The 441,943-nt window shown below is 62.8% G+C and carries 455 protein-coding genes, 10 tRNA genes and 6 pseudogenes (2 of these 471 running past the window's edge); 227 read left to right on the top strand and 244 right to left on the bottom strand.

What is annotated here, in order from left to right; all coding sequences use genetic code 11:
* A protein-coding gene (locus BDK61_RS03715) for a 50S ribosomal protein L16 (protein WP_007189393.1) crosses the window boundary here: on the top strand, positions 1 to 191 show its final stretch. It extends 343 nt beyond the left edge of the window; 191 of the gene's 534 nt are visible here — the last part of the coding sequence; its start codon lies beyond the left edge, outside the window; the stop codon is at positions 189 to 191.
* A 237-nt stretch (positions 192 to 428) separates the two neighbouring features.
* Positions 429 to 626 (top strand): hypothetical protein, encoded by a 198-nt coding sequence (locus tag BDK61_RS03710; protein WP_004959030.1) that lies wholly within the window; start codon positions 429 to 431, stop codon positions 624 to 626.
* Between the two features lie 57 nt (positions 627 to 683).
* Here BDK61_RS03710 and BDK61_RS03705 read toward each other — a convergent pair whose 3' ends face one another.
* Positions 684 to 1,115 carry a universal stress protein gene (locus BDK61_RS03705; RefSeq protein ID WP_049938994.1) on the bottom strand — a complete coding sequence of 144 codons (432 nt, stop codon included), beginning with the start codon at positions 1,113 to 1,115 and terminating at the stop codon, positions 684 to 686.
* A gap of 176 nt (positions 1,116 to 1,291) precedes the next feature.
* Here BDK61_RS03705 and BDK61_RS03700 point away from each other — a divergent pair, with 176 nt between their 5' ends.
* Complete coding sequence (locus tag BDK61_RS03700; protein ID WP_121302333.1) at positions 1,292 to 2,155, top strand: ATP-grasp domain-containing protein; 864 nt, start codon at positions 1,292 to 1,294, stop codon at positions 2,153 to 2,155.
* A 51-nt stretch (positions 2,156 to 2,206) separates the two neighbouring features.
* Here BDK61_RS03700 and BDK61_RS03695 read toward each other — a convergent pair whose 3' ends face one another.
* A complete protein-coding gene (locus BDK61_RS03695) occupies positions 2,207 to 2,593 on the bottom strand; it encodes an Hsp20/alpha crystallin family protein (protein ID WP_004590910.1) in 387 nt (128 codons plus the stop codon).
* A gap of 201 nt (positions 2,594 to 2,794) precedes the next feature.
* Here BDK61_RS03695 and gap point away from each other — a divergent pair, with 201 nt between their 5' ends.
* Together gap and BDK61_RS03685 are read left to right on the top strand one after the other, a co-directional pair.
* Positions 2,795 to 3,799, top strand: a complete 1,005-nt coding sequence (gene gap, locus BDK61_RS03690) for a type I glyceraldehyde-3-phosphate dehydrogenase (RefSeq protein WP_004959036.1) — start codon at positions 2,795 to 2,797, stop codon at positions 3,797 to 3,799.
* Between the two features lie 304 nt (positions 3,800 to 4,103).
* Complete coding sequence (locus BDK61_RS03685; protein WP_004959038.1) at positions 4,104 to 5,306, top strand: phosphoglycerate kinase; 1,203 nt, start codon at positions 4,104 to 4,106, stop codon at positions 5,304 to 5,306.
* Here BDK61_RS03685 and BDK61_RS23265 read toward each other — a convergent pair.
* The gene (locus BDK61_RS23265) at positions 5,303 to 5,449 is read right to left on the bottom strand and encodes a hypothetical protein (protein WP_011224181.1); all 147 of its coding nucleotides are present in this window, start codon (positions 5,447 to 5,449) and stop codon (positions 5,303 to 5,305) included. The genes BDK61_RS03685 and BDK61_RS23265 overlap by 4 nt on opposite strands.
* A 128-nt stretch (positions 5,450 to 5,577) precedes the next feature.
* Between BDK61_RS23265 and BDK61_RS03680 the strand changes: the two genes are divergently transcribed.
* Entirely contained in the window at positions 5,578 to 6,156 is a 579-nt protein-coding gene (locus BDK61_RS03680; protein WP_007189397.1) for a riboflavin synthase, read from the top strand.
* Here BDK61_RS03680 and BDK61_RS03675 read toward each other — a convergent pair.
* A complete protein-coding gene (locus tag BDK61_RS03675; protein WP_004959044.1) occupies positions 6,153 to 7,187 on the bottom strand; it encodes a PrsW family intramembrane metalloprotease in 1,035 nt (344 codons plus the stop codon). The genes BDK61_RS03680 and BDK61_RS03675 overlap by 4 nt on opposite strands.
* A 165-nt stretch (positions 7,188 to 7,352) precedes the next feature.
* On the opposite strand from BDK61_RS03675, the gene pdxT reads away from it, so the two are divergent.
* The 3 genes from pdxT to BDK61_RS03660 all read left to right on the top strand — a co-directional run bounded on the left by pdxT (position 7,353) and on the right by BDK61_RS03660 (position 10,277).
* Complete coding sequence (pdxT, locus tag BDK61_RS03670) at positions 7,353 to 7,946, top strand: pyridoxal 5'-phosphate synthase glutaminase subunit PdxT (RefSeq protein WP_011224183.1); 594 nt, start codon at positions 7,353 to 7,355, stop codon at positions 7,944 to 7,946.
* 36 nt (positions 7,947 to 7,982) lie between these two features.
* Positions 7,983 to 8,279, top strand: a complete 297-nt coding sequence (hisE, locus tag BDK61_RS03665) for a phosphoribosyl-ATP diphosphatase (protein ID WP_004959048.1) — start codon at positions 7,983 to 7,985, stop codon at positions 8,277 to 8,279.
* Between the two features lie 63 nt (positions 8,280 to 8,342).
* The gene (locus tag BDK61_RS03660) at positions 8,343 to 10,277 is read left to right on the top strand and encodes a response regulator (RefSeq protein WP_011224184.1); all 1,935 of its coding nucleotides are present in this window, start codon (positions 8,343 to 8,345) and stop codon (positions 10,275 to 10,277) included.
* Positions 10,278 to 10,300: 23 nt separating this feature from the next.
* Here BDK61_RS03660 and BDK61_RS03655 read toward each other — a convergent pair whose 3' ends face one another.
* On the bottom strand, positions 10,301 to 10,618 hold the full coding sequence (locus BDK61_RS03655) for an ASCH domain-containing protein (protein WP_121302332.1): 318 nt from the start codon (positions 10,616 to 10,618) through the stop codon (positions 10,301 to 10,303).
* Positions 10,619 to 10,712: 94 nt separating this feature from the next.
* Here BDK61_RS03655 and BDK61_RS03650 point away from each other — a divergent pair, with 94 nt between their 5' ends.
* Positions 10,713 to 11,708: an NOG1 family protein gene (locus BDK61_RS03650; RefSeq protein WP_011224185.1), complete on the top strand. Its 996-nt coding sequence runs from the start codon at positions 10,713 to 10,715 to the stop codon at positions 11,706 to 11,708.
* A gap of 162 nt (positions 11,709 to 11,870) precedes the next feature.
* Here BDK61_RS03650 and BDK61_RS03645 read toward each other — a convergent pair whose 3' ends face one another.
* Together BDK61_RS03645 and BDK61_RS03640 are read right to left on the bottom strand one after the other, a co-directional pair.
* Complete coding sequence (locus BDK61_RS03645; protein ID WP_121302331.1) at positions 11,871 to 12,581, bottom strand: SIMPL domain-containing protein; 711 nt, start codon at positions 12,579 to 12,581, stop codon at positions 11,871 to 11,873.
* A 61-nt stretch (positions 12,582 to 12,642) separates the two neighbouring features.
* Positions 12,643 to 13,923: a TIGR00341 family protein gene (locus BDK61_RS03640; RefSeq protein WP_121302330.1), complete on the bottom strand. Its 1,281-nt coding sequence runs from the start codon at positions 13,921 to 13,923 to the stop codon at positions 12,643 to 12,645.
* A gap of 147 nt (positions 13,924 to 14,070) precedes the next feature.
* Between BDK61_RS03640 and engB the strand changes: the two genes are divergently transcribed.
* The 5 genes from engB to BDK61_RS03615 all read left to right on the top strand — a co-directional run bounded on the left by engB (position 14,071) and on the right by BDK61_RS03615 (position 21,038).
* On the top strand, positions 14,071 to 14,688 hold the full coding sequence (gene engB / locus BDK61_RS03635) for a GTP-binding protein EngB (protein ID WP_011224188.1): 618 nt from the start codon (positions 14,071 to 14,073) through the stop codon (positions 14,686 to 14,688).
* Positions 14,689 to 14,937: 249 nt separating this feature from the next.
* Positions 14,938 to 16,074: a hypothetical protein gene (locus BDK61_RS03630; protein WP_004959062.1), complete on the top strand. Its 1,137-nt coding sequence runs from the start codon at positions 14,938 to 14,940 to the stop codon at positions 16,072 to 16,074.
* Between the two features lie 333 nt (positions 16,075 to 16,407).
* A complete protein-coding gene (locus BDK61_RS03625; protein WP_121302329.1) occupies positions 16,408 to 18,255 on the top strand; it encodes a DNRLRE domain-containing protein in 1,848 nt (615 codons plus the stop codon).
* Positions 18,252 to 19,568, top strand: coding sequence for a cohesin domain-containing protein (locus BDK61_RS03620; RefSeq protein ID WP_121302328.1), 1,317 nt, complete (start codon positions 18,252 to 18,254; stop codon positions 19,566 to 19,568). The genes BDK61_RS03625 and BDK61_RS03620 overlap by 4 nt, the downstream gene beginning before the upstream one ends.
* 462 nt (positions 19,569 to 20,030) lie before the next feature.
* The gene (locus tag BDK61_RS03615; RefSeq protein WP_208644656.1) at positions 20,031 to 21,038 is read left to right on the top strand and encodes a tyrosine-type recombinase/integrase; all 1,008 of its coding nucleotides are present in this window, start codon (positions 20,031 to 20,033) and stop codon (positions 21,036 to 21,038) included.
* Here the strand turns inward: BDK61_RS03615 and BDK61_RS03610 are convergent.
* Complete coding sequence (locus tag BDK61_RS03610) at positions 21,035 to 22,093, bottom strand: hypothetical protein (RefSeq protein WP_121302326.1); 1,059 nt, start codon at positions 22,091 to 22,093, stop codon at positions 21,035 to 21,037. The two genes, BDK61_RS03615 and BDK61_RS03610, sit on opposite strands and share 4 nt — an antisense overlap.
* A 128-nt stretch (positions 22,094 to 22,221) precedes the next feature.
* Here BDK61_RS03610 and BDK61_RS03605 point away from each other — a divergent pair, with 128 nt between their 5' ends.
* From BDK61_RS03605 to BDK61_RS03600, 3 genes are all read left to right on the top strand, one after another.
* Positions 22,222 to 23,496: an IS4-like element ISHma1 family transposase gene (locus BDK61_RS03605; RefSeq protein ID WP_121302325.1), complete on the top strand. Its 1,275-nt coding sequence runs from the start codon at positions 22,222 to 22,224 to the stop codon at positions 23,494 to 23,496.
* A gap of 301 nt (positions 23,497 to 23,797) precedes the next feature.
* Entirely contained in the window at positions 23,798 to 24,790 is a 993-nt protein-coding gene (locus BDK61_RS22980; protein ID WP_148709120.1) for a hypothetical protein, read from the top strand.
* A 189-nt stretch (positions 24,791 to 24,979) separates the two neighbouring features.
* Positions 24,980 to 25,744 carry an HNH endonuclease gene (locus BDK61_RS03600; RefSeq protein ID WP_121302324.1) on the top strand — a complete coding sequence of 255 codons (765 nt, stop codon included), beginning with the start codon at positions 24,980 to 24,982 and terminating at the stop codon, positions 25,742 to 25,744.
* Between the two features lie 692 nt (positions 25,745 to 26,436).
* Here the strand turns inward: BDK61_RS03600 and BDK61_RS03595 are convergent.
* Together BDK61_RS03595 and BDK61_RS03590 are read right to left on the bottom strand one after the other, a co-directional pair.
* Positions 26,437 to 28,587 carry a hypothetical protein gene (locus BDK61_RS03595; RefSeq protein ID WP_148709119.1) on the bottom strand — a complete coding sequence of 717 codons (2,151 nt, stop codon included), beginning with the start codon at positions 28,585 to 28,587 and terminating at the stop codon, positions 26,437 to 26,439.
* 73 nt (positions 28,588 to 28,660) lie between these two features.
* Positions 28,661 to 29,602, bottom strand: coding sequence for a transposase (locus BDK61_RS03590; RefSeq protein WP_121302322.1), 942 nt, complete (start codon positions 29,600 to 29,602; stop codon positions 28,661 to 28,663).
* Positions 29,603 to 29,666: 64 nt separating this feature from the next.
* Here BDK61_RS03590 and BDK61_RS03585 point away from each other — a divergent pair, with 64 nt between their 5' ends.
* Positions 29,667 to 30,812, top strand: a complete 1,146-nt coding sequence (locus BDK61_RS03585; protein WP_121302321.1) for an ISH3 family transposase — start codon at positions 29,667 to 29,669, stop codon at positions 30,810 to 30,812.
* A gap of 597 nt (positions 30,813 to 31,409) precedes the next feature.
* Here BDK61_RS03585 and BDK61_RS03575 read toward each other — a convergent pair.
* Positions 31,410 to 31,604 (bottom strand): hypothetical protein, encoded by a 195-nt coding sequence (locus BDK61_RS03575; RefSeq protein WP_244209670.1) that lies wholly within the window; start codon positions 31,602 to 31,604, stop codon positions 31,410 to 31,412.
* A 244-nt stretch (positions 31,605 to 31,848) separates the two neighbouring features.
* Here BDK61_RS03575 and BDK61_RS03570 point away from each other — a divergent pair, with 244 nt between their 5' ends.
* Entirely contained in the window at positions 31,849 to 32,361 is a 513-nt protein-coding gene (locus BDK61_RS03570; RefSeq protein WP_121302318.1) for a hypothetical protein, read from the top strand.
* Positions 32,358 to 32,846 (top strand): hypothetical protein, encoded by a 489-nt coding sequence (locus tag BDK61_RS03565; RefSeq protein ID WP_121302317.1) that lies wholly within the window; start codon positions 32,358 to 32,360, stop codon positions 32,844 to 32,846. Before BDK61_RS03570 ends, BDK61_RS03565 begins: the two co-directional genes overlap by 4 nt.
* A gap of 8 nt (positions 32,847 to 32,854) precedes the next feature.
* On the opposite strand, the gene BDK61_RS03560 is transcribed toward BDK61_RS03565, so the two are convergent.
* The 8 genes from BDK61_RS03560 to BDK61_RS03520 all read right to left on the bottom strand — a co-directional run bounded on the left by BDK61_RS03560 (position 32,855) and on the right by BDK61_RS03520 (position 38,930).
* The gene (locus BDK61_RS03560) at positions 32,855 to 33,853 is read right to left on the bottom strand and encodes a transposase (RefSeq protein ID WP_121302241.1); all 999 of its coding nucleotides are present in this window, start codon (positions 33,851 to 33,853) and stop codon (positions 32,855 to 32,857) included.
* 751 nt (positions 33,854 to 34,604) lie between these two features.
* Positions 34,605 to 34,676 (bottom strand) — tRNA-Ala (locus BDK61_RS03550).
* A gap of 138 nt (positions 34,677 to 34,814) precedes the next feature.
* Complete coding sequence (gene rpsJ, locus BDK61_RS03545; protein ID WP_004590697.1) at positions 34,815 to 35,126, bottom strand: 30S ribosomal protein S10; 312 nt, start codon at positions 35,124 to 35,126, stop codon at positions 34,815 to 34,817.
* Between the two features lie 3 nt (positions 35,127 to 35,129).
* Complete coding sequence (gene tuf, locus BDK61_RS03540) at positions 35,130 to 36,395, bottom strand: translation elongation factor EF-1 subunit alpha (RefSeq protein WP_004959067.1); 1,266 nt, start codon at positions 36,393 to 36,395, stop codon at positions 35,130 to 35,132.
* Between the two features lie 256 nt (positions 36,396 to 36,651).
* The gene (locus BDK61_RS03535) at positions 36,652 to 37,041 is read right to left on the bottom strand and encodes a DUF4870 domain-containing protein (RefSeq protein ID WP_121302316.1); all 390 of its coding nucleotides are present in this window, start codon (positions 37,039 to 37,041) and stop codon (positions 36,652 to 36,654) included.
* A gap of 113 nt (positions 37,042 to 37,154) precedes the next feature.
* Positions 37,155 to 38,099, bottom strand: a complete 945-nt coding sequence (locus BDK61_RS03530; RefSeq protein WP_121302315.1) for a homoserine dehydrogenase — start codon at positions 38,097 to 38,099, stop codon at positions 37,155 to 37,157.
* Positions 38,096 to 38,629 (bottom strand): amino acid-binding protein, encoded by a 534-nt coding sequence (locus tag BDK61_RS03525; protein WP_004959075.1) that lies wholly within the window; start codon positions 38,627 to 38,629, stop codon positions 38,096 to 38,098. The genes BDK61_RS03530 and BDK61_RS03525 overlap by 4 nt, the downstream gene beginning before the upstream one ends.
* A 79-nt stretch (positions 38,630 to 38,708) precedes the next feature.
* On the bottom strand, positions 38,709 to 38,930 hold the full coding sequence (locus BDK61_RS03520) for a hypothetical protein (RefSeq protein WP_004959077.1): 222 nt from the start codon (positions 38,928 to 38,930) through the stop codon (positions 38,709 to 38,711).
* 151 nt (positions 38,931 to 39,081) lie between these two features.
* Between BDK61_RS03520 and BDK61_RS03515 the strand changes: the two genes are divergently transcribed.
* On the top strand, positions 39,082 to 40,134 hold the full coding sequence (locus tag BDK61_RS03515) for a peptidase (protein ID WP_121303891.1): 1,053 nt from the start codon (positions 39,082 to 39,084) through the stop codon (positions 40,132 to 40,134).
* Positions 40,135 to 40,330: 196 nt separating this feature from the next.
* On the opposite strand, the gene BDK61_RS03510 is transcribed toward BDK61_RS03515, so the two are convergent.
* Positions 40,331 to 42,517, bottom strand: coding sequence for an elongation factor EF-2 (locus BDK61_RS03510; RefSeq protein ID WP_004959082.1), 2,187 nt, complete (start codon positions 42,515 to 42,517; stop codon positions 40,331 to 40,333).
* Positions 42,518 to 42,720: 203 nt separating this feature from the next.
* On the opposite strand from BDK61_RS03510, the gene BDK61_RS03505 reads away from it, so the two are divergent.
* The 3 genes from BDK61_RS03505 (at position 42,721) to BDK61_RS03495 (ending at position 48,072) form a co-directional block, all read left to right on the top strand.
* Positions 42,721 to 43,914: a trans-sulfuration enzyme family protein gene (locus tag BDK61_RS03505; protein WP_121302314.1), complete on the top strand. Its 1,194-nt coding sequence runs from the start codon at positions 42,721 to 42,723 to the stop codon at positions 43,912 to 43,914.
* Positions 43,915 to 43,980: 66 nt separating this feature from the next.
* Complete coding sequence (locus tag BDK61_RS03500) at positions 43,981 to 44,775, top strand: DUF5781 family protein (protein ID WP_004959085.1); 795 nt, start codon at positions 43,981 to 43,983, stop codon at positions 44,773 to 44,775.
* A 153-nt stretch (positions 44,776 to 44,928) separates the two neighbouring features.
* The gene (locus BDK61_RS03495; RefSeq protein WP_121302313.1) at positions 44,929 to 48,072 is read left to right on the top strand and encodes a hybrid sensor histidine kinase/response regulator; all 3,144 of its coding nucleotides are present in this window, start codon (positions 44,929 to 44,931) and stop codon (positions 48,070 to 48,072) included.
* Between the two features lie 15 nt (positions 48,073 to 48,087).
* Here BDK61_RS03495 and BDK61_RS03490 read toward each other — a convergent pair whose 3' ends face one another.
* The 6 genes from BDK61_RS03490 to BDK61_RS03465 form a co-directional block, all read right to left on the bottom strand.
* Positions 48,088 to 48,798 carry an energy-coupling factor transporter transmembrane component T family protein gene (locus BDK61_RS03490; protein WP_004959090.1) on the bottom strand — a complete coding sequence of 237 codons (711 nt, stop codon included), beginning with the start codon at positions 48,796 to 48,798 and terminating at the stop codon, positions 48,088 to 48,090.
* Positions 48,792 to 49,496: an energy-coupling factor ABC transporter ATP-binding protein gene (locus tag BDK61_RS03485; RefSeq protein WP_004959092.1), complete on the bottom strand. Its 705-nt coding sequence runs from the start codon at positions 49,494 to 49,496 to the stop codon at positions 48,792 to 48,794. The genes BDK61_RS03490 and BDK61_RS03485 overlap by 7 nt, the downstream gene beginning before the upstream one ends.
* Positions 49,493 to 50,074 (bottom strand): biotin transporter BioY, encoded by a 582-nt coding sequence (locus BDK61_RS03480; protein WP_011224220.1) that lies wholly within the window; start codon positions 50,072 to 50,074, stop codon positions 49,493 to 49,495. The genes BDK61_RS03485 and BDK61_RS03480 overlap by 4 nt, the downstream gene beginning before the upstream one ends.
* A 74-nt stretch (positions 50,075 to 50,148) precedes the next feature.
* Entirely contained in the window at positions 50,149 to 51,531 is a 1,383-nt protein-coding gene (locus tag BDK61_RS03475) for a PQQ-dependent sugar dehydrogenase (RefSeq protein ID WP_121302312.1), read from the bottom strand.
* 49 nt (positions 51,532 to 51,580) lie between these two features.
* Positions 51,581 to 52,201: a 30S ribosomal protein S7 gene (locus tag BDK61_RS03470; protein WP_004959098.1), complete on the bottom strand. Its 621-nt coding sequence runs from the start codon at positions 52,199 to 52,201 to the stop codon at positions 51,581 to 51,583.
* Positions 52,202 to 52,203: 2 nt separating this feature from the next.
* Positions 52,204 to 52,632, bottom strand: a complete 429-nt coding sequence (locus BDK61_RS03465; protein WP_004515440.1) for a 30S ribosomal protein S12 — start codon at positions 52,630 to 52,632, stop codon at positions 52,204 to 52,206.
* Between the two features lie 471 nt (positions 52,633 to 53,103).
* Between BDK61_RS03465 and BDK61_RS03460 the strand changes: the two genes are divergently transcribed.
* Positions 53,104 to 55,491 (top strand): methyl-accepting chemotaxis protein, encoded by a 2,388-nt coding sequence (locus BDK61_RS03460; RefSeq protein ID WP_121302311.1) that lies wholly within the window; start codon positions 53,104 to 53,106, stop codon positions 55,489 to 55,491.
* 57 nt (positions 55,492 to 55,548) lie between these two features.
* On the opposite strand, the gene BDK61_RS03455 is transcribed toward BDK61_RS03460, so the two are convergent.
* From BDK61_RS03455 to BDK61_RS03430, 6 genes are read right to left on the bottom strand one after another with little or no spacing between them, the layout of a single operon-like run.
* Complete coding sequence (locus BDK61_RS03455) at positions 55,549 to 55,974, bottom strand: NusA-like transcription termination signal-binding factor (RefSeq protein ID WP_004959102.1); 426 nt, start codon at positions 55,972 to 55,974, stop codon at positions 55,549 to 55,551.
* Positions 55,974 to 57,161, bottom strand: coding sequence for a DNA-directed RNA polymerase subunit A'' (gene rpoA2 / locus BDK61_RS03450; RefSeq protein ID WP_121302310.1), 1,188 nt, complete (start codon positions 57,159 to 57,161; stop codon positions 55,974 to 55,976). The genes BDK61_RS03455 and rpoA2 overlap by 1 nt, the downstream gene beginning before the upstream one ends.
* 2 nt (positions 57,162 to 57,163) lie before the next feature.
* Positions 57,164 to 60,073, bottom strand: coding sequence for a DNA-directed RNA polymerase subunit A' (locus tag BDK61_RS03445; RefSeq protein WP_004959109.1), 2,910 nt, complete (start codon positions 60,071 to 60,073; stop codon positions 57,164 to 57,166).
* A complete protein-coding gene (gene rpoB, locus BDK61_RS03440) occupies positions 60,070 to 61,896 on the bottom strand; it encodes a DNA-directed RNA polymerase subunit B (RefSeq protein ID WP_121302309.1) in 1,827 nt (608 codons plus the stop codon). The genes BDK61_RS03445 and rpoB overlap by 4 nt, the downstream gene beginning before the upstream one ends.
* Position 61,897: 1 nt before the next feature.
* Positions 61,898 to 63,463, bottom strand: a complete 1,566-nt coding sequence (locus tag BDK61_RS03435; RefSeq protein WP_004959113.1) for a DNA-directed RNA polymerase subunit B'' — start codon at positions 63,461 to 63,463, stop codon at positions 61,898 to 61,900.
* Entirely contained in the window at positions 63,463 to 63,690 is a 228-nt protein-coding gene (locus tag BDK61_RS03430) for a DNA-directed RNA polymerase subunit H (protein WP_004959115.1), read from the bottom strand. Before BDK61_RS03430 ends, BDK61_RS03435 begins: the two co-directional genes overlap by 1 nt.
* Before the next feature lie 276 nt (positions 63,691 to 63,966).
* Here BDK61_RS03430 and BDK61_RS03425 point away from each other — a divergent pair.
* The 7 genes from BDK61_RS03425 to BDK61_RS03395 all read left to right on the top strand — a co-directional run bounded on the left by BDK61_RS03425 (position 63,967) and on the right by BDK61_RS03395 (position 68,119).
* Positions 63,967 to 64,039: transfer RNA gene (locus tag BDK61_RS03425), tRNA-Asp, on the top strand.
* A 51-nt stretch (positions 64,040 to 64,090) separates the two neighbouring features.
* A tRNA-Asp gene (locus BDK61_RS03420) sits at positions 64,091 to 64,163 on the top strand.
* Between the two features lie 479 nt (positions 64,164 to 64,642).
* Positions 64,643 to 65,296 (top strand): hypothetical protein, encoded by a 654-nt coding sequence (locus BDK61_RS03415; protein ID WP_004959117.1) that lies wholly within the window; start codon positions 64,643 to 64,645, stop codon positions 65,294 to 65,296.
* Between the two features lie 121 nt (positions 65,297 to 65,417).
* A complete protein-coding gene (locus BDK61_RS03410) occupies positions 65,418 to 65,714 on the top strand; it encodes a winged helix-turn-helix transcriptional regulator (RefSeq protein WP_004959120.1) in 297 nt (98 codons plus the stop codon).
* Between the two features lie 68 nt (positions 65,715 to 65,782).
* Positions 65,783 to 66,271 carry a metallophosphoesterase family protein gene (locus BDK61_RS03405; protein ID WP_121302308.1) on the top strand — a complete coding sequence of 163 codons (489 nt, stop codon included), beginning with the start codon at positions 65,783 to 65,785 and terminating at the stop codon, positions 66,269 to 66,271.
* 110 nt (positions 66,272 to 66,381) lie between these two features.
* Positions 66,382 to 67,155 carry a coenzyme F420-0:L-glutamate ligase gene (locus BDK61_RS03400; RefSeq protein WP_007189416.1) on the top strand — a complete coding sequence of 258 codons (774 nt, stop codon included), beginning with the start codon at positions 66,382 to 66,384 and terminating at the stop codon, positions 67,153 to 67,155.
* Positions 67,142 to 68,119 (top strand): 5,10-methylenetetrahydromethanopterin reductase, encoded by a 978-nt coding sequence (locus BDK61_RS03395; RefSeq protein WP_121302307.1) that lies wholly within the window; start codon positions 67,142 to 67,144, stop codon positions 68,117 to 68,119. The genes BDK61_RS03400 and BDK61_RS03395 overlap by 14 nt, the downstream gene beginning before the upstream one ends.
* Here BDK61_RS03395 and BDK61_RS03390 read toward each other — a convergent pair.
* Both BDK61_RS03390 and BDK61_RS03385 read right to left on the bottom strand, forming a co-directional pair.
* Entirely contained in the window at positions 68,076 to 68,294 is a 219-nt protein-coding gene (locus BDK61_RS03390; protein WP_004959128.1) for a hypothetical protein, read from the bottom strand. The two genes, BDK61_RS03395 and BDK61_RS03390, sit on opposite strands and share 44 nt — an antisense overlap.
* A gap of 98 nt (positions 68,295 to 68,392) precedes the next feature.
* Positions 68,393 to 69,736: a tryptophanase gene (locus BDK61_RS03385; protein ID WP_121302306.1), complete on the bottom strand. Its 1,344-nt coding sequence runs from the start codon at positions 69,734 to 69,736 to the stop codon at positions 68,393 to 68,395.
* 162 nt (positions 69,737 to 69,898) lie between these two features.
* Between BDK61_RS03385 and BDK61_RS03380 the strand changes: the two genes are divergently transcribed.
* The 8 genes from BDK61_RS03380 (at position 69,899) to BDK61_RS03345 (ending at position 79,116) form a co-directional block, all read left to right on the top strand.
* Entirely contained in the window at positions 69,899 to 70,582 is a 684-nt protein-coding gene (locus BDK61_RS03380; protein ID WP_121302305.1) for a class I SAM-dependent methyltransferase, read from the top strand.
* Positions 70,583 to 70,664: 82 nt separating this feature from the next.
* Positions 70,665 to 70,934, top strand: a complete 270-nt coding sequence (locus BDK61_RS03375; protein WP_121302304.1) for a DUF7573 domain-containing protein — start codon at positions 70,665 to 70,667, stop codon at positions 70,932 to 70,934.
* A 193-nt stretch (positions 70,935 to 71,127) separates the two neighbouring features.
* The gene (locus BDK61_RS03370) at positions 71,128 to 72,087 is read left to right on the top strand and encodes an AAA family ATPase (protein ID WP_121302303.1); all 960 of its coding nucleotides are present in this window, start codon (positions 71,128 to 71,130) and stop codon (positions 72,085 to 72,087) included.
* Positions 72,084 to 73,058, top strand: coding sequence for a DUF58 domain-containing protein (locus BDK61_RS03365; protein WP_121302302.1), 975 nt, complete (start codon positions 72,084 to 72,086; stop codon positions 73,056 to 73,058). The genes BDK61_RS03370 and BDK61_RS03365 overlap by 4 nt, the downstream gene beginning before the upstream one ends.
* Positions 73,055 to 75,289 carry a transglutaminase domain-containing protein gene (locus BDK61_RS03360; RefSeq protein ID WP_121302301.1) on the top strand — a complete coding sequence of 745 codons (2,235 nt, stop codon included), beginning with the start codon at positions 73,055 to 73,057 and terminating at the stop codon, positions 75,287 to 75,289. The genes BDK61_RS03365 and BDK61_RS03360 overlap by 4 nt, the downstream gene beginning before the upstream one ends.
* Before the next feature lie 44 nt (positions 75,290 to 75,333).
* Complete coding sequence (gene yciH, locus BDK61_RS03355; RefSeq protein ID WP_004516073.1) at positions 75,334 to 75,627, top strand: stress response translation initiation inhibitor YciH; 294 nt, start codon at positions 75,334 to 75,336, stop codon at positions 75,625 to 75,627.
* Between the two features lie 248 nt (positions 75,628 to 75,875).
* Positions 75,876 to 78,194 (top strand): CARDB domain-containing protein, encoded by a 2,319-nt coding sequence (locus BDK61_RS03350; protein WP_121302300.1) that lies wholly within the window; start codon positions 75,876 to 75,878, stop codon positions 78,192 to 78,194.
* A 40-nt stretch (positions 78,195 to 78,234) separates the two neighbouring features.
* The gene (locus tag BDK61_RS03345) at positions 78,235 to 79,116 is read left to right on the top strand and encodes a DMT family transporter (RefSeq protein WP_004959146.1); all 882 of its coding nucleotides are present in this window, start codon (positions 78,235 to 78,237) and stop codon (positions 79,114 to 79,116) included.
* A 5-nt stretch (positions 79,117 to 79,121) separates the two neighbouring features.
* Here the strand turns inward: BDK61_RS03345 and BDK61_RS23260 are convergent, their stop codons facing one another.
* Complete coding sequence (locus BDK61_RS23260; protein WP_004590650.1) at positions 79,122 to 79,286, bottom strand: DUF7331 family protein; 165 nt, start codon at positions 79,284 to 79,286, stop codon at positions 79,122 to 79,124.
* A 122-nt stretch (positions 79,287 to 79,408) separates the two neighbouring features.
* Between BDK61_RS23260 and thiD the strand changes: the two genes are divergently transcribed.
* The gene (gene thiD, locus BDK61_RS03340; RefSeq protein ID WP_121302299.1) at positions 79,409 to 80,794 is read left to right on the top strand and encodes a bifunctional hydroxymethylpyrimidine kinase/phosphomethylpyrimidine kinase; all 1,386 of its coding nucleotides are present in this window, start codon (positions 79,409 to 79,411) and stop codon (positions 80,792 to 80,794) included.
* Between the two features lie 75 nt (positions 80,795 to 80,869).
* A complete protein-coding gene (locus tag BDK61_RS03335; RefSeq protein WP_121302298.1) occupies positions 80,870 to 81,505 on the top strand; it encodes a DsbA family oxidoreductase in 636 nt (211 codons plus the stop codon).
* A gap of 34 nt (positions 81,506 to 81,539) precedes the next feature.
* On the opposite strand, the gene ddh is transcribed toward BDK61_RS03335, so the two are convergent.
* Together ddh and BDK61_RS23255 are read right to left on the bottom strand one after the other, a co-directional pair.
* Entirely contained in the window at positions 81,540 to 82,466 is a 927-nt protein-coding gene (gene ddh, locus BDK61_RS03330) for a D-2-hydroxyacid dehydrogenase (RefSeq protein ID WP_121302297.1), read from the bottom strand.
* 62 nt (positions 82,467 to 82,528) lie between these two features.
* Positions 82,529 to 82,705: a hypothetical protein gene (locus tag BDK61_RS23255; protein WP_167467342.1), complete on the bottom strand. Its 177-nt coding sequence runs from the start codon at positions 82,703 to 82,705 to the stop codon at positions 82,529 to 82,531.
* Between the two features lie 165 nt (positions 82,706 to 82,870).
* Between BDK61_RS23255 and BDK61_RS03325 the strand changes: the two genes are divergently transcribed.
* Entirely contained in the window at positions 82,871 to 83,965 is a 1,095-nt protein-coding gene (locus BDK61_RS03325; RefSeq protein WP_121302296.1) for a sulfite exporter TauE/SafE family protein, read from the top strand.
* 4 nt (positions 83,966 to 83,969) lie between these two features.
* A complete protein-coding gene (locus tag BDK61_RS03320) occupies positions 83,970 to 84,407 on the top strand; it encodes a universal stress protein (protein ID WP_121302295.1) in 438 nt (145 codons plus the stop codon).
* A gap of 28 nt (positions 84,408 to 84,435) precedes the next feature.
* Here BDK61_RS03320 and BDK61_RS03315 read toward each other — a convergent pair whose 3' ends face one another.
* The 4 genes from BDK61_RS03315 to BDK61_RS03300 all read right to left on the bottom strand — a co-directional run bounded on the left by BDK61_RS03315 (position 84,436) and on the right by BDK61_RS03300 (position 86,844).
* Positions 84,436 to 84,954 carry an HPP family protein gene (locus BDK61_RS03315; RefSeq protein ID WP_121302294.1) on the bottom strand — a complete coding sequence of 173 codons (519 nt, stop codon included), beginning with the start codon at positions 84,952 to 84,954 and terminating at the stop codon, positions 84,436 to 84,438.
* A 74-nt stretch (positions 84,955 to 85,028) separates the two neighbouring features.
* Positions 85,029 to 85,796, bottom strand: coding sequence for a glycerophosphoryl diester phosphodiesterase membrane domain-containing protein (locus BDK61_RS03310; RefSeq protein ID WP_121302293.1), 768 nt, complete (start codon positions 85,794 to 85,796; stop codon positions 85,029 to 85,031).
* 62 nt (positions 85,797 to 85,858) lie between these two features.
* The gene (locus tag BDK61_RS03305) at positions 85,859 to 86,206 is read right to left on the bottom strand and encodes a thioredoxin family protein (protein WP_004959159.1); all 348 of its coding nucleotides are present in this window, start codon (positions 86,204 to 86,206) and stop codon (positions 85,859 to 85,861) included.
* 77 nt (positions 86,207 to 86,283) lie between these two features.
* Complete coding sequence (locus BDK61_RS03300; RefSeq protein ID WP_121302292.1) at positions 86,284 to 86,844, bottom strand: sugar O-acetyltransferase; 561 nt, start codon at positions 86,842 to 86,844, stop codon at positions 86,284 to 86,286.
* A 191-nt stretch (positions 86,845 to 87,035) separates the two neighbouring features.
* Between BDK61_RS03300 and BDK61_RS03295 the strand changes: the two genes are divergently transcribed.
* On the top strand, positions 87,036 to 89,012 hold the full coding sequence (locus BDK61_RS03295; RefSeq protein ID WP_121302291.1) for a DUF460 domain-containing protein: 1,977 nt from the start codon (positions 87,036 to 87,038) through the stop codon (positions 89,010 to 89,012).
* Positions 89,013 to 89,044: 32 nt separating this feature from the next.
* Positions 89,045 to 89,287, top strand: a pseudogene (locus tag BDK61_RS03290) (PAS domain-containing protein); the annotation flags it as partial.
* A gap of 13 nt (positions 89,288 to 89,300) precedes the next feature.
* Here BDK61_RS03290 and BDK61_RS03285 read toward each other — a convergent pair.
* On the bottom strand, positions 89,301 to 90,575 hold the full coding sequence (locus BDK61_RS03285) for an IS4-like element ISHma1 family transposase (protein WP_011222252.1): 1,275 nt from the start codon (positions 90,573 to 90,575) through the stop codon (positions 89,301 to 89,303).
* Positions 90,576 to 90,661: 86 nt separating this feature from the next.
* Here BDK61_RS03285 and BDK61_RS03280 point away from each other — a divergent pair, with 86 nt between their 5' ends.
* Positions 90,662 to 91,588: a sensor histidine kinase gene (locus BDK61_RS03280; protein ID WP_244209668.1), complete on the top strand. Its 927-nt coding sequence runs from the start codon at positions 90,662 to 90,664 to the stop codon at positions 91,586 to 91,588.
* An 11-nt stretch (positions 91,589 to 91,599) separates the two neighbouring features.
* Here the strand turns inward: BDK61_RS03280 and BDK61_RS03275 are convergent, their stop codons facing one another.
* From BDK61_RS03275 to BDK61_RS03245, 7 genes are all read right to left on the bottom strand, one after another.
* Positions 91,600 to 91,845 carry a DUF7470 family protein gene (locus tag BDK61_RS03275; protein WP_004590621.1) on the bottom strand — a complete coding sequence of 82 codons (246 nt, stop codon included), beginning with the start codon at positions 91,843 to 91,845 and terminating at the stop codon, positions 91,600 to 91,602.
* A gap of 38 nt (positions 91,846 to 91,883) precedes the next feature.
* Positions 91,884 to 92,294, bottom strand: coding sequence for an SCP2 sterol-binding domain-containing protein (locus BDK61_RS03270; protein WP_121302290.1), 411 nt, complete (start codon positions 92,292 to 92,294; stop codon positions 91,884 to 91,886).
* Between the two features lie 117 nt (positions 92,295 to 92,411).
* On the bottom strand, positions 92,412 to 93,134 hold the full coding sequence (locus BDK61_RS03265) for an ABC transporter ATP-binding protein (RefSeq protein ID WP_121302289.1): 723 nt from the start codon (positions 93,132 to 93,134) through the stop codon (positions 92,412 to 92,414).
* Complete coding sequence (locus BDK61_RS03260; protein ID WP_121302288.1) at positions 93,131 to 93,943, bottom strand: ABC transporter ATP-binding protein; 813 nt, start codon at positions 93,941 to 93,943, stop codon at positions 93,131 to 93,133. The genes BDK61_RS03265 and BDK61_RS03260 overlap by 4 nt, the downstream gene beginning before the upstream one ends.
* Entirely contained in the window at positions 93,936 to 95,045 is a 1,110-nt protein-coding gene (locus BDK61_RS03255; RefSeq protein WP_011224245.1) for a branched-chain amino acid ABC transporter permease, read from the bottom strand. The genes BDK61_RS03260 and BDK61_RS03255 overlap by 8 nt, the downstream gene beginning before the upstream one ends.
* Positions 95,042 to 95,959 (bottom strand): branched-chain amino acid ABC transporter permease, encoded by a 918-nt coding sequence (locus tag BDK61_RS03250; RefSeq protein ID WP_011224246.1) that lies wholly within the window; start codon positions 95,957 to 95,959, stop codon positions 95,042 to 95,044. The genes BDK61_RS03255 and BDK61_RS03250 overlap by 4 nt, the downstream gene beginning before the upstream one ends.
* Before the next feature lie 30 nt (positions 95,960 to 95,989).
* Positions 95,990 to 97,288, bottom strand: a complete 1,299-nt coding sequence (locus BDK61_RS03245) for an ABC transporter substrate-binding protein (RefSeq protein WP_049939009.1) — start codon at positions 97,286 to 97,288, stop codon at positions 95,990 to 95,992.
* Between the two features lie 140 nt (positions 97,289 to 97,428).
* Here BDK61_RS03245 and BDK61_RS03240 point away from each other — a divergent pair, with 140 nt between their 5' ends.
* Together BDK61_RS03240 and BDK61_RS03235 are read left to right on the top strand one after the other, a co-directional pair.
* Entirely contained in the window at positions 97,429 to 98,400 is a 972-nt protein-coding gene (locus tag BDK61_RS03240) for a proline racemase family protein (RefSeq protein ID WP_121302287.1), read from the top strand.
* A 72-nt stretch (positions 98,401 to 98,472) separates the two neighbouring features.
* Positions 98,473 to 99,309, top strand: a complete 837-nt coding sequence (locus tag BDK61_RS03235) for a proline dehydrogenase family protein (RefSeq protein ID WP_004959207.1) — start codon at positions 98,473 to 98,475, stop codon at positions 99,307 to 99,309.
* 1 nt (position 99,310) lies between these two features.
* On the opposite strand, the gene BDK61_RS03230 is transcribed toward BDK61_RS03235, so the two are convergent.
* Positions 99,311 to 100,027 (bottom strand): helix-turn-helix domain-containing protein, encoded by a 717-nt coding sequence (locus BDK61_RS03230; protein WP_004959217.1) that lies wholly within the window; start codon positions 100,025 to 100,027, stop codon positions 99,311 to 99,313.
* 188 nt (positions 100,028 to 100,215) lie between these two features.
* Between BDK61_RS03230 and BDK61_RS03225 the strand changes: the two genes are divergently transcribed.
* The 5 genes from BDK61_RS03225 (at position 100,216) to BDK61_RS03210 (ending at position 104,573) form a co-directional block, all read left to right on the top strand.
* On the top strand, positions 100,216 to 101,739 hold the full coding sequence (locus BDK61_RS03225) for an aldehyde dehydrogenase family protein (RefSeq protein ID WP_007189435.1): 1,524 nt from the start codon (positions 100,216 to 100,218) through the stop codon (positions 101,737 to 101,739).
* Positions 101,732 to 101,860, top strand: coding sequence for a hypothetical protein (locus BDK61_RS24125; RefSeq protein ID WP_007189436.1), 129 nt, complete (start codon positions 101,732 to 101,734; stop codon positions 101,858 to 101,860). Before BDK61_RS03225 ends, BDK61_RS24125 begins: the two co-directional genes overlap by 8 nt.
* 122 nt (positions 101,861 to 101,982) lie before the next feature.
* Positions 101,983 to 102,270: a translation initiation factor eIF-1A gene (gene eif1A, locus BDK61_RS03220; protein WP_004516096.1), complete on the top strand. Its 288-nt coding sequence runs from the start codon at positions 101,983 to 101,985 to the stop codon at positions 102,268 to 102,270.
* Positions 102,271 to 102,311: 41 nt separating this feature from the next.
* Entirely contained in the window at positions 102,312 to 103,247 is a 936-nt protein-coding gene (rio1, locus tag BDK61_RS03215) for a serine/threonine-protein kinase Rio1 (protein ID WP_004959225.1), read from the top strand.
* Between the two features lie 276 nt (positions 103,248 to 103,523).
* Positions 103,524 to 104,573: a sensor histidine kinase gene (locus BDK61_RS03210; RefSeq protein ID WP_121302286.1), complete on the top strand. Its 1,050-nt coding sequence runs from the start codon at positions 103,524 to 103,526 to the stop codon at positions 104,571 to 104,573.
* Positions 104,574 to 104,630: 57 nt separating this feature from the next.
* On the opposite strand, the gene BDK61_RS03205 is transcribed toward BDK61_RS03210, so the two are convergent.
* Positions 104,631 to 105,092, bottom strand: a complete 462-nt coding sequence (locus BDK61_RS03205) for an IS6 family transposase (RefSeq protein ID WP_394337632.1) — start codon at positions 105,090 to 105,092, stop codon at positions 104,631 to 104,633.
* Positions 105,093 to 105,118: 26 nt separating this feature from the next.
* Between BDK61_RS03205 and tnpC the strand changes: the two are divergent.
* A pseudogene (tnpC, locus tag BDK61_RS03200) lies at positions 105,119 to 106,592 on the top strand (IS66 family transposase).
* Here tnpC and BDK61_RS03195 read toward each other — a convergent pair.
* A pseudogene (locus BDK61_RS03195) lies at positions 106,580 to 106,852 on the bottom strand (IS6 family transposase); the annotation flags it as partial. The pseudogenes tnpC and BDK61_RS03195 sit on opposite strands and share 13 nt — an antisense overlap.
* 106 nt (positions 106,853 to 106,958) lie before the next feature.
* On the opposite strand from BDK61_RS03195, the gene BDK61_RS03190 reads away from it, so the two are divergent.
* Positions 106,959 to 107,507, top strand: coding sequence for a KH domain-containing protein (locus tag BDK61_RS03190; protein WP_005537076.1), 549 nt, complete (start codon positions 106,959 to 106,961; stop codon positions 107,505 to 107,507).
* A 126-nt stretch (positions 107,508 to 107,633) separates the two neighbouring features.
* Positions 107,634 to 108,074 carry an acyl-CoA thioesterase gene (locus tag BDK61_RS03185; protein ID WP_004959235.1) on the top strand — a complete coding sequence of 147 codons (441 nt, stop codon included), beginning with the start codon at positions 107,634 to 107,636 and terminating at the stop codon, positions 108,072 to 108,074.
* Between the two features lie 72 nt (positions 108,075 to 108,146).
* Here BDK61_RS03185 and BDK61_RS03180 read toward each other — a convergent pair whose 3' ends face one another.
* Together BDK61_RS03180 and BDK61_RS03175 are read right to left on the bottom strand one after the other, a co-directional pair.
* On the bottom strand, positions 108,147 to 108,410 hold the full coding sequence (locus BDK61_RS03180; RefSeq protein WP_004959237.1) for a hypothetical protein: 264 nt from the start codon (positions 108,408 to 108,410) through the stop codon (positions 108,147 to 108,149).
* Positions 108,403 to 108,642, bottom strand: a complete 240-nt coding sequence (locus tag BDK61_RS03175; protein ID WP_004959240.1) for a hypothetical protein — start codon at positions 108,640 to 108,642, stop codon at positions 108,403 to 108,405. The genes BDK61_RS03180 and BDK61_RS03175 overlap by 8 nt, the downstream gene beginning before the upstream one ends.
* A 905-nt stretch (positions 108,643 to 109,547) precedes the next feature.
* Here BDK61_RS03175 and BDK61_RS24120 point away from each other — a divergent pair.
* Positions 109,548 to 109,682: a hypothetical protein gene (locus BDK61_RS24120; RefSeq protein ID WP_279629709.1), complete on the top strand. Its 135-nt coding sequence runs from the start codon at positions 109,548 to 109,550 to the stop codon at positions 109,680 to 109,682.
* A gap of 1 nt (position 109,683) precedes the next feature.
* On the opposite strand, the gene BDK61_RS03165 is transcribed toward BDK61_RS24120, so the two are convergent.
* Together BDK61_RS03165 and BDK61_RS23715 are read right to left on the bottom strand one after the other, a co-directional pair.
* Entirely contained in the window at positions 109,684 to 110,232 is a 549-nt protein-coding gene (locus tag BDK61_RS03165) for a hypothetical protein (protein WP_121302284.1), read from the bottom strand.
* Positions 110,233 to 110,256: 24 nt separating this feature from the next.
* Positions 110,257 to 110,661, bottom strand: coding sequence for a DUF4145 domain-containing protein (locus tag BDK61_RS23715; protein ID WP_208644655.1), 405 nt, complete (start codon positions 110,659 to 110,661; stop codon positions 110,257 to 110,259).
* 337 nt (positions 110,662 to 110,998) lie between these two features.
* Here BDK61_RS23715 and BDK61_RS03155 point away from each other — a divergent pair, with 337 nt between their 5' ends.
* Both BDK61_RS03155 and BDK61_RS03150 read left to right on the top strand, forming a co-directional pair.
* Complete coding sequence (locus tag BDK61_RS03155) at positions 110,999 to 111,364, top strand: hypothetical protein (protein WP_121302282.1); 366 nt, start codon at positions 110,999 to 111,001, stop codon at positions 111,362 to 111,364.
* Positions 111,365 to 111,423: 59 nt separating this feature from the next.
* Entirely contained in the window at positions 111,424 to 112,122 is a 699-nt protein-coding gene (locus BDK61_RS03150) for a hypothetical protein (protein WP_121302281.1), read from the top strand.
* Between the two features lie 907 nt (positions 112,123 to 113,029).
* Here BDK61_RS03150 and BDK61_RS03145 read toward each other — a convergent pair.
* From BDK61_RS03145 to BDK61_RS03130, 4 genes are all read right to left on the bottom strand, one after another.
* Positions 113,030 to 114,712 carry a hypothetical protein gene (locus BDK61_RS03145; RefSeq protein ID WP_148709118.1) on the bottom strand — a complete coding sequence of 561 codons (1,683 nt, stop codon included), beginning with the start codon at positions 114,710 to 114,712 and terminating at the stop codon, positions 113,030 to 113,032.
* A 312-nt stretch (positions 114,713 to 115,024) separates the two neighbouring features.
* Positions 115,025 to 117,250: a DUF262 domain-containing protein gene (locus tag BDK61_RS03140; protein ID WP_121302279.1), complete on the bottom strand. Its 2,226-nt coding sequence runs from the start codon at positions 117,248 to 117,250 to the stop codon at positions 115,025 to 115,027.
* Positions 117,251 to 117,322: 72 nt separating this feature from the next.
* Positions 117,323 to 117,808 carry a hypothetical protein gene (locus BDK61_RS03135; protein ID WP_208644654.1) on the bottom strand — a complete coding sequence of 162 codons (486 nt, stop codon included), beginning with the start codon at positions 117,806 to 117,808 and terminating at the stop codon, positions 117,323 to 117,325.
* A gap of 361 nt (positions 117,809 to 118,169) precedes the next feature.
* Positions 118,170 to 118,439 carry a MarR family transcriptional regulator gene (locus BDK61_RS03130; protein WP_121302278.1) on the bottom strand — a complete coding sequence of 90 codons (270 nt, stop codon included), beginning with the start codon at positions 118,437 to 118,439 and terminating at the stop codon, positions 118,170 to 118,172.
* A 110-nt stretch (positions 118,440 to 118,549) separates the two neighbouring features.
* Between BDK61_RS03130 and BDK61_RS03125 the strand changes: the two genes are divergently transcribed.
* Positions 118,550 to 119,026, top strand: a complete 477-nt coding sequence (locus BDK61_RS03125) for an FxLYD domain-containing protein (protein ID WP_121302277.1) — start codon at positions 118,550 to 118,552, stop codon at positions 119,024 to 119,026.
* A 131-nt stretch (positions 119,027 to 119,157) separates the two neighbouring features.
* Here BDK61_RS03125 and BDK61_RS03120 read toward each other — a convergent pair whose 3' ends face one another.
* The 4 genes from BDK61_RS03120 to BDK61_RS03105 all read right to left on the bottom strand — a co-directional run bounded on the left by BDK61_RS03120 (position 119,158) and on the right by BDK61_RS03105 (position 121,882).
* Positions 119,158 to 119,562, bottom strand: a complete 405-nt coding sequence (locus tag BDK61_RS03120) for a hypothetical protein (RefSeq protein ID WP_121302276.1) — start codon at positions 119,560 to 119,562, stop codon at positions 119,158 to 119,160.
* Positions 119,563 to 119,712: 150 nt separating this feature from the next.
* Entirely contained in the window at positions 119,713 to 120,903 is a 1,191-nt protein-coding gene (locus BDK61_RS03115; RefSeq protein WP_121302275.1) for a tyrosine-type recombinase/integrase, read from the bottom strand.
* Positions 120,904 to 121,086: 183 nt separating this feature from the next.
* Positions 121,087 to 121,158 (bottom strand) — tRNA-Thr (locus BDK61_RS03110).
* A 67-nt stretch (positions 121,159 to 121,225) separates the two neighbouring features.
* The gene (locus BDK61_RS03105; RefSeq protein ID WP_121302274.1) at positions 121,226 to 121,882 is read right to left on the bottom strand and encodes a DUF7114 family protein; all 657 of its coding nucleotides are present in this window, start codon (positions 121,880 to 121,882) and stop codon (positions 121,226 to 121,228) included.
* Between the two features lie 60 nt (positions 121,883 to 121,942).
* Between BDK61_RS03105 and BDK61_RS03100 the strand changes: the two genes are divergently transcribed.
* Together BDK61_RS03100 and BDK61_RS03095 are read left to right on the top strand one after the other, a co-directional pair.
* On the top strand, positions 121,943 to 122,617 hold the full coding sequence (locus tag BDK61_RS03100) for an enoyl-CoA hydratase/isomerase family protein (protein WP_004959376.1): 675 nt from the start codon (positions 121,943 to 121,945) through the stop codon (positions 122,615 to 122,617).
* Between the two features lie 38 nt (positions 122,618 to 122,655).
* Positions 122,656 to 123,432, top strand: a complete 777-nt coding sequence (locus tag BDK61_RS03095; protein WP_121302273.1) for a DUF3105 domain-containing protein — start codon at positions 122,656 to 122,658, stop codon at positions 123,430 to 123,432.
* Positions 123,433 to 123,452: 20 nt separating this feature from the next.
* On the opposite strand, the gene BDK61_RS03090 is transcribed toward BDK61_RS03095, so the two are convergent.
* Entirely contained in the window at positions 123,453 to 124,286 is an 834-nt protein-coding gene (locus BDK61_RS03090; RefSeq protein ID WP_011224256.1) for an NAD+ synthase, read from the bottom strand.
* 206 nt (positions 124,287 to 124,492) lie between these two features.
* On the opposite strand from BDK61_RS03090, the gene BDK61_RS03085 reads away from it, so the two are divergent.
* The 10 genes from BDK61_RS03085 (at position 124,493) to BDK61_RS03045 (ending at position 132,079) form a co-directional block, all read left to right on the top strand.
* A tRNA-Gly gene (locus tag BDK61_RS03085) sits at positions 124,493 to 124,563 on the top strand.
* A 216-nt stretch (positions 124,564 to 124,779) separates the two neighbouring features.
* Entirely contained in the window at positions 124,780 to 125,787 is a 1,008-nt protein-coding gene (locus BDK61_RS03080) for an AAA family ATPase (protein WP_121302272.1), read from the top strand.
* A gap of 185 nt (positions 125,788 to 125,972) precedes the next feature.
* Entirely contained in the window at positions 125,973 to 126,281 is a 309-nt protein-coding gene (locus BDK61_RS03075; RefSeq protein WP_004516108.1) for a 30S ribosomal protein S24e, read from the top strand.
* Positions 126,282 to 126,416, top strand: a complete 135-nt coding sequence (locus tag BDK61_RS03070; RefSeq protein ID WP_004516109.1) for a 30S ribosomal protein S27ae — start codon at positions 126,282 to 126,284, stop codon at positions 126,414 to 126,416.
* A gap of 9 nt (positions 126,417 to 126,425) precedes the next feature.
* Positions 126,426 to 128,072 carry a bifunctional N(6)-L-threonylcarbamoyladenine synthase/serine/threonine protein kinase gene (locus BDK61_RS03065; protein ID WP_121302271.1) on the top strand — a complete coding sequence of 549 codons (1,647 nt, stop codon included), beginning with the start codon at positions 126,426 to 126,428 and terminating at the stop codon, positions 128,070 to 128,072.
* 215 nt (positions 128,073 to 128,287) lie between these two features.
* Positions 128,288 to 128,563, top strand: a complete 276-nt coding sequence (locus BDK61_RS03060; RefSeq protein ID WP_004959391.1) for a DUF5808 domain-containing protein — start codon at positions 128,288 to 128,290, stop codon at positions 128,561 to 128,563.
* Between the two features lie 113 nt (positions 128,564 to 128,676).
* The gene (locus BDK61_RS03055) at positions 128,677 to 129,348 is read left to right on the top strand and encodes a non-canonical purine NTP pyrophosphatase (RefSeq protein WP_121302270.1); all 672 of its coding nucleotides are present in this window, start codon (positions 128,677 to 128,679) and stop codon (positions 129,346 to 129,348) included.
* Complete coding sequence (locus BDK61_RS24115; RefSeq protein WP_269764278.1) at positions 129,338 to 129,460, top strand: hypothetical protein; 123 nt, start codon at positions 129,338 to 129,340, stop codon at positions 129,458 to 129,460. Before BDK61_RS03055 ends, BDK61_RS24115 begins: the two co-directional genes overlap by 11 nt.
* Positions 129,450 to 130,247, top strand: coding sequence for an SDR family NAD(P)-dependent oxidoreductase (locus BDK61_RS03050; RefSeq protein ID WP_121302269.1), 798 nt, complete (start codon positions 129,450 to 129,452; stop codon positions 130,245 to 130,247). The genes BDK61_RS24115 and BDK61_RS03050 overlap by 11 nt, the downstream gene beginning before the upstream one ends.
* Before the next feature lie 131 nt (positions 130,248 to 130,378).
* Positions 130,379 to 132,079 (top strand): methyl-accepting chemotaxis protein, encoded by a 1,701-nt coding sequence (locus tag BDK61_RS03045; RefSeq protein WP_121302268.1) that lies wholly within the window; start codon positions 130,379 to 130,381, stop codon positions 132,077 to 132,079.
* 13 nt (positions 132,080 to 132,092) lie between these two features.
* Here BDK61_RS03045 and BDK61_RS03040 read toward each other — a convergent pair whose 3' ends face one another.
* The 3 genes from BDK61_RS03040 to BDK61_RS03030 form a co-directional block, all read right to left on the bottom strand.
* A complete protein-coding gene (locus BDK61_RS03040) occupies positions 132,093 to 132,569 on the bottom strand; it encodes a PIN domain-containing protein (protein WP_121302267.1) in 477 nt (158 codons plus the stop codon).
* A gap of 385 nt (positions 132,570 to 132,954) precedes the next feature.
* A complete protein-coding gene (locus BDK61_RS03035; protein ID WP_004959408.1) occupies positions 132,955 to 133,620 on the bottom strand; it encodes a potassium channel family protein in 666 nt (221 codons plus the stop codon).
* A gap of 57 nt (positions 133,621 to 133,677) precedes the next feature.
* Positions 133,678 to 134,721 carry a hypothetical protein gene (locus BDK61_RS03030; RefSeq protein ID WP_121302266.1) on the bottom strand — a complete coding sequence of 348 codons (1,044 nt, stop codon included), beginning with the start codon at positions 134,719 to 134,721 and terminating at the stop codon, positions 133,678 to 133,680.
* Between the two features lie 379 nt (positions 134,722 to 135,100).
* Between BDK61_RS03030 and rnz the strand changes: the two genes are divergently transcribed.
* Complete coding sequence (gene rnz / locus BDK61_RS03025) at positions 135,101 to 136,036, top strand: ribonuclease Z (protein WP_004959414.1); 936 nt, start codon at positions 135,101 to 135,103, stop codon at positions 136,034 to 136,036.
* Positions 136,037 to 136,078: 42 nt separating this feature from the next.
* The gene (locus tag BDK61_RS03020; protein WP_004959417.1) at positions 136,079 to 137,152 is read left to right on the top strand and encodes a Gfo/Idh/MocA family protein; all 1,074 of its coding nucleotides are present in this window, start codon (positions 136,079 to 136,081) and stop codon (positions 137,150 to 137,152) included.
* Between the two features lie 21 nt (positions 137,153 to 137,173).
* Here BDK61_RS03020 and BDK61_RS03015 read toward each other — a convergent pair whose 3' ends face one another.
* On the bottom strand, positions 137,174 to 137,902 hold the full coding sequence (locus BDK61_RS03015; protein WP_121303890.1) for a DJ-1/PfpI family protein: 729 nt from the start codon (positions 137,900 to 137,902) through the stop codon (positions 137,174 to 137,176).
* Between BDK61_RS03015 and BDK61_RS03010 the strand changes: the two genes are divergently transcribed.
* Both BDK61_RS03010 and BDK61_RS03005 read left to right on the top strand, forming a co-directional pair.
* Complete coding sequence (locus BDK61_RS03010) at positions 137,894 to 138,772, top strand: PhzF family phenazine biosynthesis protein (RefSeq protein ID WP_121303889.1); 879 nt, start codon at positions 137,894 to 137,896, stop codon at positions 138,770 to 138,772. The two genes, BDK61_RS03015 and BDK61_RS03010, sit on opposite strands and share 9 nt — an antisense overlap.
* A gap of 59 nt (positions 138,773 to 138,831) precedes the next feature.
* Complete coding sequence (locus tag BDK61_RS03005; RefSeq protein ID WP_004959424.1) at positions 138,832 to 139,203, top strand: VOC family protein; 372 nt, start codon at positions 138,832 to 138,834, stop codon at positions 139,201 to 139,203.
* A gap of 33 nt (positions 139,204 to 139,236) precedes the next feature.
* Here the strand turns inward: BDK61_RS03005 and BDK61_RS03000 are convergent, their stop codons facing one another.
* From BDK61_RS03000 to ilvA, 5 genes are all read right to left on the bottom strand, one after another.
* Positions 139,237 to 140,715, bottom strand: coding sequence for a polysaccharide biosynthesis protein (locus tag BDK61_RS03000; RefSeq protein ID WP_121302265.1), 1,479 nt, complete (start codon positions 140,713 to 140,715; stop codon positions 139,237 to 139,239).
* Positions 140,716 to 141,028: 313 nt separating this feature from the next.
* Positions 141,029 to 141,112: transfer RNA gene (locus BDK61_RS02995), tRNA-Ser, on the bottom strand.
* Positions 141,113 to 141,141: 29 nt separating this feature from the next.
* The gene (locus BDK61_RS02990) at positions 141,142 to 141,345 is read right to left on the bottom strand and encodes a hypothetical protein (RefSeq protein ID WP_004959429.1); all 204 of its coding nucleotides are present in this window, start codon (positions 141,343 to 141,345) and stop codon (positions 141,142 to 141,144) included.
* A gap of 99 nt (positions 141,346 to 141,444) precedes the next feature.
* A complete protein-coding gene (locus tag BDK61_RS02985; RefSeq protein ID WP_011224268.1) occupies positions 141,445 to 141,654 on the bottom strand; it encodes a DUF1328 family protein in 210 nt (69 codons plus the stop codon).
* A gap of 253 nt (positions 141,655 to 141,907) precedes the next feature.
* Positions 141,908 to 143,119: a threonine ammonia-lyase gene (gene ilvA / locus BDK61_RS02980; protein ID WP_121302264.1), complete on the bottom strand. Its 1,212-nt coding sequence runs from the start codon at positions 143,117 to 143,119 to the stop codon at positions 141,908 to 141,910.
* Positions 143,120 to 143,406: 287 nt separating this feature from the next.
* Here ilvA and BDK61_RS02975 point away from each other — a divergent pair, with 287 nt between their 5' ends.
* Positions 143,407 to 145,041, top strand: a complete 1,635-nt coding sequence (locus BDK61_RS02975; RefSeq protein WP_004959437.1) for a potassium channel family protein — start codon at positions 143,407 to 143,409, stop codon at positions 145,039 to 145,041.
* Positions 145,042 to 145,407: 366 nt separating this feature from the next.
* On the opposite strand, the gene citZ is transcribed toward BDK61_RS02975, so the two are convergent.
* A complete protein-coding gene (gene citZ / locus BDK61_RS02965; RefSeq protein WP_007189458.1) occupies positions 145,408 to 146,553 on the bottom strand; it encodes a citrate synthase in 1,146 nt (381 codons plus the stop codon).
* Between the two features lie 234 nt (positions 146,554 to 146,787).
* Here citZ and BDK61_RS02960 point away from each other — a divergent pair, with 234 nt between their 5' ends.
* Entirely contained in the window at positions 146,788 to 148,011 is a 1,224-nt protein-coding gene (locus tag BDK61_RS02960) for a potassium channel family protein (protein WP_121302262.1), read from the top strand.
* Positions 148,012 to 148,017: 6 nt separating this feature from the next.
* Here BDK61_RS02960 and BDK61_RS02955 read toward each other — a convergent pair whose 3' ends face one another.
* Positions 148,018 to 148,269, bottom strand: coding sequence for a DUF7536 family protein (locus tag BDK61_RS02955; protein WP_420834401.1), 252 nt, complete (start codon positions 148,267 to 148,269; stop codon positions 148,018 to 148,020).
* Between the two features lie 99 nt (positions 148,270 to 148,368).
* Between BDK61_RS02955 and BDK61_RS02950 the strand changes: the two genes are divergently transcribed.
* Positions 148,369 to 149,325, top strand: a complete 957-nt coding sequence (locus BDK61_RS02950) for a succinylglutamate desuccinylase/aspartoacylase family protein (protein WP_004959449.1) — start codon at positions 148,369 to 148,371, stop codon at positions 149,323 to 149,325.
* 253 nt (positions 149,326 to 149,578) lie between these two features.
* Positions 149,579 to 150,649 (top strand): pyridoxal-phosphate dependent enzyme, encoded by a 1,071-nt coding sequence (locus BDK61_RS02945; protein ID WP_004959452.1) that lies wholly within the window; start codon positions 149,579 to 149,581, stop codon positions 150,647 to 150,649.
* On the opposite strand, the gene BDK61_RS02940 is transcribed toward BDK61_RS02945, so the two are convergent.
* From BDK61_RS02940 to BDK61_RS02930, 3 genes are all read right to left on the bottom strand, one after another.
* Positions 150,646 to 150,849 (bottom strand): hypothetical protein, encoded by a 204-nt coding sequence (locus tag BDK61_RS02940; RefSeq protein ID WP_004959455.1) that lies wholly within the window; start codon positions 150,847 to 150,849, stop codon positions 150,646 to 150,648. The two genes, BDK61_RS02945 and BDK61_RS02940, sit on opposite strands and share 4 nt — an antisense overlap.
* Before the next feature lie 56 nt (positions 150,850 to 150,905).
* A complete protein-coding gene (locus BDK61_RS02935; protein WP_004959459.1) occupies positions 150,906 to 151,112 on the bottom strand; it encodes a hypothetical protein in 207 nt (68 codons plus the stop codon).
* Positions 151,113 to 151,370: 258 nt separating this feature from the next.
* The gene (locus BDK61_RS02930) at positions 151,371 to 152,636 is read right to left on the bottom strand and encodes a tRNA(Ile)(2)-agmatinylcytidine synthase (RefSeq protein ID WP_121302261.1); all 1,266 of its coding nucleotides are present in this window, start codon (positions 152,634 to 152,636) and stop codon (positions 151,371 to 151,373) included.
* Positions 152,637 to 152,764: 128 nt separating this feature from the next.
* On the opposite strand from BDK61_RS02930, the gene BDK61_RS02925 reads away from it, so the two are divergent.
* Positions 152,765 to 153,733 carry a transcriptional regulator gene (locus BDK61_RS02925; protein WP_005537026.1) on the top strand — a complete coding sequence of 323 codons (969 nt, stop codon included), beginning with the start codon at positions 152,765 to 152,767 and terminating at the stop codon, positions 153,731 to 153,733.
* A 58-nt stretch (positions 153,734 to 153,791) separates the two neighbouring features.
* On the opposite strand, the gene BDK61_RS02920 is transcribed toward BDK61_RS02925, so the two are convergent.
* Together BDK61_RS02920 and pyrE are read right to left on the bottom strand one after the other, a co-directional pair.
* Complete coding sequence (locus tag BDK61_RS02920; protein WP_121302260.1) at positions 153,792 to 154,040, bottom strand: glutathione S-transferase N-terminal domain-containing protein; 249 nt, start codon at positions 154,038 to 154,040, stop codon at positions 153,792 to 153,794.
* Positions 154,041 to 154,125: 85 nt separating this feature from the next.
* On the bottom strand, positions 154,126 to 154,677 hold the full coding sequence (gene pyrE, locus BDK61_RS02915) for an orotate phosphoribosyltransferase (RefSeq protein WP_004959471.1): 552 nt from the start codon (positions 154,675 to 154,677) through the stop codon (positions 154,126 to 154,128).
* Positions 154,678 to 154,763: 86 nt separating this feature from the next.
* Here pyrE and glmM (BDK61_RS02910) point away from each other — a divergent pair, with 86 nt between their 5' ends.
* The gene (gene glmM / locus BDK61_RS02910; protein ID WP_121302259.1) at positions 154,764 to 156,143 is read left to right on the top strand and encodes a phosphoglucosamine mutase; all 1,380 of its coding nucleotides are present in this window, start codon (positions 154,764 to 154,766) and stop codon (positions 156,141 to 156,143) included.
* Here glmM (BDK61_RS02910) and BDK61_RS02905 read toward each other — a convergent pair.
* The 6 genes from BDK61_RS02905 to BDK61_RS02880 all read right to left on the bottom strand — a co-directional run bounded on the left by BDK61_RS02905 (position 156,128) and on the right by BDK61_RS02880 (position 161,529).
* Positions 156,128 to 157,279, bottom strand: coding sequence for a DUF7118 family protein (locus BDK61_RS02905; protein WP_121302258.1), 1,152 nt, complete (start codon positions 157,277 to 157,279; stop codon positions 156,128 to 156,130). The two genes, glmM (BDK61_RS02910) and BDK61_RS02905, sit on opposite strands and share 16 nt — an antisense overlap.
* Positions 157,279 to 157,641, bottom strand: a complete 363-nt coding sequence (gene hisI, locus BDK61_RS02900; RefSeq protein WP_121302257.1) for a phosphoribosyl-AMP cyclohydrolase — start codon at positions 157,639 to 157,641, stop codon at positions 157,279 to 157,281. Before hisI ends, BDK61_RS02905 begins: the two co-directional genes overlap by 1 nt.
* Before the next feature lie 47 nt (positions 157,642 to 157,688).
* Positions 157,689 to 158,714 carry an A24 family peptidase gene (locus tag BDK61_RS02895; protein ID WP_121302256.1) on the bottom strand — a complete coding sequence of 342 codons (1,026 nt, stop codon included), beginning with the start codon at positions 158,712 to 158,714 and terminating at the stop codon, positions 157,689 to 157,691.
* A gap of 102 nt (positions 158,715 to 158,816) precedes the next feature.
* Positions 158,817 to 159,206, bottom strand: a complete 390-nt coding sequence (gene fer1, locus BDK61_RS02890) for a ferredoxin Fer1 (RefSeq protein ID WP_121302255.1) — start codon at positions 159,204 to 159,206, stop codon at positions 158,817 to 158,819.
* 124 nt (positions 159,207 to 159,330) lie between these two features.
* Positions 159,331 to 160,539: an inorganic phosphate transporter gene (locus BDK61_RS02885; RefSeq protein ID WP_011224281.1), complete on the bottom strand. Its 1,209-nt coding sequence runs from the start codon at positions 160,537 to 160,539 to the stop codon at positions 159,331 to 159,333.
* Positions 160,540 to 160,608: 69 nt separating this feature from the next.
* Positions 160,609 to 161,529 carry a hypothetical protein gene (locus BDK61_RS02880; RefSeq protein ID WP_121302254.1) on the bottom strand — a complete coding sequence of 307 codons (921 nt, stop codon included), beginning with the start codon at positions 161,527 to 161,529 and terminating at the stop codon, positions 160,609 to 160,611.
* 109 nt (positions 161,530 to 161,638) lie between these two features.
* Between BDK61_RS02880 and hisA the strand changes: the two genes are divergently transcribed.
* Both hisA and BDK61_RS02870 read left to right on the top strand, forming a co-directional pair.
* Positions 161,639 to 162,379, top strand: a complete 741-nt coding sequence (gene hisA / locus BDK61_RS02875) for a 1-(5-phosphoribosyl)-5-[(5-phosphoribosylamino)methylideneamino]imidazole-4-carboxamide isomerase (RefSeq protein WP_121302253.1) — start codon at positions 161,639 to 161,641, stop codon at positions 162,377 to 162,379.
* Positions 162,380 to 162,425: 46 nt separating this feature from the next.
* Positions 162,426 to 163,028, top strand: a complete 603-nt coding sequence (locus BDK61_RS02870; RefSeq protein WP_121302252.1) for a class I SAM-dependent methyltransferase — start codon at positions 162,426 to 162,428, stop codon at positions 163,026 to 163,028.
* 7 nt (positions 163,029 to 163,035) lie between these two features.
* Here the strand turns inward: BDK61_RS02870 and BDK61_RS02865 are convergent, their stop codons facing one another.
* Complete coding sequence (locus BDK61_RS02865; RefSeq protein WP_121302251.1) at positions 163,036 to 163,428, bottom strand: nuclear transport factor 2 family protein; 393 nt, start codon at positions 163,426 to 163,428, stop codon at positions 163,036 to 163,038.
* Between the two features lie 105 nt (positions 163,429 to 163,533).
* Between BDK61_RS02865 and mutS the strand changes: the two genes are divergently transcribed.
* The 9 genes from mutS to BDK61_RS02820 all read left to right on the top strand — a co-directional run bounded on the left by mutS (position 163,534) and on the right by BDK61_RS02820 (position 174,058).
* Positions 163,534 to 166,299 (top strand): DNA mismatch repair protein MutS, encoded by a 2,766-nt coding sequence (gene mutS, locus BDK61_RS02860; RefSeq protein ID WP_121302250.1) that lies wholly within the window; start codon positions 163,534 to 163,536, stop codon positions 166,297 to 166,299.
* A 74-nt stretch (positions 166,300 to 166,373) separates the two neighbouring features.
* The gene (locus tag BDK61_RS02855; protein ID WP_121302249.1) at positions 166,374 to 168,314 is read left to right on the top strand and encodes an ATP-binding protein; all 1,941 of its coding nucleotides are present in this window, start codon (positions 166,374 to 166,376) and stop codon (positions 168,312 to 168,314) included.
* A gap of 94 nt (positions 168,315 to 168,408) precedes the next feature.
* Positions 168,409 to 169,425, top strand: coding sequence for an ABC transporter ATP-binding protein (locus BDK61_RS02850; protein WP_004959515.1), 1,017 nt, complete (start codon positions 168,409 to 168,411; stop codon positions 169,423 to 169,425).
* Positions 169,426 to 169,444: 19 nt separating this feature from the next.
* Positions 169,445 to 170,290, top strand: coding sequence for an ABC transporter permease (locus tag BDK61_RS02845; protein ID WP_121302248.1), 846 nt, complete (start codon positions 169,445 to 169,447; stop codon positions 170,288 to 170,290).
* Positions 170,291 to 170,397: 107 nt separating this feature from the next.
* Positions 170,398 to 171,237: a LolA family protein gene (locus BDK61_RS02840; protein WP_121302247.1), complete on the top strand. Its 840-nt coding sequence runs from the start codon at positions 170,398 to 170,400 to the stop codon at positions 171,235 to 171,237.
* 61 nt (positions 171,238 to 171,298) lie between these two features.
* Positions 171,299 to 172,483, top strand: coding sequence for a LolA family protein (locus BDK61_RS02835; protein ID WP_011224289.1), 1,185 nt, complete (start codon positions 171,299 to 171,301; stop codon positions 172,481 to 172,483).
* A 362-nt stretch (positions 172,484 to 172,845) separates the two neighbouring features.
* Positions 172,846 to 173,217 carry an ArsR/SmtB family transcription factor gene (locus tag BDK61_RS02830; RefSeq protein ID WP_049919129.1) on the top strand — a complete coding sequence of 124 codons (372 nt, stop codon included), beginning with the start codon at positions 172,846 to 172,848 and terminating at the stop codon, positions 173,215 to 173,217.
* A 1-nt stretch (position 173,218) separates the two neighbouring features.
* On the top strand, positions 173,219 to 173,530 hold the full coding sequence (locus tag BDK61_RS02825) for a DUF7521 family protein (RefSeq protein WP_004959533.1): 312 nt from the start codon (positions 173,219 to 173,221) through the stop codon (positions 173,528 to 173,530).
* 78 nt (positions 173,531 to 173,608) lie between these two features.
* Positions 173,609 to 174,058, top strand: a complete 450-nt coding sequence (locus BDK61_RS02820) for a molybdopterin-binding protein (RefSeq protein ID WP_121302246.1) — start codon at positions 173,609 to 173,611, stop codon at positions 174,056 to 174,058.
* On the opposite strand, the gene BDK61_RS02815 is transcribed toward BDK61_RS02820, so the two are convergent.
* Both BDK61_RS02815 and BDK61_RS02810 read right to left on the bottom strand, forming a co-directional pair.
* Positions 174,059 to 174,259 (bottom strand): hypothetical protein, encoded by a 201-nt coding sequence (locus BDK61_RS02815; RefSeq protein ID WP_004959541.1) that lies wholly within the window; start codon positions 174,257 to 174,259, stop codon positions 174,059 to 174,061. It lies immediately after the preceding gene.
* A gap of 63 nt (positions 174,260 to 174,322) precedes the next feature.
* The gene (locus BDK61_RS02810) at positions 174,323 to 174,829 is read right to left on the bottom strand and encodes a hypothetical protein (RefSeq protein ID WP_121302245.1); all 507 of its coding nucleotides are present in this window, start codon (positions 174,827 to 174,829) and stop codon (positions 174,323 to 174,325) included.
* A gap of 214 nt (positions 174,830 to 175,043) precedes the next feature.
* Here BDK61_RS02810 and BDK61_RS02805 point away from each other — a divergent pair, with 214 nt between their 5' ends.
* The gene (locus tag BDK61_RS02805) at positions 175,044 to 175,901 is read left to right on the top strand and encodes a hypothetical protein (protein ID WP_121302244.1); all 858 of its coding nucleotides are present in this window, start codon (positions 175,044 to 175,046) and stop codon (positions 175,899 to 175,901) included.
* A 9-nt stretch (positions 175,902 to 175,910) separates the two neighbouring features.
* On the opposite strand, the gene BDK61_RS02800 is transcribed toward BDK61_RS02805, so the two are convergent.
* Both BDK61_RS02800 and BDK61_RS23250 read right to left on the bottom strand, forming a co-directional pair.
* Positions 175,911 to 177,179 (bottom strand): HAD family hydrolase, encoded by a 1,269-nt coding sequence (locus tag BDK61_RS02800; protein ID WP_121302243.1) that lies wholly within the window; start codon positions 177,177 to 177,179, stop codon positions 175,911 to 175,913.
* A 109-nt stretch (positions 177,180 to 177,288) separates the two neighbouring features.
* Positions 177,289 to 177,432 carry a hypothetical protein gene (locus BDK61_RS23250; protein ID WP_004590504.1) on the bottom strand — a complete coding sequence of 48 codons (144 nt, stop codon included), beginning with the start codon at positions 177,430 to 177,432 and terminating at the stop codon, positions 177,289 to 177,291.
* 135 nt (positions 177,433 to 177,567) lie between these two features.
* On the opposite strand from BDK61_RS23250, the gene mutL reads away from it, so the two are divergent.
* Entirely contained in the window at positions 177,568 to 179,721 is a 2,154-nt protein-coding gene (gene mutL / locus BDK61_RS02795) for a DNA mismatch repair endonuclease MutL (protein ID WP_121302242.1), read from the top strand.
* Between the two features lie 80 nt (positions 179,722 to 179,801).
* Positions 179,802 to 180,218, top strand: a complete 417-nt coding sequence (locus tag BDK61_RS02790) for a PfkB family carbohydrate kinase (protein ID WP_244209667.1) — start codon at positions 179,802 to 179,804, stop codon at positions 180,216 to 180,218.
* An 8-nt stretch (positions 180,219 to 180,226) separates the two neighbouring features.
* Here BDK61_RS02790 and BDK61_RS02785 read toward each other — a convergent pair whose 3' ends face one another.
* Complete coding sequence (locus BDK61_RS02785) at positions 180,227 to 181,225, bottom strand: transposase (RefSeq protein WP_121302241.1); 999 nt, start codon at positions 181,223 to 181,225, stop codon at positions 180,227 to 180,229.
* On the opposite strand from BDK61_RS02785, the gene BDK61_RS02780 reads away from it, so the two are divergent.
* A complete protein-coding gene (locus BDK61_RS02780) occupies positions 181,215 to 181,820 on the top strand; it encodes a PfkB family carbohydrate kinase (RefSeq protein WP_244209666.1) in 606 nt (201 codons plus the stop codon). The two genes, BDK61_RS02785 and BDK61_RS02780, sit on opposite strands and share 11 nt — an antisense overlap.
* 220 nt (positions 181,821 to 182,040) lie before the next feature.
* Complete coding sequence (gene ygfZ, locus BDK61_RS02775) at positions 182,041 to 183,126, top strand: CAF17-like 4Fe-4S cluster assembly/insertion protein YgfZ (RefSeq protein ID WP_121302240.1); 1,086 nt, start codon at positions 182,041 to 182,043, stop codon at positions 183,124 to 183,126.
* Between the two features lie 6 nt (positions 183,127 to 183,132).
* Here the strand turns inward: ygfZ and BDK61_RS02770 are convergent, their stop codons facing one another.
* The 5 genes from BDK61_RS02770 to BDK61_RS02750 form a co-directional block, all read right to left on the bottom strand.
* Positions 183,133 to 183,735, bottom strand: a complete 603-nt coding sequence (locus tag BDK61_RS02770) for an IMPACT family protein (protein ID WP_121302239.1) — start codon at positions 183,733 to 183,735, stop codon at positions 183,133 to 183,135.
* 63 nt (positions 183,736 to 183,798) lie between these two features.
* Positions 183,799 to 184,134 carry a 2Fe-2S iron-sulfur cluster binding domain-containing protein gene (locus BDK61_RS02765; protein WP_121302238.1) on the bottom strand — a complete coding sequence of 112 codons (336 nt, stop codon included), beginning with the start codon at positions 184,132 to 184,134 and terminating at the stop codon, positions 183,799 to 183,801.
* Complete coding sequence (locus tag BDK61_RS02760; RefSeq protein ID WP_121302237.1) at positions 184,134 to 184,637, bottom strand: ACT domain-containing protein; 504 nt, start codon at positions 184,635 to 184,637, stop codon at positions 184,134 to 184,136. Before BDK61_RS02760 ends, BDK61_RS02765 begins: the two co-directional genes overlap by 1 nt.
* 75 nt (positions 184,638 to 184,712) lie before the next feature.
* Positions 184,713 to 185,300, bottom strand: a complete 588-nt coding sequence (gene hisB / locus BDK61_RS02755; RefSeq protein ID WP_121302236.1) for an imidazoleglycerol-phosphate dehydratase HisB — start codon at positions 185,298 to 185,300, stop codon at positions 184,713 to 184,715.
* A gap of 58 nt (positions 185,301 to 185,358) precedes the next feature.
* Complete coding sequence (locus BDK61_RS02750; protein WP_121302235.1) at positions 185,359 to 186,120, bottom strand: alpha/beta fold hydrolase; 762 nt, start codon at positions 186,118 to 186,120, stop codon at positions 185,359 to 185,361.
* An 82-nt stretch (positions 186,121 to 186,202) separates the two neighbouring features.
* Here BDK61_RS02750 and BDK61_RS02745 point away from each other — a divergent pair, with 82 nt between their 5' ends.
* Positions 186,203 to 188,065 (top strand): cation:proton antiporter domain-containing protein, encoded by a 1,863-nt coding sequence (locus tag BDK61_RS02745; RefSeq protein ID WP_121302234.1) that lies wholly within the window; start codon positions 186,203 to 186,205, stop codon positions 188,063 to 188,065.
* A gap of 18 nt (positions 188,066 to 188,083) precedes the next feature.
* On the opposite strand, the gene BDK61_RS02740 is transcribed toward BDK61_RS02745, so the two are convergent.
* The 4 genes from BDK61_RS02740 to BDK61_RS02730 form a co-directional block, all read right to left on the bottom strand.
* Positions 188,084 to 188,275, bottom strand: coding sequence for a DUF7511 domain-containing protein (locus tag BDK61_RS02740; protein ID WP_007189487.1), 192 nt, complete (start codon positions 188,273 to 188,275; stop codon positions 188,084 to 188,086).
* Between the two features lie 3 nt (positions 188,276 to 188,278).
* Positions 188,279 to 188,434 (bottom strand): hypothetical protein, encoded by a 156-nt coding sequence (locus BDK61_RS23245; RefSeq protein ID WP_167467354.1) that lies wholly within the window; start codon positions 188,432 to 188,434, stop codon positions 188,279 to 188,281.
* Between the two features lie 190 nt (positions 188,435 to 188,624).
* A complete protein-coding gene (gene alaS, locus BDK61_RS02735; RefSeq protein ID WP_121302233.1) occupies positions 188,625 to 191,408 on the bottom strand; it encodes an alanine--tRNA ligase in 2,784 nt (927 codons plus the stop codon).
* Positions 191,409 to 191,519: 111 nt separating this feature from the next.
* Entirely contained in the window at positions 191,520 to 192,497 is a 978-nt protein-coding gene (locus BDK61_RS02730; RefSeq protein ID WP_121302232.1) for a replication factor C small subunit, read from the bottom strand.
* Positions 192,498 to 192,576: 79 nt separating this feature from the next.
* On the opposite strand from BDK61_RS02730, the gene samp2 reads away from it, so the two are divergent.
* A complete protein-coding gene (gene samp2, locus BDK61_RS02725; RefSeq protein ID WP_004959591.1) occupies positions 192,577 to 192,777 on the top strand; it encodes a ubiquitin-like small modifier protein SAMP2 in 201 nt (66 codons plus the stop codon).
* A 7-nt stretch (positions 192,778 to 192,784) separates the two neighbouring features.
* The gene (locus tag BDK61_RS02720) at positions 192,785 to 193,183 is read left to right on the top strand and encodes a GNAT family N-acetyltransferase (protein WP_121302231.1); all 399 of its coding nucleotides are present in this window, start codon (positions 192,785 to 192,787) and stop codon (positions 193,181 to 193,183) included.
* 14 nt (positions 193,184 to 193,197) lie between these two features.
* On the opposite strand, the gene BDK61_RS02715 is transcribed toward BDK61_RS02720, so the two are convergent.
* From BDK61_RS02715 to larB, 5 genes are all read right to left on the bottom strand, one after another.
* Positions 193,198 to 193,650 carry a pyridoxamine 5'-phosphate oxidase family protein gene (locus BDK61_RS02715; protein ID WP_004959599.1) on the bottom strand — a complete coding sequence of 151 codons (453 nt, stop codon included), beginning with the start codon at positions 193,648 to 193,650 and terminating at the stop codon, positions 193,198 to 193,200.
* A 24-nt stretch (positions 193,651 to 193,674) separates the two neighbouring features.
* Positions 193,675 to 195,072 carry a phosphoglucomutase/phosphomannomutase family protein gene (locus tag BDK61_RS02710; RefSeq protein ID WP_007189490.1) on the bottom strand — a complete coding sequence of 466 codons (1,398 nt, stop codon included), beginning with the start codon at positions 195,070 to 195,072 and terminating at the stop codon, positions 193,675 to 193,677.
* 92 nt (positions 195,073 to 195,164) lie between these two features.
* Positions 195,165 to 195,449, bottom strand: coding sequence for a GIY-YIG nuclease family protein (locus BDK61_RS02705; RefSeq protein WP_174789919.1), 285 nt, complete (start codon positions 195,447 to 195,449; stop codon positions 195,165 to 195,167).
* A gap of 27 nt (positions 195,450 to 195,476) precedes the next feature.
* Positions 195,477 to 195,626: a DUF7563 family protein gene (locus BDK61_RS24460; protein WP_420182198.1), complete on the bottom strand. Its 150-nt coding sequence runs from the start codon at positions 195,624 to 195,626 to the stop codon at positions 195,477 to 195,479.
* Positions 195,627 to 195,728: 102 nt separating this feature from the next.
* Positions 195,729 to 196,493: a nickel pincer cofactor biosynthesis protein LarB gene (gene larB, locus BDK61_RS02700; RefSeq protein WP_004959610.1), complete on the bottom strand. Its 765-nt coding sequence runs from the start codon at positions 196,491 to 196,493 to the stop codon at positions 195,729 to 195,731.
* A gap of 289 nt (positions 196,494 to 196,782) precedes the next feature.
* On the opposite strand from larB, the gene BDK61_RS02695 reads away from it, so the two are divergent.
* Positions 196,783 to 196,950, top strand: coding sequence for a hypothetical protein (locus BDK61_RS02695; protein ID WP_004517708.1), 168 nt, complete (start codon positions 196,783 to 196,785; stop codon positions 196,948 to 196,950).
* 48 nt (positions 196,951 to 196,998) lie between these two features.
* Here BDK61_RS02695 and rpiA read toward each other — a convergent pair whose 3' ends face one another.
* The gene (gene rpiA, locus BDK61_RS02690) at positions 196,999 to 197,685 is read right to left on the bottom strand and encodes a ribose-5-phosphate isomerase RpiA (protein ID WP_004959615.1); all 687 of its coding nucleotides are present in this window, start codon (positions 197,683 to 197,685) and stop codon (positions 196,999 to 197,001) included.
* Between the two features lie 19 nt (positions 197,686 to 197,704).
* Here rpiA and BDK61_RS02685 point away from each other — a divergent pair, with 19 nt between their 5' ends.
* Positions 197,705 to 197,920 (top strand): hypothetical protein, encoded by a 216-nt coding sequence (locus tag BDK61_RS02685; RefSeq protein WP_394337612.1) that lies wholly within the window; start codon positions 197,705 to 197,707, stop codon positions 197,918 to 197,920.
* A gap of 118 nt (positions 197,921 to 198,038) precedes the next feature.
* Entirely contained in the window at positions 198,039 to 199,355 is a 1,317-nt protein-coding gene (glmM, locus tag BDK61_RS02680) for a phosphoglucosamine mutase (RefSeq protein ID WP_121302229.1), read from the top strand.
* Between the two features lie 107 nt (positions 199,356 to 199,462).
* On the opposite strand, the gene BDK61_RS24455 is transcribed toward glmM (BDK61_RS02680), so the two are convergent.
* The 8 genes from BDK61_RS24455 to BDK61_RS02645 form a co-directional block, all read right to left on the bottom strand.
* On the bottom strand, positions 199,463 to 199,621 hold the full coding sequence (locus BDK61_RS24455) for a DUF7563 family protein (protein ID WP_044952319.1): 159 nt from the start codon (positions 199,619 to 199,621) through the stop codon (positions 199,463 to 199,465).
* Positions 199,622 to 199,827: 206 nt separating this feature from the next.
* A complete protein-coding gene (locus BDK61_RS02675) occupies positions 199,828 to 200,412 on the bottom strand; it encodes a DUF7090 family protein (protein ID WP_011224307.1) in 585 nt (194 codons plus the stop codon).
* 46 nt (positions 200,413 to 200,458) lie between these two features.
* Entirely contained in the window at positions 200,459 to 200,896 is a 438-nt protein-coding gene (locus tag BDK61_RS02670; RefSeq protein ID WP_007189495.1) for a DUF2391 family protein, read from the bottom strand.
* A 264-nt stretch (positions 200,897 to 201,160) separates the two neighbouring features.
* Positions 201,161 to 201,838, bottom strand: a complete 678-nt coding sequence (upp, locus tag BDK61_RS02665) for a uracil phosphoribosyltransferase (RefSeq protein ID WP_004517702.1) — start codon at positions 201,836 to 201,838, stop codon at positions 201,161 to 201,163.
* 40 nt (positions 201,839 to 201,878) lie between these two features.
* Positions 201,879 to 204,590, bottom strand: coding sequence for a TRAP transporter permease (locus BDK61_RS02660; RefSeq protein WP_121302228.1), 2,712 nt, complete (start codon positions 204,588 to 204,590; stop codon positions 201,879 to 201,881).
* On the bottom strand, positions 204,587 to 205,075 hold the full coding sequence (locus BDK61_RS02655; protein WP_011224310.1) for a DUF1850 domain-containing protein: 489 nt from the start codon (positions 205,073 to 205,075) through the stop codon (positions 204,587 to 204,589). The genes BDK61_RS02660 and BDK61_RS02655 overlap by 4 nt, the downstream gene beginning before the upstream one ends.
* A 61-nt stretch (positions 205,076 to 205,136) precedes the next feature.
* Positions 205,137 to 206,156, bottom strand: coding sequence for a TAXI family TRAP transporter solute-binding subunit (locus BDK61_RS02650; protein WP_121302227.1), 1,020 nt, complete (start codon positions 206,154 to 206,156; stop codon positions 205,137 to 205,139).
* A gap of 201 nt (positions 206,157 to 206,357) precedes the next feature.
* Entirely contained in the window at positions 206,358 to 207,050 is a 693-nt protein-coding gene (locus BDK61_RS02645; protein ID WP_121302226.1) for a type 1 glutamine amidotransferase domain-containing protein, read from the bottom strand.
* A 258-nt stretch (positions 207,051 to 207,308) separates the two neighbouring features.
* Between BDK61_RS02645 and BDK61_RS02640 the strand changes: the two genes are divergently transcribed.
* The gene (locus tag BDK61_RS02640; RefSeq protein WP_121302225.1) at positions 207,309 to 208,007 is read left to right on the top strand and encodes a DUF5828 family protein; all 699 of its coding nucleotides are present in this window, start codon (positions 207,309 to 207,311) and stop codon (positions 208,005 to 208,007) included.
* 82 nt (positions 208,008 to 208,089) lie between these two features.
* Here the strand turns inward: BDK61_RS02640 and BDK61_RS02635 are convergent, their stop codons facing one another.
* Positions 208,090 to 208,371 (bottom strand): hypothetical protein, encoded by a 282-nt coding sequence (locus BDK61_RS02635; protein ID WP_004959649.1) that lies wholly within the window; start codon positions 208,369 to 208,371, stop codon positions 208,090 to 208,092.
* A gap of 126 nt (positions 208,372 to 208,497) precedes the next feature.
* Here BDK61_RS02635 and BDK61_RS02630 point away from each other — a divergent pair, with 126 nt between their 5' ends.
* Positions 208,498 to 209,697, top strand: a complete 1,200-nt coding sequence (locus BDK61_RS02630) for an inorganic phosphate transporter (protein WP_121302224.1) — start codon at positions 208,498 to 208,500, stop codon at positions 209,695 to 209,697.
* Positions 209,698 to 209,702: 5 nt separating this feature from the next.
* Here BDK61_RS02630 and BDK61_RS02625 read toward each other — a convergent pair whose 3' ends face one another.
* The gene (locus tag BDK61_RS02625; protein WP_007189501.1) at positions 209,703 to 209,918 is read right to left on the bottom strand and encodes a hypothetical protein; all 216 of its coding nucleotides are present in this window, start codon (positions 209,916 to 209,918) and stop codon (positions 209,703 to 209,705) included.
* 176 nt (positions 209,919 to 210,094) lie between these two features.
* On the opposite strand from BDK61_RS02625, the gene BDK61_RS02620 reads away from it, so the two are divergent.
* Both BDK61_RS02620 and BDK61_RS02615 read left to right on the top strand, forming a co-directional pair.
* Entirely contained in the window at positions 210,095 to 210,778 is a 684-nt protein-coding gene (locus BDK61_RS02620) for a hypothetical protein (protein WP_121302223.1), read from the top strand.
* Positions 210,775 to 211,374, top strand: coding sequence for a DUF6517 family protein (locus tag BDK61_RS02615; RefSeq protein ID WP_121302222.1), 600 nt, complete (start codon positions 210,775 to 210,777; stop codon positions 211,372 to 211,374). The genes BDK61_RS02620 and BDK61_RS02615 overlap by 4 nt, the downstream gene beginning before the upstream one ends.
* A 42-nt stretch (positions 211,375 to 211,416) precedes the next feature.
* Here BDK61_RS02615 and BDK61_RS02610 read toward each other — a convergent pair whose 3' ends face one another.
* The 3 genes from BDK61_RS02610 to BDK61_RS02600 form a co-directional block, all read right to left on the bottom strand.
* On the bottom strand, positions 211,417 to 213,312 hold the full coding sequence (locus BDK61_RS02610) for a carbon starvation CstA family protein (RefSeq protein ID WP_121302221.1): 1,896 nt from the start codon (positions 213,310 to 213,312) through the stop codon (positions 211,417 to 211,419).
* Between the two features lie 173 nt (positions 213,313 to 213,485).
* Positions 213,486 to 214,460 carry an ArsA family ATPase gene (locus BDK61_RS02605; protein ID WP_121302220.1) on the bottom strand — a complete coding sequence of 325 codons (975 nt, stop codon included), beginning with the start codon at positions 214,458 to 214,460 and terminating at the stop codon, positions 213,486 to 213,488.
* Positions 214,460 to 214,756, bottom strand: coding sequence for a hypothetical protein (locus tag BDK61_RS02600; RefSeq protein ID WP_004959670.1), 297 nt, complete (start codon positions 214,754 to 214,756; stop codon positions 214,460 to 214,462). Before BDK61_RS02600 ends, BDK61_RS02605 begins: the two co-directional genes overlap by 1 nt.
* Positions 214,757 to 214,901: 145 nt before the next feature.
* Here BDK61_RS02600 and BDK61_RS02595 point away from each other — a divergent pair, with 145 nt between their 5' ends.
* A complete protein-coding gene (locus BDK61_RS02595; protein WP_011224319.1) occupies positions 214,902 to 216,203 on the top strand; it encodes a CobW family GTP-binding protein in 1,302 nt (433 codons plus the stop codon).
* Here BDK61_RS02595 and BDK61_RS02590 read toward each other — a convergent pair.
* From BDK61_RS02590 to BDK61_RS02580, 3 genes are all read right to left on the bottom strand, one after another.
* Positions 216,200 to 216,406, bottom strand: coding sequence for a hypothetical protein (locus BDK61_RS02590; RefSeq protein WP_121302219.1), 207 nt, complete (start codon positions 216,404 to 216,406; stop codon positions 216,200 to 216,202). The two genes, BDK61_RS02595 and BDK61_RS02590, sit on opposite strands and share 4 nt — an antisense overlap.
* Before the next feature lie 100 nt (positions 216,407 to 216,506).
* A complete protein-coding gene (locus BDK61_RS02585) occupies positions 216,507 to 216,920 on the bottom strand; it encodes an SRPBCC family protein (RefSeq protein WP_004959678.1) in 414 nt (137 codons plus the stop codon).
* Between the two features lie 30 nt (positions 216,921 to 216,950).
* Positions 216,951 to 217,265 (bottom strand): hypothetical protein, encoded by a 315-nt coding sequence (locus tag BDK61_RS02580; protein ID WP_004959681.1) that lies wholly within the window; start codon positions 217,263 to 217,265, stop codon positions 216,951 to 216,953.
* Between the two features lie 115 nt (positions 217,266 to 217,380).
* Here BDK61_RS02580 and BDK61_RS02575 point away from each other — a divergent pair, with 115 nt between their 5' ends.
* Entirely contained in the window at positions 217,381 to 217,593 is a 213-nt protein-coding gene (locus tag BDK61_RS02575) for a hypothetical protein (protein ID WP_121302218.1), read from the top strand.
* A 54-nt stretch (positions 217,594 to 217,647) separates the two neighbouring features.
* On the opposite strand, the gene BDK61_RS02570 is transcribed toward BDK61_RS02575, so the two are convergent.
* Positions 217,648 to 218,019, bottom strand: a complete 372-nt coding sequence (locus tag BDK61_RS02570; protein WP_004959687.1) for a cupin domain-containing protein — start codon at positions 218,017 to 218,019, stop codon at positions 217,648 to 217,650.
* Between the two features lie 50 nt (positions 218,020 to 218,069).
* Positions 218,070 to 219,455, bottom strand: coding sequence for a hemolysin family protein (locus tag BDK61_RS02565; RefSeq protein WP_004959689.1), 1,386 nt, complete (start codon positions 219,453 to 219,455; stop codon positions 218,070 to 218,072).
* A gap of 98 nt (positions 219,456 to 219,553) precedes the next feature.
* Here BDK61_RS02565 and BDK61_RS02560 point away from each other — a divergent pair, with 98 nt between their 5' ends.
* Genes BDK61_RS02560 through BDK61_RS02550 form a run of 3 tightly spaced genes read left to right on the top strand, consistent with a single transcriptional unit; the run spans position 219,554 to position 220,928 of the window.
* Positions 219,554 to 219,832, top strand: coding sequence for a glutaredoxin family protein (locus BDK61_RS02560; RefSeq protein ID WP_004959692.1), 279 nt, complete (start codon positions 219,554 to 219,556; stop codon positions 219,830 to 219,832).
* A complete protein-coding gene (locus BDK61_RS02555) occupies positions 219,832 to 220,341 on the top strand; it encodes a redoxin domain-containing protein (protein WP_004959693.1) in 510 nt (169 codons plus the stop codon). Before BDK61_RS02560 ends, BDK61_RS02555 begins: the two co-directional genes overlap by 1 nt.
* A 2-nt stretch (positions 220,342 to 220,343) precedes the next feature.
* On the top strand, positions 220,344 to 220,928 hold the full coding sequence (locus BDK61_RS02550) for an L-threonylcarbamoyladenylate synthase (protein WP_004959696.1): 585 nt from the start codon (positions 220,344 to 220,346) through the stop codon (positions 220,926 to 220,928).
* Positions 220,929 to 220,961: 33 nt separating this feature from the next.
* Here BDK61_RS02550 and BDK61_RS02545 read toward each other — a convergent pair whose 3' ends face one another.
* Together BDK61_RS02545 and BDK61_RS02540 are read right to left on the bottom strand one after the other, a co-directional pair.
* Positions 220,962 to 221,624 (bottom strand): CRISPR-associated protein Cas4, encoded by a 663-nt coding sequence (locus BDK61_RS02545; RefSeq protein ID WP_004959699.1) that lies wholly within the window; start codon positions 221,622 to 221,624, stop codon positions 220,962 to 220,964.
* Between the two features lie 116 nt (positions 221,625 to 221,740).
* On the bottom strand, positions 221,741 to 222,361 hold the full coding sequence (locus BDK61_RS02540; RefSeq protein WP_004959701.1) for a hypothetical protein: 621 nt from the start codon (positions 222,359 to 222,361) through the stop codon (positions 221,741 to 221,743).
* A gap of 144 nt (positions 222,362 to 222,505) precedes the next feature.
* On the opposite strand from BDK61_RS02540, the gene BDK61_RS02535 reads away from it, so the two are divergent.
* The gene (locus BDK61_RS02535; protein WP_121302217.1) at positions 222,506 to 224,587 is read left to right on the top strand and encodes a (Fe-S)-binding protein; all 2,082 of its coding nucleotides are present in this window, start codon (positions 222,506 to 222,508) and stop codon (positions 224,585 to 224,587) included.
* Position 224,588: 1 nt separating this feature from the next.
* On the opposite strand, the gene BDK61_RS02530 is transcribed toward BDK61_RS02535, so the two are convergent.
* Positions 224,589 to 225,338, bottom strand: coding sequence for a potassium channel family protein (locus BDK61_RS02530; protein ID WP_004959708.1), 750 nt, complete (start codon positions 225,336 to 225,338; stop codon positions 224,589 to 224,591).
* Between the two features lie 72 nt (positions 225,339 to 225,410).
* A complete protein-coding gene (locus tag BDK61_RS23240; RefSeq protein ID WP_167467353.1) occupies positions 225,411 to 225,548 on the bottom strand; it encodes a hypothetical protein in 138 nt (45 codons plus the stop codon).
* 179 nt (positions 225,549 to 225,727) lie between these two features.
* Here BDK61_RS23240 and BDK61_RS02525 point away from each other — a divergent pair, with 179 nt between their 5' ends.
* The 6 genes from BDK61_RS02525 (at position 225,728) to BDK61_RS02500 (ending at position 230,556) form a co-directional block, all read left to right on the top strand.
* Complete coding sequence (locus BDK61_RS02525; RefSeq protein WP_004959713.1) at positions 225,728 to 226,456, top strand: competence/damage-inducible protein A; 729 nt, start codon at positions 225,728 to 225,730, stop codon at positions 226,454 to 226,456.
* A 46-nt stretch (positions 226,457 to 226,502) separates the two neighbouring features.
* Positions 226,503 to 227,483 (top strand): porphobilinogen synthase, encoded by a 981-nt coding sequence (gene hemB / locus BDK61_RS02520; RefSeq protein WP_121302216.1) that lies wholly within the window; start codon positions 226,503 to 226,505, stop codon positions 227,481 to 227,483.
* 103 nt (positions 227,484 to 227,586) lie between these two features.
* On the top strand, positions 227,587 to 228,300 hold the full coding sequence (locus BDK61_RS02515; RefSeq protein ID WP_121302215.1) for a DUF4129 domain-containing protein: 714 nt from the start codon (positions 227,587 to 227,589) through the stop codon (positions 228,298 to 228,300).
* Positions 228,297 to 228,824: a DUF7269 family protein gene (locus tag BDK61_RS02510; protein WP_121302214.1), complete on the top strand. Its 528-nt coding sequence runs from the start codon at positions 228,297 to 228,299 to the stop codon at positions 228,822 to 228,824. Before BDK61_RS02515 ends, BDK61_RS02510 begins: the two co-directional genes overlap by 4 nt.
* On the top strand, positions 228,821 to 230,077 hold the full coding sequence (locus BDK61_RS02505) for a DUF58 domain-containing protein (protein ID WP_121302213.1): 1,257 nt from the start codon (positions 228,821 to 228,823) through the stop codon (positions 230,075 to 230,077). The genes BDK61_RS02510 and BDK61_RS02505 overlap by 4 nt, the downstream gene beginning before the upstream one ends.
* Positions 230,074 to 230,556: a DUF7519 family protein gene (locus BDK61_RS02500; RefSeq protein ID WP_121302212.1), complete on the top strand. Its 483-nt coding sequence runs from the start codon at positions 230,074 to 230,076 to the stop codon at positions 230,554 to 230,556. Before BDK61_RS02505 ends, BDK61_RS02500 begins: the two co-directional genes overlap by 4 nt.
* 70 nt (positions 230,557 to 230,626) lie before the next feature.
* Here the strand turns inward: BDK61_RS02500 and BDK61_RS02495 are convergent, their stop codons facing one another.
* Together BDK61_RS02495 and BDK61_RS02490 are read right to left on the bottom strand one after the other, a co-directional pair.
* Positions 230,627 to 231,961, bottom strand: a complete 1,335-nt coding sequence (locus BDK61_RS02495; protein WP_121302211.1) for an ATP-binding protein — start codon at positions 231,959 to 231,961, stop codon at positions 230,627 to 230,629.
* Positions 231,961 to 233,571 (bottom strand): methyl-accepting chemotaxis protein, encoded by a 1,611-nt coding sequence (locus tag BDK61_RS02490; protein ID WP_121302210.1) that lies wholly within the window; start codon positions 233,569 to 233,571, stop codon positions 231,961 to 231,963. Before BDK61_RS02490 ends, BDK61_RS02495 begins: the two co-directional genes overlap by 1 nt.
* Positions 233,572 to 234,035: 464 nt before the next feature.
* Here BDK61_RS02490 and BDK61_RS02485 point away from each other — a divergent pair, with 464 nt between their 5' ends.
* From BDK61_RS02485 to BDK61_RS02465, 5 genes and pseudogenes are all read left to right on the top strand, one after another.
* Positions 234,036 to 235,364 (top strand): ammonium transporter, encoded by a 1,329-nt coding sequence (locus tag BDK61_RS02485; protein ID WP_004959739.1) that lies wholly within the window; start codon positions 234,036 to 234,038, stop codon positions 235,362 to 235,364.
* Positions 235,357 to 235,722 carry a P-II family nitrogen regulator gene (locus tag BDK61_RS02480; RefSeq protein WP_004517663.1) on the top strand — a complete coding sequence of 122 codons (366 nt, stop codon included), beginning with the start codon at positions 235,357 to 235,359 and terminating at the stop codon, positions 235,720 to 235,722. The genes BDK61_RS02485 and BDK61_RS02480 overlap by 8 nt, the downstream gene beginning before the upstream one ends.
* Positions 235,723 to 235,731: 9 nt before the next feature.
* On the top strand, positions 235,732 to 236,190 hold the full coding sequence (gene lrp / locus BDK61_RS02475) for an HTH-type transcriptional regulator Lrp (protein WP_004959742.1): 459 nt from the start codon (positions 235,732 to 235,734) through the stop codon (positions 236,188 to 236,190).
* Between the two features lie 208 nt (positions 236,191 to 236,398).
* On the top strand, positions 236,399 to 237,043 hold the full coding sequence (locus BDK61_RS02470; protein WP_004959744.1) for a chemotaxis protein CheC: 645 nt from the start codon (positions 236,399 to 236,401) through the stop codon (positions 237,041 to 237,043).
* A gap of 171 nt (positions 237,044 to 237,214) precedes the next feature.
* A pseudogene (locus tag BDK61_RS02465) lies at positions 237,215 to 238,210 on the top strand (ABC transporter substrate-binding protein); the annotation flags it as partial.
* A 23-nt stretch (positions 238,211 to 238,233) separates the two neighbouring features.
* Here the strand turns inward: BDK61_RS02465 and BDK61_RS02460 are convergent.
* On the bottom strand, positions 238,234 to 239,085 hold the full coding sequence (locus BDK61_RS02460) for an IS5-like element ISHma10 family transposase (RefSeq protein WP_121302209.1): 852 nt from the start codon (positions 239,083 to 239,085) through the stop codon (positions 238,234 to 238,236).
* Between the two features lie 38 nt (positions 239,086 to 239,123).
* Here BDK61_RS02460 and BDK61_RS02455 point away from each other — a divergent pair.
* Positions 239,124 to 239,513, top strand: a pseudogene (locus BDK61_RS02455) (ABC transporter substrate-binding protein); the annotation flags it as partial.
* Between the two features lie 263 nt (positions 239,514 to 239,776).
* Here BDK61_RS02455 and BDK61_RS02450 read toward each other — a convergent pair.
* The 3 genes from BDK61_RS02450 to nasA form a co-directional block, all read right to left on the bottom strand.
* Positions 239,777 to 241,543 (bottom strand): nitrite/sulfite reductase, encoded by a 1,767-nt coding sequence (locus tag BDK61_RS02450; protein ID WP_121302208.1) that lies wholly within the window; start codon positions 241,541 to 241,543, stop codon positions 239,777 to 239,779.
* A gap of 422 nt (positions 241,544 to 241,965) precedes the next feature.
* Positions 241,966 to 243,288, bottom strand: a complete 1,323-nt coding sequence (locus BDK61_RS02445; protein ID WP_121302207.1) for an MFS transporter — start codon at positions 243,286 to 243,288, stop codon at positions 241,966 to 241,968.
* 391 nt (positions 243,289 to 243,679) lie between these two features.
* Positions 243,680 to 245,785: an assimilatory nitrate reductase NasA gene (nasA, locus tag BDK61_RS02440; protein WP_121302206.1), complete on the bottom strand. Its 2,106-nt coding sequence runs from the start codon at positions 245,783 to 245,785 to the stop codon at positions 243,680 to 243,682.
* A 177-nt stretch (positions 245,786 to 245,962) separates the two neighbouring features.
* Here nasA and hemL point away from each other — a divergent pair, with 177 nt between their 5' ends.
* Positions 245,963 to 247,300 carry a glutamate-1-semialdehyde 2,1-aminomutase gene (gene hemL, locus BDK61_RS02435; RefSeq protein WP_121302205.1) on the top strand — a complete coding sequence of 446 codons (1,338 nt, stop codon included), beginning with the start codon at positions 245,963 to 245,965 and terminating at the stop codon, positions 247,298 to 247,300.
* 1 nt (position 247,301) lies between these two features.
* Positions 247,302 to 248,117, top strand: a complete 816-nt coding sequence (locus BDK61_RS02430) for an HVO_0234 family beta-propeller protein (protein WP_121302204.1) — start codon at positions 247,302 to 247,304, stop codon at positions 248,115 to 248,117.
* Positions 248,118 to 248,201: 84 nt separating this feature from the next.
* Here the strand turns inward: BDK61_RS02430 and BDK61_RS02425 are convergent, their stop codons facing one another.
* The gene (locus tag BDK61_RS02425) at positions 248,202 to 249,311 is read right to left on the bottom strand and encodes a PAS domain-containing response regulator (protein WP_121302203.1); all 1,110 of its coding nucleotides are present in this window, start codon (positions 249,309 to 249,311) and stop codon (positions 248,202 to 248,204) included.
* 239 nt (positions 249,312 to 249,550) lie between these two features.
* Here BDK61_RS02425 and prs point away from each other — a divergent pair, with 239 nt between their 5' ends.
* From prs to BDK61_RS02410, 3 genes are all read left to right on the top strand, one after another.
* Positions 249,551 to 250,408 carry a ribose-phosphate diphosphokinase gene (gene prs / locus BDK61_RS02420; RefSeq protein WP_121302202.1) on the top strand — a complete coding sequence of 286 codons (858 nt, stop codon included), beginning with the start codon at positions 249,551 to 249,553 and terminating at the stop codon, positions 250,406 to 250,408.
* A gap of 202 nt (positions 250,409 to 250,610) precedes the next feature.
* Positions 250,611 to 252,080: an aldehyde dehydrogenase family protein gene (locus tag BDK61_RS02415; RefSeq protein WP_121302201.1), complete on the top strand. Its 1,470-nt coding sequence runs from the start codon at positions 250,611 to 250,613 to the stop codon at positions 252,078 to 252,080.
* 136 nt (positions 252,081 to 252,216) lie between these two features.
* Positions 252,217 to 253,626: an SLC13 family permease gene (locus tag BDK61_RS02410; RefSeq protein ID WP_004959766.1), complete on the top strand. Its 1,410-nt coding sequence runs from the start codon at positions 252,217 to 252,219 to the stop codon at positions 253,624 to 253,626.
* A 45-nt stretch (positions 253,627 to 253,671) separates the two neighbouring features.
* Here BDK61_RS02410 and BDK61_RS02405 read toward each other — a convergent pair whose 3' ends face one another.
* From BDK61_RS02405 to BDK61_RS02385, 5 genes and pseudogenes are all read right to left on the bottom strand, one after another.
* Positions 253,672 to 254,163: a methyl-accepting chemotaxis protein gene (locus tag BDK61_RS02405; protein WP_121302200.1), complete on the bottom strand. Its 492-nt coding sequence runs from the start codon at positions 254,161 to 254,163 to the stop codon at positions 253,672 to 253,674.
* A 43-nt stretch (positions 254,164 to 254,206) separates the two neighbouring features.
* Positions 254,207 to 255,057 (bottom strand): annotated as a pseudogene (locus BDK61_RS02400) (IS5-like element ISHma10 family transposase).
* 18 nt (positions 255,058 to 255,075) lie between these two features.
* Positions 255,076 to 255,969 carry a PAS domain-containing protein gene (locus BDK61_RS02395; protein WP_121302199.1) on the bottom strand — a complete coding sequence of 298 codons (894 nt, stop codon included), beginning with the start codon at positions 255,967 to 255,969 and terminating at the stop codon, positions 255,076 to 255,078.
* 270 nt (positions 255,970 to 256,239) lie between these two features.
* Positions 256,240 to 259,443 (bottom strand): isoleucine--tRNA ligase, encoded by a 3,204-nt coding sequence (ileS, locus tag BDK61_RS02390; protein ID WP_121302198.1) that lies wholly within the window; start codon positions 259,441 to 259,443, stop codon positions 256,240 to 256,242.
* 52 nt (positions 259,444 to 259,495) lie between these two features.
* On the bottom strand, positions 259,496 to 259,687 hold the full coding sequence (locus tag BDK61_RS02385) for a hypothetical protein (protein WP_049919134.1): 192 nt from the start codon (positions 259,685 to 259,687) through the stop codon (positions 259,496 to 259,498).
* A gap of 100 nt (positions 259,688 to 259,787) precedes the next feature.
* Here BDK61_RS02385 and BDK61_RS02380 point away from each other — a divergent pair, with 100 nt between their 5' ends.
* From BDK61_RS02380 to BDK61_RS02370, 3 genes are read left to right on the top strand one after another with little or no spacing between them, the layout of a single operon-like run.
* A complete protein-coding gene (locus BDK61_RS02380) occupies positions 259,788 to 260,411 on the top strand; it encodes a uracil-DNA glycosylase (protein ID WP_121302197.1) in 624 nt (207 codons plus the stop codon).
* Between the two features lie 34 nt (positions 260,412 to 260,445).
* The gene (locus BDK61_RS02375) at positions 260,446 to 260,874 is read left to right on the top strand and encodes an HIT family protein (RefSeq protein ID WP_121302196.1); all 429 of its coding nucleotides are present in this window, start codon (positions 260,446 to 260,448) and stop codon (positions 260,872 to 260,874) included.
* 42 nt (positions 260,875 to 260,916) lie between these two features.
* Entirely contained in the window at positions 260,917 to 261,645 is a 729-nt protein-coding gene (locus BDK61_RS02370) for a ParA family protein (RefSeq protein ID WP_004959778.1), read from the top strand.
* Here the strand turns inward: BDK61_RS02370 and BDK61_RS02365 are convergent.
* Positions 261,642 to 262,016 (bottom strand): universal stress protein, encoded by a 375-nt coding sequence (locus tag BDK61_RS02365; protein ID WP_121302195.1) that lies wholly within the window; start codon positions 262,014 to 262,016, stop codon positions 261,642 to 261,644. The genes BDK61_RS02370 and BDK61_RS02365 overlap by 4 nt on opposite strands.
* Positions 262,017 to 262,163: 147 nt before the next feature.
* Between BDK61_RS02365 and BDK61_RS23235 the strand changes: the two genes are divergently transcribed.
* Both BDK61_RS23235 and BDK61_RS02360 read left to right on the top strand, forming a co-directional pair.
* Positions 262,164 to 262,328: a hypothetical protein gene (locus BDK61_RS23235; protein ID WP_167467352.1), complete on the top strand. Its 165-nt coding sequence runs from the start codon at positions 262,164 to 262,166 to the stop codon at positions 262,326 to 262,328.
* An 85-nt stretch (positions 262,329 to 262,413) separates the two neighbouring features.
* A complete protein-coding gene (locus BDK61_RS02360) occupies positions 262,414 to 263,151 on the top strand; it encodes a ribonuclease H-like domain-containing protein (protein ID WP_007189534.1) in 738 nt (245 codons plus the stop codon).
* A gap of 96 nt (positions 263,152 to 263,247) precedes the next feature.
* Here the strand turns inward: BDK61_RS02360 and BDK61_RS02355 are convergent, their stop codons facing one another.
* The 5 genes from BDK61_RS02355 to BDK61_RS02340 all read right to left on the bottom strand — a co-directional run bounded on the left by BDK61_RS02355 (position 263,248) and on the right by BDK61_RS02340 (position 266,393).
* Entirely contained in the window at positions 263,248 to 263,553 is a 306-nt protein-coding gene (locus BDK61_RS02355) for a hypothetical protein (RefSeq protein WP_007189535.1), read from the bottom strand.
* A 145-nt stretch (positions 263,554 to 263,698) separates the two neighbouring features.
* A complete protein-coding gene (locus tag BDK61_RS23230) occupies positions 263,699 to 263,866 on the bottom strand; it encodes a DUF7837 family putative zinc-binding protein (RefSeq protein ID WP_004959785.1) in 168 nt (55 codons plus the stop codon).
* Positions 263,867 to 263,926: 60 nt separating this feature from the next.
* Positions 263,927 to 264,211: a DUF3006 domain-containing protein gene (locus BDK61_RS02350; protein WP_007189536.1), complete on the bottom strand. Its 285-nt coding sequence runs from the start codon at positions 264,209 to 264,211 to the stop codon at positions 263,927 to 263,929.
* On the bottom strand, positions 264,211 to 265,662 hold the full coding sequence (locus BDK61_RS02345; protein WP_121302194.1) for a lamin tail domain-containing protein: 1,452 nt from the start codon (positions 265,660 to 265,662) through the stop codon (positions 264,211 to 264,213). Before BDK61_RS02345 ends, BDK61_RS02350 begins: the two co-directional genes overlap by 1 nt.
* A 98-nt stretch (positions 265,663 to 265,760) precedes the next feature.
* On the bottom strand, positions 265,761 to 266,393 hold the full coding sequence (locus BDK61_RS02340; RefSeq protein WP_167467351.1) for a rhomboid family intramembrane serine protease: 633 nt from the start codon (positions 266,391 to 266,393) through the stop codon (positions 265,761 to 265,763).
* Between the two features lie 90 nt (positions 266,394 to 266,483).
* On the opposite strand from BDK61_RS02340, the gene BDK61_RS02335 reads away from it, so the two are divergent.
* Together BDK61_RS02335 and BDK61_RS02330 are read left to right on the top strand one after the other, a co-directional pair.
* On the top strand, positions 266,484 to 266,774 hold the full coding sequence (locus tag BDK61_RS02335) for a hypothetical protein (RefSeq protein WP_121303887.1): 291 nt from the start codon (positions 266,484 to 266,486) through the stop codon (positions 266,772 to 266,774).
* 6 nt (positions 266,775 to 266,780) lie between these two features.
* Positions 266,781 to 267,230: a GIY-YIG nuclease family protein gene (locus BDK61_RS02330; protein WP_121302193.1), complete on the top strand. Its 450-nt coding sequence runs from the start codon at positions 266,781 to 266,783 to the stop codon at positions 267,228 to 267,230.
* Here BDK61_RS02330 and leuS read toward each other — a convergent pair whose 3' ends face one another.
* The 5 genes from leuS to BDK61_RS02305 all read right to left on the bottom strand — a co-directional run bounded on the left by leuS (position 267,231) and on the right by BDK61_RS02305 (position 275,628).
* Entirely contained in the window at positions 267,231 to 269,909 is a 2,679-nt protein-coding gene (gene leuS / locus BDK61_RS02325) for a leucine--tRNA ligase (RefSeq protein ID WP_121302192.1), read from the bottom strand. It abuts the gene before it with no gap.
* A gap of 489 nt (positions 269,910 to 270,398) precedes the next feature.
* Positions 270,399 to 271,445, bottom strand: a complete 1,047-nt coding sequence (locus BDK61_RS02320; RefSeq protein ID WP_121302191.1) for an ABC transporter permease — start codon at positions 271,443 to 271,445, stop codon at positions 270,399 to 270,401.
* Positions 271,446 to 271,455: 10 nt separating this feature from the next.
* A complete protein-coding gene (locus BDK61_RS02315) occupies positions 271,456 to 272,736 on the bottom strand; it encodes an ABC transporter permease (RefSeq protein ID WP_121302190.1) in 1,281 nt (426 codons plus the stop codon).
* Positions 272,733 to 274,289, bottom strand: a complete 1,557-nt coding sequence (locus tag BDK61_RS02310) for an ABC transporter ATP-binding protein (protein ID WP_004959809.1) — start codon at positions 274,287 to 274,289, stop codon at positions 272,733 to 272,735. The genes BDK61_RS02315 and BDK61_RS02310 overlap by 4 nt, the downstream gene beginning before the upstream one ends.
* Positions 274,290 to 274,455: 166 nt before the next feature.
* A complete protein-coding gene (locus BDK61_RS02305; protein WP_121302189.1) occupies positions 274,456 to 275,628 on the bottom strand; it encodes a BMP family lipoprotein in 1,173 nt (390 codons plus the stop codon).
* A gap of 157 nt (positions 275,629 to 275,785) precedes the next feature.
* On the opposite strand from BDK61_RS02305, the gene BDK61_RS02300 reads away from it, so the two are divergent.
* Complete coding sequence (locus BDK61_RS02300) at positions 275,786 to 276,979, top strand: inorganic phosphate transporter (protein ID WP_049939035.1); 1,194 nt, start codon at positions 275,786 to 275,788, stop codon at positions 276,977 to 276,979.
* 26 nt (positions 276,980 to 277,005) lie between these two features.
* Here BDK61_RS02300 and BDK61_RS02295 read toward each other — a convergent pair whose 3' ends face one another.
* Together BDK61_RS02295 and BDK61_RS02290 are read right to left on the bottom strand one after the other, a co-directional pair.
* Positions 277,006 to 277,437: a universal stress protein gene (locus BDK61_RS02295; protein WP_004959816.1), complete on the bottom strand. Its 432-nt coding sequence runs from the start codon at positions 277,435 to 277,437 to the stop codon at positions 277,006 to 277,008.
* 289 nt (positions 277,438 to 277,726) lie between these two features.
* Positions 277,727 to 277,799, bottom strand: a tRNA-Gln gene (locus tag BDK61_RS02290).
* Positions 277,800 to 277,968: 169 nt separating this feature from the next.
* Between BDK61_RS02290 and BDK61_RS02285 the strand changes: the two genes are divergently transcribed.
* The 3 genes from BDK61_RS02285 (at position 277,969) to fer (ending at position 280,104) form a co-directional block, all read left to right on the top strand.
* Positions 277,969 to 278,577, top strand: a complete 609-nt coding sequence (locus BDK61_RS02285) for an IMP cyclohydrolase (RefSeq protein WP_121302188.1) — start codon at positions 277,969 to 277,971, stop codon at positions 278,575 to 278,577.
* An 81-nt stretch (positions 278,578 to 278,658) separates the two neighbouring features.
* Entirely contained in the window at positions 278,659 to 279,357 is a 699-nt protein-coding gene (locus BDK61_RS02280; RefSeq protein WP_121302187.1) for a metallophosphoesterase family protein, read from the top strand.
* Positions 279,358 to 279,447: 90 nt separating this feature from the next.
* Complete coding sequence (fer, locus tag BDK61_RS02275) at positions 279,448 to 280,104, top strand: ferredoxin Fer (RefSeq protein WP_121302186.1); 657 nt, start codon at positions 279,448 to 279,450, stop codon at positions 280,102 to 280,104.
* A gap of 14 nt (positions 280,105 to 280,118) precedes the next feature.
* On the opposite strand, the gene BDK61_RS02270 is transcribed toward fer, so the two are convergent.
* Positions 280,119 to 281,294, bottom strand: coding sequence for an aspartate kinase (locus BDK61_RS02270; protein WP_121302185.1), 1,176 nt, complete (start codon positions 281,292 to 281,294; stop codon positions 280,119 to 280,121).
* Positions 281,295 to 281,494: 200 nt separating this feature from the next.
* Here BDK61_RS02270 and BDK61_RS02265 point away from each other — a divergent pair, with 200 nt between their 5' ends.
* Positions 281,495 to 281,893 carry a GNAT family N-acetyltransferase gene (locus tag BDK61_RS02265; protein ID WP_004959850.1) on the top strand — a complete coding sequence of 133 codons (399 nt, stop codon included), beginning with the start codon at positions 281,495 to 281,497 and terminating at the stop codon, positions 281,891 to 281,893.
* A gap of 6 nt (positions 281,894 to 281,899) precedes the next feature.
* On the opposite strand, the gene BDK61_RS02260 is transcribed toward BDK61_RS02265, so the two are convergent.
* From BDK61_RS02260 to BDK61_RS02245, 4 genes are all read right to left on the bottom strand, one after another.
* The gene (locus BDK61_RS02260; protein ID WP_121302184.1) at positions 281,900 to 282,874 is read right to left on the bottom strand and encodes a YndJ family protein; all 975 of its coding nucleotides are present in this window, start codon (positions 282,872 to 282,874) and stop codon (positions 281,900 to 281,902) included.
* Positions 282,871 to 283,545 carry a DUF4166 domain-containing protein gene (locus BDK61_RS02255; RefSeq protein ID WP_121302183.1) on the bottom strand — a complete coding sequence of 225 codons (675 nt, stop codon included), beginning with the start codon at positions 283,543 to 283,545 and terminating at the stop codon, positions 282,871 to 282,873. The genes BDK61_RS02260 and BDK61_RS02255 overlap by 4 nt, the downstream gene beginning before the upstream one ends.
* A 224-nt stretch (positions 283,546 to 283,769) precedes the next feature.
* Positions 283,770 to 285,161: a threonine synthase gene (gene thrC, locus BDK61_RS02250; protein WP_121302182.1), complete on the bottom strand. Its 1,392-nt coding sequence runs from the start codon at positions 285,159 to 285,161 to the stop codon at positions 283,770 to 283,772.
* Between the two features lie 65 nt (positions 285,162 to 285,226).
* Positions 285,227 to 285,616 (bottom strand): helix-turn-helix domain-containing protein, encoded by a 390-nt coding sequence (locus BDK61_RS02245; RefSeq protein ID WP_004959860.1) that lies wholly within the window; start codon positions 285,614 to 285,616, stop codon positions 285,227 to 285,229.
* A 386-nt stretch (positions 285,617 to 286,002) separates the two neighbouring features.
* On the opposite strand from BDK61_RS02245, the gene BDK61_RS02240 reads away from it, so the two are divergent.
* Both BDK61_RS02240 and BDK61_RS02235 read left to right on the top strand, forming a co-directional pair.
* Positions 286,003 to 286,980: an orotate phosphoribosyltransferase gene (locus BDK61_RS02240; protein WP_121302181.1), complete on the top strand. Its 978-nt coding sequence runs from the start codon at positions 286,003 to 286,005 to the stop codon at positions 286,978 to 286,980.
* Between the two features lie 71 nt (positions 286,981 to 287,051).
* Positions 287,052 to 287,795: an SDR family oxidoreductase gene (locus BDK61_RS02235; protein WP_011224365.1), complete on the top strand. Its 744-nt coding sequence runs from the start codon at positions 287,052 to 287,054 to the stop codon at positions 287,793 to 287,795.
* A gap of 253 nt (positions 287,796 to 288,048) precedes the next feature.
* On the opposite strand, the gene argF is transcribed toward BDK61_RS02235, so the two are convergent.
* The 11 genes from argF to BDK61_RS02180 form a co-directional block, all read right to left on the bottom strand.
* A complete protein-coding gene (gene argF, locus BDK61_RS02230) occupies positions 288,049 to 288,945 on the bottom strand; it encodes an ornithine carbamoyltransferase (protein WP_121302180.1) in 897 nt (298 codons plus the stop codon).
* 1 nt (position 288,946) lies between these two features.
* Complete coding sequence (locus BDK61_RS02225) at positions 288,947 to 290,008, bottom strand: [LysW]-lysine hydrolase (protein WP_004959874.1); 1,062 nt, start codon at positions 290,006 to 290,008, stop codon at positions 288,947 to 288,949.
* On the bottom strand, positions 290,005 to 291,132 hold the full coding sequence (locus tag BDK61_RS02220; protein WP_004959876.1) for an aspartate aminotransferase family protein: 1,128 nt from the start codon (positions 291,130 to 291,132) through the stop codon (positions 290,005 to 290,007). The genes BDK61_RS02225 and BDK61_RS02220 overlap by 4 nt, the downstream gene beginning before the upstream one ends.
* The gene (locus tag BDK61_RS02215; RefSeq protein ID WP_004959879.1) at positions 291,129 to 291,989 is read right to left on the bottom strand and encodes an acetylglutamate/acetylaminoadipate kinase; all 861 of its coding nucleotides are present in this window, start codon (positions 291,987 to 291,989) and stop codon (positions 291,129 to 291,131) included. Before BDK61_RS02215 ends, BDK61_RS02220 begins: the two co-directional genes overlap by 4 nt.
* A gap of 18 nt (positions 291,990 to 292,007) precedes the next feature.
* Positions 292,008 to 293,045, bottom strand: coding sequence for an N-acetyl-gamma-glutamyl-phosphate reductase (argC, locus tag BDK61_RS02210; protein ID WP_121302179.1), 1,038 nt, complete (start codon positions 293,043 to 293,045; stop codon positions 292,008 to 292,010).
* Complete coding sequence (locus BDK61_RS02205; protein ID WP_004959885.1) at positions 293,042 to 294,022, bottom strand: RimK family alpha-L-glutamate ligase; 981 nt, start codon at positions 294,020 to 294,022, stop codon at positions 293,042 to 293,044. Before BDK61_RS02205 ends, argC begins: the two co-directional genes overlap by 4 nt.
* A gap of 84 nt (positions 294,023 to 294,106) precedes the next feature.
* Entirely contained in the window at positions 294,107 to 294,271 is a 165-nt protein-coding gene (lysW, locus tag BDK61_RS02200) for a lysine biosynthesis protein LysW (protein WP_004959888.1), read from the bottom strand.
* 165 nt (positions 294,272 to 294,436) lie between these two features.
* Complete coding sequence (gene argH, locus BDK61_RS02195; RefSeq protein WP_121302178.1) at positions 294,437 to 295,936, bottom strand: argininosuccinate lyase; 1,500 nt, start codon at positions 295,934 to 295,936, stop codon at positions 294,437 to 294,439.
* A 4-nt stretch (positions 295,937 to 295,940) separates the two neighbouring features.
* Positions 295,941 to 297,203 (bottom strand): argininosuccinate synthase, encoded by a 1,263-nt coding sequence (locus BDK61_RS02190; RefSeq protein WP_121302177.1) that lies wholly within the window; start codon positions 297,201 to 297,203, stop codon positions 295,941 to 295,943.
* 397 nt (positions 297,204 to 297,600) lie between these two features.
* Entirely contained in the window at positions 297,601 to 298,386 is a 786-nt protein-coding gene (locus BDK61_RS02185; protein WP_208644653.1) for a hypothetical protein, read from the bottom strand.
* A 137-nt stretch (positions 298,387 to 298,523) separates the two neighbouring features.
* The gene (locus tag BDK61_RS02180; protein ID WP_121302176.1) at positions 298,524 to 299,618 is read right to left on the bottom strand and encodes a helix-turn-helix transcriptional regulator; all 1,095 of its coding nucleotides are present in this window, start codon (positions 299,616 to 299,618) and stop codon (positions 298,524 to 298,526) included.
* 158 nt (positions 299,619 to 299,776) lie between these two features.
* Between BDK61_RS02180 and BDK61_RS02175 the strand changes: the two genes are divergently transcribed.
* From BDK61_RS02175 to BDK61_RS02145, 7 genes are all read left to right on the top strand, one after another.
* Positions 299,777 to 299,965, top strand: coding sequence for a DUF7554 family protein (locus BDK61_RS02175; RefSeq protein WP_007189558.1), 189 nt, complete (start codon positions 299,777 to 299,779; stop codon positions 299,963 to 299,965).
* A 40-nt stretch (positions 299,966 to 300,005) separates the two neighbouring features.
* Positions 300,006 to 300,515 carry a 2'-5' RNA ligase family protein gene (locus BDK61_RS02170; protein ID WP_004959903.1) on the top strand — a complete coding sequence of 170 codons (510 nt, stop codon included), beginning with the start codon at positions 300,006 to 300,008 and terminating at the stop codon, positions 300,513 to 300,515.
* 189 nt (positions 300,516 to 300,704) lie between these two features.
* Positions 300,705 to 301,127 carry a PPC domain-containing DNA-binding protein gene (locus BDK61_RS02165; protein WP_004959905.1) on the top strand — a complete coding sequence of 141 codons (423 nt, stop codon included), beginning with the start codon at positions 300,705 to 300,707 and terminating at the stop codon, positions 301,125 to 301,127.
* A gap of 1 nt (position 301,128) precedes the next feature.
* The gene (locus tag BDK61_RS02160) at positions 301,129 to 305,316 is read left to right on the top strand and encodes a DNA-directed DNA polymerase II large subunit (RefSeq protein ID WP_121302175.1); all 4,188 of its coding nucleotides are present in this window, start codon (positions 301,129 to 301,131) and stop codon (positions 305,314 to 305,316) included.
* A gap of 168 nt (positions 305,317 to 305,484) precedes the next feature.
* A complete protein-coding gene (locus BDK61_RS02155) occupies positions 305,485 to 307,551 on the top strand; it encodes a hybrid sensor histidine kinase/response regulator (RefSeq protein WP_121302174.1) in 2,067 nt (688 codons plus the stop codon).
* On the top strand, positions 307,544 to 308,590 hold the full coding sequence (locus BDK61_RS02150; RefSeq protein ID WP_121302173.1) for a PAS domain-containing sensor histidine kinase: 1,047 nt from the start codon (positions 307,544 to 307,546) through the stop codon (positions 308,588 to 308,590). Before BDK61_RS02155 ends, BDK61_RS02150 begins: the two co-directional genes overlap by 8 nt.
* 57 nt (positions 308,591 to 308,647) lie before the next feature.
* On the top strand, positions 308,648 to 308,863 hold the full coding sequence (locus tag BDK61_RS02145) for a hypothetical protein (protein WP_004959918.1): 216 nt from the start codon (positions 308,648 to 308,650) through the stop codon (positions 308,861 to 308,863).
* Between the two features lie 32 nt (positions 308,864 to 308,895).
* Here the strand turns inward: BDK61_RS02145 and serA are convergent, their stop codons facing one another.
* Together serA and BDK61_RS23225 are read right to left on the bottom strand one after the other, a co-directional pair.
* Positions 308,896 to 310,482 carry a phosphoglycerate dehydrogenase gene (gene serA, locus BDK61_RS02140; protein WP_004959922.1) on the bottom strand — a complete coding sequence of 529 codons (1,587 nt, stop codon included), beginning with the start codon at positions 310,480 to 310,482 and terminating at the stop codon, positions 308,896 to 308,898.
* Positions 310,483 to 310,627: 145 nt separating this feature from the next.
* Positions 310,628 to 310,795, bottom strand: a complete 168-nt coding sequence (locus tag BDK61_RS23225; protein WP_004959925.1) for a DUF7556 family protein — start codon at positions 310,793 to 310,795, stop codon at positions 310,628 to 310,630.
* 373 nt (positions 310,796 to 311,168) lie between these two features.
* Between BDK61_RS23225 and BDK61_RS02135 the strand changes: the two genes are divergently transcribed.
* The 4 genes from BDK61_RS02135 (at position 311,169) to BDK61_RS02120 (ending at position 317,077) form a co-directional block, all read left to right on the top strand.
* A complete protein-coding gene (locus BDK61_RS02135) occupies positions 311,169 to 312,014 on the top strand; it encodes a CBS domain-containing protein (RefSeq protein WP_004959928.1) in 846 nt (281 codons plus the stop codon).
* On the top strand, positions 312,011 to 313,855 hold the full coding sequence (gene glyS, locus BDK61_RS02130) for a glycine--tRNA ligase (RefSeq protein ID WP_121302172.1): 1,845 nt from the start codon (positions 312,011 to 312,013) through the stop codon (positions 313,853 to 313,855). Before BDK61_RS02135 ends, glyS begins: the two co-directional genes overlap by 4 nt.
* On the top strand, positions 313,856 to 314,455 hold the full coding sequence (locus tag BDK61_RS02125; protein ID WP_007189566.1) for a diacylglycerol/polyprenol kinase family protein: 600 nt from the start codon (positions 313,856 to 313,858) through the stop codon (positions 314,453 to 314,455). It begins immediately after the preceding gene.
* Positions 314,456 to 314,521: 66 nt separating this feature from the next.
* Complete coding sequence (locus BDK61_RS02120; RefSeq protein ID WP_121302171.1) at positions 314,522 to 317,077, top strand: DEAD/DEAH box helicase; 2,556 nt, start codon at positions 314,522 to 314,524, stop codon at positions 317,075 to 317,077.
* Here the strand turns inward: BDK61_RS02120 and BDK61_RS02115 are convergent.
* The gene (locus BDK61_RS02115) at positions 317,074 to 317,802 is read right to left on the bottom strand and encodes an Sjogren's syndrome/scleroderma autoantigen 1 family protein (RefSeq protein WP_121302170.1); all 729 of its coding nucleotides are present in this window, start codon (positions 317,800 to 317,802) and stop codon (positions 317,074 to 317,076) included. The genes BDK61_RS02120 and BDK61_RS02115 overlap by 4 nt on opposite strands.
* A 127-nt stretch (positions 317,803 to 317,929) precedes the next feature.
* Here BDK61_RS02115 and mdh point away from each other — a divergent pair, with 127 nt between their 5' ends.
* Positions 317,930 to 318,844, top strand: a complete 915-nt coding sequence (gene mdh, locus BDK61_RS02110; RefSeq protein WP_004959949.1) for a malate dehydrogenase — start codon at positions 317,930 to 317,932, stop codon at positions 318,842 to 318,844.
* Positions 318,845 to 318,967: 123 nt separating this feature from the next.
* Here the strand turns inward: mdh and BDK61_RS24110 are convergent, their stop codons facing one another.
* From BDK61_RS24110 to BDK61_RS02095, 4 genes are all read right to left on the bottom strand, one after another.
* Positions 318,968 to 319,093 carry a hypothetical protein gene (locus tag BDK61_RS24110; protein ID WP_004959952.1) on the bottom strand — a complete coding sequence of 42 codons (126 nt, stop codon included), beginning with the start codon at positions 319,091 to 319,093 and terminating at the stop codon, positions 318,968 to 318,970.
* Positions 319,094 to 319,226: 133 nt separating this feature from the next.
* Positions 319,227 to 319,913, bottom strand: coding sequence for an OapC/ArvC family zinc-ribbon domain-containing protein (locus BDK61_RS02105; RefSeq protein ID WP_121302169.1), 687 nt, complete (start codon positions 319,911 to 319,913; stop codon positions 319,227 to 319,229).
* A complete protein-coding gene (locus BDK61_RS02100) occupies positions 319,913 to 320,296 on the bottom strand; it encodes a DUF2073 domain-containing protein (RefSeq protein ID WP_004517591.1) in 384 nt (127 codons plus the stop codon). Before BDK61_RS02100 ends, BDK61_RS02105 begins: the two co-directional genes overlap by 1 nt.
* Positions 320,297 to 320,300: 4 nt before the next feature.
* Complete coding sequence (locus tag BDK61_RS02095) at positions 320,301 to 320,942, bottom strand: Era-like GTP-binding protein (RefSeq protein ID WP_004590329.1); 642 nt, start codon at positions 320,940 to 320,942, stop codon at positions 320,301 to 320,303.
* Positions 320,943 to 321,886: 944 nt separating this feature from the next.
* Here BDK61_RS02095 and BDK61_RS02090 point away from each other — a divergent pair.
* The gene (locus BDK61_RS02090; RefSeq protein ID WP_004959959.1) at positions 321,887 to 323,461 is read left to right on the top strand and encodes a Cdc6/Cdc18 family protein; all 1,575 of its coding nucleotides are present in this window, start codon (positions 321,887 to 321,889) and stop codon (positions 323,459 to 323,461) included.
* 69 nt (positions 323,462 to 323,530) lie between these two features.
* Here the strand turns inward: BDK61_RS02090 and BDK61_RS02085 are convergent, their stop codons facing one another.
* Complete coding sequence (locus BDK61_RS02085) at positions 323,531 to 324,184, bottom strand: S24/S26 family peptidase (RefSeq protein WP_004959962.1); 654 nt, start codon at positions 324,182 to 324,184, stop codon at positions 323,531 to 323,533.
* A 128-nt stretch (positions 324,185 to 324,312) separates the two neighbouring features.
* Positions 324,313 to 325,023, bottom strand: coding sequence for a S24/S26 family peptidase (locus tag BDK61_RS02080; protein ID WP_121302168.1), 711 nt, complete (start codon positions 325,021 to 325,023; stop codon positions 324,313 to 324,315).
* A gap of 88 nt (positions 325,024 to 325,111) precedes the next feature.
* Between BDK61_RS02080 and BDK61_RS02075 the strand changes: the two genes are divergently transcribed.
* Positions 325,112 to 326,680 (top strand): DNA-directed DNA polymerase II small subunit, encoded by a 1,569-nt coding sequence (locus BDK61_RS02075; protein WP_121303885.1) that lies wholly within the window; start codon positions 325,112 to 325,114, stop codon positions 326,678 to 326,680.
* A 396-nt stretch (positions 326,681 to 327,076) separates the two neighbouring features.
* Positions 327,077 to 328,375, top strand: a complete 1,299-nt coding sequence (locus BDK61_RS02070; protein ID WP_004959972.1) for an O-acetylhomoserine aminocarboxypropyltransferase/cysteine synthase family protein — start codon at positions 327,077 to 327,079, stop codon at positions 328,373 to 328,375.
* A 283-nt stretch (positions 328,376 to 328,658) separates the two neighbouring features.
* Here BDK61_RS02070 and serB read toward each other — a convergent pair whose 3' ends face one another.
* Positions 328,659 to 329,291: a phosphoserine phosphatase SerB gene (gene serB, locus BDK61_RS02065; RefSeq protein WP_121302167.1), complete on the bottom strand. Its 633-nt coding sequence runs from the start codon at positions 329,289 to 329,291 to the stop codon at positions 328,659 to 328,661.
* Positions 329,292 to 329,385: 94 nt separating this feature from the next.
* On the opposite strand from serB, the gene BDK61_RS02060 reads away from it, so the two are divergent.
* Positions 329,386 to 329,865, top strand: coding sequence for a cupin domain-containing protein (locus tag BDK61_RS02060; RefSeq protein WP_004959977.1), 480 nt, complete (start codon positions 329,386 to 329,388; stop codon positions 329,863 to 329,865).
* Positions 329,866 to 329,922: 57 nt separating this feature from the next.
* On the opposite strand, the gene BDK61_RS02055 is transcribed toward BDK61_RS02060, so the two are convergent.
* Positions 329,923 to 332,100: an ATP-dependent DNA helicase gene (locus BDK61_RS02055; RefSeq protein WP_121302166.1), complete on the bottom strand. Its 2,178-nt coding sequence runs from the start codon at positions 332,098 to 332,100 to the stop codon at positions 329,923 to 329,925.
* A gap of 77 nt (positions 332,101 to 332,177) precedes the next feature.
* Between BDK61_RS02055 and BDK61_RS02050 the strand changes: the two genes are divergently transcribed.
* Positions 332,178 to 332,930, top strand: a complete 753-nt coding sequence (locus BDK61_RS02050) for a hypothetical protein (protein ID WP_121302165.1) — start codon at positions 332,178 to 332,180, stop codon at positions 332,928 to 332,930.
* On the opposite strand, the gene BDK61_RS02045 is transcribed toward BDK61_RS02050, so the two are convergent.
* Positions 332,909 to 333,880, bottom strand: coding sequence for a cation diffusion facilitator family transporter (locus BDK61_RS02045; protein WP_121302164.1), 972 nt, complete (start codon positions 333,878 to 333,880; stop codon positions 332,909 to 332,911). The two genes, BDK61_RS02050 and BDK61_RS02045, sit on opposite strands and share 22 nt — an antisense overlap.
* A gap of 66 nt (positions 333,881 to 333,946) precedes the next feature.
* Here BDK61_RS02045 and BDK61_RS02040 point away from each other — a divergent pair, with 66 nt between their 5' ends.
* Positions 333,947 to 334,456 (top strand): metallophosphoesterase, encoded by a 510-nt coding sequence (locus tag BDK61_RS02040; protein ID WP_007189578.1) that lies wholly within the window; start codon positions 333,947 to 333,949, stop codon positions 334,454 to 334,456.
* Between the two features lie 66 nt (positions 334,457 to 334,522).
* Here BDK61_RS02040 and BDK61_RS02035 read toward each other — a convergent pair whose 3' ends face one another.
* Complete coding sequence (locus tag BDK61_RS02035) at positions 334,523 to 335,206, bottom strand: ArsR/SmtB family transcription factor (RefSeq protein WP_121303884.1); 684 nt, start codon at positions 335,204 to 335,206, stop codon at positions 334,523 to 334,525.
* 159 nt (positions 335,207 to 335,365) lie between these two features.
* Between BDK61_RS02035 and BDK61_RS24105 the strand changes: the two genes are divergently transcribed.
* From BDK61_RS24105 to BDK61_RS02025, 3 genes are all read left to right on the top strand, one after another.
* Positions 335,366 to 335,491 (top strand): DUF7859 family protein, encoded by a 126-nt coding sequence (locus BDK61_RS24105; RefSeq protein WP_004959992.1) that lies wholly within the window; start codon positions 335,366 to 335,368, stop codon positions 335,489 to 335,491.
* Between the two features lie 43 nt (positions 335,492 to 335,534).
* Positions 335,535 to 336,626 carry an aminopeptidase gene (locus tag BDK61_RS02030; protein ID WP_007189579.1) on the top strand — a complete coding sequence of 364 codons (1,092 nt, stop codon included), beginning with the start codon at positions 335,535 to 335,537 and terminating at the stop codon, positions 336,624 to 336,626.
* Positions 336,627 to 336,863: 237 nt separating this feature from the next.
* Positions 336,864 to 337,238: a YccF domain-containing protein gene (locus BDK61_RS02025; RefSeq protein ID WP_121302163.1), complete on the top strand. Its 375-nt coding sequence runs from the start codon at positions 336,864 to 336,866 to the stop codon at positions 337,236 to 337,238.
* Positions 337,239 to 337,241: 3 nt separating this feature from the next.
* Here BDK61_RS02025 and BDK61_RS02020 read toward each other — a convergent pair whose 3' ends face one another.
* Complete coding sequence (locus BDK61_RS02020; RefSeq protein WP_004960003.1) at positions 337,242 to 337,757, bottom strand: CNNM domain-containing protein; 516 nt, start codon at positions 337,755 to 337,757, stop codon at positions 337,242 to 337,244.
* Between the two features lie 107 nt (positions 337,758 to 337,864).
* Here BDK61_RS02020 and BDK61_RS02015 point away from each other — a divergent pair, with 107 nt between their 5' ends.
* Entirely contained in the window at positions 337,865 to 338,194 is a 330-nt protein-coding gene (locus tag BDK61_RS02015; protein ID WP_004960006.1) for a zinc ribbon domain-containing protein, read from the top strand.
* Here the strand turns inward: BDK61_RS02015 and BDK61_RS02010 are convergent.
* Together BDK61_RS02010 and BDK61_RS02005 are read right to left on the bottom strand one after the other, a co-directional pair.
* Positions 338,186 to 339,025: a DUF1109 domain-containing protein gene (locus tag BDK61_RS02010; protein WP_121302162.1), complete on the bottom strand. Its 840-nt coding sequence runs from the start codon at positions 339,023 to 339,025 to the stop codon at positions 338,186 to 338,188. The two genes, BDK61_RS02015 and BDK61_RS02010, sit on opposite strands and share 9 nt — an antisense overlap.
* Before the next feature lie 101 nt (positions 339,026 to 339,126).
* Positions 339,127 to 340,155: a radical SAM protein gene (locus BDK61_RS02005; RefSeq protein ID WP_121302161.1), complete on the bottom strand. Its 1,029-nt coding sequence runs from the start codon at positions 340,153 to 340,155 to the stop codon at positions 339,127 to 339,129.
* Positions 340,156 to 340,280: 125 nt separating this feature from the next.
* On the opposite strand from BDK61_RS02005, the gene BDK61_RS02000 reads away from it, so the two are divergent.
* The 4 genes from BDK61_RS02000 (at position 340,281) to BDK61_RS01985 (ending at position 342,378) form a co-directional block, all read left to right on the top strand.
* Positions 340,281 to 340,781: a phosphate-starvation-inducible PsiE family protein gene (locus tag BDK61_RS02000; protein WP_004960019.1), complete on the top strand. Its 501-nt coding sequence runs from the start codon at positions 340,281 to 340,283 to the stop codon at positions 340,779 to 340,781.
* A 44-nt stretch (positions 340,782 to 340,825) separates the two neighbouring features.
* Positions 340,826 to 341,923, top strand: coding sequence for a DUF373 family protein (locus BDK61_RS01995; RefSeq protein WP_007189585.1), 1,098 nt, complete (start codon positions 340,826 to 340,828; stop codon positions 341,921 to 341,923).
* Positions 341,923 to 342,219, top strand: a complete 297-nt coding sequence (locus tag BDK61_RS01990; RefSeq protein ID WP_004960025.1) for a hypothetical protein — start codon at positions 341,923 to 341,925, stop codon at positions 342,217 to 342,219. The genes BDK61_RS01995 and BDK61_RS01990 overlap by 1 nt, the downstream gene beginning before the upstream one ends.
* A gap of 54 nt (positions 342,220 to 342,273) precedes the next feature.
* Positions 342,274 to 342,378 (top strand) — tRNA-Arg (locus BDK61_RS01985).
* A gap of 409 nt (positions 342,379 to 342,787) precedes the next feature.
* Here BDK61_RS01985 and BDK61_RS01980 read toward each other — a convergent pair.
* On the bottom strand, positions 342,788 to 343,150 hold the full coding sequence (locus BDK61_RS01980; protein ID WP_007189587.1) for a group I truncated hemoglobin: 363 nt from the start codon (positions 343,148 to 343,150) through the stop codon (positions 342,788 to 342,790).
* Positions 343,151 to 343,275: 125 nt separating this feature from the next.
* Positions 343,276 to 344,724, bottom strand: a complete 1,449-nt coding sequence (locus BDK61_RS01975; protein WP_121302160.1) for a M61 metallopeptidase family protein — start codon at positions 344,722 to 344,724, stop codon at positions 343,276 to 343,278.
* Positions 344,725 to 344,869: 145 nt separating this feature from the next.
* Between BDK61_RS01975 and BDK61_RS01970 the strand changes: the two genes are divergently transcribed.
* Positions 344,870 to 345,322, top strand: a complete 453-nt coding sequence (locus BDK61_RS01970; RefSeq protein WP_121302159.1) for a TRAM domain-containing protein — start codon at positions 344,870 to 344,872, stop codon at positions 345,320 to 345,322.
* 63 nt (positions 345,323 to 345,385) lie between these two features.
* Complete coding sequence (locus BDK61_RS01965) at positions 345,386 to 346,168, top strand: SDR family oxidoreductase (RefSeq protein WP_011224398.1); 783 nt, start codon at positions 345,386 to 345,388, stop codon at positions 346,166 to 346,168.
* Between the two features lie 21 nt (positions 346,169 to 346,189).
* Here BDK61_RS01965 and BDK61_RS01960 read toward each other — a convergent pair whose 3' ends face one another.
* Positions 346,190 to 347,185: a mannose-1-phosphate guanylyltransferase gene (locus tag BDK61_RS01960; protein WP_121302158.1), complete on the bottom strand. Its 996-nt coding sequence runs from the start codon at positions 347,183 to 347,185 to the stop codon at positions 346,190 to 346,192.
* Between the two features lie 82 nt (positions 347,186 to 347,267).
* Entirely contained in the window at positions 347,268 to 347,552 is a 285-nt protein-coding gene (locus BDK61_RS01955) for a DUF7091 family protein (RefSeq protein ID WP_004960042.1), read from the bottom strand.
* Positions 347,553 to 347,724: 172 nt separating this feature from the next.
* Between BDK61_RS01955 and BDK61_RS01950 the strand changes: the two genes are divergently transcribed.
* Both BDK61_RS01950 and BDK61_RS01945 read left to right on the top strand, forming a co-directional pair.
* Complete coding sequence (locus BDK61_RS01950) at positions 347,725 to 348,669, top strand: replication factor A (RefSeq protein ID WP_121302157.1); 945 nt, start codon at positions 347,725 to 347,727, stop codon at positions 348,667 to 348,669.
* Positions 348,670 to 349,284 (top strand): RPA family protein, encoded by a 615-nt coding sequence (locus BDK61_RS01945; RefSeq protein ID WP_004960047.1) that lies wholly within the window; start codon positions 348,670 to 348,672, stop codon positions 349,282 to 349,284.
* A gap of 45 nt (positions 349,285 to 349,329) precedes the next feature.
* Here the strand turns inward: BDK61_RS01945 and BDK61_RS01940 are convergent, their stop codons facing one another.
* Complete coding sequence (locus tag BDK61_RS01940; RefSeq protein ID WP_121302156.1) at positions 349,330 to 349,758, bottom strand: VOC family protein; 429 nt, start codon at positions 349,756 to 349,758, stop codon at positions 349,330 to 349,332.
* Positions 349,759 to 349,891: 133 nt separating this feature from the next.
* On the opposite strand from BDK61_RS01940, the gene BDK61_RS01935 reads away from it, so the two are divergent.
* Positions 349,892 to 350,326, top strand: coding sequence for a CopG family transcriptional regulator (locus BDK61_RS01935; RefSeq protein WP_004515935.1), 435 nt, complete (start codon positions 349,892 to 349,894; stop codon positions 350,324 to 350,326).
* On the opposite strand, the gene BDK61_RS01930 is transcribed toward BDK61_RS01935, so the two are convergent.
* Positions 350,318 to 350,770, bottom strand: coding sequence for a DUF5814 domain-containing protein (locus BDK61_RS01930; RefSeq protein ID WP_004590290.1), 453 nt, complete (start codon positions 350,768 to 350,770; stop codon positions 350,318 to 350,320). The genes BDK61_RS01935 and BDK61_RS01930 overlap by 9 nt on opposite strands.
* A gap of 177 nt (positions 350,771 to 350,947) precedes the next feature.
* On the opposite strand from BDK61_RS01930, the gene BDK61_RS01925 reads away from it, so the two are divergent.
* The 4 genes from BDK61_RS01925 (at position 350,948) to BDK61_RS01910 (ending at position 353,028) form a co-directional block, all read left to right on the top strand.
* Positions 350,948 to 351,018: transfer RNA gene (locus tag BDK61_RS01925), tRNA-His, on the top strand.
* 102 nt (positions 351,019 to 351,120) lie between these two features.
* Positions 351,121 to 351,969 carry an HNH endonuclease gene (locus tag BDK61_RS01920; RefSeq protein ID WP_121302155.1) on the top strand — a complete coding sequence of 283 codons (849 nt, stop codon included), beginning with the start codon at positions 351,121 to 351,123 and terminating at the stop codon, positions 351,967 to 351,969.
* Positions 351,970 to 352,012: 43 nt separating this feature from the next.
* A complete protein-coding gene (locus BDK61_RS01915) occupies positions 352,013 to 352,291 on the top strand; it encodes a hypothetical protein (RefSeq protein WP_004960054.1) in 279 nt (92 codons plus the stop codon).
* Positions 352,292 to 352,380: 89 nt separating this feature from the next.
* Positions 352,381 to 353,028, top strand: coding sequence for a phosphoribosyltransferase (locus BDK61_RS01910; protein WP_049939043.1), 648 nt, complete (start codon positions 352,381 to 352,383; stop codon positions 353,026 to 353,028).
* A 3-nt stretch (positions 353,029 to 353,031) separates the two neighbouring features.
* Here BDK61_RS01910 and BDK61_RS01905 read toward each other — a convergent pair whose 3' ends face one another.
* A complete protein-coding gene (locus tag BDK61_RS01905; RefSeq protein ID WP_121302154.1) occupies positions 353,032 to 354,237 on the bottom strand; it encodes a CBS domain-containing protein in 1,206 nt (401 codons plus the stop codon).
* 100 nt (positions 354,238 to 354,337) lie between these two features.
* On the opposite strand from BDK61_RS01905, the gene BDK61_RS01900 reads away from it, so the two are divergent.
* From BDK61_RS01900 to BDK61_RS01890, 3 genes are all read left to right on the top strand, one after another.
* On the top strand, positions 354,338 to 354,703 hold the full coding sequence (locus BDK61_RS01900; protein ID WP_004960061.1) for a cupin domain-containing protein: 366 nt from the start codon (positions 354,338 to 354,340) through the stop codon (positions 354,701 to 354,703).
* Between the two features lie 284 nt (positions 354,704 to 354,987).
* Positions 354,988 to 357,033, top strand: coding sequence for a DEAD/DEAH box helicase (locus BDK61_RS01895; RefSeq protein ID WP_121302153.1), 2,046 nt, complete (start codon positions 354,988 to 354,990; stop codon positions 357,031 to 357,033).
* Between the two features lie 79 nt (positions 357,034 to 357,112).
* Positions 357,113 to 359,272, top strand: coding sequence for a midas domain-containing protein (locus tag BDK61_RS01890; RefSeq protein WP_121302152.1), 2,160 nt, complete (start codon positions 357,113 to 357,115; stop codon positions 359,270 to 359,272).
* 37 nt (positions 359,273 to 359,309) lie between these two features.
* Here the strand turns inward: BDK61_RS01890 and BDK61_RS23220 are convergent, their stop codons facing one another.
* The gene (locus tag BDK61_RS23220; RefSeq protein ID WP_164734752.1) at positions 359,310 to 359,483 is read right to left on the bottom strand and encodes a hypothetical protein; all 174 of its coding nucleotides are present in this window, start codon (positions 359,481 to 359,483) and stop codon (positions 359,310 to 359,312) included.
* A 142-nt stretch (positions 359,484 to 359,625) separates the two neighbouring features.
* Between BDK61_RS23220 and BDK61_RS01885 the strand changes: the two genes are divergently transcribed.
* Entirely contained in the window at positions 359,626 to 361,500 is a 1,875-nt protein-coding gene (locus BDK61_RS01885; protein WP_121302151.1) for an SLC13 family permease, read from the top strand.
* A 55-nt stretch (positions 361,501 to 361,555) separates the two neighbouring features.
* Positions 361,556 to 361,628, top strand: a tRNA-Pro gene (locus tag BDK61_RS01880).
* A 222-nt stretch (positions 361,629 to 361,850) separates the two neighbouring features.
* Here the strand turns inward: BDK61_RS01880 and BDK61_RS01875 are convergent.
* Entirely contained in the window at positions 361,851 to 364,181 is a 2,331-nt protein-coding gene (locus BDK61_RS01875; RefSeq protein WP_121302150.1) for a methyl-accepting chemotaxis protein, read from the bottom strand.
* Positions 364,181 to 365,320: a BMP family lipoprotein gene (locus tag BDK61_RS01870; protein ID WP_121302149.1), complete on the bottom strand. Its 1,140-nt coding sequence runs from the start codon at positions 365,318 to 365,320 to the stop codon at positions 364,181 to 364,183. Before BDK61_RS01870 ends, BDK61_RS01875 begins: the two co-directional genes overlap by 1 nt.
* A 155-nt stretch (positions 365,321 to 365,475) precedes the next feature.
* Here BDK61_RS01870 and BDK61_RS01865 point away from each other — a divergent pair, with 155 nt between their 5' ends.
* The 6 genes from BDK61_RS01865 to BDK61_RS01840 all read left to right on the top strand — a co-directional run bounded on the left by BDK61_RS01865 (position 365,476) and on the right by BDK61_RS01840 (position 372,098).
* Entirely contained in the window at positions 365,476 to 369,003 is a 3,528-nt protein-coding gene (locus BDK61_RS01865; RefSeq protein WP_004960085.1) for an LAGLIDADG family homing endonuclease, read from the top strand.
* A 1-nt stretch (position 369,004) separates the two neighbouring features.
* Positions 369,005 to 369,277 (top strand): DUF7854 family protein, encoded by a 273-nt coding sequence (locus BDK61_RS01860; protein WP_004960088.1) that lies wholly within the window; start codon positions 369,005 to 369,007, stop codon positions 369,275 to 369,277.
* A gap of 166 nt (positions 369,278 to 369,443) precedes the next feature.
* Complete coding sequence (locus BDK61_RS01855) at positions 369,444 to 369,779, top strand: DUF7855 family protein (protein ID WP_121302148.1); 336 nt, start codon at positions 369,444 to 369,446, stop codon at positions 369,777 to 369,779.
* Positions 369,776 to 370,585: a DUF7856 family protein gene (locus BDK61_RS01850; RefSeq protein ID WP_121302147.1), complete on the top strand. Its 810-nt coding sequence runs from the start codon at positions 369,776 to 369,778 to the stop codon at positions 370,583 to 370,585. Before BDK61_RS01855 ends, BDK61_RS01850 begins: the two co-directional genes overlap by 4 nt.
* A 32-nt stretch (positions 370,586 to 370,617) precedes the next feature.
* Positions 370,618 to 371,385 carry a DUF7857 domain-containing protein gene (locus BDK61_RS01845; RefSeq protein ID WP_121302146.1) on the top strand — a complete coding sequence of 256 codons (768 nt, stop codon included), beginning with the start codon at positions 370,618 to 370,620 and terminating at the stop codon, positions 371,383 to 371,385.
* Positions 371,382 to 372,098: a MinD/ParA family ATP-binding protein gene (locus tag BDK61_RS01840; RefSeq protein WP_121302145.1), complete on the top strand. Its 717-nt coding sequence runs from the start codon at positions 371,382 to 371,384 to the stop codon at positions 372,096 to 372,098. Before BDK61_RS01845 ends, BDK61_RS01840 begins: the two co-directional genes overlap by 4 nt.
* On the opposite strand, the gene BDK61_RS01835 is transcribed toward BDK61_RS01840, so the two are convergent.
* Positions 372,077 to 372,937 (bottom strand): transcription initiation factor IIB, encoded by an 861-nt coding sequence (locus BDK61_RS01835; RefSeq protein WP_121302144.1) that lies wholly within the window; start codon positions 372,935 to 372,937, stop codon positions 372,077 to 372,079. The genes BDK61_RS01840 and BDK61_RS01835 overlap by 22 nt on opposite strands.
* A gap of 171 nt (positions 372,938 to 373,108) precedes the next feature.
* On the opposite strand from BDK61_RS01835, the gene BDK61_RS01830 reads away from it, so the two are divergent.
* Together BDK61_RS01830 and BDK61_RS01825 are read left to right on the top strand one after the other, a co-directional pair.
* Positions 373,109 to 373,603 (top strand): DUF7858 family protein, encoded by a 495-nt coding sequence (locus tag BDK61_RS01830; protein WP_121302143.1) that lies wholly within the window; start codon positions 373,109 to 373,111, stop codon positions 373,601 to 373,603.
* A gap of 259 nt (positions 373,604 to 373,862) precedes the next feature.
* Positions 373,863 to 375,383 (top strand): hypothetical protein, encoded by a 1,521-nt coding sequence (locus tag BDK61_RS01825; protein WP_004960105.1) that lies wholly within the window; start codon positions 373,863 to 373,865, stop codon positions 375,381 to 375,383.
* A 2-nt stretch (positions 375,384 to 375,385) separates the two neighbouring features.
* Here the strand turns inward: BDK61_RS01825 and BDK61_RS01820 are convergent, their stop codons facing one another.
* Positions 375,386 to 375,970, bottom strand: coding sequence for an NADPH-dependent FMN reductase (locus BDK61_RS01820; protein WP_121302142.1), 585 nt, complete (start codon positions 375,968 to 375,970; stop codon positions 375,386 to 375,388).
* A 167-nt stretch (positions 375,971 to 376,137) separates the two neighbouring features.
* A complete protein-coding gene (locus BDK61_RS01815) occupies positions 376,138 to 376,437 on the bottom strand; it encodes a hypothetical protein (protein WP_121302141.1) in 300 nt (99 codons plus the stop codon).
* Between the two features lie 97 nt (positions 376,438 to 376,534).
* Between BDK61_RS01815 and BDK61_RS01810 the strand changes: the two genes are divergently transcribed.
* Entirely contained in the window at positions 376,535 to 377,077 is a 543-nt protein-coding gene (locus BDK61_RS01810) for a Rieske (2Fe-2S) protein (RefSeq protein WP_208644652.1), read from the top strand.
* A 45-nt stretch (positions 377,078 to 377,122) separates the two neighbouring features.
* Here the strand turns inward: BDK61_RS01810 and BDK61_RS01805 are convergent, their stop codons facing one another.
* The 3 genes from BDK61_RS01805 to lrp (BDK61_RS01795) all read right to left on the bottom strand — a co-directional run bounded on the left by BDK61_RS01805 (position 377,123) and on the right by lrp (BDK61_RS01795) (position 379,802).
* Positions 377,123 to 378,610, bottom strand: a complete 1,488-nt coding sequence (locus BDK61_RS01805) for an MATE family efflux transporter (RefSeq protein WP_121302139.1) — start codon at positions 378,608 to 378,610, stop codon at positions 377,123 to 377,125.
* On the bottom strand, positions 378,607 to 379,203 hold the full coding sequence (locus tag BDK61_RS01800) for a TetR/AcrR family transcriptional regulator (RefSeq protein ID WP_011224422.1): 597 nt from the start codon (positions 379,201 to 379,203) through the stop codon (positions 378,607 to 378,609). Before BDK61_RS01800 ends, BDK61_RS01805 begins: the two co-directional genes overlap by 4 nt.
* A 140-nt stretch (positions 379,204 to 379,343) precedes the next feature.
* The gene (lrp, locus tag BDK61_RS01795) at positions 379,344 to 379,802 is read right to left on the bottom strand and encodes an HTH-type transcriptional regulator Lrp (RefSeq protein WP_121302138.1); all 459 of its coding nucleotides are present in this window, start codon (positions 379,800 to 379,802) and stop codon (positions 379,344 to 379,346) included.
* A 126-nt stretch (positions 379,803 to 379,928) separates the two neighbouring features.
* Here lrp (BDK61_RS01795) and glnA point away from each other — a divergent pair, with 126 nt between their 5' ends.
* Positions 379,929 to 381,284 carry a type I glutamate--ammonia ligase gene (glnA, locus tag BDK61_RS01790; RefSeq protein ID WP_121302137.1) on the top strand — a complete coding sequence of 452 codons (1,356 nt, stop codon included), beginning with the start codon at positions 379,929 to 379,931 and terminating at the stop codon, positions 381,282 to 381,284.
* 12 nt (positions 381,285 to 381,296) lie between these two features.
* Here glnA and BDK61_RS01785 read toward each other — a convergent pair whose 3' ends face one another.
* From BDK61_RS01785 to BDK61_RS01775, 3 genes are all read right to left on the bottom strand, one after another.
* Positions 381,297 to 382,190 (bottom strand): phosphatase PAP2 family protein, encoded by an 894-nt coding sequence (locus BDK61_RS01785; RefSeq protein ID WP_121302136.1) that lies wholly within the window; start codon positions 382,188 to 382,190, stop codon positions 381,297 to 381,299.
* Complete coding sequence (locus BDK61_RS01780; protein ID WP_004960133.1) at positions 382,187 to 383,422, bottom strand: YihY/virulence factor BrkB family protein; 1,236 nt, start codon at positions 383,420 to 383,422, stop codon at positions 382,187 to 382,189. The genes BDK61_RS01785 and BDK61_RS01780 overlap by 4 nt, the downstream gene beginning before the upstream one ends.
* A 70-nt stretch (positions 383,423 to 383,492) precedes the next feature.
* Positions 383,493 to 384,929 (bottom strand): MATE family efflux transporter, encoded by a 1,437-nt coding sequence (locus BDK61_RS01775; RefSeq protein WP_121302135.1) that lies wholly within the window; start codon positions 384,927 to 384,929, stop codon positions 383,493 to 383,495.
* 94 nt (positions 384,930 to 385,023) lie between these two features.
* Between BDK61_RS01775 and BDK61_RS01770 the strand changes: the two genes are divergently transcribed.
* Complete coding sequence (locus tag BDK61_RS01770) at positions 385,024 to 385,440, top strand: hypothetical protein (protein ID WP_004960138.1); 417 nt, start codon at positions 385,024 to 385,026, stop codon at positions 385,438 to 385,440.
* 75 nt (positions 385,441 to 385,515) lie between these two features.
* A complete protein-coding gene (locus tag BDK61_RS01765) occupies positions 385,516 to 386,202 on the top strand; it encodes a helix-turn-helix domain-containing protein (RefSeq protein ID WP_208644651.1) in 687 nt (228 codons plus the stop codon).
* Positions 386,203 to 386,215: 13 nt separating this feature from the next.
* Here BDK61_RS01765 and BDK61_RS01760 read toward each other — a convergent pair whose 3' ends face one another.
* From BDK61_RS01760 to BDK61_RS01745, 4 genes are all read right to left on the bottom strand, one after another.
* Complete coding sequence (locus BDK61_RS01760) at positions 386,216 to 386,626, bottom strand: SHOCT domain-containing protein (RefSeq protein ID WP_244209661.1); 411 nt, start codon at positions 386,624 to 386,626, stop codon at positions 386,216 to 386,218.
* A complete protein-coding gene (locus tag BDK61_RS01755; protein ID WP_007187837.1) occupies positions 386,623 to 387,081 on the bottom strand; it encodes a hypothetical protein in 459 nt (152 codons plus the stop codon). Before BDK61_RS01755 ends, BDK61_RS01760 begins: the two co-directional genes overlap by 4 nt.
* Positions 387,082 to 387,185: 104 nt before the next feature.
* Complete coding sequence (locus tag BDK61_RS01750; protein ID WP_121302133.1) at positions 387,186 to 388,289, bottom strand: tRNA (guanine(26)-N(2))-dimethyltransferase; 1,104 nt, start codon at positions 388,287 to 388,289, stop codon at positions 387,186 to 387,188.
* Between the two features lie 289 nt (positions 388,290 to 388,578).
* Entirely contained in the window at positions 388,579 to 390,261 is a 1,683-nt protein-coding gene (locus BDK61_RS01745) for a histidine kinase N-terminal 7TM domain-containing protein (protein ID WP_121302132.1), read from the bottom strand.
* Between the two features lie 140 nt (positions 390,262 to 390,401).
* Here BDK61_RS01745 and BDK61_RS01740 point away from each other — a divergent pair, with 140 nt between their 5' ends.
* On the top strand, positions 390,402 to 390,749 hold the full coding sequence (locus BDK61_RS01740) for a hypothetical protein (RefSeq protein WP_004960560.1): 348 nt from the start codon (positions 390,402 to 390,404) through the stop codon (positions 390,747 to 390,749).
* 191 nt (positions 390,750 to 390,940) lie between these two features.
* On the opposite strand, the gene BDK61_RS01735 is transcribed toward BDK61_RS01740, so the two are convergent.
* Genes BDK61_RS01735 through hisH form a run of 3 tightly spaced genes read right to left on the bottom strand, consistent with a single transcriptional unit; the run spans position 390,941 to position 393,239 of the window.
* Positions 390,941 to 391,675, bottom strand: a complete 735-nt coding sequence (locus tag BDK61_RS01735) for an acetoacetate decarboxylase family protein (protein WP_004960559.1) — start codon at positions 391,673 to 391,675, stop codon at positions 390,941 to 390,943.
* Positions 391,672 to 392,517: an SDR family oxidoreductase gene (locus tag BDK61_RS01730; RefSeq protein WP_049919148.1), complete on the bottom strand. Its 846-nt coding sequence runs from the start codon at positions 392,515 to 392,517 to the stop codon at positions 391,672 to 391,674. Before BDK61_RS01730 ends, BDK61_RS01735 begins: the two co-directional genes overlap by 4 nt.
* Positions 392,518 to 392,540: 23 nt before the next feature.
* On the bottom strand, positions 392,541 to 393,239 hold the full coding sequence (gene hisH, locus BDK61_RS01725; RefSeq protein WP_121302131.1) for an imidazole glycerol phosphate synthase subunit HisH: 699 nt from the start codon (positions 393,237 to 393,239) through the stop codon (positions 392,541 to 392,543).
* 170 nt (positions 393,240 to 393,409) lie between these two features.
* Here hisH and BDK61_RS01720 point away from each other — a divergent pair, with 170 nt between their 5' ends.
* The gene (locus BDK61_RS01720; protein ID WP_004960550.1) at positions 393,410 to 393,775 is read left to right on the top strand and encodes a hypothetical protein; all 366 of its coding nucleotides are present in this window, start codon (positions 393,410 to 393,412) and stop codon (positions 393,773 to 393,775) included.
* 25 nt (positions 393,776 to 393,800) lie between these two features.
* On the opposite strand, the gene BDK61_RS01715 is transcribed toward BDK61_RS01720, so the two are convergent.
* The 4 genes from BDK61_RS01715 to BDK61_RS01700 all read right to left on the bottom strand — a co-directional run bounded on the left by BDK61_RS01715 (position 393,801) and on the right by BDK61_RS01700 (position 395,868).
* Complete coding sequence (locus BDK61_RS01715) at positions 393,801 to 394,388, bottom strand: uracil-DNA glycosylase (protein ID WP_004960548.1); 588 nt, start codon at positions 394,386 to 394,388, stop codon at positions 393,801 to 393,803.
* A 76-nt stretch (positions 394,389 to 394,464) separates the two neighbouring features.
* Positions 394,465 to 394,908 carry a RidA family protein gene (locus tag BDK61_RS01710; protein ID WP_004960539.1) on the bottom strand — a complete coding sequence of 148 codons (444 nt, stop codon included), beginning with the start codon at positions 394,906 to 394,908 and terminating at the stop codon, positions 394,465 to 394,467.
* 226 nt (positions 394,909 to 395,134) lie between these two features.
* Positions 395,135 to 395,686, bottom strand: coding sequence for an endonuclease dU (locus BDK61_RS01705; protein ID WP_121302130.1), 552 nt, complete (start codon positions 395,684 to 395,686; stop codon positions 395,135 to 395,137).
* Complete coding sequence (locus BDK61_RS01700) at positions 395,683 to 395,868, bottom strand: DUF5786 family protein (RefSeq protein WP_004515979.1); 186 nt, start codon at positions 395,866 to 395,868, stop codon at positions 395,683 to 395,685. The genes BDK61_RS01705 and BDK61_RS01700 overlap by 4 nt, the downstream gene beginning before the upstream one ends.
* Before the next feature lie 159 nt (positions 395,869 to 396,027).
* Here BDK61_RS01700 and BDK61_RS01695 point away from each other — a divergent pair, with 159 nt between their 5' ends.
* Both BDK61_RS01695 and BDK61_RS01690 read left to right on the top strand, forming a co-directional pair.
* Complete coding sequence (locus BDK61_RS01695; RefSeq protein WP_121303882.1) at positions 396,028 to 396,639, top strand: MBL fold metallo-hydrolase; 612 nt, start codon at positions 396,028 to 396,030, stop codon at positions 396,637 to 396,639.
* Positions 396,640 to 396,689: 50 nt separating this feature from the next.
* Positions 396,690 to 397,595 carry a hypothetical protein gene (locus BDK61_RS01690; protein WP_121302129.1) on the top strand — a complete coding sequence of 302 codons (906 nt, stop codon included), beginning with the start codon at positions 396,690 to 396,692 and terminating at the stop codon, positions 397,593 to 397,595.
* A 50-nt stretch (positions 397,596 to 397,645) separates the two neighbouring features.
* On the opposite strand, the gene BDK61_RS01685 is transcribed toward BDK61_RS01690, so the two are convergent.
* Complete coding sequence (locus BDK61_RS01685) at positions 397,646 to 397,795, bottom strand: 50S ribosomal protein L40e (protein ID WP_004960523.1); 150 nt, start codon at positions 397,793 to 397,795, stop codon at positions 397,646 to 397,648.
* Positions 397,796 to 397,932: 137 nt separating this feature from the next.
* Here BDK61_RS01685 and BDK61_RS01680 point away from each other — a divergent pair, with 137 nt between their 5' ends.
* The gene (locus tag BDK61_RS01680) at positions 397,933 to 399,006 is read left to right on the top strand and encodes an enolase-like domain-containing protein (RefSeq protein WP_121302128.1); all 1,074 of its coding nucleotides are present in this window, start codon (positions 397,933 to 397,935) and stop codon (positions 399,004 to 399,006) included.
* A 169-nt stretch (positions 399,007 to 399,175) separates the two neighbouring features.
* Here BDK61_RS01680 and BDK61_RS01675 read toward each other — a convergent pair whose 3' ends face one another.
* Positions 399,176 to 399,691 (bottom strand): DUF367 family protein, encoded by a 516-nt coding sequence (locus BDK61_RS01675; RefSeq protein WP_121302127.1) that lies wholly within the window; start codon positions 399,689 to 399,691, stop codon positions 399,176 to 399,178.
* Positions 399,692 to 399,778: 87 nt separating this feature from the next.
* On the opposite strand from BDK61_RS01675, the gene BDK61_RS01670 reads away from it, so the two are divergent.
* A complete protein-coding gene (locus tag BDK61_RS01670; RefSeq protein WP_121302126.1) occupies positions 399,779 to 401,461 on the top strand; it encodes a peroxiredoxin family protein in 1,683 nt (560 codons plus the stop codon).
* Positions 401,458 to 401,838, top strand: coding sequence for a nuclear transport factor 2 family protein (locus BDK61_RS01665; RefSeq protein ID WP_004960512.1), 381 nt, complete (start codon positions 401,458 to 401,460; stop codon positions 401,836 to 401,838). The genes BDK61_RS01670 and BDK61_RS01665 overlap by 4 nt, the downstream gene beginning before the upstream one ends.
* A gap of 26 nt (positions 401,839 to 401,864) precedes the next feature.
* On the opposite strand, the gene BDK61_RS01660 is transcribed toward BDK61_RS01665, so the two are convergent.
* The 3 genes from BDK61_RS01660 to BDK61_RS01650 all read right to left on the bottom strand — a co-directional run bounded on the left by BDK61_RS01660 (position 401,865) and on the right by BDK61_RS01650 (position 404,594).
* Positions 401,865 to 402,575, bottom strand: a complete 711-nt coding sequence (locus tag BDK61_RS01660; RefSeq protein ID WP_121302125.1) for a class I SAM-dependent DNA methyltransferase — start codon at positions 402,573 to 402,575, stop codon at positions 401,865 to 401,867.
* Positions 402,576 to 402,686: 111 nt separating this feature from the next.
* On the bottom strand, positions 402,687 to 404,069 hold the full coding sequence (gene serS / locus BDK61_RS01655) for a serine--tRNA ligase (protein ID WP_121302124.1): 1,383 nt from the start codon (positions 404,067 to 404,069) through the stop codon (positions 402,687 to 402,689).
* An 81-nt stretch (positions 404,070 to 404,150) separates the two neighbouring features.
* Entirely contained in the window at positions 404,151 to 404,594 is a 444-nt protein-coding gene (locus BDK61_RS01650; protein ID WP_121302123.1) for a universal stress protein, read from the bottom strand.
* Between the two features lie 107 nt (positions 404,595 to 404,701).
* On the opposite strand from BDK61_RS01650, the gene BDK61_RS01645 reads away from it, so the two are divergent.
* Positions 404,702 to 405,610, top strand: coding sequence for an MBL fold metallo-hydrolase (locus tag BDK61_RS01645; RefSeq protein ID WP_121302122.1), 909 nt, complete (start codon positions 404,702 to 404,704; stop codon positions 405,608 to 405,610).
* 111 nt (positions 405,611 to 405,721) lie between these two features.
* Positions 405,722 to 407,626 (top strand): cation:proton antiporter domain-containing protein, encoded by a 1,905-nt coding sequence (locus BDK61_RS01640; protein ID WP_121302121.1) that lies wholly within the window; start codon positions 405,722 to 405,724, stop codon positions 407,624 to 407,626.
* Here the strand turns inward: BDK61_RS01640 and BDK61_RS01635 are convergent.
* Positions 407,623 to 408,075 (bottom strand): PaaI family thioesterase, encoded by a 453-nt coding sequence (locus BDK61_RS01635; protein ID WP_004960489.1) that lies wholly within the window; start codon positions 408,073 to 408,075, stop codon positions 407,623 to 407,625. The two genes, BDK61_RS01640 and BDK61_RS01635, sit on opposite strands and share 4 nt — an antisense overlap.
* A gap of 88 nt (positions 408,076 to 408,163) precedes the next feature.
* Entirely contained in the window at positions 408,164 to 408,310 is a 147-nt protein-coding gene (locus tag BDK61_RS23215; RefSeq protein ID WP_007187853.1) for a hypothetical protein, read from the bottom strand.
* Positions 408,311 to 408,567: 257 nt separating this feature from the next.
* On the opposite strand from BDK61_RS23215, the gene BDK61_RS01630 reads away from it, so the two are divergent.
* A complete protein-coding gene (locus BDK61_RS01630; RefSeq protein ID WP_004960485.1) occupies positions 408,568 to 409,035 on the top strand; it encodes an NUDIX hydrolase in 468 nt (155 codons plus the stop codon).
* A gap of 139 nt (positions 409,036 to 409,174) precedes the next feature.
* On the opposite strand, the gene BDK61_RS01625 is transcribed toward BDK61_RS01630, so the two are convergent.
* The 3 genes from BDK61_RS01625 to BDK61_RS01615 all read right to left on the bottom strand — a co-directional run bounded on the left by BDK61_RS01625 (position 409,175) and on the right by BDK61_RS01615 (position 412,574).
* On the bottom strand, positions 409,175 to 410,308 hold the full coding sequence (locus tag BDK61_RS01625; RefSeq protein ID WP_004960483.1) for a thiolase family protein: 1,134 nt from the start codon (positions 410,306 to 410,308) through the stop codon (positions 409,175 to 409,177).
* A 99-nt stretch (positions 410,309 to 410,407) separates the two neighbouring features.
* On the bottom strand, positions 410,408 to 410,878 hold the full coding sequence (locus BDK61_RS01620; RefSeq protein WP_004960480.1) for a pyridoxamine 5'-phosphate oxidase family protein: 471 nt from the start codon (positions 410,876 to 410,878) through the stop codon (positions 410,408 to 410,410).
* 88 nt (positions 410,879 to 410,966) lie between these two features.
* Positions 410,967 to 412,574, bottom strand: coding sequence for a YegP family protein (locus BDK61_RS01615; RefSeq protein WP_121302120.1), 1,608 nt, complete (start codon positions 412,572 to 412,574; stop codon positions 410,967 to 410,969).
* Between the two features lie 91 nt (positions 412,575 to 412,665).
* Here BDK61_RS01615 and BDK61_RS01610 point away from each other — a divergent pair, with 91 nt between their 5' ends.
* The 4 genes from BDK61_RS01610 to BDK61_RS01595 all read left to right on the top strand — a co-directional run bounded on the left by BDK61_RS01610 (position 412,666) and on the right by BDK61_RS01595 (position 415,651).
* The gene (locus BDK61_RS01610; protein ID WP_004960473.1) at positions 412,666 to 414,015 is read left to right on the top strand and encodes an ATP-binding protein; all 1,350 of its coding nucleotides are present in this window, start codon (positions 412,666 to 412,668) and stop codon (positions 414,013 to 414,015) included.
* Between the two features lie 82 nt (positions 414,016 to 414,097).
* The gene (locus tag BDK61_RS01605) at positions 414,098 to 414,373 is read left to right on the top strand and encodes a hypothetical protein (protein WP_004960471.1); all 276 of its coding nucleotides are present in this window, start codon (positions 414,098 to 414,100) and stop codon (positions 414,371 to 414,373) included.
* A gap of 44 nt (positions 414,374 to 414,417) precedes the next feature.
* Positions 414,418 to 415,293 carry an MBL fold metallo-hydrolase gene (locus BDK61_RS01600; RefSeq protein ID WP_121302119.1) on the top strand — a complete coding sequence of 292 codons (876 nt, stop codon included), beginning with the start codon at positions 414,418 to 414,420 and terminating at the stop codon, positions 415,291 to 415,293.
* A gap of 61 nt (positions 415,294 to 415,354) precedes the next feature.
* A complete protein-coding gene (locus BDK61_RS01595; RefSeq protein ID WP_004960466.1) occupies positions 415,355 to 415,651 on the top strand; it encodes a hypothetical protein in 297 nt (98 codons plus the stop codon).
* A gap of 19 nt (positions 415,652 to 415,670) precedes the next feature.
* On the opposite strand, the gene BDK61_RS01590 is transcribed toward BDK61_RS01595, so the two are convergent.
* The 3 genes from BDK61_RS01590 to BDK61_RS01575 form a co-directional block, all read right to left on the bottom strand.
* Complete coding sequence (locus tag BDK61_RS01590) at positions 415,671 to 416,621, bottom strand: DUF5787 family protein (protein ID WP_121302118.1); 951 nt, start codon at positions 416,619 to 416,621, stop codon at positions 415,671 to 415,673.
* 42 nt (positions 416,622 to 416,663) lie between these two features.
* Positions 416,664 to 416,840 carry a hypothetical protein gene (locus BDK61_RS01580; RefSeq protein ID WP_004960459.1) on the bottom strand — a complete coding sequence of 59 codons (177 nt, stop codon included), beginning with the start codon at positions 416,838 to 416,840 and terminating at the stop codon, positions 416,664 to 416,666.
* Between the two features lie 138 nt (positions 416,841 to 416,978).
* Positions 416,979 to 417,866: a DUF7351 domain-containing protein gene (locus BDK61_RS01575; protein ID WP_121302116.1), complete on the bottom strand. Its 888-nt coding sequence runs from the start codon at positions 417,864 to 417,866 to the stop codon at positions 416,979 to 416,981.
* Between the two features lie 395 nt (positions 417,867 to 418,261).
* Here BDK61_RS01575 and BDK61_RS01570 point away from each other — a divergent pair, with 395 nt between their 5' ends.
* Genes BDK61_RS01570 through BDK61_RS01550 form a run of 5 tightly spaced genes read left to right on the top strand, consistent with a single transcriptional unit; the run spans position 418,262 to position 421,188 of the window.
* Complete coding sequence (locus BDK61_RS01570; RefSeq protein WP_121302115.1) at positions 418,262 to 419,491, top strand: translation initiation factor IF-2 subunit gamma; 1,230 nt, start codon at positions 418,262 to 418,264, stop codon at positions 419,489 to 419,491.
* Complete coding sequence (locus BDK61_RS01565) at positions 419,491 to 419,868, top strand: hypothetical protein (protein WP_004960452.1); 378 nt, start codon at positions 419,491 to 419,493, stop codon at positions 419,866 to 419,868. Before BDK61_RS01570 ends, BDK61_RS01565 begins: the two co-directional genes overlap by 1 nt.
* Positions 419,869 to 419,871: 3 nt before the next feature.
* Positions 419,872 to 420,450, top strand: coding sequence for a DNA-directed RNA polymerase (locus BDK61_RS01560; protein ID WP_004516007.1), 579 nt, complete (start codon positions 419,872 to 419,874; stop codon positions 420,448 to 420,450).
* Positions 420,450 to 420,647, top strand: coding sequence for a transcription elongation factor subunit Spt4 (gene spt4, locus BDK61_RS01555; protein ID WP_004960449.1), 198 nt, complete (start codon positions 420,450 to 420,452; stop codon positions 420,645 to 420,647). Before BDK61_RS01560 ends, spt4 begins: the two co-directional genes overlap by 1 nt.
* Position 420,648: 1 nt before the next feature.
* Positions 420,649 to 421,188 (top strand): GTP-dependent dephospho-CoA kinase family protein, encoded by a 540-nt coding sequence (locus BDK61_RS01550; protein WP_121302114.1) that lies wholly within the window; start codon positions 420,649 to 420,651, stop codon positions 421,186 to 421,188.
* Between the two features lie 22 nt (positions 421,189 to 421,210).
* Here BDK61_RS01550 and BDK61_RS01545 read toward each other — a convergent pair whose 3' ends face one another.
* Entirely contained in the window at positions 421,211 to 421,366 is a 156-nt protein-coding gene (locus BDK61_RS01545) for a rubrerythrin-like domain-containing protein (RefSeq protein WP_004960444.1), read from the bottom strand.
* A gap of 89 nt (positions 421,367 to 421,455) precedes the next feature.
* Positions 421,456 to 422,487, bottom strand: coding sequence for a TIGR01177 family methyltransferase (locus tag BDK61_RS01540; RefSeq protein WP_121303880.1), 1,032 nt, complete (start codon positions 422,485 to 422,487; stop codon positions 421,456 to 421,458).
* An 87-nt stretch (positions 422,488 to 422,574) separates the two neighbouring features.
* Between BDK61_RS01540 and BDK61_RS01535 the strand changes: the two genes are divergently transcribed.
* Positions 422,575 to 422,964: a DUF7473 family protein gene (locus BDK61_RS01535; RefSeq protein ID WP_121302113.1), complete on the top strand. Its 390-nt coding sequence runs from the start codon at positions 422,575 to 422,577 to the stop codon at positions 422,962 to 422,964.
* A gap of 204 nt (positions 422,965 to 423,168) precedes the next feature.
* On the opposite strand, the gene hisG is transcribed toward BDK61_RS01535, so the two are convergent.
* Both hisG and BDK61_RS01525 read right to left on the bottom strand, forming a co-directional pair.
* A complete protein-coding gene (gene hisG, locus BDK61_RS01530) occupies positions 423,169 to 424,017 on the bottom strand; it encodes an ATP phosphoribosyltransferase (RefSeq protein WP_121302112.1) in 849 nt (282 codons plus the stop codon).
* Between the two features lie 69 nt (positions 424,018 to 424,086).
* Complete coding sequence (locus BDK61_RS01525; protein WP_121303879.1) at positions 424,087 to 425,229, bottom strand: MFS transporter; 1,143 nt, start codon at positions 425,227 to 425,229, stop codon at positions 424,087 to 424,089.
* Between the two features lie 214 nt (positions 425,230 to 425,443).
* Here BDK61_RS01525 and BDK61_RS01520 point away from each other — a divergent pair, with 214 nt between their 5' ends.
* The 4 genes from BDK61_RS01520 to BDK61_RS01505 all read left to right on the top strand — a co-directional run bounded on the left by BDK61_RS01520 (position 425,444) and on the right by BDK61_RS01505 (position 429,918).
* Positions 425,444 to 426,742 (top strand): amidohydrolase, encoded by a 1,299-nt coding sequence (locus tag BDK61_RS01520; RefSeq protein WP_121302111.1) that lies wholly within the window; start codon positions 425,444 to 425,446, stop codon positions 426,740 to 426,742.
* 138 nt (positions 426,743 to 426,880) lie between these two features.
* Complete coding sequence (locus tag BDK61_RS01515) at positions 426,881 to 427,861, top strand: hypothetical protein (protein ID WP_121302110.1); 981 nt, start codon at positions 426,881 to 426,883, stop codon at positions 427,859 to 427,861.
* A 44-nt stretch (positions 427,862 to 427,905) separates the two neighbouring features.
* The gene (locus tag BDK61_RS01510; protein ID WP_004960433.1) at positions 427,906 to 429,183 is read left to right on the top strand and encodes an adenosylhomocysteinase; all 1,278 of its coding nucleotides are present in this window, start codon (positions 427,906 to 427,908) and stop codon (positions 429,181 to 429,183) included.
* 279 nt (positions 429,184 to 429,462) lie between these two features.
* Positions 429,463 to 429,918, top strand: coding sequence for an acyltransferase (locus tag BDK61_RS01505; RefSeq protein WP_121302109.1), 456 nt, complete (start codon positions 429,463 to 429,465; stop codon positions 429,916 to 429,918).
* A gap of 136 nt (positions 429,919 to 430,054) precedes the next feature.
* On the opposite strand, the gene BDK61_RS23210 is transcribed toward BDK61_RS01505, so the two are convergent.
* Positions 430,055 to 430,207, bottom strand: a complete 153-nt coding sequence (locus BDK61_RS23210) for a hypothetical protein (RefSeq protein WP_004960429.1) — start codon at positions 430,205 to 430,207, stop codon at positions 430,055 to 430,057.
* A 280-nt stretch (positions 430,208 to 430,487) separates the two neighbouring features.
* Between BDK61_RS23210 and priL the strand changes: the two genes are divergently transcribed.
* Positions 430,488 to 431,564, top strand: coding sequence for a DNA primase regulatory subunit PriL (gene priL, locus BDK61_RS01500; RefSeq protein WP_011224464.1), 1,077 nt, complete (start codon positions 430,488 to 430,490; stop codon positions 431,562 to 431,564).
* Here priL and BDK61_RS01495 read toward each other — a convergent pair.
* Positions 431,561 to 431,770, bottom strand: a complete 210-nt coding sequence (locus BDK61_RS01495; RefSeq protein WP_004960423.1) for a DUF7472 family protein — start codon at positions 431,768 to 431,770, stop codon at positions 431,561 to 431,563. The two genes, priL and BDK61_RS01495, sit on opposite strands and share 4 nt — an antisense overlap.
* A gap of 129 nt (positions 431,771 to 431,899) precedes the next feature.
* Here BDK61_RS01495 and BDK61_RS01490 point away from each other — a divergent pair, with 129 nt between their 5' ends.
* Entirely contained in the window at positions 431,900 to 432,547 is a 648-nt protein-coding gene (locus BDK61_RS01490; protein WP_121303878.1) for an SWIM zinc finger family protein, read from the top strand.
* A gap of 18 nt (positions 432,548 to 432,565) precedes the next feature.
* Here BDK61_RS01490 and hjc read toward each other — a convergent pair whose 3' ends face one another.
* Positions 432,566 to 433,084 carry a Holliday junction resolvase Hjc gene (gene hjc / locus BDK61_RS01485; protein WP_004960418.1) on the bottom strand — a complete coding sequence of 173 codons (519 nt, stop codon included), beginning with the start codon at positions 433,082 to 433,084 and terminating at the stop codon, positions 432,566 to 432,568.
* A 210-nt stretch (positions 433,085 to 433,294) separates the two neighbouring features.
* On the opposite strand from hjc, the gene BDK61_RS01480 reads away from it, so the two are divergent.
* Complete coding sequence (locus tag BDK61_RS01480; RefSeq protein ID WP_004960414.1) at positions 433,295 to 434,248, top strand: DUF4382 domain-containing protein; 954 nt, start codon at positions 433,295 to 433,297, stop codon at positions 434,246 to 434,248.
* Positions 434,249 to 434,251: 3 nt separating this feature from the next.
* Here BDK61_RS01480 and BDK61_RS01475 read toward each other — a convergent pair whose 3' ends face one another.
* The 4 genes from BDK61_RS01475 to nirK form a co-directional block, all read right to left on the bottom strand.
* Positions 434,252 to 434,863: a DUF7139 domain-containing protein gene (locus tag BDK61_RS01475; RefSeq protein ID WP_004960411.1), complete on the bottom strand. Its 612-nt coding sequence runs from the start codon at positions 434,861 to 434,863 to the stop codon at positions 434,252 to 434,254.
* Between the two features lie 36 nt (positions 434,864 to 434,899).
* Positions 434,900 to 435,796, bottom strand: coding sequence for an alpha/beta fold hydrolase (locus BDK61_RS01470; protein ID WP_004960408.1), 897 nt, complete (start codon positions 435,794 to 435,796; stop codon positions 434,900 to 434,902).
* Between the two features lie 6 nt (positions 435,797 to 435,802).
* Positions 435,803 to 436,546, bottom strand: a complete 744-nt coding sequence (locus BDK61_RS01465; protein WP_007187874.1) for a DNA polymerase sliding clamp — start codon at positions 436,544 to 436,546, stop codon at positions 435,803 to 435,805.
* Positions 436,547 to 436,706: 160 nt separating this feature from the next.
* Positions 436,707 to 437,792, bottom strand: coding sequence for a copper-containing nitrite reductase (nirK, locus tag BDK61_RS01460; protein WP_121302108.1), 1,086 nt, complete (start codon positions 437,790 to 437,792; stop codon positions 436,707 to 436,709).
* Positions 437,793 to 438,106: 314 nt separating this feature from the next.
* On the opposite strand from nirK, the gene BDK61_RS01455 reads away from it, so the two are divergent.
* Entirely contained in the window at positions 438,107 to 438,898 is a 792-nt protein-coding gene (locus tag BDK61_RS01455; protein WP_121302107.1) for a 23S rRNA (uridine(2552)-2'-O)-methyltransferase, read from the top strand.
* 19 nt (positions 438,899 to 438,917) lie between these two features.
* Here BDK61_RS01455 and BDK61_RS01450 read toward each other — a convergent pair whose 3' ends face one another.
* From BDK61_RS01450 to BDK61_RS01440, 3 genes are all read right to left on the bottom strand, one after another.
* Positions 438,918 to 439,616, bottom strand: a complete 699-nt coding sequence (locus BDK61_RS01450; protein WP_121302106.1) for a queuosine precursor transporter — start codon at positions 439,614 to 439,616, stop codon at positions 438,918 to 438,920.
* Entirely contained in the window at positions 439,606 to 439,782 is a 177-nt protein-coding gene (locus tag BDK61_RS01445; RefSeq protein WP_004960391.1) for a ribbon-helix-helix domain-containing protein, read from the bottom strand. The genes BDK61_RS01450 and BDK61_RS01445 overlap by 11 nt, the downstream gene beginning before the upstream one ends.
* Before the next feature lie 266 nt (positions 439,783 to 440,048).
* On the bottom strand, positions 440,049 to 441,943 hold the 3' portion of the coding sequence (locus BDK61_RS01440; RefSeq protein WP_121302105.1) for a twin-arginine translocase subunit TatC. Its footprint extends 301 nt past the window's final position; the window shows 1,895 of its 2,196 coding nt (coding positions 302-2,196); its start codon lies beyond the right edge, outside the window; its stop codon occupies positions 440,049 to 440,051.

Below are 441,943 nucleotides of genomic sequence, written 5' to 3'. Positions count from 1 at the left end.
GGATGCGTGCCGCCTTCGGGAAGATCGTCGGCACCGCCGCCCGCGTTCAGGCCGGCGAACAGCTGTTCACCGCCTACTGTAACGTCGAAGACGCAGAGCACGTCAAGGAAGCGTTCCGCCGTGCCTACAACAAGATCACTCCTTCTTGCCGCATCAAGGTCGAGCGCGGCGAAGAGCTGCTGATTGCGTAAGTCAATCAGTAACGGCCACTCGCCGTTCGCAGAACGTGGCGAAAAACTGCGTACCGCGTAAGTCGGACAGCGGTGTTTTCTTGCCTTCACAGGCGGGACAACCGCCCCGGCCTCGTTTTTCCGCGTCGCTCCAAAGAGTCCCATCCCAGTCGCTGGATAACGCAGTCGTAGCCGCGGTCTTGTTGTATGTTACCAGTACCCACAATACTCTTGGACCGGTCCAGCGTACCATCACGTATGGCGTTCCGACTCGCACTCCTGGTTCTTGGCGTCCTCGAACTGCTCCGGCCCCGGAAAGTCGTCGACTTCTGGATGGGGCTTGCAACGACAAACGGCGACGAGATAGACCTGCGCCCGTGGGTGTACAGCGCCGCCCGGGTCGAGGGCGCGCTCCTCGTGCTGTGGGTACTCCGACGAAGTCGTAGCGGCGAGTGACTCAGCAGAACGGCCCGCCACACCACACGGGTGACCGGCGCTGCTAGCGGGTGCCCGCTACGTATCGCCGGACAGTCGGACCGTCAACACCGGCGCGTCCGCCGTCCGAACAACTTTCTCGGTGACGCTCCCCAGCAGAAACCGATCCAGACCGCTCCGCCCGTGGGTTCCCATGACGATCATATCGACACCCGCAGTCTCAGCGTAGTCGATAATCTCCTCATAGGGGTCGCCCATTCGGTGCTCGGCAACAACGGCCGCGCCGTGGGCGGCGATATCGTCGATAGTCTCGTCGATGACCTGCTCGGTCTGTTCCTGCAGCGATTCGATGGTCGTTGCTTCTGCCGCGGCGCTTCCGAGATACGTCGAATCGACGACAGAGAGCACGTGAATCGTCGCGTCGTGCGTCGCTGCCAGTTCGAGCGCGTGTGCGAGCGCCTCGTCTGCGCCGTCACTCCCATCTGTCGGAAAGAGGATATCGTCGTACACGCGTGGCCTATTCTCCCCAACATACTTAGTATTTGTCTGACAATTTTGAAGATAGTTGCGTATTCATCCACTCTACCCGCTATTCTGTGGATTGTGGCGGTCGGAACGAGGCGCGCGACAGGGCCTCGACTGTGTGGCTGCGAGCGTATTTTATCTCTCCACGACAACGAAAAGCCATGCACAGGCTGGCCGTCGCCACGAACGCCGAGACTTTCGAGCGGATGCAGGCCCCGCTGGCGGCCCGGGATATTGAGGTGGGCCACGTCGAAACGGCCGAGCGGACGCTGCCGCTTGATGAGAGCCCCTTCGACGAATACGACGTAGGCTTCGTCTATCCCTCCCGAATCATGGAGGGAGCGGTCGCCGACGCCATGCTGGACGTGCCGTGGGTCAACGACCGCGAGGCCATCCTCCGCTCACGAAACAAGGCCGACGTACTGGCGCGCCTCGGCCGTGCGGACGTGCCCGTTCCCAAGACCGTCGTGGTGTCGAACCCGGCGAGTGAGGCCGAGCTGACCGCGGCGTTCGAGCGGTTCGACCCGCCCGTGGTCGTGAAGCCGAACTCGACGACCCGCGGCGTCGGCGTCGCAAAGGCCCACGACCTGGATTCGTTTCTCGGCATCGTCGACTACCTCGACCTGGTCCACGACTACCGCGCGGTCGGCGACCAGTCGTTTCTCGTGCAGGAGTACATCGCCGACGCTGCCGACTACCGCGTGATGGTCGTCGACGGTGAGTACGTCGGGGCGGTCGAGCGCCGCCTCCCCGAAGCGAGCCGCGAGCAGGGCCGGTGGAAGCACAACGTCCACCGCGGGGCCGAAGCTGAAGGGCAGGCACTACCAGCAGCGCTGCGGGAACTAGCCGAAGACGCGGCCGACGAGCTGGCGATTCCGTACCTCGGCGTCGACCTGCTGGTAACCGAGAACCGTGCAGTAGTCAACGAGACGAACGCCCGCCCGACGATCGACTCGGCAACGAAGTACGAGGACGGCTTCTGGGACGACCTGGCGGCATTGATACGGCAAACAGCGGAGCAGTAGCGAAGCAAGTGCGCTGTTCTCAGTTTAAAAACAGACGGTGTACTGTGCGCGCTACAGTTCGATGTCCGCGGAGTCCTCTTCGGGGTCGAAGGTGACTTCGAGGATACCGTTGTTGTACGTCGCGGCGGCGGAGTGTTCGTCGACGCGGGTCGGTAGGGTCAGTCGTTCATGGTACTCGCGCTCCGGACTTTCGGCGTTGATCGTGAGGACAGTGCCGTCGCACTTGAGGTCGATCGCGTCCTTGTCGACACCCGGAACGTCAGCGACGACCCGGATCTCCTCGTCGGTTTCGTGAACGTCGACGTGGAGGTCGGCCCCACCGCCACCGGTGTCCCGGTCGATATGGACGTCGCCTTCGGCCCCCATCATCTCGTCCATCATCCGCTCTATTTCCCGGAAGAACTCGTCGAACGGGTCGTCACTGTCATCGCGTCTCATTCCTATAGGTCAGTACGTCCGTCCGTTTCAAAAGCCTTCGGACGAACCTAGTCCCTGTTAGCTGACACTGTCGAGGGGGCACCCTCAGCCGGGCTAGCACCATCACTATTAATCATTCGCGCCCGAACACGCATAAACAAACACAAATTTACAACAAATCCGAAAACATTTTACACTGACCGACTGCCTCTCTAGACACCAATGAGTAAGCCAGTCCGCGTCGGCCTCAACGGCTTCGGCCGTATCGGCCGCAACGTATTCCGCGCATCGTTACACAACGACGACGTCGAGATCGTCGGTATCAACGACGTCATGGACGATTCCGAGATCGATTACTTCGCCCAGTACGACACCGTCATGGGCGAACTCGAAGGGGCCAGCGTCGACGACGGCGTCCTCACAGTCGAGGGCACCGACTTCGAGGCAGGCATCTTCCACGAGACCGATCCCACACAGCTCCCATGGGAGGACCTTGACGTTGACGTGGCCTTCGAGGCGACCGGCATCTTCCGCACCAAGGAGGACGCGAGCCAGCATCTCGACGCCGGGGCCGACAAGGTCCTCATCTCCGCCCCGCCGAAGGGCGACGAGCCGGTCAAGCAGCTCGTCTACGGCGTCAACCACGACGAATACGAGGGCGAAGATGTCGTCTCGAACGCCTCCTGTACGACCAACTCCATCACGCCGGTCGCGAAGGTCCTCGACGAGGAGTTCGGCATCAACGCCGGCCAGCTAACGACGGTCCACGCCTACACCGGCTCCCAGAACCTGATGGACGGCCCGAACGGCAAGCCCCGCCGTCGCCGTGCAGCCGCCGAAAACATCATTCCGACCTCGACCGGTGCTGCGCAGGCGGCCACCGAGGTCCTGCCCGAGCTTGAGGGCAAGCTCGACGGGATGGCCATCCGCGTCCCGGTGCCGAACGGCTCCATTACCGAGTTCGTCGTCGACCTTGACGACGACGTGACGGAGAGCGACGTCAACGCTGCCTTCGAGGAAGCCGCCGCCGGCGACCTCGAAGGCGTGCTGGGCGTCACGAGCGATGATGTCGTCTCCTCCGACATCCTCGGGGACCCGTACTCCACGCAGGTCGACCTGCAGTCGACGAACGTCGTCTCCGGAATGACGAAGATCCTCACCTGGTACGACAACGAGTACGGCTTCTCGAATCGGATGCTCGACGTAGCCGAGTACATCACCGAGTAAGCGCGGAAACGGTTTTCGACGCCAGTAAGATTTATAATTATTATTCACTAAGGATGCCACACACAGAGCCCGAGCCAGTGCCTGACCACTGGCCGTCTCTGTGTATCGGACAGACGACTGTGCCCGCAGTTGACACACCCTGACCCGGTGTCGGCTGTGTCCGGTGCAGGTGTCCCCACCCCACTCTCCCACCCCTCGCTTTTGCGTTGGCAACCAGAGCAGATAGCGGTGCTACTCCTCCAACAGGCCGCTCGCTGTTCGGACTCGGAAACCGTTAAGCGGCCGGCAGGTTTCCTCTCGAGTGATGACTTTCCAGACGCTCGATGACCTCGACGACGGACAGCGCGTTCTCGTCCGACTCGACCTCAACTCACCGGTGGAGGACGGCACGGTACAGGACAATCGACGGTTCGACCGCCACGCGGAGACGGTCAACGAACTCGTCGACCGTGGGTTCGAGGTCGCGGTGCTGGCCCATCAGGGCCGCCCGGGCCGCGACGACTTCGTCTCGCTTGCGCAACACGCCGAGATCCTCGCCGACCATATCGACCACGACGTGGACTTCGTCGACGAGACCTACGGGCCACAGGCGATTCACGACATCGCTGACCTCGACGGCGGCGACGTACTCGTGCTTGAGAACACGCGGATGTGCGACGATGAACTGCCCGAGGAAAACCCCGAAGTCAAATCACAGACAGAGTTCGTCCAGACGTTGAAAGACGAGTTCGACGCATACATCAACGACGCCTACTCTGCGGCCCACCGCTCACACGCCTCACTCGTCGGCTTCCCGCTGGTGATGGACGCCTACGCCGGCCGCGTGATGGAAACCGAGTACGAGGCCAACACCGCCATCGCCGAGAAGGAGTTCGACGGGCAGGTGACGATGGTCGTCGGCGGAACGAAGGCAACGGACGTTATCGACGTGATGACCCACCTCGATGAGAAGGTCGACGACTTCCTGCTTGGCGGTATCGCCGGGGAGTTGTTCCTGCGGGCCGCTGGCTACCCGGTCGGCTACGACATCGACGACGCGAACCTCTACGACGAGCAGTGGGAGGCAAACAGCGAGAAGATCGAGACGATGCTCGAAGACCACCGCGACCAGATCACGCTCGCGGTCGATCTAGCCTACGAAGACGACGGTGACCGCGCCGAGCAGGCCGTCGACGACATCGAGGAGAAGAGCGTTTCCTACCTCGACGTTGGGAGCGAGACGGTCATGGAGTACTCACCGATCATCCGTGACTCCGAGGCCGTCTTCGTGAAGGGCGCACTGGGGATGTTCGAAGACGAGCGGTTCTCTGTCGGCACCGCCGGCGTGCTCGAAGCTATCGCCGACACCGACTGCTTCTCCGTCGTAGGCGGCGGCGACACTTCGCGAGCTATCGAGATGTACGGGATGGAAGAGGACGAGTTCGGCCACGTCTCTATCGCGGGCGGGGCCTACATCCGGGCACTGACCGGCGCGGAACTGGTCGGCGTCGAAGTGCTGCAGCGTTAACTTCGGCCTTTCGTCTCAGCGTGTCGCAGGTCCCAGTCCTCGGTTAGTTCGTCGGGCACCTCGACGATTCGACCGGTTTCGGTCGGCTCCGTCCGTGCGTGACGGCCAGTCCAGTCGTGGTCAGCGTCGGGCGTGGCTGCCATACACCGCGTTACCAGCGGCGAGTGTAAATTCCTTCTGCAAAATTAGCGTAAATAATTACTCGATTCCGAGTCTATGTTACGTCTCCGGGAAGCGAAGTGCTTTCCGCCAGCCGCGCCGTATCTGACATATGTTCACCGGAATCGTCGAGACGACCGGCGAGGTGCAGGCGGTTATTGACGACGAGGGCGGGCGCCGGATGCGGATCGGCGCGCCGTTCGAGGGACTCGACCACGGCCAGTCGATCAGCGTCAGCGGCGTCTGTCTCACCGTCGAGAAGGCGGCTGACGGGGAGTGGTTCGAGGTGTTTCTCGCCCAGGAAACCCTCGCCCGGACGTTCTTCGATGATCTCGACGGTGGTGACCAGGTGAATCTTGAGCGGGCGATGCCCGCCGACGGCCGGTTCGACGGCCACATCGTGCAGGGCCATGTCGATACGACGGCCGAAATCGTCGGTATCGAGCAGGAAGGCGAGGACTGGACGTTCACGTTCTCCCTACCCGAGGCCCATCGGAACTATCTGGTTCAAAAAGGGTCGATAACAGTCGACGGCATCAGTCTCACCGTCGCCGACCGTCGCTCCGAAGAGTTCGATGTGGCGATCATCCCGACGACGTACGCCGAGACGACGCTGTCGGAGAAGTCGGTCGGCGATCCGGTACATCTGGAGGTCGACGTGGTCGCAAAGTACGTCGAACAGCTTGCTTAAGGGTCGAACTCGGTCTGTTCCGGGCGAAGCTCGGTCTCGTCCGGGTCTTCGTGAGCACGAGTGTACGCCTGCCGATAGGCGCGAACCTTTTTCAGCAACAGGAGGCCGAAGATCGAGTCGTACACGATGACAAAGCCGAAGAACGCGACGAGGAAGTCAACGTTGTATATGGTCGCCGCAATGGCCGTAACTGGGCCAGCTAGCGTGTTGTAGACGGCGTGGATGACAGAGGCGATGAGCAGCCCTTTCAGGACAATCGGGCCGGCGTCGTCCGGATTGAACTTGGCCAGGCCGAGGTAGTAGCCGGCGAAGGCCGAGTAGATGACGTGGCCCGGCCCCGCGAGCGCTCTGACCGCAGTGATGTCGCTGCTGGCGGCGAGTAACTCAACAGTCCCGGCGGCCATCTCGGCATTTTGGGTGATATACAGCGCGTTTTCAATAGTTGCAAAGCCAAGACCGGCGGCAGCACCGTACACGGCACCGTCGACGACAGTATCGAAGCGCTCGTCACGGAAGGCGTACAGCCGCACCGCGAGCTGTTTCACTGTTTCTTCGACGGGGCCGACAATAAGGAAAAAGAAAAACACCTGTCCGAGAAACGGCACTAGGCCGAACCCGGAGCCGATTGCCTGCACCGGGGTGCCGAAAACACCGTTGAGGATGCCGGCAAAGCCGGCAAATAGCACGCCCAGCAGGAATGTCCCCACGAGCAGCGTCAGCGGCTCCGGCGTGGTCACGTCAGCGTAGTAGATGTAGGCCGCGAGTCCGAGCGCCGGCACGGCAGAGAGAATCGCCATCCCAGCAAACAACGGCTGGTCGCCGACTGCGCCGAGGCTCCCGAACGCCACCTGCAAGAGGAGAATCAGAATGGCCGCAACGATGACCAGATACCGCAGGGTTCGTATTCCGATATGGTAGAGCCAGTGGGCGAACCGGTCCAGTGTCGACCGGGGCTCCCAAGTCGATATCTCATAGAGATCAGCAGACCCGTCAGCGTTTGCCTCGACCGGGTCCTGCCGTCGCTTTCCCATGTCTCACGTCTGCATCCCGTCTCACCTAACCGTTTGGTTCGGGTATAACCAAGGAGCACTGGGCGGCGGGAGCGACGATACGGTGCTCAGTCAGGACACCCCCTGCCGGAACGGACACTTGCAGGAGACGAGAGGCTTTTCGCACGGGGCCACCAACAGGGACACATGACGCTACGCGCGGGTGTACTCGCGGTTCAGGGCGATGTCTCTGAACACGGGGACGCAATCGAGCGGGCAGCAGCGGCCCACGACCGGACCGCAGAGGTCGTCGAGATACGCGAGGCGGGACTGGTCCCGGACTGCGATGTCCTGTTGCTACCGGGCGGGGAATCCACCACGATTTCGCGGCTCATCCACCGCGAAGGCATCGCAGAGGAAATCGAGTCCCACGTCGAGGCGGGCAAGCCGGTGCTGGCGACGTGTGCCGGGCTCATCGTCAGCGCGACCGACGCACAGGACGACCGCGTCGACACACTGAATGTCATCGACGTCTCCGTCGAACGCAACGCCTTCGGTCGACAGCGGGACAGCTTCGAAGCCCCGCTTGACGTGACCGGGCTCAACGAATCATTCCCGGCGGTGTTCATCCGCGCACCAGTCATCGACTACGTGGGCGAGGATGTCGAAGTGCTGGCGACGTGGGACGACCGCCCGGTCGCGGTCCGTGACGGGCCGGTCGTCGGCACGTCGTTCCACCCCGAACTGACCGAGGACCCGCGCATCCACGATCTGGCCTTTTTCGACTCCGTGGAGTCGTAGCGACGGCCTGAAGGCCCCGCTGACCGAACGACGGCTATGAGCGACGACACCGGCGACGTTATCGACGAACTGTTCGCTGTCATCGAGGACCGCAAGGCGAACCTTCCCGAAGACTCCTACACGGCGTCGCTGTTCACCCACGAGAAGGGCGAAAACGCCGTTCTGGAGAAGCTCGGCGAAGAGACCACGGAACTGATTCTGGCGGCGAAAGACGACGATACCGAAGAACTCGCCCACGAATCGGCCGATATCGTCTATCATCTGCTCGTCCTACTGTCGATGAAGGAGATGGATATCGACGATTTGCGGGCGGAACTGGCAAAGCGACGATAGGACCCCCTCTCGTCAGGTTCACCGCACGACAGATTGACACTAACACGGTGCATATCATGGTGTATGGGCCATGTGGTGTCGGGCGTTACAGTCCTCTGTGTCGATGACGAACCATCGTACGCCGACCTCATTGCGACACATCTCGAACGCAACGACGAGCTAATCGACGCTACCGGGGTCACGAGCGCTACGGACGGGCTGTCGTATCTGGACGAGCACAACGTGGACTGCATCATCAGTGACTACGATATGCCCGGTACCGACGGACTGGAGTTTCTAGAAACGGTCCGCGCCAGAGACCCGGACATGCCGTTTCTACTGTTTACAAGTCAGGGGAGTGAGGCGCTTGCGAGCGAGGCAGTCTCGGCCGGTGTCACCGATTACATTCAAAAATCGCACGGGACCCAGCAGTACGCCGTCCTCGCGAAGCGAGTCCGAAACGCGGTCGAGCGAGTCAGAGCGAAAGCGACGGCCGACGCCACACAGGCACGGACGAAACGGATTCTCGACGCAACGAGCGATGCGGTCCTCGTCAGCGTCGCCGACACCGTCGTGTACGCGAACCCGGCGGCAGTTGATCTGTTCAGTGCCGCCGACAGCGACGAACTCCGCGACCGGCCGCTGACTGACCTCGTTGAACCGACGGCTGACGGCGGAGTCGAGACCGTCGAACGTGTCGTCGAGGACGACCAAACGGCTGGCCAGGCCAGACGGATGATACGGACGCTGGCCGGCAACAGCGTCCAAGCCAGCATCACAGCGTGTGACGTGACCTGGGACGGCGACGACGGCACAGTGTCGGTCATCAGCGACCGAAGCGATACTGACGAGCGCGAGCATCGACTCGAAGCGCTACACGAGGCCACCCGGCACTTGATGGCCGCCGAAGTCCACAACGAAGTCGCCGGTATCGGTGTCAACGCTGCCGCAGAGATTATCGGACTTGACGCAAACGCCGTCCACCTCATCAACGATGACGGGCAGTTAGAACCCGTCGCCGCGACCGCGTCGGCTCGGGAGTTGGTCGGTGATATCCCAACGTTCGAGCAGGGCGACAGCATTGCCTGGCGGGTGTACGAACGTGGCGAGGCGACTGCAGTTCCAGACGTGCGGCTGGAAGAGGATGTGCAGAACCCCGAGACGCCGATACGCAGCGAGCTATATCTGCCACTGGGGGAACACGGCCTTCTCATCGCCGCATCGGCGGCTGTCGACGCTTTCAACGAAGCAGACATCGTCGCTGGACGGGTCCTCGCGGCAAACATGGAGGCGGCCCTCGCCGCCGTTGAGCGCGATAAACAGCTCCGTGACCGTGAGCAGGAACTGTCGACGCAAAACGACCGTCTGGAACAGTTCGCAACAGTCGTCAGTCACGACCTTCGCAACCCTCTGAACGTCGCTATCGGCCGGCTGGGAGCGCTGAAAGAGGAGTGTGACGACGACAACATCGCTGCGATAGAACAGGCACTCGACCGGATGCAGGCGCTGATTGACGACCTGCTGTTGCTGGCCCGGACCGGCGACAGCATCACCGAGATGGAAACGGTGGCACTGGGAACGGCAGTCGAGGACTGCTGGGAGGTCGTCGAGACCGGCGACGCGGCGCTGGTGGTCGACACTGACCGCAAGGTACAGGCAGACATGACGCGGCTCAAACAGCTGCTGGAGAACCTGCTCCGAAACGCCATAGAGCACAGCGCTGCGGACAGTCGGAGGCAGTCCAGCGAGACCGACAAGCACGGGAGTCCGGGCGTGACGGTGACGATTAGTGAGATTCCGGGTGGGTTCGCTGTCTCGGATGATGGCCCGGGAATCCCCGACGCCGACCGGGAGGCGGTGTTCGAAAGCGGCTACTCGACGACAACTGACGGCACCGGATTCGGACTCTCGATAGTCTCACAGATCGCCACTGCGCACGGGTGGACAGTCACGCTCGCGGAAAGCGCGAGCGGCGGCACACGCTTCGAGTTTACTGGCGTCGACGTGGTATCGGAGTAATAGGGCGCTCAGTCGTCGGGGCGCTACTCGTCGGCAGGTGCGAACCGATGGCGGACGACCTCGCTGTCGTCGTCCCACTCGAAGCTGGCGTGGACTTTCTTCATCCGGTTCTTGTACGCAGCGAGGTCTTCCGACCCTTCTCGCTGTGCGTCCTCGTCAGTCATGTCGCCCAGCGTCCGGTGTGTTACGTCTGTCACCTCGAACTCGGTGCCGTCGATCTCGAACGTGTCGCCCTCGTCGGCGTACTGGTGGCCGCGGTGCATCTGAGTGACCCGCCCCTCAGCAGCCATCTGCTGGACGTGGTCGTTGGGCAGAATCTCGCCGGCGTCAATCTGTGCCATGCCGGAACTGTGTCCGGGACGCTCAAAAACGTGACTCGCAACAGTTTGGGGCGCGATTGAACGCGCTTTTACGCTCCGGCCGTCAACGTGACCTATGAGCCATCCCTTCGAGGGTCTGCCGACGACGCCCACTGCCGAGGAGCTCGTGGACAAAGCCTTCTCGCGGGCGTCACGCGCCGGCGGGGCCAAGGACGGGAACGAAGCCCAGCAGTCGATGCTGATGACGGCGTCGAACATCGCCTCCGACAACATGGAGAACGTGGTGACCGCGTGGCCGACGATTGACGACCTCGACCCCTTCTACGTCGAACTCGCCGACGCCGTCGTCGGCGAGGCCTACCCCGCGGACGACGACCCCGGTATCGACGCGCTGAAACAGCACCTTTCGGAGATTTCGTGGGCCGCCGACAAGGTCGTCGAGATCCGTCAGGAGTACGAGAGCCGCGTCGCCCGCGGCGACATCGACACCGCCCGGAAGCTCCGCAAGCAGGCCTTCGCCCGTATCGCCGACGTCGTCGAAGAAGTCGAAGACGACCTCGCCGCTATCTCGACCGCGCACAACGCCCTCAAAGACATCCCCGACATCCGCCCGAACGAGCCAGCCATCGTCGTCGCCGGCTACCCCAACGTCGGTAAGTCGTCGTTCGTCAACCGCGTCACGCGGGCCGACAACGAGATCGCCTCGTATCCGTTCACGACGACGCAGATCCGCGTCGGCCACTTCGAGGACCAGCGTATCCGCTACCAGCTCGTCGACACACCCGGCCTGCTCGACCGGCCGCCGGAAGACCGCAACGAGATCGAGTCACAGGCCGTGAGCGCGCTCGAACACCTCGCCGACGCGGTCCTCGTGTTTATTGACCCGAGTGGCGAGTGTGGCTATCCGCTCGCGGACCAGCTGGAACTGCGAAACGCCATCGAGGCGCGTTTCGACGTGCCCGTGCTGACCATCGCGAACAAGAGCGACCTCTCGACGGACGTCGAGGCTGACCACTACATGAGCGTCACCGAAGACGACAACGTCGACGGCGTGTTGCAGGCCGCTATCGACGCAGTGGATTATGAACTCGAACTGCCGTTTGACGAGTAGCGAGAGGTAGCGAGACGCCGACCAGCGGGAGGCGTCTCGAAAACTCCGAGCGGGGAGCGCAGCGACCCGCGAGGACTGTGGTCACTCTCAGAATGACTGCAGTCACTCCCAAGCGGTCGTTTGAAAACACGAACAGGGAGCGGTATAGCGAATCAGAGCGGCTTACTCGAGTTCGTACGTGACACTAACGGAGGCGTCGACAGTGACCTCGCCGGGCTGGATGTTCATCCGTCCGCCGGCATCGGCGACCATCGCTTCCGCGTACACGACGGGGCGGCCGTGGTTACTGGTCTGGACCGTGACTGCGTCACCGACGGACCGATCCTCCGCAGCGGCGACGACTTCGGCGTCCGTCCGGGCGTTGTCCATAGCAGTCGTCAGCGCTTCTTCACGGGCGTCCTGTCGCGTCTCCTCGCTCAGGGAGTATCGGACGCCCTCGACGCGGTCCGCGCCGGCGTCGACTGCAGCATCGATGAATGTCCCGGCAGTCGAAACGTTGCTCGTTTCCGCTTCAACGGTGTGAATCGCCACGTAGCCGACCTGTTCGCGACCGTCGCGGCTCTCCTCGTACTCGGGGCGGATCTGGAACCGCGAGGAGGTCACGGTTGCGCCCTCGTCCTCCAGCGCCGACGTAATGGCGTCAGCATCACCGCTGAGATTGTTGCGCGCCGCTTCGGCGGTCTCACCGCGGCCAACGGCGGCAACGGCGACAGTTGCACGGTCGGGCGCGCGTTCGACGGTCGCGTCGGCGTTGACGCTCACAGTGGAATTCGTCGACGGTGCCACAGTTCCAGTGTCTGCGAGTGCGAACCCGACGCCACCGGCGACGAGCAATGTCAGCACACCAGCGATTGCGAGTGGTCGTGATACCATATTGTCGCCGACACACCCAGCGGTATTTATGCCGTCGAACGCTCAAACGCGGCTTTGAGCGTCAGCCGTTCTGTTCAACAGTGACGTAGTGGACTTCCGTCGCAACGTTTCGGCCGGCCGCGTCGTCGGCCACGGTATCGATCTGGTCAGCAAGTAGTGGTTGCTCCGCATCCGGCGGCAATCCGACGGTGACAACGACGCGGCGCGGCCGCTGGAAAATCGCAGTATTCGTCGACTCGACTTCGACCGACAGGACACTCGCCGGCGGGTCGACGCTCTCCTCAATGCCCTCGCGGATGTCCGACTCCGTCGTCGCTCGCTGGTAGGAGTCCAGCGTCACGCCGCCGAGAAACGCCGACAGAACGAGTATCGAGACGGCGAGGACGCCGATGCGTTTGACAGTCGCCGACCGCGCGTTGCTCTCCTGAAACCAGTGTTCCGGGCGGTAGCCCTGATACCAGAGTCCGACGAGCACAGCGAGGTTGATCGAAAGAACGTTCACCAGCAGAAGCACGGCGGATCCGAGGCTGACGAGCGGCTGGCCCCAGGCGATGCCAATGCCGACTGTCGCCGCCGGCGGGATGAGCGCAACGGCGATCATGACACCAACGAGCGCCGTCGAAACGCCGCTGGTGAGGCTGACAACGCCGGCCGCGCCAGCGCCAAGCGCGACGATCAGCGAGAGGAAGTCAGGGGCGACCCGCTCGCGTATCTGGCCAACCGCGGTCACGTCGGCGAGCGGCGGAATAACGTTAGCGTACCGGACGAGCAGGGCAAAGACAGTCGCGCTTGCGACGGCGAGGCCAAGCCCGATAGCCTGGAGTTTGACGCCGCGGGCGAACATCTCGTGGTCGTCGACGACGGTCCCGACATTGGCGGTCATCGCCGGCCCGATAAGGGGCGCAATCACCATCGAACCGACGACGACGGCCGGGGAATCAAGCAGGAGCCCCGCGGTCGCGATAATCGCGCTGATGATGGTCATGAGCGCGTAGTTCGACAGCGAGGGGGCGAGGTCCTTTGCTTTCGATGTGAGTTCTTCGCGGGCGATGCGGTCCTCGTCTTCCTCCTCGGCGTACGTCTCCTCTAGCTCCTCGAACTGGCTAGAGATGACAGTGTTCGCGTCCACGACGACGGTATAGCCGTCATCGTTGATACCGACATCCCGCAACGCTTCGAGGACTGGTTCAAGCGCGTTAGTCGGGACTGGGAAGGTGACGACAGCAGTGAACTCCCGACCGCTCGTCTCGTCGGTAAGCACGTAGTCGATGCCCTCCTCGGCCAACACGCCCAGGACGGCGTCGCGCTTCCCGGTCGGAATCAGTAGCTGTACCAGCCGCACGGCTCCGGATGGGACCGCCGGCAATAAAAAGGCGGCTAGTCAGCTGGTCTCAGGCACGGTGCTGAAAGGCAGCACGGTTATTCCTCTCGGGACCGTCAGTCCCCGCTAAACGGACGCGCTTTTCCCCGCCGACGGAGTATACGGGGTATGTTCGAATCACGACCAGACCGGGACGCCGAGGTGGTGCTCATCGGTCGGTCAAACGTCGGGAAATCGACGTTGATGCGCGAGATAACGGGCCACACGTTCGACACGGGCCAGCGGCCCGGCGTCACGCGTTCGCCCAACCACTTCGACTGGGCCAGCGCCGACTTCGTTATCAGTGACCTCCCCGGCTTCGGGTTCATGAAGGGCGTCCCGGAAGACGTCCGCGAGGAAATCAAGACCGACGTGGTCCAGTACGTCGAGCGGAACGCCGAGCACATTCTTGTCGGCATTCTCGTCGTGGACGGTAAGTCGGTCATCGACATCATCGACCGTCACTCCGGTCCCGACGAGATTCCACACGACGTGGAGATGTTTCACTTCCTTCGGGAGGTTGGCGTCGAGCCGGTCGTCGCCGTCAACAAGATGGACAAGGTCGACGACAAGGATGCGCGGCTGAATGAACTCTGTGACCGCCTCGGACTGCACCCGCCGTGGCAGCAGTGGCAGGAGACTATCGCACCGATCAGCGCAAAGCACGGCTCCACCGAGCCACTGAACGAAGCCGTCCGACACCACCTCCACGAGGTCCAGCGGGACGACCTGTTTCAGTTCTTTTAAGCGGCTAAATCGTTCATAACCCAGCCTTACCCGAAAACCCACCGTGGAACAGCATGACTCCGGCGTTTCGTATCATGCTTCGTCCCGAACCGTATGTGTGGCTTTCAAGCACTAATCAGTCGTTAGTAGTGAGCCGTGGCATATTGTCGCATATATAACAATATGCAGTATACGCGTACAGATGAGCACGATGAGTCAGATGATTGTCTATCTCGGTCCGACGCCGGGCCGGCATCTATCGAGGTGGCTATGAACCAACGCTCGTACGACTTCTTTGGCGACGTTGTCGTAACGGTTCTCGGGGCTGGCGGGCGGACGAGCCGGCAGTACCGGAAGATGTACGATCAGTTCGAGACTGACACGCCCGCGAACGACCCTGACATCGTCATCGAGGAAACGACGGAGGAAGTCCACGCGGAGATCGTCCTCGGTGACCCCAGCGACCATTACGCATGGACTGGCGACGAGTTCGTCATCCGGAACGGGGCAGACTTTATCGCCGTCACGCCGGGCTGGCAACACTTCCGAGTGACACGCGGTTTTGAGCCGTTTTACTCAATCTATCCGGTCGAATTCCGCATCCGACAGCAGCGGGCCGCGCGACAGCAGGCACTGATACACGCCTCGGGCGTGCGACTCGACGGCCAGACGACGCTGTTCCCGGCCTGGCGCGGAGCCGGCAAGACCAACACCCTGCTGTCGCTGTTGCGCGAGGGCGCGGACTTTCTCTCCGACGACCGGCTCTGGGTCGGCGCGGACGGCACGGCTGTCGGCTACCCGCTCGGTGTGAACCTCCAGCCGTTCAATATCGAGTCGTTCCCCGAAATAAAACGACAGCACGACACAGAGCGGGACCGACTGTGCAGTGAACTCCACAAGGCTATCGACGAGCGAGTCGACAGAACCGGTTCGTTCCCGGAAACAGCGCTCAACTTCCTGAATGAGACGTTTCTCGGCGACGATAGCCGGGATTTCACGAATATCTCAGACCTGTATCCGCGCGCAGAATACGTCGAGCAATCGACAGTCGACAACGTCGTGTTCCTCCAGACCGCGCCGAACGCGGATACAATCACTGTAGAAGGCATCTCGACCGACACCGCGATGTCGGCCACGTCGTCGATCTGTAACTTCGAATGGGATGGACGGCTCAGGGAATACTTCCACGCCTACGATTCACTCGTCGACGACGGCTCGATGGTTGCCGCTCTTGATGCGGTCGTCGAACAGGAGCGAGCGACGTTCCGAGAACTGTTCGACGACGTTGCGACCTACCGCGCACACATCCCCCGGACACGGGACTGGGGCGACCACAACCTCGACACCGCCATCGTTGAGGCCGTCGAATCGCTTGACTCCCCGCGTGTGATACAGGCGATGGACTGAGCCGAGTATCGTATATGCGTCGTGAAAACGGAGTGAAACCGAGAGTGACACTGAAATCCCTGGTTATGACTAAGGGAATAGATGCGACGAAGAGTCCCTGTAACGATAGCGCGGAAAAACAACGGCATACTCGCAGTAACCGAGCAATAACTAATCGCCGTCCGGCGGATGGGTCTGTGTTCGAGAGCCTAGCAATGTATCGATCGGATGCCGAAACTGCCGGCAGATGGCAGATGCGACGGTGCCATCGTGGCGGGCGAGACAACGGATGGACCACAGGGAAGCGGTCGGGTTGTGCCCTGACTGACCACGGGACCTGTCCCGGGTGTGCGTATGGACAGTAGCGACAGGTTCGAACGGTCGGCCACGACGACCAGACGACGGGTGCTCAAAGCCGCCGGTGCTGGCGTCGGCCTTACCGCGCTGGGAACCACCGCCAGTACCGGCCAGCAGCCGGACTACTGGACGGTCGTCGCACTGCCGGACACGCAGGTGTACGCCAAAGAGAGGACACCTTACGCCAAGGACCAGACGCAGTGGATCGCCGACAACGCGGCCGCAGAGAACATCGCGTTCGTCAGCCACGAAGGCGATGTGGTCGACCACGGCGACGACGACGCGGAGTGGCAGTACATGGATGAGGCCATGTCCACGCTCGACGGGGTAGTCCCCTACGCCACCGTGACGGGCAATCACGACTACCCGACACTATGGGACCGGAATTCCTCTGTTGCCAAGTACCGGGAGTACTTCGGCCCGTCACGGTACGAGGGACGGGACTGGTTCGGCGGGGCGGGCCCGAGCAACGGTGACGAAGGTCGGGATAACCTCAACACCTACCAGCTGTTTTCGGCCGGCGGCTACGACTTCCTGCATCTCGCTTTAGAGTGGGAGCCACCGGGAACCGTAGACGACCCATCGACCCCACTTGGATGGGGCCAGAGCGTCCTCGACCAGTATCCGGACCGGGCGGCGATACTCACAACGCACTCGTATCTCCGCGACAAACCACAGCGACGGACCCGGAAGTTGCAGGAAGCGAGCGAAATCGGAAATACGGGTCAGACCGTCTGGGAAGACCTCGTCTCACAGAACAGCCAGATATTCATGGTCCTCTGTGGCCACTGGCACGAGGGCACAGGCGAGAGTGGCGGAGAGGCCCATCAGGTGTCAACAAACGACGCCGGCGCATCAGTGTACGAGCTACTGGCGAACTACCAGTTCCGACCCAAGGGCGGGAACGGCTTCATGCGCCGCATCGAGTTCCGTCCCGGAGATGTGGCAGACGCGCCAGACCGGATTCAGGTTCGGACGTACTCGCCGAGTACGGGAGCCGAAAAGACCGACAGCGACTCGCAGTTCGGGTTCGACCTCGACTTCGACGCCCGGTTTGGGTCGTCGTCCAAGACGCCGGAGCCGACGGAGACGCCGAAAACGCCAGACGGACCGACAGCCACGTTCCAGCAGGGGACGGACGGCTACAGCGGGACAACTGATACGATGATACGCGCCGCTGATCCGGAGACGAGCTACAGCACCGCTGAAACACTGTCTATCGACGACAGCGACCCAGAGGGGTCGGGTAGTAGCGCGCAGGCACTCCTCCGGTTCGGTAGTATCACCGGGACAGAGAGCGGGCAGATACCGCCCGGGTCGGACGTGAAACAGGCCACTGTAACGCTTGAGACGTCGGACGCAGGGGATGGCGCAGCGGTCCACCGACTGCGAACGGACTGGAGCGCTGATTCGACATGGGCGTCGCTGGACGGCGGCGTCCAGGCGGATGGGTCCCAGGCCGTCGCCGATGCGGTCGCACGGACCGGCGCGGTAGAAACAGGTGAGATTTCGATTGATGTAACGGCGAGCGTAGACGCGTGGGTTAACGGCGCACAGAACGCCGGATGGGTGTTTCGCCCGCTCGGGAACGACGGCTGGGATATCCAGAGCGCCGACAACGCCATACCACCGACGCTGACTGTCAGCTACACCCCCGGAGAAACCGTGGCCGGCGACGCCGACGGCGACGGTGACGTCGACACTGACGACGTAGACCGGATCCAGCGGTCGGTTGCCGGCGAGGACAGTGATATTGACCGGGACGCGGCAGACATCGACGGCGACGGTGACGTCGACATCGGCGATGCTGTTTCCGCCCGAAATCTGGCGGGGGACGACCAATGAGAACCAGCCGAACGCTTGTCGTCGCCGTTGCCCTCACGGTCGTGGTCGGAACGCTCCCGATAGCGGTCGCCGCACTGGCACCGGGGTCTGCAAGCGCGATTTCGCTCGATGACACAGTCCCGGGAGCATCCGGCGACGCGCTCTCCGTTGCTCCCGGTGAAACAGTCACCGTGCAGGTCTGGGCCAACGCAACAGCGGTGCGTGGCTACCAGACCAACGTTACGTTCGACCCCACCATCGCGGAGATCGACAGCGTTGCCGGCAGCGACGACTTCGACAGCCCCGTCAAGAACGTGAACAACGAGGCCGGATGGGTGGCGTTCAATCAGCTTCGGCCCAGAGAGACGAGCGACCCTGTTCTCGCCGAAATCACGCTCACAGTGCCAGCAGATGCGGCCGGGTCCACACAACTCGCCTTCATCGAAGCGGACACGAAACTGTCGAACAGCGACGGCGAGACTGTCGCACCTGCAGGCTTCAACAGTATTGAGCTACGCGTCGACAATGGTTCAGCGACCTCGACACCGTCGAGAACAGACACGGCAACGGCTACCGAAACAGCGACCGACACTAATGGCGGCGGAGATGGAAACGATACCAACGGTTCTGACGGCAGCAACGACGGCGGTAGCAGTGACAATAGCGACAGCAACGATAGCAATAATGACGATGACAACAGCGGTGGCGGTGGGGGCGGAGGCGGTGCTATCTCCCCACCTGAACCATCGTTCTCGGTCATAAACACGTCGCTCAACAGAACATCGGTCGCGCCCAGACAGCCGGTCATGGTGTCTGGAACCATCGAGAATGCTGGTGACGGGGACGGGACGTTTGAGGCGCGTGTCTATGATAACGGAACAGTGACCGGGACGAACGCGAGCGTCGAAATCCCGAACGGAGAACAGCGTCAGGTGAACCTCACAGTCCGGTTCAACTCCTCCGGTGTCCACGCCGTGAAACTCAACACGACCAGTGTGGGTAACGTGACCGTTCGGGCGGCAAACAGTACGACGGACGGGACGACGAACGCAACCGGAAACAAGACGACGACTGGGACAGCAACCGTGACCGTACCATCCACGCCGGACTCGACGGCGTCGGCCACTGTAACCGACACCAAGACGGCCACCACATCACAGGCTGCTGGACAGACGACAGCTTCGGAGGCTGAGACCGGCACGACAACACCCAGCCCGGATACGCAGACGCCAACAACGGACGGCTCCGGCCCCGGCTTCAGTCTCGCCGCCGTTGTCGTCTCGCTGTCGCTGTTGCTTGGCTGGCTCGGCTATCGACGGGAAGGAGAGCAGTGAGTCGCGACCGTCGTCGCGGCTACAGATACTCCGTCGTTTCCACTTCATTCTGCCCAGCGGAACCCTCCGCCCCGAACGCGGGTGTTACGATAGCCGGTTCTTGTGGAAAGCATTCCTACGGGAAAATACTAGACGGCCGTGCCGATAGGGCGAACAGACTCCCTACCCGCAACAGCAACGGTACGTAATCAGTGCAAAGTTTACAATACACCAAGGTAGCATCGGAATTGTCCTGCAAGCGTGACGCTGTCGCTCCTCCATCACATTCTACATGACGAAAATCTGGTATGGACTCGCCGGGATTTGAACCCGGGGCCTCTTACGCCTCGGCGGTCGGCCTCCACCGCACCGAACGGAGGCCGCCTCGGCGTGTGCAACGCGAAACATCGGGCTGTTGCCCATCGGCGGGGAGCCAACCCGAGTCTGCCACGCCACACGCGCGTTCGGTGGAGAAACCCAACGATGAACGCAACTCCACCGCACGAAGCGATGAACCGCTATCTCAAAGACAAGTCCACCGACGTTACCGACTCCACGCTGTCGAACTACCAGACCACGTTGAACGTCTTCTGCGACTGGCTCACCGATAAGGGCGGGGTAGAGAATCTGAACGAACTGACGAGCGACGAAATCCAGCGATTCAAAGAGTGGCGGCTTGAGAACGTCCAGACCATCACCCTCAAGACCGACATGACCTGCGTCAAGGGCTTCGTCCGGTTCTGCGAACACATCAACGCTGTACCGGATGGCATGAGCCAATTGGTGCGTATCCCGAAGCCGAACCCCGAAGACGAGGTGTCCGACGACATCCTCACCCGGGACGAAGCAACGGAGATACTGGACTACCTCGAAAAGCACGAGTACGCCAGCCTGCGCCACGTCATCTTCGCGGTACTCTGGAAGACCGGGATGCGCCGGAGTTCGCTGTATGCACTCGATAAGCGCGATTTCGAAGACGGCGCGAGTCCCTACCTCCGGGTTCGTCACCGACCGGACACCGAGACACCGCTCAAGAACAAGCGAAAGGGCGAGCGTGACGTTCGTATCAGCGGCGAGGTCGCCGACATCGTCCGTGACTACCTCCGGTTCAACCATCCCGATGAGGAAGACGACCACGGACGCACGCCGTTACTCATGTCCACGCACGGGAAGCGGTGTGAACCTTCGACTATCCAGCGGAACGTCTACACCGTGACTCGTCCCTGTCATTACACCGGGGAGTGTCCGATGGACCGCGACATTGACGAGTGCGAGGCGACCTCGTACAATACCGCAAGCAAATGTCCGGCCTCGATAAGCCCGCACGCGCTCCGGCGCGGCTACGTAACCGAAGCGTTGAACGCTGGACAGCCGAAGGAGGTGACTGCGGATAGGGTGGACATGACTCACGACATCATGGAGAAGCACTACGACAAGGCGACGAAGAACGAGCAGATGGAGCGACGGGAGGATTATTTGAAAGATATTTAAACAATATACTCAGACATTTCCTTAAAACTCTCTTCAATCAAGAGTTTTCTCAGTTCCTCTTGGTAGTTATCATGGTTTAGAAGTACGACGCTTGAGGATTCGGCTAATCGACTTAAATCACCATACTGTTCTTCAGATAGGCCTTTAACGATTGTAATCAGGTCGCAATCAGCCTGTTCGGCGTACTCTTTCGGCTTTCGAATTAATTCAGAGCGCAACTCTCCTGCGTCTTTATTGTTTGCTGGTGCTTCGCTTACCTCATCATTACCTTCTTGTAAATAATCTTTAACTTCAATTGCATAGGTCGTTCCGAAGCCGCCAAGCGGTAATGCAGCAACATCAAAATCAGGATTATCTCCAACATCAACCTCAATACGAATATTATCCAAAGCCACAGATGTTAATTCCTGAACAGTTTCAAACACTTCTTCCTCAAAATCATCTTCATGGATGTCTTGATGCCAGCCTTCTAAGTTAGAATTCTCAGTTATACGTTCGTCAAAATAGTCATGGACAATTTCGCCGCCGTTTTTGAATATTTTCATATCCGCATAATCGCCGACATATGTTTCTATCTCTTGTATTTCCGACCCGAAGAACCCAACCATTTTTTCAGCATCGTGAGCAGACTTCGATAAGAGCGCTATCCGAAGTTCTTTCGAACGCTCATCTGGTCGCCGACGCCGTTTGGTTTCTTCACCCAATACGAACAAGAGAACAGGTTCTTCTGTCTTGTCCCCGGTATATTTCGTAGCGTAAACGCTCTCCGAACTCGGAGGTCGGCCTCTGAACCCTACTGTTATTCTTTCGTTGGAAAATAGAACCTCTTGTGCCAAAGTAGAAACTGGTTCTCCAAATTCCTCAACCTGCTCAGAGATTTGCTCTCTCTGCTCTTCTATTAACTCCCTAACACGCTGATTGAATTCCTCTCTGGGATTTACCTTCTGAAAGTCTTCTTCGTTCTTTTCTACAATTCGGGAGTAAAAGAATTCTGATGGCACTTGTTCGGCATGTCGCCCAGTTTCAGGAACCATTTTAATATGGTCGAGATGCATCAATTGGGTTCACCATCCGTCTTTAGCTAAGATGAGAACCGCGTGACAGCGACGGCTTATCGAGGCTATTTTTCGAGAGGAATGAGGAGGAGAAGTCTGTGCACAACCCTCGCTCCTCAACGAGAATCATGCGTCGGCTCACTACGCTTTTTCCCTCTGAGTTCCTCGAAGAGCACGCCGAGGAACTCGGCGTGGTCGAGCGAGAAGGCAAGCTTCAGATTCCTGTCCTCGTGTGGGCGCTCGTGTTCGGCTTCGCCGCAGGCGAGAGCCGAACACTCGCTGGGTTCAGGCGCTGCTACAACGCCACAGCTGACGAACCGATCTCTTCTGGCGGCTTCTATCACCGGTTGACACCGACGCTGGCAGAGTATCTCCGCGACCTCGTCGAGCGCGGCCTCGACGAGGTCGCTGTTCCAGACGCTTTTGACGCTGATATCGACCGATTCAGGGACGTGATGATCGCTGATGGAACAGTGTTGCGGTTGCACGAATTCCTCTCTGATGAGTTCCAAGCCCGTCACGAGGAGCAGGCTGGAGCGAAGCTCCACCTGCTCCACAACGCCACCGACCAGACAATTGAACGGATCGACGTAACGGACGAGAAAACGCACGACAGCACGCTGTTCAACACAGGTTCGTGGCTACAAGGACGGCTAGTTCTGTTCGATCGAGCGTACTTCAAGTACCGCCGTTTCGCGTTGATCGACGAGAACGATGGCTACTTCGTGAGTCGGCTGAAGCAGAACGCGAATCCGGTGATAACGGCGGAATTACGGGAATGGCGCGGCCGCGCCATTCCCTTGGAGGGCAAGCAGATCCACGATGTGGTCGATGACCTCTCGCGGAAGTACATCGACGTAGAGGTCGAAGCGGAATTCAAGCGAGGGCAGTACGAGGGAACGCGGTCACTGGATACGAAGCGGTTCCGCGTCGTCGGCGTCCGCAACGAGGACGCCGACGACTACCATCTCTACATAACGAATCTGCCGAGAGAGGAGTTCCTGCCGTCAGATCTAGCGACGCTGTACCGGTGTCGATGGGAAGTAGAAACTCTGTTCCGTGAGTTGAAGACGCAGTATGAACTGGACGAATTCGACACGAACAACCCTGATGTCGTGAAAATTCTACTATACGCTGCGTTGCTGTCACTGCTGGTGAGCCGGGAGTTGTTGGATCTGGTCACCGAGCAGGCCGACGATGAGATCGTGTTTCCGCCGGAACGCTGGGCGGCGACCTTCCGGTCGCACGCCCAGCTCATCCTCCACAAACTCGGCGAGTACCTCGGTTACTCGCCACCGCCGTTGTTGGAGCGGCTAATCGAAGACGCTCAGAAGATTCATCAGCAACGGCCGATCTTACAGGAGACACTCGCTACCGCTACACAACCGAGGTGTGAGTCTTAGCTAAAGACGAATGCCTATTGAAATTATATTTTTCATTGTTTTGTTGACAGAGTTAATTCGTTGGAAGTTCGTTCTGTTTCACTCGAATGAGTCAGTACACGAGTAGGTGGACTGTCTATCATACATTGTTGGGTCTGATACTCAATCCGGGTAGACTCACGTATGCCGAACCAAGACCAGTCTGTTTCGCTAGTTGGAGTGGCGTAACGAACGTTTCCACGTAACAAGGCGGAAAAGTCCCATTTTTCAAGCACCTCAGGAAACCACATATATACTCTCCGAGGGTAGTTCTCCCTGAATAATGACAGACGGTGAAGATGAGTCTGAGGCAGATATGAATCAATCTGAGGATTCGAATCCAGTCGAAGATGATTCTGAACCCACGGATACTACTGAAATACCAGAGTCAGTATCAGCGATTGCGGCGTTCAATTCTATAGAAAACTCGGGGACGTTTTCTGCTCTCCAACCGATAGAGTCCTTGAACGATTCAAGCAGGTTCTCAGTGTTGAATCAGATGAGTACATTAGAGTACTCCGAGATATTCTCGGCTCTTGGGGCGATGGATTCTCTGAATAATTCCGGACTTATATCAACAATGAATAGGATAAGTTCGTTCAGGAATCCTGTGACGAATTCGACTATGGCTTCACTGAATAGTCTTGATTCTTCAATATCTTCTACTCTGCGTGCGATGAGTGAGTTAGACACACTTCAATATCCTGTAATTGGACAATTAGGTTCCGAGCTATTCTCCACTATAAGTGCCATAGGGAAGTTGGACTCTGCCGTTTATCCTACGGGCCAACTGGATTCCACACTATTCTCTACGATGAGCGCGATAGATAGCTTGGAAACCACACTCCTCCCTACAATCCTCGCAGCAAGCAAGTTTGATGCATCCATCTTTTCGGGATTCAACGCAATTGATAATGTTGGCAACGGTGTGCAAACTGGTTTGATAATTAGTCCTGAAGCATCTGGTGCAGTCGGAACCAGTTCACAGTCATCAGTTTCACCTGCAAATGATATTCAGGAGCCGTTTGAGGACTCGAACACCGCAGCGTCAGAAATTGAAGATTATCTGTATGAGGTAAGAACCCAGATTACATTTCAGCGTACATATCAGGCTTTAGAACGTTATGGGGACAAAATTGACAGGAATACTCTCCTATTCATCGCTTTTCAGTTACTAAACTCAATGCCAGTATTCATCGCAGGCTCAGGTGGTGCGGCTGCCACAGTAGCAGGGTCAATTCTTGGCATCATCGTCTTTGAGAGAACACGAGACTAACCCGTTGGAAGTTCGCTCACTGAACCGGTTAGAAATTTCGGCCTGACAATGAACAGAGGGGCTACATTTGTCTATACATAGGTATAAATGAGCAGGCTTGACTAGCTTTCGGCGGGTATTCAACCATTATTCAGAGAATTACAGGCAGGTGTAATTATATCAGTGCTACCGGTGTACTCTATATGAAGGATGGCCTACATTCGAATCACCGTCCTTGCGACTACGCAGGAGTTGATAAATAATCGGATGAATATCCTGATAGACAGGGCTGAGGAACGCGGAATCAGTTACTTCGGGCCGTACAATTATCATCAGGAGTCAAGAGAAGGTAGGACATATTGGCGGCAGGCTATTGGGTTCAGAGACAGGGAATCAGCCATCAGAGACGTTCTTGATACACCTGTTCCAGATTATCTTCACCGTTATATTGAAGAACCAAGAACTTCTGAAGAGACAGATATCGTCGATATGGAATCCAAATCACCTGCTTTCCCACTACCAGAAAAAAACGAAGGAGATGCTAATAAAAAGGGTCAAAATAATTCTGGAGAAATAACCACGTTAGCTGGAAACGTCACAGGATTGGATGGCATTGAAAAGCTCCGTAAACAGGCGAAGAATAGTGGAAATGCCTCAATAAGTACCACGTGTAATACTAATCCCACTCAAGAATACAGTCGCTCCTCGAAGGTCCGAGAATACGTAAAAGCGCGCGCCAATGGGACCTGCGAAGGATGCGGGAATCCTGCCCCGTTCACAAGCAAGACTGGCGAGCCTTATCTCCACGCACATCATATATACGAGCTTAGCGAAGGAGGAGAAGATACTATAGAAACTGTTGTCGCCTTATGCCCAAATTGTCACTATCGAGTTCACCACGGAGAAAATGGGGAGGAGTACAATCAAGAGTTACTGGAAACTGTCCAAAACATCGAGAGCTTCGGTGAGGGGTAGTTACAAGCTCCGACCCGACCGTTCTATTATCAATGAAGTTCGTCCTGTCCATTGCATCTGAGATTGTGAGACAGCGATAACGCGGGCCGGTATGCAAATGCCTGAACCGAAACATGGTCTACGATTCATCCCCCTGATTTCGTGTGGAACGTTGACGCGGAGTCGAAACTGGTCAACAAAAGCCGAAGTGAATGAATAGCGAGAGTTTGTTCAGCGAGTCACTCGAAGAGAGGCAAGACTCCAATCCCTATCGCAATGTCAGCCGCGGGAAGGGCCACAGGCCGCCCCAGCTCCGCGCCGTCGCTGGTCCTTCCCGATGAATACAGCTCGAAAATCTGGCTGAGAGCCATCTGTACTGTAATCGGAGTTACCAAAGTACTGGAGGCGAGCGCCGTCCAATGTGCCAACCTCTGAAGCCCGCCATCGAATCATTGAGCTACCTAAAGTTGTATGAGCTGAATTACTAATTTCGGTCTACAACAGTCTCTTTATTATGAAGTCATGTTTTCTGGTCTCTTCGTCTGCTACACCCCGCAATTTTAACAGCGGGAAGGTCCGCCGGGGGTTTACCTGCGCGTTGCTGTTAGGTAAAACCTCGGTGGAGAACCCGCGCCCTTCCCGAGGAATAACAGTGGGGTGTGAATTATGTGGTATTAGATGTTTAATAGGAGTGAGTTCACACCTACGATATTCTACACTTCTATATATCCGTCTGGGCTGTAGTCCGCATGGAATATATCTGGGTCATTGTGACCCGGTTGCTCCTTGACCTGCATCCATGAGTAGTCACGGCACTTTTTGAGTGTATCGTAGACGTGTCTCCGACTACTGGTTGTGTTTTCTTCAATGGTCCGAGGGGCCACTCCATTGCTTGAACTGACGTAATCAAGAATCTCCTTTTCTTTCGTTCGGAACACGCTTACGTTGTCTATTTTTTTATCAATGTACTTGTCAGGCAGAACGTTTGTCATTACAAACACAGTTGCTCCGTTGTCTGGTTGCTGTGGTGAACGGGCGTATCGCCCACAGGCTTGCAGGACTCTTTTTTCCCGAACGTCAGCAATAAGTTCCATGGCAATATTAGCGTCTTCTCCGACCCACTGTTGTCCCTGATAATTGTCGTCTTCGTCACGTCTCGGAAATGCTTTTTTATCGAGAAGTGCTATCCAGTCTCTGATATCTTCGTCACTGGGGCTGATACAACCCGCAACAACGCCAGCCTGCTCTGAGTCAAAGTGTTCGACTGATTTTTCATTCCCGAAGTAGATGGTCTCGGGTATATTTATCCCAGCTTCAGACAGTTGTTCCGCAAGGTCGTCTACGAACCGTTTTGAGGTAATTCCCGTTGTGAATCCAGCCCCATACTCTCGCCGGAGGGTGTTACAGAGAACGCTCACTTTCGAGTGATTGTACCCTTCTCTCGTCCATGAGTACTTGTTATCTCCTACCTGAACGATAGTCAGATTCCGCTGATTTCGACGCCAGTTGTGCAAGTTGTCAGTGTCGACAATATTCTCTATTTCGACATCCCAAACCGTGTTTGCCTTCCACTTCGGCAGTGTTGGATAGGCATCGAGACCGATGACACACCGGGCTTCGCTAAAGTCAGGAATCGCTTGCAGAAGGCGGATATCATTCTGGTCGTTGAACACAACACGGATAGTTACCTGCTGGTCTGGTCCATCAAAATGGGGATTGAGGGTGGGGTACGTATATTCTGTTGTCCCAACCCATCGGTCGTGAGGACGCTTCTCGGCGGTGAGAATCGTTTTAACGATGCCGGGGGCAAGAGCATGGGCATTGGAATCGGTCATAAACCAGCCGGTATCCGGTTCTTTGAGTGCGTTGCGAAGCGGCTCAAAGTCAACATCGAAGTTTCCGGTTATTCCTGCCATCAGGTCTTCCCATGTTTTTATAGGCGCGTCAATTTCGTCAAGATAGCTACTGACCATCTGGTGCAACCGTCCGGGAGCTATGTCTTGAGTGAAATCTGGACGCTCGTCTATAATCAGGTTGCAGTCCTCGATGAGTTGCGGGACACGAGCGAACTGATGGGTCGCATGGAGAACATCATACTCAATCTCCCCGTCGCCGTTTCGAGGGACATCTGTCCATTGCGTTGTTGACGGACAGTCCTTACCGTTCTCACAGCAGGGAAGAGTATGGCGGTATTTGCGTTCAAACTCGCCATGAACGACCGAAATATGTAGCCCGCGCTTTTCGCACATAGTTTTGAACCACTCCGATGGCTCCGTTCCATCCGGCGAGGTTATAGGAGTATTACCCTCTTTATTATCTGAGTCGTAGTCCCCTCTGGCGAGTGGGCAAGCGTCTTTACGTCCGTACAAGACTTTAGCAGTTGCGTGTGAATCTTTGCTTTTCGCTATTGCATCGTCACGAGCGTCAGTAGTACCGGATAGGAAGACGACGGGTTGTTCCTCAGTAATTTTCGGATGGCTTCGCCACCGGGTAGTACTCGGAGTGTGCGTCTTTCCCGACGAGGTCGGCGACTTAATCACGCCGTTCTTGCCATTCTGCATCATTGTCCGAAGTCTCGTCTTCAGTGACTGCCTGATATCGCCTGTACTGGGACCTTTGCGGACGATTTTGTATCCATCTTCAGTTTCCCGCAGTTTATCGTTTTTGACGGCTTCTTGGATGACTCTTCCAGCAGTTGCGTTGTTAGTGACCTTCCCGCTGGTTTTTAGAGCAGCCACAAGATTTCCACGTTTCAGAGCATCGCCCGCTTCGAAGTTCAATGAGCGGCTAAAGGCGAGGTTGAAAACAGCTGACCAATTGATGTTCTGTACGTCACTACCGACGGTCTTGATTGCAGGTTTCAAGTGTAGTTTAGGACGAAGCAGGGAATGAGTTAGACCACACCTACACGGTCGAGAGCGTGTCATAGAATCCATCTCATAGCATCTCACAGCCCGGCTCGTTTCCTCGCTCGTAGTTGGTGATTGCAACGACGAGCCGTAGGCAGAGCGCAACGAACACTTCTGTTCGAGCGTGGACGCGGCCTCGGGCGCGGACGTGCCCGAGGCCGCAGTCCTTGACGGCATCGTTAGTTCGTTCGACTCCTATCCGGTGGTTGTACGTCTCGTCCAAGATGGACTGTTTGAGCAGAACTTCCTCACTGTGTTCGGTGATACGATCTTCGACCCTATACTCGATATCGAGCGGATCGTCGGTATTTCGCGGGTTGTACGGGGCAATTGGCACGACCCCTGCGGCCAGCAGGTGGTCGTGCCAATCGAGGATATCGTATGCGCTGTCTCCAAGCATCCAGATGGGTGTATCGACGGCGAGCGCGTCACACGTGACGCGCATCGCCGTCTCTTGATCCGCTTGTTTGCTCTGTGTGAACTCCGCTGCTATCGGAATCTTTGGACCGGTCGAGACGATCGTACAGCCGAAGCCGTAGTAGTGTTCCTCAGCTGTTGGGTCGTAGTTCCACGAGGCGGCGTCGTTGTACTGGACCGCTTCGATGTGGGTTGAGTCGATGGAGTACGTCGAGTCGAGCAGGCCCCGGCAGGCGGCCTGCTCGACGAGTCTCTTGAAGACATCATCGATGACGTGTTCGAGATCGGTAAGAAACCGGTCAACTGTGTCTCTGGATGGTGGTTTGTCGAGTCCGCAGTAGTACCAGACGAGGCTGTGCTGGAGTTCTCGTGTGACTGGACGTGTGCCGTATACATCCTTGTAGTAGCAGTGTAGAAAGCCGCGAAAGAGGTCTGGTGGCTCATGGACTCGTGTTCGCCCCCGCCCCGAGGGGGCGAACACGTCGTACTCCAGCAGAAACTCGAACTCAAGATGCTCGAACAGCGGTACTGTCTCGGTAGCCGCCGCATTCAAGAAGTCGTTAACCGAACCTCAGTCGATCACATCGGGTTAGAGTAAGCGTCTGCTTGGAGAGGATGTGCAGTCAACCCAAGCAGACAGCGAGATAGAGGAAGAGCACCTGCTTAATTTTGTCGTCAACAGTCTCGAAGAGGAGCTCACGGTAGACCTCGACGAGAACGTAGAGGTCACGACAGAGACATTGTGCGAGGTCCTCGCCGGCGCCAGCGCCGGCGGGACCTCAATCAACCACGTCTGCGAAACGACTGACGACTCACCGCACGCCAATACCGTGCGTGGACATCTTACCGATCAGTTTGAGCTTGATTCGGTTGAGGCGGTTGGAGACACACTGTTACAACGAGATGCGCTTGCGACACTGCCAGATCGACCGGTGGAGGTCTGCGCAGACCTCCACCTCGATCCCTACTACGGTGATGAGGACGAAACTGAGGCTCTGTACTCCTCACAGGCCAAGCGTGGAACAACGACGTTTCACGCCTATGCGACGCTCTACGTGCGCGTACGCAACAAGCGGTACACGCTGGCGGTTCGCCAGCTCGTCGCTGGCGAAACCACCAGCGATGTCCTCGCCGAGTTCCTGGAACTCCTTGACGGCCTTGACCTCGGCGTCAAGGCCGTCTACCTTGATCGGGGTTTCTACAACAGCACCTGTCTCAAGCTGCTGTACGCGCACAATTACGCCTATGTGATGCCGATCGTCAAGTGGGGTGAGACGATTCAAAACAAACTCAGCGAAGGCTGGAGCCGCGAGATCGAACACGATCTCGCTGGCGAGGTGGAGTTCCCTGTGTTCATCGACTGCGTGTACCAGCAGGGACGGTACGACGAACACGGGGTGGCGCGTCACGGCTACGCCGCTGACGCGCCCTTTATCGACACGCCACGAGATGCACGAGAGCACTACAGCAAGCGCTTCGGCATCGAATCAAGCTACCGATTAGCCAAGCAGAGCCTCGCTTTCACTAGTTCTCAGGATGCTGGACTGCGGTTGGTAATGTTTGTAGTGAGCCTACTGCTTCAGAACAGTTGGCGATATCTCCACTGGAGGTACGTGGCGGCGCCCCGCCGTGGGGGCCGCCGCCTCTTGCAGTGGTCGTTCACGGAGTTTTGCGAAATGACGCTCCGCGCAGCTTGGACAGCACTTGGTGTCCGCAGGACTGTTCCAGCGAACCAGCCACTTGACGACCGGTTCTTCCGGTAGCTGTCCATCTGTCCGGACAGCGGTCGTCAGTGGTGACACTGTCGCGTCGGCGGCAGTCCGCCGCCGACAGCGACGGTCCATCCCGAAAATCATGCTCACTAGCGGTTCGAAGATGCTCCACAGCTAGTTCGGTTTGGTTCACCGTCATCAAACGGGGTTACGCGGCTGTCGATGTGATCGACTGAACCTACGTCCTGCAGGGTCGCGGTTGTGTTGGACACACTTTCCGCACCCTGCTGCTTTGCATGTGGCGCTTTCTATGACACGCTCCGGTCGATGTAGCGCAACTCACATCGCTCTCAGACGGAATTGGTTAAAATCCTCCGAGAAACTGCCTCTATCAAAAAAACAGTAGACCCGCACAAATAACCCTTCTTATTTGATGTTATATCCCAATATTTTCTTAATATTGTAATTCTACATCTGAGAAATTCGGCAAAATAGACTGAGCATTGAATGCGGTTGGCTACTAAAAGTATGGGGCAGGGGTGGTCGCCAATGTGCCAACCGCCTACTGAATATCAGATGAAGCCATATCCTCCATGACTACCGTTTTTATTTCAGTACATATCTTCGGAATTCAGACGGCAACGTACCTTATTCCTCTGGAATCCACCAAATGCTGTTTCTACCCCCTATGTCTTTCCCGGTCAGCTGTTCCTCGTCTTGGAGGGCTGATAGCCGCTTATACGTGGCACTCCGCTTGATAGGTAGTTGTTCAGTCACCTCGGCAGTCGAAAGGACAGGGTCGTCAGTATCTTCGAAAAGTTGTAGAATTTCCTCGTCAGTCACTCGGGGCTTCCGTCCGGATTTTGAACCGTCACTCATGTCTTATCGTTTGTTCTGTGGGCTGTAAATAACTACCGTGAACGGGATTAACCCTGTTTGTGCGCACCCCAAGGTCTACAATCGGTGGTTTTAATTGTTTACCGTCTAAGGTAGAAATACGAAGGTCGCCTATCTCATGGGGCATTGCAGTTCGAAAACGCCCGGTGCTGGTACACCGGACAGGTGGTCTTCGTGGTGACAAAGACCAATGCAATCTACAGATAGCAGTTCGGAAAAGCGTGTCGTTGAGGAATTGAATTTCGACGCAAAGACAGCGCGGAGGGCCGGATGGAAAGCCTTCGAGTTCTCCATCGAAGCACCTCATCTCGTAGGTGTAACCAACGCCAGCTACGGCTTCAAGAAGAATGACCATTCCTACCTCGTCGGCGTGGAAGAGCGTGAGGGCCTGCACGTCCCCGCAGAGTGTGAGTGTAAGGCCGACCGTTATGATGATAACCACGACTGCAAGCACAAGGTCGCGCTCGCAACAGTTGGTGGCCCTGTGGTCCTACAAGCCGCTGTGGACTTCGAGAACGCCGCGGCGGGCTTCCCGGTGACAACCTCGGAAAGCGTCCCGACGGGGGCTGACAAACTCGAAACAGACGGCGGGACGGTAACCGTCACCAACGACTCGGACTCCTGTGAGAACGGTGACGAACGTTGTAACGGCCCTGACGGTACGGGGCTTCCCTGCTTCAACTACTTCGAGGTGAACCAATGACGGACCACTCTAACGACGAGCGCACCGTGCGCTGTCCAGTCGAAGGATGTGACGCAACGCCGCTCGCGCGCGGTGTCAATCTCCACATCAACAGGTCCAGCGGAGACGGGCATGGCCCGCGTGGAGAGGTTCCAGATGATATCTCGCTGGACCATTTGGAGACTGTCGGCGAGCGCGAGGTTGAGATGGACTATCCCGAAAAGCGCGACAATGAGAAACACGCGCGCCTCTGCCCGTACTGCAATCAGACGTTCTCCGGCACGCAGGGTCTAATGATTCACCTTGGGCAGACGGCAGGCCGGAAGAACCACCCTGCCAACCCGAAAGACCGGCATGAACCCGGGGACTTTCCTCGCGTGAAGGTGGACGCAGAAGGAAATGTTCAGCAAGTCGCTGGCCCACAGGTGAACCCAACTGACAGCCGCGAAGAGGACTCAGTCCCAATGGCCCGCGTGTTCCGTCTGATTGCCAAGAGCGTGTCATAGAATCCTCCTCATAGTGTGAGCTTCTCACGACCCGGGTCGTCTCCTCGCTCGAAATTTGTGATTGCGACAACGATGCGGAGACACAGCGCAATGAACACCTCTGTTCGTGCGTGGACGCGGCCTCGGGCGCGAACGTGCCCGAGGCCGCAGTCCTTCACCGCATCGTTGGTGCGTTCGACTCCTGTACGGCGGTTGTACGTCTCATCCAAGACTGATTGCTTGAGCTGAACCTCCTCACTGTGTTCCTTGATACGGTCTTCGACCCTGTATTCGATATCGAGCGGGTCATCAGTGTTTCGTGGGTTGTACGGGGCGACTGGTACAATCCCTACTTCCAGCAGGAAGTCGTGCCACTCAAGAATGTCGTAGGCACTGTCTCCAAGCATCCAGATCGGTGTCCCGACGGCGAGCGCGTCTTTTGTGACGCGCATCGCCGTCTCAGCGTCTGCCTGCTTGCGTTGGGTGAATTCTGCTGCAATCGGGATCTTTGAACCGGTCGAAACGATCGTACAGCCGAACCCGTAGTAGTGCTCTTCGGCCGTTGAATCGTAGTTCCACGACGCATCGTCGTTGTACTGGATCGCTTCAACGTGCGTCGAATCGATAGAGTACGTTGAGTTGAGCAGGCCGCGGGCGGCGGCCTGCTCGACGAGCCTCTGGAAAACATCATCGATGACGTGTTCTAGGTCGGTGAGAAACCGGTCGATTGTGTCTCTGGATGGCGGTTTGTCGAGCCCGCAATAGTACCAGACGAGGCCGTGCTGAAGTTCTCGTGCAACCGGGCGTGTACCGTAGACATCCTCGTAGTAGCAGTGCAGAAAGCCGCGAAAGAGGTCTGGTGGCTGATGCACCCGTGTTCGCCCCCTCGAAGCGGGGGCGAACACGTCGTACTCTAGCAGAAACTCGAACTCAAGATGCTCAAACAGCGGTACTGTCTCGGTAGCCGCGACATTCAAGAAGGCGTCTACCGAATCCAAATCTTGCAGGGTTGCGGTTGTGCTGGACACACTTTCCGCACCCTGCTGCTTCGTATGTGACCCTTTCTATGACACGCTCTGCCAATCTTATTGCTGACGGTCAAACAAAGACTGCTAACCGAGTTCGGCGGGACCTTCTCGGTGTTGAACCAGACTCTCGCCCCCTGAGAAATACCATCCCTCACCGAGAGCTGTACGAAGCTCTGTTGACTCAGCGCCAAGCAGACAACCCTGACGAGAGTGTCACCGCCAGCATAGAGGAAGATGGTATCACAGTCTCCTGCCGTGGAGAGTCAGCACACTACACTTCTGACGAGGCCAGAGACATTGCAGCAGGGCTGGAGAGTCGGACAGATGAAGATGGAGAGATTAGGGACCTAATTGCGTTCTTTCGACATGGCGCAGACGTACTCGAAGGAAAGGAAGACCGGAGCCGCCAGATGAACTTCGAAGATTGGCGGTAGCTCTGGATACGCTCGCCTGAGATGTAGCTTCTCGAAAATGAGGGTGGAGTCAGGAGAGGTGACTTACTCGCGCCCTTCTCGGTGTCTAAGAGGGGAGAGAATACTACCTCGGATGGGGATATATAATCTCAAATTCTGAGGGCAATATTCTGTAACTTTCAGAAACCGCCTAACGGGGAAACGACCGCTCAAAAAAGTCATCAAAACACTACCGGCAAGGCGTGCCGCGCGACGGAGCGAACACACTACTCAAACGGTGTAATGGTTTTATAAAGAAGCGGCGACGTGTTGCGATTACCGAACGCGCGGAGCGCGTATGGACTCGCCGGGATTTGAACCCGGGGCCTCTTCCTTGCGAAGGAAGCGATCTGCCACTGATCTACGAGCCCGCGTGGTCTGCCACTCGAACGCGGAGTTATAAAAACCCTGCGCGTGAGAGCGGCCTTCGATAGCGATTCACACTGTCCCGGCCAGCGGTTCGGACGGGTGGCACACCGACGCTGTCGCGAAGCGACAGCCCCCGGGGATCAGTCCTCGAGGACGATCTCGATGGAGACGTCGTTGGGAACCTGGATGCGCATCAGCTGGCGCAGTGCCCGTTCGTCGGCGTCGATATCGATGAGCCGCTTGTGGACGCGCATCTCCCAGTGTTCCCACGTCGCAGTCCCCTCACCGTCAGGGGACTTGCGGCTGGGAACCTCCAGCGTCTTGGTTGGGAGCGGAACCGGACCGGAGAGTTCGACGCCGGTCTTGTTCGCGATCTCTCGCACGTCCGCGCAGATGTCGTCGAGGTCCTCGGGGCTTGTGCCCGCGAGCCGAACGCGTGCCTGCTGGGACATACGTTATCGCTCGTTGACGCCGAGGACTTTGCCGGCGGCGATGGTCTGACCCATGTCGCGGATAGCGAACGAGCCGAGCTCCGGAATCTCGGAGGACGGCTCGATGCTGAGTGGCTTCTGTGGGCGGACCGTCACGACGGCAGCGTCCCCGTTCTGGATGAAGTCAGGGTTCTCCTCGGCGACCTCGCCGGAGGACGGGTCGATCTTCTTGTCGATGGACTCGACGGTACAGGCGACCTGTGCCGTGTGAGCGTGGAAGACCGGCGTGTAACCCTCGGTGATGACGGACGGGTGCTGCATCACGACAATCTGGGCCTGGAAGGTCTCGGCGACCGATGGCGGGTCGTCGGCCGGACCACAGACGTCACCGCGTCGGATGTCGTCCTTGCCGACGCCGCGGACGTTGAACCCGACGTTGTCACCGGGCTCGGCCTTCGGGACTTCCTCGTGGTGCATCTCGACAGTCTTCACTTCACCGGAGACGTCAGACGGCTGGAAGCTGACGTTGTCGCCGGTGTTCAGGATACCCGTTTCGACACGGCCAACCGGGACCGTCCCGATACCAGAGATGGTGTAGACGTCCTGAATCGGCAGTCGGAGCGGCGCGTCCGTCGGCGGCTCCGGAGCCGGCAGGTTGTTGAGTGCTTCCAGCAGGATTTCGCCGTCGTACCAGTCCGTGTTCTCGGACTCCTCGGCGACGTTGTCGCCTTCGAACGCCGAGAGCGGAATGAACTTGGCGTTGTCAGGGTCGAAGCGGACCTGAGTGAGGAGGTCCTTGACCTCCTCGACGACCTGCTTGTACTCGGACTCGCCGTAGTCGACGAGGTCCATCTTGTTGACACCGACGACGAGCTCGCCGATGCCCAGGGTGCGGGCCAGGAACACGTGCTCCTGAGTCTGCGGCTGAACGCCGTCGTCGGCGGCGACGACCAAGACGGCGTTGTCGGCCTGGGACGCGCCGGTAATCATGTTCTTCACGAAGTCGCGGTGACCAGGACAGTCCACGATGGTGAAATCGTAGGTGTCGGTGCTGAACTCCTGGTGGGCGATGTCGATGGTGACACCACGCTCACGCTCTTCGGCGAGGTTGTCCATGACGTAGGCGAACTCGAAGCCGCCCTTGCCCTTCTCCTCGGCTTCTTCCTTGTGCTGTTCGATGACGTGCTCCGGTACCGATCCTGTCTCGTACAGGAGTCGGCCGACGAGCGTGCTCTTCCCGTGGTCGACGTGGCCGATAATGGCCAGGTTCTGGTGTTGTTCGTCGCTCATTGTTATCTCTCACGCGCAGAGGCGCTGTATCGGGTTTATTAGCTGGTGGTTCATAAAACGATTTCGAAAGCGTGTAAGCGTCAGGCCGTCGCTTTCTTGCGATTCGCCACGCCATGGCATGGTAGTGTGGCACCCGGAGCGTGTGTTTCGACAACTGACCGGTAGCGCCAGTGTCAGCCGTTTCCAGGGACTCTCAGGTACCGACATCGGACTGGTGAGCCAGTCGTTCGACGGTAGCAAAAGACACGGCGGCCGCTTAAATCGATTCTTCGAGCGAGTGCGCCATGTCGGCGAAGACCGGAGCCTCGAACAGGTCACCGGAGAAGGCTTTGTACGCCATGAACACGAGGCCGGCGAAGATGGCGAGGTTAAATACCATCATGAACGGCGCGACCAGCAGAGACACGAACCCTGGCATCATGCCGAAGACGAAGTTGAGGGCAAAACGGAACAGGTACAGTCCGAGGGTGTAGGCAACACTCTGTGCTGCGTTGTACCTGACGAACTCGTTGTCGTCCTCGGTGAGGAGAAAGATGATACCGAACGGCAGGAGGTAGGCGACTGCCGCAGCGATGTTTGCCGAGAGACCGAACACGACATCGTCGGCCTCCGCACCCACATTCGTTACCGTCGCTTGACTTGTCATATATTTTAATATAATAGAGTGTATAATAATACCGTCTATCCACGTAAATAAGGCTGACTCAAAGGCGTTTCTGGTAGATAACGCCGCTAAAAACGGAACTGTTCGACTCGGCGCTACAGTCGGCCGATATCGGCGAGCACCGCACTCGCCGTCTCCGGGCCGCCGGCACCACGACCGGAGATGTTGAGCTGGCCGGCGTGTTCGGTCTCTAGCTGCGCAATGTTCCGGGTCCCGGAGACGGCAAGCGGCGCGTTGTCCGGCACGAGTCGCGGGCCGACGCGGACAGAGCCCTCGACGACCTCGGCGATGAGCCGGACCGTTCGGCCGTCCGCCCGCGCGAGTTCGAGCGCGCTACCGGATATCTCCTGAATCCCTGTCACTTCAGCGTCGTCAAGTGTGTACTCCGTCTCGTCATCGGACAGGACGTTCGCGATGATGACGCCTTTCAGCGCCGCGTCGGTGCCGTCCACGTCGAAGGTCGGGTCAGCCTCAGCGACGCCGAGGTCCTGCGCTTCCGCGAGGACGTGCTCGTAATCGAGGCCCTCAGTCGCCATCCGTGAGAGGATAAAGTTCGCCGTGCCGTTGAGTACCCCACGGACGGCCGTGATATGGCTCGGGTCGAAGTCGTCGATGGTCGAGAGAATCGGCATCGCACCACCGACAGTCGCCTCGAACAGCACGGACCCCTCGCTTTCGCGCTCCAGCGCGCGAACGTCTGCGTACCGCTCGGCGACCGGGCCTTTGTTCGCCAGCACGGCGTGTCGGTCCCGTTCAAGCGCGGCCTGAATATGTCCGAAGCCGGGTTCGGCGTCGCCGAGCGTCGTCGGCGTTGCCTCGACAAGCACGTCGTACTCAGCCGAAAGCGCGTCTTCGGGTGCACCGCCCCCGACGACGCCGTCGGTTCGTTTCCGGTCGAGAACCGCAGCGGTGTCGACACCGGCGCTGTCGATGACGGCGCTACTGGAGTCAGCAAATGCAGTAACTGAATGGCCGTGGTCGCTCGCCAGTTCAACGACTGAGGAGCCGACGGCACCAGCTCCGATGACGGCGAGTTTCATGCTTCACCTCCCGCAGCGAGTGGCTCGATGACGTGGAGTCCCTTCTCGTCAGCAACGGTACGAATGGCGGACATCGTCTCGTCGACTGCCCCTTCCTCTGTCGCCAGGCGAATGCGCGCGCTGGAGGCATCGTCCGTGCCCTCCGGGGCCGACAGCGAGAGGTCGGTCACGGTCGCGTCCGTCGATTCGTGAATTCGCGAGAGTGTATCGGAGAGGTCAGTGTTGACGAGGTGGCCGGTGAGGATGATCGTCAGCGCCTCGCTGTACTGCTCGGCTCCGGCCTGAATGACGTTGATACCTGCGTCCCGGAGTGCGTCGACGATCCCGTCGAACCGCTCGGGGGTCGCCTCCAAGTCGACCTCCACGGGGATGTGCCCCCGCGGGGTCACGTTCCCCCGCTCGTGGAAGATAGAGAGGAGGTTCCCGCCGTTCGTGGCGATGGGCTCGAGCGCCCGCAGCAGTTCGCCCGGTTCGTCGACCAGTTCCAGCCGAACTGTGTAGGACCGTACCTCGTCGGTCGAGTCGCTCATCGCCCGCTCACCTCCTGAGTATCTCGGCTCATTGTGGATGACTCAGCAGGGGCACGTATAAGAAACCGTTCGTTTGGTCTCAGGGCAGAAACCGGTCATACAGGTCATCGATCCACTCGTTGTACGCCTCGCCGCGAGGCGACCCCCAGGGGTTACGTGAGAAGTAGTACATCGCCGCGAACATCCCCGCAAGCGTCAGCGCCAGCCCCGTCGGCAGAACGAAACTCCAGATGAACGTCGACGTGCCGGCGATGACAGCAGCCACGAGAAGGTCCACAATCTGATGCAGGCGGTCGCTCATACCGCTCTGTTCAGCGCCGGTGGACCTAAACGTGGGGCAAACCATGCTCGTGCCGGATGCAGGCAGGTGAACGCTACGTTTTTTTGACTCAGGGCAGAGGGAGTTGTATGTGTACGCCCTCCAAGCTACATCAGTGTCGACAGGCGCAGCGTTGCTCGTCTTCGGACTGTTCGCTGTCGTCGGAGCAGGCATCGGCGGGATCGGAAGCACGGTCGTACAGCGCCTCTCGAACCCCGTCGTCAGATACCGGCAGTTGTTGCTCGGTATCGTTCTCCCGTTCACGCTGCTGTCGTACGTCGTCTTTCTGTTACTTGGACTCGGCCACTTAATTGCCGGCGGACAGACCGGAGTCGTCGGAGCGGTGCTAGCGACGTTCGCCGAACTGCTCGCAGCTGGTCTCGTCGGGCTGGCCGCCTACGCGCCGGCTGTCCCGGGCATCCGCAGCGTTCGGGACATCAAACTATCGACCAGTCAGGCGGTCATCCGGATGGGTCGGTACATCCTCGGAATCACCGTGCTGGTGACTGTCGTCGTCGCACCGCTTGAGGCCGGACTGTCGTCAGTCGCGGTGTTGGCACTTCTTGTCGCTTTCGGCATCGGCGTACAGGTCATTGCCCCGTGGTTTATCCCACTAGTGCGGTCGGTAGATACACCGGACGACCAAACGACGGAAACACTGAACCGACTCCGGGAGCGCGCAGGACTGACCGTCCGCGACGTTCGGGTGCTTGACACCGAACAGGAAGGAACCGCGAACGTGATTGTCCGCGGAGCCCCGGGCTACCGTCGCCTGTTCGTGACGAACACGTTCCTCGACGTGTTTGACGACGAGATGGCAACGGCCCTGCTCGCAGTTCAGGCTGGCCGTCAGGAGGCCCGCGTGCGTGCTCGACTTATCGGTGGCCTGCTCATCGCGCTGGTCCCGGTGTTCGCGGCACTGGCTGACATCGGCCCGCTGTGGCCCCTTGTCGGCGCGAGTCTCGGACTGCTCGTCGTCACCCTGTGGGTCACTCGCCGCGGCGTCCGGGCAGCCGACGACTACGCGGCCGAGGGCGTTGGCCCGGATGCCGTCGCGGACGCCCTCGAACGGTACGCCGACGTCCACGACATGGAGCCGCCCCGACGACGACTCGCGAACCCGTTCTCGAAATCGCCGCCGCTGGGGAACCGAATCGACCGGTTACGGGAACAAGCGGGAGAATGAGAGCAGTCCTGTAGCGGGGGAGAGACAAGAGAAAGCGGGCAGACGGCATACCGCGCGCCGTCGGAGCGCGGTTTCGCTCCGAGCGCGCTCGCAGAGCGCGACTCGGAGGTCGTTTTTAGCGTAGATTTTTACGAGGAGTGGTTCCCGCAGCGCCGCCGTTGGCGGCGCGAGGAAACCCGACGAAGTAAAAAGGTACTTAGAAGTAGTCGATGGCCGGGTTCAGTTCCTGCTTCATCCCCTTGCGCTCGCGGATCTCGCTGATCTTGTCAGGCTGGAGGTTGTCGGCAAGGACCTGGAAGCCGGCGTTCTCGGTGTTCCAGGAGGCACGGCCCTCAGTGGCCGAGCGGATGTCTGAGGAGAAGCCAATCATCTCGTCAACCGGGGCGACGCCTTCGACGACCATCAGGTCGCCTTCCTGATACATGTCGTCGACGCGGCCACGGCGACCCTGAATCTCGCCGCTCGCAGCGCCCATGTGGTCGTTGGGCACGTCGATGCGGACCTGCTGAATCGGCTCCAGCAGCTTGATGCTGGCGTCAATGAGGGAGTTGTGCACAGCCTCGCGGACGGCCGGGATAACCTGGGCCGGACCGCGGTGGATGGCGTCCTCGTGGAGGCGGGCGTCGTGGAGACGGATGAGCGACCCCTGGACCGGCTCGGACGCGAGCGGACCGTCGTCGAGGGCCTCTTCGAGACCTTCGATGACGAGCTCCATCGTCTCGTTGAGGTGCTGGATACCCTTCGTCTCATCAAGCAGGATGTTGGTCCCGTGGATGTGCTCGATGTTCTGGGAGTCGTCCTTGTCCATGCCGGCTTCCTGCAGCGCTTCACGGCGCTCCAGTTCCGGCATGTCCATCGACGCCTCGCCCATCTTGATCGTCTCGACGATGTCCTCGCCGAGCGGCTCGATGCTGATGTAGAAGCGGTTGTGGTTGTTTGGCGACCGACCTTCGACTTCGCGGCTGTCTTCCTGCGGGGCCTCGCGGTAGACAACAATCGGCTCACCGGTGTTGATCGGGATGCCCTGATTGCGCTCGATACGCTGACCGATGACTTCTAGATGGAGTTCACCCTGCCCGGAGATGAGGTGCTCGCCGGTGTCCTCGTTAATTTCGACCTGAATGGTCGGGTCTTCCTTGGCGACCTGCTGGAGCGTCTCGATAAGCTTCGGCAGGTCGTCCATGTTCTGTGCCTCGACGGACTTCGTGATGACCGGCTCCGAGATGTGCTCGATGGACTCGAACGGCGTCATCTCCTCGCTTGAGACGGTGGAGCCAGCGATGGCGTCCTTGAGGCCCGTGACGGCGGCGATATTTCCGGCGGGGACGCGGTCGACTTCCTCGCGCTCGCCACCCATGTAGATGCCGACGCTCTGGATGCGGTTCTTGCCCGCAGTCCCGGAGACGTACAGCTCTTGCCCCTTCTCCAGCGTGCCGGAGAAGACACGCCCGGCGGCGATTTCGCCGGCGTGAGGGTCGACACCGATGTCAGTAACCATCAGGACGACTTCGCCGTCCTCGTTGACCAGCCGCATGTCGTCAGCGAGCTGGGATTCGGCGTCACCACGCCAGATACGCGGAACGCGCATCGGCTGGGCGTCGACAGGGTTGGGGAAGTGCTCACACACCATGTCGAGCACCACGTCGGACAGCGGCGTGCGCTCGTGGAGTTCCTGGCGGTTGTCCGCACGTTCGAGCTCCATGATTTCGCCGAAGTCCATGCCGGTCCGCTGCATCGACGGCATCGAGACACCCCACTTGTACAGCGCGGAGCCGAAGCCGACGGTCCCTTCCTCGACGGAGACCGTCCAGTCCTCGATGTCGTCCATCTCCTCGGTCATGCCGCGGATGAGGTCGTTGACGTCCTGGATGACCGCGAGCAGGCGCTTCTGCATCTCTTCAGGGCCCTCCTGAAGTTCGGAGATGAGGCGGTCGACCTTGTTGATGAACAGCGTCGGCTTGACGCCCTCGCGGAGCGCCTGCCGGAGCACCGTCTCGGTCTGGGGCATCGCGCCCTCGACGGCGTCGACGACCACCAGCGCGCCGTCAACGGCACGCATCGCGCGGGTCACGTCGCCACCGAAGTCGACGTGGCCAGGGGTGTCGATAAGGTTGATGAGGTGGTTCTGGTCCTCGTACTCGTGGGTCATCGAAACGTTAGCCGCGTCGATGGTGATCCCACGTTCCTGTTCGTCTTCCTCGGTGTCCATCGCCAGCTGTTCGCCGGCAGTGTCGTCGGAAATCATGCCGGCACCGGCCAGCAGATTGTCTGTCAGTGTCGTCTTTCCGTGATCGACGTGAGCAGCGATGGCGATGTTCCGGATGTGCTCCGGATCGTCCATCAGTGTCTCACATTCTTGGACGATTTTCTTACGTCGGCCCATTATACAGCTTTCTATCAACAGCAGGGTCAAAAGGATAGTGTTTCACTACGGCCGTGACCGCTCGAAATTCGGCCGTTCGCGTGGCATGGTCTGGCATTCCGGCCCGTCGGTAGCCAGAGAGGTATGCGCAGCGATTATAATTATTTGCAGGCAGATGAGTAATGATTGCAAAGGTATTAGCGCCAGCCAGCAGACGGGAGCGTATGACTCGACGTCCACACCTCGACACAATCGCAGTCGATACTGAGACGACGTCAACAGCAGGGGATGTCACGCTCCCGATACATCTCTCCTCGACCTACGAACTGGCCGGGCTCGACACGGACCTGTCTCTAGAAGACATCAACCCCGGGGACGGGGAGTTTCTCTACTCGCGGCTGTCGAACCCGACACGACACGGCCTCGAACAGGAGTTAGCCGCGCTCGAAGGCGGCGAGCGGGCCTATGCGTTCAGTTCGGGGACGGCAGCCGTTGCAACAGCGGTGCTCTCACTGGTCGAGCCGGGCGACCATGTCGTTGCGTTTGATGACCTATACGCGGGCACGCGCCGGATGTTCGAAACGCTGTTCCGGGACCAGCTTGGTGTCGACGTGGAGTTCGTCGATGCGACTGATGCCGACGCTGTAGCGGCCGCGATGACGCCGGCAACAGAGCTAGTCTGGGTCGAGACACCAACGAACCCACGCATCAAACTGTGTGATATCGATGCGATTGCGGCCGTCGCCGCCGACTACGACGCGACGGTCGGGGTCGACAACACCTTCGCGAGTCCGTACTTCCAACAGCCGCTGTCGCTCGGTGCGGACCTGGTGGTCCACAGCACAACGAAGTACCTCAACGGCCACAGCGATGCTGTTGGCGGCGCATTGATTACCGACGACCCCGAGGTCGCCGAGCGGGTAGAGTTCCGCCAGCAAATCGCCCTCGGGAATATGCTCGCCCCGTTCGACAGCTATCTCATCTCGCGGGGCATCAAAACGCTGGGCGTTCGGATGACTCGCCACGAGAACAACGCCATGGCCCTTGCGCAGTACCTCGACGACCACGAGCACGTCGAAACGGTCCACTACCCAGGGTTAGAGAGCCACCCGCAGCACGACCTCGCTCGCGAGCAGATGCAGGGCTTTGGCGGCGTGCTCTCGTTCGAACTGGCCGGAGACATGGCCGACGCAAAACAATTTCTCGAAGCTCTAGAGACGGTGACGCTGGCAGTCAGCCTTGGCGGCGTGGAAAGTCTGGCGGAGCTTCCGGCGGCGATGACGCACGAACCGCTCTCACCGGCGGCGCGGGACGAACTCGGCATCTCTGATACGCTCATCCGCCTTTCAGTCGGTATCGAGGATGTCGAGGACCTCCGGGCGGATCTGGAGCGCGGTTTCGCGGCGCTTGAGTCCTGAGCGCTGCGTGCGAACGCTGCCCCCACCCGTGGATTAATAGCTCTGTGGCCCATGAGAAAGTGACACATGGACGTGCACGTGCAGGGTGGGCCGGCCGAACCGTTTCTCGGAGCGAGGGACCTCTTCTCGACGGAACACGACCTGAAACGACCAGTGACAGTCCGGGTCCGGGAAGACCCTGATGAACGTACCCGCGTCAGCCACAGCGACGACGCCCACCGGCTGACAATCTCCCGTCAGGCCGCGACGAGCGCGATGGCCCGCGAGCTGGCGTTACACGAGTACGCACACATGCACCACCACGAATGCGGGCATCCATCGCACACACAATCGACGCGAGAAGCCATCTACCTCGCGCTGGCAGGGCGTTCGGTCGAACAGCGAAAGCTCACGCACTGTTACCAGATCGCCAACCACATGAAAGACGTCTACGCCGACGATATCTGGATGCCAGTGGTGCCCGGCGACAAACTGGTGCCGTTTCTGGAAGCCAGCCTCGCGGCTGCCGTCGCGGACCGGCCCGGCGACCCACCGACGTGGGACCGCTCGACATCGTCAACCCGGGTGCGACAGCCAAGCGAACCGGCCGCGCGGCTGACGCCCGCTGCAGACCCGGATATCACGGCCGTCAACGCAGCGTTCGCCCTTGCGCTGTGTGAACGCCACGACCTGGTCGAGACAGACCACCGGCTGTACGACCTCGCCCATGCCGCGGCCCAGGACGCCGAATCAGTCGATCTGACGGAGTTCAAGCGCCACTTCGCAGCACTCTCGCCCGAGCCAGATGAGTCCGAGTTCCGGAAGGCGCTCGTCGACGTGACTCGCGCATACGCTGGCGGCGGCAGCCGCGCAGCAGACTGAAGCCGAATATCCCTGTCCTATCGGGTCGCTGACGGTCCGTTGTTGTCACACACAGGTGACGCTCTCGTCATCATTGACTGCAGGCTTCGCTCACGCGCAAACGTAGAGTAACGGGCAGAACTGTTTTTGCGTGGACTTGTGAACTAGTTGACTATGACCGAGGCGCTTCGTGGTCGGCATCTCGGCGGGGGAACCGATGTTGTCGGCGACCGAATTCGGGTACTACACATCGATGACGACCCCGACTTCGTGGCTGTCGCAGCGGATTCTCTAGAGGCCGCGGACGACCGAATCTCCGTTGAAACCGCGACTAGCGCACGAGACGGGCTCGACCGGCTCGCCCAGAACGGGTTCGATGCTGTCGTCTCCGACTACGATATGCCCAAGATGAACGGCGTCGAACTGCTCGATGCGATTCGGGAGACAAACCCGGATCTACCGTTCATTCTGTTCACCGGCAAAGGGAGCGAAGAGGTAGCCAGCGAAGCCATCTCGGTGGGCGTAACCGACTATTTGCAGAAGTCGTTCGGTGTCGAGGTGTACGAACTGCTGGCGAACCGCATCGAAAACGCGGTCTCCGAGTATCGCGCGAAGCAACAGGCCGCCAAGTCAGAGCGCCGCGTCCGCGAACTCACGGAAGCGACCAACGATATCCTCTGGGAGTTCACAGCCGACCTGAGCGAGGTTCTTGTCATCAACTCCGCCTACGAGGACATCTGGGGACGGTCAGTCGCCAAGCTCCGGGAGAACCCCCACGACTTCCTGAACGGTATCCATCCCGAGGACCGCGAACTCATGAAAGACACGATGCAGAGCCTCATGGACGGCGAGTCGGTTGACGTCGAGTGCCGTGTCAACGCAACAGAGGAGTATCAACGGTGGGTCTGGATACAGGGCGAGCCGATCACGAACGACGCCGGCGAGGTCGTTCGCGTGGCCGGGTTCGCCCGTGACATCACCGAGCGGCGGAACCGCGAGCGCGAACTCGAAGCCACCAAGAACCAGCTCACTGAGCACAACCAGACGCTCCGGAAGCTCTACGAGATCAGCGCCGACCCCGACGCCTCGTTTGAAGAGAAGATACAGGCGGTTTTGGACCTCGGTCGGGAGCGCCTTGGGACCGCTGGCGCGTTCCTGTCCGCGAACGATACTGACCGCGACGAGTTCACCGTCCGCTATGCGAGCGGGAGCGACGAACGGCTCAAGCCAGGAACCGTCACACCGCTGTCGGAGGCGTACTGCCGGAAGATGATTGACACAGGGAGCGTCATGGCAATCGCGGAAGCGTCCGAAGAGGGGTGGGCCTCGGACCCGGCATACGACCGCTGGGAATACGAGACGTACATCAGCGCCGAGGTCCGTGTCTGTGACGCGCATTCAGGGAGCCTCTGTTTCGTCGACCGGGAGGCCCGCAAGACCCCCTTCACCGAGGACGAGAAGACGTTCGTCCATCTCGCAGCGCAGTGGGTGAGCTACGAACTCGAACGCCAGCAGCGCGAGCAGCGCCTCGAACGATACAAGGAGTACACCGACGAGATGCTGGATGCCATCGACGACGTGTTCTACGTCCTCGACAGCGACGGCTGCTTCCGGCGCTGGAACGAGAGTCTGCTAAACGTGACCGGTTACTCAGCCGCGGAAGTAGCCGGGACTCACGGTGCCGAGTTCTTCCCAGAGGAGTATCGAGACCTCGTTTCGGCCGCTATCGAATCGGTGTTTGAGGGCGGGACCACCCGCGTGGAAGTGCCGTTTATAACGAAATCGGGGGACCAGATCCCGCACGAGTTCACGGCGACCCGTGTCGAGGACCCCGACGGGAATCCGATGCTCGCCGGCATCGGCCGAGACATCACTGAACGGCAGGCACGCGAACAGGAACTTACGCGGACGAAGGAACTTCTCGGCCAGGCTCAAAGAATCGCAAGCGTCGGCGGTTGGGAGGTAGACGTGACGAGCGACTCCCCCGAAATGACGGTAACAAGCGAGTTTTACCGGATACACGGGCTGACGCCGGACGACGAACTGAGCATCGACTCTATCATCGATCTGTACCACCCCGACGACAGGGAAACTGTCAGGACTGAGTTCCATCGGGCGATAGAAACGGCCGAGGGGTACGACATGGAGGTGCGTATCGGCGACGGCGACCACTACCGATGGGTTCGCGCGCTGTGTAAACCGGTCACCGAGAACGGCGACGTTGTCAAACTCCGGGGCTCTGTCCAGGACATCACCGACCGAAAGCTCCGGGAGCGCGAACTTGAGGGCGCGCGCGAACGAATGGAGATCGCGCTAGAGACGACCAAGACGGTCGTCTGGGACCGAGAGTTCGAGTCCGGCGACCTGGCGTACTACCCCGGGTCCGAGACGCTGTATGGCACTGACATCGAGTCGCTGGACGAGTTTTTACCGCTGGTCCATCCCGAGGATCAGGCGGAGGTGGCGACCCGCATCGAATCGGCGGCCGAGACCGGAATGTACGAAGCCGAGTTCCGGATCATCCGTGACGGCGAGGTTCGCTGGATGGAGGCGAAAGGGCGCGTCGAATCCGATAGCGACGGGACACCGGTTCGGGCACTCGGTATCGACCGTGACATCACCGAGCGCAAGCGCCGCGAACAGGAACTGGAGGAGACCAACGAGCGCCTCGAAGAGTTCACCAGCATCGTCAGCCACGACCTCAGGAACCCGCTATCTGTCGCCGAGGGACGCATCGAACTGGCCCAGCAGGAATACGACAGTGAGCACCTCGACAGCGCCAGCGACGCACTCGCGCGGATGCGGACGCTCATCGACGACCTGCTCGCGGCTGCACGCGACGAGCAGTCGGCGGTTGACACCGGCGTAGTGGCGCTCTCGGATGCGGCCGAGCAGTGCTGGCACAACGTTGAAACCAACGACGCCGAACTCACTGTCGAGACGGACGCCGTCGTTCGTGCCGACAGGAGCCGATTAGAACAACTGCTCGAGAACCTGTTCAGCAACAGTGTGGAGCATGGCTCCACAAGCAGTCGGCCTGGGGCCGACGACAGCGTGGAACACGGCGGCAACGACGTGACCGTCACGCTCGGCGATCTTGACGACGGCTTCTACGTCGAGGACAACGGCGAGGGTATCGACGAGGAAGACCGGTCGCGCGCGTTCGAGACCGGATACTCGACGTCGGACGCCGGAACTGGATTCGGGCTCTGGATCGTCGCGGAGATCGCCGACGCCCACGACTGGACGGTGACCATCGACGAGAGTAGCGAGGGCGGCGCACGGTTCGAAATTACCGGTGTCGATATCGTCGAGTGAGAGAGTGTCGAACAGCTACATCGGAATGAGCGGCGACGCCGCCAGCGCGATGCCGACGGCGAGCACCGGGTAGTCGCGTCGGTCAAAGGCAAGCGGCGGAAGTGTCGGGTTCCACGCGAAACAGCGAGCCCGCAGGGCGACAGAGAGCCGGTCCGAGCGGTCGAGCGTCCGTTCTAGCGACCGGACGGCGAGCAGCCGAGCGCGGTCCCGTAGCGGGCGAGCCTCGCCACCACGGGCGTGGATCGCATCGCGCACCTCGCGAACGTCAGCGAGCACCAGCGGAAACAATCGGACGACGAGCGCCATCCCAATGCCAAGAATCTGGCCGGGTTTTCCGGGTATCAGACGCTGGACCGCCGCCCGCGTGTCCCGAACCGGCGTCGACGTGAGGTAGGCAGCGCTGACAAGCAACACCGGGAGGATGCGCCCGACGTGCAACGCCGAGCGCAGCGCCGGGTCGACTCGAAACCACGGTGGGCCAAGCGCTACGCCGGCGACGAACGGGGCCAGCGCCAGCACAGCAAGGACAACCCGATAGGAGCGCAGGACGGCCAGCGGCGAGAGTCGCGCCGCCACGAGCGTGCCCAGCGCAAACGCGGTCGTCCCGATAAGCCACAGGAGCGTGGGGTGTGCGACCGCGGCAATAGCGAGCCCGAACTGGACCAGCAGCTTCGACCGCGGGTCCAGCCGATGCGCGAACGTCGAACCGGGCCGGTAGCTCAACATCGCGGGTCTCGGATGCCGAGGTCCGGGAGGGCATCGAGCGCTTCGGCTGGCGACGCGTCGAGAACGACTTCCCCCGCGTGCAGCGCGACGAGACGGTCGGCCCGCTCGTGGAGGCCCCGGAGGTCGTGGGTGACGACGATGACGCCCGTGCCATCAGCGACCAGCGCATCGAGGTGGTCGAGTACTGACTTCCGTGCCGGCCAGTCGAGCCCGACGAGCGGTTCATCGAGCACGAGGTAGTCCGGCTCCATGGCGAGTGCCCCGGCAATGGCGACGCGGGCCTGCTCGCCGCCGGAGAGGGCGTCAATACGGCTCTCGGCGGCATCACCGAGGTCGACAGCGTCAAGCGCCGTTTCGACTCGGCGGTCGATCTCTGCCCTGTCGAGCCCAAGATTCTCCGGGCCGAAGGCCACGTCAGCCGCCACGGTCGCAGCAACGAACTGGTCGCGTGGGTGCTGGAACACCATCCCGATACGTGTCCGGGCGACGACGGGGTCGTCCGTCACGTCCGTCCCGTCGACGGTGACCGTTCCGGCGTCGGGGGTCAGCAGGGCGTTGAGATGCCGGACGAGCGTCGTCTTGCCGCTCCCGTTGGGGCCGACGAGCAGACAGTACTGGCCATCAGGTATCGACAGCGTGACCCCGTCAAGAACATCGACATCGCCGTACCGATAGCGCAGGTCGCTGACCTCGATCATCGACCGGCGAGATACCCACCCTGCACGATGGCGATCGCGATACCGAGCTTCAGGAGGTCAAGCGGAATGTACGGAGCCATGACGGCCGCGGCGCGAGCGAGCGGCAGTCCGGTGACCACTGCCAGCCACGGGATGCCGATAGCGTACACGACGGCGATTGCTGCGGCGAACGCGACGACCTGCACCGGAACAGAGAGGTCAGCGACCGGTTTCGGCGCTAGGCTCCGGTGTGCGATAGCGCCAGCGACGACCGCACCGACGAGGAAGCCGACGAGGAAGCCACCGGTCCCCTGCCCGGCGATGACGTAGCCCAGGCCCGCGTTCGCGTTCGAGAACACCGGCGCGCCGGCGATACCGACAAGGACGTACAACAGCAGGGCAACGCCGCCCCACAGCGGCCCCAGTAGCAGGCCGGCGAAGAACATCCCGAAGGGCTGCAGCGAGAACGGCGGCAGCGTCCCCGGGAGCGGGATAGATATCTGTGCGAGCGCCGCGGTCAGCGCCGCGAGCAGCACCGCCTTCGTGAACAAGCCCACAGTGTCGTCATCAACAAGGTCGACGGATTGCTCTGTTGCCATGGGTCTCCCTCTCTCGTCAACCAAAATATAGCCAGTGGTTCACGGAGCGCGTTTCCGCTGGGCGCGCGCGTCGCTCACTCGGCCGGGGAGACGCGGGCGAGCACGTCGTCGTGCTCCCGCGGGAAGCCGTCGCCAGCCCGCCCGTCGCGGTTCGACGTAACGAGATACAGCCCGCCGTCTGGCCCCTGCTCAACGTGGCGAATCCGACCGATTTCGTCGGCCAGCAGGGAGTGGGTCGTCGCGGTGTAGGCGTCGTCGGTCCAGTCCGCGTCATACATCTCGGCGTCGGCACTCGGTGGCAGGTCCGCACCGGCCGGTGTTAGCGTCGTCACGAGGAGTGTCTGCCCATTCAGGCCGCCGGTGAGCAGTCGGTTCCGGAGCGAGGGCACGGCATCGCCAGTGTAAAACAGCGAGCCAGAGGGTGCCCACCCACCAGTGTTGCCCGTGTTGGCGAGCGGCCGGCGGACCTCGGGGTCAGCATCGAGGTACTCCGCGTGCTTGCGAGTGTCGGGCCAGCCGTAGTAGCCCCCAGCTTCGAGGCGGTTGAGTTCGTCCCGCCCGGTCGGGCCGTGCTCGGAGGCGACGAGCGTTCCGTCGGGGAGCCAGGCCAGTCCCTGTGGGTTCCGGTGGCCGTAGGTGAACACCCGCGGGTCCCCGCCCAGATCCGGGTTCCCGGGAGCGGGGTCCCCCGCAGGCGTCACGCGGAGGACCTTCCCGCCGAGCGAGTCGGTGTCGGCAGACAGTTCGCCGTCGCCCGCGTCTCCCGTCGTAATCCAGAGGTAGTTCTCGGGGCCGAACGTGAGCCGCCCGCCGTTGTGTATCTTGCTCCCGGGAATGTTGTCGACGAGGACGGACTCCGTGGCAGCCGGGTCCTCGGCCGACACGTCCATTGCGACGACCCGATTGACCCGCTCGTCGTCGTCAGTCATCGTCGTGTAGTAGACGTACACCACCGGCGGATCGGGATACGTTGGATGTGCGGCAACGCCGAGCGTGCCGCCCTCACCGCCGGTGACCCACCAGCCGTCGTCGCTCGACTCCGCGTCGATGACTGCCGCCGGTTCGGTGACTGTTCGGACGCTGCCGTCCACAAACGAGAGAACGCGACCGACCCGCTCAGTGAGAAATAGCGTGCCGTCAGCGGCAAATGAGAGGTCCCACGGGATCTCCAAATCCTCGATGAGTGGTTCGGTGGCGAGCGGCGTGTCCGTTGGCGACGTGGTCGGGGCCGTCCAGTCGGTGTCGGATAACTGGCTACGCTCGTGGCTAAGGGATACGTCGTAGCGATCTAGCGCCCGAGTCGGGCCTGCCGCCGTTGTGGTTGTTGGCGTCGGATCCGGAGGCTCCGTCTGTGTCCCGGACTCACCGCGACAACCGGCCAGTGCGGTCGCCCCGATACCGCCAAGCGCGGCGAGATACTGGCGGCGGGAGCGGGCGTCACGGCAGGGGTTTCGCATAGATTTCTCTGCCGAGTATGGAAGAATAAAGATGTCGGAGACAGCCGAGTTAGCGAGCGGCAGCCGCGACGCGTTCTTTCTCTTCTTTCTGGTTGACCGCGTAGGTCTGGACGTCGTCGTTGGCAGCACCGATGAGCTGCTGTGCGAGCGCCTCGGCGGCGGTCGTGGTGGTCTTGAACGAGCCACCGTAGACGCCCTCAGCGAGGAACTTCAGGGCCTGGTCAACGCGGCGCTGTGGCGCGACGTCGACGGCCTTCGGGACCGAGATACCACCGTATTTCAGGCGGACGGTCTCCTCTCGGGGGGCGCTGTTCTCGACAGCACTGACGAGCACCTGAATCGGGTTCTCGTCGGTGCGCTCGTGAACGAGTTCGAACGCCTCAGTGACGATGGAGGTCGCAAGCTGTTTCTTGCCCGTGTTTTCGTCAGTCTGCATCAGGCGGTTGATCAGCCGCTCGACGATGCTGATCTCGCTTTTCTTGAACTGCTTGTCCGCGTGGCGCCCCATTGTGTGGGCGATCGGCGTGACAGTGATGTAGCGCTCGGTCGAGGGGTCGGAGTACTCGATGTCCGTGATCTCCCACTCGCCGAACAGCTTCGCACGGGCCGTCTCCGGCTCGCTTTCCTCAGCCGCGTCAGCGTCAGCCTCGGGTGTGTCTTCGGCACTCATGGTTATCGGACCGGTTTCTCCGCGTTCCCGCGAACGAGTTCGATGAGAGAGACACCGTTGACCTTCTCGACCTTGTAGTTGACACCGGAGAGGTCGCCCATCGCGCGGCCCTTCGCCCCGCCGATACCTGCGATCGTGACCTCGTCGTGCTCGTCAATGAAAGAGATAGCGCCGTCACCGGGACAGAACGCGGTGACCTGCTTACCGTTCTTGATGAGCTGGACGCGGACACACTTCCGGATAGCGGAGTTAGGCTGCTTGGCCTCGATTCCGACTTTCTCCAGTACAATACCTCGTCCCTGGGGCGCACCCTCAAGCGGGTCGGACTTCTTGCCCAGGCCGCGTTCGCGACGCGCGTAGTCAGTGTCGGACCACCGGTGCTTCTGGCGGTCCTTCTTGAGCTTGCGCGCGGCGTACTTGCCGTTCGCCATAGTAGGCACTGGTACCTTTCGGAGGTACTTAAGACTCCTCTTTCGGACTCAGCCGGTAGCGCCGGCGTGCGTGGTGTTCTGTGCCATAGACAGGTGAAAAGTGCGGCAGATAACGTGAGGGGAGTGCCACGACAACGGGAAAGAAGCGGTCAGCACGGTGTTTCAGTCGAATGTGAGGCGCAACGCGGCACTTCCACTGTTCGTCGGGAACCCACGCACCACGACTTCGACCGCACGCCGGAGTCGGCTGACACTATCGGCGGTGACTGGTTCGATGGATGTGTCAGCCTGAATTGACAAGCCCATTCGCAGCCGTACAGCCGACAGTCTGTGTCTCAGAAGCCACAGGTCCCGGTGCCACAACCCGTTAACAGGGCGATAGCGCGCGTGCACGGAATCAGGTGTGATAACTGGGCAGATGGTTTCTAGTAGCGGCACTTGAGTTATTCAGACAGACCTGCCGTAGTAGCTATGAAACTTGAACAACGTCTCCCAGATGTCGTCCGGCAAACGTATCTCCGGAAGTTGGCGCTTATCATTCTCTGTATCGCCCTGCTCGTTGCGGGTGTGAGCGTCACCGCGGAGCGGACGGTTGCAGACGAACTGACAGAACAGCGCGAGAACGAACTGCAGACCGGGGCCGTCCAGACAGCCACGACAACGGCAGACTGGGTTCGGAGCCAGCGAAACGCCGCACGAACCCTCTCGACGCTGTCCGACGTCCAGGATGGAAGCCCGACGATGATCCGTGGCGCGTTACAGCGGCAAGCGTTCTACCAGCCGGAGTCGGTGTACGCCATCCACTACGTCAATGAAGAGACTCTAGAAATCAAGGAGTCGTCGCTGAGCGACCGACGCCAGACATCGCTCCGGACGGACGACTTCGAGTGGGAGGGCGGGGTCCTCTCGGTCACCGGGTCGAACTCGGTCGATATGTCGACAGTGTACACCTACGACGGAGGGAAATACATCGCCTTCGCGAGCCCGGTCGCCCGGAGCGACAAACTGGTCGTTGTGGTCCACAACGTGACCGCGCGGACGGCCCAGTTCCGCAACTCCATCGACGGCGGTGAAACGCGGATTGTCCGACAGGACGGGACGGTCCAGTTCGCCGAGGACGCCTCGACCATCGGCACGCAGTACAACGTCTCCGCCAACCTGAGCGCACTTACAACGGGAGACAGCGGCGTGGCCCGGAGCGGGCCGTACCTGGTCGCCGCGGAGTCTGTCGATGACACGCCGTGGATCGTCGTCAAGCAGGCCCCGAAATCGACCGCCTTCGCGCTCCGTGACAGCATTCAGGGGAGCTTCGTCGCCATCATCGGCATTTCGCTGGCCGGATTCGCACTTATTGGCGTTCTCGTCGGTCGTGGCATCATGCAGTCGCTCAGACGGCTCTCGACGCAGGCAGAAGCCCTTGCGGTAGGGAACTTCGACACTGATATCGAACAATCTGACCGCCTCGACGAGGTCGGCGACGTCCAGAACGCCTTCTACGAGATGAAGACCTATCTCGACACCGTCGCCGCACAGGCCGACGCACTCTCCAGACAGGCGTTCGACGACCCGGCGCTCGACAAGGACGTGCCCGGTCAACTCGGCGCGTCGCTATCGAGCATGCACGGGAACCTCGAATCGTTCATCAGCGACCTCGAACAGGCCCAGCAGGAGGCCGAAGAGTCCAAAGCAGAGGCAGAAGAGATAGCAGGAACGCTCGAACAGCAGGCCGAGGAGTTCTCGGCCGTCATGCGGCAGGCAGCCGACGGCGACCTCACCCAGCGACTTGACACCGACACGGACAACGACGCGATGGCCGACATCGCCGCTGCGTTCAACGATATGCTCGCCCAGCTCGGCCAGACGGTCATGCGAATCCGGGAGTTCGCCGACGACGTCGACGGCTCCGCCGACCAGATAACCGCAAGCGCTACTGAGGTCCGTGGCGCCAGCGAGGAGGTCAGTGAATCCGTCCAAGAGATCGCCGACGGCGCGGAAACGCAGTACGAGAACATCGAGGAGACAGTTGATGAGATGTCAGGCCTCTCCGCGACGGTCGAAGAGGTCGCAGCACAGGCCAACGAAGTCGCGACGACATCGAGCGAGGCGGCCGAGATCGGCGAAACCGGCAGCGAGCGCGCATCGGAGGCTATCGATGTGATGAACGACATCGAGACGCGAGCAGACGAAACAATCGACCGCGTCGAGTCCCTCGACGAGGAAATGGAGCAGATCGGCGACATCGTCGACCTCATCGACGACATCGCTGAACAGACCAATATGCTCGCTCTGAACGCCTCCATCGAGGCCGCGCGGGCCGGTGAAGCGGGTGAAGGGTTTGCCGTCGTCGCCGACGAGATCAAAGGCCTCGCACAGGAGACGACCGAAGCCACCGAGGAAGTCTCGACGGTTATCGAAGATGTGCAGGACACCACCGGTGACGCCGTGACCGACATCAGACAGATGGGCGACTCCGTCACGGACGGCATCGATACCGTCGACGACGCAATCGAATCGCTTGAGGCCATTGTCGACCGGGTCGAGGAAGTCAACGACGGCATTCAGTCCATCAGCGACGCTACCGACGAACAGGCCGCGACGACGGAGGAGGTGGTGGCGATGACCGACGAAGTCGGAACAATCAGCGAGGAAACCGCGTCCAGCGCCGAGAACGTCGCCGCCGCCGCGGAGGAACAGACCGCAACCATCAACGAGGTCACCAGCGGCATCGAATCCCTGTCGGATCAGGCTGGCGACCTCAGCGAACTCCTGCAGACGTTCGATGTCGATAGCGGAACCACACACAGCGATACCGACGTGTACGAGCACGACGCGTCGGACGTCTCAGTGGGCGACGACTGAACGGCGGTCGCTCTCCAGTCCGGTTTTGAAAAAGGCGAACTGAACAGGTCGCCCTGCTCAGGTCAGTTCGATGCCGTCGATTTCGAAGTGCCGCTTGGCCAGTTGCCGGGCGGCATCGATGTTACGCCCTTCACGGCCGATCGCGGCTCCGCGGTCCTCCTGTGCCACTTCGACGTAGGCAACGGTGTCGTCGTTCTCCGAGACGGTGACGTTGTACACCGCAGCCGGCGCGAGCGCGTTAGCCACGAAGTCCTCGGCCGTCTCGGCGGCTTCAACGAGTTTGACCTCGCGGCCAAGGCGTTCCTCGACGCGCTCGACCGTCTGGCCGCCCGGGCCGATGGCGTCGGCCATTTGCCCCCGTTTGACCAGATACACCACCTGGTCGTGGTCCTCATCGACGACGCAATCCCGGACGGTGACGGCTGCCTCGTCCTCGAAGAGGGCGACCAGTCGACGTGCTTCGTCCGAGAGTTCGACCCGCATCAGTCTTGAGTCGTACCCATCCGGAGGTTGACGTCACCAGTGCCGAGTTTGATCGGCTTCCCGACGATGACGTTCTCCGTGACGCCGTCGAGTTCGTCGACCTCGCCGTGGATGGCGGCGTCGAGCAGGTGATTAACCGTCACCTCGAACGCTGCACGGGCGAGCACGGAGTCTTTCGACCCCGAGATGCCGTGGCGGCCGATGGACTCGATAGTCCCCTCGTTGGTCATGATGTCGGCCACGAGCATCAGGTGCCGGACGTTCACGTCGTCAAGCCCCTGCTCTTCGAGTGTGTTCATCGTCTCGTTGATGAGCGTCTCGCGGGCCGCTTCGACGCCGAGTTCCCGGTAGATCTCGTGGATGTTGTTACACGTCGTCCGGGAGGCGTCGACGCCCTCGATGTCCAGCACTTCGCCGAAGTCCGAGCCCTCGGTGTAGAGGACAAACTCCTCGCCGTTGTCCGTCTCCTCCTTGCGGATAACGACGCGGGTTATCTCCTCGATCCCCTTGAAGACGATCTCCCGTAGCTCCTCGACCAGCTGCAAGAGGTCGCGGTAGCTGGGTTCCTCCGGGCCGAACTCGATGAGCGTGCCGGCCTGCCGGGTCGAGACGCCGAGATTCGATTCGATGGTCTCGGCGATCTCCTCGGCGATGGCGTCCGTGTCGTTGACCGTCGGCCACCGCTCCAGCAGCGTGTCCTCGTTGAGGTCGATCTCGACGAGCATATCCGCGACGTTTGTCGAGATGTCACCCAGCGCGAGGATGCGCGTCGCCTCGATCTTCCAGACGACCTCGTGGGCGCGCTCGCGGTCCGTCGCGTACTCCTCATCAAGGTGGACCGTCATCATCGGCGTGTCCGGCGTCTTCCGGGCGTCCACCAGCTCGATGAGCCGCGGCAGGCCCTGTGTCACGTCGATCTCAGCGACCCCCGCGTAGTGGAACGTGTTCATCGTCATCTGCGTTCCCGGTTCGCCGATAGACTGAGCCGAGACGGTCCCGACCGGGTCAAGTGGGTCGACGCGCGTGTCGAGGTAGCGGGTCTCGACAGCCTTGGCGATGCGGTCGGCGTCGTCGACGCCGACGCCACGTTCCTTGATGGTGCTGTACACTTCGTCTTTCAGCCGTCGCGGCAGCTCAGTGTCCTCGACGACGGCTTCGATGTCTGCTGATACGTCGTGTGCTGTCATTGTTAGTCGTCACCCTCGGCCATCCACCAGTCGTCCGCGTGCTCCGAGAGGTTGGTCCGCTCGGTGCGGGTCCCGAGGAAGCTCTCTTTTTGCTTCTCGCTCTCGAACTCCTCGTCGAGGACGCTGTCGGCGATCTGTTCGACATCCACGATGTCCCCGTCCTGATTCGAGGACACGTCGACCGGCGACGTGCCGTCCTCGCCGAACTCGAACTGGACGATGGTGTCTGAGGTGTCCCGGACGGTCCCGTCGTACTGCGTTTCGAGTTCAGACAGGGCGTTGATGAGCCGGCGCTGCAGGTACCCGGACTTCGACGTCCGGACGGCCGTATCGACCAGCCCCTCGCGGCCACCCATCGCGTGGAAGAAGAACTCCTTCGGGCCGAGCCCGGAGCGGTAGGAGGCCTCCACGAAGCCGTGGGCGTCGGCCGACAGGTCGTTCTCCTCGAAGTGTGAGAGGGTTCGGTTCTCGTAGCCACGGTTGATCCGCTCGCCACGGACTGCCTGCTGGCCGACACAGCCGGCCATCTGGGTCAGGTTCAGCATCGACCCACGCGCACCGGATTCGGCCATGATGACGGCCGGGTTGTCTTCGCCAAAGTGGTCCTCGGCGATGTCACCGGCGGAGTCACGCGCCTTGCCCAGCGTCTGCATGATCTTCATTTCGAGCGTCTCATCGACGGTCCGGCCAGGCAGCGATTCGAGTTCGCCACGGTCGTAGGTCTCGATGAGTTCCTCAACGCGGTCGTACGCGCTGTCGATGGCGTCATTGATCTGCTCTTCCGCTTCTCGTGGGATAGACTCGTCATCGATGCTGATGGAGAACCCGAAGTGCATGATCGACCGCATCGCCAGCGCCGAGACCTCGTTGACGAGAATCCGGGCACGGGTCCGCGAGTAGTCCTTGGCGATGGTGTCGACGATTTCGCCACCGAAGGCCCCGACGGCGTCCTCGTCGATGGTGCCGCCAGTCATCTGGCCGTCCTCGACGACGACAGTGTCGCCAGCAGAGGACGTGAACTCCAGATTCAGGTCGTCCGGCAGCAGCTCCGAGAACAGCGAGCGGCCGGTCCAGTACTCCTCGCCGCCCTCGTCGACGCCGTCGGCCTCGGGCAGCTCGTCGATGCGGGTCGCCCGGAGCAGGTCAAGCGCCTGCGTCTCGTTGAACTTCGGATTGGTGTGGGTCAGCAGGTAGGTCCCGCTGATGTGGTCCTGAATCGCGCCGATGATGTTCTCGCCGAAGCGCGGGGAGAGCATCTGTTCCTGCACGCGCATGAGGACGCGGGCTTCGGCCCGGGCCTCCTCGTTTTGCAGGGCGTGCATGTTCATCTCGTCCCCGTCGAAGTCAGCGTTGTACGGCGGACAGACCGTCGTGTTCAGCCGGAACGTCTTGTACGGCATCACGACGACCTCGTGGGCCATGATGGACATCCGGTGCAGCGACGGCTGGCGGTTGAAGATGATGATGTCACCGTCGACCAGATGGCGGGACACTTCCCACTCCGGCTCGACCTTCTCCGCGAGTTCCTCGCAGTTCTTCTCGGTCACCTTCAGTCGGCGGCCGTCCGGCCGCTTGACGTAGTTCGCGCCGGGGTGGGCTTCAGGCCCGTTGGAGACGTACCGTCGCGCTTCCTCAAGGTTGCGCTCGGTGACGTTCATCGTCTGGGTCATCTCCTTGGCGACCCGGTCCGGCACACCGACCTCGTTCAGCGAGAGCGTCGGGTCCGGCGAGATGACGGTCCGAGCGGAGAAGTTCACGCGTTTCCCGGACAGCGAGCCACGGAATCGGCCCTCCTTGCCTTTCAGGCGCTGGGAGAGGGTCTTCAGCGGCCGGCCGGAGCGGTGTCGCGCCGGCGGCGTGCCCGAAATCTCGTTGTCCATGAAGGTGGTGACGTGGTACTGCAGCAGTTCCCAGAGGTCCTCGATAATCAGCTGTGGCGCACCCGCCTCGCGGTTCTCCATGAACCGCTGGTTGATGCGGATGATGTCCACAAGCTTGTGGGTGAGGTCGTCCTCGGAGCGCTGGCCGTTGTCCAGCGTAATCGAGGGGCGAGCGGTGACCGGCGGCACCGGCAGCACCGTCAGAATCATCCACTCCGGTCGGGAGCGGGCCGGTTTCATCCCCAGCACTTCGATGTCCTCGTCCGGGATGTCCTCGAACCAGTCCCGGATGTCGCTGGGCATCAGCTTGTTCATGTCCTCCTCGGTCAGGTCGACCGACAACGCCTTTTCCAGAGCGCGGCGGTCCTCCTGCCGGGGTCGGAACTCGCCGCTGAGAATCTCCTGCACACGGCTGCTGTCGATGCCGGTTTCTTCGGAGAGGTCGATCGGCGAGATCGGGTCCTCGGACTCCTCCATCGCGGCGGCGATCCGCTCGGGGTAGTCCGAGGCCAGCACGTCCTGCACCTCGTAGTAGGTGGTCGGCTTCTCGTGTTTGATATCGTACTGCTTCTCGCCACAGAACGGACAGCGGTCCTTCTTGCGGGCCTGCCGGATGGCGGCCTTGGTCACGTCGTTGAGGTCGCGACCGAGGTCCTGGGTCCGTGTCAGTCGGTCAGCGAACTCGTCGCGCTCGTGCTCGTCGAGACAGAGCCGGGAGCACTCCCGGCAGGTCCCGCGCAGGAGTCGGCGGATGAGCTTCGCGAACCCGACGTGGATGACGGGCGCAGCGAGTTCGATGTGGCCGAAGTGGCCGTTACACGACCCGCTGTGTTTCCCGCAGGTCTTACACTCTAGACCGGGGTCGATGACACCGAGTCGCGGGTCCATCAGCCCCATGTCGATGGGGAAGCCGTCGTCGTCGTACGTGTCGGCCGTAATCACTTTCGTGGCCGACATCTCTCGGTACTCCTCTGGGTCCATCAGCCCGAAGCTGAGCTGCCCGATTTCCTGGGGTGTCTGTTGTGAGCTCATACTGCGTCCTCCAGTTCGATCCGCGGGGCGATTCCGAGCGCCTTCATCTCGTCGAGTAGGAGCTTGAACGCGTAGGACATCTCGACCTCGTGGATGTCGGTCTCCTCCTCGCAGTTCGGACAGTAGATGCGCCGTTGCTCGACGTTCTCGACGGCGGTCATCCCACACTGTCCACAGACGTTGATCCACTCGCGGTCGGACTCATCGAGCAGGCGCTCCTTGAGCGCCATCGCCGCACCGTGCCCGATGAGCACGTCCCGTTCCATCTCACCCACACGCAGGCCACCTTCGCGGGCGCGCCCCTCGGTCGGCTGGCGGGTGAGGACCTGCACCGGCCCGCGCGAACGGGCGTGCAGCTTGTTCGAGACCATGTGGTACAGCTTCTGGTAGAAAATATCGCCGACGAAGATCTCCGCGTCGATCTTCTCACCGGTCACACCGGAGTACATCGTCTCCTTGCCGCTAGAGTCGAAGCCGTGCTCTTCAAGCGAGCCACGGAGTTCATCCTCGTCCTCGCCGGTGAAGGCGGTACCGTCGACGCGGCGGCCTTCGAGCGCACCGACCTTTCCGCCAATCATCTCAAGGATGTGGCCGACGGTCATCCGCGACGGCAGTGCGTGCGGATTGATGATGAGGTCCGGGACGACACCCTCCTCGGTGAAGGGCATGTCCTCCTGCGGGGCGATATGGCCGACGACACCCTTCTGGCCGTGCCGTGACGCGAACTTGTCCCCGAGTTCGGGGATGCGCTCGTCACGCACAGAGACCTTCGAAAGTTTCGAGCCGTCCTCGCCTTCCATTAGCGTGACCGTGTCCACGACGCCGGATTCGCCCGAGCGCATCGTCACGCTCGTCTCCCGACGTTTCTGCGGTGAGAGACCGCCCATGTCGTCCGGCTCTTCGAGGAACCGGGGCGGGCTGGTCTTGCCGAGCAGGACGGCGTTCTCGCCGACCTTCGTTTCGGGGTTGACGAGGCCATCGTCGTCGAGGTGCGTGTACGCTTCCTCGCCGCGTGCGCCACGAACCTCGTCGTCAGGAATCTCGAAGCGGTCCTCCTGACCGCCGGGGTAGCGACGCTCCTCGCCCTCGTAGGTACGGAAGAAGTGTGAACGGGCGAGCGCGCGGTCGACCGACCCCTGGTTCATCACGAGTGCGTCCTCGATGTTGAACCCCTCGTAGCTCATGACGGCAACGACGAAGTTCTGTGCCGCGGGGCGGTCGTCGTAGCCGATCTGTTCGGTGGTCTGGGTCTTGACCATCGACAGCTGCGGGTAGTGCAGCAGGTGCTGGCGCGTGTCCGGGCGAATGCGGTAGTTCGCCGACGGCAGGCCAAGCGACTGCTTGATCATCCCCGACCCCATCGTAATCCGGGGCGAGGCGTTGTGTTCGGGGTACGGAATCATCCCGGCACCGATACCGAACATCAGCTGCGGGTCGACTTCCAGGTGCGTGTGCTTCTCCGTGAGTTCGTCCTCGTCGACCCCGACGAGGATGTCCTCTTCCTCCTCAGCGTCGATGAACTCGACGAGGCCGCGTTCGACGAGCTCTTCGAATTCGAGCTCGCCCTCTTTGACCTGCTCGACCTCCTCGTCGGTCATCAGCGGCTCGCCGTCCTCGACGACCAGCAGCGGGCGTCGGGCACGGCCAGCGTCGGCGTTGATGATGACTTCCCCGGTCCGGTTCTTGACCGAGACGTTGACCATCTGGGAGACGTCCCCCCGTCGTCGCGCCTGTCGTACCTGTTCTGCGAGCTGTTCCGGGTCGGGGTGTGTGCCGACCAGACTACCGTTTACGTATACTTTGGCTTCGCGTCCCTGACTCATATTAATCGTCCGCGGGCTGCTGTTCGATCGACTCGATACCGGGGATGCCCTGAACCCCCATCTCGGCAAGCTCCTGTTTGAGACCCTGTGGGTCCGATACGTCCTGTGACAGCTCCATCGCCTGGGCGAAATTCTTCACCAGCCCACAGTTGGGGCCTTCAGGCGTCTCGGAGGGACAGATGCGACCCCACTGGGTCGCGTGCAGGTCCCGTGCTTCGAAGTGTGGCTGGGAGCGACTGAGCGGCGAGCGCAGTCGCCGGAGGTGTGACAGCACCCCCATGAAGTCTGTCCGGTCAACCAGCTGGCTCACGCCAGAACGGCCGCCGACCCAGTTCCCCGTCGCGATCGGGTGTTCGAGTCGCTCAGTCAGCACGTCAGAACGAACGACCGTCGAGACGGACAGCTGGCGGTTTCGCATGTTGGCCCGCTCAAGCTGGTATTTCACGTCCCGGGCGAGCTTGTTCAGCGCCGTCCGGAACAGGTCGGTCATCAGGTCGCCGCTGACCTTCAGCCGCTTGTTGGCGTAGTGGTCCTTGTCGTCAGATTCGCGGCGGCCCAGTGCCAGTTCGAAACACGCCTCGGCCATCCGGCAGAGGTAAAACGCCTTGTTGATGCGGACTTCTTCTTCCTCGACGCCTTCCTCATGTAGATGCGGGAGGAGATAGCGGTCGATAACGTAGTTAGCTCGCTTGAGCTGGTAGTTCTTGCCCTGCCCGGAGGCGACACGCTTGCCCAGCGTCTCGATGGCTTCCTCGGTCGTCTGGACTTCGGCCTCCTCCAAGTTCTCCAGCATGAACTTCACGATTTCCGGGTCCTCGCTGACGCGGTGGACGATCTCCTCGTCCGACTCCAGCCCCAGCGCGCGGACCAGCGTGACGAAGTCGATACTGCCCGAAACGGACGGGAACGAGACTTCCAGCAGCCCGTCCCGGGTCCGTTCACACAGCACCAGCGCGCGGTAGCCACGGCGCTGGGAGAACGTCTTGGCGACCTGCACCTCGTCGCCGTACTTGGTGTCGTACTCGGCCAGAATCTTGTTCGGGGCAAGGTCCTCACTGGTCATCAGCACCCGCTCGGAGCCGTTGACACAGAAGTAGCCACCGGGGTCTGCAGGGTCCTCGCCGATGTCGATGAGTTCCTCGTCGGTGAAGCCCGCGATGTTACACTTGTTCGACCCGACCATGATGGGCATTCGTCCGATCTTGGTCTCTGTCCGGTCGACGACTTCCTCCGGTTCTTCCTCGCCACCGCGGACGATGGCCATCTCCATGAACACCGGCGCGGAGTAGGTGATGTTTCGGAGTCGGGCTTCCTGCGGGTACAGCAGTTCCTCGCTGCCGTCAGCCTCGCGGACCCGTGGAGTGACGACGCGGACGTCGCCGAGTTCGACCCATACCGGTTCCTGCCCTTCCTTGTCACCGATGTCGGTCTCGATGGTCTCTTTCTCGTCGACGACCTGCTGCATTCCCCGGTCGAGGAATGCGTTGAACGAGCGGAAGTGGTGTTCGGCGAGCCGTTCCTTGGCGAAATATTCACGCGATATAGCGCGGCGATCTTGTGTGTCCATTATTCTACCACCAGTCGATACACGACGGCTTCATCCGTCGTTCTGGAGTCGCGGACGATCCGGACCACGTCACCGACTTCGGCGTCATCGGGCAGCGCCTTGTCGGTACGCTTGATCTTCGGAAGGTCCGTCTTCTTGATTTCATACTCAGTGAGTACTGCTTCGAGGTCATCCTCGTCGACGACGCTGTGGTCTGGGACGAGGTCGTGTTGACTTACATCTACCATGTGTGTGCGTGTGCGTTTGGCCTGCTGCTGGAGAAGGTGGCTGTCACGAGATACTACAGGGCCGTACTGTCGGGGTGCATATAACACTTACCAAGTCGCTCTGCTGTGGCTATCGGACCCGCCCACCCTCGCGGACTGCGGGCGTGGTTGCTCCTACCACCCACATGCAGCAGACCGGACATAGAACTTTGGGTCCCGTCATGTGCACTCATCCCGGGGCGGGTCTCTTTGGAAAGTCTTAATACCGACACCAAGGTACGAAGAAATGCAACGAAGGCCCGGATGGTGTAGTGGCCCATCATACGACCCTGTCACGGTCGTGACGCGGGTTCAAATCCCGCTCCGGGCGTTCCTATTGCAACCAAACTGGCGAGCGCCATGCAGTGTGTGCTCGCAGGCTGCCCGGATGGTGTAGTGGCCCATCATACGACCCTGTCACGGTCGTGACGCGGGTTCAAATCCCGCTCCGGGCGTTCCTATTGTGAACAATCCCAACGAGCACCGCTTAGCGTGTGCCCGTTATCGTGAGCGATGACACGCGCAACAGGGATTTGAATCCTGGAAGTCGCGCACAGCGAACGTAGTGAGCGAGCACGTCTTGCTCTGATTCAAATCCCGCTCCGGGCGTTTCTCTGATTTTAACTCGACAAACGATGCGTTTCATCGCGTCGCTTTCGTTCTACATCTCAACCCAGTACACGCGTTAGTAGCTATTCAGTAGGCAGTAAACACCGCATACTTGCTGAGAAAACAGCACATACTGATATCACAAGAGCAGGGCAACAGCAGACGGCCGGGGAGTGCCCCCTTGGCCTGTCATAGTGTCCGTCCACCGGGGTCGGACGTGCTATCACTCCACGGGGGCTGGCATATGTTTTGTGTTGCTTGTAAGACGTGCCGATAAGCGACTGCGGGCGACAAACTGTTTACGAGGCCCCGCAAAAGAGGGGCCATGGAGGACGTGGATGGCGAGGAAATGCCTGGCGCGATTGTCGAGGCGTTCCTCGAACGCGAGGAGGGCGTTCGGGCGCTGCTTGAGGAACTGGAGAAGCTCACTATCGAGGGCCGCCACGAGGAGGTCCGCGACCGTGTTCGCAATCTGGCAGACAGCGACGAGTCGGTGTTTTACACCGTGGCGTTCAGTCTCACCAACTCGCGGCAGTTTTTCGGCGACGTGGAAGCACAGTTGGACGTGACCGCTGCGGACCGGCTCCGGGACCTCGCCGACACGTTTCCCGCACTGGCCGAGCCGTTCAATATCGTTCGGACGGAGCGAGCGGACGACCGGCTCAATCCGGTGACAGACACAAGCTACGCGGTGAGCTACCACCGCGGCATTGAGTCGCCAATGGTGACATACAGCCCGTTATCGGGCGAACAGGAGCTGTACGAGTCCCGCGGGACGCCAAGCGAGGTGTTGCGGGTCGCGTCCGACCTCACGAGCGCAACGACCGACGCGCTGGATGTGGCGATGGACAACGACTACTCGGTCAACACGGAAGAGCTGAGCGCGCTTATTGACCGCCGCGAAGAACTAGAGACAGAGCTGAGCAAGCTCCGGGACCAGCTCGACGAGCTTCGGCGGACGCCGGTTTCAGACGAATAGGGACTGACGGTTCGAAACCAGAGGCACAGAGCGGGACAGAGAGCAAACCCGAATCACAGTGCCGCAACTGTGGCGTTTATGTGTCACGACCGTAAATGCACAGGTACGATTTGCTATGGGAATGGACCGACTAGAAGATCAGGTTGAGAAGGAGGGGCGGGACCTGTCGATCCTCGAAGCCGTCATCGAGAACGGGCCGATCGGTATCGTTCGGCTCGCCGAGGAGACAGATGTCCCAAAACACAAGGTGCGGTACTCGCTACGGATGCTGGAAGACGACGAACTCATCGAGCCGACACCGCAGGGGGCGATTCCGGTGGACAACATCGACGAGCGAGTCGCAACGATCAACAACGGCATCGACCGGCTGGTCGAACAGCTGGACGGGTTGCGAGACGTGTTTGCGTCCGCAGAATAGCCGGACGACCAGTCGGCACCCGTTTCCGTGGCAGTAACCCTTTTCGAACGCCGACGTGATGCATCGGTATGGATGTCGCTCTCATCAGCGATTCGCACATCCCGTCCCGGGAACATGAGATTCCCCCGTCGTTCCGGGAACGCATCGAAGTCGCCGACCACGTCATCCACGCCGGTGATTTCGACAGCAAAGGCGCGCTCGCTGACATCCGCCATATGGCGGCGGAACTGACCGCCGTTTCGGGCAACATCGACCCGCAGATAGGGCTGCCGGAGCGGGCGACAGTCGAACTCGGCGGCGTCACGTTTGTCGTGACACACGGCACTGGACCACACCAAGGCTGGGCGGACCGTGTCGCCACTGCGGTCCGCGAAGCGGCCGACAGCAACGCCATCGGCGTCGCCGGCCACACCCACGAACAGACAGACATCGTCTACGAGGGCGTCTGGCTCCTGAACCCCGGCAGCGTCACAGGGGCCTCGCCGGCAGACCGCCCGACGATGCTGACCGCGACAGTCGAGGACGGTTCGCTCGACGTGGCCCAGCACCAACTGTAGCACGGCTAGGTGGGCGCTGTTTTACTCCGGATATACCGGCAGCTGTTGCCACTGTTGGCCGGCTTTGCAGCGAACGCGGGTCTTTTTCCGGCAGAGACCGCAGGAGCGGTATGGAAGTCTTCGCGGTCGAGGGGGTGCCCGAGGTCCGCCCTGGCGATGACGTGGCCGAACTGCTCGTCGAGCAGGCCGACCTGCAGGACGACGACGTGGTCTGTGTCGCCAGCACCATCGTTTCCAAGGCCAACGGACGCGGGCGGTCGCTGTCATCGTACGAGCCAAGCGGGCGTGCTGAGCGCATTGCGGCAACCATCGAAGACATCGCCGACGAGGAGAAAGACCCGCGGATGGCACAGGCGATTCTCGACGAGTGCGAGGAGGTGCTGGTCGAAGCCCCCTTCATCCTCGGCGTGACGAAGTTCGGGCACATCACTGTCAATGCGGGCATCGACCGCTCGAACGTGCCCGGCGCGGACCTTCTCTTGCTCCCCGAGGACCCGACGGCAGAGGCCGAAGCGATCCGCGACGGCATCCGCGAACACGCGGGAGTCGAACCCAGCGTCATCGTTACCGACACGTCGGGGCGGCCGTTTCGCCTCGGCCAGCGCGGCGTCGCGCTAGGCTGGGCCGGGCTCTCCGCCTCGCGGGACTGGCGGGGCGAACACGACCGCGACGGCCGCGAACTCGAAGCCACCGTTCAGGCCGTCGTCGACGAACTCGCCGCCGCAGCCAACCTCGTCACCGGCGAAGGCGACGGCGGAACACCCGCCGCAGTCGTCCGCGATTTCGACTTCGGCGACCACGCGGGCAGCGAGCAACTGTTCCGCGACCCGGAGAAGGACGTAGTCAGACAAGCACTCAGAGAGTGGTCCCATGTACGCGATTGAACTCACCCCGGAACACCCGGTCGCACAGCTCGCCTCGTTTGCCGAACAGGCCGAATCGAACGCGCTTGATGCCGTGTACGTCAGCCATCACTACAACAACCGCGACCAGTTCATGTCGCTGACCGCGATGGCCGAGCGGACCGATGAGGTGCTGCTCGGCCCCGGCATCGCCAACCCGTATGAGACGCACCCGGTGACGCTGGCCTCGCGGGTCGCAACGCTCGACGAACTGAGCGACGGGCGGGCCGTCTTCGGCATCGGGCCGGGGGATAAATCGACGCTCAGCAACCTCGGCTTCGACCACGACGACGCCCTGCGACGCGTCCTTGAGACGTTCACGACGGCCCGAAAGCTCTGGGACGGCGAGCGAGTCAACCACGACGGGACGTTCGAGGCCGTCGACGCCGGGCTAAACTACGAGGTCGATGAGATTCCGGTGTACGTCGGCGCGCAGGGGCCGCACATGACCCGGATGGCGGCGAAACACGCCGACGGGGCGCTGTACAACGGCGCGCATCCAAAAGATCTCGCGTGGGCACGCGAGCAAGTAGAAGAGATGGCCGACGAGCGACCCGAAGAATACGGTGAGTTCGACCTCGCAGCCTACGCCAGCGTCTCGGTCGCCGAAGACGAGGCCGAAGCGCGGGAGGCCGCTCGCCCACCGGTCGCGTTCGTCGCCGCGGGGTCACCACCGCCGGTGCTCGACCGCCACGGCATCGACCATGAGGCCGCCGACGACATCGGACAGGCGATTTCGGCCGGCGAGTTCACGGCCGCCTTCGATGGCGTGACCGAGGCGATGCTGGACGCGTTCTGTATCGCCGGGACGCCAGAAGCGGTGGCCGAACGGACAGCGGCGTTAGAAGAACACGCCGACAGCGTGGTGTTCGCGTCGCCGCTTGGGCCGGATGTCGAGACGGCTATCGATTTGCTTGGGGCGGTCCTCGACCGCCGGAGCCGCTGAACAGCGAGAGCGCGGCCCCCAGCGACAGATACCCGAAGGCGGCGACCGAGACGGTCGTAATGACGGCCCCGACAGCGAGCATGAGTGCCGCCAGCGGGTCGTTCAGTGCCACGCCGAGGAACCAGCCGGGCATGTCGATGATGCTCTGGAGCAGTTCCGACAGCAGTCCTTGCATTACCTGAACGTTAGCGTGGCCCTACTTTGCGTTTGCGTTCCCGGCTACCACGTGGACTCCCGGGAGCTGCTGTCGCGCAGCGCCACGGGCGAATGGCCCTACGCAACAGGCTCAAGTTCCGCTGAGAAGTGTCTGAGTTCTTCCATTGGGGGCTCCCAGACGATTTCCAGACCGGAGTACTCGTCGCGGCGGTCACGAACTCGTGCAGCAGTCTCCGCGATGTGTTCGAGGTGTTCGTGCCAGTACGTCCGGCGAGGAAGGGCGAGACGGACGAGTTCCGGACGGGTAGTCCCGGGGAAGGCAAACGAGCCGAGTTCGACTGTCCGGACGCCGCCCTCGCGGTAGAGTTCGCAGACGAGTCGCTGCCCGGGGAACTGGTCGGCGGGAATATCCGGGAACAGGGCGGCCGCATCAATGTAGACGGCGTGACCGCCGGTCGGCGTGACTATCGGGATGTCTCGATCACGCAGGAGGTCCCCAAGGGTCGCGACCTGTTCGATTCGCTCGGCGACGTACGGCGGTTGAACCGCTTCCCGCAGGCCGGTCGCCATCGCTTCAAGATCACGACCTGCGAGGCCACCGTAGGTCGGGAATCCTTCATACAGGATCGCGCGCTGTTTGCACTGTTCAAACAGGGCAACGTCTCGGACAGCCGTGAACCCGCCGATGTTTGCCAGTGCGTCCTTTTTGCCACTCATCGTGATTGCGTCCGCGGGACGTAACTGCTCGTGGGCAATCTCACTGAGGGGCGTATCGGCGTATTCGGGGTCCCGTTGCTTGATGAACTGTGCGTTTTCGGCGAACCGACAGGCGTCGATGACGAACGTTGCATCGATTTCCGTGGCGAAGGCGGCTGTCTCGCGGATGTTCGCCATCGACACCGGCTGGCCGGCGGCGGAGTTGTTCGTGATTGTCAGAACGACGGCCGAAACAGCGTCCTGCCCGTGCTCCTCGACGGCGTCCCACCCCCGGTCTGTGGAGAAGTTTCCGGCAAACGTCCCGACGGTATCAGTGGTCAGGTCCGTCTCTGCCGGGCAGTCAACCGCGATTGCACCCTGATTTGTCACGTGTGCGCGGGTGGTGTCAAAATGCGTGTTGTTGAGAACGACGTCACCGTCGTCCAGCAGTGCCCCGAACAGGACGTTCTCCGCGCCGCGGCCCTGGTGTGTCGGGACCACGCGGTCGAACCCCATCACGTCGGCGACCGTCTCACGGAAGCGTTTGAACGAGCGCGAACCGGCGTACGCCTCGTCCCCTCGAACCACGGCCGCCCACTGGTCGTCACTCATTGCGCCAGTCCCCGAATCGGTTAGCAAGTCGATAAAGACGTCATCCGCAGCGAGGTTGAAGACGTTGTGCCCGGCCTCGGTGAGCACGGTCTCACGTCGCTCACGGGGCGGAAGCTGTATCGAGGTTACCGATTTGGCCTTGTACGAGCGCATGCTGTGTCGCAGTACGCCGACCGACTTATCTCCTGCCTGATATTTTGTGTACGGAAGTGGGCTGAGATGTCCATCACCAGACGGGTACGGGTATCGGTGGACACGTGTTGCTATGAGGCCGAAATAGCGGGCATTTTGAGGCCGCAACTGCTGAAGGGACGTATGAGCGTTCGCGAGGAATTCGACGCGTGGGCGGCCGAAGGCAAGGACAGAGGAATGGAGGACCGACACTGGCACACCGCCAAGCACGTTCTCGCCCGGATGCCGGTCGAACCGGGTGACACGGTGCTCGACCTCGGGACGGGCTCGGGCTACGCACTCCGTGCGCTCCGAGACACCAACGACGCCGGTCCCTGTTATGGTCTCGACGGGTCGCCAGAGATGCTCCGGAACGCCCGCGAGTACACCGACGACGACGGCATCGGGTTCCTGCGCGGGGACTTCGACGCCCTGCCGTTTGCGACCGACAGCATCGACCACGTGTTCTCAATGGAGGCGTTCTACTACGCCAGTGACCCGCCACACACCCTCGAAGAGATCGCGCGGGTGCTGCGACCCGGCGGGACCGCCAACATCGCGGTGAACTACTACGAGGAGAACGTCCACTCCCACGAGTGGCAGAAGTTCATCGACATCGAGATGACCCGCTGGAGCGCCGACGAGTACCGCGAGGCGTTCCGCGAAGCGGGTCTGGCCGTAGCTGCACAGGACACGATCCCCGACCGCGAGGTGGAGATTCCGCCAGCAGACACGTTCCCCACGGACGAGTTCGAGACGCGCGAGGCGATGGTCGAGCGCTACCGCGAACTGGGGACGCTGCTGACCGTCGGCGTCGCCACCGAATAACGGCCCGGACGGCGTGTCAAAACGCGGACTACGAGTGAACGACCGACAGGGTATTTTGTAGCCGCGGGCAATATCAAGGAGTATGGCCGAAGAAACCTCGCTGGAGGACTTTCTTGACGCCGGCGGCGAAAGCGAGGACGAGGAAGAGAGTGGTGCGTCTGCGGGAGACGATACTACAGAGCCAGAAAGCGAAGCCTCCGGCTCTGAAGCTTCGACCGACGCGGTCGACCCGGCCGTGACGACCTACGCGTGGTCGCCCGACGGAGCGGCCTGTGCCGAGTGTGGCGAGGTCGTCGAGCGGCGGTGGACACAGGACGGACACCTCGTCTGTGGGGCCTGTAAGTCCTGGTGAACGGCGCTACCGGCCGTCAAACGGATGTGTATTGTTCTCATCCATCCACAGAGTTACATACGCTCACGCCGTAATCGTAGCTACAATTGAACGGCCCGGAGGATGTGGCACCCACACAAGACACTTACTGGTCGACAGGGCAGAATATCCCACCAGTCCCCGTGCCGAGGCGTCGTCCCACAAGAGCGCGACTATGACAGACACTGATACCCCACACAGTCAACAGTCGGACAGTCCCCTCCGCGACGCCACACGCGTCGCCAATCAGGTGATCGAAAACGTCGAGCAGGTCATCGTCGGGCAACACGCCGCCATCGAACACATTGTCATCGCGCTGCTCGGCCGCGGCCACGTCCTGCTTGAGGACGTCCCCGGCGTCGGCAAGACGATGCTTGCTCGCTCTGTTGCCGCGTCATTCGACGGCGAGTTCAAGCGCGTCCAGTTCACCCCGGACCTCCTCCCGACCGACGTGACCGGCGTCAACATCTACAACCAGAAGACACAGGAGTTCGAGTTCCGGCCGGGTCCGATTTTCGCCAACGTCGTCCTCGGCGATGAGATCAACCGCGCGCCGCCGAAGACGCAGTCGGCACTGCTGGAGGCCATGGAGGAACAGCAGGTGTCCGTCGATGGGACCACACATCCCGTTCCACAGCCGTTTACCGTCATCGCCACGCAGAACACGGTTGAGCAGAATCGGGCCTATGACCTGCCGATGGCCGAACTCGACCGGTTCATGACGAAACTGCATCTCGGCTATCCGAACGAGGCGGCGGAGACGGAGATGCTGGGTGACGTGGTGGGCCACCATCCCATCGAGGATCTCACGCCGGTCGCCACCCTCGATGCGCTGTCCGCGGCCCGGGAAACGGTGGCCGACGTGGCCGTTGAGGAGCTTATCCGCTCGTACACGACCCGGCTGGCGCGGTACACGCGGGAGAACGCACAGCTGGGCGTCAGCCCGCGAGGCAGCATCTCGCTGCTCCGGGCAGCACAGGCCCGGGCCGTGCTTGACGGCCGCAATTACGTTATTCCCGACGACGTACAGACGGAAGCGCCGGTTGTCCTCCCACACCGTATCCGCACTGAGAGCAGCGAGCAGGACGCCCGGGCACTCGTCGCGGAGGCACTTGATACCGTCTACGTCGAATGAGACCGACACGACGCGGCTTCGCCGTCCTCGCCCTCGCCGTCGCCGCCCTCCTGGTCAGTGCCAGGTTCGGCCAGCCCGGGCTCACCGCCGTCGCCGGCCCACTGTTCGCCGGCGTGTTCGCCGCCGCTGTGCAGGTTCGCTGGAGCGGCGCGCCGACCGTCGAACTGGGCCACCTCCGCCGTGGGTTTCCCGGCGAGACGAAGCCCGTGGAGTTCCACGTCGACGGGAGTGGCATTGCGACGGTCACCGCTCGGCTCTCAGAGGGGCTTGATGGAAAGACGACGGTCACCAAGTCTCTGCCAGCGGCGGTGACATACCGGGTCACCTACACGGCCCGGGGTGAGCAACGGGTCGGCCCCATCGAGGCAACGGTGACGGATGCACTGGGACTCATCAAAGAGAGCTATACCATCGAGAGCAAGGCCGACGTACTGGTGTATCCGCCCGTCTACCGACTGGGCGGCACGGACGCGTTCGCGCGGACGTTCACACCGAAGAACGAGGACCGGCAGTCGTTTGACCGACTGCGAGAGTACGTCAGCGGCGACTCCTTGCGGAACGTCCACTGGAAATCCAGCGCCAAGCGCGAGGACCTGTTAGTCAAGGAGTTCACTGACAACCGGAGCGACCGGACCCTGCTCGTTGCCGCTGAAGCCCAGCGGGGCCACGCCGACGAGATGGCCGCCGCGGCGGCGACGATCACGATGGCCGCGCTGGAGAGTGGTCTCGCCGTCGAACTCGCCGTCCCGAACGGCGCGGTCGAACAGGGGTACGGCGACACCCACCGAACGCGACTGCTCGAACTGCTGGCCCGGGCTGACGCGGGCCAGACCGGCCGGACAGACGACGCCGACGTGATTGTCACAGCCAACGGCGACGGGGTCACGGTGTCGGTCGACGGCCGCCGCCAGTCCTTCGCTGCTGTGACCGCCAGTCGGGACAACCCCATCGCAGGCGAGGTGAACGGATGAGCGCCCCGGTCACAGAGCGTGTCCGCGACCGGGTCCCCTGGGGCGGGTCACGAATACTGGCGTTGCTTGCGACGGCGCTGGCAATCGGCGCGCCGCTTCGGACGATGTACTATCTCAGCGACGTGGTCGGCGACCCCACCCTGTTTCTGGCGCTGGCCGCCCTCTCGTTCGTGGGTGCGACCTTGCTGGCCCGCGTGCTCAGACCGCCCCTCGCGGTTGCTGTCGGCGCAGTGCTGTTCGCCGGCGGGGTCGGGGCGTACATCCTGAACCTCTCGACGAATCCGGCGATAACGGAGCTTCTGAGCGACACCGTCGCCCTGCTGACCGGACGGTCGCTGCTCCAGATAGCCGAGGTCAGGCTGTGGGTGTTGTCGTTCGCGCCGGCACCGGTGTTTCTGACGTGGTACTTCGCGCTGCGGCGCTGGTACGTCACGGCGACGGTGGCGGCTGGCACGGCCCTCGCGTTTTTCGCCCTGACGACTGACGCCGGTGTGGTGACGACACTGCTGGGTGTGGTCGGCATCGCAGCGACGATCGGCTTCGGAACGCTCGATACGCTGTCGACGGACGAGCCGGCGGACCTGACGAAGCGACCGGACGCGATGACTGGCAGTGACGGGACGGAGCGCGCGGACGATGACGGCGACGGCATCGACGCTGGGCGGCGCGCTGTCCTCGAACAGCTGGCGGCGATAATCGTCGTCCCAGCGGCGCTGTCACAGGTGCCGATCACCCGGGACAGTTTGCTGTCCTACGACGACGAGTCGGAGGGTCAGACCGTCGAAGGGAGCCTCTTCGACGCCGGAGAGTCCCTTTCAGTACGCGGGAGCATCTCGTTGACGCCGGAGATCCGGTACACGGTCGAAAGCGAGGAACCGCGCTACTGGCGGGTCGCCTCCTACGACCGCTACACCGGCAACGGGTGGGTGCGGACGGGGAATCCACGCCAGTACGACGACCAGCGCCTCGACAGCCCACCGGGTGAAACCCGGACGCTTCGACAGGAGTTCCGGGCGGAGTCGAGCATCGGGACCGTCCCGGCCGCCTGGAAGCCCGTCCGCTACTCTGGGGAGCCGTCGGTATCGGTCTCAAGCGAGGGCGGGTTCCAGCCAGACGGCCCGTTGTCGACTGGCGACACCTACGAGGTCAGGAGCGAACTGCTCGTGGCGACTCCCGACGGGCTGCGTGCGGCCGGCACTGACTACGACGATACGACTACGGAGCTGTACACGCAGCTTCCCGACAGCACGCCGGACCGGGTTGGGGAACGGACGGCTATTCTCACCGCGAACGCCGAGAACCCCTACGAGACGGCGCTGGTCGTCGAGCGCTGGCTGCAGAACACCAAGGGCTACTCACTCAATGTCGACCGACCCGACTTCAACGTCGCCGACGCCTTCCTCTTCGAGATGGACGAAGGGTACTGCGTCTACTTCGCAACGACGATGGTAACGATGCTCCGGACCCAGGGCATCCCGGCACGCATGACCGTCGGGTACACCTCCGGCCAGCGCATCGACGAAGACCAGTGGGTCGTGCGCGGGCTCAACTCTCATGCTTGGGTCGAAGTGTACTTCCCCGGTCAGGGCTGGGTACAGTTCGACCCGACGCCGTCCGGGCCGCGAGAGGCAGTCAGACAGCAACGTATCGAAGACGCGAGTTCGGACGGATCGTCGCCCACTGTCGGCGACGGCAACCCGGTAGAACGGTACACGCCACCCGACACGTCAACGCCTGCCCCACTGACCGAGACCAATGGTACCGAGACCGAGCCGACGGAGACACCAACGGCCACCGGAACGGACACACCCACCGGCACAACAGAGGCGTCGGACACAGACGAGGGGACGGAGCTGAGCATCCCGGAACTCCCGTCGCGCGAGGAGTTGACGCTGGGCGTCGTCGCGTTGCTCGGCATCGCAGCGGGCGCGCGCCGGTCCGGCCTCAGCGAGCGAGCCTACCGGGCGGTGTGGCTGCGCTACCAGCGCCGCGTGGACCCCGAGACCGACGTTGAGCGGGCGTTCCAGCGGGCCATGTACGTCCTTGCGACGGAACACCGGGGCCGCAAAAGCGGCGAGACGGTACGGGCGTATCTCGACGCGATAGGGGCCGACGACCGGGTCAGGCGGCTGGCGACGTTACGAGAACGGCTCCGGTACGGCGGCGAAGTGAGCGAGGCAATGGCCGACGAGGCCGTCGAAATCGCCGACGGGATCGTCTCCGAGCGATAGTCCCCGACAGTGTTTAATAGGTCGTGTTCGTAGGCGCGATTGTAATGTCGGAAGTCTGCTCGACGTGCGGGCTGCCTGAGGAGCTCTGCGTCTGTGAGGACGTCGCTAAGGAGTCCCAGGAGATTAACATCCGCATCGACGAGCGCCGTTACGGGAAGGAGGTAACGATTATCGAGGGATTCGACCCGAAAGACGTCGACATGGACTCGCTGTCCTCAGACCTCAAATCGAAGTTCGCCTGCGGTGGCACTGTTGAGGACGGGCAGATAGAGCTCCAGGGCAATCACACGGGCCGCGTCGAGGATTTCCTCCGCGACAAAGGTTTCAACGTCGCCTGAACTCCTGACTGCCAACGGTTCTCGTGAGAGCGCCGTGGCAAGCCGCTGCTGTGACCTGCTCGCCAGCTTTTCAGCTCGGTCTGCGTGCGAGTGTGCGCTGCGATCGGCTATGAGTGATTCAGGTCTGGCTGCTTTTTACCGTCGTGGGAGATTCGGGTAGCGACCGGTAGAGACAGAATTTGTTGCATGATACCAGCACGCATAATCGGCGGTCAACTATTTCAACCACGGGGCGGTAACTGTTTGCAATGTTCGGTGTACCCCGGCGGGTGGTGGCCGTCGGACTCGTGGTCCTTCTCCTTGGTGGGGGAATCGCGTCGCTCCCGGTGGCGGCGACCGCCGACCACGGGGCGGTGACCGGGGCTAGCGACGGAGCGGCGGCTGGCGTCGGTGAGAACTGCACGTACAAAGCCGAGACGGCGTCGGGTCAGCGTGGGCCGGCAGTTGAGACAGTACAGTCGCCGACAGCCACGACCGAGTCGAATGGCTCGCTGGTCCGGATACGAAGCGCCGACATGCATCGACGCCAGCCGCGGGGACAGGGTGGGGACACAGCCGGAACGGCAGCCCCAGCGGCGGCCAGCATGGAGACAGGGACGGCCACGTCGGGTGCAACACAGACCAAGGACGGTGACGTGATTCAGCAGACACAGACCTACGCGCGCGTGCCTGAGGAGCCGGGTGAAGTCGCGGTGACCGTGGCCTACGAAGTCCCGGACCGGGTCGTTGACCTCGAAACGCACGTCCCGGCGGCGGGGACGGTGACCGGAACGGACGGGTTTGAGCGCGTCAACGAGTCCGTGTATGAGTGGGAAGAAACGACGGATACGGCGACGATCAGCTACCGCATCAACCCGAACCAGACCATCGAGAAGAGCGGTCCGGAGGGGTCCGAGGGCCGATATCTCAGCGTCGATACGGGCGAGTGGGCGCTGCTCACACGGTCACTGACGCCGACGCGCTGGCGCTACACTGGTCAGGACCCCGTCAGGTACAACCGCACGCTCCGGACGGCAGGCCCGGGTGCGGCTGGCGAGGAAATCGTGTACCTCGGCGAAGTGGCGACGTTCGAGGAGACAGCGCACGACCAGACGTTCACGCTGGCTGTGCCAGAGCGGTCGGCAATGACAGCCTCGCCAATTTCGGTTCTCGACTCGATGGCGAACGCATCGAACGCTCTCCGGGTCGGCGACCGTGACGAGCAGGTGTTCGTCGTCGCCGCGCCGTCTGGGGCCGTAGAGTGGGGCGTCGAGGGGTATCAGATCGGTGACGCTGATATGTGGGTCCAGTCCCGGCAAACGCTGGACACCGCCAACAACGTCTGGCTTCACGAGTACGTCCACAGCCGGCAGGCCTACGAGACGACACAGGAGACGCGGTGGACGGTCGAGGGCTGGGCGACGTACTACGCCGCTGTCCTGACGCTGGAACAGAACCGGATCGGGTTTGACGAGTTCCGGGAACAGCTCGCGGTGGGTGGACGGCCGGTCTACAGCGACGTGACATTGACTGACAGGGCAAGCTGGACGAGCAACGCGAACTACAGGAAGGGCGCGCTCGTCGCCGGGCGGGCAGACGTCCATATCCGCTCGGCTACTGGCCGCAACCAGACACTCCAGAGCGTGTTTCAGTCGCTGAACGGCTACCGTGACCCGGTCACGCAATCGCAGTTCCTCACCGAAGTCGAGGCCGCTGGCGGGGAAACCGTCCGGAACACGACCGCGACGGAGACTGAAACGACAGCAGCGGTGACGATGTGGAACGGGACGACACACCGACAGTTGTTCGGTGCGATTCCCGCCCGTATCGGCTACGGCCTGCCACCGGTCGACCGGGCAGATGCCTACCGTGCAGATAGTCTCTACCGGCCGAACGCACCGGTTGGCGGGAGCGAACCGATCCGGCTGGTGACCAACGAGACGCTCGCGGTCGACGCGGTCGTCGAGAACGCCGGTGGTGAGGCGGGGGCGTACAACGTGACGCTCGCAGTCAACGAGACCGTCGTCGCCGCGAAACAGGGCCAGATCGAACCGGGGGAACGGACCGAGGTCGAAGTGACACACACGTTTGCCGACCCCGGCCGATACGCCATCAGCGTCGACGGCGACACCGTCACTGTCGTGGTGACGGAGCCGGCAGCCGCCAGTGTGACTAATGTCACTGCGAGTCCAAAAGAGGTCAGACAGGGAGACGAGGTCGACGTGACCGCCACTGTCGCCAACGACAACGAGATTCCGGGGACAATCGCGGTCGAGTTCCGCCGTAGCGATGTCGTGTTCGCCGAGCAGCGGCTGTATCTCCCACCACAGACGACGACAACGGTCACGCGGACGGTCACCCTCGATAAACCCGGAACGGTGTCGCTGTCAGCGGGTGACGGACAGACCACGACGGCGGTCGAGGTGCTCGTCTCAACGGAGACAGCCGAACCAACGCCGACGCAGACTCCCACGGAGCCGCTCACAGAGACACAGACTACAGCCGGAGAGGGCAACGGCTTTACTGCGCTCGTGACCGGTCTCGCAATGTTACTTGCGGCGCTGATTGCCCGTCAGCGTAGTTCCTGACACGAGCCCGAAGGGAACAGTTATTGAGGTCGGCCGGCCGTTGTCAACCGTGAACGTCGGAATCGCGTACGCCGTCCTGTCGGCGCTGGTGTTTGGGGTGTACCTGTTCGTGATGAAGCGGTGGTTCACCGAATACCCGTCGCCGGTGTTCCTGCTACTTACGTACAGCCTGGTCCCCATCGTCTACTTCCCAGTCGTCTTCATCAGCAACAAGCCCTTCCTCCCGGCGGGAAACCGCGTCAATGTCCTCTTGTCGATACTCGCTGTGACGGCGGTGACGGCAGTGGGACTGCTCACCCTTTTTCGGGCGATCCGCGTCGGCGAAGTCTCCTACGTCTCGCCGATCAGCAAAATCGTTCCTGTGTTCGTGTTGCCGCTGGAAGTCGGCCTGCTGGGCCAGCACCTCTCGCCGCTGCAGGTCGGCGGCGTCGTCGTCGCGACCGCCGCCGTTTATGTCGCGAACTGGCAAGGCACAGCGTTACTGGCCCCGCTCAAACGGGCCCGGCAGTCCCGGCCCGCGCAATTGGCCTTACTGTCGGCTGCGGCGTTCGCGCTCGTCGATGTAAGCAAGCGGGTGCTGATGCAGGAACTGGCTATCGAACCGACGACATACATCCCGGTGATGGCTGTCGGCATCGCCGCGTTGATGACGCCGTTCGCGTTCCGGTATCAGATCCCGCCGGGGTGGCAGGCAGACCTCCCGAAGTTCGTCGTCGCGGCGATGTTCGTCGCCTACGCGAACCACATCGTGTTGCTGTCCTTCCAGTTGCTCCCGGCGAGTATCGTCTCGCCTATCGTCAACGGACAGGCTATCGTCGCTGTTATTCTGGGCGCGATTATTCTCGACGAGGCGCAGTTCCGAGCACGCCTAGCCGCTGCGGGGCTGGCTATCGTCGGTATCGCAATGATATCGGTCGGATAGAAAGGTCAGGCCGACTTTCGTTCCGAGGAGCAGCCAACCTGTACCGCATAGCTCGATTGAAGCCATGCGGTCGGGTTCTCGGTGTCGTAGACGACGACGTCGCCGCCGCCAGTAGTGAAGCTGCCGTACTGCTCGTCGGAGTCGGTAGTATCGCGCGACGCTGGTTCCATTGTGGTACAAGGGCACATCCGGCACAGCGCTACATAAAGGTTTCTCAGATGTGGTATGAAGTATTATTAGCATACTAGGACTTGTCCGCATAACATAGTCCTACTGAGAGACCAGCACCGATATGTGGCCGCCGGCAAAGGCATCAGATATGACACGAACGGACGCCCCAGTAACGCCGCCAGTCGTGCTGACCGTCGCTGGCAGCGACTCCGGTGGTGGGGCCGGCATCCAGGCCGACCTCAAGACCATCGAAGCCTGTGGCGGCTTCGGGACCAGCGCGATCACGAGCGTGACGGCACAGAACACCACGGGCGTGCAGGGCCAGCATCTGCTCCCGGTCGACGAAATTGAGGCCCAGATTGGGGCGGTCACGGGAGATTTCGACGTGGCCGCGGTCAAAACGGGCATGCTCGCAACGAGAGAGGTCATCACTCTGGTCGTGGAACACGCCGCCGACCTGCCGAATCTCGTCGTCGACCCGGTGATGGTGGCGGCCTCGGGCGACCGGTTACTGGCTGCCGAGGCCGAAGACGCTTACGAGACCCTCATCGCCGAAGCGGCGGTCGTCACGCCGAACGCCGACGAAGCCGCCGTCCTGACCGGGCGCGATGTCGACGACCCTGCGGCCGCGGAGCAGGCGGGCCGTGACCTCGTTGAGATGGGAGCCGACAGCGCGCTCGTGAAGGGGGGCCATGTCCCGGGAGACGCCGTCGTCGACACCCTCGTGACCGATGACGGGGTGACGACATTCCGCCACGACCGCATCGACACCGAGGCCACCCACGGCTCCGGCTGTACGCTCTCCTCAGCCATCGCGACGCAGTTGGCCCACGGCGACGACCTGCCGGCGGCGGTCGGAAGCAGTATCGACCTGCTTGCGAGCGCGGTCCGGTACAACGTTGACGTGGGTGACGGTCCGGGCGCGGTCCACCACCTCGTCCAGACCCGCAACGACGCCGCGCGCCGTCCGACAAGCGAGGCCGTCGAGCGAGCCGTGTCGGCCCTCGTCGATGCAGACGTGTCGGCGCTGGTCCCAGAGCGAGGGATGACAATCGCTGGTGCGACACCATACGCAGAGACACCGGACGCGGTCGCCGCCGTCGAAGGCCGCATCGCCCGCACGATGGACGGTATCCGGCCGAACCGCGGCGTCCGCTTCGGCGCGTCCACGACGGTGGCTCGTGCCCTGCTGGCCGCCCGTGAACATGACCCCGCGGTCCGGTTCGCCGCCAACTGCCGACTGGCCGACGCCATCGAGGACGCGCTGTCGTCGCTGAACAGGCCTGTCGCTGCGTACGACCCCGACGAGCGCCCGGACGCGGTTTCCGACGACGGTATCGCGTGGGGCGTCGACCGGGCCTTCGAGACCAGCGAGGGGACACCGGTCGCCGTCGTCGGCCGCGAGGGCGTGGGTACTGACGGGCGCGTGACACTGTTCGCAGCGGACGCCGACGACCTTGTCTCCCGGATGGAGACCGTCCACGGGACCGTTGAGGACAGCGTGTAGCCGGTCAGTCGGTCGTGCGCTGGTTCGACACAGACGGTGGCCGCGTTTAACCGCGAGCAACGCATACCCGGACGTATGAGTGAAACACAGTCGAGCGAGCGGATTACGGTCTTCTCGGACTACGTCTGCCCGTTCTGTTATCTCGGACGCGAATCGCTCAGGCAGTACCAGTCGACGCGCGAGGACGAACTGGAGGTCGACTGGCACCCCTTCGACCTCCGGAGCGGGAAGCGCAACCCCGACGGCTCCATCGACCACTCCGTCGACGACGGCAAGGACGACGAGTACTACGAGCAGGCCAAAGAGAGTGTCCGCCGATTGCAGGCGAAATACGACGTCGAGATGGACCTGGACATCGCCACTGACATCGACTCGCTGCCAGCCCAGATAGCCTCGTACTACGTCAAAGAGCACTACGACTACGAGACGTGGCTGGCCTTCGACGTGGCCGTCTTCGAGGCGCTGTGGCAGGACGGACAGGACATCGGCGACGAAGACCTGCTGGTCGAGCTGGCCGAGGGCGCGGGCGTCGACGGCGACGAGATCCGGTCGGCGCTCGCGGACGACGCCCTCCGGTCAGAGGTCCGCGAGAATTTCACGGCGGCCAAGCGCCAGGGCATCACCGGCGTCCCGACGTTCGCCTACGATGGTCACGCCGCCCGCGGCGCGGTCCCGCCCGAGCAGCTCGAACGGCTGGTCGAAGGTAGCTGAACGTGGCACAAGGCGGCATCGTCTGCGCTCGATCTCACGCGACGCGGTTCCGCAGTGACTCGCCGCGTGTGGCTCGTTCGACGTTCTCCCGAACGAGTGCCGCGATGTCTTCGTGATACCGGCTCGTGGCCGCGGCGACGTGTGGTGTTACGATGGCCGATTCGTGGTCCCAGAGCGGATGGTCGTCCGGAAGCGGTTCCGCCCAGTGGGCGTCGAGAGCCGCCCCCGCAATCGTCCCGGTATCGAGGGCGTTCAGTAGCGCGTCTTCGACGACGACCGGTCCCCGAGCGACGTTGACGAGGTAGCTGTCGGTCCGCATCTGCGCGAGGAGAGCGGCGTCAACCATGCCGTCGGTCTCCTTGGTGAGCGGACAACACAGCACGACGAAGCGCGCGTCGGCGACGGCAGTGTCCAGTTCGTCGGGGGTGTACACGTGCTCGACGTTCTCGGTGGGGTCACCGGAGCGACGAACGCCGACGACATCCATCCCCAGTGCGTCGGCCCGGTCGGCGACGCCCTGGCCGATGGTGCCCAGCCCGACCACGCACACCTGCTCGCCGGTCAGCGTGAACGGCGCGTCGTACGGTTCCTGCGTCCAGTCGTTGTCGCGCTGGCGGTCCCGGTAGACGTGGAGGCGGCGGGCAAAGGCCGTCAGGTAGCCGACGACAGTCTCTGGGACGGTGTCGCCGTGGATGCCAGTGCTGTTCGTCAATGCAGTCCCAGCCGCTTCATAGGCAGCCACATCGAACTCATCGTAGCCCGCGCGGATGCCGTGGACCCAGGCGGCGTCCAGAAACGCGTTCCGTGGGGAGAACGTGACGACGCAGTCACCGGCATCGAATGCGGCGTCGTCGCCGACAATCTCGACGGGAATGTCGGGCCCCTGTAACGCGGCGACCATCGCTTCCAGCGGACAGGCCTTCGCAACCGACTCGTGGACGGCGATTCTGGCGATATCCATATCCGTCCCTGCGCCGGGGGCAGTATAGTCCTTTTCCGGAACGCGACACGACGGCGAGCCAGTCAGTCCCAGCGACTCTCGAGCGCGTCGACACGCATCTCGATATAGCGGCGGGACCACCGCTTCGAGAACCGACGCAGGGGTCCAAAGAGCCCGTCTGTGTCTGTAGCGTCGGCAGAAACGTCTTCATCGTAACTCGACCGACCGCCCGACTCCATTGGTCCCTCTGGAAAACTCATAATGATACATGTTATCACGGGGTGTGAAATAAATATTAGGGATATTAGGGCGACGGAGAGGCCATGCGTTTTTGCCGTCTTCACCGATTTTTGCCATCATTTTTGAAACAAGTACAGACAACAAGGGATTTAAGCGATAGTTCACAATGCTGGGTTCACGCGTCAATGACCACGTCGTCACCGTCCAGTCGACTCCAGAAGGGGTTTCTCAAGTACCAGCACGTTTTCGTATTTCTGGCACCATTGCTGTTCGTCGTCGGTGTGTACACCGCTGCACCGACGCCCGCTGACGCGGGCACCGGCTACTGGTTCGAGTACTGGTGGCTCTGTATCGCATTCGTCACCGGTGCCACCATCGTCAACACGGTCGGTATCAGCGGGTCGGCCCTGTTCGTTCCGTTTCTCATCTTCATCTTCCCGGTACTCGCCGGGGAGACGCTGACACCGGAGACACTGGTGAAGGTCGGACTCATCAGCGAATCGTTCGGCCTCTCCAGTTCGGCACTCGCGTTCATCCAGTACGGGCTCGTCGACCGACGGCTCGCGCTAAGCCTCGTCCTCGGGAGCGTGCCCTTCGTCGTCGCCGGCGCGCTGCTGTCGTTTGTCATCCCGGAGCCGGTGTTTCACGCATTGCTCGGTATCGCCCTGCTGGCGGCGTCGTACCTGCTTTTCAAGGCCGACCTCGGCCACGAGGAACCGGGTGAGGCAGGCAACAATGACCCAGAGGTGTCGGCTGACGGTGGCGATGCGACGCTCCCCGACGACGACAACAAACTCGGGCCGGCCGGCGTCGAAACGGCCGACAACGGAACCGTGACGCGCGTCGACCGCGACGGCAACGACTACGGCTACACGCGCGGCGGCTATCTCGAACGCTTCGCGAACTACAGCATCGGCGGTGTCTTCCAGGGACTGGCCGGTTTTGGCGTCGGCGAACTGGGCATCATCTCGATGCTCCGAACCGATGTCCCGGTCCGAGTCGCCATCGGCACGAACCACATCGTCGTGGCGCTGACCGCGGTTCTGGCCTCGCTGGTCCACGTCTTCGGCGGCGGCCTCGTCCCGGGCGCGCACTCCATCGACCTCGCGTCGACGCCGTGGAACATGGTCGTCTGGACCGTGCCTGCGACCGTCACCGGCGGCCAAATTGCACCGTACGTCTCGACCGCGCTAGATACCGGGACCATCAAGAAGTTCGTCGGCGGGCTGTTCGCAGTCATCGCCGCAGCGCTGTTCCTGATGGCGACGGGTGGTGTCTGAGCCGATGTACGACACGATTCTCCTCCCGACCGACGGCAGCGACGGTATCGGTGCGGCCGCGAGACACGCGGGAAAAATTGCCGGTCGGTTCGACGCGACGGTCCACGTGCTCTCGGTTGTCGACACCCGAAACCGGTTCGAAAGTCCGTCAAGCGGCCTCTCGGCTGACGCGTGGCTCGAAGCAGAACGCGAGCGCGCCGGGTCGGCCATCGAAGCGACCGTCGCCGAGTTCCCTGACGACGTTTCTGTCGAAACCACGCAGCGAGAGGGCGTTCCGAAGACCGAAATCGTCGACGCGGTCACGGACGTTCCGGCAGACCTCGTCGTGATGGGGACCCACGGCCGGACCGGACTGGACCACTATCTCATCGGCAGCGTCGCAGAGACGGTCGTCCGCGAATCGCCGGTCCCAGTGCTGACCGTCCAGCTATCGGACGAGTGAGCGCGGTGCAGGGGTCTGTGTGATTGCATCAGCCATCGACCAGACTTGGCCGGGACGGATCGGTCGCTTGGTGGTACGCTGACAGCACAAGCGCGTGGAACGCGACGAGGACACCGACACCGACGACGATGACTGCGACCTGCAGCGGGGTCGAGAGCAGCCATAGCGAGACGATGAGCGTCGTCGCACAGGCCGGCGCGTGAACCGTATCGGTCGCAATCATCCCCCAGCTTGTCACGACGAGTGAGAGGGTCGCACTCGCGACGAGGCGAAGCCCGGCCATCGAGAATGCGGTTGGGTCCGCGACGAGCGAGACACCGCCAGCAAGCAGGCTGTACGCGAGCAGCCCCGCAACACCGCCGATGAAATGGCTCATGACGACACTGGCCAGCCCCGTCCGGTCGCCGTCCCGCTGAAATGCGAGAATGAACGCAGACGGGCCGAGACTCGGGAAGATGAATGGCTGGCCGCTCGCCCACGCGAGCGTTCCGAGGACGACGAACAGCACGCCAGCGTACAGGCTCATCCCGACCCGGTGCCGTCGCATTGCTCCCGGTAGGAAACTGGACGGATAAGACAGTCACGGTCCGACAGAGTCGTCCCGAGTGGGGACGACAGCGGTCAGAGTGCCGTCATCGTCGTGTCGTCCTCGCTCGGGGCCGACGGCGGCCGCCCGTCAGCCGTCCGCAGTTGCTCGAACGCGACTGCGATAATCGCGGTGCCATACAGCGACGCCAGGGGTTGGATAACGATAGTTGGCAGTTGCGAAACCGGTCCCGAAAGCGCCAGCGAGCCGATGAATCCGATGATCCCGCCAACGACCGCCGCGGCGGCACCAACAATCAACAGCAGGCCGAACAGCGCGAGCCGGTCACCCTTGGTGAGCCGGTAGCTCTCTTTGAGCGCCGCAACGAAGTTCCGGTCTTCGACGATGACGTACGGCATCATGAAAATGAACACGACGTAGGCGAAGATGCCGGGGATGAGGAACAAGATCGACCCGATGAACACCAGCAGGCTGTAGACGATCCCGCCGACGAACACGTTCACCAGCGCGAGTGGCACGTTCCGCGTGAACGCACCCTCAGGGAAGCTCTCGCGCGCTCCGGGGACAAACGTCCGGAAGGACACGACAGTGAGATACAGTGAGACGACGGAGGTGACAGCGATACCGGCACCAGCAACAGTAAGCGGGATGTCGAAGGTGAGCGGCAGGGCTGCGGCAATTTCGCCGTATCCCATCCTGGTGTAGGTCGTCGCCAGAATTGAATTGAACAGGAGTTGAAAGCTAGCCATCAGGGCAAAAAACGCTACAAGTAGTATCGCGCCGGTACGACTGAGCAGCCGGTACCCCGCCTCTTCGAGGGCGGAGCCAATTTGGAGGGCCATCGTCGGACCGCTTCGACAAGCAATGACAAAAGTGTTGCCTCAGTGTGACAATCTAACCCAGTTCACGTACGCGATTCCAGCCCGCGTTCGACGAACTCGATAAGGTCCTCGGCCGGGACGAACCCGTCAGCACGGCGGTGAATCAGGTCCCCGTCAGCAAACAACAGGAACGTCGGGACACTCCGGACATCGAACGCGTCGACGGCATCGAGGTCGTGTTTCGGATTGAACACGACCACCGTGGCGTCAGTGGCTTTCGCAGCGATATCGAGTATCGGCTCCATGGACTTGCAGATAGTACAGCCAGTCGTCCGGACCATCACCAAGACGTGGTCGGCCGTGGCCAGCACGTCGTCAAGTTCGTCTCGCGTTTCCACCGTCCGAACGCTGTGTTCCGTCGTCGTGTCCATAGAGACGGTACGTGCCACAGCGCGAAGAACCCCGCGACGGGTCACACCCGTTCGGCCGCAACTACTGTCCGGCGCTGTCAATCCTCGATTTCACGTACGACCGACGCGGGGTTCCCCTGAACGACGACGCCAGCAGGAACGTCGTCGGTGACGACCGCACCGGACCCGATGACGGCATCGTCGCCGACGGTGACGCCCGGGTTGATGACCACCTGCCCACCGACCCAGACATTGTCGCCGATAGTCACCGGCTTCCCGTACTCGACGCCGCTACGTCGTTCATCCGGGTCAAGTGGGTGCGTCGCGGTGTAGATGTGGACACCCGGCCCGAGCAGGCAGTCGTCGCCGATATCGACCCGGCAGACATCCAGTACGACGCAGTCGAAGTTCGCGTAGAACCCATCGCCGACGTGGATGTTGTCGCCGTAGTCACACCGGAAGGGCGGTTCGACGTGGCAGTCCGCACCGACCGAGCCAAAGAGGTCCTCGATGAGCGCCTGTCTGGTGTCGGCCTCAGATGGGTCGGTCTGGTTGTACTCCCGGGTGAGTTCGTTCGCACGCTCTCGGGCAGTAACGAGTGCTGGGTCGCTCGCGTCGTAGCGCTCGCCCGCCAGCATCTTCTCCCGTTCAGACGCCATTCCGACCCACCTCTGAAGTCTCTCTCGCGGCGCGGCGAGGGATGGTCATAGTGGGCTGTCGGAGCGCCCCGGTAAGAGATGTTTGGGTCGGGGGGCTTTCTGGCTGTTCGAAGTCGCCATCGCGTCCCGAAACACGACCCACCCTGCTAGCCCGGAACGGATTTATAGTCGACCGTCGCCTACCATGGTTCGTGAACCGCACGGCAGCGCTCGACGCAGTCGTCTTCGGTGTCGACATCCAGAGCGGCGACGTGCGCGGTGACGCACCGTCGTACGCGCTGGTGGTCTTCGACGGGGAATCAGTCGAGCGAGACGTGGTCTCGCGGCGGAAGCTCCGCCGGCGTATCGAGGACGAGGAGCCGGCCATCGTCGCGACGGATAACATGTACGAACTCGCCGAGGACAAGGATGCCCTGATCCACGTCCTCGGGTCCCTCCCCGACGAAACAAAACTGGTGCAGGTGACCGGCGACGAGCGGCCGGAGCCGCTTTCCCGGGTCGCCAAGCGCCACGGGGTCCCCTACGGCAAGGACCCGATGGAGGAGGCCGAGGCCGCGGCCCGGCTGGCCGCCGCCAACGTCGGGCAGGAGGTGTCCGCCTTCACCGATACAACAGAGGTGAAGGTCTCGCGGGGCCGCTCGACCGGAAAGGGAGGGTGGTCAGAAGACCGCTACACCCGGCGCATCCACGGTGCAGTCCGGAAGCGAGCGCGCGAAATCGAGTCCGAGCTCGACGCTGCCGGTCTGGAGTACGAGCGGGACGTGACCGAGAAGTACGGCGGGTTCTCCAACGCCGTGTTTCAGGTCTCGGCCCGACCACAGGACATTCCGGTGTCGAGAGCCCGGTCGGGCGACACGCGCGTCGAAATCGAGCGCCAGCGGCGGGACGGCATCGAGTTCAAGCCGCTGGCGAAACGGCGCGACCACGTCGTCGTCGGCGTCGACCCCGGAACGACGACGGCTGTTGCCATCGTCTCTCTCGACGGCACTGTACTGGACGTGTACTCCTCGCGCACCGACGACGCTGCCGCGACGACGGAGTGGATTATCGAGCGCGGACGGCCCGTCGTTGTTGCTGCCGACGTGACGCCGATGCCCGAAACCGTCGAGAAACTCCGGCGCTCCTTTAGCGCCGCCGGCTGGGAACCCGACACCGACCTTCCGGTCGACGAGAAGAAACACCGGACTCGGGAGGAGGCGTACGACAACGACCACGAACGCGACGCGATGGCCGCCGCGCTCTACGCCTTCGACCACCACGCCGACCAGTTCGAGCGTGTCGCGGGCAAGGTCCCGCCACAGTACGATGTGGGACCGGTCATCGACCGTGTCGTCGCCGGCGAGGAGAGCGTCGAAACAGTGCTGCGGGACCTCGAAGACGACGACAGCGAGGACGAGGACACAACGGCCCACGAACCGCGGGAACTCACCGACGACGAGAAGGAAATCAAGCGGCTGAACGCCCGCATCGAACGCCTTGAGTCACACGTCGACGACCTCAAAGAGACTATCAAGCGCAAGGACGACCAGCTCTCGGAAAAGGACAAACAACTGGAGAAGGCCCGCAGCGAGGGCCGGCGCGAGGTCAGAAAAGACCGCGAGGTGACGCGGCTCCAGCGGCGCAACGAGGCCCTCGAACGGAAAGTCGATGACGAACAGGAGAAACGCGAGGCGCTGGCTGACAAGCTCGAACGGTTGAAAGCGCTGTGGAAGCTCGACCACTCGAACTTCGCCGATGTCTCGGAGAAACAGGAGGGGCTGACCCCGGTCAAGGTGGTCGAACAGTTCACCAAGGACGCTATCGCCGACGCCGACGAGCGGTTTGGCCTCGTTGAGGACGACATCGTCATGTTCCGGGACGCCTCGGGTGCGGGCCGGTCGACGGCCCAGCAACTGGCGGATATCGACCCGAAAATCGTCCTCCGGAACGGGAACCTCTCCGACATTGCCGATCAGGTGCTGTTCGACAGCGATATCCCCGTCGCGCCAGCCGAGATGGTCACCGTACAGGAAGTGGACGAACTGGCTGTCGCCCGTGAAGGCGAAATCGAGGCGGCAATCGAAGACTGGGAAGAACGCGCCGCCGACCGCCGGAAGGAGCAGAACGCGGAGATGGTCGACCAGATCATCAGCGAACACCGGGCCGACCGGCCGACGAGCGAGAACTAGACGCTGGCGTCCGTCGAACAGGACGGAGCGACATGGCACTCCGTTCGGTGTGTCGGTGGCACAACGGCGAGCCAGCCGTACTGAGTAGTTATGGTCTTCGGGTGCGTTTGTCTCGCATGGAAGACCAGTGTCGTGTTCTGGCGGCCGCGGTCGAGACTCTCGACGACGTCTTCTACGTCTACGACGCAGACGGCAAACTTGCGTACTGGAACGCTCGGCTGAACGAACTGTTCGGCCTGACGGACGGCGAACTGTCGGGAATGGACCCGACCGAGCATTCGTCTTTAGCTAAGACTCACACCTCGGTTGTGTAGCGGTAGCGAGCGTCTCTTGTAAGATCGGTCGTTGTTGGTGGATCTTCTGAGCATCCTCGATCAGCCGCTCCAGCAACGGCGGTGGCGAGTAGCCGAGGTACTCACCGAGTTCGTGGAGGATGAGCTGGGCGTGCGACCGGAAGGTCGCCGCCCAGCGTTCCGGCGGAAACACGATCTCATCGTCGGCCTGCTCGGTGACCAGATCCAACAACTCTCGGCTCACCAGCAGTGACAGCAACGCAGCGTATAGTAGAATTTTCACGACATCAGGGTTGTTCGTGTCGAATTCGTCCAGTTCGTACTGCGTTTTCAACTCACGGAACAACGTTTCTACCTCCCATCGACACCGATACAGCGTCGCTAGATCCGCCGGGAGAAACTCCTCTCTCGGCAGATTCGTGATGTACAGGTGGTAGTCGTCGGCGTCCTCGTTGCGGACGCCGACGACGCGAAACCGCTTCGTGTCCAGCGACCGAGTTCCCTCGTACTGGCCGCGCTTGAATTCTGCTTCCACCTCTACGTCGATGTACTTCCGCGAGAGATCATTGACCACGTCGTGGATCTGCTTGCCCTCCAAGGGAATGGCGCGGCCGCGCCATTCCCGTAATTCCGCCGTTATCACCGGATTTGCGTTCTGCTTCAGCCGACTCACAAAGTAGCCGTCGTTCTCGTCGATCAACGCAAAGCGGCGGTATTTGAAGTACGCCCGATCAAACAGAACCAGTCGTCCTTGCAGCCACGATCCCGTCTTGAACAGCGCGCTGTCGTGCGTTTTCTCATCAGTCACATCGATCCGTTCAATCGTCTGGTCGGTGGCGTTGTGGAGCAGGTGGAGCTTCGCTCCAGCCTGCTCCTCGTGGCGGGCTTGAAACTCATCAGAGAGGAACTCGTGCAACCGCAACACGGTTCCATCAGCGATCATCACGTCCCTGAATCGGTCGATATCAGCGTCAACAGCATCAGGGACAGCGACCTCGTCGAGCGCGGCCTCGACGAGGTCGCGGAGATACTCTGCAAGAGTAGGCGTCAACCGGTGATAGAAACCGCCAGAAGAGATCGGTTCGTCAGCTGTAGCGTTGTAGCAGCGTCTAAACCCAGCGAGTGTTCGGCTCTCGCCTGCGGCGAAGCCGAACACGAGCGCCCACACGAGGACAGGAATCTGAAGCTTGCCCTCTCGCTCGACCACGCCGAGTTCCTCGGCGTGCTCTTCGAGGAACTCGGAGGGAAACAGTGTAGTGAGCCGACGCATGATTCTCGACGAGGAGGTGTCAGTGTGCACAGCGGACTCCTCCTCATTCCTCTCGAAAAGTAGCCTCGATAAGCCGCTGCTGTCACGTGGTTCGTCTCTTAGCTAAAGACAGATGCCCGACCGAGTTCTTCGTTGCAGACGACCGGGAAGCCGTTGAAGCAGCTATTGAGGACGTGTTCGAGTCGGGTCAAACGAGCGTCGAAGCGCGAGCAGAGACGACGGAAGGGGTGGTGACGTTCGAGCTCAGCGGTCGGCTCCTCGCGGGGGACGACGGTACAGTTCAGGGGTTCAGCGGTGTCGGTCGAGATATCACGGACCGGCGCGAGCGGGAGTGGCATCTTGAGCGACAAAACGAGCGGCTCACGGAGTTCGCCGACCTGCTGGCACACGACCTCCGGACGCCGCTTGCCGTCACCAGCGGCCACCTCGAACTCGCTGCCGAGGAGCTGTCGCCCGAGCGTATCGACGCCGCCAGAGACGGGTTACAGCGGTTAGAATCAATTATCGAGGACATGCGAACCGCGACCAGAGAGGGAACGCTTGCAACCGACGAGCAGGCGGTCGACATCGCTGACGTGGCAACGATGGCGTGGGCGTACGTCGAAACCGACGGGGCGTTACTGGAGCCGCCGCCATCGATACTGCTCGAAGCCGACCCAGAGCGATTGCTCCGACTGTTTGAGAACATCTTCGCTAACGCCGTCACACACGGGCCTGGACGCGACGAACGAGCATCCGACGAGGAAGGAGGCGGCGACACCACCGAAATAACGGTTCACGTCGTACCGACGCCCGACGGCTTCGCAATCGAGGACGACGGCCGGGGAATCGCTCCCGACGAACGGGAGCGGGTGTTCGAACCGGGCGCGTCACGGGCGGCTGACGGAACCGGCTTCGGTCTCTATATCGTCAGGGCAATCGCCGAAGCCCACGGCTGGACAGTACGTGCCACAGCTGGAGAACACGGCGGTGCACGGTTCGAGTTCGATATTGATGCGGACACCGCCTGTTAGTCGTCTCCGCCTCAGGGCATGCCGTCGCCGCCCATACCGCCACCGCCCATGCCGCCGCCACCCATACCGCCCATCCCGCCGCCGAGTCCGAACGCGCCGAGCAGGCTCGTGACGAGGCCGTAGACGACCAGTCCGAGGCCCCCGACAACGAGAGCGATGCCGACGGCGACGATGGGTGCCTTCCACGCGACCAGACCGATGCCGGCGAGCAACACGACGATGCCGCCGATGCCAACCGCACCGAGTTTGTCCAACATACCCGTGTAGGCCAAGCGGGCGGACAAAAGCCCGTCGGTCAGTGCTCGAACTCGGTGTCGACGTTCTGCGCCGCCGCGACCATCTCGGCGATGGTGTCCTGCCGGCGAAGCAGCCACATCGTGTCGCCCTCAACGTCGAAGGTTCCGTCCATCGCGGCGGCAGAAATATCGAGGTCGCCCTGCAACATCGTGACCCACTCGCTGTAGGGGCCACGGAACGCGAAGTCGTACTCGGGGTCCGCGACCGTCCCAGCAGCGGTACAGGCACCGTCCTTGATGACAACGACGAACTGTATCGGTTCGCCGGTATAGGCGTCGTCAGCGCGGATTTCGAAACAGAATACGGCGGTGAAGTCGTCAGCGCTGTCGGCGAACGCAGCACGCTCGTTGATTCGGTCGCGCCACGCAGCGGCCCAGTCGTCGGCCTCGGTCGGTAGCGTCACAGTCATTGGCAGGCGGTATGCAAGGGGGGCTTTTCTGTGTTGCCTTGTCCGTTCGAGTGCAACCCCCGGGAAGTCGTCGCTGTGGCTCCGCGAAGAACGCGAGGAAAACAGCGAAACGGGGGCTTAGCGGCGCGATTCGCCGCCGAGGTACAGTCGAGACACCTCGGGGTCGTCGAGCAGTGAGTCAGCCTCGCCCTCGAACTTGACTGTCCCCTGGTCGAGGACGAACCCGCGGTCGGAGATGCCCAGACCCTCGCGGGCGTTCTGCTCGACCATGAGGATCGACGTGCCGAGGTCGTTGACCGTCTCAACGTCGTCGAACACCTCTTTCGCAGTGTTGGGTGCCAGACCGGCGCTTGGCTCGTCGATGAGCAACACGTCGGGCTCCATCACGAGCGCGCGGGCGAAGGCCAGCACCTGCCGCTGGCCGCCCGAGAGCGTCTTCGCGTTCGCGGTGCGTTTGTCGTCGAGGATGGGGAACCGGTCGTACAGTTCGGCCACGACCTCGTCGAGGCCGTCGTTGCGAGCGACCCCACCCATCCGGAGGTTCTCGTCGATGGTCAGCGAGCCGAACACGTTCTCGGTCTGTGGGACGTAGCCGACGCCGATTCGGACGATATCTTCCGGGGCCATCCCGCCGATTTCGCGGTCGCCAAGACGTACCGAGCCGGTCCATGGCTCCAGCATCCCGAACACCGTCTTGAGGACAGTGGACTTGCCGGCCCCATTCGGGCCGACGAGGCAAGCGATCTCCCCCTCGCCGAGCGTCAGTGAGAGGTCATCGAGTACCTGCACTTCACCGTAGCCGCTGTCGACGCCGTCGACGGTGAGGATAGGGTCGGTCATTCCGACGGCCCTCCGAGGTAGGCGTCGATGACGCGCTCGTCGCTCCGGACCGCCTCGGGCGGCCCTTCGGCGAGGACACTCCCCTGATTGAGGACGATAATCGGGTCGGCGAGCCGCATAATGAAGTTCATATCGTGTTCGATGATGAGGAAGGTGATGCCTTCCTCGTTGAGTTCCTCGATGAACCCCGCCAGTTTGTCGGCCAGCACAGGGTTGACCCCGGCGACCGGCTCATCGAGCAACAGCAGGTCGGGTTCGGCCATCATCCCGCGGGCCAGTTCGACCAGTTTCATCTGTCCGCCCGAGAGGTCCGTTGCTGGCTGGGTCGCCAGATCGCCAATTTCGAACCGTTCGAGCATCTGCTGGGCCTGTTCCAGCGAGCGCCGTTCCTCCTGTTCAACGGTACTCGGCGAGGTGAACAGCGGGATAATCGATTCCCCGGTCTGGTTGTGTGGTCCGACCAGTAGCGCCTCCCGAACGGTCATCCCCTCCGGTTTTCGCGGCGTCTGGAACGTCCGGATCATCCCCTGATCGGCGATCGCGTGGGGCTTCTGGCCGGTCACGTCAACGCCGTTGACCGAGACGGAGCCCGCATCGGGCTCGTAGAAGCCCGAGACGAGGTTGAACAGCGTCGATTTGCCGGCCCCGTTCGGACCGATGAGACCCGTAATCGTGCCGCGTTCGACCTCGATGGACGCGTCGTCCGTTGCCACGAGGCCGCCAAAGCGTTTCTCCAGCCCCTCAGCACGGAGAACGGGGTCGTCTTTCCCGAGAACCGGGCCGTCGGAGACGAGCGACTGCTCACTCATCGCGACCACCACCCATCGAGTCGGGCCAGATAAGTTCGCGCTCCGGCGGGAGAATCCCCTCCGGGCGGAGCCTGACGATAAAGATGATGAGCAAACCGACCAGCATGAGTCGGAGCGGTGCCGCGCCGATTGGCAGCGCCCCGGTGTCGGTCAGGAAGCGCGTCCCCTGCTGGATGGCGACGATAGTGAACCCACCCAGCATTGCGCCGCGGTCGCTGCCAGTGCCGCCGAGGATAACGGCGACCCAGACGTAGAACGTCGTGATCGGCTGGAGGTCCTGCGGGCTGACGAACAACACGAGGTGGGAGTAGAACACGCCCGCAAGCGCCATGATGAGGCTTCCGATGACAAAGGCCTGCATCTTGAACGCGAAGGTGTTCTTGCCCAGCGTCTCCGCGAGGTCCTCGTCGGTCCGAATCGTTCGGAGGACGCGGCCCCACGGCGACTGGTGGATGCGCCGGAGGAACAGATAGACCGCCGCGACAATCACCGTGACGAGAACGACGTTCAGCAGGCTGGTGACGACCGACTGGCTCATGTTGAACACCGGCGTCCCCCCCACGTTGAACACGTACGGATAGGTCAGGTCGCCGAGCACGGGCCAGTCGGAGAAAAACAGCGGGATGCCGGTCAGACCGGCACTGCCCGCCGTCCACTGCGATTCGTTGAGGATGAAGATACGCACGACCTCTGCAAGGCCCAGCGACGCAATTGCGAGGTAGTCGTCGCGGAGTTTCAGCGTCGGATATCCGATAATCACCGCGAGCACCGCGGCGAGTCCGAGACCGCCAAACAGCGCGATGACGGGGCTGACGCCGCCGGAGATAGGCGAGCCGGACGCCGTCAGCAATGCGGTCCCGTACGCGCCGAGGCCGAAGAACGCCGCGACGCTGAAGTTGATCATGCCACCGTACCCCCACTGGACGTTCAGCCCCATCGAGAGGAGCATGTACATCGCCGACAGCCCGATGAGATACAGCAGGTACGCTGGTGCAAGGAAGCCGGTCAAAACCGCGACGAGCAGGAGCGCGGCGAGCGCGCCGAGCAGTCCTACGACACCCTTCTCGCGCGGCGAGTACGTACCGACATCGAGTGTGCTCATGTCATATCACCCGCGATGCCGCGGGGCCTGACAAGCAGGACCGCGACCATGATGACGAACGCGACAGCCGGCGCGTAGGCGTTGCTGACCGGAAGGCCGACATCGCTGAGCAGCGGCGTCAGTTCGTGGAGCATCCCGATGAGGAGTCCACCGAGCATCGCGCCGTACACCGACCCGATACCGCCGAGGATGACTGCGGCGAACACGACCAGCAGGATGTTGAAGCCGATTCGCGGGTCGAGTTGGCTGTACAGCGCAAGGAAGACGCCGCCGGCGGCGGCCAGGGCGCTGCCGACAACCCACATGACGAGAATGACGCGGTCAGTTCGAATACCGCTCACGCGTGCAAGGTCGGGGTTGTCGGCCGTCGCGCGCATCTTCCGCCCAAGCGTCGTCCGCTGGAGCAGGAGATGCAGGCCGGCGACGAGGACCGCCGCGCTGACAATAATCGCCACGTCTCGCTGTGTGACTGCGACATTGAGCGTGTCAAGCAGCACCGGAATCGGTCCGCTGCGGCTGATATCGTACTGTAGAAAGTCCGTCCCGAAGGTCGCCTGTAGCACTGCGCGGTAGACGAACGCCACGCCGATGCTCGTGATGAGCAGCCCGATCGAGTCCGTATCGAGGGGCTTGTACACGAGAATATGAGTGAGGACGGCGACGACCGCCGCAAGCGCCATCCCGACCGCCAGAGACAGGAAGAACCCGATCGGGAGACCGAGAACGGTGCCGCCAAGGCCGCCAAACACACCGAACGCGACGAACGCCCCGTAGGCACCAAGCGTCATCGTATCGCCGTGTGCGAAGTTCGCGAAGTCGGCGATGCTGTAGACCAGCGAGAGCCCAATACTCCCGAGGATGATGATACTACTGAAAACGAGCCCGTTTGCCAGGTACTGTAATATCTGCGCCATTGGTGAAAATGGAAAAGGGTCGTGGCCGCCTTAGCCCTCGATGAAGCCGCTGGATTCGTACGCGTGGTCCACGACTTCGAACACCTGCAGCAACCCGACGGGATCACCGTTCTCGTCGAGGTCGATGGGGCCGCTCACGCCGGTGTAATCCACGTCCGACGGTGAGCCACCGTTCGCCAGAATCTCGTGTGCGTCCTCGTATGAGGTCGCCTCCTCACCCTCGGGACGGGTCACGTCCCGGACGACTTCCATGAGCGCCGAGCCCGTGAACTCGTCGGCGGCTTCGATAGCGAGCGCGCTGACGACCACCGCGTCGTAGGCGTAGGCCGACCACGACGTGGGTTCTTCGCCGAAGCGCTCTTGGAACTCCGAGACGAACGCCTGGTAGTTCTCGGCGTCCTGCGGGACGCTCGGAACCACGGCTTTCATTCCGTCGAGACTGCCCTCGGGAGCGGATTCGAGGACTTTCGGGCCCTTGACGCTGTCGCCGCCGTACCAGGCGGCCTGATCGGTAACACCCAGGTCGAACGCCTCCTGGGACATCGTCGCGAACTCCGGCTGGTAGGTGATGAACACCCACGCGTCGGCGTCGGTGTCAGACATCGAGGAGATTGTACTGCTGTAAGAAGACTGACCCTGGTCGTGGGGTTCGTTGTAGACGATTTCTCCGTCGTAGGCCTCGATAAAGGCCTCACCGACGGACTGCCCGTAATCGTTGTTGATCCAGGCCAGCGCGGCGGACTCATTACCATCCTCGTTGAGGAGCGATGAAATCGCCTCCGCCTGAGCCTTGCCGGCCGGCGGCATCCGGAGCAGGTCCGGGAAGTTCGTCAGGTTCGGGCTGGTGCTGTTCTGGCTGATCTGGACGACATCAGTGTTCTGGACAACGCTCTCGTGGATGGCCGTGCTGACGCCGCTCCCGACAGTACCGATGAGCAGCGGAACCTCTTCCTGATTGACGAGTGTCTGGGCTGCACTGACTCCACCCTGGCTCGTACTCTGGTCGTCCTGCTGTGAGATCGCCAGTTCGCCGCCACTAACACCGACGGAGTTGATATCGTCAAGCGCGATTTCCTTGCCGCGCTGGTTCCGCTGACCGAACGCCGACAGCGAACCGGAGAGGCTGTCAACCATCCCGATGGTGTAGGTTTCGGAGCCTGAGTCCGTCGAGGAATCCGTCGATTCGCCGTCGCCGCCGTCGCCACCGTCGCCCCCATCACCTTCGTCGGGAGCACCACCGGAACAGCCGGCAAGGCCGACAAGTCCGGCACTGGCAGCAGCTTTGATTACGCTTCGCCTGTCAATCGAACGCGTGTCATGTTCGTTCATGGTATACTGATATCCTTTTTCGCAAGTCCCTGTATAACCGTGTCCCCGTCCATGGTAGGCACCATGTTCTGGACAGCATACGAGAAGCCGTGAATTAATACTTCTGGAACGCGTTTGCCGCATAGAGTATCGCTACGGCTATGGAACGAACGGAGTTCATCACAGTAGATACGCACACGGGCGGAGAACCGACACGCATCGTACTCGACGGTATCGAGGCCGACACGCTTGCCGGAGAGACTGTCCGAGAGAGGCGTGACCGGTTCGAAGCCACGGCTGACGGCGTCCGGAAACTCCTCATGCAGGAGCCCCGCGGACACGCGGACATGTTCGGCGCGGTCCCGGTCCCGACTGACCGGGCCGACCTCGGGGTTTTCTTCATGGACACTGACGGCTATCTGGATATGTGTGGCCACGGCCTCATCGGGGTCGTCACCGCACTCATCGAGCGGGGCGAGCTTCCCGAAGCGCCAGAGTTGACCGTCGAAACCCCTGCAGGGCTCGTCGACGTGACGGTCAAGATAGCTGACGGCGTCGTCCGTCGCGTTGCGTTCGAAAACGTCGACAGTTACGTCTGTGAGACGGTTACCGTCGAACAGGATGGCGTCCCGGTCGAGGCTCGTATCGTCTATTCCGGGAACTACTTCGCCGTGGTCGACGCTGACAGCCTCGGGGTCGTGCTCAACAGCGAGGACGCCACGCAGTGTATCGACCCCGCACTGGAACTCCGCCGAGCAGTCAACGACGCCACACCCGAGGACCCAGTCACCGGAACGCGGGCAACCGTCTCAGCGGTCGAACTCACCGCTAGCGACGACAGCGACCGGAGCTGTGTGGTGTTCGCCGACGGCTCCGTCGACCGCTCCCCCTGTGGAACAGGCACGTGTGCGCGGTTGACGCTCCATCATGTCGACGGCGACCTCGCCGTCGGCGAGCGTGTCGAAGTTACCGGTCCAGTTGGGTCGACGTTCGAGGGGTATATTACCGACACCAGCGTCAACAGCGGTGTCACCGTGACCAGTCCAGTCGTTTCGGGCACAGCGCATATTACGGGCGAGCACACGTTTTATCAGAACGACGACGATACGCTCGGCAGTTTCACTCTCTCTTGATTTCAGGCTTCAGGTGTGTGATTTTTTTGGTAGGGGGTGCGTTTAGGCTGATATAGTGGCGTAGTTTCGATAATGATTCCGCCGATAGCGAACAACTTCGTCGCCGGGGAGACAGCGCCGGGGGCGCTCGACCACGTCGCTTCGCTCAATGACGACGATGTCAAGGGCATTCTGAATCTGTTAGGTGAACACTACGACGAGCGCCAGCCAGCCGACGAGGACGCAGACCAGTACGTCGAGTTGATACAGGAAATCGACAAGAGCGGCCTTGACTGCGCTGTCTCGGTCAAGCCATCACAGATCGGTCTCGATGTTGGGGACGACGTGTTCGTCGAGAATCTCGAACGTATCGTCGCGGCGGGTGACGACCACGGTGTCTTCGTCTGGGTCGATATGGAGGACTACACCACGACCGACGTAACCCTCGACGCATACGAACGGCTCGTCACAGAACACGAGGGCGGCGTCGGCGTCTGTACGCAGGCGAACCTCAAGCGGACGCCCGAGGACCTCGAACGGCTTGCACCCCTTCCCGGGAAGGTCCGGCTAGTCAAGGGAGCCTACTCCGAGCCCGAAGAGGTCTCCTACAAGAAGAAAGAGCGCGTCAACGAAGCCTATCGGGACTGTCTCGAACTGATGTTCGAGGAGTTTGAGGGCGGCATCGGCGTCGGTAGCCACGACCCGGCGATGATAGACTACGCGAAAGACCTCCACGACGAGTACGGCACCGACTACGAGGTGCAGATGCTGATGGGCGTCCGCGACGACGAACAACGCGACCTCGCCGCCGAGGGCATCCCGATGTGGCAGTACATCCCCTACGGCGACAAGTGGTTCTCCTACTTCTATCGGCGCGTCCGCGAGCGCAAGGAAAACGCGCTGTTCGCCGTCCGAGCCGTGCTGAGCTAAACTACTGGTCCGGGTCGAGCAGTTTTGCTTCTGCTTTCCGAAGGTGTTCGAGCAGCGTTGTCTTCGAAACGCCGAGTTTCGACGCGAGTTCGCGCGTCGAGATACCCCGTGGCCACGCGTAGTAGTCCTCCTGTCGGGCAAGTTCGAACGCCTCGCGCTGGCTGTCCGAAAGCCGGTCCATCCGGCGAAGTTGCTTCGGATTGCCGCCGCCAGCAGACGTGATTCGTGTGACCTCGATATCGGCCGATTGCTCCTCGCGGATCTCGTCGAGGAGTGACTCCGCTTCGTCGCGGGAGTCCGGGAAAAACACCGGCCAGTGCTCGCGACCATGCCGGACCCGAACCGGGTCGTTGTGGATGAACCCGCGCGAGAGCAGGCTATCGCTGATGGTGTTGTCCGGGTTGTACTCGACGAACAACTCGCGGGTCGTGTTCCCCGGCGACGAGCCCGTTCCAGTCGCGCCGTGACGCTCGCGCAACTCCAGCACAGAGTCAGTCAGTGACGAGTCACGAGTCGCGTCGATGAGCGCTTCAACGTCGCTAATACTGTCGGCGTACGCGGTGAACAGACCCTTCACGCTACCGTTCTGTGTGTTGTACACGCCGTGGGCCAGCAGACCCGCCGCCGTCTTGTCGGTAACTTCGAGCGTCCAGCAGTCAGGATGCCAGATGCTCAGGGTGAGTTGGAGTCCCCCGTGTTGTGATTGTGCGTTACTCATACTGAGCGCCCTCCGTATGAAGGGGTGCTAAGGATAGTCACGATATGGACGCAAATAAAGGTGCGGTTGATAAGGGGAACACCGACCATGGGAGATAATGCCGGATTGTAGAGGATATATCAGGTTATTGCCGACCCCTGACCATGGACGGTGGAACATATTGGTGGGGGACGCGTACAGTACCTATCATGAGTACAGACGACTCACGTCGACACTACATCGACGGTGAATGGACGACAGGCACCGGCGACGAAACGTTCACAAGTCAGAACCCGGCCACCGGCGAGGCCCTCGCCTCGTTCCACCGCGGAACGGAGGACGATGTCGACCACGCACTGGCTGCGGCAGAGGACGCCTACGACGAGTGGCGCTCGCTCTCGCACATCGACCGCGCGGAATACCTCTGGGACATCTACCACGAGCTGCGTGACCGCCACGAAGAACTCGGCGAAATCGTCACCATGGAGTGTGGCAAGGAGATCAGCGAAGGGCTGGCCGACGTCACCGAGTCCTGGCACATGGTCGAGTGGGCCGCCGGCAACGCCCGCCACCCCCACGGCGACGTGGTACCGTCGGAGATCGCCAGCAAGGACGCCTACATGCGGCGGAAGCCGAAGGGCGTCGTCGGCTGTATCACCCCGTGGAACTTCCCGGTCGCTATCCCGTTCTGGCACCTCGCAGTGACGCTGGTCGAGGGCAACACCGTCGTCTGGAAGCCCGCCGAACAGACCCCGTGGTGTGCCCACATCATCGCCGAGATGTTCGAGGACTCGGGCATCCCGGACGGCGTGTTCAACCTCGTGCAGGGCTATGGCGACGCCGGCAACGCCATCGTCGAGGACGACCGCGTCGAGACGGTCCTCTTTACCGGGAGCGCCGAAGTCGGCCACAAGATCGCCTCCAAGGTTGGTGGCGAGCCCGGCAAGATCGCCGCCTGCGAGATGGGTGGGAAGAACGCCGTCGTCGTTACAGATGAAGCTGACCTCGACGTCGCCGTCCACTCGGCCGTGATGTCGAGCTTCAAGACGACTGGCCAGCGCTGTGTCTCCTCGGAGCGCCTCATCGTCCACGAAGACCTCTACGACGAATTCAAGGAACGGTTCGTCGACATCGCCGAGGACATTGCCGTCGGCGACCCACTGGAGGAAGACACGTTCATGGGGCCGCTCATCGAGGAGGATCAGGTCGAGAAATTCAAACGCTACAACGACCTCGCCCGCGAGGAGGGCGCGAACGTGCTCGTCGACCGTGCCGACCTCGGTGCCGAGGAGATTCCCGATGGCCACGAGGAGGGTCACTGGGTCGGCCCGTTCGTCTACGAAGTCGACTACGACGAGGACCTGCGTTGCATCAACGAGGAAGTGTTCGGTCCCCACGTCGCACTGCTTGAGTACTCGGGTGACTTCGACGAGGCGCTGGAGATGCACAACAGCGTCGACTACGGCCTCGCCGGGGCCATCATCTCCGAGGACTACCGCCAGATCAACCAGTTCCGTGACGAGGCTGAAATCGGTCTCGCCTACGGGAACCTTCCGTGTATCGGCGCGGAGGTCCACCTGCCCTTCGGCGGCGTCAAGAAGTCCGGGAACGGCCTCCCGAGTGGCCGCGAGGTCATCGAGGCCGTCACCGAGCGCACCGCCTGGACGCTGAACAACTCCAAGGACATCGAGATGGCACAGGGTCTGTCAGCCGATATCATCACCGATGAGTAAGTCCGTCCAGTCGCCGGAGGTCGGGTCCGTCTGTCCGCGCTGTCGCGGCGAGACGACGACAGCGAAAGGCATCGAGACGTGCACCGACTGCTCGTGGGTCGGTTGCCTCGGCGCTGACTGACGCGACGACCACGCTTTTTTGTACGGCCCCAGCGTCTGTCCCACACCGTGACGGGGGCCATGGACTGGGTTCACGGTCCAACTTTTCCAAACCTTAAACCTCTCCCCGTCGAAGTACCGTCTATGAGCGACAACGACAGCAGGAAGAACCTGCGGATGCCGGAAGAGGACGAGGTGTTCGCCGTCGTCATGGACATGCTTGGCGCGAACCGCGTCAAGGTACGCTGTATGGACGGCGTCGAGCGCACAGCCCGGATTCCGGGCAAGATGCAAAAGCGGATCTGGATACGCGAAGACGACGTGGTCCTCGTCGAACCATGGGACTGGCAAGACGAGAAAGCCGACATCACGTGGCGCTATGAGAAACAGGACGCCGACCAACTGCGCGAGGAGGGCCACATTCAGGAGTAGCCTGATATGTATCTGGCCGCGCGCTCGACGGAGGCACAAGCGTGACAGAGGGGCAGTTCGGCCTGCTCGATACGGACGACGTCGACTCACCGGGTGACGAATGGGAAGAGGTCGACGTTTCCGACACGGAAGCCGACCGTATCGCCCGCAAACGGGACCGCGAGTTCAGCGAGTTCCGCAAGCGCATCAAGGACGCAGACCAGTTCAAGGTCGAGGCCAGCGTCTTCGACGATGCCACCTACGGCGCGCTGTACAAGCTCGTGCAGGACGGCCACATCGACGCCTTCGGCGGGCCGATTTCGACAGGCAAGGAGGCCAACGTCTACACGGCGCTGTCGGGCGAGACGGAGGTCGCAGTCAAAGTATACCGCATCAACGCATCCGATTTCAAGGATATGCGGAGCTATCTCGACGGCGACCCCCGCTTCGAGGGCATCGGCTCGGACAAAAAGAAGGTCGTCACCGCGTGGGTCCGCAAAGAGTCGTCGAATCTCAAGCGCGCCCGCCGGGCCGGCGTCCGGACGCCGGAACCCATCGCCGTCGAGCGGAACGTTCTCGTGATGGAGTATCTCGGGACCGAGGAGGGCCGTAGCAAACGTCTCAGCGAGGTTCACATCGAGAACCCCGAGACGGCCTACGAGGTTGTCAAGGAGTACACCCGCCGGCTGTACGACGCCGGCCTCGTCCACGGCGACCTCTCTGAGTACAACATCGTCTTCCACGAAGGTCAGCTGTATATCATCGACCTCGGGCAAGCGGTGACCATCCACCATCCTAACGCCGACGACTTTCTGGAACGGGACTGCCGCAACGTCGCGAACTTCTTCGCCAGACAGGGCGTCGACGCCACGCCGGAGGAACTGCTCGCGTATGTCCGAGAGTACGCGACGCCGAAAGACAAGGCCGACACCGCGCCGGGCAGCGACGACGACGCCGTCCCGCAGGGAACACCAGCCGACCGCCGCGACGACGAGTAGTCACCAGCTTTCTGTTCGCACGGAGCGGTTTCGGCAGGTGAGAACGTATTGCCGTAGCGATAAGTGAATTGCTATCAGTACCAGTCATTCCGACGCTTTCTGGAGATGAAATCGCAGTACTGCGCGGTTTTCACCCATTTCCTCACAACTTATTTTGATTGTGAAAACCACAGTATGTAAGGTGTTAGATGTTGTATATCTCAGCATGTGTGACCTGTCACAGTGCTTCTCATACCGGGTGAGTCGTCACTGGTTTGGCCCGAGTAGGTGCGACTGATGGACACCGACCCAGCAGACAGCAGTTCGGACCAACAGACAGCGGACAGCGACGACTCGGTCTCTGAACGCCTCATTGAGGGGCTGTCCTCGCATGCAGTGTTCATGCTCGACACAGATGGCACCATCACGACGTGGCCTGAGCCGGCAGCGTCACTGTACGGCTACGACCGGGACGCGACAGTCGGCCAGCACGTTGACATGCTGTTTGCCGACCCCGAGGAGATGGAGACAACCGTTGAATCGCTGTTGATCGAGGTGGCGAGCGGCCCCGTCGAGACACAGCACTGGCACCGGCGGGCTGATGGGTCCGTGTTCTGGGCCACCCTCTCGCTCTCGCAACTCGAGGACGGAGAGCTGACAGGGTTCGTCGCAGTCAGCCAGGACACGACAGAGAAACACCAGTACGACAAGATGCTTGAACGACAGAACGACCGGCTCAAGGAGTTCACCGACATCCTCGCCCACGACCTGAAGAGCCCGCTCAGCGTCATCTCCTCGCGGGTGCATCTGGCCCGCGAGACGGGTGATGAGGAACATCTTGATGCCCTCGAAGAAACGAGCGACAGGATGGCCCGTCTCGTTGACGACCTGCTCTCTGTCGCCGAGCAAGGAAACGTCGTCACCGACCCGGAAACGACGAACGTTCAGGCCGTTGTTAACACTGCCTGGGAGGGACACGGCGAAACCACCGACCGAGCCACGCTCCACTACGAGGACATCGGCTCGGTGAGCGCAGACGCCGACCGCCTCATCGAACTGTTCGAGAACCTCTTTCAGAACAGCATTCGACACGGCGACGGGGCCGTTATCGTCCGCGTCGGCCCACTTGACAACGGCTTCTACGTCGAAGACGACGGCCCGGGAATCCCAGACGAAATCAAGGACAACGTGTTCGACCACGGCTTCACCACTGCCGAGGATGGCAGTGGCTACGGGCTCTCGATTGTCCGGACCATCGCGGGCGCACACGGCTGGGACATCCTCGTCACCGACAGTGACACGGGCGGCGCGCGGTTCGAAATCACCGGCGTCGAGTTTCTGGACTGAAGCGGGTTCTGCCGGCGGACGGCCGCCCGGCACTTGTCAGTCACGCGACGGTAGTGTTTAGTTAGTAGCATTGTGCCAGCGAGCGAAACTCAGCAACCAATTTTCGGCTGTTTCCGGTTCGACATGGCTAAAGCAATTCGAAAACGACGAGGTTCGTCGCTTTAGTTCTCGAAAAATCCGTTCGACAGCGTTCCGATTTCCGTGGCGAGACATCTGAAATCGGAGTCCAGCTCGTTGCAGTGCAGTTTGAAGATGTTGAGCGCCATCGACGAGAAAGACGGCAGTTTCGACGTCGTGTTTTTGCCGAAGTTCGCGCAAGAAAATTTCTGTGAGAGTGGTCGTAGTCGTCGCAAATAGCCGGATGTGAAGCAGTTCGTTCGACTGCGGATCGGCCGCGGCGTACAGCCAGAACTGCTGATCGTTGATCCGAATCACTGTTTCGTCAATCGGCATCGGTTTACCCCCAGAACGATTTCGGTACTCTCTCGTAGATTGCCCCTGACCTGCCAGTAGGTCAATGCAGGCGACAAAGGCGATTGTGAGGGATGGTCTCTCTGACAGAGACCATCCCGTGTCGTCTGCTTTGGGGAGTGCAGTCGCGTGACTTCCTCAGATGACAGCGTTGAGGTTTCGCGTGAGGAACTTCTTGCGCTCAAAAATCGTGTTGAGAAGCTTGAACAGGAGAATCAACACCTCCGCGAAGAGAACAAGCGGCTCAGAGCCAAACTTCGCTGGCACGAAGGACCGCACACCCCCTCCAGTCAGAAACAATCTGACTCTGAGGAGTCGTCCTCGTCTTCATCCGACGAGGACGACGAAGAACCTCGTACTGACGGCGGGACACCGGGTCGAAAATCCGGCCATAATCCCGAGTGGCGGTCTGCACCCGATCCAGATGAGGAGGTCGAAGTCACGTGTGACTGTTGCCCTGACTGTGGTGAGCAGTTCGATGAGTCGGAGGGCGTCAGCCCGCGACTCGTCGAAGAGATTCCTGATCCGCAGCCTGTGGAAGCTACCCAGTACAACCGCCATTACTACGAGTGCGACTCGTGCGGAACCGAGACGGTGGCATCACACCCCGACTGCCCCGATGAGGGGCAGTTCGGGGTGAACGTCATCGCGCAGGCGGCTCTTTCCCGGTACGATCACCGGCTTCCCTACCGAAAGATCGCTGATCGTTTCAACCAACTCCACGGATTGGACCTTTCGGGCGCGTCCGCGTGGCATGCGACCGAGCGCGCAGCGCGCGCCGGTCGCTCGGAGTACGAGCAGATACGTAGACAGATTCAACAGGCCGACGTGGTCAACGTTGATGAAACGGGAATCAAGCGCGACGGAGACCAAGCGTGGCTCTGGACGTTCCGAACGGACAAGCACACGCTGTACGCCGTCCGGGAAAGTCGTGGCCACGATGTTCCTGCGGAAGTCCTCGGGGAGGACTTCGCAGGAACGATTATCTGTGACGGGTGGACAGCGTACCCAGCTTTCAGCAAGAAACTCCAGCGGTGTTGGGCGCACATTCTCCGGGAGGCCGAGGATGCTGCCGAACAGCAGGAAGAAGGCGAACCGATCTACCGAGCGCTCACACAGTTGTATGCCGCTCTCCAGACTCAGCTGGAGAGCGACTTGACACTGCGCGAGCGGGCAGAATTACAGCGTGTCGCGCGGAGAGAACTCGAATCGTTGATTGAGCGGTCGGTCCCCGACGGACCAGTGGCAACACTACTCGGGAAGATCGAAGGAGGCCTCGACCACTGGCTCACCTTCGTCGGTGAGCCAGCGGTCTCGCCGACGAACAACGCTGCGGAAAACGCGCTACGTGAACCAGTCGTTCTTCGGAAAATCATCGGGACACTCCGGAACGACCGCGGAATGTTCGTCCACGAAACCCTCTTCTCCCTGCTGGCAACGTGGAGCCAGCAGGGACGCAATCCCTATGAGGAACTCAAGCGAGTCGTTCGGGACAACGAGATGATCTCACGAGCTCGCGCTGTACCGGTCGTTGAATCCACAGGGTAAACACATACGTCAATCGCAATCTGATTCGGAGATTTTCCAGAGTCGGGCTGTAGATCGGCTTTCTGCACCCAATCGTGGACGGCTTTGCGACTGCGTTGGACACCCAGATCTTCGAGTAATTCAACGGTATTCGATAGCGAGAGGCCCGCAACGTGCGATTGAATACCCAACGCCATCGCTGGCTCGGGTGTCCGCTCGCGCTCCACAAAACCCAAATCAATCCAGTCTCTACATCCGCTGAGGCGCGTGATTTCTGCCATGGACAGCTGAAATCACTCTCGCCTCACTTTTCACGCTTAACTAAACACGACCCACGCGACTGCCGAAGTTTTAAACAGGCAGAACCTCCTACGGGGTAGTATACTTATGCAACACGTGAAGATTCCGCAGGACCGTATCGGTGTGTTGATCGGTGAAGGCGGTGAGACCATGCGTGAAATCGAGTCGCGTGCAGAAGTGCGGCTGGATATCGATTCCGAGGACGGCACGGTGAAAGTCGAGTCCGTCGGCGACCCCGTGACGGCGCTGAAAGGCCCCGACATCGTGAAGGCCATCGGCCGCGGGTTCGCGCCCGACGACGCGCTGGCGCTGCTCGAAGACGATATGATGATGTTCGAACTCATCGACATCGAGGCCGCCTCCCGCAATAAGAACGACTTCCGCCGCCAGAAGGGCCGGCTCATCGGCGAGGGCGGCCGGACGCGGGAGCTCATGCAGGAACTCTCCGGCGCGGCCGTCGTCATCTACGGGTCGACGCTGGGCATCATCGGCGGCCCGGAGCAGGTCGACGCCGTCCGGGAGGCCGCCGAGATGATTCTGGACGGGGCTCCCCACGGCTCTGTCTACTCGTTCCTCGAACGCAAGCACAACGAGATGAAACACAAAGGTCTCGAATACCACCAGTTCACCGGGTAACGCCGGCAGTTCGACTGCGTGACTGGCGATTGCGCGCCATGGAGCAGTATACGCGCGCACGGTCGCTATCAGGTCCCATCAGGGGCGCACCACAGCGTTTTGCCGGAACAGACCCTACAGGCAGGTATGCCGACCATCGCCGAGACGCACATCATCAACCGCGAGCGCGTCCAGCCCACTCACGCGAACAACTACCAGAGCGCCCACGGCGGCATCGTCATGAAGTGGATGGACGAAATCGGCGCGATGTCGGCCATGCGGGCCGCCAGAGAGACCTGCGTGACCGCACAGATGTCCCGCGTCGATTTTGAGCGCCCGATTCCCATCGGCGACACCGCTCTCATCGACTCCTACGCCTACGCCACGGGCCGAACCAGCGTCCGGGTCCGCATCGAGGTCGCACGCGAGGAGCCACACACGGGCGAAACAGAGGAGACGACCAGCGCGTACGCCACCTTCGTCGCAGTCGACGACGGGAAACCAACGCCGGTCCCTGAGCTAACTGCCGAAAGCGAGGAGTGCAAACGGTTGCGCGAAACGGCACTTGCAGAAGAGCCGGAGCGGTAGCACCCGGAAACCGATAGCAAAACATCGTCGCTTGGCCACTAACTACGGTTTTCTGCAGTCAAGTAGCGACTGCTACGGGGTTTCAAAGTAATCGAGCATATCCAGCACCGCGCCCATAATGAAGCTGATGACACTGATGACCAGAACAAGCCCAGTGAGAAGCGTCGAAATCGGTGGGTTCAGCAGAAACTGGAAGCCAGCGATAAATACGCAGGTGACCATCCCGACGACCAGGAGAAACGAGCCTGCGCTTGGGTCCTCACCGGTGAGAAATTCGAGGCCATTGAGGAAGCCCGACGTCTGTGGCTGTTGTTCCTCAACGACGTCTTCACTCATTGTCGGCCTCAGACTGTGCCGTCGCTGCCTCCTGAATAATCTGTACGAGATGCGATACCCAGAGTCCGCCGGTAAATCCGAACAGAGCGGAGACGACGACAGCTTTGGTGAGGGTGCCAAGTGGAGAGGCCGCCGCTATCAGACAGAGCCCTCCGAAGAGGAGCATCATGCCGTACTGGATTCGTGTGTCGAGGTCAATGCGTGCGATGGTCTGTGTGAAGGTTGAGCTCATGTGGTGGTGGCTGGTCGGGCCGTGCTTACGCGTCGTTTGCTACACTGCTGTGAATCGACGGCAACCCCTGCTCAGTTAGCGTCCGCTTGGAGCAGCCGTTTGATTTCACGGTGCGAAGTGAGGGAGGCCGAAGACGGTTGTCGGCCAGAAACCGAGGAGCTGGGCCGACTGTCTGTCGCCGCGGACAGCGTAGAAATACAGCGCCAGCGCAACGGACGCCAGAGCGGCGGTCGCTTTCCGATTGCGACGCCGCGTCTCCCTTTCCCTGCGTGGTACTCACATGCAACGTTAGGCCTACTCCGGTATATCCCTTTGCAAGGGGTCAGCAGAACTGACGGCCTCAAAACCTCATAGGAGACCGATATTCGGGATTATAGCTGCCACTGGCACACCATCCACTTACGAACCGCCAGAAGCCTGCGCAATTGGTTCCTCGTAAAAAGCCTCAGCGGGACACACGGCGAGGTTGCGCAGAGATGGACCTCCGCGAAGCTCGTTCGTTGCAGAAAGCATGGGCCGGTTGAACCAGAGGAAGACTCTCAGTGGTCGTCTTCCAAGGATTCAAATCCCGCTCCCGTGTCACACGCTCACGGGAGTCGCGCGGAGATGGAACTCTGCGCAGATAGTTTGCGTGAGAAGCCTAGGCCGGAATTTGAATCCGGGGTCTCGTCCTTACCAAGGACGCGCTTTACCCAAGCACTCTCTGGCCTGTTTTCGGGCAGTTATTGCCGGAGAGTGTTCCACTTCGGCCCTTCTTATGATATTATAGTAACTCTGTTTTTATAAATCGTGGGGTGGGAGCGGTGTATGTCGAACCAAGACCAATCCGTTTCGATAATTTTCGGGGTAATAGCCTCTCTCCGACGGGCGAAAGAAGTTCACGTATCCCGACTGATAGTACAGGCATGAGCAACGAACAGAACCAGAATGAGATTCGCATACCAGCCGACGAAGAGGAAGTAATCGAAATGGCTGGCGCAGAGACAGACGAGGAAAAGAACCTCGCAGTCGCACAGGCTCGTCTAATTGGCGACCTGTGATTTAGGACAGGCTGAACCGGGTTTTGACCGGCTCTATCTGAACGTTCTCATTCCCTTTGACAGCGATTTGCGCGAATCTCGGAAGCGCCCCTGCGAATTGCGCAATCTCGTCTGAATCCAACGTGCCGAGTTCAAATTGAGTGAGTGTAGTATCCGCAACCTGCTCTGTGTGGATATGCTGAACGTCGAAATCAAACGGTTCCGCGAGAACATCGCCGTATTCGCTCTCCCACCATCCTTCTCCCATCCCATGATGTTCCCACCGAACTGTAAGAAGCGCCTTTCCCTCGAACGGACGAAGGACAAGACGCTTCAGACGATACCATCTGGTTTCCTTCTCTCTAACTTCAACGCGGTCTATAGCAACTACAAACGGTTCCTCCACGAACTTTCCTTCCTGAAGTCGGTCTGCCAGAAATCGTTCTTGCTCTCGAACGGTGGTCAAGGAATTAGCCTTACTCCGATACGCGATGTATCCCGACACCAACAAAGTGGCTACAGTAACAGCGTCAATAACAGAAACATCACCGAGAGCAGGAAGCGTCTGCATTGGAATCATTATGTGTAGAACCGATTAGTTTCCATCCCTCTGTTCGATTCCATCCATCTTGCTCCCCGGAATCTCACTGTACGCCTCTTCTATCATCTTCTCACGAGTAATCGTGAGTTCAACAATCACGTTCACCAACTCGAATAGACGAAGGGCAGTCTCGCGGTCGTCAGGACTGTATATTTCCCCTGCGTGAACGTAGTCATTACCGGTCACTCGAACAGCGTCTAACGCTTTCTGAATCCGTTCATCAATCCGCCCTTCCTCAACCAGTTCCCCGATACCGTTGTAGAGACTCTGGTCTTCATTCCCGGTCAGGTCTTGTACCAATTTTTCCATAGCGAGGCGGAGAAGAGCGGCGGAGGCCTTGGGAGAGTCATCGACAATCTGTCTGGCTTCATTGAAGTCCTCACATACCTCGTCCGGCATATCGTCAGTCGGCTTCGGGGCCGAGGACGCTTGTGGGTATATCATTTCCTCATCTACCCATAGGTGGTGATTATCGCACTTCGTGCAACGTGCCACTTGTCCGTCTAAAATCTGACTCCGACCTCCTTGCCGATTCCGGGCCTGAAGGTCTTGCCAGCGCTGGTGAGCGAAAACTCCGCAATGTGGACAGTGAAATGCGTCTTCGTCTGCCTGTGGTGGAACGTAATCGTTCATGTTGTGTGATTGTTGTACAGAGACGAGAAAAACCTCCTGCTACCACGGTGAAAGTGGTCATCACTACCGAACCCATTACTGGTAAACTCCCGTAGTAGCGAATATGACCTTCCGCCTACCTGAAGAGCGTGTCCCCGAAACAGAGCCGTGGCGCGACCGTAAGTTTCTGCGTTGGGCGTACCATGAGCGCGGGCTGTCGCCAAGGACGATTGCCTTCGAGTTGGGCGTAGAGACGGCCCGCGTGACCGTCTACATGGAAAGCCTCGGGATACTCCGACCGTGGCGACACGAGGATACCCTACGTCGCCTGCATGTCGAACAGGGGCTTTCAGCGGACGAGATAGCGGCCCGCGACGAGTTCGACTGTTCCCCGACGACTGTCCGGAAGTATCTCTCTCGATACGGCCTGACCAATGAAGACCCCGACGACGTGACCTATGGCCGATTGGACGAACTCAACTCCGTGTGACCGTGTAGTCTCCTATTCCGCCCTTGGGATTCTTGTCGGTGGCCCCGATTGCTTCGTTCATGTCACTCCTTTCGCCATATGCTCCGTTCTTCAACTGGTTACTGAAATGGGGTCAAGTTCTCGGAGCGCTCGGGTCGATTATTTTGAGCGGTCTACTTGTGTGGCTCTATTACCAGCAGTATGAACTGTTGAAAATAGAACAGATGCCCTCGCTTGAAGTCTCGGATTGGGAGATGAACGGAGACGAGATTACGCTCTACCTTTCAAATTTCGGTGAGGGTTTAGCCAAGAATCTACGTCTTCGTACAACGGTCGAGTTTCCCACGGAAGACGACGTGAACATGGTTTCCGATTCTCGAAGTCGGGATAGCGTCGAGGTGGTCACAGTCGAACACAACATACACCGGTACGAAGAAGGGGAGAAATTGAGAGAACGCGACATTATGGGTACTGAAAGAAAAGTCGAGTTTCGAGGGGAACCACCATTCCCCGACCCGAATGGTCAAGGCTACGGGAATTTTCAGTCGGGAGTTGGTGAGTCACTGCGACATGAAGTCTTTGAGTTCTGTTTTTGGATTGATGTGGTATATGAGACGGAATTTGGCGAAGAGAAGAGTGTACCTGTAACGGTTCCCGGACGCTGGTTTGATATTGAACCGGAAGAAGGGAAGAAACTCTTTCAAACACGGCCTAATGAGATTACCTACGAATACATTTTCAACAAGAGTGCGTTCGCTTCAAGCCGACCAGATGAATGACGTTGGGAACCGAAGTGTTCGGAGCAATGACAGGGCTACTAAAAATATAAGAAAGCCACTGTTGGACGAGTTCACCAGAACGGGATACTTTATGACTGTCAGCGGCCCGTTTTCGCCCCTCACTTCTGCGCTCCCGCCCTCGAAGTCTGCCGCCCGAGTGGGCCATGCTGTCGAAGGCGACCGTCACGACCGGCTACGCGGCCTGTACGAGCCACAATACTGCTTCACGAGTGCATGAAAATCGGTGGGTTCGACCATCGCTGATACGGACTCTCAATCAGAGAGCGTGACCGCTCACACATTTCGACCCCTCTCGAATCACCCCACCCCTGCCCCCGGCTGTCCCGGCCCGCCCGGTGCTGGCGACCCCCGTCCCCCGCCGGGGCCAGTCCCCCCGGTGTCCCACACCCTCACTCGGCCCACCCGGTCTACGGGTACCCACCCTACCCCTGCCTCTCTGCGCTCTTCTGGTTCCTGTATCTGATATGTGCGTGTGTAGCAGGGTGTGATACAGGTGGCGCTGGCCCACCATAGAGACAGCCCCCGTGGCCCGTAGAGTGGTGCTACGACCCTCTCACGCCGTCTAAAACGCTGTTGGAACTCTTTAGAACCGGTTTTCTCCTGTTTCGGGGGTCATTCCGAAATGGGGGATAACCGTAGAGAGAATCGAACTCTCACAGACGATTCGGGGTCTGATTCATCCCCTCACTTGGGATGACACGGGGTACCTCTCTCACAAGCCCTGAAGGGACTCCGACACCTCAATCGGAGAGCCGCTACCGGAGAATAACTTTCGGTAATTTCCGCACCGACTTCTATTAACAGAGTCGAACACACCCTCTAATAACAATTATGAGTAGGGCTGTTCGGGCACTATAATATATTCTGATATGGATATCACTTTGAGTTATTCGGCGTCGTTCCACACATACGCCGCCGCGTCGGGAAGGTCGTCGTACTTGGTCACGAATCCGTTCTCTGCGAGGGCTTTGGCCTTCTTTTGGGCGCTTCGCTCGTTGACCTTCGTCCCATTTTCGATTTCGGTCACTGTTCCACCTTTACCACCTCTGTCCTGAAGGAACTCGGCTACCTCTCGGGTGTCCTCGCTGAACAGAACGAGGTGCGCCGCTTCGCTCGGCACCCATTCGGGAAGCGCCGCCGTGTTCACGTAGACCGTCGTTGGTTCGGTGTCGCGTCCAAACCGAAGCACGTCCTGAAGCGTCTGCCGCTTCATGTGTCGGTGAATCTTGTTGCCGAACTCGCCGTAACTCTTCGCTGTCCCGCGCTTCCCGTTCGACCTGACTGTCTCGCCCGCATACGCACCCCATTTCTTGATGTAGGGGTCGCCGTAGTGCCGAGAGCCGGAGACGAACCCGAGGTGTTTGTCCTTGAATCCTCGGTAACTCAAGACGTTGCTGAAGTTCCGAGAGGTACCAACATAGTCGAATAACTCGCCGCTGTTGTACCCCGGATACACGTTATCAATCGCCTTCTTGCTCGTGATTAAGCCCGGTTTATCGCCTTCTTTTCGGTGTATCCAATGCGCGATTTTGGTGTCTTTCTTTGCGGTGATACGCCCTTTTGCGTCATTCTGGTATGGCTTCAGGTGGTCATTCGTCCGAATGATGGTCTGGTTCAGCACGTCCGAGACGTACTTTCGCTTCGCGCGGTCTTCGAGAACGTCACGGTGCGAAAGGTCGAGTCCGGTCGCTATTCGCCACATCGCGGGCGTCGGAGTCCCGTCTAAACCAAGGAAGCCGTCGGCAATATCGAAATTCGGTGGATTGAGAAGGTACATCGTATCTTCGTCTCGGTCGCGCACGCAGATGGCGTTTGAGTTGATACCCGAGGGGTCGATACCATGCAAGTCAGCCCAATCTGAAACGGGTAGCCGTTCCCACCCATTCCCTAACTCATGCCCGGCCAGTAGCGCGAATGTCAGGGTTGGGGCGAGTGCATGATACTCTTTGTTCGGAGATTTGAGAACGTTGCTGGTGTCCTGATAGAGGCCGTGTTCTCGGAGCCAATTGAGGGCTTCAGCATACCGGTCGTTGTCAGGCTGTGCGTTCAGCACGTCCTGATAACTGTCGTAGCGTAGGGTGACATTCTGAAGGAAGCGGTTAACGACCTGTTCCGGGTTCTCGAACTCGGTTTCAAACTCACTCACCGAGAACTCGTCTTTAACCACGAAGCGCCCCTTCAGGTACTCGTCTCTGTAGGCATGGCTCGGGTCGCCAATTAGAACGTCAGGTGCCGACGGGTCGAAGTCAAGCAGTTCGAGATACCTACAGTCCCCACCACACCGTATATCGTCAAGTCGGTCATGGATTTCACGGCCACCGACGCCGTTATCGTATGCCTTCACGGCTCGACCGTCGTAGTGGTCTTGGTCGCTCTTATCAAACGCAGGACAGTCCTTGTACGGTGTCGGTATGCGCTTGTAAGTGAGTCTGAACTGGTCGCACAACTCTTCAGCGTCTCTCTTCAGGTAGTCTCGGGACGCAAGGTAGAGTAACAACGTTTCTGTCTCACTGGCGGCGTTCAGGGACGAATATGACTTGCCCGAAGCGGGCAGTGCTTCGAGTAGCACATTCCCGTGTCCATTGTAGATTCCTCTGATTGCTTGTTCCACGCGGCGTCGAACGCCGTCCAAAGTGGGGGGCCTATACGGTGGATTCTTACTGATAGCGTTCGTACTTTGCATTGTCGTTCACGTCCACGACAGGGGAACGGGCCAGCCCGCCAAGGTCGCCCTTCCCTCTTCCTCGCAACCGAACGGATAGCGGTGCGTGTCGTGTGGTTGGTTCACCTACTTTCTCGGGACACTAAAAGTGTCGTACAGGCGTACCTCAAGGCTTCACGCGAGCGCATAGGATTTCTCTGATAGGGCTATTGAGAGCGACTACACTTCAGAACGGACTTGATATAGGGGAGCAGTCAATTCAGAATTACATTCTGCACATCGTACTTCCCCGCTATCTGTTTGGATTTTCATTGATAACGAACCGCAGTCACACTCTCTCACTTCTGTCCACTCGCCATCATTGAATGTCTGATTCCGAATTCCAACACTTGCGATAGACTGTCCATTTCTTTTATGGTAGTTGTCACGAACAGACTGGGAAATTCTATTTTGAAGGTCTTGCCTCTGTTCCGTACTAAACTCGTGGTATCTCTCTATACAAACAGAGGCCTCACTCACACCTGACCACCATTTGAGAACAAAATCAACGAGTTCTTCGGTACGGTTTTCGATTGCCTCTCTACCCCATTCAACATCATCAGGGTGCGGAAGTTCTCTCAAGTGCTGTTGGTTTGAATTATCATAGGTCTCTTCCCACTTTTGTCGATAAGGTTTGTTGCTTGCGTGTGGATTATCATCAGGACTAATGAGAGCGAGATTACCCAAGGAATTCACACATTCTTCATGCTCTTCAATGCGTTCTTCCGGTAACTCTCTCGGGTTTTGTGGCCAAATGTGTTCGAGTTGTACCCGTCGACTTCCCATACCAACACCCGTGAACTCACGGAAATCGGCAATTGGCGACTCGCCACTGTTTTGCATTCTCAAATATCTTTCATATTCATACAGCAGGTAAACAATCGAGGTCTCGCCAATTCCGCCCCACCTATCATTACCGTTGACAACATCTGGTTGGCGAAGATAGTCTGCGATAAGATAATCTGGACAGTATCGACCAAGGTCATCCTCAATTTCCTTTACAACGTATTCATAAGCGGCTTCCGCTGTCTCAAAGACTTCTTCCGGGGGAGTATGGCCTTCGCCAAAAATATCCTTTGCAGTCTCACTTCGTCCGACCCATGAGACCGGGTAAGACATTTTTCGCACATGGGCACGCCTCTTATCCGCCCGAGAGTTAGATATTTGATATAATCGAAACGCATGAGTTCGGCACAACTGTATCGTTCTCAAAAACTCTTCACTATGCCCAAACGTCCTGCCTGCACTCATTAGCAAAGACAGATAGTTGGTCTGTTTCCCTATAGCGTTGAAACTTTTTAGTGCAGATACTATTTCTCTTTCAATCTTTGTTGGATTATTGGCTTCCCGAATTATAACGTCTGGATTCGTGATTTTGCGGAATTCTTCCGCCGCTGTTCTCATATCTTGCATATACGCATCAATCCAAACCTTCTGTTCTTCGGGTGGACGGGATTGTGGAATATGAGCCGGAATCCGCTTCACTCGACGGTGTATATCTGTGATTGTACTTGTCTCGAAACTGTATTCGCCGGAGAATAATCGCCAGTGTTCTCGTACAAATCTATCAACAGACTCTTCGCCACCGTTTTGTGAAACTTTCTCAATTACAGCCCCAATCTTTTGGTAAATATCTTCAGCGAGCGACTCGTCATTTTGTCGGTCTGCACAGAAAATCAAGTAACTTTTTATTTTGTCAATAGTTGTCAGGTCTCGCCCTCTATCGTTTAGTACCTCGAAAAAGCGACCTGCTTCGCTTGTCTGTTCGATAGTGTATGTTGTAACTTGAATATTCGAAAATAACACCTCTGACAATCCGGACAAGAATTCAAGGAAATTGTCTTCTTCATCTTCCTTTTCGTCTAACCAATCATGTATGACATCTTTGGCATTAAGAAGATATCCTTGCGAAGGGATACTCGCAGATACACTATCCGTGTCTTCGGTATTAATAATTATCAAGTCGTAGACTTCTTTTGTCTTTTCTTGTGGCCGAATCCGGGCTTCCCCACGGAAATCAATAAATGTCTCTTCATTATCCTCAATGATTTTCACTACTGGTTCATCATCAATCTCTTCATCCTCATACTCTTTCAATCGTTCATTGACACATTGCAATAATATAGTGACAGTAGTAAGTCGTTGCTGGCCGTCGATAACGTTATATTGGCTTAATTTCCGTCGTGAAACCGTCTTTGTCCCAACATTTTGAAGAACAATCGTTCCAAAATAATGGAAACCTTCAAAATCTGCGTTTCTTCTTCTGTCTCTGTGAAGATGTTCAATATCAGAAAGTAAGTCTTGCACCTCTGAAGTAGTCCATGAATATCCACGTTGGTATTTTGGAACAGTAAATAGTCCGTTTTCAAATAAAAGTCCTAAATCCTGTTGTTCCGCATCTGCCATACTAACACCCTAATGACGGACGGTTAAAAACTGTAAGGGTCAACCTAATACTATAGATGTCTCGATAGTCGGTTATTCGTCGTCACCCACGTTCGGGTTCGGCGTCTCGAAGCCGTCCCTGTAGCAAGGCCAGCAGGGCAGGTCTTCGAAGAGCGGGCTACAGTCGCAGTCTTCGGGACGGTCGTCGTCGCGGTCGTCGGCACCGAACTCTTCGAGGGTCACGCCCCCGTCGGTCGCGGCGAACTTCGGCGTCCCTTCGACGTGCTGACCGAGTTGGGCGTCTACCTCGTCGGCGTCAACCCATGCCGGAACCGGACGCTCGCCAGTGGCGAAGGCGACACGGCGGCAATGCTTGCACTCGACTTCCCGGTATTGGTGGTCAAGACACGTACAGCGTCCCTCACGGGCGTCAACGCGGTACTCTCCGTTCTCGTTCTGTCCGACGACAGTGTAAATGTCGCCGCCTTCAGGGAGAACGGCCATGTACTCGGTGAGCGCCCGCACGTCGCGCTCTTCGAGGTCGTTACTCTCATGCCTCTCGGCGGTCGTAGTATGCATTGGTCTTCACTCCCGAAGACCCACTGCCTGCCTGTCTTCAGCAGGCGGGCTTTTACCGAAATTGCCCCACAGAGACAGTGCGTCTACTATATACTACGTTCTATAATCTTATTATTCTTGGGTATTAATAAGTAACTCAAGATTACTTTGATGAATTAGAGCGCACTCACACAGCCCTACAGAGCCGCAGAGCGCACGTCAGAAACGACGCCCCAATCTACTCGGTTGGACGACGAGCGTCGTGAGCGTAGTCACAGGCTGGTCTACGGCTCCGCTGGTGACACAGGTGTTCCCGAACGGTGGGGTAGAGAACTCAAGACTGCCGTTCATGGCCGAATAGGGGACGAGTCTCTGGCCAGCGCTACTCTTCGCCGTCGGGTTCGAGTTCATTGAGATTTAGTTCGCCAGCGAGGTACGCTTCTCCCTCGTCGGTAAGAACGAACACCGCGTTTCCGTAGTCAGCAATAAGGGACTTCTCGACCAGCACGTCGCACCGCTTGTGAAGGTAAGAGCGAGAGAAGTGGATATTCGGGTGGTTCGCCATTTTCGTCGGCGTTCCACTCTTATGCTCTTGTAGATACTCCAAAATTCGCTCGTCTGCGAGGGTAGTCCACTCCGCCGAGAGACGCATTAATCCGAGAATAGTGGAGTCAGGCGTTAGCACCCACGAATAGTGAACTGAAGAACTCAAAGTGACTATGAGAACGATATAAGTAGTTGCCGCTTAATTGCCATAATGAAATGGAATTGAACCGACGGCGATACCTTACGACTCTCGGAACCACTGCCAGTGCTATCGCTCTCGCCGGGTGTAGCGGAGACGACGGTGGCGATTTCGAGGAAGGCAGTGGCGGCGACAATGGAAACAACAACGACGGGAACAGTGGCGGCGACACCACCAGTGGTGGCAGTGGCGGCGACGGTTCCTCGAACGACATAGAACTGCTTTCGCACGAGATGGTGCGCGAAGACGAAGGTGGCCCCGCTGAAAGCGTGAAGGTAGAAGGTGAAGCCGAGAACGTCAGCGGTGGCGAACTCTCGTATGCCGAGGTCGAAGTGAAGTTTTACGAGGGCGACACGCTGGCCGAGTCGTTCTTGGACAACATCAACGGCTGGTCGGCAGGCGAGACGTGGGGCTTCGAGGTGCAGTATCCGGGTATCGGTGAGGACGCCGCCGCAATCACTGACTACGAAATCAGAGCCGGAACGTCGTTATAGACGCTCGTCCTTTTCCGGTCAGGCAAGCCGACGTGACCGATAGTGATTAACCAACAGCACGCTCGAAAACACCGGCTACGTTGGTCAATCGACTCGGCAATATCACACCCGGAATGGTCGGAATGTCTGCACTATGGATTTGTAGCCAGTCGTTCTGCTTCAACTTCTGTCCCCTCTTCGAGTAGTTCCGACATGGAATGGTGGGTGATTTTGTCGAGTAGGACGCTCACCGATTCAATCGCGTCTCGTGCTTCTGGTCGAAGTCGGTAGTGAGTCTTGCCGTCGATGTTCTCCCGTTCAAAGAACGCACTCGTACCCGGTTCTCCTGTGATTTCAGGTGTCGCATTGACCCTCTTTCCAAAAGCACCGACGACGCCCCTGAACTGGTCTGTCTCACCCCATCGAATCTGGTCGGTGAGTTCACTACTTGCCACCCATTCGTCTCTGTCGCGTTCGTAGAGATATTTCAGCAGAGTGATTTGGCCGCGTGGAATCGACTTCCGCCGAAGTACCTGTTCGAGGGCGTGAGAGTTCATCTATGGTTGACGTTCGCACACCACTCGTTAAAATATTGGTGACGACAAGCTATGATTCGACTCTTCCAAGAGGATTGTGCCACGCTGTCCCGGAGATTCCGGAACCGAGTGCGAACAGGCGAGATAAAACGTTCAGGTAGGAAATCCCGCCTACCAGATTTGCTCTACGGCGCTGTTCCGAGTTTCTGCGTCCGAGTGTAGGTATTTCATCGTCGTGTTCAGGCTCTTGTGTCGCAGTTGCTCTTTCGCGTGGTGTGGGCCGACATGGTTCGCCCAATACGTCGCCACACCGTGCCGGATAGAGTACCACGAGACTTCCCTATGCTCGGGTATCGGAACATCACCGCTCTCGATTACCCGGTGAAGGAGTGCGTTACACGACTTGGAACTGTACGGCGACGATTTCTGCGTTAGCCACAACTCGTCTCTGTCGTCGTACTTGTCCATCGACGCCCGTTCATCGAGCCACCGTTTCAGGGCCTTGGTTGTCCGACCCTTGATGGCACAGTTCCAATGCGCCTCGTTCTTCGTGGCCTCGTCTTTCGGGATGTTCAGTTCGTTGTCTTCGAGATTGACCCACGACACCTTCGCCCGTCCAACCTCGATAGGGCGTAGTCCGGTGTCGAGCGTGACCGCTATCATGGACGGATACTTCCACGAGTTCGCTTCTTTGAACTCCGCCGGGCCGACCTTCTCCTTCGGGATTCCAAGCCGCTGTGCAACGAAGGACTTCAGTTGACTACGTTCGTCGGGCGAGACGGAGTGGTAACTTTTCACCGACGAGTGTTCGAGCGCGGCCTGATACAGCGGCTCGAACGTACTCCGTCGAAGGTAGTCCCGTTCATCACCGTTGGATTGCGAGAGTTCCACGTCGAGTTCCCATTCGTAGTCCGTTCCTCGGACGTGGTTGCTGAAGCGGAAGTATCGCTTAATGTCCTTGGCGTGGTGGAGGACGGTCGAATCAATCATCCCATCCGACTGGTCGAGGACGCGAACGAACTTGTCCGCATGGTCGGGCGTGAACTGTGTGGTGTACTGGTTCTCATACCGCCACAGCCACCGGAAGGCAGTTTCGAGTTTGTAATGGGTGGATTCGAGCGTCGAACGTGCAAGACCCTCGTGCTTCTCGGGGTTCTTTCCGTAGTTGGCGAGCCATGACAGCAGTTCGTGCTTGAAGTCCCGATAGTCGTCTACCATGTTCAGCCCGAACTCTTGCAGGTCGCGCTTCGAGCGTTCGCTGACCAACGGGTACTCGAACTCGTAGTCCTCGGGCGCGGGTGGTATCTCCGCCGATACGGTGTCTCCGCTACCGAGGTTGTCGAGTGGGTCAGTCCGGTTCATCGGGAAGGTTCACCTCCCGAATCGCAAGACAGCGCAATGTCTGACGTTATGGTGTCCTGACAGCTATACGAATCGCAAGACGGCGCGGGGGCGCTCGTGTAGTGAGACGTAACGTTCTTGAGTTCCATTTGTTCTCTCCCAAGAAGGGCGTAAAATGGTGGGAGAGGCGCTGAAACACGCGGAAGCCTAGGCCGGAATTTGAATCCGGGGTCTCGTCCTTACCAAGGACGCGCTTTACCGCTAAGCTACCCAGGCACGCAACAGTGTGTATCCGGCAATTGTCTAAAGTCGTTTCGATTCGAGACCGGTGTGTCGATTAGTATCAGTGGTCGGCGGCGGCCTCGGTCCCGTCGCCGGATGGCTGTTCGGCTCCCGCGCGGGCCCGAAGGGCGTCAGCGACCTCCTCACCGAGCAACTCGGTGTTCTGCGGGAGGCCGTCAGCGGCCAGTTCGGTCGCGTACTCACGGAGTGTCGGGGTGGGCCGGATGCCAGCGGCGGTGACGCCGGCGACCACGGCGAGTTCCAGAATGTCCGTTTCAAGCGCAGTGTCGAGGCTTTCGTCGTCGGTCGTCTGACGGACGGTCTGGTCGTGGCCGAACGAACGGACGACAGAGACGGCAGCATCGGCGGCTTCGGTTCTGGCGAGCAGGTAGAAGCCACGCGAGACAAGGATGTCCGCGATGAGAATATCCAAGTCAGCCGTATCGCGGTTGCCGTTGACCCAGGGGTCGTCGTAGGCCAGTTGGCGAGTAAGCGAGAGCCCCTCGTAGATAAGCTGGACGCCGGCGGCTCTGTCGGCGACGCCGTCAGCCAGGTCAACCGGTGGGTCGCTGGTTGCGCCCGCGCTAACGAGCGTCAGGACGCCGGGCGCCAGCGACGCGTCGTCAAGGCGAGCGTCGATCCGCTCGTGAAGCCGGTCAGGCTCGACATCGTCGACTGCCGCCAACGCCGCTCGGCGAACTGCCGCCACTTCCTCCATTATGAGGGTCTAGCGACGGGAAGGGCAAAGACCTTTGGAAACCGCAGAGTCACAGCAGCCATGGTACAGACCACGAACGGCGATGGTATCCGGACCCTGACGCTTGACCGGCCCGACCAGCGCAATGCGCTCACCAGTGCGGCGCTACGTGACCTCGAAGCAGCCGTCGAGTCAGCGACCGAACCAGTGCTGTATCTCCATGGCGCTGGCGAGGCGTTCTGTGCCGGCGCGGATCTAGACGAGGTCAAGGCCCTCGATGCAGAGAGCGCCGAAGCGTTCGCGGCGCTGGGCCAGCGCGTCGCTCACGCACTGGAATCCTACGACGGGGCTGTTGTTGCCGGTATCGACGGCGCAGCACGGGGCGGCGGCGTCGAACTGGCGCTGGCCTGTGATATCCGTGTCGCAACGCCCGACGCGACGCTGGCGGAAACAGGGGTCAAGCTCGGCCTGTTCGGCGCGTGGGGCGGGACGGCGCGGCTCCCCGACATCGTCGGGACCGGCGACGCGCTCGACATCGCACTCTCCGGCCGAACGCTTGACGCCGAGACGGCGCTGCAGATGGGGCTGGTCTCACGGGTGACTGCGGAGCCTCGGGCTGTCGCTGAAGAGATAGCAGCCGTCGACGCGGACGCGCTTCGAGTGCTGAAAGCACGGATGCGAGACGATGCAGACAGGGAAACACAGGAGCGCCGCGAGCAGCAGGCCTTCGCCGACCTCAACGCGAAGACTGAGTAGGAAAGGGTACAAGACGACGCCTCGCATACGGACCGCCAATGGTCGACTGTGAGTACTGCGGGGAATCGTTCGACGGCGACGACGCCTACCTTGACCATCTCGCCGACGCCCACGACGGCGAACTGGGCGCGATTGATCGACGGCGCGTCGAAGATCATACCGGTGGCGAAGAGGGGAACGCCCTCCCGGTCGGGCCGATTGTTATCGGCGTCGTCGTCGTGCTCGCTATTGGGCTCACAGTGTACGTGACTCAGTTGAGCGGTGGCGACGGCGGCAGCGGAAGTGACGCGGACCTGGTCGGGACAACAGGTGCACAGCCGCTCTCCGCGGTCGAGGCCACCGGGGTCGAAGCGTCGTCACTGGACGAGACCGGCGACAGTGACCGACTGTCCAGTGTGGAACAGTTCCCGGACCGGGGGAACAACCATGTCGAAGAAGGCAGTGCTATCGACTACCAGCGAGTCCCGCCACTCTCCGGGACACACTATGCGTCAACGGTGAGTGCAGGCTTCTACGAAGCGACGCCGCTGCTCGGTTCACTCGTCCATACGCTGGAACACGGCGCGGTCATCGTCTACTACGACCCCGACGAGATTTCCCCCGAAGCCAGACAGAGCCTCCGGGAGTTTTCCAGTGTTCATACCGGCACCTGGCGGAGCGTCGTCGCCGTTCCGAACCCCAACGACGACCCGCGGGCGACCTATGTTGTGACGGCGTGGCGGCACGAGCTAACGATGGACAGCTACGACGCCGAAACGGTCCACGCGTTCCTCTCGGAGTATCTGGGTCGCGGCCCGGAGAACCCGGTTCGATAGCGACTGAAACGAAAACAGACTCAGTACAGCGGGTCCGGACCCGGCGGCATCGCTCGCTTATGGGCGCTCGATTCGTACATCTCACGGACAGTCTCGACGACATCGAGCGGGACGCCGAGCTGGTCGGCTGTCCCGGCTGCCGGAACACCGCCGTCGATGTGCAGGGCGAGAATGGAGTCGAGCGTGTCGTAGTCCATCCCCATCTCGTCGGCGTCGGTCTGGCCGGCCCACATCTCGGCGCTGGCGGTCTTTTCGGCGAGGTCGTCGGGGACGCCGACGTGTTTCGCCAGCTGTCGGACCTGTTGCTTGTACAGCGCCGCGATGGGGTGGCAGTCGACCGCACCGTCGCCGTACTTCGTGTAGTAGCCGACCAGTGCCTCGCTGCGGTTTCCGGTCCCAAGGACCAGCGCCTGTTCGTGGTTGCCGACGAGATAGTTTAGCACCGCCCGACAGCGAACACGGAGATTGCCGACGGCGAGCTGGTCGCCCTCGGCGTCGGGGTATGCATCGAGGAACGTGTCGACCAGCGGATTGATCTCGATAACGTCGTACTCGATGCCGAGCAGGTCGTTAGCCACCCGCTCGGCGTCGCTCATGTTGTCAGCCCGGTTGACCTCGCTGGGCATTACGAGCCCGTGAACGGCGTCACGGCCAAGCGCTTCGACGGCCAGATGCGAGACGAGCGTGCTGTCGATGCCGCCCGAGAGCCCCATCACCACGGTGTCGACACCGGCGGCGTCGACCTGTGCCTCGATGAACGAGGTGATATGGTCGCGGTGCGCCTCCAACTCAGCCTCGGAGAACGTCAGGTTCAGCGGCTCATCGGCACGGACAATGGATTCGGCCGTTGCCATGTCTTCTAGTTGGACGGACGGAACTAATACCCATCTATCGACCTGATATTTTCGGACACGCGTCCAGTCAAAACGCTACGTTCAAGTGCAGTCGCTGTTGACAGTTCGGTACGGGGTTCGCAGGTCCGACCGACCTGCAGTCTACCACAGCGCGCCGGTGGGGAACGGTTCCGCAGGAACCGCGAGCCTCGGCGCGACTGCAACGAGCGCCGGTGGTCCAGTGGTAGGACATTGCCTTCCCAAGGCAATAGCCCGGGTTCAATTCCCGGCCGGCGCATTTTGTTGCGAGTAATTCGCGAGCAGTAAATGCAGTAGCCGGGAATTGCACCCTATCAGTCGCAGCCCGGAAAGCGAACGCAGTGAGCGACCCGGAACGTCTGAGTCTGGTTCAATTCCCGGCCGGCGCACTCCCTTCTGTCGTTTACCGCTATGAGCGACACAACCCGCGGACCGCGGGATACTTGTCGGGGCCGGGCATACCCAGAGCCAACAGATGGACGCGCCGCTGTGGACGGAGACACACGCCCCGGAGTTGTCGGATATCCGCCAGCCGAAGGCCCGCGAGCACCTGCAGGGAGCCATCGAGGAGCCGATGAATCTTCTGGTCCACGGGCCGAAGGGAAGCGGGAAGACGGCCGCTGTCCGGGCCTTTGCCCGGGAGGTCCACGAGAATCCCGACGCGGACTTTACCGAACTCAACATGGCCGACGTGTTCGGCATGACAAAAAAAGAGGTCTCGAACGACCCGCGGTTCGCGTCGTTCATCGACAGCAAGCGACGGCGCGAGTCCTCGAAGGCCGACCTCATCAACCACGTGCTCAAGGAGTCCGCCAGCTACTCGCCGGTGTCGGGCAGCTACAAGACCATTCTGCTGGACAACGCCGAGGGGATGCGCGAAGACTTCCAGCAGGCGCTACGTCGGGTGATGGAGCAGTACTACGAAGCGACGCAGTTCGTCATCGCGACGCGTCAGCCCTCGGCTGTTATCCCGCCGATTCGCTCGCGGTGTTTCCCGGTCGTGATGCGCGAGCCGACCCACGAGGAGACGGCGTCCGTCCTGGAAGATATCGTCACTGCGGAGGGTGTCGACCACGACGACGACGGCATCGAGTACGTCGCCGGGTACGCCGAAGGCGACCTCCGGACGGCAGTGCTGGCCGCCCAGACGACCGCCGAAGCCGAGGGCGAGGTGACGATGGACGCCGCCTTCGAGACGTTGAACGCCGTCGAAGCCGACGACCAGGTCGAGCAGATGGTCGACGCGGCCGAAGACGGGCGTTTTACCGACGCCCGGTCGACACTCGATGACCTGCTCGTCGACGAGGGGTACGGCGCGTCCGATATCCTCGATGACGTGCTAGAAGTGGCCCGGTCGCGCTACTCCGGAGACCGACTGGCCGAGATTCACACGATGGCCGGCGAGACGGATATGGCGCTCGTCGACGCGGCGAACGAGCGAATCCATCTCTCGCACCTCCTCGCACAGCTGGGCGAGCGGTAAGGGACGGCGTCCAGCCGATATCGCTCTGGAAGTGCTGTACCGGACACAGCTAGCCGCTGCAGCACGTTCCCGTCTCATCACCGAACCGCGGGACAGCGCGGTGACACGGAATCGCGGACGGAGACGGCGTCAACCGCTTCGAAATCCTTTTACGCGCTTCGGCGGGTAGATACGGACAACGAACCATGGATATCGACATCATCGAAGAAGACGAGAATCCCATGTTGCACCGCACGGACGTCCGGTTCGAGGTCGTCCACGACGAAGCCACCCCATCCCGTCTCTCTGTCCGCGACTCTCTTGCGGCCACGCTGAACAAGGACGCCGAGGAAGTCGTCATCCACAAGCTCGACACCAAGTTCGGCATGCGGAAGACGGTCGGCTACGCGAAGGTCTACGACAACCCCGAGTACGCCCGTGACGTCGAGCAGGACCACATGCTCGAACGCAACAAGATCGTCGCCGACGGCGAAGAGGAAGCGGAGGAAGCATAGATGCCACACAACGAGTACTACAACGACGACGGCGAACTCGACCGCGAGACCTGCCCCCGGTGCGGTGACACCGTCCTCGCCGAGCACGAGGACCGCCAGCACTGCGGTAAGTGCGGCTACACCGAGTGGAAGTAAGGCCGCCCGATGCGTATTCTGGGTATCGAAGGTACTGCCTGGGCAGCCAGTGCTTCGGTGTTTGAGACGCCGGACCCGGCGCAGGTAACCGACGACGACCATGTTTTCATCGAAACTGACGCGTACGCGCCAGACAGCGGCGGCATTCACCCGCGCGAGGCCGCCGAGCATATGGGCGAGGCCATTCCGGCCGTCGTCGAGACGGCCATCGAGCACGCACATGGGCGAGCCGGCAGGGACGGAGACGACAGCGCACCGATCGACGCCGTCGCCTTCGCCCGCGGTCCGGGGCTGGGACCCTGCCTGCGAATCGTCGCCACGGCTGCCCGGGCGGTCGCCCAGCGGTTCGACGTGCCGCTGGTCGGCGTGAACCACATGGTCGCCCACCTCGAAGTGGGCCGCCACCGCTCGGGCTTCGATTCGCCGGTGTGCCTGAACGCCTCCGGCGCGAACGCCCACATTCTGGGCTACCGGAACGGCCGGTACCGCGTGCTGGGCGAGACGATGGACACCGGCGTTGGCAACGCCATCGACAAGTTCACGCGCCACATCGGCTGGTCCCATCCCGGCGGGCCGAAGGTCGAACAGCACGCTCGGGACGGCGAGTACCACGAACTGCCCTACGTCGTCAAGGGGATGGACTTCTCCTTCTCGGGTATCATGAGCGCCGCCAAGCAGGCTGTTGACGACGGCGTCCCAGTGGACGATGTCTGTCGCGGGATGGAGGAAACCATCTTCGCGATGCTGACGGAAGTCTCCGAGCGGGCGCTGTCGCTGACCGGGGCCGACGAACTGGTGCTTGGCGGTGGCGTCGGCCAGAACGACCGCCTCCAGCGGATGCTCGGTGAGATGTGTGAGCAACGCAAGGCAGAATTCTACGCTCCGGAAAACCGCTTCCTGCGGGACAACGCCGGGATGATAGCGATGCTCGGCGCGAAGATGTACGCGGCTGGCGACACCATCGCCATCGAGGACTCCCGCATCGATTCGAACTTCCGGCCCGACGAAGTGGCCGTCACCTGGCGGGGACCCGAGGAGTCGGTGGACAGCTACCGGACGAGAGGCGACGAAGTTCAGGGCGCAGAGGCGACCGTCCGCTTCGATGGGGACCAGGTGATCAAGGAGCGCGTGCCGCGGAGCTACCGCCACCCGACGCTGGACGAGCGTCTCAGGACTGAGCGGACCCGGCAGGAAGCCCGGCTCACCAGCGAGGCGCGCCGCAACGGCGTCCCGACGCCGCTGGTCCGAGATGTCGACCCACAGGAGTCGCGCATTGTCTTCCAGCGCGTGGGCGACACAGACCTCCGCGAGGGGCTGTCCGAGGGGCGGGTCGCGGACGTTGGCCGCTGGCTCGCTCGCATCCACGACGCCGGCTTCGTGCACGGCGACCCGACGACCCGGAACGTCCGGGTGGGTGGGCGTGGCGAGCAGGCGGACCGGACCACCCTCATCGACTTCGGCCTCGGGTACTACACGCAGGAGGCCGAGGACCACGCGATGGACCTCCACGTCCTCGCACAGTCGCTGGCCGGCACTGCCGACGACCCCGAACGGCTGCTGTTGGCCGCCGAAGACGCCTACCGGACCGAGAGCGACCACGCCGACGCGGTGTTCGCCAGCCTCGACGACATCGAGGGTCGGGGCCGGTATCAGTAGGGCTGTGCGGTGGCGGGGGCAGTAGACACCCAGGGGAGGTAAGCATACCGCGGCCGAAGGCCGCGGTTTCACGCGAATCGCTCCGCGATTCGTGCCTTTTTCGCCCACGTTTTTGCAAGCGGGGGTGCCCGCAGGCCGCACCGCGGCCGAGGACACCCCTCGCAGCAAAAAGGTGGTGGACAAATGGTTTAACCTCGGCCCGAATAGAACGCAGTATGGCAGAAAAACCCCAGTCGGGAACGTTGTTCGGCGTGCCGTACAACTTTGAACGACCGAGTCTTAAGCGGTTGGTGTCGTCCTATTGGAAGCCAGGCGATGATATGCTGGTGGAGAAGCCGTTCGGGATCGGTTACACCCTGAACCTAGCGAACTGGCGCTCGTGGGTCGTGCTGGCGGTCGCCGGCGTGATGCTGTATCTCGAACGCGGCGGCAGCAGCGAGGAGTTCGAGTCCGAGAGTGAGGACGAACCGGTCGAAGTCGTCGTCGACTGAGACGGGGTGTAGCGAGGGACCGGTACGTGCCTGGCACGGCCGGAAATAATCTACAGCAGTCCGCCTGCGCGGAGTTTCGACGGCTCTTTTATCGCCGGTCGCTGTGTGCCGGTATGCTCAATTTTGTCACAACCAATCCCGGGAAAGTCCGGGAGGCGACCGAGTATCTCGGCGACGACGTCCAGCAGTTCGACTTCGACTACCCGGAGGTGCAAGCCGACGACCTGCGAACGGTCGCGGCCGAGGGAGCGCGAGCAGCCTACCGCGCGGCTGACGGGCCGGTCATCGTCGACGATGCGGGGCTGTTCATCGACGCCTTCGATGGGTTCCCCGGCCCGTACTCCTCGTACGTCGAGGATACTGTCGGCGTGGAACGCGTCTGGCGCATGACCGAACCGGAGGACGACCGCGGTGCAGCGTTCAAAACGGTCATCGCCTACTGTGACGGCGAGGGCTTCGAAGCGACGCCGGACCCGGACGGTATCGACCGCGAGGACCGGCGTGGACAGGACCTGTCGGCTGACGACCGCGGCACGGCGACGACGGACGAGCAGGTCCACGACGGAAGCGCGGCCCAGAGCAGCGAGACAGTCCCGGTCAAACTGTTCGAGGGGCGCGTGAACGGCGAAATCGTCGCCCCGCGCGGCGAGGGCGGGTTCGGCTTCGACCCCATCTTCGAGCACGACGGAACGACGTTCGCGGAGATGAGCACCGAGCAGAAGAACGCGATCTCCCACCGCGGCCGGGCGTTAGCGAAGTTCGCGGAGTGGTACGGTGAGCGGTAGCGAACCGTCCGTCGAGGGATGGGACCCATCCCTCGGAAGTTCCAGCGGCGAGGGACCGACGGCGCTGGAACCCGAAGCGACAACGGTCGCGGAGTGGTACGGTGAGCGGTAGCGACGTACCGGTCGTCGGGACCGGCGGCACCGCCTTGATAACCGGTGCGTCGGCGGGCATCGGTAGAGCGCTGGCACAGGAGTTCGCCGCACGCGGGCACGACGTGGTGCTGGTCGCCCGAAGCAAGGGGAAACTGGAGCGGCTGGCCGAGGACCTCGAAACGAGAGGAGTCACGGCGACCTCTGTCGTGATGGACCTCGACCGCCCGGCGGCCGCTGAAGAGCTGTACGAGGAGGTGCAGGACTGCGGTCTGGACATCGACGTGCTCGTCAACAACGTCGGGGTGGGGACCTACGGCCCGTTCGCCGAAAGCGACCTCGACGCGGAGCGAACGCAGTTGCGCCTGAACGTCATGCTCCCGGTCGAACTGACCCGGCTGTTCATTGACGAGTTCGACGATGGCGGCGCGGTTATCAACATGGGTTCAGTCGCCGGGTTCCAGCCGGGGCCGAACCTCGCTGGCTACTACGCGAGCAAAGCGTACATCAACAGCTTCAGCGAAGCACTGGCCGAGGAATTACGGAAGACATCGGTCGACGTGACGGTGGTCTGTCCCGGCCCGGTCGACACGGAGTTTCAGGAACGAGCGGGAATGACGGACTCGGCGGTCGGGTCGGTCGCCACGAACACGCCCGATGCGGTCGCATCAGCGGCCTACGAGGGGGCCGCCGCTGGCGAGACTATCGTTATCCCGCGCCGGTCGATGCGGCTTATCGACCGATTGGTGAGGGTGACACCGCGCTGGGCCGTCCGGCGCGTTGCAGCGCTGGTCAATCAGGACCGGTAGAGAATCAGTTCCGAGACTGTCATTGGCTTCGCCGCTCATATTCACTCATGTCGATTTTCATTGACTGATTCCTTTTCAATATCCGAGAATTGGACTCGAACCTTATTAAACACTGTAAGAAAAAGGTGCGTATGCTCACAGACCCTATCAGAAAATACAAAGCGGTGATACGTGGATCGCTTGATGTTTTTGGCGTCTCCGGTTCGGTCGAACGGAAGGTGCTCGCAGCCGTCGGTCTGCAGTTTGGCGCTTCGGTCGCGCTGGCAGTTGTCTCGCTTGTTGCCACCGGGACGGTCCGGTTCGTCGTCACTGGCGTGTTGCTCGCTGGCGCTATTGTCGCGTTCGCCAACACGGTGTTCATCACCCGCGAAGACTTCGTCGAACCCGTCACAGCGATGGCCGCGGGTGCGGACCACATCGCGTCCGGCGAACTCGATGTCGAACTGCCCGAGAGCGAGCGCGACGACGAGGTTGCCGAACTGCTCTCGTCGTTTCGGTCGATGCAGTCCTATCTGCTGACAGTGTCTCGGCAGGCCGACGCGCTCTCTCGGCAGGAGTTCGACGCCGATGTTCTCGATGAGGACGTGCCTGGGACGTTCGGACAGTCACTGGAGCAGATGGCCGCCAGTATGGACGAGTACACCACCGAACTCCAGACGATGACCAGCGACCTCGAACGGCGCTCGCAGGCACTCAACGACCTTGTTGTCGCCTTCGGTGACGCTGCCGAACAGGCGAAAGACGGGGACCTGACAGCCACTATCGACGAGGAGTTCGCGGCCGACGACGAGCAGTTTGACGCCGTCGTCGAGAACTACAACGACCTCGTGACGACGCTGGGAGAGACGGTCGCAACCGTCGCCGCGTTCGCAGAGGACGTCGACGAGACGAGCGACCACGTCACCCGGAGCGTCACGGAGATCGATGACGCGAGTGACGAGATCTCCCGGTCGATTCAGGAGATTTCGGCTGGAGCCAGCCAGCAGGCGTCGCGCCACGACGACGTCGCGTCCGAGATGAACACGCTATCTGCCACCGTCGAAGAGATCGCCGCGACCGCCGAAAACGCGGCCGACACCGCCGAGAAGGCGACACGGCGAGGCCGAGAGGGGCGTGCGGACGCCGAGCAGGCGATCGACGAACTCGACGAGATGGAGGCTCGTATCGACGACATCGCCGTTGCGGTCGAGAGTCTGGTCGACCAGATCAGCGAAATCGACGACATCGTGGAGGTCATCACGGACATCGCCGAGCAGACCAACATGCTCGCACTGAATGCCTCGATCGAGGCGGCCCGTGCGGACGGAAGCGGCGACGGATTCGCTGTCGTTGCCGACGAGGTGAAGACACTCGCAGAGGAGACCCACGATGCCGCGACGGATGTGTCGGACCGCATCGAAGCGGTCCAGCACGAGGCCAGCGAAACCGTCAGCAACGTGGAAGCGACAAACCAGCAGGTGACAGACAGTGCCGCGACTATCGAGTCTGCGCTCCGAGACTTCGAGGATATCGTCGACGTGCTCGGCGAAGTCAACGCCTCGATTCAGGAGATATCGGGTGCCACCGCCGAGCAGGCAGAGACCACGCAGGAGGTCGTCGATATGGTCGACGAGGTCGCGGCGGTGAGCGAACAGACCAACGAGGAGTCCGAGGCTGTCGCCGCTGCCACCGAGGAGCAAACAGCGACGATTACCGAAGTGACCACCGAAGTACAGGAGATGGCGGCCCAGACCGATGACCTGCGTGAGGTGCTTGCGGCGTTCGATATCGCCGAGGGCGCTGGACCATCGAGGACAGTCTCGACAGCCACGGTAACGACGGCTGACGACTAAGCAGGGCTACTCGCTACGCGCGTGGATCCCGGTCTGGACCGGGATACTCGCCGTTCTCGACAACGGGGTACAGTGATTCTGGGTCGAACAGGCGAGCGAAAGCGTCCGGCGGTCTGACACTTAGCGACATATGACGGTTGAGCGACGCGCTAGTCTGTGCGCTACGCAGGTCGTCCGCATAGGAAAGCAAGTGCTGTGCGCCGCCCCGGTAGGCCGAGGCCAGCGCGGGATGGTCACCGGCAGGGTGATCTACGATGTCACAGTCGGGCTCAATTCGCGCCCGCCAGTCAGCCGCCAGGGTGTCGTTGGCGAGGTCGGCGATGACGGCGCTAGCATCGTCTAACAGGTGGTCACTCGCAACAAGCGTGACCCATGAGTGCCGACGGATATGGTCGATGGCAGCACGTGCATCGCTGTCTGGTCCACACAGCAGATCGGCGGCGAGGACATCGGCATCAGCGACGACACGCGCCGGCGACGGCTCACGCATCGCTGTCGTCCTCCACCCGATGTTCGTCGAGCGCTGCACAGACAGCGTCGACCGTAGTCTGGTGGTCCGCCGCACGTTCAAACAGCGTCGCCCAGGTCATAGCAGGAGGCAGTGGCTGAACGGGCAAAAAGCCGTGCCGTCTGTCATCCGTCTGTCGCCTGTCTGACGGGCATTTATGCCTACCGGTAGCATTCCACCCGGTACGGGCGCGCTTCCACGGCCCCAGTGGATGTCGGTGACACTGCGTGCCATCCTATCCTCCCCAGGCGCGCCCGGACACCGCGATCCTCCCTTTCATATTCTACTCTCCCCGGCTTTCGTCGAAGACAGCTGGTATCGTCAGTCTGAGAGAAACTGCGACAGAGCGGGCCCGACTTCCAGAGTCTCAGGCGGACGCGTCGCCCCGGAGCGTCGCTCGAATGTCGTCCAGCCCGCCGGGATCAGCCATGATCGCGACACTGTCGCCGGGTTCGATTTTAGTCTGTGGGAGCGGAATCGTCATCGGTTCGTGGTCCGTCCCGTGTGCGTAGATGTGAGCATCGCCGGGAAGGTCCACCTCGACGACCCGCTTTCCGACGAACGGCGAGTCGTCGGGAATGCGGATACTCGCGACCGAAAGCTGTTCGGTCAGGTCGGCGAGGACGTTGAAGTCACCGCCCAGTAGTGCCGTCTTCGCACCAGCCGCGCCCAGTCGCTCGGGGTAGATTATCTCATCCACGTCAGCGGCGTACTTCTCGTAGATCTCCTCGCGGTAGTCGGCGTCGATCCGCAGGACCGTCCGACAGCCGAACTCTTTGCCGATCATGCAGGCAGTGAAGTTCGTGTTCAGGTCGCCCGTGAGACCGCCGATAGCGTCCGCACTTTCGATACCGGCATCGACGAGGACGCTTTCCTCGTTGCCGTCACCCTGGATCGTCTCGAACCCGGTTTCCGTGGCCCGTTCGACCTTCACAGGGTCGTTGTCGACGATAACGACTTCGTGCCCCTCGCTCTGTAGAATCCGTGCGGTCCGGATGCCGACGCGGCCATAGCCAACGATAACGAACTTCATGGACTACGGTACGACGGCCACCATTAAAAATGTGAACGGGTGACAGGGTGGCGCGGGTTAGCCTTCTGTCGTCGCGTTTTCTTCGGTCGCGTTGTCCGTTTCGTCAGTCTCGTTTTCGGTCGGCTCTTCGGTTTCGTCCGCTGGTGGTTCGTCAGTCTCGTCCGCTGGCGGCTCCTCTGTTTCGTCCGCTGGTGGTTCGTCAGTCTCGTTCGCTGGCGGTTCTTCAGTCTCGTTCACTGGCGGCTCTTCGGTCTCGTTCGCTGGTGGTTCTTCAGTCTCGTTCGCGGGTGGCTCCTCAGTTTCGTTCGCCGGCGGTTCTTCGGTCTCGTTTTCGGTCGGCTCCTCGGTCTCGTCCGCTGGCGGCTCCTCGGTCTCGTTTTCGGTCGGCTCTTCAGGCGCGTCGATAGCAGACTCGATGGTGATCTCGGCGAACGCACCGTCGTCGCGCGTGAAGACGCTGTGGGTGTACGTATCCGGCTCGATATCAGTCGTGTCGACGGTGAACGTCACGTCAGTAGATTCGTTCGCGTCGAGGGTCACGGACTCGGAGGCGAGCGGCTGGCCGCCAAGTCGGAACTCGACGGTTTGTGTCGTGTTGAAGTCGTTTGGGTTGGCAACGGTTGCGTCAGCGGTGACGTTATCGCCGGCGGTGGCGTTTGTCGGCGCGTCAAGTGTCTCCAGCGTAAACGAGTCGGAGACGGTAACAGGGGCGACCTGCCCGTCGTCGCTGGTGAAGACACCGTGGCGGTAGTCACCGGGTTCGATGTCTGTCGTGTCCGCGGAGAACTGGACAGTCGTGCTCTCGTTAGGCGCAAGCGTGACCAGCGTCCGGTCGACGACAGCCCCGTCGAACCGGAACGCCACGGATTCAGTCACCGAGGCGTTCTCGTTGTTCGTGACCGTCGCGGCCACATCAGCAGTCGAGTTCGGGGCGACGCTCTGCGGTGCGGTCAGAGAGTCGACAGCGACCCCTGTGTTCCCAGATTGTTCTAACGGCGATTCCTGTTGCGCTGTCACGCCCGGTACAGCCCCAACCTGTGCGGTGAGGCCGCCGACGACGAGCAACGCAGCGAAAACGGCAAGTGTACGAGTGCGTATCATGATTCGGTTCTGCGGTGATCGGAAGGCAATGCGAACGTTGCAACGAATGAGTAACAGATAAACTGGCGAGACAGTTCAACAGAACATAATAACCTGCTAAGCCGTTCCCCTGTTACATCCGGGTCGGTAACGTAAGGATGGCCGACACTTACCCAGTGGTAAATTGTTTTGCTGGTGGTTAAACCCTCGGCAGAGAAGGGCACTAGACGGCCAGAGACGGCTGAAAGCAGCCGTTATTGCGATCAGTACGAATAGCTATCTCACCGCTAGACACACAAACACCCGTCCCAGCGACCCGACCGCACCAGACGATGAGTGCTACCATACCCGTAGCGCCGTCCTTTCGACACCGGTTTACCCGTCGACAGTAGAGGATGCGATGACCATGCGCGTGACGTTTCTCGGGACGAGTGGGGCCGTGCCGACGACCCAGCGCAACACGAGCAGCATCTTCGTCAACCGCGACGGCGACTACCTCCTCTTCGATTGCGGCGAGGGCACACAGCGACAGATGATGCGCTACGGCACTGGCTTCGCTATCGACCACCTGTTCGTCACGCATCTCCACGGCGACCACGTCCTCGGGATTCCGGGGCTGCTCCAGACGTGGGATTTCAACGAACGGGAGCGCGCCATCGCCATCCACACGCCGGCGGGCACACGCGGGAATATCAAACAGCTCATCCAGGCCAACGGGACGACCCCCTCGTTTCCCGTCCGCATCAACGAAGTGTCGGCCGGCGACGTAGTCCTCGACCGGTCGGAGTACGAGATTCGGGCAATCGAGACAGCCCACCGCTGTGCTAGCGTCGGATACGTCCTCGATGAGGACGACCGGAAGGGGAAGTTCGACCGGGAGAAAGCCGAAGAGGAGTTCGGTATCCCGCCAGGGCCGAAGTACTCCAAGCTCCACCGCGGTGAGGCCGTCGAACACGAGGGTGAGACTATCCAGCCGGAGGCCGTCGTCGGTCCAGCCCGTCCCGGCCGGCGATTCGTCTACACCGGCGACACGCTGCCGACAGAGAGCGTCATCGAAGCGAGCGAGGACGCAGACCTCCTCGTCCACGACGCTACCTTCGCCGAGGACCGGAAAGAGCGAGCGAAGGCGACGGCGCACTCAACCGCCCGGGAAGCCGCCGACGTGGCGCGGCAGGCCGGCGCGTCGACGCTGGCACTGACCCATATTTCGACCCGCTACGCCGCGAGCGCCGACGAGCTAGTCGACGAAGCCCGGGACGCGTTCGACGGCGAGGTCGTGCTCGCCGAAGACGGGATGGAGCGCCGTGTCGAGTTCCCGGACGCAGACGAGTACTGATGAGATAGTGCAGCATTTATTCCTCGAAGCGATAACGAAGCCATGACACACAGATTAGTCCACGTCGGTCTGGGGGGCCAGGGGTCCACCTGGGCGACAGACGCGATTCCGCCAAACGTTCACGACGACCGAATCGAGGTCGTCGCCGCGGTCGACACCGACCCGGAACGACACGAGCTGGCAGAGCAAGAACTCGGACTGTCGCCCGAGGAGTGCTACACCGACCTCGAAACCGCGCTCTCGGAGCGGCCGGCCGACATCTGTTCTATCGTGACACCGCCGTCGACCCACGAGGCCGTGGTGGAGACGGCACTCGCCCACGACCTGCATATCATCTCGGAGAAGCCGATTGCCGACACGCTGGAGGCGTCGGTCCGCGTGGCCGAGAAGGTCGAGGAGGCCGGCAAGAAGATGGGCGTCACCATGAGCCACCGGTTCGACCGGGACAAGACGACGTTCCGCCGGGCCGTTGAGGAAGCCGGCGACATCGATTATCTGACGGCCCGGTACACGGGCAATGTCCGCGAACGCGGCTTCTACGCCGACTACGTCTACGAGATGGACAACATGCTCCTGCTCGACGGCGCAATCCACCACCTCGACATCCTCGCGTCGCTGGCCGATTCACCCTGCGAGCGGGTGTACGCCGAGACGTGGACGCCCGAGGAGGCCGACTACGACGGAGACTGCAGCGGCCTCGTGACGCTGCATTTCGCCGACGGGACCCGTGCACAGTACGAGGGCAGTTACGCCAACGCGACGACGCTGAACGGCTGGGGCCACGAGCAGTTCCGCGCCGAGTGCTCGGACCAGACGGTCCTCCTCGACCGCCGCGATGTCGAGCGGTTCCACGCCGACGCGTACGACACCGGGAACTTCGAGAGCATCGGCAAGGGCGACGGCGAGGCGGTGCCGCTGGCCGAACGGCCCCACTGGAAGAACGCCTGGCTCATCGAGCAGTTCTGTGACTGGGTCGATGGCGGCGAGCCGATGCCGACGAACGTCGACAGCGTCCTCCAGTCGATGGCTATCGTCTTCGCCGCCATCGAGAGCAGCGCGACCGGCGAGGCCGTCGACGTGCAGGCGCTGCTCGACGACGCCCGCTCGAACGCCTGAGACGCCCGTCTACCGGCGCTCTTAGGCCGATTCGCCCCTGAAGATGTCGCCACGGGGTTCGTACTCCATCTCTTCACAGACAGCGGTGGCCACGTCCGCGCCCCACTCGCGTTCGACGAGGTGGACAGCGAGGTCCAGCCCGGACGTGACGCCGCCACAGGTCAGAACGTCGTCGTCGTCGACGACCCGGGCGTCGACAACCGTCGCGTCGGTCGCCCGCAGGTCCTCGATTGCGCCGCCATGTGTCACCGCTGGCCGGCCATCGAGCAGGCCGGCCCGGGAGAGGACCATCCCGCCGGTACAGACGCCGGCAACAGTCGCGCCGCGGTTGTGTGCCGCCGCGACGACGTCGGGCAGGTCGCCGCGTTCGGTCTCCGTCCAGACGCCGGCCTCACTCCGGTCGTTCCACCCGCCGCCGGCCACGACGAGCAGGTCCGGGGCCACGTCGGCGAGCGGCCCGTCAGGTTCGATTCGGAGCCCATGGCTCGCAGTGACGATGTCACTCTCTCGGGCTGAACGGAGCGTCACATCCCACGACGCGCCAAAGCGCGCCGCGTTCTCGAACACCTCGTAGGGGCCGATGGCATCCAGTTCGTCGAATCCGTCGAAACAGGCGATTGCAACAGTGTCCATGCCCTCGATACGGCTGACGGCGAGAAATAGCCCGGTGGCTTCAAGCGACTCGGTACCATCCGACAGGCATCCGGAGTGTTCTTTGGGAGCGACGCCGAGCGAATAGGTATGTCCCACCCGTTTCACATCGTCGACGTATTCGCACAGGAGCGATACGCCGGGAACCAGCTCGCCGTCGTGACCGATGCCGGCGACCTCCACGAGGACGAAATGCAGGCCATCGCCGCCGAGATGAACTACTCCGAAACGACGTTTGTTACCGGCGAGCCGACCGACGGTGCGTGGCCGGTCCGCATCTTCACTCCGGCGGCCGAGATACCCTTCGCTGGCCACCCGACGCTCGGGACGGTCCAGGTCATCCGGGATCATCTGGCCGACGGAAATCCCGAAACGGTGACGCTGGACTTGCCTGTCGGCGAGGTCCCGGTCAAAGTGCGAGAGCGCGACGGCCGCGTGACCCTGTGGATGACACAGCAGGCCCCCGAGTTCGGCGAGCAGTTGGCCCACGAGGACCTCGCCGCCGTTCTCGGCCTGCCGGCTGACCGACTTGACCACGACTGGCCGGTCGAAATCGTCTCCACGGGGCTGGCGACGATTGTCGTCCCGGTGGCCGACCGCGACGCGCTGGAAGCCATCGACCTGGACCGCGACGCCTACGACGCCGTGACCGGCGACCGCGACGCAAAGAACGTTCTGGCGGTCTGCCGAGAGCCGCGGAGCGACGACAACGACCTCGCTGTCCGCGTGTTCGCACCGTTCTACAACGTACTGGAGGACCCCGCGACTGGCTCCTCGAACGGCTGTCTGGCCGCGTATCTCGCCCGACACGAGATGCTCGGCAGCCCTGCCGTCGAGGCCCATGTCGAGCAGGGCTACGAGATAGGGCGACCGTCGCTGTTGCATCTCTCGACTGACGGCAGCGGCGAGGATATCAGCGTCCGAGTCGGCGGCAGCGTCGTCGCCGTCGCTCGCGGCGACCTGCTCTAAGTGGCCGTGACAGCCGGGTTTCCGGCACACTCATTTCGCCCCGTCCACAACGCCGCGGCATGGACCTCGCACACACCGCTATCTGCGTCTCAGACCTCGACCGGGCAATGGAGTTCTACGATGCACTGGGCTTCGAGGAGACGAATCGGTTCACGCTAGACGGCGTGGAGAACGTCTATCTCGGCCGGGACGGCGACGGAGACTTGCAACTGCGCCACGACCCCGACCGAACCACCCCGGTCGCGCCGAACCGCGCCGACGTGGACCACATCGCGTTCACCGTCGACGATGTTGCGGAAACCTTCGAGACGGCCATCGACGCCGGCGCTGCGCCGGTGCTCGAACCGACTGAAGTCGACGCCGCCGACGCTTTCGCCGCCTTCGTCGAGGACCCCGAGGGGTACACGCTGGAGTTCTACCACTGGCTCTGAGTAGCGGCGTCCGTACGAACGAGCGGGTGATAGTCACCCGAACAGCGAGCGAGCGCGACTGCGCCACAGCGTTGCCGCCCGGACGGCGACGAGTCGAGCCGATGTGGACACGGCAACGAGGAAGCCGCCGAAACCGACGAGACACGTCACGGCGGCCACGCTGGCAACGACAATCGGGGAGAGGCCGGCACGCGAAAGCCCCGCAACGGCGCCGGTCGTGAGTACAAACGAGACGCCGAGGCCGACGGTGAGGGCTGTTGCTACCATGGGTTCGATCGGAATCCGTCCAAAGACAGACCGGGAGTAGTAAAGGACGTACCCGAAGATGACTAAATTCATCACGGCGTATCCGGCGGCCCCGGCGACGGCTCCGAACTCCGCACCGAGTATCGCTGGGACTGGAACGCTGAACACCAGTCCGTAAAGCTTCGTGCGGAAGCTCACGCTCGGTTTCCCGACACCCTCGATGGCGTGTGAGGTGAGCGTCCAGAAGCCGCGGAGAATGTTCACGCCCCCGACAAGCAAAACTGTCGCCGAGAAGACGGTCTCCGAACCGGCGAAGGCGATTCGCGCAACCACATCGTGGGCGGCCAGCAAGTAGCCGAAAACGACGAAAGTGACACCCGTGCCGCCGGTGACCGCGCCGTCGAGATAGGCGAGGTGCGTGTCGCCAACAGAGGAGTCCCCGCTGACCTTCGTGAGCAGCGGGGAGGAGAGATGCCAGGAAATCGTCGCGCCGAAGTCAGCAAACCGGTCGGCGGCCTCGTAGATACCGACGGCCGCCGGGGTCGCGACGACACCCAGCACGTACACCGGCATGTTGTACGATAGGCGGTCGAAAATCTGGTCCGGGATGCTCCACTTGGCGAAGTCCCAGGCGCGCTCGACAGCGTGTCGGTCCGGTAGGGTCGGGACGACACCCAGCGCGACAGCGACAGGACCGAGCACCGCCAGCCGAACTCCGGCGACGACAAGCAGCAAATCCACAGCGGTCGCCAGTGTCGGGGCCAGCGCCAGCAGGATGATGAGCTGGATAGCGCTCTGCGTACTGGTGAGCCATGTCTCCACGCTCGGGTAGCCGATGGCACCGACCAGGCTCGACACAATCATCGACAGCGCGACCGAAACCGCAAACAGGCCGATGGGGGCGAGCAGCCCCGGCGAAACCACCGTATTTCGGACGATTACGCCGGCCAGCGCGGCCACGATTACACCGACGATGAGGAGATATCCGAGGGCAAACAGCGCGGCGAGGCCGAGATACGGGCCGACGAGTTCGCCCCGTTCGCTGCCGACCTTCTTCAGCGCCTGGCTGATACCCCGAATCGGACGCAGGACCAGCGAGACAGAGAGGGCGATAAAAAAATACGTCCCGGTCGCTGCAGGCGACGTGACGAACGCGTAGACGATGCCGCTGAGAACGAACAGCGTCGTTGATACCAGTGCCCCACTGGTTGTCCGAATCGAGGAATCCAGCAGGTCTATCTCGTCACCGTCGCGCTGTTCGACCATCGAGCAAGTATCAGTACTGGGGGCGGGAAAACGGTGCGGTGGTTCGATGGCGAGAGACACACCAATGTGCCAGAAGCGGGCGCTCCTCGTTCGCAGTCAGTCACAGAAGACGCCCCCTCACGGCTCACTTCGTTCGGCCGTTCCGGGGCTGCGACTCCCGTGCTCAAATCCCAGTTGGCAGCGTTTCAGGACTGCTGGCTCGGTCGTCGCCGTCACTCCTCACTCGCAGTCAGTCGCAGAAAACGTCCGCTCACGGCTCACTTCGTTCACCGTTCCGCGTTTTTGAGGTTCTCACTTCGTTCGAACCTCGCCACGCCAGAACTGGGATTTGAACCCAGAATCCCAAATGGGAACACGCTTTCCAGGCGTGCGCCTTACCAGATTCGGCCATTCTGGCACGTACTTCGAAAGTGTGAGGGCGGGCGATTAAGGGCTTTCGTTTCCGAACAGCCGCGGTTGCATGCGGTATGAGGTGAGCGTCGCCCCAACACCGACAGCTACGGCGACACCAGCTTTGGCCGGTATCGACACCGGTACCCCGGCCAGCAGTTCGTAGCCCTGAATCAGAACCAGAAACGCGAGACCCCCGACGACGCCCCACAGGAGACTGGCCTTCGTTCGCGGGTCCATCAGCGCCCTCCGCTCCGTGCTGTTGTGTCGGCAGATACTGTACGTGCAGGCCATCCCATACACGAAACGGTGGTCGCTGTGGCTAAAACATCGCCGGAATCAGAGCAGGAACGTGACGAGCGCCAGCACGAGGAAGATGACGATGAGGAACTTCGCGACGCGGAAGCTCAGCCCGGCGATGCCACGGAACCCGGCAATCCCAGCGACGACGGCGAGAATCACCAAGACGACCGCGTAGTACAACAGCCCGCCACCGGACTGCAGCGGCACGGTCACAGTCGATGGCGCAGCGAACGGGAGCGCTACCATCCATACCACCGGTTACGGGGATGTCGGGAAAGCTGGAGCGCAGTACTAGTGTGCAGCGATGCCAGTGATGACATACACACCTGTTCTGGCCGTTGCAGCGCCAGTGTTGTGCTTGCGAGGGCGGGGCAGTGTGTAGTGGAACCGGTCGGAGGCGGTCCCGCTGGGTCACTATGGCGCGGGAACTGATACGTCAGGTTCTATTGGCCCAACAGAGCTTTCATATGCAGGCCATCTGGTGCATCGAGCGGAACAGTCAGACGAGCACGTCGACCTCATACCCCTCGTCGGTGAGCGCGTCGATGAGTTCGACGACGTGGTCGTGGCCGCGGGTCTCCAGGTCCAGTTCGACCTCGGCCGAACTCATCGCCACGTCGCGACTGGTCCGGTCGTGCTCGATGCCGTAGATGTTGACCTGCTCGCGTGACAGGACCTCGACGAGCTCTTCCAGCGCGCCGGGCCGGTCCTGAAGGACGGTCCGGATTTTGAGATACCGGCCAGTCTCAACGAGGCCGCGCATGATGACGTTGGTCAGGGTGTTCAGGTCGATGTTCCCGCCACACAGCGCGGGAACGATCGTCTCGTCGTCCTCGAAGTCGAACTTCTCTTCCATGACGGCAGCCAGCGCGACGGCACCCGCGCCCTCGGCAAGCGTTTTCGAGCGCTCTAACAGTGTCGTCAGCGCGACTGCGATTTCCGAGTCCGACACCGTCACGACCTCGTCGACGCGGTCGCTGATGACCTCGAACGTCTGCTCGCCGACAGTGCGGGTGGCGATACCGTCGGCGATAGTTTCGACGCTGTCACGCTCGATGCGGTGGCCCTTCTCCAAGGATTCGGCCACGCTGGACGCTCCCTCGGCCTGCACGCCGATGACGCGGATACGTTCGTCCTTGCCTTTGAGCGCCGTGGCGGTGCCACTGATAAGTCCGCCGCCGCCGATGGGAACGACGACCGTATCAACACCGGGGAGGTCCTCGTAGATCTCCAGTCCGATGGTCCCCTGCCCTGCCATCACTTTTTCGTCGTCGAACGCATGGACGTATGTCCGGCCCTCCTCGCGTTCGAGTTCGTGGGCGTGTTCGGCGGCCGCGTCGTAGTCCCGACCGTGAAGGACCACGTTACCGCCGTAGCTCCGGGTGGCCTTCACTTTCGATACCGGGGCCCGCTCCGGCATCACAATCTTCGAGTCGACGCCGATTCGCGTGGCGGCCAGCGCGACCCCCTGAGCGTGGTTGCCGGCGCTCGCTGTGACGACGCCAGCCTCCCGTTCAGCATCTGAAAGCGACGCGATACGGTTGGTCGCACCCCGTATCTTGAACGACCCCGTACGCTGGAACAGTTCGAGTTTGAGATGGATATCCGCGCCCGTCATCGCCGAAAACGTGTGCGAGTAAGCAAGCGGTGTGTGTCTGGCCGTCTCGGAGACGGTGTCCTGTGCCGCGAGGACATCCTCAAATGAGAGCATGGGAGTGGCTATTCACCGGACCATGTTATACTGTGGGCCGACTATGCGGTCGCGACGGCTGGGACAGTCGCAACTATCCGGGTAATGTCTTGAAACGGAAAGGGGGGAGCGTGTGACTGCACGCGGGAGAACGAACGCGATTGACTTAAATCCCGTCGTAGCGCGGTGAAAGTGAAAGTTCAAGACAGCAGTCGGATACAGTTGCACACCGCTACTGCTCGTCCCATGAGGTGGAGTTCGCTAGCCGGACAGAACTGTTTTACACTCGGTATCCCAGAAAGTAGTAGATGGATACCTGGCTGCGACGGACGCTGCTGTATATCGTCGCGCTTGGCGGCATCATTCTGGGGTATGCGTTCGCATACGACTACGGAATGGCAGTGTTCGAAAACAACCCGCAACCGTTCCTGCGGTCGCTTCGTGTCGTGGTCGAAACGTTCACTACGACCGGGTACGGCTCGGACGCGCCGTGGAGCACCACGGAGATGCGGCTGCTCGTCATCGTGATGGACATCACCGGCGTCGTGCTCATCTTTCTCGCGTTGCCGGTGTTGCTGTTTCCGCTGTTCGAAGAGGCGATGGCGACGAAGGCCCCGAACACCGTCGAAAACGGCCTCAGCGACCACGTCGTCATCTGTCAGTTCTCCCCCCGCGGTGAGACGCTCGTCACCGAACTCGACACCTGGGACGTTGACTACGTCATCGTCGAACCGGACCGGGACCTGGCCAACGACCTCTATGAAGACGGGTACTACGTCATCCACGCCGACCCACAGTCCGTCGATGGACTCGAACGAGCCCATCTGTCGTCCGCTCGCGCACTCGTCGCTGACGCCTCCGACCAGGTGAACACCAGCATCATCCTCACCGCCCGCGAGGTCGACGAGTCCGTTCAGACTATCAGCGTCGTCAAGGAGCCCGACCGCGCGAAGTATCACGACCTCGCCGGCGCCGACGCCGTCCTGTCGCCGCGTGGACTGCTCGGTGAGAGCCTCGCGAGCAAGGTCACGACCGGCGTCTCGACGACGCTCGGGGACTCAATAGAAATCGGCGAGGACTTCGACATCGCCGAACTGCCGATCCACCGCGGAAGCGACCTCGTCGGAACGACGCTGGCCGACAGCGGCATCCGCGAGCAGACCGGCGTCAACGTCATCGGCGCGTGGTTCCGCGGCCAGTTCGTGAGTCCACCCGACCCCGACGCTGAACTCGACGGCAGTACGGTCCTACTGGTGTCGGGGACCGAGTCCCAACTGGAGCAGCTCAAGCAGATGACCCTCTCCAGCGTGCGTGGCTTCCGCCGCGGGGAAACGGTTATCATCGGTGCTGGCGAGGTCGGCCAGACGATTACGTCGGCGCTTACGAACGCCGGAGTGCCGCATACGGTGCTCGACCAGGCTGACGAGCCGGGGGTCGACGTTGTCGGCGACGCCACAGATCCCGAAGAGCTACGTCACGCTGGTGTCGGCACAGCCAGGACGGTTATTCTCGCCCTGTCAGCGGACACCGATACCGAGTTCGCGACGCTTGTTATCCGTGATCTCAACCCGGACGTTGAAATCATTGCCCGCGCCGAGGAAAGCGAGAACGTCCAGAAGATGTACCGGGCAGGCGCTGACTACGTCCTCGCGCTGTCGACAGTCAGTGGCCGGATGCTCGCCTCCACAATTCTCGAAGACGAGGACGTTATCTCGATGGACCAGCAAGTCGAAGTCATCCGCGTCGCCGCTAACGGCCTCGGAAATACGACGATCGGCGAGGCCGATGTCCGCTCACGGACGGGCTGTACGGTCGTCGCCATCGAACGCGACGGCGCTGTCATCACCGACCTCAGTCCTGGCGTGACTATTGAACCGACTGATAAGCTCGTCATCGCCGGCACCGACGACGGCGTGACGCGGTTCAAGTCGGTGTTTGGCTAGCCACCTTTTTCGGCCTCGGGTGCGCTTCGCGCACCCCTCGGCGCAAAAACGTGGTCTTGCTGAGCGGAGCAAAGCAAGGCTCGAAAGACGAGCCTCGCGAGTCTTTCGGTGGCGAAAAAGGCCGAACGCTCGCTACGCTCGCGTTCGGTGAACCGCTCACTCCGTTCGCGGACAGTCACTACGCGTCCGTTACCGCAGAGTTCGATATTGGAGAGACTCGACAGGAGAAGGATTCTATACTGACTCCGGGCACCGGTGGCGTCGCCGCCGGATACTGGCCGCCCTGCCCTTCCCCGGTTCGCGCGATGGAACGCGCTCACGGCCATCAGTAATCCACTCTTCAGACGAACAGTAACGGTAGCGGGCCTATCGCTCGTCCAGCGGCACGAACTCCGTCTCGTCGGTGTTCTTGCCGACGTACCGGGCACGGGGGCGAATCAGGCGGTTGTCTTCGATGTACTCGAAGACGTGGGCGACCCAGCCACCGACGCGGGACATCGCGAAGATGGGGGTGTAGATGTCGATGGGGATGCCCATCTGGTAGTACGTCGACGCCGAGTAGAAGTCGACGTTGGGGGCCAGCCCTTTCTCTTCCATGAGGTAGTCCTCGATGGTGGTCGACATCTCGTACCACTTGAGCGTCCCGGCGGCCTCGCCGAGTTCCTTCGAGCGCTCGCCGAGAATCTTCGCCCGCGGGTCCTTGACGTTGTAGACGCGGTGGCCGAAGCCGGAGACGCGGCGGCCCTCGTCGAGGGCGTTTTTGACCCAGTCGAGCGGGTCGGATTCGGCGTCGTCAACCTCCTTTAGCATCTCCATCACGTCCTGATTCGCCCCGCCGTGGAGCGGTCCCTTCAGCGTCCCGATAGCGGAGGTGACCGCACTGTGAACGTCCGACAGCGTCGACGCCGTCGTGATAGCCGAGAACGTCGAAGCGTTGAGGCCGTGGTCGGCGTGGAGCACGAGCGCCTGGTCGAACACGTCGGCGAGCACGTCGTCTGGCTCCTCACCATTGAGCATGTAGAGGAAATTCGCCGCGTGGTCAAGGTCGTCGTGGGGCTCGACAGGCTCCTTGCCGTCGCGGATGCGGGTGAATGCCGCGATGATCGTCGGGATTTTGGCCGTGATCCGTCGCCCAGTTTCGAGATTGACCATCTCGTCGGTCGGTTCGGCGTCCTCGGGCGCAGGGTCGAACGCAGAGAGCATCGACACCGCAGTCCGGAGCGCTGCCATCGGGTTCTCGTCTGCTTCGGCGAGCTGTCGCACAGTCGAGATGACGTCGTCGTCCACACCGCGTGCGTCCACCATCGCCTGCTTGAACTCGGAGAGTTCGTCCCGGTTCGGCAGGTGGCCGTGCCAGAGCAGGTACAGCACCTCTTCATAGCTGGCACCCTTCGCGAGGTCCTCGATGGTGTACCCCCGATACACGAGTTTGCCAGCGTCGCCGTCGATAACGCTGAGTTCGGACTCGGCGACGATGACACCCTCGAGTCCCTTCTTGAGGTCGTCGGACATACGCAATCAGTTCCCTACCTTCCGGGAAAAACATTTTCTTTCTGAGCGTGTGTGGCACAATGTCAGAGAATAGTTATTGGACGACTGTCCAGCAGCTTCCCGTCAAATCCGGGGCGGTGTTCCAACACATCACCCATAGTAGTGTGCAAACGGCCAGTCACGCCCCATATCGGGGCGCGCTATCTCGCCCCACAGTGAGGAACGTTTTTGCTCGGGGCCATCGAATCGGCGGCTATGGACCCGACAGGGACGGTCGAGTACGAACCGGTCAGCGTCAAGCAGGTGCTGGCCGAGATGAAAGACACCGCCGAGTTGCTCATTGACCTCTCGTACTCGGCTGTCCTGCTGGGTAGCGACGACGTGGCTGCGGAGGTGCTGGAATTAGAGGAGAAAATGGACGTGCTCCAGTTGCGCGCACGCATGAGCCTCCTGATGGCCTGCCGGTCGACGGCGGACGCAGAATCGCTCGCCCCGGTTCTGGGAATGGTTGGGGCCGCGGAGAAAATCAGCGACGCCGCTGGCGACATCGCCAAAATAGTGCTAGAGGACATCGGCCTGCCGGATACAATGCGGGCGGCCCTGCCCGAGGCTGTCGAGACGCTCGTGCGGGCGACAATCAGTTCTGAATCCGTGCTGGCCGGCGAGACACTGGGCGGTCTGAACCTCGAAACCGAGACGGGTGTCCGCGCGCTGGCGATTCGTCGGCAGGGGAACTGGTTGCTCAACCCCGAGCGGGAAACGCGCCTCGAAGCGGGCGACGTGGTGCTGTTCCGGGGACCGGAGGACGGTATCGCCGAGGTGTATCAGGACGCGACGGGCGAGGTGTACGAACCGCCGGAGCCGCCGGAAGGAGGCGTCCGCGACCTCGAACGAGCCGTTGACTCCATCGTCCTGATGAAAGACATGGGCGAGTTGGCCGTCGACCTGGCCTATGGTGCAGTCCTGTTCGACAGCACGGAGGTCGCCGAGGAAGTCGTCGAACTCGAAGCCGAGGTCGACGCGCTGCAGTCCCGGTTCGAGGCCTGGACGCTCCGGGCTGCCGCCGACATCGACGACCCCGTCTCCCTGCGAGGGCTTGTCCATCTGGCCCGGTCGACTGAGGTCATCTCTGACGCCGCACTGGAGATGAGCGAAGGCGTCCTGCGGGGGCTATCGACGCATCCGGTCGTCGCCGAGGCCGTACAGGAGTCCGACGAGGTCATCGTCCGGACCACAGTGTACCCCGACAGCGACCTTGCGGGAACGACCATCGGCGACGCGGAGGTCAAGACAGCGACAGGCATGCGAATCATCGCGATACGGCGCGGCGCCGGGGAGAGCGAGCGGACCGGACGCGAGGGGGGTGACTGGGTCGTTTCGCCCGGCCCGGAAACACAGATTCAGACGGGCGATGTACTCATCGCGAAGGGGACTCGAACCGGCGGCGACCGGCTTACGGACCTGACAAAGAGCGCATAGCGTTATCTACTGTCTGGCGAGTCGAACGGCCGAGACGGCCGTAAACAGCGCTGTCAGCAGCCCGCCCAGCGATGTCGCGAGGACGAACGCCAGCGCCACGTAGAATCCAATCGGTCGCTGGGCTCCCGGCAGGACGAACAGGGCGAACAGCCCCGCCGTGAACAGGCCAGCGAGCACGAAGCCGATTTTCGCGTTGCGTGGGACGTTCAGCGCCGCGACCATCGCCGCTTTGCCGCTCTGTGGCTCGGACTGGGACATACCGACTGGTAGGGTCGGCGGCCCCAAGATGCCGTCGGTCCGGCGCAACTGTTGGCGAAATCCGAACCAGTAAAGGCTCCCAAGGCAAACGTGAGAACAATGGTTACTTTCGGTACGGCGACCGCCGCCCCCGGTGAAAAAGACACGGGGCGGCTGGAGGTCGGTGAGACCCGCGACGGGTCGACGTTCGGGCTACCGGTCGCCGTCGTCAACGGTATCGACGACGGACGGACGCTCTACATCCAGGCGGCCAGCGACGGTGACGAACTGAACGGTGTCGGCGTCATCCAGCGGACGCTCCCACAGCTCGACCCGATGGAGCTATCGGGGACGATTCTGGTCTGTGGCGTCGTCAACTACCACGCGTTTCAGGTCGCCGAGCACCGCAACCCGGTCGACGACACGAAGATGAATCGGGCGTATCCGGGCGACAAAACAGGGACATCGAGCGAGCGCATCGCCGCGGCGACGTTTAACGCCGCCATCAGCGCCGATTACGTGCTCGACCTGCATCAGGGCTCAACCTCGCAGATGATCGACGAGGTGCGGGTCCGGTGTGGCACCCGCCATCGCCTCCACGAGGAGTGTCTCGAACTCGCCAAAGTGTTCGGCTGTGGCTACATCCTCGACCAGAAAGGCCCCGACGGACAGCTGGCCCGCGCTGCCCCGGACGAGGGCGTGCCAACAATCGACCCCGAACTCGGCGGCTGTGTCGGCTGGGACGAGGACTCCATCCAACGGGGCGTCGACGGCGTCTTCAACGTCCTGCACCACTACGGCTTCCTCGATGGCCACTACGACACGCGCCCGCAGACCCGCGCTACCGGGTTCGAACAGTATGGCTCTCCAGTCGGCGGCCTCATCGATTTCAAGCCCGACCTCGGTGACCGCGTCGCCCGTGGCGAGACGCTGTTTGAAGTGACCGACGTGTTCGGCGATCCGAAGGCCGAAATCACTGCCGACTCCAGTGGCGTATTCTGGCGTGCGCGCCGGCTCCCACAGGTCGCAACGGGTGAGTACGTCTGCTCGGTCGGGACGAACATCGATACCTACTGAGAACCACTTTCTATTGCAGGGGTGTCCTTGCGGCGCAACGGGCCGCTGTGGGCACCGCCCGCTGCTCACTGGCACAGAACGCCGCGTATGTCCGCCCGCAAAACTGCCTTTCCCGGTGGCGGCCGACGGAGCGGCCGCCCGGCCACCGCTGTGTTCGCTCCGCCACTCTGCGCACTCCGCCGCGGCCACAGACACCGACGACTTCGACCGAAGATGCCGCCAGTTTTTGAACGGGCAGTGCCCCAGTACCCCTATGCGCACCTGTAGCGTCTGCGACCGGGAGTACCCCCGCAAGGACCCCTGGCAGTGTTCCTGTGGGGCACCGCTTGATTACGCCACGCAGCCGCTGCCCGACAGCCAACCGGGGCAGTTCTCACGGACCAGCGGCGTCTGGGACTTCGCCGAGTTCCTCCCTGTGGGCGAGCGAGTCAGCCTCGGCGAGGGCTGGACGCCGCTGGTCGACGCGCCCGGGTGGGACGCCACGTTCAAACTGGAATCACTCCACCCGACGGGAAGTTTCAAGGACCGTGGCGCGGCGACGGTTATCGCCGAAGCGCTCGAAGTTGGGGCCGACCGCGTGCTCGAAGACTCCTCGGGCAACGCCGGGTTGGCGGTCGCATCCTACGCGGCGCGAGCGGGGCTGGACGCGGAGATATACGTCCCCGCGAGCGCGAAGGACGCGAAGGTTCGCCGCATCGAACGAACCGGGGCCGATGTCGTCCGGGTTGAGGGGAGTAGAGAGTCCGTAACCGAAGCCTGTATCGACGCTGTGGAGGACGGGGCAGGGTGGTATGCCAGCCACGCCTGGAATCCCGCTTTCTTCGCCGGGACAGCGACGACTGCCTACGAAATCGCCGCCCAGCGTGACTGGAGCGTTCCGGACGCCGTCGTCACGCCGCTTGGTCACGGGACGCTGTTTCTCGGTCTCTACCGTGGATTTCAGGCGTTGGAGCAAGCTGGATGGACAGACGCTATCCCGCGCATACTGGGAACGCAAGCGGTCGGGTACAGTCCCATCGCCGACGATGACGAGGGCGGGACTGTGCCGGACGACGCTGCCGCCAACGACCTCGCCGACGGTATCCACATCCGGGACCCGCCGCGTAGCCGGCAAATCCAGCACGCTATCGACGAGACCGATGGTGCCGCCGTCGCCGTCTCCGCGGCGGCAACGGAGCGCGAACGCGACCGGCTCGGTGCAGCAGGGTTTCACGTCGAGCCGACGTGTGCGACGGCGACAGCGGCGCTACCCGAGTTCAGAGAGCGAGGAGAACTCCAGGACGGTGACGACGTCGTTGTAGCGTTGACCGGGCGAAACGATTAACGCATCAGCAGTGTCGATACTGCGAAGTCGGCATCGACAGAAAGCCACTGCTTCTCTACGTCTGTCGTGTCGACATCTGGCGCGTAGCAGATGAGTCGCTCGCTGCCGTCGGGACGGGAGCGTACCACGGCAGGCAGCGTGCCATCGTCAGCGTCAGTCGCCGCCGTCACCTCGCTCGTCGACCGGGTATCGGAGTCCATGTTCCGATTCACGACAGGTGTTATTATTGTTACCTGTCGGTTATCGGGTGTAAGGGCTACTGAACGTCGTCGAGAGAAACGAGAAGGTCAGACGAAACGGCCAGCCAGTTTGCTTCCAGTTCGGAGCCCGTGCTATTGGGCGGATACAGGATTGAACGCTGGCCGCCACCCGCAGCCGGCTCGTGTTCGACAGTCAGTAGTTTCTCGGCGGCGTCGCCGTCCGTCGTATTTTGCTGCTGGGCATCTGACCGCTCAGGGCACATAGCCGCAGATAACAGTATTGCAATATTGTTATCCGTAGTCTAAATCGGGATATATCTCCCTATTACTGGAATATTCGTGGTGCTTACTGACCGGTAGCCAGTCCGAACCAGATAGCAGAGAGAAACAGAGCCGCGCTCGGTCGCTGGGTGAGAAGTGTACACGACGAGGCCACGGCGCGTGCGAATTGTTGGAGCCTATTTCGGGATAGTGTCGGCCCGGGGTCGATTCAGACCGGTACTTCCAGACAGCATTCCGTCTCAGCGAGACGGGTGCGTGGGCGCGTCGAATCCGCCACGGACCAGCGGCTTCGCGATGTGACGGCGGGCGACCGGCGGGACTTCGTACCATCCGCGTTCCAGTCCCCGCTCGATGGACTGCGCAGTCTTGCCGTCAGCACTGGTCCCGCAGTCCCGACACCGATAGCCCTGGTTCCGGCCGGCGGATTTCATCGACCGGCCACAGTCCGGGCAGTCCGGCGTAACGGCTTCCGTCCGGACGAGGTCACGGACCGCGAACTTCTCCAGTTTGAGTGTGCCATCAGTCACTTCACCACAGGCAGTGATTCGGTCGCCGGCTTTGAGCGAGCGGACCCGGTTGCGAAAGCGCTTTGTCGGCTCGAAAGCCGCGCAGTCGAGGGTCGTATCGTCGCCCCGGAGCGGAACGAACACGTGCCCGCCTTCCCGCGTTTCGGGGGCCTCGACGACTTCGCCGGTGACACGGTAGGCGCTGTCGGCCGTGACCGCGTCGAGGGACGCGTCCTGTAGATGTACGTCGGTTCCCTGATTCGTCACGAACGTCGCTCGGCGAGCGATGGGTTCGCTGTCGATTGCGTCGGCGACGGCGCGACAGGCGGTCGGGTCGTCGCCGCGAATCCCGTAGAGAATCGGGCAGGGTGTCCGCGGCACACAGACCGGATAGGCCGACTCGCGGTCGACGGTATCCCACACGTCGGGGTAGTGCTCCTCAGCCGCCGCGCGGACGCTCTCGCTGTCGACCGCTCGCTCAGTGCCCCACCGGTCTTGCTCCCGGTAGGCGATATGTTCGTACGTCCAGTCCGATAGCGCGGCCCAGGCACCAACCGCCGCGAGCGCACCGACGAGTCCGCGGCCGTTGCCCCGCTGGCAGCGAGCGAACCCGACCACGTCAGCTAGCGTCGTCGCGGCCATCGGGTCCTGTATCGACCGGATGGTCTCGCGGGCGAACGTTGCGCCCTGCGGCGGGACATCTTCAGGGTCGCAGTCAGCGACGATAGCGCCGGGATTGGTCCGTGGGTCATCGGTTTCAGCCATGTCGAGCACGTCCTCGGCCAGTCCAAGCGCTGTATCGGCATCGAGGTCCGTATGCACCGCCAGCGCCGCGTTCCCGCGGGTCTTGTGTTCGACAGCGGGGTTCAGCCGGACGAGGAGCAGTCGCTCGACGGTCCCTCCGGCGTTCCGGATCGACTCGGCGAGCGTGGCGGCGGCGTAGGTCGTACACATTCCCCGTTCGCGCGAGTCCGTATCATCGAGGCCGACGACAGTCACAGGCGCCTGTAGCCCCGAAACAGTCAAACCCCTTTCGTCACGTCCCAGTTTCGGGCCTGGAACCTCAACGAACGGCGCAATACATATAATGGGTGAGCGGGCTAGACTCAGTAGAGGTACAGAGTACTATGTCACGGTCGGCGCTGGTGGAAAACGTCATGGCGATGCTCGAAGACGCTGGCTTCCTCGTCAGCGACCGCTGTGCGATTCGTCCGAAGAGTTTCGACATCGCTGCCCGTCGCGGTGAGGACGTGTTGCTCCTGAAGATACTGGGCAACATCGACGCCTTCGATGCACAGACCGGGGGCGAGATGCGGCGACTGGGCACGTATCTGAATGCCACCCCGATCGTGATCGGCCTCCGAACGCGCGACGAGGAACTGAAACCCGGTGTCGTCTACTTCCGGCACGGCGTTCCCGTGCTGTCACCCGACACCGCGATGGACCTGTTCGTCGAGGAGGTCCCGCCACTCATCTACGCCGCCCCGGGCGGACTCTACGTCAACATCGACTCCGAAATTCTCGCCGACGTGCGCGAGGACCGCGACTGGTCGCTGGGCCGCTTGGCGAAGGAACTGGGCGTCTCCCGGCGGACGGTCTCAAAATACGAGGACGGAATGGACGCCTCCGTCGAGGTAGCCGCCGAACTCGAAGACCTATTCGACGCCCCGCTGACATCGCCGGTGAGCGTCCTCGAAGGCGCCGAGGAAGTCCGTGATGATGAGCCGACACCGGACGACCCCGATGTCGCACCGGAGGACGAGCCGATTGTGACGGTGTTCACCCGCATCGGCTTCGAGGTCCACCCGACGGACCGCGCGCCGTTCAAGAGCGTCAACGAGAGCGACGACGAGCACGGGCAGGTCCTTGCCGGCCACTCGGCGTTCACCGAAACGGCCGAGAAACGGGCCCGAATCATGTCCTCGGTCGGAGAGGTGACCCGGACCCGGTCGGTGTACGTCGTCGACGAGCTCCGACGGGAGTCCGTCGAGGGGACCGCGCTTATCGAAAAGGAAGAGATGGAGAACATCGAGGACGCCATCGACCTGCGCGACCTCATTATGGAGCGCGGCGAGGACCGCGAGGAAGTCGCCTGAGCGGTCGCTTACCGTCGTTGCTGCCAAGTAAAAACGAGAACCACCGCAAGCGCCGAGTCTACTGGCCGTACGTTTCTTCGAGATACTCGACGATGTCGTCGGACTCAGGCATTCCGTCGACGCCGTTGTCCTCGTCGATGAGTACCGGAACACCGGTCTGGCCAGAGACCTCCTTCACTTCGGTCCGCTCGCCGTGGGACCGTGGGACCATGTGGGATTCGTAGTCGAGCCCGAGTTCGTCGAGTTTCTTCGTTACCTTCGCGCAGTACGGACAGCCTTCGAGTTCGTAGAGTTCGAGATTGGCCATTGCACCCACGTGTAGGCGAGCCAGCGTCAAGAACACATCGGTGGTGTGTCCCGGCTGTGCAGGGGCGAAAGCGTTCCGGCCAGCGCTACACGTCGATGTCGTCGGGCGCGTCGGCGAGCAGGTCAGAGGCGGTCACGAGCGAGGAGAGTTCGAGGTCGTGGTCGGCGAGGTTCTCGCTGGCTCCTTCCTCGCGGTCGACGACGACGAGCACGCGGTTGACGACAGCACCGGCCTCGCGGAGCGCCTCGGCGGCATCGACCGCGCTCTGGCCGGTCGTGGCGATGTCTTCGAGGATGATGACCTCCTCGCCGTCGGTCAGGTCGCCCTCGATTCGGTTGCCCGTCCCGTACTCCTTGGCCTGCTTGCGGGCGATGACGTATGGAATGTCGGTTTCGACACTGGTGACCGCGACCAGCGGGACCGCGCCGAGGGCGACGCCGGCGAGCGTGGCGTCCGTGTCCCACTCGGCGATACGCTCGGCGAAGGCCCCGGCGATGAGGTCCAGACAGTCGGGATTTGTCTCGAAGACGTACTTGTCGACGTAGTAGTTCGACGTGCCGCCGTGGGAGAGCTCGAACTCTCCGAATTTGACGGCGTCAGCGTCTCGCAGCGCCGCGATGAGTTCGTCGTTTGCCATACGCTCACTGGACGGTCACGGGGCTAATGACTGTTGGATTCAGACAGCGACATTCCTAAGCCCTTCCGCCTCAGACACTCGCTCGAATGCAAGTGTTCGGGTCGAGCGGCGTCCGAGGTGTCGCGGGCGATGAGCTGACACCGCGGTACGTCCTTCGGGTTGCACAGGCCGCCGGGGACGTCTGGCGTGACGACCACGACCGCGTGGCGATCGCCCGGGACACGCGGACGACCGGGCGGACGTTCATCAACGCCGCGACCAGCGGCCTAACGACCGTCGGGTTCGATGTCGACCGCCTCGGCGTCGTGCCGACGCCGGGACTGCAGGCCTACTGCGAGCGTGAGGCGGTCCCGGGCGTAATGATTACTGCGAGCCACAATCCGGCCGCGTACAACGGCGTGAAGCTCATCGGCGCCGACGGGGTTGAACTGACACGGAGCACGCTCGACCGCGTCGAGCAGTCGCTCCGGGACGACACTCCAAACTACGCAGACTGGGAGACAGTCGGGTCGGACACCGCCATCGAGAGCGCCCGCCGCCGATACCGCGAGCAGGTGCTTGCTGCCGTCGACCGCGACCGAATCGCCGACGCCGACCTCACTATCGTCGTCGACTCCGGCCACGGAGCTGGCTCTCTTACAAGCCCCGACCTGTTCCGCGAACTCGGCTGTGAAGTCCACACCGTCAACACCCAGCCCGACGGCCACTTCCCCGGCCGTGACCCCGAACCCGTCGCCGAGAACCTCGAAGACCTGCGGGCGTTCGTCCGCGCGACCGACGCCGACCTCGGCTTTGCCCACGACGGCGACGCCGACCGCGGGATGTTCGTCGACGAGACCGGAACCCATATCGAAGGTGACGCCGCGCTGGCCGCGCTCGCGGCGGCGGAAATCGAGTCCGGCGACGGCGTCGTCTCGGCGGTCAACGCCTCTCAGCGCCTGGTCGACGTGGTCGAGGACGCCGGCGCGACCCTCTCACTGACTCCTATCGGCTCGACGTACATCGTCAGCCGTATCCGCAAACTGCAAGACGAGGGAACCCACGTCGCGATTGCCGGCGAAGGCAACGGCGGCATTCTCTTTCCCGACTACCGCATCGCCAGAGACGGCGCGTTCACCGCCGCGAAGTTCCTCGAACTCGTCGCTGACCGGCCTGCAAGCGAGGTCGCCGCGGACTACGACGACTACTACAACGTCCGTCGGAACCTCGAATACGAGACCGAGGAAGAGCGCGAATCAATGCTCGAAGGTATCGAGGCCCATGCGAACGAGGCGACGGCCGACCTCGATACGACAGACGGCTACCGCCTCGACTACGGCGACGGCTGGGTACTTGCTCGACCGTCTGGCACGGAGCCCGTCGTCCGGGTCTACGCCGAAGCGCGCACACTTGACCGCGCCGAGGAACTCGCCGAAACGATGGTCAGCCGCGCGACCCAGCAAACGAATACTTACAGCGGCGAATAGGTGTCCAGCGCGTCGTCGATAGCCGCTCTGGCCTCGCGGGCAGCTGACAGTTCTTGTTCGACAGCACCGCTTGCCAGCCGTTCGCGCTCAGCTTCTGTGAGTTCCGAGCGAGCGAGAGCGCTCTCCCGGAGCCGCTCGTAGTCGTCTCGCTCCGCGAGTCCACGCACCTCCCGGAGCGCGGCGACGACCGACTCATCCGCGAAGCGGGCAACAACCGAGCGGTACGCTCGGCAGAGCCATGGCAGAGCGGTCGCCGATGGCGGCGGCCAGTCGACCCGCACCGGCTCGGCGTCAAGCCGCCGGAGATACGTCTGCCGGGTGGCGACAGCACTGCGGAGCGCTGCGGCGTCGTCGACGTAGTGGTCCAGTTTCGAGGCGGAGTAGTCGGCGTACTCCAGCAGTTTCGGAATCGGTTCGGTCCCGGCGTCGTGCTCGCGAACGTACGTCAGCAGTTCCGCGGGTGGGGACCGGAACTCGACCAGCGGATACGCGTCCGCTCGCTCGATAACCACCAGCGCGTCTCTAGCGGGCGTGTTGCGCCGAAAATCGGTGAATGCCTCGGTAACGGCGTCGTTGTAGCGCTCGATTGGCTCACGAAGGTGCTCGACCGGCGCGTCAAGGTCGGCATCACCGAGCCGCTGGAGGCGTTCCAGCTCGTCGATACGGTCGCTCAGTTCGTCGCGTCGACGGCCGGCGTCCGTTCGGGCTTTTTTGTACTGCTCGCGTGCGTCGTCAAGTTCGTCAAGTCGCCCGACGAGGTCGCCGATGGGAGACAGCATCTCCCGGGCCTGCTCGAAGTCGCTTTCGGTGAGCCGCCGCTGCTGGAGGAAGTCGTCGATTTCTTCGAAGGTATCCCGTTCGGGCAGGTCTTCGGAGAGGTCGTCGGTCAGCGTCCCGACCCGGCCCTGAAACTCCATGAACGCCTCGAAGTCGCCACCACCGGTCGCTCGGCCGTCGTAGCTTTCGAGCAGGTTCCACAGTTCGCGGTAGATGTCACGGCAGTCACGGAGCGCGTCTGCGCCAACCGAATCAACGCGTTCGTGTGCCCGGGCGTACGCGTCGGCGGCCTGTTCGAGGCGTTCCACGGCGTCGGGGGGTCCCGCACCGCTTTCGATCTCAGTATCGGATCGCGCCATCAGTACACGTCGTCGGGGTCGAACACTTGCTCACCGACCGTCTCGCCGTCGACGGTCCGGTGGAAACAGGACTCGTAACCGGTGTGGCAGGCCCCGCCAGTCTGGTCGACGATGTACAGCAGCGCGTCCCCGTCGCAGTCGACCCGCACCTCTTCGACGGCCTGCGTGTGGCCGCTCGTCCCGCCCTTGTGCCAGAGTTCGTCCCGGCTCCGCGAGTAGTAGTGGGCCTCCCCCGTCTCGCGGGTCTTCCGGAGCGCTTCCTCGGTGACGTAGGCAAGCATGAGCACGTCACCGGAGTCTGCGTCCTGCGCGACTGCCGGGATGTACTCCTGCTCGTCGAACGCGAGGTCGACGTCGGTCATACTCGGGCCGAGGTGTGTCCGCAAAATAGGTCTTCTGCTGTCAGCGGTCAGGCCAGCCCGACTGCCTGCAACAGCGAGAACAGCACGTCGCCGTAGGTGAGTGAAACGACCAGCCCCGCGAACATCGGGACGAGGAACGGAATCCCGGGCGAAATCCACACCTCGTCCTGTTCGACCAGCACGTCCAGCCCATCACGGAGCTGCTGGGGTGAGGTGCCGTAGGCCGAGTGGTCGATATCGTCAAGGAACCGCTCGGCACCCCATGGGTCGTCGATTTGGTCGGGGTGGTCCATCCCATCGGCCCCGATGTCGTTCGTTGACGGTTCGGCCACATCGCCGGACGCCGAGTCGCCGCCATCGGTCGCCAGAGACCCGTCGCCGGGGTCGTTCGGGACTGCCGGAAGGGAGGTCGGAAGCCGATGCTGCGCTGGGTCGGCACGGATATCAGCGAGCGAGCAGCCGCGCCACTGGAGGTACATCCGGAGCGCGTCGAGGTCGAGGCCGCCACGGTCGAACCCGTCAGGCGATTCGAGCAGTCGGCCGTACTCTTCGGTGACGTCGGCGACAGCGACGGGCCGCCCGATGAACATCGCCAGCGAAAATCGCCCCCGGGCGAGGTTCCCGGCGGCGACAGCCAGCGGGTAGACGACGCCGGCAAGCACGGTGTTCGAGAGTACCGTCAGCGAAAAGACGCGGATAGCAGTCTGCTGAAGCGGGAGCGCGACGCTTGGCATGGGCAAGTAGTACACCGGATAGATGGGAAAGAGAACGGCGATGAGCATGAACGCCTTCGCATCGGCCCCGCCGAAGCCGCCGATGAGCCAGAAGCCGTACGACAGCGGAATAACGAAGCCGAGACTGATTGCAACCCTGATAAGAAACAGCCGCTGGCCGACCGCTGTCGGGCCGGTCCAGACGGTGTAGGCGTCCCACAGCAGGAGGACGACCGCCAGCGCGGCAAGTGGGGTCCAAGTCCGGTTGGGCACCCGGCGAGTTTTCACGTCGCGGTAGGCCGCCCACCCAAACACCGGGACGGCGACCAGTCGAAGCAGGTCCGGTATCGACCCGAGCACGGCTATACGCAGTACAGGGGTGCCCCTAATGGTTCCGATACGACGGTTCTCCTGAGCAGTTGCTACCGGGAGAAGAAAGCGTAGTGCGCTACAGGAGCCGCGTTAGATGACGCGGTTCTGCAGGTAGTCGAGATGCTTGGCGTTGTAGACGATCTTGACCTCGTCGGCGTCCGGGCTGCCGATACAGGTCAGGCGAACGTTCTTGTCTTCGACTTCCTCGTCGCTGAGGATCTGCTGCATGTCCATGTCGATGTCGCCTTCGAGAACGATGGCGGCACAGTTCGCACAGGCACCGGCGCGGCACGAGAAGGGCCAGTCGTAGCCCTGTGCCTCGGCGGCCTCAAGGATGTACTCGCCTTCGTTCACCTTGAGGGACCCGTAGTCCTCATCGTCGAGGTCCATATCCGACGCCTCTCCGAAGACGTCGTCGTCGTACATGTCCCAGCCGTTATCGTCCACTACTTCGTAGTTAAGGTACTCTACCGTGGGCATCACCTGATTGTTTGAACCCCGCCCTGTTAGACTTTGCCCTTCCGTTTTAGGCCGTGCAAAATAATGAGGGACGGCGCGGGGATTCATCGAGAATTTACGACGGCTGTTCGGGGCCGATTACCCCTCAGGCGATGGGCAGAAACCGGAACACCAGATACGCCGCGAGCGTCGCAATCGAGGGGACGACGTTCTGGAGGAATATCACTCTGGCAGTCGTGCCGGGCTCGAACAGGTCCGACGCCGACGGGATGTCCTCGCGCGATTCCTCGCCGATGGGCTCGGTCTCGGCCGGCTTCGGCGTCCCTTTCTTGCCGCCGACAGTCGGCGCATCCGCGGCGTCCGCGTCGGTGGTCAGCGCACCGACGGATGCGACGGGTGCCTCGCCCTGCACAGTGTCAGAGAGGCTCGTCGTTCGCGTCGCACGGCCCCACCCGAGCCCGACGATGCTCATCGTGGCGATGATGACGAAGCTCGCTGGGATACCCAGCGCGGAGAGGAAGGTGACGATGGTCGATGCGACTGCCGCGACGACGATGGCAGCGACCAGCGGGAGGTCGGTCAGGTCGTTGCCGACCGTGTCCATCGTCCGGCGAGCGATGGTGAACGCACCGAGGCCGATAGCGCCGCCGCCGAGCAGAATAGCCGGGTACAACTCCAGTGAGCCGTTGCCGACGAGGGGCGCAACAGCGTTGGCGACGTTCGACGCCCCCGCCGAGAAGCCCATGTAACAGCCGATACCGATGACGACGACGGTCCCGACGAACTCACGTTGTGTCGTATTCTCGCCGAGCCCCGGCCGCGGAATCGAACCGGACCGATCGAAATCCAGCAGCGCTCCTTCGCTCTGTGAGACGGCGAACCACTCGACGAGTGTCGGGTAGAAGTACCGCCCGATGACGCCGCTGACCCAGAAGGCGATAATCGGCGAGACAAGCCACCACGAGACGATTTCGAGCATCAGGGCGGCGTTCAATGTCCCGCGGGCGAGGCCTAGCCCGGCGATAGCGCCAACGGCCGTCATCGATGTCGACGCCGGAACCCCGACCACGTTCGAGAGGAACAGCGCGACGCCGATGAAAAACAGGACAACGATGCTGATCAGCGGTGAGAACTGCGTGGCGACGAGGTCACTGCCAAGGCTCTCGACGACGGCCGGCCCGACGATGAGGCCGCCAGCCATCGCGAATATCGTCATCAGGGCTGCCGCCGAAAGCTTCGAAAGCGTGTTCGACCCGACCGCGGGCCCGAACGCGACACCCGTGGACGACCCCCCGATATTGAAGCCGACGAAGATAGCTACCAGAACACCGAGGGCAAAGAGAACTTCGACCATACAGGTGCCAGTCCCTCACTGGGTTAAAACGTACCGAACAGGTACTCGGACGAGCGGCGACGGCAGCCGCTACGGCGACTGCTCGGCCGAGCCACCGTCGTCGGTGTCGGACTCGCCACCCTCGTCAGCGAGAAGGTCGTCGTCAGCCGGGACGGTCTCCTCGACCTCCGCCGCGGTCTCCTCGACCTCGTTTGCCGTTTCCTTGGCCGCTTCGACTTCGTCGGTGACGGATTCAGCGGTCTGTTTCGCGTCGCTGGTCTTGTCCTTGACCTCGGTCGTTTTGTTTTTCACTTCAGTGGTCTTGTCTTTCGCGTCCGTCGCTTTGTCCTTGACTTCAGTCGTCTTGTCTTTGACTTCCGTTGTCTTGTCCTTGACCTCAGTCGTCTTGTCTTTGACTTCCGTCACCTTCTCGGCGGCGTCCTCGTCGCCGGTCTCGGTCGCAGTCTGTTCGACTTCGTCGGCCGTCTGCTCGACCTCTTCGGCTGTCTGTTCGACTTCGTCGACGGTTTCTTCCACTTCGCCCGCAGTCTGTTCCACCTCGTCGGCCGTCTGCTCGACTTCGTCCGCTGTCTGCTCGACGTCTTCGGCTGCCTCGTCGACCGTTTCAGCGGCGTTTTCGACCTCGTCAGCGGTCGTTTCCAGTTCTTCGGCGGTCGTCTCCAGTTGCTCGGCTGCCTCTTCGAGTTCAGCGGCCTTGGTAGCGACATCCTCGTTTGTCCGCTCGAGGACGTTTGCAAGGACGAGGAACTGTAACAGACCAACAACGACGAACGCCGAAATGGCGATGCTCGCAGCGGTCGCAAGCATTGATTCCGTCCCGGCACCGAGCGGTAGAACACCGAACGCGGCCAGTCCCCAGGCCAGCGCCAGCCCGACAGCGACGACCAGCACGGCCTGTTCAAACAGTCGGTACTCGCGCTCGTATCGCCCGAACATGACTGCTTCGAGCCGACGGGCGAGCGGTGTGAGGACGAATGTTGCCATAACCATAGCTGACCTTTCCTATCACAGCGTAAAAGCATGGGGGTACACTGGGTCAGACAGCCGCCGTACGTCTCGGACCGACACGCTTTCGACGGCTGCCACCGGACCACCGGCCATGTACCCCGAGTTCGAGGTCGTTCCCGCGGTCGACATGCAGGACGGACAGGTGGTCCAGTTGGTCGGCGGCGAACGCGGCACCGAGAAAACCTACGGCGACCCGGTCGAGGCCGCACAGCGGTGGGTGGACGCCGGGGCGCGGACACTCCATCTCGTCGACCTCGACGGCGCGTTCGAGGGCGAGCGACAGAACGCGGCGGCCATCGACGCCGTCCTCGACGCGGTGGGAGCCGACGTGGACGTGCAACTCGGTGGCGGTATCCGGACCGCCGAGGACGCCGTGTCGCTGCTTGACCGCGGGCTGGACCGCGTTATCCTCGGCACAGCGGCCGTCGAGACGCCGGAAATCGTCGGCGAAATCAGCGACGAACACCCCGGCAGTGTCCTCGTGAGCCTCGACTCGAAGGACGGCGAGGTCGTGGTGTCGGGCTGGACCGAGGGGACCGGTCTGGACCCCGCCGACGCCGCCGGGCGGTACGCCGACCTCGGGGCAGGTGGCATCCTGTTTACCGACGTGGACGTGGAGGGACAGCTCGACGGGGTGCGAACGGACCCAGTTCGTCGTCTGGTCGATAGCGTCGACATCCCCGTCATCGCCAGCGGCGGCGTCGCGACCATCGATGACGTGCTGGCGCTCCGGTCAGCGGGGGCCGCCGCCGTCGTCGTCGGCAGCGCCCTCTACGAGGGACAGTTCACGCTCGATGCGGCGATTGACGCGCTCGGCGAGTCATCGGAATAACCCGGGCCGGCTGAACGCATAACCGTGTGGCGCCCTCACAAGACGTATGGACCGCAACGAGGTGCGCCACGCGTGGGACAGTGTCTCCGAGACCTACGCCGAGCGGCGCGACCCGACCGGGTCGGACGCAGCCCTGCTTGAGGACTTGCTCGAACGGCTCCCCGAAGCGCCGACAGTTCTCGACGTAGGCTGTGGTGACGGCGCGCGGACGCTTGCGAACCTCCCGCCGAACAGCGTCGGTCTGGACTTCTCGCGTGCGGGTCTGAACCTCGCCACCGAGACAGTACCGGACAGCCGGCTCGTGCAGGGTGACATGACGGCGCTTCCGGTTGCGACCGACAGCGTGGACGCCGTCACGGCCTACCACGCCGTCTTTCACGTCCAGCGAGACCAGCACCCGGAGGTCTACCGGGAGTTCGCCCGCGTCCTCCGGCCGGGCGGCACTGTGTTGATGACGCTGCCGAGCGGCCAGTTCGAGACCGTCCGTCGCGGCTGGATGGGCGGGTCGATGTTCTTCTCAGCGCCGGGTCGGCGGGCGACGCTCGACCAGTTGGCCGACGCCGGCTTCACCGACACGGAGACCGTCACTGCGACGGACCCCCTCGGGAGCGATAGCGAGTTCGTCTTCGCCACGCTCGCCGACGCGTAGTAACTCACTACTCCCCCAGCTCGTCGGCAGTGCTGACGTGCATCCCAACGAACTGCCACGGGCGGGCCTCGTCTGTGGCCACCAGCGTCCCGCTCCAGCGGGTGTCGTACGCGTGTCGCGTTCCCGTCTCCGTGTCAGTCCAGCACAGTGTCACGTCGTCGCTGAACCACGCGCAGTCCTCGCGTTCTGTCACCCGGAGCGCATGGCTCTCGACAGTCCAGTCGGCCGTCGTCTCGGTCTGGTCCTGCAGTCCCGTTCTAATGGCGTTGGTCCCGAGCAGCTGTTCAGAGATGCCGAACTTGACGACCGAGCGGTCTGCGTCATCGGCGAAAAAGGGGCCGAGCGGCTCGCCGGCCCGGAGCGCGGCGTAGTAGGCCGCGATAGTCTCTGCTGCGTTCATACTCAGCCCTACGGCCTGTGGCCCCTTCACTGGCCACGCCCGGCGGCCGCGACCACGCTCTCCCGACCCGCAATCCTTACGCCGCGGACGGCCACACGGACGTGTATGACAGAGGCGACGGGAATCGTCGGGGAGTTCCTCACGCTCAAGGAGGGGACCGACGCGGACCTGCTGGCGATGCAGTGTGGCGACTTCTACGAGTTTTTCGACGAGGACGCCGAGATCGTCGCCGACGAACTCGACCTGAAGGTGAGCCAGAAATCCTCGCATGGCTCGTCGTACCCGATGGCAGGGGTTCCGGTCGACGACCTGACGCCGTACGTCTCCGCGCTGGTCGAGCGGGGCTACCGGGTCGCCATCGCCGACCAGCACGAGACCGAGAACGGCCACGCTCGCGAAATAACGCGGGTCGTTACGCCCGGAACGCATCTGGAGACCGGCGACGAGTCGGCGCAGTACCTCGCCGCGGTCGTCCGGGAGGCCAGCAGGGACGGCGGCGACACCTACGGTATCGCCGCGACGGACGTGACCACGGGCCAGTTTCAGGTCACGCAACTGGACGACGCCGACGCGGGCGAGGCGCTGACAGAGCTGTACACGTTCGGGCCGGCCGAGATTCTCCCCGGCCCGGAGCTCCGGAACGACGACGAATTTCTTGACCGCCTGCGCGAGCGGACGGACGCGGCGCTGACGCTCCACGATTCAGCATCGTTCGAGCCGGGGCGGGCGAGCCACACTGTCCGCGAGCAGTTCGGGAGCGAGACGGTCGACAGCGTCGGCATCGGTGACCAGAACGTAGCAGTCCGGGCCGCCGGCGCAGTGCTGTCCTACGTCGAGGACACCGGCGTCGGGACGCTGGCGGCGGTCACGCGCCTGCAAGCGTACGGCGAGCGCGACCACGTCGACCTCGACGCGACGACCCAGCGCAACCTCGAACTCACAGAGACCATGCAGGGCGACAGTTCGGGGTCGCTGTTCGACACTATCGACCACACGGTCACGGCCGCCGGCGGGCGACTGCTCCAGCAGTGGCTCCAGCGGCCCCGACGAAACCAGGCCGAACTCCAGCGCCGGCAGTCTTGCGTTGCGGCGCTGTCGGAGGCGGCGATGGCCCGCGAGCGGATTCGAGAGACGCTGTCGGACGCCTACGACCTCGAACGGCTGGCCGCACGGGCCACGTCGGGGAGCGCCGACGCGCGGGACCTGCGAGCAGTTCAGGAAACGCTGGCACTGTTGGGGCAGGTCGCCGACGCCGTGACCGAGACCGAACGGCTGGCCGAGTCGCCGCTTGCCGACGCGCTCGACGGAGCTGACCGCGAGGCTGCCGATTCGCTAGCCGCCGAGTTGGACAGCGCACTGGTCGCAGACCCGCCGGGGACGGTGCGCCAGGGCGGCCTGTTCAAACGGGGGTACGACGGCGACCTTGACGAGATTATCGACGAACACGAGGCCGCGCTGGAGTGGCTGGAAACGCTGCCGGACCGCGAGAAGGAGCGGACCGGCATCACCCATCTCTCGGTCGACCGGAACAAGACCGACGGCTACTACATCCAGGTCGGGAAGAGCGAGACCGACGCCGTCCCGGACAAGTACCAGCACATCAAGACGCTGAAAAACTCCAAACGCTACACGACGCCCGAACTCGACGAGAAAGAACGGGACGTGTTACGCTTGGAGGAGCGCCGCCACGACATGGAGTATGAGCGCTTCCAGGAACTTCGGGAGCGCGTGGCCCAGCGCGCGACGCTACTGCAGGACGTGGGCCGGACGCTGGCGGAACTGGACGCGTTCGCGTCACTGGCGGTCCACGCCGTCGAGAACGACTGGACCCGACCAGCGGTCGTCGACGGCAACGAACTGTCCATCGAGGCCGGCCGCCACCCGGTCGTCGAGCAGACCACCGAGTTCGTGCCGAACGACCTCTACATGGACGACGACCGGCAGTTCCTCATCGTCACCGGGCCGAACATGAGCGGGAAGTCGACGTATATGCGCCAGGCTGCGCTCATCACGCTGCTCGCGCAGGTGGGCAGTTTCGTGCCGGCGCGGTCGGCGACGGTTGGACTGGTGGACGGCATCTTCACTCGCGTCGGCGCGCTGGACGAACTCGCGCAGGGGCGCTCGACGTTCATGGTCGAGATGCAGGAGCTCTCGAACATTCTCCACTCGGCCACGGACGAATCACTCGTGATACTGGACGAGGTGGGTCGCGGGACGGCTACTTTCGACGGTATTTCAATCGCCTGGGCGGCGACGGAGTACATCGTTAACTCCATTCAGTCGAAGACGCTGTTTGCGACTCACTACCACGAGCTGACGGCGCTGGGCGAGGAACTGCCGACTGTCGAAAACGTCCACGTCGCGGTCGACGGCGAGCCCCGGTCTGCGGGCAGCGACGGCGACGTGACGTTCCTCCGAACGGTCCGGGACGGCCCGAGCGACCGCTCCTACGGCGTCCACGTCGCCGACCTTGCCGGCGTCCCCGAGCCAGTCGTCGACCGCTCACAGGCGGTGCTCGACCGACTGCGCGACGACAAGGCTATCGAGATTCGCGGCAGCGAGCAGAATGACGGCGGAACGACACAGGCCGTCTTCGACCTGGATTCGGGGCAGTTCAGGGACGGCGCGGTCCAGTCCGGGGACGCAGCAGCCGGTTCCACGGCTGAGCCGGTTGCGACCGACGGTGACCCCGAACACGCGCCCGGCGAGGCCGCAGCTGAAGGCCCCGAAGGCGACGAGAGGGCAGCGTCGCTCGATTCTGAGACCGAGGCCGTCCTCTCGGAACTAACAGAACTGGATGTCAACGAGACGCCGCCGGTCGAACTGATGGCGAAAGTACAGGAGTGGCAGGCCGAACTGGACGACGAGTAGCAGACAGCGCCCGATTTTCAGCGAAGATATTCACGGCGGAAGGTGTATACGGGAGTTGTCACTGCTAGAAGGCAATGAGCGACCGGATTTACGTTCTCCACGTCGACGACGACCCGGCTGTCGTCGAAGCGGCCACAGGTGCGCTGAAACAGGCGCACTGTGGTATCACGGTCGAGACGGAGACGAACGTTGCCGACGGCCTCAAGCGACTCGATGAGGGTACGTTCGACTGTGTCATCGCCGGCTACGACCTGCCGGGACAGACCGGCGTCGAGTTCCTCGATGCGGTCCGCAAGCAATCGCCGGACATGCCGTTCGTTCTGTTCACCACCGAGGGAAATGAAGCAGCCGCCAGTGACGCGATTTCCGCCGGTGTCACCGAGTACCTCCGGGCTGACGGCGGCGCGGAACCGTACGCACGACTCGCACACACCGTCGTCAACGCCGTCGAACGGACAGCCGACGATATCGAACCCACACAGAGTACACGCCGAGAGCGTGCTATCGAGGAGCTACACTCCACCGCCAGGGCGTTCATGCGAGCCACGACTGCTGATGCGGTTGCACAGGTCACCGTGGACGCGGCTCGGACGATCCTCAATATGCCGGCCAACGCGGTTCACTTCGCCGACGGCGACGGTCTGTATCCGGCCGCATGGACCAATCAGGTAGAAGAGCTCATCGGGATGCCGCCGGTCTTCGAGCCCGGAGATGGCCTCGCATGGCAGGCCTTCGAAACCGGCGAAACGCGGGTTCACAACGATGTCGCGTCAAGTCCGGACCGGTATAATCCGGACACGGACATCCAGAGCGAACTCATCCTTCCGCTCGGTGACCATGGTGTCCTCCTCATCGGATCATGCGAGATAGGTGCATTCGATGACACAGATGTCACGCTCGCGCGGACGCTCTCAGTCCACGCGACGGCGGCGCTTAACCGTCTCGACCGTGACCGTCAGCTCCGCGAGGAGCGCGATTTCATCGATCAGGCGCTGAATACCCTGTATGACCTGTTCTATGTTATCGGCACGGACGGCAGTCTTCAGCGATGGAACGAGCGCATCCCCGAAGTCACAGGATACAGCGACGACGAGATCGACGAGATGTCCGTCTCTGAGTTCTTCCCCGCCGACGAGCACGAGACGGTCGCCGCGGCGGTAGAGAAAACGCGGGCCAGCGGCCGGGTAACTGTCGAAGCGGAGATTCTGACTGCCGATGGAGAGCGGATTCCGTACGAGTTTGCCGGAACACAGCTGACTGATGCTGATGGGGCGCCCGTCGGGACCGTGGGTATCGGCCGGGATATCTCCCAGCGCAAGGCGTACGAACAGCAGTTGGAACGCCAGAACGAGCGCCTCGACGAGTTCACAAGCATCGTCAGCCACGACCTCCGAAACCCACTGACTGTCGCGGAGGGGAATCTGGAACTGGCCAGAGCAGAATACGACAGCGACGCACTCGACAAGGTGTCGCGTGCCCATGAGCGAATGCGAGCGCTGATAGACGACCTCTTGGCGTTTGCACGCGCCGGCGAAACGGCGACTGACCTCGAATCCGTTGCGCTTACCGGCATCGTTGAAGAGTGCTGGCAAAGCGTCGAGAGTGATCAGGCGACGCTCGTCGTCGAAGGCGACCGTCAGGTTCAGGCAGATACGGCAAAACTCCGGCGGCTGTTAGCGAACCTCCTTCGGAACAGTGTTGAACATGGGTCTACAGGCGCTCAGGCGCCGGCTGACGACGACACCGACCACAGTGACGGGAGCGCAACTGTGCGAGTCGGTGTCATCAAAGACACGGACCGAAACGGGTTCTACGTCGCCGACGACGGACCGGGCATCCCGGAGGACGACCGCGAGCAGGTGTTCGAAGAGGGCTACTCGACCGGCGAGAACGGGACCGGGTTCGGACTCAAAATCGTTCAGCGGCTCGCCGAGGTCCACGGGTGGACGGTCACAGCCACCGAGAGCGAGGCCGGCGGCGCGCGGTTTGAGGTGACAGGCCTCGAACCTGCCTGAACAGGCCAGAAAGACACCGGTACGGGACAGCGACATCGACAGACCACCGCGGGGCGTGGCTGGCCTTTTGGTTCTGAAGCCCTCAGTATGGGTTATGTCATCCCAGCGCCCTCCGCGGCAGGGCTCGCGGGCCGCCGAGCAACCGTCCACAGCGAAGGACGGAGCGACGCCCGCACTCGCCGTCGAGGGGTTGTCAAAGCAGTTCGGTAGCGGTGCGGACGCGGTGACGGCCGTCAACGACGTGTCGTTTCGCATCGAGCAGGGGACGGTCGTCGGCCTGCTGGGCCCCAACGGTGCGGGCAAGACGACGACGATAAAATCGATTCTCGGGCTGGTGTTGCCTGATTCTGGGAGGATTCGAGTGCAGGGTATCGACATGAGCGAGAGCCCGCGGGCAGCCTACCGCCACGTCGACGGGATGCTCGAAGGGGCGCGAAACGACTACTGGCGGCTGACTGTCCGGGAGAACCTGCGCTATTTTTCGACCATCAAGGGCGTCAAGCCGGATGCCGTCGCCGACCGGCACGAGCGACTGCTGGCGAAACTCGACCTCCTCGAAAAAGCCGACGTGCCGGTTCGAGACCTCTCCCGCGGGATGAAACAGAAGGTGTCGCTGGCAAGTGTGCTGGCCAGCGAGTCCGACCTGGTGTTTCTCGACGAACCGACGCTGGGACTCGACGTCGAAAGCTCGCTGACGCTGCGACGGGAACTGCGCCGAATTGTCGACGAGCGCGACCTCACGGCTGTCGTTAGCAGCCACGACATGGATGTCATCGAAGACGTCTGTGACCGGGTCATCATCATGAACGAAGGAGAGATTATCGCCGACGACAGCGTGCCGGCCGTGCTCGACCAGTTCACCGCGAACGCGTTCGCCGTCACCAGTCCCGACATCACCGATGGTCTGCTTGCGATCATCCGGGAGCGCTTCGAGGTGGTCGAGGTGACGAGCACCGAGCGGGGCCGGCGCGTCGAGGTAGCGACCGACAGCGACGGGTTCTATCGCCTGCTGGCCCTGTGCCGGAACCACGACGTGACGCTCTCAGCCGTCGGCACGGTTGAACCGGACCTAGAAGACGTGTTCGTCGAAATCACGGGTCAAGGACGATGAGGGAGGCGGGGTCAGGACGATGACTGCAAGCGCCGACACGCACGCGGACGACAGTGATGGTGCCAGTGCCCAGACTATCAGTGCCGCCATGCAGGCGGGCTATCTTGACCTCGCGCGAGCGGTGCTGTACCGCGAGTACCTCATCTTCGTCCGCTATCCGGCTAACGCCGTCGGCGGCATCGTCATCTCGGTGTTCTTTTTCGGTCTGCTGTTCTACGGCGGTCGGATGCTTGCCGGGCAGGCGGTAACGGATTCTATCGAGGGCATCATCGTCGGCTACTTCCTGTGGTCGCTTTCCGTCGGCGCGTACCAGTCAATCTCGAACGACATCGGGAGCGAGGCCCAGTGGGGAACGCTCGAACGGCACGTCATGACGCCGTTTGGCTTCGCGCCGGTTGCGTTCTGCAAGGGCGTCGCGAAAGTCGTACGGACGTTCATTACCTCGACCGTGGTGCTGGCGGTGATGCTTGCGATTACCGGGACGACACTCCAGTTGAACGTCCTGACTGTGGTCGTCGTCGCGTCGCTGACCATCGCGTCGGTACTGGGTCTGGGGTTCGCTGCCGGCGGCGTCGCGGTGCTGTACAAGCGCATCGGGAACTGGCTCAATCTGCTCCAGTTCGGATTCATTATTCTCATCTCCGCGCCCGTGTTCGAACTCGGCTGGACGCGGGTCCTGCCGCTGGCCCACGGGAGCGCGCTCCTCCAGCGAGCGATGGTCGACGGGACCCGGATCTGGCAGTTCTCCGCTACCGATCTAGGCCTCCTCATCGGTGTCCCGGCCGGCTATGTACTGCTGGGGTATGTCGTGTTTCAGTACACGACTCGACGGGCCAGACAGCTCGGCGTACTCGGTGACTACTGACTGAAGGAGACAGGTGGTTTTACTTATGTTGCCACTAATTTGATACGTAACACTGTCGCTCAGACTGCACATACAGCGCCAGAAAGTCCCTGCCTCGTACTCCAGCTATGGTCACTCGACACTTCTCAACGGAGCAACTTGTCCCTGCCATCGCGACAGCCCTCGTTATTGGTGTCCTAACTATTTCGGCGTGGTCGCTTGTGCTCACGAGCGGCGGTACCGCCGACCAACTCCAGATCGATGCGAACGTGCAGCAACGCTACGAGAGCATAGATGGCGTCAACGCGACACAGACGACGATCGTCTCACAGAACGGGACGGTCGCGAGTCGGACGACCTACCACGCTACGCTCCAACCGGGCACGCAGAAAAAACGGCTCGTCCCTGTCAATAGTACGTCACAGGCGGGTACCGTACGGATATCGGACGGGTCAACGCTATGGCTGTATAACGACAGTCGTGAGAGTGCGACACGAGTTCCTCTCTCCGAGCCTGAGTCTGTCAGAGGTGAGCGGCTACAGCGTCTGTTCACGAAACTTGACGGGGCGACAACAGACCCGCGGCCGGTTGAACCACTGCCTGTTGTCCCCCGAGGCGAACAGCGGCCGGTCAACTCAACCGAGGAGATGACCGTCAGCTACCGGGGCACGGAACCAGTTGACGGACGTGAGGCGTATATCATTCATGTGACGCCGAGAAATGAGACAAAAGCATACGAGCAAACAGTCTGGGTCGAAACACAGCGGTTCTTCCCGACAAAAAAGCGGACTGTCTGGACAGCAGATGGAAAGTACACAGTTGTGACAACAAGGTACGCGAACGTCACGTACGACACTGGTGTGTCCAGTGACGTGTTTTCCCCCGACGCCCCGGACGACACAACTGTCAGCGTTCCAGAACCAACAGATAGGAGGTTTTACTTGCGCTGCCAGTTATGTGCTACATAATATTGTCGCTCAGACAGATTGAACGCCGCCGAACAGTCCCCTGCGCCTGGTAACCCGAGATATGGTCACTCGACACCTCACATCGGAACGACTGGTGCTCACCATCGCGACGGTCGTCGTCGTTGGTGTACTGGCTGTTGCGATCTGGTCGCTCGCATTCGCGAGTACCGGGACCGCCGATCAGCCGCAGATCGATGCGGACGTGCAGCAACGCTACGAGTCGATAGATGGCATCAACGCGACACAGACGACGACTATTACCCGGAATGGGACGGTCGCAAGTCGGACGACCTACGACACCGTGCTCCAGCCGGGGACCGAAAAGAAACGGCTGGCAGTCGTCAACAGCACCGTTGAACGATACGACCTCCGGGTGTCGAACGGGTCGGCACTGTGGCTGTACGACCAGCGCCGCGCGAAGGCGACACGTATCTCTCTCAGCAGCCCCGGGTCAGACCGAGGGAAGCGGCTCCAGCGCCTGTTTGCGAGCCTCAACATGGCCACGGCGGCCGACGCGGCGACCGACTCACAGTCAGTTGAGCCGCTACCCGTCGTTCCCCGCGGCGAGCAACGGCCGACCGAATCTGCCAGGTCAATGACCGTCAGCTACCGCGGTACTGAATCACTCGATGGGCGTGAAGTGTACGTCATCCACGTGGCACCGAAAGACGACACAGCGACCTACGAGCAGACCATATGGGTAGACACGGAACAGTTTTTCCCGGTCAAAAAGCGCACTGCGTGGACAGCCGACGGTGAGCGCACAGTCGTGACAACGACGTACACGGACGTCACCTACGATACCGGTGTGCCTGAAGACGTGTTTACCCCCAGCTTCCCGGACAATACGACTGTCGAGGTCCCGGAGACGCCGGAACGACAGACCTACGAGTCGGTCGGTGCGCTCAAAGCCGACACCGAGGTCCAGGTTCCGGAGCCCGACATTCCGCCGGGATACGAACTGACCTATGCGACCCAGACACGGGGACGGGTCCACAGCGTCGGCCTCCGCTACATGAACCGGACCAGTCTGATCACTGTTGCCAAGTACGACCGGCCGGGTGTCGGGGACAACGCCAGCGAAGGGGTAACAATCGACGGACAGCCAGCACAGGTCAGCTACGGGCTGACAACATCAGTGTCGTGGAGTTGCGAACGCTACCGGTACACGATTCGCGGTGAGGGCGTGTCCGCGGACCGACTCATCACAATCGGTCAGTCAGTCGGCTGTCCCAGCGGCGAGTGAACAGCCACGCTGGCATATCAAGCCGCCGTTTTCTGGGTCAGAAGTTCGACTGCACGTTATATGATGGAACCCCTCCTTACTTCGAGTGCAGCGGCCCTGACAACACCGTGCCACCAGCGCCCTCCGGCGACGGCCGCTGTCTGTCCGCCACACCGCCCTATGGTTCCCCGGGCTGCCACCCCGGGAAGGAATGTGGGCCGGGCCGCCTGCAAACTGGTCCCCCTCCTCGCCCCACCTTCGCCCGAAGGAATGCCCTGATTGCGCCGGTCCCCGCTGACACTGCGCCCTTCTCTACCGCGACTGACTTCTGACTCGGAAACTGACAGGACCTTTTATTCGGGGACGGGACGTTGGTCAAGTACGTGAGTGAGGACCCGGCCGTGGGCGACATCCTCGACCTGCTCAGTGACGAGTACGCCCGGGATATCCTCGCAGCAGCGAGTGTCAAACCCATGTCCGCGAAACAGCTCGCCGACCAGTGTGAGATGTCACAACCGACCGTGTACAGACGGGTCGAGTGGCTTCAGGAGTACGGCCTCATCGAGGAGCAGACCCAGATAGAGACGGGCGGCAACGACTACAGCGTGTTCGCTGCCACGCTCTCGGAGTTCTCGCTGGCGCTTGCTGAGGGTGACTTCGAAACCGAAATCGAGCGGACCGAACCGCCGGCGTTCCCGGGACAGGACGAACAGGACACCGCGGACCGATTCACAAAAATGTGGGAGAATCTCTGACATGGTCGCCATAGAGACGCTCATGAACTGGCTCATCACTGCCCTGGCGTTTGGCTCGACTGTACTGGGTGGGTACGTCGGCTACCAAGCCTATCGGGGGTATCGCCGGCACAACAGCCGCACGATGCAGTACCTCTCGGTCGGGCTGTTCTGTCTCACGGCGGTAGCCTTCGTCGTCGCGTTCACCGGCTCAGTCCTCCTTCGCCAGGGCCTGCTCTCCAGTCAGTTCCAGCAACCGCTGACACTCGTCACGCGCGCCTTCCAGTTCGTCGGCGTCCTCTTTATCGCGTACTCGCTCCACTCCCGGGAGTGAGTGCCCCGCTTGGCCGCTTGGTGTGCCACGCAATCTAACGCCGAATATCTCAAGTCCATCCGGTCGGAAGGCATAACTATGGCGCAAACGCCGGAGGGGCGGCCGACGGTCCGTATCGACGGGGCTGACCCACTGCTGCTCCCCTGGGACGTGGCAGCCGAACGGCTCTCGTTCGAGGTCGTCCGCGGCCCAGTCGCGTTCGAGTGTGCCTCCGGCGACCGGATCGAACGGGAGTACACCGGCGTCGCTGTGTTCGACCTACTGGAGGCGGCGGCGATGCCCGGCGACACGACCCACGTCCAGTTTGAATCAGTGAACGGCGACCTGGCGTGTATCCCGCTCGCTGACCTCAACGGCGCAGTACTCGCACTGGGCGACGGCCCCGGAACTGCACCGGGGCGACCGCGGTTCGTCTCGCCCCGCGTGCTCGGCCCGCGAACCGTGAAGAACGTCTGCCGACTGCGGCCGCGGACGCTTGCTGCCAGCGCTGATCGAGAGGCCTACGAGCGACTCCCGCTGGACGACTGATTATTCCAGCAAGCCGATATCCTTCGCGAGGCGGTCAGCAAGTTCTTCCAGTACGTCGGGGTCGACCTCAGCGACCGGATCACCGTCGTGAAGTTGCTCGTTGTGGCGCGCGACGGCGTCCTCGACATCCTCGAACGCGACCGATGTCCGCGTCCCACAGGCCTCACACACGACCGGGATTTCGGGCTGGTCGGTTGTCATTGGCGGCAGTTTAGCTCGCTCCCCGATAAACGGACCGGAGCGTCAGCCGGGCGCACCTGGCAGTCACTCCAGGACGCTCTTGGGCCGCTTGAGGTAGAACGCCTGCTCGGTGACGCGCTCGTAGACGGCATACAGCGTCTCGACGGCGGCCGGGTCGGGGTCGAACTGCAGGTGCGGCGCGGTGTGGTACGCCTTGCAACTGGTCAGGAAGAAGTACAGCGTCCGGTGGTGGGACGGCGTCGCGTCGACGACACCCATCGATTGCCCGCCCAGATCGTCCGAAAAGTCGTTGAGCAGACCGGCAATATCGTCGTTCAGTTGCTCGTCGGGCCGAGTGAGCGGCGCACCGAGCGTCTGCTGGAGGAACTCGCTCGTCGCCCGCAGGAACGGGTTCGAGTCCATCCCCGTCGGGTCCACCCCACTGAACGCGTCGTACAGGTCGAGCAGCGCCGTCAGTTCGTCGTCGGTCAGCGCGATGGGTTTGACAGGGTCACCCTGCGGGAGCGCGTAATCCGGGAAGGAGTACGACTGCGGGTCCGGCACCTGCCCGAACACGGTATCGAGACTCATGGGGGCAGTTCGGTCGGCGGCGGCCTAACTGTTGGGTGGCGCGAGACGCCGGAGCGGCCCCACCAGAACGCATATTATATCGTGTACATACATCTGAGCCGATGCCCTCCACCAATCGCACGACAACCGCACAGCGACGCCTCGAATCGGTGGCACGTCATGTGTCACGATCAGTGCCAAGCGAACACCCGACGCTAGCGGGGGAACGCAACTGATGCCGACGTTCACCGCTCGACTTGCCGATGGCTGGAAGAAAGCGGGCGACCACATATCGCTAATCCTGGTCCCGATACTGCTGGCGGTCATGCAGACGGATAATATCCGGCAAGTACTCACCTACGACGGGGCGCACATCGGCATTAAGTTCGGCGTCCCTGCGTCCGTTGTGACCATCTGGCAGTTTGTGAGTCTGCCCGGTAGCGGTGTCACAGCAAATGTTGGCCTCCCACTGTCGGCCCCGTTTGCGGTGGTTGTCATACCGGGAGTACTAGTGCTACGTGCCGGTCTGAGTGCGGGTTACTTCGGAACTATCGCGGCAGAACTCCTCGGTCGCCACGAGGGCTTCGCGATGAGCGTGCTAGCATACTTTGTCCCGTTTCTGGTGATAACTGCCCTCCCATATGTTATTCTCGTCCCACTGGCACTGGGGCTGCTTGGCTTCGGGAGCCTCGGTGAGGGGGGCGCGATAGTCGGCGCTGTGTTCCTTTTGATTCCAGCGTTCGTAGCTGCCGGGTATCTGTTCTGGGCCACGCCGTATCTGGTTGTCCTGCGCCGGACTGGGTTTGTGGCAGCGGCCAGAGGCTCGTACCAACTGGCTGTCGACGGCGGGCCGTATCTCTCCTACACAGTCGGCTATCTGGGACTCGTTTTGCTCGTCTCAGCGGTGGCGACCGCCGTTGTCGTCAACGTCTCTGCGGTCGGCCTTCTCATCGGAATCGTGGGCGGCGGGTTTCTAGGGCTCGTACTCAATATCACGACGATGCGGTTCGTCGCTGACATCGACCCGCAGTGCCCCACTGCCGGCGAGTGGCCCGAGCAGCACCGCAGCGGCGACAGTGTGGTCAATACGTAGGGAGGTGGCTCACTCGCCCTGCTCGTCCAGTTGCTCGACGAGGCTAATACCGTAGATAGTCCGCAACACCGTGCTAGCGTCGCCGGCCTCGTACACCAGATCGTCTCTCGAACTGACGTGGTCGAGCACGTCGGGCGAGGAATGGGCGGGGGCGGCGGCGATACCGGCGTCGTTCTCGTCCACCCAGCGCATCACCCGCAGGTCGCTCTTGCTGTCGCCCATCACGAGCGCGAACGGGTCGTCGATGCCCAGCACGTCGAAGGCCTCCTCAACGCCGGCTGACTTGTCCAGTTCGAGGCTGACGAGTTCGGCCGCATCGCCCTCGTAGTAGCCCAGGTCGACGCGTTCGAGGATGTCGCGGAACGCCTCGTGCGCGTCCTCGATGTCGGCGTGAGTCGGCAGACCGCCGGCCTCCAGCACATCGAGAATCTCCGGGTCGCGGCTGAAGTAGGCCCGTGCGTAGCCTGCAGGGTCGTCGATCTCAGCGTCAACCTGTGCGGCGATGGCGTCGCCGACGAGGCCACAGAGGTAGCACAGCGATTCGTCGATTATTTCGACGGCGTTGTCGCTGCCGACCTCGGCGTTTGGTTTCAGCGTGACGTTGAACTCGTTGCCCTGAAGATGACAGCGCTTGCCAACGGCGTCAGGGGCCTCCGAGAGGACCCGCCGACGGACCGTTTCGAACACATCCACGACCGCGCCGTCGAGGCGTTCGTACAGGAGTCGCTTCGTGTCCTCGCCGTGTTTGGGTGTGAACACGCCGTTACCAGACTCGTAAACGATGCTCATCTGTCCGGAGGAGACGAGGTCGTTGCCCAGCCCCTGAATCATGAACCCCTTGACGTTCTCCAAGGTCTGGCCGGTACAGACGACGATAGGGATTCCTGCTTCGTGAAACTGCGTCAGGAGATACAGCGTATCGCGGGGGATTTCGTTGTCGGTGTCGCCAGCCGACCGGAGCGTCTCATCGACATCCAGCACGAGCACGTTCACCGACCGGTCGTACTTCGAGTAGAGGTCGAGTGCGGTGAAAGCCTCGTCGCGAGTCAGCCGGGCCGCGATTTCCGCGTAGGTCTCGCCGGTTCCGGGAAACTCGTCAGTGATATCCGATTTGAGGGCGTCGAGGCGGTCACTGGCGGTTTCCCACTGTTCCAGCGCAACGGTCGAGCTGAGCGGAGGAAACAGATCAACGAACTCCTGATAGCCGCGAAGCGTCGTCGTGTCTACGCTCTTGTAGAGACGGTAAAGTTGGTCGTATTGTTCCATGTCGAGGTCCACAGGATAGTGGCGACTGACGGCGAGCGTACTTTAGCTATCGGGTTTGTGGTCCTCACACACGACAAAAAACGGCTGGTTTGCCAACACCGCTACTGAGGGTGCGCTGCTGCTACGCCTCGTCGCCGCCGTCCGTCAGCACCTCGGTTTCGGTCGCCTCCTCGTTGAGGAAGGATGGCAGCTCCTCCTCGTCCTCGTCAGTTGCCTCGTCGTCCGCCGTCGCTTCGGTCCAGGAGCGTTCTCTGTGGTGGCACATGGGTCGTCACCATGCGAGGCTCAGGACTGTGTTGTGTTAACTATTTTCATGAGCTGGCTGATACACGCAGGCGAGGGCAGACAGTATCAAGTCGCTCCGCCCGTTAGCTGGTCGCAATCATATGCGGAGGCACGTATGACCGACATCCAACGACTCGACGACCAGACCGTCGAACGCATCGCGGCCGGTGAGGTGGTCGAGCGGCCGGCCTCCGTCGTCAAGGAACTGGTCGAGAACGCCATCGACGCCGACGCGAGCCGGGTCGACGTGGTTGTGGAAGCTGGCGGAACCGACGGGATTCGTGTCACGGACGACGGCATCGGGATGGACCGAGAAGCCGTCAAAACGGCCGTCGAGGAACACACCACGTCGAAAATCCGCGACATTGCAGATCTGGAGGGTGGCGTGGGAACACTCGGGTTCCGCGGCGAGGCCCTGCACGCAGTCGGGGCTGTCTCACGGCTCACGATCCGGACCAGACCCCGCGGCGGCGACGTGGGAACCGAACTGGTGCTCGAAGGCGGTGACGTCACGTCAGTCAGCCCCGCCGGCTGTCCGGAGGGGACAACGATGGCGGTAGAAGACCTCTTCTATAACGTCCCAGCCCGCCGGAAGTACCTCAAACAAGAGTCGACGGAGTTCGCACACGTCAACACCGTCGTCGCCAGCTACGCGCTGGCTAACCCGGACGTGGCCGTCTCGCTGACCCACGGCGACCGCGAGACGTTCTCGACGACCGGCCAGGGCGATTTGCGCGAGACAGTGATGTCGGTCTACGGCCGGGAAGTCGCCGAGTCGATGATTTCGGTCGGTGCAGGCTCGGAGGCAACAAGGAGCGGCGACGAGATGGACAGTTTCCCAGATGGACCGCTCGACGGCGTCCACGGCCTCGTCTCCCACCCCGAGACGAACCGCGCTGGCCGCGAGTACCTCTCGACGTACGTCAACGGTCGCTACGTCAGGGCCGGAACTGTCCGGGACGCCGTTATCGACGCCTACGGTACCCAGATCGCGCCGGACCGCTACCCCTTCGCCGTCCTCTTTCTGGACGTTCCCGCGGGCGACGTGGACGTGAATGTCCATCCCCGGAAAATGGAGGTCCGCTTCGCTGACGACGAAGGCGTTCGCGAACAGGTCCGGACTGCAGTCGAGGACGCGCTGTTGCGTGAGGGGCTACTACGCTCGACAGCACCGCGTGGCCGGTCAGCACCGGAGCAGACAGAGATAACGCCGGAATCGGACGGAGCGACCGATAGCGGAGGCGAGCGGGCAGCCCCGAACGGCCGGGATGCCATAGACGACGCAACAACGTCGGGACAGACGGACACCACCGCAACGGAAAACAGTGCTGAGGCACCAGCACAGGAGCCAGATACTGCGCCCACAGCCCGACCGGACGGTACCCAGACGGAGACAGGGAACCGCGAGTCATCCGACACAGCCCCATCAATTCAATCAGCCGATACGAAGCCGTCCTCTGAAACCGGGAGGACGGACGGTACGTCGGGCGAATCCGGGACTGGTCAGACAGGGGGTAGCGTTTCGGGTGGAGATAGTGACGGTGAACGCCCCGGCGCGTCCGCGGCGGGCCAGACAACGGCGGAGCGCGGGGAACGGAAGTTTACCGGCGGTCAGGAGCAGGCACGTCTCGGCGACGACCCGGAGGCGACCCACGAATCGCTGCCTTCGATGCGGATTCTCGGACAGTTAGCCGACACCTACGTCGTCGCGGAGACAGATGACGGCCTCGTGCTGGTCGACCAGCACGCGGCCGATGAGCGGGTCAACTACGAGCGGCTCAAGGCTAAGTTCGAAGGCGAAACGACGACGCAGGCACTTGCTAACCCGGTCGAACTCGAACTGACTGCGCGCGAAGCCGAAGTATTCGACCGACGTAGCGACGCGCTGGCGAGTCTGGGGTTCCACACGGCGCGCACAGGTGAGCGCAGCGTCGAAGTCCGGACCCTCCCGGGCGTCATCGCCGACGCGGCCGGGCCGGACATCGTCAGGGACGTACTCGGTGCGTTCGTCGCCGGCGACGACGAAGCGGCGGCAACGGTCGAAGCGGCGGCCGACGAACTGCTCGGCGACCTAGCGTGTTACCCCTCGGTGACCGGGAACACGTCGCTGACCGAGGGCTCCGTCCGGGAGCTACTCGCCGCACTGGACGACTGTGAGAACCCCTACGCGTGTCCCCATGGGCGACCGACGGTCATTCACATCGACCGGCAGGAACTCGAAGACAGGTTCGAGCGTGATTACCCCGGGCACGGCGGTCGCCGGCGATAGCGAAGGAAGACGGCCCGTCCCCCGGCACAGCAGTCGATACAGCCGATTAAACTAAACCTTCGTCTCCCGATGCACGCGGTATGTCACTTGTAACGTTCGGCGAGACCGCTCTCAGATTTTCACCCCCAGACGGACAGCGATTCGAGACGGCCCGCGAAGCGTCAATTCGCGTCGACGGGACCGCGAGCAGCGTTGCGGCGACAGCCGGTCGACTCGGGGCTGACGCACAGTGGCTCTCGAAGGTCCCGGACACGCCGCTCGGGCGGCGTGTCGTCGCGGAGCTCCATGAGTTCGGTCTGGAGACAGAGGTTGTCTGGGCCGACCCAGACACCGGCCGCCAGGGACTCACGTTCCACGAAGACGCCGACCCACCCCGTGCCGAACGGCTACTGCAGGACCGCGGCGACACCGCGATGGCGACGCTGACGCCCGGCGAGTTGCCGATGGGCGAGATACAGAACGCGGACGTGGTGTTTACTTCGGGGAGCGTGTCATAGAATCCTCCTCATAGTGTGAGCTTCTCACGACCCGGGTCGTCTCCTCGCTCGAAATTTGTGATTGCGACAACGATGCGGAGACACAGCGCAATGAACACCTCTGTTCGTGCGTGGACGCGGCCTCGGGCGCGAACGTGCCCGAGGCCGCAGTCCTTCACCGCATCGTTGGTGCGTTCGACTCCTGTACGGCGGTTGTACGTCTCATCCAAGACTGATTGCTTGAGCTGAACCTCCTCACTGTGTTCCTTGATACGGTCTTCGACCCTGTATTCGATATCGAGCGGGTCATCAGTGTTTCGTGGGTTGTACGGGGCGACTGGTACAATCCCTACTTCCAGCAGGAAGTCGTGCCACTCAAGAATGTCGTAGGCACTGTCTCCAAGCATCCAGATCGGTGTCCCGACGGCGAGCGCGTCTTTTGTGACGCGCATCGCCGTCTCAGCGTCTGCCTGCTTGCGTTGGGTGAATTCTGCTGCAATCGGGATCTTTGAACCGGTCGAAACGATCGTACAGCCGAACCCGTAGTAGTGCTCTTCGGCCGTTGAATCGTAGTTCCACGACGCATCGTCGTTGTACTGGATCGCTTCAACGTGCGTCGAATCGATAGAGTACGTTGAGTTGAGCAGGCCGCGGGCGGCGGCCTGCTCGACGAGCCTCTGGAAAACATCATCGATGACGTGTTCTAGGTCGGTGAGAAACCGGTCGATTGTGTCTCTGGATGGCGGTTTGTCGAGCCCGCAATAGTACCAGACGAGGCCGTGCTGAAGTTCTCGTGCAACCGGGCGTGTACCGTAGACATCCTCGTAGTAGCAGTGCAGAAAGCCGCGAAAGAGGTCTGGTGGCTGATGCACCCGTGTTCGCCCCCTCGAAGCGGGGGCGAACACGTCGTACTCTAGCAGAAACTCGAACTCAAGATGCTCAAACAGCGGTACTGTCTCGGTAGCCGCGACATTCAAGAAGGCGTCTACCGAATCCAAATCTTGCAGGGTTGCGGTTGTGCTGGACACACTTTCCGCACCCTGCTGCTTCGTATGTGACCCTTTCTATGACACGCTCTCGGGCGCAACTCTCTCGCTCTCTGAGACAGCCGCCGACACGACGGGGGCATTGCTCAGAGCGGCCGCAGGAATGCGGGCGTTCGACCTCGGTTTCCACCCCGGATTGTGGGACGCCGAAGATGCTCTCGACGCCCTTGCAGACCTGCTACCAGCCGTCGATACCCTCTTTGCCGCCGAAGAGCAGGTTTCCGCGGTGTTTGATACGACAGGGAGTCCGCGCGAGGTCGTGCACACGCTCGCAACGGAGTACGACCTCACCCGCGTGATTCTCACACGGAGCGAGTACGGTGCGGTTGCCTACCACGACGGCGTCATTCACGAGCAAGATGCCATCGAAACGTCCGCAGTAGACGAAGCAGGACAACACGAGGCTTTCATCGGCGCAACGCTCCAGCAACTTGCCGCCGGTGCTGACACGGACGAAGTGCTGCTCCATGGTGTCGCGGCAGCAGCGCTGTCTCGAACACTGTCCGGGCCGCTGACGCCGCTCGAACCGTCCGAGGTTGAGCGTCTCGTCGATTCACAGCAGTCCAGACGGCCGTAGGTGGCACGTACCGGCCGGCCGTACCGATCTCTGTTTACTCCGCTATTAGCCAGGGACGTCCGCCGTGACGCGGTGACAATTAGACCGTGGACGCGACAGACGGCAGCGGTCAGCGCGTCACCGCCGCCGTGACGATGGCCGCACGGCTTGTAGCCCCTTCCCGCACACACCGACGGCGCTAACGGGACGTTTTTCCCCACGAGGGCCGCATACCCGTACAATGACTGTTCTCGAGTCCGTTCACGAGGCCCACGGAGCGACGTTCAGGGAGGTCGGTGGTCGGCAGGTCGTCGACAACTACGGGCGACCGGAGCGGACCCACCGCGCGGTTCGGAACGTCGTCGGCGCGATGGAGTACGGCTACGGCGTCATCGTCGTCACCGGCGAGGACCGCGTCGACTACGTCGACAACGCCGTCTCGAATCGCGTCCCGGACGAGGACGGCGCGGGCTGTTACGCGCTCTTGCTCGACCCCGACGGCCGCGTCGACACGGACATGTATGTGTACAACGCCGGCGAGCGCCTGCTCGTGTTCACGCCGCCCCAGAAGGCCGAGGAACTGGCCGCGGAGTGGGCGGATAAAACGTTCATTCAGGACGTCGAGTTCGAGGAAGCGACTGACGACTTCGCCGTCTTCGGCGTCCACGGGCCGAAAGCGACAGAGAAAATCGCCAGCGTCCTCCACCAGACCGGTACCCCACCAGCGCCGCTGACCTTCGAGCGGGGCGAACTCGGTGACGCCGGCGTCTCCGTCATCCGGACAGACGACCTCGCTGGGGAGGAGAGCTACGACGTGGTCTGTAGCGCCAACGACGCCGAGGCCGTCTTCGACACGCTGGTCAACCGCGGGCTCAACGCCGTCCCCTTCGGCTACCAGACCTGGGAGACGCTGACGCTTGAGGCCGGGACACCGCTGTTCGACACCGAAATCGAGGGCGCGCTCCCGAACGATCTTGGCCTGCGGAACGCCCTAGACTTCGAGAAGGGCTGTTACGTCGGGCAGGAGGTCGTCTCGCGTATCGAGAACCGCGGCCACCCAACACAACGGCTGGTCGGCCTCGCCGTCGAGGCGTGCCCGGACCCCGGCGCTGCGGTGTTCGCCGGCGACGAGCACGTCGGCGATGTGACCCGCGCCGCACAGAGTCCGATGCGGGAAGCCCCTATCGCGCTGGCAAACCTCAGCTGGGAACGGCCCGAAGAAGCGTTGAAAATCCGCATTGACGGTGAACCGGTCAGCGCCCAACAGGTCGACCTGCCCTTTATTGATGGCTCGGCACAGTCGGCACGGTTGCCGACCTACGAGTAGCGTCGGTCACTCTAGTTCAATAACGGCTCGCCCGCTGGTCGCACTCCGGACCCGGTCTCGCAGTTCACTAGCCTCCACAGTAGGGACTCGAACGTCGAAGACGACTTCGGCTTCGTAGTCGGCCTCAAACTCCACGCCCGCCGATTCGAGCAGGCTCCGAACACTGCCCGAGTCGTCGTAGGCGACGGTCACGGTGAACTGCTCGTGGGGTACTTCCTCGACGACGCCGGCGTCGTCAACGCCGTCCTTCACCGCTCGGGAGTACGCACTGGCGAGGCCGCCGACACCGAGGTTCGTCCCGCCGTAGTACCGCGTGACGACGGCGACAATGTTCTCAATGTCACGCTGCTTGAGGACGTTCAGCGCGGGGTCGCCGGCGCTGCCGCTTGGTTCGCCATCGTCACTGGAATACTCCCGAAAGGGATCGGATCGGACGCGGTAGGCGGGGACGTTGTGGGTCGCGTCGGCGTACTCCTCTCCGACGGCATCGACGAACGCCTCGGCGTCTTCGACGGTTGTCGCTGGGGCGACGTGGCCGATGAACTCCGAACCCCGCACCTCGAAGCGCGCCTCGCCGCGGCCCGGAACGGTCCGATAGCTGTCCGTCACGGGCTGGGGTACGCCCGGCGGCGGAATAGCGTTTGTCGTTCGCTCCCTGCGTGTGGCATCAAGTCAGTCCGTCTCGTCGCCGGCCTGTCGCGACCCCCAGACCCGCTTGTCCAGCAGCTTGACCTGCATTCCGTCCCGAACCTGTAACTGACAGGAGAGCCGGGGATAGCCAAACCGGTCGGCGAGGTCGTCGTGCCAGTGGTCGGGGTCGGGCGGCTCGGCAAGGCGGACGCCGCAGGTGGCACAGATGCCGCGGCCGCCGCAGTTGACCCGCTCCGCGTAGCGGCCGTGTGGCGAGAGGCCGGCGTCGAGGAGTACGTCCCGGAGGACGGCCCCACGTTCGGCGGTGAGTTCGTGGGTTTCACCCGCGGGCGTCTCGACGGTGAGCGTTGCTGGCATTACGCCAGTTCGATAGTCCGAACGAACGCCAGCCGGCGGATTTCGTTGATGAGGTCGCCGGGGAGTTCCTCGTCGGTGATGACGTACAGTTTCGGTTCGTCGGTGAACTCGGGGTCTTCGCTCAGGACCTGCCGGATGGAGATACCGTGGTCGGCGATAGCCGACGTGACCATCGAGACGATGCCGGACTCGTCGGCGGCCCGGACGGTGACAGTCACTGCGTGCAGGTCGAGCACTGGGGCGAGGTCGAGCAGGCTCGGCACAGAAGAGATGTTGCGGAAGATGCGCCGCAGGTCGTCATCGTCGAGAATCGCGTCCGTCGTTGCGTTGACCACCCGGCGGTCGACGTTGGCCTCGCGGGCGATACCCGTGTTCGGAATCTCGATACCGCCGGAGACGACGCGGCCGTCCTCGTTGACCGAGAACCCCCGTTCCAGCAGCAAGCGGATGACGTCCTGCTGGCCGGGAGAGTCCTCGAATTTCTGCATAATCTCGTCGAACATACGGAGTGGTGGACGTGGGGCCACTAATCGGTGCCGGCAGCAGTTGAAACAGGCGCGGTCGCGCGCTGGAGTCGGCTATAGCTCGCCTTTCGTACTCGCCACGTCGGACCGGCGCTCGTCAATCCGGGTCGCGTCATCGAGCGACCGGGCCAGGCTCTTGAACAGCGCCTCGATCTCGTGGTGGGCGTTCTCGCCGTCGACGCCACAGTGCAGTGTCAGTCCGGCGTTCATCGACAGCGAGCGACAGAAGTGCTGGGCCATGTGGCTGGTCATCCCACCGACCGAGGCCTGTGAGAACTCGCCGTCGAACTCGAAGTACGGCCGGCCGGAGATATCGACGACGACGCTCGCAACGGCCTCGTCAAGCGGGACCTTGCGGTCGGCGAAGCGGCGGATGCCGCGCTTGTCGTCCAGCGCCTCGGTGAACGCCTCGCCAAGCGTGATAGCGACATCCTCGACGGTGTGGTGGTCGTCGATGTCCAGATCGCCGTCACACTGCACGGTCAGGTCGAACAGCCCGTGGGTGGAAAAGGAGTCGAGCATGTGGTCGAAGAAGCCGATGCCGGTGTCGATGGTGCTGTCGCCGTCGCCGTCGACGTCGAGCGTGACCTCGATATCCGTCTCGGCCGTGGTCCGGGTGACGGCTGCTGTCCGGTCAGTCATACGTATCACGTATCAGGCCGTGTATTTGTGGATTGCGTCCGGCCACCCGGTCCAATAGTTACTCTGTCTGCTCGTCAAGCAGCGCCAGCAATCGGTCGGTCACCGCCGGCGCATGTTCGATGAAACAGCAGTGGCGACCTTCGACAGCCTCCCCAGTGCCGCGGGGGAGGTCGGCTGAAAGCGACTGTGCGGCCTCCGGTGACACAACGGGGTCGTCCAGCCCGTAGTACACCTCGGCAGGCTGGGTGATTTCGTACAGCGGTGGTGCATCGAAGGCCGTCATTGCGTTGGCATGCGCGTCACGAGCCGCGCCGGTCGCGTCCTCCTCGGCGCGCCAGCCTGCGATCTGCTCCATGAGGTCAGGGTCGTGTTCGCGGAACGCCGGCGAGAACGCGCCGTCGAGCGACGACGGGGCATTGAGCGCAAGCGCGTCGAGTGCGTCCCGGTCAATCGCATCGCCAGACCCCGCCGTACAGTACAGCGTCAGCGAGCGGGCGCGGCTGTACTGGTGGGCATACTGGAGCGCGACCATCCCACCAAGCCCGGCTCCAACGAGGTGGGCGCTCCCGACGCCGTGGTCGGCCAGCACGGCTTCGAGGTCGGCCGCCAGCGTTCCCACATCGTACGGTCCCGCGGGCGCGTCCGACCGGCCGGTCCCGCGGAGGTCCCACACTACCGTCTCGTAGGGGCCGGCGACGGCGTCGTAGTGCCAGCCCCAGAGCCACGCGCCGTACCCCACGTCGTTGATGAACACGACGGTGGGGCCATCGCCGTCGGCTTCGTAGTAAAGGGACACGTCGCGGTTGCGTGCGGTCGGCATTGGCCGTCGATTCCCGCGCCGGCGGTGTGTCTCTTTCGGTAGGTAGCTCTTTCACACTGGCTATCGAAGGACCGCCAGTCCTGTGTCCGGTGCAGAATCACTTATCGGCGCCGTCGTGTTGGTCGTGAGCCTAGGTGTCGCCGCGCAACTGGTTGCCGACTGGCTCCAGATCCCGAGCGTCGCGTTCCTGCTAGTCGCCGGCGTCCTCGTCGGCCCGCAGGCGCTCGGGCTGGTCGACCCCGCGATATTTGGGCAGGCCGGACTGCAGGCTATCGTCGGCCTCAGCGTCGGCATCATCGTCTTCGAGGGGGCGTTCCACCTCACTGTTGAGCGCGTCCGTGAAGCGTCCAGAGAGGCGCTTGGACTGGTGACAATCGGCGCGTTCGTCTCGCTTGTCGGAACCGCCGTCGCCGTCAAGGTCGTGTTCGGGACGACATGGCCGGTCGCCGTCCTCGTCGGAAGCCTGCTTATCGCCACCGGGCCGACGGTCATCACGCCGATCATGCAGGTGGTTCCAGTGCGGGACCGGGTCGCCGCGGCGCTGGAGACTGAAGGTATCATCAACGACGTGACCGCCGCTATCCTCGCGGTGGCGACCTTCGAATTCGTCATCGCGAGCCAGTCCTCGCCGGTGGTCGTCATCGAGGCGTTCGTCGCCCGATTGGCCGTCGGCCACGTCGTCGGCATCGCCGTCGGTGGCGGCACCGCACTACTGCTCAAGCGGTGGCACCTGTCGGCGGACAATGCCCTTCAGAACGCCCGGGTCGTGGTCCTGACCGCGGCACTGCTGGCGTACGCGCTCGGAAGTATGTGGCTCTCTGAAGCCGGTATCGCAGCCGCCGCCATTGCCGGTATCGTACTGGGGAACGCCGAGATCCCCCACAAAGAGGAGGTTGCCGGGTTCAAAGGCGGTATTACGCTGTTTGTGCTCTCGTTCGTGTTCATCGTGCTGGCGGCACAGCTCTCACTCGGCGACCTGCGTGCGCTCGGGGTCGGCGGGCTCGTCGTCGTCATCGTCGTCGCTGCGCTCGTCCGCCCGCTTGGCGTGTTCCTCTCGACGCTAGGTGGCCGACTGACAGTTCGAGAGCGGATGTTCGTCGGCGGGATGGGGCCGCGCGGTATCGTCCCGGCCAGCGTCGCCACGCTGTTTGCCATCGAACTGCGTCCCGAGAACCCCGAAGCCGCGACGGTTCTCGTCGGGACCGTCTTTCTCGTCATCTTCGCGACCGTCATGTTTCAAGGCGGGCTGGCCCGTCACTTCGCGCAAGCGCTTGACATCCTTCCTATGCAAACACTCATCGTCGGTGGCGGTCGTGTCGGCCGGGAGCTGGCAGTACGGTATGAATCACGCGGCGAAGAGGTCGTCCTCATCGACAGCGACGAGGACACCGTCGAGCGGACCCGGGCCGACGGCCACCGCGTCGTTCACGGGGACGCGACGAACGCGACCGTCCTCGAAGAAGCAGGGGCGAATCGGGCATCCGTCGTCGTCGCTGCGACTGCAGACGACGACGTGAACTTGCTCGTGGCACAGCTGGCGACGACCCGGTTCGACGTCGACACCGTGGTCGCCAGAGCGAACCAGCCGGACAACGTCGAGGCCTTCGAGGACCTTGACGTCGAGACGATATCCGCCGGCTTCGCCGTCGCCGACGCAATCGACGACGCGGTCGAGCGACCAGCGCTGGCCCACTGGCTGTCGGACTCCGGCCGAACAGGGGACGTACTGGAAGTCGAACTCAGCAACGACTCACTGGTCGACCGGACCATAGAGGAAACCGCGGAGAAGCTTCCGAACGGCTGTCTGGTGGCAATGGTGAGTCGCAACGGCACAGACAGAGTCCCCGACAGCGATTTCCGCCTCGCCAGCGGCGATCACCTGACGCTCGTCTGCGAGACCAACGAAGCGATGCAGGACGCCAGAAGACTGTGTCAGGGCGGCTAGCCGGACAGCACGTACCGCTCAGCGCAGTTCGTCGAGCGAGACGGTCGCCGAACGGTCCGCGGTAACCCACTCTGTCACGGACTGCTGGCGATCCGAGGGGAAGATAGTCAGCTCCGAAGGGTTCTCGGGGTCGTCGTACAGGTAATCCAGTTCGAACTCCGGCGCTTCGTTCAGATCGGTGTCCGACGGGGGCGTCGTGGTAGCACTCATCGTTCAGGTAGCGTGGGTAGCACTGCAGTTTGTACACAGTTCGTCGGGAGCACGGCCGCTGGCAGCGGGCACACTGGTCCCACAGCGCCGACACGTCCGTTGTGACCGAACGTACTCGGTGTGAGTCCGAATGTGTGCGATGTCACGTTCTCCGCTCATATCTGCTATAGATGGGCAGTTACTAAAAATACTTTTGGAAACTCATCCAGATATACCTAATACAAGTAAATGTAATTGTATCCCTTGGATGTATTCGAATCGTTCGAGCAGAATATTCCTCCACAATCGGACAACTGTCCGAAGCAACGGAGCGGAAAGCAGCACTAACGGCGAGAAAACCAGAGACGGTTCAGGCGTTTGCGACAGTTCGCAGGATCTCCGGCGCGTCGTCAAGCGCGTCGTCAAGCGCGTCCGCATCGGGACCACCGCCCTGTGCAAAGTCCGGCGGGCCGCCACCGCCGCCGCCGACGCGACCGGCGAGTTCGCCGACGACTTCACCGGCGTCGACATCGACGCCATCGGGCACTGAGACGACGAACTGCGCGCCGTCGAGTCCCGAGCCAAGCACCGCGATGTTGCCTTGCTCGACGATAGCGTTCGCCTGCGCGCGGAGTTCGTCCATGTCGGCGTCGATGCGCCCGACAACGGCGGTCGCATCGCCGACCTCGACTTCTTCATTGTCGCCACCGCCGCTCGCGCGGGCCTCAGCGAGTTGCTCTTTGAGCTGTTCGATTTCTTTGCCACGGGCCTTCCACTCGTCGAAGAACCGCTCGGCAGTCTCCGGGACGGCATCGGGCGCAACGTCAAGGATATCCGCGGCTTCGGTGAGCGCGTCTTCGGTGCGCTGGGTGGCCTCAATGGCCGCGTTGCCCGCCGCAAACGTCAGGCGGATGACCCCGTCCTGAATCCGCTCGGTGTTCAGGAGCTTGACAGCCCCGATGTCGCCGGTTCGGGCGACGTGAGTGCCACCACAGGCCTGCACGTCGTCGCCGACAGTGATGAGGCGGATCTGCTCGCCGGCCGGAATCCCGCCCTGATAGAGGTCGAAGCCGTACCGTTCCTCGGCATCGTTGCGGTCGGGCCACTCCTGTGAGACGGTGATGTTGTCCTGAATGATGTCGTTTGCGAGGCGTTCAATCTCTTTGACTTCCTCGCGGCTCACCGACTCGTAGTGGCGGATGTCGATGCGGGCTGAGTCGGTGCCCTTCTGGGCCCCGGCCTGCCTGACGTGCTCGCCGAGTACCTGCCGGGCGCTGTGGATGACGATGTGGGTCGCCGTGTGGTGTTGCATCAGGCGCTGGCGACGGGTGGCGTCGACCTGCCCACGGACGAACTCACCCTTGCCGGGGTCGTCGTCGCAGGTGTGGACGATGACATCGCCGTACTGCTGGACGTCGGTCACCTCGGCGGAGACGTCGTCGGTCGACAGCGTCCCCTTGTCCGGGGGCTGGCCACCGCCCTCCGGGTAAAACATCGTCTGGTCGAGCACCACGTCGTAGGTGTCGTCGTCGCGGTCAAACACCTCAAGGACAACGGCTTCGAACTCGGTCCGCTGCTGGTCCTCGTAGTAGAGCCGGTCGGTCTCGGGCAGTTCTTCGAGTCGGTCCTCGTAGGGCGTCTGTGACTCCTCGGTGGCGGTATCGTCGCCGCCATGACGCTGGGCGACGACCGCGTAGAAGTCGTCGGGCACGTCGACCGCGACGCCTTTTTCGGCGGCGATCTCCTCGACCATGTCCGGCTGAATCCCGTGGGAATCGTACAGTTCGACCAGTTCCGACGTCGGAATCGGCTCGCCCTTTTCGGCGTATTCGTCGGCCAACTGGCGGACGCGCCGGCCACCGCGGTCAAGCGTCTCGCGGTACTTCTCTACTTCAGTGCGGACGATATCGCGGATGGTGTCGCGGTTCTCGTAGTCGAGGCGCTCGGCCTGCATGTCGACGAGTTCGTCAAGCGGTGCGTCGACGCCGACGCCGTCGACCAGTCGCTTCGTTCGGCGCAGGACCATCCGTGCCAGATAGCCTGTCCCGACGTTCGACGGAACGATACCGTCCCCGAGCATGTACGCGAGCGTCCGGCAGTGGTCGGCGATGGCGTAGATGTCCTCAAGCGGTGCCATCAGGTCCCGCATCTCATCGACCTCGACGCCGACCTCAGCGGCGATGGTGTCGCGTTCGGCTTCGATGTCTTCGGCCTCGTCGATGTCCATCCGGCCCGCGAGCTTCGCGGCCTCGTGGACGATTCGCTCTTCCTCGTCGGTGAGCTCGATGCCGGCGTTGTCCTTGAGGAAGGCGATCATGTCGGGGTAGACGGCCTCGTACACCGTCGGCGTCCCCTGGCACATCCAGGTCCAGCGTTCGAGCCCATAGCCGGTGTCGACGATGTAGGTGTCCATCGGCGAGTACCGGTTGCCGTCCTTCATCTCGTACTCGCCGTCGGAGTCCTGCTCCATGGACATGAAGACGAGCGTGGCGAGTTCGGCCCCGCGGTAGATAACCTCGATAGCCGGACCGGCGTTGCCGCCACCGACCCACGGGTCCTCGATGTAGACGATCTCGTCCAGATTCGCCCCCATCTCCTCGAACAGTTCGTCACAGTACTGGACGGTTTCGTTCTTCCAGTACACCTCGCCCTCGTAGGCGTACTGCTCGGGGTCTTCGATGTCCTCGCGGGCGTTGAACGCGTGGTGGGCCATCATCTCGAAGGCCATCGTGTGCCGGCCCGTCTTCCCGACGTTGTCGATGTCCTGCATCCGGATGCAGGGCTGGCTGATACACAGCGGGTTCGCCGGCGGCGGCGTCGTCCCCGAGGTGACCAGCGGCTGGAAGTCGTAAATCGACGCCTGCGTGAGGAGGACATCGTCGCGCCAGCGGTTGGCTGCCACCGGGTACGGGTCGATGCGCTCATGGTCACGGTCCTCGAAGAAAGAGAGGAACGCCTCGCGCATCTCCGTCAGCGAGTGGGACTCGTCGAACCCGGGGTTGTCGATGAAGTCGTACTCCGCACACGGCGGTTCGCCACAGGTCTCGCGCTTGACACGGGACCAGAACATGTCGCCACAGGAGACACACTCCTGTCTGTGGAAGCCTTCCTCTTCGAAGTAGTCGAGTTGGTAGGCCTCGTCGAGGTCGCTCATTGGTGTTCAGTTGGCCCACGTTCGCCTAAAACTGTTCCGAAGGGGCCGAGTATTGAGCCGGGAGTCACTGTTGTCAGGTAGATGCAGTCGGACTACAACCGAAAGGCGCCCTTACTTGCCCTGTGCGAGCGAGGCCAGCATCGCTTCGAGTTGCACACGCTCGTTCGCGCCGCGGGTGATCCGATAATCGGTTTCGCCGATGCGTTCGAGCACTCGGACGGCTGCGTCGTCGTCAATATCGAACTCCCAGATGGAGCGATGCAGTTGGTCGATGATGTCGCCGCCCGCGATGCCCTCTTCGGTCAGGAGTCTATCGAGGGTCGCCCGCGAGGCGGTGAAGTCGCCGTCCAGCGCCGACTGGACCATCGTCCGGATCTCTTCGGGACGGGCCGTCGAAGTGATAGCGTACACTGCCGACTCGTCGACCGTGTCGCCGCTGACCGATGCAGCTTGCAGGCCGTTGATGGCTTTCCGCATATCCCCGTCGGCGGCGTAGACGAGTGCGTCGAGTCCGTCTTCGGTCAGTTCAATGTCTTCTTCGGCAGCGATGGTTCGGATTTCCTCGGCAACGGCGTCGTCTGCAAGCGGCGAGAACCGGAAGACCGCACAGCGCGATTGGATCGGGTCGATGATCTGGCTGGAGTAGTTACACGAGAGAATAAAGCGGACGTTGTTCGAGAACTGCTCCATCGTCCGGCGCAGCGCCGACTGGGCGTCGCTGGTCAGCGCGTCGGCCTCGTCGAGGAAGATGATACGGTACTCGACGCCCCCGAAGCTCGTCCGGGCGAAGTTCTTGATACGGTCCCGGACCACGTCGATACCACGCTCGTCGGAGGCGTTCAGTTCGAGGAAGTGCTCGCGCCAGTCGTCGCCGTACAGTTCACGGGCGATAGCCGTCGCGCACGTCGTCTTCCCCGTCCCTGCCGGCCCGGAAAACAGCATGTGGCTCAGGTCGTTGCGCGAGACGTAGCTCTTGAGCCGCCCGACGATATTCTCGTGCCCCATCACGTCGTCGAGCGTCTGCGGGCGGTACTTCTCGATCCAGACCTCCTCGCGTCCCGCTCGCGACTCGGACTCGGCCTCACTCATGGACGATTGGAAGCGTGGGCCGGTCTTAAACCCCGCGAGAGTCGACAGTCTCAGGTGCGTCGGCGGAGTACGGCCGGGTATGCACGTCACCGTCGAAATCGCCGGCGAAGACACCCACGAACTGGAGGTGGACGCGGACGCGACGTATGGCGACCTGCTCGCACCGGTCGACCTGAGCCCCCACGAGGTGTCAGTCCTCGTCGACGGCGAGCACGTGCCGACGGACCAGCCCGTCGAGCACGACCACGTTCGGGTTGTCAGGCTCATCAAAGGCGGGTGAGTCGCCAATGCGTGTCCGCGAAGCGACCGAGGCCGACCTGCCGGAAGTGATGAACGTTCTCGACGGCGCGGCGCTGGAAATCGGTGTGCCAACGGTCCGTACAGGAATCGCCGGCGACGGAACGCTCATCTCGGTTTCGGGTGGTTCCGGGGCAGACGCAACGCCCGAAAGCGACCGAATACTCGGCGCACTCGTACTCGATGACACTCACATCGAGGCCGTCGCTGTCCGTCGGCGTCGTCGCGGGCAGGGTATCGGGACGGCGCTCGTCGAGGCCGCGCTCGACCGGCGAGATTGTGTCACCGCCGAGTTCGACGCTGACGTTCGGCCGTTCTACGAGGCGCTGGGGTTCGACGTAATGCCCCTCGACGACGAGGACGCCCGCTTTCGCGGGGCTCGCGAGTAGTCGTCCCGTCGGAGTCAGTTCTGACGACCGGTCAGTTCCTCGATGGACAGTTCATACAGCGTTATATCCATCTCATCGGTCGGCTCGTCGAACACCCGAATGGGCGCGTAGCGCTCGTTTATTTCGACGGCTTCGTAGGCCGGGTCACCGTCGGGGACAGCCGCTATCGGTCCCCTGGCGACGATGCTCCAGCCGGTCCACGCCTCCGCGTCCGGCGTCTGCTCCGTCTCCGTGACGACATACGTCGCCGTCTCAGTGGCGTCGAGGTACGCCGACTTCTCGCTCCCGCTTGTCTCGCCAAGGCGGAAGTACAGCGACCCGTCCTCGTAGTGGTGAAACACCGGGAAAGCGTACGCGTCGTCGCCGTCAGCCAGCGCGAGCACGCCGCTCTCACTCTCGCCAAGGCGGTCGCGGACGATGTCGTCAGGCATCCCCTCTGTGTAGGCGAACGCGATGTCGGTGTCCATGCGTCGACGACGCGTGCCGCGGGCTTAAACGAGGGGTTCGACCAGTTCCTGACCGGCATCGAGCAGTTCGCCGACCCGGGCATCGCTGCCGGCCTCGGCGTAGACGCGGAGCTTCGGTTCCGTCCCGGACGGGCGGACGAGCACCCACGTCCCGTCTTCGAGTCGGATTTTGAACCCGTCGACCGTGTTGATACCGTCGACGGCGACCCCCGCCAGCGTGTCGGGCAGTGCGGTTTCGAGGTCTTCGAGAACTGGCTCCTTGCGGTCGTCCGGGCAGTCGACGCTGATCCGGTCCTGATGGATTTCGCCGTGTTCGTCCAGCAATCTGTCGACACGAGCATCAAGCGGTTCCTCGCGCTCGGCGGCGGCGGCGGCCAGCGCCACCAGCACGCCGTCCTTGTTCCGCAGGTGGTCCGGCAGGCCGAAGCCACCAGATTCTTCGCCGCCGAACAACGCGTCGTGGTCAGCCATCGCCTCGGCGACCCACTTGAAGCCGACGGCGACCTCGTGGACGTCTTGACCGTGGGCCTCGGCGACGCGGTCGACGATGCTGGAGGTCGAGACTGTCCGAACGACATCGCCCGTCCCGTCCTCAAGCAAAAAGTCGTACATCGCGGCGAAAAACAGGTTGGGGTCCAGATAGCCCCGCTTTGGTGTGACGACGCCGATGCGGTCGGCGTCGCCGTCGTTGATAATCCCCAGCGCGGCGTCACCCTCGCTGACTTCGCCGACGAGTCCCTCAGCGTTCTCCGCCGACGGCTCGGGCGACCCACCGCCGAACTCCGGGTCCTGTTCGCAGTTGAGACGAGTCACATCGGCCCCGGCCGCTTCGAGCAGGGCGTCGGTGACGCCGCGGCCACTGCCGTATAGCGCGTCATAGGCGACTGACAGGTCATCGAGGTCAGTGTCGACGAAGTCCAGCGCGTGGTCGTGGAACGGGCCAATAAGGTCTTCTTCCGTTCGCTCGCCCCACTCGTCTTCGGGGAGCGGGTCGAGGACGGCGAGGTTTTCCTCGAAGGCGGCCGTCCAGTCGGGGAGCGCCGGCGACCCGTCGCCAGGGATGAACTTCACGCCGTTGTACTCCGGCGGATTGTGGCTGGCCGTGATCTGGAGCGCCCCGGCCAGACCGCGGTCTTTCACCGTCCAGGCGAGGATCGGCGTCGGCGTGTCCCGGTCCGGCAAGAGCACGTCGAAGCCGTTCGCACGCAGGACGTGTGCGAGCTCGTCGGCAAACCCGGGCGAGGTCTCGCGGGCGTCGTATCCGATGGCGACGGTCCCGCTCGCCCCGCGCTCGGCGAGCGTCGTGGCGACAGCCTGACCAACCATCCGGACTCGCGGTTTCGTGAACACGTCCAGCGTCGCCCGCCAGCCGTCCGTCCCGAAAGCGATTGCGCCTGCGTCGACATCCGCGTCGTTGTCCATATCCCGCGGTTCTCGGCCCCCAGACAAAAAGTCACGCCTCATCGGTGAGCTGTCACTTTTCCTGTTATTGACAGCGAGAAGTGAGCGGCGGGTCAGATATCGAACGCTACTTCGGCGTCGCTGGATTCGACGAGTCGTTCCTTCTCCGCTCTGGAGTACTGCTTAATCTCGTACTCACGGCTCATCGCGTCGGACTGTGAGTCAAATGATTCGACGTGAATCAGTTCGACCGGGGTTCTGCCGCGCGTGTACTTCGCGCCATCGCCGGCGTCGTGCTCTCGGACGCGGCGTTCCACATCGGTCGTGTAACCGGTGTAAAACGTGTTGTCGCTACAACGGAGGACGTACACGTGGTAAGGGCTCCGCGCGGTAGTCATCGCACGATGCTGGTGGCCCAGTGGGCCTCACACTTGTTGGGCGCGCTCTCTCGATACCTCGGCAATGCCAGCGTTTGCCGAGCAGTTGGGACACGCCCGGATGTGTCCACGTTCATCCGCGAACACTCGGGCGAACTGGTCTGAGACGTGCGCGCCGCAATGATCACATTCAGGCATCGTGTTCGTCGGCGACACCACCGCCGACGTATACGCGTACGCGCGTTGTTCGCATAGCTCTTTACCCAAATACTTGGGTATACCCGTGGCTGGCGAGGGTGGTTATTCCCGCGCATTGTCGAGCTGTCTGGCGATTAGGCCGGCCTGTGTCCCGGCGGTGAAGCCGGCGTCGATGTTCACGACAGAGAGTGCAGTGCAGGACTGGAGCAGTCCCGAGAGAGCGGCCTCACCCTCGCCGCCGTGGCCGTAGCCGGTCGAGACGGGCAGGCCGATGACCGGTACGTCGACGAGACCGGCGACAACCGTCGGGAGCGCACCTTCGCGGCCCGCCGCGACGATGAGCACATCCTGGTCCCGGAAGCCGTCGACCGCATCTATCGTCCGGGCAAGGCTCGCAACCCCGACATCGTCGATACGGGTCACGGTGGCACCCATCTCCTCGGCGATAAGCGCGGCCTCACCGGCCGGAACGGCGTCGGATGTCCCAGCGGTGACGATACCCACTGACGCGTCCAGCGACGGGCGCTCGAACGCGGGGGTCGTCGCGACCAGCCAGTTCGAGCGGTCGTCCCAGCGAACTGTCGCATCGGGGGCGGCTTCGTCCAGCCGCTCCCGAACGGCCGTTGCAGTGGACGTATCGAGTCGTGTCACGATAGCCCGGTCCGTCGTCTCAATAGCTGTTGCTGCCAGATCCGCCACTTCTCCCGGTGTCTTCCCGTCCGCGAGGACGGCTTCAGGAACGCCGGCACGGTCCTCCCGGGCGGCGTCGAACCGACCGGCCCCGCTGGTCGCGTAGCCGGAGAGCGCCGCCTCGGCTTCCGTCGGGGAGAGGTCACCCGCCGCAACCGAATCGAGTATATCGCGCATAGAACCTATTCAGTGGTACGGCCACTCCTATCCGTCGGTCCGAAACAAGCGTGTTGCTCACATCAGGGTCGGATCCGTGGGAGCGCGCGTGAGCGACGCTCGGCCGGAGTAACGCGACAATAGCCGTCTGGGGCAGACAAAAAGCCGGATTCTGATGGATTCTCGCGGACACAATCCCGGATTTATAACGGGTTATGTGTCGTATAATGCCTCAAACTGCCGGTAATAGGGTCGAGAGCGAACTAATTGGAGAAAGTATATAAGTAACCCCCGTCGATACCTCGTCTGTATGGCAGACCTAATCGTCAAAGCCGCCGTTAAGGAAGAGCTCAACGACATGAACGTAGCGTCCGACTTCTACGACGCACTCGACGAGGAAGTCGAGGAGCTGCTTCAGGACGCAGCCCGACGAGCCGACGAGAACGACCGGAAGACGGTCCAGCCGCGCGACCTGTAAGGTCGTTTCAAGCAGCGTATTTTTTTGACGCAAGCCGACCAGCGACAGCTATTTCGAAAGTGTTCGGACGGTGACGCCATCAGCAGTGCCGACGTGAATCTCGTCAGCCATACCGACGAACAGCCCGTGCTCGACAACACCGGGCAGCGCGGCGAGGTCGCTGGCGAGTGCGGCGGGGTCGTGGATGGAATTGAAGTCGCAGTCGAGCACGAGATTTCCGTTGTCGGTGACGACGGGGCCGTCCTTGCGTTCTGCACGGCGGAGTGTTGGGTCACCACCCAATTCTTCGACTGCCGTGACGACTGTCGAGCGGGCCATCGGGAGTACCTCGACGGGGACAGGATGTGAGAGTACGTCCGCCTCTTTCGTCGGATCAGCGACGACGAGGAAGCGGTCGGCGCTCGCGTCGACTATCTTCTCCCGGGCGTGCGCCGCGCCACCGCCTTTGATCAGGTTGCCGCTGGCCACCTCGTCGGCCCCGTCGATGGCGAGGTCGACCGACACGTCGTCGAGGTCCGCCAGCGGGATGCCACAGTCACGGGCCAGCTGGCGGGACTGAAACGACGTGGGGACGCCGACGACATCGAGGCCGGCGTCGACCGCCTGGCCGATAGCGCGGATAGCGTAGGCTGCCGTTGACCCCGTGCCGAGGCCAACGACTGTGCCGTCCTCGACCGCTTCGGCCGCTGATTCCCCCGCTGCCTGTTTCGCCGCGTCGGAGCCGCCCTGTTTCATGTGCGGTGGGTCGACAGACGTGGACAAAACGTTTGTTCTCCCGGCCGCAAGCGTTCGAATGGTCGACTGCACGTACTGTGGCTGTCCCGTCGAGAACCACGACTCCGTCTACGTCAGCGAGACGCCCGACGGGAAGTCGACGACGCAGTTTTGCAACTACGGCTGCCTGTCTGCTCACATCGACGAGGCAGCCCTGACGACCGGCACGACCTGTGAGTGGTCACCGACGCAGTAGCGGCGCGGTCTGTGGGTGGTCACCGACACAGCGACGGAGCGAGCGTCAGCACCATCGGTCCACAGTACCTGTCCGATGCCAGATGGATTTTAGGGGCGGCCCGACCCAGAGAGCAGTAATGACACAGTTCGGAACGAGCGGGATTCGGGGTCCCGTCGGCGAGACGGTCACAGCCGAGTTGGCGCTCTCGGTGGGGCGAGCGCTTGGCATCGACTGCGAGCGGGTGGTCGTGGGCCGGGACCCGCGAGCGAGCGGCGAGTACCTCCAGACGGCGCTGGTGGCCGGGCTTCGGGAGAGCGGCGTCGACGTGATAGACCTCGGCGGCGCGGCGACGCCGACTATCGGACGGGCGGTGGCGTGGCAGGACGCCGACGCCGGCGTCGCAGTGACAGCGAGTCACAATCCGCCAGAAGACAACGGTATCAAGCTCTGGCAACCCAGCGGCCAGGCCTTCGATGCGGACCTGCGAGCAACGATCGAACAGCGACTGGACGAGGATGCGTTCCAGCCAGCGGCGTGGGACGAGAGCGGAGGCCTGGTGTCCCGGGATGCCAGCCAACGCCACGTCGACGCGCTGGTCACGGAAATCGGTGAGCGAAACCTCGATAGCCATGTCGTCGTCGATCTGGGCAACGGCGCGGGTCGAGTCAGCGTCGACGCGCTTTCGGCGCTGGGCTGCTCCGTCGAGACGCTCAACGGCCAGCCCGACGGCGCGTTCCCGGGTCGGCCCTCGGAGCCGAAAGCCGAGAACTGCGAGTCACTGGCGACGCTAGTGGCCGAATCCGACGCCGACCTCGGCATCGCACACGACGGCGACGCCGACCGGATGCGGGCGGTTTCGGCCGACGGGACCTTCCTCTCGGGCGACGTGTTGCTGGCCGTGTTCGCCCGTACTGCGGCGTCACCGGGCGAGCGGGTCGCCGTCCCGGTCGATACGAGCCTCGCCGTCGAGGACCACCTCAGCGATATCGACGTGGCCGTCGAGTACACCCCGGTCGGGGACGTGTATGTCGCCGAGGCCGCGAGCGAGGACGGGGTCGCTTTCGGCGGCGAGCCAAGCGGTGCGTGGATCTGGCCCGAGCGGACGCTGTGTCCGGACGGTCCGCTGGCGGCCTGTACCGCCGCAACGCTGGACAGCGAGCGCCCGCTGGGCGACCGCGCCGCCGACGTGCCGGAGTACCCCATTCGCCGGGATAGCGTCGAAACCGACCAGAAGGAGACTGTGATGGACCGCGTTCGAGAGACAGTGACCGACGCCTACGACGACGTGACGACGCTCGACGGTGTCCGCGTCGACCTCGTCGACGCGTGGTTCCTCTTGCGGGCCAGCGGAACCCAGCCGCTCGTTCGGATCACCGCCGAGGCCCGCGACCCAGACCGTGCTGACGCGGTGTTCAAGGAGGCACGGGCGCGCCTGACAGACGCAGTAGTCTAGAGCCTGAAACAGGAGTCCCGGCAAAACAACGGTTGGTAGCGAGTGCAGCCGGCGAGGAAAACGTCCCCGCAACCGTCAGGTCACAGGGCGGCAGTTCCTGATCGGTTCTATCCGCGACGTGTGGACCGGGCCTCACGGACGTCTGCCCCGTCGCGAATCTTGTCCTCGCACTGCGGACAGACCCTGGGCTTTTCGACCCCGTTCGGCGTGAACACACGCGCGTAGTCAGCCGTTACAAAATTACCGCAGTTCTGGCATTCCGGCATACAACCCTGTATGTGGGTTATACCCTCTTAATTGTTATTGGTCTGGTAAGTGTTCGCATACGAGGTGTTGGCGGCGCTACCGGGTGAAAACGCCATTTCGTTCGAAAGAAGGAAACGCCACCGACGGACACACCGGCCAGTGGAGTGTCGGTCAGTTGCCACAAACTCATCGAAGGAGCGCCAGATTCGGGACGGAGCGTGTCCGGTTACGCCTCGAAGGTACTGGTAATGGTTCCGTCCTCGGACAGTTCGATGACACCGTCGAAGAGTTCCCGGAACGCCGCGACCGTCTCCTCGTCGTGGACCTCGTCGGCGAGGTGGAACATCCCGACAGCGTCGTACTCGTCTAGCAGGTCGAGGATGTCTTCGACGGCCGAGAGCGCGCCGTCCTCGTCGGCGTAGTAGATGAGTTCCGTCAGCGAGTCGAAGGTCACGCGGAGCTTCCCGTCGTGTTCTTGCAGAAAGGTCTCGGCCTCCGAGACAATCCCGGAGAGGTCGTCCGGCGCGGAGACGTATCGGACGCTTTCGGACTGGCGACGGGTGTAGCCGCGCTCGACCGACAGCGTGTCGAGGATGGTCGCTTTGGACTCGTCGACCTCGTAGTACTCCAGTTTCTGTTTGACCTCCCGGGCGGTGGTCCGGGTCGAGATGACGAGCATCGAGTCGGTGTCGGTCGCAAGGAAATCCGTGTCCAGTCGGTCCGTCTCGCCGGTACTCGGATGCAGGAGTAGTACCCCCGTGCCACCCGGAACGGTTTCCGGTGCGTTGTCGATAGCCAGCGTATATTCCATATGCACATCAAGGAGAGTGGAACCCAATTAAGTGTGCGGGTCCCGGTTAGAACACGCTGTCCGCCGTCGCAGCTCCAACGACGCTGAAAATTGCACCGACAGTGATGGCTTTCAGGGTCGTCAGGGTGACCGCCATCGGCGTCGGGTCCAGCAGAATCCCCCCGTTGACGAGGAACGTGTCCGGGGCCGTAAACGCCACCGCGAGAATGGCGACCGAGCCAAACGCCACGCACATCAGCGAGACGAATCGGACCGGAATACCGGCCACCTCCGCCTCGGTGTCCACGTCGCGGTCGGCGTCAGCTTTGTACAGCGCCCCGTAGCCGATAGCGAACACGATACCGACGACAAGCACTGCGTGATACCAGGACATATTCTCAGCAAGGACCCACACCTCCTCTGTCACGACGAACGGCCCCGCGAGCAGGAACCCCCCAACGAGTTGCTGGGCAGTGTCCGCGACCCGGTATCGGCGTCGACCCATACCGGGTTGCTGTCCCGTCAGCACGAAAGTCTCCCGGTCTGTCACTGTCCGACAGGACCAATGTCCAGTCGCTACGGAGCGGTTCACAGCTTCCCTTCTCGTTTCAACTGGACCGAAAATGTGCCGTTGTCCCTCGGTTTCCAAGTGAAGAAAGGGGGTACAGCGGCTGTGAAGGGACTGAAAATCGCGACATCATCGGCTGATTCGGGCCCTGAATAAAAGCGTTTTGTCCCTCAGCCGACAGGTCGAGCGGGCCGGGACGGCTTACGTCGTCCGGAAGGCCCGGTCACCGGCGTCGCCGAGCCCCGGAACGATGAACCCATCCTCGTCGAGTTCGTCGTCGATAGCGACGCTGATGATGTCAGCGTCCGGCTGCGCCTCCGAAACACGGACGATACCCTCTGGCGCGGAGACTGCGGCCAGAACAAGCAGGTTCTCCGGCTCTGTCTTCTCCGAGGTGATGTAATCGAGCACCGTGGCCATCGTCGACCCGGTGGCGAGCATCGGGTCCGCGATGATGACGGTGTCGTCCTCGGTGATTTCGGGCAGTTTGACGTATTCGACGGAGATAGGGAACTCGCCGTCGTCGTTCATTCCGGCTTCCTCATCACGGCTGGCGGAGATGACGCCCTGTCTGGCGCGGGGGAACGCTTTGAGCAGCCCCTCGACAAACGGCGTCGCGGCGCGGAGGACGTTGACGATGACCACATCGTCGAGTCCTTTGACGCGTTCCCCCATCGTCGTAGTTAGTGGCGTCTGGATTTCCGTGTACTCAGTTTCCATCCGCCCGTCAATGATTTCGTAGCCACAGATACGGCCGAGGCGGACCAGTCCCTTCCGGAACGCGACCTGTTCGGTCTCGACGTTTCGTATCCGAGTCAGTTCATCTCGCGCCAGCGCGTGCGTGACGACAGAGGCGTCGCCGCGCTGTTCGATTGGCATATCGTGCCCGTTGACACCCGATGGCTTAAACGGTTCTCACTCAGGCCGGCTCAGCCGTGCCTGACCGTACCGCAGGGTCACCGCCGCGCTGGCGGTTCTTTGCCATGAGGAAGAGGAACAGCGCGAGACCGACGCCGCGGAGCACAACGTCGAGCAAGAGCGTCATCTCGCCGCCGCCGAGGCCGATGAGGCCGAGGATGTCGTACACGCCGGACACTGCGAGGCCGGGGGCCATCAGGAGCAGCGAACTGAACGCGAACGCCGCCCGCTCGCCCCGGGAGACCGGCGCGTACGCGAACCCGATAACCGTCGCGGCCAGCGCGACGACGCCGAGGAAGACGCCGATCACAGGTATCAGGATCTCAGGGATAGCGTAGCCGACATCCAGCAAGTCTGCAGCCTCAACAACCCGATATTTGTCCCCGACATCAAGGTTGGCAGCGTCAGGGTTGCGCCGAAGCAGAATGATGCCCGGCGTGACAATGAACGCGAACGGCACAATTGCCTTGTTGAGCGAGAGCGAAAACGCCTCGATGCCGGTCTCGAAGGCATCGGACTTTGCGACACCGGAAGCGGCGTAGGCAGCCACTGCGACCGGCGGCGTGATGTCGGCGATGACGCCGAAATAGAGGATAAACAGATGTGCCGCGAGCAGCGGGACACCGAACTCGGTCAGCGCCGGCGCGAGCAGGGAGACGAGGATGATGTAGGTCACCGTCGTCGGCATCCCCATCCCGAGGATAATCGAGGAGAATGCGGTGACGAGCAACAGCAAGACCAGCGAGCCGCCGGCGACGGCTGTGATGAGCGAGACGAGGTTCGGGCCGAGGCCGGAGACGCTGATGACGCCCGGAATGATGCCGGCAGCGGCGACAGCGATGACAACCGGGACCGCGGTTCTAGCCCCGCTCTCCATCGACTTCCCGACGAAAACGCCGAGCTTGTACAGCCCATTCGAGGCCAGATCTGGGCGACTGACAGCGTCAGCAGTCGTTTCGGCGGTGTCGTCGACAGCACCGTCGAACGACAGCAACGGCGAGTCGAGTCTGGGTCGGGTAATCAGCGTGAGGACGCCAGCGAGAATGATTAGCGTGCCGATGTTACCGACGGTGGCCGAGAACGCGTCTATGAGAGATTGGGACCCCGTCCCGTCGCCGGCCAGTGCACCCAGAACGCCAGCGCCGAACAGGAACTGTGAAAGCAGCGATGCGCCGAACAGCACGCCGAGAATCGCTCCGAGGCGGGCACGCGTTTCGTCGCCGTAAGCCGCCACAAGTGCGATGAGCGCTCCGATTGCGATGAGCGTAAACCACGCCGAGCGGGAGACAGACAGTCGCTCGATGATGAGGTAGTACAACAGCAGCCCAAGCGGGACGAGGTAGAACCACCCGCTTTTGAAGTGGCTCCGGAGGTTGACCAGTTCTGAAGAGTCGAGACCACCGATGTCCTCCTTGACGGCCTCGAAGTGGACCATCACCCAGACGCCGAAGAAGAAGACGATAGCGGGAATCGTCGCGACGACGATGACATCAGCGAACGGCGTCGCCGTGTACTGGACGATGAGGAACGCAGCGGCCCCCATCACCGGCGGGAGAATCTGGCCGCCCGATGAGGCAGACGCTTCGACACCGCCGGAGAACTCCGGCGAGTAGCCCGACCGCTTCATCAGCGGAATCGTGAACGCGCCGGTCGTCACCGTGTTTGCGATGGACGAGCCTGAGATGGTCCCCATAAATCCGCTGGCGAGAATGGACGCCTTCGCCGGGCCACCCTTCCGGGTGCCCGTCGCGCCGTACGCGAGGTCAATGAACCACTGCCCCGCGCCGGACATTTCGAGGAACGCGCCAAAGAGGATGAAGATATAGATGAACTGCACGGAGACGGTAACCGGAATTCCGAACACCCCGTTTTCGGTGTTGTACCAGAGGTTCTGGATGATAGAGGGCCAAGACAGCTCCGGAATCGAGAGGACGCCAATGTAGGCGGCGTCCTGTGGGATGAGGACACCGAAACGGGCGTAGACGACGAACGCCGCGACGATAACCATCAACCAGAGGCTGATCGCCCGACGGGTCGCTTCGAGGACGAGCAAAACGCCGACCGCACCCAGTACGAACGCGTAGGAGGTGTCGGCGAGCGGCCCGAGAAGCCCCGCTATCGGCTCCAGGAAGGTGAATACTTCCTGAATCGGTCGGCCGCGTTCAAGTCCCAGCGCACGCATACGCTGGATCTCGTCGAAGTCAGTGATGAAGTACGCGGCCGACAGCACCGACAGGACGATAAAAACGAAATCCGAGGGTGTCACGCGGTCCATCTCGGCGTCGAGGAACGCCCAGGCGAGGGCGCTTCCGATAGCGTGAACGACACGAGACACCGGATGCTCCGCGCCGAGTTTCTCATCGACCAGTGACCCGAGCGCGATACAGCGCCGGGAAAGCGGGCCGTCGCCGGTGCTGCCGGGATACAGCAAGAACGTCAGAATGAGGCCAAAAGAGACGTGGACAGCGTTGATCTGGAGGAGTTGCAGTGACGCGAACACGACATCACCGACGCCGGGAAGCGAGATCGAGAGGACGAAGCCTTTCGCCGCGAGCCACATCTGAAACACCGAAAACGAGATGCCGATGAGCGCGACGAGGACAACTGCCCACCCTGTAAGGGAGCGTTTCCGCTCTATCTCCTGCAGTACTTCGTCAACTTCCTCGTCCGATACGGCCTCCCCGTCGTCGTCAGATCGTGTGTTTTCAGTCATGTGTTGAGCTGGTCTGTCGCAGCACCGAACGACGAGCGCTGGGTCACATAGAGGTGGACCGAGCGGCCGTTGGTGCGGGCTACCAAGTCGTAGGTTTCGGCTCCGACGTGAAGTTTATGTCCTGCAACATCACCGGGAGAGACTGTCACGCGCGTGTAGTTGCCTGGGGGGTCGAAGACATACATCCCATCCTCACGAGTGACGTTGGCTCCGCTCGGGAGCCCCCAGCCGAACGATTCGAACTCCATACGGGTCATCTCAAGATGGTCGCCACGGACTGTGTACTCGTCGTAGACACGCGTTTTTTCGACACTGTGCATATATTCCAGCGCCACGGTCGTGCCGTCCTCAACCGAGACCGTTAGATACTGCTCACCGGTCTCGGCGTCTTCGACGACCAGTGCATGTCCGCCGGGGAGCGCTGCTACAGTCCCGATGAGGAGGAGGGCACCGAGCACCGCGATAGCGACGTATCGTCGTCTCATTCCAGTTGGTGAGTAATAGAAGGTCGTTAGTTAACGATACGGATAGCGTCAGTCAGCGGCGTTACGCGTCGAAGTAGGCCGCTGCGCCGGGGTGGAGTTCGATGGACATCCCGTCCTGAGCGGAGTCCGCGCTGATGAAGTCCGTCTTGATAGAGAGGTCGTCGACGTTGTCGAAGATGGCCGCGGTGACCGACTCGACCGTCTCTTCGGGCTGTTCGGCGTTCGTCGCAATCATCGCCTGCACAGCGATTGTTTCGACAGCCTCGTCGACGCCGGTGTAGGTGTCGGCGGGGATGGTGTCGTCAGCGAACCAGGAGGCGTCCTCCTTCGCTGCGGCACGGTTGTCGCCGGAGATTGGGACGATGACGAGGTCGTTGGTGTTTGCGAGGTCCTCGATTGCGCCGACCGGCCAGCCACCGACGACGAACGCGGCGTCGATGTCGCCGTTCCGGAGCTGGTCGGCAGCCTGAGAGAACGAGGCGTTCTGCTCGGTGTAATCGGAGATGCCGACTGACTCCAGAATCTGGTTCGCGTTGACCTGGGTTCCGCTCCCGAGGTCGCCAGTGTTGATCGTCGCCCCTTCGAGGTCGGAGAGTTGCGTGATGCCCGTGTCCGCGAGGGTGACGACCGTGATCGTTTCGGGGTACAGGGTCGCAACGCCCTGGAGGTTCTCGACGGCGTTGTCCTGGAACGCATCGATGCCAGTGCCGTTCTTTGCGAACGAGGCGATATCGTTCTGGATGAGCGCGAAGTCGGCGTCGCCGCTGGCGAGGCTGCCGACGTTTTCGACGCTCGCACCGGTCGACTGGACGTTCAGCGTGAAGTCTGTGTTGTCCTCTACGACCGTCTTGAACTCGTTCGAGAGCGGGAAGTAGGTGCCACCGGTGCCGCCGGCGTGCCACGAGAGGCGGGTCTCGGTGTCGCCTTCGGTCATTTCGCCCTCGGTCATGTCGCCACCCTCGGTCGTTTCGCCGTCGCCACCGTCGCCGCCGTCGCCGCCACCGCCACAGCCGGCGAGAGCTGCGACACCTGCAACGCCTGCTGTCTTGAGGAACCGCCTACGTGTGGAGTTGTTAGTCATACGTATGTCTACGTCACACGGGGTATTCAAGAATGTTAGCTAGTATACAGTCGCTATTTGACTATATTGTGCGATAGCGTGTGACAGAGTATTTCACCGGACGGAATAGAGATGAGAAAAGACGGACAGGCAAAGTGTTCTATTTTTCGAGAATTTCAGCTCTAGTTATATTTCAGCAAACAACCGCCACGTCAGGACCCGTTACGCGGACGTCTCGATACCAAGCTCGTCGAGAAGCGTGCGGGCAGCTGCAGCCGAGGACGGTGGGCCACGAGCCGTGATGAGGTCACCATCGACCGTGACGCTGGTGTCGGCATCGAGTTCGGCGTCCCAGTCCGCACCGACAGCCTTCACTTCGTCTTCGACCCAGTACGGGAGCTTCCGGCCGTCGGGGAGCAGGTCGTTCTCGTCGACAATGCCTTCCTCCCAGGCGTTCGGGAAGCCGGTGACCGAGCGGCCGTCGGCGAGGAACTCGCCGTCGCTATTACGGGTGAAGGCCAGAATCCCGACCGTGTGACAGACGACGAGTGCCTTGCCGTCGTCGCCGGCGACGCTCTCGCGCAGCAGTTCACGGGCGTGGACATCCTGCGTGACGTCCCACTCCGCGCCGTGGCCGCCGGGGAACACGACGGTGTCGTAGTCCGCGGCGTCAGCCTGTGCCAGCGGAATCGGGTTGTTCAGGCGCTCGTCGGTCTCGTGGACTTCCCGAACGTGTTCCGAGAGGTCTTCGCCGACTTCATCGGGGTCGACGGAACGTTCGTCAAGCACCGGCGGCTCGCCGGTCGGTGTCGCCACCGTAATATCCAGACCGGCGTCTGTGAGAGTTGTCAGCGGCTCAATACATTCTTCGCCCCAGTACCCGTGTTCGCTTACGACGAATAGTGCGGATGACATCAAACTACCATTCGCGTGCAATCCTTATAAGCAGCCGTTTGGTGTTGAGCGAAGCGGGGCGAGCGGGAAGATCGCTATACAGTAAGAATGCGTCGTTTATACCCCGACATCAAGGGCTGGGGAGGGGGCTCGCGGGAGAGTATCACGGCTGCCGCCACGGCGGAAACGTTTAACCCCACTGAGCAGCAATCCGGTGTGTATAGATGGACAGCCCACTGCAGCAGGTCCCGCGGCTGTCATAGACCGATCTATTATACCATGGCAGACATCGAAGAGAGCGTTTCAGGATTCAAGGCGAAAGGCGGCTGGGTCGACGTCGTCGAGCACGGCGAGCGCATCACGCAGGCGCTGAAAGACATCGCTTCGGGCGAGACTGTCGACGAGGACGCCCTCAGTGAGTTCGACGAATGGCGACCCAAGAGCCACGAGCGACTGGACGAGGACGTCAACGAGAAAACCGCTGACCAAGCAAGCGTCGACGAGGGCAAAGGCGAACAGGCCGGCAAGGGGCCGGACGAGGACCTCCAGACCGCCGGCGAGAAACTCAGCGAGTCCTACGAGAACCTCGACGAGCCGGACGAGGCGATGGAGCGCTGGAGCGAGTCCGTCGACTACGTGGCGCGCGCGGCTGACTCCGCCAGCCGGAAAGCCCTGCGAAAGGTCGAGGACACCGTCTACCGCAACGTGATGACCCAGATCGCGCCCTATTACTTCGACAACGACCTCATCAGCGCGAACCTCCGTCGCGTCGGCGACGAGGAACGCCCCGAGTACGTCTTCGAGGTCAACGTCAACGACGACGACCTGAAGATGCGCGTCTCGAACAAGCTCGCGGACTTCGAGCAGGCCGTCGACCGCTGGCACGTCGACACCGAGAAAGTCACCGAGGCTGTCGAGGCCGCTGAGGGTGTTGATGCGGTCGAGACAGGGGATGAGACCGATGCGAAGACGAACTAAGCTCGCCGCTGGGCGAGCGGCATCGGCTTCCAGCATCGTCGACGCAAAAACGAACTAAGCACGAGCATGGCCGCACAGACGGTTAGATAGCGTCGTCAGGGTCGTGTTTTTCCGCCATCCGCGTCGCTTCGGCCGCGTACTGCGCCTGCAGGTCTTCGTCGTCGACGGACCCGAGGTTGTCCGGGTCCGCGTCGACAGCGGCCGTGGTCTCTCGCACGTCGGAAAACGAGGTCAGGGCGCGCTCCTTGCGGAAGTACTGTTCGCCGTCGGGCGTCGCGTACGTGAGGATGATGAGGTTCTGCTCGTCGTCGGAGTAGGTTCGTTCGACCAGCCAGACGCGGACAGTCTCTTCAGTGGCGGACATACGGGAGCGAACCACGCGCTGCCACCTGAACGTTTGCCCGTGAGGGCCGCGTCAGTGTCGGCAGTCGGCCACACAAGGGCGCGCGAACGGTAGGCTCATTGCAGGGCGGGGCAAACGCCGTGACAGATGGTCGCGACGAGTACGATTGCGACGCTTGTTATCGCGTCAGCCGCGAGTCTGTTTATGGCCTGGGCCATCGGTGCTGGGTCGTCCGGGTCTACACCGTTCGCGCCGGCCGTCGGGGCGAACGCGATCTCGGTGATGCGGGCCGGGTTCTTTGTCGGCATCCTCGGGCTGGCCGGCGCGATCCTGCAGGGAGCCAACGTCACAGAAGCCGTCGGGAGCGAGCTCGTGCTGTTCCCGAGCGACGGCGGCCTGTCGGCTATTGCCGCTATCGTCGCCCTCCTCACTGCGGCGGTGCTGGTCGCCGTCGGTATTTTCACCGGCTACCCCATCGCGACAGCGTTTACCGTCACCGGCGCAGTGGTCGGCGTCGGGCTGGCGATGGGCGGCCAGCCGGCGACAGCAAAGTACATCGAAATTGTCTCGCTGTGGGTCCTCACGCCCTTCGTCGGCGGGGGTATCGCCTTCGGGACGGCGTGGTCGCTCCGGCACGAGGCCACGACAGAGGAACGGCTCGTGCCGCTGCTGGGCGGGCTGGTCGGTGTGATCCTGGCGAACATCGAGTTCGTGCTGCTGGCACCGGGTAGCGAGCAGGCCTCTGTGGCCCGCGCCGTCGCAAGGGCGGCCGGGACACCGATCTTCCCGTCGATGGTCGTCGTGACGCTCCTTATCGGGGTGCTCGCGGGGGGACTGCTGTATCTAGATATCAGAGCGGACGCGGCCGCCGGGCAGCGGCACTTCCTGCTGGTGATGGGCGGGCTCGTGGCCTTCTCCGCCGGCGGGAGCCAGGTCGGGCTGGCGCTGGGACCGCTGGTGCCCCTGCTCGGCGAGGGGCCGACTGCGGCCATCCCCATCACCGGCGTTCTGTTGTTCGGCGGCCTCGGCCTCCTCGTCGGGTCCTGGACGGGCGCGCCGCGGATGATCAAAGCGCTGGCACAGGACTACTCCTCGCTTGGGCCGCGGCGCTCCATCGGCGCGTTGATTCCGAGCTTCATCATCGCGCAGGCGGCCGTTTTCTTCGGCATTCCGGTGTCGTTCAACGAGATTATCGTTTCGGCTATTGTCGGCTCTGGCGCAGCCGCCGGCGGTGGCGAAGTCAGTCGGGAGAAGATGGGGAAAACGGTGCTTGCCTGGATCGGGTCGCTGGCGCTGGCGTTTGCGCTAAGCTACGGGCTCTTCTGGATTATCGACGCGGCACTCTGACCCGGTCAGCGACCCCAGACGTAGCGACTGACGGCCTCGTCAATGCGGGTCGAGAGCCGGCCCATCCAGACCTCAGGCGAGACGCGCTCAATGTCCTGCTGGTCGACCTCGATTCGGTCGTCGCCGAAGGGGTCGTGGGGTTTTTCGCCCTCGTTCTCGTCGACGGCGTCGACGACGACACTCATCGAACACCGGCCACAGGCCTCAGTGTCTTTCGCCATGATTGTTAGTGATTAATTTGGAGGCCAGCGTCAAAAACCTGCCGCGGCGGTCGTGTACGGCCCGTGGACGACCGTCGGCTGACCGACGCCCTTAAGACCCCGACACGGCATCGCCATGGTATGACCTACCGCGGCGGGGGACCAGTACGAACTGAACACCTACGTGACTCACGACGATGAGCGAGGAATCCGAGTCCATGTCGGGTGAGGACCCGACTGACTATGGCGCGGAGAGCTGGGAAGACCCCATGACTGGTGCAGTCCCAAAATCGGAGCTTCCCGACGAAATCGTCGAGGAAGTCCCACACTGGACAGATGACCCCTACTTCGACCGGGTGGGCGACCGCCTGATGTACAATTACACGCTGGAGCGGGACCACCGGTTCCGGGGCGAGCGCTGGGACCTCTACGGCGAGATGCGGGTTCTCAATCAGAAACAGTTCTTCCACCCGGCGCTGTCCTACGGTGACCACGAATCCGAGGAGTACCTCTACGCCCGCCGCGTCGACCGGCCGACAGTCGGCGAACTGAAGCGACTGGTCAAACTGGGCCACGACCTTGCTGACGAGCGTGTGTCGGGCAACGAGGAGCACTACCGAACGGACTTCACGTTCGTCCTCGTCGCCGACGAGATACCCGACGAGGTTCGGTCGTTCGTCGAGGGTCAGCGCGAGCGGACGCTGTTGAAGTACGGCTACTACGGCCACTACGAGGTCAATCTGGGCGTCGTGGTGCCGGACGAACAGGTTGCCGTCGCCGGCGAAGCCGCCGACGTGGTCGAGGCGTTCGTTCTCTGGGAGGACGTGACCCAGCCCGAGGAAGGAGTGCTGTCGCGGCTCGCCAAGCGGTTCTGGAAATGACGCTCCCGACCCGGCGTGGCTTCGTCGTCGGCTGTGCGGCGACGCTGGCCGGCTGTAGCGTCCTGCCGGAGGAGCGCGAGCCCATCGAAGCCAGCGCGGCCGCGCCGGCAGTGCTCCCCGAGTCCAGCGGCTACTCGCTCGTTGCCGAAGATAGCCGCACCATCGAGACGACGGTGACCGTCGACTTTTCTGGGGACGTGGAACTAACGTCGCGGCAAGACGTGATCGCGACGGTGTTCCAGCGCGTATACCAGTCCGCAAACGGGGAGCAGTTCGGGCTCCTGACGGCCCCAGCCGTGCGAGTCATCGACCAGCCCGAAGTCGTCCGTGACCCGCTGACGGCGGTGGACAGCACCCGGGTCGTTTCGCTTGCGATGGATACCGACGTGGACACTGTTTCGGAGTGGCGCGAACGCGGCTCAGAGACGCTTCTCGGGACCGAAACGACGCGGACGACAGCGACGGCAACGCTCAACGGGACCGAGCGAAAGCTCGCGCGAATTCGCGTCCGTGCCGGCGAGGATTCAGTGACGGCGATAGCGACTATCTCGGATGACGCCGCGCCGCCGTTCGGCGCGGTCACGCGGGACGCGTAACTGTCGCTGTCGACAATAAAAAAACGGAAACGGAGTCGCGGTTCAGTCGTCGCCTGGTTCGACCGCGCTGGCGGGACCACGGTCACGGACCGTGCTGATGTTGTCGTACCCTTTCTTCACGAGGGCCAGCGCGAGGCCGATGAGGACCAGCGCCAGTACCATCTGGACGGTCGAGGACGCGATGGCCGCAGTCCCCTCGGCACCGCCCTGAATGAGGTTCTGGTAGAGGTTGCTGTAGAACGCCAGCCAAGACAGCCCCAGAATAGTGATAGTCGTCATGACGGCCATCGGCACGCCCGTGGAGTACAGCTGCTTGTTGTCGTCCCAGTTTGCGAGCCAGACAGTCGCGGTCAGCAGCGCCAGCGCCGCGAGCAGCTGGTTCGCACCGCCGAACAGGGCCCAGAGCGTGAGCCACTCGCCGGAGATAACCATCAGATAGGCCGGGATGGCCTGCACGAGCGGGTTCGTGTAGCGGCCGCGCCCGATTTCGCCGAGGGTCGAACGGATGCCGCCGCCGACGTTGAATCCGGAAGCCGTTTCGCCCGCCCGGAGCCCGACGATCTCCTCCATCATGTACCGGCCGAGTCGGACGGCCGTGTCCGTGGAGGTCAGCAGGAAACTCACCAACACGAGCGCCATGAACGGTGCGCCGAAGGTCTGGGGGATGCCGAGACTAGTGAAGATGATGCCGCCACCCGTCGCGAAGTTCGGCAACGCAGCACCGATACCGCCGGCGGGATCAGCGAAGCCGGCCACGGCGAGCGTCGACAGTGCGACGGCGGCCAGCAGTCCCTCGCCGAGCATCCCACCGTACCCGATAAGGCGGGCGTCGGTCTCCTTGTTCAGCTGCTTGGCTGTCGTCCCAGAGGACACCAGCGAGTGGAAGCCACTGATCGTCCCGCAGGCGATGGTAATGAACAGCAGCGGGAACAGCGGTGCGAGGCCCGCGCCCTCGACACCCCAGAAGCCGTTGAATGCACCCATCGAGTCCGCGATGACCAGCGAGCCGGTCTCGGTGGCAGCCGTGCCGAAAATCGTGCCGACGATGACAGCCACCAGCGAACCGCCGACGCCGGCGTACAGCAGGAACGACGAGAGGTAGTCACGCGGCTGGAGCAGCACCCACACCGGGAGCGCGCTCGCAATGCCCGCGTACACCATGATTATCGGCACCCACGCCGCACGGTTGGGGTTCATCGCTGTCGCAGACGACCCGGGAATCCACTGTCCAGTGCCGAGGTTCAGCACGTCCGCGAGCACGAGCGTGCCTGCGGGGTAGCTCGCCTCGCCGACGGCCGGGAACAGCGCGAACGGGTACTGAATGCCCGCGTACACGCCGGCGAACACCAGCGTCACGAACACGACGGTCCCGGGCAGGAACGGTCCGTTCAACTGGTAGAGGTACACTCCCAGTAGCAGGGCCAGTACGATGTAGACGGTGCTCGCGGTCGTCACCTGTGGGAACGCGTCGAACACGATGGCGACCACCAGCGCGAACACCGCGACGACGAGGATGATGGTCAGGAACGCGAACCACAGCAGCATGTTCTTGCCCCCTTCCCCGATGTACTCGCCAATAATGTAGCCGATTGACTTCCCCTCGTGTCTGAGCGACCCCGACAGCGAGACGAAGTCGTGGACGCTCCCCATCAGCGGGTTACCGATGGCAATCCACAGGAGTGCGGGAACCCACCCCCACACAGCGCCCGCCGTAATCGGTCCGACAATCGGTGCCCCACCCGCGATACTGGAGTAGTGGTGACCCAGCAACACCGGTTTCTTCGACGGGACGTATTCTTGCCCGTCTTCGTACTTGTGCGCCGGTGTCTCGTTGTCGTCGTCGAGTTCGAGGAACCGCGCGAGGTACTTCGAATACCCCAGATACCCCACGCTGAATGTCACCAGTACTGCCAGGACGATCCAGATTACCTGTGTCATGTGTGTGCATGAATGATAACCAACATCAAGCTATTAATAGTTATTATATATTTCTTATACTTCTCAAGTCCGTCAGAATCCGCTCGGTCACACAGCTTCGACTGTCAGCGAAAATCTAATATCCGATTACTTATCGGTTATGCGCGGCCCGCACATAAGCGGCGGTCGGTGTTTCAGACGAACGTCGGCATCTCGGCATCCGTCTCGACGTCGAGTTCGGCGGCGACGTCGTCGAGCAGGTCGCCTTTCACCTCCGCCGTGCGGGTTGTGATTTCCGCGACCAGCGGCGGGTCGAGCGTCTCTCGGACCTCCTGTAGCCGTTCGTTCTCAGTCGCGACGCGGTCTCGGAGATACCGGGCCCCGCGGCCGTCCTCGTCGGGGTCCGGCTCGGGCGTGAGTTTGTTGGCGACGAGGCCACGAACCGAGAGGTCACGCTCCCGCATCTCGGCGATGGCGCGCCGCGTCTCGTTGACCGAGAGCTGGTCGGGGTTGAGCACGAGGAAGAAGGCGGCGTCGGCCTCCAGCGCGCCGCTGGCGAACTCGAAGAACTCCTTTCGGTCCTGCAGGCGGGCGAGCACCGGGTCGCCGTCCATCACGCGCCGGGGCTCGTTGTTGCCGATGGCGGCCTTCTCGAAGAGGTCGATGCTCTTTTCGCGTTTGTGCATCAGCCGGTCGATCCATCCTTCGAGGAACTCCGGCAGGCCGAGGAGTCGAAGGGTGCTGCCAGTCGGCGAGGTGTCGAAGACGACCCGGTCGTACGGGTCGGCGTTGCGCATCACGTCGACGAAGCGGTCGAACAGCGCCGACTCGTAGGCCCCCGGCGTCTGGTGGGCCATCTCTAGCTGCTGGTTGATTTCGTTGACCATCGCTGCCGACACCTGCTCGGAGAGGTCGTTTCGGATGCCATCGAGGTGGCGCTGAGTCTCGGTTTCGGGGTCGATCTCCATCGCGTCGAGGCCGTCGATACCTTCGACGGCAGCCGGCTCGTCGCCAAACTGCTGGTCAAACACGTCCGAGACGGAGTGGGCCGGGTCCGTTGAGACGACGAGCGTGTCAAGACCGGCCCGCGCTGACTTGACGCCGTAGGCACAGGAGACGGTGGTCTTGCCGACCCCGCCCTTCCCGCCGAAGAAGACGAACGGCTCCATCAGAAGTGGTACTGCTGGCCTTTGCGTTCGATGTACGAGCCTCTGTCCCACAGCCGCCGCTCCCAGGCCTCGAAGGTGTCTTCGAGGTACGGTAGCAGTTCGGCGGTGTAGTACGACACCGGCGACGGGATGCCGAAGGCGTCGGGGAAACAAGCCAGCATGAACGCGTCCTCGATGTCCTCGGCCTCTTTCTCGATTTTCTCGTAGGCCGGGTGCGTTATCATGCCGTGGTACAGTCCGCGGGCCCACTCCCGCAGTGTCCGGCGAAAGCGCTCGATTCGGTCGGCCAGTTCCATCGTGGGTCATGTGTGCGAGAGGCACAGAGTAAAAGCTGTCGCAGTTACCCGTCGATAGTACCCAGCCGCGGTGACGGGCCAGCGGTCGTGTTTGACCGCCGGAAACGAGGCGCGATTTGAAGGGAGCCGGCCCACAACGGGTGGTATGCGCGACACCATTCCCGTCACGATTCTTTCCGGGAGCCTCGGGGCCGGGAAGACGACGCTACTGAACCATCTGCTGACTGAGGCCGGTGACCGCGACATCGCCGTCCTCGTCAACGACATGGGAACCGTCAACGTCGACGCGGAACTCATCGCCGAGGGGTCCGAACTCGACGTCGACGACGGGGTCGCGGAGCTGTCGAACGGCTGTATCTGCTGTGAACTGCAGGACGACCTCGAAACGGCAGTCGTCAGGCTGGCGGACGACCGTGACTTCGACGCGCTCGTCGTCGAGTCCTCTGGCATCTCCGAGCCAGCGCCCGTCGCGCGGCTGTTCACAACCGAATCGCGCGTGGCGGCGCTCTATCGCGTCGACACGCTCGTGACGGTACTCGACACCCGGCTGTTTCTCGACTCGTTCGCCGGCGAGACGCCGGAACGCCGCGGAAGCGGCGAAGCGAGTGCCGATGGAGACGGCGACGACACAGAAGCCGACGGAGCCGACCGCCCGCTTTCGGACCTCATGGTCGAACAGGTCGAACTCTCGAACCTCGTCGTGCTGAACAAAACGGACCTCTGTACGGACGAGGAAATGGACGAAGCCGAGGAACTGGTGCGGGCGCTCCAGCCCGACGCCGAGACCATCCGAACAACCTTCTCACAGGTCGACCCCGACCGGCTGTTCGACCGCGCACTGTTCGACCAGACCGAAATCAGCGACCTGCCGGGCTGGAAGCGAGCGCTGGCCGAAAGCGGGCACGGTCACGGTGAAGGCAGTCACGACCACGGCGGCGACAGCCACGAAACCGATGCCCACGAAGGCGACACCGGGCACGGACACGACGACCACCACCATCCCGAGGAGGTGTACGGGGTCACGTCCTTCACCTACCGCCGCCGCCGGCCGTTCCACCCCGACCGGCTCGCCGAGGTACTGCAGGACCTGCCGTCGGGCGTCGTCCGTTCGAAGGGGACCGTCTGGCTGGCGGGCAGCGAGCGACGGGTCGTCATCGGCCAGGCCGGTCCTTCGATACGGGCGGAAGCACAGGGACCATGGATTGCGAGTCTCCCCGAAGTCGAGCAGGATATGTACCGCTCGAACCGACCAGAACTTGACTGGCACGACGAGCATGGCGATCGCCGGACGGAGCTGGTGTTCATCGGGACGGACTACGACGAAAGCGCCCTTCGGACGGCACTGGACGACGCGCTGGTGACAGACGAAGAATGGACGGAAAGCGAGTCACTCACTGGACCGTTCCCGGCGGAGCAGGGCGAGGAGGCGGTGATTCGGAGCCCCTAGCAGGCGCAGTCACGGCCTGCCGAGCGCTCAAAGCGCATCTCCTCGCCACAGTCCGGACAGACCGGCTCGCCGTCTAAGTCGACATCTCTGATGCGAACGCCGCAGTCGTCACACCAGTACGCGCCCTGGGAGCCATCGTCGGGGCGGGACTTCGCGTCCGGCTGTGACGTGAGTGCCTCCTTGACGCTGTCGAGGATGCTCATGGTTGTATGTGTACATTGAGGCTACTAAACGTGCCGTGGTTGTGCGCGGTCGTCTCACGGGCATCGACAACCCGGCCGGACAGTAGCGGTATCGGCCGATTCAGCCTCCGGGCACATCCGCCGCCAGTTCCTCGATAGCTCGCTCTATTTCGTTGCCGCGCTTCCAGGCGGCGATGCGGTCGGCAAAGGGGAGTGGCAGATTCAGCGAAACGGTCGACCGCATCGTGACCCGAGAGCCGTTTTCCTCCGGCACGACGGTAATCCGGGTCTCCAGATGGTCGAACGGGCCGACCTCGCCCTCAGCGGTGTACCGGAGCCCGTCGTCGTGCGACTCGAAGCGCAGGGGGACTGACATCCCCGGGCCAGCGGCGGTGACGAGCGTTCCCGTCTCCGTTTCCTCGACAGCCGTCACTGTGAACGTCCCCTCCGCCGCCACGACCGCCTCCGGCGAGAGCGTGCGGTGGACAGCCGGCGGCCGTGCCATCACGAACCGAGAGCGTTCGACCTCGCGCATACCAGTCCACATGCGTACCGGGGTGGTAAATCACAGGGCCAGCGGGGCCGAGACAGCCACCAGCAGAACGGCGAAGCCGACGCCAATGTAGATGAGGCGTTGAAAACGAAGCTCCGGCGCTATCCGTACCGATGGCGGCGGGGCCGTCCACACCAAGCGGTGGTACGCGACGGCGGCCACGGCGACGGTCCCGGCTGTCGAAACGGTCAGACCGGCCCAGACGGGAAGCCCGTAGGCGAGGCCGTACAGCGGGCCAACAGAAAACAGTAGCATCACCGCCGTTGCGGTGCAGACGAGAAATGGGACCGGGTCGACCGGGTCCCCATGGCGATTTCGAACGTTCATGCGTCGTGTTAGGCTTCGAATGTGTTTAGTTGCGCGACTTGGCCGCGCCCGGCCAGAGAACGAAGCACCGGGGACTGCCAAAGAGCTAAGGGGCGTCCCGTCCGTGTTCGTGGGCATGAGCGACGCGAACGGGTTCGAGGAGGGGGCAAGCGGGTCACAGGGCGACCCGCGGGTACTTATCGCGATGAACGTCGTGCTCTCGACGGTGTTTTCGGCCACTCTCGTCTGGGGGCTGAGCGTCATCGGTGCGGCAGATCTCACGGCTATCAACGTCGCGACCGGCGCGATACTGCTGTTCGCGCTGACCTACGCCATCACACTTCAGTAGCGGGCCTGCGCCACGCTCCAGTAGCGGTTCTGCAGTACGACCGCGACACTCGGCTTACTCGGGGTCGTAGGGGTGCACGTCGTCTACCGCAGGTGCGCCGACGACGAGCGTCCGTACTGGCTCGGTCGCCGACTCAGGGTTGTGCGCCCGCTGGGGGCTGTCCGGTTCGACGACGAACGCCTCGTCTTCATCAACTTCGTAGGTCTTCTCGGGCGTCTCGACAGCCAGCGTTCCGGAAAGGACGTAGAACAGTTCTTCCTGATTGTCATGGTAGTGGTACGCGAGCGGAATGTCCTCGCCGGGGGCGACCTCATAAAGATTCACGGCCGCATTTTCCAGGTCAGCTGCATCACTTATCGACCGCTGGATGCTCGGTCGGTCCGGTGTCGGTTCGATGTCGTCGACCGCGAGGTGGTGATAACCCATGTCATCCCTGTCGACAGCGACCGACGTAAAACGACTGCTCCCGCAAGTGCTCAGTCCGAGGCTTCTTCGGCGTCGACCGGCTCTGTCTCGTCGGTTTGGAGGCGGACGACGCGAGCCTTCATGATGCGCGTGTTCTCGACCTGTTCGACGCGGATCTCGACGCCGTCGTAGGTGATAGTCTCGCCTTCCTCGACCAGTCGCCCCGCCCGGTTGAAAATAAAGCCGGCGATGGTCTCAAACTCCTCGCCTTCAGGTAGGTCTAGATCCAGCGCTTCGTTGACCTCCTCGATGTTGACCTCGCCTTTGACCGTGACCGTGTCGTCGTCGACGTACTCGATCGGCTCTTCCTCCTCGCCTTCGAGTATCTCGCCGACAATCTCCTCGGTCAGGTCCTCCATCGTCACCAGCCCCTCAGTGGTCCCGAACTCGTCGATGACGATGACCATGTGCAGGCGTTCGGCCCGCATCTCGGTCAGCAGGTCGTCGACGTTCTTCGACTCGGGGACGTGCAGCGTCGGTTCGATGAGGTCTTCAAGATCCATGTCGCGGGCCAGCGCCTCGCCGTAATTGAGGTCCCGAACGAGGTCGCGGATGTGGATGACGCCGATGACGTTGTCCAGACTGCCTTCGTAGACCGGGATACGGGCGTGGCCGCTCTGGATACACGTCTCCAGCGCTTCCTCGACAGACGACTCCTTGGCGACGGCGGTCATGTCCAGCCGCGGCGTCATCACTTCCTTGGCGATGGTGTCGTTGAACCGCAGCGTGCGCTGGAGCATCTCGCGTTCGTCCTCGTCGAGGACGCCCTCGCGCTCACCCGTCTCGATGATGTCCTGTATTTCCTCGCGGGTGACGTAGGAGGTCTCGATGGCGGAGCGGCCCCCGGTTATCTTGTTGACGACGCGAGTGAGGTAGTCGAACAGGAGGATAAGCGGAAGCAGCACCTTCTCGGCGGCCTTGAGCGGCTTAGAGATGCGCAGCGCCCAGGATTCGGTGTTCTCAACCGCGTAGCTCTTTGGCGCGCTTTCGCCAAACAGGAGCACGATGGCGGTAATGCCGAACGTCGCGACCGCGACGGCTTGCCCCTGGGAGAGATAGAGGGCCAGCAGCCCGGTCGCGATAGAGGACATCGCAATGTTGACGAGGTTGTTCCCGACGAGAATCGTCACGAGCAGGCGGTGCGGGTCCGCCTTGAGTTGCTTGAGCGTCTTCGCGCCCGGAACGCCATCCTCGACGAGGGCTTCTGTCCGGTGTGCCGGCAACGAGAACATGGCAATCTCCGAGGACGAGAAGAACGCCGACAGGACGATGAGGAAGACGATAACGGCAGTACCACCGGCCAGCACCACGGTTTCGGGGATCGTGACGCCGGCGTATTCGATAGCCTGCAGCATCGCTGTAGACAGCTCGAACGGCGCAGGTGGATCCAGGGCCATCAACGGTCGAAGTTGTAATGGGCGGGGATTAAGGCTTGTCATGGAGGGGTTGCCAGCGAAGCCCTTACCCGGCTTTCACGCGTATCGCCGTATAGAGTATGAGCGAGTCCGACATCACGCTGTACCGGTTGCAGGCGTGTCCCTTCTGCGAGCGCGTCGTCCGGAAGCTGAACGAATACGGTCTCGATTACCAGTCGCGGTTCGTCGAGCCGATGCACGCCGACCGCGACGTGGTCAAGCGGCTGTCCGGCAAGCGGACCGTCCCAGCCATCGTCGACGAGAGCACTGGCGTCACGATGTCCGAGAGCGCGAACATCGTCGCGTATCTGGAGCGGACGTACGGCGAAGGCGAGGAGACGGCAGGGGGTGCGGCCTGATGGACCTTGATTTCGATATCGTCGACCTCGACCCGGTCGACCACCCCGAGGAAGGCGACACCGCGCCGGATTTCACACGCCCACTCGTCAACGACGAGTTCTGGGAGGACGAATCGCTCGCGTCGGTGTGTGCCGACAGCGACCGGGTCGTCCTCGTGTTCCACGCGATGGACGGCGCGTTCCCGGCGACGTACATCTGGAACGAGATCCGTGACCGCGCGTGGCACGAGCAGGCCACCGTCGTCGGCATCTCTATCTCGACACCATACGAGCACAAGCAGTTGCTCAAAGAGCGAGAAATAGAGGGAGACTACCGGCTGTTCTCGGACCCCGCCAACGGTGTCGCACAGCAGTACAGCATCGACATGGCCCTCGACGGGATGGCCGGTATCGAGGAGCCGCGCCCGTCGGTGTTCGTCCTCGATAGCAACCGGACCATTGAGTACGTGTGGGTGGCTCAGGAATGGCCCGACTTCCCGGACTACGACGACGTCGAAGCCCAGCTCTAACGATGGCGACAGTCGACGACGCCGCGGCAGCGGTCCGTGACGGAAAGCTGGTCGTCTATCCCACGGAGACAGTGTACGGTCTCGGCGCGGACGCACTCGACGCTGCCGCTGTCGAACGGGTGTTCGACGCGAAGGGCCGCGAGCGCGACAAGCCGGTGTCGCTGGCCGTCCCCGATATTGAATCCGCACGCGAGTACACGCGCCTGAGCGACCGTGAACTGGCGTTCATGCGGGAGTTCCTTCCCGGCCCGGTCACCGTCGTCGTGGAGCGCCGCGACGTCGTCCCGGACGTACTGGTCGCTGGCCGGGACCGCGTCGGGGTCCGGGTCCCCGACCACGACCTCGCGCTGGAACTACTCGCTGAAACCGGGCCGCTCACGGCAACGAGCGCTAACATATCCGGGAATCCAAGCGTTCGCACCGTCGACGACCTCGACGCGATCCGCGAGCGCGCTGCTGTCGTACTTGACGCCGGCGAGACCGACGGCGGGACCGGTTCGACGGTCGTGAACGTCGACAGCGGGACGATTCATCGCCGCGGCGCACGCGCCGACGCCGTCGAGTCGTGGCTCAACGACCGGAGCTGATATCCGCCCGGAACTGTCCGGGTGCTGGCCGCCTTAGCGTAGGATTGACCGTAGCGACCGCGTTTTCACCCCGCAGTCATCGCTGAACTCACAGGGCTTGCACTTGGCGTCGTTTCGCACCCGCCCCGGCGGCCCGTCGATGCTGTCGGCGGTTCTGACCGCGCGACGGTAGATCCCGGCTCGCCGCGTGTTCACCTCGATGCGTCGGATGACGCCGTACGCCGGATACTCCGCGTAGGCGATGTCGATGTCGCACTCGCGCTCCCATGAGAGCGCCTTCGCGGCGGCGACCAGCCGCACAGTCTGGGGCTCCCAGACACCGTTCTCGGGCGGTCGACCGGCGAACACGAGCGACGGCGCCGGACCGTCCCGCCCGGCGACGACCTTGTGTGCGATACCGCGGGCGTCCTTCCCTTCGAGATACGCGTCGGTCGCTGTCGGGGCGACCAGCCCGTCCCAGTCAGCCAGCCGCTCTCGAAGCCCTCTGAGTCGGTCGCGGTACTCGTCGGGTCCCACTTCGATGGGGGCTGCCAGCAGGGCGGCGTCGTCGGTCAGCAACCGCTCGTACTCCCGGGCGAGTCGGCGAACCGACTCGATTTCGTCGGGAATCTCGCTTGCGCCGTCGCGGCGGCGGTAGTAGAGCTTTCGCGGGCAGTAGGCAGCCGTTTCCAGTTCCCTGAACGTGTGGGTCGACATGAGCCTACGTGGTCGTGTTCTCCCACAAGAAGGTTCGGCGGCCGCCGCCGTTGAAACAACTGCGCAGTTGGCTACCCCTGCCACGACTGGAAACGACTACAAAAGGTATCCGAGGGTCACATCGACACGTCAGCGCCGGAGTCAAGCGAATCGATGTCTTCAGTGGCCTCGTCGAGGCCGTCATCACGGAGGCCAGCGGCGTGCTGTGTTGATAGGCCAGCGTCGGTGAGTACGTCCTCGAACTGGCTCTGAAACCGGTGGGAGACACGGCGGGCGGCGTCCTGTGCGGCAACGACGCGCCGGTAGTGGGCGGCCCGGGACTCGTCGATATCGAACTCGGCTGCAAGTTCGGTGACGGACGGGTCGTCGTCGGCGACACGACGGCGGAACTCGGGCAGGTCAAACGGTGCCTCTGTGTCCTTGTCACGGAGGAGATGCAAGTCAAGTCGGCCCTCGACCACAGCAGACTCGTCCGTGCCGATTTCGGCCGCGATAGTCTCCTCGTCGCTCCCCTCATAGAACAGTCGGACCACTGTCACCAGATCCTCATCAGCGAGTTCGGTCTGGAACTCATACCGCTCACGCATCCGCGCGACGACATCACCGAGTCGGTCCGTGACACCGGCCTCGTCAGTATCGGCTAGAGACCCTCTTGACGCCTCCTGAGACTCCGTCACAGCTTCCTCGCCGGAGACGTCCATGAAGATGTCACGGAGTTCTTCGGTCTTCTCGTCCATCGAACATGATACTACTCCTCGGGAGGCATATATCTGTCGGATGGGCAACGTAATGCGACGGAAACTTTCAACAGTTCCCTAATTCTCGCAAGACTGCAGCGGGGCGTGGCAAGATTTAAGCGGACACGAAGCACGTGTTAGCGTATGTCATCTATACTCCAGACGACCACGCGCCCGACGTTCTGGCGTATCGGCGACGTGGGGAAGGCGCTGTTTTACTATCTGGCAGCGCTTGCTGTCATCGTCTTTCTGTACGGTGTGTACAACCGCGTCACCCGCTATGCCAAGGGCAGCGAGGACCCATTTGAGCGACTGGACGAACTGCCCCAGCGGACGGTTGCGGCGGCGCAGTTAGCGCTGTCAAATCGGAAGCAGTTGGACCGCGACACCGTCGCTGGCGTGATGCACGCGTTCATCGTCTGGGGCTTTCTGACGCTGCTCATCGGAACGACGATTCTGGGTATCGATATCGACTTCTATCGGCCGCTGACCGGTGAGTCCTTCTTCGTCGGCCAGTTCTACCTCTCCTATTCGTTTGTCATGGACGCGATGGGGCTGCTGTTCGTCGTCGGCGTCGGTGTCGCGCTGTGGCGACGCTACGGCCGCAAGCTCGACCGCCTCCACGACCGCCACACCTCCCGCGAAGACGACCTGTTTCTGGGCGCGCTGTTCGTGCTGGGCGTCGGCGGCTACCTCACCGAAGGTATCCGGATTCTCGGCACCTCGACGGTCCGGGACGTCTCTTTCGAGACGGTGAGCTTCGTCGGCTGGTCAGTCAAAGAAGTGCTCGTCATGGCCGGGATGACACCGGAGATGGCAGCGGGTGCGTACCCCTTTGTCTGGTGGAGCCATTCGCTCGTTGCGCTGTGGTTCGTCGCCTGGATACCCTACGCGAAGCCGTTCCACATGCTCTCGTCCTTTGCCAACCTTGTCGCCCGCGATGAGAAGGCCGGGGTGCGACTGCCCGGCGTGCCAAGCGACGCGAGTCCCGACGAAATCGGCCCCAGCGACATCGACGACTTCTCCTGGAAACAGTTGCTCGACCACGACGCCTGCACCAAGTGCGGCCGCTGTTCCTCGGTCTGTCCGGCAAAAGCCTCCGGGCGGCCGCTGGACCCGCGAAACGTCATTCTGGACCTGAAACGCTACCGCGAAGAGCGTGACGCCGGCGGCGAGGACGTGCCGATCATCGCCGACGGCGGGACTTCGGTCATCGATGCTCACACGATGGAGTCCTGCATGTCCTGTATGGCCTGTATGGACGCCTGTCCGGTCGACATCGAACACGTCACGCAGTTCACCGAGATGAACCGTCGGCTCACCGAGGCTGGCGAGATGGATGAACACGTGCAGGACGCGATGATGAACGTGTTCCAGCACGGCAACACCTTCGGCGACCCCGAGCGCGCCCGGCCGGACTGGACCGAGGACCTCGACTTCGAGGTGCCGGACGCTCGCGACGAACCAGTGGAGTACCTCTGGTACGTCGGCGACTACCCCAGCTACGACGAGCGAAACCAGAAAATCGCGCAGGCGCTGGCTCGCGTCTTCGAGGCCGCCGGCGTGGACTACGGCATCCTCTACGAGGCCGAACAGACCGACGGCAACGACGTGCGCCGCGTCGGCGAGGAGGGCCTCTACGAGATGCTTGTCGAGGACAACGCCGAGGCGATTCTGGACTGTGAGTTCGAGTCCATCGTCACGACGGACCCCCACGCCTACAACACGTTCATGAACGAGTACCCCGAGTTCGAGGCCTGCGAGTGGGGCGAAGACGACGTGTTCCACTACACGCAGGTCGTCGCCGACCTCGCCAGTTCCGGCGCGCTCGGCCTCGCCGGGACCGAACTCGACTACACCGTCACCTACCACGACCCCTGCCACCTCGGGCGGTACAACGGCGAGTTCGAGGCCCCGCGGGACCTCATCCGCGCCACCGGCGCTGACCTCCACGAGATGCCCCGGAACAGGGACGACTCCTTCTGTTGTGGCGGTGGCGGTGGTGGCCTCTGGATGGACCTCGAAGAAGAGACGAAACCCAGCGAGGAACGCCTGCGCGAGGCCCTCGAAGACACCGAAGCGGGCGCGGCCGTCGAGAAGTTCGTCGTCGCCTGCCCGATGTGCATGACGATGTACGAGGACGGACGCAAGACCGGCGGGTACGAGGACGACCTCGAAATCGTCGGCGTCACAGAACTGCTGGCTGAGGCCGTCAGCGAGAGCTGAGTTACAGCCGTTCACAGACCTGTTTCCCGCTCACAACCTCGGGGATTATGACCTCGTCGGCCCCGACGCGACGGGCCACGGTCTCGTCCTGCCGGTCGCCGGCTCGAACGATGAGGTGGACCGTGGGCGCGAGCTGGCTCGCCAGCACCGCTATCTGGATATTCGCGTTCGTATCATCTATTGCGCCGATAACCGTATCGGCTCGCTTGACACCCGCATCTGTCAGCGCGTCCTCGCGGCTCGCGTCGGCCTCCAGCGCGAGGTGGCCGTCGTCAAGCGCCCGTTCGTACTGTTCCATCTGCTGTTCGATGACGACCACTCGGGTATCCGTGTCGTCTATCTGCTCCGCGACGGTCTGTCCGAACGTCCCGTAGCCACAGACGACGACGTGGTCGTCCAGTTCCTTGATTCGCTGTGCGATTTGCATGCGTGTGAGTTCCGTCTGAATCTGGCCGCCGAAGGCCGCCGACAGCGCTGTTTCGCCGGTCCACAGCCCGGCGACGACGAGACCAGTAAGCACTACGATGGCGTAGCCCTTGACCAGCCTCGCGGGCCCGTCGTGGCTCTGAAAGTGGAGTTCGATGCTCGTGGGGTCGAGCAGCCAGAACAGCGCGTTGACGACGCCGACCCCGCCAAACGTGACAAAACCGGCCACGCCGGCGACGACCAGCCCGACGAACGCGAGAACCGGTTTCAAGAGTTGCCGGAGCAACGACCGGTCCGTGTCTGCACTGCTGTCGCTGCGTTCCATTGCTGTAGCTGTCTACCGAAGGTCGCGGCACAGCGCCGCCGAAACCGACGCTGGCGTGGTTCGCCGCCGAGCTCAGTCTGTCAGCGTCTCGGTGGGAGTTGTGTGTGGCTCCGCGGCGGACGCGACATCGCCGCGGTCCGTGTTCGGCACGTGGTTCCGGTTCGGGTAGACCCGTTTGACGCAGTCAGCACAATTGGTGACAAGTACCATGTTAAACGGTAAGCAGAGCTGTCATATGTATGTTGCCGGAATATGGCTAGACCAAATCTAATGGCATAATACACCATTAATATGTATTCAGGTACGAGACTGGTGGTCGCATCGGATACCCAACCAGTCACTGCCAGCCAGCCAAATGCTTAACGCCACCAGACTCTCACAGCGAGATAATGGAGGTCGCACTGCTCACGGTCGGTGACGAACTGCTCGCTGGCGACACGGAGAACACGAACGCGTCGTGGCTGGGCCGCCAGCTTACCGCTGCCGGTGCAAGCGTCACCCGGGTTCTGACGATTCCTGACGACGAGGCGGTCATCGCCGACGCCGTGGCGCGGTACCACGACGCCTTCGACGCGGTCATCGTCACCGGTGGCATCGGCGGGACGCCCGACGACATCACGAAGGCCGCCGTGGCGCGGGCGTTCGGCCGCGACCTCGTCGTTCCCGACGACGTGCGGGCACACCTCGAAGCGAAGGCCGAGCGGTTCGCTGATGACAACCCCGAGATGGTAGACCGCTACGACATGGACCTTGACCTCGACGCGTGGGCGTCGGTTCCCGAAGGTGGGCAGGCACTGCTGACCGACGAGAGCTTCGCCGCCGGCTGTGTCATCGACCGCGTGTACGTCCTGCCGGGCATCCCTGAAGAGCTGAAAGCGATGTACGAGACCATCGCCGACGAGTTCGACGGCGACCGGACGACAGAGACGATTCACACGCCTGCACCTGAAGGGGCGCTGGTGACCCACATCACGGCGGCCCGCGAGCAGTTCGAGGTAGCTGTCGGAAGCTATCCGCGCAAGGACGACGCGCCGGGACGGGTGAAGATTACCGGCGACGACCCGGCGACCGTCGCCGACGCGGCGGCCTGGCTCCGCGAGCGAATCGAGACGGAGTAGGTCGGTAAGCGGTGGGTTCATGCCGGCCACGGACTGAAATGGCAGTATGAACCTGACACAGCGCCCGCGCCGGCTGCGAACCGACGGCGTGCGACCGCTGGTGCGTGAAACGGAGCTTACAGCGTCTGACCTCATCGCGCCGGTGTTCGTCGACGCGACGACCGACGAGCGAGTCCCAATCGAGACGATGCCGGGTCACGAACGGGTCCCGGTCGGCGAGGCGGTCGACCGCGTCGAGGAGGTCCTCGAAACCGGCGTCGAAGCGGTGATGCTGTTCGGCGTCCCCGAGTCGAAAGACGAGCGCGGGAGCCGCGCCTGGGCCGAAGACGGCGTCGTGCAGGAAGCCACGCGCCGCATCACGAGCGAGACGGACGCCTACATCATCACGGACGTCTGTCTCTGTGAGTACACCGACCACGGCCACTGCGGTGTCCTCGAAGATGACGCTGCCGAGAACCCGCGGCTGACGGTACGTAACGACGAGACGCTCGATTTGCTGGGGAAAATCGCCGCGAGCCACGCCGCGGCCGGGGCCGACATGGTCGCCCCGTCGGGCATGATCGACGGGATGGTCGGGGCGATTCGGGAGGCGCTGGACGCCCAAGGCGACACCGACGTGCCCGTCATGAGCTACGCCGCGAAGTACGAGTCGGCCTTCTACGGCCCGTTCCGGGACGCCGCGGACGGCGCGCCGGCCTTCGGCGACCGCCGCCACTACCAGATGGACCCCGCGAACGCACGCGAGGCCAGCCGCGAGGTCGACCTCGACGTCGAGCAGGGCGCAGACGTGCTGATGGTCAAGCCCGCCCTGCCGTATCTGGACATCGTCAAGGAGATCCGGGAGTCTTACGACCACCCCGTCGCCGCCTACAACGTCTCCGGCGAGTACGCGATGTTACACGCCGCCGCCGAGAAGGGCTGGCTCGACCTCGAAGCGGTCGCCTATGAGTCGCTGCTGTCCATCAAGCGGGCCGGTGCAGACCTGATTCTGACCTACTTCGCAGAGGACCTCGCCGACGAACTCTGAGCGGGGCTATTTCCCGTGTGTCCCCGTTTGAACCGCGCTGGTGGAGCGTTCCGGCGAGCGACAGGTCCCTAACCTATTCATGTGCCAGGGGCGGAGTGGCCGTATGCAGCGACAGTCCCTCCTCGTGGCGGTTGTCGCCGCGATTGCGCTGCTGTCGTTCAGCGTCGGCGCTGCGAGTCTCGACGCTGCAACCGGGTCCGACCAGGCGGAAATGACCCGTGACGACAGCGAGATCGACAACCCCGACGGACAGGGCCTCAGCGACCCGCCGGGTAGCATCGACCCGCCAGAAAGCGAGAACGGCGCTCGCGCGCTGCTGCCGAGTGTCCCCGCGCCGGCGGTCGGCGCGCTCGCCGTCGGCCTCGCAGTCGGGCTCGCAGTACTCTGGCGACTGGCCGGCCAGAGCCGGACAATCGACGAAACGGGCGGCGAGACGCCGGCCGTCGCAACGGCGGAATCCGCGCGGCAGCCGTCGCATAGCGCTGCCGAGATCGATATTCCGCTCACAAACGACGTGTACCGGGCATGGGCTGCCCTCGAAAACGCAGTGGCCCCGGAGCGCCGTTCCTCGACGCCAGAGGACATCGAGGCGGACGCGACGGCTGCCGGTGCCGACCCCGACGCTGTCGCCTCGCTCAGGTCGGTGTTCGAGCGGGTTCGCTACGGCCGGGACCAGCCGGATGCGGGTCTGGAATCACAGGCCCGCGAGGCGCTGGAACGGGCGAGCGACGGTACGGACGACATCGTGGCGAATCCCGACGATGTGGCTTCTGAGAACAAAGACGCAGACGAGTCCGCAGGGGAGGCCAACACGTGACACTGCGCCGGGTTCCGCTGGCGCTCGGCCTCGTCGCGACAGCCATCGGCGTCAGTCTCGCCGCTCTCGGCGCGCCGCTGTTGCCCGCCGGCGCTGTCTCGGATCTGCCGATACTCGCGGTCGCCGTCTTCGCTGGCGGTGTCGCACTGCTGGCGCTCCTCGTTCGCTCCCTCGACAGCGACCGGGGCGTGGCGCTCCCGGACACTGACAGCCAGTACGTCACGGTCCCCGGCGACGATGTTGACGAGGCGCTTGGTGCTGGGGCCGGACAAGAGGCAATCCGGCAACGCGTCGAAGGGGTCGCAGCCACCGTCCTCCAGCGTGACGGCCTCTCGCCCGAGGCGGCGAAGACGGCGCTGCGCTCGGGCACGTGGACAGACAGGGAACAAGCCCGGAAGCTGTTCGACGGGACACCGATATCGCTCCGGGCGCGGCTGTCCGGGTGGCTCTCGGGTATCCGTCCGTTCCAGCGGCGCGTCGCCCACGCGACGGCCGAACTCCGGCAGCGCGACGAGGAGCGATGAGCGAGGTCCACCGCACCGGCCGCTGGTTCGGGCTGGCCGGGGCCGCAATGGTCGCCGTCGGCGTCGGACTGGTGGGCCAGGTCCCTGCGCTCGTGTTGCTGGGCGGGCTCGGCGTCACGCTGAGCGCGTACGACCGCGTCGCCGTCCCGCCGGCAGCGGACATATCTATACAGCGGTCCATCACACCGACCGAGCCGGCGCTAGGTGAGCGGGTGACTGTCGCGCTCACCGTCCACAACAACGGGTCACGGACGATTCCGGACCTCCGGCTCGCCGACGGCGTGCCCAACTCCGTTCGTGTAGTCGAGGGGTCGGCGTCGCTGGGGACGGCACTACGCCCCGACGCGTCGACGACAATCACCTACGAAATTACCGGGGGAACCGACCGCTGCGTGTTCGACCCCGCGACGGTCGTCGTCAGGGACGTGGTCGGCGTCGTCGCCCGACGAACGTCCGTCACAGCCGAACCCGACACCGTCACGTGGGAGCAGCCGGCCAGTTCGGCGCTGTTGCCGCTGATCCCGGCGGTAGCCCGCCGGCCCGGGACGGTGCCCGTCGATGAGGGCGGCGAAGGGGTCTCCTTCTACGCGGTCAGGGAGTACCGTTCGAACGACCCGCTCTCGCGCGTCGACTGGAACCAGTACGCCCGGACCGGCGACCTGCGGACCGTCGAGTTTCGCCGCGAACAGTCGGCGACGGTGGTCGTGGTCGTCGACGCCCGAGCAGCCGCCGCGCTCGCGCCGCGTCCGGACGCCGAGACGGCAATCGAGCGGTCGACGATGGCCGCCGTCGCGCTCGTCGAGGGGCTCCCGGAGGACGGCCACGAGGTCGGCGTCGCGGCGTACTCGCCACATGACGCGTGGCTCGCACCGGGCACGAGCGCCGCCCACCAGCAACAGGCCCGCGACCTGCTCAGGACCGACCGTGCGTTCGCCGCGACATCGGTCACCCGAACACCGGACACAACGAAGCTCATCGCACAACTGCCGACGGCGGCGAACATCGTCTTCCTCGGCCCGCTGTGTGACGATGACAGCGAGGCGCTGGTCCGCCGACTCGCCGCCACCGGCCACCCGGTGACGGTTCTGAGTCCCGACCCGACCGCGACGGACACGGCGGGCCACCGGCTGGCGCGGCTCGAACGCCGCGAACGCCTCCGTCGGCTGCGAGCCGCCGACATCGCCGTCCACGACTGGCCTGCGGCGGAGCCGCTGGAACGAATCACTGAACGGGTCCGGCGGGGTGGCCAATGAGCACCCGGACTGGGGTCGTTTGTGGGAGTGCGGCGCTGGCGGCGAGCGTCGTGACGCTGTTCGTCGCCGGCATCAGCGCCGTCTCGACTGCCGCCGCCCTCGTCGGCGTCGTGCTGCTCGTCGGCGGGCAACTGATTCAGTCCGGGCGGCTGGTCGACCTCGCCAGCGCGTTGTTGTTTGTGGCGCTGCTGGTCGCCGCGCTTCAGGGAGCAACGACGACGACGGTGCTGGTCGCCGGCGGCGCGACAGTGCTGGCCTGGACGTTTGCCCACGGGGCTCTCGACCTCTATGCGGACCTCGGAACGGCACCCGGGACGCCCGTCGAACTCACCCACGTCGCAGGAACGACAGGGCTGGTCGGGGGCAGCGTCGTGGTGACGACGCTGCTCTTTCAGCTCGATGTGCCGCCGCTGTCGCCGCTAGCGCTGGCAAGCGTCGTGCTGGGCGCGATTGCACTGACCGCGGCGCTCAGGCGATAGCGGCCGAGGCTGTTTCGGTCACGGCCGGCTGTGGCTACTGAGCAGGGTCCTTCTGAGAACGTCGCAGCGACTACCGCGTCGGTTCAGACGCTGATTCCGGGGCATCAACCAGCGTCAGCACGTCATCGGCATCGGACAGCGGAAGCCGGAGTGAGACGGTCGTCCACCCGTCGGCTCGGTCGTACTCGATGCCGCCGTCGGCCGTCTCGGCGACCCACCGGGCGAGCCAGATACCGAGGCCGCTCCCGTGCTGGAGGTTCGTGATGTCCTCGTCATCGAACACGACGGCCCGCTCGATGGCGGGAATACCGGGGCCATCGTCGAGCACACGGACGAACGCGTCACCGTTGGCCTGTTCGGCTGTGATTCGGACGGCTGTGTCCGGCGGTGTGTGTTCGACCGCGTTCTCGACGAGGTTGTCAACGGCGTCGTAGACGGCTGTCCCGCCAGTGACAGGGAGTGTGCTCGGGAGTGCCGTTTCGACCGGTGCGTCAGGACGGTAACTGTCGGCGACAGACCGGGCCAGTGCCGCCGCGTCAACCGGCTGGTCTGAATCTCCATTAAGCGCGGTTTCGACGCACCGGGCCTTTTCACTGACCGCGGCGAGGCGGTCAGCCGCGTCGAGAGCGCGAGACGCAGCCAGCGAGACAGCCGACTCGGCTGCGTTGGCGCGGGCGTATTCGGACATCCCGAACACGACGGAGAGTTCGTTGCGGAGATTGTGCCGCAGGACGCGATGAAGAACGCGGAGCCGGCGCTTTTGCCGCCGGCTGTCTGTGACGTCCGTGTACATGGCGAACCCGCAGCGACGGCCATCAGCTGTGTCGTACGGAACGCCACGATAAATGAACTCGCGGCAGCCGTCGGCTGTTTTCCGGGAGACGACGGCGTAGTTGATTTCGCCCGAGGCCGTCCGCTGGTCGTAGTTAACCGCCTCTTCGACGCGGTCGCCGGGAACGATGTACTCGTTGAGCGGTTCGCCGACGATTTCCTCGCGGTCGTAGCCGAAGGTGTCGACGAACGCGGGGTTGACCGTGCGGACAATCGGAACGAAATTGACGATTTCGAAGCCGACGACCGCGTCCTGGATGAGGTCAAACAGGTACTGGAACGGGTCGGCCGTTCGGCAGAGCGAGCCGACGACGGAGCCGTCGTCTGTGGCCGCGAGTTCGAGCGTAACCGGACGAGAACGGCCGCTTTGCGGGAGTGTGACCTGGCAGGTCCGTGTCATCCGGTCCGAGGCACTGCTGACGGCCTGTCTGGTCGCCGTCAGTGTCTCGCGGTCCTCAGCTGTGACCAGCGCTTCGACGGGTGTGCCGACGAGTTCATCAGGCGTTCGGTTGAGCAGTGCAGCGAACTCGTTCGTCGCAAACGTGAGCCGACCAGTGTCATCGAGACCGAACATCAGTTGTCTCTGATTCGGAGGAAGGGTGGGCCCGAAAGCTGTGATACTGGCTGTTTCTCGCCCACGGTGCCACGCGGCGAGGCGGTAAGCGTCAGATACTCGCGACCATCAGTCTGTGTTAGCGTGAGTTCCTGATCGGCAGCGCCCGAGTAGAACGCCGCGAGCGTGGCCGGGACCGCGTCGTCGTCGATGACGTTGACCACTGTGTCGTGGGGTTCGAAGACGCCGTCGTCGTTTTCGTACCGGGCTTCTCTGGCGGCCTGTTCACCCATCTGCTGTATTTCTCCCTGAATGTTCCCGACGATAACCAGCGGGGCGTCCCGTCTGGCAGCCGTCGTCTCGTTGGCAGCACCGAGCGAAGTCCGGTCGAGGTCGAACACGTTGTACCGCGCGTCCCAGTGTCCGAACATATCGAGGACGAACAGGGCGTCGTCATCAAGCGCGTCTTCGAGCGACTGGTCGGTTGCTGCGAACGCAGCGGCAAGCGTCGACCGGTCGAGGGACGGTGGTGGCGTCAGCGAGACCGCCCGGCCGGCGGCGACGGCCGTCGCACACAGTTGGGCAACAGCGCCGTCGACCTGCGTCTCGTCGGTGGACCGGATCACTGCCTGACCACCCATGACGAGGCCGCCGCCACAGAGGTCGTCGAGGCCGTCGATACCGGTCGGGACTGTCGGCGCATCCGCCAGCCGGTCCTGCCGGTCGGCCTCTGCAGCGGCGAGTACGTCGTCAATCTCGTCGAGCATCGCAGTCTGCTCGGAGCGGGCGGCACGTATCTCAGAGAGGTCGTCTTCAATAGCAGCGGCGCGGTCAGACACCGTCTCACACCGCTGGGCGACCGCTTCGCTCGTCGTCGCCTGTTCGTCGGTCGCCGCCGAGACGGACGCGATGCCGTCGGCCGTTTCCGCAACAGTGTCGGCTACGTCGTCGAGGCGTGCCATCGCCGTGGAGACCTGTTCGGCGCCGGCATCAATACCGTCGATAGCCGCATCGAGTTGTTCGACGGTGTCGTCCGTGGCGTCCCGAACCGCCGCCAGCGTCGTATCGATTTCTTCGGCCTGCTGCTGTGATTCCTCAGCGAGGCTCTTTATTTCGTCGGCGACGACGGCGAACCCGTCTGTGTCGGTGGTATCGCCCGCCCGCGCCGCCTCTATCGAGGCGTTCAGCGCGAGCATATTCGTCTGGTCGGCGATGCGGTCGATGCCGGCCAGCGCATCGGCGATACTGTCGACCCGGTCCTGCAGGGCGGCCACTTCCTCGGCGACCGCCTGCCCCAGTTCGCGGACCTCGTCCATCGACTCGATGGCGTCGGCTGCGGCCTCCCGTCCGTCGTTTGCCGCGTCCGTTGCCCGCTGGCTCTGCTCGCTGACCTCGGTCGCGGTCGCAGCGATCTCTTCGATTGTGGCCGAAAGCGATGAGACCTCGTCGGCGATCCACTGTGCGTCGGTCGCCTGTGCCGTCGCGCGGTCGTCGATCGCCGCGAGCTGCTCGCCGACGGTCACCGACGCCGCCTGAACGACATCCAGTGCACCCTGTGCGTTCGCGACGGCCCGTTCCTCTGTCACAGCCGTCGACTGGTCCGGAACGGATGGGTAGTGGTCCGAAGCCATAGTCAGCTAGATACCCTCTGGGGTCTAACCGTCGTGTATAGTTTATCGAGGCTTTGTGCCACGACTATCCACTGTTTTCCGGACATTTATGCTAAATCTGAATCTGTGGTCGCGAAGTATAACCCTGTTGTCGCTGGCAACACCCGCCAGCCGAGAGCGCGCGCAAGCAAAAACGGCCTATTTGGCCCCCTGTGGCCGGAACTGGGGTCGACAAACGTCCAAAATTCCAGTATACATATACGGACTTTCTTTACGGAGAACAACCTTATATCCATAATATCATACCATAATCTGGACGGTCGTCTACCACATCCCCTCTAATTTCCGCATTCATAAAGGCAAACCTTATGTAGTGTTGTTACCAGAACCTTTCTCGTGAAAGAGTTGAAGAAGTTGAGCCAGAGTGGGGGAAAGTTGGACATGCAGACGGCAGCCGATAACAAAACGAAACAGGTGAACTAGAAATGAGCTACACTGCACTACAAGTTGATCCGAACGTGCTCGCAGAAGGTGTCAACCTCCTGTGGGTGCTTACAGTATCGTTCCTGATCTTCTTCATGCACGCGGGCTTCGCCATGCTCGAGGCGGGCCAGGTGCGCTCGAAGAACGTCGCGAACCAGCTAACGAAGAACCTCCTGACCTGGTCGGTCGGAGTCGTCGTGTTCTTCCTCATCGGGTCTGGCATCTCGTCACTCGTCGGGACCGGGTCCTTTGCGCCGGCGTTTGGCGCTGAGGCCGCGAACGACTACGTCGGGTGGCTGTTCGGTGCCGTCTTCGCGATGACGGCAGCGACCATCGTCTCCGGGGCGGTGGCCGGCCGGGCCAAGCTCCGTGCGTACATCACGTACACGTTCCTGCTGGCCGCAGTCATCTACCCCGTTGTGACCGGGCTCACGTGGGCCGGTGCCCACATCAGCCTCGGCGGCGTCGTGTTCAAGGACTTCGCCGGTGGGATGATTGTCCACGGTATGGGCGGTATTGCCGGTCTCACGGCCGCCTACGTGCTCGGCCCACGCATGGGCCGGTACAACGAGGATGGCTCCGCGAACGTTATTCCGGGTCACTCGATGACCTTCGCCGTGCTGGGGACGCTTATCCTCGCCTTCGGCTGGTACGGGTTCAATGTCGGGACCGCAGCGAGTGTCTTCGTCGTCGAAGACGGCGCACTCGCGCTCGGTGCCTTCGCAACGGTTGGCCGCGTCGCGATGACGACGACCGTTGCGATGGCGATGGGCGCAATCGGTGCCGCACTGGTCGCGTGGCTGAAAACCGGTAAGGTCGACACGCTGTACGTCGCAAACGGACTGCTCGCCGGGCTAGTCGGTATCACGGCGATCCCCGACACCACGACCTGGTGGGGTGCACTCATCGTCGGCCTCCTGGCTGGCGGTCAGCTTCCGATTGTGTTCAGCTTCATGGAGAACCGTATGAAAATTGACGACGTGTGCGCTGTGTTCCCGGTCCACGGCAGTGCCGGTGTGCTGGGCACCATCATGTACCCACTCGTCGCAACCTCCGGTACCGTCGGCTCTATCGGCAGCGCCCTCGCCGTGCAGGTTGTTGGCGTCGCCGTTATCGCCGGCTGGACGATTGTGACCACCGGCCTCATCTGGTACGGCCTCAAGGCAGCCGGACAGGCCCGGGTCACGCCCGAACACGAGCAGGAAGGGCTGGACGTCAGCGAGCACGGCGTCGAGACCTACCCCGAGTTCGGTGGCGGCGAAGGCGTTGTCGCCGATGGTGGTAAAGTGAACACGAACGTGCGTACTGACGGAGGTTCCAAAGATGACTGACGAAACCGACGACTCTGAAATCAAGATGGTGGTCGCAATGGTTCGACCGGACAAGCTCGGCGATGTGAAGAAGGCGCTGGCGGAAGTCGGTGCGCCCTCGCTGACAGTGACGAACGTCTCCGGCCGCGGCTCACAGCCCGCAAAGAAGGGGCAGTGGCGCGGCGAGGAGTACGTCGTCGACCTGCACCAGAAAGTCAAAGTCGAGACAGTGGTCGCAGACATCCCCGCAGAGGATGTCGTCGACGCTATCGCCGACGGTGCCCACACCGGCGAGAAAGGTGACGGCAAGATATTCGTCCTTCCCGTGGACAACGCCTACCAGGTCCGAACCGGTAAAGAAGGTCCAGAGGCAGTCTGAGCGGACGAAATGGTCGATGATACCGACAGAGAGGTAGTGAACGCACTGCTCCAGGACGGCCGTGCGAGCGCCCGTGACATCGCCGCCGCAACCGGTATCGCGGCGACCACGGTGTCGCGCCGAATGGACGACCTGGAGTCGACCGGTGTGATCGACGAATACACCGTCGACATCGATTACGGGGCGCTGGGCTACGACGTGACCGCCGTATTCCAGCTCTCTGTCGAGGGCGACGGGCTTGGACGGGTGGTGGACCAGTTACGTGATCGACGCGAAATGGTCGCGGTCTACGAAGTGACCGGCGACCACGACATCGTGGCCGTCGGGAAGTTCACCGACACGCAGTCGATGAACGAGCGAATAAAGACGCTGCTGACCGACGAGGACATCCGGTCTGCCTCGACATCAGTCGTGCTGAACACGGTGTGCGAACACGAGCAGTTCCCGGTCGACGGGACTGACGCCTGAAGACGCCTGCAGTCCTGTTTTCGCTGTCAGTTTGGAACGGTGAGACACGCTATGAGGTGCACCGGGACGTGTTTGTAGTGAGTACGTGGTGACTGAATGTCCTCCCTCATGTCCGATGGAACCGGCGACAGACGGCTACCAGACCCTATCCGCTGGTGAGTGTGGCTCCCAGCGGTGGCGTTAAGCCGCTTGCGACGTTCCAGAAGATATGGGCTTGAAAGTCGACGTGCGGAAGCTGGACCTTTTCAATCAGATGGCAAAAGAGGGGTCCGGGACAGTCGCGGAGAACCTCGGTCAGTTGACCGGGCTTGACGCGACAGTTCGGACCTCACAGATCAATTTTCTCGACATCGAGGATGTCAAGACACACATCGGCGACGACAAGGGCGTCGGCATCTACGTCGAACTGAACGAACCGCCCTACGGTTACGTCCTATTTCTGCTCGAACCGGCCGACAGCAAGCAGATGGCCAGCGCGATGATGGGCGGGATGGGCGAACCGAGCGAAGGTGAAGGGTTCTCCGACATGGAACAGTCGGCGATGCAGGAGATCGGCAACATCATGACCTCAGCGTTCATCGACGGGTGGGCCAACGTGTTGGAGACGACCATCGATATGGGGACCCCGAACTTCGTGTTCGGGCCGGCTGACGGCATCATCGACGAGATGGGCGGCTGGCCGGACTCCGATCTGGTGTTCGTCGTCGACTCGCGTATCACCGTCGACGACGGCGACCTCGGGATGACCGTGTACACGTTCCCCGAACTGGAGGACCTCGTCGCACTGATTCAAGATATCGACCTCGACACTGACGTGGCGAAAGACACCGAAGCCAGCGACATTCTTGACTGACAGCGGCACGCTATTTCTGCACCCCTGTCCACCGCGTGGCCAGAGTAAGTCTAATCGCCGAGAAAACAGCCTTCGGTCCCTCAATACCTGACACCAGGTCCGACTATGCTAATTGTTCACCCATTTCTATTGAAATAAGTATTATATATATTTATCATCAAAACAGCTGGTATGGGATTGGAAAATGGGGGAGCGGCAGTTGACAGGCGGTCCGTACTACAGATTGCCGGTGGGGTCGGCAGCGCGGGGCTCGCCGGGCTGGCAGGGTGCCAGGGCGGGGGGTCGAGAGCCGAAAACACACCGGAGCACCCACCGCTCGGGAACTATCCGGTCGACGGCGATGCGGTCACACTCGGCTTCAACGTGCCACAGTCAGGGACGTACGCCGCCGAAGGGCGCGACGAACTCCGGGGATATGAGCTCGCTGTCACACACCTCAACGAGGGTGGCGGCTGGGTTGGACAGCGCTCCTTTGACGTACTCAGCGGCGACGGCGTGCTCGGAAAGACCGTCGAGTACGTCACTGCAGACACGGAAACGAAGCCGGATGTTGCGACAGCCAACGCAAAGGAAATGATCGAGCAGGACGACGTCATCATGTTCTCCGGTGGCTCGTCCAGTTCCGTTGCTATCGCCCAGCAGGAGGTCGCACAGGCCCAGAAGGTCCCGTATATGTGCTGTCTGACCCACTCGAACGACACGACGGGGACGGACTGTGTCCGCTACAGCTTTCGGGAGATGTTCAACGCGTACATGACCGCACAGGCGCTGCTTCCGGTACTCAAGGAACGGTTCGGCCGGGAGGCCCAGTACGTCCAGATCTACGCGGACTACAACTGGGGGCAAACGATGGAGTCGTCGATCCGTGATTTCTTCACCTCGAGTGGCTGGGTCGAACTCACGAGCATCCCGACGCGCCTCGGGACGACGAACTACGAGGAACCGCTCAAACAGGCCCGGGACGCCGGTGCGGAGGTCGTCTTCCTCGACCACTACGGACTCGACGCCGCGAACTCGCTGACAACGGCCCAAGAAATTCTCCCTGACGAGGTGGGGATTGTGGTGCCACTGTACAACCGTATCGTGGCACAGAACGCCTCGACGGCGCTCGGCGGTGTCGTCGGGACGGTCGCGTGGGACACCAGCGTCTCGTCTGACCGGCTCAATTGAATCCGGCGAATTTCGGCGTTTCAGCGTTCAATTGCCTGCTCCACGTTGTAAACGCCGGCTATGAGCGTTATCTCCCGGAACTGGCGGAACCAGTCACGCGCTCGGACGGCGGAGCCGTGCGAGCGCTTGATTGAGGAGTTGACGGACTCGGTCTGTGATCGCTGACCATAGAGCTCGTCGTCTATTCGGGCGTTGTGTGCGTGATCGTAAGGAGCGAAAACACGGTGCTTTATCAGCGGACGAATCCCGGCGTTTCGAAGCTCCTCACGGAAGCTCATGACATCATAGCCTTTGTCAGCGGCCAAGCTTCGAAGGTCGCCCGCGTTCCGCAGGGCGACCTTCGGGCCGATCTTGGTTTCGTCAGGCCACTTCGTGCTGCAGTGTAAGTCAAGAATTGCTCCCTCAGCTGTATCTACGAGAAACGTCGTCTGGATCGTTTTGACGGAACGATCAATCCGTCGCAAGTAGTGAGACGATGCCTGCTGACGGTCGAAGTAGGTGGCATCAATTGCGGCGTGACCATTCTGGTCCAGCAGCTCCGCCGACCGGCGGAGCAGCTGTCGCCAGACAGTCATCGATGCCCGTTTGAACGCCTTACACAGCGTCGAAGGCGCGGGAAACTCCCCGCGTTGAAGATTCAATACCGCTCGAACACGTTCCATCTCTTCGGCCCAGTCGATGATTTCCTCGTACTCCGCGCTCATGTGTTCGCGCAGATAGAGCAAGACTGCGTGCTTCCAGCCGGCAAACCCGTTGCCGGCTGGATCACTCAGTTCCATCAGCGCAGCGTCAGTAAGCTTTTGAGCGAGTGAAGCCACTTGCTTCACGAAGCGGAAGAGGGTGTTGTGCATAACATTACTCTCCCGCTTCATACCCGTGATTCTAACGACCTATCCCGGCGCCGTCTGTGGATTCAATTGAGCCGTCTGACCTTTCCAATGCGTTCAAGAACGCCTTCACCGCGGAGCACGGGAACGCACAGCGACCCTCCGGCGTGGCCCATCTGGCCTACGCACAGACGCTCCAGTACGCCGCGGCCGTCGAGCGGGCCGGTACGTTCTATCCGCCGGCGGTTATCCGAGAGCTAGAAGACCAGGAATACTCGGTCGGGCTGGGCAGCCAGACGATGCGGCGCTGTGACCATCAGGCCCAGCGTGGCGTGCCAGTGGTCGAAGGGCTTCCCGAGTCCGAGCAGTCCCTCGGTCGGTTCTACGACCTGCTCAGGGTTACGAAAGCGGTCGGGTACGACTGTGACGGCGGCCCGGCCGCCGAGTGCGAACTCGGAGACTACGGGGACTAGAGCCAGCGCGCAGCGACTACTGCGAAACGGAAAATACGGAAAACGGAGAACCGAGCGGGGACTGGACACAAGCAGTCCCCAACTGTCAGAGGCAGACGGACGCGCCCTGAAACGGACACGTCACGTCGGCACATCCGGCTGTTCGGAGCCGGGGCCGCGTTACTCCAGTAGCTCCGGTGCCGCGTCGTATGCAACCCCCTTGACCGCGGATTCCGACGGGTCGTTACCGTCGTTGTCGGTCGGACAGTCTGTCTCAGCCATGGTCAGTCGTCCGCCGAAATCGGCTGGCCCTCGGCGTCGGTCGGGGCCGGGCTTTCGCCGTCGTCGAAGGGATACCACGATTGCTTGCCGTCGGCCAGACATGGGTCGGTGTACCCCTCGACTTCCTCTGGTTCGGCCAGCTCGACGATTGTTTCGTGGCCGGTGGCGTCGACCCACTCCCGGAAGGTCTGCCCCTCCGAGCGAAGCGCGGCGTATGCCTCAACGATGTTGGCGATCATGCCCGGCACCTCGTCAGCAGGGACGCGCTGGCGGACCCACTCGATGAACGTCGGCTCCGCGCCGATACCGCCGCCGACACCGATATCGACGGCTTCGACCATCTGGCCGTCCTTGCGGGCGCGCATCCCCTGTAAGCCGATGTCGGCTGTCATCGCTTGACCGCAGTCAGCCGTACAGCCCGAGAAGTGCATTTTGATGCGGTCAACTTCATCGGGCACATCGACGTTGTCACCGAGCCAGCGGAGCAGGCGAGCCATCCGCGCCTTTGTCTCGGTGAGCGCGAGCGAGCAGAACTCCGTCCCGGTACAGGCCATCGCGCCCTGAACGAACGGGTTCGGCTCGGGCGAGTGTTTCTCCAGCAGCGGCTCGTTGAGGAGGTTCGAGAGATTCCCGTCGGGGACGTCCATGATGAGCGGGTTCTGCCGGCGGGTCAGGCGCACTTCGCCGGAGCCGTAGGCGTCGGCGAGGTCCGCGAGTTCGATGGTGTCCTCTGCGGAGAGTCGGCCCACGGGCACCGAGAGCCCGACGTAGTTCTTCCCGTCTTGCTGGTCGTAGACGCCGACGTGGTCGTGGGCACCGTGTTCAGCAGACTTGCCGGCGTTGTACGTGTACTCCCCGCGGAAGTCAGTGCCAGCGGTTTCAAACTCGAAATCCAGCCGCTCGTTAAGTTCCTCGCGGATGGCGTCGGTCCCATGTTCGTCAACGAAAAACCGGGCGCGGTTCTTCGAGCGGTTCTGACGGTTGCCCGCCTCGTGGTAGTACTCGACAAAAGCACGGACCGTCTCGACGGCGTGTTCGGGCCGGATGAACAGGTCCAGCGGACGGGCCTCGCGGGGTTCGCGACCACCGAGGCCGCCGCCGACGCGGACGTTGAACCCCTCGATTTCCTCGCTGTCAATGAACTTGTGGGCCGGCTCCAGCCCGATGTCGTTGATGCTGTCCTGGGCACACCCCTGCTTGCACCCCGTCACCGAGATGTTGAACTTCCGGGGCATATTGGAGAGGTCGTTATCGTCGCGGATGGTCTCCTGAATCTCGTCGAGAATCGGGCGGGACGCGACGTACTCCTCGGCCTTGCCGGCGACCGGACAACCGGAGATGTTCCGCATCGTGTCCCCGCCCGCAGAGCGCGAGGAAACGCCGACTGCTTCGAGTTTCTCCCAGATTTCCGGGATGTCTTCGAGTTTGAGCCAGTGCAGTTGGATGGACTGTCGTGTCGTGAAATCAATCCAGCCGTTGCCGAACTCAGGGTTCTCCGCTGGCCCCTTCGCGTAGTCGCGGGCGACTTCGCCGATAGCCCGGAGCTGGTCGGGCTCCAGAACGCCGCCGCAATTTGTCAGCCGCATCATGAAATACGACTCTTGTCCGCCGCGGTGGTGGAAGACACCCCAGAACTTGAACCGCGAGAACCACTTCTCGCGTTCGTCCTCGGGAATCGAGTCCCAGCCTTTCTCGGCGAACTCCTCTAGTTTCTCCCGTACCTCATCACCGTACAGCTCCGCCTTGTACTCCTCTTTTTTATGTGCCATCTTCGCGCACCCTCGCTCTTGATAGATGTGGTTTTTTATCTCCCATAGGTATCTGAATGTCCGCTAATTCACGTCTAATTACTCAGCTTGCTGTCTTATAACCCTAATCGTTAAAGAAGTAAAGAGTATGAGTGGGTTCGGAAACAGCTGTCCAGAATTATACCGTCTGGGAGGTATTTAAAGAAGTTATACACCACACCGTCGAAAGGGATAAAACCGCAGTACTGCAGTCGATTGGCCGGCCGAGCCTGGAACTCGCTTTCAGAGACGCGACCCGAGGATAGGTCGCCCAACCGGGGTGGACCCGTAGAACTGAGGTGTCGGTCGCGCGTGCGCAAAACCAGAACCGGACGGACGCGACACGCAACGCAGCGGCTGTAGCAGTGAACGCGCGTGAAGTAAACGAGAGACCGTAGAGGGCGTCAGTCGTCGCCGGAGGCGACAGTCGGACCTTCCTGCGTACTTCCGACGAACCCGGCCGTGTTAGCGATTTTCGCAATCTCCGGTCGGAACACCCACGCCGACAGGGCGACGATGGGTATCATCGTGACAGCGGCCACGGAATACCCCAGGTGGAGGTTCGCCAGCCACGGCGCAGAGTAAAACAGCGGGTAGACAATCCCACCGACAGTGCCGACGCCGCCGACGACACCGGCGACCGAGCCAGAGTCGTTGGGGAACATCGCAGGCACCTGCGCGAAGATAGCGCCCTCAGCCCAGGCACAGCCCGTGCCCACGAGGAAGCCGATGACGACAGCGTTCAACAGCACCCCGGAGAGGCCGGCCAGCGTCATGGCGAACATCATCAGCACGATGAAACAGAGCCCGAGGAACGTCCACTGTTCGCGGTACTGGCCCTTCAAAAAGGGCAGGATGTTCTTCTCCTTGCGGGCCAGCAGGTCGCTGCCGTAGCCGCCAAACGGCCGGAGCAGTCCCGCTGCAATCGAAAACGTTGCGGCGAAGGTACTCGCGATGACGAGGTTGTCCTGGTTGAACGCCTCGCGGTAGTAGGTGGCGAGCCACCCGTTCATCGACAGTTCGAGGCCAAAGGACATGATGTACGCGGCGGCAAGGACGACAGTGCCGTACCGCGTGGCCGTGTGCAGCCAGCCTTTGAAGTTGGTGTTCTCTTTGGTCGCCTGGCGTTTCGCCTCGGTCTTGGCGGCCTCGCCGAGTGTGTAGTAGGCGATTGCGAGGAGGATGGAGACGATGCCGGTGTAGAAGAACGCGGCTCGCCAGTTGGTCGAGAACAGCGGCCCGTTCCACCCGGACCCGAACACGCGAGGGAGAATCAGCGCGCCGCCGGCGGCACCGGCGTTCCCGACACCGGCGTAGATGCCCTCCGCCAGACCGAGGTTCTCCTCCTCGAACCACTCGGCGACGTGCTGGATGCCGATGACGAACGTGATGCCGGCCGTGGCCACGATGAGTCGGAGCACGAAGAACACGGAGTAGTCCTGTGCGAAGGCGCTCCCGATCGAGAACACACCAACGTAGGCCAGCACGATGGCAAAGATAGCCGGTGCACCGAACTTATCCGAGAGCCAGCCGGTGAGCATTCGGCCGAACGGAGCCATCCAGATGGCCGAACTCGCCAGAATCCCGATCTCCGCCGTCGACAGTCCGAACTCCTCGGCCATCGGGCCGGTAAACGGCGCGAACGAGAACCAGATAAGGAACGAGAAGTTGAAGCCGATGGTCGCTAGCAGCAGCGTCCGGTACTTCGTCATCTTGATCAGTCCCATGCCGACACCTCAGTTACGGACTGCACGCCATTTACGATTATTACCGGTTTTTTGTCCACCAATTCTATTATATTTTGGATGTGTGCCCACATCAGTACATGGTAAGCAAAAGACTCGTCATTTAATAACAGTACCCCTTTACATAACGGCTATTCTAAAGCGCCTGAGTGGAAAGGTATCAAATATATCATCGAATATCACCTGTTTAAGGCCATTGAACGCCCACCACACGAGTGTATAGTTGGACATACATTGGGTTATTTCACACTGAGTGAGATGTCATCATGCAGACGAACTAACTGGGCTGCGTGGTAGCTGGACGCCTGTCAGCTGTACGGCTTTCGGGACTTTCGCCACCGCGAGTATCTGGTCTCAGCTACAGCCAACAGTATCAGTCAGCCGTCGCCGGCGACAGTTCCGCCTCGGCTGCAACGAGGCGGGCAGCACACTGTTTGAAGTTCGGCTCGTCGGACTGGGGGTCCCGGTCTGAAAGCGTCAGCCGGTTCGTCGCCGGATGGTGGATCGGCAGCCAGACCATCCCGCGGGGAACGCCCGCATCGCGGTCGATGTCGACTGTCGCAGAGCCGCGACGGGTTTCGACGGTCAGTGTCTCGTCGGTGACGAGTTCGCTGTGTTCCGCAACCGTCTCGGGGTGGATGCGGGCCACCAGGGCCCCGGCCTCGCCGCCGCGGGAGCGGACACCGGTGTTGTATCCGTCGGCCTCACGGGCGGTGGTCAGCGTCAGCGGGTAGTCGTCGTCGGTCGGCTCCGGAAGCGTCCCCTGGCGGCCGGTCGAGAACTGCGCGCGGCCCGAGGAGGTCGGGAACGACCACGACTCGTCGTCGTAGTAGCGGTAGCCGCCGGCGCTGTCGTCGTCGGGCGCGGGCCACCGCACGGCGTGGCTGTCGTCGAGGCGCTCGTAGGTGATGCCCGAGCAATCAGCGACCGTCCCCTCGGTGAGGGCGGTGAACTCATCGAACACAGCCGACGGGTTCGGCGACGTGGACTCGAACAGCCCGGGGAACAGCCGCGAACCGATGGTAGCGATGATATCAAGGTCCGATCTGACACCGCTTGGCACGTCGGTCGCCGACCGGACGCGGGAGATGGTCCGCTCCATGTTCGTTGTCGTGCCGTCGCTTTCGCCCCACGTCGCGGCCGGCAAGACCACGTCGGCAATCTCCGTCGTTTCGGTGTGGAAGGCGTCCTGTACGACGACGAAGGCGTCTTCCAGTGTCTCGCGGACGCTCTCGGACTCGGGCATCCCGGCAACAGGATTGGTGGCGACAGCCCAGACGGCCTCGGGTTCGCCTTCGAGCATCCCGACCGGGCCGGGGCCGGTGTCGTCGGGGAGGCGGTCCACCGGCACGTCCCAGTGGTCGGCGACGAGGCGGCGGTGGTCTGGGTCCTCGAAGGCCCGCTGGCCGGGCCAAGTTCCTTTCGAGGAGCAGATGCGGGTCCCCATGGAATTGGCCTGGCCGGTCAGCGAGAACGGGCCGCCGCCGGGTCGAAGGTTCCCCGTCGCCAGCGTCAGGTCGATGAGCGCCCGTGCGGTCTCGGTCCCCTGAACGTGCTGATTGATGCCCATGCCCCAGTAGATGAGCGCCTGCTGGTCCATCGCGTCGGCAAGCAGGTCCACCTCGGCCATTTCGATGCCGGCCTCGTCGGCCGCGTCGTCGGCATCGGGCAGCGTCGCAAGCAGGTCCTCGAACCCGTCGGTCGCTTCATCGACGAACTCGCGGTCGACCCGCCCTGTTTCGACGATACGGGCAAGGACGGCGCGAGCCAGTGCGAGGTCCTTCCCCGGGTCAGGTGCGACGTGATGTTCGGCGTTCTCTGCAGTCTCGGAGCGGACAGGGTCGACGACGATGATTTCGACGCCGTCCTCGTCAGCGGACTGCTGAACCCAGCGGAACAGCACGGGGTGGGCGACCGCCGGGTTCGCCCCCCAGACGACGTGTCGGTCGGCGTCGCTGATGTCGGCGTAGGTACACGGCGGCGCGTCGCTACCGAAGGACTGGTAGTAGGCGGTGACGGCACTCGCCATACACAGCGTCGTGTTAGCGTCGTAGTTCATCGTGCCGAAGCCGCCGCGGGCGACCTTCCCTAGCGCGTAAGCGGCCTCGTTGGTCTGCTGGCCGCTGCCTATTACGGCGACAGAGTCGGGGTCCTGCTGGTGGACAGCCTGAAGGCCCTCAACGGCGCGAGCCAGCGCCACGTCCCACTGGGTCTGGCGGAGTTCGCCGTCACTGCGGACCATCGGCCGGGTGAGCCACTCCCCGTCGGGGGCCTTGCTCTCCCGGAGGCCACGCGCACAGGCGAGCCCCTGGCTGACTGGATGCGCGGCGTCGCCGCGAACAGCGTCGATACCATACCCCTCGTCAGCGCCCTGATGCATGTGGCCACAGCCAACGGCACACCGCATACACGTCGTCGGCACCCAGTCGCTCACAGCCGCCCACGCGCCGTCTCGACGCCCATTTGTCCAGTTTGGCATGATATTACAGTATGTTCGGATGCCATTATCGTATTTCCATAGATGAACACACACTGTATAACAGTGACTCTTTACGAAATACTTATTTCAACGGCAAGCGCGTGACATCCGTCCACTAGATTGGAGGCGCCGCGAAGTAACAACAGTTTCTTTCTGACAGCGGCCAAACGCCGACGTATGAACCACGAGCAGTCACGAGCGCTGTACGACCGCGCCCTGTCGGTGCTGTCGGGCGGCGTCAACTCCTCCGTGCGAGCGACACGACCCTATCCGTTCTTCGTCGAGAAGGGGGACGGCGGGCACGTCATCGACGCCGACGGCAACCGGTACATCGATTTCGTCATGGGCTATGGCCCGCTCCTGTTGGGCCACAGCCTGCCCGAACAGGTCCAGTCGGCCATCCAGCAACACGCCGCTGAGGGGCCGATGTACGGCGCACCCACCGAAGTCGAGGTCGAACTGGCCGAGTTCGTCACCCGGCACGTCCCCAGCGTCGAGATGCTGCGGTTCGTCAACAGCGGGACCGAGGCGACCGTTTCGGCGGTCCGACTGGCTCGTGGCTACACGGGGCGGGACAAAATCGTCGTGATGCAGAGCGGCTACCACGGCGCACAGGAATCCACGCTGGTCGAGGGCGAAGGCGACCACACGGCCCCGTCCAGCCCCGGCATCCCCGAAAGCTTCGCCGAACACACCCTAACTGTCCCGTTCAACGACGAAGAGGCCGCCCACGAGGTGTTCGAGGAGCACGGCGACGACATCGCGGCTGTCCTCACCGAACCCATCCTTGGGAACTACGGCATCGTCCACCCGGTCGAGGGCTATCACGACACGCTCCGGCAGTTGTGTGACGACCACGGCTCCCTGCTCATCTTCGACGAGGTCATTACCGGCTTCCGCGTCGGCGGTCTCCAGTGTGCCCAGGGCGCGTTCGACATCGACCCCGATATCACCACCTTTGGGAAGATCGTCGGTGGCGGCTTCCCGGTCGGGGCAATCGGCGGCAAAAGCGAGATCATCGAGCAGTTCACCCCTGCCGGCGACGTGTTCCAGTCCGGGACGTTCTCGGGCCATCCCGTGACGATGGCGGCCGGCCTGGAGACGTTGCGGTATGCGGCTGAACACGACGTATACGACCACGTCAACGGCCTCGGCGAACGACTCCGAGCAGGCTTGCAGGACATCCTCGAAGACCAAGCTCCCGAGTATACCGTCGTCGGCCGGGATTCGATGTTCAAGGTCATCTTCACCCGTGATGGTCCGGATTCGCTCGAGGGGCAATGTGAGGCTGGCTGCCAGCAACAGGAGTCCTGTCCGCGCTTCGAGTACTGTCCGAAGACCGGCCACGATGTGACACAGGCCGAGACCGAGCGGTGGGAGCGGCTGTTCTGGCCCGCGATGAAAGACCAGGGCGTGTTCCTCACGGCGAACCAGTTCGAGTCACAGTTCATCTGTGATGCCCACACAGGTGAAGACATTGAGAATGCGCTCGAAGCATACAAAGAGGCGATATGAGGTGAGCGACGACGACATCGCACTTTCGGAGAAGCGGATGTACGGGGCGAAGCGCCCGGAGACCCACGCGTACGTCGCGTCAGGATTGGGCGTCACCCGTGTCGAGACGGCCGGTGGCCAGATCGGGCGGTTCAGTCTGAGCGAGCGGTGCAATGCCCGTGATGTGGCCGGGGCGAGCGGCGAAGTCGCGGTCGCCACCGACGAGGACGTGCTCGTGTTGACCGATGACGGCTTCGTCCCGACCGGGTTCGGGCCGGCCACCGCCGTCGGCTACGACGGCGACGGACTGCTCGCAGCCGGCGACAGCCGCGTCGCTCGGTACACCGGGGAGTGGCAAGGTATCGGCGAGGTCGCGGACGTCCGCGCCATCGACGGCGACCGCCTCGCCGCGGCCGAGGGCGTGTACGCCCTGCCGTCGCTCGACCGACTCGGTCTCGTGGACGTGACCGACGTGGCTGGCGACTACGCCGCGACCGAGAGCGGACTGTACCGCTACGAAAGCGGGAGCACCGACAGCGACGGCGAGTGGACCGAGGTCCGGCCGGGCCGACACATGGCTGTTGCAAGCGACGGCGAGCAGGTCCACGCCGCCGCGGCGGACGGCCTGTACGAACTGGCAAACGGCGCGTGGGAGCCCTGTACGTTGCCGGCGACCGAGCGCGTCGTCGACGTGACCTGCGGCGACGACACCTACGCGATCACCGAGAACGGAACTTTCCTCGTTGCGACCGCGGCCGAGGCGACCGCCGACGGACAGGGGGGCTGGCGGCAGCGTTCGCTGGGCGTCCCCGACGTCGTCGGCGTTGCCGTCGCCTGATTCGGTCAGTGGTCGCTGAGCAGGCCTTTACAGTTCTATCCGGCTCATGTAAGTAGCGTAGCGTGGGCCGGCGGCCATACCCTCTTACTGCGGTATTTGCTGTTCATCAGCTTCTTTCAAAATAATCCCGTAGCCCCGGAGCGCCCCGGACTCGTCAAAACTCGCAGAGAGTGTCATGTCTGTCCAGCAGCGCGTGCCGTCCTGTCGGACCTGCCACCCCTCATGGGAAACAGTCCCTTCTGTTTTCGCTGTATCGAGGAGATGCTCGGGGAGGCCGTTTGCCGAGTCTGACTCCCCGAAGAACATCGAAACGTGCGCACCAAGGACTTCTTCCACGTCGTAGCCGGTGAATCGTCGAGCACCGTCGTTCCAGCGAGTGACGTAGCCCTCATGGTCGAGGGTAAAGAAGGCGTGGTCGTCCATGGAATCGATAAGAACGTCGAATTGAGTGCTCTGCTCCGGCAGTTGCGTCCGTTCGGACGTGATGTCCCGCGCCGTGCACACGATTACCCCGTCGTCAGCGTGCGCCAGGCGATGGTTCGTGACGAGCCTGTCGCCGCCTTTCATCAGTCGCACTGTTTCGCCCGACCAGTAGTCGTTCTCTTTGACCGCTGGGAGGATATCGTTCTCAAGCCGGTCCGCTTCGTTATCGTGGTACAGAATTGTCCAGTGCTCGCCGGTCATTTCATCCTGCTCGTATCCAAAGAGGTCCGCAAAGGCAGGGTTCACGTACGAGAACGTGCCGTCCGGGTCGATGAGGCTAATCCCTTCGCTGGCAGTCTTCATCGCCCTGTAGCTACGGTCGATTGTGCGGACGGCACGGTACCGCTCGACGAGGTTCGTGATTCGATTGGCAAGGATCGCGTACTGGTCAGTTCCGTACTCTTTCTGGATGTACTCCGTTACGCCAGCCGTAATGGCTTCGCTCGCGATCTCTTCGCTCCCTTTGCCAGTAAAAAGAATGAACGGCAGGTCGGGATACTCTTGGCGGACTGCAGCCAGAAATTCCAGTCCGTCCATTACTGGCATGTCGTAATCTGAGACGATACAATCGATGTCCTCTGCCCGAAGAATTGCAAGGCCATCGGTTCCGTTCGTCGCTGTTCGAACGTCGAACCGTTCGTCTTCCCGTTCCAGAAACTGGGCGGTCAAATCCAAAAAATCAGGCTCATCGTCTAAATGTAATATTTTCATCACTTTGGAGAGACCCGTTCAACTTGTTCATTGGAATCGAGCGGGCATAAATATTTCAGCTAGCTATAAATTATATTATGAGAGGTTTTCATTGCGTCGTTATATAGACATGAGTGTGCAGGGCAGGCGAGCGCCGTATCTGCTGGTATCAAATACAACACATGGTTACTAGAGGGCAGAGTCAGCCACGATGTCGGGGAACCGAAACAGGGTTTAGCCCGGGCAGCCACCCACCGGATATGATTATCCCCGGGGCGGACACACAGGCGTTCGCGGCGACCCTCGCCGAGGCGACCGGCGAGCGGCTGGGACGGGTCGAGTACGAACGGTTCCCCGACGGAGAACACGTCGTTCAGGTCCCAGAGGCAGTCTCCGGCGAGCGTGCCGTCGTCGTCGCCTCAACCGTCGACAGCGACGCACACCTCCAGTTGCTCCAGTTGCAGGACGCGGCCCGCGAAAGCGGTGCAAGTGAGGTTATCACCGTCATTCCATACATGGGCTACGCCCGTCAGGACGAGGCGTTCAAGCCCGGCGAGCCGGTCTCCTCGCGGGCAATGGCCCGCGCTATTTCAACGGGAACCGACCGCGTGCTGACGGTAAATCCACACGAGCCGGCCGTCTGTGACTTTTTCGACGTGCCAGCTACCAACGTTGACGCGGCGAGTGTTCTCGCCGACCCACTGCCTGCGGACCTGCAGGACCCGCTCTTTCTCTCGCCCGACGAAGGCGCAATCGCTCTCGCGACAACGGTCCGGGACGCATACGGTGAGGGCGAGACGGACTTCTTCGAGAAGGACCGGGACTACAACACCGGCGACATCGAAATCAGCCCCAGCGACGCACCGGTCGAGGGCCGGGATGTGGTGCTTGTCGACGACATCATCGCCACCGGGTCGACGATGAGCGAGTCCGTCAGCGTCCTTGACGACCGCGACGCCCAGCGTGTGTTCGTCAGTTGCGTCCACCCCATGCTCGCCAGCAATGCCCTGACGAAGCTCAACAGTGCCGGCGTCGAAGCCGTCTACGGGACGGACACGCTCGAACGCGCCGTCAGCGAGGTCAGCGCCGCGCCGGTCCTCTCGGAGAGGCTGGAATGATTGGAGCACAGCGCTGTCCGTTTGTACGGCTGGCAGCCAGCAGTCGAATCACGCGGCGGGCAATCCGATAGTGAACACGGAGCGCAGAGCCGTGTCTGTCGCAGACAGCCCTCAGTACCAATTCTGATAACGTGTCGCAAGGTTGATTTCTAGGCAAGCGTTGTGCAGGAACATGGCATAGGACAGCAGACCGCGCTACGGTATTGAGGGGAACTGGGAGGAGCTCTATATCAACGGAGACTGGTGTGAGCCCGACTCGGGCGACAGTCTCGCCGTTGAGAACCCATCGACGCGGGAGACGGTTGCACAGGTTCCCCGCGGGAACGAAGCAGACGTCGACGCAGCCTATGAAGCGGCCGAACGCGCTCAGGAGGAATGGAGGCAGACGCCGCCCGCGCACCGCGAGGAGCTGACACAGGACCTGCTCCAGGCGATTGAACAGCGCCGAGAGGAGATTGTCTCGCTCCTTGCAGCCGAGGCCGGACAGGTCCCGCCAGTGGGGCACACGTCAGTCGACCTCACAACCGACCAAGTCGCCGAGGCCGCGACCATGCCTCGGCGGATGAAGGGCGAACACGCCGTCTCGAACATCCCCGGTAAGGAGCACATCGTCGAGCGTGAACCGCAGGGCGTGGTGACAGTAATCTCACCGTGGAACTTCCCACTGAACCTCTCTGTCCGGGCGCTGGCACCGGCTATTGCCGCCGGGAACACGGTTGTACTGAAACCCGCGACGAACACGCCGATCACTGGCGGCCTCCTGTTTGCTCGTCTGTTCGAAGACGTCGGGTTCCCGGACGGCGTCTTGAACATTGTGACCGGGCGGGGCTCCGAAATCGGTGATGCTGTGGCGGGCCACGAGCACAGCGACGTAGTGGCGTTCACCGGGTCGAGCGAAGTCGGTCGTCGGGTCGCCGCGACAGCCGGTGAGAACCTTTCGGAGGCTGCCATGGAACTGGGCGGCAACAACGCTCATATCGTGACAGCCGACGCAGACATCGACGCGGCTGTCGATGCCGGGTTGTTCGGTTCCTTCACTCACCAGGGCCAGGTGTGTATCTCGATCAATCGCCATATCGTGGAAGCGGACGTGTACGACGAGTACGTCGAGAAGCTGACGGCGCGCGTTGCGGACCTGCCCGCGGGGAGCGCACACGACGAGGTCGTTGTCGGGCCGATTATCGACGAGTCACAGCGTGACGAGATACTGACGTATATACAGCAGACCATCGAGGCGGGTGCCACGCTCGAAACAGGTGGCGACGTTGTCGAGCTCAATGGCGTCGATGACTCGCTGGTGGTGGCACCGACGGTGCTTTCAGACGTGACAAATGAGATGGCTGCCGCCTGCAACGAACACTTCGGGCCGGTCGTTCCGATCATTCAAGCGGCGGATGTCGACGAGGCTGTCGCGCTCGCAAACGATACGCCACTCGGGCTCTCCGGGTCAGTCCACGCCGGTGACGTTGGTGCAGGCAAGCGCATCGCACAGCGGATGGAGACCGGAATGGTCCACGTCAACGACCAGCCGATTAACGACGAGGCACACGTCCCGTTCAGTGGGACCGGCGCGTCAGGCGTCGGCGGGTACAACAGCGATGACTTCCTCGCAGAGGTCACCGAAAAGAAGTGGATATCGCTGCAACACGAGGCACGCGAGTTCCCCTTCTGACTGCCCTGGTCGCGGGATTTATTCCTCAAAAGCCGGCTTGGCAGTGTTGCCCCGAGATATCTATCACCGATCTCATCCGATACCCGGGATATCGATAAGCTAAAACGCGCACACACCTCGGAGGTAACTGATCACGATGTCGGAGAGGAGTGTCGGTACATCGCTGCCGTTCAGCGATATCGATGCGTCATGGTTGGTGGTGCCAGTTGGACTGATAGCCGCGGGAGTCGTACTTCAGGTGGCACCGCTCTCAGCCGACGCAACCCGGATGTTAGCGATTACACTGTTCTGTGTCGCACTGTGGGTCGGGTCGCCTGTCGAGCCGTGGTTTACTGCATTGCTGTGTATTGGACTCATCGGTGGCAGCTTTTCCACGGAGTTGGCCCTGACCGGGTTCCAGTCCCCCGCGACGTGGTTAGTTGTCGCTGGCATTCTTATTGGCGAGGCGGCCCGGAAAAGCGGCCTCGCCGACCTCGTTGAGCGAGCGGCGCTCTATCTGCTCCCGACAACTGCAGTAGAGGATGCTGTGGTGGTGTATCGATACCTGCTTGTCACGCTTTCGCTCGGGAGCCTGTTGCTTGCAGTGCTCATTCCATCGGCGCTGGTTCGCGTGCTCATCCTCGCGCCGATCCTCGCGTCACTCGGCGACCTCTTCAGCGAACGACGGGCGAAGGTCGGTATTTTTCTCGGGCCGCTGTTTGTCACGTTTTACGGGGCGTCAGGGATACTCACAGGCTCGCTAGCGAACATCATTATCACTGGACTGATCGAGTCCAGCGGCGGCCCAACTATCGCGTGGGGAGAGTGGCTGCTGTGGCTCGGGCCATCGATGAGTCTCGGGCGAACGATTCTCGTTATTGGCATCGCATACGTTCTGTATCGGCCAACAAGTCAGCAGCGCGTTGAGACACCCGAACAAGCGGACGGGCTATCCGTCAGCGCACGCGAGCGGCGTATGCTCGTCTTTCTCGCAGTCGGAGCCGTGATCTGGGCGACGGACTTCGTCCACGGCTTGCATCCGCTGTTCGGTGCAGTTGTCGTGGTGTTACTGGCGTTTATGCCGCGAATCGGTGTTGCCGCCCCGGAGAGTGTCGGCGACGCCGATTTCTCGATCATGTTTTTCCTCGGTGCGATCTTCGCTATCGCCGAGGGGCTCCGGCAGACCGGATTCACCGACGCCGCAGCGACCACCTTGTTATCCGTGCTTCCATCCGACCCGTCGCTCCCGCTGGTGCTCGCCGCGGTCGTCGTGTCTGCGCTCGCGCTCACCCTGCTTATGGAGGGGCTCGCGGTCGCCAGCGTCCTGACGCCAGTATTAGTTACGTTCGCCGGAAACGCCGGACTTCCGCTTGTTCCCATCGCAATGATGGAAGCGGTCGCACTCAACACCTACTTTTTCCCGTACCAGTCGGCAGTCCTTGTCGCTATCCTTGGCAGTGGGATGGTCAATTCTGTGGAACTCACACGAATGGCGAGTATTTGTTCGATCGCAACGCTTGGGATCCTCGTTCCGATACAGGTGGCCGTGTTCACACTCCTGATGTGAGCGGTCTCTGACGCTGTCACAACGACAGCGAAAGAAACAGTCTCGCTAGTCGTCGACAACAGTACTAAGATTTTCCTCTAGAGATGCGACGCTTTCCCGGATCTGTGTGACCTGTGTAGTCTGTCGCTTGTTCGCTTTTGCAAGCTCCGCAACTTCAGTGGCTACCTGTTGGACACCGTCGACAGTCGTGTCCAGTACCGCGGCGATTTCCTCGGCGCTTGCGGCCTGGTCGTCCGTCGCATCAGCGATTTGGTTCAGTTGGCCAGCAATGTCAGAGATCGACGACTGTATGCGTTGCTGGTTCTCGGAGACGTTTCGCGTCTGCCGTTCTATTTCAGCAATACGCCCCGTGGTTTGCTGAACACTGTCGACGGTTTGCGACGCGATCTCCGCGATATCAGAAACCAGCTCATCAATACGTTCTGCTTCGGCCTGCGATTCTGTGGCAAGCGTTTTTACCTCATCTGCAACGACCGCAAACCCATCGCCCTCTTCACCCGCCCTAGCGGCCTCTATTGACGCGTTTAGCGCCAGCATATTTGTCTGCTCGGCTCAATTGAATCCGGCGAATTTCGGCGTTTCAGAGTTCAATTGCCTGCTCCACGTTGTAAACGCCGGCTATGAGCGTTATCTCCCGGAACTGGCGGAACCAGTCACGCGCTCGGACGGCGGAGCCGTGCGAGCGCTTGATTGAGGAGTTGACGGACTCGGTCTGTGATCGCTGACCATAGAGCTCGTCGTCTATTCGGGCGTTGTGTGCGTGATCGTAAGGAGCGAAAACACGGTGCTTGATCAGCGGACGAATCCCGGCGTTTCGAAGCTCCTCACGGAAGCTCATGTCATCATAGCCTTTGTCAGCGGCCAAGCTTCGAAGGTCGCCCGCGTTCCGCAGGGCGACCTTCGGGCCGATCTTGGTTTCGTCAGGCCACTTCGTGCTGCAGTGTAAGTCAAGAATTGCTCCCTCAGCTGTATCTACGAGAAACGTCGTCTGGATCGTTTTGACGGAACGATCAATCCGTCGCAAGTAGTGAGACGATGCTTGCTGACGGTCGAAGTAGGTGGCATCAATTGCGGCGTGACCATTCTGGTCCAGCAGCTCCGCCGACCGGCGGAGCAGCTGTCGCCAGACAGTCATCGATGCCCGTTTGAACGCCTTACACAGCGTCGAAGGCGCGGGAAACTCCCTGCGTTGAAGGTTCAATACCGCTCGAACACGTTCCATCTCTTCGGCCCAGTCGATGATTTCCTCGTACTCCGCGCTCATGTGTTCGCGCAGATAGAGCAAGACTGCGTGCTTCCAGCCGGCAAACCCGTTGCCGGCTGGATCCTCAGTTCCATCAGCGCAGCGTCAGTAAGCTTTTGAGCGAGTGAAGCCACTTGCTTCACGAAGCGGAAGAGGGTGTTGTGCATAACATTACTCTCCCGCTTCATACCCGTGATTCTAACGACCTATCCCGGCGCCGTCTGTGGATTCAATTGAGCCGTCTGCTCAGCCAAGTCGTTGATCGTCGTGACGACCGCATCGATTTCATCGACACGGGACGCGAGGCTATCCGCGTCCGCCGCCATCTGCTCGCTGGCTGCGGTGACTGTGTTCAGTGTCTCTAGAAGTTCTTCGGTCGCATCTTCCGACTCTTCGGCGAGCGTCTCCGCTTCCTCGCCCTGTGTGCTGATCGTTTCGACGCTAGAGGCCACTTCTTCAGTCGTCGCACTGAGCGTCTGTATTTCGTCATCGACATCGTCGATGTGCGCTGCTTCTTCGTCGGCAATGTCTGCGATCTCCTCTGCGTTCGTCGTGACCTGTTCAGCCGCCGACTCCAGGTCCGTCACCGTCGTTTCGAGTTCGCCCTGAACCTGCTTCTGTACCGTCCGCATCGATTTCCGCTGCTCGACGAGATCCGTCACACGGCTTACATACTCGAAGGCACCGACGACGTCGCCGGTCGGTGAAACAAGCGGGACAGCGGTTGCCCTGACGTGCCAGTTCGTTCCGTCGTCATGGGTCCCGGACCGAACATCTGTTTCCCGTACCGGTTCGCCGGTTCGTGTGACTTCCTCAGCAAGCGTTTCAGTCACGTCGTCGGTTCCGATAATCTCGTGTGCGACTTCTCCTTTCGCTACCTCGGAATCAACGCCGTGAAATTCAGCTTGGACGTCATTCCAGTGAGTCAGCAGCCCGTCATTATCGACAGCGAGAGCCGGCTCCGGGAACTGTTCGACAAGCTGATCGAACAGGTGTTTCCAGTGGTCGCGTTCCGCGCGTAACCGCTCTTCTTCCGTGACAGCTTCAGAAATTGACGGTCCAAGCGTGTAATCGCCTGAGTCTGACGTATTACTCTGCACTGTCTGTCCATAGTGTACTCATTTACATAAATTACGGCGTGGGATTTCAACAAACGATATTTTATGAGAACCTCAAAAAACCCGCTGGCCGTTACTTCAGGTTACTGTAGACAGTTTTCGCTTCGACGGTGTCCCCAATTCTCAGTAAGTATAGCGTTCTGTATAAGTAAGTGTAGGTACAGACCTGAATCAAGAACTATTCGGATCGCTCCGCTGTACAGCACAACCGATACTGCGTGATCGCTCGCCGAAAGTGGCAGCTACCGGCCGTCAGTCCGACGCTTCCGTAGCTGCCACCGCTACAATCGCAATCTCCATATCAGTTCCTTCGACGTCCCACGTCTTCCGATAGCCGTCCTCAACGCCGCCGAGTTCATCAGCCCGGACCTCTTCCTTAATCAGGGCCTCGTGCTCGCGGACCAGCGAATCCACGCGCTCGTCGTCGATAGCCAGATCCACGGCAATGCGCGCCTCGATGTCCAGTTCGAGGTCTTTGCGCATCTCCTGGATTCGGCGGATGACCTCGCGGGCGTACCCCTCGCTCTCGATGTCCTCGGTGAGCGCGGTGTCGACGTAGACGACGCCGCCACTGTCCAGCGCGGTGAACTCCGTTCCGGTGACGCCCTCGGGCGTCTCACGGCGGAACGCGACCATCTCCTCGGTGAGGTCGATGTCCTCACCGAGCGCCTCGCGTACTGTACCTTCGAGGGTATCGAGTGATTGCTCGGCGACGCGGGCCTCGTTGAGCGCGTTCATGACGCGGCCGGCGTCGTCGCCGAAGGCCGGGCCGAGTTCGCTCATGTCGGCCTCGGCGGAGTACTGGAGTTCGCCCCACTCGTCGTCAGCGCCGACAACCTCGACGGCGCGGGCGTTGAGCCGGTCGGCGATGATTGCTTCTTGGGCTCGAACGGCGTCGGCCACGTCGTCGCTGTCCACGTCGACGACGACGCGGGTGACGGGCCAGCGGAGCTTGCGTTCGGCCTGCTGGCGGGCATTCGAGCCCGCCTCCTCGACCTCGCGGACGACCTCGATTTCGCGTTCGAGTGCGGGGTCGTGCAGGTCGGCGTCGACCTCGGGCCAGTCGCACATGTGGACCGTCGGGTGGCCGGCGTCGCCGGTGAGTGCGCCGTACACCTGCTCGGCGACGAACGGCGTGAACGGAGCAAACAGCGCGGCCACGGATTCGAGCACGCGATAGAGGGTGGCGTAGGCCGCCTGCTTCGAGGCGCTGTCTTCCTCCTCCCACATCCGCTCGCGGACGACCTGAATGTAGAAGCGAGAGACGTCCTCAACGACGAACTCGAGCAGTTCGTCGACCGCCTTGTCGTTCTCGAAATCGTCCATCGAGTCGGTCATCGCCTCGGTGACGCTCTGGAGCCGGGAGAGCACCCACTCGTCAGCAAGTTCGAGGTCGTCGCGGAGGTCCTCGACCGTCGTTTCCTCGGGGTCGAAGTCATCGGCGCGCATGTACGGCAGCGGGAACCGGGCGACGTTCCAGAGGATGTTCAGCCGGCGCTGCATCTCGGCGGTTTCCTCCCAGGAGAAGTTCATGTCCTCGCCCTGAGCAGTCACCGATAGCAGGAACAGCCGCATCGGGTCGCGGCCGTGCTTCTCGATGACTTCGTGGGGGTCGATGAGGACGCCTTTGGACTTGGACATCCCACGGCCGTCGGGCATGTTGGCGTAGCCGTGCATCAGCACCTGCTTGTACGGTATTTCGCCGGTCGCGGCGGTGCTCATGCCCAGCTGAGACCAGAACCACCCGCGGGTCTGGTCGTGGGCCTCCATGATGAGGTCGGCGGGCCACAGTTCATCGAAGTCCTCCGTCTGCTCGGGGTAGTTGACGGTCCCCCACGTCGCGACGGAGGAGTCGAGCCAGACGTCGAACACGTCGCCGACACGGGTGTAGGTCGTGCTGTCCTCGGTGATGGTGAGGTCGTCGACCGTGCCCTTGTGGAGGTCGACGTTTTCGGGGTCGATGTCCTGGTCGACCCGCTCGGCGAGTTCCTCGCGGTCGCCGACGACGATGGCGTCGTCCATGTCACCGGACCAGTCTTCAGGGAGCCAGATGGGGATCGGGATGCCCCAGTAGCGCTGCCGCGAGACGTTCCAGTCCGGCGCGTCCTCAACGAAGTCCCGGAAGCGGTTATCGCGGGCCCACTGCGGGTACCACTCGCTGTCCTCGATGTTCGCAAGCAGTTCGTCCTTGATGTCGGTCACCGTGATGAACCACTGGTCGGTAACGATACGGACGATGTCGGTGTCACAGCGCCAGCACTGCCCTTCGCGGACGGTGTGGCCAGGTTCACTGGAGAGCAGGACGCCGTTCTCGTCGAGGTCGTCGATGACCTCGTCGTTGGCGTCGCGGACGAACGTCCCGGCGTACTTGCCCGCGTCGTCGGTGTAAACGCCGTCGCTCCCGACCGGACAGAAGATTTCGAGGTCGAGTTCCTGTCCGCGCTCGAAGTCCTCCTCACCGTGGCCGGGCGCGGAGTGGACGAGACCCGTGCGGTCGGCCTCGACGTAGTCGGCGGTGTACACCTGCCCAGAGCCCTCGCCTTGGGCGTGGTCCGGCACTTCCTCGGCCAGCGGGTGCTCGTACGCCCAGCCGACCATCTCCTCGCCGGACAGTTCCTCGACGACCTCGTAGTCGTCGTACCGGCCGGCCTTCAGTACATCCTCGACACAGGCCTCAGCGAGATAGAGGCGTTCGGTGTCGCCGTCTTTCTCGGCGTCGACGCCCACGTATTCGAGGTCACCGTCGGCGGCGACGAAGGTGTTGGCGACGATTGTCCAGGGCGTCGTCGTCCAGATGACCAGACTGCCATCCTGTTCCGCCAGCGGGAACTTCACGTAAATCGACGGCTTGCCCACGTCGTGGTACTCGACCTCGTTGTTGGCGATGCCGGTCTCACAGCGCGGGCACTGGTTGATGGAGCGCTGGCCCTGTTCGACGAGGTCGCGCTCGTGAGCCTGCTGGAAGCCCCACCAGGCGGCCTCCATATACTCCGGGTTGACCGTCTTGTACGGGTCGTCCCAGTCCATCCAGACGCCGAAGTCCTGAAAGTCCGTCTGGAGGCCTTCGAGTTGCTCCTCGGCGAAGTCTTTGCACTCCTCGATGAAGTTCTCCTCGCCGAACTGCTCGATGTCTTTCTTGTTCTCGAAGTCGAGGCGCTCCTCGACTTTCGTCTCGATGGGGAGGCCGTGCATGTCATAGCCCGGCCGGTCAGTGACGTTGTAGCCCTGCATCCGCAGGTAGCGGATGTAACAGTCCTTCAGGGTCTTGTTCCACGTCGTCCCCATGTGGGCCGCGCCGGAGGTGTAGGGCGGCCCGTCAACGAAGAAGTAGTCCTCGCCGTCGGCCCGGTGGGCCTTCGTCTGCTCGTAGGCGTCGACGTCGTCCCAGTACTCGAAGACGCCGTCCTCGACGGCGTCGGGGTCGTACTGGTCATCGACAGCGGCGAAACGTTCCATACCGGCACATTCGCCGCCTCCAATAAAGGACAATCGGTTGTATGTGTGCCGTTCAGCGCTCGCGCTCACGCTGAAGGAGCAAGCTGACCGTCTCGCCGGTCTTGTCCGTGAGCGGAGCGGCGACATGCCACCCCTCGGCTCCGAGTTCGTTCAGTTGCTCGATCGGCGGCGTGACCTCGCCGCCGAGTCCGGCGATCATGACATCACTGTCAACCTCGATAGTGCGGTACTCGTAGGAGGGCATACAGATGCTGGAGCGGCCACCGGCGATAAACGTCTTGTGGTGGCCCAGACAGTACGTCGGTACCGCCACCGACTTGCCACGCACAGCCCTTACCACAGATGTGCCAACGTTTCCGGACGGAGCGGAGCGAAATACCCTCACAGCGGACTGTCGGCGTTGCCCTGAACTCGCCGAGAGCCGGACCTGCATCTCGTGGGGCAACGGTCCGCTGGACGCCGACCTCGTGGTAGTCGGCGAGGCCCCAGCCGAGGGCGACTCCGAGGCCGAGCACTGGCAGGGCGGCAATCTGACCGGGATGGCCTACACGTCACGGCGTTCCGGCCGGAAGGTCCGCGACCTGCTCGCCGACGCCGGGTTCAGCCACGACGACTGCTACTACACCAACGCCGTGAAGTGCCACCCGCCGGAGAACCGCGACCCGACCGATGCGGAACTGGCGAACTGCCGGCCCTACCTCGTCGAAGAAGTCGAGGCGATCGAGCCGACTGCGGTCGTGGCGACCGGGAAACACGCGACGAAGACAGTACTGGCGCTGGACGACGCAACCCTCGACGGCTTCCTCGACAGCGTGCTCAACTCCCGTCGGAGCGACGCGCTTGGCGTCCCCGTGGTTCCGCTGCTCCATCCGTCGTATCAGGAAGTCTGGCTCTCGCGGCTGGGCTACGACTACGAGGAGTACGTTGCCGCCATCGCCGAGACGGTCGCGCGCGTCGCCGACACCTAGAACCTTCTTGTGACCGCCGGACGCAGGGACGACCATGAGCGAGGACTGCATCTTCTGTCAGATCGTTGCCGGCGACATCCCCGGCCGCACCGTCTACGAGGACGACACCGTGCTGGCGTTTCTGGACGCCAATCCGCTCTCGCCAGGCCACACGCTCGTCATTCCGAAGGCCCACCACGAGCGGCTGAACGACACGCCCGCCGATGTGGCGAGTGCAGTCATGTCGAGGTTGCACGAACTCGTCCCCGCCGTCGAGTCGGCCGTCGACGCCCCCGCCAGCACGGTTGCGTTCAACAACGGTGAGGTGGCCGGTCAGGAGGTCCCCCACGTCCACGGCCACATTATCCCGCGGTTCGAGGACGACGGCGGCCGCCCGATTCACGTGCTGGTCAACGACCGTCCCGACATTTCTGACGACGAACTGGACGACATCGAGAACGACATCGTCGCTGAGCAAGCGTAAAATTCCGCATCTTTTTACCGAAAGATACGCCAACAGCAACGCATGGGGGTTTCGACGCTTGCGTTCGTCGGGTGTACTGGTGGGGCTGGAACAACCAGGCTGACAGTCGAGACAGCGGCGACACTGGCCCGGGGTGGGCGGTCCGTCGCTGTCGTCGACGCAGCCTTCGGCACACAGGGGCTGGCGACGTACGTCGACGGGCGGCTCGATGCCGACGTGACCGCGGTAGCCGTCGGCGACGCGTCAGTCGATGAGGCACTGTTCGAGTGGGATATCGACGCCGACGGGCGGGTCGCGCTCTGTCCGGCCCACGCGCCGTTTGAGCGCCTCGCGCGAGCGAAGTCAGCCGAAAGCGCACAGGCGCTCGAACAGGCTATCGAAGAGGTAGCCGGCCGGTTCGACCACGTCCTGCTCGACGTGCCGCCGATCGCATCGAATCAGGCCGTCGCCGCTGCCACGACCGCACAGCGGCGGGCGCTCGTAGTGCCGGCCAGCCAGCGCGGCAGCGACCTGTTTCCGAGGCAACGAGGCCGACTCCGTGACATCGGCGCACCGGCATCGGCCATTGTCGCCACCCGCGTGCACGGCGATGGCGGTGAATCCGTCGAAGACGCGGCACACACAGTTCCACACATCGGACCGGGCGCACCCAGACCACTTGCGACGGACCCCGAGTCGGATGTCGCTCCAACTGTCGCCGCGATGGCCGAGGACCTGCTCGATGTCGACCTCGGTCTGACCTTCGAGGACGACGGCCTGTTCTCCCGTTAGGGCAGCGGGAGGACGATAACGGGGCGGTCGACGTTTGTCAGGAGGTCCCGGGCCGTCGACCCGAGGCCGTCGCTGTCGTCGGTCCCGCGGTGGGGGCCGATGAGGAGTTCGTCCGGGTCGTGCTCGTCAACCGCCGCCAGTATCTCCGTTACGGGCGCTCCGTCTCGCGTCTCCGTCGCGGGCATGAAGGCTGCGAGCCGCGAGCGGGCGACGTTGACGGCGTCACCGGCGTCGCGGGACGGAGCATCGGGGTCGCGGACCGCGACCACGACGATATCGTGATCGGCTGCCGGGTCGAGGCGGTGCTGGAGGTAGTCAGCGGCGGCCGCGGTGACGTGGACGGAACTGGTGGCGAGCAGAAACGTCGTCATTGTGTGTCCATGGGTTCCATTCGGCTTCGTGCTTTCGCTCGTCAGTAGCTGCGCACAGCGGGGAGTGTTATACACATAGTCAGGGGCTCGTAGCCACCGCATACGTATAGCAGACGAACACTCGTACACGGTATCCCACCGAGAGATATGTCCAACGCCCATCTAACCGGTGTGTCGGTGTTCGTCTGTCCGTTTTGCGAGCAGACGTTCGACCAGCCGCAATCGACGTGTGCAAACTGCGATAGCACCGTCGTCGTCCCGCTGGAAAACCAGTTCGTGTATCGCGATATCCTCTCGATGTGCGGGACATAGGCCGGCCAGTCGAACGCGTTGCAGGCCCTTCACGACTCCAGTCGCACCGACGGGCTTACATACAGCCCAACCTGTACCCGAGAGCGTGCGCGTCGAGAACAGTTTCATCGGAACCGACGGCGTCGGGGAGAAGACCGAGCGGTCCATCTGGGAGCAGGGCGTCACCCACTGGGACGAGTTCGAACCGTCCGTCGTCGGCGGCCAGCGCGGCGACCGCATCCAGCAGTTCATCGACGAGGGACGGGACCGGGTGGCCGAGACCGACGTTACCTATTTTGACCACGCGTTTCCCAGCAGCGAGCGCTGGCGGCTGTACGAGACCTTCCGTGAACGGGCCTGCTTCTTCGACATCGAGACGACCGGACTCGACCAGGACCGCAACCAGGTGACGACGGTGAGCCTCCATCAGGACGGGGACACACAGACGCTCATCGCCGGTGACGACCTGACCGCCGGGAACCTCCGGGCCGCGTTCGACGGTGCGGACTTACTGGTGACGTTCAACGGCAAGCGCTTCGACGTGCCCTTCCTCGAAGCGAACTTCGATGTCGACCTTGACCGCCCGCATCTAGACCTGATGTACACCTGCAAGAAAATCGGACTCTCCGGCGGGCTCAAACAGGTCGAGCAGGACATCGGTATCGAGCGGGACCGGCCGGACATCTCGGGCCAAGACGCGGTGCGACTCTGGCGGGAACACGAGCAGGGCCGCGACGGTGCACTCGAAACACTGGTGTCATACAATCGTGAGGATACGGTGAATCTCAAGACGCTGGCCGAAACCGCCACCGAGCGGCTTGATGAGCAGATTTTTGTTGGCTGACTCTAGGGACGAGAATCGTCACCACACCCCCATTGTTTCAGGTGGAGCGGAGGCGGTGGCTGGCAGCCGTGGAGTGTTAGCGGGAGTATTACCGAGCTATCGACTCCAAAACGGCGTGTGGCCGTGGCCGAGGACGATAGAAGCCACGTGCCAGACAACGAGGTCGAGGAACAGCGCCGTATTCTGCCCCGTACCGATGCCGTAGAGCGACGGGAGATACAGCAGCGGCAGCAATACCGCACCCCAGAACGCAAACGGTCGGACACCGACGAGTGTCACGGTCCAGACCCCGCGAGCCGCAAACACGAGCGTATCGAGGTATTGACCGAGGTCTGTCAGTCGCAGTCTGTCGGCGTCGCTCCGGTGCGGGAGCGGAGGGCTATCACCGCTTGATGACCCCACCCTCACTCCCCCTGTCTGGCCTCGGTATCATTAATCGAATCAACAGTATACCGCACCTAATCGATGGTCACTACACAGATAGACGACCGCGCCAGCGCGTCTATGTGTATTCACGTCCACAGGTACTGTCATTTTGTGACAGGAATTACACTGGATTCACGGCGTCCCCACAATCCGGGCACGCGGCGAGCATCCGCGGCCAGTCGCCGGCCCTGTCGTACGCGATGACGAGATTCGCTGCGGGAATCGTCACGTCACAGGCAGGACACTGCCCGAGCGGTGGGTCAACCGTTTCTGTGTCACTGTCCCACATGCATCGACCTACGCACTCAATACATATTGTTATCAGGCTCCTACGGAGTGTGCGGCACGTTTACGTGTCGTCGCTGTCCTGTGGCGGCCGCTCGGATAATCGGTCGAACCGACGCTGTGTCTCGCTCGCCCGGTTATCGGTTTCGTCGGGCTCATGGATTACATCCACAAGCGCCGCGTCTGCAACAGTGATTTCCAGAACCACGTCGGCCGTCCGCGCCTCGGTCGGCAGTTCGGTCGCCGCAATGTCGAGGGCAGACAGTCCGTCCTCGGTGTCCACTTCCAGCGTGGCGATCCCGTCTTCGATCCGGTCGACGACGGCGGTGTAGGTTCCGTCAGGTAGCATTAGTAGCTCCGTTTCAGTATGGTCTCGTTGTCGGCGTCGGTCACAGTGACTGTGTCGCCGCCGTTGTTCCATATCGGACGCCCCGACCCCCAGTAAAGGTCGGTGTCCGTGTCGGTGCCGCTGCCGGTATGCAGCGTCACGGTTTCGTCCGGGCCGAGAGTGAATCCGTCGGGGACGGTGTAGCTGTGGTCGGCGTCATCGCTGACCGTCCAGCCGCCCATTTCCAGCGGCTCCGCGCCCGCGTTCCGGAACACGACGTACTCGTCGTTGAGGTTGTCCCGGTCGTCGCCCGCCGCATCGGCGCGCACCCGGTCGATAATCAGGTCGCCACTTGTGTTCTCGGCGGGCGTTCCCCCGTCAGTTACGGTTGGGCCCGGTGTATCAGTCCGCGGAGACGAGCGGGGCAGGTAGGTCGCTCGCGGCGTAACCGATTCGGTCGCACCCGGCGCAATCGGGTCCCCAGTGCGGAGTGACAGCGGGTCGGTCGGCGCTGCCCGCTGCGTGCTGACGGTCACAGCGGTCCCGTTGCTAGTCAAGACGGTGTCCCCGTGGGTTGCGGTCCAGTGTGCCGGAACCGAACGCGCCGCAAGGCGCTGGAGCGTCTCGTTGTTCGGATGGCCGTACTGCGAATCGTAGGCGCTCGAGACCACCACGGTCCGGGGGTCGACGGCGTCGAGTAGCGGCCCGCTCGTGCTTGACGCGCTGCCGTGGTGGCCGGCTTTCAGTACGGTGGCCCTGAGCGCCGCTCCGTAGGTATCGACGAGATACGCCTCCTGGTCGTCCTCCGCATCGCCGGTAAAGAGAAAGCTCGTCTCACCGTGCTCGATTCGGAGGACGATGCTGTTCTCGTTTCGCGCCGCGTTTTCCAGATACGGCTCCGGCGGGCCGAGCACGGTCGTCTCGACGCCGGAAAACGGAATCCGGTCGCCCTCGCGCGTTTCGTACAGCGTCACGTTGTGGGCTTCGACGGCGTCGAGGTACCGCTCGTAGGTCTGCGTGCTCGCGGCGATACCGGGGTCGTACACCGCACCGACGCCGTTTTTCTCGGTCTCGTAGTGCCTGATGACGGCCGCATTGCCGCCGATGTGGTCGGCGTCGTTGTGCGAGACGACGAAGTGGTCGATGCGGTCGATGCCCTGTCGGTCGAGGTACTGGAGGACGTACTCGCCGTCGTCGGTGAAGTCCCCGGAGTCGATGAGCATCGTCTCGTTGTCTGGGCTGACCAGCAGGGTCGCCACCGACTGGCCGACGTTGATGAAGTGGACCTCTAACGTCCCGTTCGCCGCGGCCGGGGAACCGGCGTCCGGCGTTGCAGTCGGCGGGGTCGCCGTCTCCGTGGGGGTCGACAGGTCCGCACCGCCGTCCACGCCGTTTGCCACGAACCCGCCACAGCCGGCAAGCACCAGTAGCGCCGCGACTGCCAAGGACTCGACACGGGGACTCCGTACCATTCCGTCTGTCTACGTGGCCGAGTTATTTGGTACCACTTACCAACTACGTGCCACGGGACAGGGCATATCGTCGCTAGCTCAGAACGACGGCACGCCGGTCAGTAGTTCGCGGTCTCGGGCGTCTGTGGCGAGTCCGTCGGTCGCAGCAGGTGGACGCGCCCGGCGAGGAACCCCAACAAAAGGCCGGTGAAGTGTGCGATGAGCGCGACGCCGGGGTTCGCGGTCGCGAGCGTGATCGCCGCGGCGACGCCGCCGGCCAGCGCCAACTGGACGCGCGGCGCGAGTTCGAACCCACCGATGACAGTGTCAGTCAGGCGGTTTGCGGCAAGCAGATAGCCAAAGAGCGCAAACACCGCGCCGCTGGCCCCGAGGACGGAGACGTGGCTGACCATCCCAGGAACGAGCGGGCCGACAAGGCTGGCAATCGAGACCTGCGAGACGCCGGCGAGTGCGCCGGTCGAGAGGAAGAAGGCGTGGAATCGGAGCGGCGACGTCCGGCGTTCGAGGACGACACCGGCGAGCGCCACTCCGACGGCGTTTGCGATGAGATGCGACAGGCCAGCATGTGCGTACACGCTGGTGACGAGTGTCCAGGGACGACTGAACAGCGGGGGCGAGAGGGCGAACAGGCTCCGCGGGGCGGTCACCACGCCGACGGCCTGCTGTGCGAGGAACACAGCACCGATGACCGCCAGCGTGACCACGGTTGGGCTTTGTCGCAACGACTTCATTGTGCCGATATTGTCGCTCTCAACACAAGAAACGCTCGGACAGCCCTCCGTTTCAGAACGCATACGTGGCATCGTCGCGTTATGTCGCGTATGTCCGAACTGACCGACGCCCTCACCACGGCGTTCGCAGACGAGACCGATGACGAAATCGCACAGACGGCCGCCGAGAACATCGCCAACTTCGCCGAGGAGTACGACGAGGATCTGACGAGCGACCGCGTCACCGACCTGCTCGCGGACGCGCCTTACGACGGGTTCGACCGCCAGTTCAACTGGGTCATCGGCGAACTCGCCGCTGAAAATGAGGACTGCACCGACTCCCGGCCGTTCCGTATCGACGGGTTCGGCGAACTCGCCGCTGACCCCGATATCGGGACCTGAGGGGACATGCCTGGCGGAACCTACACGCTGGTTCTCGAACGGGACACCAGCAGGCCAATCGAGGTCGGCGCGCTGGGCGAAATCGAGTTCCCGGCGGGCTGGTACGCCTACACCGGGAGTGCGCTGGGCAGCGACGGCTTCGGGCGCATCGACCGCCACCGCGCCGTCGCCGAAGGCGACAACGACACCCGGCACTGGCACATCGACTATCTACTCGGCGACGCGGCGACGACCATCGCCCGGGTCGTCACGACCGAAGCCGATATCGAATGCGCCGTCGCCAAGCGGGTCGACGGACCGACAGCGGCGGGGTTCGACCGTATCGACGCCTTCGGCTGTTCTGACTGTGACTGTCGCTCACACCTGATACACCACGAACAGCAGGAGAAACTTGTCGGCGCGGTGACTGCTGCCCACGAGGCCGCTCAAGAGGAGACAACAGCCGCGACAGAGTAGTCAGGAGATGTGAATCGCGGGCTTGTTCGGTCGCGCTTTTGCCGCGAGGTCGTCGTCGGGTGCGGCCCGCCGGACGACGACGTCACAGCCGAACTCGTCTTCGAACAGCCACGCGGCCTGCTGGAGCGTGTCGAGTTCGCGCTCGCCGTTGATAATCGGTTCGAGCCCTGCCCCGCGGTCGGCCAACCGGTCGGCGAAATCGGCGGCCGTGTCGCCGTGCTGCTTGATACCCTCGTCGGCCATGATTTCGCCGACGATGGCGTCGTCGGGGTCAGACTCGCGGGCGATTTCGTAGGCGCGGTACTTCCAGTCGGCGGCAACGACGAGTTCGATCTCGTTCGGTTCGTCGATGTCGACGACCTCCGTGATTTCGCGCACGTCGTCGAGCGTCCGCCGGACGACCTGCCGCTCGATGCGGTAATCGTCCACGTCACGGAGCGGTTCTGGCCACCGGCTCTCGGCGACGAGGCCGTCCTCGTCGAGCAGCTGCCACATCTCCTCGGCGAGGAACGGCGCGATCGGGGCAACTAGGCCAGCGAGCACACGCAAGCCGCGGCTGTAGGCGAACTGGTAGGGACGGTCGTAGCCCGCGTAGCGCCCCAGTAGGCGGGCGAAGCGCTGTATCTCGCCGATAACGCGGTGGAAGCGAAAGCGGTCGTACTCCTCGGTAACGGCCGCGATAGTCCGGTCGATTTCACGCTCTAAGTACGCGTCGTGGTCGGTGCTCTCGGTCCGTGTCTCCGTTCGGTCGGTGTATTCCGTGACAAGGCGATACAGCGTCTGCTGGAAGTCGTAGGCCGTGGAGACGTCCTTCACGGTCCACTCGAAGTCCTGCGAGGGGTGGGCCGCCGAGAGGACAAACAGCCGCGTCGTCTCGGCCCCGTACTCGTGGGGCGCGATGTCGTTGCCCTTCGATTTGGACATCTTCTCGCCGCTGTGAAGCACCGTCCCCTGATTGATGAGTCGCTCGACCGGTTCTTCCCGGTCCAGCAGGCCGATGTCCGACAGCGCGCGGGTGAAAAAGCGTATATAGAGGAGGTGCAGCACTGCGTGTTCCTCGCCGCCGACGTACACGTCGACCGGGAGCCACTCGTCGGCGGTTTTCTGGTCGAAGGGCGCGTCCGCGAAGTGCGGCGAGAGATACCTGAGGAAGTACCACGAGGAGTCGACAAACGTGTCCATCGTGTCCGTCTCCCGCACCGCGTCGGCCCCGCAGTCGGGACAGCTCGTCTGTTTCCACTCCTCTGCGGCGTCGAGTGGGTTCCCCGTCGTCTGGACGTAGTCGGGCAGTTCCACCGGGAGGTCCTCCTCGGGGACCGGAACGTGACCGCAGTCGTCGCAGTGGACGATGGGGATCGGCGTCCCCCAGTAGCGCTGCCGCGAGATGAGCCAGTCCCGCAGGCGGTAGGTCACCGCGGACTCGGCGGCCTCGTGCTCGCGCAGGCGCTCGCGGGCGGCGGAACTGGCGAGGCCGTCGTACTCGCCACTGTCCATGAGCATCCCGTCGCCGGTGTAGGGTGCGTGTGGCAGGTCCGTTCCGCTGCCGTCGACCGGTTCGACAGCCTGCTCGACGGGCAGGTCGTGTTCGTCGGCGAAGGCGTGGTCCTGTTCGTTGTGAGCCGGCACGCCCATCACCGCACCCGTGCCCACGTCGTCAAGCACGTACGCGGCAACGTACACCGGCAGTTCCTCGCCGGTGTACGGGTGGGTTGCGGTGAGGTCCGTCTCGACGCCGCTCATTCCGGCGTCGTCCGTGCTCGCCACCGACTCCACGTAGTCGGCGACATCGTCGTCCGCCTCGGCCAGCGCCCGGGCGAGGTCGTGGCCCGGCGACAGCGCCAGATATGTCGCGCCATATACCGTGTCGAGCCGCGTCGTGAACGCCTCAACGGTCCCGTGGTCGTCGTGACCGACTGAGAAGGCGACGCGAGCACCTTCTTGTCGACCGATCCAGTTACGCTGACTGTCCCGAACGCCGTCGGGCCATCCCTCCAAGTCGTCGAGCCCGTGATACAGCTCCTCGGCGTAGTCGGTGATGGCGAAGAACCACTGGTCGAGGTCACGCTGCTCGACGTCCGTTCCACAGCGCCAGCAGACACCGCCACCGTGGGTGTGGCTGTGGCCAGTGCCAGCAGTCGTTTCGCCTTCATCGGCTTCCGGCGGCGTTTCGACCTGCGCGTCAGCAAGCACTGTCTCACAGTCCGGACACCAGTTCACCGTCGCCGCGCCGTAGTCGACCAGCCCCTCATCGTAGAACTGGGTGAACAGCCACTGGTTCCACTGGTAGTAGTCGGGGTCGCAGGTAGTGATTTCCCGGGACCAGTCGTAGCCAAAGCCCATCTCCCGGAGGTCGTCTTTCATCTGGTCGATACAGGTTCGGGTCCAGGATTCGGGGTCAGTGTCCCGTTTGTAGGCCGCGTTCTCCGCCGGCAGGCCGAAGGCGTCCCACCCCATCGGGTGAAGCACCTCGTCACCGGCCATCCGCCGATACCGGGCGTAGGCGTCGGTAATGGCGTAGTTTCTGATGTGTCCCATATGCAACGAGCCGGAGGTGTAGGGAAACATTCCCAGCACGTACGTCGGGTCCGTAGCGTCGGTCGGGCATTCGAAAACGCCCTCTCGCTCCCAGGCCTGCTGCCAGTACTCCTGAACCCGAGCGTGGTCATATCGGCGCGACATTTGCTATCTCGTCCTGTGCTTGCCGCGCACATCAGTGTTCGGCTAGAAAAGGTGGCGAGTCGTAGTGAGACAGTGGTTGTGTACAGCCAGAAATCCCCGGCTGTCATCGGACGCGCAGCGTCCGATTGCCCGCGAGAGCGAAGCTCTCGCCCTGGCTGAACTCGGGGGCCTCGCTGCGGTCCTCACTGCGTTGCGGTCCTTGCTTCGTCCGCCGTCGTTCAGCCAGCCGCCCCTTTCAGTCCCACCCAGCATAGTTTGGGCAACCATCCACGGGTGGGACTGAAAGGGGCTGCCGTCTCGGCGAACCCCGAGGACACAAGCACCTACCGGAGCGTCGTTCGAGAGAGCGAAGCTCTCTCGTGATCACGAAAATCTCCGGTTTTCGGACGACAGCGAGTCGCGGGAGCCGAGACGGCAGGGGCTTTCTGGCTGTTCGCATTCGATCAACAGCTGCGGGCAGAAACAAGTCCAGAGAAGGTTGTGTCTAGCTCATTCCTCGCCGGACTCGTAGTGGTCACCGGCGGCTTCCGGCAGGCGGGTCTTGCCCACCAGAGCGAGCACGACGATGACGGCGACGAACGGAATCGTCTGGACCAGCGAATCGGGGACGGCGATGACATCGGCCGTCTGGAGACGCAACTGGACGGCGTCAAGGCCGGCAAACAGCGTGGTCGATAGCAGCGCGCCGACCGGATTGTAGTTGCCGAACAGATACGCGACGATGGCGATGAATCCCTTGCCGTTGACCATCGTCGGGCCGTTCCCGGTGAACTGACCGATGTTGATCGCCAACGCGGCCCCACCCATGCCGGAGAAGACACCGGAGAGGAGCACGGCGGCGTAGCGGACGCGAGACACATCAACGCCGGCGGTGTCAAGCGCCTTCGGGTTCTCGCCGGCGGCCCGGACCCAGCGGCCGAACGTGGTTCGGTTCAGGACGTACCACGACGCCGCCACGGCGAGGAACATGATGTAGACCGCGGGCGAGGCGTCAAACAGCGCGCCGAAGAACGGGATCTCGGCCAGCGTCGGAACGGTTATTGTGTCGAAAGTCCCGACGCTGCTGGTGTTTGGCCCGCCGTAGAACACCTGCGAGGCGAACGGCGCAAGTCCGAGTGCGATGAGCCAGACCGCCAGCCCAGCGATAATCTGATCGGCGCGGAACTCGATGCAGACAACGGCGAACACGCCCGCGAGGAGCGTCGACGCAACAATGCCGATGAGGAACCCGAGCCACAGCGAACCGGTGGCGTCGGCTCCGAAGATGGCTGCGAAGGCGGAGATGATGAGCAGCCCTTCCAGCCCGATATTGATGATCCCACTCTTCTCGGCGAAGATGCCGCCCAGCGCGGCCAGCACGATCGGAACCGAGAGCCGCAGTGTCGATGACAGCGTCGATTTCGAGGCCAGAACCCAGAATATCTGTCCGGGCGTCGACGCCGGCGCGAAGAATCCGAATCCGGCAAGCACAGCCAGTGTGAGGAACGCTGCGGCGGCGATGAGGACCCGACTTGAAGCCGAGCGGAGTCGATCCATAGCACTGTCGTTAGTCATCAGCACCACCTCCTGCGGTCGCGGTGGCCGGACTGTCTGGCTCGCGTGCTGCGAGCCGCCGGCCGATGATACGGAAGAACTCCGGCATCGCGACGAACAGGATGATCAGTCCACGGAGGACGCCGACAAGCTGTGGCGGCACGTCGGTCGCGAACGCCACCACGTTCGAGCCGGACTTGAGGACGCCAAAGAGCAGCGCGGCGAAGACGGCCCCGATCGGGTTGTTGCCGGCGAGGATAGAGACGGTGATCCCGTCGAAACCGTAGCTCGGAATCCCAGTCTGGAACTTTCCAAGGGTCATCATCACGAATACGGCCCCGCCGATGCCGCCCAGTGCGCCCGACAGCGTGAGCGAGGTCAAGATGGTCCGGGCAGAGTCGACGCCACCGTACTCCGCGGCCGCGGGCTGGATACCGGCGGTCCGCAGGTCATAGCCAAAGGCAGTGTGTTCGAGCAGGTAGTAGACGCTGCCGACGAACGCGAGTGCTATCAGGAGTGCGAGCAGCGAGAAGTCCGTCCGCGGGTCAAACAGGATCGAGGGGAACTGTCCCTCAACGGGTAGGGTCGGGGTCTGTGTCGCCTGGCTCGTCGGGTCGGCGAAGTGGTTCCGGACGAGATACAGCGTTACCCGTACCGCGACGAAGTTGAGCATGATAGTGGTAATGACCTCGTTCGCGTCGGCGTAAGCTTTCAGCGCGCCGGGGATCGCACCATAGAGGCCGCCACCGATCGCGCCAGCGAGCAACCCGAGCGGAATAAACAGGACGAGCGCGATCGTCCCGGAGACCAGCGAACCGGCCCACAGCACCGTCAGTGCGGCTGCCAGTGCGCCGATGATAAGCTGGCCCTGCGTCCCGATGTTGAAGATGCCCGCACGGAACGCTAAGGCTACCGAAAGCCCGGTAAACACCAGTATCGTCGTCTCGCGTAGCGTCGCCGCAAACTGTGCGTTCAGCGGCGACCAGCCGCCGGCGAAGGGATCGCCCAGCGCGCCGAGGAACAGCCGGTTGAACACGTAGAACGGGTCGTAACACAGCGTCGTGGAACCGAACGTGAGGGCCGGCGACCGACACGTCGCCAGCAGTCCCGCGGCAGTGACAATAACCGTCCCAACGACGAGAGAGAGCAATAGCGCCGAGACAGCGATGAGAATCCGCTCGCCGACTGAGGTCTGGCCCAGCCTGATCAGTCGCTGGCGGTACTGTGACCACCGGTCGTCCGAGTCCGGTGTCGGCGGGTCGTCCCCGTTCTGCGACGGGCCACCATCGCTCATTGGTGGCCCTCCCCGTTCGCCGCGATGGTCGGGACGGCGTCAGGTTGCTGCCCGGCCATCAACAGCCCGAGCTGTTCTTCGGTCACGCGCTCTGGATCCACGATGTCGACGATCTCACCCTCGTAGACGACGGCGAGGCGGTCCGAAAGGGACTGGACCTCATCGAGGTTCGAGGAGATGAGCAACACGGCTCGGCCCGCTTCTCGGAGCGCGTTGATCTGGTCGTGGATGAACTCCATCGACCCCACATCCACACCGCGAGTGGGGTGGGAGGCAACGACGAGACGCGGGTCCCGGGCGAACTCCCGACCGACGACGAACTTCTGCTGGTTCCCACCGGAAAGGGACTTCGCGTGGGCGTTGGCGTCCGGTGGCCGAACGTCGTATTCTTCGATAATCTCCTCCGCGTGGTCGCGCGTGTGGTTCCAGTCGATGCGTCCATTCGAGGTGTAGTCGGCCGCGTGCTGGCTCCCCAGCAGGCCGTTCTCGACGAGGTCGAAGTCCATCACCAAGCCCCGCTCCTGTCGGTCTTCCGGGATGTAGGCCAGCCCGGACTCGATTCGCTCCCGACGGCTGTCGGTGGTCCGGTCGACGCCGTCGTACATGATTGTCCCCTCATCAGGCATCTGGAGCCCGGTAATCGCCTCGACCAGTTCCGACTGGCCGTTTCCATCGACGCCAGCGATACCGAGCACCTCACCGGCCCGGACGTCAAGCGAGATCCCGTCGACCGCGCGGACGCCCCGGTCGTCCTCCACGACGAGGTCCGAAACCTCAAGAATAGACCGGCCTGGCTCGGCTGGGTCCCGGTCAAGGTCCAGCAGTACCTCCCGACCGACCATCATCTCGGCCAGTTCTTCCCGAGTGATGTCGTCGGCCGGCACTGTCCCGACGTTTTTCCCCTCTCGCAGAACAGTGATTTCGTCAGCAGCCTCCATCGCCTCGCCGAGCTTGTGCGTGATGAAGATAATCGTCTTCCCCTGGTCAGTCAGCTCTTCGAGCACGCGAAAGAGGTCTTCAACTTCCTGTGGTGTGAGCACTGCCGTCGGTTCGTCCAGAATCAGAACATCCGCGCCGCGGTAGAGCGCTTTGAGAATCTCGACGCGCTGCTGGACGCCGACACCGACATCTTCGATTCTGGCGTCGGGGTCCACGTCGAACCCGTACCGCTCAGACAGTTCACGGACCTGTTTTCGGGACTGTTCGCTGTCAACTGTGAGTCCAAGCCACTTGCGGGGCTCGTTCCCAAGCGTGATGTTCTCGGTGACGGTCATCGGATCGACCAGCATGAAGTGCTGGTGGATCATGCCGACACCTTCGTCGATGGCGTCGCGCGGCGAGTCGAACTGCTGTGTCTCGCCGTGCACGTTGACCGTCCCCTCGGTGGGCTGGTAGAGCCCGTAGAGGACGTTCATCAGGGTGGTTTTGCCCGCACCGTTCTCGCCGAGCAGTGCGTGAACCGTCCCCTTCTCGACCGCCAGATCGACATCGTCATTCGCGACTACCCCCGGAAACCGCTTTGTAATTCCATCGAGGTGGACGGCCTGTTCCATACTCTGAGCCGTTACCGTCCCGTTGTTTTAACTTCACGGTTCCACATGTCTGGCAAAAATCTGCGGCAACTGCGTGTGTGGCCGCGGTGGCGCTGTTGTATATTATGTCCAGAAGGTTCCGACCGCAAGGCCGGAATGGGCCGGCAAATCGCTCCAGCAATCCGCCTCAGGCGTTGTCGGGGTCAGTCGGCACGCTGATGTCGCCGTCGATGATGCTCTGACGAACTCCGGAGACCTCGTCTTTGACGCTCTGTGGGATTTCCGAGCCGAGCTGCTGGCCGTACACCGCTTCGACGCCGTTCTGTTCGAGGCCGAGCGTGTTCACAGCGCCGCCATCGAAGTTATCGTTCGTCGTCGACTCAATGGCGGCGTAGACAGCGTTGTCGACCCGCTTGACCATACTCGCGAGAATGATATCGCTGAAGTTCTCTTTCGTGACCGACTGGTCGCGGTCGACACCGACGGCGAAGCGCCCCGCCTCCTGCGCCGCCCGGAACACACCGGTTCCGGTGTTGCCGGCCGCGTGGTAGACGATGTCCGCGCCGGATTCGTACATCGAGAGGGCCGCCTCCTGTCCGCCGGAGGGGTCGTTGAAGTCGCCGACATAGGCTGTCTGGACGTCGACGTCCTCCTCTGCGTGCTTGACGCCGGCTTTGTAGCCAGCTTCGAAGCGACCGATGAGGTCGCCCTCGACGCCGCCGACGAAACCGACACTCGCGGAGTCACTCTGCGTGGAGCCGGCTCCAGCCGAGAAGTCCTGAGTGGACAGCTTCGCGGCCATCAGTCCAATGAGGAACGAGCCCTGATGCTCACCGAACACGTACGAGCCGACGTTGTCCGCGTCAACGACGGAGTCAACGATCATGAAGTCCTGCTCGGGGTACTGTTCGGCGTTCTCCGTGAGGGCGTCCGCCTGCAGGAAGCCGATACAGCAGATAAGATCGTAGTTCGGGTTCGAGGACTGTGCGTACTGTTGCTGAAGGCTGCCGAAGTCCTGTACCGCTTCCGGCTGCGACTCATCGTATTCGATGTTGAGCTCGTCTGCTGCCCGGATAGCTCCGGTCTGGGCCTGGTCGTTGAACGACCCGTCACCGAGCCCACCCGTCGCATACACCATTCCGATGCGAGCGGCCGGACCGCTGTCGCCGTCGCCACCGTCCCCGCCATCGCTGTCGGTGTCCCCGCCGTCGCCGCCGCTGCCGTCGCCGCCATCGCCACCGAGGCAGCCAGCTAACCCGATTGCGGTTGCGGTACCAACACTACTGATGAACGTGCGCCTTCGCTGTGACATGTCCCACCAGCGGTGTCGATAGGCGTTAAAGACTTCGGTGTCGCACATTAGCCACATCGGCGACAAATCATGGCAAGGCGGACCGATCACCGTTCGATACCGACGCCGCGGACATTTTATGTACTGGGTGTGAACGGCTGGCAATGACAGTCTGGTCGCGTTCACACAGCAATAACTGGCAGACACCAGCGGGGCTCAGCAGGCGGTGACGACCGTCGTCTTCTGGGCGCTGGTCGCCCTCGCGACGATCACCGGTCTGGTGACAGCCTGGACCCTCGGTGCGAACAGCAACTCACCCCCATTCGCCCCGGCTATCGGTGCGAACGCCATTTCGACGATGCGCGCTGCCTTCCTGATCGGCATCCTCGCCGCGATGGGGGCACTGACCCAGGGCGGGAGCATTTCGGAAACGGTCGGGGCCGGCCTTATCGACGGCGCCACGATCACATCGCTCGCAGCCGTCGCCGGGCTGTTGACCGCGACCGGATTCATGGCGTTTGGCATCTACTCGGGCTACCCCGTCCCGGCGGCGTTCGCGACGACGGGCGCGATGGTCGGTGTTGGCCTCTCGCTCGGTGGACAGCCGGTGTTCGACACCTACCGTCGTATCGCGACGTTCTGGCTGCTTGTCCCACCTGTGTCGGGGAGCCTGGCCTATCTCACCGCGACGGTGTTGCGCCGAGACGACATCCCCGAAACGGTCGGGGTCCCGCTGCTCGCCGGCGTCGTCGGGGGTATCGTCGCAAACGTTCAATTGAGCATCATCCCCTCGCCCGCCGGCACCGACCAGGGCTCGCTGGCCGGCTTTGCCGCGATGGTGGCTGGCACGGATATCGCCGCCGTCGCCACGACGCTGCTGGTCGCCGCGGGGAGCTTCTACTACATCCGCCGACAGACCCAGGCCTCCGTCGATAAGGGTATCAAGACCTTTCTCGTCGTTCTCGGCAGCGTCGTCGCCTTCTCTAGCGGCGGGAGTCAGGTCGGCCTCGCAACCGGCCCGCTGGAGAACCTCTACCGCGCCGAACTCGGCCTGCCCGGGTTCGTATTGCTGGCGCTCGGCGCAGTGGGTATCCTCGGTGGCGCGTGGATGGGCGCACCCCGCCTGCTACAGGCGACCTCCCGTGAGTACGCGCAACTCGGCGTCCGCCGCTCCATCGCGGCGCTGGTCCCCGGCTTCATCATCGCGCAGGCCGCCATCGCGCTTGGCATCCCCATCTCGTTCAACAACATCATCATCTCCGGGGTCATCGGCGGCGGCCTGGCCGGCGGCTCCGCCGGCGTCTCGCGCCGGAAAATAGGTGTGACTGTCGGGTTCTGGCTCATCACACTCGTCACAAGCGTCGTGATCGGCTTCGGCGTGTATCAGGTGCTAGAAGCGGCGCTCGGTAGCCAGGTCTGAGAAGGGTGTGGTCGGCCAGCCACGCGCTACCGGACGACCGTTACCGTCACCGGCGCTTCGCTGACGACCGCCGTCGCAACGGTCCCCAGCAACCGCCGGGCGATCTCGTTTCGCGTCCCGCCGTGGCCACCCATCACCACCTGATCCACGTCGACCGCCTCGACGTAGTCCAGAATCGTCTCGGCCGGGTCACCGGTCTCGACAGCCGTTTCGACCTGTTGGCCGGCCTCACTGGCCTGCTGTGACGCCCGGTCAACGAGCTTCGTGGCCCGCTCGTCGGCGGCCGCTTGGCGGTCCGCGTCCGGTTCGAGCACCCCGCCTTCGCTCATCCCCGTATCGAGCGGCGCAACGACGTTCAGAACTGTAATCCGGCAGTCGAACGTCTCCAGCGCGTACGTCAGCGCCTCGTCAGCCAGCGGTGACCCGTCCAGCGGGACGAGGACGTGTGTCGGTGTCATATATTCTCTCTGGGAGGCGGCTACAAGTAGTCAGGGGCAAGTCGGTGCTTGCCAGATGAGTGTCAAGCCCGTCCCACATGAGTTCGAACCAGTGGAAGACTCGCTTCGCTCGTCTTCCAAGGCTCGAGTCCACTAATCACGACGCTGTCGCTCACGGGTTGTTCGCGACAAGAATAGTCCATCCTGGATTCGAACCAGAACCAGACGTGCTCGCTTCGCTGTGCGCGACTGGCAGGGCCCGAATCAGTAACTACGATTTCGTGGCTCGCGAGTTTGCTCGCCACAAAAATAGTCCATCCTGGATTCGAACCAGGGTCGAAGCCCCCAGAAGGCTTCAGGATTGGCCACTACCCCAATGGACTGTGTGCACTCTACAGTATCGGGTGCCCCTTTGTAAGCGTTGCGCGATTCGGTCGGACATGAAGCGTGTCAGCAGCCCACACAACACCGCCAGGAGAACAATAGCGTCATGCCTATGCTAGACGGCAAGACATCGACAGCGCTTTTTCGGGGTGCTGTGCACACTCGCGTATGTACGTTGGACGATTCGTCGTCGTCAGCTCCGAGGTCGGTGCGTACCGAGTCTCCTCGCGCTCGTTCCCCAACCGTCAGGCAGTCCAGCGCGACGGGACAGTGACCGTCGAGCCGACGCCAGACGCGCCGGAGACGGACAACCCATACATCTCCTACAACGGCGTCCGCGTCACCGAGCGCGGCGCGGTCGTCGGCAACGGCTCCCACGTCGAACCCATCGCCGAAAAGCTCGAACTGGGCTATCCGGCGCGGGACGCTATCGCGGAGCCGCTCCTGTCGCTCGACTTCGAGAAGGACGACTACGACACGCCGCGGGTCGCCGGTATCGTCGGTGTCGACGCGGCGGACCCGACGACGAACGCCGACGGCCCGGGCGCAGTCATCGGGACCGTCCGTCGGGCCGCGCTGCTCGTCGAGGAAGTCACCGAGCCGACGCTGGTGGCGACCTACGAGGAGAACAGTCCGACGGCGTTCGACCTGGCCGCGACCGACGCCAGCGATGTGGCCCGCGAGGTGTATGACCACGAGTACGAGCACGCCGTCTGTTCGGCCGGCGTCGCGGGGTCGGCGGGCGAGTTCGACGTGGCAGTGTACAACGGGGAGTGAGCGGATGACCGCGAACGATGGCGGACACAGATACTGAGCTAGGACCGACACTCAAGACCCCACAGGGGATAGACACGAACAATGAAACTCGGCATCCTCTCTGATATCCACGGCAATCGGGTGGCGCTCACGGCGGTGCTTGCAGATATGCCGCCAGTTGACGGGCTGGTCTGTGCGGGGGACGTGGTCGGCTACAACCCCTGGCACGCCGACTGTGTCGACGCGATGCGGGGGCACACCGACGCGCTCCCTGCGGACGCTTCCTGGCCGACCGAAGAAGTCCCGACAGTGATGGGCAACCACGACCGGGCCGTCGCCGCCGAAACGCCGTTCGCGTTCAACGGGATGGCACAGGCCGGCGTCGAACACGCTACCGAACAGTTGTCCGACGAGCAAATCGAGTGGCTGGCGGCACTGCCCGATGAGCGCCGCGTCTGTAACGAACGGGTGAAACTCGTCCACGGCCACCCTGACGACCCGGACCACTACACGTACCCCGAAGAGTTCGGCCCGGACCTGCTGGGCGACGAGGACGTCCTCGTGATGGGCCACACGCACCATCAGCACCACGAGGTGTACGGGGACGGTATCGTGATGAACCCCGGCAGCGTGGGCCAGCCCCGCGACAGGGACCACCGGGCCGCCTACGCCGTGCTCGACCTCGCGGACCTAACTGTCGAGGAGCACCGCGTGGCCTACGACACGAGCGCAGTCATTGACGCGGTAGAGGACGCTGACCTGCCGCGGCAAATCGGCTTCCGGTTGACCCAGGGCCGGTAGCCACAGGAACGGCACGTCGTCCGTCGGCGGCAGCCTGCAGATACTGCAGCGGGACGAGAGAATTTATGTCCGTGACCGCTACTGTATGGCGTGGAGTCCCCATTTGAGGTCCTCGGAATTACACCGGACGCCGACGACGGGGAGATCGTCGACGCGTACCGCGAGCGGGTAAAAGAAGCACACCCCGACCAGGGCGGGTCGGCGGCCGAGTTCCAGACGGTCAAAACGGCCTACGAGCGACTGCAGAACGGGTACGAGCCCGGGGACCCGCTTCCCGAGGAGACAGCGGAGCCCGAAGCCGAAGAGGCCCCGTCGGAACCGGACGACCCGATGGTGGAGTTTCTCAACTTCGAGGTGCTTGAGGACCACGGCTGGGCACTCGAAGACGAAGACCTGTTCGCGAAAGCCGCCGACGCGAACCTGCAATCGACTGACTTCGGGCGGTTCTACGTCGACCCGAACGACACGTTGCTGGAAGCGGCCGAGAAGAACGGCTTTGCGTGGCCCTTTGCCTGCCGCGGCGGCGCGTGTACGAACTGTGCGGTGGCGGTCGTCGACGGCGAGATGCCGTCGCCGGCGAGCCACATCCTCCCGCCCGAACTCACCGAGAAGGGGATTCGCCTGTCGTGTATCGCCGCACCGGTGTCTGACGACGCGAAAATCGTCTACAACCTGAAACACCTCCCCGAAGTCAGCGAATTACTGCTGCCCGCGAGCCGGTTCGAGCAGGCTTCCTCAACCGATTAACAAGTCCCCGGCCGTTAGAACACGTCCTGAACGAGTGAGAGAGCCTGTTCGCGGTCCTCCCACGGGACGAACACGGAGACCGACGTCGCGGACGTAATCACGTCATAGAGGTGGATGTGGGCGTCGGCCAACGGTGCAACGACCTGATGTGCGAGCGCCGACTGGCTCGGGTCGCCGCCGGTGACACGGATGACCGCGATTTCGTCTTCGACAGTAACCGACGAAAGCGTCTCGTCGTCAACGATGCGGGCGTGAAGCAGCGCTTCGGCCTCCTCGGCGTCGTCTTCGTCGACGTAGAACGTCAACGAGTCCATTCCCGATGAGTTGGCCTCGATGTTGATCTCCTCGTCCGCAATAGCGCCTGACAGGTCCGCGAGGATGCCCGGGCTGTTCCGGATAGCGCGGCCGGCAACGGTGACGCAGGCGATTGGCTGTTCCTGCAGGTCGATGAGGTTCTGGAACTCGCCCTCGATAGATGTGCCACCGGAGAGCAGGTCGCCGTGCTGGTAGTGGACGACGCGGACACCGAGGTCCTCACTCTTGTACGACAGCGCCGACGGCGCGACCACCTCGGCCCCGCGGAAGGACAGCGAACGGAGCTCGTCGACGGAGATTTTGCCGACGTTCCGAGCGCCTTCGACGACGCGCGGGTCCCCGGTCATGACGCCTTCAACGTCGGTGACGATGACGACTTCGTCGGCGTCCATGTAGTCGCCCATCATCACGGCGCTCGTGTCGGAGCCGCCACGGCCAAGCGTCGTCACGTTGCCCTGATAGTCTTGTGCCAGGAAGCCGGTGATGACCGGGACGACATCCTTGAGCTGGCCGGCGAGCGCATGGGCGCGCTTCTGTGTCTCCTCAACGTCGACCTCACCGTACTCGTCGGTGATGATCGGCCAGTCCTCGCTGCCGGGTTCAAGAAAGACCGCCTCGATACCGCGGGCGGCGAGTGCACCCTTGAGCATCCGGACAGATGTCCGTTCGCCCATGGAAACGATTTCCGCACGGTCCGCGGAGTCGGCGTCGTAGTTGATTTCTTCGAGCAGTTCGTCGGTCGTGTTGCCCATCGCCGAGGCGACGACCGCGACCTCGTGGCCCTGCTGGACGGCAGCGGCAATCGAGTCCGCGGCCCGGTTGATGCGGTCGCCGCTACCGAGGCTCGTCCCACCGAATTTGGCGACTACGCGCATGCTACCACCGTGCCCGTGTGTACGTGAACCATTGCCCTCGCGTTATCCGTCGCTCGGGATAACTGTGTTCATCTGTGACCGCGTCTCACTGTCGACAGCGACCGGCAGATTCCGTCGTGCGAAGCCCTGTTTTGCGAAGGCGGGCACAGCCCGGAGCGTCCGACACACCGTTTATTTGCGTGGGGTTCCCACGCACATGTATGGATATCCGCGACGCTATCGAGGATGACGCCGAGCGACTGGCCGCCCTCGCTGACGGGCCGCCGGACGTGATGCGAAACCTCGTCCACGACCGCACTGTCCGCGTGGCCGAGGAAGACGACAGCATTGTGGGGTTCGTGAGTTTCGACGCCGAACGTGGGACCGTCCACGTGACCCAACTGGCCGGGTCGAGCGACGCCTGTGAGGAACTCCTGACCGACCCTATCGAGTTCGCGCGCCGGGAACACATGACGGTCGAACTACTGCTTCCGGAGGACGAATCGCAAGTCCGGACCGCTGTTGAGGCGGTCGGGTTCACCTCCACTGGAAACGGTCCCCGGTTCGACGGGCAGGAGACGACGCGGTACCGATTAGAGCCGGAACGAGCAGAACACTGACCGGCGTCAGGGGGCCGAAAGCCGCCAGCCGAGCGTCGCACACAGCCCGAACCCGAAGGCGTTGAGCGAACCATGGAGCGCAACCATCGTCGATATCGTCAGCCCCAGTGACCGGCCGGTGAACGTCGACACCCCGTAGCCGAGCGCGAGCGCCATTGAAACTGGAAGCGCGACCGCCGCGATGCCGAGCAAGAGCCCCTGCGGTCTAGAGCAGGCAGGGACGACACGATGCAGGACTACACCGCCGAAGGCCGCGACGGCGACAGTGAAGAGACTCACTGCGACGACCTCCACCAGCGGTGAGAAGGCGATTCCGACCGCGATGAGCGCCGGACCGACGAGGACGACACCGACGACGGTGCGGAATTCCCACGAGTGGTCACCGAGGTATCGGCCGGTCAGTCCTGCTGCGACCGGGAGGACGAACCCGGCGTAGTGGAAGTGGACCGCTGTCAGTCGGATGATGACGCGGTCGAACCAGAGCGTCAGGTCGAGATGGGCCAGCAGGAGTGCGACCGCGCCAACCGAGACATAGGCGAAGCCAGCATCGATAGCGGTCTCTGGGAACACTAGGCCGCCCCGAGCCCGAGTCCGAACGAACGCCGCGAGTCCGAGGAGGCCGGTGACCGCAAGCCACGGCGTTGCGAGCGCGGCGGCCAGCAGTGCTGGTGACGGAACGACCAGCGATACCGCAAACAGGAGTGCGCCGACCGGCTGGAGCCAGATGGCTGTGGTCGTGAGCCGACTGACAGGTGCCTCGAACGCTCCGCTCACCGCCGTTCGGAGGGCGAGCGGGACCAGCACGAGCGGCGCGAGTGCGAGCGCCCGTTCGATAGCGTCCAGTTCGCCAGTGGCCGTCATCGCCAGCCAGACCACCGCACCAAGCACCGCGCTCAGGTCCGCCACGGCGATGCCCCGGATAGACGGCTTGGCGACGGTGGCGAGTGCTGGCTGCCGGGGCCCAGCGGCGCGGTCGCTCATCGCGGCGGGAGTCGGTCGAGTCCGCGGACGATTCGGAGGTCGTCGGGCGTCCCGTCGCTGGCAGTCTGGTCCTGCGTGAACGTCCCCCGATAGCCGAGCATGTGACCCACGAGGTCGTTCTCGACGGTCGCGGTGACGTGGTAGCGTTCATCATCCTCGTCGTAGCGGTCACGTACCTCGACATCGGCGGCCAGCGGCCCCGGCAAGGGCACATAGCGGTCGCCCAGACGAGCCCACTGGCGGCCGCCAGCGACCACGAGCGCGCCGTCCTCAACCCGCGGGTGGAGTTCGCTGGCGATCCGGCCCTGTGTCCCGAGGAAATCGAGCAGTCGCCCGGCCTCGGCGTCCCAGACGGTCAGCGAGTCGAACAGGCGGGTGGTGTCGCCGAAGTCGAAGGCGCGGCGGGTCGTCATCGCCTCGTGACCGCCGTCCGTCGTGTAGGCCACCGTCGTCACCGAAAACGGCACGTCCTCGCCGGCTTCAGGGAACAGCATATTCTGGGTCGTCATCGCGTACAGCGCCGGGAGGACCAGCGTCCCGCGGGTAATATCCATCTCGCCGCGACCGACACAGACCGTCCCGTCGTCCGGGGCGAGGCTGTACCGGTCGCGGACCTTCGGGTGGAGGTCGGCCGCGGCCTCGCCCAGCGCCCGCTCGTAGACGCCCGTCACAGTCTCACCCGCGCTGGTGGCATCCGCAACGCAATCGACGGTTCGACGGCAGCGCTCAGTCGTACTGCACTTCGCGTCTGTGTGTCCATTAGTTGGCTGTTCCCGGGGAAGATGGATATTTCTACTGGGTAGAAGACGGAAAATACTGAGTAAAGAGCCAGCGCAGTCAGTTTTCGACCAGAAAGTCGGGCAGGGCCTCGCCGTTGGCGGCCCGTTCGCCGACGTTACTTCTTCGAGCGGAGTTTGCGGTAGAGATACGCGACACCGAGACCGCTGGCGACCAGCGCCGGGACCAGCGGCGCGTCGGCGGCCTTCGACGCCTGTCGCCGAATCGTCTCAGTGACTGACGACGGTTCTTCGATGAGGTCCAGCACGGCTTCGGTGCTGTTAGCGACCGGCTCCGGCTCGTTCCCGGCCTCTGCGGCCGCTTCGGGGTCTTTGAGCAGGTGGCCCGTGGTCAGGCAGACGACCGACTCATCGCTATCGACCTCGCCTTCGTGCCGGAGTTTCCGGAGGCCAGCGACGGAGGCGGCGGACGCCGGTTCGACGCCGACGCCTTCCCCGGCGATGTCACGCTGCGCTTCGGTGATTTCCTCGTCGGAGACAGCGACGGCGGTGCCGCCGGTCTCCCGAATGCCCGGCAGCGCCTTCGGCGCGTTGACCGGATTGCCGATGCGGATGGCGGTCGCGCGGGTCTCGACGTCATCCCAGCGGCGGGTGTCCTCGTATCCATTCTCGATAGCCTCGACCATCGGAGCGGCACCCTCTGCCTGCACGCCGGTGAGTTTGGGCACCTGCTCCTCGGTGATTGCGCCGGCCTTGACGAGTTCGCGGAAGCACTTGTACAGCGCCGCGGTGTTGCCGGCGTTGCCGACCGGCAGGACGATTCGGTCCGGGTACCCGCCGTTGTCGGCGTAGAACTCCTCCATGATTTCCAGCCCGATGGTCTTCTGACCCTCCAGACGGAAGGGGTTCAGCGAGTTCAGGAGGTAGGCCTCGCCGCGGGCGGCGAGGTCCTGCACGATGTCGAGACACTGATCGAAGTTGCCGTCGACTTCGAGAATGCGCGCGCGGTGGAGACTTGCCTGAGCGATTTTGCCGGCTGCGACCTTCCCGGCAGGCAGGAGCACGAGCGTCTCCATCCCGCCGCGAGCGCCGTAAGCCGCCAGTGCCGCAGACGTGTTGCCCGTCGAGGCACAGGCCAGTCGGTCGACGCCGACCTCTTGGGCGACCCGGACACCGACGGTCATGCCGCGGTCCTTGAACGAGCCAGTGGGGTTCATCCCCTCGTGTTTCACGCGGAGCGCGTCGACGCCGATGTCGTCTTTCAGGCGGGGCATCTCGTGCAGCGGCGTGTCACCCTCGGGGAGCGTGACACCCTCTTCGAAGGGCAGGGCAGCGTTGTACCGCCAGACCCCCGAGCCTTCGAACTCGTCGAAGGTCGGCAGGTCATCGTAGCGGACCTCGAGCAGGCCGTCGCAATGGTCGCAGGTGTAGCGAATCTCGTCGAAGGGAGCGAACGTCTCACCACACTCGATGCAGGCCAGCCAGACGCCGTCATCGGCAACCGGCGGCACGTCATCGGTGAGTTGCAGGTCAGCCATTGTCGGGACCATGCTCCCAGTGGGCAAAAGTCGGACGGTTGTCGGCTATACTGCCAGCGTTCACGGCGCGGCAGCTATCACTCGCTGGGCCTGGCGTCGAACTCGTCGATACGGTGATGGACCGCGACAGTCCACTCGTCGAGGGTCTCGTGCATCAGTTCGCGGGCCTCCGACAGCGGTGTCGCGGTGTACTGGTACACGTGGCCGCCGCCGTCGAGCAACCGCCGTTTCCGCGTCGCAAGCCCCTTCTCGCGAAGCGTCGATAGCGACCGGTTGACGTTCGAGCGATCCCGACCAAGTTCGTCAGCGAGTTCCTCGACAGTGCTTGCAGGTGTTTCGAGCAATGTCTGATACGTCCGTACCTCGTGTTCCTGAACGCCGAACACACAGGCCATCACATCCGAGAGATTCGGTTCGTCGTCGACCATCAGCTCGTGGAACTGGTCCGGAGATGGGTTGACAGACATACCCACCTGTATACTTCCGACCCGGATAAACTGGGTCGTTACCTCAACCTCACCGCTCTGGTGTCGGTGCTGCCCGATTTCGGACATATCAAATCGTCTACTGTTTCAGGGTGGACTACAAACTAGCCGGACACCAGCAGCAACTGGTGCTGTGAGGAACGTTGTCAATGCTAGCAAAAAGGGTGCCGTTTCAGGTGGAGAGTTCCCCGAGACGGAATTGTTGTTGTCTCAATTTACAATCACCCTCAAAAGACTATACTATATAGTTACAGATAAGAAGTATTAACACTCATCGACGGGTGTCAGTTAAAAAGAAGTAAGCGCATGTCCCGTCGTGGTGTTCGAGCTACGATGAGGATGCTAATACTTCCCGATCCCAGAAACCAATGAATTACAGGAGTTTCGACCATCTCAGTGCTGATACGCAGGAGTGGATCGTCGATCTACCAGACGGCCTGGATCTGATCGTCGGAATACCCAGAAGTGGCATGTTAGTGTCAAACTTACTCTCACTGCATCTCAATCTCCCGATGACAGATATCGACGGGTTGCGGGAGGGCAGACTCCTGCAGACGGGGGAGCGGTATGATGGTGAGTTCGACCTCTCGGAGTTCTCGAAGATACTGGTGGTCGACGACACCGTCTACACCGGAAGCGAAATGACCGAGGCGCAGTCGACGATTGGCGGGTTTGATCTGTCCGCGGACGTGTACTACGGCGCTGTGTACGTGGACGAGGGCTCCGAGCAGTTCGTCGATACGTACGCCCAGACCCTGGCGTTCCCGAGAGTATTCGAGTGGAACATGATGCACCACGACTTCCTCGAGGACTCCTGTGTCGACCTGGATGGCATCCTCTGTCGCGACCCGACACCCAAAGAGAACGGCGACGGGCCGAAATACCGGGAGTTTATTTCGACTGTCGATCCGATCTGTGTTCCCTCGGTGGAAATCGGGAAGATCGTCACCTGTCGGCTGGAGAAGTACCGCAGCGAGACTGCCGCCTGGCTTGAGGAACACGGGATCGAGTACGACGAACTGGTGATGATGCAGTACCCGGACAAAGCCACGCGGGTCGCCGCAGGCAACCACGGCGAGTACAAGGCCACGGTGTACCAGTCCTCGGACGCCAAACTGTTCGTCGAAAGCTCACACTCTCAGGCGCGGACGATCGCTATGCAGACGAACAAACCCGTCTACAGCAAGGAGCAAAACCGGATGCTCCAGCAGGGGTATCTGAACCGCGTCACCAGAAACGGCCAGATGTCTATTGAAGCCGTCAAATCCGACCCGCTCAGATACGTCGAACAGTTCAGGTCGGACCCCGTCGACTTCGTCAAGCGGGCTTCGTCGGTGTTTCTCTGATTTGCAGCGGTCACCTGCCACGGCCTCCGGTGGGCCCAAACGCTAACCACGAGACGCCCGTGGGTCCGACCATGGATTCGGGACCACTCGCAGAGACAACTGTACTCGTCACCGGAGCGAGTTCGGGTATCGGCGCGGCGACCGCCCGGAAGCTGGCCCGCGACGGGGCTGACGTGGCGTTAGTTGCCCGCCGGGAAGACCGCCTCACTGAACTGGCCGACGAAATCACCGACAACCACACCGTCGGTACCCACGTCGTGCCAGCCGACGTCAGCGACCGGGCACAGGTCACGGCCGCTATCGAATCGACCGTCGAAGCGTTCGGCTCACTTGACGGCGTTGTCGTCAACGCCGGGGTCGGCCGCGGGTCGGACGTTGAGACGCTGTCAGACGAGCAGTACCGGACGATGATGGACGTCAACGTCGACGGCGCGTTCTACACCGCCCGCGAGTCGCTCTCCTATCTCCGGGACGGGGCCGGGTCGCTGGTGTTCGTCGGTAGCTTCGCCGGGCAGTATCCCCGGCCGTTCAACCCCGTCTACGCCGCGACGAAGTGGTGGCTCCGTGGCTTCGCACATAGCCTCGCCGGCCAGGTCGGTGACGACGACATCGGCGTCACGGTTGTCAATCCTTCAGAGGTCCGGTCGGAGTTCAACTCCGAGGACGGAACGGCGTTCAACGAGCGGTTCGAGCCGGGCGAGGTGACCGAGCCCGAAGAGGTAGCCGACGCTATCGCCTTCGCCATGCGACAGGAGCCACCGACCACCATCAACAGCATCGACGTGTTCCGCCGGGACAAATTTAGCCACTTCTAGCCTACCACCTTTTTCCACGGGGGCATCGCGCTCGCCGCTGGCGAGCGCTCAACCCCCGCGCAAAAACGTCCTCAGAAGTCGGAGACTTCTGATGGGCTGCACAAGAGCTTCGCTCTTGTGAACGTGGGCGAAAAAGGCGCGAATCGCTCCGCGATTCGCGTGAAACCGCGGGCCGTCGGCGCGCGGTACAGTGGCATCGCCACAGACCGCTTCCACCCGGCTAACCACTCTAAATCTTCGGGCCGACCGATTACTACGCCTGCTCGGACAGCCACACGAGCAGTCCCTTCTGGGCGTGCAGGCGATTCTCCGCCTGATTCCAGACGACAGCGTTCTCCGATTCGATGGCAGCGTCGGTGACCTCCTCGCCGCGGTGGGCGGGCAGGCAGTGCATGAACGGCCGGTCCCCAAGCAGGTCCGGCGTGATCTGGAACCCCTCGAAGTCCGCGAGTTTCTGGTCGCGTTTGTCCTCCTGGCCCATGCTGACCCACACATCGGAGTACACCACGTCCGCGCCAGCCACGGCGGCCTCTGGGTCGTGGGTCGTCTCAGGCTCGTTACCGAAGCCGGCGGCGCGGTCGGCCACATCATCAGAGATGCCGTAGCCCTCCGGCGTGGCGACGGTGAGGTCGAGGCCGACCATCGCTGCGCCGATGACGAACGACTGGCAGACGTTGTTACCGTCGCCGACCCACGCCACGGAAACGTCCTCAAAGTCGCAGAACTGCTCACGGATGGTCAGCAGGTCGGCGAGCGTCTGGCAAGGGTGGGCGTCGTCGGTCAGTCCGTTGATAACCGGAACGTCGGCGTATTCAGCCAGTTCCTCGGCGTCCGCGTGGTCGAACACGCGGGCCATGATGAAATCGACGTAGCGCCCGAGCGCACGGGCGGTGTCTTTCACCGGTTCGCCGTGGCCCAGATGGATGTCGTCGGGGCCGAGAAAGACGGCGTGGCCGCCCAGTTGCGTCATCCCCGTCTCGAAGGAAACCCGGGTCCGCGTCGACGGCTTCTCGAATATCATCCCGAGTGTCTGCTGGTCGAGCAGGTCACTCGTGCTCCCCTCGCCGTGGTCGGCCTTGATGGCCGCGGCGCGGTCGAGGACGGTCACCAGTTCGTCGGTCGTGAGGTCGTCGACGTCGAGTATATCCATCTCAGTCCTCCAGCAGGCGTTCGGTCGCGGTTTCGAGCACCGCGACGGAGCGGTCGTATTCGTCGAGCGGGAGGTGCTCGTTCGGTGCGTGGTCGAGGTCCGAGTCGCCAGGCCCGTATGTCACCATCGGACAGTCCCACGTCTTCGCGTAGACGTTCATGTCGCTGGTGCCAGTCTTGCGAAGCAGCGTGGGCTCGCCACCCTGCTGCCGGATGGCGGCCCGGAACGCCCGGGCGGCGCTAGTTCGGGGGCTCTGCATCACCGGTTCGACCTTGTCGTCCCAGTTGACCGTGCCGTTCTCCAGAAACCCGTCGGCGATTTCGCGGATTTCGCCGGTGCTGTACTCCGGCGGGACGCGAAGCTGGACATCCATCGTCGCTTCGACGCTCAGTCCGTCGCTCGATGTCCCGCCGTTGAACTCAACTGGCTTGCAGGTGACGCGCTCGAAGACGGGGTGCCACTCGTCGGTAGCGAACTCGTCGTCGACCGACGACCACCAGTCGATAGCGTCCTGAATGGCGTTGTTCTCCGGGCGGGAGGAGTGGCCGGACTCGCTGGTGGCGACATAGGTCCCGGCCAGCAGGCCGCGATAGCCAAGCGTGATGCCCTCCCAGCCGGAGGGCTCGCCGTTGATCACGGCACCGGGTTCCGACTCGCGGTCCTCAACGAGGAATCGAGCACCTTTCGAATCGACCTCCTCGCCGACGACGCCGACGAAGGAGGCTCCGGTGCGGACGGCGGCGACGGCCATCGCACACAGCGGCCCTTTCGCGTCGACGCTGCCGCGGCCCCAGAGCACGTCACCCTCATCGTCCTCCTCGACGCGAACCGGGATGTCGCCCGGGACGGTGTCGATGTGAGAGGTGAGCAAGACGCCGTCATCTGCGGGCGCGCGGACGTTGCCAACTTCATCGAGCCACGCCTCGCGGCCGTGGGCCTCGAAGAACTCGACTAACCGTTCGGCCGCCTCCGTCTCGTTCCGCGAGACAGACGGGATGCGGACGACAGCTTCGAGCAGGTCGCGTGCCTCGGTGTCAGCCTCGCGGCTCGCGGCTTCGCTCATTCCACCACCTCCGCCATCGCATCAACGACGGCGTCAGCGTGGTCCTTGTCAATGGTCAGGGGCGGGAGCAGGCGGATAACCGTGCGGCCGGCCGGCAGCGCGAGCACCTGATGGTTCAATGCAAGCTTTTTCAGCGCCGCGTTCGCGCCGCGGCCGACCTCAACGCCGATCATCAGCCCCTCGCCGCGGATGTCCCGCACGTCGTCACCGATAGCTGCCTCCAGTTCAGTCAGGAGGTAATCGCCGATAACGGCGGCGTTGCCGGGCACCGAGTCCTCGATGATGGTCGAGACTGTTGCGCCGGCAGCCGCCGAGATGACCGGCCCGCCGGAGAACGTCGAGGCATGGGAGCCGTAGTCCTCGGCGATCCAGTCCCGGCACAGCGTCGCGCCGATAGGGAGACCATTTCCGAGGCCCTTCGCCGCGGTTATCATGTCCGGCGCGACGGCGGCGCGCTGGGAGTTCCACAGCGCACCGGTCCGTCCCATCCCGGTCTGGACCTCATCGAAGATGAGTGCTGCCCCGGCGTCTTCGGTAATCTCCCGTGCGTCTTCGAGGTAGCCGTCCGAGGTAGGATTGATACCGCCTTCGCCCTGAACAGGTTCGACGATGAACGCGGCGGTGTCCTCGTCGACGGCCTCCTCAAGCGCCTCGCTGTCGTCGTAGGGGACGAACTCAACATCGCCGATGAGCGGCTCGTAGGGTTTCTTGTACTTGTTTTTCCACGTGGTCGCCAGCGCGCCCATCGTCCGGCCGTGAAAGCCCTGCATCGTCGCGACGATTTTGGAGTTCCCCGTCGCCGACCGGGCGAACTTCAGCGCGGCCTCGTTGGCCTCGGTCCCGGAGTTACAGAGCCAGGTCTTGTCAATCGGGTCCGGTGCGGTCTTGGCGAGCAGGTCGTACAGCGCCGTCCGTTCGGCGTTCGGATAGGACGCCTGAACGTACGTTATCTTCTCTAGCTGTTCGCTGACGGCGCTGTGGACCGCCGGGTGCTTGTGGCCCAGCGGGACACAGGCGTAGGATGCGCCCATGTCTAGATACTCTGTGCCGCTGTCGTCGTAGACGTAGGCACCGTCGCCACGTTCGATCTGGATAGGTTTCTCGTTGAAAACGAATCCGCTCATTGTTCCTCCGTCGCTGTCTGGTCTGTGTCCTGTTCGAGTGCGCTCGCGTGAACGTGGGTTCCGCCGCCGTCAAGCGCCGAGAGAATCGGTGACTCGGCGTTGGCGTCTGCCACCACGACCTCCGATGCGCCGCCGTCGAGCGCCTCCTCGGCGGCCATGATTTTCCGGCCCATGAATCCCTCTGCAGCGTCTTCAAGAGCGTCCCAGTCGCTTGCCGTCTCGACCGATTCGATGAGCGTCGACGGGTCATCGGGGTCCGCGTAAACGCCCTCGACATCAGTGAGGAGCACCAACTGCGCATCGAGTTCGCCGGCGATGGCCGCCGCCGAGCGATCGGCGTCGGTATTCACTGGAATTACCTCACCGTCATCGTCTCCCGCCATGGGTGGCCCAGCCACCGGCGTGTACCCATCGCCGAGCAAGGTCTCCAGCAGGTCACCGTTGACCTGCTTGATCGTGCCCGAGTGGTCGCCGCGGCGAATCTTCTTCTTCCCGTCCTCGACGACCCGCACTGCGGACTTCCGCGGTCCGTAGAGCAGTTTGCCGTCGACGCCGGTGAGCCCGACCGCATCGACGCCCTCGCTCTGGAGGCCGGCGACGAGCTGGGTGTTCAGATGCCCGAAGGCCATCTCGAACACCTCCATCGTGGTCTCGTCGGTGAACCGGCCGACGACGCCCGACGGTGTCTCGACGTATTCAGGCTCGACGCCGAGCCGTTCGAGCGTCTCGTCGACTTTGGTGGAGCCGCCGTGTACCACGACGACCTGCTCACCATCGGCCACTAACGATGCCACGTCCGCAAGCGCCCCCGCAGGGTCGACCGCGCGAGCGCCACCGACTTTGATAACGACTGTCATAAAAACTCAGGTCAGGGGTTACGGTGCGCCGACGGGGTGGAGCCCCTGAAACTCCAGCCCCGCCGTCTCTTCGATGCCGAGGGCGACGTTGGCCGCGTGGACCGCCTGGCCCGCCGACCCTTTCATCATGTTGTCGATGGCCGAGAACACGACCAGTCGTTTGTTGCCGGGGTCGAGTTCGAAGCCGACCTCGGCGCGGTTCGTCCCCGCGACCGACTTGGGTTCGGGGTAGCGGTAGACGCCACCGCCGCCGGCGACGAGTTCGACGAACGGTTCGTCCTCGTACTCGCCGCGGTAGGCTCCCCAGAGGTCGCCCTTCGAGACCGGACCCTCGGGGAAGACGTGACAGGTCGCGCTCGCGCCGCGAATCATGTCCACCGCATGCACGGTGAAGGACACGTCGATGCCGAGGAACTGCTGGATCTCGGCCTCGTGGCGGTGGCCCGTCGGCGCGTACGGACGGACGACGCCCGAGCGCTCGGGGTGGCTGGAGGCCTCGCCGCCGCCGGCTCCGCCCTCGCTTGACCCGACCTTCACGTCGACGACGACCTGCTCGTCGCCGGAGAGGATGTCGGCCTCGAACAGCGGGAGCAGGCCCAGAATCGTCGCCGTGGCGTTGCAGCCGCCGGAGGCGATGAGGTCCGCGCCTTCGAGGTTGTCGCGGTTGAGTTCCGGCAGCGCGTACTCGCTCTGGTCAAGCAGTTCCGGGCGTGTGTGCCCGTCGTACCACTCGTCGTACTGGGCCTCGCTCTCGAGGCGGAAGTCCGCCGAGAGGTCGACGACTGTGCCGGCGGCCTCCTGAAACGCGTCTATCTGCTCCATCGAGACGCCGTGGGGCGTCGCAGCGAACAGCACGTCGACCGACTCCAGATCTTCCGGCGAACTAAAGCGTAGGTCCGAGTGCCGAAGGTTCGGGTGCGAGTGCCCGATAGTCTTGTTCTCCTTCGAGCGGCTGGTCGCCTGGGCCAGTTCGAACTCGGGATGGCCGTCAAGCAGGCGAAGCAGTTCCCCGCCGGTGAAGCCGGAGCCGCCGACGACGCTTGCCGTGTACGTCATGCTGTCACCTCGGCGTCGGTCTCGGTCGCCGCCTTCTGTTCGAGCCAGTCGACAACCTTCGCGGGTACGTCCACGTCGGTGACCTCGTTCAAGGCCTTGAATTCGACAGTGTGGTTGACCTCGTGGACCGTGTAGTCCTCGAACTCACGCGCTCGCGGCTCGCCTTGCTCACGGCTGTCGCCGTTCGCATTCGAGGCGCGCTGCGCCTCGCTCTCGCCGCTCGCGTCTTGGGTGTCGCTTTGGGACACCCCCACCTCCATCAGGTCGATACCGAGCAGCCCGCCCCCGACCGCGTCGGAAGCCTTCTCGACTAGTTCCAGTGCGCGGTCGTCGAGTTCGAACTCGTTGGTCTCAGCGCCCTTGGCAGCGTTGGTGAGCCAGTGGTCCGAGGAGCGGACCATCGCCGCGATGGGCTCGCCGTCGACAGCCAGCACGCGCATGTCGCGGCCGGGCTTTTCCACGAACTCCTGTACGTAGAAGATCTTGTGCTCGTAGTGGCCAAGTGTCTCCTTGTGTTCGAGGATAGCCTCAGCGGCCGAGCGGGAGTCGATCTTCGCCATCAGGCGACCCCACGAGCCGACAACGGGTTTGAGGACGCAGGGGTAGCCGAACTTCTCGATGGATTCCAGCGCGGCGTCCTTCGTGAACGCCACGTCGGTGTTGGGCGTCGGCACGCCCGCGGCCTCTAACGCGAGGCTGTTGTTGACCTTGTCCGCACAGGTGTCGGCGACCTCGGGACCGTTGACGACCGGCACGCCGTAGGCCTCCGCGAACTTCGTCGCGTACACGCTACGACTGGTCGCCAGACAGCGGTCGACGACGATGTCCAGATCCTCGAAGGCCTCGGGGGCCTCGTGGATATTGAACTGCTGTTTGCGAACGTCTATTTTCTCGATCTCGTGGTCGCGCTCGCGCAGTTCCGACAGGAGCAGCTTCTCGTCCCGGCGGATGCGCGAGTAGAGGAGTCCGACTTTCATACTGAGTCCTCCGTGGGTTCGCGGCTCGCAGCGTCGAGCGCCACGGTCACGTACGGCGCCGAGCGCCGCGCCACCGCGAACACCTCACTCACCCCAGTCCTCTTCGAGCTCGGGTGCGCTGTCGAGCTCGACAGGGTCGGCGCCAACGACTTCCAGTTCGGCACCGCAGGTGGCACAGTCAACGATCTCTCCGACTTCGAGGTTGTCGTGCAGGGACACGTCCGCCCCACACTCGATGCATTCTGCCATTGTAGTTCATCCTGTGACAGGGATCCACTTAAAGCCTTCGAACATATCAGAATAGTTTAACAAAATATACTGCCCTCTAATCGTATCAAAGCTCCAAATCCGCCACGTTTCCGAATCGTGTATCAGAAGTATGGTATAATTGTCCCGCGAGGGGACGGTGGTCGGTCAGACATATCGGTCCACCTCCGTCTGGCGGCGGTCAGCCGCCTGTGAAACCGCTTGCCAGCGGCCAGTCAGTGCCTCGCTGTCGGCGGCGAGTGCGTCTTCGGCTACCGACACCTGCTCGGCGACGGCGTCGGGGGCCGGGCCACCGCGAGAGTCCCGCATCGCGACACTTTCCGCTGGGTCAAGTGCGTCCTCCAGCGCGTCGCGGTCGACGTAGGCTGACAGAGGCTCGCCCAGCACGTCCTCGGCGACAGCCGACAGTGCCTCGTAGTCGGGCGCGTCTTCCTCGGACCCCAGGCCGGCGGCGGCCTCGGCAACGACCTCGTGGGCCGTGCGGAACGGGACACCGGCCATCGCCAGCAAGTCCGCCACGCCAGTCGCCGTCGCAAAGCCATCAGTGGCTGCGGCTTCGAGCGTCTCGGCAGGCCAGTCAGCGGTTGCGACCGCGCCCGCGGCGACTGCCACGCTCTCGGTGACGCTGTCGATGGCGTCCCAAGCGTGGCGACCGGCGCGCTGCAGGTCGCGGTTGTACGCGCGAGGCTGGCCCTTCAGGTTAGTCAGCAGGCCGTTCAGCCCGCCGACGGCGTCGCCCGTGCGTCCACGGACCAGTTCCAGTGTGTCGGGGTTCTTTTTCTGGGGCATAATCGACGACGTCGAGGCGTAGTCGTCGTCGAGGGCGACGTGACCCTTGCTCGCCATCACGACCACGTCCTCGGCCAGCCCCGACAGGGTCGTCGCCAGCGTTGCCACGGCGCTGGTCGTCTCGACGAGGAAGTCGCGCGTCGCCGAGGCATCCATCGAGTTCTCCGCCACCGAGTCGAACCCGAGCAGTGCCGCGGTGCGCTCGCGGTCCACGTCGAAGGGCGTCCCCGCGAAGGCGGCCGACCCGAGGGGGTTCTGGTTGACGCGCTCGTAGGCATCCAGCAGGCGCCCGGTGTCGCGCTGGAGCGCCTGTTCGTAGGAGAGCACCCAGTGAGCGACCGTCGTCGGCTGGGCGGGCTGGAGATGCGTGTAGCCGGGCATCACCGTCCCGTCCTCGGCGCGAGCGACCTCGATGAGTTGCTCGCGGGCACCGACGACGGTCTCAATGAGGTCCAAAATGTCCTCACGCAGGCGGTAGCGGATGCAGGCCGCCACCTCGTCGTTGCGCGAACGGGCAGTGTGCATCTTCCCGCCGTCCGGGCCAACGCGCTCGATGACGGCGCTCTCTATCGCCTCGTGTACGTCCTCGCCGTCGGGTAGCGCGTCATGGCCTGCGTCCTCCACGTCCGCCAGCGCGGCCAGCACGTCGCCGGCCGTCTCGCGGTCGATGATCTCCCGTTCGGCCAGCATCACGACGTGGGCGCGGTCGACGGCCAGGTCGGCCGCGAAGATGCGCTCGTCGTCTGACAGCGAGGAGAGGAACGACCGGGCGGGCCCGCCCGCGAAGCGGTCACGGCGGACGACCGTCTCGTCGTGGTCGTCGGCGTTTGCCGTCTCGTGGTCCTCGCCGTCGCTCATTCGCTTACTCCTCCGTGTCCTCGCTCGCGGCGTGGTCGCCGCTGCCGTCCGTTACGGCTGCCCCTTTTTTCGCATCGTCCAGAATCTTGTTCGCGAGGCGGGACTGGAAGCCGTGGTACTTCGCGACGCCGGTCGCGTCCTGCTGGGTGATACCGCCGGAGACATCCTCCTCGTTGAACGAGGCCGCCGACTCGCTGTAGACGGCGTAGTCGGACTCGCGCGAGACCGGGCGGCAGTGGCCGCCTTCGAGTTTCACCGTCACAGTGCCAGTGACGCGCTCGTTGGTGTCGTCGATGAACGCTTCGAGTGCGCCCGTCAGCGGCGCATCGACGAGGCCCTGATAGGCCTTCTGGGACCACTCCTGATCGACCTGAGCCTTGAACTGGCGTTCTTCTTGTGTAAGGACGAGCCCCTCAAGCGCCTCGTGGGCCGTCAGCAAGACGGTGGCCGCGGGGTGCTCGTAGTTCTCGCGGACTTTCAGCCCGAGCATGCGGTCCTCCATCATGTCCGTGCGACCGATACCGTGGGCACCCGCCTGCTCGTTGAGTTGTTCGATGAGTTCGACCCCGCCGAGTTCCTCGCCGTCAACGGCAACGGGAACGCCGTCTTCAAATTCGACCTCGACGAGTTCGGCATCCTTGTCTGAGGGGTTGTCCGTCCACTTGTAGATGTCGTCGGCTGGAATAGTGCTCGGGTCTTCGAGTTCGGAGCCCTCGATGGAGCGGCTCCAGAGGTTCGTGTCGATCGAGTAGCGACCGCCGTCGCCACCCTCGACGGGCAGGCCCTTCTCGGCGGCGTACTCGTTTTCCCATTCGCGGGTCAGTCCGAGTTCACGGACCGGTGCGATGACATCGAGGTCGGAGTCGCGCCAGACGGACTCGAAGCGGAGTTGGTCGTTGCCCTTGCCGGTACAGCCGTGTGCGACGGCCGAACAGCCCTCCTCTTCGGCGACTGAGAGAATGGCTTTGGCGATGACCGGGCGCGCGAGAGCGGTCCCAAGCGGGTAGCCCTGGTAGTCAGCGTTAGCCTTGACGGCTTCCATACAGAGGTCTGCGAACTCCTCGGTGGCGTCGACGACGTGCTGTTCAACGCCCAGCGCCTCGGCGGTCTCCTCCGCCTCCTCGAACTCGTAGTCGGGCTGGCCAACGTCGACGGTAACGCCGATGACCTCGTCGTAGCCATACTCTTCTTTCAGCAGCGATACGCAAACTGTCGTGTCGAGCCCGCCCGAGAAGGCGAGCGCGACGGTTCCGTTTCCTTCTGGCATGGATGTGTTCTGGATTGGTTCCGTGGTGTGCCTGTCGGTTTCTCGATCAAACAATGGATCGAGTATCCCATCGAACCGACGACGACGGCGTCTAGCGACGAAGTGAACCTGTCAATTGAAGAGTAAGTAGTAGTGGGCCTAGAAACGGCCCGGTCGTCGTCGTGGGGAGAAACGGAGGGACCCCTCGCTGTCCGCAGCGAGCATCGTGGAGAGAGGGGTCCGCATCATGTACTTTCTGCTGTGTGACTCGGGTACTAATAGTTTCCGTGTTCACAGTGGCGTGTGTATAGACAACAAACACCGGACATCAGCAGTCACCGCGTCGCCCATAGCGACCAGCATCGACAACAGACTGGCGTGTGACGAGCGTTAAACGGTGTATTCGTCTTCGGTCTAGCTATTGGCCAGCATCGACAGTGTCGGACCCGCCACCCGGCGACTCGGTTTCCTCGCCATTGGTGGCCGTCTCGTTGGCTGGCGTAGCGTCGGCAACGTCCGTCCGTTCACCCGCCGGGGTCCGCTCCGGCCCGGCCCCCGAGCGGTCACCCACTTCGGTTCGGTTCGCCGCATCACTGCCGCGGTCACCGGCAACCTCAGGTCGAGCCTGCTGCCCGACGTTCGGGCCGGCGATACCCTGTGCGATAGCGGCGACTTCCGGTCCGCTCAGTTCGCTCGCGCGCTGTGAGAGGGCCTTGATCGCTGTCGCATTGATTCCCTTCTTTTCTAGCACTTCAGTGGGGAGCTGACTGGCGGTTTCGTTCGTCTCGGTAGCCAGTCGCTGAACGTTCCTCGTCTCCGCGTGGAGCTGGGCGGCCTTCGCCCGGTACTCGCCCTCACTCATCGAGCCGTTCTCGCGGGCTTGCTCCAGCGCTTGCTTTCGCTGTTGGAGTTCGTCAAGTCGGGCCTCGGAGTCGTTCACCTGCTCGGCGACGACAGACGCCTTCGCATCGTCAGTGTTCGCCTGTGCGATGCGGACCCCGAAGGTCCGTGACTGGACCTCGCCGTCCAGTTCAGCTTCCTGCACGCTGACGACGCCTGCCAGCTGTGCGCCGGGGGCCGTCGAGTTCTCGTTGGCCTGTTCGGTCACCGCTTCGGTTTCCTGTGCCATCGTTGCGGCGGGCACTGCGGCGAGCGTGCTCACCACGAGCAGCAACGCCAGCAATACCGGGGTGGCTCGTCTCATTCTATCCAGTACTTGTCCACCCAAGACCCTATAAATAGGCGTCAGTGATGCCGGGTTAGCGCCGATTAAGCCGGATTAAAACCGCAATACTGCGCTCGAACCAGCTGACAGGTTCCGGTGAACGGTCGGTGTCTTTATTACTGTGTTTCGCCGTCGCTGTCGGTTCCGTCGCCCTCGCCGCCGTTGCCACCAGTCACGTCAGTGTCCGGCAGTGTCACCACGTTCTCCCGGCCGATGCGGAACGTTTCGACCTTGTCCTCGTCGCGCAAGCCGCCAATGACCTGACTCGTCTTGGCGTCGGTCCAGTCGAGTTCGCCGGCCACCTGCTGTTGTTTGAGCCGCCCGCCGTTCGAGTCGAGCAGTTGCAGGACCTGCTCCTCGTTGCTCAGGAGTTCGGCCGGCGGTGCGCCAGCGTCGGCGTCCGTGCCGGCGGGGGCCTCCGTGTTTGAATCGTCAGATTCGACCATCGACGCCGGTGGTTCGGCCAACTCACCGCCGCCAAGGACACCGTACCGTCGAAGGGCATACGCTCCGGCGGCGATGCCGACCAGCGCGAGGAGTCCGCCGACGAGGAGGCCGTTCGACCCGCTGTCACCGCCAGCGCTGTCCCCCGAAGTGACAACCACTCGTGGCTCCGATTCCCCGAACGTCTGTTGGCCCCGCCAGGTGACAGAGTCGTTCTTCCGTTCGTCGGCCTGTGGCGCGACGGAGTCGGCCTGATAGCCTGCCGGCCAGCGGACAGTCAGTGAGGTCTCGCTGTCCAGAAACAGCCCCGAGAGCGCGTCGCCGATTTCGAGGCGGTCACCGGAGACGCCGGCGAAGTTTGTCCACTGGAACCGGTAGGTAATAACGCCGTACGTCTGGCCGAACGTGTCTTCGCGCGCGCTTACAGTGACGTTCTCGATAGCCATCTCGCGGCCGGTCGCGTTCTCCGCGGCCCCGGCAGTGCGTTGCATCCGGCTCTCGAAGCGGTCCGTGTACGCTGCAGGGTTTGCCTGGATATCCGCTCGCAGGTCCTCGAAGGCCTGCGTGGCGTTGTCGTCGTCTAACCGGATGCGGTAGGCGACCGTCCAGTCGGCGGCCCCATCTGGTCCCACGTCAGCGGTCATCACGACCACGTCTGCATCGACAGACTGCTGGCCGAGGCTACCGAAACCGGCCCCGGTCGCTGTCGGTACAAGCAGTGCTACTGCGACGAATACGACTACCAGCGTTCCAGCGCTCCGGCCCATCCTACCGCGGCTACCTTCTCAGCAGGTATATCGTTTATTGCCGATTGTGTGAACTGATACGCTGCGGCCTTACAGCTCAGGTCGCATCGCTGCCGGGGCCTGAATCACCGGCCGCTGTGGCCACAAGGGGTTTGCCCCGTGAGGGAGTCCTGTCGAGCATGGACAGAGCGAAACTCGACGTGGACACCCTGCTGAAGATTGTCCTCGTCCTCATTGTCGTCTGGTTGGTGCTCGAAATTATCGGTGGGGTTCTGGGACTGTTAGGCTGGCTTCTGGGGCCGCTCCAGCCGATACTCGGCGTGGTTCTGGTCGTCCTCATCGTCCTGTGGCTGCTTGACCGGCTGTAGGACCGCGCTCTTTTTCCCGACAGCAAGCGACCCGCTCACTGTGTACAGCATCAACGTCCCGCTCCCGTCAGCAGTCACGTCGCTGGCGGCCGACCTTGCGGCGGACCTGCCGCTCGCACAGCGACGAGGCCGGGGCGAGCACACGCTGGTCGCCAAGCGGCTGGGCGGTGGCGACCATGCGGCCTACGCTCGACTGGAAGCACAGGGTCGGGAGGCGCTTCGCGGCCAACCGGCGTTCGAGGCGAAGATTGCAGGCGTCGAGCAGTTCGAAACAGCCGTGACCGGGCCATCGCCGGTGGTGTATCTCGCCGTCGAGAGCCCCGGACTGGTCGCCTTGCACGAGCGGCTCTGCGAGCGGGTCGACCCGGTCGACGAAATGGAAGGCGACGCGTACGTCCCGCACGTGACCGTCGCCCGCGGCGGGGACTTGGACGCGGCCGCACGGCTGGTCAAGCGAGACATCGAACCGATTCGGTGGACCGTCGACGAACTCGCCTTTTATGACGCCGACCGAAACCAGCCGGTCAGCCGGGTGTCGTTGCCGGCGTAGCGCTGCTCAGTTGTCTGTCCCGGCACAGTGGCGAACAGGCGGCACGCGTCGGTTCCGGCGCGGTGGTGCCGCACAACTGCTATTCGCGCCGGGCTATGGTTACGTCACAGCGGCCGTGGTCTCGGCTTCGGATATAAACGGTTGGACCGAAAGCAATGCTTTTGGAGCGGCCTACCATCCACTACAGATATGGATTACCGCGAAGTCGACAGTACGTCCGAGTTCGTCTGCCGACTGGAGCACGGTGGGGACTGGCGCGCGCAGATCGAGGCCTTCGCGGACGAACAGGGCATCGACGCCGGCTTTTTTTACGGGCTTGGGGCAGTGCAGGACGCGGAACTCATGTTCTACGACCAGGACCGGACCGAGTACGACTCGCTGACCTTCGACGAACCGCTTGAGGTCGCCGCCTGTATGGGCAATATCTCGCATCTCGACGGGGAGCGGTTCGCCCATACACACGCCGTCCTCTCGCGGCCCGACGGCGAGGCGGTCGCCGGCCATCTGAACGCCGGCACCGTCTGGGCGGGTGAACTGTACGTCCGCGGGTTCGATACGGAACTCCAGCGGGAGCACGACGAGCCGACCGACCTGGACCTCTGGAATATCTAAGATGCGGGAGGCCGACGAACAGTACTTCGAAACGCTCGAAACCCAGCTCGAAGCCGCCTTCGACGTCGCCGAGCGGGCCAAAGAGCGCGGTGGCGACCCAAAGCCCGAAGTCGAGATTCCGACCGCCCGTGACATGGCCGACCGGGTCGAGAACATCCTCGGCATCGACGGCGTTGCCGAGCGAGTGCGGGAACTGGAAGGACAGATGTCCCGCGAAGAAGCCGCACTGGAACTGGTCGAGGACTTCGTCGAGGGGACTGTCGGCGACTACGACAGCCGCGAGGGGAAAGTCGAGGGTGCGGTCCGGACTGCTGTTGCCCTGCTGACCGAGGGTGTCGTTGCCGCCCCAATCGAGGGTATCGACCGCGTGGAACTGCTGGAAAACGACGACGGCACGGAGTTCATCAACGTCTACTACGCCGGCCCGATTCGGTCGGCCGGCGGAACTGCACAGGCGCTCTCGGTGCTAGTCGCCGACTACGCCCGCGCACTGCTTGGCATCGACCAGTACAAGGCCCGCGACGACGAGATCGGCCGCTACGCCGAAGAGATCGACCTCTACGACAAGGACACCGGCCTCCAGTACTCGCCAAAAGAAAAGGAGACGAAGTTCATCGCCGAGCACATGCCCATCATGCTCGACGGCGAGGCGACCGGCGACGAGGAGGTGTCGGGCTATCGGGACCTCGAACGCGTCGACTCGAACTCCCCGCGTGGCGGGATGTGTCTGGTACTGGCCGAAGGGATTGCGCTGAAAGCGCCGAAGATACAGCGCTACACCCGGAACCTAGACGAGGTCGACTGGCCGTGGCTGCAGGACCTCATCGACGGGACCATCGGCAAGGACGAAGCCGACGAGGGGGACGGCGCAGAAGACGCGAACGACGACGACGGTGGCGACGGCGCGGACGACGACGGCGGGGACGAGGCTGACGAGCAGGCGGGACCGCCGCGGGTCGAACCCGCCGACAAATACCTCCGGGACCTCATCGCCGGCCGCCCGGTGTTTTCCCACCCGTCGAAAGCGGGCGGGTTCCGGCTTCGCTACGGCCGGTCACGCAACCACGGCTTTGCGACCGCCGGCGTCCACCCGGCAACGATGCACCTCGTCGACGACTTCCTCGCGACGGGGACTCAGATCAAGACCGAGCGGCCGGGGAAAGCCGCCGGCGTCGTGCCGGTCGACACCATCGAGGGGCCGACCGTACGTCTGGCTAATGGCGACGTGCGCCGCATCGACGACGCCGAGGAGGCACTGGCAGTCCGCAACGGCGTCGAGAAGATACTCGACCTTGGTGAGTATCTGGTCAACTACGGCGAGTTCGTCGAGAACAACCATCCGCTCGCGCCGGCCTCCTACACCGTCGAGTGGTGGGAGCAAGACCTCGCGGCCGCCGGCGCGGACGTGCAGGCGATGCAGGACTCGCCCCACATCGACCTCGCCGACCCGAGCGCCGAGGAAGCCATCGAGTGGGCGACCGACTACGACGCCCCGCTGCACCCGAAATACACCTACCTCTGGCACGACGTGAGCATCGAACAGGTGTGTGCGCTCGCCGACGCCGTCGAGGACGCACAGGTCGCACAGGCCGACGGTGCGTACGCCGACCCGGAGATGGACGGCACAGCAGGCGATGCGCACAGCGACGACGGCGCGCTCGTCCTGCCACGGAGCGATGCCGTCCAACAGACGCTCGAACGCCTTCTCATCGGGCACACGCAGGACGAGGACACGATTACGGTCACCGACTGGGTGCCGCTGGTGCGGACGCTTGGGTTCTCCCGGTCGCTGGAGCGGGACTGGACGCGAGAAGACCTCTCCGAGCACGCGCGAACCTACGGCGAGAGTGAGTCGCTCGACGCTATCGGCGTTGCCGAGGATGCCGAGCGCGAAGACGGCCAGAACGCCATCAAGGCGATAAACGAGGTTGCGCCATTTCAGGTTCGGGAGCGCGCCCCGACCCGCATCGGCAACCGAATGGGTCGCCCCGAGAAATCCGAGCGGCGGGACCTCTCGCCGGCCGTCCACACGCTCAGCCCCATCGGCGAGGCCGGCGGGGCACAGCGAGACGTGGCCAAGGCGACGAAACACGCCGACGACATGAGCGATACGCCCGGCCAGGTCGAAGTCGAAGTAGCCCGGCGGCGCTGTCCTGACTGCGGGACCGAGACCCACCAGGCGAACTGTGCCGAATGCAGCGGAACCACCGAGCCAGTGTACGTCTGTCCCGACTGTGAAGCCGAGGTCGAGCGCGACGAGTCCGGCCGCGCGGAGTGTGGGCGCTGTGAGACACTCGCCTCACCGACCCAGTACAAAGTGCTCGACCTGCAGGAAGCGTATCGGGACGCCCTGCAGAATGTCGGTGAGCGCGAAACGGCCTTCGAACAACTGAAAGCAGTCAAAGGACTCACCTCCGAGGAGAAAGTCCCGGAACCGATGGAGAAGGGAATCCTCCGGGCAAAACACGACGTCTCGGCGTTCAAAGACGGCACCGTCCGCTACGATATGACCGACTTGCCGGTGACGGCGGTCCGAGCCTCAGAACTGGATGTCTCTGCCGAGCGACTCCGGGGACTGGGCTACACAGAGGACATCCACGGCGACCCGCTGACCCACGAGGACCAGCTGGTCGAGCTAAAGGTCCAGGATATCGTCCTCTCGGACGGCGCGGCCGAGCACATGCTCCAGACCGCCCGGTTCGTCGACGACCTCTTGGAACAGTACTATGGGCTGGAGCGGTTCTACGAGTTCGACGACCGCGAAGACCTCGTCGGCGAACTCGTGTTCGGAATGGCCCCCCACACCAGCGCGGCGACGGTCGGCCGTGTGGTCGGCTTCACCTCCGCCGCCGTCGGCTACGCGCACCCGTACTTCCACGCCGCCAAGCGACGGAACTGCTTCCATCCGGACACCCGGCTGTGGTACGAGGACGAGAACGACGACTGGGAATACGGCACCATCGAGGAACTGGTCGAAAGTCGACTGGACGACCCCCAAGAGGACGACTTCGGAACGCTCGTGCAGGAGTTAGACGGCGACCTCACCGTGTCGTCGCTGGGCGAGAACGGTCCCTGTCGCCAGCCCGTCGACGCCGTCTCGAAACACCCCGCGCCGGACCACCTCGTGGAAGTAACCGTCGGCGACCGGACGCTCCGTGTCACGCCCGACCACACGATGCTCCGGGCCGGTCCCGATGGAATCGAGGAGGTCCCGGCCAGCGATTTAGCCGCCGGCGACGACCTCCCTGCCTACGACGGCGGCGAGACGACGACGATGACGGCACGCGGCGAGGCCTCGACGGCGGCTACCGACGGCGCAGCCCCGACAGACACCGTCGAGGCTGTCGAGTACGTCGAAAGCGATGTCGACCACGTCTACTGTCTCACAGTCGCTGACACGCACCGGGTTGCCGTCGAAGGGACCTACGTCGGCCAGTGCGACGGCGATGAGGACTGCGTGATGCTCCTGATGGACGGCCTGCTGAACTTCTCGAAGTCGTACCTCCCGAACCAGCGTGGCGGCCAGATGGACGCACCCTTGGTGATGTCCTCGCGTATCGACCCCAGCGAAATCGACGACGAGGCCCACAACATGGACATCATGGACGCCTATCCCAGGGAGTTCTACGAGGCAACCCGCGAGATGAAAGACCCGACCGAGGTCGAGGACGTGATGAAAATCGCCGAGGAGACGCTGGGGACCGACCGCGAGTACACCGAGTTCCGGCATACGCACGACACGGCGAACATCGCTGCCGGGCCGGACCTCTCGGCGTACAAGACGCTCGGCTCGATGGAGGACAAGATGGACGCCCAGCTGGAGATTTCCCGGAAGCTGCGGGCCGTCGTCGAGAGCGATGTGGCCGAACGAATCATCGAGTACCACTTCCTGCCGGACCTCATCGGCAACCTCCGGGCCTTCTCCAGACAGGAGGTCCGGTGTCTCGACTGCGGGGAGTCGTTCCGCCGTGCGCCCCTGACCGGCGACTGCCGGGAGTGTGGCGGCCGCGTCAACCTCACCGTCCACGAGGGGTCGGTCAACAAGTACATCGACACAGCCATCCGCGTCGCCGACGAGTTCGGTGCCCGCGACTACACGAAACAGCGGCTCAAGATACTGGAACGGAAAATCGAGTCGGTGTTCGAGAACGACCACAACAAGCAGTCAGGTATCGCGGACTTCATGTGAGCCGTCCCGGGACCGCCTTCGGGACGCCCGACCGGGTCCGCCCATCGGGCGGCGTGTGTCAGCGGGCGCGTCCGCGTTCGGGGTGGCATTTAAATTCGAACCGCGTTCTCAGCTCCGTGCAATCCGAGCGGGATATATGATGAATCCTGATAGAAGGCGAGGCAAGAGATGGACCGAGACGTGCTGGTCATCGACGATTCAGTCGACCGTCAGGTGTATGAAAGGGGCCTCAACCCAGCATACAGCTACACACTGGCCGAGACAGTGGACGACATCGCCCCCTCGTTTGCTCGGTCGGAGGTCGTCGTCTACGACCACGGACGGCCGGGGATGGCGTTTCCAGAACTGAAACAGACGGTACGAGACATCGGTGGGTCGTACTGCGTGCTCGTCGTGACCGGGGCGGAGCCGACGCCGGAACTCCTGTCGCTCCCGTGTACCGATTACCTTCGGAAACCGGTCGACGGGGCGGCGCTCGGGCAGGCAGTCGAGCGGGCGATGGGGCTCTCGGACGGTGACCTCCGGGAGGCGATATCACTGACGCGAAAAGTACACGTGCTTGATTCGGCCCATTCAGGCAGCGAACTCGAACAGAGTCGGGCGGTCCACGACGCACGTCGGCGACTCCGCGAACTCGCAAGGCCGGAGGTTCTGTGTGAGATTGAGCGGATTGACGCCGATATCCTCTCTACCCACCTCGACCTGATACGGGGCGCTACTGACGAGCGGCAGGCACCGCGGGCCGACGGCGGAGAGACCGGCGGGAGCCGTCTGGAAAGCGTGGATATCAGTCCCTGGAAGTTCCGGGAGGCAGTCGAGAGCGCTGGCCATGCCGTCGTGTTCACCGACCGAGACGGGGTTATCGAGTACGTCAATCCGGCGTTCGAGGAGCTGACCGGGTACGCCGAATCGGAGGTTATCGGTCACACGCCGCGGGTCCTCAATTCGGGTGAACACGACGACGCCTTCTACGAGCGCCTGTGGGACACCATCGATGCTGGCGATGTCTGGCGGGGTGAACTGGTGAACGAGCGCCCTGACGGTGAGCGCTACGTCATCGAGCAGACGATTGCGCCGCTTCCACGCGGCGGCGAGCCGCGCGGCTACGTCGCTATCAACACGGATATCACCCAAAAGCGGCAGCGTGAGGAGAAAATAGAGGCGCTACACGAGGCGACACGGGACCTGCTCGGCGCTGACAGCCCGTCGACGGTTGCCGCCGAAGTCGGCTCGGCCATCGAATCGATTCTGGAGTTCCGCATCAACGTGATCCGCGTCCATCGGGACGGGCAACTCCAGCCTGTGCACGTCAACGACAAGGCCGAGGAGTTGCTAGCGGAGCGGCCGACATACGACGTCGGCGAGGGGTTCCCCGGCGAAGCCTTCGAGGAACAGCAGGCAAGCGTCTACACGGATATCCGTGACCACGACGGCGGCACAGCGCTTGATCCGGTCGTCTCGTGGCTGTACGTCCCAATCAGCGAGTACGGCATCATCAGCGTGGGACAGACGGACCCGGATGCGTTCGATGAGACGGACCTGAACCTCGTCCAAATTATTGCGAGCAACGCGGAAGTCGCCCTGCAACGCCTGCAAAAAGAGCGGGAGCTACAGCGGGAGAACGACCGGCTCGAACAGTTCGCAAGCACCGTTTCACACGACCTTCGGAACCCGCTACAGGTCGCCAAGGGGACGCTGAGCCAGCTCGATGACAGCACTGCCGGGGTCGACCGGCTGCGGCAGGCCCACGAGCGGATGGAAGAAGTCATCGAGGGCGTGTTGACGCTGACACGGCAGGGGAACCGCGTCGAAGACCCGTCACCGGTCGACCTCGGTGCGGTCGCGCGTTCCTGTTGGACCCACGTGAGTTCCTGTGACACGGAACTGGTCGTCGAGGCGGACAGCCTCGTTGTTTCCGGGGACGACGCCCGCCTCAAACACCTCTTCGAAAACCTGTTTCGCAACGCCGTCACACACGGGCAGGCGTCGACCATCCGGGTCGGACCACTCGACAGCGGGTTTTACGTCGCCGACGACGGGGTCGGCATCCCGGAGAAGGAGCGAAACAGCATCTTCGACAACGGCTACACGACGAGTGCCGACGGGACGGGGCTCGGCCTGACAATCGTCGAGGAAATCGCGAGCGCACACGACTGGGACGTGTCCGTAACCGAAAGCGGGACCGGCGGTGCCCGCTTTGAGTTCGTCGCCGCCACCCAGTACAGGGATGAGTGAGCCGGATGCCACGCGCTTCAGGGCGCTGTTCGAGCACACCGACGATGCTGTCGCCGAGGTCAAGTTCATCGACGACAAGCCGATAATCCGGGCGGTAAATCCGGCGTTCGTCGAACTGTTCGGTGTCGACAGCGAGCAGATACGCGGGGAACCACTGACCGAGCACGTCCTGGGAATCGAACGGGACGGCTGGAAAGCGTCCGACGGAGCGCCAGGCGACCCCCACCCACAGCAGGGCACCGTCACGGGACAGACAGTCGAGGGCCCCCGGCAGTTGTCCTGTCGGGTCGTTCCGACGACAGCGAACCGAGCGCTGACGATATACACCGACCTGACCGAGAGACAACGGCGAGAGCAACACCATCAGGTGCTCCACCGTGTGCTACGGCACAACCTCAGGAACAAGCTCGTGCCGCTGCTCGACGGGACAGAGACGCTGGCGGCGGAGCTGTCGGGCGACCTCGGGGCGCAGGCATCCCTGATGGCGACGGCGGCAAGCGAACTGGCCGAACTGAGCGAGATGGCCGGGAAGATAGAGTACGTGATGGGCGCGGCCGCGACGACGGCGTCACGGACCGACCTCGTCGAGAGCGTGCAGTCAGTCCTCGACCGGTACGACGCCGCGACAGTTGACCTCGCTGTCGAGGACTCCGAGACGGTGACCGTCGCCGTCGACGACCGGCTTGAAATAGCGCTGACACAGCTCGTGGAAAACGGAATCAAACACACCGACGGAGAGCCGGAGCTGTCAGTCACGGTGCGGTGCGAGCGGACGGTGGCGGTGGTCGAAGTCAGCGACAACGGCCCGGGATTGCCCGAACACGAGCGGGCGGTGTTGTTCGGCGACAGGCCGATAACGCAGCTCAGACACAGCACCGGACTGGGGCTGTGGCTGACGAAGTGGATACTGGACTGTCACGGCGGAGAACTCGCCTACGACAGGCACGACGGGCGAACGACGCTCACGCTCCAGATTCCGCTCGCTGCGGAGTTCGGTGTCGGCGACAACGACCGACGCCGGACCTCTCAGGGCGACTGACGAGCGCGTGACAGCCGTCCGACGGGTGTTTTTGCCCGTGGCGTTCCTGTCTCGGGTATGGCCTCGTCCCGCGATTCAGCGCCGTCGTTCGACTCCGGGGACCGGTCGGGGACCCCGTTACCGTCGCCCCGACAGACACCCAGTACGATCTATCAGATACAGATCGCGCTGTTGCGCTCACAGGTGGCCACGCTGGAAACCGCGCTCGAACAGGAACGCGAACATCGGCAGGCCGTCGTCGACCGGTACGAGCGCCTTCTCCACGGGGAATAACCCGGAACTGGCTGTCAGAAAATTCCGCTGTGTTACTCGTCGCCGAGTTCGACGTAGGTCGTTTCGATGATGCGGCTATCGTCGTTGAGTCGCTCGATGATGTCCTGTGGCGGCTGTTCGTCGAGGTTGTAGACGGACAGGGCCTCCCCGCCGATGGTCTCGCGGCCGTTGAACATCCCGGCGATGTTGATGTCGGCTTCACCGAGCACCGTGCCAATGAACCCGATGGTGCCCGGCTCGTCGCGGTTGCGGACGACCAGCATGTGCCCGTGGGGGACGGCCTCGATGCGGTGGTCGTCGATACGGACGATGCGGGGCTCCTCGCCGCCGAACTGGGTCCCACAGACGGAGACGGACTCCTCGCCGTCGGAGACGGTGACGGTGATGAGGCTCTGGTAGTCTTCGGAGGTTCGGGTTTTGGACTCAGTCACGTCGATGCCACGGTCCTTGGCTATCTGCGGGGCGTTGACGGCGTTGACTTGCAGGTCCGAGGGCGCGAACACACCCTTCAGCGCGCTGGCGGTGACGTACTCTACGTCTTCCTCGGCGATGTCGCCGGCGTAGGTGACCTGCACTTCGGACATGTGGCCGCCGAACAGCTGGACCGCGATGCGACCGGCAGTGTCGGCGAGGTCGAGGTACGGTCCGACCTGTTTGAACGTCGCCTCGTCCAGCGACGGCGCGTTCAGAGCGTTGGCAACGGGCTGGCCGTTGGCCGCAGCGATAATCTGGTCGGCCGTGGAGGTGGCGACGTTCTCCTGTGCGGCCTCCGTCGACGCGCCCAGATGGGGCGTGACAATGATGTCATCGACATCGAGGAGGGGGCTGTCGTCTGGCAGCGGTTCCTCGCCGAACACGTCCAGTGCAGCGCCTTTCAGAACGCCGTCCTCAACGGCTTCGGCAAGGGCCGGCTCGTCGATGATGCCGCCGCGGGCACAGTTGACGACGTAGCCGCCGTCGAGCAGGGCGAGTTCGTCCTCGCCGATCATGTTCTCGGTCTCGGGGGTCAGTGGCGTGTGGATCGTGATGAAGTCGGACTTGGCGAGGCAGTCCTCAAGATCATCGACCAGTTCCGCGCCGAACTGATCGGCGCGCTCCTGACTGATGTAGGGGTCGAACGTGACGATATCCATGCCGAGGCCGCCCAGCCGTTTGGCGACCTGCTGGCCGACGCGGCCGAAGCCGACGACGCCGAGCGTCTTGTTGTTGACTTCCGTGCCGAGGAACTCGCCTTTGGCCCATTCGCCGCTTTTCAGGCGGTCGTGGGCCTGTGGGATGGACCGGGCAGTGGCAAACGCCATTGCGACAGAGTGTTCTGCAGCGGCGCGGACGTTGCCTTCGGGGGCGTTAGCAACGATGACGCCGTGATCGGTGGCGGCGTCGATGTCGATGTTGTCCACGCCGATGCCGGCCCGGCCGACGATGATGAGGTCGGGCGCGGCCGCAAACACTTCTTCAGTGACTTCGGTGCCCGAGCGGACGATGAGCGCGTTCGCGTCGGCCACCGCATCGAGGAGTGCGTCGCCCTCGACCTCGTAGGCTGTTTCGACATCGTGGCCCGCCTCACGGAGTCGCGTGAGACCGGCGTCAGCGATAGGGTCCGTAACGAGTACCTTCATACCGAATCGAACTTACTGGGGCGGCATAACGCTTGTTTTCTCCGTCCGCGCAAATGCGTACAGGGACTCGGTGGGGAGCAGCAACGCCGCTAACGCAGTACCGTCTCGGGCAGAGCCACTGAAAAAACGAACCGACAGACAACACCTATCGCCAGGCCGGGAGCGAGGCAGCGTCTGCGAGCGGGGTTGTGAGATAGGCGTCGTCTCGGGTCACGTCAGCGAGGATAAACTGGTCCGTTGGACCCTCTTCGACGGACGCCATGATGTCTCCGTCCGCGACCATCTCAACCGGAGCGACAGTATCCGACTCCATGCATGACAATATGTAACAACCATATAAAAACTTAGCGAAACCCATAGAGGGCAGGAGTATGATCCAGAGCCAACTGTCTGACAATAGTTCGTATCCTGTCAGTACTGGGACGAGATGGTTCGTGGCCCAATACGGACAGGGCCTTACATCTCAACCATTAGAGTCTGTCTCCGCAGTTCTATTCATACCCAGATTCGGAATTTCAATATGACAGAAGACGTAGTTGTTTTCGGGGCGGTGCAGTCCTTGGGTTTCCGAGATGGCGTCTGCGCGGTCGTCGGCGATAGCCGATGGCCGCCCGGCGTGCTACCCGGATGCCGAAAACGGACGGATGTTAAGGACTTAGTAGATGCGGGAAGGAAGTTCTGGCAGTATGAACGTCGCAGACGCTATGACGCCACGCTCGGAGGTCGTCACGGTCACCATCCCTGGGACCCGTGATGACGCACTGGAGTACCTCCAGGAGCAGGCTTTCTCGTCGGTCCCGGTTATCAAGGAGACCGACGACGGCGAGGAGTTCAGAGGGATTATTTCACGCGATGCACTCATCGAGAGCCCCGACGAGGACCAGCTGGCCCTGCTTGTCGAGGAAGTCCCGGCGATCAGTGGGGACACATCTATCGAGGCTGCCGCACAGGTGATGGTCGAAGACGGCGAGCGCCGCCTCCCCATCGTCGACGGCGAGCTCAAAGGTATCATCACAGTGACCGACGTGATTCGGTCCATCGCCAACGGCAACGTTGACGGCGACAAGGTCGTCGACGAACTCGCCAACCGCGACATCAACTGCGTGTACGAGGGGACGCCACTGACCGTCGCCGAACGGGAGCTCTCCCACGCGAACGTCCCATACGGCGTCGTGCTCGGCGACGATGGCGACATGTCGGGGATGCTCACCGAGGTCGACATCATCGCGGTCGCCCGCGTCGTCGAGGGTGAGGACGACACCGGCGACTCCATCGCCAATCAGGACGACGACTGGGCCTGGGAAGGCATCAAAGCCGTTGGCGGACGGTACATGCCCACTCGTAACGTCGAACTTCCGGCTGAACCCGTCCACGAGTTCATGACCGCCGATGTCGTGACGGTGAACAAGCGCCGCACCGCTGAGGAGGCGGCACAGCTGATGATCGAACACGATATCGAGCAGATCCCGCTGCTGTCTGGTGACGAACTCACCGGCATCGTACGGGATATCGACCTGCTGCGAGGCCTATGAGCGAAGGCGAACGCCTCACCGAGCTGGCCAAGCGTCGCGGCTTCTACTTCCCCTCTTCGAGCGCCTACGGCGGCGCGGCGGGCTTCTGGACCTACGGGCCACAGGGCGCTGCCCTGAAATCGAACATCGAGGACGCCTGGCGGGACCGCTACGTCGTCAAGGAAGGCCACCAAGAGATCTCCGCCCCCGACGTGATGCCCGAGCCCGTCTTCGAGGCGTCGGGCCACCTCGACGGCTTCGACGACATGATCGTCGAATGTGGCGAGTGCGGTGCGACCCACCGCGCGGACCACCTCGTTGAGGATAATACGGACATCGAAGAGGCCGAATCGCTCCCCAACGAGGAAGTGATGGACCTCATCGCCGAGCACGGGATCGAATGTCCCTCCTGTCACACGTCCCTGGCCGACCAGCCGGTCGACAACTTCAACCTGATGTTCGAGACCAACATCGGGCCAGGGTCGTCGTCGCCGGGCTATCTCCGCCCGGAGACTGCACAGGGCATCTTCGTCGAGTTTCCGCAACTCTCCGAGTACGCCCGGAATCAGCTTCCCTTCGGCGTCGCACAGATCGGGAAGGCCTACCGCAACGAGATTTCCCCGCGAAAATCGCTCGTCCGCGTCCGGGAGTTCACACAGGCCGAACTGGAGCACTTCGTCGACCCCGAGGAAGACGAACCGCCGCTGGCCGAGGTTGAGGACGTGGTGCTCCCACTGTACGCCGCCGCCGAACAACAGACCGATGACGGCGGCCAGCGCGAACTCACGGTCCGCGAGGCCGTCGACGAGGATATCGTCGAGAGCGAGTGGGTCGCCTACTACCTCGGCGTCTCCAAAGAGTGGTACGAGCGCATCGGCGTCGACATGGACCGCTTCCGGTACCGCCAGCACCTCGCGGGCGAACGCGCCCACTACGCCTCAGACTGCTGGGACGCCGAGAGCGAGGTTGATGGCGACTGGATCGAGATCACCGGTTTCGCCTATCGGGGCGACTACGACCTCTCGAAACACGCCAAACATTCCGGCGAGGACTACACGGTATTCAAGCAGTACGACGAGCCGATTACCGTCGACCGCGCCACCGTCGACCCCGACATGAGCTACCTCGGGCCGGAGTTCGGCGGGTCGGCCGGCGCGGTCGCCGACGCGCTCGAAGCACTGGCCGAGCGGAATCCGGACGCTTTCGACGACGACGAGGTTACCGTCGAGGTTGACGGCAAGTCCCACACTGTCCCCGTTGACAAGACGAACTTCAGCGTCGACGAGGTCACCGAGAACGGCGAGCACATCCGCCCACACGTTGTCGAACCCTCTTTCGGCGTGGGCCGGATTATTTACACCGTCCTCGCACATTCCTACGAGACCGACGAGGTCGACGGCGAGGAGCGCACCTACCTCGGCCTCCCGCCGGAGCAGGCCCCGACGACGGTCGGCGTCTTCCCGCTGATGGACAAGGACGGAATGGACGACCTCGCGACCGACATCGCCGACGACCTCCGGGCCGCCGGCCTCTCGGTCACCTACGACGACTCCGGGGCTATCGGCCGGCGCTACCGCCGGCAGGACGAGGTCGGGACGCCCTACTGCGTGACGGTGGACTACGAGAGCCTGGAGGACGATAGCGAGGCGCAACGCGCCTCGGACAGCGCGAGCAGCGCGGAACCTCGTTCCGCGAACCGTTCGAGCGGGCAGAGCCCGCGAGAAGACGGCGATGAGCCGCGAGCGGGAACGGTCACAGTACGCGAGCGCGACACGACCGAGCAGAAACGGCTCCCCATCGACGGGCTGGCGGAGACGCTCGAACAGCTCAGCACCGGCGACCGCACCTTCGACGACCTGTAGATGGCCGACGAGGTCTCCCGGCGGCTCGTCCACGTCACCGGCGCGGCGGTCCCGCTTGCGCATCTGCTCCGGCCGGACCTGATTACGTGGCGCGTCGTCCAGGGATTCCTGACTGTGGCGCTGGTCGTCGTGTGTGTGCTCGAGGCGGTGCGGCTGACGACCGGACTGGACTGGGTCGTGTACGACCGACTCACCCGCGAGTACGAGCAGGACAACCCCGCCGGCTACGCGCTGTACATCGTCGGGATAGCCATCGTCGCCTTCGCCGTCGAACTCCCGGGTATGACCGAGACGATTGCCGTCCCGGCGATGCTGATGCTTGCCGTCGGCGACCCCATCAGCGGGCTGCTGGGTTCCAGCGATGCCAGCAACATCAAACAGGCCTGGGTCCTGCTGGTGATGTTCGGCGTCTGCACGCTGCTCGCCGCGCCGTTCGTTCCCCCCGCCGCCGCCATCCTTGGTGGCGTCGCGGCGACGTTCGCCGACGGCGTCAAGCCCCGCATCGCCGGCTACGTCGTCGACGACAACTTCTCGATTCCGGTGCTTGGCGCACTGGCCATGTGGGTCGGCGTCCAGTACCTGCCCGGAATCGGGCTCTGAGCCCGTTCGTTCACTTTCACCGCGGTATCTGAACCCTTAACCACCGCCGGGACAAACGCGTGGGTAATGGCGACCACCGACGCCGGTGGCGAACACGTCGAACGCCCGCTGGTGACGCCGGAGTTCCTGGAGAACCGCCGCTACCAGACCGAACTGGCGGAGACGGCGAGCGGAGACCACACGCTCGTCTGTCTGCCGACCGGGCTGGGCAAGACGACCGTCTCGCTGCTGGTGACCGCCGAGCGGCTCAACGCCGTCGGCGGGAAGTCACTCATGCTGGCCCCGACGAAGCCGCTGGTCCAGCAACACGCCGAGTTCTACCGCGAAGCGCTCGAACTGGACGACGAGGACGTCGTCGTGTTCACCGGCGAGGTCCGACCCGACGACCGGGCCGCGCTCTGGGACGACGCCCGCATCGTTATCGCGACGCCACAGGTCGTCGAAAACGACCTCGTGGGCAACCGCATCTCCCTTGCCGACGTAACCCACTGCACCTTCGACGAGTGTCACCGGGCGACCGGCGACTACGCCTACAACTACATCGCCGACCGCTACCACGCCGACGCGGAGAACCCGCTGGTAACGGGGATGAGCGCCTCTCCCGGGGACGACGAGGAAACCATCCTCGAAGTGTGTGAGAACCTCGGCCTGTCAGATGTTGCCGTGATGACCGAAAACGACGCCGATGTGGCCGAGTACACCCACGACACCAGCGTCGACTGGAAACGCATCGAACTCCCCGAGGTCGTCGTGGAAATCCGCGACGCCATCAACGAAGTCATCAAAGACCGCCTGTCGCAGTTGAAAGAACTCGGCGTCACGGACAAGTCCTCGGCGGACATCTCCGAGCGCGAAATTCAGCAGATTCAGGGCCAGTTGCGGGACCTGATGAACAACGACCAGAGCGAGGGGTATCAGGGGATGAGTCTCCTCGCCGAGATCCGGAAGCTCCGGACCGCCGTTACCTACGTCGAGACCCAGAGCGTCGAGTCCCTGCGGCGGTACTTCGAGCGCCTGAAGGAGGCCGCTCGCTCTTCCGGGGCGTCCAAGGCCGACCAGCGCCTCGTCAGCGAGCCAAAGGTCCGCGAAGCGATGCGGAAGGCCGAATCCTACAACGACCTGCACCCGAAGTTCCGCCAGACCCGGATGTTGCTCGCGGAGACGCTCGGTATCGAGAACGGCGAGCGCGTCATCGTGTTCACCGAATCGCGGGACACCGCCGAGACGCTCGTTGACTTCCTCTCGGACCACTTCACGACACAGAAGTTCGTCGGACAGAGCGACACCGACGGCAGCGAGGGGATGACACAGACCCAGCAACAGGAGACGCTGGACCGGTTCCGCAACGGCGAGTTCGAGGTGCTCGTCTCGACATCCGTCGCCGAGGAGGGCCTAGACGTGCCAGAGGTCGACCTCGTACTGTTCTACGAACCGGTGCCGACCGCGATTCGGGCCATCCAGCGGAAAGGCCGGACCGGACGACAGGCCGAGGGTCGCGTCGTCGTCCTGCTGGCCGAGGACACCCGCGATGAGGCGTACTTCTGGAAGGCTCGCAACGACCAGAAGCGGATGAAACGCGAACTGAACGAACTGAAAAGCGTCGCCGGTGAACTGGAGGCCCGCCTCAACCAGACCGGTCTCGACGACTACGAGGACGGCGAGGGGACCGCTTCGAGTGGAACCGGCGGGGATGAAACCGCCACACGGAGCGGTGATTCCACCGGAAACGAGAGGGGTAGCGGAGCTAACAAATCAGCCGATGCGGACAGTGGGAGTGACGGACAGGCTGGTCTGGACGCCTTCGCAGACGACCCGTTAGAAGCGGCCGATGGCGATGAGGGAGCGGCCGAAGTCGACAGCGAAGCGACGACGCGCGACGAAGGGAACGCCGGGACTGCGGGCGGGGGGACTGCCGCGACGACAGACGACGAAGGAACGGTCGCCAGCGCCGGCCGCGACAGTGAGGACGACCCCGTCGAAATCGTCGCCGACCAGCGGGAACTCGACTCGAACATCGCCCGGGACCTCTCGACACGGGACGGTATCGAGACCCGACTCGAAACGCTGGCCGTCGGCGACTACGTCCTCTCGGACCGCGTGGTCGTCGAGCGCAAGACCGTCGCTGACTTCATGGATACACTGACGGGCGGCGACCGATCGATGTTCGAGCAGGTCGGAGACGCCACACGCAATTACGGGCGGCCCGTCGTCATCATCGAAGGCGAGGATCTTTTCGGTGCGCGCAACGTCCACCACAAGGCGATTCAGGGCGCGCTCGCGTCGCTGGCGGTCGATTTCGGCGCGAGCGTGTTGCGGACCAGCGACGAGGACGAGACCGCCGACCTGCTGGAAGTCATCGCCGGGCGGGAGCAGGAGACCGCCGACCGCGAGGTGAGCGTCCACGGCGAGAAACAGTCGAAGACGCTGCCCGAACAACAGGAGTACGTCGTGGCCGCAATCGCCGAAGTCGGACCGGTGACCGCCCGCACGCTACTGGAGTCCTTCGGGAGCGTCGAAGCGGTGATGACCGCCGACAAAGACGACCTGCTGGAGGTATCCGGCATCGGCGATGTAACAGCCGACCGGATTCGGGAAGTCATCGCCAGCGACTACGAACCCTAGAACCGCGCTGCATCCAGCGCTTCCGCCGCTTCTCGGGCCGCCTGCAGATGCTCGCGGGCCTCGCGTGGGTTCTCGGTCGCCGCGGCGCGCTCGGCGAAGCGGTGAACTGTTTCAGCCAGTAACGCAGACGCCGCATCCAGATTTGCCGCAACGTCACCGGTCCCGCCTTCGGATGGCGTTGGCTGTCGAGCGGAAACGGGGGGGTTCTGTGACGCTGTCCCACGCGGCTGGTCGTTCGAACTCTGGCCGCTAGGCTCCGACGAAACACCTGTTCGAGCAGTCTGTGACGCTGGCTCCGAGTGGTCGGACTGCCGAGTCGACTGAGCACCCCCCGCTTCAGGTGGAGCGGTCGAGTCGTCCGTCGTGTCCGGCGCACTCGCAGCCGCCTCGTCACCATCGCCGAACTGGACGCGGGCCTCGTCGCTGGGGTCGGCAACCTCGATCTGGTCACCGTCGTCGGTCTGGCCCTCCTGTTCGTCAGCATCCGACGGGTCCGCCCCGCTGGCCTGTGTATCGCGAGCGACCGGCTTCTGGCAGGTGGGGCAGAACTCCTGACCGTCATGCCGGAAGATGGGGTCGCCACACTCGCTGCAGTGGGCGTTCGTCATCGTCGCGCCCTTCAACAGGAGTTCGCTCATTTGCTCGGTCGCCGCCCGGTTGTCCTCCTCTTGCTCGAACTTCTCGCGGAGTTTCTCGCGTTCGGCTTCCTTGTCGAAGTCGCTCATACGAGTCACAACGCCACGGGGCTGAAAACAGTTTACGGGTGCGAGATGTCGATATCGCCTGAACGATATCCGTCGGAATTGGGGTTTCGACACGTTTAACGTTCGCGCCCGAGCCTTTTCGAATGGTATGACAAAGGTAAGCGTAGTCGGCGCAGCCGGAACGGTCGGCGCAGCCGCAGGGTACAACATCGCGCTCCGTGACATCGCTGACGAGGTCGTCTTCGTGGATATCCCGGACAAGGAAGACGACACGGTCGGGCAGGCCGCTGACACGAACCACGGCATCGCCTACGATTCGAACACGCGCGTCCGCCAGGGCGGCTACGAGGATACTGCCGGCTCAGACGTGGTAGTCATCACGGCCGGGATTCCTCGCCAGCCCGGCCAGACACGTATCGACCTCGCGGGCGACAACGCGCCCATCATGGAGGACATCCAGTCCTCACTGGACGAACACAACGACGACTACATCTCGCTGACCACCTCGAACCCCGTCGACCTGCTCAACCGCCACCTCTACGAGGCCGGCGACCGCTCGCGCGAGCAGGTCATCGGCTTCGGCGGCCGACTGGACTCCGCGCGGTTCCGTTACGTCCTGAGCGAGGAGTTCGACGCCCCGGTTCAGAACGTCGAAGGAACGATCCTCGGGGAACACGGCGACGCACAGGTTCCCGTGTTCTCGAAGGTCCGCGTTGACGGCACCGACCCCGAATTCAGCGGGGACGAGAAAGAGCAGCTGCTCGGCGACCTGCAGGAATCGGCGATGGACGTCATCGAGCGCAAGGGCGCGACCGAGTGGGGGCCAGCCCGCGGTGTCGCACATATGGTCGAAGCCATCCTCCACGACACCGGTGAAGTACTGCCGGCTTCGGTCAAGCTAGAGGGTGAGTTCGGGCACGAGGACACTGCCTTCGGTGTCCCGGTCCGTCTCGGGAGCAACGGCGTCGAAGAGATCGTCGAGTGGGATCTTGACGACTACGAGCAGGACCTGATGGCCGACGCTGCCGAGAAGCTCTCGGACCAGTACGACAAAATCTCGTAACCAGATATTACTCGCGGTCGGCAGGGTCCGAGACGGCACCCGTCCCAAATATTATTTTGCCTCGCCAGCGGTGTGGAGACGCGGCTGTCACTGCGAGGGGCGCTCTCTGACAAACAGTGGCCGTTACGCGGGCTCGTCCTGCTCGTCAAGCAAGTCGCTATCGCGTCCGTCGTCATCGATATCAGCACCGAGGAGTGATGCCCACTCTTCGAGGTGTGAGTCCGATGTCGAGAGTTCTCGGTGGTTCATGGCGTTATCCGAAGCATCCACGGCATATTATATAATGGTTGTGCCCGTATTGATACATAATGCTGTATGCAGCGGTTCTACGGGGTAATCCGGGATTGGCGAATCACAAAAAGCGCCGAGAAGACCGTGACAATCACTCGGAGCGGATGGTTTCCGGGACCTGAATGGAGTAGTGCCCGTCTTCCTGCAGTGCGATGATGTACTCCTCGCGGTCGTACAGTTCCATCAGGTTCAGTTCGTACTGGCCGGGTTCCAGCACCTTGATGGACTCGAACTGGTCGTTGAGCTCCGCGCGCAGTTCCTCCAGGTCGGGTCGGTCCTCCTGGTCTGGTTCCGTCGGTGGGTCGGGGTCCGCACCGACAGGACGGAACTGGTGCTCTGATTCGGACGCCGACGGCGCGTCGGATGGGAGTTCGTCTGGCTCGACAATATCACCGCGGGCACTGGCCTGAGCTGAATCCTCAGCCGCAGACGCACGGTCGGGTTCGGTCGACGGCGAGCCGGACGTGTGGGATGGGTCACTCGGCTGTGCATCAGCCGACCGGTCGGCGTCGAGATGGGACTGCTCGGCGGGACGGTCCCCGTCCGTAGTGGAGCCACTGACGAAGTCGCGCACCGAGGCGGCGGTCTTGCCGACGGTACGGGCGACAGTGCTGTCAGGTCCCGGTGGTTCCGGTGGCTCCGCATCCGGCGTCTCGGAGATGTCGGCCCCCTCGGGCTGATACTGGAACTTGTTCCCGCCGCAGTTGGGACAGCCCGAGAGCATCTCCTTCGACCCGTCGTCGAAGCCACGGCCACAGTCCGTACACTGGTGGGGCATTATTTCCGGGAGACGAGGGCGCTGATGAGCGTTTCGTCCTTGTGGAGCGTCTCTATCTGGTTCGCCGGCCCGATGACTGTCAGCTTCTGGGTCGACTGTTTGCCCATCAGCCGGTCGAGGATGCTGGCGTCGGCGGCCTCGGACTTAGGGTAGGTCTCGATTTCGATGCCGTTGAACTCGTCGGGGCTGATCTCCGTCATCGTCACTTCGATCAGGCGGGACTCCTCGTCGGGTGAGAGTCCCTCTTCGAGGATGACGATGTTGCCGTCACGAACCCCGTCGAGAATCATTCGGATCTTCTCCATCGAGGCCAGCCCGGCCATACGTTCGCCGCTGATGAGGTCGATCTGGACGCCGTCGTCTGGGTCTTTGACTTCTGCCATTATATCACCCGAAGTACTCCGCGATTTTGTCGTAGACTTCGTCCATGTTGTCGCCCTCAAGCGCTGACAGCGGAATCGTCTCGTGCTGGGGGTAGGCGTTTCGGATGCGCTGAACCGAAGACTCCTCCAGGTCGATCTTGTTTGCGAGGATCAACACCGGAAGGTCCTGACTCTCGATGATCCCGATGAGCATGGTGTTGACCTGCGTGAACGGATCGGTCGCGGAGTCAAGCACGTAAATGACGCCGTCGACATCCTCGCGGAGCCAGTGCATCGCTTCGGCGACACCCTCAGTCGCTTCGCGGGAGCGACGGACGGCGTCGTCTTTCTCCATGTCGTGTTCGAGGAACTCGGTGTAATCGACTTTCGTCGTCACGCCCGGCGTGTCGACGATATCGATTGTCACTTTCTTCCCGTCGCGTTCGATTTCAACGTTCTCCTTTCGGCGCGCACGACGAGTCTCGTGGGGAACGTGACTCTCCGGGCCGACGGCGTCGCCGGTCCAGTCTCGTGCAATGCGGTTCGCCAACGTCGTCTTGCCGGCGTTCGGCGGGCCGTAGATTCCGATACGCTTCGGATCCTCTTCGGAGAACAGTGTCGATGCCGCACGTGAAATGCTATCTTTGAGGTTTGTTAACAATCCCATCCTATCCTCCCGCCGCCCGGAGTCGTCCGGTATGGCGGCTCTGCCCGTAAAAGATAGGCGAATTCACTTAAGCCTACGTCAGACATGAGTTTTCTTTTTGACATGAGGAGGCATATCATGGCATAGACCAGCGTGCGGGCGTTGCTACGGGTGTGGAACGGTTGGTGGGGAGCTGTTCGGGTGGAGTCCGGTCATCCGAAACCAGACAATTTAGATTTGGGTGCCCCATCCTAGCCCCCCACCCCTTCGTTTCAAGTGGAACGCCATGCACCCCTGGGGAGGGGTGGGAGAATCGCCGGTCGAATCGGGAGTGCACCAGTTGTTCAGAGCAGCGCGATTCGTGACTTCACTAGCTAGAGCGGCCTAGACACTAGAAAACTGTACACTAACCCCTACTAGCTATTTGTTTTATCTGGTACGGCTCTGGTTTATATGATATCGTATTAAGTCTTTCCCATTTCTAGAAGACACAATCGGCCTCCCCACCCCCTCCCCCCGGGCCTGTTTCCTGTTCCACCGGAAACGAAGGGGTGGGGGGGTTGGCCTGTTGCAGTCGGTTTCCGCTGCAAGTGCTGGTTTATGATGCACCCTGCGCATATTCATACAGCGTACTCGCTCTTGGAACTGCGCCACCGCTCCCGTTCCTATCCAGTCACTCTCCCGCTGCATCATGTCCATCCGACCTCGGTGAGACTGAAGCTATAGTCCTCTTTAGGACAACAGTACCCACCCGACAGAAAAAGTCAATATAATAACATATATCTTTCATGGGTGGTGTACCGAAATATTTAATATCGATTCACGGTACGGTTCATGTGGTTCAACTGGACGCACCGGAGAGCGCTGATGCTCACTAACAACGGTACTGACGCACTCCTCGCTCCCTCTGTTCCGGTGTCTCCAACTCGCTCCACACGAAACGAAGGGGACCCTCTTGATCGACTATGACTGACGAAAGCAACAATCCGGCCCCGGCATCCGATCCGTCGACAACAGAGACGTCGAACGATGCTGACGGGTCCGACGGACAACTCGACGCCGAAACGGACCCTGGGACATCGACCGGGCCGTCAGATCTCGATGATGTTATTCTTGACAATCTTGATGCTGGGTCTGACGACCCCTCCGACGAGGCGTCCCGTGGCCTGTTCGATGACCTTCTCGAAGGGGAACCCATTTTCGAGAACAAGGAGGTCCTTCGCCCCTCGTACACGCCGCACAAACTTCCCCATCGCGAGGAGCAGATCAACAACATGGCGACGATTCTCGTCACTGCCTTGCGCGGTGATACACCGTCGAACATCCTCATCTATGGCAAGACGGGGACGGGGAAAACCGCGTCCGCGAAGTTCGTCAGCGAGGAACTCGAAACGACCTCACAAAAATACGAGGTCCCCTGTGAAGTCGAGTATATCAACTGCGAGGTGACCGACACCCAGTACCGCGTGCTGGCGCAGCTCGCGAACAAGTTCATCGACAAGAATGCCCAACTCATCGACGACCGCATCGCCGAACTCGAGGAGCTTCAATCACAGGCACGCGAGAACACGGCTGCACTCGAAGAGACGGCGTTTGGCTCCCTCGACAATGTCGAAGCCGAAATCGAATCGTTGGAAGCTGACAAGTCGGAGTTCGAGGAAGTTCCGATGACGGGGTGGCCGACGGACCGTGTCTACAGCTCCTTTTTCGACGCCGTCGACTATCACGAGCGCGTGGTCGTCATCATGCTCGACGAAATTGACAAACTCGTCGAGAAAAGCGGCGACGACACCCTGTATAACCTCTCCCGGATGAACTCCGAACTGGAGAACTCTCGCGTCTCGATTATGGGCATCTCGAACGACCTGAAGTTCACCGATTTCCTCGACCCCCGGGTCAAGTCAAGTCTCGGCGAAGAGGAAATCGTCTTCCCGCCCTACGACGCGAACCAGCTTCGGGACATTCTTCAGGCACGCTCGGACGTCGCGTTCAAAGGCGACGCGCTCACCGAGGATGTTATCCCGCTGTGTGCGGCCTTCGCCGCACAGGAACACGGCGACGCGCGCCGCGCGCTTGATCTTCTTCGGACGGCCGGCGAACTTGCTGAACGGGACCAGACGGACAACGTCCTCGAAGACCACGTTCGTCAGGCTCAGGAGAAGATCGAACTCGACCGTGTTGTGGAGGTCGTCCGGACGCTCCCAACGCAGTCGAAGATTGTCCTCTTCGCTATCATCCTCCTCGAAAAGAACGGTGTCCACAACATCAACACCGGCGAGGTGTTCAATATTTACAAGAACCTCTGTGAAGAGATCGACGCCGATATTCTGACACAGCGCCGCGTGACTGACCTCATCTCCGAACTGGATATGCTCGGCATCGTCAACGCTGTCGTCGTCTCGAAGGGCCGCTACGGCCGGACGAAAGAAATCTCGCTGTCAGTTCCAACCGAAGAGACGGAGGCGGTGCTTCTGTCTGATTCGCGACTCGGCGATATCGACGATGTCCAGCCGTTCGTTCAGGCCCGGTTCGACAACTAATCTGCGTGTTTTACGATCTCCATAGTACTCGCTGTTCCAGGTGAAACAGTCCCCTTTGAGTGAGATGAGCTACCCGGATGCCGTCGCGTTCACGGCTGCCGTCTCTGCTTCGTTTGTCACCGCTAGTCCTGTTTCGTTCGCTCCCACATCAGTCGCGCCGGCCTGGTTCCACTGGAGTCGGACCTGCCCCAGCAATGGAACTCGCATCTCTGCGGTCCCGACGACCCACCCGGGCTTGACTGGTTCGCTGATGGGGCTGGAACCGACCTGGTCGTACCGGCCGTTGTTGTCACCCTTGGTGATGAAGCCGGCGTGGTCGGCCGGACAGGAGGTGAGCTCGTCACAGCTGTCCGCACTCCCGATGTAGTCTTGGTTCGCCCGGTCGTACCAGTTCTCGTCCGCTTCAACCCACAGCATCGCCCGGTGGATGATCGGCGTCTGTCGACTGTTGCCGTCGGGTTCGTATACGATAACGTCGCCCGGACGCTGGAACGCTCGATAGCTGTCGTCGTTCGCTGCGGTGACGACACCCTCGTGGTCACCCGGGCCGGAGAACCGGTCCTCTTCCATCACGAACACGAGGTCTCCTTCCTTGATATGGGGGTCCATGCTTGGGCTTTCGATAGCGACGAGTGGGGGCCACACACCACTAACGGCGAACAGTAACACCCCGACAAGCAGGACTGAGCCGGCGCTACTGACGATATCGGTCACGTACATCATCCCTCCCGGCCTCTCGGTTTCGTCTCCGTCCGACGACCGACGGTCTGACCCGGCCATTCGTACCACGAATACTCGGAGGCGGCCAATCAACTTTCTGTTGTTGGACCGAACACTACCGTCCGATTTGGTCAGCTCGCCGCCGGCGCTGAAACATCTCCGACCGGCATCGACACTGATGTGTGCCATAGCTGGGACGGTTGGACCCGAACGTACCCGAGACGTGGGATCCGGAAGATCCCGGTTCCAATGACCCACTCCGGCCGGACAACGGTACTCGCTCCGGTGACCTGATCGTATTTAGTGTTGGTCACTTTGTTGTCACCTTTCGTAATAAAGCCAGCATGCGGCGCCGGACAGTTCCGAAGCTCGTCGCAACTGTCCGCGTTCCCGACGTACTCTCGGTTCGCGCGGTCGTACCAGTTCTCACCGGCATCAACCCACAGCATCGACCGGTGGATGATCGGCGTTCGCTGCTCGTTACCGTTGGGTTCGAAGACAATGACGTCACCGGGCTGTTGAAAGGTCTGATACCCGGTTTCGGCTCCGGCCGCTGCCGTTACAACGCCGTGACGGTCCTCCTGCCCCGAGAAGCGTTCTGCGTCCATGACAAAGACCATATCGCCGGTGTCGATGTGTGGCTCCATGCTTCCGCTTTCGATGGCGACGAGCGGCGGCCACACCCCACTGACGGCAAACAGGAACCCGCCGACAAGCAGGACTGCCCCGACACTCGTCCCGATGTCACGGACGTACAGGCCAAAACGAAACGAAGGGCTGGCGTCCACAGACTCGTCTGTCCCGCCTGAAGGCGTGCTGTTGGTCGATTCGTCCCGGCCCATCCTACCTCGGATTGCCGACAGCGGGGTATCAATCTTGTGACGGCTGTCGGTCCGCTATCCTTTTGCCCACAGACACGGAGTGTGGAACGTGCCTCTGGAGACGCCGGCACGCATCGTCAGCGAACTCGCGAGCCGCGGCTACAACGCGGAACGTGAGGCAGTGACTCGGATCGCCGACACGCGGGACCCGTCGACGACGCTGGAACGCGCACTCGAAACCCTCCCTGATGAAGCGCTGAAGCTGACAACCGACCACGTCGAATCTGTGGTTGAAGCGATAGAAAACGGTGAGGGAACGTCAAATACCGAACCAGACCGCGGAAACGAAACAACCGGCGCTCCGACTCAATCACACCCCTCCGTTTCAACTGGAACTGACGCAGCCTCGTCGACCGAACCGGGTGCGTCCGCTCCACCTGAAACGGGGGGGTCACGGGATGTGGACACATCCCTCCGAGCTATCGACGTCGCAAACGATATGACCGGCCAGTCCACTGGGACCGGGGAGTACTCGGACTTCGTCGCGGTGTTCCGAGACCGCTACGAGAAACTGGCGGGCAAACTGCGCGGCAGAGTGAACCACCGGCCGACCAACGCCATCGAGAACATGGGCGGTGGCAGCGACGCGGCGCTGATCGGCATGGTCTCTGACATCCGCTCGACAGCCAGCGGTCACTGGCTGGTCGAACTGGAAGACACGAACGGGACATTCCCCTGCCTGGTCATGAAAGACCGCCCTATCGCCGACCTCGTCCAGCAGTTGCTCATGGACGAGGTTATCGCCGTTGAGGGGACGCTGGCCGACGATGCTGGCATCCTGTTCGTGGACTCGCTGTATTTCCCGGATGTGCCCCGAACGCACAGCCCCTCGACCGCTGACCGTCACGTTCAGGCGGCGCTCATCTCCGATGTCCACGTCGGCAGTCAGGAGTTCATGGAGGACGCCTGGCACCGCTTCACGGACTGGCTCCACACGCCGGAGGCCGAGCACGTCGAATACCTGCTCATCGCCGGCGACATGGTCGAAGGCGTCGGCATCTATCCCGAGCAGGACAAGGAACTGGACATCATCGACATCTACGACCAGTACCGCGCGTTCTCGGAGTACCTCAAGGAAGTCCCGGCGGACATGGAAATCCGGATGATTCCGGGCAACCACGACGCCGTTCGGCTGGCCGAGCCCCAGCCCGGCTTCGACGAGGAACTCCGGGACATCATGAGTGCCCACGACGCACAGGTCCACTCTAACCCCTCGCTGGTCACTGTCGAGGGCGTCACAGTGCTGATGTACCACGGCGTCTCGCTCGACGAGGTCATCGCCGAACTCCCGGACGAGGAAGCCAGCTACGAGGAACCACACAGGGCGATGTACCAGCTCCTGAAGAAGCGCCACGTCGCGCCGCAGTACGGCGGCCACACCCGACTCGCCCCCGAGGACCGCGATTATCTGGTGATGGAGGAGGTGCCCGACGTGTTCCACACCGGCCACGTCCACAAGCTCGGCTGGGGCGAGTACCACAATGTCGTTGCGCTGAACTCCGGCTGCTGGCAGGCCCAGACTGAATTCCAGAAAAGTGTCAACATCGACCCGGACGCCGGCTTCGCGCCGATTCTCGACCTGGATACGCTTGAGATGACGGTCCGGAAGTTCTCCTAACCCACCTTTTTGCTGCGAGGGTGTCCTCGGCCGCGGAGCGGCCTGCGGGCACCCCCCTTGCAAAAACGTGGGCGAAAAAGGCCGGTCGCTCACTGCGTTCGCGACCGGGGAAACCGCGCGCCGGCGGCGCGCGGTATACTTGTCAACCATGTCTATCTGTAACTGAGGCATGCCTGCCCTTCCCCGGGTCGCTTCGGGTGCGACAGTCGTCGCACCACTCGCTCCCGGCCCGAGTACTTCTCTTCGTGTTCTTCCAGAAGCACGATACTGACTCCACACGGCCTTCCGCGCATGAATGCGTCCGGAAACGGCGCGAAGAATCACCGGTATCTCGTAGCAGTGGCGGGCCTCACCGATTGAGGCGCAATTAAGACCCATCCGGTAAAAGGAGAGAGTATGAGTGACGACCAAGACCACGGATTCGAAACCGATGCGCTGCACGTCGGACAGGAAGAGCCAGACGCCGAGGCCCGTTCTCGCGCGCCGCCACTGTATCAGACCACCTCATACGTCTTCGAAGACGCCGAAGACGCGGCAAAGCAGTTCGCACTGGAAAAGCCGGGCCACATCTACTCGCGGCTGATGAACCCCACCGTCGGCATGCTACAGGAGCGGCTGGCGGCGCTGGAGGGCGGCGTCGGCGCGGTCGCCACCGCCTCCGGGATGGCGTCGCTGAACCTCGCAACCTTCCTGCTCGCGGACGTCGGCGACAACGTCGTCACGGCGTCGTCGCTGTACGGCGGCACCTACACCTACTACACCCACACCGCGCCGCGCAACGGTGTCGAGACCCGCTTTGTCGACACGCTTGACTACGATGCCTACGCCGAGGCTATCGACGAGAACACGGCCTACGTCCACTGTGAGACCATCGGGAATCCGTCGCTGGTCACACCGGACTTCGAGCGCCTCGCCGAGATCGCCCACGACCACGGCGTCCCCTTCTTCGTCGACAACACCTTCGCAACACCGTATCTCTGCAACCCAATCGAACACGGGGCCGACCTCGTCTGGAACTCCACGACGAAGTGGATTCACGGTCACGGCACCACCGTCGGCGGCGTTCTCGTCGACGGGGGCTCTTTCCCGTGGGAGGAACACGCCGACAAGTACCCCGAAATCGCCGGCGACAACCCAGCCTACCACGGCGTCAACTTCCGCGAGCGATTCGAGGACGCGGCCTTCACCTATGCCGCCATCGCCCGCGGTCTCCGCGATCTGGGCTGCCAGCAGTCCCCCTTCGATGCCTGGCAGACGATGCAGGGTCTGGAGACGCTGCCCGCACGGATGGACCGCCACTGCGACAATGCGATGGGCGTCGCCGAGTTCCTCGCGGACCACCCCGAAGTCTCGTGGGTCACCTACCCTGGCCTCGAAGACCACGAAACGCACGACACCGCCAGCAAGTACCTCGACGGCGGCTACGGCGGCATGATAACCTTTGGCCTCGACGCGGGCTACGACGCCGCCCGAACGACCGTCGAATCGACGGAAATCGCCTCTCTGCTGGCAAACGTCGGCGACGCGAAAACGCTCATCATCCATCCGGCCTCGACTACCCACCAGCAACTCACTGACGAGGAAAAGGCCGCCGCCGGCGTCACCGACGACATGGTCCGTCTCTCCGTCGGTACCGAGTCTGTCGAGGACATCAAAGCTGACCTCGATCAGGCTATCGGCCAGGCAACCAACTAACCAAAGATACTGTATTTTGCGGAGCGTTTCTGGACGAGCGTCCCACTGTTCTGCAATAATTCACCTGTTCATTAGGCTTATTACGGGAGAGGCTAATGTATTCAATGAACCGTCGCCGATAGCGAGCACGCGTCGGTTCACGCTCAACCATACTCTGTCATTGGTCCGACAACGACTGCTCGCATCCGTGGGGAGCGTGCCACTCCCTCGTACAACCTTTCAACCGTCGTATAACGATGAGAATACTTAGTAGCGACTTCTATGTCCGAACACGAAGGCGTCGCTACAGGATTTCTTCGGCTTCCAGCAGGTCGCACAGTTCGTCCATTGTCTCGACCGACGTGTCACACGACGGTGCGACGGCCGGTTTCGGGTCGAAGCCGATAGCCAGATTCGCGACTTCGAGCATCGGCAGGTCATTGGCCCCGTCGCCGACGGCGACAGTCGTGTCCCGGTCTTCTCCAGTAACGGCGGTCACGACCTCCATTGCGTCGTCTTTGGTGCCGGAGATGAGCGGTCCGCGAACTTCGCCGGTCAGCTTTCCGTCTTCCACTGGCAGTCGGTTGGCGACGATGGCGTCGACCTCGACCCCCTCCGTTTCGAGTGCAGCTTCCACGCCGCGCTCGAACCCGCCGGTAAGGATAGCGACGTAGACGCCGGCGTTCCGCAAGGCTTCGATGACTTCCGCCGCGCCGGGGCGCAGGGCGACCTCGTCGAAGGCTGCTTGGGCCTGCTCGTCCGGGAGGTCCTCCAACAACGCACACCGCTGACGGAGGCTTTCGGCGTACTCGATTTCGTTGTTCATCGCGCGCTCGGTGATGTCGGCCATGTCCTCGGCCGTCCCGTTCTGGCTCCCGAGCAGGACTGTCATCTCCGAATCGGAGAGTGTCCCGTCGAAGTCGAAGGCGACTAGCATTACCCGTCCGTTTCGCGTGGAGGGTTTCAAACTATCCGGTTTCCAGCCGACCAACTGGGGTTTATTTTTGTGTATTCCCTGCTACTGTCCCCGTATGGAGCACGTCTCCGTCGACGAAATCGAACCACAGGCGATGGGTGGCGACGTTGACCGGCGTGGGCTTGCGGACCCGCTGGGAACGACGGACGTCGCAATCAACCGGTATGTTCTGGACCCCGGCGAGGCCTTCTCGGGCGGATTACACGCACACCTCGATCAAGAAGAAGTGTTCTACGTCGTTGAGGGCACCGCCACCTTCGAACACCGGACTGACCCCGCCGGTGAAAGTGAGATGGTCACCGTTGGTCCCGACGAAGTCGTCCGGTTCGCGCCCGGAGAGTATCAGCAGGGCCGGAACGAAAGCGACGACCGGGTGGTCGCGTTGGCACTCGGTGCGCCCATGAACTCGACAGAAGGCCGCGTTGCACAGCCCTGCCCTGACTGTGACAGCGATGTCCTCGCGCTGGAACCAGCTGACGAGGGTTTCCTGCTTGTCTGCCCTGACTGTGGCACCGAAGTTGAACCGGACCTCTAGCGGCTCGTAGTCGTAACCGAGCGTTAGAACCAACTGTAACAGTTATTTCCACCCGTCTCAGGGCTTCGGCGGCGGTCCGTCGTAGGCGTCCATGTCCTGATAGAAGTTCAGCATCGCGAACTTGAGCTTCTCGGGCCCGATATCGACCATCTCTCGGCGTTCCCCCGGTGGAAAGGTCCCGCGGACGGCGTAATCGTGCATCTCCATCTCGGCGGCTTCGGTGTATCGCTTGTCGAGCAGAATGCGCGCCCCGAAGTCGTCCGGCGAGCGGACCACGCGCCCGAGGGCCTGCCTTGTCTTGCGAATTGTCGGAATCTCGACGGCGTAGCGCCAGCCCGCGTCGTCCTCGTCGTCGCCGAAGGCGACGTCGTAGGCGTCCTGTACGGCGTCCATCCGGTCGTCGAGGTGCGGGTACGGGACGCCGACAACCACGACGGTTCGGGCATCGTCGCCGTCGTAGCTCACGCCCTCGCCCAGTGTCCCCCACAGCGAGGTGTAGAGGACGCCGTCGTCGCCGTCGGTAAAGGCCTCCCGGAGGTCACGGGCCTGCGTGCCCGGTTCGTCCAGATACCGGGTCGCGCTCACAGCGGTCATGTCGTGGTAGCGTTCGGCCTCGCTGTAGGAGGGACAGAACACGAGCGTGTTCCCGGGCGTGAAGCGAACGATGTCTTCGAGCGTGCGCGCAATGCGTTGCTGGGTCTGTGGGTCGTCCCGTTCGCTGGAAAACAGCGCCGGGCCGTCAACGGCGTAGGTCCGGCGGCGCTCCTCGGGGAACTGCGCGCCGTAGGCCATCGTCACCGGGTCCTCGACGCCAACGACGTTCTCGGTCACGTCGAAGGGCCGAAGCGTGGCGCTCATCAACACGGCGGCATGGAGGTCGGAAAACAGGTCGCGAGTGACCTGCTCGGGGATGCAGGTGTACAGCTCCGCGCGGCCGTACACATCGTCGGTCGACTCGTCCCGGCGAACGCTGACGACGGGGTACTGGCCGGTCTCGTCCGTCTCATCGAGCCAGTCAGAAATGAAGCCGGCGGCCTGCAGGGTCTGACACTCCTTTCTGGTATCGAGGTCCCCTTCTTTGAACGCCTCTTGATAGCGGGCGTCGAGGTCCCGGCCGAGGGCCAGCGCGTGGTCCAGCTCCTCGTGGAAGCCGGGGCCGGTGTACCCCTGCAGGAAGGCGAGTGTCAGGTCGTCTTTCCGGTCGTCGTTGGCGATGGTGATATCGTCCCAGTGTTCGTCGACGGCCTCGCGGCCGCCGAACCCGAAGGAATCTTCGTAGGCCTCGACCAGTGCATCCCGGAACGTCTCGATGACGTTGGCTGCGGCGTCGGTTCGGGCGTCCTCCTCGCTGTCGAGTTCCTCCAGCGCCTGATCGAGCGTGTTCTCGGTAAGCGTCCGCCGGGCGTGGTCGCGAGCGGCCGACTCGACGTTGTGGGCCTCGTCGAAGACGGCGATAATGTCTTCGGGGTCGCGGCCGATCCAGTTGAAGAACTGCTCGCGGATGGTCGGGTCCAGCAGGTGGTGGTAGTTACAGACGACGAGGTCGACGCCGTCCATCCCCTCTTTCAGCAGTTCGTAGCCACACAGCCCCTGCTGGTGGGCGTACTCGTACACATCGTCGGGCGTCCGAACGTCGTCGAACAGCCACGCGTAGAACTCGCTGGTGTCGACGGTGAGGTTCCGGTAGTAGTGGTCGCAGGTCGACCGCTCGGTTTCGATCTCTTCGCGCTCGTCCTGCAGGTCCCGGAGCTCCTCGACGACGGCGTTGCGGGCTTCCATCGCCTCGCTGCTGCCCGCCTGGCCGTCAGAAAGGAGTTCTCCCTCGCGCTGTTCGAGTTCGGCGATGTCGCTCTCGACTTCAACCAGGTCACGGGTCGTGTCCCGCAGCGCCTGACACTCCTCGTAGTCCACGTCAATGTGACACATCGACCCTTTTCCTCGGAAGACGACCGCTCGCAGTCGCTCCTGGTCGGTAATCGCTCTGGCGTCCTCGACGAACTGGCGCATCTGCTGATGGACGTTCGTCGTGATGACGACGGTCTTGCCCGTCTCGCGGGCGTGTTCCAGCGCGGGGACCAGCGAGGCGAGCGTCTTGCCGGTCCCGCAGGCCCCTTCGAACAGCACATCCCGGCCCTCGTCGAGGGCGTCGTATATCGTTCCCATCGCCTCCTGCTGATGGTCGTACGGCTCCTCGAAGGGGAAAAACCGCATGTAGCCGTCGTCCGTCGTTGCCACGTACTCTCGATTGGCCGTTCACCGGCAAAAGGGTTCGGCCCCACAGCTACTTGCCGCGAGCGCCCTTCCTGAAACGTATGTGGCGTGTCACGCTCACTGTCGCCATCGCGCTTCTCGCGGGCTGTTCCGGCCTCTTTTCGGCCGGGTCGACAGCGGACGGCGGCGACCCGGTGACGCCAGCGCCCGTCCCCACTCCCTCGCCGGACGCGACAGTGACAGTCCCGACTAGCAACGGAACCGTCGACGTGGACCGACTACTGGACCGTCACCAACAGGCGCTTTCGACCCGGAGCTTCCACCGCCACGTCGAACAGGCGGGGCCACAGAACACGCTCGATGTCTGGGTAGACCGTGAGCGAGAGGTCCAGCGCGTCAGACGTCGGTTCGGTCCGATATCCAATGACGTGGTTCTCGCCAACCGGACGGTGTACACCAATGTCCGCGACGACCCCGATACGCCGTACGCCACCAGAGACGCGACACCGAACACGTCCCTGCTCGCCTCGCCGGCCGGGACTGACCTGCTCCGACAGCTTCTGTCGGATACTGCGCATCGGCAGGTGGACTCTGTCCGGTGGAACGGACGGCCTGTCGCTGTTCTTGCCATGACGAACACAGCTGAGACACCGACCACCGAGAACGGGTCCGAAATCGGACGGTCGCGGCTGTATGTCGACCGGCAGGGGGTAATCAGGTACGTCGAACACACCGAACGACGACCGGACCGCCCGGATATCGACACGACGATGACGGTCACGACCGATATTGAGCGCGTCCCGATTCCGTGGTGGCTTGCAGAGAGCGACCCTTACAGCTCCGGCTCGATGTAGACTTTCCTGATATCGCCGTTAGTGTCCTGCATCGCGGATTCAAGAGTCGTTATCTCGTCATCGATTGCTTCCGTGTCCAGCGCCGGGTCGAACTGCAGGTCTGCGAAGACGATGACCTCGTTCGGCCCGAAATAGACTGTCCGGAAGCCGATGACTTCGTCCACGTGTTCGTTCTGCATAACGACATCACGGAGGCGCTCTTCCTCGTCCGTGGGGAGGCTTTCCCCCAACAGGAGGCGCTTGTTCTCCCAGGCCAGCGCCAGAGCGAATCCCATCAGCATAATCCCGATGAGCAGCGCGGAGACCCGGTCGAAGAACGGATTGCCGGTCTGCTGTTCGAGGAACAGGCCGACCAGTGCGATGACGATCCCCGCGAGCGCGATGGTGTCCTCAGTCAGCGCGGTCAGCGTTGTCACGTCGCTGGTCTTGCGGAAGGCCTCGCGGTACCCCGACCAGTTGTTCCGGTCGATCTGTCGTTTCATCTCGGCGCGGGCCTTAATCAGCGCGTACGTTTCGAACACGAACGCACCGATGAGGACAGTATAGTTGACCCACAGCGGGTCCAGCCACGCCGGGGGCTGGAAGGAAAAAAACAGGAACTCGACCGCCTCGCCGGCGTGTCCGCCGCCACCATGGCCGCCGGCAGTCAGTTGGTTATAGCCGTGTTTCGCGCTCTCCCACCCAGCGATGCCGAACAGGAACACGGAGACGAGAAAGCTGTAGAAGAACTGTGCCTTGCCGTAGCCAAAGGGATGGCGACGGTCGCGCTCCCGTTCGCTGAATCGGATTCCGATGAGCAAGAATACCTGATTCCCGGTGTCCGAGATGCTGTGGTACGTTTCTGACAACATCGCGGCACTCCCCGTCAAAAGAAAGCCGAAGAACTTCAGAATCGCAATCGCGCCGTTGGCTATCAGTGCAGCGATGACGACTGACTTGCTCCCTGCCATTATTTTTCCGTCACATTCATGACGCAAAATGCTTCTGGATTTATACCTGGCTCCACTACCGGCAGTATGCTCACTGCTATCTCAGACACGCACGGAACAGACAACCATCGGCTGACAGGTCGGACGCTTGACGCCGTCCGCGAAGCCGACCACGTTCTCCACGCGGGCGATTTCATGACCGAGCAGGTGCTTGATGCCATCGACGCCGAATCCGACGAACTCACCGGCGTTGTCGGAAACAACGACAGACCGGCAGTCAGGGCCCGTCTTTCCGACGTTGCGACCGTCTCTTGGGAAGGACTGACGATCGTTGTTGTGCACGGGCACGAACACACCGAAACCGCCCTCGGAATGTTGGCTCGGCAGGAAAACGCCGATATCGTCGTCGTCGGTCACTCACACAAGCCTGTCCTGACCGACTTCGGCGGCTGGACGCTCGTCAATCCGGGCAGCTACGCCGACCCGCGGCGATACCAGCCGGCCCACGCGGAACTGGATGTGATGGCCGGTGACGTACGCGTCCGCCTTCGCTCCCCGGACGGGACGCCGATTTCGACGACCATCGTCGAGCGGTAAGCGTATTGCAGGGACGCTTCTGGTCGGGGTCGACTTCATATAACGGAGCAAAACGGTCGCAAGCGGCTATTGTCGCATGTACCACAGCGCCGCCATGCCGGCAATGACGAACGCGCCGCCGGCGAAGAACGCCACCCCCGGCGGAATCGCAGCGGCGGCGGCCTCGGCACCGCCCTGTGCGGCGGTATCGAGTGCGCCCGCGGTGGCCTCGAAGCCCCCGTCGGTCACGGCCGTGTTCCCGGGGTAAAAACTCGGGTCTCGGGTCCCAGTGTCCGCACTGCCGGACGACACCGTCGGGCCGCCGAGCAGCGATCCAACCCCACTCCCGAACACCTGCTGGACCAGCAGGCTGGCGAAGCCGATGATTGCGAGGCCGCCGATAATGTTCGCCAGCGCCGCCCGAAGCCCCGATGTCTCCTGCTCATCACCGGCACAGATGACGAGTGGCTGGTTGGCCGGCGCGAACACGTCCATTTCGCGCCCCTTCTCGGAGTACGCCGTATCGACAACCTCGACCGCACCGGCGTTTTTGAGCTTCTTCAGATGGTACTGTGCGTTTTGCAGCGACGTATCGACCCGGTCAGCCAGCTCCGACGGCGGTGCTGGCTCCTTGTTTAGCTCTGACAGTAAGTTGCGCGCGGTCTCTGCCGAGAGTGCCGACAGCACGTCGTCCGCATCATCACTGTCGACACCGATAACTCGGGGTTCGGCGTCCGGGGTCGCCGGGTCCCGAGAGGGCAGCAACGACATGATCATCTGTATGTTCTATGGGATTATGAGTCTTTGCCAAAGCACAGTGGTCGTTGTAGCTATCGGTCAAACCCGTATTTTACCCTCCAATATCGACGGGTAGACGCCCGAAGGCGGGACTCCCGAAAGGACTTTGATGTCGGCTCGACAACCGCCGGTATGGCTGACCTGCTCACTTACGCACTCCTCGCTGCTGTGCTCCTGTTTTTCTTCTTCATGTATCTGATGCTCCGCCGGACCTTTCAGGGATTCAAAGAAGGGTTCCAGCAGAGCAAGAAGAAGTAGCCGGGAGGGTAACGGTTAGGGGCCGTCGGTGGTGCCTATCTGTATGGACCCACGTATTCGCGAACACGCGGAAGTCATCGTCGACCACTCTATCGATCTGAGCGAAGGCGACAACCTCGTTATCGACGCCCACCCGCAGGCTGCGGATCTTGTTACTGCGCTCCACGAGTTTGCCGCCGACCGCGGCGCGAACCCGCTCGTCGTACAGGACCGCCTCGGCGAGCGGTTCCGCCGCGCGTACCTCCGAAACCGGGACGAGTTCGAGACGCCGAGCCACATCGAGGCGCTATACGAGGAGATGGACGCGTATATCGCGATCAAGGGTAGCGACAACGTCACCGAGACCAGCGACGTCGACCCCGAAACAACAGCCGCCTATCAGCAGTCCCAGCAGCCGCTCCTGAACGAACGCCTCTCGAAGACCTGGTGTCTCACACAGTACCCCGCGCCCGCCAACGCCCAGCTCGCACAGACCTCTACGGAGGGGTACGAGAACTTCGTCTGGGACGCCGTCCTCAAAGACTGGGACGCTGTCCGCGAGCATCAGGCACAGATGGTCGAGATACTCGATCCTGCCGATGAGGTCCGCATCGTTTCCGGGGAGACAACGGACGTGACGATGTCTGTCACCGGTAACGAGACGCTCAATGACTACGGCGAGAAGAACCTTCCCGGTGGCGAGGTGTTCACTGCGCCAGTCCCTGACAGCGTTGAGGGCGAGGTGTTGTTCGACAAGCCGCTGTACCATCAGGGCCGGGAAGTGACTGATGTCTTCCTCCGGTTCGAGGACGGTGAAGTCGTTGAGCACAGCGCCGGCAAGAACGAGGACCTTCTGACAGAGGTGCTGTCAACTGACGACGGTGCGAGCCGACTCGGCGAACTGGGTATCGGGATGAACCGGGATATCGACCAGTTCTCCTACAATATGCTGTTCGATGAAAAGATGGGCGATACCGTTCATATGGCAGTAGGGCGAGCCTACGACGAGACAGTTGGCGAGGACAACGAACAGAACGAGTCGGCCGTCCACGTGGACATGATTGTCGACATGAGCGAGGACTCGTTCATCGAAGTTGACGGCGAAGTCGTCCAGCGAAACGGGACGTTCATCTTCGAGGACGGGTTTGAGGACTAAGTACCGACCGCGAACAAAGTGAGCGGTCGGCCTTTTCATCGACGTTTTTCAAGGAGCGGTCGCCAGCGGCGACCCGACGCCGACAAAGGTCGGTGCAGGTCGTCCAGCGAAACGGGACGTTCATCTTCGAAGACGGGTTCGAAGCGTAACGCCGGATTCCGCATACGTAACTGGCTCGGTTTCTGTCCTCACAACTCGGACAGGAAGCTTATGATGCCGGCCAAGGTAGGTTCAGATATGAGTGAACAGCGGTCCTTGCTCGTTCGGGCGGTGTGGTTCCTGCTCGTCGGCTGGTGGGTGACTGGCATCTGGCTCTCGGTCGCCTGGTTCCTGAACGTCACAATCATCGGCCTCCCGTTCGGCATCAAGATGATAAACAAGGTGCCGCTGGTGCTGACGCTCAAGCGACGCGACCGACTCGTCACGGAGAGTGACGACGGCTCACAGCACTCTCTGCTCATCCGCGCAGTCTGGTTCGTTTTCGTCGGCTGGTGGGCCAGTGGGGTCTGGACTGGTGTCGCGTACGCGCTCTCGCTGACAATCGTCGGCCTGCCGCTGGCGATCTGGATGTACAACAGGCTCCCGTTCGTCGTTTCGCTGTATCAGTACTGACCGTCAGTCCAGATACGGCTTCTCGATGTCTGTTTCGACGGTGATGAGAGCGTTTATGCGCGTGGTGATGCCGTCAAACAGGGTGATAAGTGGGGAGAGCACGCGCTCGACGACCCGGACCGGCGGTGCGACGGTCAGGGCCCACTCCTGTGCGTTGCCGAGGCCGAACGCCTTTGGCACGATCTCGCCGAAAATCAGGATGAGAAAGCTGGTGACGACTGTGGTTGCGACGACCGCCGGCCCCGGTGAGAGATAGCTCGCCACGAGGACGGTGATGATGCTCGAAATTGCGATGTTGACGATGTTGTTGCCGACCAGCAACGTCACTAGCAGGCGATGTGGATTGTCGTACAGTTCCTGTAGCACCTGCGCCCGCCGCTCCCCCGTTGCCGCCTGTTGTGCTATCCAGTCTTTCTGTAGCGAGAACACTGCTATCTCCGAACTGGAAAAGAACGCACTCAATCCGAGAAGCAAGACCACCGCAAGCCCGCCACTGATTGCCACGATAGGACCACTCATATCCCGTCTTCAGCCAGCCGAGGCAAGAAGGCGTCGACGCTGCCTGAGGGCCCGTGAGCCGACGGATGCGGCGAAGGATACTCTACGTTCCAGCCCATTGTTATCGTATGCCACTCGGCCAGGTGGAACTGGCACTGCGCGTCATCGCTGGCCTGTTCGTCATTGTCGCACCGACGCTGTTGTTTCTGGGGCTGTGGCGCGGCCTCGAAGCGATGCGTGACGACGAACTCATTCAGCAGGCCCACCAGCGCGCCGAGATGCGGGACCAGCCGTCCGCTGGTCCTGACTGGTCGACCGATACGCTCCTTGCTGATGAGTCGTCACCGCTGTCTGAAACAAAGATGTCGGTCGTGACCTGTAGCACCTGTGGCACGCCGAACGTACAAGACGCCAGCTACTGTCAGTCGTGTCTCACAGAACTAGATGAGTCAGTCTAACGAGTCGTCTCCGTCGATCTGAATCGCTATTGTCGGCTCGGACCGCACGACGCTGCAGTCGCTGCCTCGCTCGATGGCGAACGTTACCTGTCCAGTGCGGTTCGTGTCCAGTCTGAACTCGCCCGTAATTGCGTAGGACTTCGTGGTTGACCCGGCGAGCGTATCTTCGTCCCAGTCTCTATCCACATCCACCCACACGTCCTCCCGGGGGTTCTCGGCAGGTCCGACGAGACAGCTTGAGACGCTCGGGGGGTTGAGTGCCCGCAGGAATGGTGACGGGTTCGAAGCGGTAACCGTTCCGATCTGCCTGCTGACGGGTGGGTACCCGCCACCTCCCTGCCTTGTTTCCGGGACCGACACGGTGACAGACTCGTTTGTCTGCACATCGTAGGTCACCCCGCCGCTGAGCGCGTCGGCTCCCACGAGGACGGCGCTCACGATGAGGAGGCCGCCGAGGGCGGCTGCCGCCGTTCGCCGCGACGGTGTCGGAATCCCTGCCCGGAGCGCGTAGCCGAGCCCGACGAACAGCCCCGCGGACGCGGCGAGCAACAGGAACGTCCCCGTCTCGCCCGGCGAATACCGAACGACGACGTAGCCGACGAACACGACGTAGGTCACGCCACTGAGAGCGAAGGCGACGACATCTAGCACGTCCCGCTCGAGGGCCACACCCGCAACGAACAGCGCAATAAACCCCAGCAACAGCAGCGCCGCTTTCACCGTTATCGAGAGATTGAACACGACATCGCGGACGAAATACAGGAGCGCTGCCGCGGCGAACAGGACGCCAAGTGCATACAGGAGCTTGCCGCTGTCGATAGCAAAGCGCATGGAGGGTCACCGGCGTTTCTCTTAGCTGACAAATAAAGCCACGGCTGGACAGTGCAGGCCTGGGACTTGCGGTAATCGAGAAGCCAAACAGAACCGGGTCGCTAGTCGTCGGCTGTCGCTCGTCCGGCGTCAGCACCGTTCGACAGCGGTGTCCGCTCGACGACCGTTCCGTCGTAGGTCGGATACTGCTCGACGATTTCGCCCTTCTCGACGTCGCCTTCCTCGACCATCTCCTCCAGCAGCCACCAGGCGAGTTCGACGTGCTCGGATTTGACGATGTAGTACTCCTCGGGGACACCGAGGGTTTCAAGCCGAGCCTCGGAGGTCCACGCCTTCCCGTAGACGAGCGTCCCGTCGTCGGTCACGTCATCGAACGGACGGCGGATGTTGCGGGCCATCCGCTTGAGCCGCGAGCGGTGCTGGGCGGCGTCCTTGAACACGCTCGTACAGAAGTACACCTTCTCGTGGTCGCCCATCTTTTCCAGAATATCGTGGGACCCCTCGACGGCGCTCATGTGGTCCTCTTTCAGTTCGAAGCCCTCCTCCTGCATCCGGCGGTAGTTCCCGTCGGACATCTCGAACTCGTTGATGTTACAGAAGTCGGCCGCGCCCTCGTCGAGGAATTCGAGGAACTCCTCCTCGGCGCGAATGCCGGGGATTTCGAAGGCCGGCGTCAGTCCTTCTTCGCGGGCGATATAGAGGATATCCTCCCACTCGGTGCCGTGGAGGTCGCCCCACTGCTCCAGTGGCGGGTGGAAGCGAATCTCGTCGAGACCAGCTTCCGAGAGGCGGCGCATATTCTCGCGGCCGCCGGGGATACCGGTGTAGAGGTGCGTGTGGTGATCCTCGCCGAACTCGTCTTTCAGCAGTTCCAGATAGTGACAGGTCCGGTCGAGCACTTCCTGGGGTTCGCCACCCGTGATTGAGGTGCCCAGCGCGCTCATGCGCTTGGCTTCCTCGATAACGTCCGCGTCGTCCTCGATGGGGCGCTCGTTGGCGTACATCTGGGTGACGTTCTTGCGGTTTTCCCCGAGGGGACAGTAGAAGCAGTCTCGCTGGTCGCAGTAGCCGTAGACGAACAGCACCATTTTGCCGCCTTTGGCGCACTGTTCGCAGCCCTCGGAAATCATTACCTGTAAACACCGCTCCCAGCGGGAAAAAGCGTGCGCATCGGCTCGTGAGTGAGATGTGACAACATGGGTGGGCCACGCCAGATAGGGACCGCTTTGAACTGGCTGGGGCCCGTTCTGTGTGTATGGATGACGAGGATGCTGACCCCGTGGGCGGGCCACTGCCGGAAGCGGAGTCGTTCGACGATAGAGTGCTGGGGGTCAGCGAGTCGCTCATCCGGTACGTCGAGGTCATCGCGGCGCTAGTGCTGGTTCTCCTCTTTGCTATCGGCGTCTTCGACCTGACGCTCCAGATATTCCAGAGCGCGCTTCGTGGCGATATCACCGACCCGCTAGTCGTCGTCGGTTTCATCGACACGGCGCTCCTCCTGTTCATTATCGTCGAGGTGTACCAGACCGTCGTCGCGTACACGCAGGAAAGCGAAACGCGCCGCATCGTCCGTCTGGTTATCTACACGGGCGTCATCGCGATGGTCCGGAAAGCTATCATTTTCCGCACCGGCGAGTACAGCTCCGAACAGGCCGCGCTCACCGCCGCCGCAGCCTACACGCTCATCATCCTCGGGCTCGCGGCGCTGCTGCTCGTCGAGCGTCGGACCCGGGACAGGCTCCCGGAATCAGGGTGAGCGGTCCCGAAAGAAGTTAAACACAGGCGGCGTAGCGCCGATAGATGCTGCTGGTGCTGTGTATCGACCTCGACGACGACCTTGGCCGCAAGACCGGCATCGACACGCCAGTCATCGGGCGCGATGCCGTCGTAGACGCAGCCGTGGCGCTGGCCTCGAACGACCCGGAAGACTCCGATGTGAACGTCCTGTTCGAGGGCGTCCACATCTATGACGACATCACCGACGAGCCGGTCGAAGTCGCAGCCGTCACCGGCGTCGACGGAAGCGATGTCGCCGCTAACCGGGCAGTCGGCGAGGAGGTCGATACCGTTCTCGCGTCACTGGCGGCCAGCGAGGATGTGCGGGCGCTGCTGGTCACCGACGGCGCACAGGACGAGTCGGTGGTCCCCGTTATCCGCTCGCGGGTCCAAATCGACGGCGTTCGTCGCGTCGTCGTCCGACAGGCCCAGAACCTCGAATCGATGTACTACACCATCAAGCAGGTGCTCGACGACCCGGAGACCCGCGGGACGATACTGGTTCCGCTGGGCATCCTCCTGCTGATTTACCCGCTGACAATCGCCGTCGAAGCGCTGGGGTACCCTGGCTCCGCGCTGGGTGTTATTTCCGGCTTGCTTGGGCTCTACATCCTCGCACGGGGCCTCGGCGCTGAGAAGATACTGGACGAAGCCGTTGAGCGAACGACCGCCGGACTGTACGCCGGTCGCGTCACGATCATCACCTATGTCGTCGCGGCTGCACTGCTCGCTATCGGCGGCGTCAGCGGCGTTCAGGAACTCGAACGCCAGACGGACCCCGACGCCCTCGAAGTCATCGCGTCGCTGGTCTCCGGCGCGATTCAGTGGTTCGCCGCCGCCGGCATCACTTCCAGCCTCGGCCGCGTGACTGACGAGTACCTCGACGGGAGCTTCCGCTGGCGGTATCTCAACGCTCCCTTCTACGTCCTCTCGATCGCCCTCGTGTTACACGCTGTCAGCGCCTTTTTCCTCGGGGTGCAGGACCTGGAATACCTCGCCATAATGCTCACTGGTGGGACGCTGCTCGGGCTGGTCAGTACCTTAGGCTTCGCTGTCGCGGAGGCCCGCTTCGACCGCGCCGAACAGCACAATCAAGGCCCCGGCGGTCCCTCATCCGAGTAATGTACGTCTCCCGTGCCGTCGAGAGTCTGCGCGCGGACCCACTCGACGGCGAGCCCGTCGATCTGGTTCTCGAAACGGCTGACGATGCTGACCCTGAGCGCGTCGCCGCCGCTGCGGAGGCCGCCGGCGCGACCGTCGAGCGCCACCTCCAGTTCGACGACCTGCTGGTCTCAACGACACAGGACGAAATCGACGCCCTCTGTGACTTGGATGAACTGACCGCGATTCAGACTGGCAACGTGAACGCTATCACGACGGCCGACGACGTCGAAGAAGACCTCGATCCCGATCACTGACCGGCGACCGTGTTCCGCATTTCTTTTGTCACCGCCGGAAATACACGATATCGAGGGCACGTAGCTCAGTCCGGATAGAGCGTCGGACTTCTATCTCCGCTGGCGCTGCCATCGGGGGAAGACATCCGACGGTCGTGGGTTCGAATCCCACCGTGCCCGTTATCTGTAACTGAAAATAAGAAGTGCCGACACCACCTGCTGTCCGCTCTAGCAGAGCCAATTCCCTCCGAGACGAACTCTGCGACCCGCCCTTTGCAGTATTACAGTGAAGGGAACACGACTACCAGTACCGCGTCAGTTTGCATGACTTGTCAGAGGCATGGCAACCCGACTTGGGGGATGGCACTGGTTTCGTCCCCTCCACACGCACGGATTCCCCGGCAACACGTATGTAACAGTGACATTTTCACACCCAGCTACTGTTTTGAACATCTGGGTAAACTCCCTGCACTGTCATGGTCCCCATTTGCTGGGACAGGACGACAGCAACACTGTGTTTCGCTGCATAATCAGCTTCAGCCTCCGACTCCAACACTATGTGGGCCCGTGTCTGACCCACGGCGGCCGGCTACGCCTCAACGATATCGTCTTTCATTGCGGCGACCTCGGTGAGAATCGCTTCGACGTCGTCGTCGGGGACGCCGTTCGCCCGGAGCGCGGCTTCGAGGTGGGTCGCAACGCTGGCAAACGCGTCTTCGGTGATCCCCATGCCCTCGTGGGCGGTTTGCATATCGTCGCCGTCGTAGTCGACCGGGCCGCCGGCAACGGTGCTGATGAACTGAGTCTGGTGGCTGCGGAGCTGGTCCATGTCGGTTTCCTCGAAGTACGGTTCGAGCAGCGGGTCGTCGAGTACGCGGTCGTAGAAATCCGAGACCACCGCGTCGACCGCGTCGCGACCGCCGATCCGCTCGAAAATAGACTGTGATGCCATTGTCGAGTGACAGGTACGCAGTCGGCATGATTGTTGTGGAAAAACAGATTCGGCATCGACCGTCGCGCTGCTGCTCGGACGTGATGCCTGCGGCGGCACTCTTAAAACGGGCGATTATGGACGCGCTACAGTCGTTGACGACGAACCAGCAACAGAGACAGCAGGCCGAGCGTCCCAAGCACGGTCCACTCCCCGTGGCGGTCCGTGACGGGCCGCGTGGTATCGACGACGCGTCTGGGACCGTCGCCGGCGGTGGTCGCTGTGGTCGCACTGCTATCGCCCGACGGCGCGAAATTCGTCCGCCGGCCGGTCGTATCTGCTGCGCCGCTTCGCCGCAGGTCGCGGTCAGTGAGCACCTCGACCGGGACCGACGGCGCGGTGCCAGTGACAGCCTGTCGAACAAACGCATTGAGTTCATCTCCGGCGACAGCCGACACCGTCTCGGCGAACAGCGCGAGAGTGATGCGGTCGTCGTGTCGGGTCAGCCTGTCGAGGACCGCTTCGAACGTCCGGGTGCCATCGGTCGCTTGCCGGAGATGGGCGTCAATGGCTGCGACGACACGTGTTCCCTTGTGGTACTGTGCGCCCGGTCCCGCCCATGTGTCGGGCTGTGTCAGATCGGCGGTTTCGTGGCGCTCGGTCGTCACCCGCTCATGGAACTGGTCTGCATCGATGCCGCCCGTGCTGTACGTGAGGGCCGCGGTGTGGTAGTCCGCGCTTCCCTCGCTGAGCCAGTCCATCGCCGGTGTCGTCTCGAGGGTCTGTCGCGTGTGGCGGTATTCGTGGACCCAGACGTTGACCGGGGACCGGACGGGTTCGCCGGCGTTGACGATGACATCCGACGCGCCGTTCGACGGGGTGTATCCGCCCGGTGCGAGTTCGTTCGGCGCGACAAACACGCGGATGTGGTCGTGGTCCGTTCCGGCGGTCGAGACACGCTTTGCATGGCTGATGGCGTCCAGAACGGCGGTTCGGTTGGGTCGTAGCTCCGAAGCCGACGGGATAATGAGCGTGATTCGGTCGCCATCGACCGTTCTCGTTTCTGTCTCGTGGGGGCCGATGTAGGCGGCCGTACGCCCGGCGACACCGCTTTGTCTAGGTGCGAGTGCGAGCGACTCGTTCCACGTGGGCCGCGGCCCGACGTGCCAACGCCAGCGGGCACGCAGTGACACCTCCTGTCTGGCAAGCAGCGTCCAGTTGTGGGTGTCAGCGGTCCGCTGGCCGAACGTTGTCGAGAGTCCGACCGGCACGGTGTAGGTCAGTCGTGCTCTCTCAGTATCACTGCTGACACGCCAGCGGTCGCCATCGGACTGGAGTCCGTCGGCTTGGAGGACTGTCGCCTCCCCCGGCGTCCGTACCGACAGTCCGGTGACGTGCCGTGGTCGCTCAATCGTCGCGGTTACCCGCACCCGGCCGGTCTTGTTCGGCTCTCTGTCGAGTGTGTACTGAACGGTAATCGACCTGTCGTGGTCGGCACTGCCCTGCGCTGGTGGCCCGGATTCGATACCGAGGGCGACCGGAGACGTGCAAACCAGAAGGAGACAGACCAGTCCTGCAAACAGCTGCGTTCTCATAGCTCTGGGTGTTGCCGAGTGCTACGCGACAACCAGCGAGTGGCGGTAAAGTGTGTGCCGGTGAAAATCTCAAACGTAATAACAGGCTGTGCGCCTCGGACACGGGGTCGCAAGCGTTTTGCCAGCGGCCACGTTATCCCCTGATATGGCCGATTGTCCGCTCGCAGACGACTGTCCCGAATTCACCGAACGAATTCAGGGGATGGGCTGTACCCACTACGGCGACCGTGGCGGCGCCGAGTGGTGCAATCACTACAACCAGCCGATCTCGGAGCTCAAGAGCCAGCCGGTCAAGATGGGCGAGGAAGTCACTGTCGACGTTGAGGACATCCATGAGAGCGGTGCCGGTGTCGGCCGGACCGAGGACGGCTTCATCATCATGGTTGACGGCGTCCTGCCCCCGGCTCGCTCGCTGGTCAAGGTGACGAACGTTCACTCGAACCACGCCCGGGCTGAGGAAGTCGAGCGACTGGAGATGGACGAGGACCCCTCCGAGTCTGAAGCCGAAGAAAACGACGCCGACGCTGACGAGACGGACGACAATGCTGATGATGACGGCCGGCGTCTCGGGAGTCGGGACAACTTCTGGGGCAGCTAGGACACACCGGTTGGACAGTTTGCGAGCGGGACTTCTTTGAGCCAGTCGGTCCTTCCTGTGGATATGGACCTCGAACTCGATGGCAACGCAGCGCTGTGTACCGCCGCAACGAGCGGACTCGGACTTGCGAGCGCCGAAGCCCTCGCTGCGGACGGTGCCAACGTAGCGGTCTGTGGCCGGACGCCGGAACACGTCGACGAGGCACGGAACCGGCTCGAAGCGGTCGGCGACGGCGACGTACTGGCCGTCGAGGCCGATATTACTGACCCCGACCAGATCGAGGCACTCGTCGAGGAAACTGTCGACAGCTTCGGCGGCCTCGACCACGTCGTCACCAGCGCTGGCGGTCCGGCCCCCGGACCGTTCATGGAGACGACCGAGCGAGAGTGGTACAGCGCCTACGACCTGCTCGTGATGAGTGTCGTCTGGACCACCCGGGCCGCCTACCCACACCTCAGGGACTCCGATGCCGGCACCATCGTCAATATCACCTCCCGTTCTGTCCGGGAAGCCATTGACGACCTGGTGCTCTCGAACGCTGTCCGCCGCGCTGTTATCGGCCTGATGAAGACACAGGCTAACGAGTTTGCGCCGGAAGTCCGCGTCAACGCCGTCCTCCCCGGCGCACACGAGACACCACGTATCGAGGAACTCGTCGAAGCAGCCGTCGAGCGTGGCGAGTACGACTCCTACGAAGAGGGCATCAAATCTTGGGCCGATGCCCCGCTGCAGCGTGTCGGCCGACCGGAAGAGCTTGGGGATGTCGTCGCCTTCCTCTCCTCGCCCCGGTCCTCATACGTCACTGGAACGGCCCTGCCCGTCGACGGCGGGGCGATGCAGAGCTAACAGTTCCGGCCGCCGGGCCGCTCAGAACCGCCCGTCGTCGCGCAGTTCCCCGACCACCTCTCGGACCCGCTGGGCCTCCTCTTTCGGGACCACGAGCGTCCGGTCGTCGAATGACGCCACGACGAGGTCTTCGACGCCGACGGCGCTGATATGGCCGTCGCTCGCCAGCACGTTCCCGTCGGCGTCTATACTAACTGCCTCACCCAGCACCGCGTTTCCGTCTTGGCCGTCGAGGACGCGCTCGAAGGCATCCCACGACCCCAGGTCGTCCCAGTCAAGCGCCGCCGGAACGACAAAGGCGTTTTCCGCGTCTTCGAGCACAGCGTAATCGATGCTCACCGGGTCAACAGCGGCAAAGGCGTCGTCGTGGTCCCCGTCGTCGAGTCGCTCGACCATGGGTGCAAGCGGTGACGACGACGCGGCGGACAGGAGAGCCGTCGGCGTCCACGCGAACAGGCCAGCGTTCCAGTAGAATCCCTCCCGGACGTACTCCGTCGCGGTCTCCCGGTCGGGTTTCTCGTGGAACGTTTCGACCGGCGCGAAGCCGTTCTCGGACGGTCCGGGCTTGATGTAGCCGTAACCGGTCGCCGGCCGGTCCGGTTCGATACCGACGGTGACGAGCCCCTCGGTTTCCACTGCGACCCGCGCGGCCGTCCGTGCGACCGTCTCGAACGGCCCCGAAATCCGGTGGTCGCTCGGCAGACACAGCAGAACACAGTCGCCGACCTGCTCGCGGATGCGGTGGGCCGCATACGCCAGTGCCGGCCCGGTGTCTTTCGGTTCCGGTTCGGTCAACACTGCTGCATTCGGGACGTGCTCCCGGACCCCGTCGGCGAACGAGTCCCGAGTCAGCACGTAGGTCTCGTCGGCGAACCCGACCCGACTGACAGTCTCGGCGAGTAGCGATTCGTCTTCCCCGAAGGAGAGAAACTGTTTGGGGCGGTCGCTCCGACTCGCCGGATACAGGCGCGTGCCGGTACCGCCGGCCAGAACGAGCGCGACGATTGGTCGCTCCATACTCGGGCTTTGCCCAGCCAGTGCTAAAGTGTTATACTGGCGACCGAGGCGGAGACCACCCGAACCCACTGCCGTCAGCGAGTTACCACGTTTCTATTGTCCCGTCCCTGATGTCTTCGACACAGCCCTGACAGTCCGGACTCTCTGCGTCGTAGCACACTGGCCGCCGTTGCTCGTCCATCGACACCGCGCGGTACTCGGCGTGGCGGCGACAGACGATTCGGGCCCGTCCTTCCTCATCTCTGGGCAGGCCGGCTTCTGCCGACCGCTTGCCGTTCTTGTAGGCCTTCTTCGCATCGGAGAGTTGCTGCTCGGCCGACCGCAAGGTATCTCGGATGAACCGTGCGAGTCGGTCGTCGTCGGCCATACTGACCGTTGTGTCCGGCCACAAATCAATCTTCTCGCGTGGCTCGCACGACGTGACTCCGGGGGTCCGATATCCACATTCACTTTCACTCCGCTGGGCGAGTATTTATAACCAAAGGCGACCAACCGTCGATTGTCTCCCAACGAAAACCAGGCGGAGACAGTGAAAGCCAATGACTGAGTCAGATTTGCGTACCCACGCGACAGAGATACACGAGCAGTTTTCCGACCAGCTAGAGATCGACGTCGACGACGTTGTCGAACGTCTCGATACGCTGGTGAACGATTATCAGGTCCCCATCAGTGAGGCCCGCCGGAGCGTCGTCAACACGTACCTTGACGAGGCTGGTATGGACCGCGACCAGCTAGGTGGCGGCGATGGCGGCGGCAACGAGCAGGTGAACGTCGCTGATGTCGACGCCCCCGAGGAGTGGGTCGATGTCCGCGCGACGGTCGTCGAACTCTGGGAGCCACGCGCCGACGCCGTTGCGCAGGTCGGCCTGCTGGGCGATGAAACGGGCACGATCAAGTTCACGAAGTGGTCGAAGTCCGACCTTCCGTCGCTCGAAGAAGGCAAGTCCTACGCCCTGCGCAACGTCGTTACCGACGAGTACCAGGGTCGCTTTTCGGTGAAGCTCAACCGGACGACCACTATCGAGGAACTTGACGAGGCAATTGAGGTCGGCGACGACAGCGTCGAGGCCGACGGCGCACTGGTTGACATCCAGTCGGGCTCCGGGCTCATCAAGCGCTGTCCGGAGGACGACTGCACGCGCGTCCTCCAGAACGGCCGCTGTAGCGAACACGGCGAGGTTGAAGGCGAGTTCGACCTCCGAATCAAGGGCGTCCTTGACGACGGCGAGGAGGTCACCGAGGTCATCTTCGACGAGGACGCGACCGAGGAACTGACCGGCATCACACTCGAAGAGGCGAAGGAGATGGCGATGGACGCGCTCGACACCACCGTTGTCGCCGACGAGATGCGACAGAAAATCCTCGGCCGGTATTACCGCGTCCGCGGTCCGACGTTTGGCCGCTACTTGCTCGCCGACGAGCAGGAGCGACTGACCGGGGCCGTGGATGCAGACGAGATTCTCATCAAAGCGAGGTCGATCTAAATGGCGAGTACACCCACCCGCGAGGTCGCACGGCGCGTCTTCGCACGCGAGTTCAACGACGCAAGCTACACGTTCAAGGAATCCGACGACGACCGCGCGCCGGTGTACGTCCTCTTGCCGACCGGCCAGCGCGCCAACCGCGTGTTCCTGGTCGGCACCCTCACCGAGACCGAGGATGTCGGCGAGGACAGCGAGTACTGGCAGGGACGAGTCGTCGACCCCAACGGCGACACGTTCTTCATGTACGCCGGGCAGTACCAGCCCGACGCGGCGTCGATGCTGCGCGAACTGGAACCGCCGGCCTACGTCGCTGTCGTCGGCAAGCCACGCACCTACGAGACCGACGAGGGCGAAGTGAACGTCTCGATTCGCCCCGAGTCCATCTCGAAGGTCGACGAAGCGACGCGGGACCGCTGGGTCGTCGAAACGGCCGAGCGAACGCTTGACCGGGTCAAGCGGTACAAGGAAGCCGACATGGAGGACCCGGCCACTGACGAGTATATCTCGATGGCTGACGAGGAATACGACCAACTGTCAATCGAGAACTATCGGCAGTCGGTCGTCGGCGCGCTGGAGAGTCTGCAGGACGAGCAGGCCGAAGCCAGCGCGGACTGACCGCGGCGCAGTCGTCTATTTTTGCTGCTGGTGAGTGGTCCGCTGCTACGGCTCCAGTAGCTCGATTCGGTTCCCCTCTGGGTCGACGACGAACATGATAGTCGTCCCGCTTTCGGTCGTTTGCGGGCCGCTGAGCGTCTCAACGTCGTCGGGCAAGCGGTCGGCGACGGCGTCGAGGTCGTCGACTTCCAGACCGGGATGGGTCGCCCCCGGGCGATTGAGGTCGGGGTCGGGCATTTCCTCGCCCTCGGGTTCGTAGGTCGCCAGTTCCAGACGCACGTTGCCGGCGTCGAGGTGGACCAGTTCGGCGCTGGCTCCCTCAATGTCGACAGCGGCTCCAAACGCCTTGTCACCGACGGAAAAGCGAGTCACTACGTCAAGCCCCAGCACGTCCCGGTAGAACTCGACCGCGCGGTCCAGATTGCTGACGATGATACCGAAGTGGTGGCCAGTTGCGTCGATGTCTGTCGCCATCTCTGCCGATACCGAGGTCGGCCGGCGGTTAAATCACAGCGGTTCGACTGTCGTCAGAGACGGCCACCAAGGGACCGGTCCGGTAGCGTCTGACAAACGATTAAATACGTTGCTGCTAAAACAGTACATAACTATGGGCAACAAAAACAAGACTATCTCCTTTCGCGTCAGCGAGGACAAATTCGAAACCCTCCGCGAAATCGCCGAGGAGCGCGATATCTCGCTGTCCGCAGTTTTTCGTGACTACGTCGACACGCTTGTTTCCCACGACGGTCAGGTGAAGGTCGCGCCGGAACACGAGTTCGAGGACGACGCAACCGAGACTAGTACCGAGAGCTTCCCGCCGAAAGTCGAAGTTCCGAAGAGCTTCGTCCGCGAGCACGAGCGACTCGAACTCGAAGCCGAACACCTCCGCGAACAACTGGAAGAACACAAGCGTTACGTCACCAAACTCCGCCAGCAACTCGACGAGATGGACCAAGACGAGGTCATTCACCTCGAAGACCTCGACCAGGGCGAAGAGGAGGACGCCTCCTATCGCATCGGCAGCTTCGACGACCTAGAGTAACCGCTGGCGCTTCTGTTGTACGTCTTCGGCCACGTCGTCGCGCCCATCGACGTCGGCCAGAGTTTCCACGGCTTCTAACGTTCTGACGGAGTTATCGAGGAAGGACAGCACGTCGCCCGGATAGGCATACAGCATGTAGTCATCGCTCATCACGTCGACGATTGCGTCCGGCCCCATCCCCTGCTCGCGCAGTTCCAGCAGGTACGAAATGAACTTCCGCTCAGCACAGCCACAGTGGGGGTTGGCCTCACAGTCACAGTCCAGGAAATCCTCCGCGAAATCCAGAACTCGCTCTCTGGAGGCTTCGTCGAGTTTTGCCAGCCCCTCGCCCTGAAAGAGGATGTCCAGCGTCGCCCCCTTGAACGCCCCTTTCGGGAAACTCGTCTCTAGCTGGGAGGCGAGTTGCTGGTGGTTCTTGACGTAAATCTTGTCCGTGATGGCCACGCGTGCCCTTCCATACGTGTCGCCTGTGTAAAAGCGTCTCGAAGCACCTGATGGGTTTCGAAGCCAACCCCGAACCGCCGTGCCACCGCTGTCACGCGCTCTCACGACTCACTGGTTTCCAGATTCGTAACGTATTTCTGTTCCAGCGGGATATCTATGAATGCTTCAGCAAGCGTGTCCGGGTTGGGGTAGTGGTATCCTTCAGCCTTGTGGTGGCTGAGACGTGGGTTCAATTCCCGCACCCGGACTGTATAATTTTCTTACATATCATTCGGCGAAGCTCAGCCTGCTAGTTTCACTGCCACCCCACTCGGCCCGGACTTATTATCTCCCCCATTCCTGTCTATAATATGGCAGAACATGACTGCCCGACCTGTGGGCGGGTGTTCGACAGCCGCCGCGGTCTCGGGGTACATCACAGTCGCGCCCACGACGAACGGCTACCAAACAGAGAGTGCAACCGCTGTGGAGCCGAATTCTACGCCGAATCTGCCCGTGCCTATTGTTCGGACGTATGCCACGACGCTGCCGTATCGTACGAAGGAGAGGCGAATCCAAACTTCTCGGATGCGAAAGAACAGACGAACTGTGATATCTGTGACGCGGGGTTCGAGTACTACCCCTCGGAAAAAGACGGCATGTACTGCCCCGACTGCGTCGAGACTGCGGCGTGGCGCGAACCGCCACAGCGTACCGGAACTGCGCATCACTCCTGGTCAGGTGGCAAACTGTCTGTCTCCTGTGATGTTTGTGACAGCCCCGTTGAGCGATATCCGAGCCAGATTCAGAGCGAAGTCGTCCTTTGTAGCCGCGACTGCCACGCCGCGTGGCTCTCCGAGGCGTTCACTGGTGACGGCCATCCGAACTGGCGCGGCGGTGGCGTCGGCGACTACGGGCCGGGATGGCGGGCAGTACGCGAGCAGGCTTTAGCACGGGACGACCACGCTTGCGTATTGTGTGGGACTAATGCCGACGAACTGGGGCGGAACCCGGATGTGCACCACATCGTCCCAGTCCGTCTGTTCGCCGCACTGCGGGCGCTCGCCGTCCGGGACGCACACACGCTTGACAATGTCGTCTCGCTGTGTCCGAGCTGTCACCGTCGGGCGGAGTTCGGCCGTGTCTCGCGGGCGGAACTGCGCTGGCGGGCCGGCATCCCCCGATGGGACCCGTCTGCTGTTGGCGGCGCGACGGTGTAATCGGACCGGAATCTACACAATCCGGCCCGCCGCTAGTACGCGTATGTCACCGACTGTCGACGAACTCCGAAACGAGATTCGTGAAGCTGTTGGGCGATACGAACGGCCGGTTTCGACTGCTTTCACCAAGGAAGCCCTGGCAGCGATCTGCGAGGCTGTGGGGTACGACATTGACACGGACCGGCTCCCATCGAAGCCACAGATGCGAGCGGGTATTCTCTGGAAAATCGGAGCGCAGGAGGACGACGACCCGGCAGACGCGGAGCAGCCCTTCCGGAAGGGCGAACTCGAAGCGGTTGCCACAGCGCTGTCCGACGACTAACGCGGGGCTTTGCCGGGATCGGCTCGTTCGACTATCTCGCCGCTGCCAGAATGCGGAAATATTTGCATCTCGACAGCGAACTAACTAGTATGGGACGCAACCGCTCCCCGACGTTCAAGAACAGGCAGGCTGCTGGACAGCGGCTGGGAGAGGCGTTGCGTGAGCGGGACATCACAGTCGACATCGTCCTCGCAATTCCGCGCGGTGGACTCCCAGTCGGGCGGCCCGTCGCCGACGCGCTGGACGCGCCGCTAGACATCGCGGTCGCAAAGAAGATCGGCGCACCGAACAACCCCGAGTACGCTATCGGCGCCGTCGCCGCGGACGGAGCGGTCTGGCTCAACACCGATGTCATCGAGCAACGCGAGATACCCCGGGACTACGTTGCGAGCACACGAGCGGAGATGGCGGAAGCCGCCCGACAGAAGGCCCAGCGCTACCGCAGTTCGGAGTCGTCGCCGACACTTACCGGGAAGCGAGTCTGCCTCGTCGACGATGGTGTGGCGACGGGGGCCACGGCGCGGGCCTGTATCGAGCAGATTCGACAGGCGGACCCCGAACGACTCGTGCTCGCGGTCCCGGTCGCCTCGCCGCGGGCGATGTCGGACCTCGAAGCGCTGGTCGACGAAGTGGTCTGTCTGGAAAGGCCGTCGGCGTTTCGCGCTGTCGGCCAGTACTACGAGCAGTTCGAGCAGGTCTCCGACGAGGCGGCGATGTCGTATCTCGCCGAGGAGTGACCGCTACCGCTCGATTCTTGATTCCGGCCGGACGGTCTCGGTTTCTGACTCGCCGATGGCGGTGTAGTCGCTGCTTGATTTGATAATCGAAAGTGCTGTCATGATGTCAGACCGGGTGAGTAGTCCCTCGAAGGAGCCGTCCTCGTCAGTGACGAGCAGGCGACCAACGGAGTTCTGCTGCAGCGAGGTCAGCGCGTCCATTACGTCGGTCTCCGGACTGATTGTGATGATTTCCGTCGTCATCACGTCGCCGACGGTGTAGGCCTCGCGCTCGACTTCCTGAACGGCGCGGGCGTCTTCGAGCGTGACGAGGCCGACGACCTCGCCGCTGCGCTTGACCGGATAGCCGGTGTGGCGCTCCCTGAACATCGTCTGAATGAGTTCCCGGACAGACATATCGTCGGCGACTGTCGTGACGTGGTCCGCTGGGGTCATCACGTCCGCGACGGTGACGCCCTCGAACGCGGCCCGCATCGAGGTCTGGCGGGACTCGCCCGCCGCCCCGATGTAGATGAAGAACGCCAGCCCGGCGAGGAAGATATTCCCGAGGACGAAGATGCCAAACAGGCCGAGAAAGACGGCGAATATCTTCCCGACTTCGGCGGCGATTGTCGTCGCTCGGGCGTAGGACCGCCGGCGGGCGAGCAGCGCACGCAGGACACGGCCGCCGTCCATCGGGAACCCCGGCAGCATGTTGAACGCCGCCAGCGCGATGTTCATTAGCGCGAGATAGCCGAGGATGAACCGTGCCGATTCGATGGCTGTTGCCGCGCCGCTCGGGAGAATCTGGAACGCGACGTAACAGACAGCGCCGACAGCAATGCTGACGATGGGGCCGGCGATGGCGATGACCAGCTCCTGTTTCCAGTCTTCGGGCATCTCGCTGAGTTGGGCGATGCCGCCGAACAGCCAGAGCGTGATGGAATCGATCGGGAAGCCATAGCGGATAGCGACGAGGGAGTGGCCGAGTTCGTGGAGGACGACGCCGGTGAACAGGCCGAGGGCCGCACCGATGCCGAGTACCCAGACGAGCGCGCCGTCGGTAAGGACGGCCGCGTCCAGCCCGGCGTTCAACGTCCTGTTCAACAGCTCAGTCGTCTGTTCGATCTGTGTCCCGATAATCCAGGCGAACAGCGGTAGCACGAGGAGAAACGTCAGGTCCAACTGGATGGGGATTCCAAACGCGCTTCCGATGCGAAACCGGCGCATATCGGGAGGTTGACGCGGGACGGTCTTAAGCCCCCTTGGCGGGACTGCCATGGTCACCGCCGCCGGTACGCCTTTGCGCCGAGCCCGCGATGGACCGCACATGAGCGACCCACTGATTCGCCGCGCGGACGACATTGCGTACGAGGCCGTCGACGCAGCTGACGGGCTTGAAAAGGGCGTCCTCATCGGCGAGGAGAGCGGCGGCGGCAACCTCGCAATCCGTCGCTTCACGCTCGCCCCCGGCGGCAGCGTGCCGAAACACACCAACGACATCGAACACGAGCAATACGTCCTTGCTGGCCGGTACACCGTCGGCATCGAGGGCGAGGAGTACGCCGTCGGGGCGGGCGACAGCCTCCATATCCCCGCTGGCGCTGTCCACTGGTATCGTAATGACGGCGACGAACCGGGCGCGTTTCTCTGTGCGGTTCCCGCCGGCGATGACGAAATCAAACTGCAAGAGTGACTGCTAGCATGTGCATCTACCACAGGCGTAGCAACAACTGAGCACCAGAGCGCCCAACACAGAGCCGACTACCCAATCCAGGCCGGGTGGGACCGAAAGGGGCGAGCCGCTGGGCGTTCGAGACGACGTAAGCACCGCAGGGAGTGCAACGACCGAGGAGCGCAGCGAGTCGCAGTAGTCCAGCGGCTCGGGGCTTTCTGGCTGTTCGAAACCGTAGCCGCGTGATTCGTCCCGCTCACAGCTAGTCCGAACCGCTCAAGTAGCGCAGTCGCCACTAGATAATTGTGTCACAGCAGGCCGCACAGGTAGAGACGCTGTTCCTCCACGAACACGGCGAGGAGTTCCGCGTCGCCGCCCACCGGGACGGCGAGCGGCTCTTCCACGGTATCCTCGAACTGAAAGAGACCGACGCCGGCCCCCGCCCGCGTCGGCTCCGCGTCAAGGACGGGACCAGCGAGGAGCTTCGCTCGCCCGACCAGTTCGTCGACCTCGCCCGCCGTGCGGCCCGCATTCGCATTTCAGAGCAGACTGCTCCGCGTGCACGCGAGCGCGTCCGAGAGATGCTCGATGCCTACCAGATTGAGGCCAAGGTCGTCCGGACCTGTCGGCTGTGTGCCTCCGACGGGCGTTACTCGCCGATTACCAGCGAGACGGCTATCGAGACCGACGACGAAACCATCTGTCCGGAGTGCGCTCGCCAGCAGCTCGACCGCGAACTCGCGTTCAAGGGGAGCATCAGCGGCGACGCCCGCGACCGGCTCGAAGAGCTCCTGCTCGAAGTGCAGGACCTCGACCGGGTGACGAACCTCCTGTCGGGCCAGCTGGACCCGGACCTGACGAAGTTCGACGAGATTTCGGCGACCGTCGACGAGGTCGACCCCGTTCGCGTCGACTCGCTGGACCTCCATCCCGGGATGCAGGACCATCTCGAATCCCGGTTCGACACCCTGCTCCCGGTCCAGAGTCTCGCCGTCGAGCACGGGGCCACCGAGGGCCGCGACCAGCTGGTCGTGAGCGCGACGGCGACGGGGAAGACGCTCATCGGCGAGATGGCGGGTATCGACCGCGTCCTGAACAACAAGGGCACGATGCTGTTTCTCGTCCCGCTGGTCGCGCTCGCAAACCAGAAATACGAGCAGTTTCAGGACCGCTACGGCGACATGGTCGACGTGTCGCTCCGCGTGGGCGCGAGCCGCATCGCCGACGAGGGCGGGCGGTTCGACCCCGAGGCCGACGTCATCGTCGGGACCTACGAGGGAATCGACCACGCGCTCCGGACCGGCAAAGACCTCGGCACCGTCGGCACCGTCGTCATCGACGAGGTGCATACACTCGGCGAGGACGAGCGGGGCCACCGGCTCGACGGCCTGATTTCCAGACTCAAATACTACTGCGAGTCCGGCGGCGCGCCTGACAGCGGCGACACGCAGTGGATCTATCTCTCGGCGACGGTCGGCAACCCCGGCCAGCTGGCCGACCAGCTCCGGGCGACGCTCATCGAATTCGAGGAGCGACCGGTTCCAATCGAGCGCCACGTCACGTTCGCCGACGGCCGCGAGAAGATCGAGACCGAAAAGAAGCTCGTCAAGCGGGCCTTCGACAACAAATCCAGCAAGGGGTACCGCGGGCAGACCATCATCTTCACGAACTCCCGGCGGCGCTGCCACCAGATTTCACGCAAGCTGGAGTACAGCTCCGCGCCGTACCATGCCGGGCTGGACAACCGGAAGCGACAGCGTGTCGAGCGGCAGTTCGCTGATCAGGACCTCGCGGCGGTCGTGACGACGGCGGCGCTGGCGGCGGGGGTCGACTTCCCGGCCTCGCAGGTCATCTTCGACTCACTGGCGATGGGTATCGAATGGCTCACAGTCCAGGAGTTCAGCCAGATGCTCGGCCGGGCCGGCCGCCCGGACTACCACGACAAGGGGACCGTCTACATGCTGGTCGAGCCTGATTGTTCGTACCACAACAGCATGGAGATGACCGAAGACGAAGTGGCGTTCAAGCTGCTGAAAGGCGAGATGGAGCCGGTCATCACCCGCTACGACGAGGGCGCAGCCGTCGAAGAGACGCTGGCTAACGTCACCGTCGCCGGCAAGCAGGCCAAGCGGCTCAACGACCGGATGGTCGGCGAGGTGCCGACGAAACACGCGCTGGGGAAACTGCTCGAATACGAGTTTATCGACGGCCTCTCGCCGACGCCGCTTGGCCGGGCTGTGACCCGGCATTTCCTCGCGCCCGACGAGTCTTTCCAGTTGCTCGACGGCATCCGCAAGGGACAGCATCCCTACGAAATCGTCGCCGACATGGAATTACGCGACGAGCACTGAGCGGTCCGCGCCCGTCCAACCTGTCGGCTGAATATCCTTTCGGCGTACATTCTTGTAGCGGCACGTACTTCCGGTGTCCATGGGCCTGTTCGATAGGATCCGTCGTGCCGTCGGTGGCGATGACTCGTCGACCGACGGGGACGAGCGGACGGCAAAGGATAACGGGCCGTCCGACGATGGGCCGGACCGCCTAGACACGGCGGCGCTCGACCCGACGACGTTCCGGGAGTACGCCGAGAACGTCGTCGATGGCGCGGACCCGCTGACATTCGACCCCGATGCGCTTGCCCGCCTCGATACGGCCATCGAGGAGAGCTACGGCGGCGAGACCGTCGGCGACGCCGCGGGGACGACGACCTACACCGAAAACACGGTTCGGTTCGGGAGCTATCTCGGTGAACTCCTCGTGCGGGCGTACGACGGCGAGTGGGTCCAGTCCGACGGCCGATGGGGCGTTACCGTTTCCGGCCCGGACGACGAGGTGACCGTCGCGGTGTTCGACGTGGCCGCCCGCTCGTTCGGCGACGAGCCGGTGTTTGCGGCTGTCGTGACACGTCTGGAATCCGAACTGGCACTGGATAGCATACAGACTCCCGACGGTGATGGGCGGGCAGATTTGGAGGCAGATGAAACCGACCCCGACAGCGTCGTCTCCGAGCCGACGCGGATCGTTAGCCGTGTTGGTGATGCACAGGCGGACGAGCGCGAGGCCCCTCCCGAACCGACGGCGACAGACGAGGGAGGTGAAGCACCTGCCGGCGATACCACTGATTCTGAGCCGTCTCAAGCTGTCGAAACGGAGCCGACCCGCATCGTCAAACGGGTCGAATCCGAGTCGGAAGCTGACGACCGGTCGGACGACACCGACCCCACGCCCGTCGCCAGTGCGGTTGATGACGAACCGGAGAACGAGCCACCGCGGGGCAGTGACGACCCTGACAGCAACGAGAGCGCAGATTCCGATACAACTGATTCAGTGTCAGATGCTGCTGGTAGCGAGCCGCCAGCCACTGCAGCCACCGAAGAAGAATCGATTGCCGATCCGAGTGACAGGCCGGCGGCTGACGACACCGCCCAAGAACGGTCAGCAGATGACACCGCCACAGAGTGGTTGGCTGATGACACTGCTGATGAGCAGCCAACAGTTGAGACACTGGCCGAGGAGTCAGCCGTCGATGATTCTGCGGATGAACCGGCCGCTGATACGACTGATGCTGTCGAAACAACGACCGATGCGGCCGCAGCCGACGAGCCGGTTGCGTATATCGATGAAGCGGAGTCGTCGTTCGATACTGCCACAGCGTCCTCCTCTGATGAAACGCCAGCGGCCGAGACACCGTCCGAAGGCTCGGCTGTCGACTCCCGCGATGAGGATGGAACCGATGACACCACGCCCGCGCGGGCGGCAACTGACACAGCCGACGACGAAGCAGCGACGGGCACAGCCGACGACACATCGATGGACGACGAACCGACCCGCGATAGCTCGCCGGATGCGTTGTCAGATACCGTTCCAGACGCAGAGGCGGCTGCCGAAACGACGGCTGATGAGTCACCTGCAGACATCGCCGACACGAGGGCCGATGATACCCCGGCAGCCGTTTCGGACTCTGACGCCACGGAGCTGTTTGATGACAGTCCCAACACATCGGCTCCTGTCGCAGATGTCAAGGCGACCAATACCAGCGAGCACGCAGCGTCACAGGACGTAACCGCTGACGAGACGGCTGCGACAGCAGACACCGACGAGAGTGACCTATCTGCACCCAGTGACAGCGATTCGACCGCTAGCTCGATGGCCCGCTCGTGGGAATCCGGCACGGTCCGGGCGGACTACGCCGACACCGCTGTCGAGTTCGCTGACTTCTGGGGCGAGCACGACCTCGATTTCTCGCCGGCCTCGCTTTCGCGGCTCGACGACCTAGTCGACGCCGAGTGGGACGACGAGCGCTTCGCCGAGACGACCTTCGGGAGCGACGCGTCGTTCGACGACCGCGCGTTCACCAGCGTCGTGCGAGAACTCGGCGGCTACTTCGGCGAAGTCCTCGTCCGGAACCTCGATGGCGACTGGACCGACGAGACGGACCACGAAGCGGCCGTCGTCGTCGGTGGGCCGGCCGGGCAGTTCGCAGTCCCTGTCTTCGAGGTCGCGATAACGTCGCTCAGAAAACAGGCGGTGTTTGGCCGGAGCTACGACGCCCTGCTCGACGATCTTGGTCGTGAGGCGCCGACACGGTGAGCGATGTGAGTCCCGGTCCGTCGTTTCCCCGCTGTTGCTAGTCAGACAGGGGGAGGACAGCCGTGCTCCCACAGTCGGGACACTCGTCGTGATCCGTGTAGAGGCGCGTTTCACACTCGCTGCACTGGTGGGTGGCCTCGTCGTCAGACGCCTTTTCGACTTCCTGCTTCAGCGTCTCGACTTTCCGACCGATATCGTTGAAAAGGCTCATTATGATACGTTCGGCCCGGACAGGCATAAACGTCGGCTGCGGTTCCGGGTCGCGTGAGGATGTCGCCACTCGCAAACGACCCATCCTTTTGTCACTGGCGGCGCAGGGGCCAGACGTGTCGCTGCCACCTCTCACGCCGGGGATGTTGTTCGTGTTTGCGGTCATTGTCGCTGCGCTGGTGCTGTTTGCGACGGAGGCGCTGCCCGTCGATGTGACCGCTATTGCCGTTATGGTCGCGCTGATGCTGGCCGAACCGGTGACGGTGCTCGCGACCGACCTCGGGTTGCTTGCCGAGCCGGTGTACGTGTTACACCAGGCCGGTGACGGGATTTCGCCGCTGGACCGCGGGCTCTCTGGCTTCGCCTTGACGGCGACGATAACGGTGCTTGCGATGTTCATTCTCTCGGACGGCGTCCAGCGGACCGGGATCGTCCAGATTCTCGGCGCGAAAATCGCCTCGCTGACCGGAGACAGCGAAACGAAACAGCTCAGTGCGACCGTCGGGCTGGTCGCGCCTATCTCCGGGTTCATCAACAACACTGCCGCCGTTGCCATCCTCCTGCCGATGGTCACTGACATCGCACACAAGGGCAAGCTCTCGCCGTCGAAACTACTGTTGCCGCTGTCCTATGCTTCGATGTTCGGCGGAATGCTGACGCTCATTGGGACGTCGACGAACATCCTCGCCTCGCAGCTCTCGGCGGAACTGATCGACCAGCCGTTCAGTATGTTCGAGTTCACCCAGCTCGGCATCATCGTGACCGTCATCGGAACGGTTTATCTTCTTACCGTCGGGCGCTATCTGGTCCCGTCGCGGATTCCGGTCGAAGAGGACCTCACCGAGGAGTTCGAGATGGGTGAGTATCTCACCGAGGTCGTCGTTCGCGAAGACTCCCCGCTCATCGGGCAGACTGTCGACGAGGCGCTCAGAGTTTCGGCGTTCGACGTGGACATCGTCCAGTTGGTCCGTGAGAAACGCACGTTCCTCGAACCGCTCGGCCAGAAATCCATTCGGGCCGGTGATGTCTTCGCCGTTCGGACGGACCGAGACACGCTCGTCGACCTCCTCGATGTCGAAGGGCTGGACATCATTCCGGATGTCGAGGTCGACGACGCGGAACTGGAAACCGCAAACGAGCGGAAAAACCTCGTTGAGGTTGTCGTCGCCCCCGGCTCCTCGCTTATTGGCGAGACACTCGTCTCCACGAACTTCCGCCAGCGCTATGACGCGACCGTGCTGGCGCTTCGCCACGGGCAGGAGCTGTACCGCCAACGAATGGACCACGTTACACTCCGCATCGGCGATACGCTTCTGGTGCAGGCCACCCCTGAAAGCATCGACCGTCTCAACCGTAACAACGACTTCATCGTCGCCCAGGAGGTCGCACGCCCGGATTTCCGGCGGTCGAAGATTCCCGTCGCTATCGGCATCGTCGCTGCTGTCGTCGGCGTCGCGGCGCTGACGCCGGTTCACATCGTCATTTCGGCGCTCGGCGGCGCGCTGGCGATGGTGCTCACTGGCTGTCTCCGCCCCCCGGAGCTGTACGACGCCGTCCAGTGGGATGTCATCTTCCTGCTCGCCGGCGTCATCCCGCTTGGTACCGCACTACAGGAGACCGGCGGCGCTGACTTGCTCGCGGAGCTGTTCGTCATGGGCGCTGGCAGCGTCCTTACCGCTGGGGGCGGCCTCGCCGTCGTTCTCGGGCTGATGTACCTCGTTACGGCGCTGCTGACGAACATCATCTCGAACAATGCCTCTGTCGTCCTGATGATCCCGGTCGCCATCGAAACCGCCCAGCAACTGAACGCCAGCGCCTTCGCCTTCGTCCTCGCCGTCACTTTTGCCGCCTCGACGGCGTTCATGACGCCGGTTGGCTATCAGACCAACCTCCTTGTCTATGGTCCCGGTGGGTACCGATTCACCGATTATCTGAAGGTTGGTGCGCCGCTACAGGCCGTATTCGCCGTCGCAACGACGCTTGGCATCGCGTATTTCTGGGGCCTCGCTCCCGCGTGACATGGCCGCCTCGCAACGAAACGCTTTACAGGCTGTCGAATCGAGAGAGTAGTACGGGATCGTGGGGTAGCTTGGTAACCTTCGGGCCTTGGGTGCCCGCGCCCCTAGTTCAAATCTGGGCGATCCCATACCTGCGATAACGAACGCGGCCTTTCTGCCGCGTCTACCGCTACTTCTCTAGCAGCCTGTCTTGCCAGCCCCTTGCTGTCATCGCCACTCCCACTCGTAGCCGCGGCCCGTCCTCACCACTATGCCCGTAGCGACTCCCCGGGCGACACTGCAAAAAGAAGCCGTCGCGATGTCACACCGCGCTAGTCGCCAGTCCCGTCAGGGGCGGAACGCGTGGCGTGTTATCGCTGGCCTCCGACATCGCTGTGGTCGTCCTCCCTGCTACTGGTGTCGAACTCGTCGACGGTCGCGGCCAGCGAGTCGGCACGGTCGCGGAGTTCGTCCGCGCTCTGGGCGATTTCAGCGACGGACGCGGACTGCTCTTCGGCGGCCGCCGATACCTGCTCGGCGTCTTCCGTCACGTTCTGGCTGATCTCGGACACCCCGTCGACGCGGTGGACGACGCTCTGCGTTGCGTCGGCCTGGTCCTCGGTGGCGTCCGCAATCTCCTGAATCCCATCGTTGGCGTTCTCGATTGCGTCGACAGTGTCCGCTATCGCGTCGGCAGCCTCGCGGACAGTCTTCACACCGGTGTCGATGTGGTCGCTGGTCGCGCGGATGTCCGTGACAGTCTCGTCCGTCTCCGTTTGCACGGCCGCGATTTCGGCTTCTATCTCTGCTGCCGCCTGCTTCGTCTCCTCCGCGAGGTTCTTGACCTCGTCGGCGACAACGGCGAAGCCCTCGCCGTCTTTGTCGGCACGGGCGGCCTCGATGTTGGCGTTCAGGGCGAGCATATTCGTCTGCTCGGCGATATCCGAAATGAAGTCGACAATCTCGCCGATGTCGTCCATCCGCTTCTGTAGCGCGAGAATCTGGTCGACCGCGTCTGCCGAGCGGGACTCGATTTCCGCCATGTCGTCAATGGCTGACTCGGCGGCTTCCCGGCCCGTTTCGCCACGGTCGACGGCTTCCCTGGCCGTCTCTGCGACCGTCGTCGACGACGCTGCGACTTCCTCGATGCTCGCCGATAGCTCGTCCATTTCGGCGGCAGCCTCCTCAAGGTCGTCGTGCTGTCTGATAGCGCCGTCGGCGATCTCCTGTATGCGGTCACTGACGGTCTGGCTCGTCGTCTCGATTTCTTCGGCCCCAGTTGCGACCTCGATTGTGGCATCTGCGACTTCGTCGGCGAACGCCGCGACCTCACTGACGGTGGCTTCGAGCCCGTCGAGCATTGCGTTGAACTCCACTGCGACTTCCCGCATCGCCGTCTCCTCCGCGTCTTCGTCGAGTCGCTTCGTGAGGTCACCGTCAGCGATCTCCTGCATCACCGCGCTGTACTCGGTGGCGCGCTTCTGAAGCCGCTGGCTGGCTTCCTCCGCCTCAGCCCGTGCGTCCTCCGCTTCCGTGCGGAGCTCCTCGGCCTCCGACCGCGCCGTCTTTGCTTCCTCAACCGCATCCTCCGCTTCCTGAATGCGGTTCTGCAGAGAGATCCGCATATCGTCAAACGTCCCGTAGAGCCGGCCGATTTCATCGGCGCGGTTCGTCGAGAGGTCGACATCGAAGTCGCCGGCCTCGATGCGTTCAGCACGGTCTCGTAGCTTCTTCAGGGGGTCGACCGTGCGTTTCCCGAGCACGAGGCCGACAGCCGACAACGAAACGAGTGCCAGCAGGACAAGCAGTCCGACCGTCTGCCCGACCGTATCCCGGACACTGAACGCCTGTGCCGTGTCTAGACTGGTCACTGTGACCCAGTTCGTGGTCGGGACGGGCGCGAACGCGTACACGCGACCATCGGACACCGCTGTCACCGGGGCTGCAGTGCCGTTCGCGTCGCGGATTGCCGCGAGGCTCTCACTGTGGGTGGCAGCATCGAACTCGCGGTCGATGTTCAGTACCGTCTCGTCGTTGGTGTTCAGAATCGTGGTTTCCTTCGTCGAATTCGTATCGCTGAGCCGGTCGACCTGACTCTGGATACGCGTGACGACGACGAGGTGCGAGCCGTCGCGCTTCGGGACCGAGCTCGCGAACGCCATCACGGGCTCGTCGTTGAGGACCGGCGAGCGGTACGACCGACTACTCGACCAGACCTGTGTGTTGTTGCCGGGCCCCTCCGGCACTTCGGCGGCCGTCCACGGCGCGTCAAGTTCGGACAGCGACCGTCCCTCTAGCGGGAGTTCCGTGCTGGCGACTACCTCGCCACGGGATTCGTTTACGAGGTGCATACTGACAACGTCGTCAGGAAGTAACTGGTCCTGCAGCAGGATGTACGCCGCAGCGCGCCGGTCGCTCCGGAGTGGTTCACCCTGCGAAATGGACCGGGTGTGCGTGCGTTGCTGTTCGACCCACGAGCCGATAGAGTCCCCCTCCAGCTGGCTGGTCTCGGCGAGCTGTTCGGTTGTCTGTTGCTCGACTGCTGTGGATGTCGCCTGAAACGTGAACGCGCCGGCGCCCGCGATGACGAGCACCACGGCGAGGAACGCAACAGCAAACTTCGCAGCGAACCGTTGCCGTATGAATTCGGGAGCGACTCGATCAAGCGCACTCGCCAGTCCGTCGAGCGGACCGCCCGCCATCAGGCACCACCCGTGTTGGAGCGCTCAGTGGGCACGACGATGTCGCCGGCGGCGATTTGCTCCCGCGATGTCGACAGTGCCTCCCTGATATCGTCGGGAATTGCCGGCTCGAGGGAGGTGCCATAGACGACGCCGACGCCGTCACTATCAAGCCCGAGCGAGACAACCTCACCAGCGGGGAGGCTGTCCGCGACCGTCGCCGTCGCCGCGTCGTAGACCGCAACGTTCACTCGCTTGACCATGCTCGCGAGTACGACATCCGCGTACCGAGGGTTACTCCGGGACTGGTCTGAGTCCACCCCGATTGCGTACCGGCCATGAGCCTGTGCGGCCTGGAAGATACCAACACCTGCGCCACCCGCCGCGTGGTAGACGATGTCTGCTCCATTGTCGTACATCTTGGCTGCGATGTCCCGAGCGCCCTGCACGTCGTCGAAGTTCCCGAGGTACTCGGTGAGGACATCAACGCCTGTGTTAGCGTACTCGACGCCGGCTCTGAAGCCGGCCTCGAACTTGTGGATGAGCGGCTGGTCGAGGCCGCCGATAAACCCGACCGTCGTCTCTTCCGGGTTCGTCGCACCCGCACCGAGGTCGACATCTCTGGTTGTGAGCAGCCCAGCGAGGTTCCCGGCCTGAAACGACCCCTCGTGTTCGCGGAACACGTAACTCGCCACGTTGTCTGCATCCACGACAGAGTCGACGATCATGAACTGCTGGTCCGTGTACTCCGATGCAGCCTCAGATAGCCCTTCAGCCTGCAGAAATCCGATACAACAGATAAGGTCGTATGACGGACTCGTCGAACTCGCCAGCTCGGCCTGTATTTCGCCGAACCCGGCGACACTGGTTGGCTCGTGGTTCGTGTACTCGACCCCGTCATCGAGGCGTGCGCGCTGAATGCCGCGGTTCGCAGCATCATTGAACGAGCGGTCATCGAGCCCACCCAGCGCGTACACCATTCCGACAGTCGCCGCCGCATCGCTCTCGTCGATGCCACTGGCAGTTGCTTCTTGGCTGTCGCTGGCCCCCTCGTCTCCCTGTCCGCTCCCTCCGAAGCCGCCCGCACAGCCGGCGAGTGCTGCGGTCGCGGCCGCGCCGCCGCTGGCGAGGAGCTGACGCCTTGTAATATGATTGCGCACGGTTATTCTACTCTGAGTGAATCGCGATGCCAGCAAAAACTACCGGGCCCAATTCTCGACACTGATATTAATAGCACCCTCGTGCCGCCTTATTTCAGTTCCACCCCGGTTTGCGAACCTTCTTAGGCCAGTGGGCATAACCACTGTCCACTCAAATGGCGACCGCCGAGAACACCGAACTCATCGACCGCTTCGAGGAGTTCTACCGCAACTACTACCGCAACGAGATCGGTGAGCTCGCCCAGAAATATCCGAACGACCAGAAATCGCTGTATATCGACTGGGACGACCTCTATCGTTTCGACCCGGATCTGGCCGACGACTACCGGACAAAGCCAGAGCAGATTCAGGAGTACGCCGAGGAGGCCCTTCGGCTGTATGACCTCCCGGTTGATGTCTCACTCGGGCAGGCCCACGTCCGCGTTCGGAACCTTCCCGAGTCCGAGGACATCCGTGACCTGCGCCATGAACACCACGGCAACCTCGTCGCCGTCCGTGGTATCATCCGGAAAGCGACCGATGTACGCCCGAAAGTCATCGAGGCGGCCTTCGAGTGCCAGCGCTGTGGCACGCTCACGCGTATCCCCCAGACCGCCGGTGACTTTCAGGAACCGCACGACTGTCAGGGCTGTGAACGACAGGGGCCGTTCCGGCTCAACACCGACCAGTCCCAGTTCATCGACGCCCAGAAGCTCCGTGTACAGGAATCTCCCGAGGGACTGCGTGGTGGGGAGACGCCCCAGTCAATCGACATCAACATCGAGGACGACATCACGGGCCACGTCACCGCCGGTGACCACGTCCGCGTGACCGGTATCCTCAAACTCGACCAGCGGGGCAACGACAACGAAAAGTCCCCGATGTTCGACATCTACATGGAAGGCGTCAGCGTTGAAATCGAGGACGAGCAGTTCGAGGACATGGAGATCACCGACGCTGACAAGACGGAAATCGTCGAACTCTCCAGCGAACCCGACATCTACGACAAGATGGTCGGGGCCATCGCCCCCTCTATCTACGGCTACGAAAAAGAGAAGCTCGCGATGATGCTCCAGCTCTTCTCCGGCGTAACGAAGGAGCTACCTGACGGATCTCGAATACGTGGGGACCTCCATATGTTGCTGATAGGCGATCCGGGGACGGGGAAATGCGTCCACGGTGACACGCGGGTAACTCTCGCAGACGGCCACGAACGGCCGATACGAGAGGTCGTTGAATCGAACTTAGATGATCCCAAACCAGTCGACGACGGCGTGTGGGACACTGTTGATTTCGATGTCCCCTCACTCCAATCCGATGGAACAGTAGCCACGCAAAACGCGACCAAGGTTTGGAAGCGCGAGGCACCGGAAACACTGTATCGGATACGAACCGCGACTGGTCGTGAACTCGATGTAACCCCGTCCCATCCACTGTTCGTCCAATCTGACGGCCGGTTCCAGGCCAGGAAAGCCGAGGAATTAGAGAGCGGGACACACGTTGCCGTTCCACGGAAGGTTTCCACAAATGCCTGTAACGAACTGGATGTCACATTCCGACAATCACAGGCCCACAACAGAATCGATCTTGACCTTCCACCGCAGTGGACACCCGAACTGGCCCGTCTGATCGGTTATATTGTTGCCGAGGGGTACGTCGAGCAACGTCCGGATAACACGGGGTATGTTTCGATAACCAATAACGACCGCGAAGTTCTCGATGACGCGAAATCTGTTCTGGAGACACTGAACCTCAACGTTACGGAACGGAGTTCACACGAGGGGAAGACCGCCCGCGAACTGTTGTGTTCTGCCGGCGAGTTCGTGAGCTTCCTCGCATCTCTGGACGAAACGTTGCTCCAGTCCTCGGCGGAGAGACGCGTTCCGCAAGATATCATGCGAGCCAGCGACAACGTTGTCACCGGATTTATTCGAGGCTATATCGAGGGAGAGGGACACGTTTCGACATCACAGAGAGAGATTACTGTTGCTTCGATGAGTAAACCGCTGCTGGAAGACGTTCGAACCTTGCTCGTCACACAGGGAATCACGGCACAACTCCAACCCCGGAACAACGGCAGCTACCGGCTTCGAATCTCCGGGCAGTCTTTCCACGACTACGCCGAACAAATCGGATTCATCACAGCGCGAAAGACCGAAGCGTGCCGGCAATTCGAGGGAACCCACGGAAATACGAATCTTGATATTGTCCCCAATCTGGGTCCGGAACTCCGTCGCATCCGGGAAGCACTTGGACTGACCCAATCCGAGTGCGGCCTTCCGCGTTCGACGTATCAACACTACGAGCGGGGACGCCGAAACCCAAGCCGTGACAGTCTCGAATCGGTTCTCGATGCCTTCGAGACGCGGTTGGCTGAGATGAACAATGACACACCTATCAGCGACACTGCGCGTAGCGACGGCGGCGGAACGGGGCCACTCCGTCAAGACCTGAACGGACTCGCTGCACTCGTCGAAGGTGACATCGCGTGGGACCGGATCGAATCGATAGAACCCATCGAACACGATGAAAAGTGGGTCTACGACCTCGAAATCGAGGGGACACACAACTATCTCACTAACGGAGTTGTCTCGCATAACTCACAGATGCTGTCGTATATCGAGAATATTGCGCCCCGATCTGTCTACACCTCCGGCAAAGGGTCATCAAGTGCGGGGCTTACCGCAGCCGCCGTTCGTGACGACTTCGGCGACGGCCAGCAGTGGACGCTGGAAGCGGGGGCGCTCGTGCTCGCAGACCAGGGTATCGCCGCTATCGACGAACTCGACAAGATGTCTCCGGAAGATCGGTCTGCGATGCACGAAGCGCTGGAACAGCAGCGTATCAGCGTCTCGAAGGCTGGAATCAACGCGACACTCAAATCCCGCTGTTCGCTGCTGGGCGCGGCTAACCCGAAGTACGGTCGTTTCGACCAGTACGAGCCTATCGGCGAGCAGATCGACCTCGAACCGGCACTCATCTCCCGGTTCGACCTCATTTTCACCGTGACGGACAAGCCTGACGAGGAAAAAGACCGGAACCTCGCCGAGCACATTATCCAGACCAACTACGCCGGTGAACTCCACACGCATCGGACGGAAAATCCCACGTCGAATTTCAGTGAGGAGGAGGTTGGGACCGTCACCGAAGAGGTTGCGCCGACTATCGAGCCAGACCTTCTCCGGAAGTACGTCGCCTACGCGAAGCGCAACTGCTTCCCGACGATGACCGAGGAGGCGAAATCGCGCATCGAAGACTTCTACGTCGACCTGCGGCTCAAGGGGCAGGACGAGGACGCACCGGTGCCGGTCACCGCCCGGAAACTGGAGGCGCTGGTCCGGCTTGCCGAGGCGTCCGCTCGAATTCGGCTGTCTGATACCGTCGACGAAGCTGACGCCGACCGGGCGGTCGACATCGCCCACTACTGCCTGAAGGAGATCGGCGTCGACCCCGAAACCGGCGAGTTCGACGCCGACGTGGTCGAAACCGGCCAGTCGAAGACTCAGCGCGACCGCATCCAGAACATCAAAGGCATCATTTCCGACATTGAGGACGAGTACGATGAGGGCGCACCCGCCGACGTAGTCATCGAACGCGCTGAGGAGGTCGGCATCGACGAGTCGAAGGCCGAACACGAGATTGACAAGCTGAAACAGAAAGGCGAGGTGTACGAACCTCGGACGGATCACCTTCGGACAACCTGATATGGACCGTATCTCCGCACTCCGCAACATCGAGGAGGCGCTGGCCGAGTTCGAGGCAGGGTCACGGTCGCTCAGTGACCTCGAACGGGACGTTCGTGGGACGCTCCGGACCTATGCGACTGAGTTCGAGGGCGACCTGCAGGCCTATCGGGCAAACGGTGGAGCCACCGTGGATGGTCTCGTCGTCCTCGCACCGTCTGAGACAGCGGCCCGCGAGCGGGTTCAGGACCTCGTCTCAGATGCCGGCGAATTCACCGTCACAGTCGTCGAGTAGACCTTTTCGAGCAGCGTGAGTACTGTCGGCACACTCCACACCTCCCCTACAGTACTGACTCCCGAGTCCGCCTGCCCCTATCTTTCTTGGCGACTAGCATATATATTCAGTCTACATCCCATTCAATTCAGTAAAATTTTATAGTAATAATATCAATGTCTACCCAGTGCTACTCGTCGTCACGTACTCCCGGGCGGCACGCAGAGACCTGCGAAACGTCTGTCGTGCCCATGAAGACTGTGTCGTTCGGCAGTTCGGGAGAGCAGCGTTGTTCGCCGGAACAGAGTTCGGGGCCTTTCAGGCGCTTCGGCTCCACGAGAAACGCGACCTTGACGTGCAGATCGAGCACGTCGAACCGTTCGAGCCGACAGATGCTCCGGAGCATATCCGTGAGGCGGCCAAACGGTATGAGGCACGCGAGGAACCGGCGACGCCATACGAGCGGTTCGCGTCGGGGCGTGACCTCCCAGACCCGGACCAACTCCGAGGCGTTGACCTGTGAAGCTCCACGTCGCTGGAACCACGTACACGGGCGCTGTCGTCGACCTTCGCACCCGAAACGTCGACGGTCGGACCATCGCCGCAAGCATCCGCGGGCAGCAGTCCGTTCCGGTCGTTTCCTGTCCGGGACCACCGTCCGTGTACGCCTACGCAGGGCACGTCCATCCATCGATGGGACTGCGAACGCGGACTGCACTCGCGGCTGCCGCTCGGTCACGGGGATACGAGACGCCACAGGACAACGCCATCACAGAGTGCCACGCCCAGCTGGCCGAACTTGAGTGCTCGCCGCCGGAGCTGCCGGACCCCATTGACCCAGTCCCGGAGTCGACCATCGACGGCCTGCAGGAAGCGGTCGCTACCCACCGCGGTCGCCTTACCGCTCGGCAGGCGGTCGGTGCGGACGACGGGGCGGTACAGGCCGCTCTCCGGGACGCGGCGACAGAACTGAGCGAACGGGAAACTCGACAGGCTGCCGCCAGAGAGACACGCGAACTCCGTCGGGAGCGGGCACGCGCCTATCGGGACACGCTGGAGGAACAGCGTCGGCTTACCGACGAACTGGCCAACCTCCGGCGGAGCGCCCGAGCGACCCTCGTTGACCGGTGCGCTGATACGTTCGCTCGGGCCATCGAAGCCGTTCCCGGGCCAGTTCCGGACGACCCGTTCGATGCCGACCCAGTAACGGCTGCCCTAGCCGTACTCCGGGTCGCCAAAACGCCTGCACCGGTCGTCCTCGAAACGGACCGGTTCAGGACGCCAGCGGCTGCGTCGGACTGTCTTGACGCCCCCGTCGTCCGTTGCTGAGTTTTAAATCGGAAGGCCGGGCCACCGTTCCTATGGTTACCTTCGACTGTCGCGCCGAGCGAGTCGACGGCGTGACGCTCGTCACAGCGACTGTCGGCAACATCGCCGAACCGACTCGAATTACTGTCCGGAACCGTCTCGATGGCCCTCTCTGGCCGCCGAGAACGCAGGGCGTTCCTGCAGCCGGTTGGTCCGAGGACGGGTTCGAAGGGGTCCTCAGACCGGAAACGCAGGCGCTCGGGTACGCGACGCCAGCCCCACCGTCTGCACAGCCGGCGGAGCTGGTGAGTACCGAGCCGGCACCTGATACGACGATAGCGGACGACCGACTCGACTCCGCGGACGCCGTTCTCAGAGAACTGGGTGACCCGTCGCCGCCTGCTGCTGCCGTCCCAACAGCTGAGTCAGTGCACGTAGCCGAAGCCGCGAGCGCTGGGCCGCCCGGTCCAACGCCGGAACAAGACATCGAACCGCAGCCAGCGGGACGCCAACCGTCAGCCGAACCGAGGACTGCGGCCGGGCACCAGCCGGACCAGCAACTCCCCGATGCAGTTTCGCAGTGGCTCGAAACCGTTGCTGGGCGGGTCGACCGTGCTGAGCGGCTAGCCGAGGCGGATTCGCTGTCAGCGGCGACGGCTGCGGTTCGCACGGCAGACGGCCTGTCTGGCGTCCGGACGGTCGCGGCACGGGGCGAGACCGACGAGCAAATGCTCCGGGCGCTGGCCCGACGGGCCGAGCGGCTCGCCGACCGACGAGCGGCTGCCACGGTGCCGACTGAGACCCTGTCCCGCCTGGCATGATTCTGGCAGTCACCGGCGGGAAAGGCGGTGTCGGCAAGTCGACTGTCGCGTACAATCTCGCGGCAGAACTCGACGCGCTCGAACGGACCGACAGCAGGGATTCGCACTCGACCGCGAACGCCGGGAGCGTCGTCGTTGACGGCGACCTCGGGATGGCGGACCTCCCGTCCAGTCGTGGTCCCGACCTGCACGACGTTCTTGCCGACCGCGCCGACCCGCACGAAGCTGTCCGGGAGGACGGTCCAGTGACTCTCGTCCCATGCGGACGAACGCTGGCCGGTGCTCGGAGTGCCGACTTGCGGGGGCTCACAGATGTATTCGCCGCGCTGGAGCGGACCTATCGCTGGGTCATTGTGGACTCGCCGGCGGGGATGCACGCCGACGTGGGGTTACCCCTTGCTGCTGCCGACGTTGCGGTACTCGTCACGACGCCGGAGGACGCGGCGCTCGCTGATGCGCTTCGGGTCCGGGCGCTGGCCCGCGAACTCGACGCCGGACTCTGTCGGGTCGTCCTCAACCGTGCCGGTCCGAACCCCGCGACCGGGGCTGTCGCGGACCGGTTCGGTGCGCCAGCCGTCGCTATCCCGAAAAGTGAGCCGCTAGCGACGGCACAGGCCCATGGACAGCCGCTTCGAGAAACAGCGCCGGACACGTCGGCTCGGCGCTCGATTGAATCGCTCGCTGACGCCGTCTATTCCTGTAGCTCGGTGTAGGTCCCACGCAGCGTGACTGGCGTTACGTCCGCTGTCTCCGCCGCTTCGGCCTGTGTAAGCGCCACGTCCCGCTCTTGCGCCGCAGTGTAGAGACACGCCGCCGCGACGCCGGCCGGATTGCGCCCGCTGACCAGCCCACGGTCCTGTGCCTCGTCGACGAGCTCCTCCGCACGCTGGCGGACCGCCGTCGGCAGGTCCAGCGTCGTTGCGAAACGTGGCACGTACTCGCGGGGGTCAATCGGACCAGTCGGTAGCCCGAGCTCCCTGTTCAGAGCGTCATAGGCCGCGCGGAGCTCCGCCTGCGTCGCCTTGGCGACGGTACAGAGTTCGTCGACTGTCCGGGCAACACCTTCGGTCCGGCAGGTGGCGTAGATGGCCGCGGCTGCGAACCCTTCCAGCGTTCGTCCCTGCAGCAGATCCTCGTTCTGTGCGGATTCGAACAGCACGCACGCCCGGTCTCGGATTGCATCTGAGAGCGCCATCGAACTGATGATACGCCGGATCTCGGTGAAGGCGTACACCTTGTTTCGCTCGCGTTTCGAGCTGATCTGGGCCCGGTTGTGTTCGCGGCGGAGGCGGGCGAACTGACGGCGCTTGCGTCCTTTCAGCCGTGTCGACCGGCCGATCTTCGTCGAGAGCCCGCGGTCGTGGCGCGACCGCGTCAGCGGCGCACCCGTCCGTGCCCGGTCGGTGTCATCGTCGTCGAACGACCGCCACTCCGGACCGGGGTCGATGGCATCCTCGCCGACGACCAGCCCGCAGCTGCCACAGACCGATTCGACGCCCTGTTGTTTGACTGACCCGTTACACTCCGGACATTTCGTTACCGTCGTACTCATGTTTCCACCTACGGCTGGATGGAAAGTTAAAAAGCCGATGCAACGGCGGGTTTCCGGGCGCTTTTCGGCGAAACTGCCTACCGGTAACCGGTAGGTAGGAACTGGGATTGACACCAGCGCCTATCGAGATACCGACAGCATTAAATTCCAATGTAGAGAAGGAAATTTTTAATGGCATTGTCGGATATCGCCGCTGGTGTCGAGGTCACGACCCGCCAGCGTGACCGCGGCGTCGCTGCTGTTGACGAGACGGACGCGCCCCTCTCGGAGCGGCTGGCCCCGTTTGCCGACGACCTCCCGTGTTCGGCGGCGGCAGCGGCAACTGTCGTTGAGGCCTACGCAGCTGGTCGGAGTGTGGGCGATGCAGGCCGCGCCGCCGGTGTTGCGCCCGTGCTGGCCGCAAAGACGCTCCATCTCGTCGGCGAGCAAGTGTCACCGGTCGGCCCACAGGGCCGTGAGATAATCGCCGATTGGCTTGCCGGAGACCTCTCCCGCAGCGACGCCATCGCACTCGCTGACGTGACTGAACAGGAGTTTGCCCTGGCTGTGTACATCGAGACGCACGACCCGCTGCCCGCGGCCCGTGACGCCGTCGAGGGAGCGCTTACAACTGAGGACCGGGACCCGTTAGGAGAGACGATGAGCGACGTCGGCGAGCTGCTGTGAGCGTGTGTGAATAGCTTTTTCGGCGAGGTCGGGAGTGAGCGACGTCGGCGAGCTGCTGTGAGCGTGTGTGAATAGCTTTTTCGGCGAGGTCGGGAGTGAGCGACGTCGGCGAGCTGCTGTGAGCGTGTGTGAATAGCTTTTTCGGCGAGGTCGGGAGTGAGCGATGTCGGCGACATGCTGTGACGGTGTCGCAACTGCTCTCTCGCTCTCGCCTCCTGTCTGGGGCATGCTTAACACCCATGGCTGCAAACCCGGAGATATGTCGGCTTCGGAACTGGCGGACCGGGTGGCAGAGGTGCTTGCGACGGACAGCGAGGCGTTCAATGAGCGCGCTCGCGAGGAGGCGCAGGCGCTCAAATCCGCTGTTCGTGACGGGACGTTTGACAACACGGAAGCGATCGTTGGTATGGAACTGGAGCTGTATGCTGTTGATGAGCAAACCGACGCGCTCCAGCGGGTTCCCCGCCAGTTGCTTGAACTCATCGGGTTCGAGAAGGAACTTGGCCTGCACAACGCCGAGATGCAGACGAGCCCACAGCCGCTGAACACCCACGGACTGGCGGCCCAGCGAAACGAACTGAAGGCGTCGCTGATGCCGGCCCAGCAACGGGTACGCAACGAGGGCATCCGCCTCGTCTCCGACGGTATGTGGACTGTTCCGCCCGCCGGCGAGACAGCCGAGACGTATCTCTGTGACTGTGTCGAACAGAGCGGTGTCCGCATTGGGACGAACATGTCGGACTCCGTCCGCTATCACACGATGGCCAATACGGACTACCCCTCGGCGTTCGAAATTGACGCACCCCACGTCTCCCTGCAGGCCGAGACGGTGATGCCGGAATCACTTATCACTTCGATTCAACCCCACTACCAGATTCCCCACGCCCCGGACCTGCCGGAGTATTTCAGCTACGCGCTCCGAATTGCTGCGCCGCTGCTGGCGCTTGGCGTCAATTCGCCGTTTTTCCCGCCGGACCTGTACGACGACGCGCCCGACCCGGAGATCGTTGCGGGGGCGAACATGGAGAACCGCATCGGCGTCTTCGAGTCAGTCCTCAATCCGCCCGATGGCGATTCGACGCCACCGAAGGTCTGTTTCCCCCCGGATTTCGACACCGTTGAGGATGCCATCGACGACATCGTCGCGGACGACACCATCGTCCCGGTCGACCTGCCGTCGGGCACCCGCTTCGACGACGACTTCGTTCACCTCCGGCACAAGCATGGCTCCTACTGGCGGTGGGTCAGGCCGGTGTTTGAGGGAGCCACCCGGTCGGCGGCTAACGCCCGCATCGAGTTCCGCCCGCTGGCCGCACAGCCGACCGTCGACGACGCGATTGGTTTTGCAGCCGTCTTTGCCGGCCTGATGGAGAGCCTACCGCGACTCGAACACCCAATCCAGTCACTGGACTGGGAGACGGCAAAGCAGAACTTCTACACCGCCGCTCGGAACGGCCTCCGGGCGAAAATCGAGTGGATCACCGCTGATGGAGCAACGACGACCAGCACCGAAGAGATATACGGTGAACTGTTCGAGCACGCACGCGAGGGGCTCGAACAGCGGGGCCTCTCGGCGGAAGAGGCCCATGGATACATCCGGCCGTTGCGCGAGCGCGTCGACCGCCGGCTCACGCCCGCACGCTGGAAACACGACTACGTCCGCCGCCGCGTCGAGGAGAACGTCCCGCTGGCCGAAGCCATCTGGGGGATGCAGGCCACCTACATCCGCCATCAGGAGGGGAACCTGCTGGAGGGGAGTTTCGTCGACTGGTTCGAGTAACCTCAGTCCCCGGTCGCTAGTTCCGACTGTTCCGCTTCCTCGCGTTGGTCCGCAATCCCTGCGCACGCGACGACGTTTGCGCCCAGTTCTTCGACACGCTCTATGATGTCTCCGTCGGCGATGGTGCCGTCCTCGAAGGCGGCCCACGAGTCGGGGATGGCGACATCTTGCGGGAGCGGCCAGCCCTTCAACTCCAAGACGGAGGCCCGAAGATGCTGTAGCGTCGGCGTGGGGAACCCGCCGCCGGCCACTGCAAGGATGCCGACGGTCGTCCCCTCGACATCCTCGATACTGCAGTAGTCGAGCGCCGTCTTCAGCGGTGAGGCGATTGTGCCATGATACACGGGCGTTCCGAGGACCATCGCGTCGGCCTCGCGGACACGGGCAGCGAGTTCCGGGCCGTCACCGGAGTCTGCCGCACTCGCGTCAGGGTCGAACAGCGGGAGGTCCCACTCTCGAAGGTCGATGTGTGCAACCGTCGCGCCAGCCCCCGCTGCTGCATCGAGGGCGTGCTGGACGGCGATTCTGGTTCCGCTCTCGTCACGAAGGCTGCCGCTGACACCGATAACGTGTGGTGTGTCGTGCATTGTGTGCCTGTTCGTAGCTGCCGCCTATCAGTAAGTATTCTGAGAAATGGATTTCAGGACGTATTCTGATAGGTGGCTACGTCGCTAGACGGTCCGTTGTGACATTGCGATTTTCACCCGCGTTCACTGCGGAATACCCTGCCAACCCCGGCTATCGTTGTCTGTGACTACGCCTGGTCTTCGTCGTTGCCCGCTGTCTCGTCCGTCTCGCCGCCGGCTTCGGACTCCGCCGTCTCAGCTTCTGCGTCTGCCTCGTCCATCTCCTCGTGTTCGGCCTCCTCCGTCTCATCCATCTCCTCGTGTTCGTCGTGTTCAGCGAACTCGACTTCGGCTTCCAGTTCGATTTCGACGCCTTTGCCCTCTAGTTCTGCCTCGAACTCAGCCATGTCTTCGACTTCGGCTTCCAGTTCCGCTGTGTCTATCTCTACTTCGACTTCCACTTCGACGGAAACGTCGTCTCGGTCCATACTCATATTCTGAGGGGCTGACATAACTCCGTTTTGCAATCGGCACCCTGCGGACGACTTCGACATCGATATGTGTGTCAATCGCCAACAGGTTGCTATGAGCGACCCCGTGGATGTGACCGTTGACGCTGACGACGAGTCGGAGTCGGTCCGCATCCACGACGACGGCGGCGAGGTCGAAGCCGGCGACGCGACCGTCCGATTCAGCTTTTCTGGGACTGGCGACGATGTGCAGTCCAGCGGTGACGACGAGCAGTCACCCGACGACAACGACGACGGTGACGAGCCGCGCCGTATCGTCGACCTCGATTCGGTGCCCACCGACAGCACGCTCGTCTTCGAGGCGCGCGACGGTCGGCGCGGTGTCAACTGCATCCTGCACCGTTCGGGCGACGCCGTCGCCGCCTGGCGCAACTCCTGTCCCCACCAGCCCGAGGTCCCGCTGGACCCGGGTCGGGGCGCGATTGTACGGGGTGACCAGCTGGTGTGTCACAAACACGGCGCGCAGTTCGAACCCGACGACGGCGTCTGCACGCATGGGCCCTGCGCTGACGATGCTCTCGACAGTATCGAGGTCTCGGTTCGGGACGGCGACGTGTACCTGACCGACGAGCGCTTCGAGCGGGCCGACCGGCGCTGACACGCTGTCAGACTGTTTTCGGTTATCTCCCAATAAGCAGCGCCGTCAGTCGTCGGCGACGGCCGGTTCGCTGTTGTTCCGGGGGTCGGCCTCACGCCACGTTCCTCGGAGGAACCAGGCCGCTGCAAGGCCGGCCGCGAGGACGTTCGAGACGGCGAAGGCCAGCCAGATGCCCTGTTCGGCCAGTGAGTACGCGAAGAGGTCGACGACCTGCGGGCCGAGCCATGCCGGGACCGAGACCGGGCGGGAGGCGACCCAGGCGACCGGCAGGCGGATGATTCCCAGCATGGTAACCGCCAGCGCCGCTGCGGTGAGCGTCTTGCCGGCCCCACGGAACCCGCCGGAGTAGGCCCGAACGATGCCGATGAAGCCGAAGGTCGGGGCGACCCACTGGAGGAACTCGGCCCCGATGCGGACGACCTCGGGGTCGTCGCTGAACACGCTCACGACGGCTGGGGCGGCGAAGATAGTAACCACGCCGAGGACGGTGAGGATGCCAAACGAGACTTTTGCGGCGAAGTGGTTCGCCGTCGCTGCGCGGTCAGGCCGCTCGGCACCGAGGTTCTGGCCGGTCATCGTCTCGACGCCGCGGTCCATCGCGATGGCCGGCATGAACACCAGCGAGAACACGCGGATACCGACGCCGAAGGCTGCCACGACGGTCACGGAGAACGTCCCGACGATGAACAGCATGGCGTTGACCGACAGCGCGCGGCCGGTCCCCTCAACGGAGGCCGGGATGCCCAGCCTGAGCAGTTTCCGGAGGTACTCCAGGTCGGGCGCCATATCACTGAGGTGAATCCGCACGCCGCGCCGGCCCGACAGCAGGATACCGATGCCGACGACCAGCGCGACGCCACGCGAGAAGATGGTCGCGACGGCCGCGCCGACGACGCCCATCTCGGGGAACACCCACCAGCCGAAGATGAGGAACGGGTCGATGACGATGTTCAGCACGACGGTTCCGAACATCACCAGCATCGGCGTGATGGTGTCGCCGGCCCCGCGCATCAGTGAGATGAACACGAAGAAGCCGAACATCGCCGTCAGCCCGAGCGAAACGACCTGTAGGTAGCCCGTTGCGCCCGGCAGCACCTCGCTGGATGCGCCCAGCAGCGACAGAAAGTCCTCGACGAAGAAGTAGCCGGCCGTGCCGAGCAACACGGAAGCCAGCAGCGCGAACGTCACAGTCTGGGAGGCGGCGTATTCGGCCTCGCGGTGCTCCTCAGCCCCAGTATGCTGGGCGACCAGTACGCTGCCCGCCACCGACAGCCCCATCCCGAGCGAGATGAGCAGGAAGATCATCGGGAAGGCAAAGGAGATTGCCGCAAGCGCTGTCGTGGAATACTGGCCGAGCCAGAACGTGTCGGCGAGGTTGTACGCCACCTGGAGCAGGTTCGTGATGACGATGGGGAAGGAGAGAAACAGCAGCGGCTTGCCAATGTCGCCGCTTGTCAGTTCTAGTTCCTCTTGCCCCTTGAACAGGTTCCCGAGTCGCGCTCCCAAGCGGCCTAGTTTCTGCCGGAGGCTCACGCTGTGACCTCCTGCTGTCCGTCGAGAAGGTGCGTCTCGACGTACTCGGTGAGCATCCGTCTGGTACACTTGACCGGGCGTCCGGTCGTGACGCGCTCGGTCGCAGCCCCGGTCAGCACGGTGACGATGAACTGGGCGGTCTCATCGGCGTCGAGGTCCGACTTGAACGTCCCGTCAGCGATACCGTCTTCGAGAATCACTTCGAGTTCGTCGACGAGGTAATCGTCGAACTTCGTGAGCCGCTCGCGAAAGCCAGGTTCGTATGGCGCGTGGGCGCGGATTTCGAGAATCGCCGTCCCGAACTCTTCGCTCCCGTCATCCGGCTTGTCCAGCACGGAATCGATGAGCGAAAGCAGGCGCTCGTGTGGGGTCTCGCCGGCGGGGTCCTCGATCCGGTCGACGAACCCGTCATAGAGGTATTCGAGGAACGCACAGAGGAGGTCGTGTTTGCTGTCGTAGTGGTAGTGGAGGGCAGCCTTGCTCTTGTCCGACTCGTCAGCGATGTCCTGCATCGTCAGATCCGCGTAGCCGTGCGTACACAGCGCACGGTAGGTCGCATCCATAATATCGTCGGCCGTATCGCCGTCATCCATTACGTGTTACTAACTGACTGGTCAGTCAAGTATTCGTCGGTACCGTCTGCGGGTGGGTTCGCATGCCCTGCTATATCGGGCTCAGACTCGCGGGAGCTGTCGCTCTGGGAGAGGTCGGAACGACGGCAGAAGGCCAGTCGCTACTCCCTCAGGTCGAGGTCGAACTGTTCGTGTTCGCTTGCGGCGTTGAGTACGACGGAGGTGTTCGACTCCCTGATGTCCGGGTCGGTGAGGAGCTCTTTGATCTGGGCGTTCATGCCGTCGGTATCGGTGAACTTCCCGACCGCGATGATGTCGTAGTCGCCGGTGACCTCGTACACGGAGATCATCTGCTTGTGTTCTTTGAGGTCTTCGGTGACTGCCGGGAGCGACGACCCCTCCACCTTGAGCTGGATGATTGCCGTCACGTCGTAGCCGAGCTTGTCGTAATCGACCTTGGGGGTGTACCCGTTGATGATCCCCTCGTCCTCAAGATCGGAGAGGTGATTTGAGACGGTTGTTACCGATACGTCGAGGTCCTCTCCGAGGCTTCGGAGGCTGGCACGGCCATCCCCAAGCAGGGCATTCACTAGCTCACGGTCGAGATTTTCGTACGTCATTACATCGGGGGACGCCCCCCAGGGATTAGAATTTTACGAATGTCCAAATGTAGGCGAAAGCGTCGAAACCTTTGCGCAAATCAGCAGGGTTTTAGTAGTAGCACCGCTCCTATCGGGTGTCCAAAGATGACAAGCGAACTTTCAGAGGCGGCACAGGAGGTACTCGACGAAATCGACGAGAAGAACGTCGACTTCCTCCGGCTCCAGTTTACCGACATCCTCGGCACGATCAAGAACGTCTCGATCACAGCCGACCAGGCAGAGAAAGCGTTCACAGAGGGGATTTACTTCGACGGCTCCTCGATCAACGGCTTCGTCCGGATTCAGGAGTCCGACATGCGTCTGGACCCGGACCCCTCGACGTTCTCCGTGCTCCCGTGGAGAGAAAACGTCGAAGGCGGTTCCAGTGCCCGTCTCATCTGTGATGTCATCGACACCTCGACCGGCGAACCGTTCTCCGGTGACCCGCGTGGCGTCCTGAAGCGTGCGATCGAGCGCGCAAACGACATGGGCTATACGGTCAACGCCGCCCCCGAGCCCGAGTTCTTCCTGTTCGAAGAAGACGAAGAGGGCCGTGCGACGACCAAGACCAACGACGCCGGTGGCTACTTCGACCTCGCGCCGAAGGACCTCGCCTCCGACGTGCGCCGTGACATCATCTACGGCCTCGAAGACATGGGCTTCGACATCGAAGCCTCCCACCACGAGGTCGCTCAGGGCCAGCACGAGATCAACTTCACCTACGACGACGCGCTCTCGACGGCCGACAACGTCGCAACCTTCCGCTCTGTCGTCCGCGCCATCGCGGCCGAGCACGACCTACACGCGACGTTCATGCCGAAACCCATCCCGAAGATCAACGGCTCCGGGATGCACACACACCTCTCGCTGTTCACCGAGGACGGCGAGAACGCGTTCCACGACGAGGACGACGAGTTCAACCTCTCCGAGACGGCAAAGAGCTTCACCGCTGGTATCCTCAAGCACGCACCGGCTATCACGGCCGTCTCGAACCCGACCGTAAACTCCTACAAGCGTCTGGTCCCGGGCTACGAGGCACCCGTCTACGTCGCCTGGTCCGACCGTAACCGCTCGGCGCTCATCCGCAAGCCGGCCGCCCGCACCCCGGCCGCAAGCCGTATCGAGGCTCGCTTCCCCGACCCGTCGTGTAACCCGTACCTCGCTTTCGCCGCACTCATCCACGCCGGTCTCGACGGCGTCGAGCAGAACCTCGAATGCGACGACCCTGTCCGCGAGAACATCTACGAGTTCGACGAGCAGAAACGCGAGGAGTACGGCATCACCACGCTCCCGTCGAACCTCGGCGAAGCCGTCGAAGCGCTCGAAGACGACGAAGTGATTCAGGACGCTCTCGGCGAGCACGTCTACGAGAACTTCGTCGAGGCCAAAACGCAGGAGCACAAGGAGTACCTCGTCGACGTCTCCGACTGGGAACTCGACCGCTACCTCGAGAAGTTCTAAACGGCTTCCACTTCAGTATTTTTCTGCGAGTCGCTCACCGGCCAGCGGTAGCGTCAGCAGGACCCCGGTCCCAAGCCCCGCAAGTAACGTGACGACGCCCGGCGTCGGGTCTAACCCGAACGTCACCCCGAGCAACGTTCCAACCGAGATAACGCCCAGCAGCGCTGTGATACCGACACCGTGCCGGGTCGGTTCCGGGATTGAATCTCCTAAGAGCGCCCAGACCACGGCACCCGCGATAGCGACACCCAGCGCGCCGGCCGAATTGCGGGAAACGCCGGTGACGAACAGCCCTGCCACGGCGATGACGGCCGCGAAGCCGAATACTCGCTCGGGCGTTTTGAGTGCGCCGAGGGCGAGTACGAGGGCTGTCCCGGCGATGGCAAAGCCCGCGACGATGTCGGCGAGGTAGTGGACGCCGAGCACCAGCCGGGAGAGCCCGACGAGGGCAATGATTGTCGCGGCGACAGCGGTGCGCTGTCGACGCGTGCCGACCCGGAGCGCCCACGCGATGCCGCCCCAGACGAGCAGCGAAAGGGTGGCGTGGCCACTGGGGAAGCCAAACCCTTCCCCGGTCGCCATGGACTCGTAGACGCCCCGCAGCGCCGCCGGGAGCAGTTCGGCGTGGGTGGCCGTGCCCGCCCCGGGCGGCCGTGGCAGCGCGAACACGCCTTTCAGTGACACGACGAGCGCGACGCCGACGGCGAGCAGTGCCACCAGCATCGCCGTCCGGTCGCGAGTGAGGTCCTGCCCGAGTTTCGGCGTCCACGGGCCGAGCCAGTACAGCAGGCCACAGGCCAGAAACGTGAACCAGAAATCACCCAGCTGGGTGATTAGGGAGAACAGCACGACGACTGCGCCGGGCAGCGCCGACAGCACCTCGGTGACGCCGACAGCCCGTATCACTGTCGCCAGTCGCGCACGCGGTCAACGAGTCGTCCGGGGAGGCCGGTGGCAGTAAGCGTCACACCGACAGCAATCATGATAGCGTAAAGGCCCAGTACCGACAGCCAGATGACCAGCATCGCCAGCACGGCCCAGAGCCCCTTCAGGTAGTAGAACGCGCCGAGGGTCATGATCGTGCCGTACAGCAAGACGATGTAGGGGCCCCACTGGCGAGCGTGGCCGCGGCGCATCCGGCGGCGGACGTACTGCTTGAGGTCCGACCGCACCTCGTCACGGTGGAGCGTCCGGCCCTCGATGTCTTCGCGGAACGACTCGAACTCCTCGCGGAGTTCTTGTAGTTCCTCGTCTGTCAGCGTATCAGTGTCTCGTCCGGTCGGCCCGGTTCCGGCTGGCGGGGGCGTGTCGGTCTCGTCAGCGTCCTCACTCATCGCTTTGCCGGACCGTCGGCGCGATACCTGTTGTAGTTGCCGGTCCGCGAGCGCCGCGTTGACCGCCGCGCCCACGAGGAGCACCTGTCCGGCGAAGTAGAACCACGTCACGAGCAACAGGACCCCGCCGATGACGCCATACACCTGATAGGAATCGGCCTGCGCCGCATAGACGTTGAACCCCGTCCCGAGTAGCGTCCACCCACCACCGGCAAACACCGCGCCGGGAACGGCCTCCCGCAGTGTCATCTCCTGGTCGGGAAAGAGGTAGTACAGCGGGAGGAAGGCGACTGCCAGCACGGGAACGAGCGCGAGCCCGCCGAGTGCGACCTGTACGCCGAGCACCGTCCCGAACGCGCCGATGATACCGAGCCCGACCAGTGCGATGCCGATGCCGCCTAGCGCGGCCAGCCCGTCGACGATTTCTCGGACAATCGAGTCGGGGCCGTCCGTCCCGTAGACGCGGCTGAAGGCCGTATCCAGTCCGCGAAACACCTTGAGCGCGCTCCACAGCGTCACGCCGACACCGAGCACAGTCGCACCACCGCGACCGGCCCCGCTGGTCAGCGCGTCTTCGAGCAGTGTCGACGCCGCCGGTGTGAGCACATCTCCCGCCGCCGTCACGATTCGCTCTGCGAAGGCTTCTCCGCCCGCCAGCGTGCCGACGACCAGCGTCAGCAACAACAGCGGCAGGAGCGAGACGAACATGTAGTAGGCGATGCCGGCGGCGAGAAAGGAGACCTCCTCTTCCTGAACGGTTCGGATGACAGCCCGACCGACGGAGACAGCGCGTGTGCGGTCCACGCGAGCACGTCAGAGTGGAGCCACAAATATACTGTCGACTGGCTGATGTCAGTCGGCCATCGACGCTATCTCAGTCGTCGAGCGCTGCGTCGGGCCGGTACGACCGGCTCACGACCCGCCACGTCCCCGACCGGAACCGATAGTAGGTCACTGCCGCGGGAACCGCCGTTTCGACGACGAGCGAGGCGTATAGCGCGAGTTTGCCAAGCGGCGTGACGTAGCCGAGATACGCCAGTGGGAGGGCAAACAGGTACATCCCGGCCAGCTGTGAGTAAAACGGCCAGCGCGTGTCGCCGCTGGCACGGAGCGGCCCGACTGAGCCGCCGTCGACGCCACGGAACACGACACTGGCACACGCAACGGCGACGAACACTGTCACCAGCGGGAGCACTATGGGGTCCGAAACGAACAGACGGGCGATGCCCCGCGAGAACGGGAGCAGCATTGCTGCGACGACGATGTACACGCCGATACTCAGCCGGAGTACTGTCTCCGCCCAGACGGTCGCCTCGGCCTCGTCATCGTCGCCGAGTGCCTGCCCAACGAGGCTACTCGATGCGAGGCTCAGCCCCCAGTTCGGCGTATCAAGCAGCGCCCGGACGCGGAGTGCCACGACGTAGGCCGAGACGACGCCGGGCCCGAACAGGCCGACGATGAACAGCCGGGGGAACTGCGCCCCGGTCCGTGCAAGGTTGGCCCCTACGAGCGGGGCCCCGGTCCTCGTGAGGTCGCGAGCCAGTCCGCTATCGAAGAACGGCCGGGTGACCGGTATCTGTATCGGCAGTGCACCGACGAGTGGGAGTCGTCCACGAGTCAGCCCGACAGCGAACCCGACCGTGACGAGGACGTTCGCAACGACTGTCCCGAGCGCCGCACCGACGACACCGAGGTCAGCCACGAAAATGAGGACGGCGCTCAGCACGATGTTTCCGACTGCACCGCCGGCCCGTAACAGCATCGGCGTCCATGCGTCATCAGCCCCGACGAGTGCTCGGCTCCCGATGAGGTTGAGCACTGCAAACGGCACACCGAGGGCGACGACGCGCAAGTACTGCACACCGTACCTGATTGCCTGTGGCCCTGTCCCAACCAGATCGACGAGTAAGCCTGGAAGGACCCAGTACACCACTGCGAACGGGACAGTGGCCGCTACCACGACGACACTGCTGGTCGTAACGGTGACCGCTAGCTCCTCGCCGGCGTCGGCCCCGTAGCGCTGTGACACCATGCCGATAGTCCCACCAGCAACACCTGCGCCCAGCGCGAACACCAGTTCCCAGAACGGCGCGGCGAAGCCGACGCCGGCGATAGCGGTCGGTCCGAGCGCCAGCCCCACCATCGCCACGTCGACCGTCGACTTCGACATCCGGGCGAGTCCGGTGACGATCCGGGGCCAGGACAGGTCCGTCGCTCGCCGGACCCGCTCGCGTTCGACAAGCCCGAACCGCGCGAGCAAGCCGCCGACGAGCAGCAGGACGCCACGGACTGGATTGTACGTGGAGGGCACGTGTTCGCCCCTCCTTTGCGGTCGAACAGGAAAGGCGTTAAGAAAGGGGAGCCGCCCTCACAGGGTTTATACAGCGCCGCCGCAACGACCGGATATGGATACGGAAGCGGCCATCCGGAACGGGACGATGCAGGTGACGATCCTGTTGCTCGTCGCGGCCGCGCTGGCTATTGGCTTTGGCGTCGCCGGGGTCGGCGCGTCCCTGCCGATTGCCGTGGGCCTGCTGGTACTGACGGCTGTGCTGTACGCCGTCCGCCCTGACGAGGACCGATTCGGTTCCGTCGCCGGTGTCGATCTGGACGGCGTCGTCCAGTCGCTGTGGCTCGCGCCGCTCGTTACGGCTCTGCCGCTGCTCGTTCGCCTGTCGGCCACACCCGGCGAGGTGCAGGCTATCGGCGGGCTGCTTGGGCTCGCGGGGATGGCGAACTACTTCCTGCGCCCGGTGTATCTGCTGGGCTATGACCTCGTCTCCGCGGTTCGAGAGAGCGTCGGCCGGGCGAACGGTCGGTGAGGCGATTGCCGACGGCGACGCTCGCCACGGGATTTACACAGTCCGGCTGTGTGGTACGACTGGTGACACTATGCCGTGGCCACAGCCAACATCTTGCGGGAGGCGGTCGGCGTGATTGCCGCTCGGCTTCGAATTCGCCTCCCAGAGGACATCTGGATCGCTGACGTCTCACAGGCGAACCCGCAGGCCACGTTCCGGTTGCTCTCCGGTATTCGAGTTGCGACGAGGGCGGTCGAACTCGGCGAGGTGACGACTGACGACCCCGCGACCGCTGGCGACGCCATCGCGACGCATCCGTCGGTCACCGCATACGAGGAACTGGAACGCACTGCCGATCGGGTACTCGCGAAGTACGAGACGACGGACACGGACCTGTACGAGTTCGTCGCTGAGTCCGGCCTCCCTATCGAGTACCCGGTCACTGCCGAGAACGGCTGGTACGAGTTCGACCTCACCGGGTCCCGTTCGGAGTTCGACCACTTCCGGACGGCGATTGAGGACGCAGGTAGGCAGTACGAGCTGCTGTCGCTCGTTCACAGCACAGATCCGTCCGGACTCCTGACAGAGCGCCAGCGGGACGTCCTCATGGCTGCGCTCCGAGCGGGCTACTTTGAGTTGCCCCGCGACTGCACGCTCGCCGACCTAGCGTCGGCGCTCGATATCGACAAGTCGACCGCGAGCCGTGTGCTCAGACGTGGACAGACGCGAATTGTCAAGTGGTTTCTCACCACGGCGGCCTCGCAGTCCCCGGAGAATCGCTAACCGTGAGTGACAACTACTGGTCGCTCACTCTGGACACACCGTGTTGCTCCTCGGTCCAGTGAGCCGTCTCACGTGTGCGTTCTGCCGGCGATGACGGCGCTTCGAGAAGCTGTTCAAGCCGCCGCTCGAACTCAACTTCTGAGAGTTCGCCCCGAGCGTACCGCTGGCGAAGCGTGGCCAGCGCCGACTCTGTCTCGCTCTCCCGGTCGGTGGTCGTATTGCGGGTGTCACTGTCTTGATTGTATTCGACCACCCCCACTGCCGCCGGGAGGACCACACCAAAGCCGACGACGAACACCAGCCAGAACGACTCGACGCCCAGTGCCAGCAATCCGAACGCAATGAGCAGTGTGGCCGCCGTCATGACTGCTGAGACGACTGCGCTCACCGGCTTGGGGCGCGCGTGGGACAGCGTTTGGCTCATCGGCCACCTCGAAGAACGAGGACCCCGGTGTACGCTGCCCCGATGGCGACAGCAGCGATGAGTGCAAGCAGGACCCCGAAGGCCCCGTAGCCGAGCATCGGATCGCTGTACGGTGCAATGATGTCCGACGGTGGTTCGATAGCCCAGGGACCGAGGTGGACGGACGCGAGCACCACGCTGTTCGCCGTAAAAAATCCGAGCCAGTACCGCAGTCCGGTCCGCCCGGTTACCGTGAGGACGAGGCCGATTGCTAGGAGCGGGTAGACGGCGAGACTGAGCGTGAACGCGTTTACTTCGGGGGTCAGCGGCCAACCCACGTGGTTCCCGCGGACGATGTGGTCGACGTGATGCGCGGCCCCGAATAGCGCCGGCACGAACAACACGAGAATCATCTTTCTCGGGACGGTAGCCGTACTTGCGACGCTCCTGTTCGAACGGTGTTCGTTCCGTTCCATATGTACACAGAACGGACACAGTGAGGTGACGCTTACAGCAACATGTTGCATCCCGCTAGTACCGGTACCGCTGTTCGCGGGCGGTCAACGAGCACCCGGCGGTCTCAGTCTGCCGTCGCCTCGCGTATCTCTACCACGTCGGCGTCCGTCTTGAACGTCGTGCCGCCGTAGTGCGTTCGGGAGGCCGCGTAGCCAGCGTCACGGAGCTTCTCGATGAACTCGTCCATGGCTTCAGCGCCGCGCCCCCAGCGCTTGCAGAGGCGGTGCTGGTCATAGTGGGTCGGCGTGTCGATTTCGGCCCCGAGCGTCGCCAGCAGTTCTTTGGCTTCGTCGGCGGTGCCCATCTCTTCGCTCACCTGCTCTGAAACGGCGCTGACGAACTCGGGTTCACAGGTCCGACCGAGCCAGATGGGACCGGCCGTCTGGAGGTGCTTCTCACAGACCGGACAGTCCTCGGGCGGGTCGGCGATGAGGCCGTAATCGTGGTCGCGCCAGAGGCAATGCTGGCAGTGGTGGACGTAGCCGAGTTCGTCGATGCAGTCGTTAGCGACCTTCGCGCCGTGGTCGAACTCTAGATAGGTCCGGGCGTAGTGTTTGGTCGCGTGGCTGAGAATCGGTCGGGCAGCGATGTCGTAGCGGGCGGCGGTGCGGACCATCGCCGATAGAAGGACGCGCATCCCCATCTCGGCGTGGAACTCGGTATTTCGTGGTACCGCGCCATACGAGCGGACGCCGCTCTCGAAGTGCGCGCCACACAGCGGCGCGGTGTCGGTGGCCGTCACACAGAGGAGGTGTTTGGTCCCCTGCACCGCCGCGTCGGCGAACGGAATCGGCGTGCCGAAGGGGTCCACGTCGACCACGTCGAACGCCTCGGAGTGCATAAGCACGTTCGCGTCCGACCGCCGGACCGAGGCCGCGAGGTCGTTGCGTTCGAGGTTCTGTTCACACAGCGCCGTTGCGTCGTCGTCGATATCACACAGCGTCGTCTCCCAGTCGTTGGCCGCCGCGCGGACGCCACGGATACCGCTGGCGGCGGTGGCGTCCAGATACGTCGACACGCGGGGGGTTCGCTCTCGGTAGGCCCGCAGCGCCGCCACGGTGATGTCGCGGTTCAGCTCCTGTACGGGGTTGAAGAATACGTCCGCACCCTTCCCCGCCTCCGGCTGTTCCGGCACCGTGACCGTCACCCGGCCCTCACTGACGCGCATACTCTCCGGTCTGTGCGGGTGCCGTTAAGTTGTTCGAACCTGCCTGTTGATGCTTCCGTACTTGAGGGTGGCGTGAACAGCCAGAAAGCCCCGAGGCGCTGGCATCGGAGGTCTCGCTGCGCGCTGCCTCGCTCCTTACAGTCGCTCGCGCAGTGCTTGCGCCGCCCGCCGTCCGCCAGCGCCTCGCCCCTTCCAGTCCCACCCGTGCTGGCAGTGTAATCGCACTGTGCATGCCGGCTGTGCAGTCGCACTCAGCACGGCCGGCAGACTGTCCCCGTGATTACCACACTCATCTTGCTTCGGCGGCCGTCCGCTCTCGGGGCAGTCGAACGGTTACCGTCGTCCCGTCGCTCGTGTCGAAATCGAGGTCGCCCTCCAGCGTCGTCGCGGTCCAGCGGACGAGCCAGAGGCCGATGCCGCTGCCGTGGTTCAGGTCCGTCTCGCGGCCCCGCTCCAGCACGCCGAGTTCGTGGTCCGGCACCCCGGGGCCGTCGTCGCTGACGGTCAGCACGACATCGTCGCCCTCGACCTTCGCACCGACGGTGACGACGGCGTCCGGAACGTGCTGGAGAGCGTTCTCGACGAGATTGGTAAGCAGGATTTCCAGCAGGGCGGGCTGGGTCGTCAGTTGGAGTGTTTCCGGTATATCGACCGTGACCGAGCCACCGTATTCCTCGCGGGCGGCGTCGATGACTTCGGCGGCGAGGTCGGCCAGCACGACGGGTTCGGGGGTCGCATCCCCGGCACCCGCTTCGGCGAGGGTGCGGGCCTTCTGGCCGGAGTCGACCAGACGACCGACAGACTGCTCGATGGTCGCCGCATAGTCCGCGTGGTCGCCGTCGAGTTCCGTCGCTAGCAACTCCGACCGAGCCTGGATGACGACGCTCTCGTTGCGGACGTTGTGTCTGAGAAAGCGATTGAGCACTTCGAGGCGGCGTTCACGCCGGATCTCGTCGGTGATGTCCTGAAAGACGACGGTGTATCCCAGTTGCGTGCCCGTCTCGTCCCGGAGCGCCGTCTGTTGGACCTTGTACTCGCGGTGCCGACCATCGGCCTCGATGGACACCCGCGAACTCCCCCCGTCGGTTGCGATGTCATCGCCGCCCAGAAAACCGTTCAGCGGCTCCGTCAGTGCCTCGTGCTTGTCGACGGCGAGCATCTGTTCGGCGGCGGGGTTGAGATTCACGACGCGCCCTCGCTCGTCGACGATGGCGACCGGCGTGGCGATGTCGTGGATTGCTGCCCGCTCGCCGGCCCGCCGGGTCGCCGGGTGGAACTCGAACATATCGCTGTGAACGAACGCGTACAGGTCCAGCGCGACGTGGGGCAGAAACAGGAGCGGCGTCAGATTCACTGCCGGAACCGGCCCGATACCGCCGGCCCACAGCAACACCGCGGCCCCGGGCGGTATCGGACTCAAGCCGACCGCCAGCGCCTCGCGCCGGTACAGCGGGCCGTAGCTGACGACCGTATCGAACACCAGCAGGGTCCCGAAGCTGACGAACAGCATCGCGACGATGATTGTGAGCAGTCCCACCGGCAAGACGGCGTAGTCGGCCCCCGCGCTGCCGGCAGCCGGTACGACCCGGAACCCCTGCCAGACCACAGTATGGAGTGGGTTTGTGACGACGAGCGCCGTTTCGACGAGCGGCAGCACCGCCACGCCACGGTACCAGCCGCTTTCGAGGACGTTTGTCCGGCCCGTGTATCCCAGCGCGAACGAGAGAAAACAGAAGCCAATCCAGATGATGCCCAGCCAGGATACCATCTCCAGAGCGAGGCGCAGTGTCGGGTCGAACACCAGCAGTGCCGCGCCGTAGCTGAAACACCAGACCGTCTGTGTGACGATGGTCGCGACGAACCACCGCGCGCCGGGCTTGTCCCAGTGTGCCTGGAGCTGGGCCAGCAGATACAGCGACCCGAATCCCGAGGCAAACGAGCCCAGCGCCAGCCACGGGAGGTCGAGGTTCATGCCGGAATAAATCTGTACTCCGTGTTTATGTTTCTGGGCACAGTACAAGCATTGATAACTTCTCGCCGCCGGTTGCGAGCCAGCTGGAATCTGGCTGCTGAAGCCGACGCCGTTTTGTCACCCCTTTCCGTAGCACGGATGTGACTGATGTCGAGGAGTGGGTGGCCGACCTCGAAGCCGCCGGTGAGCTGACCCCCGATGCAGTGTCGGCTATCGTCGCCGTCCACGATGACCGCGGTCATCAAGCTATCGAGGCCGTCGGCGAGGGCCGCGTCAAGCAGTACCGCGATTTCACCGTCGTTGTCGGCCATGACGACGAGTACATCGTCGAGGACGGCGGCTGCACCTGTGCCGACAGCGAGTACAACCTCGACGCTGACGACCCCGACCAGCTTTGCTGGCACGCTATCGCGGTCCGCATCGCCGAGGCTATCGACGCCGTTGACGAGCACGACATGTGGTACTCTGAGGTCCGGGAGTTCCTCTAGACCACCTTTTTCCCGCTCGGGTGAGCGCATAGCGCTCACCTCTCGCGGCAAAAACGTGGGCGAAAAACGCGCGAATCGCGGAGCGATTCGCGTGAAACCGCGCGCCGTCGGCGCGCGGTATGCTATGCGGTACGGCTTCCTCACCGCTCTGCTACTGCTACCGCACTGCTCCGCTCCTGCTACTGCCCCCGCTACCGCTCCACTGACCGCCCAGCCCCGTACGCAATCCGTCCTTCCAGTGAGAATCGAAGGACGGACCGGGAGCCGAGGTTGAGCGCGCGGAGCGTGTCGGCTCGCTCGTGGTCGCCCGGGTCCACGTCGATGCGGCTGCTCAGCGGCGCAGCCCCTAGTTTCCCCTGGAACTCGACCGGCGTCCGTTCCAGTCGTCCCTCCCGAACCGCGTAGCTCTCTATCTGCTCTCGGTGTTCCCCGGTCCGGGGCCAGTCGATGCTGACCGTCGCCACGCGGTCGCCGTCCTCGACGACCGTCGTCTCGCGGCGGGTCGCGTCGTCGTGGTGGCTGATGTCGGCGACTGTCTTCGGATAGCCCCAGATTTCGTCGCCGAGGGCGCGAGCGGGTTCAGTTGTCACCGGGAGCGACCAGACGTAGCCACCGATATCGCGGGTCAGCAGTGGCACCAGTGGTGGCTGCCACTCGTCCGCCGTTGCGCCAATCAGCACCGCGAACTCGTCGTAGGGGGCCATCGCGTCGTCGCCGATACGGTGATACTCGACACAGAGGAGCACGACTGCGGCCTGCCGGGCCGTTACTCGAACCGGTGTCAGTCCATCGGGCAGCAGCGACTCGGCAACGTCGTATCGCGCCGGGAGCACCGCGCCGGCAACCGTCGCCTCGGTGACCAGCGGCAGCGTCACTTCGTGGCCGGTCGAGAGCCGAACCCGGTCGCCGTCGGACAGGTGTATCATCGCCACCGCCCCAGAAGCGCGCTCGCTCGACCGAACCCACGGTGTATCGGGTCCTGCAGTCGCGCCGGGAGCCAGTGGGTCCATCGGACGAACGTGGCGAAGGCCCCGACAGGATAGCGGGCCTTCGGCGGGTCGTCGGTCGCTGCGGCGAGTACCGTCGCCGCGACGGCTTCTGGCGTTGTCGCCAGCGGTCCACCGGTGAGGACCCAGCCGTCCTCCAGCGCGTCGTACGTCCGGTCGTAGGTCGGCGTCCGGTCCGCATCACGCAGGCTCTCCAGCGCGCCATCGGCGAACCCCGTCTCGACCCACGCCGGTTCAACGAGCGAGATATGGATGTCGTCCGCGCCGGCCACCTCTATCCGAACTGCGTCAGAAAGCGATTCAACGGCGGCTTTCCCGGCTGAATACGCGCCGAGTCCGGGCGACGCGGTGTGGCCCAGGACGCTTGAGACGGTGATGATGCGCCCGCCGTGTTCGCGCATCTCGGGCAGCACTGCCTGTGCGAGTCGGTGTGGGCCGTGGACCAGCACGTCGAACTGCTCGCGAACGTCGTCGCTGGAAACATCCTCGACTGGGCCGGCGACCCCGTACCCGGCGTTGTTCACCAGACAGCCGAGTCGTCCCGCTTCCTCGATGATGTGGTCAACGACAGCCTCGACCTGCTCGCTGTCAGTTACGTCGAGTTCGAGACAGCGACAGCGCTCGCGGATATCCGCTGGAAACTCGGTCCGAACATCCGTCGCGTAGACGGTCCAGCCGTCGTCGGCGAACGCCCGCGCCGTCGCCGCTCCGATACCCGACGCTGCGCCGGTGAGCAGCACGACAGAAGCTCCTGTAGACATACAAACGAACCCAAGTCCAGAACTCAGTGGTCGAGACAGTAGTCGACGTAGTTCCGGAGGATGTGAAGCCCGGTTTCGCCCGACTTCTCCGGGTGGAACTGCGTCCCGAAGACGTTGCCGGCGTCGTTGGCAACAATCGATGCGAAGTCTGTCCCGTAGTCCGTCGTCGCCACCGTCGCGCTCTCGTCGTCAGGAACGGCGTAGTAGGAGTGGACGAAGTAGGCGTGTTCGCCGTCGACGGAACCACCGGTTCCATCTGCCCGTGGGGTCTTCGACCCCACGCTGTCGACGCCCTTGACGAGGGGATGGTCCCGCGTCACGTCAAGTTCGTTCCAGCCCATGTGTGGCACGGTCTGGTCGCGGCTGAACCGGACGTTCTTCCCCGGAATGAGGTCCAGCCCCTCGGCGTCGCCCTGTCCTTCGTGGTCGGCCTCCTCACTCGTCGTCAGGAGCATCTGCATCCCGAGACAGATTCCGAACAGGGGCTTCCCGGCCTCGGCCTGTTCGACCAGCGCCTCGCGGAACGGCCCAGCGTTGTCCATCCCTTCGGAGAAGGCTCCGACGCCGGGCAGGACGATGCCGTCAGCCGCGTCGAACTCTGCGGGGTCCTCCGAGAGCGAAACGTTCGCGCCGGCGCGTTCGAGCCCGCGCGTGACGCTCCGGAGGTTCCCCAGTCCGTAATCGACGACGACCACGTCCGCAGTCGTCTGTCTGACACTCATACCTTCTCGTAGGCGAACGGGGGGTAAGTGAGTTCCTGTTCGAACAAGCCTTCAGCACCGCCACTGTCAAGCGGGCGGTCTCGACCCCGCTCACACGTCCGGTCCTGAAAGAGTATCAAAGCTGAGAATAGGCCGGCCCAGTTTTATCCACCTACCGCATACAGCCGCTGATGATTGACCTTACAGAAGTCCTGTACGTCGACGGTAACGTTCTCATCGCTGAATTTCCCGAAGAGATGGAGATGACGGATGAGACGTTTGCGAAAGTCAACGAACGATTCGAAGAACTCGCCTCACAGCCGGCGGTCGATACGCACATCTCAAATCTCCAGATGGAGGCGTCACTGAACGACGACGTGTTCTCGCGAGCACAGGAGGCCGCGGAAGCGGGCAAGGAGTTCGGTATCACGGACTGGGTCATCGTCTCCGAGGGGATCAAGAAAATGGCGCTCAAGAGTCAGGTCGGCGAGATTCCGGGTGTTGACATTTCGCTGGTTGATACCAGAGCAGAAGCGATGGACATCGCAGCGAACTAGCGGTTCCGAGCGTACTATCCGACTTTTAAAACTCGCCGAGTCGTGACTGGCCGCTCTGGGCGTCGGTAAACTCCGCGGCAGTCGTCAGCGCCGCCTCGAACGTCTCTTTCTGGCTCGGGTCGTACAGCGTCGCCGCCGGGTGAACGGAGACGAGAACGCGCCGTGGCTGGCCGGCGATAGCCACGTCGAACACGTCGCCCGCTTCGCCGGTGACGGCGACATCACGCTCTAGCAGGTGCTCGGCCGGCACTTTCCCGAGCGTCACGACGACTTCGGGGTCAACACGGTCGATTTCCGTCTCCAGATAGTCGCGGCAGTTCGCGAGTTCACCGTTTCGGGGGTCGCGGTTGTCCGGCGGGCGACAGCGGACGCAGTTCGTGATGCGCACGTCGCCGCGGTCGAGGCCGGCATCGCGTAACCCAGCGTCGAGCACGTCGCCGCTCCGGCCGACGAACGGCTCGCCCTGTTCGTCCTCGTTCGCGCCGGGGGCTTCCCCGACGAACAGCAGGTCCGCGTCCGCGGGGCCGACGCCGTTGACGATGCGCGAGCGCGAGCCACAGAGGTCATCACAGCGCTCACAGCCGACGACATCGAGGCCGTCCATCTGCTCCATGCAGCGTCGTTTGCACCGAAGGCTCTCAAACGCAGCGGTCCGCCGGCAGGCACCCGACCGCGGACGCTGGCCGTGACTACCGCTTTACACCGGTTGCTTCGATCTGCACCGCCGCGTCGTTTGGCAGGCTTGCAACGCCGACGACGCTTCGTGACGGTCGCTGTCCGTCGAAAAACGCCGCGTACGCTTGCTTGACCGCTGGTAGCTGGTCCATCTCCGTGAGGTACACCGTCGTCCGCAGCAGGTCACGCGGTTCGAGACCGGATTCGGCAGCCATCGCTCGAATCTGGTCGAGTGCGGCCAGAGTCTGTTCCTGCACATCGCCGTTGCGAGCCGTGTCCGCGTCCGGAACTTGCCCGTCGAAGAATATGAGCTGGCTGTCCTGCTGGCGCTTGCCGTACACGCTGTGTTCTGTCGGCTGGTCGCCCTCGGACCGGGTCACGCTACTGTTGATATTCGTCTGCTCGTTCGTTTCTGCGGGGTCTACAGCATTCCTCGCCTGTGTCTTGCTCTCTGCCATTGTATTCGTACAAACACAGTGCCAGCTAATCAGGATATCTTTAGCTATTACTAACTGTAGACAATGATGAGGCAGTACTAGCTAGCAGGATGCTTTCGGGCCGCAGATATGACTTAGCAATAGACAACTTTTCGCTGTGGCTCCTGACAGCAATAACTCTGGCCTGTTCCACTGTCTTGACGACCAGTGTCACAGCGTCGCCGGTCGGCCGCTACCGCTGTCCGACTCACTCCATCTCGGCCAGTCCCCGCGCTGCCAGTCGGGCCACCCGGAGCGGTTCCGGACGGCCGCCTTCCGGCGTGAACGCCCGGACGACATCTGAGGTGGCGCTGTCGTCGATACCGACGCTCCGAACGTACACTGTCTCGTCGTTCACCGACACCGGTCGGCGCTCCGGCTGGGCACGGTAGGTCGCCAGCCGGTCCTGTACGACATCGGGATCGTCGAACGCCTCACGAATGGCCCCCTCGAGCCCCGGCGAGGATTCGAAGGTGACTGAGACGACTGGCAGGTCGGTGTGGTCGTGAATCCGGCGGAGGTCGAGGACGTTGAACCACGCCGGCGCGAGACCCGCCACCAGCAGGTAGCGGATGTCCTCGCGGTCCAGTCGGTCGACCATCGCACACACTGTCTCAGTGGCGTCGCTCCCGCCGACCGTGGCAGTACTGAAAACAAAGCCGTCGGCCACTCTACTGGCGCGGACGACAGCGCCAGCAAACTGACTGGTTTCCGCCCGGTACGACTCCGCGACGCCGAGGGCCCGTGCCCCTGCTTTCACGTGTTCTGGTTGTCTTTGATGTCTTCCAGTCTGTCGAGTAGTTCGTCGTTCGACGCGGTGAACTCGTACTCGATGTCGCCCTCGTGGGCGTTTTCTTCAGCATCGAGGCCGTCCTCGTCCTCGAAGTCTGTGTCGTACTCCTGATTGTCTTGTTCCGATTCGTCGTAGCTCCCGAACCCCATGGTACGTGTACAACTATGACGTTCACAGTAAAAAATCACTCGCCGACTCCAGCGTGTTAGCGCGTTAATACGATGTTCTTCGGTCTCACTCTCGGAACTGCTGTGGCGACCGGCGGCCGGGACAGTACACTCAAGCGGGCCGCGCCACAGGCTTCGTGTATGGACGTTCACAACGTCACCGCCGAAGCCGAGACGTTCACCTGCAACGCCTATCTCGCGACTGGCGAGCAGACGACGCTGGTCGATGCCGGCGCGATGCGCGGCGTCGTCGACGTCATTCGGGAGCACGTCGACGCGCTCGATGCCGTCGTGTTAACCCACCAGCACGGCGACCACGTCCAGCGACTTGATACCGTCCTCGACGCCTTCGACGCGCCGCTGTACGCCTACGGCTCCCATCCCCGTCGGGACCACGCACTCGCTGACGGCGACACGCTCACCGTCGGCGATGAAGAGTGTGAGGTCGTGTACACGCCGGGCCACGCCGATGACCACGTCTCGCTCGTCTCCCAGTCAGCCCTGTTCTCCGGCGACGTGGTCGTCCACGACGACGGCGCGTTCGACGACGGCTCCTTCGGCCGCACGGACCGCCCCGGCCAGTCCCGTGAGCGCCTCATCGAGAGCATCGAGCGTATTCTCGACCGAATGCCGGCAGGCGTCGAACACATGTACTCGGGTCACGGCGGCGTCTTCCACGGCGATGTCCGCGAGGTCGTCGAGCGCGCCCTCGAACGGGCCGAGCGCCGCGAGCCGAAGTATCCCGACGACTGACCACTCGAAACCGGCACAACGCTCTAGTGATAGGGCCGATATTCGACGCTATGAACCAGCGACTTCTGACGGGGGCGGCTCTGGCAGTCTCCGGCGTCGTACTGGCCGCGATGCAGGTATTTCACGCGGTCCAGCAGACCCGGATTCCGGTGGCGGTCGCGGTCGATGCGCTCCCCTTTGTGGCGATGGGCCTCGCGGTGACGTACGCGGGCGTCTGGCTCGCCCGCGACACGGCATTTGAGGGGGCCACGTCCCGAGTGGCCGCGTGGGCCGCCGGCGGAACTGTGACGTTCGCCGCCGTGGCGGCGCTCCTGTTGTTCAGTCAGCGCGTGACCTCTGGCTCACTCGCCCGAGCGTCGTACCTGACGGTTGACCTCGTTACTGTCGGCGCGCTGGCGGGCGTTCTGGTCGGCCTGTACGACGCCCGGAGCCGCAGTCGGCTCCGCGAACTGGCGGCCGAGCGCGACCGCGTCGAGGCTTTCGCCGGGAAGGCGGCCGACGTGAACAACTACGGGCGCGCCATCGCCAGCGCCCCCAGCGTCGACGGCGTCGCTGCCTTCGTTGTTGAGGCCTTCGGCACGATGACCGGCATGGAGGAGACAGCCGTCATCCAGCTCAGGGACGGCGATGCGGTGGCGCTCGCGAACACGGTTCGGACCGTCCCAGTCGACGTCGTCGCCGAGTTCGCGCAGGCCGTCCGGGCACAGGAACAGGGAGCGGTCATCGTTCACGACCGGCCGTTCCCCGTCGACATCCCCGAGTCAGTCACCGATTGCGTGTCGGCAGTGGTTCTGGACGATGAAGACGAGACGACAGTCGTCATCTCGGTTACGACGGACGAGACGACTGTCGGTGAAGAAGACCAGAAGCTGCTGGAGCTTCTCGTCTCACACGCGTCGGTTCGCATGGCGACGCTCAACCGGCAGTCAGCGGATGAAGAACTCACTGGGCAGTAGCCGAGTGGTGACGAACTGCCACCGGATGTCGGTGGCAACTGACCCGAAAATCAGGCGCTGCGGGTTTCTTTCGCCTTCGGACGCAGGTTGCCGTAGCCACATTTCCGGCACTGCTGGGCGCGCTGTGGGTTCCGAGCGTTACACCGCATGCAGATCTGCTTGTTGAGGAGTCGGTCGGACGCTGTCTCGAAGCTAGCCATGCGCGGTCATTCCCGGTGCGCGCGTTTAAGCTTTGAGTTTCGGTCCGGGACCGATTCAGCGTGGAACGACGGTGAAAGACAGGGAGACACCTCCCAGTCGTCGCCGGCTTTAGATGCCCGAGCGACGAAGCCGGAGTATGTACGATCAGGTCGCAGACCTACCGGTCACCATCGAGAGCTGTTCGTTCGAGCGTCGAGAACGGGCGACCTCCAGCGGATTCGACCGAGTGACGACGGTCATCCACCTTTCCGGTGAGGGTGAGACCGGCAGCGGCGAGGACGTGACGTACACAGCCGAAGCCCACGACGCGCTACAGGACAGCGATGCGTTGCCGGGCGAGGACTCCCCGCTGGCCGGCGAGTACACCGTTGATTCGTTTTCGGCGACGCTGGAAGCGACCGATTTGTGGCCCGAGCCCCCCGACGAGGAGCGGTTCCGTCACTACCGCCGCTGGGGGTTCGAGAGCGCGGCGCTTGACCTGGCGCTGCAGCAGGATGACACGGACCTCGGGGCAGCACTCGGCCGACAGTACGACCCAGTGAACTTCGTCGTCTCGACGCGACTCTCGAACGCGGCCGACGATACGCCACCGACGGCTGACAGATTGGCGATGCTGTGTGAGCGCTACGGCGACCTGTCGTTCAAACTCGACCCGACGCCGTCTTGGAGTGACGCCCTTGTCGACCAGCTGGCGGACTACGACGTTCGCGTGCTGGACCTGAAAGGGCTGTACGAGGGGACAGATGTCGATGTCGCGGCCGACCCGGAGTTCTACCGTCGTGTCGTCGACGGCCTCCCGGACGCGCTGGTTGAGGACCCCGACCTGACCGAGACGACCCGACCCATCTTCGACGGTCAGGAGGCCCGTGTCACCTGGGACGTACCTATCACCGGCGTTGAAAGCATCGAGTCGCTGCCCTTCGAACCGGCGTGGCTCAATATGAAACCATCCCGTTGCGGGACCGTCGAGTCCGTGCTTGCGACTATCAACTACTGCGAGGCACACGGTATCGACCTGTACGGCGGCGGGCAGTTCGAACTCGGTGTCGGCCGCGACCATATCCAGGCGCTAGCGTCGCTGTGCTATCCTGATGGGCCAAACGACGTTGCGCCCGGCGGGTATAACGACCCCGACCCCGACGCGGACCTGCCGACGAGTCCGCTCACCCCTCCCGACGCGCCAGCCGGTATCGGCACCAGCTTCTCGTAAGCGGCCTTAAATATGAAGCCGAAGCTACATTATTGTTGGAGAGCTAACTATTGTCATGCGGTGTCAAGCCTGCGGAGAACGCATCGAAGATGTACTGGAGGCACACGCACGGCGGGCCTGTCCACACTGTGATGCGCCGCTCCTCGAAAAGCCAGCAACGCCCCGATGACTACTCCTCGGCGAGATAGTCGTCCTGTACGTCGATGACGTCGCTCGAATCCTCGCAGTTCGCGTACCGTTCCAGTGGTTCCTCGTTCAGTTCCAGAAACGTGTGGCCCCAGGAGAACGTCGAGAGAATCCGCTCGGCGTGGTCGTGCTCCCCGAGAATGGCGAGCGCACCCGCGAAGGCTTCGACGGTATTGAGCTGAAAGGCCGTGCCGTAGTTGACCGGGTTGCCGGCGACGAGGAAGGGGAGCGAGCGGTGCACCCCTTCGAGGCCGAACGCCTCCCGTTCGGCGGTCTCCCAGGAACAGTCGAGTGCAACCAGACGGCTGTGGCGAGCGCCGTCGCCGGCGGTCGGTCGGTCCGCCGGAGACAGCGCCTGCTCGGCGAAGGGGTTGAGCACGATGCCGGGCGGCGTCGACCGCGTCGCGCGGTGGAGTTCGGCCTCGTCCATCCGGGCCAGTTTCCGTGCGCTACATTTATCGGGGTCGTCGTCACCCTCGTACCGGACGTGCAGTTCCACACCAGCGCTACTACGCTGGCGAATAAAAGCGACTCGTTCAGTGACACTGTGCAAACACTGTTATAGCCGGAATTGGTTGTACAACGTGTGCTTTCAGAGGGGACGGCGGCACCACTGTTCGAACTGCCGGCGCTCGTCGATGGCGACTGCCAGCGAGTCGAACTATCCGACTATCTTGGCGAGGACGTGGTCATCCTTGCGTTCTATCCGGCGGATTTCAATCCGGCCTGTGACGACACGTCCTGTGATCTGGACGAACTCGACCTCTTTACGATGCAGAAGGACGTGACGATCCTGGGCATCAGCCCGGATTCGGTGTATAGCCACCGGGCCTTCGCCGACCGCTACGGCCTGAAAGTCCCGCTCCTGTCCGACACTGACCACGATGTCGCCCGTGAGTACGGACTCGACTTTATCGACGATATCGGCCAGCAACTGATCGAGCGCGCTGTCGTCGTCATCGACCACGACGGCGACGTGCAGTACGCCTGGAGTACCGACAACCTCCAGCAACTCCCTCGTGTCGGGGAAATCAAGGACGCTATCGCCGACACCGGTGGCGACGACACCGCGTTCGCCCGCTACCGCGTCGGCCACGCCCACTACACTGAGGGACGGCGCGCGTTCACGTCGGCGATGGGGGCCTTCCGGGAGTCGGAGTGGATGGTCGCACAGGGCGACTTCCAGCAGGCACGCGAGGAGTTCGCCGACGCCGAAGACCACTTCGACACCGCTGTCCGGTTCGTCGACGACGAGTCCCTGAAACCGATCTACGAGGACACAAAGACGAAGGCGAACTCGCTGTGGCAGGCCAGCGACTGGCTCACACAGGCCGCCAGCGCCTACTCTAGCGGGAACGGAGCAGAGGGCCAGCAACTTCGGGACGACGCAGAGCGGCCGCTTGAAACCGCCCGCGGCTACGAGGAACCACCCGACCCCGACGGTCCGTGGCCGCCAGATCTGGAGACACTGAAAAAAGAGACGGACAACGACCGGCCGACGTTCCTCACACAGGACGAGACCGCTGTGGATACCTCGCTCGACGTAGACATCGACGCAGAAGTCGAACGGACAGACAACGAGCTGACGGAGACGGCGTCGTCGGCTACCGAGTCGCCGGAGTCGACGCCGTCATCTGAAGCCGCCGATGCGGCCGACGACATACGAGACACAGCCGACGAGCCGACGGCAGAATCGGCCGAGGGGACGACGACGGGGACAGCTACCCAGTCAACGAATCCGCCGACCGCAACCAACGACGCGACCGCTCACGCGGACCAGTCGACAGCGGCGGAACCCGATGCCTCGTCGGTTGACGATGCCTCACCGGAGTCGGCACCGACGCCTGACGGCGAGGGTGAGCTTTCGGATGTCGACGACGCTGATATCGAGGAGATTCAGGCCGAACTGGCCGCCAGCGAAGCTGAGAACGAGCCGACGGACCCGCTGGACGAGGCCCCGACCGCGATGGTTGAAGAGCCTCCCGACACGGTCGGCAGCGCGGACGACGACACCTCGACACAGGACGCGTCGGACGGCGAGCAGTCGACCCCCGACGCGTCATCGGACGCCGCCACTGACTCCGAGACGGAGACTGACGACGCAGTCGAACTGGATCTGGCCGACCCGATGGCCGACGGTGACGGCGGCGACACGGGAGAATCAACCGACCCCGAGCAAGCTGCCGATTCGGTCCCGGACGCGGCTGACGAGACATCCGACGCGGAGAGCGATAGAGACACGGGTGACGAACCCGAACCAGGCCCGTGACGCGACCTGCTCTCCGTCAGCGGACACGGGCCTACTACGACGCCATCGACGGCGACGACTACGACCAGTTGGCCTCGCTGCTCGCCCCGTCGTTCGTCCACGACCGCCCCGACCGGACCATCGAAGGCCGGGACCGGTTCGTACAGTTCATGCGTGAGGAACGACCCCAGACAGACACCACGCATCCGCTCGACGGCCTTTACTGTCGCCAGAAAGACAGCGCGGTTGAGCCGGCCGACAGCGACGACGCGACGACGGCGGCAGTCATTGCTCGCGGCCGCTTGCTCGATGCTGAAGGCGAGTGCATCGTCGGGTTCGTCGATGTGTTCACCTTCGCTGGGGACGACATCGAGCGAATAGAGACGTACACGCGCTGAATCCTGCCCGTCGCGGAGTTGCTATTTTACTGTCCGGGCAGCGACAGCTGAACGCCGTACATCGACCCGTCGGTCTCGGTCCCGACGAGCGTGTCCATGGTCCACGGCGTTTCGCTGACCGCGTCGCGGAACTCCGACGGCGTGACCAGCAACAGGTCGGTCCACGGGCCGGCCAGCCCGTCGTACTCGACGCGGAAGGTCCGGTAAGCGACACCGGGCTGGGTGCGGTGGGCCGCGTCAGTCTCCGGCTCTGCCCGGTCGAGCGTGTCCATGTCGGCGACGAGTCGGCCACCGGGCTGTGTCACCGCCGCCAGTTCGGTGAGCGTCGTCCGGAGGTCGGCCAGCGAACTGCCGAGGCCGAGTTGTTTGCCAAGGGCAACGACCGTCTCGAATCCGTTGCCCGGCGGCCGTCGGAGGTCGCCGACCACGGGACGCGTGACGCCGCGCTCGCGGGCAACCGCGACGGCTCCCGGACTCCGGTCGATGGCCAGCACGCTGTGGCCGCGCTCCTGTAGTGGAAGCGTGTGTCGCCCGACGCCACAGCCGGCGTCGAGGACACGGCCCGTCACCGTCGAGAACAGGTTCTGTTCGATGGGATGCCACGCCGATGGCGGCTCGAAGTAGCCCGAAAGATGTGCTTCAGTCAGATTGTCGTCGTCGCGGCGATAGCGGGGCCGTTCGGCGAGGTCCCCGCGGTGGAAGTCCAGTACCATCTGCCCGAAAGCGTCGTCCAGCATACTTCGGCGGTGCCGGCGAACGAATGTAATACTGTATTGAAATATGGTTTCGTGTAACACACCGCATACGGGAAAGCGGGACACCGGCCGAGCGCAACGGACCGCGGTGGCCTACTCTTTCTCGCCGGCTCCGACGGCGCTCTCACCGATTTTCTCGGAGCCCTCGATGACTTCCTGGCCGCCCATGTACGGGCGGAGCGGCTCGGGCACGGTGATGGTTCCGTCGTCGTTCTGGTAGTACTCCATGATGGCGACGAGGACACGCGGGACGGCGAGTCCGGAGCCGTTCAGCGTATGGAGGTAGTCGGCGGATTCGTGGCGTTCGGGGCGGTAGCGCAGGCCGGCGCGGCGCGCCTGGAAGTCCTCGAAGTTCGACACCGAGGAGACTTCGAGCCAGCGGCCGCCGCGGTCGGGACCGTCCTCCATGTCGTCGCCGGGTGCCCACACCTCGATGTCGTACTTTTTCGCCTGTGTAAAGCCCATGTCGCCGGTACACATGTCGAGCACGCGGTAGGGCAGTTCGAGGCGGTCGAGCACTTCGGCAGCCTCGTCAAGTAGGCTCTCAAGCCGGTCGTAGCTGTTCTCGGGCCGGACGAAGTTGACGAGTTCCACCTTGTGGAACTGGTGGACGCGGACGTACCCCCGCGTCTCGGTCCCGTGCTCGCCGGCCTCGCGGCGGAAGTTCGGCGAGAACGCCTGATGTTTGACCGGCAGGTCGTCATCAAGTAAAATTTCGCCGCGGTACATGTTGGTGACCGGCACTTCCGCCGTCGGGAGCAGCCACAGGTCATCGCTGTCGTAGTCGTCGTCCTGTCTGGCTCCGACGCGGTAGGCGTCCTCGTCGAACTTCGGAAGCTGGCCGGTCCCTTCCATCGAATCGGAGTTGACGGGAATCGGCGGGAGCACGTCGACGTACTCCTGTTCGCGGTGGACATCGAGCATGAACTGGATGAGTGCGTGCTCTAAGCGCGCGCCCTCGCCCTTGACGAACTGGTAGCCGCCGCCGGACACTTTCGCACCGCGCTCGAAGTCAAGCAGGTCCAGATCCTCGCCGAGGTCGTAGTGGGGCACCACTTCGTCGGGCAGGTCCCGGAGGTCGTCGAACCCTTCGCGGTAGCGCTCGACGTTATCGGCCTCGCCCTCGCCGGTCGGGACCGACTCGTGGGGAATGTTCGGCAGTTCTAGCAGCGCCTCTTCCAACTGGGACTCCAGTTCGTCGGCGCGCTCCTCGATATCCTGCAGTTCGTCTTTGAGTTCCTGCGAGCGGTCGATGGCCTCCTGTGCCTCCTCGTCCTTGCCGTCCTGCTTGAGCTCGCCGATCTTGCTCGACACCTCGTTGCGTTCCTGTCGGAGCCCGTCGCCTTCGGCTTTCAGTTCCCGCCACTCCTCGTCTATGTCGAGGATTTCGTCGAGGTCGACGCCCGTGACGCCCTTCCGCTCGATAGCGTCACGGACCGTCTCGGGGTGCTCCCGGACGAACTGTCTCGATAACATGGCCGACGGTTCTCGACGGCAGAAATTAGTCGTGTCGGTCCCGCGGTGGGGCTGGCCCTGCCCGCCGACCCCTCCGTCGCCCTATGCCTCGCCGCCGACCTTGACGGCCAGCACCGGCACCGGCGAGGCCCGAACGACCGACTCGGTGACGCTGCCGATGAGTTCCCGGGACGGCCCAGTCCGCCCCTCCGTCGCCATCACGATGACGTCGATGTCTTGGCGTTCGACGTACTCCACGACTTCCTCGTGGGGAACGCCCTGCTCGACCGCCGTTGTCACCGTGTCGATGCCGGCGTCTTCGGCCTGTGCCTGCAGGTCATCGACGGCCTGCTGCCCGGCGTCGGCGAGGCGGTCGAAGATGCTGCTGTCCTCGAACTCGGGAATCTGGTCGACTACCTGCTCGGTTTCGAGGACGTGCAGCGCGTACAGCCTCGCATCGTGGCGCTGTGCGAGGTCGATGGCGTGTTCGGCCGCGGTGGCGGACCCCTCGGAGCCGTCGGTCGGAACGAGTACGGCGTCGTACATACAGTGGTGTTTCTGATTCCGGGTAAATGGCTTTGCCCTTCCTTTTGCCTGACTGTCACGACAGCCACAGCATAACGGTTTTGCCCCCGCCGGTTCGGAGAGAGTGTATGGGAATCGGTGACGTTCACGAGGTGACGGTCGGGGACTGCATAGATGTCCACTACGTCGACGTCGGGATGTACGGCGTCGCCGAGTACGGGCCCGTCTACATAATCGACGCCGAGCGACCGGCGCTGGTCGACACCGGCACCGGCGCGCGACACGAAACCATCCTCTCGGCGATGGAGTCGGTCGGGATCGCGCCCGAGGATCTGGAAGTCATCGCGGCGACCCACGTCCATCTGGACCACGCCGGCGGAGCCGGCTACCTCGCCGAGGACTGCCCGAATGCGACGGTGTACGTCCACGAGTCAGGCAAGCGCCACCTCGTCGACCCCGAGCGGCTCTGGGAGGGGACCAAACACGCCGTCGGTGACCAGATCGAGTTCTACGGCAAGCCGATCCCGGTCGCCGAAGACCGTATCGAGACGCTAACTGACGGCGACGTGATCGATCTAGGTGGCCACTCCCTCGAAACTCTGCACGCGCCGGGCCATGCGCCACATCAGGTCGTCTTCTACGACCCTGCCATCGACGGTGTGTTCACCGCCGACGCCGCCGGCATCTACAACCCGTCGACCGACGAGATGCACGTCACGACCCCGCCGGTCAACTTCACGCTCGACCAGGCGCTCGACGACGTGGCGATGATACAGGACCTCGACCCGGACATCCTCATGTTCGGCCACTTCGGTGCCGTCGAAACCGGCGATAAGCTGGAAACATACACCGAGATACTACCTGAATGGGTCGCCGAGGTCGAGCGAAAACGCGAGGAACTGGACGACGACGAGGCGGTCATCGATTACTTCGTCGAGCGGGCCGACACCGATACCTGGGGCGAGCGAAAGGGCCGCGCCGAGATGCGCCTGAACGTCCGCGGCGTCCTCGTGGCGCTCGATAACCGGGACGAATAGCCAAACGTCACAGAGGCCTGACACTGCGGTCCCAATGGAGCCCCCGTGTGCCGGTGAGTGAATGCGTTTATACGAGGGCGATGCGTTAGGCTGGACAGATGGAGGCCAACTGTGGCTGGTAGTTCGGGGCTACTAATTCCGCTTGTCGCCGGTATCATCGGGCTCGGCGTTCTTGCACAGGTCCTCGCAGCACGACTGCGGGTGCCCAGTATCATCTTCTACCTGCTGGTCGGTGTCATCATCGGCCAGCCCGGACTGAACATCATCGGTGACGGCACCTTCGGCGGAGCGCTGTCGGCAATCGTCGGCTTAGCGGTCGCAATCATCGTTTTCGAGGGGGCCTATCACCTCCGATTCGACCGGCTACGCGAGGCTCCGGCCGCGACGTTCAGACTCGTTACCGTCGGTGCGGCTATCGCACTCGTGGGCACCGCTATCGCCGTTAAGTTCGCGTTCAGCTCCGCGGCCGTCTCCTGGAACCTCGCGTTCCTGATCGGTGCGCTGCTGGTCGCGACCGGGCCGACCGTCATCACGCCAATCCTCAATGTCGTTCCGGTTCGAGACCGCGTTGCCGCCGCGCTGGAGACGGAGGGGATTGTCAACGACGTGACCGCGGCTATCATCGCCGTCGTCATCTTCGAGACGGTCAATCCAGTGGCGTCGAGCGAGGGACTGTTGCGGGCGTTCGCACTCCGGTTGGGAACGGGCCTGCTCGTCGGCCTCATCGTCGCCGGTGTGTTGTACTACCTCCTCCAGTACGTCGACCTCTCGCCCGGTGACGCACCGCGGAACTCCCGACTGCTCGTGCTCGCCGGGGCGCTCATCGCCTACGCGGGCGCGAACACGATAGCGACCGAGGCCGGTGTCGCCGCCGCCGCCACGGCGGGGATGGCGCTCGGGAATGTCGACCACCCGTACGAGGAGGACATCGAGGAGTTCAAAGGCGATATTACGCTGCTGGTGCTGTCGTTCGTGTTTATCGCACTGGCGGCGCAACTGGAACCCGCCTCGCTCATTGATGTCGGGCTAGCGGGCATCATCGTCGTCCTCGCCGTCGCCTTGTTCATCCGGCCGTTGCTGGTGTTCGTCTCGACCGTCGGTGACAGATTCACCACCAACGAGAAGCTGTTCGTCAGCTTTGTCGGGCCGCGTGGTATTATTCCGGCGTCTGTTGCCACGCTGTTTGCCGTCGAACTGAACGCCGCGGCCGAGGAGGTCACCGGGGCACAGGCTGAACTGCTGGGGACGCAGGCCGATATCCTGCTTGGCACTGTCTTTCTCGTTATCTTTGCGACCGCCCTGTTTGAGGGTGGGCTGGCGCGATACATCGCGGAAAAACTGGATGTGATACCAATGCGAGTCATCATTGTCGGCGGCGGACAGGTGGGCCGAGCGCTCGCCGCACGCCTCGAAGACCGGGGCGAAAACGTCGTCATCATCGAGCACGAGGAAGAGATCGTCGAACGAGCCCGTAACGACGGCTACGCCGTCGAGATCGGCGACGGCACCGACACCGACACGTTGCGGTCGGCCGGGGCTGAAAACGCCAAAACCGTCGTCGCGGCGACCGGTGACGACGACGCGAACCTGCTGGTGTCACAGCTAGCGAGTTCGAAGTTCGGCGTCGAGCGGGTCATCGCCCGCGCGAACAATCCGGACAATGTTGAGGCCTTCGAGGACCTCGGCGTTCGCACCATCTCCTCGGCGATGGCGACGGCCTGGGCCATCGACAACCAGATCGAGCGCCCCGCTATCGCCCACTGGATGACCGATGTCGGTCGGAGCGGCGATGTGCAGGAGGTCGAGGTCAAGAACCAGGAACTCATCGGGAAGCCGATCCGCGATGTCGGGCCGATGCTGCCCGACGCCTGTCTGGTCGCGCTCGTCAGCGGGGAACTCCACGAAAATGCCGAAGTACCCACAGCAGACTATATCCTTGAGGAAGGCGACATGGTGACCCTGCTGGGCCGTCGAGAGTCCGTGCGCGACGGGATGAAGATGGTCAGCGGCGACTAGTCGTCGGTAAGATGGGCACCGTCTGATTCGTCGACGCCTGCTGTCCACGGCGACTCACCGCGGTCGCCGTCAGTTTTGTACGTCCCGCGAGCGCTCGCGATGTGATGGCCATCGGTGTCGTACACTTCTGCATCGACGACTGAGACGCTCCCGCCGTTTCGGATCACCTCCGCCTCAGTCCGTAAATCGGCGGTCGCTGGTGCGAGGTAATCGATCCGCATGTCGACCGTTGGCGAGACGGTGCCGGACTGTGAGATGACGGCCGCCCCGCCGACGGTGTCGACGAGCGAGTACGTGACGCCGCCATGTGCGATTATCGATTCGGGGTTCGAGGAGTGGCCGTCCTCTAGCGGGAGTTCGCCCGCCGCATAGCCATCGTCGACGGCCGTTATTTCCATCCCTAACTGCTTGACAAACGGGATGTCGTTGAACATCGATTTGAGACTCATGGCTATCCCAACGGAATCGAGTCTGATAAGCCTCCGAGAACGCACAACAACGGGTCAGGCGTGGTCGGTTTCTTAGGACACGTCCCGGTTAGTCGCCTGCCACTGTTCCGTCCACGCTCTCGTCGCCCTCCGTGGCTTCTTCGGGGAGCAGATGCTCCGGACGACGCAAGTAGCTCGGTTTCTGTGCGAACGCTTCGATTCGCTCCCACTCCTCCGGTGTGATGTGACCGTCCATACAAAGTATGTGTTATTGACACTACTTTAACCCTTGCAATAAAACCTAAAATTAATTTATAGTGACTAGTCATCTACAATCCCGAACTGCCACTATCGCAGCGCGTACACCGAGAATGAGGATGCCGGTAGACTGTAGCGGCCTTGCTACCGGCCCCCGCTTCCTATCAGCACCCCTCTTTGCCCCCCTGATGACCTAATATGATTTTAGGCAGATATGTGGGTACTACTATATGTTTGCCGTAGCTACCGGATGCCATGCAACCACAGCGGGCGACGTACGTCAAGAAAGCCTGTGCCTACATCACCAGAAACGGGTCGGAACTGCTGGTGTTCGACGGGCCGGGTCACGACGGGCTACAGATACCGAAGGGAACCGTTGAACCAGGGGAAAAACCGCGGGTCGCCGTACAGCGAGAGGCTGTTGAGGAGAGTGGTCTCGCTTCATTCGAGCGCCTGCAACACATCGCCACCGACGTCTGGACGCGCCGCGAGTCGCCCCCGAAGCGGTACGTGCGGTCGTTCTACCACCTCCCCGTTCACGAGTCCCGGGACCACTGGGTCCACACCGTCACCGGGACGGGCGAGGAACGCGGCGCAGAGTTCGAGTTCTCGTGGGTCGACCTCCAGACCGATGCCACCTTCGCACTTGATCTTGACGACTATCTCCACTCCCTGACGAGTCCCGCTGAGGCGACGACAGCCGGCGATGTGGCTGCCGATTAACGACTTCTTCTCTCAAATATCGCTCGTGCAAGCGCCACAGCGGTCGCAAATGACGGATTCATAAGAACAGACTCGAAACCGACGGATTCGCAAACGTCGTGCTGGGGCAGAATACTGAAACCGCGCTGACAGCGGCTGCTCAGGGCAGTCGGAACTCGATAGCCGCGCCCTGACCGAAGCCGACACACTCTGTCGCCAGACCCAGCTCCGCGTCGCGGCGGTTCATTTCGTGGACGAGCGTCACTGGAAGGCGCGCGCCAGAGGCCCCGAGCGGGTGGCCGATGGCGATTGCGCCGCCGTTGACGTTGTAGATGTCGTCGTCGAAGCCGAGTTCGCGCTGGCAGTACAGACACTGGGAGGCGAAGGCCTCGTTGAGTTCCACGAGGTCGTAATCGTCCGTCTCGCGGTCCGTTCGTTCGGTGAGTTTGCGAACGGCGGGGACCGGACCGATACCCATCACAGTCGGGTCGACGCCGGCGACTTCGTGGGAGCCGATCTCCGCCAGCACGTCGAGTCCGCGGTCTTCCGCGAACTCACGGGAGGTGACCATCAGTCCCGCCGCGCCGTCGGAAACCTGCGAGGCGTTGCCGGGCGTGACCGTCCCGTCCGACTTGAACACCGTCGGTAGCTGGGACAGCTTTTCGAGCGTGGTGTCGGGGCGGATACCCTCGTCTGCGTCGAGCTGTCCGTCCTCGGTCTCGATCGGGACGATTTCGTCGTCGAAGCGACCGGACTCCGTCGCGTCGGCGGCGCGCTGGTGGCTCCGGAGCGCGTACTCGTCTTGCTCCTGCCGAGCGACCTCCATCTCGCTGGCGACCTTTTCGGCGGTCATCCCCATCTGGAGCTCGCCGATGTTGTACTGCTCGGCCAGCCGCGGATGGACGTTGTGGGTGTTTTCGTCCATCTGCACACGGGACATCGACTCCACACCGCCGGCGATGAGCACGTCGCGCTGGCCGGCCGCGATGGCGTCGGCGGCCCGCATCAGCGCTTCGGCGGAAGACGCACACCAGCGGTTAATCGTCGATGCGGGGACGCTCTCGCCGAGGTCCGACAACAGTGCGATGACCCGGGCCATGTTGTTGCCCTGTTCCCCGCGCTGCTGGGCACACCCCCACAGCAGGTCGTCGACGTCATCGGCCTCGACGCCGGTCGACGCGAGCAACTGGTTGATAAGCGGCACTGAGAGGTCTTCGCTCCGGACGCCGGCGAGTGCGCCGTCCTCCTTTCCCTGTGGCGTTCTGACTGCATCCACGATGACAGGTGTGGGCATGGACAACGGAACGTCTCGGCCTGTGTTAAATCCTGACAAACTCGACACAGTGGGGGAACCGTTGTCGGCCGACGGCCTGACCGCGGTCGAGCAGCCGTTTCACTCCCGCTCGAACCCCGGCGGGAGGCCGGCGTGTCTGAGCCCTTCCCGCTCGTCGATGTGGAACCGGTAGATGGTGACATCGTCGTCTTTGATTGCGTCCTCAAACACCTCCGGCCGCCACGCTCCGTCAAGCACCTCTGCAAGATCGGCCCACTCGGATTCGGGCACAGCTTCGATATCGCCCTGTAGCAGGACACTCTCCCAGTGGAACATCGATTCGACTTTGTACACGAGCACGGTCGCGTCCGCTGCCGCCTCGGTCAACCGTTGCTTGCGACTCGCCGACCCACCGATGAAGGTGAAATACAGCGAGCTGTCACCATCGTACCCGAACGACAGTGGAATCATGTACGGTCCGCTCTCGGTCGGCAGCCCCAGCACACCGACCCGCTGGTTCGACAGAAACGCCGCAATGTCGCTGTCGTCCATGTGCGTGAGTCCGGCCGCCTCGAGTGTGTCTATTGTCATATATGTGTAACTTCGATCGAAACCTGCTTAATTAATTCGGCTATTCCTCGATACAGAGAACTCCCCGTCAGGACATTCCCGGTCACCGCTACTCCTCCTGTGTTGCACCCGGAGCGTGGCGCTTGATCCGCTCGATGGCGGCCACGGCTTTGTTGCGTTCGGCGTACCCCTCACCGGAGTCAGCGATGATTTCGCCGTTGCGGTGTCGGAGCCGCCAGCGCCACTCCTCGCCTTTGTCCTCGTACACTTCGAACGCCGCGCTCCCGATAGCCAGCAAGTCGGCGTCGGCGGCGTAGGACTGGACCCGCTCGACGGCGTCCATCGCCTTCGACCGGTTCGCGTACCCCTCGCCGCTGTCGGCGATGAGTTCGCCGTTGTCGGCCCGCAGCCGCCAGCGCCACTCCTCGGCAGCGTCCTCATACACCTCGAAACGGTCATCGACCGCGGAGTCGGGTGCGAGTTCGCTGACTCGACGGGCCGCCCGCCGGGCGTTCGACCGGGAGCTGTATCCTTCGCCGCTGTCGGCGAGGATGTTACCGTTGCGGTGGAGCAAGCGCCAGCGGAACTCTCCGGCGGCGTCGGCGTACACCTCGTAGGCGACGGGGTCGACCCTGAGGTAGGCCGCGCCGGGAACGTGCGCGCGGACGCTCTGCAGCGCCCGTCGAACGTTGGACTTTGAGGCATACCCCTCGCCGCTGTCAGCGAGGATGTTGCCGTTGTCGTGGCGCAAGCGCCAGCGGAACTCCCCCGCCGAATCCTCGAACAGTTCGAACGTCGCGTCGCTCTCGGGGGCCGGCACGACCGGCACGTCCTCGGCGGTGTCGTCCTCCGTGGCGTCCTCGAAGAAGACGACGGCCACGCCGGCGGCGTTGGACTGAACGCTGCGAAGCCCCTGCATCGCTTTCTGGCGCGAGGAGTACCCCTGCGCGCTGTCGGCGATGACGTTCGAGTTTCGGTGGCGGAGCCGCCAGCGGTACTTCCCGGCGTTGTCCTCGTACAGTTCGAACGTCGCTTTGCTGTCCATCGCAGCCGCGATGGTGGCGTGGGCCGCGGCGAGTTCTGCCTCGCTAGCCTCGGTCACGGTCGCCAGTTCCTCGCGGGCGGCCTCGCTGGTCGCTAACTGCTCGGCCAGCCTGTTGCGCTCGCGGGTCGCTCGGTCGGCGGTCTGAGACTGCTGTGTCGCTTCCCGGGACGCCCGGTCGGCCTCCTGTGTGGCTTGCTCGGCCACTTCAGTTGCGTCCTCTGCCGTTTGAACGGCTTTATCGTACGCTTCTTTCCGTCCAGTCAGCAACGGCGAGACGACCGCCCCGACAGCCATCAGCCCGAGGCCGACGATATACAGCGTTACTGCCGGGTTCCCCTCCGGGCCGGTCCAGTTCGAGGGGTAGAACGTGGTGAACCACACCATCGCGACCAGTCCGACCACAGCCCCGAGGTATGTGACTATTAGCCCACGTCGTGTCAGCGGCAGTCTGATTGTCGGTCCCGCAAACAGCGATATGAGACCAATCGCACCGAGGAGATAGCCGAACTGTCGGGGCGTGCTCCGCGACGCTGTCAAATAAAACAGAAGCAGGCCGACGATTCCGAGTACGATGCCGATGACAAACAGCCAGTACCCGTAGGCCTCGTCGTCGGTCGTCGGCTCGCCGATGCGGCTCCGATACACTGCGAGTAATGTGTTATCAGCTGCCATGTTTGGAACACACAGAGGTGGTATATTACCTTGGTGTCGGCCATCGGGGCTTCGAGTGACTTATACCGGTTGCGTGGTAACATCAGTGGGAATGAGCAATCCGGAACTGGATGTCGTTGAGTTTCTGCTGACGGCCACTATTTACAGCGAGCGGCGGGACCTTGAGCCGGACGACCTGCCGGCCTCGTACCGGTCCGTCTTCTGGAGCGACGGCGAGATCGAACGGCCGCTGTCGGTCACCAACTCAACCGCGAGCGAGGCCACCGGTGTCGAGCGGCCCTGGGCGGCCATCTCCGGCTTGATGTTCACCGACCGCGACGATTTCTCGGGGAGTATTTCCATGACGGACCGCGACCTCGCCGAGGAGTGGTTCCTCGAACGGGTCGACGCCCCGGACCTCGAAGACAACCCGGTCCTGGCGAAAGCCTTCGAGGACCAGGTCGAGGGCGCTGACTACGAGCGGGCCCGCCAACAGAACCGACCGTCGCGCGCCGACCGCGCGTTCATCGACGCTAAACTCGAGGAGGCGTTCGACACCGACGACGAGGACGACGAGGAGATGCTCGACCTGGTCGATGTGCGCGCCCCCGAAGAGGTGGAAATGACGCTTGCCGACCTGGTGTTGACCACTGACCAGGAAGACGAGATCCAGAAGATCGTCAAGGCCATCGAACACCGCGACTACCTTGCCCGGATCGGCCTGCGCGAGATCGGGAAACTCCTCTTTGTCGGCCCGCCGGGGACCGGCAAGACCAGCGTCGCCCGCGCGCTGGCGCATGACCTTGACCTCCCCTTTGTCGAAGTGAAGCTCTCGATGATCACCAGCCAGTACCTCGGCGAGACGGCCAAGAACGTCGAGAAGGTGTTCGAGGTCGCAAAGCGGCTCTCGCCGTGTATCCTCTTCATGGATGAGTTCGACTTCGTCGCCAAGACCCGCTCTTCCGACGAACACGCCGCGATCAAGCGCGCCGTCAACACCCTCCTCAAGAGCATCGACGAGATTTCACTTATTCAGGACGAGGTGTTGCTCATCGGCGCAACGAACCACCCTGACCAGCTCGACGCCGCCGCCTGGCGGCGCTTCGACGAAATCGTCAACTTCCCTAAGCCGGATAGCGGCATGCGCGCGGACATCCTCCGTATCGTCACCCAGCAGATGGAGATCGACGACTTCGACCCGGAGACACTGGCCGACCTCACCGAGGGGCTGACCGGCAGCGACCTCCGGCTCGTGCTCCGTGAGGCCGTGCTCAATGCTCTGACCGAGGAGCGGACGACGCTCACACAACAGGACCTCGAAGACGCCATCATCGACTTCGAGGAGCGGGACAACCTCAAGAACATGGATATGATGGACGGCGACGCCGACGCGCTGGTCGCCGGGAGCGGCGGCTTCTCCGGCGACGGCGGCAGCGACCACGACCACGATCACGACCACTGAGCGATTGCTTACCCGCTCAGGCACCCGTTCTGGCTATCGGTATGAGCGATTTACTTATCAATGCAGGAACCATTCGGTAGCCATGGCTGACGACAGCGTATTCACCGAGACAGACGACCCCGCCGAGTCGTGGGTTGACGTTCGCATGACTGACCCGCAGGAAGGCGAGTGGGACGTAGACGTGGTTATCGCCGAGAAGCAAGTCGAGTACGTCGACCTGCGCATCCGCCCGGAGTTACTTGAGGGATTCTTCGAGTGTCTGTTCGACGACCTCGCCGACGAACGCGCCCAGTCCCTGCTGGTGGCGACGATGGAGCGACAGGGCATCGACCCGGCGAACCTGTTCGATAGCCAGTAACGAAAGCGAGGGGCTTAGGCGGGTCGCACTCTGAAGGACCGGTAATGGAGGTCACGCTGCTTGGGACCGGCGACACGACGGGGACGCCGACTGTCCAGTGCGACTGTGACACGTGCGAACGGGCGCGCGACCCTGACGAGGAACTCCGGGCCAGTGTTCGCGAGCGCGGCATCGACCCTACCGGCGGGGTCGAACGGTCGCGCTTCTCCGTCGCCGTAGAGAACGATGCAACCGGCGAGTCGTTGCTGGTCGACCTGAGTCCGGACTTCCGTCACCAGTTCCTCCGCGAGTCGGTCCCGCTGCCGGACGCGGCTATCATTACCCACATTCACTTCGACCACCTCGACGGCCTCGGCAATGCCTACCGTTTGTTCGACGAACTGCCGGTCCACGCCGCCGACGAGACGGACCCGGTGACTGACGAGAGCGTCGCTGAGGCCGTCCGGAGCCGCTATGACTACCTTGACACGGTATCGGTCCACGCACAGACGCCGCTCGAGCCGTTCACCGTCGCCGGCTTCGAGGTGACGCTCGTCCCGGTCACGCACCCGCCGCTTCTGTGTTACGGCCTGCGCATCGAGGAACCACAGACCGGTGCAGTGCTGTCGATTTCTGGGGACACCTGTTATGACGTGCCCGACCGCTCGAAATCCGTACTGACCGGGGCCGACCTCGCGCTCGTCGAGGGCATCGTTCACCCGGGGGCCTGCGAATACCACCCGAAAGGCGGCACGCACCACGACGAAAACGGCGTGCCGCGGACCTTTGGCACGAAACACATGACCCTGCCCGGCGCGCGGGACTTCGCTGCCGACATCGAGGCCGACGACTACCGTATCGTCCACACCGCGCACTACGTCCCCGCGGACAGGGCCTTCGCCGACGACATCGGACTCGACGGCGAGCAGTTCACGCTCTGACCCGGATTCGGCTGGGTGAAACGGACCGTAGATTATAGGCCATGGCAGCTAATGCCGTTGTATGGACAGGCGCGGCATCGCGGAGGTCGGTGGGCTGTCGCTGGCTGGCGGCGTCCTCGCAATCGCCGTCCAGCAGGGTATCGTGGGCAGTATCGACTGGGTGCTGGTCGTGGGACTGGTCACCTGTGTCGGTATCGCGGCCGCGGCGAACTATCAGGCCAGAACGAAACACGCGGCCAAAGTCGCTACCGAAGCACCGGCGGTGACCGAAGACAACTACGAACAGCACGGCCGCCCGACAGCCGGCGACGGCGGTTCCCCTCCTGATGACACCCCCTCGACGGACGACACCCGGTAGCGGTGACAACTTCTCGTGGCTATCCGAACCGATCTAGTCCCGACTGGCGACGCCTGCGCCCGTCGGGGTCTGCCCGCCACGGCGTCCGCTCGGCTCGGAGTGAGTCGCCGTCGACGGCCGGCGGCTCGGCTGCCTCGTGCCCACCGCAGTCCGGGCCGCAGTCGTCGCTTTCGCGGACAGCGCGGTCCTTCCACTGGCAGTACGGAATTCCGTCACTGTCGGGTGAACAGCGCTCACATGCTGGGTAGTCGAAACTCCGCCATCCCTTGCCGTACGCTCGCTCGGCCAGTTGCCGACGCGCGCGGGCCTTCTCCGAAGCGCCGACCATCTGCACGTCCGTCTGGACCGGCCGCTCCGCAAGGAGTTCGACGCCGGCGTCGTCTGTCGACAGTGGTGTCGCCTCTCGACGGACGTCTATCGTTCCGCTGTCGGCGTCGAACCGCCAGACGCCGACTTCCTCGGGAATCCGGTTGAGGTGCGCCCCGGTAACGTAGGACGCCGTCGCCAGTACGACGCGGTTGGCGAGCGCGAGCGACACGTCGGTCCGCAACTGTGATTCCAGATCGCCGGGGCGACTCAGGTCGGGCTTGTTCTCGATGGCGACGATTTCGCCGAACCAGTCGGGATATCGCGTCGTCTGTCGGACGTATGTCCGGCCACCCCGACGCTCCCGCTCGAAAAACCCTCGCTCGGCGGCCAGTTTGACGGCCCGCTCGGCGCGGTCGGGGTGACAGTCGAAGGCGTCCTTCCAGTACCGCGCCCGACCTGGGCCAACGTCGCTTTCAATGGCCGCCGTCGGCAGCCGTTCGGGAGTGATGGCCGCCCGCTCGTCGAGTTCAGGACCCGGCTCAACGACGACGGTGTCGAGGACGCGCCGGCCGTGGACAGCGCCGCCGAGCTGCCGGCTTACCAGACGGCCCTCGCGCTCAAGATGGGCACACAGCGCCAGTTCGAAGTCGAACTCCCGCACGACCGGAGGCAGGGCTGGGACGGGCAAAAGCCCCGCGCCCGGTTACCGGCTGGCGACGAAGAAACAGATCAGCGCCGCCAGCGCGAGGACCGGACTCTGTGAGAGTAGAGTCAGCAAGCCGAGGTAGACAGTCAGCACTCCCAGCAGGGAACGGCCGGTCAGGGGTGGATACGTCGGCCTGTACAGCTCGGGGTCGGCGTAGGGCGCAGGCTGGTACATTACAGTGAAACAATGGTCCCGAACGCCGATAAGTATAGTCTGAATGATATTTCTGCGGGAGACACGCATCGGGGATCTCCTGAAAACGATTTCAGTCAGCGGAAAAACAGCGTACCCCCACAGGACCAACAGGTCGGCTCAGTGCCCGCAGTCCTGTCGCTCGAACTCGACCGGCTGGAGGTTGCCGTCCAGATAGGCGGTCAGTTTCGCTTCGGCCAGCGGAATCTGGACCGCGAGCCGCCACGGGTCGGTGGCTTCGACACTGGTGTACTGGTCGTCGACACACCAGGGCAGCGTCCAGTAAGGCCGACTCGACAGGTCGACGCCGTGGTCGTCGTAGAACGCTGCAACGCGGGAGTTATCGAGTAGTGTCAGCCCGACAGGCGAACAGAGTTCGTGGCGACACCGCTCGCAGACGAACTCGGCGCGGACCGACACGTCGAGACAGCAGTCGCCGTCGCGGGATATCTCCGTCCCCATCCGACCGGCGCAGTCCGGGCAGACGCCGTCGGCGGCCAGACAGTGGAGGTGTCGCACCCGCTCGGCGAAGGCCGTCGCGACTTCCGCCGGTGTCCGGTCGACCAGACCGCCCGGCGGGAACGGGTACTCGCCGTGGGCCTTCCCGCAGTCCTCGCAGTCGATGGCGAACTGCTCGTCGGCGTACTCGGCCAGCAGACCGCCGCCACACCGCGTACAGGCCCCGGTCACCGGGAACGGGTCGATGTCGGGTGTCCGCGTGAACGTTCCTGCCCGCACCGCGCGGATGACCTGCGCCCCGGCGTACCGGAGGTCGTACCCGTCGGCTCCCTGGCTGACGAACTGGCCGGTGAGTTCCTGCAAGTGATAGTTGAACTGCCCGCTGTCGGCTAGCTCGACGGCGTCGAACAGCTCCGAGAAGCGAACTGGTCGGTCATCTGCGCGCCACAGCGCCTCCAGAATGTCCAGACGCGTCTCGCTTGCGATGACCGAGAACGCCGTCGCCGGGTCAATGTCGGCATCCGTTTCGGGGGACTCATCGACTCGCATCGTACGTTGACCTGTTCCTGCATAAACAAAAGCGTTCACAGAAACACAGTTACGTAATATCGGTGACAGAAGATGTCCACGATACACGATCGCTTCAGCGTTTCAGTCCCGCTCACTGAGCAGGGTTCGACCGGTTCGTCACGGGCGACAGCATGGGCTGATTGCTGCCCCCGACAGTATCGCAATGGCGATAGCCGGCGTAGCACCCGACTCGCACAGTCCGCTGCTCGCTCAGTGACGGGGTCGCGTCGCTATATCGGGACCAATACCGAGCAATCCGGTGACGTTGCCGCGGTCAGCAGGGACCAAATCGGCGATTGAACCGGGGTCGGCGGGGCGCAAACAGTAGGTTTATCAGTTGCACGCGGCGAAACTCCACCAAGATTACTCTCGAAATGACATCGAACAAACAACCGGAGGTGAACATCGGACTCGTCGGGCACGTCGACCACGGAAAGACGACGCTCGTACAGGCATTGTCCGGCGAATGGACCGACCAGCACTCCGAGGAGATGAAGCGCGGTATCTCTATCCGACTCGGCTACGCCGACGCGACGTTCCGTCGCTGCCCGGAGGCCGAGGAGCCGGAGGCCTTTACCGTCGACGAGCACTGCGACGACCACGACGTCGACACCGACCACCTCCGGACGGTGTCGTTCGTGGACGCGCCCGGGCACGAGACGCTGATGGCCACCATGCTGTCCGGCGCGGCCATCATGGACGGGGCCGTCCTCGTCATCTCGGCGACCGAGCCCGTCCCGCAGGCCCAGACTGAGGAGCACCTGAGCGCGCTCGATATCATCGGCATCGACAACATCGTCATTGCCCAGAACAAGGTTGACCTTGTCGACGAGGAGCGGGCGATGCAGAACTACGAGCAGATTCAGGAGTTCGTTGAGGGCACCGTCGCCGAAGGCGCACCGGTTGTCCCCATCAGCGCGGGCCAGGAGGCCAACATCGACCTGCTTATCGAGGCTGTCCAGTCTGAGATTCCGACGCCGGAACGGGACCCGGACGAGGACGCCCGCATGATGGTCGCACGCTCGTTCGACATCAACCGTCCCGGTACGACCTGGGACGACCTGATGGGCGGTGTGCTTGGCGGGTCGCTCGTTGGCGGCCAACTGGACGCCGACGACGAGATCGAACTCCGTCCCGGCCGCGAGGTCGAGGAAGGCGGCAAGACGGAGTGGCAGCCCGTGACGACGACGGTCCGCTCGCTCCAGTCCGGCGGCGACTTCGTGGACACGGTCACGCCGGGTGGCCTGCTCGGCGTTGGGACCGGGCTCGACCCCGCAATCACCAAAGGCGACGCGCTCGCCGGACAGGTCGCCGGGCCGCCCGGGAGCCTCCCGCCGGTCCACGAGACGTTCACGATGGACGTGGACCTGCTGGAACGCATCGTCGGTGACGATGGCGGTGAGGTCGACGAAATCTCGACCGGCGAACCGCTCATGCTGACTATCGGCACCGCCACCACGGTCGGGTCGGTCACGAGCGCGCGCGACGACGAATGTGAAGTCGCGCTCAAGCGCCCGGTCTGTGCGGCGCCGGGCTCGAAGATCGCGATCAACCGCCGTGTCGGCGCTCGGTGGCGGCTCATCGGTGTCGGCACGCTGCGGTGATGATCGTGCTGGACACGAACGCGCTGATGATGCCGGTCGAATGTAACGTACGCCTGTTCGAGGAACTCGATAGGGTGCTGCCGGACGCGACGGACTACGTTGCGCCCGCTGCCGTCCGCGACGAACTGGCGAAACTGGCCGATGGGGCCGGCGCGGAAGCGACGGCCGCCTCTGTCGGGCAGGACCTGCTCGACCGGTGTGCGATTCGGGAGACGACGGCGGACTACGCGGACGACGCCGTCCTCGAACTGGCACAGACAGACGATGCGACACACGCGGTCACGAACGACAAGCCCCTCAAACGACGCCTGCTGGACGCGGGCGTTCCAGTAATTAGTTTAAGGGGCCGGAACAAACTGGGTATCACTCAACCATAACACATGTATAAACGGGTACGCCTACGCGATACGGTCGAAGTCCCGCCACGCTTTCTGGCGGAGGTCAGTCCGGGGCTGGTCAAACGGCTCCTGCAAGAGAAGCTCGAAGGACGAATGGACGAAGACGTCGGCAGTGTCGTCTCCGTCATCGAGGTCCACGACATCGGCACCGGTGCCGTGCTGCCGAACAAGCCCGGCGTCTACTACGAGGCCGAGTTCGACGCCCTCACGTTCGACCCACAGATGCAGGAAGTGGTCGACGGCGAGGTCGTCGAGGTCGTCAACTTCGGGGCCTTCATCGGCATCGGGCCGGTCGACGGTCTGCTCCACGTCTCCCAGATCTCCGACGAGTATCTGGCCTACGACGAGGAGAACCAGCAACTCGCCTCCCGCGAGTCTAACCGGACGCTCACCGTCGGCGACGCCGTCCGGGCGCGTATCGTCACCAAGAGTATCGACGAGCGCAACCCGCGCGACTCCAAGATCGGCCTGACGGCGAAACAGGTCGGCCTGGGCAAGCACGGCTGGCTCCAGGAGGAGCGCGAGCGCCGTGAAGGCACGGCGGAAGCCGGTGATAGCTGATGGCGGACCGACTCGTCTGTCGCGACTGTCACCGCGTCCAGAGCGCGGAGATCGAAAGCCAGTGTGAGGCCTGCGGCGGCACCGCACTGACCGAGGACTGGGCCGGCTACGTCGTCATCGCGCACCCGGAGCGGTCCGACATCGCTGAGGAGATGGAAGTGACCGAGCCGGGCAAGTACGCGCTGAAAGTCCGCTAACGTGTCCGACGTCGTTCTCGAACTCCCGAGTGACTTGCGGCACGAGCTGAAAGAGCCGCTCGGACGGATTTATACTGATACAGCGGCGCTGCTGGCCGACGCCGGTGACCCCATCATCGCCGTCGGCGACATGGTCACGTACCACCTCATCGAGGCCGGGCGGACGCCCGACCTCGCGCTAGTCGACGAACGGACCAAGCGCTCGGCCGTCGACGCGGACGTGGCAGCGGCAATCGACGGCTTCGACCGGACGCTCTCAGTCGACAACCCGGCTGCGACACTCACCGCAGACCTGCTTGCTGCACTCAGAGACGGTCTCGACAGCGACGAGACGACACTTCTGGATGTCGACGGCGAGGAGGACCTCGCTACGCTCCCTGCAGTGCTTGCCGCGCCTGCTGGTGCCAGTGTCGTGTACGGCCAACCGGACGAGGGAATGGTACTGGCCGACTGCGACGACACAGCCCGGGACCGGGTCCGGTCGCTGCTGGAGCGGATGGACGGCGACGCCGAGCGAGCGATTGCACTCGTGTCGAACTAACTAGCAAAAGCGCGGACTGATTTTATTCCGGCCGAGGGACGCTGAGGTTCTGCATTTCTGTCTCACAGCGGCCACAGGAGACCGTCGAGCGCTCGCTACAGAGACGCTTCCCGCAGTCCGGGCATTCAAACAGCTGTTCGTCGTCGTCGCATGGGGCGGGGTCTGACCACGTTGGCATACTTGTGACTCATTAGCATTTGTCACGGGATAAACTTTGCTCATACCCAAACAAAAGACAACACCTGTCCAGAGAAAGTGAACGTATGGTCACTCAAGAACGTGGACGTGCCTGACCAGCGAGCGGTGAACGCGTCGCTTGAAGTAGTCAGTGACGGCCCAGCCCGCGCCGGTCGTGGCCTCGCGCCAGTCGCGGTCGGCGACCAGCACGCACCGCCCTGCGACGCGGGCGGCTTCGCCGAGCGCACCGGACACGAGCGGGGCCAGGTCACCTTCAATACGGGACTGACGACCGTAGGGGGCGTCGAAGACGACGGCATCGACGGTGTCGTCGGCCACTGGCAGTGCGGACGCATCGGAGCGGAACACCCCCCACTCGCCCGGGTCCGGGTACGACGCTCGCTCAGGGTGGCCGTCGCCGTCGAGTGCGTAGGCCAGGTTCTTGCGTGTCCCCGAGACCATCTTTTCCTGTGCGTCGCCGCCGACCACGTCGGCCCCGACCAGCCCCGCCTCTAGCAGGAGGCCGCCGGTGCCACACATCGGGTCCAGTATCGTGGCCCCCGGGCCGGCTCCGGCGATGTTGACAAGCGCGCGGGCTTCGAGCGGGTCCATGCTGCCGGGCTGGAAGAACGGACGGTCCGTCGGCTGACGCCCCCCGAAGTCCCGCACGCTCTCGGCGGCGAGCCAGCCCAGCGCACAGCAGGCCTCGCCGGTCCCGCCCTCCTCGTCGCCGTCGGGGTCCGAGAGATAGGCATAGAGGACGTGGTCTGGGTCGTCGAGGTCGACGGCGAAGCCGCGGTCGGTGAGCACGCCGCCCAGCGTCCGCTCGGCCTGTTGGGTGTCGATGCCAGTGCTTGCTCGCACGTCGACCGCGCGCACGGCGACGCTCCCTTCGCGGTCGATGGTCGCAGCCGATAGCAGCGCGGCGGCGCTTTCGATGTCCGGGTCCGAGGTTCCGATCAGGTCACAGGTCCGGTGGGTAAACGCGAGGTGGCGAACGCGGTCGCTGATACCCCGTGCCGTCGCCAGTCCGGGGGCGAGCACGTCGACGGCGCTCGCGGCGCTTGCGGCTTCCCGCCGCGCGAACGCGTCGTCCTGCCCGCCAAGTTCGAGGACGTACACGCCCGAGCGGTGTGGGCGAGCGGCTATGAGCGTGCCGGTCGCGCCCGGGAACAAAACGCACAAGCGAGCGGCCGCCGAACCCCGAGTATGCTCCAGTCCGGGTTCTCCAGCCTGACCGGCGGTGGTATCCTCGCGGTCCTCGTGACCGTCCTCGTCACCTGGCTCTTTTACGCTCTGACCCTCCACCTGGCTGCGACGTTCTTTATCGGCGACGTGCCGAGCCAACTCGCCGCTAAGGCTGCTCTTGCGCCGGCAATCGTCTCGCTCATCCTCCAGCGCTGGGGCGTCGAGTCCGGCGTCGTCTCGGCGGACCTCGGCGTCGCGGTCGTCCTGTTTCTCACTCTCGTCGCCGACGGGATCGCCATCAGCCTCTCTTATCGGCTCTCGACTCGCTCGACGGCCCCGCTTGTGGCGTTGCATCTGGCGTTTGCGGCGGTGCTCGGGTTCGCGCTGAACAACATCTTCATGTTCTTCTGACCCTCCGAGCCGGGACTGTGGTGGGAGTTTCTGTCGAATGCGGGTGTGGAGCGCGGCTTGCATACCGCGCCGAAGGCGCGGTTTCACTCCGAGCGCGGCCGCCGGCCGCGACTCGGAGGTCGTTTGTAGCGTAGATTTTTGCGAACCCGCTCCCCACAGCGCGCTCTGCGAGCGCGCGAGGAGAGGGGGTGACGTAAAAAAGTACTATTCAACCAGCCGTTCTATCTCTGTTACGAGGATGTCGCTCGCGCCCACGTCCTTGAGGGAGCTAATCGTCTCGAAGACGGCGCGCTCCTCCACAACGGCGTGGACCGCCAATTGGTCGGAGCCGGCGATATCCATCACGGTCGGACCGCCCATGCCCGGAAGCACGTCTTCCACGTCGTCGAGGGCGTCCTCGGGGACGTTCATCATCAGATAGCGTTTGTCATCGGCGGCAAGGACAGAGCCAAGCGCAGTGTCGACCTGCTGGACCTTCTCGTTGTCAGCGGTGTCCTCGCGAGCGAAGAGGCGGACGGAGCTTTCGAGCACCTCGCCGACGACGGCCAACCGGTTCATCCGGAGCGTGGTCCCGGTCGAGGTGATATCGACGATACCGTCGGCGATGTCGACGTGTGGAGTCAGTTCCGTCGCGCCGGACACTTCGGTCACGTCCACGTTGACGTCGACCCGGTCGAAGTACCGACGGGTGATCTTTGGAAACTCCGTGGCGATGCGGCCGCTCTCGAAGTCGTAGACTGTCTCGATGTCGCTCTCCTCCGGTGCGGCGAGGACGAGGCGACAGCGGCCGAACTCCAGGTCGCGCAGTTCGACGAGGTCGTCGGTGTCGGACTCCCGTACCTGGTCGAGGCCGGTGATACCCACGTCGGCAGCGCCGTCCGCGACGTACTCGGGGATGTCGGCGGCACGGGCGTACAGGACGGTCACGTCCGGGTCGACGGTATCAGCGTGCAGTTGCCGGTCGGCCCCGTTGACCAGATGGAGGCCGGCCCGTTCGAGCAGTTCCTCGCTTGGTTCGTGCAGGCGGCCCTTGTTGGGGACGGCGATTCGCATACGTCTACTGGCAGGCCGCGGGGCAACTGTCTTTCCCCTCAGGTTGGCTGGGGGCTGTGGCCGGAGCTGTCACAGGCGGTCCCGCCGTGGAAGCACAACGAAGGTACCCGCAGCCAGCAGCGTCAGGCCAGCGAGACCGTAGAACGCGAGGGCAAACAGGTTCTGGTCGGCGAGCAGCCCGACAGCCGTCGAGCCCAGCGAACTGATCGCGAAGAAGCCGGTCCGGAGCAGGCCCCAGCCGGTCCCTTCGGCGGCGTCAGGCAGCGTGTCGACGATGTAGGCGTTTGCCAGCGGGCCGACGCTCATCCGAACCCCAATGACACCGGAGACGATGGCCAGCGGCACGACGCCGTGGACGGACGGAATGAGCACGAGTGGAACGGTACTGACGAGCGCGACAGCGGTCAGGACGCTGGGCGTTCCGTATCGGTCGGCGAGCCGGCCGGTGATTGTCTGTGAGAGCGCGCCACCGACGAACAGCACTGAGAGGAGCGCCCCGGCGGTCCCCTGTGAGAGGCCCCGGACCGTGACCAGATACGTGGTGAGAAACGCCGTCACGGCCTGAAAGGCGAACAGCATCAGTGTCTTGCCCGAAACCGACAGCACGAGCCGGCGGTTGCGAAAGCCGGTGAGAACCGTTCGGAGGTCCCGCCGGAGGCTCCGTTCGGACTCGCCGGTCGGACGGTCCGACACCGAGAGCCAGAGCGCGCCGGCGACAAGCATGAACAGCGGGGCGGCGCTGGCAAGTGCCAGCCGCCACCCGTACCGTGTGGTGACGAACGCGGCAATGGCGGGTAGTGCCGCCGCTCCGAGAGAGCCGGCCGCCATCACGACACCGAAGGCGGTCCCCTCGCGGGCATCGAACGTCCGCGAGAGGGCGGTCCCGCGGGTCGGGCCGTACAGCCCCGTCCCGAGCCCGAACGCGCCCGTTGCGATAAGGAACAGCGAGAACACCGGCGCGAAGAAGTAGCCCAGCAGCCCGACGCCCGACAGCAACGCCGCGGCTACCAGTAGTGTCCGCTCCCCGATCCGGTCGATCAGCACCCCGGCCGGAAACTGCACCGCCGCGTATGTGAGCCAGAGCACCGTGACCGCGAGTCCGGCCTCTGCGTTCGAGATGACGAATTCCTTGCGTATCGTCGGGAGGACCGCAGGAACCACAAACCGCATCCCGAGGACGAGAAACCAGCCGGCAGCAACGGCAAGCAGCATTCGGGCTGGGCTTCCGTGCCGCATGGCGTTGACCCGCTGTCGGAGTTGCTCTGCCGCCGCCATTCTCTTGCCCACCCGAACGCACCGGAGCCGAAAGACCCCTGCGGAACAGGCACTGCTGTCACTGCGACACCTGCCCATAGATGTGGCAACACGCCACACGACGGCGGCGTGGACCCGGCGAACTAAGGTCCGCGGTTGTGAAGCCACCGCCATGAGCGAACTTCTCGTCACCGGCGGACAGGTCCTCCGACCTGACCTGACCGTCGAGCGTGCGGACGTACTGGTTTCACAGGACAGCGGCGACATCGTGGCTGTCGACGACCCGGGCACACTGGACGGCGACGATGAACTCGACGCCAGCGACGGGCTGGTCATCCCCGGTCTGGTCAACGCGCACACCCACGTCGCGATGACACTGCTTCGCGGCCTCGCTGACGACAAGCCCCTCGACGCCTGGCTGCAGGAGGACGTCTGGCCCGTCGAAGCGGAACTGACCGCCGACGACATCCGCGCCGGGGCGGAACTCGGGCTGGTCGAGATGATACGGTCGGGGACGACGGCGCTGTCGGATATGTACTTCGAGGTCGAGGAGATCGCGGACGCAGTCGACCAGGCTGGGATGCGAGCAGTGCTTGGCTTTACTGCAGTCACCGTCGGCAAGGATGACGAGGCCGCGCGGTCTGACCTCGAAGAGAGCCTCGACGTGGCTCGGAAACTCGACGGTGCGGCTGATGGACGGGTTCGGACGACGTTCCAGCCGCACTCGCTCACGACCGTCGGCGAGGAGTACCTGCGCGAGTTCGTCCCACAGGCGCTTGAGGACGACCTTTCGATCCACCTGCACGCCAACGAGACGCGCGATGAGGTGACGCCTATCGTCGACGAACACGGACAGCGCCCGCTCGCCTACGCCGACGATATCGGCCTGCTCGACGGCGACACGTACGTGGCCCACGGCGTCCACGTCGACGACAGTGAAATCGACCTGCTGGCCGAGACGGGTACCGGCGTTGCTCACTGCCCGGCCTCGAACATGAAACTCGCCAGCGGGATGGCCCCGGTACAGGACCTGCTGGACGCTGGCGTTACCGTGGGTATCGGCACCGACGGCGCGGCCTCGAACAACGACCTCGACATGTTCGACGAGATGCGCGACGCGGCGATGATCGGCAAACTCGCGGCCGACGACGCCAGCGCGGTCGATGCTGGCACTGTCGTCGAAATGGCGACCGCAAACGGTGCGGCCCTGCTGGGCTTCGACAGCGGCCGCATCGAGACCGGCGCGAACGCGGACCTGGCCGTCATCGACCTCGACGCCCCACACCTGACGCCGGCCCACGACCTCGTCTCGCACCTTGCCTATGCCGTCCACGGGAGCGACGTGCGCCACACGGTCTGTGACGGCGAGGTGCTCATGCGCGACCGCACTGTCGAGGTGTTCGACGAGCAGGCCGTCCGCGAACGAGCCAGCGAGCACGCGGCTTCGCTGGTCGAACGAGCCGATGACTGAACCGGTGGAATAAACGCTGAGAGCTGGCTTTAAACTGTATAACTATTCCTCAGTCGGTGTTGTCGACTCTGCAAACGGCCTGAACGGGTTGAACGAGAGGGGGTGTTTATCGCTCTCTCGGCGAACTAATTGGCTACGATGCGCACCAAACTCTTCGCACTGTACGCCGCTGTCGGACTGACATTGCTGGCCGTCGGTCCGGGACTGGCGGCCGCTGCGGACTCAGCCGGTAACACCGACGCAGGGAACACCCTCGCTGTCGGTGTCTCACAGGCTGACGACGGCAGCGCGACGGTATCGGTCACACAGAACGAGACGGGCGTCGAAAACGCCTCAGTTGCCGTGGAGACGGCTGAAAACACCTCCTACGCCGGGACCGGAAACTACACGACCGACAGCAACGGGACGGTTGGACTGCCCGCCCCCGAGCAGAACGTGACGGTCGACGTGACGGCGACGGCCGACAATCACACTGCGACGACGACGGCGGACCTGACTGTCGCGCCGAACGCCACCAACGTGACCGAGTTCGACACCTTCGGACTCGAAGTGTCAGCCTACGTGAATGACCTGTTGAGCGACGAGAACCGGACCGGTGGTATCGGCCCGGCCGTGGCCAGTTTCGTGACGGCGAACAACCCCGGCAACGCGCCGGACCACGCTGGCCCGCCCGCACACGTCACTGGTGAGAACGAGTCCGACGACAACGAGACCCACCCCAGCGAACGACAGGGTCCGCCGGCCGACATCTTCGGTGACGACGAGAACGAGACTGAAAACGAGACAGACGACCGCCGCGGCCCGCCCGAGGACGCCGGACCGCCCGAAGACCGCGGTCCGGGCAGCGATGACGCGGAGAATGAAACGGACGACGAAAACGAGACGGACGACGACCGTCGTGGTCCGCCCGAAGACGCTGGGCCACCCGAGGACCGCGATGACGACGACGTGGAGAACGAGACTGAAGACGACGAGAACGAAACCGAGGAACCGGAAGACGAGACGGAAGAGCAAGACGAGGACGACGATGCTGACGACGACACCGATAGCGACGACGATGACGACGGCGACCGCGGCCGACCGGACGACGCCGGCCCGCCGGACGAACGCGGTAACTGAACGGCTTCGGTAGCGTTTTAGGAACTCTCTTCCTCTGTTGTGACATGACGACGCCTATCTCCGAGCGACTTGACGACCTCGACGAGGCTCGCGATTCCGGCCGCCGAAAGATGGACTGGGCCATCCAGCACATGCCCATCTGTGGCGCGCTTCGCGAGCAGTTCGAGGCCGACCAGCCCTTTGCCGGCGAACGCATCGGCATGGCGATGCACGTCGAAGCCAAGACCGCTGTTCTCGCGGAAATCCTCGCGGTCGGTGGCGCGGAAGTCGCCATCACCGGCTGTAACCCGCTCTCGACGCACGACGACGTGAGTGCCGCACTCGACGCCGTCGACGGCATCACTTCCTACGCCGAGCGCGGCGTCGACGACGAGGAGTACTACGAGGCTATCGAGGCTGTCATCGGCCACAAGCCGACCATCACCGTCGACGACGGAATGGACCTCGTCGCGGCCATCCACGAGGACTATCCGGAACTCATCGACACTATCATCGGTGGGGCAGAGGAGACGACGACCGGCGTCCACCGACTGCGCGCGATGGACGATGACGGCGAACTCGACTATCCTGTGTTCGCTGTCAACGACACGCCGATGAAGCGCCTGTTCGACAACGTCCACGGCACCGGCGAATCCTCGCTGGCCTCGATTGCGATGACGACGAATCTCTCGTGGGCCGGCAAGACCGTCGTCGTCTCCGGGTACGGTGACTGCGGCAAGGGTGTTGCGAAGAAAGCCAGCGGCCAGAACGCCGACGTGATTGTCACCGAGGTCGAACCCCGCCGCGCGCTCGAAGCCCACATGGAAGGCTACGAGGTCAAGCCGATGGCCGAGGCGGCCGCTGAAGGTGACGTGTTCATCACCACCACTGGCAACCGCGATGTAATCGTCGAGGAGCACTTCGAGGCGATGCAGGACGGCGTCTTGCTCGCCAACGCCGGTCACTTCGACGTGGAAGTCGACCTCGATGCGCTGTCCGACCTCGCTGTCGACACCTACGAGGCCCGCGACGGGGTCCAGACCTATGAGATGGCCGACGGCCGCCGCCTGAACGTGCTTGCCGAGGGCCGACTGGTCAATCTTGCGACGCCTATCGCACTGGGCCACCCTGTCGAAGTGATGGACCAGAGCTTCGGCGTGCAGGCCGTCTGTGTCCGCGAACTGGTCGAAAACGGCGACGACTACGAGGCCGGTGTCCACGCTGTCCCGGACCGACTCGACAAGGAGGTCGCGGAAATCAAACTTGACGCCGAGGGTGTCGACTTCGATTCCCTGACCGATACGCAGGCCGAGTACATGGATTCCTGGCAGCACGGGACATAGCGAGATTCTGAGCGGTGCGAAGAATTTCGCACCGGAACGGGGAGCGAAGCGACCCGTGGCGGACATAGAGTGGTTCGAGCGGAGCGAGAACCACTAACACGCCGAACGACGAAGCCGTGAGACGTATGGTGACCCCGAGCGTAGCGAAAGGTCGCCAAACTGCGAGCGGCGACCGACGGAATTAACACGCGATAACCGATCGGGTGTCCTTCTTGCGTTGTGGCTAAAATATCTGGTTTTCGTCACCACGATGATTAGTGTCGGCGTTGATGTCTCGGTATGGCTGTCCACGAAACCGCTCAGATTGAGAATGCAACACTGGGCACCGTCGAGATTCGAGAATACGTCACAATCCACGACGCCGACATAGACGACGGCGTCCAGATTTACGAGGGGGCCTCGATCAAGAAGGCGACCATCCACGGCCCGACTGATATCAACGCAAACGTCTACGTTGAGAACGCAACGCTCGGCGAGTCCGTTCAGATCGGGCCCAACGCCTCTATCGTCGGCGTAACCCACGACCTCACCGACGCGGGCATGGAGTTCCAGAACGACACGTTCGACGAAATCGTCCTCGAGAACGGGGCTTTCGTCGGCGCTGGCGCGGTGGTCCTCCCGGGTGTCACGGTCGGCGAAAACGCCGTCATCGGGGCTGGGACCACTGTAACTGAAGATGTCCCGCCCGAGACAGTGGTCCGGAGTGCCACGGAAACGGTACAGCGATCCCTCTGAGGTCGGCACAAAACACCGGCCTCCACTTCCCGGCAAACGGGTTGCCCACCGCGACCGATTGGCTGGGCGGGGATACTCGCTCCATACAGCCGCAAAACCGCCCGCTTCGCTGGTGCCGCCGATGCGTCGACTGGTCCTACTGGGTTACGTCGACAAAGACCGTCGACTGAATCCACGCAGACGGGTTCTCGGGGTCGCCGATATGGGCGACTGTATCCACGCCAACGTCGTACTCTTCGAATGTCGCTCGGATGCCCTCTTGTGAATTAGTGTCGTGCTCGTGCGTCATCAGTGTGCTCCGCGTCTCGTTTGGCAGTTACCTCGTCGGCAATGACTGCACCGGTCCAGTTCCCAGACTGAACCGAGTGCCGTCGCCGACCCGCGTGTCCTTACCACACTTGCACACTGGAGAGTGGCGGGCATCCGTCTATCTACTAGCTGTATTCACCTGCGTCCAGCGTTGGGCTATATGTATAGCCCCCGGTCTGGTCGCTCTCGCTGTCGGGAATTCGACACCGACCGTCTCGGTGACGGCAATTTTATTCGCTCCCATCCGAAAGGTGGTGGCAATGGAACCGCTCCACGCACGCTACCCCTTTCTAGCGCGGTCGCGGGAGGCCGTCGAAGCCGCGGCGGTGGATTTGGGCGAGATTGTCGCCACGGACGAGACGGTCACGGCGCGCGCGCTGGAGCGGGTCGAATCGGCAATCACAGACGGGACTGTTGGGGAGCCACATCGACGGACTCGCGTCGAACTGCTGTCGTACCCGGTCGCCCGTGTGCTGGTGTCGCTCGTCGACGTCCACATCTGCACCCGGAAGTACGCACAGGCTGAGGCTGAGGCGGCCTACGACCGGTTCACAGAGGAGTTTGCGACGACGACAGAGCTGAAATCGACCCAGCGCGAGACACTGGACCGAACAGAACTGCTCGGGGAGTTCGACCTTGCAAGCGCTGTCAGCGACGCTGGCGACGGGTACCGCGTCGAGGTTGGCGCGTATCTCGACCTGGCGGCCGACCAGCGGGGCGATTCCTGGCGGCTGGTCAATCGGCCACTGACTGACGGCGAGGTCAGGGTCACCGCCGAGGAACTGAACGTTCTGTTAAAACAGGCGATTCGCCATCGGGTCACTGACGGCCTGCCGTTCACCGTCCCGGACGCGATCGCTGACGAACTGACGGCGGAGGTCGAGCAGTTAGAGGAAGTGCTCTCGGAACTGGAACTCACCCGCGAGATCGACACTGTCGTTCCGGAACTGTTCCCGCCCTGCATGAAGTCCCTCCTCGATCAGGTGCAGAAGGGCGAACACCTCGAACACCACTCCCGGTTTGCTATTGCGACCTTCCTCGTCGGCATCGGAATGACGACGGACGAAATTGTCGACCTGTTCCAGGTCAACCCCGGTTTCGGCGAGGAAGCGACCCGCTATCAGGTCGACCACATCCGCGGGGATACCAGCCCGACGGAATACTCGACGCCGGCGTGTTCGACCATGCAGTCCTACGGCGACTGTGTCAACATGGACGACCTCTGTGAGGCGATTTCTCACCCGATGGGCTACTACGAACAGAAGTTAGACGACACCGACGAGGAGGAACTGGTTGACTGGCGCGAGGACGAGGGCGAGGAAGAAGCTGACGCCTAGAACTGCTGGCGTTCGAGCCAGAGGCCAGCAGCGGTCATAAACACGACGAACAGCCCAATTGCGCCGATGAGTGCATAGCCGCCCGTTGGCTCTACGGTTGACCCACTCAGATACATCTGTGAGGCGGTAACAGTTGCGCCGACGAACAGCACGACGGCGACCGCCGAGATGACGATTTGCAGGACCGTCTCCCGCTCGGTATCCATGCTCTGCGATTTCACAGGGCCGGCAAAAAGGGTATCGAAGCGCCGGAGCCCGCTGGCCGAGCCATTTAGGCCTGTGTAGCACCTACGTTTCAACTGGACACATTGGAAAATACAGCCGTGTCCGCACCTATGACGCTCATCGAGCCAGCAGCCGACCGGCAGAGTACCGCACTTGCACCGGACCTCCGCTCCCTCCCGGACCGGGCCGCCCGCGCCTGGACCGAGCGCATGGCCGTTCGCCCACGAGCGGACAGCACGTATGCCGTGACGACGGAAAGCGACAGCACATACCTCGTCGACATCGCACAGCACGCCTGTTCCTGCCCGGACAACCGCATCCGCGGCGAGCACTGCAAACACCTCCGGCGCGTTGCCATCGAAATCACCGCACGGCGGGTCGCACCGCCCGGCAAGCAACGGGCGGTCTGTGACGCCTGTGGCACCGTTACCTTCGTCGCCGCGGACGCGGGAACGCCACACCTCTGTGGCAACTGCCGACTGGAAACCGGCGATATCGTGCGGGACCGCGAGACGGACGACAGCCTCGTCGTTACGGCCGTCACCGACACGCCAGCCGACGACTGGACCATCGAGGCGACGGATGAGACAGTTGCAGACTACGACACCAACGACGGCTATCCGCCTGACGACCTCGTTGTGCTAGCGACGTATCTCTCCGACGCCGTCAGCGCGACTGAGCCACGAGAATACGCCTTTCCCCTGTCGCGACTTCGCCGCGTCGAGGACGCCGAACTCGTCGGCAGTAAGACCCAGTAATCGAACGTCTGCGAACCGCTACTCCAGCATTGTCGCGGCTTCCTCTTTGTCGAGATCGCCGCGCTCGAAGGCCGACAGCACGTCCAGCACGCTCTGGTCGGGGCCGTCGTCGCCCACCTCGTCAAGCGTGACCTTCTCGGAGTTGCCCACGAACTCATCGAAGTCAGTCCCGTCGGAGAGGGCTTTCTCCTTCTTGACCCGATAGTTGCCGCCGTCGGTCGTGTGGAGGTCCGCCGGGTGGAAGAAGTACCAGTCCTCGCGGTCGAACCGGACGCCGATACGCGGCTTCGCGCCGAAGTTCCGGGCGAAAAACAGCAGCGCCTCGACCTCCTCACCAGTGAGATAGATGGGGTCGCCGGCGCTGGATTTCGCCTCGATAGCGTAGAACGTCTCGCCGTCTCCCGAGAGCACGTCCGGCAGTTCCCGCTCGGTCGCGCTGCCGCTGGCTGGCGCGCGCATTACCGCAAAGCCCGCCTCGTCGAGTGCGTTGACCAGTTCGCGCTCGCGGCGGTCGCCCTTCGCGTTCGAGTTTGCCATTATCAGGTCGTGGAGCGTCGGGGGTAAAACCGTTCAGATACAGCCAGACCGTTCATTCCGTTTAGCGAGGCGTACACTGATTTGATCTATCGCGGGGCATATACGCACCAGTACCATCCCAGATTATGGAATGAATACGTACGTAACAGCACGGACAGTATCGACGGCGACCAACCACACAGGGTGGAGCCAATGAGGCGACGACGATTTATGGCGACAGGCGCTGGCGTCAGCGTCGGTCTCCTCGCAGGCTGTTCCGGGTCGAGCGACTCAGGCAGCGCCGACGGGACCAGCGGTGACGGCACCAGCGACGGCGGCTCAACCGACGAGGACACGATGACGAACGACGGTGGAACCGTCGGGACGTTCCGGTTGCTAATCAGCGACCAGCCAGCGGCTATCGGTGACTTCGATTCGCTCGACGTATCCTTCTCCAGAGCCCGCATCTTCCACGCGAAGGGCGACGAGGAGGCGGACGAAGGCGACGACGCGACCGAGACCGAATCCACAGAAACGGCCACAGCAGAAGCAACCGGGACAGAGACGGCTGAAGCGACCGAGGCAGAGACGGCCGAAGCGACTGAGACAGCGGATGATGACGACGCAGAGGATGAAACCGAAGCCGAAGGCGAGGACGAGGAAGCCGACGGAGGCGACAGCGGCTTCGAGGTTCGTGACCTCGACGGCGCAACCGTCGACCTTACCGAAGTCGTCGGGGACAAAGCCATCGGCGTCCTCGATGGTGAACTCGAAGCGGGCCGCTACAGCAAGATCGAACTGTACGCCGAATCCGTTGATGGGGTCGTCGACGGCGAGTCGGTCGATGTAAAGATTCCGAGCGAGAAGCTCCAGTTGACCAAGCCGTTCGAAGTTGTCGCTGGCGAATCGGTCGACTTCGTCTTCGACATCAACGTCGTCAAGAAGGGCAACGGCGGCTACAACCTCCTGCCGGTCATCTCGGAAAGTGGGGTTGCCGGGAAGGACGTTGCTGTAGAGGAAGTCGGCACCGACGGTGCGGAAGGCGAGGCTGACGGGACGGAGGCGGACGGCGACGATACCGACGACGAAGAGACCGAGGCCGAGACAACAGAAATCGAGGAAACTGACCGGGACTCGACGCCGGAGTCGGACCAGCGCGGCAACACAACGACGGCCGCCGAGTAGCGCTCAGTCTTCGATTCGCGACTCCAGTTCCCGTATGACCTCGTCGGTTGTGCCGCCGTCGCCGCGAACCGCCTGCGTGTAGCGCCTGTATTCCTTGGGGGACACCTCCACAGTCTTAGTTTCGCCTTTGTGCGAAATTTCCAGCTTCACGGTTCCGTGCGGGTCGTTGCGACGCCGGAAGCTTGCCATCGCCGTGAAGACGAACCAGAACGCCACGCACGTCCCGATAAAGTACGCCATCGTCGTCTCAAAGGCCAGTGTCTGCTCGCCGACCGTCCAGTTGTAGGGATAGGCGGCCTGAAACAGTCCGATTCCGACCAGACAGAGGACCGCGCCGACGGCGACACCACTCTGTTCACGACGGCTTGAGGGAAGCACAGCGACGACACTCAGAAACATCGCGGGGATGCCAAGGCCACCCAGTGTCCCGCCGAGTTTCTCGGCGGCGTGGGGTTCAGTTGCGCCGACGACTGCCGACAGCGGGGTCGTCACCAGCAGTATCGCCACGACCACCGCCAGCGCGCCGACACCCCCCAGGGTCGCACCGGCAACGACGCGGCGAGGGTCGCGCCCCTCCCACCGCCGGTTGCTGTACGCATCCCCGAGGTTCTCCATACCGGCCCGTTGGCACCCGGCCCACAAAACGGTACGTCAGACGCGCGTGCGACGCTGTGCGGCGGCCAGCGCGTCGTCGCCAGCAGCTGTCAACGTCCCGAGATGGTCGCTGTCGACGAGTTCGAGCGAGGCGTCCGGAAGCCGCTGGGCGAGGGCTTTCCCCGTCGATGGGGTGACGTTGGCGTCGTTTTGCCCCTGAAACACAGTAACCGGCACTGAAATATCTTCGAGGGCAAACGGCCATGGCTGTGAGAGGAGTCGCTGCTCGCGGATGATCCCGCTTGGACCGCGTGCCATCGACGTGAGCATATCCGCACGGACGACCCGAGCCACCTCGTCGGCTGCCAGGGCGTCTGTTTCCGGTGTCTCCTCGGCAACGAACCCGACAGCGTAGGACGGGTCCCGGCGGAGGGCGAACCATCGCTGCAGTCGGAAGAGTCGCCCGAGCGCCCACGGAGCGTGTCGGGACAGTGCTCCCACAAACTGTTGGACGCGCCCTGTCGCGCCGACTGACGGCGGGCCGCTGCTGCTCAGGAGTGCAACGCACTGTATCTCGGGCAGTCGGTGACAGGTCAGCGCGAACGGGCCGCCGCCGGAAAAACCGATGGCTCCGGCCGTGTCGACATCGAGATGGGACAGGAGGTTCGCGGCGTCGTCCGGCCAGTCCTCGAACGTAACAGCTGCGTCTTCGGAGTTCCCGATGCCCGGCCGGTCCGGAGCGATGAGGTTGATGCCGCGTTCGCGAGCCGGCGCGGCGAGCAGCCGTGCGGCGACGTGTGATCCGGGGGTACCGTGACAGAAAAGGACCGGATAGCCGTCGGCGTCGCCGTAGGTGGCGTAGGCCAGCCGCCGACCGTCAGGGAGCGAGAGCGACTCGGTCTCGGAATCTTCCGGCAGCCAGTCGGTGGCCGGAATCGGCGGCGCGGACCCCATCCGTCGTTATTCGCTCTGGATGCGCGGCGCGAGCATATACGTGACCCGGCCCTGGCCTTCAGCGAAGCTGAAGTGCATCTTGACGGGGAACTCCTCACCGAGTTCCATCTCGACCTCGGCGTCTTTCGGGATGGCCTTGTTCATGTTCTTCAGGTAATCCAGCGAGAACAGGGAGTGGGCGTCCCCGGGCGTGAGGTCGATGAGGTCGTCGCGGGTGAGTTCGAGGTGGACATCGTCGGTGTCGCCCTCGGCGTCGACGTAGAACAGTTCATCGGTCGCGTCGACGCCCAGCGCGATGTGGTCGCTGACCATGTCCGCGGCGGTGACCGACCGGTCGATGTCTTTCCCTTCGATGACGATGTTTGCCGAGAGGTCCAGATCTGGGAGGTCAGGCTCCTGACGGATGGAGTCGGGGTCGATCAGCGCGAGGGTGTATTCGAGACCGTCGATAGAGATGTGGAGCTTCCGTGTCTCTTCGTCCAGATCGAGGTGGACGAGCTGGCCGGCGTCGGCCATACCGGCGATGTCTTCGAGGCGGGAGAGGTTGACGCCGATGAGCCCACCATCAGTCTCGTAGGACTCGAAGGCCGCCGCGTCGAGTCGCAGGTCGACCATTCCAACGTTTGCCGGGTCGACTGCCCGGATTTCCAGCCCGTCTTCTTCGAGGTGGATCTTGCACTCGTCCACCAGCACGCTCACAGAGTCGAGAGTCGCCTGGAGCGTGTCTGCGCTCACGATGGCGTTGAACATCTTGAACCGGACTATGCCCCCATCCATTAAAAAGTCCCTCATTGAAACCGCGTGCGCGCGAGCGACCGCGGACGAGAACGACAGTCGGCAGCGGCCCGTACTGTGCGTAATCAAGCCCAACCGGGAACAGACAGTGTGGCGCGCTCCGTCGTTGAACGGGTCAGGCTTCCGGTTCGAACACGTCGGGGTTTGCCGCCCCTTCGCGGTTGATGATGGCCATCGTGCCCTTGCGGGCGACCCGGGAGAGCGCGTGGTCGACCAGTTTGATGGGTCCAGGCACCTCGGCGTGGAGCGTGGCGATGGCACAGGACCCCGGCTTGACCGGCGTGGTCTGGACGTACTTGTTCGGCGGTCCGGCGATAGAGCCCTGCTGCCAGACCTCGTCCCAGACGGACCCGATTGGGTGGAAACTGGAGTCGAGGTTCGGACCGCCGGTCACGAAGTACACGCGAGCGGTGTCGCCGACCGACATGCTCGGCGAACCGTGTCGGTCCGGCGTGATGGCGTACTTTTCGCCGTTCATCAGGACGTACGTCGGCTCTTCGGCCGCCATCGCCTCCATGTCGAAGTCGTGGTGCCCCTTCTCGCCGGTGTCGCCGGTAGTGTACAGTTCGTGCTGGCCGAAGTAGAATTCGTGGTCCACTTCGGGGAGCCCCTCCTTCGGCTCGACGAGTATCATTCCGAACATCCCCGAGGAGATGTGCATATCGAGGTTCGGGACGGCGCAGTGGTAGATGAACGCGCCGGGGTAAGTGGCCTTGAACCGGAACGTCTTGGTCTGGCCCGGCGTGACCATCGACGCCTCCGCACCGCCACCCGGGCCGCGGACGGCGTGGAGGTCGATGTTGTGGGGCATCGAGTTCCCTTCTTCGTTCGTGATGGTGAGTTCGACGGTGTCGCCCCGGCGGACCCGGACCATCGGGCCGGGAACCTGCCCGCCGAAGGTCATGTACGTGTAGGTGACGCCCGGCTCGACCTCTGCGACCTGCTCTTTGGTGGTCATCTCGACCGACACGGTCTTTGGCTCCGACCGGTCGATGGGGTCCGGGATTGCGGTCGGGTCCGCGGCGATACGGTCGACGTCGGTCTGTTGTGCTGCGTTCATAGCTGGCTCCTGAGGGGTCGTCTCCGCCTCGGTCGATTGCTCTTGTACGCCCGGCGCGCTGGCACAGCCCGCAAGCGCGGCCGTGCCGACGCCCAGGGCTTCTAACACCCGCCTCCGCGTCGCCGTCGGAATGGTTGACATGGGGAGGTCACTTCCTACAGATTGGACTCAGTGCGTGACCTGTATATATGGGGCCGGCAGATCTCAGCCGCTGAGACGCGTTCTTACGCGGTAAGAACGACAGTGAACGTGTTCGGGTCGGTGGTAAAGCATGACGTCTAGAACCGGTAGCATATCTTAATTTTTAGATATGACAACCGACTAGCGACTGTCGTGCAGTAGCTCGGCCGGAAACTTCGAGTCGGCATCCATTTGAGCGCTGACCGTCTCCGTGATACTATGAATACGAGTTCGCCATATTTCGGCAGTCGAGACGCTCCCGGTGTGTGGTAACCATGTCGGGCAAAGACGACTACTACAACAGAGCGAAGCAGGAAGGGTACCGCGCGCGGTCGGCGTACAAACTGCAGCAGTTAGACGACACGGCCGGCCTCCTCGGCGAGGGGCGGACCGTCGTTGACCTCGGTGCTGCACCCGGCGGCTGGATGCAGGTCGCGGCCGAGCGCATCGGCGAACGCGGGACGCTTGTCGGCGTCGACCGCCAGACAATCGACGACTTGGAGGACCCCGAACCGACCGTCGAGTACGTCCGCGGCGACATGACCGAGGACAGCACGAAAGACGAGATCCGCGAGATCGTCGGGGAAAGCGACGGTAGCGGTGGCCCGGTCGACGTTGTCATCTCAGACATGGCTCCGAACATGACCGGGCAGTACGACCTCGACCACGCTCGGTCGGTTCATCTGGTCCGGCAGGCCTTCGAGGTCGCGACGGACCTGCTCGACGCTGGCGGGGACTTCTGTGCGAAGGTGTTCGACGGGCAGGACCTCGATGACCTCATCGCCGACATCGAACCGGAGTTCGAGTACGTCCGCGAGGTCCGTCCCGACGCCTCGCGGGACTCCTCCTCGGAGCTGTATCTGGTGGCGAAACACCGCCTGACTGGGCCGGTCCGCGAGGGTGACATCGTCGAAGTCACTATCGAGGATATCGGTGAGGAGGGCGACGGTATCGCTAAAGTCGAGAACTTCACTGTGTTCGTCAGCGGCGTCGAGGACGGCGAAACGGTCGAGGTCCGAATCGATGACGTGAAACCACGGTACGCGTTCGCTGAACGGGTCGAATAAGCCGCTTCCAGTCGTTTTTTTAATCGGCGCTCGCCGGGGTCGTAACGACGTTGTTTCGCCGGGCAAAGCCGACGACAGCGTAGACGAACGGCGTGTCGAGAACGGCGATAGCGACTTTTAGCAGGTACTGGCCGACGATGAGTGCCAGCGCCTCGGCCGGCGGGACGCCCTGAAACAGGATGAAGCCGACACCGATGAAGATGACCGTATCCAGTAGCTGGCTGGTGGCTGTCGAGCCGATGTTCCGGAGCCAGAGCTTCTCGCCGTCTGTTTGGTCTCTGAGCCAGTGGAAGACGAACACGTCCCAGTTCTGGCTCACGACGTAGGCCGACAGGCTGGCGACGACGATGGCCGTGCTGGCCCCGAGGACGTTCCGGAAGGCTGCGAGGTCGACCGGCTGGGCCGCCTGCGGGAGGCCGGGCGCGAAGATGGTGCTCCAGACCAGCGCCAGCAGGACGAAGTTCATCGCGAAGCCGACGTTGACGACGACCGTCGCGGCCCGGCGGCCGTACAGTTCGGCGTAGCAGTCGGAGGCGAAGAACGTCAGCGCATACGCCAGTGCTGCCCCAGGCAGGACGAGCGTCGACCCGGCAAGCGGGAGCGAGAACGGCAGCGAGAACGCGAGCAGTTTCGAGGCCGTCACCTGTGAGGTGACCAGCGCTGTCACGAACAGCGCGACGAGACCGACGCGCACCGCCTCCGACCGCTCACTGGTCATCGTCGAGTCGTCCCTGGCGTTTATCGATGTCGTCGAGCATGTCAAGGGTCTTTCGTACCGAGGCGCGGATAGCCTCGCTCCGGTTGACGAACTTCCCGTCTTCGCCGACGTGCTTGTCGATGTCGTCCAGCAGTTCGGCCGGGACTTCGACGCTTATCTTGGGCATATCTGAGGAATATACCGGGCATAAGCTTAGCCACTGTGGTTTATTGACCGGACGTATCGACTCGCAGGCGATCTCCAGACACCACGAGGGCTACTGCACTCACGACAGGCCGGATGGCGGAAAAGCCCAGATTTCGGCCAGTAGAGGAGCGTCTCGCGGGGCTGCTATCGGGATTTCAGGTCGTTACGAGTAGCACTGCGCGTTCCACGACTGCGACCGCGGCGCGATAATCGTCGAGGTTCACGACTCGGCGCTGCACACAGCTATCAGTCAGCCGGTTCGCTTCGGCGGTTCGTCGTCCGCCGGCCGCCCAGCGTGTACACCCAGAGGATGCCGAGCCCAAGCATGTACGCCAGCCCGGTCGGAATGCCGACGATGAACATCGTGAAGATGCCGCTGGGCGAGAGAATTGCCGAGAGGGCGACGATAGCGATGACGACCTCCCGCCAGCGCTCGTACATCAGGCGGAACGGGATGATGCCGCCCTTGTGGAACAGGAACATCGTCACTGGAATCTCCGCCAGCAGGCCGATGCCGATGGTGAGGAAGAACACGAGCCAACCGAAGTTGCTCACCCGGTAGGCGATGACCATGTTCGAGTTCAGCTGGTCGTAGGCGATCCAGGAGATTGTCGTCGGGGCCACGTAGAGGAACCCGAGCAGGCTTCCGCCGATGAGTGCGGCGAACAGCGTCCCGCCCCAGATGCCGAGGATATTGCGGTTCCCGATGACGAGGCCGCGCTCACGCATCGCCGGCCACGCGAAGTACAGCACCACGGGGATGACAGAGACGGCCCCGAGTATCGTCGAGAACTTGACGATGAACACCAGGTGCTCGACGGGGTGGAGCGTGACGATGCTCACGTCGGCGGCCATCTCCGGGGGGAGCCGGCTGACGAACGTCCGCTGTATCGACCCGATGCCGCCCTGGTAGAGGAACAGGAACGCGGCGGCGAGCACTGCCCCGAAGATGCCCAGAATCACGAACGCCCGGGAGGCCAGCGCGCTGAGGATGAACTGGATGTCGTAGTAGTAGCCGCCGATCTCGTCTTCAGTGGTCTCGTCCTCGGTGAAGGCGTCGACCATGCCGGCGGTCGTCGAGGTGAACACGCCTGCCTCTTCTTCGTCCGCTTCGGCGGTCCCGTCCGCGCCGTCGCCCTCGCCCTCCGGCTCTGGGTCGTCCTGGTGGGCCATGTCCCAGCGGTCGAGGACGGCCTGAGCTTTCTCCTTGTTGTCGTCCGCAAGAGCGCTGTCGGCGTGAGCAAGCGCCTCGTCCTCGGTCATCTCCTCGAACACTTCGGGGGGCGCGACCTCGACGGCCGAGGCGTTGAGTTCCTCGATGTCGATGGCCGTCGGGTCGCCGACCTGACCGGGACCGGCTTTCTCGGACAGTGCGGTCAGAACGTGGTAGTACAGAACAGCAACAGCACCGATGACACCGAATACGGCGGCGAGAAGTACTGCTGTACTCTCGACCGGCAGCCCGAACAGCGCTGGCGGCTGAATGTCGCCAGTGAGCCGGTCGGACGGGAATACTTCGGCGAACTGCTGGATGTACTGGAATGCTGGCGTCGCCAAGACGTAGTACACCACACCGCCGCCCAGCACTGCACCGCCGAGAATCGTGTTCCAGTGCCCGCGGGCGACGGCACTGGTACTGACGAGGTCACCGGAGCGACGGACCAGCATCGCGAGCTTCGCCAGCGCGAGGCTGATACCGTAGAGGCCACACAGCGGCGCGGCCCACATGATCTGGGTGAAGGGGTCCGGCGGCGAGAACAGCGCCCCGAAGGCGAAAATCCCCATCACCGCGTAGCGCCACTTGTCCCGGAACGTCTCGTAGGGGACGATTTCGGTGTAGGAAAGCACCGTCATCACGAGCGGCAACTGGGCGGCGAGCCCGAAGGAGACGGCCAGCAGGAAGACGAACTGGAACCACTTGACGATGGAGTACTGTGGCGTGAAGCCTGCTTTGAAGGCATCTCCGGCGAGGAAGTTGAACATCAGCGGGAAGAACAGCTCGTAGGCGTAGGCGACACCGCCGAAAAACAGGCCCAGGCTTATTGTGACAAACAGCGCGCCCTTCCAGGTCGGGATGTGCTCGGCCGGCCACCAGCCGCGCTGGCGGAGCCCGTCGCGGCCGAAGTAGATCAGCAGCGGCA

This window comes from Haloarcula quadrata, assembly GCF_003634715.1.
Classification (GTDB): domain Archaea; phylum Halobacteriota; class Halobacteria; order Halobacteriales; family Haloarculaceae; genus Haloarcula; species Haloarcula marismortui.
Note: the sequence above shows the minus strand (reverse complement) of the source record. Positions and strands in the feature narration are given on the sequence as shown.

What these genes read in the sequence shown, in the direction of transcription:
- BDK61_RS01900 (WP_004960061.1), top strand. Translation starts at nt 354,338, where the DNA reads ATGAGCGACCCACTGATTCGCCGCGCGGACGACATTGCGTACGAGGCC.
- BDK61_RS02135 (WP_004959928.1), top strand. Translation starts at nt 311,169, where the DNA reads ATGAACGTCGCAGACGCTATGACGCCACGCTCGGAGGTCGTCACGGTC.
- BDK61_RS23250 (WP_004590504.1), bottom strand. Translation starts at nt 177,432, where the DNA reads ATGTGCCACCACAGAGAACGCTCCTGGACCGAAGCGACGGCGGACGAC.
- BDK61_RS03325 (WP_121302296.1), top strand. Translation starts at nt 82,871, where the DNA reads ATGACCACGTCGTCACCGTCCAGTCGACTCCAGAAGGGGTTTCTCAAG.
- rpoB (WP_121302309.1), bottom strand. Translation starts at nt 61,896, where the DNA reads ATGAGTCAGGGACGCGAAGCCAAAGTATACGTAAACGGTAGTCTGGTC.
- BDK61_RS03135 (WP_208644654.1), bottom strand. Translation starts at nt 117,808, where the DNA reads ATGCATACTACGACCGCCGAGAGGCATGAGAGTAACGACCTCGAAGAG.
- BDK61_RS03650 (WP_011224185.1), top strand. Translation starts at nt 10,713, where the DNA reads ATGAGCCATCCCTTCGAGGGTCTGCCGACGACGCCCACTGCCGAGGAG.
- argF (WP_121302180.1), bottom strand. Translation starts at nt 288,945, where the DNA reads ATGGATATACTCGACGTCGACGACCTCACGACCGACGAACTGGTGACC.
- leuS (WP_121302192.1), bottom strand. Translation starts at nt 269,909, where the DNA reads ATGTCGCGCCGATATGACCACGCTCGGGTTCAGGAGTACTGGCAGCAG.
- BDK61_RS02655 (WP_011224310.1), bottom strand. Translation starts at nt 205,075, where the DNA reads ATGAGACGACGATACGTCGCTATCGCGGTGCTCGGTGCCCTCCTCCTC.
- BDK61_RS02470 (WP_004959744.1), top strand. Translation starts at nt 236,399, where the DNA reads ATGGGCTTGAAAGTCGACGTGCGGAAGCTGGACCTTTTCAATCAGATG.
- BDK61_RS02575 (WP_121302218.1), top strand. Translation starts at nt 217,381, where the DNA reads ATGAGCGACGCGAACGGGTTCGAGGAGGGGGCAAGCGGGTCACAGGGC.
- BDK61_RS03390 (WP_004959128.1), bottom strand. Translation starts at nt 68,294, where the DNA reads ATGCAAGGACTGCTGTCGGAACTGCTCCAGAGCATCATCGACATGCCC.
- BDK61_RS02820 (WP_121302246.1), top strand. Translation starts at nt 173,609, where the DNA reads ATGGCGCAAACGCCGGAGGGGCGGCCGACGGTCCGTATCGACGGGGCT.
- BDK61_RS03535 (WP_121302316.1), bottom strand. Translation starts at nt 37,041, where the DNA reads ATGACAAGTCAAGCGACGGTAACGAATGTGGGTGCGGAGGCCGACGAT.
- BDK61_RS02565 (WP_004959689.1), bottom strand. Translation starts at nt 219,455, where the DNA reads ATGGCCCTGGATCCACCTGCGCCGTTCGAGCTGTCTACAGCGATGCTG.
- BDK61_RS02920 (WP_121302260.1), bottom strand. Translation starts at nt 154,040, where the DNA reads ATGGCCAATCTCGAACTCTACGAACTCGAAGGCTGTCCGTACTGCGCG.
- eif1A (WP_004516096.1), top strand. Translation starts at nt 101,983, where the DNA reads ATGAGCGACAACGACAGCAGGAAGAACCTGCGGATGCCGGAAGAGGAC.
- BDK61_RS01620 (WP_004960480.1), bottom strand. Translation starts at nt 410,878, where the DNA reads ATGACAATAGACACACTCGAGGCGGCCGGACTCACGCACATGGACGAC.
- BDK61_RS03465 (WP_004515440.1), bottom strand. Translation starts at nt 52,632, where the DNA reads ATGGCGAACGGCAAGTACGCCGCGCGCAAGCTCAAGAAGGACCGCCAG.
- BDK61_RS01595 (WP_004960466.1), top strand. Translation starts at nt 415,355, where the DNA reads ATGGACAGGCGCGGCATCGCGGAGGTCGGTGGGCTGTCGCTGGCTGGC.
- BDK61_RS02490 (WP_121302210.1), bottom strand. Translation starts at nt 233,571, where the DNA reads ATGGCTTCGGACCACTACCCATCCGTTCCGGACCAGTCGACGGCTGTG.
- BDK61_RS01970 (WP_121302159.1), top strand. Translation starts at nt 344,870, where the DNA reads ATGGCCGATTGTCCGCTCGCAGACGACTGTCCCGAATTCACCGAACGA.
- BDK61_RS01580 (WP_004960459.1), bottom strand. Translation starts at nt 416,840, where the DNA reads ATGTACCAGCCTGCGCCCTACGCCGACCCCGAGCTGTACAGGCCGACG.
- BDK61_RS23715 (WP_208644655.1), bottom strand. Translation starts at nt 110,661, where the DNA reads ATGCCGGACGAGGTATGTGAGGACTTCAATGAAGCCAGACAGATTGTC.
- BDK61_RS02935 (WP_004959459.1), bottom strand. Translation starts at nt 151,112, where the DNA reads ATGTGCCCTGAGCGGTCAGATGCCCAGCAGCAAAATACGACGGACGGC.
- tuf (WP_004959067.1), bottom strand. Translation starts at nt 36,395, where the DNA reads ATGAGCGACGAACAACACCAGAACCTGGCCATTATCGGCCACGTCGAC.
- BDK61_RS03260 (WP_121302288.1), bottom strand. Translation starts at nt 93,943, where the DNA reads ATGAGTGAGCAGTCGCTCGTCTCCGACGGCCCGGTTCTCGGGAAAGAC.
- BDK61_RS01445 (WP_004960391.1), bottom strand. Translation starts at nt 439,782, where the DNA reads ATGCCCAAGATAAGCGTCGAAGTCCCGGCCGAACTGCTGGACGACATC.
- nirK (WP_121302108.1), bottom strand. Translation starts at nt 437,792, where the DNA reads ATGTCAACCATTCCGACGGCGACGCGGAGGCGGGTGTTAGAAGCCCTG.
- BDK61_RS02410 (WP_004959766.1), top strand. Translation starts at nt 252,217, where the DNA reads ATGTCGGAGAGGAGTGTCGGTACATCGCTGCCGTTCAGCGATATCGAT.
- BDK61_RS01890 (WP_121302152.1), top strand. Translation starts at nt 357,113, where the DNA reads ATGGGCCTGTTCGATAGGATCCGTCGTGCCGTCGGTGGCGATGACTCG.
- BDK61_RS23265 (WP_011224181.1), bottom strand. Translation starts at nt 5,449, where the DNA reads ATGGCAGCCACGCCCGACGCTGACCACGACTGGACTGGCCGTCACGCA.
- citZ (WP_007189458.1), bottom strand. Translation starts at nt 146,553, where the DNA reads ATGTCCGACGACCTCAAGAAGGGACTCGAGGGTGTCATCGTCGCCGAG.
- BDK61_RS03150 (WP_121302281.1), top strand. Translation starts at nt 111,424, where the DNA reads ATGTCACTCCTTTCGCCATATGCTCCGTTCTTCAACTGGTTACTGAAA.
- BDK61_RS01465 (WP_007187874.1), bottom strand. Translation starts at nt 436,546, where the DNA reads ATGTTCAACGCCATCGTGAGCGCAGACACGCTCCAGGCGACTCTCGAC.
- BDK61_RS03565 (WP_121302317.1), top strand. Translation starts at nt 32,358, where the DNA reads ATGACGGACCACTCTAACGACGAGCGCACCGTGCGCTGTCCAGTCGAA.
- BDK61_RS03090 (WP_011224256.1), bottom strand. Translation starts at nt 124,286, where the DNA reads ATGGCAACGGCCGAATCCATTGTCCGTGCCGATGAGCCGCTGAACCTG.
- BDK61_RS02870 (WP_121302252.1), top strand. Translation starts at nt 162,426, where the DNA reads ATGGACCGCAACGAGGTGCGCCACGCGTGGGACAGTGTCTCCGAGACC.
- ilvA (WP_121302264.1), bottom strand. Translation starts at nt 143,119, where the DNA reads ATGCTCTCATTTGAGGATGTCCTCGCGGCACAGGACACCGTCTCCGAG.
- BDK61_RS02375 (WP_121302196.1), top strand. Translation starts at nt 260,446, where the DNA reads ATGAGCGAGGACTGCATCTTCTGTCAGATCGTTGCCGGCGACATCCCC.
- BDK61_RS02560 (WP_004959692.1), top strand. Translation starts at nt 219,554, where the DNA reads ATGAGCGAGTCCGACATCACGCTGTACCGGTTGCAGGCGTGTCCCTTC.
- BDK61_RS02810 (WP_121302245.1), bottom strand. Translation starts at nt 174,829, where the DNA reads ATGAGTCTCGATACCGTGTTCGGGCAGGTGCCGGACCCGCAGTCGTAC.
- BDK61_RS02320 (WP_121302191.1), bottom strand. Translation starts at nt 271,445, where the DNA reads ATGGATCGACTCCGCTCGGCTTCAAGTCGGGTCCTCATCGCCGCCGCA.
- gap (WP_004959036.1), top strand. Translation starts at nt 2,795, where the DNA reads ATGAGTAAGCCAGTCCGCGTCGGCCTCAACGGCTTCGGCCGTATCGGC.
- BDK61_RS03320 (WP_121302295.1), top strand. Translation starts at nt 83,970, where the DNA reads ATGTACGACACGATTCTCCTCCCGACCGACGGCAGCGACGGTATCGGT.
- BDK61_RS02580 (WP_004959681.1), bottom strand. Translation starts at nt 217,265, where the DNA reads ATGAACGTTCGAAATCGCCATGGGGACCCGGTCGACCCGGTCCCATTT.
- BDK61_RS01610 (WP_004960473.1), top strand. Translation starts at nt 412,666, where the DNA reads ATGAGCAATCCGGAACTGGATGTCGTTGAGTTTCTGCTGACGGCCACT.
- pdxT (WP_011224183.1), top strand. Translation starts at nt 7,353, where the DNA reads ATGACGCTACGCGCGGGTGTACTCGCGGTTCAGGGCGATGTCTCTGAA.
- BDK61_RS02790 (WP_244209667.1), top strand. Translation starts at nt 179,802, where the DNA reads ATGTCACTTGTAACGTTCGGCGAGACCGCTCTCAGATTTTCACCCCCA.
- BDK61_RS02540 (WP_004959701.1), bottom strand. Translation starts at nt 222,361, where the DNA reads ATGGACGAGAAGACCGAAGAACTCCGTGACATCTTCATGGACGTCTCC.
- BDK61_RS01710 (WP_004960539.1), bottom strand. Translation starts at nt 394,908, where the DNA reads ATGGCAGAGAGCAAGACACAGGCGAGGAATGCTGTAGACCCCGCAGAA.
- BDK61_RS01980 (WP_007189587.1), bottom strand. Translation starts at nt 343,150, where the DNA reads ATGGCATCACAGTCTATTTTCGAGCGGATCGGCGGTCGCGACGCGGTC.
- BDK61_RS03625 (WP_121302329.1), top strand. Translation starts at nt 16,408, where the DNA reads ATGGACAGTAGCGACAGGTTCGAACGGTCGGCCACGACGACCAGACGA.
- BDK61_RS03415 (WP_004959117.1), top strand. Translation starts at nt 64,643, where the DNA reads ATGGAGGACGTGGATGGCGAGGAAATGCCTGGCGCGATTGTCGAGGCG.
- BDK61_RS02855 (WP_121302249.1), top strand. Translation starts at nt 166,374, where the DNA reads ATGAGCGACCGGATTTACGTTCTCCACGTCGACGACGACCCGGCTGTC.
- BDK61_RS02045 (WP_121302164.1), bottom strand. Translation starts at nt 333,880, where the DNA reads ATGGCAGGGAGCAAGTCAGTCGTCATCGCTGCACTGATAGCCAACGGC.
- BDK61_RS23240 (WP_167467353.1), bottom strand. Translation starts at nt 225,548, where the DNA reads ATGGTACTTGTCACCAATTGTGCTGACTGCGTCAAACGGGTCTACCCG.
- BDK61_RS02845 (WP_121302248.1), top strand. Translation starts at nt 169,445, where the DNA reads ATGACTGCAAGCGCCGACACGCACGCGGACGACAGTGATGGTGCCAGT.
- BDK61_RS02220 (WP_004959876.1), bottom strand. Translation starts at nt 291,132, where the DNA reads ATGAGCGGATTCGTTTTCAACGAGAAACCTATCCAGATCGAACGTGGC.
- BDK61_RS02350 (WP_007189536.1), bottom strand. Translation starts at nt 264,211, where the DNA reads ATGCTACCTGACGGAACCTACACCGCCGTCGTCGACCGGATCGAAGAC.
- BDK61_RS03380 (WP_121302305.1), top strand. Translation starts at nt 69,899, where the DNA reads ATGAGCGTTCGCGAGGAATTCGACGCGTGGGCGGCCGAAGGCAAGGAC.
- hisI (WP_121302257.1), bottom strand. Translation starts at nt 157,641, where the DNA reads ATGACCGACGTCGACCTCGCGTTCGACGAGCAGGAGTACATCCCGGCA.
- BDK61_RS03100 (WP_004959376.1), top strand. Translation starts at nt 121,943, where the DNA reads ATGGTACAGACCACGAACGGCGATGGTATCCGGACCCTGACGCTTGAC.
- BDK61_RS01935 (WP_004515935.1), top strand. Translation starts at nt 349,892, where the DNA reads ATGGGCAACAAAAACAAGACTATCTCCTTTCGCGTCAGCGAGGACAAA.
- BDK61_RS02960 (WP_121302262.1), top strand. Translation starts at nt 146,788, where the DNA reads ATGGACCCGACAGGGACGGTCGAGTACGAACCGGTCAGCGTCAAGCAG.
- BDK61_RS01695 (WP_121303882.1), top strand. Translation starts at nt 396,028, where the DNA reads ATGGACGTTCACAACGTCACCGCCGAAGCCGAGACGTTCACCTGCAAC.
- BDK61_RS02880 (WP_121302254.1), bottom strand. Translation starts at nt 161,529, where the DNA reads ATGGTTATGGCAACATTCGTCCTCACACCGCTCGCCCGTCGGCTCGAA.
- BDK61_RS02675 (WP_011224307.1), bottom strand. Translation starts at nt 200,412, where the DNA reads ATGGAATATACGCTGGCTATCGACAACGCACCGGAAACCGTTCCGGGT.
- BDK61_RS01755 (WP_007187837.1), bottom strand. Translation starts at nt 387,081, where the DNA reads ATGGAACGGAACGAACACCGTTCGAACAGGAGCGTCGCAAGTACGGCT.
- BDK61_RS02365 (WP_121302195.1), bottom strand. Translation starts at nt 262,016, where the DNA reads ATGACGACGTTTCTGCTCGCCACCAGTTCCGTCCACGTCACCGCGGCC.
- BDK61_RS24120 (WP_279629709.1), top strand. Translation starts at nt 109,548, where the DNA reads ATGAGCAACGAACAGAACCAGAATGAGATTCGCATACCAGCCGACGAA.
- BDK61_RS02125 (WP_007189566.1), top strand. Translation starts at nt 313,856, where the DNA reads ATGGCCGACGAGGTCTCCCGGCGGCTCGTCCACGTCACCGGCGCGGCG.
- BDK61_RS01660 (WP_121302125.1), bottom strand. Translation starts at nt 402,575, where the DNA reads ATGCTGGACGACGCTTTCGGGCAGATGGTACTGGACTTCCACCGCGGG.
- BDK61_RS02950 (WP_004959449.1), top strand. Translation starts at nt 148,369, where the DNA reads ATGGTTACTTTCGGTACGGCGACCGCCGCCCCCGGTGAAAAAGACACG.
- BDK61_RS02145 (WP_004959918.1), top strand. Translation starts at nt 308,648, where the DNA reads ATGGCCTCGTCCCGCGATTCAGCGCCGTCGTTCGACTCCGGGGACCGG.
- BDK61_RS03140 (WP_121302279.1), bottom strand. Translation starts at nt 117,250, where the DNA reads ATGGCAGATGCGGAACAACAGGATTTAGGACTTTTATTTGAAAACGGA.
- BDK61_RS01505 (WP_121302109.1), top strand. Translation starts at nt 429,463, where the DNA reads ATGGCTGTCCACGAAACCGCTCAGATTGAGAATGCAACACTGGGCACC.
- BDK61_RS02850 (WP_004959515.1), top strand. Translation starts at nt 168,409, where the DNA reads ATGTCATCCCAGCGCCCTCCGCGGCAGGGCTCGCGGGCCGCCGAGCAA.
- BDK61_RS02865 (WP_121302251.1), bottom strand. Translation starts at nt 163,428, where the DNA reads ATGAACGCAGCAGAGACTATCGCGGCCTACTACGCCGCGCTCCGGGCC.
- BDK61_RS02010 (WP_121302162.1), bottom strand. Translation starts at nt 339,025, where the DNA reads ATGCGCTTTGCTATCGACAGCGGCAAGCTCCTGTATGCACTTGGCGTC.
- glnA (WP_121302137.1), top strand. Translation starts at nt 379,929, where the DNA reads ATGACAAGCGAACTTTCAGAGGCGGCACAGGAGGTACTCGACGAAATC.
- rpsJ (WP_004590697.1), bottom strand. Translation starts at nt 35,126, where the DNA reads ATGTCCCAGCAGGCACGCGTTCGGCTCGCGGGCACAAGCCCCGAGGAC.
- BDK61_RS03305 (WP_004959159.1), bottom strand. Translation starts at nt 86,206, where the DNA reads ATGGACACGACGACGGAACACAGCGTTCGGACGGTGGAAACGCGAGAC.
- BDK61_RS02730 (WP_121302232.1), bottom strand. Translation starts at nt 192,497, where the DNA reads ATGAGTGAGGCCGAGTCCGAGTCGCGAGCGGGACGCGAGGAGGTCTGG.
- BDK61_RS03615 (WP_208644656.1), top strand. Translation starts at nt 20,031, where the DNA reads ATGAACGCAACTCCACCGCACGAAGCGATGAACCGCTATCTCAAAGAC.
- BDK61_RS02165 (WP_004959905.1), top strand. Translation starts at nt 300,705, where the DNA reads ATGGATTACCGCGAAGTCGACAGTACGTCCGAGTTCGTCTGCCGACTG.
- BDK61_RS02115 (WP_121302170.1), bottom strand. Translation starts at nt 317,802, where the DNA reads ATGAGCGACTTCGACAAGGAAGCCGAACGCGAGAAACTCCGCGAGAAG.
- BDK61_RS02650 (WP_121302227.1), bottom strand. Translation starts at nt 206,156, where the DNA reads ATGACTAACAACTCCACACGTAGGCGGTTCCTCAAGACAGCAGGCGTT.
- BDK61_RS01810 (WP_208644652.1), top strand. Translation starts at nt 376,535, where the DNA reads ATGAGCGACCCCGTGGATGTGACCGTTGACGCTGACGACGAGTCGGAG.
- BDK61_RS01840 (WP_121302145.1), top strand. Translation starts at nt 371,382, where the DNA reads ATGATTCTGGCAGTCACCGGCGGGAAAGGCGGTGTCGGCAAGTCGACT.
- BDK61_RS03620 (WP_121302328.1), top strand. Translation starts at nt 18,252, where the DNA reads ATGAGAACCAGCCGAACGCTTGTCGTCGCCGTTGCCCTCACGGTCGTG.
- BDK61_RS02990 (WP_004959429.1), bottom strand. Translation starts at nt 141,345, where the DNA reads ATGGACCCGCGAACGAAGGCCAGTCTCCTGTGGGGCGTCGTCGGGGGT.
- BDK61_RS02425 (WP_121302203.1), bottom strand. Translation starts at nt 249,311, where the DNA reads ATGAAAATATTACATTTAGACGATGAGCCTGATTTTTTGGATTTGACC.
- serB (WP_121302167.1), bottom strand. Translation starts at nt 329,291, where the DNA reads ATGCTAGTCGCCTTCGACTTCGACGGGACACTCTCCGATTCGGAGATG.
- BDK61_RS01865 (WP_004960085.1), top strand. Translation starts at nt 365,476, where the DNA reads ATGGCGACCGCCGAGAACACCGAACTCATCGACCGCTTCGAGGAGTTC.
- BDK61_RS02030 (WP_007189579.1), top strand. Translation starts at nt 335,535, where the DNA reads ATGGACCCACGTATTCGCGAACACGCGGAAGTCATCGTCGACCACTCT.
- BDK61_RS03060 (WP_004959391.1), top strand. Translation starts at nt 128,288, where the DNA reads ATGGCAGAAAAACCCCAGTCGGGAACGTTGTTCGGCGTGCCGTACAAC.
- BDK61_RS02215 (WP_004959879.1), bottom strand. Translation starts at nt 291,989, where the DNA reads ATGACAGTCGTTATCAAAGTCGGTGGCGCTCGCGCGGTCGACCCTGCG.
- BDK61_RS02370 (WP_004959778.1), top strand. Translation starts at nt 260,917, where the DNA reads ATGGGGGTTTCGACGCTTGCGTTCGTCGGGTGTACTGGTGGGGCTGGA.
- BDK61_RS02985 (WP_011224268.1), bottom strand. Translation starts at nt 141,654, where the DNA reads ATGGTAGCGCTCCCGTTCGCTGCGCCATCGACTGTGACCGTGCCGCTG.
- BDK61_RS02120 (WP_121302171.1), top strand. Translation starts at nt 314,522, where the DNA reads ATGGCGACCACCGACGCCGGTGGCGAACACGTCGAACGCCCGCTGGTG.
- BDK61_RS02090 (WP_004959959.1), top strand. Translation starts at nt 321,887, where the DNA reads ATGACTGACGAAAGCAACAATCCGGCCCCGGCATCCGATCCGTCGACA.
- BDK61_RS01965 (WP_011224398.1), top strand. Translation starts at nt 345,386, where the DNA reads ATGGACCTCGAACTCGATGGCAACGCAGCGCTGTGTACCGCCGCAACG.
- BDK61_RS02835 (WP_011224289.1), top strand. Translation starts at nt 171,299, where the DNA reads ATGGTCACTCGACACCTCACATCGGAACGACTGGTGCTCACCATCGCG.
- BDK61_RS02105 (WP_121302169.1), bottom strand. Translation starts at nt 319,913, where the DNA reads ATGCCCCACCAGTGTACGGACTGTGGCCGTGGCTTCGACGACGGGTCG.
- BDK61_RS01565 (WP_004960452.1), top strand. Translation starts at nt 419,491, where the DNA reads ATGATCGTGCTGGACACGAACGCGCTGATGATGCCGGTCGAATGTAAC.
- BDK61_RS02240 (WP_121302181.1), top strand. Translation starts at nt 286,003, where the DNA reads ATGAATTACAGGAGTTTCGACCATCTCAGTGCTGATACGCAGGAGTGG.
- BDK61_RS02555 (WP_004959693.1), top strand. Translation starts at nt 219,832, where the DNA reads ATGGACCTTGATTTCGATATCGTCGACCTCGACCCGGTCGACCACCCC.
- BDK61_RS03230 (WP_004959217.1), bottom strand. Translation starts at nt 100,027, where the DNA reads ATGAGTAACGCACAATCACAACACGGGGGACTCCAACTCACCCTGAGC.
- BDK61_RS02070 (WP_004959972.1), top strand. Translation starts at nt 327,077, where the DNA reads ATGAGTGACGACCAAGACCACGGATTCGAAACCGATGCGCTGCACGTC.
- BDK61_RS01720 (WP_004960550.1), top strand. Translation starts at nt 393,410, where the DNA reads ATGATTGACCTTACAGAAGTCCTGTACGTCGACGGTAACGTTCTCATC.
- BDK61_RS02015 (WP_004960006.1), top strand. Translation starts at nt 337,865, where the DNA reads ATGCCACTCGGCCAGGTGGAACTGGCACTGCGCGTCATCGCTGGCCTG.
- BDK61_RS23225 (WP_004959925.1), bottom strand. Translation starts at nt 310,795, where the DNA reads ATGGAGTCGGATACTGTCGCTCCGGTTGAGATGGTCGCGGACGGAGAC.
- BDK61_RS01990 (WP_004960025.1), top strand. Translation starts at nt 341,923, where the DNA reads ATGTACGTCTCCCGTGCCGTCGAGAGTCTGCGCGCGGACCCACTCGAC.
- BDK61_RS01700 (WP_004515979.1), bottom strand. Translation starts at nt 395,868, where the DNA reads ATGGGGTTCGGGAGCTACGACGAATCGGAACAAGACAATCAGGAGTAC.
- BDK61_RS01885 (WP_121302151.1), top strand. Translation starts at nt 359,626, where the DNA reads ATGTTGTTCGTGTTTGCGGTCATTGTCGCTGCGCTGGTGCTGTTTGCG.
- BDK61_RS03095 (WP_121302273.1), top strand. Translation starts at nt 122,656, where the DNA reads ATGGTCGACTGTGAGTACTGCGGGGAATCGTTCGACGGCGACGACGCC.
- hemB (WP_121302216.1), top strand. Translation starts at nt 226,503, where the DNA reads ATGAACCTGACACAGCGCCCGCGCCGGCTGCGAACCGACGGCGTGCGA.
- BDK61_RS01625 (WP_004960483.1), bottom strand. Translation starts at nt 410,308, where the DNA reads ATGCCCACACCTGTCATCGTGGATGCAGTCAGAACGCCACAGGGAAAG.
- ileS (WP_121302198.1), bottom strand. Translation starts at nt 259,443, where the DNA reads ATGGAACGTTTCGCCGCTGTCGATGACCAGTACGACCCCGACGCCGTC.
- BDK61_RS02750 (WP_121302235.1), bottom strand. Translation starts at nt 186,120, where the DNA reads ATGCCGACCGCACGCAACCGCGACGTGTCCCTTTACTACGAAGCCGAC.
- engB (WP_011224188.1), top strand. Translation starts at nt 14,071, where the DNA reads ATGTTCGAATCACGACCAGACCGGGACGCCGAGGTGGTGCTCATCGGT.
- BDK61_RS03600 (WP_121302324.1), top strand. Translation starts at nt 24,980, where the DNA reads ATGGCCTACATTCGAATCACCGTCCTTGCGACTACGCAGGAGTTGATA.
- samp2 (WP_004959591.1), top strand. Translation starts at nt 192,577, where the DNA reads ATGCACGTCACCGTCGAAATCGCCGGCGAAGACACCCACGAACTGGAG.
- BDK61_RS02460 (WP_121302209.1), bottom strand. Translation starts at nt 239,085, where the DNA reads ATGAAGCGGGAGAGTAATGTTATGCACAACACCCTCTTCCGCTTCGTG.
- BDK61_RS01475 (WP_004960411.1), bottom strand. Translation starts at nt 434,863, where the DNA reads ATGGAGAACCTCGGGGATGCGTACAGCAACCGGCGGTGGGAGGGGCGC.
- BDK61_RS02175 (WP_007189558.1), top strand. Translation starts at nt 299,777, where the DNA reads ATGGACAGAGCGAAACTCGACGTGGACACCCTGCTGAAGATTGTCCTC.
- BDK61_RS03105 (WP_121302274.1), bottom strand. Translation starts at nt 121,882, where the DNA reads ATGGAGGAAGTGGCGGCAGTTCGCCGAGCGGCGTTGGCGGCAGTCGAC.
- BDK61_RS02615 (WP_121302222.1), top strand. Translation starts at nt 210,775, where the DNA reads ATGACGCTCCCGACCCGGCGTGGCTTCGTCGTCGGCTGTGCGGCGACG.
- BDK61_RS02640 (WP_121302225.1), top strand. Translation starts at nt 207,309, where the DNA reads ATGGCAGACATCGAAGAGAGCGTTTCAGGATTCAAGGCGAAAGGCGGC.
- BDK61_RS03040 (WP_121302267.1), bottom strand. Translation starts at nt 132,569, where the DNA reads ATGCGTGAGCCGTCGCCGGCGCGTGTCGTCGCTGATGCCGATGTCCTC.
- BDK61_RS03035 (WP_004959408.1), bottom strand. Translation starts at nt 133,620, where the DNA reads ATGAAGTTCGTTATCGTTGGCTATGGCCGCGTCGGCATCCGGACCGCA.
- BDK61_RS03460 (WP_121302311.1), top strand. Translation starts at nt 53,104, where the DNA reads ATGAAACTTGAACAACGTCTCCCAGATGTCGTCCGGCAAACGTATCTC.
- BDK61_RS01920 (WP_121302155.1), top strand. Translation starts at nt 351,121, where the DNA reads ATGGCAGAACATGACTGCCCGACCTGTGGGCGGGTGTTCGACAGCCGC.
- BDK61_RS02330 (WP_121302193.1), top strand. Translation starts at nt 266,781, where the DNA reads ATGCCTGGCGGAACCTACACGCTGGTTCTCGAACGGGACACCAGCAGG.
- BDK61_RS02155 (WP_121302174.1), top strand. Translation starts at nt 305,485, where the DNA reads ATGGACCGAGACGTGCTGGTCATCGACGATTCAGTCGACCGTCAGGTG.
- BDK61_RS02245 (WP_004959860.1), bottom strand. Translation starts at nt 285,616, where the DNA reads ATGTCTGTCAACCCATCTCCGGACCAGTTCCACGAGCTGATGGTCGAC.
- BDK61_RS03065 (WP_121302271.1), top strand. Translation starts at nt 126,426, where the DNA reads ATGCGTATTCTGGGTATCGAAGGTACTGCCTGGGCAGCCAGTGCTTCG.
- hisE (WP_004959048.1), top strand. Translation starts at nt 7,983, where the DNA reads ATGAGCGACGACACCGGCGACGTTATCGACGAACTGTTCGCTGTCATC.
- BDK61_RS02295 (WP_004959816.1), bottom strand. Translation starts at nt 277,437, where the DNA reads ATGACACCGACACACGTCCTCGTCCCGCTGGACGGGTCACCGCTGGCT.
- BDK61_RS03655 (WP_121302332.1), bottom strand. Translation starts at nt 10,618, where the DNA reads ATGGCACAGATTGACGCCGGCGAGATTCTGCCCAACGACCACGTCCAG.
- BDK61_RS03410 (WP_004959120.1), top strand. Translation starts at nt 65,418, where the DNA reads ATGGACCGACTAGAAGATCAGGTTGAGAAGGAGGGGCGGGACCTGTCG.
- BDK61_RS03350 (WP_121302300.1), top strand. Translation starts at nt 75,876, where the DNA reads ATGTTCGGTGTACCCCGGCGGGTGGTGGCCGTCGGACTCGTGGTCCTT.
- BDK61_RS02715 (WP_004959599.1), bottom strand. Translation starts at nt 193,650, where the DNA reads ATGGACACCGACATCGCGTTCGCCTACACAGAGGGGATGCCTGACGAC.
- BDK61_RS03240 (WP_121302287.1), top strand. Translation starts at nt 97,429, where the DNA reads ATGGAACGAACGGAGTTCATCACAGTAGATACGCACACGGGCGGAGAA.
- BDK61_RS03255 (WP_011224245.1), bottom strand. Translation starts at nt 95,045, where the DNA reads ATGAGCACACTCGATGTCGGTACGTACTCGCCGCGCGAGAAGGGTGTC.
- BDK61_RS03685 (WP_004959038.1), top strand. Translation starts at nt 4,104, where the DNA reads ATGACTTTCCAGACGCTCGATGACCTCGACGACGGACAGCGCGTTCTC.
- BDK61_RS02225 (WP_004959874.1), bottom strand. Translation starts at nt 290,008, where the DNA reads ATGAGCGAAGCCGCGAGCCGCGAGGCTGACACCGAGGCACGCGACCTG.
- BDK61_RS03300 (WP_121302292.1), bottom strand. Translation starts at nt 86,844, where the DNA reads ATGGCGTCTGAACGGGAGAAGATGCTGGCGGGCGAGCGCTACGACGCG.
- BDK61_RS01450 (WP_121302106.1), bottom strand. Translation starts at nt 439,616, where the DNA reads ATGACCAGTGAGCGGTCGGAGGCGGTGCGCGTCGGTCTCGTCGCGCTG.
- BDK61_RS02705 (WP_174789919.1), bottom strand. Translation starts at nt 195,449, where the DNA reads ATGACTACCGCGCGGAGCCCTTACCACGTGTACGTCCTCCGTTGTAGC.
- BDK61_RS02310 (WP_004959809.1), bottom strand. Translation starts at nt 274,289, where the DNA reads ATGGAACAGGCCGTCCACCTCGATGGAATTACAAAGCGGTTTCCGGGG.
- upp (WP_004517702.1), bottom strand. Translation starts at nt 201,838, where the DNA reads ATGCCAATCGAACAGCGCGGCGACGCCTCTGTCGTCACGCACGCGCTG.
- BDK61_RS01875 (WP_121302150.1), bottom strand. Translation starts at nt 364,181, where the DNA reads ATGGCGGGCGGTCCGCTCGACGGACTGGCGAGTGCGCTTGATCGAGTC.
- BDK61_RS01745 (WP_121302132.1), bottom strand. Translation starts at nt 390,261, where the DNA reads ATGAACCTCGACCTCCCGTGGCTGGCGCTGGGCTCGTTTGCCTCGGGA.
- BDK61_RS02405 (WP_121302200.1), bottom strand. Translation starts at nt 254,163, where the DNA reads ATGCTGGCGCTAAACGCGTCAATAGAGGCCGCTAGGGCGGGTGAAGAG.
- BDK61_RS01995 (WP_007189585.1), top strand. Translation starts at nt 340,826, where the DNA reads ATGCTGCTGGTGCTGTGTATCGACCTCGACGACGACCTTGGCCGCAAG.
- BDK61_RS02620 (WP_121302223.1), top strand. Translation starts at nt 210,095, where the DNA reads ATGAGCGAGGAATCCGAGTCCATGTCGGGTGAGGACCCGACTGACTAT.
- BDK61_RS03660 (WP_011224184.1), top strand. Translation starts at nt 8,343, where the DNA reads ATGGGCCATGTGGTGTCGGGCGTTACAGTCCTCTGTGTCGATGACGAA.
- BDK61_RS03455 (WP_004959102.1), bottom strand. Translation starts at nt 55,974, where the DNA reads ATGCGGGTCGAACTCTCGGACGAAGCACGTCGACTGGTCGCCCTCTTC.
- BDK61_RS02270 (WP_121302185.1), bottom strand. Translation starts at nt 281,294, where the DNA reads ATGCGCGTAGTCGCCAAATTCGGTGGGACGAGCCTCGGTAGCGGCGAC.
- BDK61_RS03700 (WP_121302333.1), top strand. Translation starts at nt 1,292, where the DNA reads ATGCACAGGCTGGCCGTCGCCACGAACGCCGAGACTTTCGAGCGGATG.
- BDK61_RS03180 (WP_004959237.1), bottom strand. Translation starts at nt 108,410, where the DNA reads ATGAGTGAAGACGTCGTTGAGGAACAACAGCCACAGACGTCGGGCTTC.
- BDK61_RS23255 (WP_167467342.1), bottom strand. Translation starts at nt 82,705, where the DNA reads ATGAGTTTTCCAGAGGGACCAATGGAGTCGGGCGGTCGGTCGAGTTAC.
- BDK61_RS03265 (WP_121302289.1), bottom strand. Translation starts at nt 93,134, where the DNA reads ATGACCGACCCTATCCTCACCGTCGACGGCGTCGACAGCGGCTACGGT.
- argH (WP_121302178.1), bottom strand. Translation starts at nt 295,936, where the DNA reads ATGAGCGACGGCGAGGACCACGAGACGGCAAACGCCGACGACCACGAC.
- BDK61_RS03005 (WP_004959424.1), top strand. Translation starts at nt 138,832, where the DNA reads ATGGACCTCGCACACACCGCTATCTGCGTCTCAGACCTCGACCGGGCA.
- lrp (WP_004959742.1), top strand. Translation starts at nt 235,732, where the DNA reads ATGGTCGATGATACCGACAGAGAGGTAGTGAACGCACTGCTCCAGGAC.
- BDK61_RS02205 (WP_004959885.1), bottom strand. Translation starts at nt 294,022, where the DNA reads ATGAAAGTCGGACTCCTCTACTCGCGCATCCGCCGGGACGAGAAGCTG.
- BDK61_RS03385 (WP_121302306.1), bottom strand. Translation starts at nt 69,736, where the DNA reads ATGCGCTCGTACAAGGCCAAATCGGTAACCTCGATACAGCTTCCGCCC.
- BDK61_RS02925 (WP_005537026.1), top strand. Translation starts at nt 152,765, where the DNA reads ATGTCACGGTCGGCGCTGGTGGAAAACGTCATGGCGATGCTCGAAGAC.
- rpoA2 (WP_121302310.1), bottom strand. Translation starts at nt 57,161, where the DNA reads ATGACAGCACACGACGTATCAGCAGACATCGAAGCCGTCGTCGAGGAC.
- BDK61_RS03270 (WP_121302290.1), bottom strand. Translation starts at nt 92,294, where the DNA reads ATGACTGTGACGCTACCGACCGAGGCCGACGACTGGGCCGCTGCGTGG.
- ddh (WP_121302297.1), bottom strand. Translation starts at nt 82,466, where the DNA reads ATGGATATCGCCAGAATCGCCGTCCACGAGTCGGTTGCGAAGGCCTGT.
- ygfZ (WP_121302240.1), top strand. Translation starts at nt 182,041, where the DNA reads ATGACTGTTCTCGAGTCCGTTCACGAGGCCCACGGAGCGACGTTCAGG.
- BDK61_RS01750 (WP_121302133.1), bottom strand. Translation starts at nt 388,289, where the DNA reads ATGCGCGTCAGTGAGGGCCGGGTGACGGTCACGGTGCCGGAACAGCCG.
- BDK61_RS03445 (WP_004959109.1), bottom strand. Translation starts at nt 60,073, where the DNA reads ATGAGCTCACAACAGACACCCCAGGAAATCGGGCAGCTCAGCTTCGGG.
- BDK61_RS01570 (WP_121302115.1), top strand. Translation starts at nt 418,262, where the DNA reads ATGACATCGAACAAACAACCGGAGGTGAACATCGGACTCGTCGGGCAC.
- BDK61_RS02740 (WP_007189487.1), bottom strand. Translation starts at nt 188,275, where the DNA reads ATGAGTGCTACCACGACGCCCCCGTCGGACACCGATCTGAACGAAGCG.
- BDK61_RS03130 (WP_121302278.1), bottom strand. Translation starts at nt 118,439, where the DNA reads ATGCGTCTCTCGGCGGAGTGGACTACCCTCGCAGACGAGCGAATTTTG.
- BDK61_RS02945 (WP_004959452.1), top strand. Translation starts at nt 149,579, where the DNA reads ATGCGCACCTGTAGCGTCTGCGACCGGGAGTACCCCCGCAAGGACCCC.
- serA (WP_004959922.1), bottom strand. Translation starts at nt 310,482, where the DNA reads ATGAAGGTACTCGTTACGGACCCTATCGCTGACGCCGGTCTCACGCGA.
- BDK61_RS03480 (WP_011224220.1), bottom strand. Translation starts at nt 50,074, where the DNA reads ATGGCAACAGAGCAATCCGTCGACCTTGTTGATGACGACACTGTGGGC.
- BDK61_RS01960 (WP_121302158.1), bottom strand. Translation starts at nt 347,185, where the DNA reads ATGGAGCGACCAATCGTCGCGCTCGTTCTGGCCGGCGGTACCGGCACG.
- BDK61_RS01800 (WP_011224422.1), bottom strand. Translation starts at nt 379,203, where the DNA reads ATGGATGACGGCGATACGGCCGACGATATTATGGATGCGACCTACCGT.
- nasA (WP_121302206.1), bottom strand. Translation starts at nt 245,785, where the DNA reads ATGCCAAACTGGACAAATGGGCGTCGAGACGGCGCGTGGGCGGCTGTG.
- BDK61_RS24110 (WP_004959952.1), bottom strand. Translation starts at nt 319,093, where the DNA reads ATGAACCACCGAGAACTCTCGACATCGGACTCACACCTCGAAGAGTGG.
- BDK61_RS03645 (WP_121302331.1), bottom strand. Translation starts at nt 12,581, where the DNA reads ATGGTATCACGACCACTCGCAATCGCTGGTGTGCTGACATTGCTCGTC.
- BDK61_RS01905 (WP_121302154.1), bottom strand. Translation starts at nt 354,237, where the DNA reads ATGCGCCGGTTTCGCATCGGAAGCGCGTTTGGAATCCCCATCCAGTTG.
- spt4 (WP_004960449.1), top strand. Translation starts at nt 420,450, where the DNA reads ATGGCGGACCGACTCGTCTGTCGCGACTGTCACCGCGTCCAGAGCGCG.
- BDK61_RS03335 (WP_121302298.1), top strand. Translation starts at nt 80,870, where the DNA reads ATGAGTGAAACACAGTCGAGCGAGCGGATTACGGTCTTCTCGGACTAC.
- BDK61_RS02600 (WP_004959670.1), bottom strand. Translation starts at nt 214,756, where the DNA reads ATGGAACTGGCCGACCGAATCGAGCGCTTTCGCCGGACACTGCGGGAG.
- BDK61_RS02885 (WP_011224281.1), bottom strand. Translation starts at nt 160,539, where the DNA reads ATGGTCGAAGTTCTCTTTGCCCTCGGTGTTCTGGTAGCTATCTTCGTC.
- BDK61_RS23245 (WP_167467354.1), bottom strand. Translation starts at nt 188,434, where the DNA reads ATGAGCGGAGAACGTGACATCGCACACATTCGGACTCACACCGAGTAC.
- argC (WP_121302179.1), bottom strand. Translation starts at nt 293,045, where the DNA reads ATGACGTACACGGCAAGCGTCGTCGGCGGCTCCGGCTTCACCGGCGGG.
- BDK61_RS03020 (WP_004959417.1), top strand. Translation starts at nt 136,079, where the DNA reads ATGACACACAGATTAGTCCACGTCGGTCTGGGGGGCCAGGGGTCCACC.
- BDK61_RS01730 (WP_049919148.1), bottom strand. Translation starts at nt 392,517, where the DNA reads ATGTCTACAGGAGCTTCTGTCGTGCTGCTCACCGGCGCAGCGTCGGGT.
- BDK61_RS02500 (WP_121302212.1), top strand. Translation starts at nt 230,074, where the DNA reads ATGAGCACCCGGACTGGGGTCGTTTGTGGGAGTGCGGCGCTGGCGGCG.
- BDK61_RS01575 (WP_121302116.1), bottom strand. Translation starts at nt 417,866, where the DNA reads ATGCGAGTCGATGAGTCCCCCGAAACGGATGCCGACATTGACCCGGCG.
- BDK61_RS02545 (WP_004959699.1), bottom strand. Translation starts at nt 221,624, where the DNA reads ATGTCGACCCACACGTTCAGGGAACTGGAAACGGCTGCCTACTGCCCG.
- BDK61_RS02080 (WP_121302168.1), bottom strand. Translation starts at nt 325,023, where the DNA reads ATGGGCCGGGACGAATCGACCAACAGCACGCCTTCAGGCGGGACAGAC.
- BDK61_RS03470 (WP_004959098.1), bottom strand. Translation starts at nt 52,201, where the DNA reads ATGAGTGCCGAAGACACACCCGAGGCTGACGCTGACGCGGCTGAGGAA.
- BDK61_RS01650 (WP_121302123.1), bottom strand. Translation starts at nt 404,594, where the DNA reads ATGTACGACGCCGTACTCGTTCCGACCGACGGCTCCGAGGGGTCCGCC.
- BDK61_RS03495 (WP_121302313.1), top strand. Translation starts at nt 44,929, where the DNA reads ATGACCGAGGCGCTTCGTGGTCGGCATCTCGGCGGGGGAACCGATGTT.
- BDK61_RS01680 (WP_121302128.1), top strand. Translation starts at nt 397,933, where the DNA reads ATGTACGATCAGGTCGCAGACCTACCGGTCACCATCGAGAGCTGTTCG.
- BDK61_RS03190 (WP_005537076.1), top strand. Translation starts at nt 106,959, where the DNA reads ATGCAACACGTGAAGATTCCGCAGGACCGTATCGGTGTGTTGATCGGT.
- BDK61_RS03155 (WP_121302282.1), top strand. Translation starts at nt 110,999, where the DNA reads ATGACCTTCCGCCTACCTGAAGAGCGTGTCCCCGAAACAGAGCCGTGG.
- BDK61_RS03505 (WP_121302314.1), top strand. Translation starts at nt 42,721, where the DNA reads ATGACTCGACGTCCACACCTCGACACAATCGCAGTCGATACTGAGACG.
- BDK61_RS02720 (WP_121302231.1), top strand. Translation starts at nt 192,785, where the DNA reads ATGCGTGTCCGCGAAGCGACCGAGGCCGACCTGCCGGAAGTGATGAAC.
- BDK61_RS03045 (WP_121302268.1), top strand. Translation starts at nt 130,379, where the DNA reads ATGCTCACAGACCCTATCAGAAAATACAAAGCGGTGATACGTGGATCG.
- thiD (WP_121302299.1), top strand. Translation starts at nt 79,409, where the DNA reads ATGTGGCCGCCGGCAAAGGCATCAGATATGACACGAACGGACGCCCCA.
- BDK61_RS02060 (WP_004959977.1), top strand. Translation starts at nt 329,386, where the DNA reads ATGGAGCACGTCTCCGTCGACGAAATCGAACCACAGGCGATGGGTGGC.
- BDK61_RS01520 (WP_121302111.1), top strand. Translation starts at nt 425,444, where the DNA reads ATGAGCGAACTTCTCGTCACCGGCGGACAGGTCCTCCGACCTGACCTG.
- BDK61_RS24125 (WP_007189436.1), top strand. Translation starts at nt 101,732, where the DNA reads ATGAGTAAGTCCGTCCAGTCGCCGGAGGTCGGGTCCGTCTGTCCGCGC.
- BDK61_RS01615 (WP_121302120.1), bottom strand. Translation starts at nt 412,574, where the DNA reads ATGGCAGCTGATAACACATTACTCGCAGTGTATCGGAGCCGCATCGGC.
- BDK61_RS02190 (WP_121302177.1), bottom strand. Translation starts at nt 297,203, where the DNA reads ATGCCAGAAGGAAACGGAACCGTCGCGCTCGCCTTCTCGGGCGGGCTC.
- BDK61_RS01480 (WP_004960414.1), top strand. Translation starts at nt 433,295, where the DNA reads ATGGCGACAGGCGCTGGCGTCAGCGTCGGTCTCCTCGCAGGCTGTTCC.
- BDK61_RS02595 (WP_011224319.1), top strand. Translation starts at nt 214,902, where the DNA reads ATGCGCGACACCATTCCCGTCACGATTCTTTCCGGGAGCCTCGGGGCC.
- BDK61_RS02265 (WP_004959850.1), top strand. Translation starts at nt 281,495, where the DNA reads ATGGATATCCGCGACGCTATCGAGGATGACGCCGAGCGACTGGCCGCC.
- BDK61_RS02445 (WP_121302207.1), bottom strand. Translation starts at nt 243,288, where the DNA reads ATGGGACTGATCAAGATGACGAAGTACCGGACGCTGCTGCTAGCGACC.
- BDK61_RS03165 (WP_121302284.1), bottom strand. Translation starts at nt 110,232, where the DNA reads ATGCAGACGCTTCCTGCTCTCGGTGATGTTTCTGTTATTGACGCTGTT.
- pyrE (WP_004959471.1), bottom strand. Translation starts at nt 154,677, where the DNA reads ATGGCAAACGACGAACTCATCGCGGCGCTGCGAGACGCTGACGCCGTC.
- BDK61_RS01470 (WP_004960408.1), bottom strand. Translation starts at nt 435,796, where the DNA reads ATGGGGTCCGCGCCGCCGATTCCGGCCACCGACTGGCTGCCGGAAGAT.
- BDK61_RS02525 (WP_004959713.1), top strand. Translation starts at nt 225,728, where the DNA reads ATGGAGGTCGCACTGCTCACGGTCGGTGACGAACTGCTCGCTGGCGAC.
- BDK61_RS03370 (WP_121302303.1), top strand. Translation starts at nt 71,128, where the DNA reads ATGACAGACACTGATACCCCACACAGTCAACAGTCGGACAGTCCCCTC.
- BDK61_RS01685 (WP_004960523.1), bottom strand. Translation starts at nt 397,795, where the DNA reads ATGGCTAGCTTCGAGACAGCGTCCGACCGACTCCTCAACAAGCAGATC.
- glmM (WP_121302229.1), top strand. Translation starts at nt 198,039, where the DNA reads ATGACACAGTTCGGAACGAGCGGGATTCGGGGTCCCGTCGGCGAGACG.
- glyS (WP_121302172.1), top strand. Translation starts at nt 312,011, where the DNA reads ATGAGCGAAGGCGAACGCCTCACCGAGCTGGCCAAGCGTCGCGGCTTC.
- BDK61_RS03360 (WP_121302301.1), top strand. Translation starts at nt 73,055, where the DNA reads ATGAGCGCCCCGGTCACAGAGCGTGTCCGCGACCGGGTCCCCTGGGGC.
- BDK61_RS01630 (WP_004960485.1), top strand. Translation starts at nt 408,568, where the DNA reads ATGCAACCACAGCGGGCGACGTACGTCAAGAAAGCCTGTGCCTACATC.
- alaS (WP_121302233.1), bottom strand. Translation starts at nt 191,408, where the DNA reads ATGAGCGACCTCGACGAGGCCTACCAACTCGACTACTTCGAAGAGGAA.
- glmM (WP_121302259.1), top strand. Translation starts at nt 154,764, where the DNA reads ATGCAAGTGTTCGGGTCGAGCGGCGTCCGAGGTGTCGCGGGCGATGAG.
- yciH (WP_004516073.1), top strand. Translation starts at nt 75,334, where the DNA reads ATGTCGGAAGTCTGCTCGACGTGCGGGCTGCCTGAGGAGCTCTGCGTC.
- BDK61_RS02710 (WP_007189490.1), bottom strand. Translation starts at nt 195,072, where the DNA reads ATGGACAACGACGCGGATGTCGACGCAGGCGCAATCGCTTTCGGGACG.
- BDK61_RS03030 (WP_121302266.1), bottom strand. Translation starts at nt 134,721, where the DNA reads ATGATACGCACTCGTACACTTGCCGTTTTCGCTGCGTTGCTCGTCGTC.
- mutL (WP_121302242.1), top strand. Translation starts at nt 177,568, where the DNA reads ATGACCGACATCCAACGACTCGACGACCAGACCGTCGAACGCATCGCG.
- hisA (WP_121302253.1), top strand. Translation starts at nt 161,639, where the DNA reads ATGTACCCCGAGTTCGAGGTCGTTCCCGCGGTCGACATGCAGGACGGA.
- BDK61_RS03080 (WP_121302272.1), top strand. Translation starts at nt 124,780, where the DNA reads ATGGACGCGCCGCTGTGGACGGAGACACACGCCCCGGAGTTGTCGGAT.
- BDK61_RS01830 (WP_121302143.1), top strand. Translation starts at nt 373,109, where the DNA reads ATGGCATTGTCGGATATCGCCGCTGGTGTCGAGGTCACGACCCGCCAG.
- BDK61_RS03695 (WP_004590910.1), bottom strand. Translation starts at nt 2,593, where the DNA reads ATGAGACGCGATGACAGTGACGACCCGTTCGACGAGTTCTTCCGGGAA.
- BDK61_RS01635 (WP_004960489.1), bottom strand. Translation starts at nt 408,075, where the DNA reads ATGAGTCTCAAATCGATGTTCAACGACATCCCGTTTGTCAAGCAGTTA.
- BDK61_RS03400 (WP_007189416.1), top strand. Translation starts at nt 66,382, where the DNA reads ATGGAAGTCTTCGCGGTCGAGGGGGTGCCCGAGGTCCGCCCTGGCGAT.
- BDK61_RS02515 (WP_121302215.1), top strand. Translation starts at nt 227,587, where the DNA reads ATGCAGCGACAGTCCCTCCTCGTGGCGGTTGTCGCCGCGATTGCGCTG.
- thrC (WP_121302182.1), bottom strand. Translation starts at nt 285,161, where the DNA reads ATGGTCCCGACAATGGCTGACCTGCAACTCACCGATGACGTGCCGCCG.
- BDK61_RS23230 (WP_004959785.1), bottom strand. Translation starts at nt 263,866, where the DNA reads ATGTGGGACAGTGACACAGAAACGGTTGACCCACCGCTCGGGCAGTGT.
- BDK61_RS01545 (WP_004960444.1), bottom strand. Translation starts at nt 421,366, where the DNA reads ATGCCAACGTGGTCAGACCCCGCCCCATGCGACGACGACGAACAGCTG.
- BDK61_RS03010 (WP_121303889.1), top strand. Translation starts at nt 137,894, where the DNA reads ATGTCCCACCCGTTTCACATCGTCGACGTATTCGCACAGGAGCGATAC.
- BDK61_RS03430 (WP_004959115.1), bottom strand. Translation starts at nt 63,690, where the DNA reads ATGGTAGATGTAAGTCAACACGACCTCGTCCCAGACCACAGCGTCGTC.
- BDK61_RS01490 (WP_121303878.1), top strand. Translation starts at nt 431,900, where the DNA reads ATGACGCTCATCGAGCCAGCAGCCGACCGGCAGAGTACCGCACTTGCA.
- BDK61_RS03395 (WP_121302307.1), top strand. Translation starts at nt 67,142, where the DNA reads ATGTACGCGATTGAACTCACCCCGGAACACCCGGTCGCACAGCTCGCC.
- BDK61_RS02100 (WP_004517591.1), bottom strand. Translation starts at nt 320,296, where the DNA reads ATGGCAGAAGTCAAAGACCCAGACGACGGCGTCCAGATCGACCTCATC.
- BDK61_RS01560 (WP_004516007.1), top strand. Translation starts at nt 419,872, where the DNA reads ATGTATAAACGGGTACGCCTACGCGATACGGTCGAAGTCCCGCCACGC.
- BDK61_RS24105 (WP_004959992.1), top strand. Translation starts at nt 335,366, where the DNA reads ATGGCTGACCTGCTCACTTACGCACTCCTCGCTGCTGTGCTCCTGTTT.
- BDK61_RS03680 (WP_007189397.1), top strand. Translation starts at nt 5,578, where the DNA reads ATGTTCACCGGAATCGTCGAGACGACCGGCGAGGTGCAGGCGGTTATT.
- BDK61_RS01760 (WP_244209661.1), bottom strand. Translation starts at nt 386,626, where the DNA reads ATGAGCCAAACGCTGTCCCACGCGCGCCCCAAGCCGGTGAGCGCAGTC.
- BDK61_RS02285 (WP_121302188.1), top strand. Translation starts at nt 277,969, where the DNA reads ATGTACGTTGGACGATTCGTCGTCGTCAGCTCCGAGGTCGGTGCGTAC.
- BDK61_RS02815 (WP_004959541.1), bottom strand. Translation starts at nt 174,259, where the DNA reads ATGACAACCGACCAGCCCGAAATCCCGGTCGTGTGTGAGGCCTGTGGG.
- BDK61_RS02695 (WP_004517708.1), top strand. Translation starts at nt 196,783, where the DNA reads ATGGCAGACCTAATCGTCAAAGCCGCCGTTAAGGAAGAGCTCAACGAC.
- BDK61_RS01525 (WP_121303879.1), bottom strand. Translation starts at nt 425,229, where the DNA reads ATGCTGCTTGCCGTTGCTGCCGGCTGGTTTCTCGTCCTCGGGATGCGG.
- BDK61_RS01645 (WP_121302122.1), top strand. Translation starts at nt 404,702, where the DNA reads ATGGGAATCGGTGACGTTCACGAGGTGACGGTCGGGGACTGCATAGAT.
- BDK61_RS03175 (WP_004959240.1), bottom strand. Translation starts at nt 108,642, where the DNA reads ATGAGCTCAACCTTCACACAGACCATCGCACGCATTGACCTCGACACA.
- BDK61_RS02150 (WP_121302173.1), top strand. Translation starts at nt 307,544, where the DNA reads ATGAGTGAGCCGGATGCCACGCGCTTCAGGGCGCTGTTCGAGCACACC.
- BDK61_RS03520 (WP_004959077.1), bottom strand. Translation starts at nt 38,930, where the DNA reads ATGAGCGACCGCCTGCATCAGATTGTGGACCTTCTCGTGGCTGCTGTC.
- mdh (WP_004959949.1), top strand. Translation starts at nt 317,930, where the DNA reads ATGACAAAGGTAAGCGTAGTCGGCGCAGCCGGAACGGTCGGCGCAGCC.
- BDK61_RS01845 (WP_121302146.1), top strand. Translation starts at nt 370,618, where the DNA reads ATGGTTACCTTCGACTGTCGCGCCGAGCGAGTCGACGGCGTGACGCTC.
- BDK61_RS02000 (WP_004960019.1), top strand. Translation starts at nt 340,281, where the DNA reads ATGGATGACGAGGATGCTGACCCCGTGGGCGGGCCACTGCCGGAAGCG.
- BDK61_RS01910 (WP_049939043.1), top strand. Translation starts at nt 352,381, where the DNA reads ATGGGACGCAACCGCTCCCCGACGTTCAAGAACAGGCAGGCTGCTGGA.
- BDK61_RS03365 (WP_121302302.1), top strand. Translation starts at nt 72,084, where the DNA reads ATGAGACCGACACGACGCGGCTTCGCCGTCCTCGCCCTCGCCGTCGCC.
- BDK61_RS02180 (WP_121302176.1), bottom strand. Translation starts at nt 299,618, where the DNA reads ATGGGCCGGAGCGCTGGAACGCTGGTAGTCGTATTCGTCGCAGTAGCA.
- BDK61_RS01600 (WP_121302119.1), top strand. Translation starts at nt 414,418, where the DNA reads ATGGAGGTCACGCTGCTTGGGACCGGCGACACGACGGGGACGCCGACT.
- BDK61_RS02645 (WP_121302226.1), bottom strand. Translation starts at nt 207,050, where the DNA reads ATGTCATCCGCACTATTCGTCGTAAGCGAACACGGGTACTGGGGCGAA.
- BDK61_RS01455 (WP_121302107.1), top strand. Translation starts at nt 438,107, where the DNA reads ATGTCGGGCAAAGACGACTACTACAACAGAGCGAAGCAGGAAGGGTAC.
- BDK61_RS03570 (WP_121302318.1), top strand. Translation starts at nt 31,849, where the DNA reads ATGCAATCTACAGATAGCAGTTCGGAAAAGCGTGTCGTTGAGGAATTG.
- BDK61_RS02760 (WP_121302237.1), bottom strand. Translation starts at nt 184,637, where the DNA reads ATGTTCGACGAGATTATGCAGAAATTCGAGGACTCTCCCGGCCAGCAG.
- BDK61_RS02085 (WP_004959962.1), bottom strand. Translation starts at nt 324,184, where the DNA reads ATGATGTACGTGACCGATATCGTCAGTAGCGCCGGCTCAGTCCTGCTT.
- BDK61_RS01955 (WP_004960042.1), bottom strand. Translation starts at nt 347,552, where the DNA reads ATGGCCGACGACGACCGACTCGCACGGTTCATCCGAGATACCTTGCGG.
- BDK61_RS03510 (WP_004959082.1), bottom strand. Translation starts at nt 42,517, where the DNA reads ATGGGCCGACGTAAGAAAATCGTCCAAGAATGTGAGACACTGATGGAC.
- BDK61_RS03375 (WP_121302304.1), top strand. Translation starts at nt 70,665, where the DNA reads ATGGCCGAAGAAACCTCGCTGGAGGACTTTCTTGACGCCGGCGGCGAA.
- BDK61_RS03125 (WP_121302277.1), top strand. Translation starts at nt 118,550, where the DNA reads ATGGAATTGAACCGACGGCGATACCTTACGACTCTCGGAACCACTGCC.
- BDK61_RS03250 (WP_011224246.1), bottom strand. Translation starts at nt 95,959, where the DNA reads ATGGCGCAGATATTACAGTACCTGGCAAACGGGCTCGTTTTCAGTAGT.
- BDK61_RS03530 (WP_121302315.1), bottom strand. Translation starts at nt 38,099, where the DNA reads ATGAAACTCGCCGTCATCGGAGCTGGTGCCGTCGGCTCCTCAGTCGTT.
- BDK61_RS03185 (WP_004959235.1), top strand. Translation starts at nt 107,634, where the DNA reads ATGCCGACCATCGCCGAGACGCACATCATCAACCGCGAGCGCGTCCAG.
- BDK61_RS03630 (WP_004959062.1), top strand. Translation starts at nt 14,938, where the DNA reads ATGAACCAACGCTCGTACGACTTCTTTGGCGACGTTGTCGTAACGGTT.
- BDK61_RS01605 (WP_004960471.1), top strand. Translation starts at nt 414,098, where the DNA reads ATGGCTGACGACAGCGTATTCACCGAGACAGACGACCCCGCCGAGTCG.
- BDK61_RS03490 (WP_004959090.1), bottom strand. Translation starts at nt 48,798, where the DNA reads ATGTTGAGCTACCGGCCCGGTTCGACGTTCGCGCATCGGCTGGACCCG.
- BDK61_RS23210 (WP_004960429.1), bottom strand. Translation starts at nt 430,207, where the DNA reads ATGACGCACGAGCACGACACTAATTCACAAGAGGGCATCCGAGCGACA.
- BDK61_RS02025 (WP_121302163.1), top strand. Translation starts at nt 336,864, where the DNA reads ATGAGTGAACAGCGGTCCTTGCTCGTTCGGGCGGTGTGGTTCCTGCTC.
- BDK61_RS01835 (WP_121302144.1), bottom strand. Translation starts at nt 372,937, where the DNA reads ATGAGTACGACGGTAACGAAATGTCCGGAGTGTAACGGGTCAGTCAAA.
- BDK61_RS01940 (WP_121302156.1), bottom strand. Translation starts at nt 349,758, where the DNA reads ATGGCGACAGACATCGACGCAACTGGCCACCACTTCGGTATCATCGTC.
- BDK61_RS03475 (WP_121302312.1), bottom strand. Translation starts at nt 51,531, where the DNA reads ATGCGAAACCCCTGCCGTGACGCCCGCTCCCGCCGCCAGTATCTCGCC.
- BDK61_RS02305 (WP_121302189.1), bottom strand. Translation starts at nt 275,628, where the DNA reads ATGTGCGACACCGAAGTCTTTAACGCCTATCGACACCGCTGGTGGGAC.
- BDK61_RS03500 (WP_004959085.1), top strand. Translation starts at nt 43,981, where the DNA reads ATGGACGTGCACGTGCAGGGTGGGCCGGCCGAACCGTTTCTCGGAGCG.
- BDK61_RS02905 (WP_121302258.1), bottom strand. Translation starts at nt 157,279, where the DNA reads ATGGCGCGATCCGATACTGAGATCGAAAGCGGTGCGGGACCCCCCGAC.
- BDK61_RS24455 (WP_044952319.1), bottom strand. Translation starts at nt 199,621, where the DNA reads ATGCCGGAATGCCAGAACTGCGGTAATTTTGTAACGGCTGACTACGCG.
- BDK61_RS02670 (WP_007189495.1), bottom strand. Translation starts at nt 200,896, where the DNA reads ATGGGTCGACGCCGATACCGGGTCGCGGACACTGCCCAGCAACTCGTT.
- fer1 (WP_121302255.1), bottom strand. Translation starts at nt 159,206, where the DNA reads ATGCCCACGGTAGAGTACCTTAACTACGAAGTAGTGGACGATAACGGC.
- BDK61_RS01950 (WP_121302157.1), top strand. Translation starts at nt 347,725, where the DNA reads ATGACTGAGTCAGATTTGCGTACCCACGCGACAGAGATACACGAGCAG.
- BDK61_RS03315 (WP_121302294.1), bottom strand. Translation starts at nt 84,954, where the DNA reads ATGCGACGGCACCGGGTCGGGATGAGCCTGTACGCTGGCGTGCTGTTC.
- BDK61_RS02625 (WP_007189501.1), bottom strand. Translation starts at nt 209,918, where the DNA reads ATGGCGAAAGACACTGAGGCCTGTGGCCGGTGTTCGATGAGTGTCGTC.
- hisB (WP_121302236.1), bottom strand. Translation starts at nt 185,300, where the DNA reads ATGACTGACCGGACAGCAGCCGTCACCCGGACCACGGCCGAGACGGAT.
- BDK61_RS01825 (WP_004960105.1), top strand. Translation starts at nt 373,863, where the DNA reads ATGTCGGCTTCGGAACTGGCGGACCGGGTGGCAGAGGTGCTTGCGACG.
- BDK61_RS23215 (WP_007187853.1), bottom strand. Translation starts at nt 408,310, where the DNA reads ATGGACGGTCACATCACACCGGAGGAGTGGGAGCGAATCGAAGCGTTC.
- BDK61_RS02185 (WP_208644653.1), bottom strand. Translation starts at nt 298,386, where the DNA reads ATGAGACGAGCCACCCCGGTATTGCTGGCGTTGCTGCTCGTGGTGAGC.
- BDK61_RS01945 (WP_004960047.1), top strand. Translation starts at nt 348,670, where the DNA reads ATGGCGAGTACACCCACCCGCGAGGTCGCACGGCGCGTCTTCGCACGC.
- prs (WP_121302202.1), top strand. Translation starts at nt 249,551, where the DNA reads ATGATTATCCCCGGGGCGGACACACAGGCGTTCGCGGCGACCCTCGCC.
- BDK61_RS02005 (WP_121302161.1), bottom strand. Translation starts at nt 340,155, where the DNA reads ATGATTTCCGAGGGCTGCGAACAGTGCGCCAAAGGCGGCAAAATGGTG.
- hemL (WP_121302205.1), top strand. Translation starts at nt 245,963, where the DNA reads ATGAACCACGAGCAGTCACGAGCGCTGTACGACCGCGCCCTGTCGGTG.
- rpiA (WP_004959615.1), bottom strand. Translation starts at nt 197,685, where the DNA reads ATGAAACAGGGCGGCTCCGACGCGGCGAAACAGGCAGCGGGGGAATCA.
- BDK61_RS01975 (WP_121302160.1), bottom strand. Translation starts at nt 344,724, where the DNA reads ATGAGAACGCAGCTGTTTGCAGGACTGGTCTGTCTCCTTCTGGTTTGC.
- hjc (WP_004960418.1), bottom strand. Translation starts at nt 433,084, where the DNA reads ATGGCAAACTCGAACGCGAAGGGCGACCGCCGCGAGCGCGAACTGGTC.
- rnz (WP_004959414.1), top strand. Translation starts at nt 135,101, where the DNA reads ATGACCATGCGCGTGACGTTTCTCGGGACGAGTGGGGCCGTGCCGACG.
- BDK61_RS01770 (WP_004960138.1), top strand. Translation starts at nt 385,024, where the DNA reads ATGGATACGGAAGCGGCCATCCGGAACGGGACGATGCAGGTGACGATC.
- BDK61_RS01495 (WP_004960423.1), bottom strand. Translation starts at nt 431,770, where the DNA reads ATGGATACCGAGCGGGAGACGGTCCTGCAAATCGTCATCTCGGCGGTC.
- BDK61_RS03120 (WP_121302276.1), bottom strand. Translation starts at nt 119,562, where the DNA reads ATGAACTCTCACGCCCTCGAACAGGTACTTCGGCGGAAGTCGATTCCA.
- BDK61_RS01690 (WP_121302129.1), top strand. Translation starts at nt 396,690, where the DNA reads ATGAACCAGCGACTTCTGACGGGGGCGGCTCTGGCAGTCTCCGGCGTC.
- BDK61_RS03710 (WP_004959030.1), top strand. Translation starts at nt 429, where the DNA reads ATGGCGTTCCGACTCGCACTCCTGGTTCTTGGCGTCCTCGAACTGCTC.
- BDK61_RS02605 (WP_121302220.1), bottom strand. Translation starts at nt 214,460, where the DNA reads ATGGAGCCGTTCGTCTTCTTCGGCGGGAAGGGCGGGGTCGGCAAGACC.
- BDK61_RS03310 (WP_121302293.1), bottom strand. Translation starts at nt 85,796, where the DNA reads ATGGCCCTCCAAATTGGCTCCGCCCTCGAAGAGGCGGGGTACCGGCTG.
- BDK61_RS03435 (WP_004959113.1), bottom strand. Translation starts at nt 63,463, where the DNA reads ATGGACACACAAGATCGCCGCGCTATATCGCGTGAATATTTCGCCAAG.
- BDK61_RS01915 (WP_004960054.1), top strand. Translation starts at nt 352,013, where the DNA reads ATGTCACCGACTGTCGACGAACTCCGAAACGAGATTCGTGAAGCTGTT.
- BDK61_RS02585 (WP_004959678.1), bottom strand. Translation starts at nt 216,920, where the DNA reads ATGCGCGAGGTCGAACGCTCTCGGTTCGTGATGGCACGGCCGCCGGCT.
- BDK61_RS02035 (WP_121303884.1), bottom strand. Translation starts at nt 335,206, where the DNA reads ATGTCGTTGCTGCCCTCTCGGGACCCGGCGACCCCGGACGCCGAACCC.
- BDK61_RS02020 (WP_004960003.1), bottom strand. Translation starts at nt 337,757, where the DNA reads ATGAGTGGTCCTATCGTGGCAATCAGTGGCGGGCTTGCGGTGGTCTTG.
- BDK61_RS02160 (WP_121302175.1), top strand. Translation starts at nt 301,129, where the DNA reads ATGCGGGAGGCCGACGAACAGTACTTCGAAACGCTCGAAACCCAGCTC.
- BDK61_RS03235 (WP_004959207.1), top strand. Translation starts at nt 98,473, where the DNA reads ATGATTCCGCCGATAGCGAACAACTTCGTCGCCGGGGAGACAGCGCCG.
- larB (WP_004959610.1), bottom strand. Translation starts at nt 196,493, where the DNA reads ATGCGCGATATACTCGATTCGGTTGCGGCGGGTGACCTCTCCCCGACG.
- BDK61_RS01510 (WP_004960433.1), top strand. Translation starts at nt 427,906, where the DNA reads ATGACGACGCCTATCTCCGAGCGACTTGACGACCTCGACGAGGCTCGC.
- BDK61_RS01820 (WP_121302142.1), bottom strand. Translation starts at nt 375,970, where the DNA reads ATGCACGACACACCACACGTTATCGGTGTCAGCGGCAGCCTTCGTGAC.
- BDK61_RS02260 (WP_121302184.1), bottom strand. Translation starts at nt 282,874, where the DNA reads ATGAGCGACCGCGCCGCTGGGCCCCGGCAGCCAGCACTCGCCACCGTC.
- BDK61_RS02940 (WP_004959455.1), bottom strand. Translation starts at nt 150,849, where the DNA reads ATGGACTCCGATACCCGGTCGACGAGCGAGGTGACGGCGGCGACTGAC.
- BDK61_RS03275 (WP_004590621.1), bottom strand. Translation starts at nt 91,845, where the DNA reads ATGTTGGACAAACTCGGTGCGGTTGGCATCGGCGGCATCGTCGTGTTG.
- BDK61_RS23220 (WP_164734752.1), bottom strand. Translation starts at nt 359,483, where the DNA reads ATGAGCCTTTTCAACGATATCGGTCGGAAAGTCGAGACGCTGAAGCAG.
- BDK61_RS02050 (WP_121302165.1), top strand. Translation starts at nt 332,178, where the DNA reads ATGTGGCGTGTCACGCTCACTGTCGCCATCGCGCTTCTCGCGGGCTGT.
- BDK61_RS02660 (WP_121302228.1), bottom strand. Translation starts at nt 204,590, where the DNA reads ATGACTGAAAACACACGATCTGACGACGACGGGGAGGCCGTATCGGAC.
- BDK61_RS01535 (WP_121302113.1), top strand. Translation starts at nt 422,575, where the DNA reads ATGCTCCAGTCCGGGTTCTCCAGCCTGACCGGCGGTGGTATCCTCGCG.
- serS (WP_121302124.1), bottom strand. Translation starts at nt 404,069, where the DNA reads ATGTTATCGAGACAGTTCGTCCGGGAGCACCCCGAGACGGTCCGTGAC.
- BDK61_RS03610 (WP_121302326.1), bottom strand. Translation starts at nt 22,093, where the DNA reads ATGCATCTCGACCATATTAAAATGGTTCCTGAAACTGGGCGACATGCC.
- BDK61_RS02535 (WP_121302217.1), top strand. Translation starts at nt 222,506, where the DNA reads ATGTCATCTATACTCCAGACGACCACGCGCCCGACGTTCTGGCGTATC.
- BDK61_RS02235 (WP_011224365.1), top strand. Translation starts at nt 287,052, where the DNA reads ATGGATTCGGGACCACTCGCAGAGACAACTGTACTCGTCACCGGAGCG.
- BDK61_RS22980 (WP_148709120.1), top strand. Translation starts at nt 23,798, where the DNA reads ATGACAGACGGTGAAGATGAGTCTGAGGCAGATATGAATCAATCTGAG.
- BDK61_RS02485 (WP_004959739.1), top strand. Translation starts at nt 234,036, where the DNA reads ATGAGCTACACTGCACTACAAGTTGATCCGAACGTGCTCGCAGAAGGT.
- BDK61_RS23260 (WP_004590650.1), bottom strand. Translation starts at nt 79,286, where the DNA reads ATGGAACCAGCGTCGCGCGATACTACCGACTCCGACGAGCAGTACGGC.
- BDK61_RS02450 (WP_121302208.1), bottom strand. Translation starts at nt 241,543, where the DNA reads ATGGCACATAAAAAAGAGGAGTACAAGGCGGAGCTGTACGGTGATGAG.
- BDK61_RS02955 (WP_420834401.1), bottom strand. Translation starts at nt 148,269, where the DNA reads ATGTCCCAGTCCGAGCCACAGAGCGGCAAAGCGGCGATGGTCGCGGCG.
- BDK61_RS03525 (WP_004959075.1), bottom strand. Translation starts at nt 38,629, where the DNA reads ATGAGCGACTCGACCGACGAGGTACGGTCCTACACAGTTCGGCTGGAA.
- BDK61_RS03245 (WP_049939009.1), bottom strand. Translation starts at nt 97,288, where the DNA reads ATGAACGAACATGACACGCGTTCGATTGACAGGCGAAGCGTAATCAAA.
- BDK61_RS02385 (WP_049919134.1), bottom strand. Translation starts at nt 259,687, where the DNA reads ATGCCCTCCTACGAGTACCGCACTATCGAGGTTGACAGTGATGTCATG.
- priL (WP_011224464.1), top strand. Translation starts at nt 430,488, where the DNA reads ATGGAACCGCTCCACGCACGCTACCCCTTTCTAGCGCGGTCGCGGGAG.
- BDK61_RS03115 (WP_121302275.1), bottom strand. Translation starts at nt 120,903, where the DNA reads ATGAACCGGACTGACCCACTCGACAACCTCGGTAGCGGAGACACCGTA.
- BDK61_RS03405 (WP_121302308.1), top strand. Translation starts at nt 65,783, where the DNA reads ATGGATGTCGCTCTCATCAGCGATTCGCACATCCCGTCCCGGGAACAT.
- BDK61_RS02840 (WP_121302247.1), top strand. Translation starts at nt 170,398, where the DNA reads ATGGTCACTCGACACTTCTCAACGGAGCAACTTGTCCCTGCCATCGCG.
- BDK61_RS02570 (WP_004959687.1), bottom strand. Translation starts at nt 218,019, where the DNA reads ATGGGTTATCACCACCTCGCGGTCGACGACATCGAACCGACACCGGAC.
- BDK61_RS02610 (WP_121302221.1), bottom strand. Translation starts at nt 213,312, where the DNA reads ATGACACAGGTAATCTGGATCGTCCTGGCAGTACTGGTGACATTCAGC.
- BDK61_RS03485 (WP_004959092.1), bottom strand. Translation starts at nt 49,496, where the DNA reads ATGATCGAGGTCAGCGACCTGCGCTATCGGTACGGCGATGTCGATGTT.
- BDK61_RS02805 (WP_121302244.1), top strand. Translation starts at nt 175,044, where the DNA reads ATGCCGACGTTCACCGCTCGACTTGCCGATGGCTGGAAGAAAGCGGGC.
- lrp (WP_121302138.1), bottom strand. Translation starts at nt 379,802, where the DNA reads ATGACGTACGAAAATCTCGACCGTGAGCTAGTGAATGCCCTGCTTGGG.
- BDK61_RS01735 (WP_004960559.1), bottom strand. Translation starts at nt 391,675, where the DNA reads ATGATACACCTGTCCGACGGCGACCGGGTTCGGCTCTCGACCGGCCAC.
- BDK61_RS02315 (WP_121302190.1), bottom strand. Translation starts at nt 272,736, where the DNA reads ATGAGCGATGGTGGCCCGTCGCAGAACGGGGACGACCCGCCGACACCG.
- BDK61_RS02335 (WP_121303887.1), top strand. Translation starts at nt 266,484, where the DNA reads ATGTCCGAACTGACCGACGCCCTCACCACGGCGTTCGCAGACGAGACC.
- BDK61_RS02590 (WP_121302219.1), bottom strand. Translation starts at nt 216,406, where the DNA reads ATGAGCATCCTCGACAGCGTCAAGGAGGCACTCACGTCACAGCCGGAC.
- BDK61_RS02495 (WP_121302211.1), bottom strand. Translation starts at nt 231,961, where the DNA reads ATGTTCGGTCTCGATGACACTGGTCGGCTCACGTTTGCGACGAACGAG.
- BDK61_RS23235 (WP_167467352.1), top strand. Translation starts at nt 262,164, where the DNA reads ATGTCCAACGCCCATCTAACCGGTGTGTCGGTGTTCGTCTGTCCGTTT.
- BDK61_RS02530 (WP_004959708.1), bottom strand. Translation starts at nt 225,338, where the DNA reads ATGGAACGCAGCGACAGCAGTGCAGACACGGACCGGTCGTTGCTCCGG.
- BDK61_RS03225 (WP_007189435.1), top strand. Translation starts at nt 100,216, where the DNA reads ATGAGTACAGACGACTCACGTCGACACTACATCGACGGTGAATGGACG.
- BDK61_RS03075 (WP_004516108.1), top strand. Translation starts at nt 125,973, where the DNA reads ATGGATATCGACATCATCGAAGAAGACGAGAATCCCATGTTGCACCGC.
- BDK61_RS02975 (WP_004959437.1), top strand. Translation starts at nt 143,407, where the DNA reads ATGGATACCTGGCTGCGACGGACGCTGCTGTATATCGTCGCGCTTGGC.
- BDK61_RS02340 (WP_167467351.1), bottom strand. Translation starts at nt 266,393, where the DNA reads ATGAAGTCGTTGCGACAAAGCCCAACCGTGGTCACGCTGGCGGTCATC.
- BDK61_RS02825 (WP_004959533.1), top strand. Translation starts at nt 173,219, where the DNA reads ATGGTCGCCATAGAGACGCTCATGAACTGGCTCATCACTGCCCTGGCG.
- BDK61_RS02765 (WP_121302238.1), bottom strand. Translation starts at nt 184,134, where the DNA reads ATGCCAGCAACGCTCACCGTCGAGACGCCCGCGGGTGAAACCCACGAA.
- BDK61_RS01715 (WP_004960548.1), bottom strand. Translation starts at nt 394,388, where the DNA reads ATGGAGCAGATGGACGGCCTCGATGTCGTCGGCTGTGAGCGCTGTGAT.
- BDK61_RS03675 (WP_004959044.1), bottom strand. Translation starts at nt 7,187, where the DNA reads ATGGGAAAGCGACGGCAGGACCCGGTCGAGGCAAACGCTGACGGGTCT.
- mutS (WP_121302250.1), top strand. Translation starts at nt 163,534, where the DNA reads ATGACAGAGGCGACGGGAATCGTCGGGGAGTTCCTCACGCTCAAGGAG.
- BDK61_RS01860 (WP_004960088.1), top strand. Translation starts at nt 369,005, where the DNA reads ATGGACCGTATCTCCGCACTCCGCAACATCGAGGAGGCGCTGGCCGAG.
- BDK61_RS02095 (WP_004590329.1), bottom strand. Translation starts at nt 320,942, where the DNA reads ATGGGATTGTTAACAAACCTCAAAGATAGCATTTCACGTGCGGCATCG.
- BDK61_RS02345 (WP_121302194.1), bottom strand. Translation starts at nt 265,662, where the DNA reads ATGGTACGGAGTCCCCGTGTCGAGTCCTTGGCAGTCGCGGCGCTACTG.
- BDK61_RS02040 (WP_007189578.1), top strand. Translation starts at nt 333,947, where the DNA reads ATGCTCACTGCTATCTCAGACACGCACGGAACAGACAACCATCGGCTG.
- BDK61_RS02550 (WP_004959696.1), top strand. Translation starts at nt 220,344, where the DNA reads ATGGCGACAGTCGACGACGCCGCGGCAGCGGTCCGTGACGGAAAGCTG.
- BDK61_RS03055 (WP_121302270.1), top strand. Translation starts at nt 128,677, where the DNA reads ATGCTCAATTTTGTCACAACCAATCCCGGGAAAGTCCGGGAGGCGACC.
- hisH (WP_121302131.1), bottom strand. Translation starts at nt 393,239, where the DNA reads ATGAGTGTCAGACAGACGACTGCGGACGTGGTCGTCGTCGATTACGGA.
- BDK61_RS01515 (WP_121302110.1), top strand. Translation starts at nt 426,881, where the DNA reads ATGCGCACCAAACTCTTCGCACTGTACGCCGCTGTCGGACTGACATTG.
- BDK61_RS02505 (WP_121302213.1), top strand. Translation starts at nt 228,821, where the DNA reads ATGAGCGAGGTCCACCGCACCGGCCGCTGGTTCGGGCTGGCCGGGGCC.
- BDK61_RS03000 (WP_121302265.1), bottom strand. Translation starts at nt 140,715, where the DNA reads ATGGTCGAACAGCGCGACGGTGACGAGATAGACCTGCTGGATTCCTCG.
- BDK61_RS02635 (WP_004959649.1), bottom strand. Translation starts at nt 208,371, where the DNA reads ATGTCCGCCACTGAAGAGACTGTCCGCGTCTGGCTGGTCGAACGAACC.
- BDK61_RS03210 (WP_121302286.1), top strand. Translation starts at nt 103,524, where the DNA reads ATGGACACCGACCCAGCAGACAGCAGTTCGGACCAACAGACAGCGGAC.
- BDK61_RS24460 (WP_420182198.1), bottom strand. Translation starts at nt 195,626, where the DNA reads ATGCCTGAATGTGATCATTGCGGCGCGCACGTCTCAGACCAGTTCGCC.
- BDK61_RS01815 (WP_121302141.1), bottom strand. Translation starts at nt 376,437, where the DNA reads ATGGACCGAGACGACGTTTCCGTCGAAGTGGAAGTCGAAGTAGAGATA.
- BDK61_RS02280 (WP_121302187.1), top strand. Translation starts at nt 278,659, where the DNA reads ATGAAACTCGGCATCCTCTCTGATATCCACGGCAATCGGGTGGCGCTC.
- BDK61_RS02480 (WP_004517663.1), top strand. Translation starts at nt 235,357, where the DNA reads ATGACTGACGAAACCGACGACTCTGAAATCAAGATGGTGGTCGCAATG.
- hisG (WP_121302112.1), bottom strand. Translation starts at nt 424,017, where the DNA reads ATGCGAATCGCCGTCCCCAACAAGGGCCGCCTGCACGAACCAAGCGAG.
- BDK61_RS02630 (WP_121302224.1), top strand. Translation starts at nt 208,498, where the DNA reads ATGGTCGCGACGAGTACGATTGCGACGCTTGTTATCGCGTCAGCCGCG.
- BDK61_RS03070 (WP_004516109.1), top strand. Translation starts at nt 126,282, where the DNA reads ATGCCACACAACGAGTACTACAACGACGACGGCGAACTCGACCGCGAG.
- lysW (WP_004959888.1), bottom strand. Translation starts at nt 294,271, where the DNA reads ATGGCAGAATGCATCGAGTGTGGGGCGGACGTGTCCCTGCACGACAAC.
- BDK61_RS03605 (WP_121302325.1), top strand. Translation starts at nt 22,222, where the DNA reads ATGCGTCGGCTCACTACGCTTTTTCCCTCTGAGTTCCTCGAAGAGCAC.
- BDK61_RS03285 (WP_011222252.1), bottom strand. Translation starts at nt 90,575, where the DNA reads ATGCGTCGGCTCACTACACTGTTTCCCTCCGAGTTCCTCGAAGAGCAC.